The sequence below is a fragment of the Stenotrophomonas sp. YJH_SMC_79 genome, assembly GCF_059367995.1.
In genome coordinates this window covers 947881-1407034 of sequence record NZ_JCAFRK010000001.1, presented here as the reverse complement: position 1 = coordinate 1407034, position 459154 = coordinate 947881, and the positions used below count along the sequence as shown (strand labels likewise).

At 66.4% G+C, this 459154-nt stretch carries 406 protein-coding genes, 6 tRNA genes, 1 other RNA gene and 2 pseudogenes (2 of these 415 running past the window's edge); 193 read left to right on the top strand and 222 right to left on the bottom strand.

All coding sequences use genetic code 11. The annotated features are described in order from the left end of the window. From AC5P57_RS06875 to AC5P57_RS06640, 48 genes are all read left to right on the top strand, one after another. Positions 1-10: the end of a response regulator gene (locus AC5P57_RS06875; RefSeq protein WP_005413261.1), read on the top strand. The gene continues 623 nt to the left of window position 1, outside the view; only the last 10 of its 633 coding nucleotides appear in the window; its start codon lies beyond the left edge, outside the window; it ends in the stop codon at positions 8-10. Positions 11-295: 285 nt separating this feature from the next. Beyond that, positions 296-1705 carry an RNA polymerase factor sigma-54 gene (rpoN, locus tag AC5P57_RS06870; RefSeq protein ID WP_099552282.1) on the top strand — a complete coding sequence of 470 codons (1410 nt, stop codon included), beginning with the start codon at positions 296-298 and terminating at the stop codon, positions 1703-1705. A 14-nt stretch (positions 1706-1719) separates the two neighbouring features. Then, positions 1720-2097 carry a response regulator gene (locus AC5P57_RS06865; protein ID WP_005409556.1) on the top strand — a complete coding sequence of 126 codons (378 nt, stop codon included), beginning with the start codon at positions 1720-1722 and terminating at the stop codon, positions 2095-2097. Continuing rightward, positions 2094-3599 (top strand): sigma-54 dependent transcriptional regulator, encoded by a 1506-nt coding sequence (locus AC5P57_RS06860; protein WP_099552283.1) that lies wholly within the window; start codon positions 2094-2096, stop codon positions 3597-3599. Before AC5P57_RS06865 ends, AC5P57_RS06860 begins: the two co-directional genes overlap by 4 nt. 216 nt (positions 3600-3815) lie before the next feature. Further along, positions 3816-4232: a hypothetical protein gene (locus AC5P57_RS06855; RefSeq protein ID WP_142805921.1), complete on the top strand. Its 417-nt coding sequence runs from the start codon at positions 3816-3818 to the stop codon at positions 4230-4232. A gap of 386 nt (positions 4233-4618) precedes the next feature. Continuing rightward, on the top strand, positions 4619-4984 hold the full coding sequence (gene fliE / locus AC5P57_RS06850) for a flagellar hook-basal body complex protein FliE (RefSeq protein WP_005409552.1): 366 nt from the start codon (positions 4619-4621) through the stop codon (positions 4982-4984). Positions 4985-4997: 13 nt separating this feature from the next. Then, positions 4998-6644 (top strand): flagellar basal-body MS-ring/collar protein FliF, encoded by a 1647-nt coding sequence (gene fliF / locus AC5P57_RS06845; protein ID WP_099552057.1) that lies wholly within the window; start codon positions 4998-5000, stop codon positions 6642-6644. 7 nt (positions 6645-6651) lie between these two features. After that, entirely contained in the window at positions 6652-7638 is a 987-nt protein-coding gene (gene fliG, locus AC5P57_RS06840; protein WP_024958226.1) for a flagellar motor switch protein FliG, read from the top strand. Further along, the gene (locus AC5P57_RS06835; RefSeq protein ID WP_099552058.1) at positions 7635-8276 is read left to right on the top strand and encodes a FliH/SctL family protein; all 642 of its coding nucleotides are present in this window, start codon (positions 7635-7637) and stop codon (positions 8274-8276) included. Before fliG ends, AC5P57_RS06835 begins: the two co-directional genes overlap by 4 nt. Then, a complete protein-coding gene (locus tag AC5P57_RS06830) occupies positions 8273-9658 on the top strand; it encodes a FliI/YscN family ATPase (RefSeq protein ID WP_099552059.1) in 1386 nt (461 codons plus the stop codon). Before AC5P57_RS06835 ends, AC5P57_RS06830 begins: the two co-directional genes overlap by 4 nt. Before the next feature lie 3 nt (positions 9659-9661). After that, positions 9662-10129 carry a flagellar export protein FliJ gene (gene fliJ, locus AC5P57_RS06825; protein ID WP_005413256.1) on the top strand — a complete coding sequence of 156 codons (468 nt, stop codon included), beginning with the start codon at positions 9662-9664 and terminating at the stop codon, positions 10127-10129. Beyond that, entirely contained in the window at positions 10129-11292 is a 1164-nt protein-coding gene (locus tag AC5P57_RS06820) for a flagellar hook-length control protein FliK (protein ID WP_262235172.1), read from the top strand. Before fliJ ends, AC5P57_RS06820 begins: the two co-directional genes overlap by 1 nt. 186 nt (positions 11293-11478) lie before the next feature. Continuing rightward, positions 11479-11994: a flagellar basal body-associated FliL family protein gene (locus AC5P57_RS06815; RefSeq protein ID WP_099552061.1), complete on the top strand. Its 516-nt coding sequence runs from the start codon at positions 11479-11481 to the stop codon at positions 11992-11994. Between the two features lie 10 nt (positions 11995-12004). Then, complete coding sequence (fliM, locus tag AC5P57_RS06810) at positions 12005-13009, top strand: flagellar motor switch protein FliM (RefSeq protein WP_099552062.1); 1005 nt, start codon at positions 12005-12007, stop codon at positions 13007-13009. Continuing rightward, positions 13006-13341, top strand: a complete 336-nt coding sequence (fliN, locus tag AC5P57_RS06805) for a flagellar motor switch protein FliN (RefSeq protein ID WP_005409543.1) — start codon at positions 13006-13008, stop codon at positions 13339-13341. The genes fliM and fliN overlap by 4 nt, the downstream gene beginning before the upstream one ends. A 17-nt stretch (positions 13342-13358) precedes the next feature. Then, complete coding sequence (gene fliO / locus AC5P57_RS06800; protein ID WP_180848852.1) at positions 13359-13757, top strand: flagellar biosynthetic protein FliO; 399 nt, start codon at positions 13359-13361, stop codon at positions 13755-13757. A 1-nt stretch (position 13758) separates the two neighbouring features. After that, positions 13759-14538 carry a flagellar type III secretion system pore protein FliP gene (gene fliP / locus AC5P57_RS06795; protein WP_099552063.1) on the top strand — a complete coding sequence of 260 codons (780 nt, stop codon included), beginning with the start codon at positions 13759-13761 and terminating at the stop codon, positions 14536-14538. 84 nt (positions 14539-14622) lie between these two features. Continuing rightward, entirely contained in the window at positions 14623-14892 is a 270-nt protein-coding gene (locus AC5P57_RS06790; RefSeq protein WP_005413254.1) for a flagellar biosynthetic protein FliQ, read from the top strand. 13 nt (positions 14893-14905) lie between these two features. After that, entirely contained in the window at positions 14906-15697 is a 792-nt protein-coding gene (gene fliR / locus AC5P57_RS06785; RefSeq protein WP_099552064.1) for a flagellar biosynthetic protein FliR, read from the top strand. A gap of 164 nt (positions 15698-15861) precedes the next feature. After that, the gene (locus tag AC5P57_RS06780; RefSeq protein WP_262235173.1) at positions 15862-17994 is read left to right on the top strand and encodes a putative bifunctional diguanylate cyclase/phosphodiesterase; all 2133 of its coding nucleotides are present in this window, start codon (positions 15862-15864) and stop codon (positions 17992-17994) included. Positions 17995-18107: 113 nt separating this feature from the next. Next, positions 18108-20354, top strand: a complete 2247-nt coding sequence (locus AC5P57_RS06775) for a CocE/NonD family hydrolase (RefSeq protein WP_262235174.1) — start codon at positions 18108-18110, stop codon at positions 20352-20354. Between the two features lie 163 nt (positions 20355-20517). After that, positions 20518-21648, top strand: coding sequence for a flagellar biosynthesis protein FlhB (gene flhB / locus AC5P57_RS06770; protein WP_099479196.1), 1131 nt, complete (start codon positions 20518-20520; stop codon positions 21646-21648). Positions 21649-21692: 44 nt separating this feature from the next. Continuing rightward, entirely contained in the window at positions 21693-23753 is a 2061-nt protein-coding gene (gene flhA, locus AC5P57_RS06765) for a flagellar biosynthesis protein FlhA (protein WP_180853118.1), read from the top strand. 145 nt (positions 23754-23898) lie between these two features. Next, on the top strand, positions 23899-25521 hold the full coding sequence (gene flhF / locus AC5P57_RS06760; RefSeq protein ID WP_262235175.1) for a flagellar biosynthesis GTPase FlhF: 1623 nt from the start codon (positions 23899-23901) through the stop codon (positions 25519-25521). Next, positions 25508-26395 (top strand): MinD/ParA family ATP-binding protein, encoded by an 888-nt coding sequence (locus AC5P57_RS06755; protein WP_005409532.1) that lies wholly within the window; start codon positions 25508-25510, stop codon positions 26393-26395. Before flhF ends, AC5P57_RS06755 begins: the two co-directional genes overlap by 14 nt. Further along, entirely contained in the window at positions 26392-27135 is a 744-nt protein-coding gene (locus AC5P57_RS06750) for an RNA polymerase sigma factor FliA (RefSeq protein ID WP_005413248.1), read from the top strand. The genes AC5P57_RS06755 and AC5P57_RS06750 overlap by 4 nt, the downstream gene beginning before the upstream one ends. Positions 27136-27192: 57 nt before the next feature. Beyond that, positions 27193-27585 carry a chemotaxis response regulator CheY gene (gene cheY, locus AC5P57_RS06745; RefSeq protein ID WP_005413247.1) on the top strand — a complete coding sequence of 131 codons (393 nt, stop codon included), beginning with the start codon at positions 27193-27195 and terminating at the stop codon, positions 27583-27585. Beyond that, entirely contained in the window at positions 27585-28190 is a 606-nt protein-coding gene (locus AC5P57_RS06740) for a protein phosphatase CheZ (RefSeq protein WP_099552070.1), read from the top strand. The genes cheY and AC5P57_RS06740 overlap by 1 nt, the downstream gene beginning before the upstream one ends. A 2-nt stretch (positions 28191-28192) precedes the next feature. Continuing rightward, positions 28193-30022 (top strand): chemotaxis protein CheA, encoded by a 1830-nt coding sequence (locus tag AC5P57_RS06735; protein ID WP_142805913.1) that lies wholly within the window; start codon positions 28193-28195, stop codon positions 30020-30022. Between the two features lie 102 nt (positions 30023-30124). Further along, complete coding sequence (locus AC5P57_RS06730; protein WP_005409527.1) at positions 30125-30865, top strand: flagellar motor protein; 741 nt, start codon at positions 30125-30127, stop codon at positions 30863-30865. A gap of 1 nt (position 30866) precedes the next feature. Beyond that, a complete protein-coding gene (gene motD / locus AC5P57_RS06725) occupies positions 30867-31883 on the top strand; it encodes a flagellar motor protein MotD (RefSeq protein WP_262235176.1) in 1017 nt (338 codons plus the stop codon). Positions 31884-31887: 4 nt separating this feature from the next. Continuing rightward, on the top strand, positions 31888-32670 hold the full coding sequence (locus AC5P57_RS06720; RefSeq protein ID WP_126930403.1) for a ParA family protein: 783 nt from the start codon (positions 31888-31890) through the stop codon (positions 32668-32670). After that, positions 32667-33902, top strand: a complete 1236-nt coding sequence (locus tag AC5P57_RS06715) for a chemotaxis protein CheW (protein WP_262235178.1) — start codon at positions 32667-32669, stop codon at positions 33900-33902. The genes AC5P57_RS06720 and AC5P57_RS06715 overlap by 4 nt, the downstream gene beginning before the upstream one ends. 288 nt (positions 33903-34190) lie before the next feature. Beyond that, positions 34191-34499: an STAS domain-containing protein gene (locus AC5P57_RS06710; protein WP_005409522.1), complete on the top strand. Its 309-nt coding sequence runs from the start codon at positions 34191-34193 to the stop codon at positions 34497-34499. Further along, the gene (locus AC5P57_RS06705) at positions 34496-34861 is read left to right on the top strand and encodes a response regulator (RefSeq protein ID WP_005409521.1); all 366 of its coding nucleotides are present in this window, start codon (positions 34496-34498) and stop codon (positions 34859-34861) included. Before AC5P57_RS06710 ends, AC5P57_RS06705 begins: the two co-directional genes overlap by 4 nt. 45 nt (positions 34862-34906) lie before the next feature. Then, positions 34907-36898: a chemotaxis protein CheA gene (locus AC5P57_RS06700; protein ID WP_262235179.1), complete on the top strand. Its 1992-nt coding sequence runs from the start codon at positions 34907-34909 to the stop codon at positions 36896-36898. 381 nt (positions 36899-37279) lie between these two features. Then, positions 37280-39529 carry a methyl-accepting chemotaxis protein gene (locus tag AC5P57_RS06695; protein ID WP_142805910.1) on the top strand — a complete coding sequence of 750 codons (2250 nt, stop codon included), beginning with the start codon at positions 37280-37282 and terminating at the stop codon, positions 39527-39529. A gap of 157 nt (positions 39530-39686) precedes the next feature. Continuing rightward, positions 39687-40460, top strand: a complete 774-nt coding sequence (locus AC5P57_RS06690) for a flagellar brake protein (protein WP_099552078.1) — start codon at positions 39687-39689, stop codon at positions 40458-40460. A 231-nt stretch (positions 40461-40691) separates the two neighbouring features. After that, entirely contained in the window at positions 40692-41183 is a 492-nt protein-coding gene (locus AC5P57_RS06685) for a chemotaxis protein CheW (RefSeq protein ID WP_099552079.1), read from the top strand. A gap of 136 nt (positions 41184-41319) precedes the next feature. Continuing rightward, positions 41320-41703 carry a hypothetical protein gene (locus AC5P57_RS06680; RefSeq protein ID WP_005409515.1) on the top strand — a complete coding sequence of 128 codons (384 nt, stop codon included), beginning with the start codon at positions 41320-41322 and terminating at the stop codon, positions 41701-41703. 101 nt (positions 41704-41804) lie between these two features. Then, on the top strand, positions 41805-44183 hold the full coding sequence (locus tag AC5P57_RS06675) for a methyl-accepting chemotaxis protein (RefSeq protein WP_099552081.1): 2379 nt from the start codon (positions 41805-41807) through the stop codon (positions 44181-44183). A gap of 823 nt (positions 44184-45006) precedes the next feature. Beyond that, positions 45007-47283, top strand: coding sequence for a methyl-accepting chemotaxis protein (locus AC5P57_RS06670; RefSeq protein ID WP_495219512.1), 2277 nt, complete (start codon positions 45007-45009; stop codon positions 47281-47283). A gap of 37 nt (positions 47284-47320) precedes the next feature. Continuing rightward, positions 47321-48190, top strand: a complete 870-nt coding sequence (locus AC5P57_RS06665) for a CheR family methyltransferase (protein WP_099554771.1) — start codon at positions 47321-47323, stop codon at positions 48188-48190. Continuing rightward, entirely contained in the window at positions 48187-48783 is a 597-nt protein-coding gene (gene cheD / locus AC5P57_RS06660; RefSeq protein WP_014037083.1) for a chemoreceptor glutamine deamidase CheD, read from the top strand. Before AC5P57_RS06665 ends, cheD begins: the two co-directional genes overlap by 4 nt. Further along, positions 48780-49853, top strand: a complete 1074-nt coding sequence (locus tag AC5P57_RS06655) for a protein-glutamate methylesterase/protein-glutamine glutaminase (protein WP_099554769.1) — start codon at positions 48780-48782, stop codon at positions 49851-49853. The genes cheD and AC5P57_RS06655 overlap by 4 nt, the downstream gene beginning before the upstream one ends. 93 nt (positions 49854-49946) lie before the next feature. Continuing rightward, the gene (locus AC5P57_RS06650; protein ID WP_262235771.1) at positions 49947-51533 is read left to right on the top strand and encodes a hypothetical protein; all 1587 of its coding nucleotides are present in this window, start codon (positions 49947-49949) and stop codon (positions 51531-51533) included. 90 nt (positions 51534-51623) lie between these two features. Further along, positions 51624-52568, top strand: coding sequence for a hypothetical protein (locus AC5P57_RS06645; RefSeq protein WP_262235769.1), 945 nt, complete (start codon positions 51624-51626; stop codon positions 52566-52568). A gap of 119 nt (positions 52569-52687) precedes the next feature. Beyond that, positions 52688-54280: a hypothetical protein gene (locus AC5P57_RS06640; RefSeq protein WP_262235768.1), complete on the top strand. Its 1593-nt coding sequence runs from the start codon at positions 52688-52690 to the stop codon at positions 54278-54280. Between the two features lie 172 nt (positions 54281-54452). Here the strand turns inward: AC5P57_RS06640 and acnB are convergent, their stop codons facing one another. The 3 genes from acnB to AC5P57_RS06625 are packed head-to-tail and all read right to left on the bottom strand — an operon-like array spanning position 54453 to position 57717. Continuing rightward, entirely contained in the window at positions 54453-57044 is a 2592-nt protein-coding gene (gene acnB, locus AC5P57_RS06635; protein ID WP_099554761.1) for a bifunctional aconitate hydratase 2/2-methylisocitrate dehydratase, read from the bottom strand. A 43-nt stretch (positions 57045-57087) separates the two neighbouring features. Further along, entirely contained in the window at positions 57088-57486 is a 399-nt protein-coding gene (locus tag AC5P57_RS06630) for a type II toxin-antitoxin system VapC family toxin (protein ID WP_005409506.1), read from the bottom strand. A gap of 6 nt (positions 57487-57492) precedes the next feature. Beyond that, entirely contained in the window at positions 57493-57717 is a 225-nt protein-coding gene (locus AC5P57_RS06625; RefSeq protein ID WP_099554759.1) for an AbrB/MazE/SpoVT family DNA-binding domain-containing protein, read from the bottom strand. A gap of 190 nt (positions 57718-57907) precedes the next feature. On the opposite strand from AC5P57_RS06625, the gene bamE reads away from it, so the two are divergent. Together bamE and acnA are read left to right on the top strand one after the other, a co-directional pair. Then, positions 57908-58279: an outer membrane protein assembly factor BamE domain-containing protein gene (gene bamE, locus AC5P57_RS06620; RefSeq protein WP_005409504.1), complete on the top strand. Its 372-nt coding sequence runs from the start codon at positions 57908-57910 to the stop codon at positions 58277-58279. A gap of 260 nt (positions 58280-58539) precedes the next feature. After that, positions 58540-61293, top strand: a complete 2754-nt coding sequence (acnA, locus tag AC5P57_RS06615; protein ID WP_262235767.1) for an aconitate hydratase AcnA — start codon at positions 58540-58542, stop codon at positions 61291-61293. A 74-nt stretch (positions 61294-61367) separates the two neighbouring features. Here the strand turns inward: acnA and AC5P57_RS06610 are convergent, their stop codons facing one another. Beyond that, on the bottom strand, positions 61368-61811 hold the full coding sequence (locus AC5P57_RS06610) for a hypothetical protein (protein WP_262235765.1): 444 nt from the start codon (positions 61809-61811) through the stop codon (positions 61368-61370). Between the two features lie 92 nt (positions 61812-61903). Beyond that, positions 61904-63454, bottom strand: a complete 1551-nt coding sequence (locus AC5P57_RS06605) for a BCCT family transporter (protein ID WP_262235764.1) — start codon at positions 63452-63454, stop codon at positions 61904-61906. 170 nt (positions 63455-63624) lie between these two features. Here AC5P57_RS06605 and betI point away from each other — a divergent pair, with 170 nt between their 5' ends. The 6 genes from betI (at position 63625) to AC5P57_RS06575 (ending at position 71884) form a co-directional block, all read left to right on the top strand. Continuing rightward, positions 63625-64215, top strand: a complete 591-nt coding sequence (betI, locus tag AC5P57_RS06600; protein WP_005409501.1) for a transcriptional regulator BetI — start codon at positions 63625-63627, stop codon at positions 64213-64215. Positions 64216-64252: 37 nt separating this feature from the next. Next, positions 64253-65725 carry a betaine-aldehyde dehydrogenase gene (gene betB / locus AC5P57_RS06595; protein WP_495219511.1) on the top strand — a complete coding sequence of 491 codons (1473 nt, stop codon included), beginning with the start codon at positions 64253-64255 and terminating at the stop codon, positions 65723-65725. Positions 65726-65824: 99 nt separating this feature from the next. Further along, positions 65825-67507, top strand: coding sequence for a choline dehydrogenase (betA, locus tag AC5P57_RS06590; RefSeq protein ID WP_006441623.1), 1683 nt, complete (start codon positions 65825-65827; stop codon positions 67505-67507). Between the two features lie 227 nt (positions 67508-67734). After that, positions 67735-69411: a long-chain fatty acid--CoA ligase gene (locus AC5P57_RS06585; protein ID WP_262235761.1), complete on the top strand. Its 1677-nt coding sequence runs from the start codon at positions 67735-67737 to the stop codon at positions 69409-69411. A 161-nt stretch (positions 69412-69572) separates the two neighbouring features. Then, a complete protein-coding gene (locus AC5P57_RS06580; protein ID WP_099551685.1) occupies positions 69573-70445 on the top strand; it encodes a crotonase/enoyl-CoA hydratase family protein in 873 nt (290 codons plus the stop codon). 251 nt (positions 70446-70696) lie between these two features. After that, the gene (locus AC5P57_RS06575; protein ID WP_262235760.1) at positions 70697-71884 is read left to right on the top strand and encodes a hypothetical protein; all 1188 of its coding nucleotides are present in this window, start codon (positions 70697-70699) and stop codon (positions 71882-71884) included. Between the two features lie 177 nt (positions 71885-72061). Here AC5P57_RS06575 and AC5P57_RS06570 read toward each other — a convergent pair whose 3' ends face one another. From AC5P57_RS06570 to AC5P57_RS06535, 8 genes are all read right to left on the bottom strand, one after another. Beyond that, complete coding sequence (locus tag AC5P57_RS06570) at positions 72062-74239, bottom strand: response regulator (protein ID WP_262235758.1); 2178 nt, start codon at positions 74237-74239, stop codon at positions 72062-72064. Continuing rightward, positions 74236-75381, bottom strand: coding sequence for a cyclic di-GMP phosphodiesterase response regulator RpfG (gene rpfG / locus AC5P57_RS06565; protein WP_099551682.1), 1146 nt, complete (start codon positions 75379-75381; stop codon positions 74236-74238). The genes AC5P57_RS06570 and rpfG overlap by 4 nt, the downstream gene beginning before the upstream one ends. Positions 75382-75585: 204 nt before the next feature. After that, complete coding sequence (gene lysS, locus AC5P57_RS06560) at positions 75586-77097, bottom strand: lysine--tRNA ligase (RefSeq protein WP_142805891.1); 1512 nt, start codon at positions 77095-77097, stop codon at positions 75586-75588. Between the two features lie 354 nt (positions 77098-77451). Then, a complete protein-coding gene (locus AC5P57_RS06555; protein ID WP_262235756.1) occupies positions 77452-79092 on the bottom strand; it encodes an acetolactate synthase large subunit in 1641 nt (546 codons plus the stop codon). Between the two features lie 65 nt (positions 79093-79157). Then, positions 79158-80543, bottom strand: coding sequence for an NAD-dependent succinate-semialdehyde dehydrogenase (locus AC5P57_RS06550; RefSeq protein ID WP_262235754.1), 1386 nt, complete (start codon positions 80541-80543; stop codon positions 79158-79160). 662 nt (positions 80544-81205) lie between these two features. After that, positions 81206-81988, bottom strand: a complete 783-nt coding sequence (locus AC5P57_RS06545) for a helix-turn-helix transcriptional regulator (RefSeq protein ID WP_008267447.1) — start codon at positions 81986-81988, stop codon at positions 81206-81208. A 217-nt stretch (positions 81989-82205) separates the two neighbouring features. Further along, positions 82206-83331 (bottom strand): peptide chain release factor 2 gene (prfB, locus tag AC5P57_RS06540; RefSeq protein ID WP_099551678.1). Its coding sequence is split into 2 segments (ribosomal slippage): positions 82206-83255 and positions 83257-83331, totalling 1125 coding nucleotides; the frame shifts between segments, so codons are not numbered across the junction. A gap of 70 nt (positions 83332-83401) precedes the next feature. After that, complete coding sequence (locus AC5P57_RS06535) at positions 83402-84304, bottom strand: LytTR family DNA-binding domain-containing protein (protein WP_262235752.1); 903 nt, start codon at positions 84302-84304, stop codon at positions 83402-83404. A gap of 135 nt (positions 84305-84439) precedes the next feature. Between AC5P57_RS06535 and AC5P57_RS06530 the strand changes: the two genes are divergently transcribed. Both AC5P57_RS06530 and AC5P57_RS06525 read left to right on the top strand, forming a co-directional pair. Beyond that, the gene (locus tag AC5P57_RS06530; RefSeq protein ID WP_262235751.1) at positions 84440-85648 is read left to right on the top strand and encodes an acyltransferase family protein; all 1209 of its coding nucleotides are present in this window, start codon (positions 84440-84442) and stop codon (positions 85646-85648) included. Positions 85649-85657: 9 nt separating this feature from the next. Further along, entirely contained in the window at positions 85658-86644 is a 987-nt protein-coding gene (locus AC5P57_RS06525) for a phosphatase PAP2 family protein (RefSeq protein WP_262235750.1), read from the top strand. Between the two features lie 138 nt (positions 86645-86782). Here the strand turns inward: AC5P57_RS06525 and AC5P57_RS06520 are convergent, their stop codons facing one another. Further along, positions 86783-89695, bottom strand: coding sequence for a DUF2135 domain-containing protein (locus tag AC5P57_RS06520; protein ID WP_495219510.1), 2913 nt, complete (start codon positions 89693-89695; stop codon positions 86783-86785). Positions 89696-89823: 128 nt separating this feature from the next. On the opposite strand from AC5P57_RS06520, the gene AC5P57_RS06515 reads away from it, so the two are divergent. Then, positions 89824-90873, top strand: a complete 1050-nt coding sequence (locus AC5P57_RS06515; RefSeq protein ID WP_262235748.1) for a DUF1176 domain-containing protein — start codon at positions 89824-89826, stop codon at positions 90871-90873. An 85-nt stretch (positions 90874-90958) separates the two neighbouring features. Here the strand turns inward: AC5P57_RS06515 and recJ are convergent, their stop codons facing one another. The 6 genes from recJ to dapB form a co-directional block, all read right to left on the bottom strand. After that, on the bottom strand, positions 90959-92716 hold the full coding sequence (recJ, locus tag AC5P57_RS06510) for a single-stranded-DNA-specific exonuclease RecJ (RefSeq protein ID WP_099551675.1): 1758 nt from the start codon (positions 92714-92716) through the stop codon (positions 90959-90961). A 175-nt stretch (positions 92717-92891) separates the two neighbouring features. Next, on the bottom strand, positions 92892-93809 hold the full coding sequence (locus AC5P57_RS06505) for a phosphoglycerate mutase (RefSeq protein WP_099551674.1): 918 nt from the start codon (positions 93807-93809) through the stop codon (positions 92892-92894). A 4-nt stretch (positions 93810-93813) separates the two neighbouring features. Continuing rightward, positions 93814-94278, bottom strand: a complete 465-nt coding sequence (gene greA, locus AC5P57_RS06500; RefSeq protein WP_026347191.1) for a transcription elongation factor GreA — start codon at positions 94276-94278, stop codon at positions 93814-93816. 8 nt (positions 94279-94286) lie between these two features. Then, on the bottom strand, positions 94287-97529 hold the full coding sequence (gene carB / locus AC5P57_RS06495; protein ID WP_262235747.1) for a carbamoyl-phosphate synthase large subunit: 3243 nt from the start codon (positions 97527-97529) through the stop codon (positions 94287-94289). Between the two features lie 149 nt (positions 97530-97678). Next, positions 97679-98806 (bottom strand): glutamine-hydrolyzing carbamoyl-phosphate synthase small subunit, encoded by a 1128-nt coding sequence (gene carA, locus AC5P57_RS06490; RefSeq protein ID WP_099551672.1) that lies wholly within the window; start codon positions 98804-98806, stop codon positions 97679-97681. A gap of 289 nt (positions 98807-99095) precedes the next feature. Next, positions 99096-99815, bottom strand: a complete 720-nt coding sequence (gene dapB, locus AC5P57_RS06485; protein WP_099551671.1) for a 4-hydroxy-tetrahydrodipicolinate reductase — start codon at positions 99813-99815, stop codon at positions 99096-99098. 90 nt (positions 99816-99905) lie between these two features. On the opposite strand from dapB, the gene AC5P57_RS06480 reads away from it, so the two are divergent. From AC5P57_RS06480 to AC5P57_RS06470, 3 genes are read left to right on the top strand one after another with little or no spacing between them, the layout of a single operon-like run. Beyond that, positions 99906-100667 carry a 3-oxoacyl-ACP reductase gene (locus AC5P57_RS06480; protein ID WP_428843491.1) on the top strand — a complete coding sequence of 254 codons (762 nt, stop codon included), beginning with the start codon at positions 99906-99908 and terminating at the stop codon, positions 100665-100667. A 4-nt stretch (positions 100668-100671) separates the two neighbouring features. Then, entirely contained in the window at positions 100672-101067 is a 396-nt protein-coding gene (locus tag AC5P57_RS06475) for a MerR family transcriptional regulator (RefSeq protein WP_142805882.1), read from the top strand. Positions 101068-101122: 55 nt separating this feature from the next. Next, positions 101123-101704, top strand: coding sequence for an NAD(P)H-dependent oxidoreductase (locus tag AC5P57_RS06470; RefSeq protein ID WP_262235745.1), 582 nt, complete (start codon positions 101123-101125; stop codon positions 101702-101704). A 114-nt stretch (positions 101705-101818) separates the two neighbouring features. Here AC5P57_RS06470 and AC5P57_RS06465 read toward each other — a convergent pair whose 3' ends face one another. Genes AC5P57_RS06465 through AC5P57_RS06455 form a run of 3 tightly spaced genes read right to left on the bottom strand, consistent with a single transcriptional unit; the run spans position 101819 to position 104180 of the window. Beyond that, complete coding sequence (locus tag AC5P57_RS06465; protein ID WP_142805880.1) at positions 101819-102064, bottom strand: DUF6587 family protein; 246 nt, start codon at positions 102062-102064, stop codon at positions 101819-101821. Continuing rightward, positions 102064-103929 (bottom strand): ferrous iron transporter B, encoded by a 1866-nt coding sequence (gene feoB / locus AC5P57_RS06460; protein ID WP_099551666.1) that lies wholly within the window; start codon positions 103927-103929, stop codon positions 102064-102066. Before feoB ends, AC5P57_RS06465 begins: the two co-directional genes overlap by 1 nt. Next, a complete protein-coding gene (locus tag AC5P57_RS06455) occupies positions 103926-104180 on the bottom strand; it encodes a FeoA family protein (RefSeq protein WP_005409473.1) in 255 nt (84 codons plus the stop codon). The genes feoB and AC5P57_RS06455 overlap by 4 nt, the downstream gene beginning before the upstream one ends. 119 nt (positions 104181-104299) lie before the next feature. Here AC5P57_RS06455 and AC5P57_RS06450 point away from each other — a divergent pair, with 119 nt between their 5' ends. The 6 genes from AC5P57_RS06450 (at position 104300) to AC5P57_RS06425 (ending at position 108407) form a co-directional block, all read left to right on the top strand. Next, a complete protein-coding gene (locus AC5P57_RS06450; RefSeq protein ID WP_099551665.1) occupies positions 104300-105088 on the top strand; it encodes an enoyl-CoA hydratase/isomerase family protein in 789 nt (262 codons plus the stop codon). A gap of 2 nt (positions 105089-105090) precedes the next feature. Beyond that, on the top strand, positions 105091-105492 hold the full coding sequence (locus tag AC5P57_RS06445) for a VOC family protein (RefSeq protein WP_262235744.1): 402 nt from the start codon (positions 105091-105093) through the stop codon (positions 105490-105492). Further along, entirely contained in the window at positions 105489-106385 is an 897-nt protein-coding gene (locus tag AC5P57_RS06440) for a hydroxymethylglutaryl-CoA lyase (protein WP_126929138.1), read from the top strand. The genes AC5P57_RS06445 and AC5P57_RS06440 overlap by 4 nt, the downstream gene beginning before the upstream one ends. Positions 106386-106485: 100 nt before the next feature. Continuing rightward, on the top strand, positions 106486-107256 hold the full coding sequence (locus AC5P57_RS06435; protein WP_043399005.1) for an SDR family oxidoreductase: 771 nt from the start codon (positions 106486-106488) through the stop codon (positions 107254-107256). Positions 107257-107305: 49 nt separating this feature from the next. Then, positions 107306-107872 (top strand): elongation factor P-like protein YeiP, encoded by a 567-nt coding sequence (gene yeiP, locus AC5P57_RS06430; protein ID WP_006363947.1) that lies wholly within the window; start codon positions 107306-107308, stop codon positions 107870-107872. Continuing rightward, the gene (locus AC5P57_RS06425) at positions 107862-108407 is read left to right on the top strand and encodes a hypothetical protein (RefSeq protein WP_099551661.1); all 546 of its coding nucleotides are present in this window, start codon (positions 107862-107864) and stop codon (positions 108405-108407) included. Before yeiP ends, AC5P57_RS06425 begins: the two co-directional genes overlap by 11 nt. 47 nt (positions 108408-108454) lie before the next feature. Here the strand turns inward: AC5P57_RS06425 and AC5P57_RS06420 are convergent, their stop codons facing one another. From AC5P57_RS06420 to AC5P57_RS06405, 4 genes are all read right to left on the bottom strand, one after another. Next, entirely contained in the window at positions 108455-109147 is a 693-nt protein-coding gene (locus AC5P57_RS06420; RefSeq protein ID WP_262235742.1) for a COG3650 family protein, read from the bottom strand. An 83-nt stretch (positions 109148-109230) separates the two neighbouring features. Next, a complete protein-coding gene (locus AC5P57_RS06415) occupies positions 109231-109623 on the bottom strand; it encodes a nuclear transport factor 2 family protein (protein WP_262235741.1) in 393 nt (130 codons plus the stop codon). Beyond that, complete coding sequence (locus AC5P57_RS06410; protein ID WP_447385556.1) at positions 109604-112753, bottom strand: multidrug efflux RND transporter permease subunit; 3150 nt, start codon at positions 112751-112753, stop codon at positions 109604-109606. The genes AC5P57_RS06415 and AC5P57_RS06410 overlap by 20 nt, the downstream gene beginning before the upstream one ends. A gap of 36 nt (positions 112754-112789) precedes the next feature. Continuing rightward, complete coding sequence (locus AC5P57_RS06405; RefSeq protein ID WP_262235738.1) at positions 112790-113935, bottom strand: efflux RND transporter periplasmic adaptor subunit; 1146 nt, start codon at positions 113933-113935, stop codon at positions 112790-112792. A 129-nt stretch (positions 113936-114064) separates the two neighbouring features. On the opposite strand from AC5P57_RS06405, the gene AC5P57_RS06400 reads away from it, so the two are divergent. Together AC5P57_RS06400 and AC5P57_RS06395 are read left to right on the top strand one after the other, a co-directional pair. Then, a complete protein-coding gene (locus AC5P57_RS06400; RefSeq protein WP_185959206.1) occupies positions 114065-114781 on the top strand; it encodes a response regulator in 717 nt (238 codons plus the stop codon). Further along, complete coding sequence (locus AC5P57_RS06395; protein ID WP_099551656.1) at positions 114781-115857, top strand: ATP-binding protein; 1077 nt, start codon at positions 114781-114783, stop codon at positions 115855-115857. Before AC5P57_RS06400 ends, AC5P57_RS06395 begins: the two co-directional genes overlap by 1 nt. On the opposite strand, the gene AC5P57_RS06390 is transcribed toward AC5P57_RS06395, so the two are convergent. The 3 genes from AC5P57_RS06390 to AC5P57_RS06380 all read right to left on the bottom strand — a co-directional run bounded on the left by AC5P57_RS06390 (position 115835) and on the right by AC5P57_RS06380 (position 119449). Beyond that, positions 115835-117688 (bottom strand): Lnb N-terminal periplasmic domain-containing protein, encoded by a 1854-nt coding sequence (locus AC5P57_RS06390; RefSeq protein ID WP_430542873.1) that lies wholly within the window; start codon positions 117686-117688, stop codon positions 115835-115837. The genes AC5P57_RS06395 and AC5P57_RS06390 overlap by 23 nt on opposite strands. A gap of 10 nt (positions 117689-117698) precedes the next feature. Next, positions 117699-117998 carry a DUF2388 domain-containing protein gene (locus tag AC5P57_RS06385; RefSeq protein WP_111113400.1) on the bottom strand — a complete coding sequence of 100 codons (300 nt, stop codon included), beginning with the start codon at positions 117996-117998 and terminating at the stop codon, positions 117699-117701. A gap of 62 nt (positions 117999-118060) precedes the next feature. Next, positions 118061-119449, bottom strand: coding sequence for an FAD-binding oxidoreductase (locus tag AC5P57_RS06380; protein ID WP_099551653.1), 1389 nt, complete (start codon positions 119447-119449; stop codon positions 118061-118063). A 169-nt stretch (positions 119450-119618) separates the two neighbouring features. On the opposite strand from AC5P57_RS06380, the gene serA reads away from it, so the two are divergent. Further along, positions 119619-120860, top strand: coding sequence for a phosphoglycerate dehydrogenase (gene serA, locus AC5P57_RS06375; protein ID WP_014037034.1), 1242 nt, complete (start codon positions 119619-119621; stop codon positions 120858-120860). A 69-nt stretch (positions 120861-120929) separates the two neighbouring features. Here serA and AC5P57_RS06370 read toward each other — a convergent pair whose 3' ends face one another. Continuing rightward, the gene (locus tag AC5P57_RS06370) at positions 120930-121544 is read right to left on the bottom strand and encodes an NUDIX hydrolase (protein WP_262235733.1); all 615 of its coding nucleotides are present in this window, start codon (positions 121542-121544) and stop codon (positions 120930-120932) included. Positions 121545-121677: 133 nt separating this feature from the next. On the opposite strand from AC5P57_RS06370, the gene AC5P57_RS06365 reads away from it, so the two are divergent. Then, the gene (locus tag AC5P57_RS06365) at positions 121678-123153 is read left to right on the top strand and encodes an amino acid permease (RefSeq protein WP_262235730.1); all 1476 of its coding nucleotides are present in this window, start codon (positions 121678-121680) and stop codon (positions 123151-123153) included. A gap of 82 nt (positions 123154-123235) precedes the next feature. Beyond that, the gene (locus tag AC5P57_RS06360; RefSeq protein ID WP_032128776.1) at positions 123236-124663 is read left to right on the top strand and encodes an amino acid permease; all 1428 of its coding nucleotides are present in this window, start codon (positions 123236-123238) and stop codon (positions 124661-124663) included. Positions 124664-125012: 349 nt separating this feature from the next. Here AC5P57_RS06360 and AC5P57_RS06355 read toward each other — a convergent pair whose 3' ends face one another. Next, complete coding sequence (locus AC5P57_RS06355) at positions 125013-125330, bottom strand: hypothetical protein (protein ID WP_199157860.1); 318 nt, start codon at positions 125328-125330, stop codon at positions 125013-125015. A 209-nt stretch (positions 125331-125539) separates the two neighbouring features. Continuing rightward, positions 125540-125914: a hypothetical protein gene (locus AC5P57_RS06350; protein ID WP_099551650.1), complete on the bottom strand. Its 375-nt coding sequence runs from the start codon at positions 125912-125914 to the stop codon at positions 125540-125542. A gap of 252 nt (positions 125915-126166) precedes the next feature. Between AC5P57_RS06350 and AC5P57_RS06345 the strand changes: the two genes are divergently transcribed. The 3 genes from AC5P57_RS06345 to mtnC all read left to right on the top strand — a co-directional run bounded on the left by AC5P57_RS06345 (position 126167) and on the right by mtnC (position 128157). Beyond that, positions 126167-126808, top strand: coding sequence for a methylthioribulose 1-phosphate dehydratase (locus AC5P57_RS06345; protein ID WP_099551687.1), 642 nt, complete (start codon positions 126167-126169; stop codon positions 126806-126808). Between the two features lie 92 nt (positions 126809-126900). Next, positions 126901-127458: a 1,2-dihydroxy-3-keto-5-methylthiopentene dioxygenase gene (locus AC5P57_RS06340; protein WP_049434983.1), complete on the top strand. Its 558-nt coding sequence runs from the start codon at positions 126901-126903 to the stop codon at positions 127456-127458. A gap of 3 nt (positions 127459-127461) precedes the next feature. Then, positions 127462-128157, top strand: coding sequence for an acireductone synthase (mtnC, locus tag AC5P57_RS06335; RefSeq protein ID WP_164137919.1), 696 nt, complete (start codon positions 127462-127464; stop codon positions 128155-128157). Positions 128158-128243: 86 nt separating this feature from the next. On the opposite strand, the gene AC5P57_RS06330 is transcribed toward mtnC, so the two are convergent. The 6 genes from AC5P57_RS06330 to AC5P57_RS06305 form a co-directional block, all read right to left on the bottom strand. Continuing rightward, positions 128244-130862 carry a beta-mannosidase gene (locus AC5P57_RS06330; protein WP_262235726.1) on the bottom strand — a complete coding sequence of 873 codons (2619 nt, stop codon included), beginning with the start codon at positions 130860-130862 and terminating at the stop codon, positions 128244-128246. A 90-nt stretch (positions 130863-130952) separates the two neighbouring features. Then, complete coding sequence (locus tag AC5P57_RS06325) at positions 130953-132179, bottom strand: AGE family epimerase/isomerase (RefSeq protein ID WP_495219509.1); 1227 nt, start codon at positions 132177-132179, stop codon at positions 130953-130955. Next, positions 132176-133171, bottom strand: a complete 996-nt coding sequence (locus AC5P57_RS06320; RefSeq protein ID WP_262235723.1) for a carbohydrate kinase family protein — start codon at positions 133169-133171, stop codon at positions 132176-132178. Before AC5P57_RS06320 ends, AC5P57_RS06325 begins: the two co-directional genes overlap by 4 nt. A gap of 7 nt (positions 133172-133178) precedes the next feature. Further along, positions 133179-134492 carry an L-fucose:H+ symporter permease gene (gene fucP / locus AC5P57_RS06315; RefSeq protein WP_099555230.1) on the bottom strand — a complete coding sequence of 438 codons (1314 nt, stop codon included), beginning with the start codon at positions 134490-134492 and terminating at the stop codon, positions 133179-133181. Positions 134493-134552: 60 nt separating this feature from the next. Continuing rightward, the gene (locus tag AC5P57_RS06310; RefSeq protein WP_087922403.1) at positions 134553-135602 is read right to left on the bottom strand and encodes a LacI family DNA-binding transcriptional regulator; all 1050 of its coding nucleotides are present in this window, start codon (positions 135600-135602) and stop codon (positions 134553-134555) included. Positions 135603-135698: 96 nt separating this feature from the next. Further along, on the bottom strand, positions 135699-138164 hold the full coding sequence (locus AC5P57_RS06305; protein WP_430542872.1) for a GH92 family glycosyl hydrolase: 2466 nt from the start codon (positions 138162-138164) through the stop codon (positions 135699-135701). A 1109-nt stretch (positions 138165-139273) separates the two neighbouring features. On the opposite strand from AC5P57_RS06305, the gene AC5P57_RS06300 reads away from it, so the two are divergent. Then, positions 139274-142348: a TonB-dependent receptor gene (locus AC5P57_RS06300; protein WP_262235719.1), complete on the top strand. Its 3075-nt coding sequence runs from the start codon at positions 139274-139276 to the stop codon at positions 142346-142348. A 200-nt stretch (positions 142349-142548) separates the two neighbouring features. Further along, positions 142549-142743: a heavy-metal-associated domain-containing protein gene (locus AC5P57_RS06295; protein ID WP_008267227.1), complete on the top strand. Its 195-nt coding sequence runs from the start codon at positions 142549-142551 to the stop codon at positions 142741-142743. 78 nt (positions 142744-142821) lie between these two features. Here AC5P57_RS06295 and cueR read toward each other — a convergent pair whose 3' ends face one another. From cueR to hisS, 19 genes are all read right to left on the bottom strand, one after another. Next, positions 142822-143277, bottom strand: coding sequence for a Cu(I)-responsive transcriptional regulator (gene cueR, locus AC5P57_RS06290; protein WP_099552830.1), 456 nt, complete (start codon positions 143275-143277; stop codon positions 142822-142824). A gap of 11 nt (positions 143278-143288) precedes the next feature. Further along, positions 143289-145790, bottom strand: a complete 2502-nt coding sequence (locus AC5P57_RS06285) for a heavy metal translocating P-type ATPase (protein ID WP_262235715.1) — start codon at positions 145788-145790, stop codon at positions 143289-143291. Between the two features lie 173 nt (positions 145791-145963). Continuing rightward, positions 145964-148921: a TonB-dependent receptor plug domain-containing protein gene (locus AC5P57_RS06280; RefSeq protein WP_262235713.1), complete on the bottom strand. Its 2958-nt coding sequence runs from the start codon at positions 148919-148921 to the stop codon at positions 145964-145966. Between the two features lie 410 nt (positions 148922-149331). After that, positions 149332-150066, bottom strand: coding sequence for a copper homeostasis protein CutC (locus tag AC5P57_RS06275; protein ID WP_262235711.1), 735 nt, complete (start codon positions 150064-150066; stop codon positions 149332-149334). Continuing rightward, positions 150063-151061: a glycosylasparaginase gene (locus tag AC5P57_RS06270; protein WP_262235710.1), complete on the bottom strand. Its 999-nt coding sequence runs from the start codon at positions 151059-151061 to the stop codon at positions 150063-150065. The genes AC5P57_RS06275 and AC5P57_RS06270 overlap by 4 nt, the downstream gene beginning before the upstream one ends. A gap of 51 nt (positions 151062-151112) precedes the next feature. Then, on the bottom strand, positions 151113-152135 hold the full coding sequence (locus AC5P57_RS06265) for a glucokinase (RefSeq protein WP_099552835.1): 1023 nt from the start codon (positions 152133-152135) through the stop codon (positions 151113-151115). Between the two features lie 84 nt (positions 152136-152219). Beyond that, positions 152220-152504, bottom strand: a complete 285-nt coding sequence (locus tag AC5P57_RS06260; RefSeq protein WP_005409434.1) for a hypothetical protein — start codon at positions 152502-152504, stop codon at positions 152220-152222. Between the two features lie 35 nt (positions 152505-152539). After that, positions 152540-154129, bottom strand: coding sequence for a calcineurin-like phosphoesterase C-terminal domain-containing protein (locus tag AC5P57_RS06255; RefSeq protein ID WP_262235708.1), 1590 nt, complete (start codon positions 154127-154129; stop codon positions 152540-152542). Between the two features lie 102 nt (positions 154130-154231). Then, positions 154232-154852 carry a bifunctional phosphoribosyl-AMP cyclohydrolase/phosphoribosyl-ATP diphosphatase HisIE gene (gene hisIE / locus AC5P57_RS06250; protein ID WP_262235707.1) on the bottom strand — a complete coding sequence of 207 codons (621 nt, stop codon included), beginning with the start codon at positions 154850-154852 and terminating at the stop codon, positions 154232-154234. After that, positions 154842-155618, bottom strand: coding sequence for an imidazole glycerol phosphate synthase subunit HisF (hisF, locus tag AC5P57_RS06245; protein ID WP_014037011.1), 777 nt, complete (start codon positions 155616-155618; stop codon positions 154842-154844). Before hisF ends, hisIE begins: the two co-directional genes overlap by 11 nt. Further along, positions 155612-156346 (bottom strand): 1-(5-phosphoribosyl)-5-[(5-phosphoribosylamino)methylideneamino]imidazole-4-carboxamide isomerase, encoded by a 735-nt coding sequence (gene hisA, locus AC5P57_RS06240; protein WP_262235706.1) that lies wholly within the window; start codon positions 156344-156346, stop codon positions 155612-155614. Before hisA ends, hisF begins: the two co-directional genes overlap by 7 nt. Further along, positions 156343-156945 (bottom strand): imidazole glycerol phosphate synthase subunit HisH, encoded by a 603-nt coding sequence (gene hisH, locus AC5P57_RS06235; RefSeq protein WP_099552840.1) that lies wholly within the window; start codon positions 156943-156945, stop codon positions 156343-156345. Before hisH ends, hisA begins: the two co-directional genes overlap by 4 nt. Further along, complete coding sequence (gene hisB, locus AC5P57_RS06230; RefSeq protein WP_099552841.1) at positions 156942-158015, bottom strand: bifunctional histidinol-phosphatase/imidazoleglycerol-phosphate dehydratase HisB; 1074 nt, start codon at positions 158013-158015, stop codon at positions 156942-156944. The genes hisH and hisB overlap by 4 nt, the downstream gene beginning before the upstream one ends. After that, positions 158012-159106 (bottom strand): histidinol-phosphate transaminase, encoded by a 1095-nt coding sequence (gene hisC, locus AC5P57_RS06225; protein WP_262235703.1) that lies wholly within the window; start codon positions 159104-159106, stop codon positions 158012-158014. The genes hisB and hisC overlap by 4 nt, the downstream gene beginning before the upstream one ends. After that, entirely contained in the window at positions 159103-160398 is a 1296-nt protein-coding gene (gene hisD / locus AC5P57_RS06220) for a histidinol dehydrogenase (protein ID WP_262235701.1), read from the bottom strand. Before hisD ends, hisC begins: the two co-directional genes overlap by 4 nt. Then, entirely contained in the window at positions 160395-161306 is a 912-nt protein-coding gene (hisG, locus tag AC5P57_RS06215) for an ATP phosphoribosyltransferase (RefSeq protein ID WP_099552844.1), read from the bottom strand. Before hisG ends, hisD begins: the two co-directional genes overlap by 4 nt. Before the next feature lie 34 nt (positions 161307-161340). Beyond that, positions 161341-161649, bottom strand: coding sequence for a YerC/YecD family TrpR-related protein (locus AC5P57_RS06210; protein ID WP_005416326.1), 309 nt, complete (start codon positions 161647-161649; stop codon positions 161341-161343). A gap of 486 nt (positions 161650-162135) precedes the next feature. Next, positions 162136-162429 carry a hypothetical protein gene (locus AC5P57_RS06205; protein ID WP_262235699.1) on the bottom strand — a complete coding sequence of 98 codons (294 nt, stop codon included), beginning with the start codon at positions 162427-162429 and terminating at the stop codon, positions 162136-162138. After that, positions 162429-163826, bottom strand: a complete 1398-nt coding sequence (hisS, locus tag AC5P57_RS06200; protein ID WP_495219508.1) for a histidine--tRNA ligase — start codon at positions 163824-163826, stop codon at positions 162429-162431. The genes AC5P57_RS06205 and hisS overlap by 1 nt, the downstream gene beginning before the upstream one ends. A 126-nt stretch (positions 163827-163952) precedes the next feature. On the opposite strand from hisS, the gene AC5P57_RS06195 reads away from it, so the two are divergent. Then, positions 163953-164705, top strand: coding sequence for a Crp/Fnr family transcriptional regulator (locus tag AC5P57_RS06195; RefSeq protein ID WP_099552847.1), 753 nt, complete (start codon positions 163953-163955; stop codon positions 164703-164705). Between the two features lie 132 nt (positions 164706-164837). Here AC5P57_RS06195 and thrC read toward each other — a convergent pair whose 3' ends face one another. Genes thrC through thrA form a run of 3 tightly spaced genes read right to left on the bottom strand, consistent with a single transcriptional unit; the run spans position 164838 to position 169569 of the window. After that, entirely contained in the window at positions 164838-166124 is a 1287-nt protein-coding gene (gene thrC, locus AC5P57_RS06190; RefSeq protein WP_495219507.1) for a threonine synthase, read from the bottom strand. Positions 166125-166153: 29 nt separating this feature from the next. Further along, positions 166154-167068 (bottom strand): homoserine kinase, encoded by a 915-nt coding sequence (locus AC5P57_RS06185; RefSeq protein ID WP_495219506.1) that lies wholly within the window; start codon positions 167066-167068, stop codon positions 166154-166156. Continuing rightward, positions 167065-169569: a bifunctional aspartate kinase/homoserine dehydrogenase I gene (gene thrA / locus AC5P57_RS06180; protein ID WP_262235693.1), complete on the bottom strand. Its 2505-nt coding sequence runs from the start codon at positions 169567-169569 to the stop codon at positions 167065-167067. The genes AC5P57_RS06185 and thrA overlap by 4 nt, the downstream gene beginning before the upstream one ends. Before the next feature lie 27 nt (positions 169570-169596). Here thrA and AC5P57_RS06175 point away from each other — a divergent pair, with 27 nt between their 5' ends. Continuing rightward, on the top strand, positions 169597-169914 hold the full coding sequence (locus tag AC5P57_RS06175; protein ID WP_164145908.1) for a hypothetical protein: 318 nt from the start codon (positions 169597-169599) through the stop codon (positions 169912-169914). Between the two features lie 9 nt (positions 169915-169923). On the opposite strand, the gene AC5P57_RS06170 is transcribed toward AC5P57_RS06175, so the two are convergent. Both AC5P57_RS06170 and AC5P57_RS06165 read right to left on the bottom strand, forming a co-directional pair. Beyond that, complete coding sequence (locus AC5P57_RS06170) at positions 169924-170874, bottom strand: DMT family transporter (RefSeq protein WP_099552851.1); 951 nt, start codon at positions 170872-170874, stop codon at positions 169924-169926. Between the two features lie 111 nt (positions 170875-170985). Then, the gene (locus tag AC5P57_RS06165; RefSeq protein WP_262235691.1) at positions 170986-171684 is read right to left on the bottom strand and encodes a helix-turn-helix domain-containing protein; all 699 of its coding nucleotides are present in this window, start codon (positions 171682-171684) and stop codon (positions 170986-170988) included. An 81-nt stretch (positions 171685-171765) separates the two neighbouring features. Between AC5P57_RS06165 and AC5P57_RS06160 the strand changes: the two genes are divergently transcribed. Further along, positions 171766-172545, top strand: coding sequence for a DUF6491 family protein (locus AC5P57_RS06160; RefSeq protein ID WP_262235690.1), 780 nt, complete (start codon positions 171766-171768; stop codon positions 172543-172545). On the opposite strand, the gene AC5P57_RS06155 is transcribed toward AC5P57_RS06160, so the two are convergent. The 3 genes from AC5P57_RS06155 to AC5P57_RS06145 form a co-directional block, all read right to left on the bottom strand. Further along, complete coding sequence (locus tag AC5P57_RS06155) at positions 172542-173594, bottom strand: linear amide C-N hydrolase (RefSeq protein WP_262235689.1); 1053 nt, start codon at positions 173592-173594, stop codon at positions 172542-172544. The genes AC5P57_RS06160 and AC5P57_RS06155 overlap by 4 nt on opposite strands. A 68-nt stretch (positions 173595-173662) precedes the next feature. Further along, a complete protein-coding gene (locus AC5P57_RS06150; protein ID WP_262235688.1) occupies positions 173663-174076 on the bottom strand; it encodes a DUF6691 family protein in 414 nt (137 codons plus the stop codon). Next, entirely contained in the window at positions 174073-174510 is a 438-nt protein-coding gene (locus tag AC5P57_RS06145; RefSeq protein ID WP_099552856.1) for a YeeE/YedE family protein, read from the bottom strand. The genes AC5P57_RS06150 and AC5P57_RS06145 overlap by 4 nt, the downstream gene beginning before the upstream one ends. An 86-nt stretch (positions 174511-174596) precedes the next feature. Here AC5P57_RS06145 and AC5P57_RS06140 point away from each other — a divergent pair, with 86 nt between their 5' ends. Further along, on the top strand, positions 174597-174917 hold the full coding sequence (locus tag AC5P57_RS06140) for an ArsR/SmtB family transcription factor (RefSeq protein WP_262235686.1): 321 nt from the start codon (positions 174597-174599) through the stop codon (positions 174915-174917). Positions 174918-174932: 15 nt separating this feature from the next. Here the strand turns inward: AC5P57_RS06140 and AC5P57_RS06135 are convergent, their stop codons facing one another. The 5 genes from AC5P57_RS06135 to AC5P57_RS06115 form a co-directional block, all read right to left on the bottom strand. Then, positions 174933-175361, bottom strand: coding sequence for a BLUF domain-containing protein (locus tag AC5P57_RS06135; protein WP_142807830.1), 429 nt, complete (start codon positions 175359-175361; stop codon positions 174933-174935). A gap of 83 nt (positions 175362-175444) precedes the next feature. Further along, positions 175445-176578, bottom strand: coding sequence for a hybrid sensor histidine kinase/response regulator (locus AC5P57_RS06130; RefSeq protein WP_142807829.1), 1134 nt, complete (start codon positions 176576-176578; stop codon positions 175445-175447). After that, positions 176575-177150 (bottom strand): chemotaxis protein CheB, encoded by a 576-nt coding sequence (locus tag AC5P57_RS06125; RefSeq protein ID WP_099552860.1) that lies wholly within the window; start codon positions 177148-177150, stop codon positions 176575-176577. The genes AC5P57_RS06130 and AC5P57_RS06125 overlap by 4 nt, the downstream gene beginning before the upstream one ends. After that, on the bottom strand, positions 177150-177974 hold the full coding sequence (locus AC5P57_RS06120) for a CheR family methyltransferase (RefSeq protein ID WP_262235683.1): 825 nt from the start codon (positions 177972-177974) through the stop codon (positions 177150-177152). Before AC5P57_RS06120 ends, AC5P57_RS06125 begins: the two co-directional genes overlap by 1 nt. Then, positions 177971-181081, bottom strand: coding sequence for a response regulator (locus AC5P57_RS06115; RefSeq protein ID WP_262235682.1), 3111 nt, complete (start codon positions 181079-181081; stop codon positions 177971-177973). Before AC5P57_RS06115 ends, AC5P57_RS06120 begins: the two co-directional genes overlap by 4 nt. Positions 181082-181232: 151 nt before the next feature. On the opposite strand from AC5P57_RS06115, the gene AC5P57_RS06110 reads away from it, so the two are divergent. Together AC5P57_RS06110 and AC5P57_RS06105 are read left to right on the top strand one after the other, a co-directional pair. Beyond that, positions 181233-182396, top strand: a complete 1164-nt coding sequence (locus AC5P57_RS06110; protein ID WP_430542871.1) for a two-component system sensor histidine kinase NtrB — start codon at positions 181233-181235, stop codon at positions 182394-182396. After that, positions 182386-182745, top strand: coding sequence for a response regulator (locus tag AC5P57_RS06105; protein WP_099552864.1), 360 nt, complete (start codon positions 182386-182388; stop codon positions 182743-182745). The genes AC5P57_RS06110 and AC5P57_RS06105 overlap by 11 nt, the downstream gene beginning before the upstream one ends. Before the next feature lie 65 nt (positions 182746-182810). Here the strand turns inward: AC5P57_RS06105 and AC5P57_RS06100 are convergent, their stop codons facing one another. The 3 genes from AC5P57_RS06100 to AC5P57_RS06090 form a co-directional block, all read right to left on the bottom strand. Beyond that, the gene (locus AC5P57_RS06100; RefSeq protein WP_262235679.1) at positions 182811-186500 is read right to left on the bottom strand and encodes a TonB-dependent receptor; all 3690 of its coding nucleotides are present in this window, start codon (positions 186498-186500) and stop codon (positions 182811-182813) included. Next, positions 186497-192598 carry a CshA/CshB family fibrillar adhesin-related protein gene (locus AC5P57_RS06095; protein WP_262235678.1) on the bottom strand — a complete coding sequence of 2034 codons (6102 nt, stop codon included), beginning with the start codon at positions 192596-192598 and terminating at the stop codon, positions 186497-186499. The genes AC5P57_RS06100 and AC5P57_RS06095 overlap by 4 nt, the downstream gene beginning before the upstream one ends. 440 nt (positions 192599-193038) lie before the next feature. Beyond that, entirely contained in the window at positions 193039-193605 is a 567-nt protein-coding gene (locus AC5P57_RS06090) for a TetR/AcrR family transcriptional regulator (protein WP_099552866.1), read from the bottom strand. Between the two features lie 170 nt (positions 193606-193775). On the opposite strand from AC5P57_RS06090, the gene AC5P57_RS06085 reads away from it, so the two are divergent. Next, positions 193776-194606: a universal stress protein gene (locus AC5P57_RS06085; protein ID WP_262235677.1), complete on the top strand. Its 831-nt coding sequence runs from the start codon at positions 193776-193778 to the stop codon at positions 194604-194606. Here AC5P57_RS06085 and AC5P57_RS06080 read toward each other — a convergent pair. The 5 genes from AC5P57_RS06080 to AC5P57_RS06060 form a co-directional block, all read right to left on the bottom strand. Beyond that, positions 194554-195447 (bottom strand): AraC family transcriptional regulator, encoded by an 894-nt coding sequence (locus AC5P57_RS06080; RefSeq protein WP_262235676.1) that lies wholly within the window; start codon positions 195445-195447, stop codon positions 194554-194556. The genes AC5P57_RS06085 and AC5P57_RS06080 overlap by 53 nt on opposite strands. A gap of 117 nt (positions 195448-195564) precedes the next feature. Beyond that, positions 195565-196029 carry a GNAT family N-acetyltransferase gene (locus AC5P57_RS06075; protein ID WP_495219516.1) on the bottom strand — a complete coding sequence of 155 codons (465 nt, stop codon included), beginning with the start codon at positions 196027-196029 and terminating at the stop codon, positions 195565-195567. 120 nt (positions 196030-196149) lie between these two features. Then, positions 196150-196575, bottom strand: a complete 426-nt coding sequence (locus tag AC5P57_RS06070; RefSeq protein WP_262235675.1) for a GFA family protein — start codon at positions 196573-196575, stop codon at positions 196150-196152. Between the two features lie 323 nt (positions 196576-196898). Further along, complete coding sequence (locus tag AC5P57_RS06065) at positions 196899-197351, bottom strand: hypothetical protein (RefSeq protein WP_049430985.1); 453 nt, start codon at positions 197349-197351, stop codon at positions 196899-196901. A gap of 820 nt (positions 197352-198171) precedes the next feature. Further along, positions 198172-198248: transfer RNA gene (locus AC5P57_RS06060), tRNA-Arg, on the bottom strand. A gap of 183 nt (positions 198249-198431) precedes the next feature. Between AC5P57_RS06060 and amaB the strand changes: the two genes are divergently transcribed. From amaB to AC5P57_RS06025, 7 genes are all read left to right on the top strand, one after another. After that, positions 198432-199964, top strand: a complete 1533-nt coding sequence (gene amaB / locus AC5P57_RS06055) for an L-piperidine-6-carboxylate dehydrogenase (protein WP_049398541.1) — start codon at positions 198432-198434, stop codon at positions 199962-199964. After that, positions 199964-200767 (top strand): SDR family NAD(P)-dependent oxidoreductase, encoded by an 804-nt coding sequence (locus AC5P57_RS06050; RefSeq protein ID WP_262235672.1) that lies wholly within the window; start codon positions 199964-199966, stop codon positions 200765-200767. Before amaB ends, AC5P57_RS06050 begins: the two co-directional genes overlap by 1 nt. 143 nt (positions 200768-200910) lie before the next feature. Further along, positions 200911-201195: a DUF4190 domain-containing protein gene (locus AC5P57_RS06045; protein ID WP_099552872.1), complete on the top strand. Its 285-nt coding sequence runs from the start codon at positions 200911-200913 to the stop codon at positions 201193-201195. 5 nt (positions 201196-201200) lie between these two features. Then, on the top strand, positions 201201-201971 hold the full coding sequence (locus AC5P57_RS06040) for a class I SAM-dependent methyltransferase (RefSeq protein WP_099552873.1): 771 nt from the start codon (positions 201201-201203) through the stop codon (positions 201969-201971). An 8-nt stretch (positions 201972-201979) separates the two neighbouring features. Further along, positions 201980-203035, top strand: a complete 1056-nt coding sequence (locus AC5P57_RS06035) for a quinone-dependent dihydroorotate dehydrogenase (RefSeq protein WP_099552874.1) — start codon at positions 201980-201982, stop codon at positions 203033-203035. An 8-nt stretch (positions 203036-203043) separates the two neighbouring features. Then, complete coding sequence (gene murB, locus AC5P57_RS06030) at positions 203044-204105, top strand: UDP-N-acetylmuramate dehydrogenase (protein WP_099552875.1); 1062 nt, start codon at positions 203044-203046, stop codon at positions 204103-204105. Positions 204106-204137: 32 nt separating this feature from the next. Continuing rightward, a complete protein-coding gene (locus AC5P57_RS06025) occupies positions 204138-205025 on the top strand; it encodes a DMT family transporter (protein WP_099552876.1) in 888 nt (295 codons plus the stop codon). Positions 205026-205123: 98 nt separating this feature from the next. On the opposite strand, the gene AC5P57_RS06020 is transcribed toward AC5P57_RS06025, so the two are convergent. The 3 genes from AC5P57_RS06020 to AC5P57_RS06010 all read right to left on the bottom strand — a co-directional run bounded on the left by AC5P57_RS06020 (position 205124) and on the right by AC5P57_RS06010 (position 207852). Then, a complete protein-coding gene (locus tag AC5P57_RS06020; RefSeq protein WP_099552877.1) occupies positions 205124-206131 on the bottom strand; it encodes an aminoglycoside phosphotransferase family protein in 1008 nt (335 codons plus the stop codon). A gap of 99 nt (positions 206132-206230) precedes the next feature. Continuing rightward, a complete protein-coding gene (locus AC5P57_RS06015) occupies positions 206231-207265 on the bottom strand; it encodes a DUF418 domain-containing protein (protein ID WP_099552878.1) in 1035 nt (344 codons plus the stop codon). Further along, a complete protein-coding gene (locus AC5P57_RS06010; protein WP_142807818.1) occupies positions 207262-207852 on the bottom strand; it encodes a TetR/AcrR family transcriptional regulator in 591 nt (196 codons plus the stop codon). The genes AC5P57_RS06015 and AC5P57_RS06010 overlap by 4 nt, the downstream gene beginning before the upstream one ends. A 143-nt stretch (positions 207853-207995) precedes the next feature. On the opposite strand from AC5P57_RS06010, the gene AC5P57_RS06005 reads away from it, so the two are divergent. Beyond that, entirely contained in the window at positions 207996-208421 is a 426-nt protein-coding gene (locus AC5P57_RS06005; RefSeq protein WP_099552880.1) for a DoxX family protein, read from the top strand. Here AC5P57_RS06005 and AC5P57_RS06000 read toward each other — a convergent pair. Then, positions 208394-209197 (bottom strand): APH(3')-II family aminoglycoside O-phosphotransferase, encoded by an 804-nt coding sequence (locus AC5P57_RS06000; protein WP_262235670.1) that lies wholly within the window; start codon positions 209195-209197, stop codon positions 208394-208396. The genes AC5P57_RS06005 and AC5P57_RS06000 overlap by 28 nt on opposite strands. Before the next feature lie 41 nt (positions 209198-209238). Further along, a complete protein-coding gene (locus tag AC5P57_RS05995; RefSeq protein WP_315974208.1) occupies positions 209239-209742 on the bottom strand; it encodes a DUF2938 domain-containing protein in 504 nt (167 codons plus the stop codon). A 55-nt stretch (positions 209743-209797) separates the two neighbouring features. Here AC5P57_RS05995 and AC5P57_RS05990 point away from each other — a divergent pair, with 55 nt between their 5' ends. From AC5P57_RS05990 to AC5P57_RS05980, 3 genes are read left to right on the top strand one after another with little or no spacing between them, the layout of a single operon-like run. After that, entirely contained in the window at positions 209798-210463 is a 666-nt protein-coding gene (locus AC5P57_RS05990) for an ArsR/SmtB family transcription factor (protein ID WP_262235668.1), read from the top strand. Between the two features lie 14 nt (positions 210464-210477). Beyond that, the gene (locus tag AC5P57_RS05985) at positions 210478-211206 is read left to right on the top strand and encodes a GNAT family N-acetyltransferase (RefSeq protein ID WP_262235667.1); all 729 of its coding nucleotides are present in this window, start codon (positions 210478-210480) and stop codon (positions 211204-211206) included. Positions 211207-211234: 28 nt separating this feature from the next. Then, entirely contained in the window at positions 211235-211951 is a 717-nt protein-coding gene (locus tag AC5P57_RS05980; RefSeq protein ID WP_262235666.1) for an SDR family NAD(P)-dependent oxidoreductase, read from the top strand. Here the strand turns inward: AC5P57_RS05980 and AC5P57_RS05975 are convergent. Then, positions 211945-213456 carry an MFS transporter gene (locus AC5P57_RS05975; RefSeq protein WP_262235665.1) on the bottom strand — a complete coding sequence of 504 codons (1512 nt, stop codon included), beginning with the start codon at positions 213454-213456 and terminating at the stop codon, positions 211945-211947. The genes AC5P57_RS05980 and AC5P57_RS05975 overlap by 7 nt on opposite strands. Positions 213457-213495: 39 nt before the next feature. Here AC5P57_RS05975 and AC5P57_RS05970 point away from each other — a divergent pair, with 39 nt between their 5' ends. Next, the gene (locus AC5P57_RS05970; RefSeq protein ID WP_430542870.1) at positions 213496-214479 is read left to right on the top strand and encodes a LysR substrate-binding domain-containing protein; all 984 of its coding nucleotides are present in this window, start codon (positions 213496-213498) and stop codon (positions 214477-214479) included. Between the two features lie 63 nt (positions 214480-214542). Then, a complete protein-coding gene (locus AC5P57_RS05965) occupies positions 214543-216489 on the top strand; it encodes an EAL domain-containing protein (protein WP_099552886.1) in 1947 nt (648 codons plus the stop codon). Here the strand turns inward: AC5P57_RS05965 and AC5P57_RS05960 are convergent. Then, positions 216486-217097 (bottom strand): TetR/AcrR family transcriptional regulator, encoded by a 612-nt coding sequence (locus AC5P57_RS05960; protein ID WP_049449635.1) that lies wholly within the window; start codon positions 217095-217097, stop codon positions 216486-216488. The genes AC5P57_RS05965 and AC5P57_RS05960 overlap by 4 nt on opposite strands. Positions 217098-217201: 104 nt before the next feature. On the opposite strand from AC5P57_RS05960, the gene AC5P57_RS05955 reads away from it, so the two are divergent. Then, a complete protein-coding gene (locus AC5P57_RS05955) occupies positions 217202-218278 on the top strand; it encodes an MBL fold metallo-hydrolase (protein WP_495219505.1) in 1077 nt (358 codons plus the stop codon). A 79-nt stretch (positions 218279-218357) separates the two neighbouring features. On the opposite strand, the gene AC5P57_RS05950 is transcribed toward AC5P57_RS05955, so the two are convergent. Beyond that, a complete protein-coding gene (locus AC5P57_RS05950; RefSeq protein WP_262235664.1) occupies positions 218358-218657 on the bottom strand; it encodes a hypothetical protein in 300 nt (99 codons plus the stop codon). A 223-nt stretch (positions 218658-218880) separates the two neighbouring features. Between AC5P57_RS05950 and AC5P57_RS05945 the strand changes: the two genes are divergently transcribed. After that, entirely contained in the window at positions 218881-222000 is a 3120-nt protein-coding gene (locus tag AC5P57_RS05945; RefSeq protein WP_262235663.1) for a discoidin domain-containing protein, read from the top strand. 59 nt (positions 222001-222059) lie between these two features. Here the strand turns inward: AC5P57_RS05945 and AC5P57_RS05940 are convergent, their stop codons facing one another. From AC5P57_RS05940 to AC5P57_RS05900, 9 genes are all read right to left on the bottom strand, one after another. After that, a complete protein-coding gene (locus AC5P57_RS05940) occupies positions 222060-223037 on the bottom strand; it encodes an ABC transporter substrate-binding protein (RefSeq protein WP_262235662.1) in 978 nt (325 codons plus the stop codon). A gap of 15 nt (positions 223038-223052) precedes the next feature. After that, the gene (locus tag AC5P57_RS05935) at positions 223053-224798 is read right to left on the bottom strand and encodes an amino acid ABC transporter permease/ATP-binding protein (protein WP_315974207.1); all 1746 of its coding nucleotides are present in this window, start codon (positions 224796-224798) and stop codon (positions 223053-223055) included. Next, positions 224795-225346 (bottom strand): GNAT family N-acetyltransferase, encoded by a 552-nt coding sequence (locus tag AC5P57_RS05930; protein WP_106549611.1) that lies wholly within the window; start codon positions 225344-225346, stop codon positions 224795-224797. Before AC5P57_RS05930 ends, AC5P57_RS05935 begins: the two co-directional genes overlap by 4 nt. Then, complete coding sequence (locus AC5P57_RS05925) at positions 225343-226563, bottom strand: M20 aminoacylase family protein (protein ID WP_262235661.1); 1221 nt, start codon at positions 226561-226563, stop codon at positions 225343-225345. The genes AC5P57_RS05930 and AC5P57_RS05925 overlap by 4 nt, the downstream gene beginning before the upstream one ends. Before the next feature lie 4 nt (positions 226564-226567). After that, positions 226568-227911 carry an LLM class flavin-dependent oxidoreductase gene (locus AC5P57_RS05920; protein ID WP_099552893.1) on the bottom strand — a complete coding sequence of 448 codons (1344 nt, stop codon included), beginning with the start codon at positions 227909-227911 and terminating at the stop codon, positions 226568-226570. An 18-nt stretch (positions 227912-227929) separates the two neighbouring features. Continuing rightward, complete coding sequence (locus AC5P57_RS05915) at positions 227930-228907, bottom strand: MsnO8 family LLM class oxidoreductase (RefSeq protein ID WP_262235660.1); 978 nt, start codon at positions 228905-228907, stop codon at positions 227930-227932. A 14-nt stretch (positions 228908-228921) separates the two neighbouring features. Further along, complete coding sequence (locus AC5P57_RS05910) at positions 228922-229284, bottom strand: DUF3088 family protein (RefSeq protein ID WP_032960011.1); 363 nt, start codon at positions 229282-229284, stop codon at positions 228922-228924. A 156-nt stretch (positions 229285-229440) separates the two neighbouring features. Further along, on the bottom strand, positions 229441-230022 hold the full coding sequence (gene msuE / locus AC5P57_RS05905; protein WP_262235659.1) for an FMN reductase: 582 nt from the start codon (positions 230020-230022) through the stop codon (positions 229441-229443). 52 nt (positions 230023-230074) lie between these two features. Further along, positions 230075-232651 (bottom strand): TonB-dependent receptor plug domain-containing protein, encoded by a 2577-nt coding sequence (locus AC5P57_RS05900; RefSeq protein WP_262235658.1) that lies wholly within the window; start codon positions 232649-232651, stop codon positions 230075-230077. 264 nt (positions 232652-232915) lie between these two features. Between AC5P57_RS05900 and ftrA the strand changes: the two genes are divergently transcribed. Further along, positions 232916-233917 carry a transcriptional regulator FtrA gene (gene ftrA / locus AC5P57_RS05895; RefSeq protein WP_099552897.1) on the top strand — a complete coding sequence of 334 codons (1002 nt, stop codon included), beginning with the start codon at positions 232916-232918 and terminating at the stop codon, positions 233915-233917. Positions 233918-233951: 34 nt separating this feature from the next. On the opposite strand, the gene AC5P57_RS05890 is transcribed toward ftrA, so the two are convergent. From AC5P57_RS05890 to AC5P57_RS05880, 3 genes are all read right to left on the bottom strand, one after another. Continuing rightward, positions 233952-234446, bottom strand: a complete 495-nt coding sequence (locus tag AC5P57_RS05890) for a hypothetical protein (RefSeq protein ID WP_262235656.1) — start codon at positions 234444-234446, stop codon at positions 233952-233954. 91 nt (positions 234447-234537) lie between these two features. Then, complete coding sequence (locus AC5P57_RS05885; protein ID WP_099552899.1) at positions 234538-235125, bottom strand: TetR/AcrR family transcriptional regulator; 588 nt, start codon at positions 235123-235125, stop codon at positions 234538-234540. 122 nt (positions 235126-235247) lie between these two features. Continuing rightward, the gene (locus tag AC5P57_RS05880) at positions 235248-236198 is read right to left on the bottom strand and encodes an AraC family transcriptional regulator (RefSeq protein WP_262235655.1); all 951 of its coding nucleotides are present in this window, start codon (positions 236196-236198) and stop codon (positions 235248-235250) included. A 102-nt stretch (positions 236199-236300) separates the two neighbouring features. On the opposite strand from AC5P57_RS05880, the gene AC5P57_RS05875 reads away from it, so the two are divergent. Next, positions 236301-237140, top strand: coding sequence for an oxidoreductase (locus AC5P57_RS05875; protein WP_262235654.1), 840 nt, complete (start codon positions 236301-236303; stop codon positions 237138-237140). A 26-nt stretch (positions 237141-237166) separates the two neighbouring features. On the opposite strand, the gene AC5P57_RS05870 is transcribed toward AC5P57_RS05875, so the two are convergent. Beyond that, positions 237167-237691 carry a GNAT family N-acetyltransferase gene (locus AC5P57_RS05870; protein ID WP_099552901.1) on the bottom strand — a complete coding sequence of 175 codons (525 nt, stop codon included), beginning with the start codon at positions 237689-237691 and terminating at the stop codon, positions 237167-237169. A 163-nt stretch (positions 237692-237854) separates the two neighbouring features. Here AC5P57_RS05870 and AC5P57_RS05865 point away from each other — a divergent pair, with 163 nt between their 5' ends. The 4 genes from AC5P57_RS05865 (at position 237855) to AC5P57_RS05850 (ending at position 239985) form a co-directional block, all read left to right on the top strand. Continuing rightward, the gene (locus AC5P57_RS05865; protein WP_262235653.1) at positions 237855-238310 is read left to right on the top strand and encodes an SRPBCC family protein; all 456 of its coding nucleotides are present in this window, start codon (positions 237855-237857) and stop codon (positions 238308-238310) included. A 10-nt stretch (positions 238311-238320) separates the two neighbouring features. Beyond that, positions 238321-238653 carry an ArsR/SmtB family transcription factor gene (locus AC5P57_RS05860; protein WP_495219504.1) on the top strand — a complete coding sequence of 111 codons (333 nt, stop codon included), beginning with the start codon at positions 238321-238323 and terminating at the stop codon, positions 238651-238653. 2 nt (positions 238654-238655) lie between these two features. Further along, on the top strand, positions 238656-239123 hold the full coding sequence (locus AC5P57_RS05855) for an SRPBCC family protein (protein WP_262235650.1): 468 nt from the start codon (positions 238656-238658) through the stop codon (positions 239121-239123). 97 nt (positions 239124-239220) lie between these two features. Continuing rightward, positions 239221-239985, top strand: a complete 765-nt coding sequence (locus AC5P57_RS05850) for a COG4705 family protein (protein WP_262235649.1) — start codon at positions 239221-239223, stop codon at positions 239983-239985. Here the strand turns inward: AC5P57_RS05850 and AC5P57_RS05845 are convergent. Further along, positions 239982-240764: a 3-hydroxybutyrate dehydrogenase gene (locus AC5P57_RS05845; RefSeq protein ID WP_262235648.1), complete on the bottom strand. Its 783-nt coding sequence runs from the start codon at positions 240762-240764 to the stop codon at positions 239982-239984. The genes AC5P57_RS05850 and AC5P57_RS05845 overlap by 4 nt on opposite strands. Before the next feature lie 60 nt (positions 240765-240824). Then, positions 240825-241334 (bottom strand): tetratricopeptide repeat protein, encoded by a 510-nt coding sequence (locus tag AC5P57_RS05840; protein WP_262235647.1) that lies wholly within the window; start codon positions 241332-241334, stop codon positions 240825-240827. A gap of 136 nt (positions 241335-241470) precedes the next feature. Here AC5P57_RS05840 and AC5P57_RS05835 point away from each other — a divergent pair, with 136 nt between their 5' ends. After that, positions 241471-242847 carry a hypothetical protein gene (locus AC5P57_RS05835; RefSeq protein ID WP_262235646.1) on the top strand — a complete coding sequence of 459 codons (1377 nt, stop codon included), beginning with the start codon at positions 241471-241473 and terminating at the stop codon, positions 242845-242847. 117 nt (positions 242848-242964) lie between these two features. Here AC5P57_RS05835 and AC5P57_RS05830 read toward each other — a convergent pair whose 3' ends face one another. The 3 genes from AC5P57_RS05830 to AC5P57_RS05820 all read right to left on the bottom strand — a co-directional run bounded on the left by AC5P57_RS05830 (position 242965) and on the right by AC5P57_RS05820 (position 245200). Further along, positions 242965-243444 carry a hypothetical protein gene (locus tag AC5P57_RS05830; protein WP_262235645.1) on the bottom strand — a complete coding sequence of 160 codons (480 nt, stop codon included), beginning with the start codon at positions 243442-243444 and terminating at the stop codon, positions 242965-242967. A gap of 86 nt (positions 243445-243530) precedes the next feature. Next, positions 243531-244262, bottom strand: coding sequence for a hypothetical protein (locus AC5P57_RS05825; RefSeq protein ID WP_495219515.1), 732 nt, complete (start codon positions 244260-244262; stop codon positions 243531-243533). 98 nt (positions 244263-244360) lie between these two features. Beyond that, positions 244361-245200 carry a type 1 glutamine amidotransferase domain-containing protein gene (locus AC5P57_RS05820; protein ID WP_262235644.1) on the bottom strand — a complete coding sequence of 280 codons (840 nt, stop codon included), beginning with the start codon at positions 245198-245200 and terminating at the stop codon, positions 244361-244363. 96 nt (positions 245201-245296) lie between these two features. Between AC5P57_RS05820 and AC5P57_RS05815 the strand changes: the two genes are divergently transcribed. From AC5P57_RS05815 to AC5P57_RS05805, 3 genes are all read left to right on the top strand, one after another. Further along, positions 245297-246214, top strand: coding sequence for a LysR family transcriptional regulator (locus AC5P57_RS05815; protein ID WP_262235643.1), 918 nt, complete (start codon positions 245297-245299; stop codon positions 246212-246214). A 544-nt stretch (positions 246215-246758) separates the two neighbouring features. Continuing rightward, positions 246759-247115, top strand: a complete 357-nt coding sequence (locus AC5P57_RS05810) for a hypothetical protein (RefSeq protein WP_059034375.1) — start codon at positions 246759-246761, stop codon at positions 247113-247115. 268 nt (positions 247116-247383) lie between these two features. Continuing rightward, on the top strand, positions 247384-250329 hold the full coding sequence (locus AC5P57_RS05805; protein ID WP_262235642.1) for a DEAD/DEAH box helicase: 2946 nt from the start codon (positions 247384-247386) through the stop codon (positions 250327-250329). Between the two features lie 164 nt (positions 250330-250493). Here AC5P57_RS05805 and AC5P57_RS05800 read toward each other — a convergent pair whose 3' ends face one another. The 15 genes from AC5P57_RS05800 to ndk all read right to left on the bottom strand — a co-directional run bounded on the left by AC5P57_RS05800 (position 250494) and on the right by ndk (position 267939). After that, entirely contained in the window at positions 250494-251114 is a 621-nt protein-coding gene (locus tag AC5P57_RS05800) for a hypothetical protein (protein WP_262235641.1), read from the bottom strand. Between the two features lie 73 nt (positions 251115-251187). Beyond that, positions 251188-251856 carry a hypothetical protein gene (locus AC5P57_RS05795; RefSeq protein WP_262235640.1) on the bottom strand — a complete coding sequence of 223 codons (669 nt, stop codon included), beginning with the start codon at positions 251854-251856 and terminating at the stop codon, positions 251188-251190. A gap of 685 nt (positions 251857-252541) precedes the next feature. Next, complete coding sequence (guaA, locus tag AC5P57_RS05790; protein WP_262235639.1) at positions 252542-254107, bottom strand: glutamine-hydrolyzing GMP synthase; 1566 nt, start codon at positions 254105-254107, stop codon at positions 252542-252544. Then, positions 254104-254583, bottom strand: coding sequence for a hypothetical protein (locus tag AC5P57_RS05785; protein WP_262235638.1), 480 nt, complete (start codon positions 254581-254583; stop codon positions 254104-254106). Before AC5P57_RS05785 ends, guaA begins: the two co-directional genes overlap by 4 nt. 107 nt (positions 254584-254690) lie before the next feature. Beyond that, on the bottom strand, positions 254691-256148 hold the full coding sequence (gene guaB / locus AC5P57_RS05780; RefSeq protein ID WP_005409308.1) for an IMP dehydrogenase: 1458 nt from the start codon (positions 256146-256148) through the stop codon (positions 254691-254693). A 515-nt stretch (positions 256149-256663) separates the two neighbouring features. Next, a complete protein-coding gene (folD, locus tag AC5P57_RS05775; protein WP_132809944.1) occupies positions 256664-257542 on the bottom strand; it encodes a bifunctional methylenetetrahydrofolate dehydrogenase/methenyltetrahydrofolate cyclohydrolase FolD in 879 nt (292 codons plus the stop codon). 168 nt (positions 257543-257710) lie between these two features. After that, the gene (locus tag AC5P57_RS05770) at positions 257711-259543 is read right to left on the bottom strand and encodes a monovalent cation:proton antiporter-2 (CPA2) family protein (RefSeq protein WP_262235637.1); all 1833 of its coding nucleotides are present in this window, start codon (positions 259541-259543) and stop codon (positions 257711-257713) included. 443 nt (positions 259544-259986) lie between these two features. Beyond that, entirely contained in the window at positions 259987-261123 is a 1137-nt protein-coding gene (gene moeB, locus AC5P57_RS05765; RefSeq protein WP_262235636.1) for a molybdopterin-synthase adenylyltransferase MoeB, read from the bottom strand. Positions 261124-261307: 184 nt separating this feature from the next. Continuing rightward, positions 261308-262705 (bottom strand): ribosome biogenesis GTPase Der, encoded by a 1398-nt coding sequence (der, locus tag AC5P57_RS05760; protein ID WP_012479950.1) that lies wholly within the window; start codon positions 262703-262705, stop codon positions 261308-261310. 17 nt (positions 262706-262722) lie between these two features. After that, positions 262723-263931, bottom strand: coding sequence for an outer membrane protein assembly factor BamB (bamB, locus tag AC5P57_RS05755; RefSeq protein ID WP_099552919.1), 1209 nt, complete (start codon positions 263929-263931; stop codon positions 262723-262725). Next, positions 263931-264569: a YfgM family protein gene (locus AC5P57_RS05750; RefSeq protein ID WP_043884373.1), complete on the bottom strand. Its 639-nt coding sequence runs from the start codon at positions 264567-264569 to the stop codon at positions 263931-263933. Before AC5P57_RS05750 ends, bamB begins: the two co-directional genes overlap by 1 nt. A gap of 65 nt (positions 264570-264634) precedes the next feature. Continuing rightward, complete coding sequence (locus tag AC5P57_RS05745; RefSeq protein WP_262235635.1) at positions 264635-265507, bottom strand: RodZ domain-containing protein; 873 nt, start codon at positions 265505-265507, stop codon at positions 264635-264637. An 18-nt stretch (positions 265508-265525) separates the two neighbouring features. Continuing rightward, positions 265526-266311: a tetratricopeptide repeat protein gene (locus AC5P57_RS05740; RefSeq protein WP_262235634.1), complete on the bottom strand. Its 786-nt coding sequence runs from the start codon at positions 266309-266311 to the stop codon at positions 265526-265528. Continuing rightward, positions 266298-267503: a dual-specificity RNA methyltransferase RlmN gene (rlmN, locus tag AC5P57_RS05735; RefSeq protein WP_099552922.1), complete on the bottom strand. Its 1206-nt coding sequence runs from the start codon at positions 267501-267503 to the stop codon at positions 266298-266300. The genes AC5P57_RS05740 and rlmN overlap by 14 nt, the downstream gene beginning before the upstream one ends. Before the next feature lie 10 nt (positions 267504-267513). Then, positions 267514-267939, bottom strand: a complete 426-nt coding sequence (gene ndk, locus AC5P57_RS05730) for a nucleoside-diphosphate kinase (protein WP_008265389.1) — start codon at positions 267937-267939, stop codon at positions 267514-267516. Positions 267940-268259: 320 nt separating this feature from the next. Here ndk and AC5P57_RS05725 point away from each other — a divergent pair, with 320 nt between their 5' ends. The 3 genes from AC5P57_RS05725 (at position 268260) to AC5P57_RS05715 (ending at position 272617) form a co-directional block, all read left to right on the top strand. Further along, on the top strand, positions 268260-268913 hold the full coding sequence (locus AC5P57_RS05725) for a TetR/AcrR family transcriptional regulator (protein WP_262235633.1): 654 nt from the start codon (positions 268260-268262) through the stop codon (positions 268911-268913). A gap of 53 nt (positions 268914-268966) precedes the next feature. Further along, positions 268967-271339 carry a 3-hydroxyacyl-CoA dehydrogenase/enoyl-CoA hydratase family protein gene (locus AC5P57_RS05720; RefSeq protein WP_033834902.1) on the top strand — a complete coding sequence of 791 codons (2373 nt, stop codon included), beginning with the start codon at positions 268967-268969 and terminating at the stop codon, positions 271337-271339. A gap of 69 nt (positions 271340-271408) precedes the next feature. Beyond that, positions 271409-272617, top strand: coding sequence for an acetyl-CoA C-acyltransferase (locus tag AC5P57_RS05715; protein WP_005409292.1), 1209 nt, complete (start codon positions 271409-271411; stop codon positions 272615-272617). A 456-nt stretch (positions 272618-273073) separates the two neighbouring features. Here the strand turns inward: AC5P57_RS05715 and galU are convergent, their stop codons facing one another. The 8 genes from galU to cmk form a co-directional block, all read right to left on the bottom strand. Next, a complete protein-coding gene (galU, locus tag AC5P57_RS05710; protein ID WP_024956143.1) occupies positions 273074-273952 on the bottom strand; it encodes a UTP--glucose-1-phosphate uridylyltransferase GalU in 879 nt (292 codons plus the stop codon). Then, the gene (locus AC5P57_RS05705; protein WP_262235632.1) at positions 273949-275862 is read right to left on the bottom strand and encodes a polysaccharide biosynthesis protein; all 1914 of its coding nucleotides are present in this window, start codon (positions 275860-275862) and stop codon (positions 273949-273951) included. The genes galU and AC5P57_RS05705 overlap by 4 nt, the downstream gene beginning before the upstream one ends. Positions 275863-275865: 3 nt before the next feature. Further along, the gene (locus AC5P57_RS05700) at positions 275866-276855 is read right to left on the bottom strand and encodes an MraY family glycosyltransferase (protein WP_262235631.1); all 990 of its coding nucleotides are present in this window, start codon (positions 276853-276855) and stop codon (positions 275866-275868) included. 3 nt (positions 276856-276858) lie between these two features. Further along, on the bottom strand, positions 276859-278037 hold the full coding sequence (lapB, locus tag AC5P57_RS05695; RefSeq protein ID WP_049428020.1) for a lipopolysaccharide assembly protein LapB: 1179 nt from the start codon (positions 278035-278037) through the stop codon (positions 276859-276861). Positions 278038-278043: 6 nt separating this feature from the next. Then, positions 278044-278328: a LapA family protein gene (locus AC5P57_RS05690; RefSeq protein WP_076739220.1), complete on the bottom strand. Its 285-nt coding sequence runs from the start codon at positions 278326-278328 to the stop codon at positions 278044-278046. A 76-nt stretch (positions 278329-278404) separates the two neighbouring features. Then, the gene (locus AC5P57_RS05685) at positions 278405-278710 is read right to left on the bottom strand and encodes an integration host factor subunit beta (protein WP_005409286.1); all 306 of its coding nucleotides are present in this window, start codon (positions 278708-278710) and stop codon (positions 278405-278407) included. A gap of 88 nt (positions 278711-278798) precedes the next feature. Then, a complete protein-coding gene (rpsA, locus tag AC5P57_RS05680) occupies positions 278799-280484 on the bottom strand; it encodes a 30S ribosomal protein S1 (protein ID WP_262235630.1) in 1686 nt (561 codons plus the stop codon). A gap of 198 nt (positions 280485-280682) precedes the next feature. Next, positions 280683-281360 carry a (d)CMP kinase gene (gene cmk / locus AC5P57_RS05675; protein WP_005409284.1) on the bottom strand — a complete coding sequence of 226 codons (678 nt, stop codon included), beginning with the start codon at positions 281358-281360 and terminating at the stop codon, positions 280683-280685. A 197-nt stretch (positions 281361-281557) separates the two neighbouring features. Here cmk and ykgO point away from each other — a divergent pair, with 197 nt between their 5' ends. The 7 genes from ykgO (at position 281558) to AC5P57_RS05640 (ending at position 286954) form a co-directional block, all read left to right on the top strand. Then, positions 281558-281683, top strand: a complete 126-nt coding sequence (gene ykgO / locus AC5P57_RS05670) for a type B 50S ribosomal protein L36 (RefSeq protein ID WP_005409283.1) — start codon at positions 281558-281560, stop codon at positions 281681-281683. Between the two features lie 176 nt (positions 281684-281859). Continuing rightward, on the top strand, positions 281860-282159 hold the full coding sequence (locus AC5P57_RS05665) for a hypothetical protein (protein ID WP_428843477.1): 300 nt from the start codon (positions 281860-281862) through the stop codon (positions 282157-282159). A 39-nt stretch (positions 282160-282198) separates the two neighbouring features. Next, positions 282199-283236 (top strand): agmatine deiminase family protein, encoded by a 1038-nt coding sequence (locus AC5P57_RS05660; protein WP_262235629.1) that lies wholly within the window; start codon positions 282199-282201, stop codon positions 283234-283236. A 163-nt stretch (positions 283237-283399) separates the two neighbouring features. Continuing rightward, positions 283400-284287: a carbon-nitrogen hydrolase gene (locus tag AC5P57_RS05655; protein WP_005409280.1), complete on the top strand. Its 888-nt coding sequence runs from the start codon at positions 283400-283402 to the stop codon at positions 284285-284287. Positions 284288-284301: 14 nt separating this feature from the next. Beyond that, entirely contained in the window at positions 284302-284832 is a 531-nt protein-coding gene (locus AC5P57_RS05650) for a GNAT family N-acetyltransferase (protein WP_005409279.1), read from the top strand. Continuing rightward, positions 284825-286057: a TraB/GumN family protein gene (locus tag AC5P57_RS05645; RefSeq protein WP_262235628.1), complete on the top strand. Its 1233-nt coding sequence runs from the start codon at positions 284825-284827 to the stop codon at positions 286055-286057. Before AC5P57_RS05650 ends, AC5P57_RS05645 begins: the two co-directional genes overlap by 8 nt. A gap of 51 nt (positions 286058-286108) precedes the next feature. Then, positions 286109-286954, top strand: coding sequence for a phytanoyl-CoA dioxygenase family protein (locus AC5P57_RS05640; protein ID WP_262235627.1), 846 nt, complete (start codon positions 286109-286111; stop codon positions 286952-286954). Between the two features lie 71 nt (positions 286955-287025). Here the strand turns inward: AC5P57_RS05640 and AC5P57_RS05635 are convergent, their stop codons facing one another. Genes AC5P57_RS05635 through AC5P57_RS05625 form a run of 3 tightly spaced genes read right to left on the bottom strand, consistent with a single transcriptional unit; the run spans position 287026 to position 294778 of the window. After that, on the bottom strand, positions 287026-290112 hold the full coding sequence (locus AC5P57_RS05635) for an efflux RND transporter permease subunit (protein WP_262235626.1): 3087 nt from the start codon (positions 290110-290112) through the stop codon (positions 287026-287028). Beyond that, entirely contained in the window at positions 290109-293630 is a 3522-nt protein-coding gene (locus AC5P57_RS05630; RefSeq protein ID WP_430542869.1) for an efflux RND transporter permease subunit, read from the bottom strand. The genes AC5P57_RS05635 and AC5P57_RS05630 overlap by 4 nt, the downstream gene beginning before the upstream one ends. Beyond that, positions 293627-294778 carry an efflux RND transporter periplasmic adaptor subunit gene (locus AC5P57_RS05625; protein WP_262235625.1) on the bottom strand — a complete coding sequence of 384 codons (1152 nt, stop codon included), beginning with the start codon at positions 294776-294778 and terminating at the stop codon, positions 293627-293629. Before AC5P57_RS05625 ends, AC5P57_RS05630 begins: the two co-directional genes overlap by 4 nt. A 205-nt stretch (positions 294779-294983) precedes the next feature. Between AC5P57_RS05625 and AC5P57_RS05620 the strand changes: the two genes are divergently transcribed. The 3 genes from AC5P57_RS05620 to AC5P57_RS05610 all read left to right on the top strand — a co-directional run bounded on the left by AC5P57_RS05620 (position 294984) and on the right by AC5P57_RS05610 (position 297326). Beyond that, entirely contained in the window at positions 294984-295373 is a 390-nt protein-coding gene (locus AC5P57_RS05620) for a c-type cytochrome (RefSeq protein WP_005413034.1), read from the top strand. A gap of 9 nt (positions 295374-295382) precedes the next feature. Further along, positions 295383-295844 carry a c-type cytochrome gene (locus AC5P57_RS05615; RefSeq protein ID WP_019661289.1) on the top strand — a complete coding sequence of 154 codons (462 nt, stop codon included), beginning with the start codon at positions 295383-295385 and terminating at the stop codon, positions 295842-295844. A gap of 78 nt (positions 295845-295922) precedes the next feature. Next, on the top strand, positions 295923-297326 hold the full coding sequence (locus AC5P57_RS05610) for a RelA/SpoT domain-containing protein (protein WP_495219503.1): 1404 nt from the start codon (positions 295923-295925) through the stop codon (positions 297324-297326). A 146-nt stretch (positions 297327-297472) separates the two neighbouring features. Here the strand turns inward: AC5P57_RS05610 and AC5P57_RS05605 are convergent, their stop codons facing one another. After that, positions 297473-299353, bottom strand: coding sequence for an ATP-binding cassette domain-containing protein (locus AC5P57_RS05605; RefSeq protein WP_495219502.1), 1881 nt, complete (start codon positions 299351-299353; stop codon positions 297473-297475). Positions 299354-299701: 348 nt separating this feature from the next. Further along, the gene (locus AC5P57_RS05600) at positions 299702-300577 is read right to left on the bottom strand and encodes a LysR family transcriptional regulator (protein ID WP_262235623.1); all 876 of its coding nucleotides are present in this window, start codon (positions 300575-300577) and stop codon (positions 299702-299704) included. A 102-nt stretch (positions 300578-300679) separates the two neighbouring features. On the opposite strand from AC5P57_RS05600, the gene AC5P57_RS05595 reads away from it, so the two are divergent. Beyond that, positions 300680-301759 carry a YeiH family protein gene (locus AC5P57_RS05595; RefSeq protein ID WP_099552299.1) on the top strand — a complete coding sequence of 360 codons (1080 nt, stop codon included), beginning with the start codon at positions 300680-300682 and terminating at the stop codon, positions 301757-301759. A gap of 152 nt (positions 301760-301911) precedes the next feature. Further along, positions 301912-303288, top strand: a complete 1377-nt coding sequence (gene dbpA, locus AC5P57_RS05590) for an ATP-dependent RNA helicase DbpA (protein ID WP_099552300.1) — start codon at positions 301912-301914, stop codon at positions 303286-303288. Positions 303289-303463: 175 nt separating this feature from the next. On the opposite strand, the gene AC5P57_RS05585 is transcribed toward dbpA, so the two are convergent. From AC5P57_RS05585 to AC5P57_RS05570, 4 genes are all read right to left on the bottom strand, one after another. Next, entirely contained in the window at positions 303464-304000 is a 537-nt protein-coding gene (locus AC5P57_RS05585) for an adenine phosphoribosyltransferase (protein ID WP_032128313.1), read from the bottom strand. 688 nt (positions 304001-304688) lie between these two features. Further along, positions 304689-306254 carry a protein adenylyltransferase SelO gene (locus AC5P57_RS05580; RefSeq protein WP_495219501.1) on the bottom strand — a complete coding sequence of 522 codons (1566 nt, stop codon included), beginning with the start codon at positions 306252-306254 and terminating at the stop codon, positions 304689-304691. 32 nt (positions 306255-306286) lie between these two features. Beyond that, entirely contained in the window at positions 306287-306976 is a 690-nt protein-coding gene (locus AC5P57_RS05575) for a glutathione S-transferase family protein (RefSeq protein ID WP_262235621.1), read from the bottom strand. 153 nt (positions 306977-307129) lie between these two features. Next, complete coding sequence (locus tag AC5P57_RS05570) at positions 307130-307339, bottom strand: cold-shock protein (protein WP_004153307.1); 210 nt, start codon at positions 307337-307339, stop codon at positions 307130-307132. A gap of 302 nt (positions 307340-307641) precedes the next feature. Here AC5P57_RS05570 and AC5P57_RS05565 point away from each other — a divergent pair, with 302 nt between their 5' ends. After that, positions 307642-308130 carry a YaiI/YqxD family protein gene (locus AC5P57_RS05565; RefSeq protein WP_059034065.1) on the top strand — a complete coding sequence of 163 codons (489 nt, stop codon included), beginning with the start codon at positions 307642-307644 and terminating at the stop codon, positions 308128-308130. Positions 308131-308136: 6 nt separating this feature from the next. Here the strand turns inward: AC5P57_RS05565 and AC5P57_RS05560 are convergent, their stop codons facing one another. Further along, complete coding sequence (locus tag AC5P57_RS05560) at positions 308137-309015, bottom strand: pseudouridine synthase (RefSeq protein WP_262235620.1); 879 nt, start codon at positions 309013-309015, stop codon at positions 308137-308139. Positions 309016-309138: 123 nt separating this feature from the next. Here AC5P57_RS05560 and AC5P57_RS05555 point away from each other — a divergent pair, with 123 nt between their 5' ends. The 3 genes from AC5P57_RS05555 (at position 309139) to AC5P57_RS05545 (ending at position 313029) form a co-directional block, all read left to right on the top strand. Beyond that, a complete protein-coding gene (locus AC5P57_RS05555; RefSeq protein WP_099552305.1) occupies positions 309139-309687 on the top strand; it encodes a YaeQ family protein in 549 nt (182 codons plus the stop codon). Beyond that, positions 309684-310868: a BaiN/RdsA family NAD(P)/FAD-dependent oxidoreductase gene (locus tag AC5P57_RS05550; RefSeq protein WP_099552306.1), complete on the top strand. Its 1185-nt coding sequence runs from the start codon at positions 309684-309686 to the stop codon at positions 310866-310868. The genes AC5P57_RS05555 and AC5P57_RS05550 overlap by 4 nt, the downstream gene beginning before the upstream one ends. Positions 310869-310959: 91 nt before the next feature. Next, a complete protein-coding gene (locus AC5P57_RS05545) occupies positions 310960-313029 on the top strand; it encodes an EAL domain-containing response regulator (protein WP_262235619.1) in 2070 nt (689 codons plus the stop codon). Between the two features lie 107 nt (positions 313030-313136). Here AC5P57_RS05545 and fabV read toward each other — a convergent pair whose 3' ends face one another. The 6 genes from fabV to queA all read right to left on the bottom strand — a co-directional run bounded on the left by fabV (position 313137) and on the right by queA (position 320881). Then, positions 313137-314396, bottom strand: a complete 1260-nt coding sequence (gene fabV / locus AC5P57_RS05540) for an enoyl-ACP reductase FabV (protein WP_099552307.1) — start codon at positions 314394-314396, stop codon at positions 313137-313139. Between the two features lie 707 nt (positions 314397-315103). Further along, the gene (gene secF, locus AC5P57_RS05535; protein ID WP_099552309.1) at positions 315104-316084 is read right to left on the bottom strand and encodes a protein translocase subunit SecF; all 981 of its coding nucleotides are present in this window, start codon (positions 316082-316084) and stop codon (positions 315104-315106) included. Positions 316085-316100: 16 nt separating this feature from the next. Further along, on the bottom strand, positions 316101-317957 hold the full coding sequence (gene secD, locus AC5P57_RS05530; RefSeq protein ID WP_495219500.1) for a protein translocase subunit SecD: 1857 nt from the start codon (positions 317955-317957) through the stop codon (positions 316101-316103). A 61-nt stretch (positions 317958-318018) separates the two neighbouring features. Further along, the gene (gene yajC, locus AC5P57_RS05525; RefSeq protein ID WP_099552311.1) at positions 318019-318363 is read right to left on the bottom strand and encodes a preprotein translocase subunit YajC; all 345 of its coding nucleotides are present in this window, start codon (positions 318361-318363) and stop codon (positions 318019-318021) included. A gap of 134 nt (positions 318364-318497) precedes the next feature. After that, entirely contained in the window at positions 318498-319628 is a 1131-nt protein-coding gene (tgt, locus tag AC5P57_RS05520) for a tRNA guanosine(34) transglycosylase Tgt (protein ID WP_262235616.1), read from the bottom strand. A 185-nt stretch (positions 319629-319813) separates the two neighbouring features. Then, the gene (gene queA / locus AC5P57_RS05515; RefSeq protein ID WP_262235615.1) at positions 319814-320881 is read right to left on the bottom strand and encodes a tRNA preQ1(34) S-adenosylmethionine ribosyltransferase-isomerase QueA; all 1068 of its coding nucleotides are present in this window, start codon (positions 320879-320881) and stop codon (positions 319814-319816) included. 210 nt (positions 320882-321091) lie between these two features. On the opposite strand from queA, the gene AC5P57_RS05510 reads away from it, so the two are divergent. Beyond that, positions 321092-322588 carry an aminotransferase class III-fold pyridoxal phosphate-dependent enzyme gene (locus AC5P57_RS05510; RefSeq protein ID WP_262235614.1) on the top strand — a complete coding sequence of 499 codons (1497 nt, stop codon included), beginning with the start codon at positions 321092-321094 and terminating at the stop codon, positions 322586-322588. 214 nt (positions 322589-322802) lie between these two features. Further along, complete coding sequence (locus AC5P57_RS05505) at positions 322803-323396, top strand: LOG family protein (protein WP_049428514.1); 594 nt, start codon at positions 322803-322805, stop codon at positions 323394-323396. Positions 323397-323415: 19 nt separating this feature from the next. Here AC5P57_RS05505 and AC5P57_RS05500 read toward each other — a convergent pair whose 3' ends face one another. After that, complete coding sequence (locus tag AC5P57_RS05500; protein WP_262235613.1) at positions 323416-326259, bottom strand: bifunctional diguanylate cyclase/phosphodiesterase; 2844 nt, start codon at positions 326257-326259, stop codon at positions 323416-323418. Positions 326260-326506: 247 nt separating this feature from the next. On the opposite strand from AC5P57_RS05500, the gene AC5P57_RS05495 reads away from it, so the two are divergent. From AC5P57_RS05495 to AC5P57_RS05475, 5 genes are all read left to right on the top strand, one after another. Continuing rightward, positions 326507-327025 carry an RNA polymerase sigma factor gene (locus AC5P57_RS05495; protein WP_229301621.1) on the top strand — a complete coding sequence of 173 codons (519 nt, stop codon included), beginning with the start codon at positions 326507-326509 and terminating at the stop codon, positions 327023-327025. Next, positions 327022-328035 carry a hypothetical protein gene (locus AC5P57_RS05490; RefSeq protein WP_262235612.1) on the top strand — a complete coding sequence of 338 codons (1014 nt, stop codon included), beginning with the start codon at positions 327022-327024 and terminating at the stop codon, positions 328033-328035. Before AC5P57_RS05495 ends, AC5P57_RS05490 begins: the two co-directional genes overlap by 4 nt. Positions 328036-328075: 40 nt before the next feature. Further along, a complete protein-coding gene (locus AC5P57_RS05485; protein ID WP_099551214.1) occupies positions 328076-328672 on the top strand; it encodes an IMPACT family protein in 597 nt (198 codons plus the stop codon). After that, on the top strand, positions 328665-330437 hold the full coding sequence (locus AC5P57_RS05480; RefSeq protein WP_262235611.1) for an ABC transporter transmembrane domain-containing protein: 1773 nt from the start codon (positions 328665-328667) through the stop codon (positions 330435-330437). The genes AC5P57_RS05485 and AC5P57_RS05480 overlap by 8 nt, the downstream gene beginning before the upstream one ends. 70 nt (positions 330438-330507) lie before the next feature. Beyond that, positions 330508-330702: a hypothetical protein gene (locus tag AC5P57_RS05475; protein ID WP_049458055.1), complete on the top strand. Its 195-nt coding sequence runs from the start codon at positions 330508-330510 to the stop codon at positions 330700-330702. Between the two features lie 231 nt (positions 330703-330933). Here AC5P57_RS05475 and AC5P57_RS05470 read toward each other — a convergent pair whose 3' ends face one another. From AC5P57_RS05470 to AC5P57_RS05460, 3 genes are all read right to left on the bottom strand, one after another. Continuing rightward, positions 330934-332058 (bottom strand): prephenate dehydrogenase, encoded by a 1125-nt coding sequence (locus AC5P57_RS05470; RefSeq protein ID WP_262235610.1) that lies wholly within the window; start codon positions 332056-332058, stop codon positions 330934-330936. Next, positions 332055-332963, bottom strand: a complete 909-nt coding sequence (pdxY, locus tag AC5P57_RS05465; RefSeq protein WP_262235609.1) for a pyridoxal kinase — start codon at positions 332961-332963, stop codon at positions 332055-332057. The genes AC5P57_RS05470 and pdxY overlap by 4 nt, the downstream gene beginning before the upstream one ends. 654 nt (positions 332964-333617) lie before the next feature. Continuing rightward, a complete protein-coding gene (locus tag AC5P57_RS05460; protein ID WP_142807759.1) occupies positions 333618-334817 on the bottom strand; it encodes an MFS transporter in 1200 nt (399 codons plus the stop codon). 72 nt (positions 334818-334889) lie between these two features. On the opposite strand from AC5P57_RS05460, the gene AC5P57_RS05455 reads away from it, so the two are divergent. Then, a complete protein-coding gene (locus tag AC5P57_RS05455; protein WP_099551176.1) occupies positions 334890-335687 on the top strand; it encodes an AraC family transcriptional regulator in 798 nt (265 codons plus the stop codon). A gap of 105 nt (positions 335688-335792) precedes the next feature. Here the strand turns inward: AC5P57_RS05455 and dnaJ are convergent, their stop codons facing one another. From dnaJ to hrcA, 4 genes are all read right to left on the bottom strand, one after another. After that, the gene (gene dnaJ, locus AC5P57_RS05450) at positions 335793-336920 is read right to left on the bottom strand and encodes a molecular chaperone DnaJ (RefSeq protein ID WP_099551177.1); all 1128 of its coding nucleotides are present in this window, start codon (positions 336918-336920) and stop codon (positions 335793-335795) included. A 154-nt stretch (positions 336921-337074) separates the two neighbouring features. Next, on the bottom strand, positions 337075-338997 hold the full coding sequence (gene dnaK, locus AC5P57_RS05445; protein WP_099551178.1) for a molecular chaperone DnaK: 1923 nt from the start codon (positions 338995-338997) through the stop codon (positions 337075-337077). Positions 338998-339177: 180 nt separating this feature from the next. After that, complete coding sequence (gene grpE, locus AC5P57_RS05440; protein ID WP_099551179.1) at positions 339178-339693, bottom strand: nucleotide exchange factor GrpE; 516 nt, start codon at positions 339691-339693, stop codon at positions 339178-339180. Positions 339694-339756: 63 nt separating this feature from the next. Continuing rightward, positions 339757-340821 (bottom strand): heat-inducible transcriptional repressor HrcA, encoded by a 1065-nt coding sequence (gene hrcA, locus AC5P57_RS05435; protein ID WP_262235608.1) that lies wholly within the window; start codon positions 340819-340821, stop codon positions 339757-339759. 115 nt (positions 340822-340936) lie between these two features. Between hrcA and recN the strand changes: the two genes are divergently transcribed. Beyond that, positions 340937-342598, top strand: coding sequence for a DNA repair protein RecN (gene recN / locus AC5P57_RS05430; protein ID WP_099551181.1), 1662 nt, complete (start codon positions 340937-340939; stop codon positions 342596-342598). 121 nt (positions 342599-342719) lie between these two features. Here the strand turns inward: recN and AC5P57_RS05425 are convergent, their stop codons facing one another. Beyond that, positions 342720-343637 carry a LysR family transcriptional regulator gene (locus AC5P57_RS05425; protein ID WP_262235607.1) on the bottom strand — a complete coding sequence of 306 codons (918 nt, stop codon included), beginning with the start codon at positions 343635-343637 and terminating at the stop codon, positions 342720-342722. Positions 343638-343734: 97 nt separating this feature from the next. Here AC5P57_RS05425 and AC5P57_RS05420 point away from each other — a divergent pair. Further along, a pseudogene (locus AC5P57_RS05420) lies at positions 343735-344979 on the top strand (SGNH/GDSL hydrolase family protein). Positions 344980-345037: 58 nt separating this feature from the next. On the opposite strand, the gene fur reads toward AC5P57_RS05420, so the two are convergent. Beyond that, positions 345038-345445 carry a ferric iron uptake transcriptional regulator gene (gene fur, locus AC5P57_RS05415; protein WP_005409235.1) on the bottom strand — a complete coding sequence of 136 codons (408 nt, stop codon included), beginning with the start codon at positions 345443-345445 and terminating at the stop codon, positions 345038-345040. Positions 345446-345548: 103 nt separating this feature from the next. On the opposite strand from fur, the gene AC5P57_RS05410 reads away from it, so the two are divergent. Further along, positions 345549-345941, top strand: coding sequence for an outer membrane protein assembly factor BamE (locus tag AC5P57_RS05410; RefSeq protein WP_005409234.1), 393 nt, complete (start codon positions 345549-345551; stop codon positions 345939-345941). A gap of 36 nt (positions 345942-345977) precedes the next feature. Here AC5P57_RS05410 and AC5P57_RS05405 read toward each other — a convergent pair whose 3' ends face one another. Beyond that, positions 345978-346235, bottom strand: a complete 258-nt coding sequence (locus tag AC5P57_RS05405; protein ID WP_142807754.1) for an RnfH family protein — start codon at positions 346233-346235, stop codon at positions 345978-345980. Between the two features lie 3 nt (positions 346236-346238). Then, positions 346239-346664 (bottom strand): type II toxin-antitoxin system RatA family toxin, encoded by a 426-nt coding sequence (locus tag AC5P57_RS05400; protein ID WP_005409232.1) that lies wholly within the window; start codon positions 346662-346664, stop codon positions 346239-346241. 57 nt (positions 346665-346721) lie between these two features. Between AC5P57_RS05400 and smpB the strand changes: the two genes are divergently transcribed. Continuing rightward, on the top strand, positions 346722-347225 hold the full coding sequence (gene smpB / locus AC5P57_RS05395) for an SsrA-binding protein SmpB (RefSeq protein ID WP_005409231.1): 504 nt from the start codon (positions 346722-346724) through the stop codon (positions 347223-347225). Between the two features lie 145 nt (positions 347226-347370). Here smpB and AC5P57_RS05390 read toward each other — a convergent pair whose 3' ends face one another. The 4 genes from AC5P57_RS05390 to AC5P57_RS05375 all read right to left on the bottom strand — a co-directional run bounded on the left by AC5P57_RS05390 (position 347371) and on the right by AC5P57_RS05375 (position 350894). After that, positions 347371-347943: a hypothetical protein gene (locus AC5P57_RS05390; RefSeq protein WP_142807752.1), complete on the bottom strand. Its 573-nt coding sequence runs from the start codon at positions 347941-347943 to the stop codon at positions 347371-347373. Positions 347944-348111: 168 nt separating this feature from the next. After that, complete coding sequence (locus tag AC5P57_RS05385) at positions 348112-349242, bottom strand: hypothetical protein (protein ID WP_262235606.1); 1131 nt, start codon at positions 349240-349242, stop codon at positions 348112-348114. Positions 349243-349642: 400 nt separating this feature from the next. Continuing rightward, on the bottom strand, positions 349643-350257 hold the full coding sequence (locus tag AC5P57_RS05380; RefSeq protein WP_262235605.1) for a hypothetical protein: 615 nt from the start codon (positions 350255-350257) through the stop codon (positions 349643-349645). 70 nt (positions 350258-350327) lie between these two features. Next, on the bottom strand, positions 350328-350894 hold the full coding sequence (locus AC5P57_RS05375) for a hypothetical protein (protein WP_262235604.1): 567 nt from the start codon (positions 350892-350894) through the stop codon (positions 350328-350330). Between the two features lie 844 nt (positions 350895-351738). Here AC5P57_RS05375 and AC5P57_RS05370 point away from each other — a divergent pair. After that, complete coding sequence (locus tag AC5P57_RS05370) at positions 351739-352614, top strand: hypothetical protein (RefSeq protein WP_142807748.1); 876 nt, start codon at positions 351739-351741, stop codon at positions 352612-352614. Positions 352615-352697: 83 nt separating this feature from the next. On the opposite strand, the gene AC5P57_RS05365 is transcribed toward AC5P57_RS05370, so the two are convergent. The 3 genes from AC5P57_RS05365 to AC5P57_RS05355 all read right to left on the bottom strand — a co-directional run bounded on the left by AC5P57_RS05365 (position 352698) and on the right by AC5P57_RS05355 (position 353894). Further along, positions 352698-352886, bottom strand: a complete 189-nt coding sequence (locus tag AC5P57_RS05365) for a hypothetical protein (RefSeq protein WP_262235603.1) — start codon at positions 352884-352886, stop codon at positions 352698-352700. A gap of 283 nt (positions 352887-353169) precedes the next feature. Next, a tRNA-Met gene (locus tag AC5P57_RS05360) sits at positions 353170-353246 on the bottom strand. A 216-nt stretch (positions 353247-353462) separates the two neighbouring features. Continuing rightward, the gene (locus tag AC5P57_RS05355; RefSeq protein ID WP_262235602.1) at positions 353463-353894 is read right to left on the bottom strand and encodes a hypothetical protein; all 432 of its coding nucleotides are present in this window, start codon (positions 353892-353894) and stop codon (positions 353463-353465) included. Positions 353895-353977: 83 nt separating this feature from the next. Between AC5P57_RS05355 and AC5P57_RS05350 the strand changes: the two genes are divergently transcribed. Further along, entirely contained in the window at positions 353978-354451 is a 474-nt protein-coding gene (locus AC5P57_RS05350; RefSeq protein WP_262235601.1) for a hypothetical protein, read from the top strand. A 127-nt stretch (positions 354452-354578) separates the two neighbouring features. On the opposite strand, the gene AC5P57_RS05345 is transcribed toward AC5P57_RS05350, so the two are convergent. Next, on the bottom strand, positions 354579-354986 hold the full coding sequence (locus tag AC5P57_RS05345) for a hypothetical protein (RefSeq protein WP_262235600.1): 408 nt from the start codon (positions 354984-354986) through the stop codon (positions 354579-354581). 61 nt (positions 354987-355047) lie between these two features. On the opposite strand from AC5P57_RS05345, the gene AC5P57_RS05340 reads away from it, so the two are divergent. From AC5P57_RS05340 to AC5P57_RS05325, 4 genes are read left to right on the top strand one after another with little or no spacing between them, the layout of a single operon-like run. Beyond that, complete coding sequence (locus AC5P57_RS05340; protein ID WP_262235599.1) at positions 355048-355296, top strand: hypothetical protein; 249 nt, start codon at positions 355048-355050, stop codon at positions 355294-355296. Further along, the gene (locus AC5P57_RS05335; RefSeq protein ID WP_060379979.1) at positions 355293-355556 is read left to right on the top strand and encodes a hypothetical protein; all 264 of its coding nucleotides are present in this window, start codon (positions 355293-355295) and stop codon (positions 355554-355556) included. Before AC5P57_RS05340 ends, AC5P57_RS05335 begins: the two co-directional genes overlap by 4 nt. A 26-nt stretch (positions 355557-355582) precedes the next feature. Then, positions 355583-355711: a hypothetical protein gene (locus AC5P57_RS05330; RefSeq protein ID WP_254919409.1), complete on the top strand. Its 129-nt coding sequence runs from the start codon at positions 355583-355585 to the stop codon at positions 355709-355711. Then, the gene (locus AC5P57_RS05325) at positions 355711-356577 is read left to right on the top strand and encodes a site-specific integrase (RefSeq protein ID WP_262235598.1); all 867 of its coding nucleotides are present in this window, start codon (positions 355711-355713) and stop codon (positions 356575-356577) included. Before AC5P57_RS05330 ends, AC5P57_RS05325 begins: the two co-directional genes overlap by 1 nt. Positions 356578-356605: 28 nt before the next feature. On the opposite strand, the gene AC5P57_RS05320 is transcribed toward AC5P57_RS05325, so the two are convergent. Then, on the bottom strand, positions 356606-357496 hold the full coding sequence (locus tag AC5P57_RS05320; RefSeq protein ID WP_495219499.1) for a hypothetical protein: 891 nt from the start codon (positions 357494-357496) through the stop codon (positions 356606-356608). Beyond that, positions 357480-358232 (bottom strand): HipA family kinase, encoded by a 753-nt coding sequence (locus AC5P57_RS05315; protein ID WP_099483941.1) that lies wholly within the window; start codon positions 358230-358232, stop codon positions 357480-357482. The genes AC5P57_RS05320 and AC5P57_RS05315 overlap by 17 nt, the downstream gene beginning before the upstream one ends. Before the next feature lie 219 nt (positions 358233-358451). On the opposite strand from AC5P57_RS05315, the gene ssrA reads away from it, so the two are divergent. The 3 genes from ssrA (at position 358452) to AC5P57_RS05300 (ending at position 360919) form a co-directional block, all read left to right on the top strand. Further along, positions 358452-358805: a transfer-messenger RNA gene (gene ssrA, locus AC5P57_RS05310) on the top strand. Continuing rightward, the gene (locus AC5P57_RS05305) at positions 358766-360355 is read left to right on the top strand and encodes a hypothetical protein (RefSeq protein WP_262235597.1); all 1590 of its coding nucleotides are present in this window, start codon (positions 358766-358768) and stop codon (positions 360353-360355) included. The genes ssrA and AC5P57_RS05305 overlap by 40 nt, the downstream gene beginning before the upstream one ends. 81 nt (positions 360356-360436) lie before the next feature. Further along, positions 360437-360919, top strand: a complete 483-nt coding sequence (locus AC5P57_RS05300; RefSeq protein ID WP_262235596.1) for a hypothetical protein — start codon at positions 360437-360439, stop codon at positions 360917-360919. A 14-nt stretch (positions 360920-360933) separates the two neighbouring features. Here the strand turns inward: AC5P57_RS05300 and AC5P57_RS05295 are convergent. Continuing rightward, positions 360934-361023, bottom strand: a pseudogene (locus tag AC5P57_RS05295) (isoprenylcysteine carboxylmethyltransferase family protein); the annotation flags it as partial. A 167-nt stretch (positions 361024-361190) separates the two neighbouring features. On the opposite strand from AC5P57_RS05295, the gene AC5P57_RS05290 reads away from it, so the two are divergent. Beyond that, positions 361191-363212 carry an esterase/lipase family protein gene (locus AC5P57_RS05290; RefSeq protein WP_262235595.1) on the top strand — a complete coding sequence of 674 codons (2022 nt, stop codon included), beginning with the start codon at positions 361191-361193 and terminating at the stop codon, positions 363210-363212. 97 nt (positions 363213-363309) lie between these two features. Here AC5P57_RS05290 and AC5P57_RS05285 read toward each other — a convergent pair whose 3' ends face one another. Beyond that, a complete protein-coding gene (locus tag AC5P57_RS05285) occupies positions 363310-364002 on the bottom strand; it encodes an alpha/beta hydrolase (RefSeq protein ID WP_262235594.1) in 693 nt (230 codons plus the stop codon). A gap of 26 nt (positions 364003-364028) precedes the next feature. On the opposite strand from AC5P57_RS05285, the gene AC5P57_RS05280 reads away from it, so the two are divergent. From AC5P57_RS05280 to AC5P57_RS05250, 7 genes are all read left to right on the top strand, one after another. Further along, positions 364029-365033 carry an AraC family transcriptional regulator gene (locus AC5P57_RS05280; RefSeq protein WP_262235593.1) on the top strand — a complete coding sequence of 335 codons (1005 nt, stop codon included), beginning with the start codon at positions 364029-364031 and terminating at the stop codon, positions 365031-365033. A 70-nt stretch (positions 365034-365103) separates the two neighbouring features. After that, positions 365104-365976 carry a glyoxalase III HchA gene (gene hchA, locus AC5P57_RS05275; protein WP_142807742.1) on the top strand — a complete coding sequence of 291 codons (873 nt, stop codon included), beginning with the start codon at positions 365104-365106 and terminating at the stop codon, positions 365974-365976. Between the two features lie 5 nt (positions 365977-365981). Further along, the gene (locus AC5P57_RS05270) at positions 365982-366686 is read left to right on the top strand and encodes a PA1136 family autoinducer-binding transcriptional regulator (RefSeq protein ID WP_495219498.1); all 705 of its coding nucleotides are present in this window, start codon (positions 365982-365984) and stop codon (positions 366684-366686) included. An 87-nt stretch (positions 366687-366773) separates the two neighbouring features. Further along, positions 366774-367007 carry a hypothetical protein gene (locus AC5P57_RS05265; RefSeq protein WP_006433851.1) on the top strand — a complete coding sequence of 78 codons (234 nt, stop codon included), beginning with the start codon at positions 366774-366776 and terminating at the stop codon, positions 367005-367007. A 134-nt stretch (positions 367008-367141) separates the two neighbouring features. Further along, the gene (locus AC5P57_RS05260) at positions 367142-367384 is read left to right on the top strand and encodes a hypothetical protein (protein ID WP_049429131.1); all 243 of its coding nucleotides are present in this window, start codon (positions 367142-367144) and stop codon (positions 367382-367384) included. Positions 367385-367540: 156 nt separating this feature from the next. Then, complete coding sequence (locus AC5P57_RS05255; protein ID WP_262235589.1) at positions 367541-368392, top strand: endonuclease/exonuclease/phosphatase family protein; 852 nt, start codon at positions 367541-367543, stop codon at positions 368390-368392. Between the two features lie 35 nt (positions 368393-368427). Next, positions 368428-369384 carry a TIR domain-containing protein gene (locus tag AC5P57_RS05250; RefSeq protein ID WP_099551195.1) on the top strand — a complete coding sequence of 319 codons (957 nt, stop codon included), beginning with the start codon at positions 368428-368430 and terminating at the stop codon, positions 369382-369384. Between the two features lie 50 nt (positions 369385-369434). Here the strand turns inward: AC5P57_RS05250 and AC5P57_RS05245 are convergent, their stop codons facing one another. After that, positions 369435-369698, bottom strand: coding sequence for a hypothetical protein (locus AC5P57_RS05245; protein WP_099551196.1), 264 nt, complete (start codon positions 369696-369698; stop codon positions 369435-369437). Between the two features lie 139 nt (positions 369699-369837). Here AC5P57_RS05245 and AC5P57_RS05240 point away from each other — a divergent pair, with 139 nt between their 5' ends. Then, entirely contained in the window at positions 369838-370215 is a 378-nt protein-coding gene (locus AC5P57_RS05240; protein WP_262235588.1) for a VOC family protein, read from the top strand. Positions 370216-370257: 42 nt separating this feature from the next. Here AC5P57_RS05240 and AC5P57_RS05235 read toward each other — a convergent pair whose 3' ends face one another. From AC5P57_RS05235 to AC5P57_RS05210, 6 genes are all read right to left on the bottom strand, one after another. Next, a complete protein-coding gene (locus AC5P57_RS05235; protein WP_099551198.1) occupies positions 370258-371679 on the bottom strand; it encodes an efflux transporter outer membrane subunit in 1422 nt (473 codons plus the stop codon). Further along, the gene (locus AC5P57_RS05230) at positions 371673-372410 is read right to left on the bottom strand and encodes an SDR family oxidoreductase (protein WP_106549383.1); all 738 of its coding nucleotides are present in this window, start codon (positions 372408-372410) and stop codon (positions 371673-371675) included. Before AC5P57_RS05230 ends, AC5P57_RS05235 begins: the two co-directional genes overlap by 7 nt. A 64-nt stretch (positions 372411-372474) precedes the next feature. Further along, positions 372475-375645 carry an efflux RND transporter permease subunit gene (locus tag AC5P57_RS05225; protein WP_262235587.1) on the bottom strand — a complete coding sequence of 1057 codons (3171 nt, stop codon included), beginning with the start codon at positions 375643-375645 and terminating at the stop codon, positions 372475-372477. 112 nt (positions 375646-375757) lie between these two features. Next, the gene (locus AC5P57_RS05220; RefSeq protein ID WP_099551201.1) at positions 375758-376984 is read right to left on the bottom strand and encodes an efflux RND transporter periplasmic adaptor subunit; all 1227 of its coding nucleotides are present in this window, start codon (positions 376982-376984) and stop codon (positions 375758-375760) included. A gap of 91 nt (positions 376985-377075) precedes the next feature. Further along, complete coding sequence (locus tag AC5P57_RS05215) at positions 377076-377846, bottom strand: SDR family NAD(P)-dependent oxidoreductase (RefSeq protein WP_049400332.1); 771 nt, start codon at positions 377844-377846, stop codon at positions 377076-377078. Next, positions 377843-378070 carry a hypothetical protein gene (locus AC5P57_RS05210; RefSeq protein WP_012510726.1) on the bottom strand — a complete coding sequence of 76 codons (228 nt, stop codon included), beginning with the start codon at positions 378068-378070 and terminating at the stop codon, positions 377843-377845. Before AC5P57_RS05210 ends, AC5P57_RS05215 begins: the two co-directional genes overlap by 4 nt. Before the next feature lie 147 nt (positions 378071-378217). Here AC5P57_RS05210 and AC5P57_RS05205 point away from each other — a divergent pair, with 147 nt between their 5' ends. Then, a complete protein-coding gene (locus tag AC5P57_RS05205; protein WP_005409107.1) occupies positions 378218-379249 on the top strand; it encodes a LysR family transcriptional regulator in 1032 nt (343 codons plus the stop codon). 173 nt (positions 379250-379422) lie between these two features. Here AC5P57_RS05205 and AC5P57_RS05200 read toward each other — a convergent pair whose 3' ends face one another. From AC5P57_RS05200 to AC5P57_RS05175, 6 genes are all read right to left on the bottom strand, one after another. Further along, positions 379423-380118, bottom strand: a complete 696-nt coding sequence (locus AC5P57_RS05200; protein WP_010484399.1) for a YiaD family glycine zipper/OmpA-like lipoprotein — start codon at positions 380116-380118, stop codon at positions 379423-379425. 139 nt (positions 380119-380257) lie between these two features. Continuing rightward, positions 380258-381694 carry a cryptochrome/photolyase family protein gene (locus tag AC5P57_RS05195; protein ID WP_495219514.1) on the bottom strand — a complete coding sequence of 479 codons (1437 nt, stop codon included), beginning with the start codon at positions 381692-381694 and terminating at the stop codon, positions 380258-380260. A gap of 89 nt (positions 381695-381783) precedes the next feature. After that, a complete protein-coding gene (locus AC5P57_RS05190) occupies positions 381784-382398 on the bottom strand; it encodes an inorganic diphosphatase (protein WP_099551204.1) in 615 nt (204 codons plus the stop codon). 10 nt (positions 382399-382408) lie between these two features. Further along, the gene (locus tag AC5P57_RS05185) at positions 382409-383758 is read right to left on the bottom strand and encodes a purple acid phosphatase family protein (RefSeq protein ID WP_239503815.1); all 1350 of its coding nucleotides are present in this window, start codon (positions 383756-383758) and stop codon (positions 382409-382411) included. Between the two features lie 14 nt (positions 383759-383772). Next, positions 383773-384888, bottom strand: a complete 1116-nt coding sequence (locus AC5P57_RS05180) for an NHL repeat-containing protein (protein WP_099551206.1) — start codon at positions 384886-384888, stop codon at positions 383773-383775. Further along, entirely contained in the window at positions 384888-387401 is a 2514-nt protein-coding gene (locus tag AC5P57_RS05175) for a TonB-dependent receptor (RefSeq protein WP_278252851.1), read from the bottom strand. Before AC5P57_RS05175 ends, AC5P57_RS05180 begins: the two co-directional genes overlap by 1 nt. Positions 387402-387616: 215 nt before the next feature. Here AC5P57_RS05175 and upp point away from each other — a divergent pair, with 215 nt between their 5' ends. Next, on the top strand, positions 387617-388249 hold the full coding sequence (gene upp, locus AC5P57_RS05170; protein ID WP_099551208.1) for a uracil phosphoribosyltransferase: 633 nt from the start codon (positions 387617-387619) through the stop codon (positions 388247-388249). A 69-nt stretch (positions 388250-388318) separates the two neighbouring features. Here the strand turns inward: upp and AC5P57_RS05165 are convergent, their stop codons facing one another. Then, entirely contained in the window at positions 388319-388798 is a 480-nt protein-coding gene (locus AC5P57_RS05165; RefSeq protein ID WP_099551209.1) for an SRPBCC family protein, read from the bottom strand. Next, the gene (locus AC5P57_RS05160) at positions 388770-389204 is read right to left on the bottom strand and encodes an ArsR/SmtB family transcription factor (protein ID WP_239503814.1); all 435 of its coding nucleotides are present in this window, start codon (positions 389202-389204) and stop codon (positions 388770-388772) included. Before AC5P57_RS05160 ends, AC5P57_RS05165 begins: the two co-directional genes overlap by 29 nt. Positions 389205-389261: 57 nt before the next feature. On the opposite strand from AC5P57_RS05160, the gene AC5P57_RS05155 reads away from it, so the two are divergent. Continuing rightward, positions 389262-389555, top strand: a complete 294-nt coding sequence (locus AC5P57_RS05155; protein ID WP_099551210.1) for a PsiF family protein — start codon at positions 389262-389264, stop codon at positions 389553-389555. Positions 389556-389640: 85 nt separating this feature from the next. On the opposite strand, the gene AC5P57_RS05150 is transcribed toward AC5P57_RS05155, so the two are convergent. The 6 genes from AC5P57_RS05150 to rsmD form a co-directional block, all read right to left on the bottom strand. Next, complete coding sequence (locus tag AC5P57_RS05150; protein ID WP_099551211.1) at positions 389641-390528, bottom strand: MBL fold metallo-hydrolase; 888 nt, start codon at positions 390526-390528, stop codon at positions 389641-389643. 126 nt (positions 390529-390654) lie between these two features. Beyond that, the gene (ggt, locus tag AC5P57_RS05145) at positions 390655-392385 is read right to left on the bottom strand and encodes a gamma-glutamyltransferase (protein ID WP_262235586.1); all 1731 of its coding nucleotides are present in this window, start codon (positions 392383-392385) and stop codon (positions 390655-390657) included. Further along, positions 392382-392663 carry a YfhL family 4Fe-4S dicluster ferredoxin gene (locus tag AC5P57_RS05140; protein ID WP_004153175.1) on the bottom strand — a complete coding sequence of 94 codons (282 nt, stop codon included), beginning with the start codon at positions 392661-392663 and terminating at the stop codon, positions 392382-392384. The genes ggt and AC5P57_RS05140 overlap by 4 nt, the downstream gene beginning before the upstream one ends. A 132-nt stretch (positions 392664-392795) precedes the next feature. Continuing rightward, on the bottom strand, positions 392796-393287 hold the full coding sequence (locus AC5P57_RS05135) for a hypothetical protein (RefSeq protein ID WP_004153167.1): 492 nt from the start codon (positions 393285-393287) through the stop codon (positions 392796-392798). A 60-nt stretch (positions 393288-393347) separates the two neighbouring features. Further along, positions 393348-393857, bottom strand: a complete 510-nt coding sequence (gene coaD / locus AC5P57_RS05130; RefSeq protein WP_010484372.1) for a pantetheine-phosphate adenylyltransferase — start codon at positions 393855-393857, stop codon at positions 393348-393350. A gap of 26 nt (positions 393858-393883) precedes the next feature. Continuing rightward, on the bottom strand, positions 393884-394462 hold the full coding sequence (gene rsmD, locus AC5P57_RS05125) for a 16S rRNA (guanine(966)-N(2))-methyltransferase RsmD (protein WP_262235585.1): 579 nt from the start codon (positions 394460-394462) through the stop codon (positions 393884-393886). Positions 394463-395069: 607 nt separating this feature from the next. On the opposite strand from rsmD, the gene htpG reads away from it, so the two are divergent. Then, positions 395070-396962 (top strand): molecular chaperone HtpG, encoded by a 1893-nt coding sequence (htpG, locus tag AC5P57_RS05120; protein WP_099554207.1) that lies wholly within the window; start codon positions 395070-395072, stop codon positions 396960-396962. Positions 396963-397140: 178 nt separating this feature from the next. Here the strand turns inward: htpG and AC5P57_RS05115 are convergent, their stop codons facing one another. Continuing rightward, entirely contained in the window at positions 397141-397440 is a 300-nt protein-coding gene (locus AC5P57_RS05115) for a flagellar basal body protein (protein WP_099554210.1), read from the bottom strand. Between the two features lie 129 nt (positions 397441-397569). Between AC5P57_RS05115 and ftsY the strand changes: the two genes are divergently transcribed. From ftsY to AC5P57_RS05100, 3 genes are all read left to right on the top strand, one after another. Next, a complete protein-coding gene (ftsY, locus tag AC5P57_RS05110; RefSeq protein ID WP_262235583.1) occupies positions 397570-398898 on the top strand; it encodes a signal recognition particle-docking protein FtsY in 1329 nt (442 codons plus the stop codon). A gap of 120 nt (positions 398899-399018) precedes the next feature. After that, positions 399019-400143: an A/G-specific adenine glycosylase gene (gene mutY, locus AC5P57_RS05105; RefSeq protein WP_099554215.1), complete on the top strand. Its 1125-nt coding sequence runs from the start codon at positions 399019-399021 to the stop codon at positions 400141-400143. 5 nt (positions 400144-400148) lie between these two features. Continuing rightward, positions 400149-400418, top strand: a complete 270-nt coding sequence (locus AC5P57_RS05100; RefSeq protein WP_014036808.1) for an oxidative damage protection protein — start codon at positions 400149-400151, stop codon at positions 400416-400418. 74 nt (positions 400419-400492) lie between these two features. On the opposite strand, the gene AC5P57_RS05095 is transcribed toward AC5P57_RS05100, so the two are convergent. From AC5P57_RS05095 to AC5P57_RS05050, 10 genes are all read right to left on the bottom strand, one after another. Continuing rightward, entirely contained in the window at positions 400493-400951 is a 459-nt protein-coding gene (locus AC5P57_RS05095) for a DUF6491 family protein (RefSeq protein WP_099554217.1), read from the bottom strand. A gap of 221 nt (positions 400952-401172) precedes the next feature. Beyond that, on the bottom strand, positions 401173-401886 hold the full coding sequence (lolD, locus tag AC5P57_RS05090) for a lipoprotein-releasing ABC transporter ATP-binding protein LolD (protein ID WP_014036806.1): 714 nt from the start codon (positions 401884-401886) through the stop codon (positions 401173-401175). Then, positions 401879-403120, bottom strand: a complete 1242-nt coding sequence (locus AC5P57_RS05085; protein ID WP_099554219.1) for a lipoprotein-releasing ABC transporter permease subunit — start codon at positions 403118-403120, stop codon at positions 401879-401881. Before AC5P57_RS05085 ends, lolD begins: the two co-directional genes overlap by 8 nt. 23 nt (positions 403121-403143) lie before the next feature. Beyond that, positions 403144-403593: a hypothetical protein gene (locus AC5P57_RS05080; RefSeq protein WP_099554222.1), complete on the bottom strand. Its 450-nt coding sequence runs from the start codon at positions 403591-403593 to the stop codon at positions 403144-403146. After that, entirely contained in the window at positions 403544-403792 is a 249-nt protein-coding gene (locus AC5P57_RS05075) for an FAD assembly factor SdhE (protein WP_049406791.1), read from the bottom strand. The genes AC5P57_RS05080 and AC5P57_RS05075 overlap by 50 nt, the downstream gene beginning before the upstream one ends. A 97-nt stretch (positions 403793-403889) precedes the next feature. After that, entirely contained in the window at positions 403890-404675 is a 786-nt protein-coding gene (locus tag AC5P57_RS05070; RefSeq protein ID WP_005409079.1) for a succinate dehydrogenase iron-sulfur subunit, read from the bottom strand. Between the two features lie 66 nt (positions 404676-404741). Further along, positions 404742-406532 (bottom strand): succinate dehydrogenase flavoprotein subunit, encoded by a 1791-nt coding sequence (sdhA, locus tag AC5P57_RS05065; protein WP_099554224.1) that lies wholly within the window; start codon positions 406530-406532, stop codon positions 404742-404744. Between the two features lie 31 nt (positions 406533-406563). Further along, the gene (sdhD, locus tag AC5P57_RS05060) at positions 406564-406950 is read right to left on the bottom strand and encodes a succinate dehydrogenase, hydrophobic membrane anchor protein (RefSeq protein ID WP_099554226.1); all 387 of its coding nucleotides are present in this window, start codon (positions 406948-406950) and stop codon (positions 406564-406566) included. After that, positions 406947-407339, bottom strand: coding sequence for a succinate dehydrogenase, cytochrome b556 subunit (gene sdhC / locus AC5P57_RS05055; RefSeq protein WP_099554228.1), 393 nt, complete (start codon positions 407337-407339; stop codon positions 406947-406949). The genes sdhD and sdhC overlap by 4 nt, the downstream gene beginning before the upstream one ends. A gap of 56 nt (positions 407340-407395) precedes the next feature. After that, the gene (locus AC5P57_RS05050) at positions 407396-407566 is read right to left on the bottom strand and encodes a DUF1674 domain-containing protein (RefSeq protein WP_005409075.1); all 171 of its coding nucleotides are present in this window, start codon (positions 407564-407566) and stop codon (positions 407396-407398) included. Between the two features lie 39 nt (positions 407567-407605). Here AC5P57_RS05050 and ygfZ point away from each other — a divergent pair, with 39 nt between their 5' ends. Further along, the gene (ygfZ, locus tag AC5P57_RS05045) at positions 407606-408481 is read left to right on the top strand and encodes a CAF17-like 4Fe-4S cluster assembly/insertion protein YgfZ (RefSeq protein WP_495219497.1); all 876 of its coding nucleotides are present in this window, start codon (positions 407606-407608) and stop codon (positions 408479-408481) included. Positions 408482-408640: 159 nt separating this feature from the next. Here ygfZ and AC5P57_RS05040 read toward each other — a convergent pair whose 3' ends face one another. Then, positions 408641-409723, bottom strand: coding sequence for an ABC transporter ATP-binding protein (locus AC5P57_RS05040; RefSeq protein WP_099554232.1), 1083 nt, complete (start codon positions 409721-409723; stop codon positions 408641-408643). Positions 409724-410075: 352 nt separating this feature from the next. On the opposite strand from AC5P57_RS05040, the gene zwf reads away from it, so the two are divergent. From zwf to eda, 5 genes are all read left to right on the top strand, one after another. Next, on the top strand, positions 410076-411512 hold the full coding sequence (zwf, locus tag AC5P57_RS05035; RefSeq protein ID WP_315974206.1) for a glucose-6-phosphate dehydrogenase: 1437 nt from the start codon (positions 410076-410078) through the stop codon (positions 411510-411512). Next, on the top strand, positions 411509-412516 hold the full coding sequence (glk, locus tag AC5P57_RS05030) for a glucokinase (protein WP_099554236.1): 1008 nt from the start codon (positions 411509-411511) through the stop codon (positions 412514-412516). The genes zwf and glk overlap by 4 nt, the downstream gene beginning before the upstream one ends. Further along, positions 412513-413235 (top strand): 6-phosphogluconolactonase, encoded by a 723-nt coding sequence (gene pgl / locus AC5P57_RS05025; protein ID WP_099554238.1) that lies wholly within the window; start codon positions 412513-412515, stop codon positions 413233-413235. Before glk ends, pgl begins: the two co-directional genes overlap by 4 nt. A 57-nt stretch (positions 413236-413292) precedes the next feature. Further along, positions 413293-415209, top strand: coding sequence for a phosphogluconate dehydratase (edd, locus tag AC5P57_RS05020; RefSeq protein WP_495219496.1), 1917 nt, complete (start codon positions 413293-413295; stop codon positions 415207-415209). Positions 415210-415414: 205 nt separating this feature from the next. Further along, entirely contained in the window at positions 415415-416074 is a 660-nt protein-coding gene (eda, locus tag AC5P57_RS05015; protein ID WP_099554242.1) for a bifunctional 4-hydroxy-2-oxoglutarate aldolase/2-dehydro-3-deoxy-phosphogluconate aldolase, read from the top strand. Positions 416075-416403: 329 nt separating this feature from the next. On the opposite strand, the gene AC5P57_RS05010 is transcribed toward eda, so the two are convergent. The 3 genes from AC5P57_RS05010 to ispG all read right to left on the bottom strand — a co-directional run bounded on the left by AC5P57_RS05010 (position 416404) and on the right by ispG (position 419248). Continuing rightward, a complete protein-coding gene (locus AC5P57_RS05010; protein WP_006432784.1) occupies positions 416404-417051 on the bottom strand; it encodes a response regulator in 648 nt (215 codons plus the stop codon). Positions 417052-417252: 201 nt separating this feature from the next. Beyond that, the gene (locus AC5P57_RS05005) at positions 417253-418002 is read right to left on the bottom strand and encodes a phosphatase PAP2 family protein (protein WP_099554246.1); all 750 of its coding nucleotides are present in this window, start codon (positions 418000-418002) and stop codon (positions 417253-417255) included. Beyond that, positions 417983-419248 carry a flavodoxin-dependent (E)-4-hydroxy-3-methylbut-2-enyl-diphosphate synthase gene (gene ispG, locus AC5P57_RS05000; RefSeq protein ID WP_099554248.1) on the bottom strand — a complete coding sequence of 422 codons (1266 nt, stop codon included), beginning with the start codon at positions 419246-419248 and terminating at the stop codon, positions 417983-417985. The genes AC5P57_RS05005 and ispG overlap by 20 nt, the downstream gene beginning before the upstream one ends. A gap of 114 nt (positions 419249-419362) precedes the next feature. Here ispG and AC5P57_RS04995 point away from each other — a divergent pair, with 114 nt between their 5' ends. Both AC5P57_RS04995 and AC5P57_RS04990 read left to right on the top strand, forming a co-directional pair. Then, the gene (locus AC5P57_RS04995) at positions 419363-420589 is read left to right on the top strand and encodes an ATP-binding protein (RefSeq protein ID WP_099554250.1); all 1227 of its coding nucleotides are present in this window, start codon (positions 419363-419365) and stop codon (positions 420587-420589) included. Continuing rightward, complete coding sequence (locus AC5P57_RS04990; RefSeq protein ID WP_005409063.1) at positions 420586-421149, top strand: response regulator transcription factor; 564 nt, start codon at positions 420586-420588, stop codon at positions 421147-421149. The genes AC5P57_RS04995 and AC5P57_RS04990 overlap by 4 nt, the downstream gene beginning before the upstream one ends. A 102-nt stretch (positions 421150-421251) precedes the next feature. Here AC5P57_RS04990 and pgi read toward each other — a convergent pair whose 3' ends face one another. The 7 genes from pgi to pcnB form a co-directional block, all read right to left on the bottom strand. Further along, positions 421252-422766, bottom strand: a complete 1515-nt coding sequence (pgi, locus tag AC5P57_RS04985; RefSeq protein ID WP_495219495.1) for a glucose-6-phosphate isomerase — start codon at positions 422764-422766, stop codon at positions 421252-421254. Further along, positions 422763-423143: an aspartate 1-decarboxylase gene (gene panD / locus AC5P57_RS04980; RefSeq protein WP_005409061.1), complete on the bottom strand. Its 381-nt coding sequence runs from the start codon at positions 423141-423143 to the stop codon at positions 422763-422765. Before panD ends, pgi begins: the two co-directional genes overlap by 4 nt. An 87-nt stretch (positions 423144-423230) precedes the next feature. After that, the gene (locus AC5P57_RS04975; protein ID WP_262235576.1) at positions 423231-423728 is read right to left on the bottom strand and encodes a hypothetical protein; all 498 of its coding nucleotides are present in this window, start codon (positions 423726-423728) and stop codon (positions 423231-423233) included. Positions 423729-423794: 66 nt separating this feature from the next. Then, positions 423795-424634, bottom strand: coding sequence for a pantoate--beta-alanine ligase (panC, locus tag AC5P57_RS04970; RefSeq protein ID WP_495219494.1), 840 nt, complete (start codon positions 424632-424634; stop codon positions 423795-423797). Next, positions 424631-425446: a 3-methyl-2-oxobutanoate hydroxymethyltransferase gene (panB, locus tag AC5P57_RS04965; protein ID WP_099554258.1), complete on the bottom strand. Its 816-nt coding sequence runs from the start codon at positions 425444-425446 to the stop codon at positions 424631-424633. Before panB ends, panC begins: the two co-directional genes overlap by 4 nt. Before the next feature lie 34 nt (positions 425447-425480). Continuing rightward, on the bottom strand, positions 425481-425966 hold the full coding sequence (folK, locus tag AC5P57_RS04960) for a 2-amino-4-hydroxy-6-hydroxymethyldihydropteridine diphosphokinase (RefSeq protein WP_099554261.1): 486 nt from the start codon (positions 425964-425966) through the stop codon (positions 425481-425483). 3 nt (positions 425967-425969) lie between these two features. Next, positions 425970-427349 (bottom strand): polynucleotide adenylyltransferase PcnB, encoded by a 1380-nt coding sequence (gene pcnB / locus AC5P57_RS04955; RefSeq protein ID WP_099554321.1) that lies wholly within the window; start codon positions 427347-427349, stop codon positions 425970-425972. A 52-nt stretch (positions 427350-427401) separates the two neighbouring features. Here pcnB and AC5P57_RS04950 point away from each other — a divergent pair. Continuing rightward, positions 427402-427476, top strand: a tRNA-Glu gene (locus AC5P57_RS04950). 438 nt (positions 427477-427914) lie between these two features. Here AC5P57_RS04950 and AC5P57_RS04945 read toward each other — a convergent pair. After that, positions 427915-429339 carry a sugar porter family MFS transporter gene (locus AC5P57_RS04945; protein WP_099554263.1) on the bottom strand — a complete coding sequence of 475 codons (1425 nt, stop codon included), beginning with the start codon at positions 429337-429339 and terminating at the stop codon, positions 427915-427917. Between the two features lie 193 nt (positions 429340-429532). On the opposite strand from AC5P57_RS04945, the gene fdxA reads away from it, so the two are divergent. Beyond that, positions 429533-429856: a ferredoxin FdxA gene (fdxA, locus tag AC5P57_RS04940; RefSeq protein WP_005409054.1), complete on the top strand. Its 324-nt coding sequence runs from the start codon at positions 429533-429535 to the stop codon at positions 429854-429856. Positions 429857-430006: 150 nt separating this feature from the next. On the opposite strand, the gene AC5P57_RS04935 is transcribed toward fdxA, so the two are convergent. Together AC5P57_RS04935 and dapA are read right to left on the bottom strand one after the other, a co-directional pair. After that, positions 430007-430522, bottom strand: a complete 516-nt coding sequence (locus tag AC5P57_RS04935) for a hypothetical protein (protein ID WP_005409053.1) — start codon at positions 430520-430522, stop codon at positions 430007-430009. 32 nt (positions 430523-430554) lie between these two features. Next, complete coding sequence (gene dapA, locus AC5P57_RS04930) at positions 430555-431448, bottom strand: 4-hydroxy-tetrahydrodipicolinate synthase (RefSeq protein ID WP_099554267.1); 894 nt, start codon at positions 431446-431448, stop codon at positions 430555-430557. A 164-nt stretch (positions 431449-431612) separates the two neighbouring features. On the opposite strand from dapA, the gene AC5P57_RS04925 reads away from it, so the two are divergent. From AC5P57_RS04925 to AC5P57_RS04880, 10 genes are all read left to right on the top strand, one after another. Beyond that, a complete protein-coding gene (locus AC5P57_RS04925; protein ID WP_005409051.1) occupies positions 431613-432173 on the top strand; it encodes a glycine cleavage system transcriptional repressor in 561 nt (186 codons plus the stop codon). 91 nt (positions 432174-432264) lie between these two features. After that, positions 432265-432744, top strand: a complete 480-nt coding sequence (locus tag AC5P57_RS04920) for a peroxiredoxin (protein ID WP_099554269.1) — start codon at positions 432265-432267, stop codon at positions 432742-432744. Between the two features lie 84 nt (positions 432745-432828). Beyond that, complete coding sequence (locus AC5P57_RS04915; RefSeq protein WP_049486960.1) at positions 432829-434229, top strand: PhoH family protein; 1401 nt, start codon at positions 432829-432831, stop codon at positions 434227-434229. After that, complete coding sequence (locus AC5P57_RS04910) at positions 434226-434732, top strand: hypothetical protein (RefSeq protein ID WP_099554271.1); 507 nt, start codon at positions 434226-434228, stop codon at positions 434730-434732. Before AC5P57_RS04915 ends, AC5P57_RS04910 begins: the two co-directional genes overlap by 4 nt. An 11-nt stretch (positions 434733-434743) precedes the next feature. After that, positions 434744-435412, top strand: a complete 669-nt coding sequence (locus tag AC5P57_RS04905; RefSeq protein WP_099554273.1) for a YoaK family protein — start codon at positions 434744-434746, stop codon at positions 435410-435412. Between the two features lie 64 nt (positions 435413-435476). Beyond that, entirely contained in the window at positions 435477-436286 is an 810-nt protein-coding gene (gene thiD / locus AC5P57_RS04900; RefSeq protein ID WP_099554275.1) for a bifunctional hydroxymethylpyrimidine kinase/phosphomethylpyrimidine kinase, read from the top strand. Further along, the gene (locus AC5P57_RS04895; protein ID WP_099554278.1) at positions 436283-437209 is read left to right on the top strand and encodes an alpha/beta hydrolase family protein; all 927 of its coding nucleotides are present in this window, start codon (positions 436283-436285) and stop codon (positions 437207-437209) included. Before thiD ends, AC5P57_RS04895 begins: the two co-directional genes overlap by 4 nt. Further along, a tRNA-Arg gene (locus AC5P57_RS04890) sits at positions 437200-437276 on the top strand. Before AC5P57_RS04895 ends, AC5P57_RS04890 begins: the two co-directional genes overlap by 10 nt. A 69-nt stretch (positions 437277-437345) precedes the next feature. Then, positions 437346-437422 (top strand) — tRNA-Arg (locus AC5P57_RS04885). 32 nt (positions 437423-437454) lie between these two features. Further along, positions 437455-437531, top strand: a tRNA-Arg gene (locus AC5P57_RS04880). 572 nt (positions 437532-438103) lie between these two features. On the opposite strand, the gene AC5P57_RS04875 is transcribed toward AC5P57_RS04880, so the two are convergent. Then, positions 438104-439024, bottom strand: coding sequence for a LysR family transcriptional regulator (locus AC5P57_RS04875; protein WP_099554280.1), 921 nt, complete (start codon positions 439022-439024; stop codon positions 438104-438106). A 140-nt stretch (positions 439025-439164) separates the two neighbouring features. On the opposite strand from AC5P57_RS04875, the gene AC5P57_RS04870 reads away from it, so the two are divergent. After that, a complete protein-coding gene (locus AC5P57_RS04870; protein WP_262236389.1) occupies positions 439165-439866 on the top strand; it encodes a pirin family protein in 702 nt (233 codons plus the stop codon). A 113-nt stretch (positions 439867-439979) separates the two neighbouring features. Here the strand turns inward: AC5P57_RS04870 and AC5P57_RS04865 are convergent, their stop codons facing one another. Together AC5P57_RS04865 and AC5P57_RS04860 are read right to left on the bottom strand one after the other, a co-directional pair. Further along, positions 439980-442184, bottom strand: coding sequence for a TonB-dependent siderophore receptor (locus AC5P57_RS04865; RefSeq protein WP_099554284.1), 2205 nt, complete (start codon positions 442182-442184; stop codon positions 439980-439982). Positions 442185-442328: 144 nt separating this feature from the next. Next, positions 442329-443024 carry an alpha/beta hydrolase gene (locus tag AC5P57_RS04860; protein ID WP_262236388.1) on the bottom strand — a complete coding sequence of 232 codons (696 nt, stop codon included), beginning with the start codon at positions 443022-443024 and terminating at the stop codon, positions 442329-442331. A gap of 184 nt (positions 443025-443208) precedes the next feature. Between AC5P57_RS04860 and AC5P57_RS04855 the strand changes: the two genes are divergently transcribed. Next, positions 443209-444348, top strand: a complete 1140-nt coding sequence (locus AC5P57_RS04855) for an MFS transporter (RefSeq protein ID WP_099554323.1) — start codon at positions 443209-443211, stop codon at positions 444346-444348. Positions 444349-444429: 81 nt separating this feature from the next. Here AC5P57_RS04855 and AC5P57_RS04850 read toward each other — a convergent pair whose 3' ends face one another. Continuing rightward, entirely contained in the window at positions 444430-445548 is a 1119-nt protein-coding gene (locus AC5P57_RS04850; RefSeq protein ID WP_049412666.1) for an alpha/beta fold hydrolase, read from the bottom strand. Between the two features lie 183 nt (positions 445549-445731). Between AC5P57_RS04850 and AC5P57_RS04845 the strand changes: the two genes are divergently transcribed. The 4 genes from AC5P57_RS04845 to AC5P57_RS04830 all read left to right on the top strand — a co-directional run bounded on the left by AC5P57_RS04845 (position 445732) and on the right by AC5P57_RS04830 (position 452612). After that, entirely contained in the window at positions 445732-447078 is a 1347-nt protein-coding gene (locus AC5P57_RS04845; RefSeq protein ID WP_099554288.1) for a c-type cytochrome, read from the top strand. After that, positions 447075-448001: a c-type cytochrome gene (locus AC5P57_RS04840; RefSeq protein ID WP_099554290.1), complete on the top strand. Its 927-nt coding sequence runs from the start codon at positions 447075-447077 to the stop codon at positions 447999-448001. The genes AC5P57_RS04845 and AC5P57_RS04840 overlap by 4 nt, the downstream gene beginning before the upstream one ends. 115 nt (positions 448002-448116) lie before the next feature. Next, complete coding sequence (locus AC5P57_RS04835; RefSeq protein WP_099554292.1) at positions 448117-450495, top strand: TonB-dependent receptor; 2379 nt, start codon at positions 448117-448119, stop codon at positions 450493-450495. An 8-nt stretch (positions 450496-450503) separates the two neighbouring features. Next, positions 450504-452612, top strand: coding sequence for a phosphocholine-specific phospholipase C (locus AC5P57_RS04830; RefSeq protein WP_099554294.1), 2109 nt, complete (start codon positions 450504-450506; stop codon positions 452610-452612). Positions 452613-452712: 100 nt separating this feature from the next. Here the strand turns inward: AC5P57_RS04830 and AC5P57_RS04825 are convergent, their stop codons facing one another. The 4 genes from AC5P57_RS04825 to AC5P57_RS04810 form a co-directional block, all read right to left on the bottom strand. Beyond that, positions 452713-454308, bottom strand: coding sequence for an alkaline phosphatase D family protein (locus tag AC5P57_RS04825; protein WP_099554296.1), 1596 nt, complete (start codon positions 454306-454308; stop codon positions 452713-452715). Between the two features lie 10 nt (positions 454309-454318). Continuing rightward, entirely contained in the window at positions 454319-457252 is a 2934-nt protein-coding gene (locus tag AC5P57_RS04820; RefSeq protein WP_099554298.1) for a TonB-dependent receptor, read from the bottom strand. 141 nt (positions 457253-457393) lie between these two features. After that, complete coding sequence (locus tag AC5P57_RS04815) at positions 457394-458416, bottom strand: FecR family protein (RefSeq protein ID WP_099554300.1); 1023 nt, start codon at positions 458414-458416, stop codon at positions 457394-457396. Further along, positions 458413-458928: an RNA polymerase sigma factor gene (locus AC5P57_RS04810; protein ID WP_072166673.1), complete on the bottom strand. Its 516-nt coding sequence runs from the start codon at positions 458926-458928 to the stop codon at positions 458413-458415. The genes AC5P57_RS04815 and AC5P57_RS04810 overlap by 4 nt, the downstream gene beginning before the upstream one ends. 38 nt (positions 458929-458966) lie before the next feature. Between AC5P57_RS04810 and AC5P57_RS04805 the strand changes: the two genes are divergently transcribed. Beyond that, positions 458967-459154, top strand: the beginning of a protein-coding gene (locus tag AC5P57_RS04805; RefSeq protein ID WP_495219493.1) for a hypothetical protein. It continues 211 nt past the right edge of the window; the window shows 188 of its 399 coding nt (coding positions 1-188); its start codon is at positions 458967-458969; its stop codon lies off the right edge, out of view.

Sequence of the window (459154 nt, the reverse complement as noted above, 5' to 3'; positions counted from 1 at the left end):
GCTGGAGTGATTGCCTGCGAATGAGGTCAGCGCTGCACCGGCGACGAATTCCCGTCACCCTGACACGCCCCGACAGGAATCCGTACACGGCGCAGCCGGATCAACCCTGCACTCGCACCGGAAATCAGCAACTTAGCGGCGATCATCGTCAACATTCCGCGTCAATGTAGGGAATTCCCCCACACCCTGTCAGGACATTCACGAAGCCCCTCAGGAACCCCCTGATTCCGCCCTCGCCGGATCAAAAGCAAGATGCGTTCCACAAGGCGCCGGGGAGCGGTGCCGGGGAACCACGATGAAGGCTGCACTCTCGACCCAGCTGGGCCAACAACTTCACCTCACCCCGCAGCTGCTGCAGTCGATCCGGCTGCTGCAGCTCGATGGCCTGCACCTGGAACAGGAAATCCAGCGACTGCTGGACTCCAACCCGCTGCTGGAGATCGAAGAGGCCGAAGCGCCGGCCGCCGATGCCACCGAGGTCGCCGCCACCACGCTGGAGACGGCTGCGTTCGATGAGCTCCCGGAGTCCTCGATGTGGGACGTGGCCGGTACCAGCTGGCAGGACGGCGACGATGATCGCATGGCGCGCATCGCCGCCGGCGAATCGACCGACCCGCAGCTGCGCGTGCTGCAGCGCCTGTCGCTGGACATGGACGATCGCCAGCTGGCTGTCGCAGCATTCTGGCTCGATCACTGCGACGAGGCCGGCTACCTGCAGGCACCGCTGGACCAGCTGCAGTTGCTGGCCAGCGCCCAGTTCGACATCGCTGCCGACGGCGTCGAAGCCATCCGCCAGCAGCTGCTGCACGGTGAACCGGCCGGCATGGCCGCGCAGGACCTGCGCGAGGGCCTGCAGGCGCAGCTGCGCAGCCTGCACGGCGTGGTACCTGCCCGCCACCTGGCCACGCGCATCCTGGACGGCGCGCTCGATGCGCTTGCCGCACATGATTACCCCGCCCTCGCCCGCCAGCACGACGCCGAAATCGACGACGTGCGCGAAGCGGTACGCCTGATCCTGTCGCTGCAGCCACGCCCGGGCGACAGCCTGCTGCCGGAACGCAATGCCGTTGTGGTTCCGGACGTGGTCGCCTGGCACGCCGATGGCCAGTGGAAGGTGGCATTGAACCCGACGACCAGCCGCCGCGTCTCCATCAACAGCCAGTACGAACAGGCCCTGGCAGAGACCAGCGAGGCCGCCCCGGCACTGCGCGAAATGCTGCAGGAAGCGCGCTGGTTCAGCCGCGGCCTGTCGATGCGCTACGACACCCTGCTGCGCACCGCGCGGGTGATCGTCGAGCGCCAGGCCGCGTTCCTGGTGCGTGGCGAGGAAGCCATGGCGCCGTTGACCCTGAAGGAAGTGGCCGAAGAAATCGGCATGCACGAATCCACCGTTTCGCGCATCACCACCGGCAAGTTCCTGCAGACCCCGCGCGGCACCTTCGAACTGAAGCACTTCTTCGCCGTGCGCCTGGAGGGCGCCAGCGTCTCCGGCCAGGCCGTGAAGGCCATGGTCCGTCGCCTGATCGACGCCGAACCGGCCGGTCGGCCGCTGGCCGACGAGGCCATCGCCGGCCTGCTGTCGCGCCAGGGGGTGAACATTGCCCGCCGAACCGTCGCAAAATACCGAGAACAACTGGACATCGCCCCGGCCCGTGAACGGCGCCGGCTCGGCGCCAGGCAACCGCTGTTGGCCCGGGTGGGCTGAAAAGGATGTTGGACATGAACAAGCTCACGGTCCTGCTGGTCGATGACCACGAGGGCTTCATCAATGCGGCGATGCGCCACTTCCGCAAGATCGACTGGCTGCAGATCGTCGGCAGCGCCGGCAACGGCCTGGAAGCGATCGAGCGTTCGGAAACGCTGCGCCCGCAGGTCGTATTGATGGATCTGGCAATGCCGGAGATGGGTGGCCTGCAGGCCACCCGCCTGATCAAGTCGCAGGACGATGCACCGTACATCGTGATCGCCAGCCACTTCGACGATGCCGAGCACCGCGAGCATGCACTGCGTGCCGGTGCCGACAATTTCGTCAGCAAGCTGTCCTACATCCAGGAAGTCATGCCGATCCTGGAAGGCCTCAGGGAGGAACAGTCGTGAGCGAATCGCGCATCCTGGTGCTGGACAACGACGCCGTGCGTGCAGAGCGCACCGTTGCCCTGCTGGAATTCATGGACTTCAACCCGCGCTGGGTCTCCGACGCGGCCGACTTCGATCTGGGCCGGCAGCGCCAGAACGATTGGATGGCGGTGATCGTCGGCTGCCTGGACGACAACGCGGCCAGCACTGCACTCTACAACTGGCTGGGCGGCAGCAGCTTGCCACCGCCGGTGCTGCTGGCCGATGGTGATGCCTCTGCATTCGCGCAGCAGCACGGCCTGCACGAAGCCAATATCTGGCCGCTTGAAACACCACTGCGCCACGCGCAGATGGAAGCCCTTCTGCGCCGCGCCAGCCTCAAGCGCCTGGACGCCGAGCACCAGGCCGGCGCCGCGCAGGATCAAGGCCCGACCGGCAACGGCGCGGCGGTGACTGCGTTGCGCACCATGATCGAGCAGGTGGCCGCATTCGATACCACCGTGCTGGTGCTGGGTGAATCCGGTACCGGCAAGGAAGTGGTATCGCGTGCAATCCATCAGCGCTCGCCGCGTCGTGACGGCCCGTTCGTGGCGATCAACTGCGGCGCCATTCCGGCCGACCTGCTGGAAAGCGAACTGTTCGGCCACGAAAAGGGTGCCTTCACCGGCGCACTGACCGCCCGCAAGGGACGTTTCGAAATGGCCGAGGGCGGCACCCTGCTGCTCGACGAAATCGGCGACATGAGCCTGCCGATGCAGGTGAAGCTGCTGCGCGTGCTGCAGGAGCGCAGTTTCGAGCGCGTGGGTGGCAACCAGACCATCCGCTGCAACGTGCGCGTGGTGGCCGCGACCCACCGCGATCTGGAAACGCGCATCGCCGAAGGCAAGTTCCGCGAGGATCTGTTCTACCGCCTGAACGTGTTCCCGATTGAAGTGCCCGCGTTGCGCGAGCGTCGCGAGGACCTGCCGGCACTGGTGGAGACCATCGCCGCGCAGCTGGCCCGCACCGGCCGTGGCGAAGTGCGCTTCACCCCGGAAGCCTTGCAGGCACTGGCCGGCTACGAATGGCCGGGCAACGTGCGCGAGCTGACCAACCTGGTCGAGCGCCTGGCGGTGCTGCACCCGGGTGGCTCGGTACGCGTGCAGGACCTGCCGGCCCGCTACCGTGGCGATGCGGCACTGGCCGCCGTCGCTGCGCCGGCACCGGCACAGCCCGCCGCCAGCGAAGAGCGACTGGACCTGCGCAGCTTCTCGTTCCACACACCCGGCAGCGGTAACCAGCCGGCGCTGGAACACGGCATCGCCGTCAATCGCCCGGCGGCACCGGCCGCACTGCCCGACGAGGGCATGGACCTGCGCAACCACATGGCCAGCATCGAACTGGGCCTGATAAACGAAGCACTGGAACGCACCCAGGGCGTGGTCGCCCACGCCGCCCAGCTGCTCGGCCTGCGCCGCACCACCCTGGTGGAAAAGCTGCGCAAGTACGGCATCGAGCGCGAGCAGGCCGAACTGGCCGGCTGACGCGCGTCACCAGCATGAAGGGGGCACGAACGCCTGGGCTTGCCCGGGCGTTGGTGTTTTTTTGGGGCGCGCCACTGCGTGACGCCAGTAGATCCACGCCGTGCGTGGATAGAGACCGCAACCGCGCGCTGACAACGCCGCCCATTTGCACAAATTCCTACAGACAACGTTGCCGCGCTCCGGAGGATGAAGTGGACCTCCTAACGAGGCTCCACCATGCAACGCATCACCCTGCTCGCCGCCCTGCTGTTCCCGGCACTCGCCACCGCCGCCCACTGCACCCTGCCCGCCACGCTCGACCAGCGCCAGTTCACCAACCTCAGCGACCCGCTGTACGCCCCCGACAACCCCAACGCCGGGCGCATGGTCCAGGTCAGCTTCGCCGGTAGCCAGTACGTGCTGGACATCCTCGGCACCGACACCCGCATCGGCGGCGAATACCGCTACCAGCGTCTGGCCCCGCACATCGCGGAAATCGAGATGGTCGAAAGCCACCCCGCCGGCCCCGCCCGCTACACCCTGCTGCTGACCTGCCAGACCGACCGCCAGGGCCGCTTCATCTACACCCAGCACGACGGCCCCATCGCACCGCGCCAACGCCAGAATTCCGGCCACTGGGCCCTGCAGCCGTAGGACAGAAAACCGACGCCGGTTAAATGGCGCCTCCAATGGGGTCAGAGCGTGTCGACCAAGGTCGACACCCACCAGAGCAGGATGCCGTCCTGACAGATCGCGGAGGTCTGTCGAAGGCGGGGTGGGTCCGGTTGCGGGGGTGTCCGCGGCATGGATGCCGCGGCCAAGCCCCCAGGGACGGGTTTACGGCGTCCCCCGTAACCGGACCCACCCCGCCACCCCACGGATACCACGCCGTTGACGTTGACGTTGATTCGGCGGGTGCAGGGCGCAGCCCTGCCAGCACACCCCACACCCTCACTTCACTGAATCGAAAACCGGTTTCGGCACGGCACTTGCACTGGCTCCAGCAGACAACCCCATCCCTGTTTCTGGAACCGTTGCAGATGTCCCACTCCGTCACTTCGATCCTTTCGCAGATCCGCTCCTATCAGACCCAGATGGGACAGCCGGCGCTCAACCCGCTGGGCGAAACGCCGCGCAGCAACGCCCTGCCGGGCACGGTGCTGGACGCGCCGCAGGCCCAGCCGGCCAGCTTCACCGAAACCCTGCGTGGTGCGATTGCCGGCGTCAACGATGCGCAACAGAAGTCCGGCGCCCTCGCCAAAGCCTTCGAAATGGGCGACCCCAGCGCCGACCTGGCCAAGGTGATGGTCGCCTCGCAGCAGTCCCAGATCGCCTTCCGCGCCACCGTGGAAGTCCGCAACCGTCTCGTCCAGGCTTACCAGGACGTGATGAACATGCCGCTGTAAGGAACATTGACGCATGGCACTGACGCTCTCCAAGGACAGCCTGAACGCCGAGAAGGCCGGGCAATGGTTCGACCGCCTGCAGAGTCTGCAGATCACCCGTCGGCTGGGCCTGATGGCGATGATCGCGGTGGCGGTGGCGGCAGGCCTGTCCGTGTTCTTCTGGTCGCAGAAGCCGGGCATGGTCCCGCTGTACACCGGCCTGGACCAGAAGGCGACCGCTGAAGCGACCGACCTGCTGCGCGCCGCACAGATTCCGTTCGCGCTCGATCCCGCCACCGGCGGCATCACCGTGCCGGAAAAGAACCTGCACGACGCCCGCCTGAAGCTGGCCGGCTCCGGCCTGACCGACAGCGGCAAGCTCGGCTTCGAGCTGATGGAGCGCGACCCCGGCTTCGGCGTCAGCCAGTTCGTGGAAAGCGCGCGCTACCAGCACGCGCTGGAAACCGAGCTGTCGCGCACCATCAACACGCTGCGCCCGGTGCGGGATTCGCGCGTGCACCTGGCCATTCCCAAGCCCAGCGCCTTCACCCGCCAGCGCGATGTCGCCAGTGCTTCGGTGACCCTGGAACTGCGCGGCGGCCAGCAGCTGGAACGCAGCCAGGTGGACGCCATCGTGCACATGGTTGCGGCCAGCATCCCGGATCTCGCCCCGGAACGGGTCACCGTGGTCGACCAGAGCGGGCGCATGCTCAGCATCACCGACCCCAACAGCGAGGCGGCGGTCAACGCGGCCCAGTTCGAACAGGTGCGCCGCCAGGAAACCTCGTTCAACCAGCGCATCCGCGAACTGCTGGAACCGATGACCGGCCCCGGCCGGGTCAACCCGGAAGTGAGCGTGGACATGGATTTCTCGGTGACCGAGGAAGCCCGCGAGCTCTATAACGGCGAGCCGCAGAAGCTGCGCAGCGAGCAGATGAGCGAGAACACCACCAGCACCCCGGGCCCGCAGGGCGTGCCGGGCGCGACCAGCAACAGCCCGCCGGGCCAGCAGGCCGCACCGGCCACCGCACAGACCCCGACCGAAAGCAGCAAGAACGCCACCCGCAACTACGAGCTGGACCGCACCCTGCAGCACACCCGCCAACCGGCCGGCCGCATCAAGCGCGTCTCGGTGGCGGTGCTGGTCGACAACGTGCCGCGCGCAGGTGCCAACGGCAAGGTTGCCCCGCAGCCGCTGTCGGCCGCCGAACTGACCCGCGTCGAGGCGCTGGTGAAGCAGGCCGTCGGCTTCAACGCCGAGCGCGGCGATACCGTGTCGGTGATGAATGCCCCGTTCGTGCGGGATACCACGCCGGTCGAAGGCCCGGCCTGGTGGGAACTGCCGTGGGTGCACGATGCCGGCCGCATGCTGCTCGGCGCGGTGGTGGTGCTGGCGCTGCTGTTCGGCGTGCTGCGCCCAGCGCTGCGTGCCATCACCGGCCAGAACAAGAAGAACGACGAGCACGCACTGGAACCGCATACCGCGGACGTGCAGCTGGTGGATGACGATGGCACCCCGCTGCCGGCGCTGGGCGCCGACCGGGCCAGCCTGGCCGGACCAGACGCACTGGCCCTGCCGGTGGATTCATATGAGGAACGACTGCGGATGGCGCGTGAAGCCGTGAAGACCGACTCCAAGCGCGTGGCCCAGGTGGTCAAGGGCTGGGTGGCCAATGACTGAGCCGCAATTGACCGGCGTGCAGCGCGCGGCCGTACTGCTGCTGTCCCTGGGTGAGTTGGACGCGGCCGAGGTGCTGCGCCACATGGAACCCAAGGAAGTGCAGAAGATCGGCATCGCCATGGCCACCATGACCGACATCACCCGCGAGCAGGTGGAACGGGTGATGGACCAGTTCGGCCAGGAGCTGGGTTCGAAGACCTCGCTGGGCGTGGGCTCGGACGACTACATCCGCAACATGCTGGTGCAGGCACTGGGCAGCGAGAAGGCCGGCAACCTGATCGACCGCATCCTGCTTGGCCGCAATACCACCGGCCTGGACGCACTGAAGTGGATGGACCCGCGCGCGGTGGCCGACCTGGTGCGCAACGAACACCCGCAGATCATCGCCATCGTGATGGCGCACCTGGAAACCGACCAGGCTGCCGACGCGCTGAAGCTGCTGCCCGACCGCACCCGCGTCGACGTGCTGCTGCGCATCGCCACCCTCGACGGCATTCCGCCGAACGCACTCAATGAACTCAACGAGATCATGGAGCGCCAGTTTGCCGGCAACCAGAACCTGAAGTCGTCCAACATCGGCGGCGTGCAGTGCGCGGCCAACATCCTGAACTTCATGGACAGCGGCCAGGACCAGGCGATCCTGGGCGAGATCGCGCGTATCGACGCGCCATTGAGCAACCGCATCCAGGACCTGATGTTCGTGTTCGACGATCTGGTCGATCTGGACGATCGCGAAATGCAGCTGGTACTGCGCGAAGTGAGCGGCGAGCGCCTGGGCCTGGCCCTGCGCGGCGCCGACATCAAGGTGCGCGACAAGATCACCCGCAACATGTCGCAGCGCGCGGCCGAGATCCTGCTGGAAGACATGGAGGCCCGTGGCCCGGTGCGCCTGTCCGACGTGGAGGGCGCGCAGCGCGAGATCCTGGCCATCGTCAAGCGCATGGCCGATGAAGGCACCGTCACCATCGGTGGCAGCGCGGAGGCCATGCTGTGAGCAACGTCGTGCGCTGGCTTGCCCCGGACCTGCTGGCCCAGCCCGAACCGGCGCTGGATCAGGAGGATGCGTTCGAACTCACCGAGCCGGACCCGGAACACGAGCCGGAGCCACCGCTTCAGCTGCCGACCCTGGAGGAGATCCAGGCGATCCAGGACAGCGCGGAGAAGGAAGGCTTCCAGCACGGCCATGCCGACGGTTATGGCCAGGGCCAGGCCGAGGTACGTCGCCTCGCTGCGCAGATCGAGGGCATCCTCGACAACTTCAGCCGGCCGCTGGTGCGGCTGGAAAATGAAGTGGTGGGTGCGCTCGGCGAGTTGGCCGTGCGCATTGCCGGTGCGCTGGTCGGGCGTGCCTACGAGGCCGACCCTGCGCTGTTGGCGCAGCTGGTCGGTGAGGCGATCGACGCAGTCGGCGGCAGCACCCGCGAAGTCGAAGTGCGCCTGCACCCGGACGACATCGCTGCCCTTGCCCCCCTGCTGAACCTCTCGCCGCAGCAACGACTGGTGCCCGACACCAGCCTCAGCCGCGGCGACCTGCGCGTGCACGCCGAAGCCGTGCGCATCGACGGCACCCTGGAAGCCCGCCTGCGTGGCGCGCTGGATGCAGTGATCCGCCAGACCGGAGCAGGCGCATGACGCCCGAATCGCAGCCAGCACCACCGCCGGCCGACTGGGCCGTGGCCCGCAACCTGCGCCTGGCCCGTCGCCTCGACGGTCTGCGCGTGGATACCGCGCATGGTCGTGGCCTGATCCGCGAGGGCGTGCTGCGCCGCGCGGTCGGGCTGACCCTGGAAGCGGTTGGCTGCGAGGCGCCGCTGGGCGCCAGCTGCAAAGTGGAAGTGGTCGACGGCGGCTGGGTCGATGCCGAAGTGGTGGGCTTCGCCGGCGAGCGCACGTACCTGATGCCCAGTGCCGAGCTTCACGGCCTGTTGCCCAACGCCCGCGTGGTGCCGTCGGCACGCCGCGGCGGCGTGGAAGTGGGCGAAGGCCTGCTTGGCCGGGTCATCGACAGCGATGGCGTGCCACTGGACGGCAAGGGTCCGATCCGCGCCGAAGGCCACGTCGGCATGGCCGGCGTCTCGATCAATCCGCTGGCACGTGAACCGATCACCCAGCCGCTGGACGTGGGCGTGCGCGCGATCAACGCGCTGCTGCCGATCGGCCGTGGCCAGCGCGTGGGCCTGTTCGCCGGTTCCGGCGTCGGCAAGTCCACGCTGCTCGGCATGATGACCCGCTACACGGCCGCCGACGTGATCGTGGTCGGCCTGATCGGTGAGCGAGGCCGCGAAGTGCGCGACTTCGTCGAGACCACGCTGGGCGAAGAAGGCCTGCGCCGCGCTGTGGTCGTGGCCAGCCCCGCCGACCGACCGCCACTGGCGCGCCTGCACGGCGCCTACCGTGCCACCGCCATCGCCGAGTGGTTCCGCGACCAGGGACTGAACGTGCTGCTGCTGATGGACTCGCTGACCCGCTTTGCCCAGGCACAGCGCGAAATCGGCCTGTCGGTCGGCGAGCCGCCGACAACCCGCGGCTACCCGCCGTCGGTGTTCGCCAAGCTGCCGGCGTTGGTCGAACGCGCCGGCAACGGCGCCAAGGGGCGTGGTTCGATCACGGCGTTCTACACCGTGCTGACCGAGGGCGACGATCCGCAGGATCCGATCGCCGATGCGGCACGCGCGATCCTCGATGGTCACATCCTGCTCTCTCGACGCGTCGCCGACAGCGGTCTGTACCCGGCCATCGACGTCGAATCGTCGGTCAGCCGCGTGGTCACGGAAATCGCTGACGAACCGTGGCGCCTGCGCATCCGCAAGTTGAAGCGACTGGTCTCGGCCTACTCGGCCAACCGTGACCTGATCGCGATCGGTGCTTACCAGCGCGGCAACGACGCGGCCACCGACGAAGCCCTGGAACGCTGGCCGGAAATCATGGAGTTCCTCGGCCAGGACGTTGCCAGGGCCGCAGATCTCCCGCACAGCCAGGCGGCACTGCAGCGCCTGGTGGAACAAGAGAGTTAAGCCATGAACCAGTCCAAGCGCATCGATCCCCTGCTCAAGCGGGCCCAGGAACACGAGGACGCAGTCGCCCGAGACCTCGCCGAACGCCAGCGCGTGCTCGATACACATCTATCGCGACTGGACGAACTGCGACGTTATGCCGAGGAGTATGCAAATGCGCAGATGGCAGCGACCAGCCCGGCGCAGCTGCTGAACCGACGCGCTTTCCTGGACCGCCTGGACAGTGCCGTCGAGCAGCAGCAGGCCACGGTCAACGGCAACCGCGAGAAAGTGGAGGCCGAGCGTGCCCGCCTGATCCTGGCCAGCCGTGACAAGGCAGTGCTGGAGCAGCTGGCCGCGAGCTACCGCGCGCAGGAAAAGGTGGTGACCGACCGCCGCGACCAGCGCGAGATGGACGACATTGGTGCGCGCCGCGCGCGCCTGGTGCAGGCTGAAGACCAGGACGGCACCGAGCAGGGAGGCCGCTCGTGATGCCCGCCCCGCTCGCCAGCAGCGCCAATGCGCAGACCCAGAATGCCGGCGGCAGTACAACGCGTGCGCCGCGCAGTGATGGCAGCAAGGAATTCAGCCAGCTGCTGCAGGGCGGCACGCCTGCCTCACCGGAACCGGCCACGCCAGCGTCGCCAGCCACGTCCACACCGAGCCCACCATCGACCGGCGACGGCAATGGCCAGGCGCCGGATGAGCGCAGCGCAGATACACACACTCCCCCAGGCGACGCCACCGCCCTGCCGCCGCTGCCATCGATGACCGGTGGCCCCGGTACCGACAAGGACAAGCCCAACTCAGCAGAGGACGCTCCATGGCCCCCCCTGGGCCTGGCGGGCCTGGTGTTGGCCATGCCTACGCCCACCGACCCGGCGGCGGCTCTGCCCGCGGCCGCAGTTGCGGGTGCGCCGGCGCTCGCCAGTGACGGTACGGCGCCGCCCGCCACGACCGGGGCAGCACTGCCCGCCACCGCCCCGGCTACCGTCGCCACACCAGCGGCTGACAACAAACCGTCGGCCGCCAGCACCGACGATGCCACGACCTTGCCACTGCCGGAGATGATCCTGCCCAGCGGCAAGCGCGGCGACCGCGGCGAGGGCAGCGACCCGGCCACGATCGGCGACCGTGGCGCTGCCCCGCTCCTGCACGCCCCTGCCCCGGCAGCCCTGCAGGATCTCAAGGCCGCGCTCACCGCCGGCAATGCAGTCTTCAACGGCGAACCGACGCCGAAGCCGGTGTTCGGCGACGACGGCTTCGACCAGGCCATCGGCGCACGCCTGGGCTGGCTGGCGGACCAGAAGATCGGCCACGCCCATATCCGCCTGAGTCCGGACGACATGGGCCCGGTGGACGTTCGCCTGCAGTTGAACGGCGACAAGGTACATGCCAGCTTCAGCAGCCCGCATGTGGACGTGCGGCAGGCACTGGAAAGCAGCCTGCCGCGCCTGCGCGAACTGCTGGGCGAGCAGGGCTTCCAGCTGGCACACGCTGATGTTGGCCACCAGTCGCCAGGCGGCGACGGCAATGCGTCGGGGCAGCCCGGCGCCGGCGGCATGGCCGGTGACGGAGAACCGTCGCCGGGCGACGCCAGTGTGTCGTCCACGCGCTTGATCCGCCAGCGCGGTTTGTTGGACGCGTACGCCTGACAGGCGTGCCAACCAAGGTTGGCACCCACCAGAAGGGGGCGGTCGGCACCCACCAGAGCAGAGGCAGCGCCGGGCCATGCCCGGCGGAATGCCGGGAACCCGACGGAATTCCGTCGCACCCCTTGGCCCCACCTTCGGCACGCCCCTTGCATATCCCGGTGAAGCAACCCTCAGGAGCTTCACCCCGTGGCCGCAGCCGCTGACAAAACCAAGAAGACCGCCGAGAAGGACAAGGCCACCAAGCCACGCAGTCCGATCCTGATCACTGCCCTGGTGGCCGTGCTGGCCGCCGCAGCCGCCGGTGGCGGCGTCTGGTTCTTCACCCAGTCCAAGCACGAGGAAAAGGCCGCACAGGCGCCGAAGAAGGCGGCGACGCCGGCTCCGGCCCAGTACTTCGCGCTGGATCCGGCCTTCGTGGTCAATCTCAACGGCCCGGTCGATGGCCCGCGTTACCTGCAGCTGGAAGTGCAGCTGATGACGCGTGACCCGGCCGCACTGGAAGCGATCAAGACCCACGCCCCTGCCATCCGCGCGCGCCTGCTGATGCTGTTCTCGCAGGTCAGCCCCGACCAGATCGCCGATGTCGCAGGCAAGCAGAAGCTGCAGGCTGCGTCGTTGGCCGAAGTGCAGAAAGTGCTCAAGGCCGAGACCGGCAGCAATGGTGCCGACGACCTGCTGTTCACCAGCTTCGTGACCCAGTAAGGGCCCACCGATGAATGATCTGTTGTCCCAGGACGAGATCGATGCCCTGCTCCACGGCGTGGACAGCGGTGCGGTCGAGACCGATGCGGAACCACCGTCAGGCGAAGCGCGCTCATACGACTTCGCCAGCCAGGACCGCATCATCCGTGGTCGCATGCCGACCCTGGAAATGGTCCACGAGCGTTTCGCACGCTTGTGGCGGATCGGCCTGTTCAACCTGATCCGCCGCTCGGCGGAGCTGTCGGTGCGCGGCATCGAGCTGATCAAGTTCAACGACTACATGCACTCGCTGTATGTGCCGACCAACCTGAACCTGATCCGCTTCAAGCCGCTGCGCGGTACCGGCCTGATCGTGTTCGAGCCGACCCTGGTGTTCGCCATCGTCGACAACTTCTTCGGTGGCGACGGGCGTTACCCGACCCGCATCGAGGGCCGCGAGTTCACCGCCACCGAAATGCGCGTGATCCACCTGCTGCTGAAGCAGACCTTCGCCGACCTGCGCGAGGCCTGGGCACCGGTGATGGATGTCGACTTCGAGTACATCAACTCGGAGATCAACCCGCACTTCGCCAATATCGTGACGCCGCGCGAGTACGTGGTGGTGTGCCGCCTGCACGTCGAGCTCGACGGCGGTGGCGGCGACATCCACGTGACCCTGCCGTATTCGATGCTGGAGCCGATCCGCGAGCTGCTCGATGCCGGCATCCAGAGCGACCGCAATGATCGCGACGAGAGCTGGGGCCAGACCCTGCGTGAACAGCTCAACATCGCCGAAGTCACCCTGTCCAGCGTGCTGGCCAGCAAGCGCATGACCTTGCGCGACCTGACCCAGCTGAAGGTCGGCGACATCCTGCCGATCGACCTGAGCCCGCAGGTGCCGCTGTGCGTGGAGAACATTCCCGTGTTCACCGGCGAGTTCGGCATCGCCAACGGCATGAACGCCGTGAAGATCACCGCTACCCATCCGCCGGGCACCCGCCCGCGCGTACCCGTCATCCAGGAAGACCCGCAATGAACGATATCGACGCCCTCGAACCGACCCCGGCCCAGTTCAGCAGCCTGCAGGCCGATGAGGCGAACGGCCCGGACCTGAACCTGGACGTGATCCTCGACGTGCCGGTGACGCTGTCGCTGGAAGTCGGTCGCGCCCGGCTGCCGATCCGCAACCTGCTGCAGCTCAACCAGGGTTCGGTGGTGGAACTGGAACGTGGTGCCGGCGAGTCGCTGGATGTGTTCGTCAACGGCACCCTGATCGCCCACGGCGAAGTTGTGGTGATCAATGACCGCTTCGGCGTGCGCCTGACCGACGTGGTCAGCCCGAGCGAGCGGATCCGGAGACTGCGTTGAGCCTGCTGGCCTCCACCCTGCTGGCGGTCGGCAAGGCCGCCGCCCCGGTTGGCCCGCAGGTCGGCCAGCATGCGGCCGCCGCACCCAGCCTGTTCGGTGCAGTGCTGGCGCTGCTGGCAGTGCTGGCCCTGGTCATCGGCCTGGGCTGGCTGCTCAAGCGCATGCCCGGCAGCGGCTTCCGCCCTGCAGAAGGCATGAAGCTGGTGGCCAGCCTGAGTGTCGGCGCCAAGGAACGCGTGGTGGTGGTCGAGGTCAATGGCCAGCAACTGCTGCTGGGCGTCACCGCCGGCGGCATCAACACCCTGCATACCCTGCCCGAACCGTTGCCGCCACCGGCGCCGGTACGCGTGCCGGACTTCAAGAACCTGCCGAATTTCGCCCAGCTGCTGCAGCAGCGGCTGCGCAAGGACCCCTGACATGCGTGTCACCCGTACCCGTCTTGCCACCCTGATGCCGTGGCTGCTGTTGCTTGCCCTGTGCCTGTTGCCGGCACTGGCGCTCGCCGCGCCCGGCGCACCGACCACGCCACTGCCGGACATCAACGTCGGCAAGATCGGGGGTGCACCGGTCAGCCTGCCACTGCAGACCCTGCTGTTGATGACGGCGATCACCCTGATCCCGTCGATGCTGCTGGTGCTGACCTCGTTCACCCGCATCATCATCGTGCTGGGCCTGCTGCGCCAGGCGCTGGGCACCGGCCAGACGCCGTCCAACCAGGTGCTGCTGGGCCTGGCCCTGTTCCTCACCGCGATGATCATGCTGCCGACCTGGGACAAAGCCTGGAGCACCGGCATGGCGCCTTACCTCAACGGCGACATCGACTTCCAGACCGCCTGGACGCTGACCACCACGCCGCTGCGCGCCTTCATGCTGGCGCAGATCCGCGAGACCGATCTGATGACCTTCGCCGGTATCGCCGGGCACGGCACCTACGCCAGCCCCGATGCGATCCCGTTCCCGGTGCTGGTGGCCTCGTTCGTCACCAGCGAGCTGAAGACCGCCTTCGAGATCGGCTTCCTGATCTTCATCCCGTTCGTGATCATCGATCTGGTGGTGGCCAGCGTGCTGATGTCGATGGGCATGATGATGCTGTCGCCGATGCTGGTGTCGGCGCCGTTCAAGATCCTGCTGTTCGTGCTGGTCGATGGCTGGGTGTTGACGGTGGGAACGCTGGCGGCCAGCTTCAATCCGGCCTGATTCAACCCCGTAACGGCCGTCGAGCCTGGCTCGACGCTACACAAGCGTCGCCGGGCGTGGCCCGGCGCTACCGATGGAAAGACGATGTCTCCCGAACTTGCCCTGACCGAACTGCGTGGCGGCCTGATCACCGTGTTGTGGGTGGCCGGCCCGCTGCTGCTCACCGTACTGGTGGTGGGCGTGGTGGTCGGCGTCGTGCAGGCCGCGACCCAGCTCAACGAACCGACCATCGCCTTCGTTGCCAAGGCGGCGGCGTTGACCGCGGTGCTGTTCGCGCTCGGCAGCCTGCTGATCGGCCACCTGGTTGAATTCACCACGCTGCTGTTCCAGCGCATCCCGCACCTGATCGGCTAGGACACGCGCTTCGATGGACGCTGCCACCCAGATGGCTGCCGACGGCCTGCAGGCCTTTGGCATGATCGGCACCGTACTGTGGACCATGCTGCGCATCGGTGCGGTGGCCATGGCCATGCCCATGGTCGGCACCCGCGCGGTGCCGGCACGGATCCGCGTGATCCTGGCCGGCACCCTTGCCATCGCGTTGGCACCGCTGTTGCCACCGGTACCGGACTGGACCGGCTTCGATGCCGCCACCGTGCTGACCATCGCGCGGGAACTGGCCATCGGCGTGTCCATCGGCTTCCTGCTGCGCCTGGTGTTCGAAGCCGGTGCGCTGGCCGGCGAACTGATCGCCCAGGGCACTGGCCTGGCCTTCGCGCAGATGAGCGACCCACTGCGCGGCGGCACCTCGGGCGTGATCGGGCAGTGGTTCTACCTGATGTTCGGCCTGCTGTTCTTCACCGCCAATGGCCACCTCGCGCTGATCTCGCTGGTGGTGGACAGCTACCGGGCACTGCCGATCGGCGCCCCGCTGCCCGACCCGCACGCGTTCTTCAGCATTGCCCCGACCTTCCTGCTGACGGTCCTGCGCGGCGCACTGACCCTGGCAATACCGCTGACGGTGGCGATGCTGGCGGTCAATCTGGCGTTCGGCGTACTGGCCCGCGCCGCGCCGGCACTGAATCCGATCCAGCTGGGCCTGCCGGTCTCGTTGCTGCTGGGCCTGTTCCTGCTGGCCCTGCTGGCCGGCGAAATGGGCCCGCCGGTGCAGCGCCTGTTCGACGCCGCCTTCCAGGCTGCGGACGCGGTCACACACTGACCCGATCATCACGTTTTACTGCTTGCCCTTCCCCCGGGTCTGCGCGCTAGAGTGAATGCGCGGCAACCGGGGGGATGCCGCACATGGCCGCCGCCCTGCGTCGGCCTGCCTCATGCATGCCCCACCGTGGTTTCCGTCGACAGGCAGGTCCGGGAGACTGACGAATGCTGGTAGGCACGTACAATCCGTGGCTGGTGGCGATTTCGTTGCTGGTCGCCGTGATGGCTTCCTACACCGCGCTGGCGATGGCCGGACGCACCGTCACCGCGCCAGGCAAGGGCGCGGCGTGGTGGTGGCGCCTGGGGGGTGGCTTCGCCATGGGCCTGGGCATCTGGTCGATGCACTTCATCGGCATGCTCGCCTTCGACCTGCCCATTCCACTGGGCTACGACCTGCCCATCACCCTGCTCTCGCTGGCCCTGGCCATCGCCTCGTCGGTGTTCGCGCTGTGGCTGGTTTCGCTGCGCACCCTCCCGCATCCACGCCTGGCCGGCGGGGCATTGCTGATGGGTACCGGCATCGCCGGCATGCATTACGTCGGCATGGCCGCGATGCGCATGCAACCCGGCATCGACTATGACCCGGGCTGGCTGCTGTTTTCGCTGATGGTAGCGGTCGCCGCCTCGTGGACTGCACTGTATGTGGCATTCCGCCTGCGCGCGCAGCGCACCCGTGTCGGCGACCGGCTCGCGGCCGCCGGCCTGCTCGGGCTGGCCATCGTCGGCATGCACTACACCGGCATGGCCGCCGCACGCTTTCCGGAAGGCAGCATCTGTGGCGCGGCGGTCGGCGATGGCCTGCAGAGCGAATGGCTGGCCATGCTGGTGGTGATGCTGACCGTCGCAATCCTGGCCGTGGTGCTGGTGGTGTCGTGGCTGGACCAGCGGGTCGAGGCCCAGCTGCTGCGCCTGCGCAACTCGATGTTGAGCACGTCGCTGACCGACGCGCAGCAGGAGCTGACCCAGGCTGCACTGCATGATCCGCTCACCCGCCTGCCGAACCGCCTGCTGCTGCAGCGGCGCATCGTGCAGGCGCTGGCCGAGGCCGAACAGGGCGGCAGCCGTTTCGCAGTGATGTTCATGGATCTTGACGGCTTCAAGCAGGTCAACGATGCCTATGGCCACCAGGCCGGCGACGCGCTGCTGGTGGCGGTGGCCGAGCGCACCCGCCAGCTGCTGCGCCCCCACGACATGCTGGCCCGCCTGGGCGGCGATGAGTTCGTGCTGGTGGTACGCATCGAGCACGACGAGGATCTGCCTACCCTCGCCCGGCGCATCCTGCAGGCGGTCGGCAGTGGACCGCTGCTGCCGGACAACGAACTGCAGGTCACCGCCAGCATCGGTGTGGCGATCTGCCCCGACCACGCCGCCAGCGAGCGGCAGCTGATGGCGTTTGCCGACGCGGCGATGTACCAGGCCAAGGAATCCGGACGCAACGCCTTCGTGCTGTTCGCCGACTGGATGAACGACAGTGCCGAGCAGCAGTTCCGGCTGCTGGCCGACCTGCGCCGGGCGATCGGCAGCGACCAGTTGTTCCTGAACTTCCAGCCCAAGATCCGCGTGGCGACACAGAAGGTGGCCGGCGCCGAGGCGCTGATCCGCTGGCGGCATCCGGACCATGGCCTGATTCCGCCCGATCGATTCATCCGCCTGGCCGAGCGCAGCGGTGCGATCAACGAGATCGGGCGCTGGGCGCTGGACCAGGCCTGCCAGCAGCTGCGGCGTTGGCACGACGCCGGGCATGAAGGCTGGTCGATGTCGGTGAACCTGTCGCCGGTGCAGTTCAGCTCGCCACACCTGCTGCAGGACGTGCGCACGGTGATCGAGCGCCACAACATCGCGCCACGGCACCTGGTGCTGGAGATCACCGAAAGCACGGTGATGCGCGATACCGACACCAGCCTGCGCCTGCTGCAGGCACTGTCGGCACTGGGCGTAGGCATTTCCATCGACGACTTCGGCACCGGCTATTCCAGCCTGCTGTACCTGAAGCGGCTGCCGGCCACCGAGATCAAGATCGACCACGCCTTCGTGCGCGATCTGGAACACAGCGCCGAGGATGTGGTGATCGTCTCGGCGATCGTGGCGCTGGGCCACGCGCTGGACATGGACATCGTCGCCGAAGGCGTGGAGACCGCCGCCCAGCGCGCCTACCTGGAGCGCCTGGGCTGCGACTACCTGCAGGGCTACCTGCTCGGCCGCCCGGTCGATGCGGCGCGCTTCATGCAGTTGCACGACCTGCCGCGGCCGCGTGTGGAACTGGCGCAGAGCCCGCCGCGGCAACACCCGCCCGGCTGACATCGGGGCGCGCACCCGCCGGGCATGGCCCGGCGCTACCATTGAGTGTCGATCCCCGGTAGATCCACGCCATGCGTGGATGAGCCGTTCCTCCGTCATCCAAGGAAGCGTCCGTGGCCCTACGCACCACCCTTGCTGGCCTGTTGCTGGCCCTTGCTGTTGGCCACGCCGCCGCCGCTGATCTGCCCTGGTCATTGCCAGCCGATGCTTCCCCGGCCCAGGTCGACGCCGCCCTGCAGGCCCTCGGCAAGGGCGTGTTGAAGTCCCCCAGCCTGACCGATGCACAGCGCGGCCACGCGCTGCTGGCGGTGGGCCAGACGGCCGAAGCGCGGCAATCGATCCAGCAGGCACGCGCATCGCTGGCAAGCGACGGTGACACCGCGGCGGTGCAGCGCTGGGTGCCGATGCTGCTGCTCGCCACCGCCGGCGAGCGGGACACAGCCGCCTATGCACGTGCCTTCCACGGCGCCTTCGCTGCACTGGACGACGTTGCCGCGGTGCAGGCCGATGCCGCGCTCTCGGTCGAGCCAGCCCCGGTGCGCGCCCAGCTGGAGCAGGCCATCGCGGCGCAGGCGGGTGCCGCGACCATCGGCGAGGCCGTCGCACTGGACCTGCTGCGCCTGCGGGCGGTACTGCGCGCACAGACGCTGGCCGCCGCACTGGCCCCTCCGCTGGTTGCGGCGGAAGAACAGCGCCGCTTCGCCATCGACGATGCGTTGCGCATCCCCGCCGGCGATGGCGTCGTGCTGTCGGCGCAGCTGGCCCGTCCTCGCGCCGCATCGGCAGCTCTGCCGACAGCCATGCTGTTCACCATCTACACCGATCCACCGAAGAACCGGCTGAAGATGCTGCTGGCTGCCGCGCATGGCTATGCGGGCATCGTGGTGGACGCCCGCGGCAAGGGCCAGGGTATCGGCACCATCGCCCCCTACGAGCACGACGGCAACGATGCCACCGCGGCGATCGACTGGATCAGCCGCCAGCCGTGGAGCGATGGCCGCGTGGCGATGTACGGCGGCAGCTACGAGGGCTTCACCGCCTGGGCTGCGGCGCGCCACCACCATCCTGCATTGAAGACCATCGTGCCCTACGTTGCCGCCATCCCCGGCCAGGGCCTGCCGATGGAGAACAACGTCTTCCTGAGCGCCAACTATGGCTGGGCGTTCTACGTGGCCAATGGCCCGATGCTGGACAAGGCTACCTACGCGCAGAACCGCCGCTGGTCCCAACTCGGCCGACGCTGGTATGCCTCCGGCCGCCCCTACCGGCAGATCGACCAGGTCGATGGCACACCCAACCCATGGTTGCAGCGCTGGCTGGCCCACCCGTCCTACGATGCCTACTGGCAGGCGATGGTCCCGCATGGCAACCAGTTCAACGACATCCGCATACCGGTGCTGACCATCACCGGCTACTACGACGATGGCCAGATCTCGGCACTGCAGTACTTCAAGGACCACCTGCAGCACCGTCCCGACACCGACCATGCCCTGCTGATCGGCCCCTACGACCATGGCGGCGCGCAGTCGGCGCTCAAGCCGATGCAGCTGCGTGGATATGAGCTGGACCCTGTCGCACAGTTCGACACGCCCGCACTGACCTTCCAATGGCTGGACCATGTGCTGCGCGGTGCACCGCGACCGGCGCTGGTGCCCGACCGTGTGAACTATCAGCTGATGGGCGCCAACACGTGGGGTCATGCGGCAACGCTGGAGGCCGCGGCCGGCGATCACCGCCGCTACCACCTCTCCGCCGACCAGGCATCGTCCGATGGTTACCACCGGCTGCAGGAACAGCCACCGGTAGCGGGCCAGCTGCAGCAGACCGTGGACCTGGCCGACCGCAATGAAATGCGGCATGGCTATTACCCGTTCCCGATCATCGCCGCGCGGGACGAGGTGGATACCGCGCTGTCCTTCGTCTCCGCCCCGTTCACCCGTCCCATGGACATGGTTGGCAGCTTCTCCGGCGACCTGAAGGTCCGGATCAACAAGCGGGATTTCGATTTCACCGTCACCCTGTACGAGTTGCGCGCCGATGGACGTCGGATGCAGCTGTCCTACTACATGGGCCGGGCCAGCCATGTACGCGACCCGACAACGCGCCAGCTGCTGCAACCCGGGCAATGGACCCGCCTGCCCTTCGACCGCACGCGCATGGTCGCCCGCCGCCTGGCTGCAGGCAGCCGCCTGCTGGTGAAGGTGGATGTGCTGAAGGACGCCATGCACCAGGTGAACCACGGCACCGGCCGCGATGTCAGCGACGAGAGCGTGGCCGATGCGGGTGAGCCGCTGCGGGTGGACTGGCACAGCGACAGCATGGTGTCGATTCCGCTGCAGCCGGTGACGCCGGACGGATGATTGCGCCGGGCACGGCCCGGCGCCACCCGTGCCGCCGCCCGTCATCACGGAACGGTTCCTGCGGCACCCTCCTGTAGATCCACGCCATGCGTGGATGCGCCACCCGCCATGCGTGGAACGGTTCTTGCACGCACCCCGGCATCCCCTGCCGTAGTGCCCCGTGATGTCCGAGAACGAATCCGCCGGCGAAAAGACCGAACAACCTACCGAAAAACGCCTGCGCGACGCCCGTGAACAGGGCAACCTGCCGCGCTCGCGCGAGCTCGGCACGGCCGCCGTGTTCGGCGCCGGCGTGCTGGCGGTGATGGCGATGAGCGGCTCGATCGGCCGTGGTGCCGCGGCCTGGATGAAGCAGGCGCTGAGCCCGGAACAGAGCCTGCGGCAGAACCCGAAGGAACTGTTCGGCCACTTCGGCGACCTGCTGCTGCAGTTCATGCTGGTGATCGCGCCGCTGGTGCTGGTCTGCCTGCTGGCCAGCTTCGTCGCACCGCTGGTGATGGGTGGCCTGCGCTGGTCGCAGAAAGCGATGCTGCCGGACTTCAACCGCATGAACCCGATGAGCGGGCTCAAGCGCCTGTACGGCCCGGAGGCCATCGCCGAGTTCACCAAGTCGCTGCTGCGCGTAGCCTTCGTCGGCGTCGCCGCCGGGCTGGTGGTCTGGACCGGCTTCGACACCCTGCGCGGGCTGATCCACCACCCGCTGGAAACGGCCATCACCGACGGCCTCGGCTTCACCCTGCGGCTGCTGCTGGCCACTGCCGGCGCCATGCTGGTACTGGCCGCCATCGACGCGCCCTACCAGCGCTGGAACTGGATGCGCAAGCTGAAGATGACCCGTGAAGAGCTGCGCCGGGAAATGAAGGAAAGCGAAGGCAGCCCGGAGGTGAAGGGCCGCATCCGCCAGCTGCAGCAGCAGATGGCCAACCGCCGGATGATGGAAGCAGTGCCCACCGCCGACGTGGTGGTGGTCAACCCCACCCACTACGCGGTGGCCCTGAAGTACGAAGGCGGGGCCATGAACGCCCCGACCGTGGTCGCCCTGGGCGTGGACGAGACCGCCCTGCGCATCCGTGAAGTGGCCGACGGCAACAAGGTCGCGATTGTCTCTGCCCCGCCTTTGGCACGCGCCTTGTATCGGGAAGGCCAACTCGGAAAGGAAATCCCCGTGAGACTGTATTCGGCCGTCGCCCAGGTCCTGTCCTACGTCTACCAGCTGCGCGCCTGGCGCACTGGCCCGATGCCGGACGCCCCGCACATCCAGGTGGATGAATTCGGCAAGGGAGGCCGCCCGTGAGCGCCCAGCCCTCCACCGGATTCAACACCCGCCGCGCCCTGGAAATGATCCGCCAGGGCCTTGGCGCGCCGCTGATCGTGCTGGCCCTGCTGGCCATGGTCGTGGTGCCGCTGGCCGCGCCGGTGCTCGACGCGCTGTTCACCTTCAACATCGCCATCTCGCTGATGGTGCTGCTGGCGGTGGTCTACGTGAAGCGCCCGCTGGATTTCACCATCTTCCCGATCGTGCTGCTGATCACCACCATGCTGCGGCTGGCGCTGAACGTCGCCTCCACCCGCGTGATCCTGCTCAACGGCCAGAACGGCCACGACGCCGCGGGCAAGGTCATCGCCGCCTTCGGCGAATTCGTGATCGGCGGCAACTACGCGGTCGGCATCGTGGTGTTCGCGATCCTGACCATCATCAACTTCGTGGTGATCACCAAGGGCGCCGGCCGCGTCTCGGAAGTGACCGCGCGCTTCATCCTGGACGCCATGCCCGGCAAGCAGATGGCGATCGACGCCGACCTCAACGCCGGTTTGCTGACGCGTGAAGAAGCCAAGCTGCGCCGCGAGGAAGTCCGCGAGGAAGCCGACTTCTACGGCGCGATGGACGGTGCCAGCAAATTCATCCGCGGCGACGCCATCGCCGGCATCCTGATCCTGTTCATCAACATGCTCGGCGGCCTGGCCGTGGGCGTGCTGCAGCATGGCATGCCGTTCGGCGAGGCCGCTGCCACCTACACCCTGCTGTCGATCGGTGACGGCCTGGTGGCGCAGCTGCCGGCCCTGCTGGTCTCCAGCGCCGTGGCCATGCTGGTCACCCGCGCCTCGCGTTCGCAGGACATGGCCCAGGCCATGACCGGCCAGGTGTTCGGCCAGTACCGGGCGCTGGCGATCACCGCCGGCATCATCGGCGTGGTCGGCCTGGTGCCGGGCATGCCCAACGTCGCTTTCCTGACGCTGTCCGCGATCCTCGGCTTCATCGCCTGGAAGGTCTATCGCAAGGGCAAGGCTCCGGCCGCCGACGCCGCGGCCGGCGGCACCGATGCCGCCGCACTCAATGCGCTGGGCCGCCCGGCCGCGCCGGCACCGACCGCCGAACTGAGCTGGGACGAGCTGCGCCCGGTCGATCCGCTGGGCCTGGAGGTCGGCTACCGGCTGATCCCGCTGGTGGACAGCAACCAGGGGGGCGAACTGATGGCGCGCATCAAGGGCGTGCGCCGCAAGCTGACCCAGGACGTTGGCTTCCTGATTCCCTCGGTGCACATCCGCGACAACCTGGAACTGCCGGCCAACGGCTACCGCGTGCTGGTGCATGGCGTGCCAGTGGCCACCGCCGAGATCCACCCGGACCGCGAACTGGCGCTGGACCCCGGCAGTGCCCTCGGCGCGCTAGAAGGCATCGCCGGCAAGGACCCCGCGTTCGGCCTGGATGCCACCTGGATCCAGCCGCACCAGCGCGCCCAGGCCGAGACGCTCGGCTACACCGTGGTCGACCCGGCCACGGTGGTCGCTACCCACCTCTCGCACCTGATCCGCGAACACGCGCCGGAACTGCTCGGCCACGAGGAAGTGCAGCACCTGCTGGCCAACCTGGCCAAGAGCGCGCCCAAGCTCGTCGAAGATCTGACGCCGAAGGCGCTGCCGCTGTCGGCGGTGGTGCGCGTGCTGCAGAACCTGCTGGTGGAGCGCATTCCGATCCGCCAGCTGCGCAAGATCGCCGAGGCACTGGTCGAACACGCGCCCAGCAGCCAGGACCCGGCAGTGCTGACCGCTGCCGTGCGCACCGCACTGGGCCGCTTCATCGTGCAGGAGATCGCCGGAATGTCGGCGGAGCTGCCGGTGTTCACCCTCAACCCGCAATTGGAACGTGTCTTGCAGGAGTCCACGCAGGGCAACGGCGCCGCGCTGGAACCCGGACTCGCGGAGCGACTGCACCAGAGCCTGGCCGAATGTGTCAGCAAGCAGGAAGCGCGAAACGAGCCGGCGGTCGTGCTGGTACCGGGCCCGGTGCGCGCCGCGCTGGCGCGCCTGGTCCGCCACAGCGTTCCGTCGCTGTCGGTCCTGGCCTACAGCGAGGTGCCGGAGGACAAGCGCCTGAAGCTGGTCGGAACGATCAGCTGACGCCGCCCGCCGATGCGCCAGAAAACAGACACCACTTTCGAACCAACGCAACAGACAGATACCAAGGGGAACCCGCACCGTGCAGACCACCGACCACCCGAGTTCTCCGACCGCCACCCCGCCGTCTTCGTCCCGTGACCACAGCATGAAAATCAAACGATTCGTCGCCGCCGACATGCGCTCGGCCATGAACCTGGTGCGCAAGGAACATGGTCCTGACGCCGTGATCCTGTCCAACCGCCGGATCGAGGAAGGCATCGAGATCGTCGCCGCCGCCAACTACGACGAGAGCGCCGTGCAGCGCGCACTGGAAGCCTCGCGTCGTGACGTCGCTCCTCCGCCGGCACCCAAGCCGCGTACCGCCGCCGATGCTGTGATCGCTGCGGTGACCCGCCGCCGCAGCGCTGCCCCGGCGCCGGAGCCGGTGGCCGCCACCACCTCGGCCGTGGCCGCCCTCGCCCGTGCGGCCGTGGGTGCCACCGGCCGCACCCTGGACAGCGCCGACGAGATCGTGCCGACCCGCGGCAGCACCGGCTTCGCAGCCACCCTGGCGCGCGCCGCCGTCAACGAACCGGCGCTGCCCGAACAGATCTTCGCCCCGTTCGCCGAGGCCATCGTCGCACCGGGCCCGGCCGTCACCGCGCCGGCCAACCGCGCCCACTTCCAGATCGACCCGCCGCACGACACGCATCACGAAAGCGTGCCCCCCGCCGTGCAGCCGCCGCCGCTGCCGGGCGCTGCCATGGCCGATGTCCAGCCTGACATCGCCGCCAGCGAACCGGCAGCGCTCGAAGCCGTCGCCGAAGCCAGTCCGGCCCCCGTGCTGGCCCCGGCACCGACGCTGACCGTCGTCGCCCAGGACGACGCCGAGATCCGCCAGCTGCGCCAGGAAGTGGCCGGCATGCGCCAGGTGATCGAGCGCGAGATGAACCGCTTCACCGACGAGCGCCTGCGCGGCTGCCCGGTACGCGCCACCGCGCTGGACCTGATGGACGAGTACGGCTTTGATGCCGGCCTGGCCCGCGACGTGGCCATGCAGATTCCGCTGGAGACCGAAGCCCACCGTGGTCGCGGCCTGATGCTGGGGCTGATCTCGCGCAAGCTGCCGATCGCCCCGGTCGACCCGCTGGAAGAAGGCGGCGTGATCGCCCTGGTCGGCCCGACTGGCGCCGGCAAGACCACCACCATCGCCAAGCTGGCCTCGCGCTTCGCCGAGAAACACGCGCCGCGTGACGTCGCCCTGGTGACCACCGACACCACCCGCATCGGTGCCCGCGAACAGCTGTACGGCTACGGCCGCCAGCTCGGCATCGCGGTGCACGAGGCCAACAGCGGCACCGACCTGGACCAGCTGCTGGAACGCCTGAAGGACTACAAGCTGGTACTGATCGACACCGCCGGCCTGGGCCCGCGCGACCGCGCACTGGCCGCCCAGCTGCAGTGGCTGCGTGCCGCCCGCCAGGTGCGCACCCTGCTGGTGCTGCCGGCCAACACCAGCTTCGGCGACATGGACGAGGTGGTCCGCCGCTTCGGCGCCGCCAACCTGCAGGGCCTGGTGCTGAGCAAGCTGGACGAGACCGGCCGCTTCGGCAACGCCCTGTCGGTGGCCGTGGACCACGCCCTGCCGATCACCTGGGTGACCGATGGCCAGGACGTTCCGGACGACCTGCATCGGGCCAGTGCAGCCAATCTTGTACTTCGCCTTGAAGATTTGCGCCGAGCGGCCGATATGCCCTGCAACCCGGAGTTGAACCATGCCGTCGCGTGAGTACGCCAAGCTGACCAAGACCTTCCCGCTGTCGGCGACCCGCAGCGAGCCGCTCGGCCCTGTGCGCACCATTGCCGTGACCGGCGGCAAGGGCGGCGTGGGCAAGACGAATGTGTCCGCGAACCTGGCCGTGGCACTGGCCGGCATGGGCAAGCGCACGCTGCTGCTGGACGCCGACCTTGGCCTGGCCAACATCGACGTGATCCTGGGGCTGAACCCCACCTTTACGCTGGCCGACCTGGTCGCCGGTCGCTGCTCGCTGGACGACGTCATCGTCGAAGGCCCGAACGGCGTGCTGGTGGTGCCGGCCGCATCCGGCCGCCGGCACATGGCCGAGCTGGCCCCGGCCGAGCACGTCGGCCTGGTCAACGTGTTCTCCGAGCTGGAACGTGAACTGGACATCATGGTGGTCGACACCGCCGCGGGCATCACCGACGGCGTACTGACCTTCTGCCAGGCCGCGCAGGACACCGTGGTGGTGGTCTGTGACGAACCGGCTTCGATCACCGACGCCTATGCGCTGATCAAGGTGCTCTCGCGCGAGCGCGGCGTGGACCGCATCCAGGTGGTGGCCAACATGGTGCGCGACCCGAACGAGGGCCGCGTGCTGTACGAAAAGCTGACCCGCGTCTGCGAGAAGTTCCTCGCCGATGTCTCGCTGAACTACCTGGGCTGCGTGCCGCAGGATGACTGGCTGCGCCTGTCGGTGCAGCGCCAGCAGCCGGTGGTGAAGGCCTATCCGTCCAGCCCGGCCGCGCTGGCGATCACCGAGATCGCGCGCCGCACCGCACGCTGGCAGGCGCCGACCGAACCGCGTGGCGGCGTCGAGTTCTTCCTCGAGCGCATCCTCAAGCAGCGCGGGGTGGCCGCATGAAAGGCGCAGCCCAGTACCGGGAGGTCCAGCGCTCGGCGGCCAACGAGGTCATCGCCCAGCACTCGGACCTGGTGCGGCGCATCGCCCACCACCTGGCTGCGCGGTTGCCGGCCAGCGTTGAAGTGGACGACCTGATCCAGGCCGGCATGATGGGCCTGATCGAAGCCTCGCGCAGCTACGACGCCGACCAGGGCGCCTCGTTCGAAACCTATGCCTCGATCCGCATCCGCGGTTCGATGATCGACGAGATCCGCCGTGGCGACTGGGTGCCGCGCTCGGTGCACCGGCGTGCCCGCGATGCCGCCGCCACCATCCGTCGCCTGGAACAGAGCAGTGGCCGCGCCGCCAGCGCCACCGAAGTGGCCGCCGCGATGGAGATGCCGCTGCCCGAATACCTGCGGTTGATGGAAGACGCCGCACGCGGCCAGGTGCTGAGCCTGGAGTCGCGCATCGAGGACCAGGGCGAGCTGGACACCGTCGCCCAGGGCGGCCCGACCCCGCAGCAGGTGCTGGAGCGCGGCGAGTTCGGCCGCGAGCTGGGCAAGGCCATCGGCCACCTGCCCGAGCGCGAACAGCTGGTGCTCTCGCTCTATTACGAGCAGGAACTGAACCTGAAGGAGATCGGCGCGGTGCTCGGCGTGAGCGAGTCGCGGGTCTGCCAGATCCACGGCCAGGCGGTACTGCGCCTGCGGGGCCGATTGAAAATCTTCGAGGCCGCCGACGCCGGCCTGGAAGAATGAACATGCCCGAGGCGGCTGCCCCCGGCCGCCCGGAATGAACAACAAAGGAACTCTGCTTTGAACAAGAACATGCGCATCCTGATCGTCGACGACTTCTCGACCATGCGTCGAATCGTCAAGAACCTGCTGGGCGATCTGGGCTTCACCAACACCGCCGAAGCCGAGGACGGGCATGCCGCGCTGTCGCTGCTGCAGAGCCAGCCGTTCGATTTCGTGGTCACCGACTGGAACATGCCGGTGATGACCGGCATCGAACTGCTGAAGGCGATCCGCGCCGATGCCAAGCTGAAGACCCTCCCGGTGCTGATGGTCACCGCCGAAGCCAAGCGCGAGCAGATCATCGAAGCCGCCCAGAACGGCGTGAACGGCTACATCATCAAGCCGTTCACCGCGCAGACGCTGGAAGAGAAGCTCGGCAAGATCTTCGAACGCCTGGCGGCCAGCGCCTGATGGATACCACGGTCGACAAGAACGCCCTCGCCCTGCGCCTGCAGGAAGCCCTGGACGCCCTGGAGTCCGGTGACGAAGCCGCCTGGCGGCAACGCATCGACGGACTGGTCGCGCTGCGTACGCAGCCGATGATGAGCGGCCTCTCGCGGCTGGCCCGCGAGCTGGGACAGGCACTGGGTGAACTGCCGACCGTACCCAGCGAGGCCGGTGAGCTGGACGACGCCTGCGCACGCCTTGACCACGTGGTGGCGATGACCGAACAGGCCACGCACCGCACCCTGGACCTGGCCGAGGAATGCCGCAGCCTGACCGAACAACTGCGCGCCGAAGGCCTGCAGCCGGGCCAGGACACGCAGCTCGAGCGCATCCGCCACAACCTGACCGAGATCGCCCTGACCCAGAGCTACCAGGACCTGACCGGGCAGATCATCCGTCGCGTGGTCGGCATCGTCCGCCGCGTGCACGAGGGCTTTGGCGCACTCGGCCTGCCGCCGGAACAGCATCGCACCGATCCGGAACTGGCCGGGCCGGCACTGAAGGGACTGGACCGCCACGCGGTCTCGCAGAACGACGCCGACGACCTGTTGTCGGATCTGGGGCTGTAAGCATGAGCGCGGTATCCGACGACATCACTGCCGATTTCATCATCGAGGCCCAGGAAATCCTGGATCGCCTGGGCGAACAGCTGGTGTCGCTGGAGCAGGCACCGCAGGACACCGAGCAACTCAACGCGGTGTTCCGCGGCTACCACACGCTCAAGGGCGGCGCCGGCTTCCTTGGCGTCACCGCCATGGTCGAGCTGTGCCACGCCGCTGAAGAAGCCCTGGGCATCGCGCGTGCCGGGCAGGCGGTACTGCAGGCCCACCACTTCGACGCCGCCCAGCAGTCGCTGGACTACCTGCAGTCGATGCTGGACGCCGTGTCCTCCGGTACCGAGCCGGGCTATGCGCCGCCGGACCTGATCGCGCAGTTCGACATGCACGGTGGCACTGCCGCGCCGGTCGCTGCGGCCGCGCCTGCGGCAGGCGGCAGCGATCTGATCACCGACGACGAATTCGAGGCCCTGCTCGATCAGCTGCACGGCGGCAACGCGCCGACTGCGGTCGCGCCAGCGAAGAAGGCCGACGACGGCCTGATCAGCGAAGACGAGTTCGAAGCCCTGCTGGACCAGCTGCACGGCGGTGCTGCGCCAGGCGCGAAGCCTGCTGCCGCCATCGCGGCGGCACCCGCCGCAGCACCGCGCCCGGCACCTGTCCCGGCGCCCGCAGCCAAGCCAGCGGCCAAGCCGATGGCCGAGGCCGAGCACACCGTGCGCGTGGACACCAAGCGCCTGGATGCGATCGTCAACCTGATCGGCGAACTGGTGCTTTCCCGCAACCGCCTGAAGACCCTCCGTGCACGCCTGCGCGACGAGGAGCTGGATCGCGCCGTATCGACGCTGGACATCGCCACTGCGCGCCTGCAGTCGGCCGTGATGCGTACCCGCATGCAGCCGGTGGGCAAAGTGTTCTCGCGCTTCCCCAAGGTCGCCCGCGACGTCGCCCGCTCGCTGAAGAAGGAAGTGGACCTTGAGCTGGTCGGTGCCGAGACCGAGCTCGACCGCAACCTGGTCGAAGCGCTGGCCGACCCGCTGGTGCACCTGGTCCGCAACGCCATCGACCACGGCGTGGAAATGCCCGACCTGCGTGAAGCACAGGGCAAGCCGCGGATGGGCCATGTGCGCCTGTCCGCCCAGCAGGAAGGTGACTACGTCAGCATCGAGGTGCAGGACGATGGCGCCGGCATCGACCCCGAGAAGCTGCGTGCCAAGGCGCGCGAGAAGGGCCTGATCGACCCGGAGGCCGCTGCCCGCCTGAGCAGCGAGGAATGCCTGCATCTCGTGTTCCTGCCCGGCTTCTCGACCAAGCAGCAGGTCACCGATATTTCCGGTCGTGGCGTGGGCATGGACGTGGTGCAGTCGCGCATCCGCGAACTGAGCGGCCAGATCCAGATCCAGTCGGAACTGGGGCGTGGCAGCCGCTTCCTGATCCGCGTGCCACTCACCCTCGCGATCCTGCCGACCCTGCTGGTGCAGGCCGGCGAGGACGTCTACGCGCTACCGCTGGCACGCGTGATGGAAGTGCTTCACGCGCCGCGCACCTCGCTGGGCTGGTTCGATGGCCGCGCCGTGCTCGATCGCCGCTCGCACACCCTGCCGCTGGTCGACCTGCGCCAGTGGCTGGATGTGACGCCCGCCGCGTCGACCCTGCTGACCATCGTGGTGCTGCAGGCCGGTGAAGCGCGCTTCGGACTGGTCGTGGACCAGGTGCGCGGGCGCGAGGAAGTGGTCATCAAGCCACTGCCCAAAGCCCTGCGCGGCCTGCGCGGTTATGCCGGTGCAACCTTGATCGGCGATGGTCGCATGGCACTGATCCTGGACGTGGACGGCATACGCTGAAACCCCGCCGGGCATGGCCCAGCGACCCGAAAACTGTGACTACCGTCTGTACGCGCTCTCCCGGTGTCTCAAGTCCCATTCATACAAGCCGATACCGGAACCATGGATAGACTCAGCCTCATTGGACTCTTTCTCGCCCTGGCCTCGCTGGTCGGTGGCAGCATCCTCAAGGGCGCCGGCCTGGCGTCGTTGTGGTCGCCTGCGGCGTTCGTGATCGTCATCGTCGGCACCGTCGCCGCGATCCTGCTGCATACCTCGCCGGCGGTGTTCAAGCATGCCTTCAAGATCGTGCGCTGGGTCGTGCGCCCGCCACACAGTGATCGCCGCGAACTGATCCAGCAGATCGTCGAGTGGAGCAACATCGCCCGTCGCCAGGGCCTGCTGGGCCTGGAATCGCAGGTGGAAGCGCAGCAGGACCCGTTCCTGCGCAAGGGCCTGCAGCTGCTGGTGGACGGCGTTGAACCCGAATCGATGCGTCACATGCTGGAGATCGAACTGGGCAGCCAGGAACACCAGGACCAGGCCGGCGCCAAGGTCTTCGAAGCGATGGGCATCTACGCACCCACGCTGGGCATCATCGGTGCGGTCCTCGGCCTCATTGCCGTGATGAAGAACCTGGCCGACCCGAGCAAGCTGGGCCACGGCATCGCCGCTGCGTTCACCGCCACCATCTACGGCATCGCCTCGGCCAACCTGTTGTTCCTGCCGATCGCGGCCAAGCTCAAGAGTGTGATCTCGCACAACACCCGCGATCGCGAGATGGTCATCGAAGGCCTGATCTCGATCGCCCAGGGCGAGAACCCGCGCAACATCGAAACCAACCTCTCCGGCTTCCTGCACTGACATGGCCCGCCGCAAGCACCACGAAGAGCACGCCAACCATGAAGCATGGGCGATCCCCTATGCCGACCTGATGACGCTGCTGCTCGCCTTCTTCGTGGTCATGTACGCGATCTCCTCGGTCAACGAGGGCAAGTACCGGATCATGGCCGACGCGCTCACCGATGCCTTTGGTGGTGCGCCGCGCACGATCAACCCGGTGCAGGTCGGCAACAAGCAGGTGCAGGGCGGCGGCTGGGACAGCCCGTCGGTGATCAAGTCCGGCACCAAGGTCGGCCCGTCCGCGCCGGCACCCTCGCACGACCCGACCCTGCTGCCGTCGATGGCCTCGCAGATGCGCATGCCTGTTTCGGTGCACAACCAGGAACAGATTGCCCGTGCCGAGCGCCAGCTCAACAGCATCGCCGACCGCCTCACCGCCGCGCTGGCGCCACTGATCGACCGCGGCATGATCAGCGTGCGCCGCACCGAACTGTGGATCGAAGTGGAGATCAACAGCGACATCCTGTTCCCCACCGGCTCGGCCGCGCTGGACGTGCATGCACGGCAGACGCTGGCCAGCCTGGCCGAGGTGCTGCGTGACGTGCCCAACAGCGTGCGCGTGGAAGGCCATACCGACAACGTGCCGATCGCCACCGCCACCTTCCCGTCGAACTGGGAGCTGTCGGCTGGACGCGCAGCCAGCGTGGTGCACCTGTTCGCCGACCAGGGCGTGCAGCCGTCGCGACTGGCAATGGTCGGCTATGGCCAGTTCCGTCCGCGCGAAGAGAACGACAGCGCGCAGGGGCGCAACCGCAACCGCCGGGTGATGGTCATCATCCTGGCCGACACCTCGCATTCGGTGGATCCACTTGGCCAGCGCCTCAATGCGGCCACCGGCGCCGCCGACAACAGCGCCACCGAACAAGCCGCCGCAACTCCGGCTGCCGCCCCCACCTCCCCCATCGCACCGGTGAAGTTGCCGCCGGTGCCGGCTGGCAGCCGTTTCGGCGCCGCCGTTCCCCCGGCAATGAAGGAGTAAACCGATGCGCATCTGGGCAGTCGCCAACCAGAAGGGCGGAGTCGGCAAGACCACCACCACCCTCGCCCTCGGCCGTGGCCTGGCCGCGCTTGGCCATCGCGTGCTGCTGATCGACCTCGATCCGCATGCCTCGCTCAGCCGCGCTTTCGGCGTGCCGGTGGATCCGCCGCCGGCCGGCGTACTGGAACTGTTCGGCGCCCCGCCGGCGGATCTTTCCAGCCTGTGCCATGCCAGCAACATCCACGGCCTGGACTATGTCTGCGCGCAGTCGGCGCTGGCCACGCTGGAGCGCCGCAGCGCCAACCAACCCGGCCTCGGCCTGGCCCTGCAGAACGCACTGGCGCGTCACCAGGGCCAGCACGACTACATCCTGCTGGACTGTGCCCCCACCCTTGGCCTGTTGATGATCAACGCGCTGGCCGCCGCCGACCGCCTGATCATCCCCACCCAGGCCGAGCCGCTGGCCCTGCATGGCCTGGACGGCATGGTCCGCACCGGCGAGATGGTCGAGCGCTCGCGCCGACGCCCCCTGCCGATCTCGATCCTGCCGACCCTGTTCGACCGCCGCACCCGCGCCGGCAACGAATCGCTGCGCACCATGCAGGATCGTCACGGCACCCGGGTGTGGGAAGACGCGATTCCGATCGACACCCGCATCAGCAATGCCGCAGGCCTCACCCTGCCCAGCGTCGGCGAAGATTACCCGGGCCGTGGCCTGGCCGCCTACCGCCGCGCCCTGAACTGGATCCTCGGCGAGGATGCCCGCGCGCTGGAGCAGGCCGCATGAACAGCACCGGTGTACTGGACGACTACCTGGACGAACTGCTGGGCGAAGCGATTGCCGTGGCGCCACCGGCTGCACCGCCGCCGGCCAGCGACGAAGCGTGCCCGGCGATTGCAGCGGACGCCGAACGCGAGCCGACATGGGAAGATCTGCCGGCCGAAGTGATCTACGAGACGGGGACTGTTGCTGCCGCCCCGGCAGAGGACGGCGCAGCACTGGAAGCCGCATTCGAGGCCGCCACTGTTGCACCCGAACGCGAGCCGACCTGGGACGATCTGCCGGACGAGGTGATCTACGAAACGGAGACTGTTGCCGCTGCCCCGGCAGAGGACAACGCAGCACTGGAAGCCGCATTCGAGGCCGCCGCAATGCCGGTCGCCGCTCCCGAGCGCGAACCGACCTGGGACGACCTGCCCGATGAGGTAATCCACGAAACGGAGCCCGTAGCAGCTCCGGCGGCAACGAGTGGCCCAGAGCCCACCTGGGACGACCTGCCCGACGAAGTGATCTACGAGACCGACGCGGCCGACAGCCATCACCTCGCCCACACTGACAGCCCTGGCCTGCAGGCAGCATTCGAAGCCGCCGCCGGTGGCGAGGATGTCCCCACGCCGCCACCGGCCGTGGTCGCACCCCCGGCACCGCGCCCCGCACCCGCTCCGGCTGTCCCAGCAGCACGCGCCGCCGCCGCGCCACCCCCGCGCGTTGCCGTGGATGCTCCGGCCACCAGCCGTCCCGGCACCTGGCAGGAGCTGCAGGCACAGGCGCACCAGCCCGCCAGCAGTCCGCATCCGCAGAACCGTCGCGCCGGCGAGCGTACTTCGCGCTGGCTGCGCCTGCGCTGCGGCACCCAGGCCTATGCACTGGAACTGCTGAAGGTGCAGGAGGTCGTGCTGCCGGTGCCGCTGCTGCCGCTGCGCGGCACCGCACCGGCGATGCTCGGGATCATGAACCTGCGTGGCCAGGTGGTACCGGTAATGGACCTCGGCCTGCACCTCGGCGCCGCGGCGGCGGAAGACGATGCCCAGACCCGCATCGTGGTGCTGGAAGAGGATGGCGAGACCATCGGCCTGCGTGTGTCGGCCGTGGAAGATGTCGCCAACCTCACCGATTCGCAGATCGAACCCCCGGATACCGCCCGCATCTGCCAGATCTCCAATGATCTGTTCCGCGGCGTCGCCCGGGTCAGCCAGCGCCCGATGATCCTGCTGGACGCCACACGGCTGTTGAGTTGAGCGGAAAAAAAAGGGGACGGAGGGGATTAAGTCGCAACTGGCTCGGCGCTTTGCGCCGACGCGGTGTCTGTCGGGGACGCAAGGAGTTGATCCGTTGGATCAGCACCTTACGTCCCCACTGCGCGGTCGCCGTTGCTACTGGCAGTCGCAGAGGGACGCGGGAATTTGCGACTTAATCCCCTCCGTCCCCTTTTCAGCAGCGACCGCAACGACGCACCGCGTCGATTCCCCTAAAGAACCCTGCCGGGGTGCCGTTATGGATCACGGAACCGTTTGTCCGGAGCAACGATGAGCACTGTCGAACTGGGTGAGGATCTCGGCATCGAGAGCAGCACCGAGCTCAAGAACCGCCTCGCCCCGCTGGTGGCGCAGGCAGGCGAGCTGACCCTGGATGCAAGCCAGGTCGCCCGCATCCACACGGCCGCCGTGCAGGTGCTGTGTGCATTCGTGCAGGCCCGCCGCGAGGCAGGCCTGGGCACCGGCTTCCACGGTTGCACCGCAACCTTCCGTGACGCCGCACGCCTGCTGGGCGTCACCCAGGCCCTGGGCCTGGACGTAACCCATGACAACCTGAAATCTGTGGAGAACGCTGCATGAGCGCACGTATCTTGGTGGTGGACGATTCGGCGTCGATGCGCCAGATGGTTTCCTTCGCCCTCACCTCGGCCGGTTTTGCCGTCGAAGAAGCCGAAGACGGCGCGGTCGCGCTCGGTCGCGCCAAGGGCCAGCGCTTCAATGCGGTGGTCACCGACGTCAACATGCCGAACATGGACGGCATCGCGCTGATCCGCGAACTGCGCCAGCTGCCGGACTACAAGTTCACCCCGCTGCTGATGCTGACCACTGAATCGGCCGCCGACAAGAAGTCCGAAGGCAAGGCCGCCGGCGCCACCGGCTGGCTGGTCAAGCCGTTCAATCCGGAACAGCTGGTCGCCACCGTGCAGAAAGTGCTGGGCTGATCGCCCCGCACCGCTCCCCCTCTTCGCTTCCGGACCACCACTGCCATGAGCATGGACCTGCAACGCTTCCACGCCACCTTCTTCGAGGAGAGCCGCGAAGGCCTCGACGCGATGGAGGCTGGCCTGCTGGCCCTGGAATCGGGGCAGCAGGACGCGGAGATCATCAATTCGGTGTTCCGCGCCGCCCACTCCATCAAGGGCGGCGCCGGCACGTTCGGCTTCGATGCCATCGCCGGCCTGACCCACGTGCTGGAAACGCTGCTCGATGAGCTGCGTGCCGGCAAGCGGGCCCTGGAAGGCCACGCCGTCGACGCCATGCTGTCATCGGTGGACGTGCTGCGCGCCCTGCTGCGCGAAGCCGAACACGGACAGGCCGCCGACCCCGCCGCTGTTGCCGCGGTGAAGGCACGCCTGGAAGCCGTTCTCTCCGGCCAGGCCGCAGCGAGCGCGCCGGCCGCTGTCGCAGCCAAGGTGGACGATACGCCGGAAGCCTGGCAGATCGGCTTCACCCCGGCACCGTCGTTGTTCATGAGCGGCAACGACCCGTTGCGCATCATCCGCGAACTGGAACACCTCGGTTCGCTGCAGGTGGCCGCGCGCATGGAGCGCCTGCCCGGCTTTGCCCAGCTCGACCCGCTCGAGGCCCACCTGGCATGGGACCTCGGCCTGGTCGGCAAGGTGCCGCGCAGCAAGATCGAAGACACCTTCGCCTGGGTACTGGACGACTGCGAGCTGGACATCCGTCCGGCAGCGCCGCCGAGCCTGGCTACCCAGCCCCCCGTTGCAGCAGCCCCTTCCACACCTGCTGCCGTCGCACCGGCAGCGCCTGCCGCACCCGCTGCCAGCGGCACTGCCAGCCAGGAAGCCGAGACCTCGATCCGCGTCAGCGTCGACAAGGTCGATGCGCTGATCAACCTGGTCGGCGAACTGGTCATCACCCAGGCCATGCTCAAGCAGGTCTCGCACGCACTGGACCCGGTCCACGCCGAGAGCCTGTTCGCCGGCCTGGACCAGCTTGAACGCAACACCCGCGACCTGCAGGAAGCAGTGATCGGCGTGCGCATGCTGCCGGTCGACGCAGTGTTCCGCCGCTTCCCGCGCCTGGTCCGCGATCTGTCCAGCCGCCTTGGCAAGCAGGTCCGCCTGCGCACCGTCGGTGAAGGCACCGAGCTGGACAAGGGCCTGATCGAGAAGATCGCCGATCCGCTGGTACACCTGGTGCGCAATTCGATCGACCACGGCCTGGAAATGCCCGACGTGCGTCGCGGCGCGGGCAAGGACGAGACCGGCACGATCACCCTGGCCGCATCGCACCAGGGCGGGCACATCGTCATCGAAGTGAGCGACGACGGCCGCGGCCTGGATCGGGCCAAGATCCTGGCCAAGGCCACCGAACGCGGCCTGGCGGTGCCGGACAACCCGACCGATTCGCAGGTCTGGGACCTGATCTTCCAACCCGGCTTCTCCACCGCCGATGCGGTCACCGACCTGTCCGGGCGCGGCGTCGGCATGGACGTGGTCCGCCGCAACATCCAGGCGCTGGGTGGCGAGGTGCAGATCGAAAGCAGCCTCGGCGCCGGCACCCGCACGCTGATCCGCCTGCCACTCACCCTGGCCATCCTCGATGGCATGACCGTAGCGGTGGCGGGCGAGACGCTGATCCTGCCACTGGCCTACGTTCTGGAGGCCCTGCAGCCGCAGGCCGAGGACATCCGCAGCATGGCCGGCGAAGGCCGCGTGCTGCGCGTACGTGGCGAGTACCTGCCCATCCTCTCGCTGAGCGAGTACTACGGCTACGGCAACCGTGCACCGGGCAGCGAATCGCTGGTGGTTGTGGTCGAAGGCGATGGCCAGAAGATCGCACTGGAAGTGGACGAGCTGGTCGGCCAGCAGCAGGTGGTGGTGAAGAACATCGAGAACAACTACCGCCGCATCGGCGGGGTGTCCGGCGCCACCATCCTCGGCGATGGCCGCGTGGCTCTGATCGTCGACATCGGCGGCCTGGTACGCTCGCTGCGGATGCCGCAGGCCGCCTGATTTCCCTTGCAGGCTGTCCAGAACCGCCGCCCCTCGGGGCGGCGGTTTTTGTTTGTGCACGCTATGGCAAGGGGGCCCATCCGGGGTCAGATCCCTTTTCAAGGGAAAGGGATCTGACCTCATCCCTTCTGTGAACTCTGTCGGTGCCGCGCTTGCGCATACAACCACGTCACGCAAGCGAAAGCCCCGTCACTACGCGACTTTCGCGCCTTCATCCCTACGCATCCGAATGTGACCTCCGTCCATAAAGTCCGCGCAGGTCGCGCCGTTATTCCGCAATGACGGCCGTCACCGAACCCCCACCGGGCACCACCGTTCGCTCTGCAACCACCCCCAGCCGACGCAACAGCGCCGGCGCCCTGCCCACCTGGAGCATCCTGCATGAAGTGGTTCCACGATCTGCCCATCGCCCGCAAGCTGGCCGTGGGGTTCACCCTCACCACCCTGATGACCGTCGTACTGGGTGCCTTCGCCCTGGTCCGCCTGTCCGAGGCCAACGCGCAGCTGAGCGCCATGGCCTCCAACGATATTCCGTCCGTGCAGTACCTCGGCGAAGTGCGCTCGCAGCTGGGTGAGTTCCGTACCTATGAGCTGGCCCAGCTGAGCATGCTGGACCAGCCCGAGAAGGTGGCCGACTACAACAAGCGCATGGACGACACCGCCGCCGTCGTGCGCGAACAGCTGGCCGCGTACGCCAAGCTGCCGGCCGGCGCCAAGGAGCGCGAGCTCTACCGCGCCGTGCAGGCCGACGTCGATGGCTACTTCGCAGCCAATGCCAAGCTGCGCGAAGCGGCCACCGCCGGCGATGGCGTCGTCGCACGGCAGATCTCCGACGACCAGTCGCGCCCACTGCGCCGCAAAGCCTTTGAAGACCTCAAGGCACTGGGCGCGTACAGCAGCTCGCTGATGCAGGGCAAGATCGACAACGCCAATGCCACCCACCGCAACAGCATGCTGGCTATCATTGCCGCCGTCGTATTGCTGGTTGTGGTCGCCGCAACCCTGGCGGTGGTCATCTCACGCGCCGTGGTCGGCCCGCTCGGCAAGGCCGTGAACGCCATCCAGGCCGTCGCACGCGGCGACCTCAGCGTCACCACCCAGAGCACCGGCAAGGACGAGGCTGGCCGCATGCTGGCGGCCACCACCGAAATGACCGCGATGCTGCGCCGCTTCTCCGAGCAGACCCAGCTGATGGCGCAGATGCACGCCGGCCCGGACATCAGCCACCGCATTCCGGAAGACTTCCCGGGCGTCTACGGGCAGCTGGCCAGCGGCATCAACACGGTCATCTTCGAGCATCTCGACTCGATCCGCGATGCCATCGACGTGCTCAACCAGTACGCCACCGGCAACCTTGCCCCGGACGCACGCCGCCTGCCGGGCAGCCGCGCGATCCTGCACGAGTCGATGGATGCGGCCAAGGCCAGCCTGCTGGCCATCAACACGCAGATCCAGCAGCTGGCCTCGGCCGCCGCCGCCGGCGACTTCAGCCAGCGCGGTGATGCGCAGCGTTTCGATCACGATTTCCGCGTGATGATCGAGCAGCTCAACAGCATGATGCAGGTGGCCGACGGCAATCTCGGCCAGCTCTCGCAGCTGCTGCAGTCGATCGCCGCCGGCGACCTGACCGCACGCATGGACGGCCAGTTCAACGGCGTGTTCGCACGCATGCGTGACGACGCCAACACCACCGTTGCACAGCTGACCCAGATCGTCGGCCAGATCCAGGCCAGCGCCAGCAGCATCACCCTGGCCGCCGGCGAGATTGCTTCGGGCAACAGCGATCTGTCGCGCCGTACCGAGCAGCAGGCCGCCAATCTGGAAGAAACCGCCGCCTCGATGGAGGAACTGACCTCCACCGTGCGCCAGAACGCCGAGCACGCCCGCCAGGCCAACCAGCTCGCCATCGGCGCGCATGGCGTCGCCTCGCAGGGCGGTGAAGTGGTCGGCCAGGTGGTCAGCACGATGTCGGCCATCGAAGCCTCGTCGAAGAAGATCGCCGAGATCATCTCGGTCATCGACGGCATCGCCTTCCAGACCAACATCCTGGCGCTGAATGCCGCAGTGGAAGCTGCGCGTGCCGGTGAACAGGGCCGCGGCTTCGCCGTGGTCGCCAGCGAAGTGCGTACCCTCGCCCAGCGCTCGGCCGCTGCCGCCAAGGAGATCAAGGGCCTGATCGATGATTCGGTCGGCAAGGTCGCCGAAGGCTCCAGCCTGGTCCACCAGGCCGGCAGCACCATGGGCGAGATCGTCGCCTCGGTGCAGCGCGTGACCGACATCATGGCCGAGATCTCTGCGGCTTCCCAGGAACAGAGCGCCGGCATCGAGCAGGTCAACCAGACCGTGGTGCAGATGGACGAGACCACCCAGCAGAACGCTGCGCTGGTGGAGGAAGCCACTGCTGCCGCACGCGCGATGGAAGACCAGGCCGTGCAGCTGGGCGAGGCAGTGGCGCGCTTCCGGTTGGCATCGCAGGGCGTCGCCGCTGCACCGGCACGGCTGGCAAATGCGCCGCAGCCACGCCAGGTCGCGGCCGCTCTGCCCGCCACCAAGGCAGCACCGACACGACCGTTGCGCGCATCGGCCGCCCAGCCGGCGCTGGCTGCCGAGGGTGACTGGCAGGAGTTCTGATGTACCCGGGGTCAGATCCCCTTCCCACGGGAAGGGATCTGACCCCCTACGCATGGAAAGTGATGCAAATCTCACTTCATAATCCAATGCAGAGGCCGATATCCCCATCGAGCCTCGCGCCAACGCGTGCTGGCGCCCGCCCCTGATCACAGATTCCATGTCCGACGGCCACGACACTGAACTGCACGATGTCCACGCGGCCGACGCCGCGGACGAACGCTTCCTGGTCCGCAACCCCCGCCAGCTGCGGCAGCTGCTGCGCTCGCTGATCGACCAGCGATCACTGATCAATGCGCATATCGACGGCCGGGACCGTTCGTTCCCGACCGCCCTGCTTGATCTCGACGAGGACGAAGACTACCTGCTGCTCGACGGCAGCCCGCAGGAGGCATCGAACCGTGCCGCCGAGCAGGCCGACCATCTGCTCTGCTTCGCCCAGCTTGAACGTGTCCTTGTGCGGTTCCGCCTGCACGCGCTGCAGCGCGTGGACAACGATGGCCACGTCGCCTTCCGCGCCCCGTTGCCGGACGAACTGGTGCACCTGCAGCGCCGCGAGCTGTACCGGCTGGAGACCCCCGTCACCGACTCGCCACAGCTGCTGCTGCCACCCGGCGAAGCCCGCGCCGAAGCACTTTCAATGCGGGTGGTGGACATCAGCGGTGGTGGCCTGGCCGTGGTGGTGCCCAACGACTGCGCCGTGTTCGGCCTGCAGAAGCGCTACACGGCGCAGCTGTCGCTGCCCGATGGCCCGGACCTGGACATCGAACTGGTGGTCTGCAACCTGCTGCCGCAGCGACAGCCCAACGGCATCGAGGTCAAGCGCGTGGGCATGCGCTTTGACAGCCTGCCGCGCGGTGGCGACAGCGCCATCCAGCGCTACATCTTCCGCATCGACCGCCAGCGCAAGGCCCGCCGCAACGGCGAACTGTAGGACCGCCCGACCGGTAGTGCCGGCCGCTGGCCGGCAACCCGCACATTGCCGTTGCCGGCCAGCGCCCGGCACTACCGATCTTCGGCGGATCCACGCCATTTGCGGATGCCCACCCCGCCCCGGCACATCCACGCCCTGCGTGGATGCCCCAGGCGCCACACCTAAAGTCCCCCCACGCGGGGCCGATATCGAGCCTGACACCGGGACTTCCGGCAGAACCAGGACCCCTCGATGAACGACAAGACCAGCTCCGCCGCCAGCGCCGGTGGCGAATTCCTCAGCTTCACCCTCGGCGCCGAACACTACGGCGTGGACATCCTCAAGGTGCAGGAAATCCGTGGCTACGATGCGGTCACCCGCGTGCCGGATGCCCCGGACTACATCAAGGGCGTGATCAACCTGCGCGGCACCATCGTCCCGGTCATCGACCTGCGCCTGAAGCTGCGCCTGGACAACGCCCGCTACGACGCCTTCACCGTGATGATCGTGCTCAACGTCGAAGACCGCGTGGTCGGCATCGTGGTCGACAGCGTGTCGGACGTGATCCCGCTGTCGGCCGAGCAGATCCGCCCGACCCCGGAGTTCGGCGCTGCGGTCGATACCCGCTTCATCTCCGGCATCGGCACCCACGACGACCGCATGCTGATCCTGCTGGACATCGAGACCCTGCTCGACAGCGCCGACATGGGCCAGACCACCCTCGCCGAAGACGCTGCCGCCTGACCCAGCGGACCTGCTTCACGTTCTGGTCACAAAACCCTTCAGTTCCCCCCGGCAGTGCCGATAGGGGGACAGAAGCCGGTCGCGCAGGAGCGCGCGGAACCGGAACGACCATCACCATCCCCGGAGATACACCTCGATGAAGTCCCTGCTTGCGTTCGTTTCGGCCGCTGTCCTGGCCACCACCGCTTCCTCCGCGTTCGCCCAGGCGGCCGACATGATCCCGCCGGAACTGGCCCCGCGTTCGGTCGGCAAGGACGGCATGGTCTGTGGCAAGGTCGAAAAGGCCCGCTACGCAGAAGGTTCCGAAGGCCAGCCAACCTTCCTGTACATGGGCGGCGCCTTCCCGCGCCACACCTTCTCGGCCCGCATCGCCGGCGAGAACCGCGGCAAGTTCTCCTTCCCGCTGGAAACCCTGGAAGGCAAGACCGTGTGCGTGATCGGCAAGATCCAGCGCGACGCCTCGCGCGCGGAAATCGAAGTCAGCTCGCCGGCGGGCCTGAAGCTGGCCAACATCAAGTAATCCGCTGTCCGTCGAACCACGCCGGAGCTTGTGCCGGCGTGGTTTCTGCTGCAACCGGGCCCGATGCCCGGACGCGTCTGCCTTAGGAGATCGCAACGCCCATGCCGTGGATCAACAACCTGAAACTGATGCCGAAGCTGCTGTTGACCTTCGGTGTCCTCCTGCTGGTGATGCTGCTGCAGGGCATCGTCGCCTATCGCGGACTGCATTCGCTGAACAACGTCACCACCGAGCTGGCCGGTTCGCGCATGGAAAGCATCCGCATGGCCGGCGAGATGCGCGGCATGCTGGGCGAGTACCGCAATGCCGCCTACCAGCAGCTGATCCGCGCCAGCGATGACGTCAAGTCCGACGCGCGCAAGCAGGCCGTCGACCTGCGCACCAGCATGGACACGTCGATCAAGGACTACCCGAAGCTGGTCGACAACGCGCAGCAGAAGAAGCTCTTCGATACCTTCGCCAAGGAGTGGAAGGACGCCCTGGCCTCCTACGACAGCGTCACCGAGATGCTGGAGCTGGACCTGCCGGACGATGCCATCGATACCTTCGTGGGCGAGACCCGCACCAAGCACCGCAAGGCTGCTTCGGCGCTGGAAGCGCTGATCGCCGAAGACAACCGCCTCGCCCGCGCCTCGCGCGAAGAGGCCGCGTCCACCTATTCCGCCTCCGCCGTGCTGACCGTGATCGCCCTGCTGGGCGGCGCCGCACTCGGCCTGGTCCTGGTCTGGCTGTTCGCCCGCGCCCTGGTCGGCAGCGTACGTGGCGCCGTTTCGGTCGCCAACGACGTCGCCGGCGGCAAGCTCGATGGCCACATCGACGTCAGCCGCCAGGACGAAGTAGGCGAGCTGATGCAGGCCATGCAGCGCATGCAGCGCGACCTGCGCGAGCGCATCGAAACCGACCAGGCCGTTGCCCGCGAGAACCTGCGCATCCGCACCGCGCTGGACTACAGTTCGACCGGCGTCTACCTGACCGATACCAGCAACACCATCGTCTACAGCAACCGCGCCCTGCAGCAGACCCTGAGCCAGTACCAGGATGAAGTGCGCCGCGACCTGCCGGACTTCGACGCCCAGGCCTCGCTGATCGGCAAGCCGGTCACCGTGCTGGAACACCGCGGCGAGATGGACCAGACCCTGCTGGGCAACCTGAAGGCGCACGGCGTTGCCCGTCGCCCGATGCAGTACGGCGATGCCCAGTTCGCACAGGTGGTGTCGACCATCCGCAATGAAGGCGGCGACACCGTCGGCTACGTGGTGGAATGGCGCGACCGCACCCAGGAAGCCCTGGTCGAAGCCGAAGTGGCGCGCGTCATCGCCCAGGCGGCTGCCGGCGACCTGTCCGGCCGCATCGATGCCAGCGACAAGGAAGGCTTCTTCCTGCAGCTGGCACAGCAGATCAACGGCCTGCTCGACGCCAACGCCGGCAGCATCGAACAGATCTCCGGCCTGCTCGCCGCGCTGTCGCAGGGTGACCTGACCGTGCGCATGCACGGCGATTACCAGGGTGTGTTCGCCCGCATGCGCGACGACGCCAACGCCACTGCCGCGCAGCTGAGCGAGATCGTCACCCGCATCAAGCAGTCCAGCCGCGCGATCAGCTCGGCCGCTGGCGAGATCGCCTCGGGCAACAGTGACCTGTCGCGCCGTACCGAGCAGCAGGCCGCCAACCTGGAAGAGACCGCCGCCTCGATGGAGGAACTGACCTCCACCGTGCGCCAGAACGCCGAGCACGCCCGCCAGGCCAACCAGCTCGCCATCGGCGCGCATGGTGTCGCCTCGCAGGGCGGTGATGTGGTCGGCCAGGTGGTCACCACCATGTCGGCCATCGAAGCCTCCTCGAAGAAGATCGCCGAGATCATCTCGGTCATCGACGGCATCGCCTTCCAGACCAACATCCTGGCGCTGAACGCCGCGGTGGAAGCCGCACGTGCCGGTGAACAGGGCCGTGGTTTCGCCGTGGTCGCCAGCGAAGTGCGCACCCTCGCCCAGCGCTCGGCCGCTGCCGCCAAGGAGATCAAGGGCCTGATCGACGACTCCGTCGGCAAGGTCAACGACGGCTCGGCACTGGTGCACAAGGCAGGCGCCACCATGGGCGAGATCGTCGCCTCGGTGCAGCGCGTGACCGACATCATGGCCGAGATCTCCGCCGCTTCGCAGGAACAGTCGGCCGGCATCGAGCAGGTCAACCAGACCGTGGTGCAGATGGACGAGACCACCCAGCAGAACGCTGCGCTGGTGGAAGAAGCCACCGCCGCCGCACGTGCGATGGAAGAACAGGCCGGCCACCTCAGCGAGGCCGTATCGATCTTCGTGGTCGACGAAGCCGAAGCCGTGGTCGCCCCGCCGCGCGCCGCTGCCCCGGCCCCGCGTACTGCTGCACCGGCAGCACCGGCTCCGGCTGCCCCGCCCGCCCGCCGCACTGCGGGTGGTCGCCCGATGGCCACCGAGCTGGCCGACGGAGACTGGCAGGAGTTCTGATGCCAGCCTGACCTGAGGTACGAGAACGCCCCGGCCCTGCGCTGGGGCGTTTTCGTTTACGGGGTATCTGGATATCCAGCCAACGACGAAGCCCCTCGGGGTGGGTCGCGGAAAGCGCTTGGCTGGCGAGGGTTGCTCGGGAGGGTGGGCTGCGCAGGGGACGCTGCAAGTCCCCCTCCGGGGCCCGGCCCAGCCACTGGCGGCTGGGCGTTCGGTCGCTTGCGAAGCAGTGCTTCGCAAGCAAAGCGCCCTCACCCATGTAAGCTCGGTCGCCGCATCCATGCGGCTCACGCCCCTGCGCAACCCACCCTCCCGGCCACGGACACTTTCCGTGCGCGCCCACCCCGGATTGAAGAAAGAAGAGCAAGAGCAACAGCCGCATTGCTTCCGGGGTCGGATCCGTTTTCCGCAGGAAAACGGATCCGACCCCTCTTTCCATTTGGAAACCCAACGCTCTTGCCGTCCGACACCGGGATGTCGAATGGGCCGGGCCAGGGTGGGTTGGCGGGGGTGTCCGCGGCATGGATGCCGCGGCCAAGCCCCCAGGGATGGGTTCACGGCGCCCCCCGCCAACCCACCCTGGCCCGGCCCCTCTCACAACTCGTGATCGCCGGCCAACCGCCGTTGCTGTTGCTGTTGCTGTTGCCGTCGCTTCAAACGCCTGCCGCAGGCAGCGCCGCAGCCGCCGCTGCAAGGAAACCTGAATACGTTCGGACACGACACCTCAATCCCCCGCCCCATCGGCCGATAACGGGGTTGTCACGGCTTGTCCCGCCGCTGACCGGCTCGGCGCCGCCCGCCCGCTTCGACCTGGTCCTGCTCGATGAATCTCCTGCATCGCTGGCAACACTACTTCAGCAATCTCTCCGTCCGGCGCAAGCTCAACCTGCTGACGCTGCTCATCGCGCTCGGCGTGATCGCGCTCTCGGTGATCGCCGCCCGCATGCAGTACCTGGACCTCACCGAGACCCGCAAGACCGCGCTGAAGACCCAGGTCGAACTCAGCTACGGCATCCTCCAGCACTACCATCGCCTGGCCGGCACCGGCGAGCTCAGCGAGGACGCCGCGAAGAGCGCCGCGCTGCAGGCCCTGGAGGTGATGCGTGCCGAGAACGATGCGTACTACTTCAACATCTACGACACCGGCTACCGCCTGCTGATGCACCCGTTCCGCAAGGACCTGGTCGGCAAGGACATGAAGGACTTCCGTACCGACGACGGCGTGCGCATCTATTACGACCAGGTCGAAGCGGCCAAGGCCGGCGGCGGTTTCGTCAACTACCGCTGGGCCAAGCCCGGCAGCAAGGGCGAGGTCGAGAAGGTCGCCTACGCCGGCCTGTTCGCGCCCTGGAACTGGGTGGTCAGCAGCGGCGTCTACATGGACGACGTGCAGAAGCAGGCGCTGGTGTTCACCGCCATCATGGCGGTTTCCGGGGGCGTGCTGGTGCTGATCGTGCTGGCCCTGAGCTGGGTTATCGGCAACCGCATCGCCGTGCCGCTGAAGCAGGCCACGGCCGTGGCCGAAGGCATTGCCCGTGGCAAGCTGGACAGCCACATCGGCGCACAACCGCACGACGAGACCGGTCGCCTGCTCGATGCCATGTCCGGCATGCAGCAGCAGCTGCATGCGGTCATCAGCGGCCAGCGCGAAATGGCACGTCGCCACGACGGTGGCGAACTCAGCTACCGCATCGACGCCAGTGCCTTCCCAGGCGAGTACGGGCTGATGGTGCAGGAAACCAACGCCCTGGTCGGCGGCCACGTACAGACCCTGCACGATGTGCTGGACGTGGTGCAGCAGTATGCAGTTGGCGACCTCAGCCGCGACATCGCGCGCTACCCGGGTGAGAAGGCGGCAATGACCGCCACCGTCGACACGGTGAAGACCAACCTCGGCCGCATCAACGCCGAGATCAAGCAGCTGGCCAGCGCCGCCGCCGCCGGCGATTTCAGCCGCCGTGGCGACGCACAGCGCTTCGATCACGATTTCCGCCTGATGCTGGAAAACCTCAACGCGATGATGGCGGTCAGCGATGACAACCTCGGCAAGCTCTCGCAGCTGCTGTCGGCCATCGCCGAAGGTGACCTGACCGCGCGCATGCACGGCGACTACCAGGGCGTGTTCGCGCGCATGCGCGACGACGCCAACACCACGGTCGCGCAGCTGACCCAGATCGTCGGCCAGATCCAGGCCAGCGCCAGCAGCATCACCCTGGCCGCCGGCGAGATTGCTTCGGGCAACAGTGATCTGTCGCGCCGTACCGAGCAGCAGGCCGCCAATCTGGAAGAAACCGCCGCCTCGATGGAGGAACTGACCTCCACCGTGCGCCAGAACGCCGAGCACGCCCGCCAGGCCAACCAGCTCGCCATCGGCGCGCACGGTGTCGCCTCGCAGGGCGGTGATGTGGTCGGCCAGGTGGTCACCACCATGTCGGCCATCGAAGCCTCCTCGAAGAAGATCGCCGAGATCATCTCGGTCATCGACGGCATCGCCTTCCAGACCAACATCCTGGCGCTGAATGCTGCGGTGGAAGCCGCGCGCGCCGGGGAACAGGGCCGTGGCTTTGCCGTGGTCGCCAGTGAAGTGCGCACCCTGGCCCAGCGCTCGGCTGCCGCCGCCAAGGAGATCAAGGGCCTGATCGACGATTCGGTCGGCAAGGTCGCCGAAGGCTCCAGCCTGGTCCACCAGGCCGGCAGCACCATGGGCGAGATCGTCGCCTCGGTGCAGCGCGTGACCGACATCATGGCCGAGATCTCTGCGGCTTCGCAGGAGCAGTCGGCCGGCATCGAGCAGGTCAACCAGACCGTGGTGCAGATGGACGAGACCACCCAGCAGAACGCTGCGCTGGTGGAGGAAGCCACTGCTGCCGCACGCGCGATGGAAGACCAGGCAGCGCAGCTCGCCGACGCCGTGGCGATCTTCCGCCTCGACAACCAGGTCTCCGCTGCAGTGAAGGCTGCGACGGAACGCGTGGAACCGGCACGCATCACCACCATGGCACGTCCGCAGCCGACCCGCGCGCCCGCGCCGGTCCGCCGCAGCAGCAACGCCAGCACCTTCGTCGCCAGCGACAGCGACAGCGACTGGCAGGAATTCTGAGACCCACCTGCGGTGGCTTCGGCCACCGCCCTCGCCGATGGACACGTCCCCCGTGCAAAGTCCTACTCCCATCGTCACCGGTCCGCGCGAATTCGAGTTCGCCGACCGTGATTTCCGCCGCGTCTGCGACCTGATCTACCAGCGCGTGGGTATCGCCCTTGCCCCGGCAAAGCGCGACATGGTCTATGGCCGCCTGTCGCGCCGCCTGCGCACGCTGGGCATGCGCAGCTTCCAGCAGTACCTGGACCATCTGGAGCAGGAAGATGGTGACGAGTGGCAGGCGTTCACCAACGCCCTGACCACCAACCTGACCTCGTTCTTCCGCGAACCGCACCACTTCGACAAGCTGCGCGAGGAGCTGCAGCAGCGCTCCAGCCGCACGCCGCTGCTGCTGTGGTCGTGCGCGGCATCCACCGGTGAAGAGCCCTATTCGATGGCGATTACCGCCTGCGAGGCCTTCGGTACGCTGAAGCCGCCGGTGCGCATCGTTGCTACCGACGTCGATACCCAGGTACTGGCCACCGCCGGCCGTGGCGTCTACAACATCGACCGTGTCGCCAATCTCGACCCGGACCTGCGCCGCCGCTACTTCCAGCGTGGCAGCGGTCCCAACGAGGGCCAGTGCCGCGTGCTGCCGGCGCTGCGCGAGCTGATCGAGTTCCGTCCGCTGAACCTGCTCGCCCCACGCTACGACGTCGGCGGCCCGTTCGATGCCCTGTTCTGCCGCAATGTGATGATCTACTTCGACAAGCCGACCCAGCGCGCCATCCTCGGCCGCCTTGTGCAGCACCTTGCCGACGATGGCCTGCTCTACACCGGACACTCGGAGAACTACCTGCACGCCGCCGACCTGATCCAGCCCTGCGGGCGCACCCTGTACCGCCGCGCGGCAAAGGCCGGCGCATGAACGCCTCGCTGCGTACTGACGATGTGATGCGCTACCAGGATGCGCGCTTCCAGACCATTGCCGCCAAGCTGCTGCCGACCCAGTACCTGGTGGTCGATGACACCACCGCGCTGACCACCACCCTGGGTTCGTGCGTGGCGGCCTGCCTGCGCGACCCGGTGCTGAAGATCGGCGGCATGAACCACTTCCTGCTGCCGGAAGGCAACGCTGGCGACGGCGCGCCCGCACGCTACGGCAGCTATGCGATGGAGCTGCTGATCAACGACATGCTCAAGCGCGGCGCGCACCGCAAGCGCATCGAAGCAAAGGTGTTCGGCGGCGCCAACGTACTGAAGGGGTTCACCAGCAATCCGGTCGGCACCCGCAACGCCGAGTTCGTGCGCCAGTACCTGCAGGCCGAGCATATTCCGATCATCGCCGAGGACCTCTGCGGCATCCATCCGCGCAAGATCTGGTTCTTCGCCGATACCGGCCGCGTGGTGGTGCAGCGCCTGCCGCACGCCCACGAGGCCGAGGTGGCTGCCACCGAATCGGCGGTGCGTGCGCGCCTGTCCAAGGCCCCGGTCACCGGTGGCGTGGAGCTGTTCGAATGACCCTGACCGGCAACGCCCCCTGCCGGGTCCTGATCGTCGACGACTCCGCCGTCGTGCGCCAGATGCTCACCGAGATCCTGTCCAGCGACCCGACCATCGACGTGGTTGGCACCGCCGCCGACCCGCTGCTGGCGCGCGAGAAGATCAAGCGCCTGGCCCCGGACGTGATCACGCTGGACGTGGAAATGCCACGCATGGACGGCCTGGCCTTCCTGGAAAACCTGATGCGGCTGCACCCGCTGCCAGTGGTGATGATCTCGTCGCTGACCGAACGCGGCGCCGACACCACGCTGCAGGCGTTGGCATTGGGCGCAGTGGACTTCGTCTCCAAGCCCAAGCTGGACGTCGCGCGCGGCCTGCAGGGCTACGCCGATGAGATCATCGCCAAGGTCAAGATGGCGGCGCGCTCACGGGTGCGCCCGCTGCTGCGGGCGGCCGCTCCGAAGCTCCTGCTGGAAGCAGCTCCTGCAATGCGCCCGGCTGCACCGCAGTTCCGCACCACCGACCGCCTGATCGCGATTGGTTCTTCGGCCGGCGGCACCGAAGCACTGCGCGTGGTGCTGGAAGGCATGCCTGCGGATGCCCCCGCCGTGGTGATGACCCAGCACCTGCCCGCCAGCTTCAGCAGCGCCTTTGCCGAACGACTGGATCGGCACTCGGCGATGGCCGTGCGCGAGGCCAGCGACGGCGAAGCTGTGCTGCCCGGCCATGCCTACCTGCCTCCTGGCGGCAAGCACCTGCGCATCATCCGCGACGGTGCGCGCTGGCGCTGCCGCGTTGACGATGGCCCGGCGGTGAACCGTCACAAGCCCGCGGTCGACGTGCTGTTCCGTTCGGTCGCGCAGAGCGCGGGCGGCAACGCCATCGGCGCCATCCTCACCGGCATGGGTGACGACGGCGCGCGCGGCCTGCTGGAAATGCGCCAGGCCGGCGCGCCGACGCTGGTCCAGGATGAAGCCACCAGCGTGGTCTGGGGCATGCCCGGTGCCGCGTTCAAGCTTGGGGCGGCCGACGAACAGGTTCCGCTGGAACGTATTGCCGAACGACTGTTGGCGCTCGCCCGCGGCTGATCGTCCGCGGCATCGCACCGTCTCATTCCCTCTTTCAAATGCCGGCCCCGGAAGGGCCGGCACGGCTGTCGTGTTTTTCCAAGGAGTTTGACCATGGCCCTGCGTCTCTTCCGTTACCAACCGTCGCTGCTGGCGGCCGCTCTGCTGGCCCCGCTGGCGGCCACCGCTGCCGGCGTGCCAGCACCGCCGCAGGTCGCTCCGGGCGCTCCCCCCGCCCCCGTCACGAAGGGCGCCGCATGGACCGATCGCGTCCAGATCCAGAGTGGTCCGGATACCGCATCGAAGCGCCTCCACGCACCCGACGTGGCGTTGCGCATCGTCACCCCCGATGACAGCGAGTCGCTCACGCCAAAGGGGCTCGCACTGCTCTTCAGCGGCAATGAGCCGGACTACTTCCGCCGCAACACCCTGCCCGGCAGCATCGTCGAGAGCCAGGCCAGCCCCGCCACCACGCTGATGCCCAACGTAGCCAGGGCGCTGGTGGGTGGCTACTTCAGCTATGCGCCCGACGCGCTGCCCAACCAGAGCAGCACCCTGCGCTTCAGTGCAGACACCTGGGCGCTGGTGCACCAGGGCAACACGCGGAAGGATCCCCTTTACCGCCTCAACCATGTCAGCACCATCGAGCAACGCCGTGCCGATGGCACCTTGGCTGAAATCATCAGATGCAGTGACAGCGACGACCGGGCGACCCTGGGCGAGTGGCAGGCCAATGACTACGCCAGGCTCAAGATTGCCGCCCAGGTGATCACGATGAAGTGCACCGAGCAGCTCATCAAGCGAATACCGGCGATGTACCCTCGCCCGCTTGCTGCTGAAGATCTCACGGCCTACGCAGGCGGTGCCGTGCCGCCGGCACGGGTGCGCATCTATGCCAGCCTGGGGCGGACCACCACCCTGTACACCGACGCCGCCTGCCGCGAGGACTACCGCGACAGGATCGACGTCAAGTACAACAACGCCGGTGACAAGGGCGTGCTCGGCATCCCCGCCACGGAAACCCTGCGCAGCAAGGAGAACGAGCGGTTCTCCATGCTCAGCTACCAGGAGTACGAAGTCGCCGGCGGCAAGCCGCTGATCGTCGAAGCGCGCTTCGACGCATCAAGCCGCATGTACTGCGAGGGCCAGTTGTCGGGTCAGTTCGTGGCCAGGCCCGGACAGGACTACGAAGTGGAAATGGAAGTGGCCGACAAGATGTGCCGCCTGCATCTGCGCCAGGTACACGCCGATGGCACCACGACGCCACAGGTCGCACGCAAGACCCCCAGCATCTGTGAGGGCACGCGTGCACCGGTCCGCGTTGAACCACGGCAGGACATGCAGGTCCTGCTGTTCAGCCCAGGCCAGCTGCAGATCCAGGATGCCACCCAAGGCAGCGCACCGGAACGGTTGACCGACGACGCGGGCAGCACCGAGGCACTGCGGAAGATGCTGCAGCAGGCCAGCAGCAATCCCGGCACACGCCTGTGCGTGGTGGTACCGACTACCGATTACAGCAGCGCCCTTCACGATGCCGTGCGCGAACGCGTACTGGACGCACCGCAGGTATTGCCCAGCCTGTGGGAAGAGATGGCCACGGTGAACAGGCGCCGCAGTGCCGCCGCCGATGCTCCGGTCGACATCGCCGCTGCGATCGCCCATTGCAATGCGTTCCCGATCAGGGAATTCGCGCCTCGCTGAGCAATTGCTCCCCTGCCTTCGGCCCTCGCCGGGCATCAACCGCCAGAGCGCGCACAGAGCCTCATTTTCGTTTTCCCAAGGAGTACTACCGTGGCATTACGCCCAACCTGCCTCACCGCCGCGATCGCGGCCATCCTGCTGCTGGCGCCGCCGGCCTACGCCAACGACGAAGTCCCCGCAGCCACGCCTGTCGTGGCTTCCGCAGTCACCAGCGGGTCAACGCTCGATCCAGCAACGGATGCGGCGACCGCGCCAGACGCGGCGCACGCCACCCCGCCGGCCGATCCGGCCATCGGGAATGTCACAGCCGCCGCGGCGCCCCCTCTCGACTACAGCAGCCTGCAGCACATCAAGGTCACCTCAGGGCTGGGTGCCGGCCCCAACGGCAATCGCCTGGGCGATCAGGTGCTGCGCCTGGCGATGCGCGCCGACACCGCTGCCGTCACCGCCGCCAAGGTCGGTCTGTCTGCTCTGGCGTTCGTCACCGGCGTAGGTGACATCGGCACCAGCAACAGCTTCAGCAAGAACAACGTTCGTGGCGAGGACATCCACTCGGTGCCCAGCCCGGCCTTCGGCGCATTGCCCGGCATGATCCGCGAGCAGCTGGCACTCTATTTCGCGGCCCATCCCGGCGCCATTCCCAGCGACGAGCGCACCGTGGAAGCCAGCGCCGGTCAGTGGTCGCTGGTTTACCAGAAGCTCAGCGACGCAGAGACTCCCTACGAGCTGCGCCACGATGTAACCATCGGTTTCCCGGTGGTGCGCAAGCTGTTCCGCAGCGCCAGTGGCGGCCAGGGCGTGCACTGCCGGGACGAAGCACGGGTTGCCCCGTTGCAGGAATGGCAGGCAGACGACTATGCGAAGGCCAAGGCCGCCTCGCGTGACTTTGCAGAGGCCTGCATCGCGCGTTTCGTGGCTGAGCTGCCCCGCCTGTTCCCCGACCATGGCGTGTTGCCACAGCCTGCGGTGGAAGCCGAGCTCCCGGCAGAAGCGCCGGCCGCAACCGAGGAAGCGGCCGCCATTACCCAGGCCTGACGCGCCGGTAGTGCCGACCGCTGGCGCACAACGTGGTCTGGGGAATGCCCGCTGCCGCCTTTCAGCAGGGGGCCCGCCCAGGGCCGCCCGTGCTATTCCACTTTTCAAGGAGTTTCATCATGGCATTACGCCTGATTTCACCACACAGCATGCTTGCCGCGGCCTGTCTGTTGCCCACGCTCGCCAGCGGTGCCGGTCGAACCGATGGCGCTCCATCGGCACCCACGGCGCCCCCTGCGCGCTGGAGCGAACACGTGGCGATCAGCGCCGGCGCCGGCCAGCACATCCATGACCACCACCCCGATGTGGTACTGCGCATCGTCACCCCGGAAGATGGCGAGCGCATCACTGGCGCAGCGAAGACCGGGCAGTTCGTACGCCAGGTCTTCGGTGCCAGCTCCACAACGCGCCTTGACCCCAGGTATCTGCGCGGAACGAGTGTACATGCAGTACCCAGCCCTGCCATGGAGCTCATGCCCGGCTTGCTCAATGACTGGTTGGAGCGGTACTTCACCGTGTTCCCGAGCGCTATCCCCCAGGGTCGAACGCTGTTGAGGGTGGAGGCAAATCAGTGGGCGCTGGTCTACCAGAAGCCCAAGGCGGGGCAACAGCTCTATCAGCTCAATCACTTTACCCGCCTGCGCCTGCAACAACCCGACGGCAGCACGGTGGATGCAGCGTATTGCAATGATCCCGGGCGCGACGCCACGCTCGAGCAATGGCAGGCCAATGACTACGCGCGCCTTCGCGCCAGCGCCAGGGAACTGGCCGCCTCCTGTGTGCAGCGCCTTACCAGCAAGCTGCCACAGTTCTTCCCGGAGCCGCTGCCAACAGCCGGCAGCGGCGACGGTACGGCGCGCGTGCGGGTCTTCAACTCGGCAACGGAACAGGTCACCATGCTCAGCGATGCCTACTGCCTGGCCGATGGCAGCCGGCGCTTCGATGATCCGCGCTGGCCGGCCTCCAGAGACGTCCCCGCACAGGACAGCGAGGCGGGCAACGTCAGCCTCGGCATCGCCGAAACGGAAACCATGCGCAGCCTGAAGTCGCCGAAGTATCGCGAATATGCCGTGCAGGCAGGGCAGCCGCTGATCTTCGACGCGGACGTCCGCTACCGGGGTGCGTTCTGCAGCGGCACGCTGGCTGTACAGATCATTCCGGTCACTGGTGTGGACTACGAAGTGAAGCTTGATACCGTGGGTCAGGTCTGCAGACTGAACGTCCATAGCGTCGATCGCGAAGGTGTCCGCCTCGCCGTGCCGGCCAGGCGCGCGCCAGAGACGTGCACGCGTCCAGACGTGGACTACACGACGCTCACAGCGAAGACGCCACGCGAACCGCTGGACGCCATGGGCGTGTTTCTGTTCACCGACAGCGGGTTGCAGGTACAGCCCGCGGAGCGGGACAGCGCACCGCTGCAGCTGGCCGACGCTCCTGCCGGCGCTGCGCGACTGGAGATGCTGCTGCAGCAGATGCTGGCAGAGCCGGGAACCCGCGCCTGCGTGATCGTGCCTGAACACGATCATGCCAGCCCGTTGAACACGCTGCTGCGAGACTACGTGCTGGAACACGGTTCGGCATTGCCTGGTCTGTGGGAGACCGCCGCGACGGTCAATCAGGCGCGCCGGGCGGTCCCGGCAGCGCCGATCGATCTGCAGGCCGCCGTACAGCACTGCCAAACGCTGGGCCGCTTGAACTTCCGAGTGCAGTGACGCATCGTCTGCCGATGCCGGAACGCGAGGTGCGGTAGCGCCGGGCCATGCCCGGCGAGCACAGCGCGGTATCGCCGCGCAATCCGGCACCCATGCAGAAACGCCGCGACCCCTCCCGGGATCGCGGCGTTTGGCTTCATCGAAGTGCCGGCCAGCGGCCGGCACTACCGCATCAGGCAGCGACCGTCTTGGCCACGTCCTGGTATTCCTCGATCTGGTCGAAGTTCATGTAGCGGTAGATCTCCGCACCATTGGCGTTGATCACGCCGATGTCCGCCATGTACTCCTCCTTGGTCGGGATGCGGCCCAGGCGCGAGCAGATCGCCGCCAGTTCCGCCGAACCCAGGTACACGTTGGTGTTGCGGCCCAGGCGGTTCGGGAAGTTGCGGGTCGAGGTCGACATCGCGGTGGAGCCTTCGCGGATCTGCGCCTGATTGCCCATGCACAGCGAGCAGCCCGGCATTTCCATGCGCGCGCCAGTGGCGCCGAAGGTGCCGTACACGCCTTCCTTGGTCAGCTCCGAGGCATCCATCTTGGTCGGCGGGGCCACCCACAGGCGGGTCGGCAGGTCACGCTTGCCTTCCAGCAGCTTCGCAGCCGCACGGAAGTGACCGATGTTGGTCATGCACGAACCGATGAACACCTCGTCGATCTTGGCGCCGGCCACTTCGGACAGGGTCTTCACGTCGTCCGGGTCGTTCGGGCAGGCCACGATCGGCTCGTGGATATCGGCCAGGTCGATCTCGATGACGGCAGCGTACTCGGCGTCGGCATCCGGCTCCAGCAGCTCCGGGTTGGCCAGCCACGCTTCCATCTTCTCGATGCGACGCTGCAGCGAGCGCGGATCCTGGTAACCCTCGGCGATCATCCACTTCAGCAGCGTGATGTTGCTGTTGAGGTACTCGATGATCGGTTCCTTGTTCAGGCGCACCGAGCAACCGGCGGCCGAACGCTCGGCCGAGGCGTCGGACAGTTCGAACGCCTGCTCGACCTTGAGCTCCGGCAGGCCTTCGATTTCCAGGATACGGCCGGAGAAGATGTTCTTCTTGCCAGCCTTGGCCACGGTCAGCAGGCCCGACTTGATCGCGTACAGCGGGATGGCGTTGACCAGGTCACGCAGGGTCACGCCCGGCTGCATCTTGCCCTTGAAGCGCACCAGCACCGACTCCGGCATGTCCAGCGGCATCACGCCGGTGGCAGCGGCGAAGGCGACCAGGCCCGAACCGGCCGGGAACGAAATGCCCACCGGGAAACGGGTGTGCGAGTCACCACCGGTGCCGACGGTGTCCGGCAGCAGCATGCGGTTGAGCCAGCTGTGGATCACGCCGTCGCCCGGGCGCAGCGACACGCCGCCACGGGTGGAGATGAACTCCGGCAGGGTGTGGTGGGTCTTCACGTCCACCGGCTTCGGGTAAGCGGCGGTGTGGCAGAACGACTGCATCACCAGGTCGGCCGAGAAGCCCAGGCAGGCCAGGTCCTTCAGCTCGTCACGGGTCATCGGGCCGGTGGTGTCCTGCGAGCCGACCGAGGTCATCTTCGGTTCGCAGTAGGTGCCCGGGCGCATGCCCTGGCCTTCAGCCAGGCCACAGGCGCGGCCGACCATCTTCTGCGCCAGCGAGAAGCCCTTGCCGGTGTCGACCGGCTGCACCGGCAGGCGGAACAGATCGGTCGGGGCCAGGCCCAGCGCTTCGCGCGCCTTGCCGGTCAGGCCACGGCCGATGATCAGCGGAATGCGGCCACCGGCGCGCACTTCGTCGAACAGCACGTCGGACTTGACCTGGAACTCGGCGATCACTTCACCGTTCTTCAGCGCCTTGCCTTCGTACGGACGCAGCTCGACCACATCGCCGTGCTCCATCTTCGACACGTCCAGCTCGATCGGCAGTGCGCCGGCATCTTCCATGGTGTTGTAGAAGATCGGGGCGATCTTCGAACCCAGGCAGACGCCACCGGCGCGCTTGTTCGGGATGAACGGAATGTCATCGCCGGTCCACCACAGCACGCTGTTGGTGGCCGACTTGCGCGAGGAACCGGTGCCGACCACGTCGCCGACATAGGCGACCAGGTGGCCCTTGTCCTTCAGGTCGAGGATCTGCTGGATCGGGCCGCGCTTGCCGTCTTCTTCCGGGGTGAACGGCGCATCGTCGCGCTTGTTCTTCAGCATCGCCAGGGCGTGCATCGGGATGTCCGGGCGGGTGGTCGCGTCCGGTGCAGGCGACAGGTCGTCGGTGTTGGTCTCGCCCGGCACCTTGAACACGGTGACGGTCAGGCTCTGCGGCACTTCCGGGTTGCTGGTGAACCACTCGGCATCGGCCCAGCTCTGCAGCACGGCCTGGGCGTTGGCGTTGCCCGCCTTGGCCTTTTCCTGCACGTCGTGGAACGCATCGAACACCAGCAGGGTCTTCTTCAGGCCGTTGGCGGCGATGGTTCCGACGCTGGCGTCGTCCAGCAGCTGCACCAGCGGGGCGACGTTGTAACCGCCGAGCATGGTGCCCAGCAGTTCGGTGGCGCGCTCGCGGCTGATCAGCGGGTTCTGCTCGCTGCCCAGCGCGATCGCGGCCAGGTACGAGGCCTTGACCTTGGCTGCGTCATCGACGCCGGCCGGCACGCGGTGGGTCAGCAGGTCGAGCAGGAACTCGGCCTCGCCCTGCGGCGGGTTCTTCAGCAGTTCGATGACATCGGCCGTCTGCTGCGCGCTCAGCGGCAGCGGCGGGATGCCAAGCGCAGCGCGCTCGGCGACGTGGTGGCGGTAGGCTTCCAACATGACAACTCCCGGGTAATGCGTAGGTTGAAAAAACAAAGTGGGCTCAGGCTTGCGGCACGATCAGCTTCAGGCCCTTGAAGTAGTCGCGGTAAAACGTGTCGTTCCAGGTGATCAGGCCATCGCACTGCAGCAGTGCGTGGGCGCCGACCATGAATTCGTCCAGGCTGCGGCGGCTGCCTCCACGCTGGCGATGACGGCGGTGCATCTCGCCCGCGCGCAGTGCCGACTTGGCCTCCATCGGATTGAAGTGCACGCCCATCTCTTCCAGTGCTTCGAGCACTTCGGCGCCGCCGCGCAGCGATGCGCAGACTTCGGCCAGGGTCGCGCCACAGACCACTACGCGGCCACCGACCAGGCTCTGCCGGAGGATGGCTTCCACCGCATCGGCCTGCGGGCCATTGCTGAGCAGCTCGACCAGCACCGGCGAATCGACGGCGATCATCACGGCTTACTCCTCGTCACGCACCGCGCGTACTGCCGCTTCGGACGACTCGAAGCCGTCCAGCGCGAACTTGCCGCGCGCCCGTGAAATGGCATCGTCAACACTCTTGCGCAGGATGATGCGGCTGCCGTCCAGCTCGACCTTCAGCAGCGTGCCCTTGGTCAGGCCAAGGGCATCACGCACCGCCTTGGGCAGGGTGATCTGTCCGCGTTCAGCAACGGTGGCTTCCATGGGGTACGCCTCAAAAAGTATGCATGAATTATACATACTCGCAACATCCGCGACAAACCCGCCCAATCCGTGACCGCGATCCTATGCTGGTCGCATCCGGGGGTTAGACTGGCGCCGCAGCGACCTGCTGCGGCCCCGGGCTGGACGCGCCGCGTGCCGCCCGTACCCACCCGCCATAAAAGGATGTTCCATGCGCGCCTTGACCCTCGCCCTGATGCTGGCTGCCCCGCTGGCCCTTTCGACGACCGCAGCCCACGCCAATCCGTTCGGCGCCTACACCACCGGCGTCGAGATCACCCAACAGCAGATGGACACCCTGGAAGTCGGCAAGACCAGCCAGGACCAGGTCCGTGAAAAGTTCGGCGCACCCGGCCGCCGCGAACAGCTGGGCGACACCCAGGTCTGGTACTACGACTACGTGAAGATCAAGACCTTCGGCAAGAACATCCAGGAAGCAACCGTCCTGGAGTTCAACAAGCAGGGTGTGCTGACGGCCAAGTCCAAGAGCAACGCCGTCGGCAAGACCGGCAACCCGCTGCTGGATGCCGCCAACGGCAAGTAAGCCCTGCTCGACACGCACTCCCGGACGGGGCGCCCGTGGGCGCCCCGTCTGCGTTCGGACCGGCAGGCAACGACCGCACGCGCTGACACGAAGGCTACACACACCGCTGTAACCTTGCGTTCCAAGCCAGCCGGGTCATTGCCGGGCGCTGGATCGCCGATACTGGGCAGGATCCGGGGCTGGAATGCCACCGGCGACCGCAAGCAGGCCCGTAGACGCACGGGCCAGAGCAAGCCATCCGCAAGAAGGAGTTACCCCGCATGAGCGATTCGTTCTCCACCCGCAGCCAGCTGAATGTCGGCGGCAAGACCTACGACTACTTCAGCCTGCCCACGCTGGGCCAGCGCTTCGATATCTCCCACCTGCCCTATTCGATGAAGATCCTGCTGGAGAATCTGCTCCGGCATGAAGACGGCGGCGCAACCGTCGGCCCCGACCACATCGAAGCCGTGGCCCGCTGGAACCCGTCCGCCGAGCCGGACACCGAAATCGCCTTCATGCCGGCGCGCGTGGTTCTGCAGGACTTCACCGGCGTGCCCTGCGTGGTCGACCTGGCCGCGATGCGCGATGCCGTGGTGAAGCTTGGCGGCTCGCCGGAGCAGATCAACCCGCAGATCCCCTCCGAACTGGTCATCGACCACTCGGTGCAGGTCGATGTGTTCGGCAAGCCCGACGCACTGGACCTCAACGGCAAGATCGAATTCCAGCGCAACCAGGAACGCTACGGCTTCCTGCGCTGGGGCCAGAAGGCTTTCGACAATTTCAAGGTGGTGCCGCCCAACACCGGCATCGTCCACCAGGTGAACCTGGAGAACCTGGCCCGCGTGGTGATGACTGCGGACAAGGACGGCAAGGCGGTGGCCTACCCCGATACCGTATTCGGCACCGACAGCCACACCACGATGATCAACGGCATCGGCGTGCTCGGTTGGGGCGTGGGCGGCATCGAAGCGGAGGCGGCCATGCTCGGCCAGCCGTCGTCGATGCTGATCCCGCAGGTGGTCGGCTTCAAGCTGACCGGCAAGCTGCCCGAAGGCGCCACCGCCACCGACCTGGTGCTGACCGTCACCCAGATGCTGCGCAAGCTGGGCGTGGTCGGCAAGTTCGTCGAATTCTACGGTGATGGCCTGCAACACCTGCCGCTGGCCGACCGTGCCACCATCGGCAACATGGCCCCGGAATACGGTGCCACCTGCGGCATCTTCCCGATCGACGCCGAATCGCTGAACTACCTGCGCCTGTCCGGCCGCAGCGAAGAGCAGATCGAGCTGGTCGAGGCCTACGCCAAGGCGCAGGGCCTCTGGCACGAGCCGGGCAGCCCGCACGCGCAGTACAGCACCACGCTGGAACTGGACATGGGCACGGTGAAGCCGTCGCTGGCCGGCCCCAAGCGCCCGCAGGACCGCGTGCTGCTGGAAGACGTGCAGAAGAACTACCGCGAAGCGCTGGTCGGCATGACCGCCAACCGTGACAAGCGCAGCGACGACGTCTCCTCCTTCGTCAATGAAGGCGGCGGCGCGGCCGTCGGCAACGAGCAGCTGGCCAAGGGCTACGCCGATATCGAAACCGAAGGCCGCAAGGTCCGCCTGAAGGATGGTGCAGTGGTCATCGCTGCCATCACCTCCTGCACCAATACCTCCAACCCGGCGGTGATGATCGGCGCCGGCCTGCTGGCCCGCAATGCGGCCGCCAAGGGCCTGAACCGCCAGCCGTGGGTGAAGACATCGCTCGGGCCGGGTTCGCGCGTGGTCACCGATTACCTGGAAAAGGCCGGCGTGCTGAAGGAGCTGGAGAAGATCGGCTTCTACGTGGTCGGCTACGGCTGCACCACCTGCATCGGCAACTCCGGCCCGCTGCCGACCGAAGTCAGCGCCGGCATCGCCACCGGCGACCTGGTGGTCACCTCGGTGCTGTCGGGCAACCGCAACTTCGAGGGCCGCGTGCATCCCGAAGTGAAGATGAACTACCTGGCCAGCCCGCCGCTGGTGGTGGCCTACGCCATCGCCGGCACCACCGACATCGACCTGACCACCCAGCCGCTGGGTACCGGCAGCGATGGCCAACCGGTGTTCCTGCGCGACATCTGGCCGAGCAACAAGGAAATCGGCGATGTCATCGCCGCCACCATCGGCCCGGAGATGTTCAAGCAGAACTACGCCGATGTGTTCAAGGGTGACACCCGCTGGAACACCATCGCCTCGCCGGACGGCAACCTGTATGAGTGGAGCGACGCGTCCACCTACATCAAGAACCCGCCGTACTTCGATGGCATGACCATGCAGACCGGCAGCATCGACGACGTGCACGGCGCACGCGTGATGGGCCTGTTCGGCGACTCGATCACCACGGACCACATCTCCCCGGCCGGCAACATCAAGAAGGACTCGCCGGCAGGCCGCTTCCTGCAGGAACGCGGCGTGCAGCCGGCCGACTTCAACAGCTATGGCAGCCGCCGCGGCAACGATGACGTGATGGTCCGCGGCACCTTCGCCAACATCCGCATCAAGAACCTGATGTTCGGTGGCGAGGAAGGCGGTAACACCCTGTACTACCCGGCCGGCGGCGGCCAGCCGGAGAAGCTGGCGATCTACGATGCGGCCATGAAGTACAAGGCCGACAAGGTGCCGCTGGTGGTGCTGGCCGGCAAGGAGTACGGCACCGGCTCGTCGCGTGACTGGGCGGCCAAGGGCACCCTGCTGCTGGGAGTGAAGGCGGTCATCGCCGAGAGCTTCGAGCGCATCCACCGCTCCAACCTGGTCGGCATGGGCGTGCTGCCGCTGCAGTTCCGCAACGGCGAAAACGCGCAGACCCTGGGCCTGGACGGCTCGGAAGTGATCGACGTCACCGGCCTGCAGGACGGTGCCAGCAAGCGCGCCACGGTCACCGCGACCAAGGCCGACGGCACCAGGAAGAGCTTCGAGGTTTCGGTGATGCTGCTGACCCCGAAGGAAGTCGAGTACTTCCGTCATGGTGGCCTGCTGCAGTACGTGCTGCGCCAGCTGGCCGCCAAGTAGAGTCGAGCTCGCTCGACTACGCGCTCTGCAAACCTACGGCCGGATCCAAGGATCCGGCCGTCTGCTCTACATACTCAAGGGCGCACACCAAACAGGTGCCACGCAGCCTTCCGCGGCGGCCCGTGCGCATCCAGGAAGCCCAGTCCCTCTTCCCAGGCGGTGTGCCCGTCGGCTGCGTCGACGTTGACGACCTGCACCACCATCATGCCTCCCGCATGCGGCGCCTCCTCCAGGCGATAGCAGACCGCCCCGCGGCCTTCGCGATACAGATTGGACAAGAAGCCCTGCGGACACTGCACGCCGGTCACCTCGTAGCCACTGACCAAGCCGCTGTCCATCTGATTCATGTGGATCGAGTACAGCGCCAGCCCACCCGCATGCGGTGCCAGCTGCAGGCGCACCGGTGCGGATTCGCCCAGCGCCAGCACCGGAAAATCAAGCTGCACCGGTGGCGCGGCCATCGCCGCAGGCAGGCAGGAAACAGACAACAACAGGGAAAAACCCAGGGTGCGAATCATCGCTCGACTCCGTCAACGGCAGGTCGAGCGATGATTGCAGCCGGCGGGCGCAGCTGTCTTTCAGAGAACTACGAAATCCACAGCACCAGCCCTCACCGGCGCGGCGCATCCGGGTCGGTGCGCAGCGCCTTCAGCAGGCCCCACATGTAGAACGCCAGGGTGAAGGAAAACGGCAGGCCGCACAGCACCACCGCCGTCTGCATCGCACTGAAGTTGCCGGCCAGCAGCAGGCCGACGCTGGCCACGGTGATGCCCGCCGCCCAGAACACGCGCAGCCAGATTGGTGCGTCATGGCCATCTTCCACGCCGTCGTCAACGCGACGCGTGCACAGGTTGGCGATCATCAGCGTGCCCGAATCGACCGGGGTCAGGAACAGCACGAAGCCGATCACCACCGCGGCACCCGCGACGTACGGCGCGGCGGGCAGGTACTCCAGCAACTTGAACAGCGTCATCGCCGCATCGTGCTGGGCCACGTCACCCAGGATCGCCTGGCCGTGGTTGAGCACCAGGTCGATGGCGGTGTTGCCGAAGATCGACAGCCAGGCCAGGGTGAAGCCGAGCGGGATCAGCAGTACGCCCATGATCACTTCGCGGATGGTGCGGCCGCGCGAGATGCGCGCCACGAAAAGGCCGACGAACGGTGCCCAGGCAATCCACCACGCCCAGTAGAACAGCGTCCACGAGCCCATCCACTCACGGCCCTTCGGGTCGTTGAGGTACATGTCGAAGCTCTTGCGCACGAAGGCGCCCAGGTAGTCGCCGGTGTTCTGGATCAGGCCATCGAACAGGTGCAGGGTCGGGCCGGTGACCAGCACGAACAGCAGCAGGCCGCACAGCAGGCGCACATTGAGGTTGGAAAGCCAGGCAATGCCCTTCTCCACACCGGCCACCACGCCGATGGTGGCCACCACCATCATCACCAGCACGATCGCCACCAGCACCTGCGGCGTATCCGGGATGTCGAACAGGTAGACCAGGCCGGACTGCACCACCAGCGCACCGATGCCGAGGTTGGTGACCATCGAGATCAACGTGGCGAGGATGCCGAAGCCATCGACCATGTCGCCGATGCGGCCATGGATGCGCTCACCGAAGATCGGGTACAGCGCCGAACGCAGCGCCAGCGGCAGGTCGCGGCGGTAGGCGAAATAGCCCAGCGCCACGCCGACCAGCGCATACAGTGCCCAGCCGTGCAGGCCCCAGTGCAGGAAGGTCAGCACCATCGCCTCGCGGCCGGCGGCCACGGTCCCGCCGGGCTGCCCGGGCGGATTGAGGAAATGGTCCAGCGGCTCATAGGCGCCGTAGTACAGCAGCGCGATGCCGATGCCGGCCGAGAACAGCATCGAGACCCAGGCGACGTAGCCGAAGGCAGGTGATTCCTCGTTGTGGCCCAGGCGGATGCGGCCATACGGCGAGAACGCCAGCCACAGCACGAAGCCCAGGCACAGCACGATCAGCAGCATGTACCACCAGCCGAACGCGGCCGACACCTCGGCCTGCGCCCACTGCAGCCAGTGCTCGCTGCCTTCGGGATAGAGAACGGTGAGCAGCCCGAGGATGCCGATCGACACCGAGGAGCTGAAGAAGACAAAACGGTTCAAGCGCAGGGGCGAACGCTTGGGATGAGCCAGGGAAGACATGGGGTCGTCTCATCAAGTCCGAGGGAGCACATGGGCGGGGCCGGACCGGTAAACCGGGCCCATGGCGTGGGGCGCGAGCGCATCCTAGGGTTTATTGATTGAACGTTCAATCAATAAAAAGCATAATGGCGGGCAGCCCGATCCTTCGGGTCGCAATCCGTGGAGAGACAATGCCGAAGAAAGGCGTGGAACCGGTACGGCGCGAGCAGCTGATCCGGGCCACTTTCCAGACCATCGACGAGATCGGCATGGCCGATGCGACCGTCGCCACCATCGCGAAGAAGGCAGGGCTGTCCAGCGGCATCGTTGCCCATTACTTCGGCGACAAGGACGGCCTGCTCAATGCTGCAATGCGGCAGATCCTGCGTGAACTGAAGGACGCGGTCGCCCGCTACCGCGCCGACGCCAGCGACGACCCGCGCGAGCAGCTGCGCGCCATCGTCGATGGCAACTTCGACGACAGCCAGATCAACGGCACCGCCATGCGCGTCTGGCTCACCTTCTGGGCAGCGAGCATGCACCAGCCGGAACTGGCCCGGCTGCAGCGCGCCAACGACCAGCGCCTGTTCTCCAACCTGTGCCACCAGTTCAACCGCCTGCTGCCCCACCCGCAGGCCCGGCTGGCCGCCCGCGGCCTGGCCGCGATGATCGATGGCCTGTGGCTGCGCGGCAGCCTGGTCGGCGGCCAGTTCAATGCCGAGAAGTCCCGGCGCATCGCTTACGGCTACATCGACTTCCAGTTGCAGGCTGTCGCGCTATAAGCGCTGCAGCACCCGCCCCCTTCCAAGGAGTACGTCCATGACCACCCTGCCCGTCCAACAGCTCTACATCCACGGCCAGCGCGTCGATGCCACCAGCGGCAAGACCTTCAAGACCGTCAACCCGGCCACCGGCGAGGTGATCGCTGAAGTGCAGGTCGCCAGCCAGGCCGACGTCGAACGCGCCGTGCAGAGCGCGGCCGAAGGCCAGAAGGTGTGGGCGGCGATGACGGCCATGGAGCGTTCGCGCATCCTGCGCCGCGCCGTCGAGATCCTGCGTGAGCGCAACGACGAGCTGGCCCACCTGGAAACCCTGGACACCGGCAAGGCACTGGCCGAGACCACCACCGTGGACATCGTCACCGGTGCCGACGTGGTCGAGTACTACGCCGGCCTGGCCACCGCCATCGAAGGCATCCAGCTGCCGCTGCGCGAATCGAGCTTCTTCTACACCCGCCGCGAGCCGCTGGGCGTGGTCGCCGGCATCGGCGCCTGGAACTACCCGGTCCAGATCGCCATGTGGAAGTCGGCCCCGGCGCTGGCAGCGGGCAACGCGATGGTGTTCAAGCCGTCGGAAGTGACCCCGCTGACCGCGATCCGGCTGGCCGAGATCTACACCGAAGCCGGCGTGCCGGCCGGCGTGTTCAACGTCGTGCAGGGCCCCGGTCGCGAGATCGGCCAGTGGCTGACCGAGCACCCGGTGATCGAGAAGATCTCCTTCACCGGCGGCGTCGCCACCGGCAAGAAGGTCATGGCCAGCGCCGCGTCCTCGTCGCTGAAGGAAGTGACCATGGAGCTGGGCGGCAAGTCACCGCTGGTGATCTGCGATGACGCCGACCTCGACCGCGCCGCCGACATCGCGGTGATGGCCAACTTCTTCAGCTCCGGCCAGGTCTGCACCAACGGCACCCGCGTGTTCGTGCCGCGCAGCATGCTGGCCGCATTCGAAGCGGCCGTTGTCGAGCGGGTCAAGCGCATCCGCATCGGCGACCCGATGGCCGCCGAGACCAACTTCGGCCCGCTGACCAGCTTCCCGCACATGGAAAACGTGCTGCGCTACATCGAAAGCGGCAAGGCCGAAGGCGCCCGCCTGCTGACCGGCGGCGGCCGCGCCACCGAAGGCGCGCTGGCCAACGGCGCCTACGTGCTGCCGACCGTGTTCTCCGACTGCCGCGATGACATGACCATCGTCAAGGAAGAGATCTTCGGGCCGGTGATGAGCATCCTTGCCTACGACGACGAAGACGAAGTGGTGCGTCGTGCCAACGACACCACCTTCGGCCTGGCCGCCGGCGTGGTCAGCAAGGACGTCAGCCGCGCCCACCGCATCATCCACCGCCTGGAAGCCGGCATCTGCTGGATCAACACCTGGGGTGAGTCGCCGGCCGAAATGCCGGTCGGTGGCTACAAGGAATCCGGCGTCGGCCGCGAGAACGGCATCTCGACCCTCGGCCACTACACCCGCATCAAGTCGGTGCAGGTCGAGCTGGGCGACTACGCCAGCGTGTTCTGACCGGCGCGCCCTGCGCGCCCCATCGTCCGGCCATCGTGCCGATCCGACATTCCGCCGGGACGCCTGCATGCAGCGCGCCCCGGCCTGCAGGAGACACCCATGAGCACCCATAACGAGTACGACTACATCATCATCGGCGCCGGTTCGGCCGGCAACGTGCTGGCCACCCGCCTTACCGAAGATGCCGATGTCAGCGTGCTGCTGCTGGAAGCCGGTGGCCCGGACTACCGGCTCGACTTCCGTACCCAGATGCCGGCGGCGCTGGCCTTCCCGTTGCAGGGCAAGCGCTACAACTGGGCGTACAAGACCGATCCCGAGCCCTTCATGAACAACCGCCGCATGGACTGCGGCCGCGGCAAGGGCCTGGGTGGCTCTTCGCTGATCAACGGCATGTGCTACATCCGCGGCAACGCGATGGACTACGACAACTGGGCCAGCATGCCGGGCCTGGAAGACTGGACCTACCTGGACTGCCTGCCCTACTTCCGCAAGGCTGAAACCCGCGATATCGGCGCCAATGACTACCACGGTGGTGATGGTCCGCTGCGCGTGACCACGCCGAAGGCCGGCAACAACGAGCTGTTCGCTGCGATGGTCGAGGCCGGCGTGCAGGCCGGCTACCCGCGCACCGACGACCTCAACGGCTACCAGCAGGAAGGCTTCGGCCCAATGGACCGCACGGTGACCCCGAAGGGCCGTCGCTCCAGCACCGCCCGCGGCTACCTGGACCTGGCCAAGCCGCGCCCGAACCTGACCATCGTCACCCACGCGCTGACCGACCGCATCCTGTTCTCGGGCAAGCGCGCGGTGGGCGTGCAGTGGCTGCACAACGACCAGCCGCAGCGTGCCACCGCCCGCCGCGAAGTGCTGCTGTGCGGCGGCGCCATCGCCTCGCCGCAGATCCTGCAGCGCTCCGGCGTCGGCCCGGCCGACCTGCTGCGCAGCCTGGACATCGACCTGGTGCACCACCTGCCGGGCGTCGGCGCCAACCTGCAGGATCACCTGGAGATGTACCTGCAGTACGAGTGCAAGAAGCCGGTGTCGCTGGCCCCGGCACTGAAGCTGTACAACCAGCCGGCGATCGGCGCCGAGTGGCTGTTCCTGGGCACCGGCATCGGCGCCAGCAACCAGTTCGAGGCCGGTGGCTTCATCCGCAGCGACGCCGAGTTCGACTGGCCGAACCTGCAGTACCACTTCCTGCCGGTGGCGATCAATTACAACGGCTCCAACCCGATCAAGGCGCACAGCTTCCAGATGCACGTCGGTTCGATGCGCTCGCCCAGCCGCGGCCGCATCCATGTGCGCTCGAAGGACCCGCGCGAACATCCCAGCATCCTGTTCAACTACATGTCGCACGACCAGGACTGGCGCGAGTTCCGTGCAGCGATCCGCATCACCCGCGAGATCTTCGCGCAGCCGGCGCTGGCACCGTACAGCGGCCGCGAGATCTCGCCGGGCAGCGCGCTGCAGACCGACGCGCAGATCGATGCGTTCGTCCGCGAGCATGCCGAGACCGCCTACCACCCGTCGTGCTCGAACAAGATGGGCCATGCCGATGACCCGATGGCGGTGGTCGATGGCCAGGGCCGCGTGCACGGGCTGGAAGGCCTGCGCATCGTCGATGCCTCGATCATGCCGCAGGTGGTGACCGGCAACCTCAACGCGCCGACCATCATGATGGCCGAGAAGCTGGCCGACGTGATCCGCGGCCGCACCCCGCTGGCCCGCAGCACCGCGCCGTACTACAAGGCCAATGGTGCACCGGTGCGCAAGCAGGGCTGAGCCGGCCGCTCACGGTGAACCCCCCGCCGGGCATGGCCCGGCGCTACCAGGCGCGTTCTGCCTTCGGTAGCGCCGGGCCATGCCCGGCGGCGTTTGACGCGTTCGCACAATGCGCCACGCAACCCCCTCTTCGCGTTTTCCCTACGGCGGGGTATGCTGCAATGAACGGCCATTGTCGCTACGCTCAGGGCCGGAACCTAATACATCACGATTCCTGGAGGGGGAATATGAGTCTGGATCGTCCCTGGCTGCAGAGCTATCCGAAAGGCGTTCCCGCCGAAATCGACGTCAACGAGTTCCATTCGGTAGCTTCGGTCTTCGACGCTTCCGTCGCGAAATTCCGCGACCGTCCGGCCTACTCCAGCTTCGGCAAGGTGCTCACCTACGGTGAGACCGATGCGCTGGTCACCCAGTTCGCGGCCTACCTGCTGGGTGAGCTCAAGCTCAAGAAGGGTGACCGCGTCGCCCTGATGATGCCCAACTGCCTGCAGTACCCGGTGGCCACCTTCGGCGTGCTGCGCGCCGGCCTGACCGTGGTCAACGTCAACCCGCTGTACACCGCGCGCGAACTCAAGCACCAGCTGGTCGACGCGGGCGTCAGTGCCCTGGTGGTGGTCGACAACTTCGGCGACACCGTCGAACAGGTCATCGCCGATACGCCGGTCAAGCACGTGGTCACCACCGGCCTCGGCGACCTGCTCGGCGCCAAGGGCGCGATCGTCAACTTCGTGCTGAAGTACGTCAAGAAGATGGTGCCCAACTACCACATCAAGGGCGCCGTCCGCTTCAAGCAGGCGCTCAAGCTGGGCAGCCGCCACGCGCTTCCGCCGGTCGAGATCGACCACGACGACATCGCCTTCCTGCAGTACACCGGCGGTACCACCGGCGTGGCCAAGGGCGCGATGCTGACCAACCGCAACCTGATCGCCAACATGCAGCAGGCGTCGGCGTGGATCAGTGCGTCGGGCATCGAGATGGGCAAGGAGTGGATCATCACCGCCCTGCCGCTGTACCACATCTTCGCATTGACCGCGAACGGGCTGGTCTTCATGAAGTTCGGTGGCTGCAATCACCTGATCACCAATCCGCGCGACATGAAGGGTTTCGTCAAGGAACTCAAGTCGGTGCGCTTCACTGCCATCACCGGCGTCAACACGCTGTTCAACGGCCTGCTCAATACCCCCGGTTTCGACACGGTCGCCTTCTCGTCGCTGAAGGTCACCCTGGGGGGCGGCATGGCCGTGCAGCGCGCCGTGGCCGAACGCTGGAAAAAGGTCACCGGCGTGACGCTGGTCGAGGCCTACGGCCTGACCGAGACGTCGCCGGCGGCCTGCATCAACCCGCTGACCCTCACCGAGTACAACGGTTCGATCGGCCTGCCGATCCCGTCCACCGATGCCTGCATCAAGGACGACAACAGCAACATCCTGCCGTTGGGCGAGGTCGGCGAACTCTGCATCAAGGGCCCGCAGGTGATGAAGGGCTACTGGCAGCGTCCCGAAGAAACCGACAAGGCCATCGATGCCGACGGCTGGCTGCACACCGGCGACATGGCGAAGATGGACGAACACGGCTTCTTCTACATCGTCGACCGCAAGAAGGACATGATCCTGGTGTCCGGCTTCAATGTGTACCCGAACGAAGTCGAGGATGTCATCGCGATGATGCCCGGCGTGCTGGAAGTGGCTGCGGTCGGCGTGCCGGACGAGAAGTCCGGCGAGGTGGTCAAAGTAGTCATCGTGAAGAAGGACCCGAACCTGACCGCCGAAATGGTCAAGGAGCATGCCCGGGCCAACCTGACCGGCTACAAGCACCCCAAAATCGTAGAATTCCGAAAGGAACTGCCGAAGACCAACGTCGGCAAGATCCTCCGTCGCGAACTCCGCGATACGCCCGCCCAGTAAGGGTTTCGGGCAATTTGAACGGCATCGGGCCCGGGACGGAAACGTTCCGGGCCCTTTCGCATGCGGCGCCCCGGTGGCGGTGTAGCATCGCCGCGTGTGTGGACCGTTCGGCCCGCCGGCCACCCACCTGACTCTGCGGGCCGCATGCCGAGGACCCTTCCATGAGTACCATCGAAAAGCTGCCCAGCAGCGGCTCGCGTTTTGCCACCATCCGCACCGAGGACAGCGCCGACGGCAATGCCCACTGGTTGTTCATGCACGCCGATGCTGCCACCGGCATCCGTCCGTGCTGCCGAAAGGACATGCTCGACGAGATGTGGAGCTTCATGGCCGCCATCACCCGCAGCCCCGCCGAGCGCCACAGCGGCACATTGCGGCATTTCGTGCTGGCGTCCGATGCCGTCGCCTACAACCTGGGGGGCGACCTGGACCTGTTCACCCGCCTGATCCGCGAAGGCAACCGCGACCTCCTGCTGAACTACGCCCAGCGGTGCGTGGAAGGCGTGCACCACCTGCATACCGGATTCGGCGGCGACGTGCGTTCGATTGCCCTGATCCAGGGTGACGCGCTTGGCGGTGGCCTGGAAATGGCATTGGCCTGCCACACCATCGTGGCCGAGGAAGGCAGCGGAATGGGCCTGCCCGAAGTGCTGTTCGGCCTTTTCCCCGGCATGGGGGCCTATTCCTTCCTGTGCCGGCGGGTGTCACCGCACCTGGCCGAGAAGATCATCCTTGACGGCCGTGTCTACAGCGCCGAGGAAATGCATACGCTGGGCATCGTCGATGTACTGGCGAAGAAGGGCGAAGGTCGTGCCGCAGTTGAGGAGCTGATCCGCCAGCAGCAACGTACCCCACAGTCCTATCTGGCAATGAACGCCGCACGCAGCATTGCCCAGGCTGTCAGCTACGACGAACTGCTGGAGATCACCAAGGTATGGGTCGATTCCGCCCTCGCCCTCGGCGACCGCTCCTTGCGCACCATGGATCGCTTGATCAAGGCCCAGACCCGTCGCGCCGGCCTCGACGCGGCCTGATTCATCCCCTCCCCCAGGATGGGTTCAAGCCCGGTTGGCCGCCGGGCTTTTTTTGTCCAGCCGATGCGCCGTCATGCCGCATGCATGCCGCCGGTTTTTCCGGTCGGGACGTGTGCCGCCTTTGACCCGGGCATGTGCCGTAATTGGCTCAGCCGAGCACCCTCTGCAGTGCATTTCGCACTCGATTGCCGCACCATGCAGTTTCGGCTGGGCTCCATCCGCCGCCCGGAACAAGGACACCGTTCATCGCCATGGAAAAGCACACGAATCTGACGCACAACCAGCACTTCGTCTCCCAGGCGGAGCAGCGCATGAATTCCTGCTCGGATAATCCACGGAAAAAGAAGGCAAAGATATTCAGGTTCACTGTAGATAAAAGCCAGCCATCGACAATCAACCCGCAGAACAAAGCAACCATAGAGAACAATCTCGCCTTCCATGATCTCTTCACGATCATGAGGACGGGCGATAGCAAGCGGATCAATCTTGAAGCCCTGTTCAACCGCTACGAGGCTGATTACGCCGAAAGTGCAAGATCAATCATTGAAGCCATCTCAATGGCGAGGTCCAGCCCCGGACCGGCAACCCTTCTGTTGACAGAGGACCGTCGACCATACTCGAAGCACTCCCCAACAATCGACCTGATAAAGCGCATCTACCGGCACAAGATTCTTGTCGGCGCACGAAATCCGCTACGAGTCAAAGAAACACTCGGTAGATTCCAGGATTTTCTTGACCACAGCGTCGCCGACCTGGAAGCCCTGGCGCTGCATCGGGCCCTGGATGGAAAGGACCCCGGGGAAGAGAGGCACATCTGCGAAACCTATAAACTGTCCCGCGATGACTATCGAATATGGATCAGGCTACTGATCCTGTTGCTGTGCCCGAAGGCGGACGAAGAGACCCTTCTGGACGGCTGTGTGGATGAGTTCTTCAATGCGAAGGACTATATGACGCTCATCCAGGTACATTCGTTCAAGGAAGGCTGCGCGCTACTCCCGGATACAGGCGTAGTGACGGACGCATTGGACGACGGGATAGTGACCTACATGAACGTATCGAAACACTGCATCATTGCCGTGCAGCACACAAAGATCGAAACCCCGCATTTTGATGCATTCTGCCAGTCCAGGAAAATGACCTTCGAAAAGAGACTGGAAACCATCGAATCGCTGGGATCCAGTATCCAGGCACGCCTCGTCCTGGACGACAGAGCGACTCTTGAGGGGTACAACAAGATCTGCGTAAAGGCGTGCGCCTCGGAGGTTTTCTCCGGTGCCAAGGACGTGCCTGGAATCCGGGTGGCCGAACAACGCAAAACCGCCAGCCCTGTTACGCGCCCGATGGATGATGACCCAAGCACGTCACGTTGGTTCGGCGGGCACGCCGACAACCCGCAGAGACGTTCGTGGCGCATGCAGGTACCACCGGCGCCCTGATCGTGAGAAGCACACCGCCTGAATCGAAAGGAGGCAAGCCGTCGCCCGCTTCCGAGGGAGCGCACCCCGAATCACACTCCGACCTTCACCCGTCGGAACGATCCCGCCTCAAGCAATGGGCTGAGCAGGCTTGAACGCAATCGCTCGCACGAACAGCCGGCGACACAGCCGCAGATCCTAGCGCGCCTCACCATCCTCGGCGGCACCACGCAGGCGGCGCTCGGCACGCGCATCCAGCGCACGCCGGCCTTCCTTGATGGCGTCCTGCAGCACACCCAGGCGTACGCGCCATTCGGCCTTCAACTGCCAGTCGGCCATCCGCATCAACTCGCCGGCGCGGTTGGACGCACGCATCAGGCCGAGGTTGCTGGCCACGCCCTTGATCGCATGGGACTGCTCGCGGAACACCTCCCACTGCGCGGCTTCACCCGCCTGCTCGGCCTTGCCCATGCAGCTCGCTGCGTCCTCCAGGCACTGGCGGATGAACTCACGCTCGAACCCTTCACCCATTCCCAGTGACGCCAGATCGTCCAGCACGCTGCTGTCGAGCACGCCATCCTGCACCGGCGCCGCGGGTCGCACGACCGGCGCGGCCATGGTCCTCAACTGGGCATTGCTGGCGATCTCGGCCAGGGTGTCGAGCAGCCGTACCGCCACCACCGGCTTGGCCAGGAAGGCATGGGCACCGGCCTGGGTGCAGCGCTGGATCGCCTCCGGCGTGACATCCGCACTGAGCACCAGCACCGGCGTGCGCGGACCACCGCCGGCCTGCATCACGCGCAGTTCCTTGAGCATGTCCAGCCCGCTCATGCCCGGCATGTGCAGATCGACGATGACCGCATCGAACTCGCTGTCGGCCAAGGCGTCCAGTACGGCTTCACCACCATCGACGCACAGCACCCGGTGACCGGCCTTCTGCAGCAGGCGCTGCAGGACCATGCGATTGGCCTCGTGGTCATCGGCCACCAGGATCTGCATGCTGCGCACGCGCGCGCGATGGCGCAGGAATGGGTCGGCAAAGGCAATCACGTTCCCGCCGGGCCCCGCGTCCTCCTCGCCGGACAGGGTCGGGACCGCGCCCGGCACCATCGGTTGCGGTGGCGCGAAGGGCAGCTCGACCCAGAAGTGACTACCGCGCGGTGGGTTCTCCAGATAGCCGATGTCGCCGTCCATCGCTTCGACCAGGCCCTTGGCGATGGTCGTGCCCAGTCCCGTGCCCTCATGACGGCGCGCCATGCTGACATCCGCCTGCTCGAAGGCATCGAACAAGCGCGCACGCATCGCCGGTGCCACGCCGATGCCGGTATCGAAAATGTCGAAGCGCAGGCGCACCGCGCCGCTGGTATCTGCATGCACCACGCCGACGCGGATCTCGACCCGGCCATGGTCGGTGAACTTGACTGCGTTGCCCGCCAGGTTCAACAGGATCTGCCGCAGGTGCCCGACGTCGCCGCGCACGCGCGGTGGCACGCCGTCGGCAACCTTCACCCGGTAATCCAGGCCCTTGGCCCTGGCCTGCGGCATCAGGATCAACCCGATCGCCTGGATCACGTCGGTCACGGCGAAATCCTCAGCCACCACGCGCAGCTTGCCGGCCTCGATGGCAGAGATGTCCAGCACCTCCTCCACCAGCGCCAGCAGGCTGCGCGAAGACGCCTGGATGGTGTTGAGGCACTCGCGCTGCTCGTCATCCAGGCGCGTGGTCGCCAGCACTTCGGTCATACCGTTGAGGCCATTCAACGGGGTGCGGAACTCGTGGCTCATGTTGGCCAGGAAGCGGCTCTTGGCCTCGCTGGCGCGCCGGGCCTCGGCCATCGCTTCGGTCAGCTGCCGCAGCAGCGTGGAAAAGTACAGCGGCACTGCGGCCAGTCCGAGCCAGAGGCCGATGGCCAGGCGGAAATTCTGCATCCAGTACGGCGTCTGGAGCACGGTGAAGCCGAAGCTCACCATGGCCATTGCCACTGCCACGTACAGGTAATGGTTGCCGAACCGCATGCCGTTGCCGACCGTCACCCACATCACCACGATGTAGACCCAGGCCAGCGGCTCACCCATCTGCACCATGCCAGCCGCGATCAGGCCGTAGTCGGCCAGCATGCCCAGCACGCGGCGCGCGTCGGAACGTGCCGGCCGCCACAGCAACCAACCGAACAGCAGCAGGGACAGGCTCAATCCGGTCAGCACGATCGCCAGCACACCCACGTACTGCCCATGCGGCAGATCGTGGCGCGGCGCCGGCAACAGCACGTAGGCAAGGATCAGGCTGATCAGGACGATACGGACAATCTGCTGGCCGTGCTCACTGTCCTGCCGCTGGGACAGGCGCAGCCGCAGCCGCGACAACAGGCGTTTCACGCGCCCAGCCCCGGGCGTGCGGACGCCATCGAATGCTCGGCGCAGATCTGGTCCAGCTGCTCACGGCCGCGCATCAGCGCATCCACGCAGCGCGGATCGAACAGTCGCCCACGCTGGGCGTACAGATAAGCCAGTGTGGCTTCCATGGTCCATGCTTCCTTGTACGGACGGGGCGAGATCAGTGCGTCGAAGACGTCGGCGACAGCAACGATCCGCGCTTCCAGCGGGATCGCCTCGCCGACCAGGCCATCGGGATAGCCGCTGCCGTCATAGCGCTCGTGGTGGCGCAGCGCGATGAGCGCGCCCACCTGGATGAAACGGTTCTGGCTGCCACTGAGCAGCTCGTGGCCGATGCGCGGGTGCCGGCGCATGATTGCCAGCTCCTCGTCGTTGAGCTTGCCCTGCTTGAGCAGTACCGCATCGGGAATGGCGATCTTGCCCATGTCGTGCAGCGGGGCGGCCATCTCGATCAGCTTGACGTCATCCTCAGGCAGCCCCAGCTGCTCGGCGATCAGCCCGGCCACGCGGGCCATGCGTTCGAGGTAGGCACTGGTGCCGGCATCACGGAACTCGATGGCCCGGGCCAATCGCGACAGGGTTTCGCGTTCGCGCTCTTCGACCTCGTGCATGCTGGCCAACAGGCGCTGCTCCAGCGACAACGCCCGCTGCTTCACGTTCTCGGTCTGCTGGCGCAGCTGCAGCAGGTTGTAGCAGCGCGCGCGCAGTTCGCGCGGGCGGATCGGCTTGACCAGGAAATCGATCACGCCTGCTTCCAGCGCTGCCTGCCGGATCGGTTCGTCACCGACCACGGTGATCAGGATCACCGGGATATCGCGGTGCTTGGGCAGGCGACGGAAACGACGGGCGAACTCCAGCCCGTCCATCTCCGGCATGCGGTAATCGAGCAGCAACAGGTCGACCGGGTGCGCCTCGCACCAGGCCAATGCGGTCAGCGGATCACCGAAGTCATACACGCTCAATTCCGGCGCGATGTCTTCGATGACGTGACGCAGCATCGTCCGCGCGGACGTCTGGTCGTCAACAATGACGATGTTCAACGCGTACTCCGCCTGGTTTCTCGACCATGCTGGATCATCAGCAGGCGAGGATATCCTGCTGCTGCGAACGCTCGCACCCTGCATCGGCCCGACTCCCGTGTCATGCGTCCCGGTTCATGATCGTCATCGCATTGTGAAGCGGACTCTCCACAATGCGTCATCCCCCGACGCCGATCAAGCCATAACGGACGTCAAGGTAGTGCATTAACGATACGCCGAGTGCGGGAGGCGTCAAATGCGCCGTCTCGTTTCGCGACGGCGCGCACAATCAGGAGTCGGAAAAGCGACTTACTGCTCCGGACGCATGTAGGGGAACAGCAGTACGTCGCGGATCGAACTGCTGCCGGTCAGCAGCATCACCAGGCGATCGACGCCGATGCCAAGGCCACCGGTCGGCGCCATACCGTACTCCAGCGCACGGATGTAGTCGGCGTCGTAGTGCATGGCCTCGTCGTCGCCACCTTCCTTCGCGGCCACCTGGGCCTGGAAACGCTGCGCCTGGTCTTCCGGGTCATTCAGCTCGGAGAAGCCGTTGGCCAGCTCCTTGCCGTTGACGAACAGCTCGAAGCGGTCGGTGTAGCCCGGATCGTTGTCGTTGGCGCGGGCCAGCGGCGAGACCTCCACCGGATGGTCGGTGATGAAGGTCGGCTGGATCAGGGTGTGTTCGACCGTGGCCTCGAAGATCTCCAGCAGCAGCTTGCCCCAGCCGTAGGATGGCTTGACGCGGATCTTCAAGCGCTCGCAATGGCGCAGCAACGCCTCACGGTCGGTGCAGTCGGCCGCGGAGATTTCCGGGTTGTGGTGGCGCACCGCTTCATCCATGCGCCAGCGGCGGAACGCCGGCCCCAGGTCGATCTTCGCGCCGTCCCATTCCACTTCGGTGCCACCGTTCACGGCCTTGGCCACGTCACGGATCACACCTTCGGTCAGGTCCATGATTTCGTTGTACGTGGCATAGGCCTCGTACAGTTCCATCATGGTGAATTCCGGGTTGTGGCGGGTGCTGACGCCTTCGTTGCGGAAGTTGCGGTTGATCTCGTACACGCGCTCCAGGCCACCCACGGTCAGGCGCTTGAGGTACAGCTCCGGCGCCACGCGCAGGTACAGGTCCAGGTCCAGCGCATTGTGGTGGGTGGTGAACGGCTTGGCCGCCGCGCCGCCGGGGATGTAATGCATCATCGGCGTCTCGACTTCCAGGAAGTCGCGGTTGTCCAGCCACGCGCGCATGGCGCGGATGATCTTCGAGCGCTTGATGAACACCGCGCGCGACTCCGGGGTCACGATCAGGTCGACGTAACGCTGGCGGTAACGCTGCTCGACGTCGGCCAGGCCGTGCCACTTGTCCGGCAGCGGGCGCAGCGACTTGGTCAGCAGGCGGATCGATTCGGCCTTGACCGACAGCTCGCCGGTCTTGGTACGGGTCAGGCCGCCTTCGACGGCGATGATGTCGCCCACGTCCCAGCCCTTGAAGGCGGTATAGGCATCGCCCAGCACCGTGCCCTGCAGGAACAGCTGGATGCGGCCGGACTCGTCCTGGATCTGCGCGAAGCTGGCCTTGCCCATGATGCGCTTGGCCATCAGGCGGCCAGCCATCTTCACCTGGCGGCCATTGCCTTCCAGGGCCTCGGCGGTCCACTGTTCGGCATCGGCGAATTCTTCCTGCAGGCGGCCGGCGAAGTCCTCGCGACGGAAGTCGTTTGGGTACGCGATGCCCTGCCCACGCAGCGTTTTGAGTTTCTCGCGGCGCTCGGCGATCAACTTGTTTTCGTCAACGGAGGGGGTATCGGTAGCTTCGCTCATGGATCTGCGGGAATCGTGTTAGTGAGGGGGGATGTTGCGCCCGGCACGGCCGGCTGCCCAGCATACCAAAACCGCCCTGCCCCAGCCTTGGCGGCCGCCCTCGCCCCGGTAGCCGCCAACCTTGGTTGGCGGTCCGCGTATCGACCAAGGTCGACACCTACCGGATTCCGGGGAACCGATGCCCCGGTAGTCGCCAACCTTGGTTGGCGGTCCGCGTGTCGACCAAGGTCGACACCTACCGGATTCCGGGGAACCGATGCCCCGGTAGTCGCCAACCTTGGTTGGCGGTCCCCGTGTCGACCAAGGTCGACACCCACCAGATTGCGCGACACCCACCAGAGCGCGGGGTTGGCCTCACCCGTTGCCCGGGAACGCCTGCCGCAGCTCGTCCACCAGCACCCGCTGGTTCTCCGAGTAGTCGATCGGCACCGATACCAGGTGCACGCCACCCTCGTTGAACGCCGCTTCCAGCGTCGGGATGAACTGCTCGATGGCCGTCACCTCATGCCCCTTGCAGCCATAGGCTTCCGCGTACTTGACGAAATCCGGGTTGCTGAAGGTCATGCCGTAGTCGGTGAAGCCGTCCACCGCCTGCTTCCAGCGGATCATCCCGTAGGCGCCGTCGTTGAGGATCAGCACCACCAGGTTCAGGCCCAGCCGGCGCGCGGTCTCCAGCTCCTGGCTGTTCATCATGAAACCGCCGTCGCCGCACACCGCCAGCACCCGCCGCTGCGGGTACAGGATCGAAGCCATGATCGCCGACGGCAGGCCCGCACCCATGGTCGCCAGCGCATTGTCCAGCAGCAGCGTATTGGCCACCTGGGTGCGGTAATTGCGCGCAAACCAGATCTTGTACATGCCGTTGTCCAGCGCCACGATGCCGTCCGGCGGCATCACCTGGCGCACGTCGTGCACCAGCCGCTGCGGGGTGAATCCTGCTTCCTCGGCACGGTCAGCCAGGTGTTCCAGAATGGTCGCGCGCAGCGGCAGCAGCGCGTCAGCATTCGGCACCGCGCCTTCGATACGGTCGGCCAGCTGGGTCAGCGAACGACCGATGTCACCGATCACTTCCACCTGCGGGAAGTACACCTGCTCCACCGCCGCCTGCGAGTAACCGATATGGATCACGGTCGGCCCACCCGGGCGCATCACGAACGGCGGCTTCTCGGTCACCTCATGGCCGATGGTCACGATCACGTCAGCCTGGTCGATGGCCATGTGCACGTAGTCGCGTTCGGTCAGCGCTGCGGTGCCCATGTAAAGGCCCGAACCGCCGGCCACCGCACCCTTGCCCATCTGCGTGGTGAAGAACGGAATGCCCGCGCGCAGCACGAACGCAGACAGCGCCTCGCTGGACTGCGGCCGCGAAGCGGCCGAGGCGATCATCAGCAATGGGCGCTTGGCATTACGGATGATCCCCGCCGCGCGGTCCAGCGCCTCCGGGCTGGCAATCGGCCGGTCCACCGCGTGGGTCGGAATGAGGGAAACCCCCTCCACCTCGGTGGCGGCGATATCCTCGGGCAGCTCCAGCAGCACCGGGCCGGGACGCTCTTCCTGGGCCACCCTGAACGCCTCGCGGACGATGGTCGGGATGGTGCGTGCCGAGACGATCTGCCGCGCCTGCTTGGTCAGCGGCTTCATCGTGCTGACGATGTCGACGATCTGGAAGCGTGCCTGCTTGCTGGCGACGATGCCCTTCTGGCCGGTGATCATGATGACCGGCCAGGCACCGAGCAGCGCGTAGGCGGCGCCGGTGGTGAAATTGAGCGCACCCGGGCCGAGCGTAGCCAGGCACACGCCCGGCTTGCCGGTAAGACGCCCGTAGGTGGCGGCCATGAACACCGCCGCCTGTTCGTGGCGGGTGATCACCAGCTCGATGTTGGAATGGCGGAGCGACTCGACGACGTCGAGGTTCTCTTCGCCGGGAATGCCGAAAATACGCTCGACGCCTTCGTTCTCAAGTGCGGCGACGAGCAGGTCTGAACCCTTGGACATGGGAATGCCGTCCTTTTTTCGCTGGACTGATGGTGGATCGTTGCAGGAAGGATGGAAGCCGCGCGTCAACGCTTGTCGAACCACACCGTCTGCGCGTTGACAAACTCGCGGATGCCGAAGTGCGACAGCTCACGACCGAAGCCGCTCTTCTTCACACCGCCGATCGGCACGCGCGGGTCGGAGGCCGAGAAGCCGTTGACGAACACACCGCCGGTCTGCAGCCGGCGTGCCATCTGCATGGCTCGGGCACGGTCGCCGGTCCACAGGTTGCCGCTGAGGCCGAATTCGCTCTGGTTGGCCAGTTCCACCGCATGGTCGGCGTCGCGGGCGCGGCTGATCGAGGCCACCGGCCCGAAGGTCTCGGTATCGAAGGCCTGCATGCCCGGCTCCACCCCGGCCAGCACGGTGGGCGCATAGAACGCGCCGGGACGATCGAGCTGGTGCCCGCCGACCAGCAGCTGCGCACCGGCGTCGACCGACGCGCGCACCTGCGCATCGAGCTGTTCCAGCAGGTCCTGGCGCGCCATCGGGCCGATGCGGTTGCCGGGGTCGCGGCCGTCACCGATGGTCAGCGCCTGCACTTTCTGGCAGAACTGCGCCACGAAACGATCGTAGACCGCGTCTTCGACGATGATGCGCTTGCCGGCGATGCAGACCTGCCCGGTGTTCTGGAAGCGCGAGGCCACCGCCGCATCGACGGCCGCATCAAGATCGGCATCGGCCAGCACGATGAACGGATCCGAGCCGCCCAGCTCCAGCACCACTTTCTTCAGCGCCTGCCCGGCCTGGGCAGCGATGCTGCGGCCGGCGGCCACGCTGCCGGTCAGGGTCACCGCGGCAATGCGGTCATCGGCAATCGCGCGGCCGGTGCCCTCGCGGCTGATGTTGGCGGCGATGAAGGTGCCCTCAGGCAGCCCGGCATCGCGCCAGGCCGCGTCGAGCAGCTGCGCAGTGCCGACGATGTTCTCGGCCGGCTTCAGCAGGAACCCGTTGCCGCCCATCAGGATCGGCACTGCCGCCCGCATCACCTGCCAGTAGGGGAAGTTCCACGGCATGATGCCAAGCACCACGCCCAGCGGCAGGTAGGACACGTAGGCCTTGTCGTCGGGCACCTGGGTCGGTTCGTCGCGCAGGAACCGTGCCCCGTTGTCGGCGTACCAGTCGCACAGCACGGCGCACTTTTCGATCTCGGCCAACGATTCGGCCCGGACCTTGCCCATTTCGGCGGTAGCCAGCGCGGCCAGCTTCTCGCGGTCGCGGCGCAGTACCGCGGCCATCGCACGCAGTACGTCTGCGCGCTGTTCAAGGCTCCTGGTGCTCCAGACGGCGAAGCCAACCTGGCCGCGATCGAGGATGGCTTCCAGTTCGGCATCGGTGGCGAAGGGATGGCTGGCGATCTGCTGGCCGGTGGCCGGATCGCGGGAAATGGCGGTGCTGGGGGCAGTGGACATGCAGGGCTCCTGTTGTCTCGACAACGGGCGGCGGCCCGTCTCCTGCACAGGAATGTGGACCCGATTGGCGGAGGCAACAAGGCGTCTGCTTATCCTGTGACCTGCACTTACCTGTCTGAATGGGGGCTCCTGGCAGGGCTGCGCCCTGCACCCGCAGAGGCAACGGCAACAGCCGAAGCAACAGCAACAGCGGGCTATCCGTGGGATGGCGGGGTGGGTCCGGTTGCGGGAGACGCCGTAAACCCTTCCATGGGGGCTTGGCCGCGGCATCCATGCCGCGGACACTCCCGCAACCGGACCCACCCCGCCTTCGACAGTTTTCCGCGATCTGTCGGAGCGACGTATTGCCCTGGTCGGTGTCGACCTTGGTCGACACAGTAGATCCACGCCATGCGTGGATGACTCATTCGATATCTGACAGATGTGTCGACCAAGGTCGACAGCTACCAACAGCCGCCGGAATCTGTCGAAGGCGGGGCACTGTGGGTTTGCGGGGTGTGAGCCGCATGGATGCGGCGACCAAGCCCCCATGGAAGGGTTTACGGCGTCCCCGCAAACCCACAGTGCCCCGCCATCTCACGGAATGCACGCTGTTGCTGTTGCTGTTGCTCCGGCTCTTGCACTCGCTTCGGCGGGTGCAGGGCGCAGCCCTGCCGACCCACCTACTTCCGCGGCAGGTAGGTCACCAGGGAAAGGTCGTGCCGGCTCTCCGGCACCAGCGCCACGTACTGCAGGTCCAGCAACCCGCGCGTGGGATGGTTCAACTTCTTTGCACCTTCATCGAACCGCCGCACGTCGTGCTCCGGCCACCACTGGCGGAACTCCTCGCTGTGCGCGGCGATGTCTTCCACCAGCGCCAGGAACGGCGCCTTGTCCGGCGCCTGCGCCATCGCCGCGCGGAAGCCGGCCAGCAGACCGCGGGTCATTTCTTCCCAGTTGAGGATCAGCGTGCGGTACGGCGGGTAGAGGAACATCAGCCGCAGCGTATTGCGCTCATGCGGCGCCAGCTGGCTGTAGTCCACGAACAGCTCGGCGATGGCGGGGTTCCAGGCCAGGATGTCGAAACGGGTGTTGCGCACGTAGGCCGGGATCGGCTGCATCGCTTCCACCAGCTGGCGCAGACCATCAGTCACGCTCTCGTCCGGTGATTCCAGCGGCACGCCATAGCCGGAGAGCGCGAACGCATAGGCGCGCTCGTCATCGCTCATGCGCAGCACCTGCGCCAGGCGCTCAAGCACCTCGGGCGAGGCACGCACTTCACGGCCCTGCTCGATCCAAGTGTACCAGCTGACACTGACCCCGATCGCCAGCGCCACTTCCTCGCGCTTCAGGCCCGGGGTACGCCGGCGCCCGGCAGGCAGGCCGAGCGTGGCGGGGTCGACACGGGCGCGGCAGGCCTTGAGGAAGCCGCCCAGTTCCTTGCGTTCACTTTCGCTGCGCATCATCGGCCCGTCCTACCCTTTGTAGCGTCGAGCCATGCTCGACGCATCCGCCAGCTCGCGAAAAGCAGCCGAGCATGGCTATGCCGGTCGTCCTGACCGGCACCCTGCGGGCCGTCTCGAGCGACGTTGGCAGCGGCTCCTGCCGCTGCCTTCAGCTCCACAAAAAACGCCACCCTCGGCCTTGCGCGCGAGGGTGACGATCTCCGCGCAGGTGCGTCGATCAGGCATCGACGCGCTTGGAGCCCACGGCCAGGCCGGCCTTCAGGCTGGCCTCGACGAACTCGTCCAGGTCGCCGTCGAGCACCTTCTGCGTATCCGAACGCTCGATGCCGGTGCGCAGGTCCTTGATACGGCTCTGGTCGAGCACGTAGTTGCGGATCTGGCTGCCCCAGCCGATGTCGGACTTGGTGGCTTCCACCGCGTCCTTTTCGGCGTTGCGCTTCTGGATTTCCAGCTCGTACAGCTTGGCGGCCAGCATCTTCATCGCGTTGTCGCGGTTCTGGTGCTGGCTGCGGCCGGTCTGGCAGGCCACAACGATGTTGGTCGGGATGTGAGTGATACGCACCGCCGACTCGGTCTTGTTCACGTGCTGGCCACCGGCACCGGACGAACGGTACACGTCGGTACGCAGGTCGGCCGGGTTGATGGTGATGTCGATGTTGTCATCGATTTCCGGCGACACGAACACCGAGGTGAAGCTGGTGTGGCGGCGATTGTCGGAGTCGAACGGCGACTTGCGCACTAGGCGGTGCACGCCGGTCTCGGTCTTCAGCCAGCCATAGGCGTAGTCGCCTTCCACGCGCAGCGTGGCCGACTTGATGCCGGCGACGTCGCCACCGGAGACTTCCATCAGCTCGGTCTTCCAGCCGCGCGATTCACACCAGCGCAGGTACATGCGCAGCAGGATCTCGGCCCAGTCCTGGGCTTCTGTACCACCGGCACCGGCCTGGATGTCGACGAACGCCGCCGCATTGTCCATTTCGCCGGAGAACATGCGCTGGAACTCCAGCTTCTCCACGTGCGCCTGGTGCTTGTCCAGGTCGGCGACCACCGCCAGCGCGGTGTCCTCGTCCTGTTCGGATTCAGCCAGCTCCAGCAGTTCGGTCGCGTCGGTCAGGCCGTCCAGCACCGAGGCGATGCCGCCCACGGTCTTTTCCAGGCTGGAACGTTCGCGACCCAGGTTCTGGGCGTACTCGGCGTTGTTCCAGACGTCGGGGCTTTCCAGCTCACGCGTTACTTCTTCAAGACGCTCTTTCTTGGCGTCGTAGTCAAAGATACCCCCGAAGCGACAGCACGCGATCGGTCAGATCGGTGATGCGCTGGCGGACAGGATTCAGTTCGATCATGTCGGCGGTTATGCATTCAAAAGATGACTGGTAATGATACCGCAGGCCGGGGATGCCCGGAATGAGGGCCTCACCCTGCCCCCAGCGCCTGCCGCAGGACCGGCAGCTGGCGCCGGCTGCAGGGCACCCTGGCTCCGTCGGCCATATGCAGCAAGGCCTCGCCGCCGTCCAGCGGCTCGATCGAGCGCAGCTGGCCGCGATGGATCAGCCAGCTGCGGTGCGGGCGCAGGAACATCGCAGGATCCAATCGCTGCTCCAGCACCGCCATGGTGATCCGCAGCGGATAGTCATGTCCGCGCACCCGCAGGTTCACGTAGTTCCCGGCCGCCTGGGCATACTCCACGTCGGCGGTGGCGACCAGGAACTCCTTGCCCAGCTTGCGCACCAGGAAGTGCTGGGGGCGCTCGACCGGCTCCACTGGCGGGCCGACATCGGGCTCGGCCAGCAGGTGTGCTTCCCCCTGCCGCTGGCGACCGAACCAGGCCACAGCGTGCACGGCGATCACCAGCAGGCTGTAGGTCTGCACGTCCTTGAAGAACTCGTAGAACCATTGCGTCGGCCAGTCGCCGTAGGTGTAGTGCTGCCCGACCAGACTGAAAGCCAGCTTGCGCAGCAGCACCATGGCGCTGACGTGCAGCAACCACCAGCCGATACCGCCCAGCACGTAGAATCCGATGCGGCGCTTCCACGTGTCTGCGTGCAACGGCCAGCGGCGTGCCGCCGCATGCAGAAGCGCCAGCAGCCCAAGGCTTGCCAGCGCGCTGCTGAACTCCTCGATCGAGATCGACCCGGCGGAAAAGGACTGGCCGTCGCGCAACGCCCGCATCCACTGTGCCAGCACGTTGCCTGCGGCAGTGCCCAGGAACAGCAATGACCAGAAGGCGGCGGTCTGTCCACGACGCTGCGGTGGCTCGGTAACAGGGGCGGACAGCACCGCCGGATCTCCATTTTCCATCCCGCCATTGTTGCCCATCCGACCCCGCTCGCACCGGCCATTGGTCCCAGCAGCCCCACCACTGGCCCCTGAACGGCCACCATCGCGCCCCATCCACTGGCGTCCGGGCCTTGGCTGGCGGAGCGTGCAGCTTCCTCCTGATGCCCGCTGCCCATGCACCGTCGCCACGATCTGGACACCCTGCGCATCGCTGCCTTTGCGCTGTTGATCCTCTACCACGCCGCCATGGCCTATGTGGCCGGCTGGGATTTCCACCTCAAGAGCGCCTATACCGCTGAATGGCTGCAATGGCCGATGGTCGCGCTGAACCGCTGGCGCATGCCGCTGCTGTTCGCCATCAGCGGTATCGCGCTGGGCCTGTCCCTGCCCGACCGGGGTCGGCTGAAGCACACCCTTCGCCGCTGCTGGCGCCTGCAGCTGCCGCTGCTGTTCGGCATCGTCGCCGTTGTGTCCCTGCAGGCCTACTACGAAGCTCTGGACAAGGGCGACGTGGTGCCGGGGCTGGCCCGGTTCCTGTGGCGCTACTGGCAGTTCCAGCCGTGGCCGGGTGCGCATTTCAGTGGCGCTGCCTACGGCTTCACCTGGAACCACCTGTGGTACCTGGCGTACCTGGTGCCCTACACCGTGCTGGCGGTGGTGCTGGCCAGCCTGCTGCGACCGCTGCACGGTGCACTGCCACGCTGGCAGCCGAGCGACCGTCTACTGGGAATCGTGCTGCTGGTGCTGCCGGTGGCCTGGTTGGCCTGGGCACTACTGGTGTTGATGCCGCGCTGGCCACCCACCCACGCGCTGCTGGACGACGTCTACGTGCATGCCGAGTCGCTGCCATTGTTCCTCGGCGGTTTCCTTGCCGCACGCTGGCAGCGCGGCTGGGATCTGCTGGTGCGCGGACGCCATGTGACCCTGGCCCTGGCGGTGCTGGGCCTGTGCCTGGAGCTGGGCATCCGCGCACTGTCCCGCCTGCCACATGTGGACGATCTGGATGCCTGGGTGCTGGCACTGCCCTGGGCCCAGACCGAACGCGTTGGCCGCGCGCTCTATACCTGGTGCATGCTGCTGACGCTGTTCGGCTGGGCGCGCGTGTTGCTGGACCGTCCCTGGCCCGGCCTGGCCTACTGCCGCGAGGCGGTGTTCAGCTGGTACATCCTCCACCAGACCGTGCTGATCGTCCTGCTGTACGCGCTGCGACCGATACAGCTGGGCCCGTGGCTGGAACCGGCGCTGCTGCTGGCCGGCACAGTCGGTGGCTGCCTGCTGATCCACGAGCTGCTGATCCGGCGCACGCGCTGGCTGCGTCCCCTGTTCGGCCTGAAAGCCGATCCGCTATCGTCACTGAAGGTACGCGCCGCGACGGCGCAATGAGGAAAACGGATGTTCCAGACCCACTGGCACCTGTGGCTGCAGCAGACTTTCGACAGCGGCTGGATGCTGGCGCTGATGCAGTTCATCAGCCTGCTCGGCTACGAAATGACCTATACGGCGCTGATCCTGCTCTGCGCGTTCGGCGCACGATTGCGCGCCGGCCTGTGCGTGATGCTGGCGGTACTGCTGATGGCCTGCGCCACCCACGCGATCAAGCAGGGTGTCGCCCTGCCCCGCCCATCGGACGTGGATGCGCGCGTGCTGGACAAAGGGGTGCCCTCGCACCCGTTCGTGTTCGATGGCGGAGGGCACGCGTTCTGGTCCCTGCCAGATGCCCGGGCCACGGCGATGCTGCGCGCGCAGCCCGATGCCGACTATGGCTTCAACAGTGGCCACGTGGGCGTGGCCACCGCCGCCTGCGTCGGTCTGCTGCTGGCCTTCGGCATCCGCCGCCGTTGGCTACGCTGGGCATTGGCGTTCGGCTGGCCACTGCTGATGGCATTGTCACGGATGTACCTGGGTCGGCACTTCCTGGCCGACGTGCTGGCTGGATGGTTGATCGGCATCGGCGTAGCGCTGCTGGCGTGGCAGTTGATGCCGGGGATGCGTTCAAGCCAGCGCTGGCAACTGCCTGTGTTGCTGGCGTTGGGCGCGCTGCTGGCATGGGCGGCAGCGACCTCACGCTTCGTTCCGGTCGGTGAAGCCGGGCGACTGCTCGCGCTGGGCCTGCTGGTGACGTGGCTGCAGTGGCGTGGCTGGCCGATGGATCCTCAGAGCGTCACACAACGGGTGCTGCGCGTGCTGGGTGTGGTGGTGATCTACACGCTGGCGCGGCCATTGATCGATCTTCTTGCCGCGGCCGTTCCACTGCCCGATGCACCGGCAACCGAGCTGGTGTGGCAGGCCATTGGCACGCTGTTGATCCTGGGCGGCGGTGTGGCGCTGGCGAGGTGGATTCCGCGCCAGCACCTGCCGAAAGTCGAAGACATGCAGTAGACCCACGCCATGCGTGGATAGGCCATCCCGTCTCCAACCAACAGCCACGCATGGCGTGGCTCTACTTCAATCGGGTAGATCCGCGCCCTGCGCGGACAGGCCCTTCCCCGGCGGTGCAGCCGCCGGGCAGGCCCGGTACTACCGCACCTCGAACTCGCCCACCAGCACGGTCTCGGCACGGTCCTTCAACCGCATCGTCACCATCTGGTCCTTCTCCTTGGCCGTACCCCAATGGGTGGTCAGGCGCAGCATCAGGGTCGTCGCACCGGTCACCAGCTGCTGGCGGCTGCCGAAGTAATTCGCCTCCACCTTGTACCTGCCCGGCTTGGCGTTGCGCAGCGAGAACTGCTCGGGACCATAGCCGCCGGTGAAGTCCTGCGACATCTGCCCGCCCTGGTAGGTCAGGCGGTTGCCGTAGTAGGCGCGCTCGCCGTTCGGGTCGGTCACCCACAGGTCCATGTCGCTGTTGTCGGCGTCCCACGACAGCACCACGCGCAGGTCCAGGGGCATCGCCTGCAGCAGGCGCGGGTCGATGCTGGTGGTATCCAGCCGGGGCGTGTTGCGGGTCACCAGGTTGGTCAGTTCATCCAATGCGATCAGGGCGATGCCATCGAAGCGGCTGTCCCATGGCCGCACCACCACCTGGTACAACGGCGCCAGCGCCTGCTGCGGCTTTCCTGCCGCTGCCAGCGCCAGGCCCAGGTCACGGAAGCTCTGCGGTTCCTCCTGGCCCATCGCCAGTACCTGCTCGAACACCGGCACCGCCAACGCAGGCGCATCGGCCTGCATCAGGCGGTAACCGAGCACGCGCAGCAGATGGCGGTTGTCCAGATCCATCTCGGCCAGGTTCGACAGCACCCGCAGTGCCAGGTCGCGCTGACCCTGCTCCAGCAGCAGGTCGGCCACATCGAGGAAGAATGCGCTGCTGTCGGCGTGTGCATCGCGCTCGGCCAGGTAGCGGTCATACAGTTGCGACGGCGGGCCCTGGCGCAGGCGCCGGGCGATGGCGGAGTCCGGCTGCCACGCCGCCAGCTGGATGCCGAGCTCGCCCTCGTTGGCGGCAGCGGGCGCAGCGACACGACCACCAGTGACCGTGATTGAATCCAGGGCCTTGTTCGATGCAGGCGCTGAGCGACGTGCACGCGCGCTGCTGGCTTCCATGCGCTGCTCGGCGGCGGCGGCCATCGGTGCCGGGGCGGGCGGTGCCGCCGGGGCCGGCGCGGCGAGCATCGCCACCGGCGCCGATTCCATCGCATGGTCCGCGGAGGCCACTTCCAATGCCCCGCCCTTCGCCTGCGGCGGCATTCCCTTCGGCCAGCTGCGGTTCCACCACTGCTGGCGCTCCTTCCAGCGTGCAGCCACTTCATCCAGGCGCTGGCGATCTGCAGCGGCACGATCCGCCACCTGCACTGCAAACCTGGCGTCGTACTCAGCGCGCAGCGTGCCAGACGGACGGATCGCATAGCGCAGGTAGTCCTCCAGCGTCTCCAGCACGATCAGCGAGGTATCCGGACCGACCAGGCCAAACTGCTGCGACAGGCGCTGCATGGCCTCGCGGTTGCCGCGGCGGTCGGCGGCCAGCTGCTGCAGGCGCGCCTGTGCCCACAAGCCGGCCAGCAGTTCGCCCTCTTCACTTTTCTGCGTCGCGGGCAGCGCCTGCCATTCGCCGCCACCCACGCGCACCCGCATCGGCACACCATCGGCCGCCAGTCGTGCGTGCAGCCAGAGCCAGCCTTGGGCTTCACTGCGACGATCGATCACCACATCCTGCACGCCGCGCCCTGCATCGACCTGAACATCCAACGGCGACGACAGCAGCTCACGCGCCGCCGCATCGACATCCTTGCCCAGCGCAACGAAGCGGCCGCCATGCGCTTCACTCCAACCACGCAGTCGCACGGCATCGGTGCGCGCACCGGCGCTGCTGATCGCGAACAGGCGTTGATCCGCCGCCATCGCCGGCAGCTGTTCCGGCCCATAGGTCAGCAGACCGTCGCTGACCAGCAGGTATTCCTTCACACTCGGCTGCGGCTGCCACTGGGCCAGCGCACTGGCACCATCCGGGCGCACCACCTGCAGTGCTGCGCGCAGCTCACTCCAGTTGCCTGCGCGGATACGGAAGCGGCGCACCGGTTCGGCCCGATCACGCAGCACAGTCAGCGACACCGTACCGTCGCCCATCGCGGCGAAGTAGCGATCCAGCAGTGCGAACTCACGCGTGCGATCGCGCTGCCCCGCCGAACCAGAGCCGTCCCACAGCAGGCCGATCTCGCTGGGCAGCGTGCGGGGCGTGCTGTGGGTCGACACCGGCAGCTGCGCCAACAGGTAGTGCCCGTCCTGCCAGGTCGCCACCTGGACCTGCGCCTGACGTGCTGCGGGCAGGCTCCACTGCAGCTGCGCCGGCAGCTGCGCGCCCTTTCCCTGCCACTGCAGCTGGCCCGCGCTGATGCGGAAGGGCACCGTACCTGCAGTAGTCGCTCCGGGTGCCTGCAGCTTCAGTTCAACCGAGGCTGCACCGGCGGCGGACTGCAGCGGAAGCGTCCACTGCCAGCCGTGGCCGGCGAAGGCCAACGGCTCGCGAATCACCAGCTGCACGCGCCGACTGCCACCAGCCGGCAGCGGGTAGATGCGCAGGCGGAACTGGTTGCCGGCGGTCTGTTCCAGCAGGCCCGGGTCGACGCCGCGGCGGGCGATCTCCTCGAACACCTGACGGCCGCGGTCCTTGGGCACCGGCACCGCGTCACGCATCTCGCCGTTGATATCCAGCGCGAAGCCGCTGATCTGCTGGCCGTCGGCCAAGGGGAACTGCAGCTCACCCTCCAGCACGCGCCGGTTCGGGTTGTGGAATTCCAGGGTGATCCGGGTCTGGGCGATGCCGGCCTGGACCTCGCCTTCGATGCGGGCACGCTGCAGCTGCACCGGTTGTTCGGCGGCGGGCGCGATCAGCAGCGGCGTGGTGGCCTGCGGCCGGGAGATCCGTGGCGACTGCGCGCCAGCGGGCCAGGCCACAAGGGCCAGCAACAACACAGTGCAGCAACGGGCGAAGACCATGACCGGACTCCAGTGGGATCGTGGAGGGTTGAACGCACGAACAGACGGAACGGGGTTTGACGAGCCGAGCTTTTCAATGTCGTCGCCCACAGGCACGATGCCCCACTCCCATATGCGCAAGGATGCCGATGCGACTCCCCCTGCCCACCATTCTGCTGCTCCTGGCCTGCCCGTTGACCGCCCTTGCGGCGGCCCCGGCCAAAAGCCTGTATTTCCAGCATCACGACTGGGTCGCGGCCTGTGACAATACCCGCACCTGCCGCGCCGCTGGGTACGCTACCGACGAGGACAGCACCCTGAGCGTCCTGCTCACCCGCAAGGGCGGCCCCAACCAGGCCATCCAGGGTCGCCTGTCGCTGCAGCCGGAAGAAGGCCAGCCCCAGCCCAAGGGCGCACTGCATCTGCACATCCAGCAGCAGGATCTCGGCGTTCTGGCCCCCGCAAGAGGCGAAGGTACGCACAGCTTGAATGCCGCGCAGACCAGCGCGCTGTTGTCGGCACTGGTGCGCAACGGTGGGGTCAGCGTGACCGATGGCGCAGGCCGCCGCTGGCCGTTGTCGGACAAGGGGGCGGCAGCGGTACTGCTGAAGATCGACGAGTACCAGGGGCGCCTCGGCACACCCGGTGCCGTGATGCGCAAGGGCAGCACGCCGGAATCCAGCGTCCCCGCCGCCTTGGCGGTGCCGGTGGTTCGCAAGGCCGCAACCGTGGACTCGACCCCGGGTGATCCGGCGTTTGCTCGGCTGGCCGCCTCACCCGCCCTGCGCGCGGCGCTGCGTGCCTCGCTGAAGGACGACAGCTGCGAAGGGCTGCTGGAGACCGACGCCGACGTTCCGCTCAGCAACTCCCCGCTGCAGATCCAGCGCCTGGATGCGCAGCACGTATTGGTCAACGTGCAGTGCTGGCGCGCGGCCTACAACACCGGCGATGGCTACTGGGTCGCCCGTCCGGAGGCGCCTTACCAGCCACAGTGGGTGACCAGCGATGCCATCGACTACGACGATGGTCAGATCATTGCCGCGCAGAAGGGCCGCGGTCTGGGCGACTGCATCTCGCAGAACACCTGGACGTGGGACGGCACGCGCTTCATCGCGACGTCGGAGGTAGCGGCCGGCCTGTGCCGGGGCGTGCCCGGTGGCACCTGGGAACTACCGACGCTGGTAACCGAGGTCCGCTGACCTGACAGATAAAGGGGACGGAGGGGATTAAGTCGCTTTTGCCTTGTTTGCCATTTGCGACTTAATCCCCTCCGTCCCCTTTTCTTCAGGCGGGGAGGCTGTGCTCCACGATCAGCTGGATGGCGCTGCCGCCGCGATAGTCGTCGCAGGCGAGCCGATAGGCGAGATGCACATGGCGGCCCGGCGCGTTGCCGTGCCAGCCGCCGAAGTGGATCGCGTTGATCGTGCCGGGTACACCCGGCAGGCGCAGTTCCAGCTTCAGGTGGCGCTCCTTCAGCACACGCCAGTTGGCCACTTCGAAGTGACCGTCGAACAGCGGTTCGGGGAAGCCCTGGCCCCACGGTCCGGCCAGGCGCAACGCGTCGGCATGGCGATGATCCAGCTCGTCGGCGGCCAGTTCGCCGTCGCTGAGCACCTGCTGCCGCAGTGCCGCCGGGTCGAGCATTTCCAGTACCACGGCGACGAAGGCGGCCTTGAAGTCATCGACGTGATCGAGGCGCAGGCTGAGGCCGGCCGCCATGGCATGGCCACCGAAGCGTTCGATCAGTCCCGGGTGGCGTGCATCGACCAGCGCCAGTGCGTCACGGATGTGCAGGCCGGGAATCGAGCGCGCCGAGCCGCGCAGGGTGTCGGCACCCGGTTCAGCCGGGGCGAAGGCGATCACCGGGCGATGCAGGCGATCCTTCATCTTCGACGCGACCAGGCCGACCACGCCCGGGTGCCAGTCGGCATCGAACAGGCAGGCCGCCACCGGGCGCTGGCCGGCCATGTCCAGCACCACGCGGGTCAACGCCTGCTCGGCGTCGTCGGTCATCGACTGCTGCACGGCGCGGCGTTCCGAATTGATCTGTTCCAGCGTCTGCGCGATCTCGCGCGCCTGGCGCGGGTCTTCGGTCAGCAGCAGCGCGATGCCCAGTGCCATATCTTCCAGGCGGCCTGCTGCATTCAGGCGGGGGCCCAGGGCGAAGCCGATGTCGGTGGCGGTCAGTCGCGCGGCGTCACGGCCGCTGGCTTCGATCAGCGCACGCAGGCCGACACAACCTTGCCCTGCGCGCAGACGGCGCAGGCCCGCACTGACCAGCGCCCGATTGTTCGGATCCAGCGCCACCAGGTCGGCAACGGTGCCGACCGCCACCAGGTCCAGCAGCGTGGTCAGGTCCGGCCCCTTGCCATCGGCAAAGACACCGGCCTCGCGCATCTGCCGGCGCAACGCCATCAGCACGTAGAAGATCACGCCGACACCGGCCAGCGATTTGCTGGGGAAAGCATCGCCGTCCAGATTGGGATCGACGATGACATCGGCCGGCGGCAATTGCGGACCGGGAAGATGATGATCGGTGACCAGCACCTGCCAGCCACGCGCCTTGGCCGCAGTCACGCCGGCATGGCAGGCAATACCGTGGTCAACCGTGACCAGCAGGTCCGGCTTCAGCTCGGCCAGCTCCTCCACCAGTGACGGCGACAGGCCGTAGCCGTGCACCATGCGGTTCGGCACCGCGTGGAAGACATGCTGCGCGCCGAGCATGCGCAGGCCACGCACGCCGACCGCACACGCAGTGGCCCCATCGCAATCGAAGTCGCCAACCACCAGGATGCGCTTGTCGTTGGCGATGGCCTCGACCAGCAGGCCCACCGCATCGTCGATGCCGGTCAGCAGCTCGGGGGCGTGCAGATTGCCCAGCTTCGGCTGCGCCAACTCCGGTGTACCTGCGCCACGGCTGGCATAGAGACGCGCCAGCAACGGCAGCGTGCCCTCCGGCCAGCTGCCGGGCGCGACCGCATCGCGGCGGTGGATCGTCGGCGTATCAGAGGCGGGATGCACAGCATCGGCGGCAAGGGACATCGGCATCGCCGGTTACGAAAGACAGAGGGATGATACCGCGCGCGGGAGAGGCTGTCGGGATTGCGCCCGGCACCTGCGGTAGTGCCGGCCGCTGGCCGGCAACCCCGGCAAACATCGGGGTCAGAGCCGTTCTCCGATGGAAAACGGATCCGCCCCCGCTCGGCCGAGGCCCCGCTCAGTCGTGAAGCTGGCGCGGCTTCTTCCAGAACTGCCAGCGCTGGCCACGGTCCAGCTGGAACTGCAGGCCGTCCTCGAAATCCAGCACCAGCCGTTGCAGCTCGCCACGCTTCAGCGCGGCCAGCAGCGGACGGATCGCATCATTGCCGAGCTGCTGCAGGGAACGCAGCTGGCGCAGATCGACCAGTGCATCCACGGCCTGCTCGCCGTCCACGGCCACACCGGCAGCCAGGGCCAGGCCCTGCAGCAGCGCGTCGCGGCTGCGCACCTGTGCGTGCGGCGTACTGACCGACACCGGCATCACGCCACCACCCCAGAACCACAGTGAATTGATCGGCTGTTGTCCCTGCGCGGCGCGCTGCTGGTTCCAGGAATGATTGTGCAGCAGTACCTGCGCTTCGGTCATCAGCGCCCGCCAACGGCGGCCGCCCTCGCCTGCCGGCAGGTGCGAGAACAGGTCATCGCCCAGCACCTCGTCCGGACTGTCGAAGTCCGGCAGGGCCAGGTCGATCGGAAGCCGCAGGTACCAGCGCGAAGGGTCCGGTGCGTCAAGCACGAACCCGGCATCGGCGAACAACGGCTGCAGCACCGGCAGCAGGGCCAGGCAATCGGCCAGGGTCGGCCGCAGCGTTTCGCCATAGGCCATCATCCGCGCGCCGTGCATGTCCGGCACCATGCAGGCCGGATCGGCACGCAGCCAGCACGCACCGGCCGCATCGCCGACGTCACGCTGGCGGCTCAGTGCGGCCACCGGCCAGTGCGGCGCGGCGACCGTGAAATGGCGTTGCAGCTGTGCCCGCTCGCCGGCTTCGAACTGCGAGGCGTTGGCGCGGCCCAGGGCACGCGCCACGTCATCGGGCAGCGCAGCCGCGGCAAAGCGGCTGCGTGCAGGCAACAGCAGAGTCGCCGTTGCCACCGGGTCAGTCCACGTAGCTGACGCTGACGATCTCGTACTCGCGCTGGCCGGCCGGGGCGTCGATCACGATCGAATCGCCTTCCAGCTTGCCGATCATCGCGCGCGCCACCGGCGAGGAGATGGCGATCAGGCCCAGCTTGATGTCCGCCTCCAGGTCACCCACGATCTGGTACTTCTTCTCTTCGTCGGTTTCCACGTCGGCCAGCGTCACGCTGGCACCGAACACCACCTTGGAGCCGGCATTGAGCTTGCTCACGTCGATGATCTCGGCGTGCGACAGCTCGCCTTCCAGCTGCTTGATGCGGCCTTCGATGAAGCCCTGTTCCTCGCGCGCGGCGTGGTACTCGGCGTTCTCCTTCAGGTCGCCATGCTCACGCGCTTCGGCGATCGCGGCGATCACCTTCGGGCGCTTGACCGACTTCAGGTGATCCAGTTCGTCGCGCAGCTTCTGCGCGCCCTTCATCGTGATGGGGGCTCTCATGCATTCAACTCCTTGTGCAGCTCCTGCAGCGACCAGACGGGGCCGGTGCCGCGGAATTCCAGTGAATCCACCAGCGCCTTGGCGCCGGCAATCGTAGTCGAGTAGGTGACGCGGTGCTGCAGCGCCTCGCGACGGATCGAGAACGAGTCGTTGATCGCCGAACGACCTTCGGTCGTGTTGACGATGTAGACGATCTCGCCGTTCTTGATCGAGTCGACGATGTGCGGACGGCCTTCGACCACCTTGTTGATGATCTCGCAGTCCATGCCGTGCTGCTGCAGCCATGCGGCGGTGCCACGAGTGGCGACCAGGCTGTAGCCACGCGCCAGCAGTGCCTTGGCCACCGGCAGCACGCGCTTCTTGTCCGGGTCACGCACCGAAACGAAGGCCTTGCCGACCGGCGGCGCCTTGATGCCACCGGCTTCCTGCGCACGCGCGAAGGCGGCATTGAAGGTGCGGCCCACGCCCATCACTTCACCGGTGGAGCGCATCTCCGGCCCGAGGATCGGGTCGACGCCCTGGAACTTGGCGAACGGGAAGATCGCTTCCTTCACCGAGTAGTAGTCCGGCACGATTTCCTTGGTCGCGCCCTGCTCGGCCAGGCTCTTGCCAGCCATGCAACGGGCAGCGATCTTGGCCAGCGGCATGCCGGTGGCCTTGGACACGAACGGCACGGTGCGCGACGCACGCGGGTTCACTTCCAGCAGGTAGATGGTGTCGGCACCTTCGTCGCTGGTCTGGATCGCGAACTGGGTGTTCATCAGGCCGACCACGTTCAGGGCCTTGGCCAGCTCCACCACCTGGCGGCGCAGCTCGGCCTGGGTTTCAGCCGACAGCGAGTACGGCGGCAGCGAGCACGAGGAATCGCCCGAGTGCACGCCGGCTTCTTCGATGTGCTCCATCACGCCACCGATCAGGACGTTGCCATCCTTGTCGGCGATGATGTCGACGTCGCACTCGACGGCGTTGTCGAGGAAGCGGTCGAGCAGCACCGGCGAATCATTGGACACCTTCACCGCGTCGCGCACATAGCGGGCCAGGTCGGCTTCGCCGTAGACGATTTCCATGGCACGGCCACCCAGCACGTAGCTCGGGCGCACCACCAGCGGGTAGCCGATCTCGCGGGCCAGCAGCAGGGCTTCCTGGTCGTTGCGGGCGATGCGGTTCGGCGGCTGCTTCAGGCCCAGCTTGTCGACCAGCTGCTGGAAGCGCTCGCGGTCTTCGGCCAGGTCGATCGAATCCGGGCTGGTACCGATCACCGGCACGCCATTGGCTTCCAGCGCGCGCGCCAGCTTCAGCGGGGTCTGGCCGCCGTACTGCACGATCACGCCCTTCGGCTGTTCCAGTTCGACGATTTCCAGCACGTCTTCCAGGGTCAGCGGTTCGAAGTACAGGCGGTCGGAGGTGTCGTAGTCGGTCGACACGGTTTCCGGGTTGCAGTTGACCATGATGGTTTCATAACCATCCTCGCGCAGCGCCAGTGCCGCGTGCACGCAGCAGTAGTCGAACTCGATGCCCTGGCCGATGCGGTTCGGGCCACCGCCCAGGATCATGATCTTGTCGCGGTTGCTCGGCGCGGCCTCGCACTCGTCCTCGTAGGTCGAGTACAGGTAGGCGGTACCGGTGCAGAATTCACCGGCACAGGAGTCCACGCGCTTGTAGACCGGGCGCACCTTGTGCGCACGACGCAACGCGCGGACGGCGGCTTCGTTGGTGCCGGTCAGCTGCGCCAGGCGCGCGTCGGAGAAGCCAGCGCGCTTCAGCTTGCGCAGGCGCGCAGCGTCCAGCGCGTCGATGCCACCGGCAGCGACGTCAGCTTCGGCAGCAATGATTTCCTCGATCTGGTCCAGGAACCAGTGATCGATGAACGACAGCGCGTAGATCTCTTCCACGCTCATGCCGGCGCGGAATGCATCGGCGACGAAGAACAGACGCTCCGGGCCCGGCGCCTTCAGTTCGCGGCGCAGGGTCTGCAGGTCTTCTTCGTTGCCCAGGTCCAGGCCGGTCGGGTCGAAGCCGACCTTGCCGGTTTCCAGGCCACGCAGGGCCTTCTGCACCGACTCCTGGAAGGTGCGGCCCATCGCCATCACCTCACCCACCGACTTCATCTGGGTGGTCAGGCGCGCGTCGGCGGCCGGGAACTTCTCGAAGGCAAAGCGCGGGATCTTGGTGACGACGTAATCGATGGACGGCTCGAACGAGGCCGGGGTCAGGCCGCCGGTGATCTCGTTCTTCAGTTCGTCCAGGGTGTAGCCGACGGCCAGCTTCGCGGCGACCTTGGCGATCGGGAAGCCGGTGGCCTTGGAGGCCAGCGCCGAGGAACGCGACACGCGGGGGTTCATCTCGATGACGACCACGCGGCCGGTCTTCGGATTGATGCCGAACTGCACGTTCGAGCCACCGGTATCCACGCCGATCTTGCGCAGCACGGCGATGGAGGCATCGCGCAGGCGCTGGTATTCCTTGTCGGTCAGGGTCTGCGCCGGCGCCACGGTGATCGAGTCACCGGTGTGCACGCCCATCGGGTCCAGGTTTTCGATCGAGCAGACGATGATGCAGTTGTCCGCGGTATCGCGGACCACTTCCATCTCGAACTCCTTCCAGCCCAGCACCGACTCTTCCACCAGCACTTCGGTGGTCGGCGACAGTTCCAGGCCGCGGCTGACGATCTCGACCAGCTCTTCGCGGTTGTAGGCAATGCCACCGCCGCTGCCGCCCAGGGTGAAGCTGGGGCGGATGATGGTCGGGTAGCCGACGCGGGTCTGGATCTCCAGCGCTTCGTCCAGGGTGTGGGCCACGGCGGCGGTCGGGCATTCCAGGCCGATCTCACCCATGGCCACGCGGAACAGCTCGCGGTCTTCGGCCATACGGATCGCTTCGCGCTTGGCGCCGATCAGCTCGACGTTGTACTTCTCCAGCACGCCGTGGTCGGCCAGGTCCAGCGCGCAGTTCAGCGCGGTCTGGCCACCCATGGTCGGCAGCAGTGCATCGGGCTTTTCCTTGGCGATGATCTTCTCGACCGTCTGCCAGTTGATCGGCTCGATGTAGACGGCGTCGGCCATCTCCGGGTCGGTCATGATCGTGGCCGGGTTGCTGTTGACCAGCACCACGCGGTAACCCTCGTCACGCAGGGCCTTGCAGGCCTGGGCGCCGGAGTAGTCGAACTCGCAGGCCTGGCCGATGACGATCGGGCCAGCACCGATGATGAGGATGGTCTTGAGGTCAGTGCGCTTGGGCATTTTCTTCTCTAAGTCAGTACAGCGTGACAAGGGGGAGTGATCGCACGCTGTCGATCAGGAATCTTGATCCGCAGCGCCGCGCCAGGGGCAGCAGCGATGCGGGGTTTACGGTCCATCGCGACGCCACCGGGGGGCCGGCGACGTACTGATCACGCCTTGGCCTGCTCCATCAGCACCACGAAGCGGTCGAACAGCGGACCGACATCGGTCGGGCCCGGCGACGCTTCCGGATGGCCCTGGAACGAGAACGCCGGCACGTCGGTGCGGGCAACACCCTGGTTGGTACCATCGAACAGCGAGCGGTGGGTCACGCGCAGGGTCGGCGGCAGGGTCGCTTCATCGATCGCGAAGCCGTGGTTCTGCGAGGTGATCATCACCCGGCCGCTGTCCAGGTCCTGCACCGGGTGGTTGGCACCGTGGTGGCCGTGGCCCATCTTCATGGTCTGCGCGCCCGAGGCCAGGCCCAGCAGCTGGTGGCCCAGGCAGATGCCGAAGGTCGGGATCTTCACGTCGATGAAGGTCTTGATCGCTTCGATGGCGTAGTCGCACGGTTCCGGGTCACCCGGGCCGTTGGACAGGAACACGCCATCCGGCTTCAGCGCCAGCACGTCGGCGGCCGGGGTCTGCGCCGGCACCACGGTCACTTCGCAGCCGCGCTCGGCCAGCATGCGCAGGATGTTGGTCTTCACGCCGAAGTCATAGGCCACGACCTTGAACCTGGCCGGCACGCTGACGAAGGCATTGGCATCCAGGTCCAGCTGGCCCTCGGTCCAGGTGTAGGTCTTCTCGGTAGTGACGACCTTGGCCAGATCCATGCCCTTCAGCCCCGGGAACTTGCGGGCGGCTTCCAGTGCCTTTTCCACGTCGATGTCGCCGGCCATCAGCGCACCGTTCTGCGCGCCCTTCTCGCGCAGGATGCGGGTCAGCTTGCGGGTGTCGATGCCGGCGATGGCGACCACGCCACGCTGGATCAGCCAGTCCTGCAGCGACACCTGGCTGCGCCAGTTGCTGGGGCGGCGGGGAACATCGCGCACGATCAGGCCGGCCGACCACACCTTGGACGCTTCATTGTCCTGGTCGGTCATGCCGGTGTTACCGATATGCGGATAGGTCAGCGTGACCATCTGCCGGGCGTAGGACGGGTCGGTCAGCACTTCCTGGTAGCCGGTCATGGCGGTGTTGAACACCACCTCACCGACGGACAGGCCGGGCGCGCCTACGGATTCGCCCTCGAATACGGTGCCGTCTTCGAGGACGAGGATTGCGGCTTGGGTCACGGGAATCTCACTTTGGCTACCGAGGGGGCTGCCGAAGTCACGCCTGCGCTTCACGGAAATCCGGTTGCAAAAAAGCGCGGACGTACGGTCTGGGACCGGTCCGGCTTTCGTGATTCGGCGAGTGCGAATTGTAGCGCTGCCGGGGCGCTCGCGCCAGCGGTTATCGCTGTTCATGAACAGGCGATTGCGCGTTCATTTCAATCCGGCGGCGTATGCGGGGTCCGCTGGCCGGCAATTCCCTTGCCGTCGGGCTTCACGAGGTTGCCGGCCAGCGGCCGGCACTACCGACTTACTGCAGCAGGTCCCTTACCCGGTAGCTGCCCGCCGCCCGGCCCTGCAGCTGGCGGGCGGCGAACAGGGCGCCGCGGGCGAAGATGTCGCGGTTGGTTGCCCGGTGCACCAGCTCGATGCGCTCGCCCAGCCCGGTGAACTGCACCAGGTGCTCGCCCACGATGTCACCGGCACGCAGGCTGGCGTAATGCGGCTCCGCCCCGCCCCGCTGCGCGGCCGTGCCCAGGGTCAGCGCGGTGCCCGATGGCGCGTCCTTCTTCTGGGTGTGGTGCGATTCGACGATGTCGCAGTCCCAGCCGGCCAGCGCCTGCGCCGCACGCTCCACCAGTTCGTCCAGTACCGCCACGCCCAGGCTGAAGTTCGATGCCCAGACCAGCGGGATCTTCGCCGCCGCGGCCTCCAGCGCCTGGCGCTGCGTGCTGGAGATGCCGGTGGTGCCCGACACCAGCCCTGCCCCGCGCTCCACGCACAACGCCAGCATCGGGTCGAAACCCTCCGGCAGGCTGAAGTCGATCGCCACATCGAACACCGGCGCGCCGGGCAGTTCGCTGGCGCCGAAGAACGGCACACCGTCAACCACGCGCTGCGCCGGCGCACGGCCGGTTACCGCAGCCACGATCTGCAGGGTTTCGGGTTGTTCGGCGGCCAGCCGCAGCAGGGCCTGGCCCATGCGCCCGGAGGCACCGTGAATGAGCAATCGCAGGGGAGTCTGGTTCATGCCTGCAGGCTAGCGGCAGCACGCCCGCTCCGGCAAGCGCCATCGCTGCTACGCTGCATGCCCTTTCATGCAATGGATGGCAGCTCCCTCATGCAGATCAGCGAACAGCTGGTGCTGGTCACCGGTGCCGGCCGCGGCCTTGGCCAGCACATCGCCCGCGCGTTCGCTGCGCAGGGCGCGCGCGTCATCGTCAACTATCACCGCAGCGAAGCCGCCGCACGTACTCTGGCTGCCGAGCTGGGCGGGCAGGCGATCGCGCTGCCGGCCGACGTCACCGACCGCGCTCAGGTCGATGCGATGCTGCAGCACGCGCTGGCCCACTTCGGCCAAGGTGTCACCACCGTGGTCAACAACGCGCTGGCCGCTTTCTCGTTCAATGGCGATGCCCGCGACGGCGCCGCGGATATCGGCTGGCCGGCCTTCCAGGCGCAGTTCGAGGGCAGCGTGCGTGGCGCGCTGAACACCGTGCAGGCCGCCCTGCCCGGCATGCAGGCGCGTCGCTTCGGCCGCGTGATCAACATCGGCACCAACCTGTTCCAGAATCCGGTGGTGCCCTACCACGACTACACCGCCGCCAAGGCCGCACTGCTGTCGCTGACCCGCACCCTGGCCGGCGACCTGGGCCCGCATGGCATCACCGTGAACATGCTGTCCGGTGGCCTGCTGCGCACCACCGATGCCAGTGCCGCCACGCCGGAAGCAGTATTCGACTACATCGCTGCCAACACCCCGCTGCGCAGCGTCACCACGCCGGCCGAGTTCGCCGATGCCGCGCTGTTCTTCGCCAGTCCCTGGTCGCGCGCGGTAACCGGCCAGAACCTGGTGGTCGATGGCGGGCTGGTGCGGGACTGAGCCGATGCGCATCTCCGAGGTCAGCCGCCTGACCGGTGCCAGCGCCAAGGCCATCCGCCTGTACGAGGCGCGTGGACTGCTGCCGCCGGTGCCACGCCTGAACCGCTATCGCGACTACAGCGAACAGGACGTGGCCTGGGTGCAGCTGATCCGCCAGGCACTGGGGCTGGGCATCACCCTGGCCGCGATCTCGCGCCTGCAGGGCCGTGATGGTCGGCTCGACTGGCCAGCGGTGCTGGCCTTGCTGGAGCAGCAGCGCAGCCGCATTGCCAGCGAGCGGGTGCGGCTGGCGCAGGTCGAGCGCGACCTGCAGCAGGTCAGCGACGAACTGCAGCAGTGGCTGCACTCCGGCAGCGGCGACTGCATCCTGGAACCCAGCGGCTGCACCACCCCGGTTTGACTCTGCCCCTGGGGCAGACCCCAACCTCGCGCACTTTCCATTTCCGGAGGTTGCCGTGTCCCGCTCCATCCTGATCCTGCTCGGCCATCCTGACCGTGACAGCCTGTGCGGCGCCCTCGCCCAGCGCTATGCCACGGCCGCCGAGAACGCCGGCCACCGGGTGCGCCTGATCGCATTGGGTGAACTCGTGTTCAATCCGGTGCTGCGCCATGGCTATCGCCAGATCCAGCCACTGGAAGCCGACCTGCAGGACGCCGCCGATGCGATCGAGGCCTGCGATCATCTGGTGCTGGTCTACCCCACCTGGTGGGGCGCGATGCCGGCGCTGCTGAAGGGCTTCTTCGACCGCGTGCTGCTGCCGGGGTACGCCTTCCGCTACCGGCGCGACTCAGTGTGGTGGGACCGGTTGCTGGCCGGGCGCAGCGCACGGGTGATCACCACGCTGGATACACCCCCCTGGTACTACCGCTGGATCTACCGCGACCCGGGCATCACCCAGATCCGCGCCACCCTCCTGGAGTTCTGCGGCATCCGCCCGGTGCGGGTCAGCCGCCTCGGCGCGGTACGCAGCAGTACTCCGGCACAACGCAGCACGTGGCTGGCGCTGGCGGCAGAGCTCGGATCACGGGCCACGTAGTTCCACGCCCTATGCCACGGTCCAGTAGATCCACGCCATGCGTGGATGGGCCTCGAGAGCGTGCGAACCATGGTTCGCATCCACCAGGCGACGGCAGTCGAGCATGGCTCGACGCTATTTTTTCGTTGGCCCGCAGCTGTCGCAGCCACCACAGGCGCCAGCACCGCCGCTGGCCGGCGGCGCGACCTTCCGCCCCAGCGCCTGCAGCCAGGCAGCACGGTCCGGCTTCAGCAAAGCCAGCGCCAGCGCCCCGCGCAGCTTGCGCACGGTGCCGGGGAACTGCTTCTTCAGCACCACCCAGGCACTGACCAGCACGGCCACCGCGATGATCAGGTACTGGATCAGCAGGCCGGTATCCATCAGCCGCCTCCCAGCGCCTTGGTCACCTGGTAGGTGATCAGTGCGGCCACGTAAGCCGCGGCAAACAGGTAGAACGCGGCGAAGCCCATCTGCTTCCACGAGTTGGTCTCGCGCTTGATGGTGGCCAGCGTCGAGATGCACATCGGGGCGTAGATGTACCAGACCAGCAGCGACAACGCGGTGGCCAGCGACCAGCCATCGCTGATCAGCGGGGTCAGTGCCTGGCTGGCGGCATCGTCATCGGCCGCGGACAGCGCGTACACCGTGGCCAGAGAAGCCACCGCCACTTCACGCGCGGCCAGGCCCGGGATCAGCGCGATGCAGATCTGCCAGTTGAAGCCCAGCGGCGCAAAGAACACGGCCATCGCATGGCCGATCTGGCCGGCGTAGCTGTAGTCGATGGCCGGCATCGTGGCCCCCGCCGGAGCGGCCGGGAACGACAACAGCACCCACAGCAGGATGGTCAGCGCCAGGATGATGCCGCCGACGCGCTTGAGGAAGATCATGCCGCGCTCGTACAGGCCTACCGCCAGGTCGCGTACATGCGGCAGGCGGTACGAGGGCAGCTCCAGCATCAGCGGATGCTCGCTCTTGTCGCGGCGCCACTTCTTCATGATCCACGACATCGCCAGCGCGCTGAGGATGCCGGCCGCGTACAGGCCGAACAGCACCAGGCCCTGCTGGTTGAACACGCCCCACACCGTCTTCTGCGGGATGAACGCACCGATCAGCAGTGCGTACACCGGCAGGCGCGCCGAACAGGTCATCAGCGGCGCCACCAGGATCGTGGCCAGGCGGTCACGCGGGTCCTGGATGCTGCGCGTGGACATGATGCCCGGCACCGCACAGGCGAAGCTGGACAGCAGCGGGATGAACGAGCGGCCGGACAGGCCGGCGGCGGCCATCATGCGGTCGAGCAGGAACGCCGCACGCGGCAGGTAGCCGGATTCCTCCAGCACCAGGATGAAGAAGAACAGGATCAGGATCTGCGGCAGGAACACCACCACGCCACCGACACCGGCGATGATGCCGTCGGTCAGCAGGCTGGCCAGCGGCCCTTCCGGCAGCACGCTGCCGACGAAGGCGCCGAGCCAGGCGAAACCGGCCTCGATGCCGTCCATCAGCGGCGTGGCCCAGGCGTACACCGCCTGGAAGATCAGGAACATCACCACGGCCAGGCTGATCAGGCCGAACACCGGGTGCAGCAGCCAGCGGTCCAGCGCATCGTCGACCTTCGCGGTCCGCGCCGGCATGCGCACGGCCACCGACAGGATCTCGCGCACCTTGGCGTGGTAGTCGATGCCACCTTCCGGGCCCGGCACCGGCGCATCCAGGTGCGGCACCATCGCATCGAGGCGCTCGACCAGGGCCTTGGCGCCCTGCTTGCGCACCGCCACGGTCTCCACCACCGGCACGCCCAGCTCGCGCTCCAGCGCGGCCACGTCCACCTGGATGCCACGGCGCTGGGCGGCATCGACCATGTTCAGGGCCACCACCATCGGCTTGCCCAGCTCGCGCAGTTCCAGCGCGAAACGCAGGTGCAGGCGCAGGTTGGTGGCGTCGATCACGCACAGAAGCACGTCCGGTGCGGCTTCGCCCGGGTAGAAACCCCGGCACAGGTCGCGGGTGATCGCCTCGTCCAGGCTGGCCGGGTGCAGGCTGTAGGCGCCCGGCAGGTCCAGCACCGCGAATTCACGGCCGGACGGCGCACGCAGGCGGCCTTCCTTCCGTTCGACAGTGACGCCGGTGTAATTGGCAACCTTCTGCCGGCTGCCGGTCAGCTGGTTGAACAGTGCGGTCTTGCCGCTGTTGGGGTTGCCGACCAGCGCAACGCGCAGGGGGGCGGTAGTGGCAGTGGCGGTCATGCGCGTCGTTCCTGGCTGGCGGCGTCGACCACGACCCGCTTGGCTTCACTGATCCGCAGCGCGAAACGGGTGAACCCGACCTGCACCAGCAGCGGTTCGCCCCCCACCGGACCCTTGGCCACCAGGCGTACTTCCTCGCCCTTCACGAAACCCAGCTCGCGCAGGCGACGGGCGATGGCATCGTTGGCATGCAGGTCCTGCACGGACTCGACCACGGCCGAGGTGTGCAGCGGCAGTTCGGACAGCGTCATCTAGCGTGTTCTCTGCTGGATGTAAATGGTTCTCGATTCTAACATTCCCGCGTCGCGTCATGGCCCATGACCAATGGCCCGCTATGATCCATACAGGTATGGAGTGACCCTGGAATCCCATGAACGATGCTTTGCAGATCGAGCGCAGCGGCGCCGTCCTCACCCTCTGGCTGAACCGGCCGGAGCTGCACAACGCCTTTGACGCCGGGCTGATCGCCCGGCTGACCGCCGCACTGGAGGCCGCCGGCCACGATGCTTCGGTGCGCGCGGTGGTACTGGCCGGCCACGGCGCCTCCTTCTCGGCCGGTGCCGACATGCAGTGGATGCGCGGCATGGCTGCGGCCAGCGAGGCCGACAACCGCGAAGACTCACTGGCCCTGGCGCGGCTGATGCGCACCCTGGACGAGCTGCCCAAGCCGACCCTTGCCCGGGTCCACGGCGCGGCCTTCGGTGGCGGCGTCGGCCTGGTCGCCTGTTGCGACATTGCCATTGCCAGCACCTCGGCCCGTTTCGGCCTGACCGAAAGCCGCCTGGGCCTGCTGCCGGCGGTGATCTCGCCCTATGTGATCGAGGCCATCGGCCCGCGCCAGGCCCGTCGCTGGTTCGCCACCGGCGAGCACTTCGACGGCGAGACCGCGCTGCGCATCGGCCTGGTCCACCAGCTGGTCGAGCCCGAGCGCCTGGACGAGGCGGTGCAACGCCAGCTGGCATTGCTCGACAAGGCCGGTCCGATCGCCTCCTCCAGCGCCAAGCAGCTGGTGCGGCAGGTGCGTGACAGCCATGACCGTGACGCCCTGGATCGCGATAATGCCGCCCTGATCGCGCGCCTGCGGGTGTCCGCCGAGGGCCAGGAAGGCCTGGGCGCCTTCCTCGACAAGCGCGCCCCCCATTGGGTCACGGAAGCCTGAACATGCTCGATCATCTTGGTTTGACCAGCGCCGACCTGGCGCACAGCAAGTCCTTCTTCCTGCAGGCGCTGGCACCTCTGCAGATCGGCGTGGTGATGGAAGTCACCGCCGAACAGACCGGCGCCCATGACCACATCGGCTTCGGCAGCGACGGCAAGCCGTTCTTCTGGCTCGGCAATGGCGGTACCGCCAGCCACGGCGTGCACGTGGCCTTCGCCTGCGCCAGCCACGCCCAGGTGGACGCCTTCCATGCCGCCGCCCTCGCCGCCGGCGGCCGCGACAACGGTGCGCCGGGCCTGCGCCCGTGGTACCACCCCGACTACTACGGTGCCTTCGTGCTGGACCCGGATGGCAACAACATCGAGGCGGTCTGCCACCGCCCCGCCGCCGGGGTGACCGCATGAGCGACTACGTCCGCATCGTCGAGGTCGGCCCGCGTGACGGCCTGCAGAACGAAAAGCAGTCGGTCTCCACCGCCGACAAGATCGAACTGATCAACCGCCTGTCGGCCACCGGCCTGCGCAGCATCGAAGCGACCAGCTTCGTCAGCCCGAAGTGGATCCCGCAGCTGGCCGACGCCGCCGAGGTCTATGCCGGCATCCAGCGCCGGCCGGGCATCCACTACCCGGTACTGGTGCCGAACGAACAGGGCTACGACCGTGCCCGTGCGGTGGGCGTGGAGGAAGTGGCGGTGTTCACCGCCGCGTCCGAGGCGTTCAACCGCACCAACACCAATGCCGGCATCGACGAATCGCTGGCCCGCTTCGAGCCGATCCTGCGCCGTGCCGCCGCCGATGGCGTGCGCGTGCGCGGCTACGTCTCCACCGTGCTCGGCTGCCCCTACCAGGGCGACGTACCGCTGGCCGACGTGGTGCGGGTGGCGCGCGCCCTGCACCAGATGGGCTGTTACGAAATCTCGCTGGGCGACACCATCGGCGTCGGCACCCCGCGCAAGGCACGGGCGATGCTGCAGGCGGTGGCCGCCGAGATTCCGATGGCAGCACTGGCCGTGCACTTCCATGACACCTACGGCCAGGCCATCGCCAACATCGCCACCTGCCTGGAAGAAGGCGTGCGCGTAGTCGACAGTGCCGTCTCCGGCGCCGGTGGCTGCCCGTATGCGAAGGGCGCCAGCGGCAACGTCGCCAGCGAAGACGTGGTCTACCTGCTGCAGGGTCTGGGCCTGGACAGCGGCGTGGACCTGCCGGCACTGGCCGAGACCGGCCGCTGGTTGGCCGGCCTGCTCGGCCGCGCCACCGCCAGCCGCACCGGGCAGGCGCTGGCCGCCGCCGGTTGACCGCCGCGCTGCGCCGCCCCGCAAAGGCGGCGCAGTGCACAACAGCGACGGTCGCGGCTTCCGTTAGAATCGGCGGTTCTCGAACCTGCAGGACCGTTCAATGCAGCTGTCTTCCGTACGTGCCGTGATCACTGGCGGCGTCTCCGGCCTCGGCCTGGCCGTGGCCCAGCACCTCGTCGCCCAGGGCGGCAAGGTGGCCCTGTTCGACCTCAACGACGACAAGGGCGCTGCCGCCGTCGCCGGGCTGGGTGCCGACAAGGCCCGCTATTTCAACGTCAACGTCAGCGATGAGGCGGCCGTGGCTGCGGCCATCGACCAGGCCCACGACTTCCTCGGCGGCCTGAACGTGGCGATGAACTGCGCCGGCATCCTCGGCGCCGGCCGCGTGCTCGGCAAGGAAGGCCCAATGCCGCTGGCCGGCTTCCAGGGCACGGTGATGGTCAACCTGGTCGGCAGCTTCAACGTCGCCAAGGCCGCGGCCAACCGCATGCAGCACAACGAAGCCGGCACCGACGGTGAGCGCGGCGTGATCATCAACACCGCCAGCATCGCCGCCTATGAAGGCCAGATCGGCCAGGCCGCGTATGCCGCCAGCAAGGGCGGCGTGGTCTCGATGACGCTGCCGATGGCACGCGAACTGTCGCGCTTCGGCATCCGCGTCAATACCATCGCTCCGGGCGTGTTCTGGACGCCGATGGTCGACGGCATGCCTGAAGCCGTGCAGCAGTCGCTGGCCGCCTCCATCCCGTTCCCGTCGCGCCTGGGCAAGCCGGAAGACTTCGCCAGCCTGGTCGGCTTCATCCTCGGCAACACCTATCTCAACGGCGAGACCATCCGCCTGGACGGCGCTACCCGCCTCGCTCCGAAGTGATTCCCCCCGGGCGCCGGGACGGCGCCCTCCCCCAACGACCTAGATCATCATGAAAGCCAACGACATCAAGAAGGGCAACGTCGTCGAGTTCAACAACGGCGTGTACCAGATCCGCGACATCGAGCGCAGCTCGCCGCAGGGTCGCGGCGGCAACGTCCGCTTCCGCTTCATCATGTACAGCGTGCCGGGCGGCAACAAGCTCGATGCCAGCTTCGATGCCGACGACAACCTGGTCGAGGTCGAACTGCTGCGCCGCCAGTCCACGTATTCGTACAAGGACGGCGACGCCTTCGTCTTCCTCGATGATGAGGACTACACCCCCTACACCCTGGACGCGGACGTGATCGGCGACGACGCCGGCTACATCACCGACGGCCTGACCGGCATCTACGTGCAGGTCATCGACGAGCAGCCGGTGGCGATCCAGCTGCCGGCCTCGGTGGTGCTGGAAGTGATCGAGACGCCGCCGGAACTGAAGGGCGGCACCGCCACCAAGCGCCCGAAGCCGGCCAAGCTCAACACCGGCATCGAGATCATGGTGCCGGAGTACATCGTCAACGGCGAACGCGTGCTGGTGAACACCGCCACCGGCGAATTCGCTGGCCGTGCCGACTAAGCGCCTAGCGCTGATCGGCTGCCTGTCCCTGCTTGCGGCGTGTTCGCCGCAGGCAGCGGACAATGCTGCCGATGCTGCGCTGAAACCCGCGCCGGCCGAACCGGCGGTGACGACCGCACCGGCGGTGGAGGCACCGGCCGCCGTCGAGGCCACCGCCGAAGCCGAGCCCACTACCGACCTGCCCTCGGGCGGTGAAGCGCTGGACAAGGCACGTGCAGCCGCAGGCTGTCCGGTTCCGGAGGATGTGTATGACGTCGACGACGTGCGCATCTACTGCGCGATGCCGGCTGACGTGCAGGCCTTCCTTGCGCGCGAGAACACCTGCCAGCACTTTGCGGGTGAAGAACCCTACGACGACGAGCGTCGCCGCGAACTTGAAGAGGCCGGAGCGAAGTACTGCGAGGGCCGCGAAAAGATCTTCACCGATCTGGTTGCGCGTCATCGCGGTGACTGTGCGATCCGCGAAGCGCTGATCGGAATCAACGGTCGCTATGACCTGGACTTCGAGCTGGACCTGAAGCCCTGCGAGGGCTGACCCCTCGATGATGTAGAGCCGAGCATGAGCTCGGCTCTACGGATGGCTTACGGCTGCTTCGCGCCGAAATTGCCGCAGCCGTGGTACTGGCGGGTGCCGATGGTCAGATTCACCTTGGCCTCGAACGCCTCGCCACTCATATCGTCCTGGCAGGTAGTGCGCTGGAAGCTGAGCTTGACGTCGGTGCCATCAGACGCCTTGCCACTCCATCCGTCAGCACCTTCGGTGGGCTTGGCGACATCGAAACGACGCTCACCGTAATCCACTTCCACCTGCAGGCCCGGCGTGTCGCCGTCGACAACCGCAAGCCAGCCGGGTTCATTGCCGGTGGCACGGAACGCGGCATTGCCGGCACTGCCATCGCCTTCGGTGGCCTCCACTGCATGGCACTCGCGGTCGGCCTCGCCCTTCAGGCTCAGCAGGCCATCATCGCTACCCTTGGTCCAGAAGCTGTTGCCCTGGCCATCGCCATACTTGGCGCCGGACGCCGCCCGCTCGGAGGTCATGGCGAAGGTGCGTTCGCCGATCACCACCGCGGCGGCGTCTTCGCCATTGAAGGTCGCACGCACGCTCAGATCACCACACTGATAGGTGGTCTCGCTGCGACCCGCGGTGCTGGCACTTGGCTGCGGCATGGCAGGCGGAGTGTCATTGCCGCCCGCAGCGGGTGACTGGGCTGGCTGGCACGCGGCCAGCACCAACCCGAGGGAGGCTGCCAACAGACTGGGAACTACACGCATGGCTCGACTCCTTGTCGACGTTACAGAGTTGCTCGACCCTACCACCTGTCGGTGAGCGGGGCCTGAAAGCGGCCTGACCGTGCTCATCTGGCCAGCACCGCCATCGACAGCAGTTGTGCGCCGGCAGCGCCGGAACTGCAGGTCCACACCCGCAGCAGGCGCAGTTTCAGCTCGCGCTCCTGGCCCTGCCCTCGCACCGACAGGCGCACGTCGCTGGACAGCAATGCCAGGCGTCCGCACAGCAGCGTTTCCACCGCCTGCAGCTGCAGGCCCCGCACCTGAAGGTTGCCCGCCAGCCAATCACCCAGCCAGGGCAGATCCAGCATGCGGCCTCCGTTGCCATCCATCATGAACAGCGCAGGCGATACCAGCGCGGTCATAGCCGCGTGGTCATCCTCCAGCAACGCCTGGCACAGGCGCTGTTCCAGCGCCGCCAGCTGCACCTCATGCAGGTCTTCAATGATGTCCCGTTCCATCCACGGATCCTTCCGGCATCGGCCGGCGCCTGCGCAGGCGCTGCGCGATCCACTGCCGCGCGCCCTGCACCACTACATAGAAGACCGGCACGAAGAACACCGCCAGCACGGTCGCACTGACCATGCCGCCAAACACACCGGTTCCGATCGCCTGCTGGGTTTCCTTCGACGCGCCCTGCGCCAGCATCAGTGGCACCACGCCCAGCGCGAAGGCCAGCGAGGTCATCACGATCGGCCGCAGGCGCAGCCGCGCCGCCTCCAATGCCGCTTCCATAAGGCCGCGCCCCTGCTGCTGCAGCTGGCGCGCGAACTCGACGATGAGGATCGCGTTCTTCGCCGACAGCCCGATCACGGTGATCATGCCGACCTTGAAGAACACGTCGTTGGGCATGCCCCGCAACAGCACCGCAGCAACCGCACCGAGCAGGCCCAGCGGCACCACCAGCATCACCGCCAGCGGAATCGACCAGCTCTCGTACAGCGCCGCCAGTACCAGGAACACCACCAGCATCGACAGCAGCAACAGCCACGGCGCCTGCGCCCCCGATTCCCGCTCCTGCAGCGACTGGCTGGTCCACTGCAGGGCAAAACCGGACGGCAGCTTCTCCGCCAACCGTTCCATCTCCGCCATGGCCTGGCCGGTCGACACGCCGGAGGCCGGTGCGCCTGACAGGTTCAACGCCGGGAAGCCGAGATAGCGCTGCAGCTGCAGCGGTGCCTCGGTCCAGTGCGGCGTCACCAGTTCCGACAACGCCACCATGCCGCCGTCGCTGTTGCGCACGTACAGCTTCAGCACATCCTCCAGCTCCATCCGGTGGGGTGCATCGGCCTGCAGGATCACCTGCTGCAACCGGCCCTTGTTGGGGAAGTCGTTGACGTACTGCGAGCCCATTGCCGCCGACAGCGTGCTGCTGATCTGCTCGAACCCCACGCCCATCGCCTCGGCCTTGGCGCGGTTGATGTCCAGCCGCACGCTGGTACCTGCTGGCAGGCCATCGGCGTGCACCTCCGACAGCAACGGGCTGGCCTCGGCCAGCTTCAGCAGCTGCTGCAACGCCGCGCGCAGCTCTGCCTGGCTCTGCCCGGTGCGCGCCTGCAGCGCCAGCGAGAAGCCGGACGAGCGCCCCAGGCTGTCGATGGCCGGCGGCATCACGCTCATCACCTCACCCTCGGCAATCGTCGCCATCGCCTTCTGCGCGGCCTCCACTTCGCCGGCTGCGGTAGCGCCTGCACGCTCGCCCCAGTCCTTCAACATGGTGTAGGTCAGCGCCGCGCTCGGGCCGGAACCGGAGAAGCTGTAGCCGAGGATCGACTGGTTGGAGCCGATTCCCGGGCGTGAGGCCACATGCCGTTCGTAGGCTTCGACCACGGCCAGCGTACGTTCGGCGGTGGCTTCGGCCGGCAGCTGGATCGAGGTCATGAAATAGCCCTGGTCCTCTTCCGGCAGGAACGCGCCCGGCAGCCAGTGCAGGCCCAGCAGCAGCGCAACCACCAGCGCAGCGAACACGCCCATCACCCGCCCACTGCGCTGCAGCACCGAGGCCACGCCGCGCTGGTAGCGCCCGGTCATCTTCTCGAAGCCGCGATTGAAGGCGCCGAACAGCCCACCACGACCATGATGGCCATGGGTGCTCGGGCGCAGCAGGGTCGCGCACAGCGCCGGGGTCAAGCTCAATGCCAGCAGCGCCGAGAACAGGATCGACACGGCCATCGCCACGGTGAACTGGCGGTAGATCGCGCCCACCGAGCCGCTGGCGAATGCCATCGGAATGAAGACCGCAGTCAGCACCAGGGTGATGCCGATCACCGCACCGGTCAGCTCGCGCATCGCCTTGATGGTGGCCTCACGGGGTGGCAGGCCTTCCTCGGCCATGATCCGCTCCACGCCTTCGACCACCACGATCGCATCGTCAACGATGATGCCGATCGCCAGTACCATGCCGAACATGGTCAGCACGTTGATCGAAAAGCCCAGCGCCAGCATCACTGCAAAGGTGCCCAGCAGCGCAATCGGCGCGACCAGCGCCGGGATCAGCGTGTAACGCCAGTTCTGCAGGAACAGGTACATCACCGCGAACACCAGCAGCATCGCTTCCAGCAGGGTCTGCACCACCTTCTGGATCGAGATCTTCACGAAGGGCGCGGTGTCGAACGGAATGCTCGACTCCACGCCGCGCGGCAGCAGCGGCGCCAGCTCGGCCATGCGCTCGCGCACCGCCGACGCGGTGCGCACCGCGTTCGCGCCAGGACGCAGCTGCACGCCGGCGGCGGTGGCCGGATGGCCGTCCTCGCGGGTGCCCCAGGCATAGCTCTGCGCGCCCAGCTCGACGCGGGCGACATCGCCCAGCACCACCCGCGAGCCGTCGGCCCCGGCGCGCAGCACGATGGCAGCGAACTGCTCCGGCGTGGACAGCTGGCCATCGGCACTCAGCGGCACGGTGATGCGCTGGCCCGGCACGCCCGGCGAATCGCCGATGCGCCCCGGCGAAATCTCCAGGTTCTGCTGCTCGATGGCGGTGGCTACATCGCCCATGGTCAGGCCGTAGCCGGTCAACCGGGTCGGGTCCAGCCACACCCGCATCGCCTGTTCGGCACCGAACAGCTGCACGCGGCCGACGCCATCAATGCGGCGCAGCTCTTCGATGATGTTGCGCGCCATGAAGTCGCCCAGCGCGGCCTCGCTGACGCTGGCATCCGGCGAACGCAGGCCGACCAGCATCAGGAAACCGGAATCGGCGGCCTCCACGAACAGGCCGTTCTGGCGCACGCTGCGCGGCAGGCGCGGCTCGATCGCTTTGATCCGGTTCTGCACGTCCACCTGTGCCAGCTCCGGGTTGGTGCCGGGCTTGAAGGTGGCGGTGATCGAGGCTTCGCCGGAGGTGTCCACCGACGACTCGAAGTACAGCAGGTGCTTGACGCTGGACAGCTCTCGCTCGATCAGGCCGACCACCGCATCATTCAGCGTCTGCGGGCTGGCACCGGGGTAGCTGGCATAGATGCTGACGCTGGGTGGCGCCACCGCCGGATAGCGCTCCACGGCCAGCCGTGGGATCGCCAGTACGCCAGCCAGGATGATGAAGATCGCCAGCACCCAGGCGAACACCGGGCGATCGATGAAGAAACGTGCCATGTTGGATTTTCCTGGAGGGACCGGCCCGGAACAGGCTCAGCCCTTGCTGCCGGCCTGCACGGCACCGGCGCCTGCGACCGGCAGCTGCCAGTCGCGCGCATCGACCACCACACCTTCCTGCAGGCGTTCCTGGCCCTCGACCACTACTTTCTCGCCGGCCTTCAGGCCCGTGCGCACCAGCCACTGGCGATCGACACTACCGTCCACTTCCAGCGTGCGGATCACCGCCTTGCCGTCGGCGCCGATCACCCAGGCATAGGCCTGGCCGCCGGCGCTGCGCAGCACCGCCTGCTGTGGCACGGTCAATGCGCTGGCGGGCGCGCCACGTGGCACCCTCGCGCGCACATACATGCCGGGCAGCAGCTGCCGCTGTGGGTTGTCGACCAGGATGCGCAGGATCACATCGCCGGTGCGCGTGTCGACATTGATGCCGGAGAACAGCAGCTGGCCGCGCTCGGGCAGCGGCTTGCCAGCGGCACCGATGATCGTCACCGGCAGCTCGCCACCGCCAGCGCTGCGCTGCAGCGACTCGAGCTGCGCCGCTGGCTGGCGCACGTCGACGTAAACCTGATCGATCTGCTGCACCACTGCCATCGGCTCGGCATCGGCAACACCGACCAGTGCGCCCTCGGTCACCAGCGCCTGATCGATGCGGCCGGCAATCGGTGCACTGACCGTCGCGTAACGCAGATCGAGCTGGCGACGGGACAGGATCGCGCGCGCCTCGTTCACCGCAGCGCGTGCCTGTTCGTACTCGGCACTGGCATCGTCGCGGTGCTGCTGGCTGACCGCCTGCGCGGCGGCCAGCGCATGCAGGCGCTGCGACTGCACGCGACTGCGGCCCAGCGCGGCCTCACTGCGCTGCAGGGCAGCCAGTGCCGAATCCACGTCGGCGCGGAACGCCGCCGGATCGATCTGGAACAGGGCCTGGCCGGCGCTCACTTCCGCGCCCTGGTCAAACAGGCGGCGCTGCACGATGCCGCCCACCTGGGCACGGATCTGCGCGGTGCGCACGGCGGCCACGCGGCCGGGCAGTTCGTCATCGCGCTGTACCACCTGCGGGCCGACGGTGACCACGCTGACACGCGGTGTGGCTTCGGGCGTGGCTTCGGGGGTGGAGCAGGCCGTCATGGCCAGGGCGAGGGCCGCGATCAACGCGACCGGAGTCCTGAAGGTTCTCATTGCTGTGCACAATGCCGCGCAGGCGGCTGATAGGTTCTGAAGGGTGCAGTCTGCGGGGCGATGATGGGGTTTCGATGGAGGAACTGTGGAGATACGATGGAGGCAAGCACCTTAAGGCCCCGCCCCTGCATGCATGCCTCCCCTGCCCTCGCCGCCCTCGTCCTGATCGTCGAGGATGAGGCCGAGATCGCCGATATTCTTACCGCCTACCTGGAACGCGAAGGACTGCGCACCCTGCGCGCCGCCGATGGACACAGTGCACTGGACCTGCACCGCAGCGCCCGCCCCGACCTGGTCCTGCTCGACGTGCAGCTGCCGCGACTGGATGGCTGGAGTGTGCTGACACAGCTGCGCCAGCGCGGCGAAACGCCGGTGATCATGCTGACCGCGCTGGACCAGGACCTGGACAAGCTGACCGCGCTGCGCATGGGCGCGGACGACTATGTGGTCAAGCCATTCAATCCGGCCGAAGTTGCCGCGCGCGTGCGTGCGGTACTGCGGCGTACGCTGCGTGCCTCACGCGTGGACGCGCCGACGGCGCTGCGCGCTGGCCCGTTGCTGATCGACTCGGCCACCCACGCCGTGCACGTCGAAGGCGAAGGCTACAGCCATGAAGTACTGCTCACTCTCACCGAGTTCAAGCTGCTGCACTGCATGGCGCTGGCGCCGACACGCATCTTCAGCCGCAGCGAACTGATGCACGAATGCCTGCCGGAAAGCGAGGCGCTGGAGCGCACCGTCGACAGCCATGTAAGCAAGCTTCGCCGCAAGCTGGACGAAGTCGGCATGGTCAACGTACCGGCCAGCGTGCGGGGTGTAGGCTACCGGCTGATGGCCGACCGCTGATGGGCCGCCTGCGCCGATCCGGGCTCAGCCGGCACATCATCGTCTCGATGTCGTTGATGGTGATCGGCGTGATCGTGATGATGATCCTGTCGTCATGGTTGCTGTATGCGGTGCTGGTCGAGTTTTTCCCCGGCAGCACCGAGGAACCGGAAGGCTGGCTGCCGACCGGGCCGGAGCTGGCGTGGATGGTCGGAGTGATCCTGACCGGCCTGGCGCTGGCCATCGCCGCCTCGTTCCGTCTCGCCCATCGCATCCTGTCACCCTTGAATTCACTGGTGGACAGCGTGCGCGCGCTCGCTGGCGGCGACCTGGGGGCACGTGCCAGCGTCGAAGAGAATTCGCCGGGCGAGGTGGCGACCCTGGTCGAGGACTTCAATGCAATGGCGCGCCGCCTGCAGCACATGGAGAGCGAGCGCGCGATGTGGCATGCGGCCATCGCCCATGAACTGCGGACCCCGGTGACGATCCTGCGTGGTCGCCTGCAAGGCCTGGCCGAGGGTGTGTTCCAGCCCGACCAGTCACAGTTCCGCAGCCTGCTCGCGCAGGTCGAGGGCTTGTCGCGACTGATCGAGGATCTGCGCGTACTCAGCCTGTCCGACAATGCGCGGCTGGACGTGCGCCGCGCACGCACCGACGTGGTCGCCGAGGTGCACTCGGTGATGACCCTGGTCGACCCGCAGTTCCGTGCCGCCGGCTTCGTGCTGGAGCTGGAAACCAGCCGCGAGGAACACAACGCGCACTGCGACCCGACCCGCCTGCGCCAGGCGCTGCTGGCACTGCTGGAGAACGCGCGACGCTACGCCAGCCCGGGCAAGGTGAGGATTGCCGTGCATGACACGCCGGGACACGTGCAGGTGGCAATCGAAGACGAAGGTCCGGGCATCGACCCGGAACTCCACACCGACATCTTCACTCCGTTCATGCGCGCCGATGGCTCGCGCTCCCGCCAGGGCGGCGGCAGCGGGCTGGGCCTGGCGGTGGTCAAGGCCATCGCTGATGCGCATGGTGGCCGCGTCTACTGCACGCCCGGCAATGCCGGCGGCAGCCGCTTCGTCATCGAGCTTCCGCGCCAGTAACCGGTGGCGCAGCCTGTTCGCGCAGATGCGAGCCGAGCCTGGCGAGATTGGCATCGATCGCGTCCATTTCCTCGCGCTGCGGCACCGGCAGCGTCTGGCGCAGCTGCACGCGCAATGCCCGCCATGCAGGAACTGCCTGCGCACTGGCGGTGGCCACTGCCCCGGCCAGTGCCGCCTGCTCATCGGCCAACGGCAGTCCATAGCCGCCATCCCGCAGCAACGTGCCGGGGCGCAGCCACTGCCCGCTCTGTTCCAGCAGCCCGTGCAGATTCCGGGATTCGTTGCTGCCCGGTGCGGCCAGCAGCTGCCGCTTCAGCACGTCACGCGCGCGCAGTTCGGCGCGGCGTTGCGCGGCCTGCTCCAGCAGCAGCAGGCCGGCGCTGGCACGCAGGTCGCCCTGCAGCAACCAGGGCGCTCGCTGATGCGCGGGCAGCTTCAGCCAGCCGCGCACGTCGCGCACCGGCAGGTCCAGCTGCGAAGCCGCCACATCGAACAACTGCTGGTAGTGGTCGCGTGCCGAGGCGAAGTAGTAACCCTGCGCCTGCGCTGCATTGCGGTCCGTCAGCACCTGCTCGTCCAGTACATGCAGCCGGGACAGCCGACGCTTCAATCCGCGCGGACTCAGCTGGGCCAGCCCGGCCTCGCCCAGGCGCGGCACACCCGCCTGCAACAGCTTCGCGGTTTCCACCGCGCAGTTGTTGCTGACAAAGTAATAGCGCCCGTCATAGCTCCAGTGCACCTGTGCAGTGCGCTCGAGCAGGCTGGCGATCTCGCCGGGCGACAACTGCAACGGCAGCGACTGCAGCCCACGCAGTTCCACCTTGGTGTACTCGTCCACCACCTGCTGCAGCGGCAACACGAACAGCCGCGAAGGATAACCCCCGGTCAGCCCGCGCCAGTTGGAGATCTGCACGTCACCGACGAACGCGCGGAACGACAGCACGCGGTGGTACTCCAGGTCCAGGCGGCAGTCCGGCCCCGGAGCGCGGCCGGGCCGGCAGATCACCAGCCGCAACATGCTGTGGCCCCAGCGGCTCATCGGCTGCGCGCTGCCTTCGGCGAACAGGTAGTCCACCGCGTAGACACGGGAGGGATCGAGCTGCAGCAATGACGCGGCGCCCTCTTCCGCATCGGCCTGCAGCAACGGCAGCGCGGTGAAGCAATGGGATTGCGGCAGCGACGGAGGTGATCCGAAATGCGCCAGGTACCACTGCGCCAGCGCCGGGCGACGGCAGGCAAACTCGGCATCGAGCACGAAGTGCTCGGCGTTCACGGCCAGATGCTCGGCCGGGTCCTTCAGTTCATAGGTGTCCGGACTACGGTCACGGAAGTCGTTGTGACCACGGCCCAGATGCCAGGGCTTGCGCTGCCATCCGGCCAGATCACGCCAGCGCGCACTGCGCGACCAGTTCGCGCCGCCACGGTCTGCAACATGGGTCAGCTCATGCACCAGGGCGCTGCGCCGCGCGCGGCGGGCGCCGGGCACGGCGTCATCCAGCAACTCCCGACGCAGGTCGATGTGCCCGGCGAAAGCGCGGCCGTGTACATCTGCCGGCAGGTCATCGCTCCAGCGCACCTGGACCTGTGCCGGCAATGCAGCCAGCAGGCCATCCGGCAGCAGCGCCCTCACGTCGGCCAGGGTCTGGCTGGCGAGCTGCTGCTGTGCCGGATCGAGACCTGAGGGATCGAGCTCCAGGCGATCAGCTGCATGCGCGACGTGAGCGGCCAGCAGTAGAGCCACGCCATGCGCGGCTGCTGTAACCGCCCATCTGCGCCTGGCGCTCAGCCGAGCATGGCTCGGCGCTACAGAAAGCGATGACGCGGAGGTCATGCCGCCTGGATCAACGCGCCAGCAGCGCGCGGGCCAGTTCCAGATCGCTCTGCTGCTGTGCGGCGGTGCTCTGCTCGCGCAGGTGGACCAGCGCGGCCTGCAGGCGCGCGCCCCGGATCTGGCCGTCGCTGGCAACGAAAGCAGCGGCATCATCACGTGCAGCCTGCACCACCTTGTCATCGCCCGAACTGCTGGCCGAAGAGCCCGACGATGCACCGGTGGCGGAGCCGGCCGAGGTGCCGGCGAAGCTGGAAGCGAAGCCGGCCAGCGGCAGGGACAGCAGGGCGAGCAGCAGAAGCGGACGGGTCATCGGTGCGAAGCCGGTTGTGAAGGTGCGTGGAGCGTAACGGGTACGTGAAGGATTTTGCCCACTCAGAGGTCGAAGAGCTTGCCGGGATTCAGCCGCGCTTGGGGATCGAACGCGCGTTTGACCGCCTTCATCAGGGCAATCTCGGCCGGGCCACGGGTGCTGTCCAGGTAGCCCTTCTTGACCAGGCCGATGCCGTGCTCGGCCGAAATGCTGCCGTCGAAGCGGGCCAGCACCTGCGCCAGCAGCTTGGTCACATGTTCGCACTGCGCCACGAATTCGGCGTCGCCGGTGTCGTCGGGCTTGAGCACGTTGATGTGCAGGTTGCCGTCGCCGATATGGCCGAACCAGACCACGTCGAAGTGCGGGTAGGCCTGCCCGATCAGCGCCTGGGTCTCGGCCAGGAACGCCGGCATCGCCGAGATCCGCACCGACACGTCGTTCTTGTAGGGCTTGTAGCGCGCCAACGATTCGGTGATGCCTTCGCGCAGGCGCCACAGCTGGGCGGCCTGGGCGTCGCTGGCACTGATCACGCCGTCGCTGACCCAGCCGTTGCCCATGCAGTCCTCGAAGGCGGCCATCGCCGCCGCTTCCTGCGCCTCGTCATTGGCCGCGAATTCGGTCACCACGTAGTACGGGTGCACCTCATCGAACGGCGCCTGCGCGCCGTGCGCCAGCACATGCTCCAGTGCCCGGTCGGTGAAGAACTCGAAGGCCTGCAGCTGCAGGCGCGCGCGGAACGCGGCGAATACCTGCATCAGCACCTCGAAGCTGGGCAGCGCCAGCAGCATCACGTTGCTTGCAGGCGGCGGGTCGGTCAGCTTCACCGTCGCCTCGACGATAACGCCGAGGGTGCCTTCCGAAGCGATCAGCAGCTGGCGGAAGTCGTAGCCGCTGGAGTTCTTGATCAGACCCTTGTTGAGCTCGAGCAGTTCGCCACTGGCGGTGACCACCTTCAGCCCTGCGATCCACTCGCGGGTGTTGCCGTAGCGGATCACGCGGATGCCACCCGCATTGGTGGCGATGTTGCCGCCGATCGTGCAGGAACCACGCGCGGCGAAATCCACCGGGTAGATCAGGCCGTGGTCCAGTGCGGCATTGTGGACGGCTTCCAGCGGCATGCCGGCCTGCACCACCAGCGTGCGATCGACCGCATCGTAGGCCAGTGCCTTGTTCATCCGCTCCAGGCTGAGTACCAGTTCGCCGTTGGCGGCCACCGCGCCACCGGACAGGCCGGTGCGACCGCCGGACGGCACCACGGCCACGCCCTCGCCTGCGCTCCAGCGCATCACCGCCTGCACTTCCTCGACCGTGGCCGGCAGTGCGATCGCCAGCGGCGCCGGCGTCCAGCGCCGGGTCCAGTCGCGCCCGTAGTGCTCCAGGTCGGCCGGATCGGTCTTCAGCTTCAGGCCGGGACAGGCCAGCTGCAGCGAGGCAATGCGGGAATCGGTCATGGCGGTCCAGCGCGGGGCGTGAAGAACGGGCAAGCGTGCCAGCGGCACGCGCCAGCGTCCAGCCCCGCAGTCGTGCAGATAGCTACGGATGCAACCAATTGCGCACTGCACCATTGGCGGCACGATCTGGCATAGTGGTTGGCCCCTGTCCCACTGGCCGTGTTGCCCCATGTCGCCGAAGAAGACCTCGTTCCCGAAGCAGGATATCCGCGTGCTGTTGCTGGAGGGGGTCAGCCAGACCGCCGTGGAGGTGTTCAGCGCCGCCGGCTACAGCCAGATCGAAGCGCACACCAAGGCGCTGCCCGAGGACGAACTGAAGGCGCGCATCGCCGAGGCGCACATCGTCGGCATCCGTTCACGCACCCAGCTCAGCGCTGAGGTACTGGCCGAGGCCAAGCGCCTGATCGCGGTGGGCTGTTTCTGCATCGGCACCAACCAGGTCGATCTGGATGCGGCCGAACTGGCCGGCATCCCGGTGTTCAACGCACCCTATTCCAACACCCGCAGCGTGGCCGAGCTGGTGATCGCCGAAGCGATCATGCTGACCCGCGGCATCCCCCAGAAGAACGCCGAGTGCCATCGCGGCGGCTGGTCGAAGTCGGCCAGCGGCAGCCATGAGGTGCGCGGCAAGACCCTGGGCATCATCGGTTACGGCCACATCGGTACACAGGTCGGCGTGCTGGCCGAATCGCTGGGCATGCAGGTGATCTTCCACGACGTGGAAACCAAGCTGGCGCTGGGCAATGCCCGTGCAGCAGCCAGTCTGGACGACCTGCTGGCACGCGCCGACATCGTCACCCTGCACGTGCCTGAAACCCCGTCCACGCAATGGATGATCGGCAGCACCGAGCTGGCGAAGATGCGCAAGGGCGCGCACCTGATCAACGCCGCGCGCGGCACCGTGGTCGACATCGATGCGCTGGACGCGGCCCTGGCCAGCGGCCACGTCGGCGGCGCCGCGCTGGACGTGTTCCCGGTCGAGCCGAAGGGCAACGGCGATATCTTCGAATCGCCGCTGACCCGCCACGACAACGTGATCCTGACCCCCCACGTGGGCGGCAGCACGCTGGAGGCGCAGGACAACATCGGTGTGGAAGTGGCGGCCAAGCTGGTGCGCTACAGCGACAACGGCAGCACCCTGTCGGCGGTCAACTTCCCCGAGGTGACGCTGCCCGAGCACGCCGACAGCCTGCGCCTGCTCCACATCCACCAGAACGTGCCGGGCGTGCTGTCCAAGGTCAACGAGATCTTCTCGCGCCACAACGTCAACATCGACGGCCAGTTCCTGCGCACCGACCCGAAGGTGGGCTACGTGGTGATCGACATCACCGCCAGCGAGGAACAGGCCGCCGCCGTGCGCGACGAGCTGGCCGCGATTCCGGGCACGCTGCGTACGCGCATTCTGTACTAGCTGAAAAAGGGGACGGAGGGGATTAAGTCGTTTATGCATTAACGACTTAATCCCCTCCGTCCCCTTTTTTCAACGTGCCAGCCAGCGGCGCGCCATGCGCTGCATGGACTCGTCCGATTCCGGGTCTGCGGCAACCTCGGCCACCGGCCGCCAGGCCAGGTCAAGTGACTCCTCGCTGAGCACGAAGGCCTCACCACCCAGCGCCCGGATCACGAAACGCACGTCGTAGTGCCAGTGCCCCGGCACGTCCTTGCGCTCCGGAATCCAATGCTTGTCCAGATCGAAGATGGCCGGGTCTTCCAGCACCAGGCCGCTCAGGCCGGACTCCTCCTCGGCTTCCTTCAGCGCCACCTGGGCCAGGTCGCGGTCGCCGTCGGCGTGGCCGCCCAGCTGCAGCCAGCGCTGCAGCTTGCGGTGGTGGGTCAGCAGCAGGCGCTGGCCGTCGGCACTGACCAGCCAGCAGCTGGCGGTGAAGTGGCCGGCCAGCCGTTCGCGCCGGAACGGATCTTCCGGATCGTCCAGCAATGTGCCGAATTCGGCAGCCAGTGCGTCGTGGGCGGGCTCCCGGCGGGCATAGTCCCGCAGCAGGCCACGCAGGCGATCGTCAAGCACGGCAAGGGTTTCGGCGGTCTGGCTCATGAATGGGCGGCGTTTGGAAAAATACTGCTCATTATCGCCGTTCATTGTTGCGATTGCGCTTGTGCGTTGGCTTCAGCTTTGGCTAAGGTACAGCGGGCCGTTCGCGCGGCCTTCACCATTCCAGGGTTGCCGGCAACGTATCGGCGGCCCACCCAATCCGATCACTAGGAAGTACTGCATGCTGAAAGCTCTGTTGAGGGTCAAGCCGGTTGAACCGGCCGGGCACGTCGATGCCGGCGAACCCATCGAAGGCAGCCTGGACGGCGAAGCCACGTTGAAACGGACCCTCACGGCTAAACACCTCATCCTGCTTGGCGTGGGTGCGGTGATCGGCGCTGGTATCTTCGTGCTGACCGGCCAGGCCGCAGCCAACCACGCCGGCCCGGCAGTGATGCTGTCGTTCGTCATCGCCGGTTTCGCCTGCGCCCTGGCGGGCCTGTGCTACGCCGAGTTCGCGGCGATGATGCCGGTCTCCGGCAGTGCCTACTCCTATTCCTACGCCACCCTCGGCGAGGGCATGGCCTGGTTCATCGGCTGGTGCCTGGTGCTGGAGTACCTGTTCGCCTCGGCCTCGGTCGCGGTGGGCTGGTCGGCGTACCTGATCAGCTTCATCACCACCACCCTGCACATGCCGTTCCCGGATGCCTTGAGCGCGGCCCCGATCGCCTGGACCGGCAGCGAGTTCGTCGCCTCGGGCAAGCTGTTCAACCTGCCGGCGGTGCTGATCGTGGCGGCGGTGTCCGGCCTGCTGTACGTGGGCGTGACCCAGTCGGCCTTCGTCAACGCGATCATCGTGGCGATCAAGGTCACCGTCATCTGCCTGTTCATCGGCATCGGCGCGGCCCACATCGACCCGGCCAACTGGCAGCCGTTCATCCCGGAAAACACCGGCGTGCCGGGTGAGTTCGGCTGGAGCGGCGTGTTCCGCGCGGCCACCATCGTGTTCTTCGCCTACATCGGCTTCGATGCGGTCTCCACCGCCGCCGGCGAAACCAAGGACCCGCAGCGCAACATGCCGATCGGCCTGCTTGGCTCGCTGGCCGTGTGCACCATCGTCTACATCATCGTCTGCGCGGTGCTGACCGGCATGATGCCGTACCACCTGCTGGGCACCGACAAGCCGGTGGCCACCGCGCTGGAACCCTACCCGACCCTGTCCTGGCTGAAGACCCTGGTCGAGATCGGCGCCATCGCCGGCCTGTCCTCGGTGGTGCTGGTGATGATGATGGGCCAGACCCGCATCGCCTACACCATCTCCCGCGACGGCCTGCTGCCGAAGTTCTTCGGCAAGGTCCACGCCCGCTTCCGCACCCCGTACGTCGCCACCATCGTGGTCGGCGTGATCGCTGCCGCACTGGCCGGCCTGGTGCCGCTGAACGTGCTGGGCGAACTGGTCTCGATGGGCACCCTGCTGGCCTTCGCCACGGTCTGCATCGGCGTGCTGGTGCTGCGCTATACCAAGCCGGAGATCCACCGCCCGTTCCGCGTGCCGGCGGTGTGGATCATCTGCCCGCTCGGGGCAGCCACCTGCCTGTTCCTGTTCTGGCAGGCGTTCGTGGTCCACTGGCATCTGTTTGTTGGCTGGACGCTGCTCGGCCTGCTGATCTACCTGGGCTACGGCATCCGCAACAGCAAGCTGGCCAAGTCGCCCTGATCCGCCTACGGGCCGGCCTCGCGCCGGCCCGTCCGTTTTCCCCGCGCGCCGCCCGTGGCGCGCTTCGACAAGACCACCACACATGTTCAAGCAACTGTGGGCCACCAAGCACCCGCATGCCGCCCATGAAGACGCCAACGGCCTGAGCCTGCGCCGCCACCTCGGCCCATGGGGGCTCACCGCCCTCGGTATCGGCGCCGTGATCGGCGGCGGCATCTTCGTCATCACCGGCCAGGCCGCCGCCAACCACGCCGGCCCGGCGATCATGCTGTCCTTCGTGCTGGCCGCCATCTGCTGCGCCTTCTGCGCGCTGGCCTACGCCGAGTTCGCGTCGATGGTGCCGGTCTCCGGCAGCGCCTACACCTACACCTACGCCACCTTCGGCGAACTGTCGGCCTGGTTCATCGGCTGGATGCTGGTGCTCGAATACGGCGTCTCCGCCTCGGCGGTCGCAGTCAGCTGGACCGGCTACTTCCTCAGCCTGCTCAGCCAGTTCGACATCCATCTACCGGCAGCACTGGTCAGTGCCCCGCTGGATGCACAGCTGCGCCCCACCGGCGCGATCGCCAACCTGCCCGCCGCGGCCCTGGTGCTGCTGCTGACCTGGCTGTGCTACGTCGGCATCAGCAAGTCCTCAGCGATGAACATGGCGATGGTCGTGCTCAAGACCGGCCTGATCGTGCTGGTCATCGTGGTCGGCTGGAAGTACGTGGACACCAGCAACTGGACCCCGTTCATCCCGGCCAACGAAGGCCCCGGCAAGTACGGCATGGAGGGCGTGCTGCGCGGCGCGGCGATGGTGTTCTTCGCCTACATCGGTTTCGAGGCGGTATCGGTGGCGGCGCAGGAATCGAAGAACCCGCAGCGCGACATGCCGTTCGGCATGATGCTGTCGCTGGTGATCTGCACCGTGCTGTACATCGCGATGGCGGCAGTGATGACCGGGCTGGTGCCGTTCCAGCTGCTGGGCACCGACGAGCCGGTGGTGACTGCCGTGGCGGCCCACCCACAGCTGGGCTGGCTGCGCTGGGTGGTCGAGGTCGGCGCGCTGGTCGGCCTGTCCTCGGTGGTGCTGGTGATGATCATCGGCCAGCCGCGCATCTTCATGATCATGGGCCGCGACGGCCTGCTGCCGCCGGTGTTCACCAAGATCCATCCGAAGTACCGCACCCCGCACATCAACACGGTGATCACCGGCATCGGCATCGCGCTGCTGGCGGCACTGTTCCCGCTGGACATCCTCGGCGAGCTGACCTCGATGGGCACGCTGATCGCGTTCGCCGCCGTGTGTGCCGGCGTGCTGATCCTGCGCCGTACCCAGCCGGACCTGCCGCGGCCGTTCCGCATGCCGATGGCGTGGCTGATCTGCAGCCTGGGCGTGTTGAGCTGCCTGGCGCTGCTGTCGGCGATGACGATGCACAACTGGATGCTGATGGGCGTGTGGACCTTCGTCGGCTTCGTGATCTATTTCTGCTACGGCTTCAGGCACAGCCGCCTGCGGGGGAAGTAAGGGGTTCTGCATTGCAGGGCCTGCGGCCCTGCACCCGCCGAAGCCGGAGCAACTTCCAGAGCAACAGCTGGGTTGAGGATTTGGCGGGGAGGCATGGGTTAGCGGGGGACGCCGTGAATCCATCCCTGGAGGCTTGGCCGCGGCTTGCTCGCGTGCGCTGTCCTGCGCACACGGCAAGACCGGGGTTGGGCCTCCTGCCCGACCCGCCCGAGGCATGCCTCGGGCCCATGCCGCGGACACCCCCGCCAACCCATGCCTCCCCACCCCTGACACGTTCCCGGCACGTCCGGTAGATCCACGCCATGCGTGGATGATGGTCATTCCCAGCGACCAAGGCGCCCGACGATGATCATCTGCGGCCAAACCAGATGGTCTTCTGTATCCAACCGGCGCCGCCCATGCACCCCATGAAGTACTCATGGTTACCGTTGGCGTTGACGTCCACGGTGTAGCGCTCGGTCTTTGGCATCAGCATCTTCTTGTATTTGCCATCCACGTCGCATGTCTCGCCTTCCTTGCAGACCGTCAGCACCTCGATCTCCTCGGTGCGCTCGACAACGTCCATCTTCTCCGGCCACTTCTCGTTGGCCTCTGCCCTGCAGCGCCACCGCGACTCATCCAGCGGACCGGTGTGCGCACCACGGCGGTGGCGGTGGCTCTGGTTCATGTCCAGGACACCGCCCTCGATTTCCGGCCGCTGGGCGCGACTGTGCTTTCCATTCACGTCGTGCGTGTTCTTGTCCTGCTCCCTGCACGTCTCCAGCCTCTACACCTGATCGGTTCGCAGGGCCACGTCATTCTCCGCTGACCACTGTTCCCTCGCCGCCGCTGAGCAGTAATCGGTCGAGCAGCCGTAGTCCGTTGCGCCGGCCTCGGCTAGCGGCGATTGAACCAGATGAGCTGCTGCTGCCAGCCGGCACCGGCCATGCAGGCATTGAATTCGCTGCTGCGGTCGGACGCATTGACGTCCACGATGTAACTCTCCTCTTTCGGCATGGGTACCATGTTGTACTTGCCGTCAATGGCGCAGACTTCATCAAGCCTGCAGGGCACCTTGCGGTCCTCGTAGACGGTGCGCGTGGCCACTTCATTCCTGACCGGCCAGTGATCGTCTGCCCGTGCCCTGCAACTCGCGTGAGCGGGGCCGAATGAACGCGCACCTGCATCCATCTTCACCCATTCCATCGTGCAGCCACTGCTGGCCAGCATGATGCCGATCACCCCCATCATCCCCATCGCGCGCGTGATCATCGAAGTACTCCTTTCCCTGGCGCTCGCCGGAACTCCTGCGGCACTTCGATGGTGTTTCGCAGCACGAGGGCTGTCCACGACCGGAACCGCTTCCAGCGCGAGCGCAGCTTCCCCCATTCAGCTCGCGCTATGTATGACTCGATCCAAACCCACCCCACTGGCTGCGGGCACAACCGCGCCTCATGTTCGGTGCAACAGCCCAGCGCCACGCCACAGGCCCAGCCATGGGCCGGATCACGTAAAATGGCGGCCATGGACACCCCCACCTTCCCCTACGACACCGCCCGCCTGGGCGAACTGGCCCAGCTGCTGATCGACAACGTCCGCGAACTGGCCCACGCCGGCTGGACCCCGGCCACCAGCAGCAACTTCTCCCACCGCCTGGACGACCGCCACGCCGCGATCACCGTCTCGGGCAAGGACAAGGGCCGCCTGATCGAGGACGACATCATGGTGGTGGACTTCGATGGAAAGGCCGTTGGCCGCCCGCTGCGCCCCTCCGCCGAAACCCTCCTGCACACCCAGCTGTACCGCCGCTTCCCGGAGATCGGCTGCGTGCTGCACACCCATTCGCCGGTACAGACCATCGCCTCGCGCCTGTACGCGCCGCAGGGCCATGTGCACCTGGAAGGCTATGAGCTGCTGAAGGCCTTCGCTGGCAACAGCACCCATGAGATGGCGGTGGATGTGCCCGTGTTCGCCAACACCCAGGACATGGACGTGCTCTCGGCCCAGGTCGACGATCTGCTCGACCGGCAGAACCTGTGGGGCTACCTGATTGATGGCCACGGTCTGTACGCCTGGGGCCGTGACATGGCCGAGGCGCGCCGCCACCTGGAAGCCTTCGAATTCCTGTTCCACTGCGAGCTGGAACTGCGCAAGCTGCGCGGCTGAACCCGCGCGCAGGTGCAGATGCCGATCCGGAATCTGCGCCCCGCCCCCGCCCTGCTACCCTGTCTTCCCCCCGAGACGTTCAAGCTGCCGCCATGAGCCGACTGCGCATCTACGACGACACCCGCCCCGAATCGCCGCTGCTGGACACCCAGGACGGCGCGCTCATTGCCGCCGAACTGCAGAAGATCGGCGTCACCTTCGAACGCTGGCAGGCCACTGCACCGGTCGCACCCGGCGCCAGCCAGGAGGAAGTGTTCGCCGCCTACCGCGCCGACATCGATCGCCTGGTTGCCGAGAACGGCTTCAAGAGTGTGGACGTGGCCTCGATCGCCCCGGACAACCCGAACCGCGCCGAGCTGCGCAAGAAGTTCCTCGACGAACACTTCCACAAGGAAGACGAAGTGCGCTTCTTCGTCGCCGGCTCCGGCCTGTTCACCCTGCACGTGGAAGACAAGGTCTACGAGATCGAGTGCGTGAAGGACGACCTGATCGCCGTACCCGATGGCACCACCCACTGGTTCGACATGGGCGACGAGCCGAGCTTCGTGGCGATCCGCTTCTTCACCGAGCCGGATGGCTGGGTCGGTCACTTCACCGGCACCGACATCGCGCAGAAGTTCCCCCGTTACGTACCCACCCAGGCGTCCTGATCCATGCAACCCCGCGTCATCCTGACCGATATCGAAGGCACCACCAGCAGCATCTCGTTCGTCAAGAACGTGCTGTTCCCCTATGCGCGCAAGGCCTTGCCCGCGTTCGTCGCCGAACACGGCCAGCAGCCGGAGGTGCGTCGCTGGCTGGATGCAGTGGCCACCGAGATCGGCGGCGCCTGCCAGGACAGCCTGGTGGCCGAGACGCTGCAGGGCTGGATCGACCAGGACCGCAAGCACACCGCGCTGAAGGCACTGCAGGGCCTGATCTGGGACGAAGGCTACCGCCGAGGCGATTACACCGCGCACTTCTACCCGGAAGTGGCACCGATGCTGAAGGGCTGGCACGCTTCGGGCCTGCCGCTGTACGTGTACTCCTCCGGCTCGGTGCCGGCGCAGAAGCTGTTCTTCGGCTTCAGCGATGCCGGTGACCTCAGCCCGCTGGTGTCGGGCTGGTTCGATACCGAAGTGGGCGGCAAGCGTGAGGCCGACAGCTACCGGCGCATCGTGCAGGCGATCGGCGTACCGGCCGGGGAGATTCTGTTCCTGTCGGATGTGGTCGAAGAACTGGACGCCGCCCGCGAAGCCGGCCTGCAGACCCGCTTGATCGACCGCCTGGATGATTACCCGCTGCCGCGCACCGGCCAGGCCGCCAACGGCCATGAGCGGGTCGAGAACTTCCAGCAGATCCAGCTGTAAGCAAAAAAAAGGGGACGGAGGGGATTAAGTCGTTTGTGGCACACATGGGCCACAAACGACTTAATCCCCTCCGTCCCCTTTTTTGCTCAACGATCGTTAAGGGTTTTTACCTTCAACGCTTCGCGCAGCGTCGTCAGATCCACCGGGCCGCGCACCGCGATATCGCGGGTTTCGCCCGGCAACAGGTCCAGCAGATTGTCTTCCACCTGCACGTCCAGCGCGCCGAAGTCGATCCACGCCGCACGCACATAGGCCGCGCTCTGCAGCCGCAGGCGATAGTGATCGCCGTCGATGGCGAGAGTCGCCTTCAGTTTCTGCCGTGGCAGCACCTGGTCCCGGGCTTCGACGAAACCGACCACCTGCCGCGCGCTCACCCCGCCTTCCTGCAGCAGTTCGAACACCGCCACCGTCCGCTTCGGATCGGCACCGGCCAGCAGCTCCGCGTCGCGGAAATCACCGATCGAGGTGACACCCGCCGCCGCCAGCGCCACCGCTTCTTCACGCTGCCGCAGCACCTTGCCATCCACGTCCACCACCCGCAGCCGCCAACGTGCCTCCTGCGCGGCGCCATCATTGATCAGGCGCACCCGCGTGCTGCCCTCGTCGCGCAGTGCAGCCACCGTCACCGGCGCGAAGAAACGCCGCGCGGCAAAATGCAGCGCCTTCCAGCGGCCGAAGTAGTCCACGCTGGACCACGAGGCGCCCGGCCACACATCGTTGAGCTGCCAGTACAGCGATCCCATCGTGTACGGCCGCGAGGCGCGGTGATGCAGCGCCGCCAGGGCGATGCCATCGGCCTGCATCACCTGGCTGAGGTAGACGAAGTCCTCGAAGTCCTTCGGTGTGCCATAGCCCAGCTCGATGTAGTGCAGAAGGCGGCTGTTGCCCTCGCCGGCCATGAATTTCTGGTGCGCGCGGACCACCGGGCTGTCGATGCGCTGCTCGGCGCGGGTGGCGATCTGGTCCACCGTCGCCACCGACGGCCACGCCTGCAGTCCGTACTCGGACATGAAGCGCGGGGTCTCACGCAGGTAGGCCTGGACTGGCAGTGCCGGATTGCCCCAGACCTGCCAGTAGTGCTTGTCGCCGCGGGTGGAATCGTTGGCCTTTTCATCCAGGTCGTTGCTGGGCGAGCTGGACCAGTACGGCACGCCCAACCCCTCCTCGCCCACCACCTGGCGCAGGTCGTTGCCGAACAGATCGACATAGCCCTGCCACACCTTCGCTGCAAACGCCGGGTCGGCCGCCTTCAGGTCGCGGCCGTGGCCCCAGTCCTTCCAGGCGGTCTCCTCTTCGTTGTTGCCACACCACAGCACGATGCTGGGGTGATGGCGCAGGCGCCGGACGTTGTCGCGCGCCTCGGCCACCACGCTGGCGCGGAAGGCCGGATCGTAACCGGGCTGCATGCCACCGCCGAACATGAAGTCCTGCCAGACCAGCAGCCCCAGCTCATCGGCGATATCGAAGAACACGTCGTCCTCGTAATAGCCACCGCCCCAGTTGCGCAGCATGTTCATGTTGGCGTCGCGCGCTGCCACCAACACCTGGCGCAGGCGCGCGGCATCGACGCGCGCGGGGAAGGCATCGAACGGAATCACGTTCGCACCCTTGGCGAAGATCGGCACGCCATTGATGACGAATGCGAAGCCCTGGCCGCCCTTGTCGTCTTTCTCGCGGCGCAGCTCGACCGTGCGCAGTCCGATGCGCTGCTCGCGCGCCAGCTCCGGCCTGCCACCGTCGTCCAGGCGGGCCTGCACGGTGTAGCGGTCCTGCGCGCCATGGCCCACCGGCCACCAGCGCCGCGGATCGGCCAGTTCAACCGGAACCTCGATGCTGTTCTGACCGGGCTTCAGCAGCACCGTGCGCTGCACCTGGGCCACGCTTCGGCCCTGCGGATCCTGCACATCCACGTTCACTACCGCCGAGCCCGCCGCTGCGCCCTGCTCCACCTGCAGCAGCACCGCCAGCTTCGCCTGTTCCGCATCCAGTGCATCGGTGCGCACCGCCAGATCAGTCAATCGATGCGTATCCCAGGCCTGCAGGTCGACACCGCGCCAGACACCGGCAGTGACATAGCGCGGGCCCCAGTCCCAACCGAAGTGGTAAGCCGGCTTGCGCGCGAAGTTGCCGACCATCGCGTCCTTCGGCTCGTCGCCATAGGGCGAAGGATAGTTGCCGGCGATCCTGTGCGGCATCGCCTGCACGCCCGGCAACAGTGTGCGGATCGGCGAACGGAACACGATCTGCAGTTCATTGTCCTTGGCGCGCAGACGCCCTTCCACCCGGGCACGCCAGGTACGGTGCGCGTTGTCCGCGCGCAGCAGCGGCTTGCCGTTGAGGACGACCTCGGCATAGGTATCCAGCCCGTCAAAGCGAAATTCGGCGTTGGCCTTGGCCAGCGTCGCGGCATCCACATCGAAGCGGGTGCGATATTCCCAGTCCGCCAGGCCGATCCATTGCAGCTCGGCCTCGGGCGCACCGACATACGGGTCGCGGATCAGTGCATGCGCCAGCAGATCGGTGTGCACGCTGCCAGGCACCCGGGCCGCACGCCACTGCTGTAGACCGGGGTGGGCCGCGCCCTGCGCGTCACCGGGCAGCATGCGGAATTCCCACTGCGCCTGCAGCGGGGCGGCCAGTGCCGGAAAAGCGGAGGCCGCGATCAACAGCAGGAGCAGGCGGACAACGAGGGGAAGGCGATGCACGGGATGCTCCTGTTTTTCCGCCGGGCATGGCCCGGCGCTACCTGCAAATCCGATTCACGGCAGCACCGGGCCATGCCCGGCGTACCCACCTCAACGCACGACGTTCAACACTTCGTAGCACGCACCCATGGTGTGGTAATCCACCTTGCCGGCCGGGCTCTTTTCGTCGCTGTACTTGCGGTTTTCGGCATCGAGGATGCGGAACCAGGCACCGTACTGGTGGTCGACGAAATGCTCCCACGAGTACGCCCAGATGCGCTCGTACCACTGCCAGTAGCGGTCATCACCGGTGCGCTTGGCCATCAGTGCGGCGGTGGCCAGCGTTTCGGCCTGCACCCAGAAGTACTTGTCGTCGTCGCAGACGAAACTGTCGCCGCCGATCGGGGCACCGTCCATGCCCGGCTGACGGCGCGTTTCCGGTGCGAAACCGTAGTACAGGCCACCGCGCGCCTCGTCCCAGCTGCGCGCCACTGCCACATCGAACAGGTGCTGCGCGGTCGGCACCAGCCAGTCGGCCTGCACGTGGCGGTCCAGGATCAGCAGCAGCTTGGCCCACTCGGTCTGGTGGCCAGGCTGGAAGCCCCACGGGCGGAACAGGTGCTTGGGGTCGTCCAGGTTGTAGTCCCAGTCGATCTCCCAGTTCACATCGAAGTGTTCCCAGACCAGACCTCCGGCCTTGGCGGCCTGGCGGCGGGTCATGTTGTCGGCCAGCTGCAGCGCGCGCTCGACATACCGCTGCTCGCCACTGGCCTCGAACGCCGCCAGCATCGCCTCGCACATGTGCATGTTGGCGTTCTGGCCGCGATAGCCGGTGAAGTTCCACTGGCCATCGGCCTCGTCCTTGTACAGGCCGTGCTGCGGCTCCCAGAAGCGTGCTTCCAGCAGCTGCCAGGTCTCGTCCATCCAGCCGCGGGCCTGCTCGACACCGGCCTTCAGCGCGCAGCTGTAGGCCAGCAGCACGAAGGCAACGCCGTAGCAGTGGTTCATGTCATCCTCGACCTTGCCGTCGCGCAGGGTCCAGGCATAGCCGCCGGTGGCCGGGTTGCGGTGCACCTCGCGCAGGTAGCGCACGCCGTGCTCGACCGCCTCCCGGTATTCGGCATTGCCGAACTCGCGGTAGGCCATCGCGTAGTTGAAGACGAAACGGGTGCTGCTCACCAGGTGGCGGTGGCTGGCATCGTAGATGCTGCCGTCGTCACGGAAGTAGTGGAAGAAGCCGCCGTTCGGATCGATGCAGCGCGGATGGTAGAACGCCATCGTATCGGCGATATGCGCGCGCAGGAAGGCGGGCGAACGGAAATCGGGCGAGGTGCTCATGCAGTAATGTCCTGTGCCTGCAGCAGCTGCTGCACTTCATCGAGCGAGGGCATCGCGGCGAACGCGCCCTTGCGGGTAACCGCCAGCGCACCCACGGCGGCGCCGAAACGCAGCGTGGCGGTGATCGCCTCCGGGTCCTGGCAGAACGCGGCGAAACCTGCACCGGCCCCGCCGCGCTCCAGCAGGCCGACCAGCACGCCACCGACGAAGGCATCACCGGCCGCCGTGGTGTCGACCGTGGCCACGCGGAAGCTGGTGACCGTGCCGTGGTTGTCGCGGGTGTACCAATGCAGCGTCGCTGCACCATCGGTGACGATGACCCAGCGCGCCTGCGCGGCCAGCAGGCGTCGCAGCACCGCCGCCTCGCCATCGGCGCCCAGCGGCGCGGCCAGGTAGTCCAGCTCCTCGCGCGACAGCTTGACCAGATCGGCGCGTTCCAGCGCCTGCCACAGGCGCGGCGTCGGGTCCTCGTTGGCCGGCCACAGGGCAGGACGCAGGTTGAGGTCCAGGCTGACCACCGCGCCGGCCGCACGTGCACGGTCCATGCCGGCGAAGGTCGCCTCGGCGATGGCCGGTTCGGTCAGGCTGTTGGAACAGACGTGGAAGCACTGCGCGCTGTCGAAGCACGCGGCCTGGAAGTCGCTGTCACGGAACAGCAGGTCGGCCGCCGGCGGGCGGTAGAAGCTGAAGCTGCGCTCGCCCGCGGTGTCCAGCGCGACGAAGGCCAGTGCGGTCTTGGCCGCATCGGTGCGCACGATGTAGTCGGTACCCACGCCGTGCTCGACCAGGCTCTCGGCCAGGAAGTCACCAAACATGTCGCGGCCGAGCATGCCGACGAACTGGGTGTCGGCACCCAGCCGTGCAGCGGCTACGGCCACGTTGGCCGGCGCACCGCCGGCGTACTGCAGGAACGCGCGCGGGGTGTCGGCCGAAGCCGGCGGCTGCGCTAGTAGATCGATCAAAATTTCGCCGAAGCAGACAATGGCACCCATTCCGGACTCAGCCTCCCTGCGTTGCGGAAGCCGGCGTACGTGCGCCGACCAGTCCGTAGAAAATGATGTAGCCGTAGCACAGCAACGGCAGGATGAAGCTGGCCTGCACACCGATGTGATCGGCGAGGACGCCCTGCAGGTACGGCACCACGGCGCCACCGACGATGGCCATGATCAGCAGGCTGGAGCCCTTGTTGGTCAGCGGGCCCAGGCGCTCGATGCTCAGCGCGAAGATGGTCGGGAACATGATCGAGTTGAACAGGCCGATCGCCACCACCGAATACAGCGCGATGCTGCCGGAGGTCAGCATGGTCGTGGCCAGCAGGGCCACGTTGACCAGCGCGAAGATCGCCAGCAGGCGGCTGGGCGAGAAGCGCGCCAGCAGCGCCGAGCCCGCGAAGCGGCCGATCATCGCCATCGTCCAGTAGGCCGACACGTAGTGCGTGGCTTCCTGTTCGCTGAAGCCGCCGATGCTCGGCATCGACAGGTAGTTGACCAGGAAGCTGCCGATCGACACTTCGGCGCCGACGTAGAAGAAGATGCCCAGCACACCCAGCAGCAGGTGGCGCTTGCGCAGCGCATCCAGATAGCTGTGGTGATGGCCCTGGTCAGCCTGCTCGGTGGCGTCACTCAGCGCCGGCAGGCGGAACAGGAAAACGAACAGCGCCAGCAACACCAGCGCCACCGCCAGGCCCACGTACGGACCCTGCACGGCCTGCGCCTCAGCGGCGCGGTAGGCCAGCTGCTCGGCGGCCGGCAGCGCGCTCAGTTCATCGGCGCTCTTGACCGTGTTGGACAGGATCAGCATGCCGCCGAAGATCGGCGCAATGGCCGTGCCCAGCGAGTTCAGCGCCTGCGCCAGGGTCAGGCGGCTGGAGCTGGTCTGCTCCGGTCCCAGCAGCGCGACGTAGGGATTGGCAGCGACCTGCAGCACAGTGATGCCCGTGGCCAGCACGAACAGTGCGCCGAGGAAGGCGCCATACACGCGCAGCTCGGCCGCCGGCCAGAATCCCAGTGCGCCGATACCGGCGATCACCAGGCCGGCCACGATGCCCTTCTTGTAGCCCAGCGCCGCCACCAGGCGGCCGGCCGGCAGCGACATCAGGAAATAGGTGCCGAAGAAGGTGAACTGCACCAGCATCGCCTTGGCGTAGTTCAGCTCGAACACTGCCTTCAGGTGCGGGATCAGGATGTCATTGAGGCAGGTCAGGAAGCCCCACATGAAGAAGATCGTGGTGACCACGGCCAGCGCCTTGCCGTTGGTGACGGCGGGTGCGTTGCCCGAAGAACCCGATGGACGGGGCGTTGCGGAGATCGGCATGCGGTACGCGCCTCGATGCGCGGAAGGTCGTTGTTGCGTGGAAGGGGTACGTGGAAGGAATCAGTTCGGTCGTGCGGCACTGCTTTCGCGGATGCGCAACTGCACCGGCGCCACCGTGCGCCGTGGTGGCGCGTCCGGCTCGTCCAATCGTTGCAGCAACAGCGCGGCAGCCTGCCGGCCCCGCTCGCGCGGATCGGCGGTGAGCGTGGTCAATGGCGGAACCGCGACCGATGCCTCGGAAATATCGTCGAAGCCGGTCACTGCAAAATCACCGCCCGGACGGATACCCCGTGAATTCAAGCCCAGCATCAGGCCCAGCGCGACGGTGTCGTTGTAGCAGACCGCTGCACTCGGGCGATGGCCATCGGCAAACAGCTCATCGGTGCGCGCAGCGGCTTCCAGCCGGTTCGGCGCCGACTCGATCATCCAGCCCGGCGGCAGCGACAGGCCGGCTTCGGCCAGCGCCTGCTGGAAGCCGGCACGACGCTGGTGGCACGAGCTCGATGCGGCGTGGCCGCCGAAGAAGGCGATCTGGCGATGGCCGCGCTCGATCAGGTGGCGCGTCGCCAGATAGGCGCCGTGCTGGTTGTCCAGGGTCAGGAAGTCCCAGTCGGCCCCTTCCAGTTCGCGGTTGAACAGCAGCACGTTGGCATTGGCGCCCAATGCCTGGCGCAGCTGCGCGGTGTCGCTGCCTTCGGCCGGAGACAGGATCAGGCCAGCCGGGGTGTGCTCCATCAGCGTGGACAGCACCGCCTGCTGGCGCTCCGGCGATTCGCCGGTGCTGCCGAGCAGGGTCACATAACCACGCCCGCCCAGCGCCTCATCCACGCCCGAAGCGAATTCGGCGAAGAACGGGTTGGACAGATCGTTGATCACCAGCGCGATGCTCGACGAGGTACGACGGCGCAGGTTGGCGGCCGCGCGGTTGTAGACATAGCGCTGCCGGCGCAGCTCGGCCTCGACCTTGGCGCGGGTATCGACATTGACCAGCGGGCTGCCACGCAGCACCAGCGACACGGTTGCCCGTGACACGCCGATGGCACGCGCGATGTCGGTCACCGTCACCGCCTTGCCGGCGCGCTTGCTGGGACTGCTGCCGTTGTCGTTCATCGTCTTCCCGGACTCCGCTGGAGGCTCAAGCCTAATGGATCAGGGCCGTGTCGTGCCGTGCCGTTCGCTGGGTCACCGCGAACGGCACAGTCCGGCTCAGCGCAGCTGGCTGCCCGGTGCCGCGCACCAGGACACCGGCAGGTCCTTCACCGCCGTGCCCCAGCCCTGCTCCGGCGCCTTCTCGTCGAGCGCGAAGTGCAGGCGCGGGCCCTGCTGCAGGCGGTTCCAGTCCAGCCACACCGGTGCATGCGCCTGGCCATCGACCTGTACGCCCTGCACGTACTGCAGTCGGCGGCCATCGGCGCCCGGCGCATCGATGCGCAGCGTGCGGCCGTTGCCCATGTCCACTTCCACCTTGCTGAAGCGTGGGGTGTGCAGCAGGAACTGGCCGCTGCCCGGCACCGCCGGGTACACGCCGATGGCACTGAACAGGTACCACGCCGACATCGTGCCGAGGTCGTCATTGCCGGTCACGCCATTGGGGGCGTTGGTGAACAGCTGCTGCGCGGCACGCACCACGGCAGCGGTCTTCCACGGCTGGCCGATCAGCGTGTACAGCCACGGCGAGTGCAGGTCGGGTTCGTTGTTGGGGTTGTAGCGGAACTGGTTGTAGTAGCTGTACGGCCCGACCACCCACTCCTTGCGGGCGGCGTTGAGCGGGTCGGCCTGCAGTGCGTCCATCGCAAAGAACGCGTCGAGTCGGCGACCGGCCTGTTCGCGGCCGTCCATCGCTTCGACCAGGCCCGGCACGTCCTGCTGCGCCAGCCACTGGTACTGCCACGCCGTGCCTTCATGGAAACCGTGATGCGAGCGCGGGCTGTAGTGGCCATCGGCCGGCGTGTACCACTGGCCATCTTCGGTGCGCGGGCGCGGGAAACCGATGAAACCGGTCTCGGCGTCGCGCACCTGCGGGTCCCACACCTTGCGCCAGTTGCGGCCGCGCTCACGGAGCGTCGCCGCGTCCTGCGCGTGGCCGAGGCCATCGGCCATCTGCGAGAGCGCACAGTCGGCCAGCGCGTATTCCAGGGTGGCCGAACCGCCATGGTGCGGATCAACGTCCATGCCCTTGGACGGGAACGCACGGTCGTAGACCACGTAGCCCTTGTCCAGATAGGTCGGATTGCCGGAGCGGCCGGCCATGCGCGAGTTCAACGGCGGCGTACCGAAGGCGTTGCGGCGCAGCGCATCCCAGGCCTGCGATTCGCGCCCCTTGAGCGCACCGAAGCGCCACAGGTCGACCAGGAACGGGGTGACCGGATCGCCGGTCATGATGTTGGTCTCGAAGTTGGCATAGCCCCAGCGCGGCAACCAACCGCCCTGCTCGTCGATCGCCAGCAGGGTGCGGCCGATGTCGCGCGCCACATCCGGACGGGTCAGCGCCAGCCACTGGTTCTGCGCGCGGTAGGTATCCCACAGCGAGAAATACTCGTAGTACGTCCAGCCATCGGCACGATGGATGCCATCGTCATAGCCGCGGTAGCGGCCGTCGGCATCGTTGCCGGTCATCGGCTGCAGCAGTGCGTGGTAGACCGCGCTGTAGAACACGCTGCGATCGTCGGCGGTGCCGCCCTGCACGCGCACCCGGCCCAGCTGCTCACGCCACGACTGCTGGGACAGCGTGCGCATCCGGTCGAAGCCGAGCAGCGAACCACCCTGCATGCCCTCGGCGCGCAGGTTGGTGCGCGCGCCTTCGGCATCCACGTGCGAGATCGCGCTGACCGCGGTCACCGACTGGCCCTTGGCCAGATCGAAGCTGAGCCAGGCACCATTCGGCTTCTGCTCGCCTTCCATGCTGTGGCGCGCGCCGGGCAGGCCACCGCCCTCGCCCCAGGTGCCATGGGCCTTGAACGGACGGTCGAACTCGATGCGGAACCAGGTGGTGTACTGATGGCCGCCACAGAAGCTCTTGGTGACCAGCTTGCCTTCGACCACGCGGTCGCCGACCACGTCGACCACGCTGCCGATCACCGAATGGCGCTCGTTGGCCTGTCCGACATTGACCAGCACGTGGCCATCGCCGCTGCGCTGGCTGAAGGTGTAGCGCTCGGCCGCGGCACGGGTGCGCGCGGTCGCCTCGGCGTCGATGCCGCCGTAGCTGGTCAACCGTACCTTGTAGTAGCCGGCCTGGCCGATCTCGCCGTCATGGGTGTAGTTCGATGCGTAGGCCTTGTGGTCGAACTGCTTGGCGTTGCCGGTATCGAAATCGCCGCCAGGACCGATGCTGCCGGTGACCGGCAGGATGGACACCTGCCCGCCCTGCTCCCAGCAACCCGCGCCGGAAATGAACGAGTGGCCGAAGCCCCGGATCTTCTCGTCGTCGTAGCGCCAGCCGGAATAGTGGCTGCCGATCGGGCTGACCTGGATCAGGCCGAACGGTGCCGATGCGCCCGGGAAGGTATTGCCGTCGTCCTTGCTGCCGATGAAGGTGTTGACCTCGCGCTCCAGCGCAGCCGGCGCGGCCTGCAGCAGCATCGGCGACGCCGACAGGGCGAGCAGGCAGGCCAGGCGCGCCAGCGGGCGCGAGGACAATGGGACGGCGGGAGCGGACGGCACTGGACGCATGTCGGGTTCCTGTAGTCGATGATGCGGAGGCACACGGACGGGGCCGTCCGGCACCGTTCCGCTGAGCGCCGCCGTGACCGGCAAAGAGCTCCCCCTGGAATGACGCCCGACCCGTGCGACCGTGAATTTAGATCGATTCAAGTAGAGCATGCAGGTTCAGCCGAATGCATTCTGCGGCGCAGCATGAGGGAGGTGTTCGGCAGGGCTGCGCCCTGCACCTGCTACGAGCTGGAGCAACGGCAACAGCAAAAGCCGGCTGTCCGTGGGATGGCGGGGTGGGTCCGGTTGCGGGGGGGCGCCGTAAACCCGTCCCTGGGGGCTTGGCCGCGGCTTGCTCGCGTGCGCTGTCCTGCGCACACGGCAAGACCGGGGTTGGGCCTCCTGCCCAACCCGCCGAGGCATGCCTCGGGCCCATACCGCGGACACCCCCGCAACCGGACCCACCCCGCCTTCGACAGTTTCTCGCGACCTGCAGTAGATCCACGCCATGCGTGAATGAATCTCCATCGAAATCAACTATTTCGAGAATCGAATGAAGAGCATCCACGCATGGCGTGGATCTACCGTGTCGACCAAGGTCGACACCCACCCATGGCAGCGGGAATCTGTCAGAGGTGGGGCGGTGTCGGAGTGCGGGGTGTCAGCCGCATGGATGCGGCTGCCAAGCCTACAGGGAGGTACTTGCGGCGTCCCCGCATTCCGACACCGCCCCACCATCCCGCAGGAAGCCCGCTGTTGCTGTTGCTGTTGCCGGCCAGCGGCCGGCACTACCGCAGGTGCAGGGCGCAGCCCTGCCGCCCCCCCTCACCTGCGCACGAAAACGTTTCCACTGTTTTCAGCAAACCGTCATCCCTTCGCCACGCCAGTACCATATTGCGCAGCAGCATGCGCCCGCGGGCGACCCATGCTAAAAATCGCCCGCCCATCGCTTAGATCGATCCAAGACGACATTGCGATGGCCGGGAGTTGGGGGAGCAGCAACAGGACGTACCAGGCCACGCGCACGGTGCTACGGCCACTGCATGGCGATAGCGACAATGTCACTTCAAATTAGATCGATTCAAGTTGTCCGTGCCACGTCACCGGATCAATCCAGGAGAGAGGGAGAGATGGGAATGAAGCATTCAACACGTACGCATGGCCAGGACGCATTGTCGCTGGCCATCGCGCTGGCCCTGGCCGCCGCCGTCATTCCGGCCGGCGCCGCCGCGCAGCAGGCCGCTTCCACCGGCTCGCAGGAGGCCACCAACCTGGACAGCGTCCAGGTCACCGGCTACCGCTACGCCATTGAAAAGAGCCTTGAGCAGAAGCGCGACGCCAACGCCGTGGTCGAAGTGATCACCGCCGAGGATGTCGGCAAGTTCCCCGACAAGAACGTCGCCGACGCACTGCAGCGCGTGCCCGGCGTGGTCATCACCCGCAGCGGTGGCGAAGGCAAGAGTGTCAGCGTGCGCGGCCTTGCGCCGGACCTGACCCTGACCCAGTTGAATGGCAACTTCGTCGCCTCGTCGGAGACAAACAACGAAGCGACCCGTTCCTTCAACTACACCCTGCTGCCGTCGAACATGCTGTCCAGCGCCGAGCTGTTCAAGTCGCCGGAAGCACGCATCGACGAAGGCGGCATCGGCGGCACGGTCATCCTGCATACCCGCCGTCCGCTCGACATGGAATCCAACTCCGGCTACGTGAACCTGGAGGGCACCACCTCCGACACCAGCCACGATGTCGATCCGCAGGTGTCGGCGCTGTACTCATGGCACAGCAAGGATGAGCGCTTCGGCGTGCTGGTCGGCGTGACCCAGCAGAACCGCACCACCCGCACCATGGAAGCCAGCACCGAGGACTACCAGTGGTACGGCAACGGCACCACGGCCCGCGATGCCAATGGCAATCTGCTGGAACAGGATGGTATTCACTACTGGTGGGGCCAGTCCGGCTTCAACAACCAGGCCGGCAAGAACTACAGCGAGTTCTTCATGCCGACCTCGGTGAACTTCGCAGTGAAGGAAGAAAAGCGCGAGCGCAAGGGCGGGCAGCTGACGTTCCAGTTCAAGCCGGTCGACAACGTCACGATGACGGCCAACTACTTCCGCTTCGAACTGCAGGGCGACTACACGCAGAACATGCTGAAGGTGCCGGAGTGGAACCTGGCCCGTTACAACCAAGACGGCAACTGGGCCGGTGGCCGCCTCCTCAACGGCCTGGACTTCGACCCGAGTGGCAGCATCGTTACCGGCGCGCAGTACCAGAAGCTGGCCGGAAAGACCTACTACTGCAGCGAAGAAGAAGCGGCGGCCGCCGGCCTCAAGCCCGGCGGCTGGGGCCCGGACGACTGCACCATCCCCACCCCGCAGCTCACCGGCGGCTACAGCAAGGAGAAGGCGCTTTCGCAGACCGCCGACTTGACCATCGACTGGGACATCAGCCCGCTGTGGAAGGCCTCGTTCACCGGTGGCCGCACCTGGTCCGAAGGTGGCCCGTCGATGAACTTCCGCATGTCGGCCAAGCCGCGCCGCAAGGTCGGCAACCAGTGGCAGTCCGGCAACCAGTACACCGCGTGGGACCTGACCGGCACGCCGTCGGTGCAGTTCTCGCCGGACCTGCAGCAGCAGTTGATGGCTGGCGTCGCGGAAGTCGATACCGGCTCGACCGACTCGTCGTGGATGCAGACGGAGGTCAAGCAGAACTACTTCCAGGCAGACGTCACCAAACTGTTCGAGGCCGGCTGGCTGGACTCGATCCAGTTCGGTGCCAAGTACCGCGATGGCAAGGTCCACCGCAATACCGGCAACACCTATTGGGTATGCCCGGGCCTGGACCCGTCAGACTATGACAACAATCGCTACCAGGCCGGTTGCGACCCGACCGCAGGCGATGCGCAGCCGGGCTTCTTCCTGTCCAACCCGATCAGCAACATCACCGGCGCGTTCAACGCCAACGTGTTCCCGGGCATCAACTACCCGGCCTACATCGATTACCTGAACAAGACCTACGGCGGCTCGCACAACCGTACAGAGGAAGACTTCGTCTACGACGTCAACGAAAAGATCTACTCCGGATACTTCCAGGCCAACTTCCGCACCGAGCGCGTCCGCGGCAACATCGGCGTGCGCGTGGTGCGCACCAAGCAGTTCGCCCAGTCCAGCGATTCGGTAGAGCGCTTCAACGATTACTTCGTCGACAACGCCAGCGGCGCACCGATGAGCTGCGATGATCCGGCCGCCGATCCGAACCTGCGCTGCCAGGGTGGCTTCGTCCGCCTCCCTGACCCCCAGGTGCGCGACAAGGTGTACGCGCTGTCGTCGCTGGAAAAGACCTATACCGACGTGCTGCCCAGCTTCAACATCGCCTGGGACATCACCGACAACCTGGTGCTGCGCGGCGCGGCATCGAAGGTGGTCGCGCGCCCGAGCTACACCAGCATCGCCTACCCCGGCGGCCTGCGTTACATCAGCGAGGAGTACGCCAACGATCGTCGTGTCACCGGCGGCACCGACACGCCCGGCTGGTACGGCTCGGGCAGCAACAAGGCGTTGGAGCCGTTCAAGGCGGTCCAGTTCGACCTTGGCCTGGAGTGGTACTTCAAGCCGGGCGCGGTCGCAGGTGTTTCGCTGTTCCGCAAGAACGTGGACAACTTCACCGTGCCGGTGGTGCGCGACCAGCAGATGAATGTCGGTGGGCAGTCGGTGACCGTGCAGAAGTACGAGACCCAGGCCAACGGCCGCGATGGCGTGTCGCAGGGCGTGGAACTGTATGGCCAGTACACGTTCGACTTCGGTCTGGGTGTGCAGGCCAACTACACCTACAACGACACCAACCTGGCCTCGATCGTGCTGGACGGCGAGGAAATCGGCTCATCGCCTCTGGTCGGCAGTGCCAAGAACCAGGCCAACGTGACCGTGTTCTACGAGAACGACAAGTTCCTGGCACGTGCTTCGTACAACCGGCGTGGCGAAGTGGTCGGCGGCCTGAACAATGGCATGACCACCTACACCAAGCCGTACAGCCAGCTTGACCTGAACGTGGCCTACAACCTCACCCCGGACTGGACGGTGACGGCTGCCGTGCTGAACGCCACCAAGTCCGAGCTGCGCAGCTACATCGGCAACGACAGCCAGGCCCGCCTGCTGTCCAACCTGTACGCCGGCCGCCAGCTGTATTTCGGCGTGAACTGGAAGTTCTAAGCCCGCATCGGGTTGCCCGGGCCCGCCCCGGTGCAACCCGCGCTCCGCTCCGGCGGGACGATCCTCCACGGCAGCCGCGCTGGTACAGGTGGCTGCCGTTTTTTGTCCGCGCCTTGTCCGTCGTTCAGCCCGGCGCTTGACCCTGCCATCGTTGGAAGGTGCACACTGGCCCTATCCCAAGAGCATCCAAGGAGCTACAGATGGAATTCCATGTCGACGGCATGACCTGCGGCGGCTGCGCGCGCAGCGTGACCCGCGCGATCCAGCAGATCGATCCGAACGCCAGCGTGGTGGCCGACCCACCGACCGGCCTGGTCAAGGTGCAGACCACCGCGTCGCAGGAACAGGTGTTCGCCGCGGTGAACGATGCCGGTTTCCCGCCGCGCACGGCCTGATCCGCAGCCTCGCATCCACAACCAAGCCTGCCCGATGCAACCGCATCGGGCGGGCTTTTTCATGTGCGCGACGGCAGTTCAGTGCTTGTGTGCGCGGCGTCGCACCGCACCTGTCTTCGGAGCATCAACCGGTGACTGTATTTCGTCATCCTCGACCAGCCGCTGCAGGATCGGGCACTCCGGGCGATCGTCGCCCGCGCAGCAACTGATCAACGACTTCAGCGTGTCGGCCATCTGCCGCATGTTCTCGATGCGCTGCTCCAGATCGACGATGTGCTGTTCGGCCAGGCGCTTCACGTCGGCACTGTGCCGCGAGGTGTCGTTCCAGAGGCCCAGCAGGTCGGTGATTTCGGCAACCTGGAAGCCCAGATCGCGCGCGCGGCGGATGAAGCGCAGGCGGTGGATGTCCGCCTGCGAGTAAGCCCGGTAACCCGACTCGGTGCGATCGGCCGCGGGAATCAGGCCGATCTGTTCGTAGTAGCGGATCATCTTCGCCGACACGCTGGAGGCCTTGGCGGCTTCGCCGATGTTCATACGGATCTCCTTCAATGGGTCGCTGCGGCGGCATCCGCCATCGGTGGCTGGAAACGGCGCAGGCGCAGCGCGTTGCCCAGTACGAACACGCTGGACAGTGCCATTGCACCGGCCGCGAACACCGGCGATAGCAGCACACCCCAGACCGGGTACAGCACGCCGGCCGCCACGGGAATCAATGCGGTGTTGTAGGCGAAGGCCCAGAACAGGTTCTGCCGGATGTTGCCCAGCGTCGCCTTCGACAGTGCGATGGCATTCGGCACGCCCTGCAGGTTGCCGGACATCAGCACCACGTCGGCCGATTCCACCGCAATATCGGTACCGGTGCCGATGGCCAGACCGACATCGGCCTCGGCCAACGCCGGTGCATCGTTGATGCCATCGCCGACGAACGCAACATGACCATGCGCGGCCTTCAGCCGGCGCACTGCGTCAACCTTGCCTTCCGGCAGTACCTCGGCCACCACCTCATCAATGCCCAGTTGCCGCGCGATCGCCTGCGCGGTACCGGCATTGTCGCCGGTGATCATCGCCACCTTCAGGCCAAGCTGGTGCAGCGCCGCGATCGCGGCCGGCGTGCTCGGCTTGATCGGATCGGACACCGCGATGATTGCGGCCAGGTGGCCGTCGATGGCGGCATACAGCGGCGACTTGCCCTGGGTACCCAGCTCTGCCGCCAGCGTCGCAAACAAGGTGATGTCCACGCCGAGGTCGCGCATGAAGCGATCGGCACCGACCTCCACGCGCGCGCCATCAACGCTGGCACGCACGCCCATGCCGGTGACCGATTCGAAATCGGCCATCGCCGGCAACGCGATGCCCTGCTCGGTAGCCGCGTCGACGATGGCGCGGGCAATCGGATGCTCCGAGCGCGACTCCACCGCCGCCACCGCTGCCAGCACGGTGCCGTGATCAAAACCGTCGGCGATCTCCAGATCGGTCAAGCGCGGGCGGCCTTCGGTCAGCGTGCCGGTCTTGTCCACTGCCACCACCTGCGCATCCTTCAACAGCTGCAGTGCTTCACCCTTGCGGAACAACACGCCCAGTTCGGCGCCACGACCGGTCCCGACCATGATCGAGGTCGGCGTGGCCAGGCCCATCGCGCACGGGCAGGCGATGATCAGCACCGCCACCGCATTGACCAGCGCGAAGCTCAGCGCCGGCGAGGGCCCGAAGACCAACCAGACCACGAAGGTCGCCAGCGCGGCCAGCATCACCGCCGGCACGAACCACAGCGTGACCTTGTCGACCACCGCCTGGATCGGCAGCTTCGAGCCCTGCGCCTGTTCGACCATGCGGATGATCTGCGCCAGCATGGTCTGCGCGCCCACCGCCGTGGCACGTACCGTCAGTGCGCCCTTCTGGTTGACCGTACCGCCCACCACGCCACTGCCCGGCTGCTTCTCGACCGGAATCGGCTCGCCGCTGATCATCGATTCATCGATGTAGCTGCGGCCTTCAACCACATCGCCATCGACCGGCACGCGCTCGCCCGGCCGCACTTCCACCACGTCGCCGCTCTGCACTTCATTGACCGGGATGTCGACAGTGCGGCCGTCACGGATCACATGGGCGACCTTGGCCTGCAGGTTGACCAGGCGCTTGATCGCTTCGGAAGTGCGGCCCTTGGCGCGGGCTTCGAGGAAGCGGCCGAGCAGGATCAGCGCGACGATCACCGCGGCCGCTTCGTAGTAGACGTTCACCGTGCCCGGCGGCAACAGCCGCGGTGCAAAGGTCGCCACCACCGAGTAACCGAACGCTGCGGCGGTGCCCACCGCCACCAGCGAATTCATGTCCGGCGCAAGCCGCAGCAGCGCCGGGAAACCCTTCTGGTAGAAACGGCGACCGGGAATGGCCAGCACCAGCAAGGTCAGTACGAACTGCAGGTACCAGCTGGCCTGCATGCCGATGGTGGCCATCACCCATTCGTGCATGCCGGGAATCAGGTGCGAACCCATCTCCAGCACGAACACCGGCAGCGCCAGCGCGGACGCCACGATCAGGTCGCGCTTCAGTTCAGCGCGCTCGGCGTCCTTCTTTTCAGCGGCTTCATCATCGGACTGCACACCGGCCTCGATCGGGCGGGCGGCATAGCCGACCTTGTCGATGGCCGCCATCAGGGCGGCCGTATCAGCCACGCCGCGCACGGTGGCACGCTCGGTGGCCAGGTTCACGCTGGCCTGGCTGACCCCGGGTACCGCCAGCAGCGCGCGCTCCACGCGACCAACGCAGGACGCGCAGGTCATGCCCTCCACCGCCAGTTCAACGGTCGCGGCGGGTACGTCATAGCCCACACGTTCAACCGCCTGGATCAGCGCCGCGCGATCAACCGGGCCGGAGGGCCGGATGTCCGCACGCTCGGTAGCCAGGTTCACAGAGACGCTGCCGACGCCCTCGACCCTGGACAGCGCCGCCTCGACCCGGCCGACACAGCTGGCGCAGGTCATGCCCTCGATGGGCAGGCTGATCGTGGAGGGGCTGGCGGGGACTGCAGTGGCGCGAGGCGTGCTCATGATCGGATTCCCGGGGTTCCTTCTGGATGCGGACAGGCTAAACCTTGCCATCGTGGGAAGGTCAAATCCAGCCACCCCCGGGTTCATGATGGGGTTCATCCACGCATGGCGTGGAACTACTGAGCGGACGGAGGCGCCAGGCGGATCAAGCCCGGCGCCCCCTGCGGGTCTGCTCAGAAGGTGAACACGTACTCCAACGCGAACTCACGGCCCACCGCGCCCAGCAGGCGGGTCGGGGCGAAGTCGTAATCCAGCTTGTACGGATCCTTGTGGTTCCAGCTGGCCGAATTGAACACGTTGTTGACGTAGACGTTGACCTTGGCGCGTTCGGTCACCTGGTAGCCCACGTTGAAGTTCCAGGTGATGAACGGCCCGACCCGGCCGAAATAACGGGCGGTCTGCTGGCCTGCATTCGGGTTCGGGTTGGGCGAGCCATCCGGACGCGTCGCCGGCTCCAGGCAGTTCAGCAACGGGCTGTCGCTGGGCACGTAGCCATCGGCGAACGGCAGGCAGCCGCCGGGGTTGTCCAGGCGGTCGGTGCCCCAGTGGTAGCGCACGCCCGGCACCGAGCCGACGCGGTCGGCGTAGACATTGGCGTTCCAGTTGCCGCGCTGCCAGGCCAGGCTCGCACGCAGCTTGCTGCGCAGGTCACGATCGCGCCGCTCCGGATTCGGGTCGTTGGCGTAGCGCTGTTCCTTGGTGGAGATCTGGTTGGTGTAGTTCAGGCCCAGCTGGAAGCTGCCCCACTGCGCGGTGTCCAGGCGATAGCGTGCGGTCAGGTCGATGCCACGTACCTCGCGGCTGGCCAGGTTGAACGGACCGCGCTCGATCGATACCAGGCGCCCGTTGCTGTCACGGTTCACGCGCGCCAGGATGCCGGCGCAGTAATCGCCACCAGCTGGATTGGCCCACGGCGTACCGTCCATGTTCTTGCCGGTCAGGCAGCCTGCTTCGCTGGCCAGCACCTCGTCGGCACCGACGTCGACGATCATGTCTTCCAGCTTGATCGCCCAATAGTCGGCACTGACTGACAGGTTCGGCATCACATCCCAGACGAAACCGACCGTCCACGAATCACCGGTCTCCGAGCGGAGCAGCGGCGTGCCACGCCGGTTCACGTCGAACGTGTACCAGACATCGGTGTTGCCGACGCCGCAGTTGTTGACCAGGTAAGCGCCGCTCTGGATGCAGCGCAGGCGGTCATAGGTCTGTACTTCGGAGCTGCTCGGCTGGCCCAGCAGGTAGTGCATGTCCGGCGCATGGAAGCTGGTGGCATACGACCCGCGCACCAGCAGCGATTCCACCGGGCGCCATTCCAGGCCGACATTCCAGGTGGTTTCCTTCTGGCTGCCGATGTCCAGCGCTTCGCCGCTGTTGTCAGCCTTGTAGTTGCCATAGCGGTCATAGCGCGCGGCCGCTGTGGCGGTCACGGTTTCCAGCAGTGGGATCTTGAACTCGACGCCGGCCGAATAGCGGGTGCGCTCGCCGCCACCACGGTCGACGTTCTGCAGATCGAAGTCGATGCCGGCGCGCGGGTCCGGGCTGAGGTGGTAGCCCTGCTGCGCGACTTCGGCCACGGCTGCGAACGAAATCGGGCCGGCCCAGCCCTGGAACAGCTCGCCGGTGATGTCCGCGGACGCCTGGTTGACCCAGGAGGTCGCGCGGTTCTTCGCCACCGTACCCATCTGCCAGTACTGGTCCGGCGTCAGCGGGTTCCACCAGCGCGACTCGTTCAATGCGTAGATCGCCTCGCCATCGGCAGTGGTGCCCAGCCGGGGGCCGAGGAAGTAGTCGTACGACTTCTGCTTGTCGACCACGTTCTGCCGCTCTTCCACGCGGTAGTAGGAACGCCCCACCGTGGCGCTCCAGTCGAAGCGATCGGCAAGACGCCCACGCAGGCCCGCGCTCCAATCCCATGACAGTTCGCGGTTGGTGTTGCGCAGCGTATCCAGGCCGCCGACTTCGTTCGGGGTGAACTGGCGCACGCCCAGGATCGGGCGCCTGCGGTTGGCGTCCCAGTAGTAGCCATTGTCATCGTCGATCAGCGACACGCCGGGCGGATTGGTGCCCCAGATCGCTTCGGAGCGGTACACCGCCAGGTTGGTCCAGGCCTGCAGGTCAGTGCTGAAATCGAAGGTGGCATACAGGTTGCCGGACACGTTCTCGGCGCCGCCGGTGAGCAGCCAGTTGGCGTAGTCGGCGCTCATGCCGCACAGGCGGCCGGTGTTGGTGATGGTGTTGGCGGCGTAGTTGTAGACCAGCCGGTCGGCCGTGTAGTACTCGCCGTTGAACTTCTCGCAGGTGCCGGCCGGTGGCGCCAGGCGCTGGCCGTTGCTCGGGTCGATCAGCGCCAGGCCGGCAGTGGGACGGAAGCCGACCTTGCGCTGTTCCATGTTCCAGGACGGGTATGGCGCATCGTCTGCGTCGTCCATCTGCGGACGGTCACGGCCGAACAACGGATCGCGCTTGGTGTACTGCAGCGCGTAGGTCACGCTCCAGTTGTCACCGGTCTTGCCGCCGGCCCAGGACAGATCCCAGGTATCACGGCCGCCCTCGGTGGAGGTGCCGCCGCGTACGCGCACTTCATCACCGTCGTAATTCGTTTTCAGGATGACATTGACCACACCGGCGATCGCATCGGAACCGTAGATGGCCGAGGCGCCTCCGGTCAGTACTTCGATGCGCTCCACCGCAGCAGCCGGAATGTTGCCGTAGTTGGAGAAGTTGGTCTCGCCGCCGTACGGCAGCGGGTAGTCGGCCACGCGCCGACCATTGACCAGCAGCAGCGAGCGGTTCGGCCCCATGCCGCGCAGGTTCAGGCCGCTGGCGTTGGGCGTGTGCGAGCCCCATTGCGAGGCAGCTTCAACGGTGCCGGTGGCCTCGGTGAGCGTCTTCAGCGCGTCGTACACGCTGACGAAGCCTTCCTTCTGGATCTGCGCGGCGGTGATCACGTTGACCGGCGCCGGCCCTTCAACGCTGGCGCGCTTGATGCGCGAGCCGGTAACGGTGACCGCGTCGAGATCCTTGGTGGACGAGCTTGAGGCTTCCTGCGCATTGGCAGCCAGGGGAAGCAGGGCCAGGACCAGGGCCTGGGACAGCAGGTGACGGCGCTTGCGGACGATCTGAGCCATGGGTGGTTGCTCTTCGAAAGTGTGGACGCACGGACGGGTGGTGGCGCGGCACTACGGCTGATCCGGGCGCCTGGATCGGTTCAAGACCGTCGCGGCGCCCTCCCCTGTGGATCGATCCAAACTAAAGCACAGCTGAACCATGCACGGCATGTGGCGGCGCAGCAACACCCTACGCAATGCCGCTATCGGCTACCGGTATCCGGAACAATCAAAGAGTTGCGAAACATCGCTGAGAGAACAGCGCACGAAGTAGTGACACGATCGCGACAAACGCGCGCGGAACGGATTTGTCCGCGTAGTCGCGTGAGGCCGGCAGCGGGTCGTTGTAGAGCCGAGCCTGCGCTCGGCTGTCGTTGTTCGTCGCGGAGAGCAGCCGAGCGTAGGCCCGGCTCTACAGGAGAAGCGGGTTACTACGCGTCGTCCAGCGCCTGCCGCAGTGCGGCCACGGTGGCGGTGGCGGTCTGGCTCCAATCCGGGTCCAGGCCGCGCAGGGCCGGATTCTGGAATTGCATGGCCGAGCGCCGCAGGCCCTTGGCCGAGGCGTGCAGTTCGCTGCAGCCGCTCTTCCGCGCGACCCTGATGATGTTGGCCGGGCCCAGCCCGGCGCCAGCCATCACCGTGATGCGCCCCGCCGCCTGGGTGACCAGGCCCGCCAGTACATCGGCACCAGCCTCGGCGCTGACCTGGCCCCCCGACGTCAGTACCCGTTGGCAGCCCAGCCCAACCACCTGCTCCAGTGCGGCAGGCAGATCGCGGGCGGCATCAAAGGCGCGATGGAAGGTCACCTGCAACGGCCCGGCGGCCTGCACCAGTTCACGGCACAGCGGCAGATCGACGTTGCCCTGCGCATCCAGTGCGCCGATCACCACGCCATCGCAGCCGAGTGCCCGGCACTGCGCGATATCACGCAGCATCAGTTCGGTTTCCAGCGCGTCGTAGTGGAAGTCACCCGGTCGCGGGCGCACCAGCACGAACAGCGGAATCGACAGGCGTTCGCGGGCAATCGCGATGCTGGCGAACGACGGCGTGGTACCGCCCTCGGCCAGGTTGTCGAACAGCTCGATGCGGTCGGCGCCGCCGGCCTGCGCGGCCAGCGCCGAGGCCAGCGAGTTGCTGGCGATTTCCAGGGTGAGCCGCGTGCTCACGCCTGGGTGCTCGTGTAGATCGACGGCGAGTCGCGCAGGTCATCCTGGCGCTGCCCATCGCATACGGCGTAGACGAAGCCGCGATGCAATGCGTAGGCGCCCACCTCGCCCTGCTTGTTCATGGCCAGGAAGCACACCTGCAGCGTTCTGCTTGCTTCCGGGCGCTTGCGCACCACACGGTCGATCGCCTCGCGACAGGCCTGCGCCGGCGAGCGACCCTGGCGCATCAGCTCGACCACCAGGAACGAAGCGGCGTTGCGGATCATCTCCTCGCCAACGCCCGAGGCGGTGGCCGCGCCCACTTCGTTGTCGACATACAGGCCGGCACCGATGATCGGGCTGTCGCCGACGCGGCCGTGCAGTTTCCAGGCCATGCCGCTGGTGGTGCAGGCACCCGCCAGATGGCCCTTGGCATCCAGCGCCAGCATGCCGATGGTGTCGTGGTTGTCGCTGTTGCCGGGGATACCACGGCGCTCGGCATTGATCTGTGGCTGGTACTTCTCGGTCTTCAGCCACTCGCGCCAGGCCGCTTCGGCCTGCGGCGTCAGCAGGCGCTTGCGCTCGAAGCCCTGCTGCACCGCGAACAGCTGCGCGCCCTCGCCCACCAGCAGCACATGCGGGCTGTTCTCCATCACTTTGCGGGCAACCGACACCGGATGCAGGATGTCGACCAGCGCGGCCACCGCACCACAGCGGCCATCGCCGTCCATGATGCTCGCATCCAGGCTCAGCACACCGTCGCGATCCGGATTACCGCAATGGCCGACGGTGGGGTTGCACAGTTCGCTCTCGGCCCAGCGTGCACCGGCTTCCACCGCGTCCAGCGCACTGCCGCCCTGCGCCAGCACTTTCCACGCAGCCTGGTTGGCCGGAACACCGAAGTCCCACGTCGAAACCACCTTGGCCCCACCCGATGTGCGCGCCTGCACGCCCGGCAATGCCGCCATGCTTGCGGCCAGCGCACCGGCCTGCAGGAACTGCCTGCGATCCACCATTTTCCCCTCCCAGTCTGCAATGTGCGGCCGGCACGATGCCGGTCGCAGCGATCAGTCGTGCGCGGGCTGCCGTGCAGCGTGCCAGACCGCTGCGCCCAGCACCCCCAGTTGGCCATGCTCCACGCGCCATACCGGCACCTGGCGCAGCACCTCGGTCAGCACGCCCTTGTTGAGGAAGCGCTCGCGGAAACGGCCATCGGCCAGGAAATCCTGCACGTGCGCGGAAATGCCGCCGGCCAGGTAGACCGAGCGCGCGCCGACGGCGATCGCCGCGTCACCGGCAAGGCTGCCCAGCCAGGCGCAGAACACCTGCAACGTCTCCACCGCCAGCGCATCCTCACCGCTGCGGGCAGCGCCGATCAGCGCCTCGGTGCTGCTCCACACCGGGGAGACGCCGCGCAGTTCGCACAGGCATGGATACAGGTTCATCAGGCCACTGCCGGACAGCACGCGCTCGTTGTCCACGTGCGCCCAGCGCTGCAGCAGCTTGCCCAGCACCTGCAGTTCCAGCGCGTTGCCGGCGCCAAGCGCGGCATGGCCGATCTCGCTGGCCAGCACCGGCCGCTCACCGTCGGCGAAACGCAGCGCGGCGCCCAGACCGGTGCCCGCCCCCAGCACCAGCGCCGGGAACGCCTGCGCCGGATCGGCGTCGCCGTTCAGTGGCGCCAGGGTTTCCGGCTGCAGGTACGGGATGGCCAGCGCCACCGCTTCGAAATCATTGATCAGCTGCAGTTCGTGCAGCCCGGACTGCGCGCGGGTGGCCGACAGCGAGACCATCCACGGCAGGTTGGAATTGATCAGTACATCGCCATCGAGCAGGCCGGCGATGGCCACCACGGCGGTCTGCACCGGCTGGCCGAGGCCTGCGGTGAAATCAGCAAGGATCGCCGCCAGGCTGGGATGCTCGGCACAGGCGTAGGTGCGATGGCTGCCCAGCAGCGGCGCCTGGCCGGGTTGCGTTTCCGCCAGCGCAAGGCGGGCAAAGGTGCCGCCGACATCGGCGACGACCAGATGGCGCGGAAGACCGCCGCGGGCGGAGTCGGAGGAAACCGGGGACGCTGCTGCGATGGTCACGCTGGCCTGCTTGGATCGATTGAATCGCCCCGATTCTCGGGCATCGGGGCGGCTTTGCCTAGCACGCCGGTGGTTCAGGTTGGCCTACATGCCTTCCTGTTCGGCCACCTGCACGCCGTCCACCAGCACGCGCAGGCGCTGCGGGCGGAAGCCGGCGAACAGCAGCGGCCGGGTGCGTTCTACCAGTACTTCGTGGCCGGCGATGTGGCGCAGCCACGACTGTACCAGCGAGAACGAGAAGTGGGTGCCCGGATGCAGCGGGTGCTGCACCCAGACCTTCTCGGTGGCGCTCTGCAGCAGCATCGCGCCGGTGAACCAGTGGCGGCTGAGGGTCACCGGCGTGGTGCCGGCCATGAAGCGGATATCCATGCGGGGTCCTTTCGCTGGAGAGGCCTTGCGGCGGGTCAGGGCTGGGCAGTCTGCAGGCTGTAGCTGGTGGTGGCGTTGAACACTGCACCATCAGGCTGGGTGGAGCGAACCTCGACCTTGTGGCTGCCCACCGCCAGATCGGTCGGCAGCGCGCCCCGCCACAGGTGCGGCGATGCGGTAGCTTCGGGCGAACGATCGTAGCCACGCAGGCTGTTCGCCATATCGTCGGCCACGTTTTCCACCAGCAGGCGCGGGTCGGGCTGGCTGACCTGCTTCATCGGCTGCCAGGCGCCGCCATCGACGCGGTACTCGACCACGCTGGCGTCCTCCCCCATGTAGACGTTGGCGTACACGCCCCAGGCCGGGTAGGCGCCCTGGCGCAGCACCTTGGGTGCATGCAGGCCGATCTGCTCGCTGGCCGCAGCGCCGGCCACCCGGTACTGCAAGCGATAGCTGCCGTTGCCGGCCACGTCCAGCAGTGCGTAACCCTTGGGCGTGCCGTCGCTCATGGTGCTGTCCGGCACGCCGGCGGCATTCTTCACGCCCGACCAGAACGCGCCGCAGTTGGCACCCACGTTGTACTCGTGCAGCGGCTTGTCACCCTGCCAGCCCTCGGCCTTGCCGTGGTAGACGTGCTGCTGGGTGTGGCTGTGGCCGCTGAGCACCAGCACGTTGCGGAAGTCCTTCAACAGGTCGAACAGGCGCTGGCGGTCGGCATGGCGGAAGGTCTCGCGCCCCGGTGCCGCGTCGAACAGCGGAATGTGCATGCCCAGCACCAGCAGGCGGTCCTTGTGCAGGCCCTTCAGGTAGCTGGCGAGGAAGGCGAACTGGTCTTCGCGCAGGCCGCCGATGTACTTCGGCCTGGCCTTGGGGTCATAGACCACGTCGTCCAGGAACACGAAACTGGCGCCGCCCTCTTCCACCGCGTAAGTGTCCGGGCCGTAGATGTTGCGCCAGCTGTCCAGCGAGTGTTCGTCGCTGGCTGCATCGAAATCGAGGTCGTGGTTGCCCGGCACGTGGAACCACGGCACGCCCAGCGACGTGGTGACCTTGTTGATCGCCGGGTACAGGGTCAGATCGTCGTTGACGATGTCGCCCAGAGTGGTACCCAGGCGTGCCTTGGTCTGGCCGACCAGCGGCGCCACGATCGACTGCTGGTAGTAGCCGATGTCCTTCAGGCTGGCGGTCTGCGAATCGGTGAACACCAGCATCTGGAAGCCACGGCGGCTGTCATGGCGATCCGGCTGCAGCGCGAAATCCCAATTGCGGGTGACGTCGCTGGTCGCGGCGATGCCGCCGTACTTCAGTGCCGGCGAACCGCTCGGGCGGTAGTGGCGCCAGAATGACGGCAGACCATCGGTCGCCTTCGGGAAGGCGTAGGCATCCGGCTTGATCACGAACACGGTCTGGCCGTCACGCACCGGAAGGCTGTAGCTGCCATCGGCAGCGGTCTTGACGATGGTCTCGCCATTGGAGACCTGCACCCCGGCCAGGCCCGGATCGGTGGCACCGCGGCCCGGCTTGCCGTCGCGCTCCAGGTAGACCTTGCCGGTGACCACGGTGTCCGCGGCCCAGGCCGGCGAGGTCAGCAACAGGCAGCACAGCCAGGCGGCAGGCAGTTTCATGGGGCGGTCCGGGAAAGAAAGACCGCCTATTGTAGATTCCGTTGATGACATCGCGCACGCGGTGGCGCCAGGTGGTTGCCGGCCAGCGGCCGGCACTACCACTCAACGATGGCGCTTTTCCAGCACCGCCCGCGCATCCTCCAGCGACAAGCCACGCGCGCGCAGCAGCACCAGCAGGTGGTACAGCAGGTCCGAGGCCTCGCCCAGCAGCGCTTCGTCGTCCTGCGCCACCGCCGCCAGCGCGGTCTCCACGCCCTCCTCGCCCACCTTCTGCGCGATGCGACGGATACCGCCCTCGAACAGGTTCGTGGTGTAGCTGCCCGATGGCCGCTGCGCCTCGCGCATCGCCACCAGCTGGCTCAGCCCGCCAAGGAAGTCCTTCGGCGCGCCATCGAAGCAGCTCTCCGCACCGGTGTGACAGGTCGGCCCGGCCGGGCGCACCATCACCAGCAGCGTATCGGCATCGCAGTCCACGCTGATCGACTGCACCACCAGCACGTTTCCGGACTGCTCGCCCTTGGTCCACAACCGTTGCTTGCTGCGGCTGAAGAAGGTCATGTGGCCGATGGCCAGCGTGGCCGCCAGCGATTCGGCACTCACATAACCGAGCATCAGTACCTGCAGGGTATCGGCATCCTGCACCACCGCCGGCAGCAGGCCGTCGCCCTTGCCCCAGTCCATCGCCTGCAATGCGTCCAATGACGGCCTGATTTCAATAGACATCCCGCACCTCGATCTGCTGTCCGCGCAGGTAGCGCTTCAATTCCGGAATGGCGATGGCGCCGCTGTGGAACACACTGGCGGCCAGCGCGCCATCGACGTCGGCCTGGTCGAAGGCTTCGGCGAAGTGCTCCATCGCACCGGCACCGCCGGACGCGATCAGCGGCACCTGGCACAGTGCCCGCGCCTGCTGCAGCTGCACCACATCGTAGCCACGGCGTACGCCATCACTGTCCATGCAGTTCAGCACGATCTCACCGGCGCCCCGCCGTTGCGCCTCGACAATCCAGTCCAGCGTACGCAGTGGCACCGCCTGGGTCTTGTCCGGATCACCGCTGAAGCGACGCACCCGCCACTGGCCATCAGCCTCGCGTACCGAGTCGACACCGACCACCACGCATTGCACGCCGAACTCGTCGGCCAGCTCAGTGATCAGTTCGGGACGGCCCAGCGCGGGCGAGTTGATCGACACCTTGTCGGCGCCAGCGAACAATACGCGACGCGCGGTTTCCACACTGTCAATGCCACCGGCCACGCAGAACGGAATATCGATCAGCCGCGCGATGCGCTCGATCCATGCAACATCTACCGAACGCGCCTCGGGACTGGCGCCGATGTCATAGAACACCAGTTCGTCGGCCCCCTGGTCACGGTAGCGTTGTGCCAGCTCGGCGATGTCGCCCATGTCGACGTGGTCGCGGAAACGCACGCCCTTGACCACACGGCCTTCGCGCACGTCCAGGCAGGGAATGATGCGGCGGCTCAACATGCCAGCGCCTCCGCCAGATCCATGCGCTGCTCCAGCAGTGCCTTGCCGAGGATGGCCCCCCCGCAGCCGGCGGCACGCGCCTTGGCCACATCGGCCACGTCGCGGATGCCACCGGAGGCCTGCACCGCCACGCCTGGCAACAAGCCCGACAGGTGCTGGTAGAGACCGATGTTGGGCCCGGCCAGCATGCCGTCACGGGCGATGTCGGTGCACAGCAGGTGGCGCATGCCGGCGCGCGCGTAGCGCTGTGCAAGATCATCCAGGGTCACGCCGGCGTTCTCGGTCCAGCCGTGCACCGGCAGCTGCCACTGCCCCTGCGAATCCTGGCGCGCGTCCAAGGCAATCGTGATGCGCTCGGCGCCGAATTCCTCCAGCCAGCCGACCACTTCATCGGGGCGACGCACCGCCAGCGAACCGACCACCACGCGGCCCGCGCCGGCGTCGAGAATGCGCGCCACATCGTCGCGGCCACGCACGCCGCCGCCGGTCTGCACCTGCAGCGACGTCTGCGCGCGGATCGACGACAGCAGCGGCGCCAGCGTGTAGCCACCGGCGCGCGCAGCGTCCAGGTCGACCAGGTGCATCCACTGCGCGCCCTGCGCGACGAAGGCCTGCGCACGCGGCAATGGATCAGCACCATACGAGGTTTCCTGCGCGTAGTCGCCCTGGCGCAGCCGCACCACGCGGCCATCGCGGATATCCAGCGCGGGATAAACGATGAAACTCATGCAGCAGTGCCCTCGAGAAAATTGCGCAGCATCAACGATCCGGTTTCTCCCGAACGCTCGGGGTGGAACTGTGCGCCGTAGTAACGCCCCTGCTCCACCACGGCGGTGAACAGGCCGCCGTGGTCACAGGCAGCGACGGTGTGGGTATTGAGGGGCGCCGCGTAGCTGTGCACGAAGTAGGCGCTGGCGCGCTCCGGCACACCCTGCAACAGCAGCGACTCACGTAGCGGCAGCAGGCGGTTCCAGCCCATGTGCGGCACGCGGATGCCGCAGGCCGGCACCAGCTTGCGGACCACGCCTGGAATCAGCCCCAGCGTCTCCACGCCCGCTTCCTCGGAACGCTCGAACAACAGCTGCATGCCGAGGCAGATGCCCATCAACGGCACCTCCAGCCGCTGCAACGGCTCGACCAGGCGCTGCGCATGCAGGCGCTGCATGCCGGGACCAGCTGCACCGACGCCGGGCAGGATCACCCGCTGCGCACCGACCAGCCCATCGGCATCGCGCACCAGCCGAACGCTGGCGCCGAGGCGTTCGAGCGCATAGCGCACCGAACCAAGGTTGGCACCACCCGCGTCGATCAGCGCAACGTCACTCACAGCGCCCCCTTGGTGGTCGGCAACGCCGTGCCCTGCCGAGCCAACGCCGGCCGCAGCGCGCGCGCCAACGCCTTGAAGCAGGCCTCCACCTTGTGATGGTCGTTGTCACCGCGTACCTGCAGGTTGAGGTTCAACCCGCTGGCATCGCACAGCGAGCGGAAGAAATGCGGCACCAGCTCGGTCGGCATGTCGCCCACGCGCTCGCGCTTGAACTCGCCGTCGAACACGAAGTACGGGCGGCCGCTGAAATCCAGTGCGGCGCTGGCCAGCGTCTCATCCATCGGCAGTGTGAAGCCGTAGCGGCCAATGCCGCGCTTGTCGCCCAGCGCCTCGCGCAGCGCCTGGCCCAGGGCGAGGCCGGTGTCTTCGATGGTGTGGTGCTCGTCGATATGCAGGTCGCCCTCGGCCTGGATGTCCAGCGCGAAGCCGCCGTGCTTGCCGATCTGTTCCAGCATGTGGTCGAAGAACGGCAGCCCGGTGGAGATGTGCGCATCACCGGCCCGATCCAGATCCAGTTCGACGCGGATCTTCGTCTCCTTCGTATTGCGCTGGACCACTGCGGTACGCGGCGCGTCGGCCAGCGCGTGGGCGATGCCCGGCCAGTCCCACTCGCCACCGAACTGCTCGGTGCGCAGCTGGAAACCGCGGATGTTGAGGTTGTCGGCGAACTGCAGGTCGGTGATGCGGTCGCCGACCATTCCGGAGCGCGCCCAGTCGATGCTCCGGTCCTGCAGGTAGGCCGTCATCAGCCCGATGCCCGGCTTGCGCGTGGGTGCATTGTCCTGCGGCCAGCTGCAGTCGATCAGTACGTCACGGAAGCGGATGCCCTGGCTTTCGAAGATCTGCAGCATCAGGTCGTTGGGGCCATCGAAGCTGGCACGCGGGTAACTTTCGCTGCCCAGGCCATCCTGGTTGGTGACGATGACGAACTGGTAACCCGCATCACGCAGCTTCAGCAACGCCGGGATCACCTGCGGCACGAAGCGCAGCTTTTCGTAGGCGTCGATCTGGAAATCCGCCGGCTCCTCGATGAGGGTGCCATCGCGGTCGATGAACAGGATGGGGGTCATGCTGCGGCCCTCCGCGCCGACAGGGCCGCAAGCACGCGGTCGTTCTCTTCGGGGCTGCCGATGCTGATGCGCAGGGCATCGCCCAGTTGCGGCGCTGCGCGCTGGTCGCGCACCACCACGCCCGCAGCCAGCAACGTATCGAACGCCGCCTGGGCATCGGTGAAGCGCACCAGCAGATAGTTGCCGGCCGAGCGGTACACGCGACGAACGCCGGGCAGGCCCGGCAGCGCCGCGGACAGGCGGTCGCGCTCGGCGATGACCGTGGCCACGCGCTCAGCGGTGCGTGCCAGCGCGGCCGGCTGCAGGGCCTGCACGGCCAGTTCCGCGCACGGGGTCGGCACCGGATACGGCGCCTGGCAGCGGCGCAGCACGGCAATCAGCTCCGGCGCCGCGATCAGCGTTCCAATGCGCGCGGCCGCGAGTGCGTGTGCCTTCGACAGCGTGCGCAGCACGGCCAGGTTCGCGTGCGCGGCCAGCAGCGTGGTTGCCGACGGGCGTTGCGCGTACTCGACATAGGCCTCGTCCACCACGACCAGCGCCTGCCCGCGCAACGCCGTGGCCACGCGCTCGACCTCGTCCAGGCTGATATCACTGCCCGCCGGGTTCGACGGTGCACACAGGAACACCAGCTTGGCATTGCGCGCGGTCGCGGCCTCGATGACCGCATCCAGATCGGCGCGCAGGTCGTCCTCGCCATCCACCAGCGGCACTTCAATCAGTCCGGCGCCCTGCAGGCGTGCACAGACCGCATACATGCCGAACACCGGCGGCGTAACCAGCACGCCGTCGCGACCCGGCACACACATCGCACGCACCAGCAGATCAATCGCTTCGTCGCTGCCGCGGCCGACCAGCAGCTGCTGCGGCTGCACGCCATACAGTGCGGCCAGGCCTTCGCGCAGCGCCAGCGGCTGCGGTTCGGGATAGCGCCGGCTGCTGCCGGCGGCATCGGCCGGATTGGCCCAGGCCGACTCGTTGGCGTTCAACCAGACCTCGCCCTGCACTGCCGCACTGCGCGCCGAGCTGTAGCCGGCGAAGGCCTGCAGATCCGGGCGCACCAGTGCCAGCACATCATCGATAGGCACGCTCATGCCGCCACCTCCAGGCGCACTGCGACTGCACGCTCATGCGCATCCAGGCCCTCGGCACTGGCGATGATGCGCGCGCAGCCGCCGATTGCCGCCAAGCCAGCGGCGCTGGCGCTCTGCACGCTGATCAGGTTCTGGAAGCTGGCGACGCTGACACCGCTGTAGGCCCGTGCAGCACCCGCCGTCGGCAGTACGTGGTTGGTGCCGCTGCAGTAGTCACCCAGCGCTTCGGGCGTGTAATCCCCCAGGAACACCGAGCCGGCCGCCTGCACCTTGTCCAGCCACGCGCGCGGATCACGCAGGGCCAGGATCAGGTGCTCGGGCGCGTAGCGGTTGCTGATCGCGAAGGCTTCGTCCAGCGAATCGACCTGGATCAGGCGCGAGGCCGACAGCGCCTGGCGTGCGATCTGCTGGCGCGGCAGCAAGGCCACCTGGCGCTCGACTTCGGCCTCGACCGCCGCCAGCATCGAGGCATCGTCGGTCAGTAGCAACACCTGCGAATCCGGGCCGTGCTCGGCCTGCGACAGCAGGTCGGCGGCGACGAACGCCGGATTGGCACCGGCATCGGCAATCACCAGCACTTCGGAGGGGCCGGCCGGCATGTCGATGGCGGCCGCGCCATCCTGTGCGACCTGCTGCTTGGCTTCAGTGACGAAGCTGTTGCCGGGCCCGAACAGCTTGTCGCAGGCCGGAATGCTGGCCGTGCCGTAAGCCATCGCCGCGATGGCCTGCGCGCCGCCCAGCTTGAACACGCGTTGCACGCCGGTCAGGCGCGCGGCCACCAGCACCGCCGGATCGGCCGTGCCGTCGTCGCGTGGCGGCGTGCACAGGACCACCTGCGGGCAACCGGCCAGCCGTGCCGGCACGCCCAGCATCAACGCGGTGGACGGCAGTGGCGCACTGCCTGCCGGCACGTACAGGCCGACGCGGCCGATCGGCCGTAGCATGCGCTCGCAGACCACGCCCGGTGCGGTTTCCACCGCGTAGCCCTTGCCCATGCCAGCCTCGTGGAAGCGCGTGATGCGCTCGGCAGCTTCCATCATGGCCTGGCGCAGTTCGGCGGGTACCGCCGCTTCGGCTGCCGCGAACTCGTCATTGGACACTTCGAAGGACGCCAGCTCCACGCCATCGAAGCGTGCGGTGATCGCGCGCAAGGCGTCGTCGCCCTGTGCGCGCACCTGCGCGATCAGCGCCGCCACCGCGTCGCGGGTCTGTTGCGCCACGGTCTGCACCGGGCGGGTCAACGCCGCGCTACGCGCGGTCTCATCAAGTCGGGACCAGATCAGACGGTTCATGCCAGCGACCGCTCCACGCTCAGTACCATCAGGCCCTGCGCGCCGGCGCGCTCGAGTTCTTCCATGCGTTGCCAGCTCAGCGGGCCCGGGCACATGGTCTGCAGGCGCAGCGCGCCGCCATCGGCCGGCAGCCGCACCAGCGGCTCGGCATCGGCCAACAGCTGCGACAGCGCGTCGAGGCGATCCTCGCTTGCACGGAACATCAGCAGCTTGCGGTCCTGGCGCTGCACCACGCCGTCGAGGCGACGCAGCAGCATCGCGCGCAGCGATGCACGCGCATCATCCGGCACGCGCACCGCACCGGCCAGCACTGCCTCGCTGTCGAGCAGGTTGTGCACCGGGGTCAACTGGTTGGCACGCAGCGTGGCGCCGCTGGAGACCAGATCGCAGATCAGGTCGGCGGTGCCCAGTCGCGGGGCGATTTCCACCGAACCGGAGAGCTCGACCACCTGCGCATCCACGCCCTGCTCATCCAGCCACTGCTTGAGGATGGCCGGGTAGCTGGTGGCAATGCGGGTACCGGCCAGCTGCGCCGGGCCCTGCCACTGCCACTCCTCGGGCACCGCCAGCATCAGCCGGCACTGGCCGAAGCCCAGCCCGCGCAGCGCCTGGTAGGCATCCGGCAGGCCGATCTGGCGACGCGACGCGGCCTGCTCATCCAGTTCGTTGCGGCCGACGATGCCGAGGTCGCAGACGCCGTCGGCGATCAGGCCCGGGATATCGTCGTCGCGCACCAGCAGCAGGTCCACCGGCAGCGATTCGCCGTAGCAGAACAGCTTGTCGCGGCTTTCGCGCCAGCTCAGGCCACAGGCGCTGAGGAGGTTGCGGGCGGGCTCGGCCAGCCGGCCACTCTTCTGGATGGCGATACGCAGCCGGTCGCGTGCCGGCGCTGCCTGGGTTGCACTCATGGGGGAGGTCTCGAAGTTCGGAACGGGGCGCGGATCAGCGCGAAGCAAGGCGGTCGATGGCGGCGGCATAGCCTCGATGGCCATGCTCGAGCGTGCGTGCCACCCGCCCGGTGGTGGTCACGCTGACCCCGGTGCGCTCGTGGATCTCGCGGTAAGGCACGCCCTGCTGCAGCAGCGGCACCACCTTCCAGCGATCGGCCATGGCTTCCAGTTCGGCCGGCGTGCACAGGTCGCGCAGGAAGGCCTCGACCTGCTCCGGTTCGCGCAGGGCAGCAAAGGCCCGGGCCAGGGCTTCCAGGTCGGCCTTCGGGTCCTTGGCGGCAATTTCGGGGCGGGCTTTCACGGGGTCGTTTCCATGCATCAATGTAATAGCGCGTTAGTACATTAGCGCATTCTTGCGCAGTGCGTCAAATCGAGGGTTGAGGTGCGGCAGGGCTGCTGCCCTGCACCCGCTAACGTCAACTTCAACGGCAAAAGCCTGCCTTCCCGCGGGATGGCGGGGAGGGTCCGGTGGCAGGGGACGCCGTAAACCCGTCCATGGGGGCTTGGTCGCGGCTTGCTCGTGTGCGCTGTCCTGCGCACACGGCAAGACCGGGGCTGGGCATCCTGCCCAACCGCCCGAGGCATGCCTCGGGCCCATGCCGCTCACACCCCTGCCACCGGGCCCTCCCCGCCTTCGACAGTTGGCCGCGATCTGTCAGAGCGGCGTGGGTAGGATCGAAACCGGCTTCTGTAGATTCGAGCCATGCGCGACTGCGCTTCGCCCGTAAACGCAGAACGCCCACCAAAGGGCGGGCGTTCTGCTTTCAAATCAACAACCTGGCCCGACTCAGGGCGCGCAGCGCACCTCGGCCTGCAGCGCCCCGCGCCGCAGGCATTCGCCGAACAGGCTGCCCTGCCGGCTCGGCAGGGACTGGATGTTCTGCAACGCCCCTGCGCCCGTCGGACACGCGCGCGAGGCCAAGGCCTGCAGGTCGCCCTCCAGCTGCGCGCGGTCGATCACGTGGCAGCGATCGACCTGCAGCCGGTACTGTGCCGGCCCTATCCGTGCACTGTGCAGCGCCGGGTCGCTCTGGCAGCCCGCCAGCAGGAGCACGCACAGCGCCCCTGCGGCGGCCCGCATCACGCCATTGCCTTGGACTGCTCCAGCTCCACCTGCAGGGTGCTGGCCAGCTCATCGCGGGAGACCTCGAACTGCTGCTCGCGCAGCAGGTCCTTCACCGCCACCACGCCGCGCGCCAGTTCGTCCTCACCCGCCAGCACCACGAAGCGGATCCCGGCCTTGGCAGCGTACTGGAACTGCTTGCCGATCTTCTTCGGCTCCATCTGCACTTCGGTGTTGATGCCGCCGGCGCGCAGTCGACGGGCGATGTCCAGCGACTGCGGCATGCCCTGCTCGTCCATCAGCGCCACCAGCGCCTGCACGCTGCTGGCTTCGATACCGTCGATCAGGCCCGCCTCGCGCAACTGCCAGAACAGGCGCGACAGGCCGATGGAGATGCCCACGCCCGGCAGCTTCGACTTGCTGTAGTGGCTGGCCAGGTCTTCGTAGCGGCCGCCCGAGCAGATCGAGCCGATCTGCGGGTGGTCGGTCAGCGTGGTCTCGTAGACGGTGCCGGTGTAATAGTCCAGGCCGCGCGCAATGGAGAAGTTCAGGCAGTACGCGGTTTCCGGCACGCCCAGCGCCTGCACCAGCTGCAGCACTCCGCGCAGTTCAGCAATACCGGTACGCAGGATCTCCGAAGAACCGGCATCGGCTTCAAGCGTGGCCAGCTGCGCCAGCGCATCGGCATGGCCCTGCGAACGCACGGCCACGAATGCCAGGATCTTCTCGACCTGCCCGGCCGGGATGTCGAAGCCCTCGCCCACCAGCGTCTCGCGCACGTAGTCAGCACCGCGCTTGTCCAGCTTGTCTACTTCGCGCAGAACGGCCAGCTGGCGCTCGCCCTCGGCCACGCCCAGGCTTTCGAAGAAACCGCGCATCAGCTTGCGGTTGTTCAGCTGGATGCTGAAGTCACCAATGCGCAGTTCCGAGAACACGGCGTGGATGACCGCCAGCACTTCGGCGTCGTATCGCACGCTCAGGCTGTCCTTGCCAATCACGTCGATGTCGCACTGGTAGAACTCGCGGAAGCGCCCGCGCTGGGCGCGCTCGCCGCGGTAGACGCGCTGCATCTGGTAACGGCGGAACGGGAAGGTCAGTTCGTGTTCGTGCTCGGCCACGTAGCGCGCCAGCGGCACAGTCAGGTCGAAGCGCAGCGCCATTTCCGGCAGCGAACGGTCACCCGATTCGGCGGCGTTGGCCAGCGCACCGGTGGACTGCACGAAATACACCTGGCGCTCGGTCTCACCGCCGGACTTGGTCAGCAACACGTCGGACAGCTCGAACACCGGCGTCTCCACTGGCAGGAACCCGAAGCGCTCGTAGTTGCGGCGGATGACGTCCAGCATGCGCTGGAACGCAATCTGCTCGCGCGGCAGCAGTTCAAGGGTGCCGGGCGGGGTACGGGGCTTGATCACGGGCGGAACTCCTGCTGGAACGGGACGTGGGAGGGGGCGACATTCTAGCGCCCCCGCCTCGGGCAGGGTCGAACGGCCGCTTGAAGTATCATAAGGCCCTCCCCGCCCGCGATACGCCCCCGCAACATGTCACGGCCTTCCGGCGCTCCGCCCGCCACCAACGATCCCGCCTCGCCGTCCTGCACCACGCTGGACTGCCTGCACTGCTCGGTTCGCCACCTTGCGGTGTGCTCGGCGCTGTCGCCCGATGAAGTGCAGGCGCTGGAGCAGGTCACCGTCTCGCAGCAGGTCAGCATGGGCAGCACGCTGGCCCGCACCGGCGAAGAGCGCGACCATGTCTATACATTGACCGGCGGCGCACTGCGCCTGGTGCGCACCTTGGCTGACGGCCGCCGCCAGATCAACGGCTTCGTGCTGCCCGGCGACTACCTGGGCCTGAGCGGCAGCGACCACCATCGCTACGACATCGAGGCCATCGCCGACAGCCGCGTCTGCCGCGTCGCATTGCCGCAGATGAAGGCACTGCGCAGCCGCTTCCCGCACCTGGAGCGCAAGCTGCTGCAGCGCGCCTGCCAGGAGCTGGATGCCGCACAGGACGCCGCGCTGGCCCTGGCTCGCCTGCAGCCGGCCGAGAAGCTGGCCGATTTCCTGCTGCGCCTGGCCGCACGCGAGGCCAAGCTGGGCGGCGACGGCCTGCGCGTGTCGCTGCCGATGGGTCGTGGCGACATCGCCGATCATCTGGGCCTGACCATGGAAACGGTCAGCCGCACCTTCACCAAGCTGCGCCAGCAGGGGCTGATTGCCCTGCCCCACCTGAACGTAGTGGAGATCCTCGACGAGGACGGGCTGCGCATGCTGGCCGGCGAAGGGTTGATCTGACCGCATCGCGGTTGGTTGGGTTGCCGGCCAGCGGCCGGCACTACCCGTGCTGCATCCATCTGGTCGTGCCCAACCCAGGTTGTCTCCATCCGGTAGTGCCGGCCGCTGGCCGGCAACCCCAGACATCCCCGATCAGCGCAACAACACCTCGCGCAACGCCGCGTAATCGGCCGCCAACGGCTCCGCGTGCGCAGGCCGCTGCAACAGCGCGTCCAACGCCGGGGGCACCGTGACCACGCCACCAATCAACGGCTCGACTACAGCTTCGAACTTGGCCGGATGCGCCGTAGCCACCACCGCCCAGTCGCCCTTGGCGCCGCGCGCACGCAGGTCCTGCAGCACCTTCACCGCTGTCGCCGTATGCGGGCAGAACAGCTCACCATTGCTGGCGTGCGCCGCCGCAATCGTCGCGCGGATGGTCACGTCATCCACCGCGAACGCGCGGAAGGCTGCACGCAGCTCTGCGTCATCGCCCTGGTAGAGCCAGTGCAGGCGCTCGAAGTTGCTCGGCGCACCCACGTCCATGGCATTGGCCACGGTGGCCACGCTGGCCTGCGGTTGGTAATCAGCGCCATTGAAGTAGGCCGGCAACACGGCGTGTGCATTGGTCGCCAGCACAATCTGCCCGATCGGCACACCCAGCGCACGCGCCAGCACCGCAGCCATTGCGTTGCCGAGGTTGCCGGTCGGCACCACCAGGTTGAGCCGGCGGCGGGTTTCAGCATGATGGGTCAGTGCCGCATGCGCGTAGTAGCTCATCTGCGGCAGCAGGCGGCCCAGGCTGATGCTGTTGGCCGAGCTCAGCGGCACCTGCGCCTGCAGGTCACGGTCGGCCAGCGCCTGCTTGACCATGGCCTGGCAGTCGTCGAATGCACCTGCCACGCGCAGCGCCTGGATGTTGTCGCCGAAGCAGCCGAGCTGGTGTGCCTGGCGCGGTGACACGCGGCCATCCGGATACAGCACCACCACGCGCACGCCGGGCTGGCGATGGAACGCCGCCGCCACCGCGGCACCGGTATCGCCGGAGGTGGCGACGACGATCGTCAGGTCGCGACCCTGGCCAGCCTGCAGCCGCGACAGCGCACCGGCAAGGAAGCGCGCACCGATATCCTTGAATGCGGCCGTCGGCCCATGGAACAGCTCCAGCACATGGTCGCCATCGCCGAGCGGGCGCAGCGGCACGGGGAAATCGAACGCGTCACCGCAGATCGACGGCAACACAGACTCCAGCGCGTCGCCGGCAAAGAACGGAGCCAGCAGGTCGGTGGCGGTATCGGCCAGCGTCGCACCGGCCTGCAGCTCACGCGGCGCCGGCAGCACCTCGGGCACATACAGCCCTCCATCGGGCGCCAGTCCTGCGGCGATGGCCGCACTGAGGCCAACGGCCGGAGACTGGCCGCGGGTCGAAACAAATTGCATGGGTTGGGTATCCAGTAAAGGGGAAGGATTCAGCACAGCCGGGCTCCCGGCGCGTCCAGCGGCGAGACCCAGGCATCGCTGTCAAAGCCGGCACCCGCAAAGGCGGCCCGCACCGGCGCCACGGCAGCGTGGGCCTGGTCGGCATCCTCGAACCAGGCGAACACGCTGGGACCGGCACCGGAGATGCCTGCGCCCATCGCATTCGCCGACAGTGCCGCATCGCGGGCTGCCACGAAACCCGCGATCAGGCCGGCCCGTCGTGGTTCCACCAGCACATCGCGCAGTCCCGCCCGCACCACTGCCGCATCACTGCGATGGCAGCCACTGAGTACCAGCGCCAGGTTCGCGCTCTGCGCCACGAACTCACCCAATGCATAGCTGCCCTGCAGCGCCTGGCGCGCGCGACGTGTTTCCAGCACCGCATGCGGATGCACCAGCAGGCTGTGCCAGGTCGCGGGCACCGGGATCGGCAGCAGGCGATCGGCCGTGCACAACGCAAGACCGCCCAGCAACAGTGGCCCCACGTTGTCACCGTGGCGGCCACCGCTGGCCACTGCTTCGCCATCCAGCGCGAACGGGTAAAGCGCCTCGCGCGACAGCGGCACATCCAGCAGCGCGTTGGCGGCCACCAGCGCCGCGACGCATGACGCTGCAGAGCCACCCATGCCGGAGCCGAACGGAATGCCTTTGTCGATCTCGACCTCAAAGCCGAACTCCAGGCCGAGGCCTTCGCGCAGCGACATCAGCGCAGCGCCCGCGGTGTTCCCGGCCGCATCCAACGGCAGCTCGACCGCACTGCCACGGATCGCCTCGATGCGCACCACCGGTTCCTCGATGCGGCGCACGCTCACGCTATCGCCAACACCGGCAATGGCATGGCCGAGGATGTCGAAGCCCACCGCCACGTTGGCCACCGACGCAGGCGCAAACGCACGTGCGATCACAGGCGCGCTCCTTCACCGGCGGCCACCCGCAGCAGGTCGGCGAACACACCGGCCGCGGTCACTTCCGGGCCGGCGCCCGGCCCCTGCACCACCAACGGGTTGTCGCAGTAGCGGCGGGTACGGAACTGCACCACGTTGTCGGTCAGCCGCAGGTTGGCGAAGGCGTGATCGGCCGGCAGCTCCTGCAGACCCACCGAAGCACCATCGGCGCCAAGCCGCGCCACATAGCGCAGCACGGCCCCGTGCGCCCGCGCATCGTGCAGCCGCTGCAGCAGGCTGGCATCGGACTCACCCAATCGCGCCATGAAGTCCTCCACGCTGCCCTCGCGCAGCAGTGCCGGCACCAGGCTTTCCACCTGCACCTGCTCCAGACTGAGCGCATGGCCGGCCTCGCGGGCCAGGATCACAAGCTTGCGTGCCACGTCCACGCCGGACAGGTCATCGCGCGGGTCCGGCTCGGTGTAACCCATCGAACGCGCCTGCGCGACCAGCGAAGAGAACGGCTGGCTGCCGTCGAAGCGGTTGAACAGCCAGGCCAGCGTGCCGGAGAAGATGCCTTCGATCGCCAGCACCTCGTCGCCCGTATCCACCAGATCACGCAGCGTGGTGATCACCGGCAGGCCCGCGCCCACCGTGGCCTCGTAACGGAAGCGCGCACCACTGGCGGCCGCAGCAGCACGGATGCGCTGGTAACGCGGCAGCGGCCCGGCACCGGCCTGTTTGTTCGGGGTGACTACGTGGATGCCGGCGGCCAGCCAGCCCTCATAGCGCTCGGCCACGTCGGCGCTGCCGCTGCAGTCGATCACCACCGCATGCGGCAGGTGCGCGGCCAGCAGATGTTCGGTGAAGCGATCCAGGTCGCTGGATTCGCCCGCTTCCTGCAGTGCCTCCCGCCAATCGGCGTGCAGACCGTCCACTTCCAGCCGCATGCGCGAGCGCGAAGCCAGCGCACGCAGGCGCAGGTCGACATTGGCCTTGGCCAGCAGCTGCGGCCGCGCCGCCAGCAGCTGGTCCAGCAGTGCCGCGCCGACATTGCCCGGCCCGATCACGCCCACTGCAAACGTCTGCGGCGACAGCCAGAAACCGGCATGTGCGGCACGCAATGCGCGGGTGGCATCGGTACTGTCCACCGCCACCGAGATATTGCGCTCCGACGAGCCCTGCGCGATCGCCAGGATGTTCACCTGCGCACGCCCCAGTGCCTCGAACAGGCGCGCGGCCACACCCGGCTGCCCGGCCATGCCGTCACCGACCGCCGCCAGGACGCTGACGCCCTCACTGACCTGCACGCGCTGCACCTGCCCGACCGACAGTTCATGCGCGAACGCATGCAGCAGCGCCTCACGGCCACGCGCCGCTTCGGCAGCACGCACCACGCAGCAGATCGAATGCTCCGACGACCCCTGCGAGATCATCACCACCGACACCTGCGCCTGGCGCAGCGCCGCGAACACGCGTTCGGCGGTACCGGGTACACCGATCAGACCGGTGCCTTCCAGGTTCAGCAGGGCCAGCCCTGGGCTCAGGGTCAGGCCCTTCACCGGCCCACGCGGCGAGCGCTCGGCACTGATACGCGTACCCGGATGCGCCGGTTGGAACGTGTTGCGGATGAAGATCGGCAGGCCCAGGCGGATCGCCGGCGACATCGTCTGCGGGTGCACCACCTTGGCGCCGAAGTAAGCCAGTTCGCAGGCCTCGTCGTAGCTCAGCGATTCCAGCTGCACCGCTTCGGGCACCAGCCGCGGGTCGGCCGACAGCACGCCGTCGACGTCGGTCCAGATGTGCAGCTCATCGGCGTTGAACAGCGCGGCGAAGATCGCGCCGGAGTAGTCGCTGCCGTTGCGGCCGAGCGTGGTGATGCGGTCATCGCGATCACGCGCGACGAACCCGGTGGCAACCAGGCGCGATTGCGGGTGCTGCAGGCGCCACTTGGCCAGGCGGTCGGCACTGGTTTCCCAGTCGACATCCACGCCGAGTTCACCGTGCCCGACCACCAGGACATCACGCGCATCGAGCACCGCACAGACTTCGCCCAATGCACGCAGGTGGGTGCCAAGCAGCTGCGCGGAGAACACTTCGCCCAGCCCCTGCACACGATCCAGGACCTCGCGCGGCAGCTCACCGATCACCACCAGCGCCGCCAGCACTTCGGCCAGCTGCTCGAAGCGGGCGTCGATCCACTCCACGGTCTCGCCCACCTGCTCGCCCAGCAGGGCCACGGCAGCGCCACGATGGCGCGCGCGCAGCGCATGCCAGGCCTCGCGCCAACGCTCGTCGCCCTTGGCCGCCAGCTGCGCCAGTTCAATCAAGGCGTCGGTGACGCCCTTCATCGCCGAGACGACAGTGACCTGCAGCGATTCGGGACGGGCCAGCAGCAGGCCGGCAACATGGCGGTAGCGTTCGGCATCGGCCACCGAGGTACCGCCGAACTTGTGCACGACAGTGGACGGTGCAGCCAGGTCGGCCGGGGCAACGGGATGAGCGGGGGCGTGGGAAGACATGCAGACCTCGGTAGGAGGCCCCGTCGCATGCAGGTGTCGAGTTTCCCCGCCACCTGTATGGTGCGGGGCCGTGGTTTTCGGGAGTTACACGAAGACGACGGGCCGCACCAGGGCAGTGGTGACGGTGGTGGTAATGGTGGTGGTGGCGACCGGCGCAGTCGAACGACCCGCAGTGGCGGGGGCGATCAGGCTGGCGTGGGCGGCATCAAGAACCATGACGCACAGAAAACACTGTGCGCCGGTCCGCTGTCAAGTGCTGCGATGCAAAAAACCATTGCCGCGATCATCGGTCAACGTGCCGGCATTTGGTTGCATCTGAGACCAAGGCGGCATCAGCACGCTTGACGCGCGCATTCAGCCGGCATGTTCGGCGATCGCCCGCGGCGTGCGGTGGGCATGCGCGCACAGCATCACGCCGGCCACCAGGAACACGATCGCCAGTGCTTCCAGCAGCGAGGGCCAGCGCTGCTGCCAGGCGAAGGCATACGCCAGCGCGAACAGCGTCTCGAACACGATCATCTGGCCGGTCAGGGTCAGCGGCAGCAGGCGGCTGGCGCGGTTCCAGAATGCGTTGCCGAGGATCGAGGCCACCACCGCCACACCGGCGCTGATCGCCCAGAAACCACTCCACTGCGCCGCCGTGTGCCCGCCGGCGTGGCCGATGAAGGCCATCGGCACCAGCAGCAGGGCCAGGCCGCCAGTCGTAACGCCGGTGAGCAGCGACCAGTCGTGGCTGGACAGATCCGGTCGGCGTGCCAGCCAGCGGCTGTTGCCGATCGAGTACAACGCCCACGAGAACAGCGCGCCGAACGCGCACAGCAGGCCGATCAGGCGCTGCCGCCACGGGGTTGCCAGATGCTCGGACATCAGTGCTTCCCAGCCAACCAGTGCTACGCCCAGCACGCACAGGCCGAGTGCCGGCAGCAGCTGCTTCAGTGGTACAGCGCCCTGCTCGCGCACGCCAACCAGGGTGACCACCACCGGAATCAAGCCGACAATCAAGGACGCCGCCGCCCCACCGGCCCACTGCACCGCCGTCGCCAGCAGCAGGAAATACACCAGGTTCCCGGCCAGGCTCAGCCACAGCAGGCCGATCCATTCGGCGCGGCCCAGCCGCGGTGCCAGCCGCTTCCAGCGCGGCAGCAGCAGGGCCACGGCGATCAGGCCGTAGACCAGATAGCGGCCGGCCGACAGTTGCAGGGCGTTGAACGACTGCAGCACGGCGGGCGCGAGGAAAACCACGCCCCACAGCGCGCCAGCGGCCACGCCATTGGCGATGCCCAGGGCCATCGGGTTGTTGCGCATTCGGGATCTTCGGGGGGAGAAGAGGTCGCGCAGTGTACGCGGTGACCGGTGGGTCGTTCTTGACCGAGGCTACTGCCCCGTCGCGTTTGTAGAGTCGAGCATGGCTCGAGGCTACAGTCCGGTGCCCCTGCGCCACGCGGCCGGGGTCTGGCCACACTCGCGACGCAGCGCGCGGGTCAATGCGCTCTGCTCGGAGTAGCCTGCACACAGTGCGATTTCGCTGATCGGCGCGGTGCTGGCACGCAGCTGATGCTTGGCCCAGCGCAGGCGGCACGCACTGAGCCAGGCCTGCGGACTGAGCCCGAACTCCTGCTGGAACAGCGCGTGCAACCGGCTCTCGCTGACCCCGACGAACGCAGCCATGCGCGCCACCGGCCACGCCTGCCCGGGGTCGGCCTGGACCGCCGCACACAGGCCCTGCATGCGCGCGCCACTGCCAGCAGGTGCAAATACCTGCAGCAACTGCGGCAGCAGCGCCGGCATCGGCTGCCCTGCCTGCACACTGGCAAGACGCTGGCGCAGCGCCAATGGCAGGTAAAGCCAGCGTTGGCGGCACAGATGCTCCTGCGTGCCGTCATCGAGTACGCCCGGAGGACAGTCAACGATCACGAAACCATTGGGACCATCAGCCATCTGGTCATGCGCTTCGCCGGCGGCAACGAACGCCCCCTGCAGCAGGTCCAGCCGACCGCCGCGCCCTTCCATCTCGAACTGCAGCTCACCCTGCAGCGGCAGCACCCACTGCGCGTAGTCATGGCGGTCCAGGCCAGTGGCCTGTCCGTAGTGCCGCAGATGGAAGATCGCGCCCATCCGGGCAGTGTGCGCGTGTAACAACGGCCGTGCAAACCGCTGCTATAGTCGATCCGTCATCCAACGCAGGGAGTGCAGGACATGACCCATCAGCAGGTCTCCCTGGTGTTCGCCACCAGCCTCAGCCTGATGCTCGCCGCTTCGGCCTCCGCACAGGAGCGAACGCCCCCGGCTCCGCACTGCATGGACGCTGTCGGCGTACAGGAAGTGGAGCAGGCATCACTACGCTCGATCGCACTGCGTGCCGCCTCCGGCCAGGCCTATCGGATCGACTTCAACGAAGATTGTCCCGGCGTCCGCGGTGCCACCTCGCTGAAACTGGAAGCCCCCTCCGGCTGGGCCTGCGGCCGCCCCAGCGAACGCGTCGTGGTCGACGGCCGCCGATGCGCCATCAGCGCGGTCACCCCGCTGCAGGATCGTGACTACGCCAGCGTCGCCCGCGACAGCGACCGCCTGCGCACGGCCACCCTCCCCGCCATGACCATCCGTGAACGCAGGGAGGTGCGCCGCAGCTTCGGCGGCTCGCCCTCGTACTGCTTCGCGACCCGCAACGTGCGCGCCTGGTCGTCCGACCCGCAGGGCATGCTGGTGGAGACCAATCCGCACCGCAATGGCGGCCATCGTTACTATCGCGTGGAACTCGGCAGCCATTGTCGCCAGCTCGATCGTGCGCCACAGCTCAGCTTCCACTCCGGCCTGCAGAATGGCCTGATCTGCGGCAATCCCGGCGACCGGATCACGACCGCCGGGTTCGAAGCAGGCGACCTGCGCCATGACGGAATAGCGCCGCTGCCGCAGTACACCCGCGGCAGCTGCACGATCCAGGCCGTCTACCCGGCCTCCAGCCAGGCGTCGAACTAACCGTCGACGCCGAGGAAGGTGAACGGCGCGCTGGGCACGAACTGGCTCAGCGCATCGCCGGCGAAGGTATTGCGCTGGTCCTTGCCGAGGTCGAGCTTGAGCACCTTGCCGGCGAAATCAACCTTGTTCAGGTCGACCCAGAACGTGTTCGGGGTCAGCGCCGATTCGAAGAAGTACAGGCGCCGCTTGTGGTCAGCCACGGTGCGCCAGCGCGTGGATGAAATGTTCGGTTCGCCCGGCGTGGTGATGCCATACGGCACCGAAGTGTTGCGGATCACGCTGAACACACTGGCCAGCGCCACCACCGGGTCTTCCGCCTTGGGAATGGCGTTGATGTAGAACGAGGCGCGCGCGAAACGGTCCGCGGATCGGTTGGTGCCGGGCAGCATCACCGTGCCGCCGATCTGCTGCCAGTAGCTGTTGAGCGCCAGCTGCTGCTCGAAGATCGGCGAGTTGGTCATTACCTGGTAGCGCCGGTCATGGTGGATCACCTGGCGACCGCCGATGTACTCGACGATGGCGCTGTCGCCGCTGGCATCGGACAACGACAGATGCAGTGTCGCCTGCCGATCCTCGCCGGGCACCTTGTCGGTGACGATGGAGTACGGCTCCCGCTTCAGCGCTGCCACTGCCTCCTCCACCGTAGCGAAGTTGTCCAGCACGTACTGTGCCCACAGCGAAATCGCCAGGCCCGGCTTGTTGCCACGCTGCTGCGGATACTCAGACTCGACCAGCCACAGCAGGTTGGCCACCAGGCCCTTTTCGTTCATGCCATCGGTGGTCGATACGTCGTAGCCGGTGGCCACCACCGAACCGTAGCGTGCCGTCCAGGCCAGCGACTTCGGCCCGGCCTGGCCGGTGCGCGCGATGCCGCGCGGCAGCACGTAGAGGTTGGTCGCCACATCGACCTTCCAGTCCATCGAGCGCGCGGTGATCACATCACCGTTGTCGCCCAGGTACACCGCGCGGGTGCAGGCCAGTGCCGGTGCCACGGATGCGGCCAGCGCGACCGCCAGCATGCCCCTTCCCATCCACTTCATCCGTGCCATGTCGTTGCACTCCTTTTCCCCGTGATCCAGGGATAGGACCCCAAGCCGGGTGACACAGGGGTGAAGCCTCAACGGACGAAGCGGTCGTGCAGCCAGAATCCTGCAAGCATCGCCGGCACGAACCACAGGGCCTCGCGCGACGCTACTGCCAGCCCGGCGATGGCCGGGCCCGGGCAATAGCCCGCCCAGCCCCAGCCGATGCCGAACAGCGCGGCACCCAGCAGCAGACGAGTATCGACACTGCGGGCAGCAGGAAGCTGGAAGTGGAGCGAAAACCACGGCCGCACGCGCCGCATCACCCATCGCTGCCCGACCGCACTGACCAGCAGCGCCGAGCCCAGCACCCACATCAGCGTGGGATCGAAGTCACCGGTGATGTCGAGGAAGCCGAGGACACGGCGCGCGTCGGTCATTCCCGAAAGCGCCAACCCCATGCCAAACAATGCGCCCGCCGCGCCGGCGGCCCAGACTACGCGGCTCATGCCAGGCCTCCGCCATGACGGACCAGGTAGGTGGTCAGCATCGCGCATGCCATGAACACCAGCACGGCCGTCAGCGATCGCTTCGAACCGCGGGCCATGCCGCAGACGCCGTGACCGCTGGTACAGCCATTGCCCAGCCGCGTACCGAAGCCGACCAGCAGGCCGGCACCGATCAGCTGCCACGCCGGCAACACGTCACGCAGCAGCGCGCGTGGCGACGCCCCGGGCACCGATTGCCACCACAACACCAACCCCGCCGATGCGAGCAGGCCGGCCAGGAAGGCCCAGCGCCAGCCACGCTCGCCCTTGGCTGCGCGCAGGCTGCCCGCAGCGATACCGCTGATGCCTGCCACGCGCCCGAGGGTGGCGAGCAACAGCACCGCAGCAGCGCCGATCAACGCACCACCGGCCACCGCACTCCATGGCACGTTCATGCCCCGCCCTCTTCGCTGCCGTGCATGGAACTGCCCGTTTATTTAGATTATTCTAAATTAGATCATCCTAAACAAATTGGTCAACCATGGCCCGGACCCAGCTCGACAGCGCCGCGATGGCCGAACACGCTTCGCAGGCCGCCACGCTGCTCAAAAGCCTGGCCCACCCGGCCCGGCTGCGGGTGCTGTGCCGCCTGGTCGAAGGTGAGGCACCGGTCCCGGAACTGCAGGCACTGACCGGCCTGAGCGCATCGGCGTTGTCACAGCACCTGGCAGTACTGCGCGGACTGGATACCGTGGCGACCCGGCGCGCAGCACAGGCGATCCACTACCGGGTCGTTGAAGGGCCGGCGCTGGGCGTGCTGCAGGCGCTGCATGCAGCCTACTGCGGTGGTACTTCGCGCTGAATCCGGCGCAGACCTTCAGCCAGCGTGCAGCGCCGGCTGCACCACCTGATCGAGCAGGTCCACCGGCGTCGGTGCCGAGCGGTCGCCCTGCAGGGTCCGGGTGAACCCGGACCAGTCACTGGAAGAAAGCTGGCGCAGCATCGCCGCGTCGACCGGCAGCGAACGCATCGCCCAATAGGGAAACTGGCGCTGGCCCAGGCGGCCGCGTCCCAGTTCGATGATGTCGATGTGGCTTCCTGCCTGCAGGATGCGCTCGTAGACCGAATCGATGCCGTCCGGTGGGCCCTCGATGTACTGCAGGAAACGCTCGTCGTCATGCAGCAGCACGCCGGTCACCCCTGCCAGCTTGTTGAAACGTGCCGCGTCCTCGACCAGCCGATGCAGGCGCTCGGCGGAAAGGTCCGGCAGCGCCCGGCTGACGTAGGCGATGGCACGCAATGGCATGATGCTTCCTTGACAGGATGTGCACCCACGGTAGCAGTTGCGGAAGAGCCCGTCTCAGTTCGCCGGGACATTGGCTGAAGAGTTCAGGTTGCCGCCATGACCGCTGCGTCCCAGCGCCGTGGCAACACTGCCTCGAACACCACCTGGCCCGCTTCGTTGCGGGCCGCGATGCGACCGCCGTGCGCGCGGACGAACTGATCGACGATGTACAGGCCAAGGCCCAGGCCCTTGCTTTGGTGGAAGCTGGCCTTGAAGGGTTCGAACAGTCGCGGCAGCAGCGCGTCATCGATCCGGCCGGCGTTGCTGACCCGCAGCAGCACGCTGCGCGGGTCGCGCCCATCCACCTCCACCCTCGCCTCGCTGCCATGGGTCAGCGCGTTGCCGACCAGGTTGGCGGCGACCTGGCCAAGGCGATCCAGATCGCCCTGCAGCCGCGTGTCTCCCTGCGTGTCCAGGCGGATCCGGTCCATCCCATGCGCGCTGCCCGCTTCGGCTACTACCGCGCGGGTCACGTCGGCCAGATCGCAGGCACCTGCCTCCAGCCTCAGGCCACCGCTGCGGATCCGCGAGAAATCCAGCAGCTGCTCGACCATCCGCGCCATCCGCAGGGTGCTGGCTTCCAGGTACTGAAGGGTCTGCTGCGCGCCTGCGTTGCCTTCCGGAAGCTCCAGCGCCAGCTTGTCGGTGCACAGCAGGATCGCCGACAGCGGCGTGCGCAGATCGTGGGTCAGCACCGCCGCCATCGTCTCGTTGAGCTTCAGCGCGCGCTCCAGTGCCTCGTTGCGCGCCTTCAGCAACTGCCGCTGCTGGTACAGCTCGATGAAGACATTGACCTTGCTCAGGATCACCTGTGGCGCCACCGGCTTGTGCAGGAAATCCACCGCGCCGCTTTCGTAGCCCTTGAAGACGCGCAGCGGATCGTCAGGCGAGGCGGTCAGGAAGATGATCGGCACGTCGCGGCTGCGATGCGAACCACGCATCAACTCGGCCAGGGTGAAGCCATCGATCTCCGGCATGTGCACGTCGAGCAGGGCCAGCGCCACTTCGTGCTCCAGCAGCAGCTCCAGTGCCTGCGCACCCGAGGCAGCCAGCAGCAGGTTGACCCCTTCGCGCTGCAGCAATGCCTGCATGGCTACCAGGTTCTGCGGCACGTCGTCGACGATCAGCAGGTTGACCGGGGTCTGCGAGTTCGCAGGGTCCGGTGGCAGCAGGTTCATGCAAACAACTCCTTCAGGCGGCGACACATCATTTCAAGAGGCAGCACGGCATCGGCTCCGGCGTACTGCAGGGCAGAAGCCGGCATCATCGACGCTTCGGCTTCCTCGGGACATTGCAGCCAGGCGCGGCCACCGGCAGCACGCACCGCGGCGACACCTTCGCTGCCATCGCTGCTGGCACCGGTCAGCAGCAGTGCAAGCAACTGCCGACCGAACACCGCGGCGGCGGATTCAAACAACGGGTCGATGGCCGGCCGCGAGAACAGAACCGGCGCATCCACAGACAACGCCAGCGACCCGGTGTCTTCCACCAGCAGGTGGTAGTCCGGTGGCGCGAACGTCACCGTACCGGGCTGCAGTGGCTGCTTGTCCTCGGCCTCGCGCACCGGCAACGCGCAGTACGGCGCCAGCACCTCGGCGATGCGGCTGGTGCGGTCACGCGGCAGGTGCAGCACGGCGAGCACCGGCGCTGACAGCCCCGCTGGCAACGCACCCAGCACGGCCTGCAGCGCCGCGACCCCACCCGCCGACGCACCGATCACCAGCAGCGCGGGACGCGCCGGCACCACCATCAGGCCACCTTCCGGTACAGGCGGTGCTCGCGCGAACAGACCTCGAAGGCATCATGGTGACACCCGAACTGCAGCGACTCCTTGCTGCCCAGGCCGAGGAAGCCACGGTGCACCAGCGCCTCGCGGAACAGGCCGACGGCGCGGTCCTGCAGGTCGCGGTTGAAATAGATCAGCACGTTGCGGCACGACACCAGGTGCACTTCGGAGAACACGGTATCGGTGGCCAGGCTGTGATCGGCGAACACCACGTTGCGGCGCAGCTGGCGATCGAACACCGCGCCGTCATAGGCGGTGGCGTAGTAGTCGGACAACGACGCGGTGCCACCGGCGGCCAGGTAGTTGCGGCTGAACTGGGCCATCCGGTCGATGCCATAGGCGCCCGCCTCGGCCGTGGCCAACGCCGACGGGTTGATGTCGGTGGCGTAGACGATGCTGCGCTCGAGCAGGCCTTCCTCGTGCAGCAGGATCGCCAGCGACCACACTTCTTCACCGGTGCTGCAGCCGGCGACCCACAGCTTCACCGAGGGATAGGTGCGCAGTACCGGTACCACCTGCTCGCGCAGCTCACGGAAATAGGCCGGGTCACGGAACATTTCCGAGACCTGCACGGTAAAGAACTGCATGGCCTGGGCAAACAGTTCCGGCTCGTGCAGCAGACGGTGCTGCAGGTCAGACAGGCGCTCACATTCGTAACGCTGCATGGCCTGGCGCATGCGCCGGCGCAGCGACGATACCGCGTAGCTGCGGAAATCATAGTGGTAGCGCTGGTAAAGCGCCTCGAGCAGGACCTTCAGCTCCAGGTCGAACAGGGCCTGTTCGTTCATTGCCGCGAGCACCAGACCCGGCACAACGAGACCAGCTTGTCGACGTCGATTGGTTTGGCGATGTAATCGTTGGCGCCGGCCTGCAGGCAGCGCTCGCGATCGTCCGGCATGGCCTTGGCGGTCAGCGCGATGATCGGCAGGTCCTGCAGGTGTCGCTGCGCGCGGATCTCGCGCATCGCGGCCAGCCCGTCCTTCTCCGGCATCATGATGTCCATCAGCACCAGGTCAACCTCACGCTCGGCCAGCCGGTCCACCGCTTCCTGGCCGTTGCGTGCGATCTCCAGCGTCACCCCCAGCGGCTCGAGCACACTGGACAACGCGAAGATGTTGCGCACATCGTCTTCGGCCAGCAGCACGGTACGGCCATCGAGCACGGTGTCGCGGCGGCGTGCTTCACGCAGCAGGCGCTGCTGGTCACTCGGCAGGCTGGCCTCCACGCTGTGCAGGAACAGGGTCACTTCGTCGAGCAGGCGTTCGGGCGAACGCGCGCCCTTGATGATGATGCTCTTCGAGTAGCGGCGCAGGCGCTGTTCTTCCTCGCGGCTGAGCGCGCGGCCGGTGTAGACGATCACCGGCGGGAAGCCGACATCGTCGTTGCCGGCCATGTGCTCGAGCAGGTCGTAGCCGCTGCCGTCGGGCAGCGACAGGTCCATCACCATGCAGTCGAAGGTGACCGTGCTGAGCTGCTCCAGCGCACCGGCCAGGGTACCCACCGCGACAATCTGCAACTGCTCGCGACCCAGCAGCAGTTCCAGGTTGTGGCGCAGCTCGTTGTCGTCCTCGACGATCAGCAGGCGCCGCATATCGCGCTGGCTGGTCTGCTCCAGCTGCTCGATGGCCGACACCAGGCGTTCGCGCGTGGTCGGCTTGATCGCAAAACCAATCGCACCGAGTTCGCGCGCGACCTGGCTTCGGTCCATCGCCGAGACCACGTGCACCGGAATGTGGCGGGTATCGGGGTTGCGCTTCAGGCGTTCCAGCACGCTCAGGCCGGACACATCCGGCAGGCCGATATCCAGCAGGATGCCGTTCGGTCGCAGTTCGCTGGCCAGAGCCAGCGCCTCTTCGGCCGTACCGGCCACCACGCAGTCGAAGTCCAGCTCATGGGCCAGTGCCACCAGGGCTTCGGCAAAGGTGGCGTCGTCCTCCACCGCCAGGATCAGGCGGCCGGCACGCTGGCGGCGGCCACGATCATCGGCCACGCTGGCGGCGCCAGACACCGATGTTGGCGCAACCACAGGTGCGGTCGTGCTGCGTGCATCGACCACCGCTACCGCAGGCTGCGGCGACGGAGATGCGGCAACGAGGGTGTCGCCGGGCACCGATACCGGGGCGCCCTGCAGCGGCAGTTCCAGGATGAAGCAGCTGCCTCGGCCCGGTTCGCTGTCGACCTGGATGCTGCCACCCATGCGCTCGGCCAGGTCCCGCGAGATCGACAGGCCCAGGCCGGTGCCGCCATAGCGACGGCGGGTACTGCCATCGGCCTGGCGGAACGCCTCGAAGATGACCTGCAGCTGCTCCCGCGCGATGCCGATGCCACTGTCGCTGACCTCGAACCGGACGCGGCCATTGCCACCCGCGCGTACCTGCAGGCCGACCCTGCCGTGCTCAGTGAACTTCAGGGCGTTGGCCAGCAGATTCTTCAGGATCTGCTGCAGGCGCTGGCTGTCGGCCATCACCTGGCTTGGCGCCAATGCGTCGGCCTCGATCTGCAGGGACAGGCCCTTCTGCCGCGCCATCGGCTCGAACGTCTCGCGCAGGCGCTGCAGCACGCTGTCCACCACCACCACTTCGTCGGCCAGCTCGACGTGGCCGGCCTCGATGCGGGACAGGTCGAGGATGTCGTTGATCAGCGCCAGCAGGTCATTGTTGGACGACAGGATCGCACGCGCATACTTCACCTGCTCTCCGGTGAGCGTGCCGTCCTTGTTGTCGGCCAGCAGCTTGGCCAGGATCAGCGAACTGTTCAGCGGCGTGCGCAGCTCGTGCGACATGTTGGCCAGGAATTCGGACTTGTAGCGCGACGTAGCCGCCAGCTCGTTGCTGTTGCGCACCAGCTGTGACTGTGCGACCAGCAGCGCCTGCTTCTGCGCCTCCAGCTCGTGGGTGCGCTCTTCCAGCTGGACGTTGCTCTGTTCCAGTTCGGCCTGCTGTTCTTCCAGATGGCTTTGCGACTGCAGCAGGCTTCGGCTCTGCTCTTCCAGCTCCTCGTTGGCCACGCGCAGCTCTTCCTGCTGCGCCTGGAGCTCCTCGCCCTGGCGCTGCGACTCTTCCAGCAGCACGACCAGCTGCGCGCGCAGCAGCGAGGCCCGCAGCGCCATGCCGATCGTCTCGGCGCAGCGCTCCAGCAGCTCGCGATCCAGATCGCGCTGCCCACCCCTCCGGGCGCGTCCCAGCTCGATGATGCCGACCACGGTGCCATCACTGCTGATCGGCGCCAGGATGCGCTCGCGCACCGGCAGCCGCCCCAGGCTGGTCTGCAGTTCAAGTACAGCGTCGTCGCCCCCCTGCAGGTGGCGGATGTGCTCGTCCCGCGCCACCTGCCCGGCCACGCCCTCCTGCAACGCCAGCGACGCCGGCATGCCGGACGGCAACGCCAGGCCACCGGTCAGCTGCAACCGCCCTCCGTCCAGCCGGTATACGGCGCCGACGTCGGCTCCCAGTTGCGCGCCCAGGCTGGTGGCTGCCGCCTCGGCAATCTGCTCCGGACCGAGGTCGCCGCGCAGGCTCATCGCCACCGCGTTCTCGGCCTCCTGCAGCCACAACGCCCGCATTGCATCCCGGCGTGCCTGGATCGCACGGGAAACGATCAGCGCGATCATCAGGAACGCACCACCGCCGATGCTTCGGTTGACGACCGAGAACGCCGAATTGGAGCTGGCCGGGGCGATGTTGAACCCGATGACCAGCAGGACGCAGGCGAGCACGGCCACGATGAACGGCGCGCGTGCGCTGCGCTGGAACACCGTGACGCCCACGGCCAGGAAATAGGCCAGCCACACGGCATAGCCCAGTGGAACCACCAGTTCCAGGGCGATGGTTGCCGCCAGCAGCACGGCGGAAGTCATCCAGATCCAGCGGTCACGCGTGGTCGCACCAGGACGCATGCAGGTCGGTTCCAAAAGACAAAGGGTCGGTGATGGTACTCCGTGTCGTATTCAGCCGCACAGGACAAATGGCACGTGTCACGCCTCCACACACTCTTCACACTGCACTGCCTAGCTTCACGTCCCTCCCAGGGGTAATGCTCATTTCCACGTGGACGCAGCCGCTTCTACGACGTCCGTGCTGACGGACCCTTCCCGACAACTGCGACTGCTGATCGACAGCGTGCGCGACCATGCGCTGTACCTGCTTGATCCGGAAGGCGTGGTCTGCAGCTGGAACCCGGGTGCCGAACGCATCAAGGGCTATTCAGCCGATGAAGTGGTAGGAACGCACTTCAGTCGCTTCTACCTGGCCAACGACCGCGACGCCGGTGAACCACAGCGCCTGCTCCGCCTGGCGGCGCAGCATGGCCACGTTGCCAGTGAGGGCTGGCGGGTACGCCGCGATGGCTCCTCGTTCCGTGCCAGCGTGGTCATCGAGCCGGTCGTCGAGGCAGGCGAGCTGCTCGGCTTCGTCAAGATCACCCGCGACATCACCGAGCAGTGGCAGGCACAGCGACTGCTGCGTGATGCCCAGCGTGCGCTGCGCAATACCCAGCAGTTCGAGACCGTCGGCCGTCTCAGCCGCGGCCTTTCCCACGAGTTCAACAACCTGCTGACCACCATCGGCAATGCCCTGGACCTGCTTTCGCTGCGCGTGAACGGTGACGATGCGCGCGCCGCCGAGCTGCTGGATGCTGCGCAGGCGGCCACCGACCGCGGCGCACTGCTCACCCGCCAGCTGCTGGCCTTCAGCACCGGCCAGACCCTGATCCGCGAGCCGCTGGACATCAATGCGCTGGTACGGCAAGGGCTGCCGGACCTGCAGCGTGCCTGCCCACCTGCGGTGCTGCTGGAGGTACGGCTCACACCCGGCCTGCCCCGGGTGAACACTGATGCGATGCAGTTGCAGACCGCACTGGCCAACCTGGTCGCCAATGCCGCTGACGCTACCCTCGAAGGTGGGCGCATCCTGATCGGCACCGCATTGGAGCATCGCCTCGACCCGGATGCGGACTCCACCCTGCAACGTGGCTATGTCACGCTCAGCGTCTGCGATGAGGGCCACGGAATGGCGGCCGACATCGCCGAACGGGCCACCGAGCCCTTCTTCACCACCAAGGACATTGGCAAAGGCAGCGGCCTGGGCCTGAGCCAGGTGTTCGGATTCACTACCCAGAGCGGCGGCTTCGTCGACGTGTCCACCACGCCCGGTGTCGGCACCACGGTCAGCCTGCTGCTACCCGTAATGGAGGACCCTGCCCATGACCGATGACCCGATCCGCGTACTGATGGTGGAAGACCAGACCGATCTGCGTGAAATGATCGGCCTGGCCCTGCGCGACCTTGGCATCGACGTGGCCACGACCGCCGATGCGCATGAGGCCGCCGCCCTGCTGAAGGGGGAGGCACGTTTCGACGTGGTGTTCAGCGACGTCAGCATGCCCAACGGCATGTCCGGCATCGAGCTGAGCGAGCATGTGGCACGCGAACAGCCGCAGGCACGGATGATCCTGTCATCCGGCTATGCCCGTTCGCAGCTGCCGCCGCTGCCCGAACAGGTGGAGTTCCTGCCCAAGCCGTATCGGCTGCGCCAGCTGGTGCAGCTGCTCAAGCAGGAATGACCCGTCGCCGGGCATGGCCCGGCATCTGGTTCCTGTAGCGCCGGGCCCATGCCCGGCTGCGCTCCTCAATAGCGCCCCACCAGGTTCAGGTACCACCCGCGATGGGTGTAGTCGAACTTGGTCAGGTCATCACTGAAGTCGGTGAAGTTGTAGCCCACGCCCACGCGGAAGTTGCGGCCGATATCGCGATCGACACCGGCCAGCCAACCCTGCCTGCTGCCGCCGTCACGGACGTCCAGCACGCGGTACTCCAGCAGGCCGTGCCACTGGTAATACAGGTCATAGCGCAGCTGTCCCGCAGCGAAGCTGGTGGCCGAGTCGAACCAGGGGCCGGTGCCGCGTCCATAACGCACCTCGCCTTCGCGCCGCGCCGCCTTGGCCGCCACCTCCCAGCGCTGGTCGATGCGGTACACGCCCTCCAGCGACAGGATCTGCGTGCGCTGATCGTAGTCCACGCCGTTCACCTGGCCCATCGTCGACAGGTCGTACAGGTAACTGTAGCGACCGAACAACGCCCAGCGGTCGTTGTCCCACGGCCGGTAGGCGAAGCCCAGGTTGCCTTCGATGAAGCGCGCACCCGCCACCGGATTGATCGCATCGTCGGTGTCGGCATAGTTGAAACGCGCCGCGATGCGCCAGCTGTCGTTGAGGCGGTGGCTGAGGCGATTGGTGCTGACCCACTGCGTGCGCCGCTCGGCGCCGGTATCGCGACGCCATTCCAGCTTGCTCTGCCACTCGGTGCCCGGCGCGGTACGGCCGCCGGACAGGCTGACCGCCTTGCGGTCCACCTGGCCACTGCTGGCATCAAGCTTGCCATTGCTCAGCGTGAAGCCCGCGTTCCACCCCACCGCAGGATAGAAGTCCATGCCGAAGGTGTGTGCCAGACCAGACTCCTGCCCGGATTTCAGGAACTGGCTTTCATTGAACACATTGACCTGATCAGACAGACGCCAGCGCTGGCCGAGGGTCCAGCCATCCTGTGCGTTCGGGCTGAACAACGGGTCGTACTCGCTGCGGTCGGTGGACTGGGTGAACGCACCATAGAAGCTGTGCTGCGGGGTCAGCCGGTACTCGGCGTTGACCTGCGCGGCGGTGCCACGGTCACCATCGCTCACCTCGGCACCGACGGTGGACAGGTTGGCGAAGGTCCAGGTACCACCGGCCACCACCGCATCGTTGTCGGCATAGCGGCCATGGTCATCATCCACGGTCAGCTGACCTCCGCCGTACACATCCAGTGAGGTGCCGATGCGGTGCGTGTAGCGGGCGGCGGCCAGCACACCGGCCACGTTGCCGCCCACACCGCGGTCTTCCTGCACGCGACGCAGCTCAGCCGACAGGCGGTCGTTCTCGCCGATCCGCCACTCGGCGGTAGCCTGTGCCTGGATCAGCGATTCGCTGCCACGGCGAGCCTCGCTGTAGCGGGCGTACAGGCTGAAGTCGTCGGTCACGTAACCCAGCAGCTCGGCACCCTGCTCGCGCACGCGCTGGCCAGTGTCGAAGCGCCCCACCGAATAGCCTCCATCGACCTGGCGCCACCAGGCCCCGGCACTCCAGTCGCGCTGGGTCCAGCCCAGCTCGCGCAGGTTGACGCGCGCTTCCACTGCGGTCGCCTCGCCTTCGCGCGGCCCCTCCGGATTGAGCCGGCTGAAGCTCAGGCCGCCGTTGTCCGAGAAGAACACCGGCGCACTGGTCGCCTCGCTGCGGTTGTGCTCGATCTTCAGGTAGGTGCCACGCCCAGCCTGCAGGGTCAGGTCCGCGCCCCTCAGCGAATAGTCCTGGCCGGAGCGCTGCTCGTCCACGTAGGTGGCGCCCACGGCAACGTGATCGCCGAACCAGTGCTTGCCACGCACACCCGCGGTGATGTCATCGCTGTCGAATCCGGTCGGCACCCACTCGTAGTCCACGATCAGGCGCTGCTCATAGCCGTCCAGCGGCACGTCGCGGCTGATCCGGCGCAGGTTCTCGCGGCTGACCTGGGCCAGCGGCCGGGTCAGCAGGATGCGACCCTGCAGGGCGTCGATCTCGTAGTCGGCACCCCGCACCATCGGCACACGCTGCTCCACGCGGCCGGTGGTGCGGTCACGGATTTCCAGCACCACCTGGTCCGAGCCGCTGAGAATGCTGGCGTGGCGCAGGTAGTACAGACTGCCGCCGGTACCGATGAACTCGCTGTGGCCCGGCGCCGTCTCGGCCTGTGAGCCGAACAGGCGCAGCTCGCTGCGCGCATCGCCCCAGGCATTGGCGCCACGCGAACGCCACGACAGCGCCGCACCGTACAGCGAACGCACGTACTGCGCGTATTCGGTGCCGGTCAGGCCGGTGTTGTAGTTGCCCCACAACGCCTGGTTCTTGTCCCAGTCCATGCGCAGGTAGAAGCGGCCCATGCTGTCGACATCGCGCTGGGTCAACGAGTCGTCACCGTAGGTCGGGTAGTACAGGTCCGGGTCCAGGCTGCGGAACAGGTCGCGCGGATCGGCCGTGGTGAAGCCGGTGAACAACTCATCCAGCGGACGGTTCTGGGTATCGGCCTGCGCGGTCAGCAGGTAACGGCCGCGGGTCTTGGCCTTCAGGTAGAACGCCAGGCGGCCATCGCTGAGCACGTCATCGTTGCGCTCGCCGCGGGCCAGGCCCTGCCCTGCCCCACTGGCCTTGCTCTGGTACACGGTGATATCGGCCAGGCCGACGCCGAACAGGTACTGGCCGCTGACATCGACCTCCAGCGTGCGTGCGATGACCGGTGCATCCGGCCGCTCCACGCGTACGTCGAACGCATGATGTCCGATCGGCATCAGGTACTCGGCGGCGAACTTGCGATCCTGGTCCAGCGGGTAGCTGTCGCCGTTGATCTTCAGCGACGCCCCCAGCGGCAGGTCGCGGCCGCGCAGGCGCACCCGCGAGCCATGCACCGGGATGTTCTGCTGGCGCAGGCCATTGCCATCGAACACCTGCTGCAGCAGTGACAACGATGCTGCCTGGTTGGTGTCCACCGAGGTACCGCGGCGGTCTTCCAGCGCGTCACGCAACTGCTGGTTGCCGCGCTCGAATTCCGCCGGCGTCACCAGCTGCATCGATTGCGCGGTGGTTTCATCGACATTGCCCTCGGCATCGAAGGCGCGAAGCACATAGACCAGGCGGTCGCCCCGACGCAGCGGCGTCGAGGCCGGCAAGGTACCATCCCACACGCCCTGGGCAACGGCGGCCACCGGCAGTTCGAACGTAGCCAGTGCTGCCACGCGATCCGTGTCGCTGCCGCGGTAGACGCTGACTTCCAGGCGCTGGATGAAGGCGGTGTAGTTGCCACGCACGTAGAACTCGACCGGCCGCACGATGCGGCCTTCGTCGAAGGCGACCATGCCCGGTGCGGAGACCGACAGTTCCGGCTGGTCCATCGCCGGGTCTTCGGTGGCCCAGATCGCGCCGCCTTCCGGCAGGCGGATCATGAACTCACCGCGCACGGTGGCCCTGCCCGGCTCATCAATCGCCAGGCTGACCCGGCGGTCCGGTTGCAGGGCCTGCGAGCTGGAACGCGACGAGGTGCCCTCGGTCACCGGTTCGTCGTAGCTGCGCGAGCGCAGGCTGAACAACAGTTCGCCCTCGGCGTTGCACTGGGTGCCGTCACAACGGATCGGCGCCGGCTCGGCGGCGGGCGGCGCGGCCTGCGCGGCACCGGCCAGGCCGAGCAGCAGGGCCTGATACAGCGCGGCGCGCGGCAGGCGGGCCGCACGGCGGGCGGCTGAGTGATGCGCGCTCATCGGCGTGCCTCCTGTTGACGGGCAGCCGCACGGGTGGCGGCGCTCTCCTCGTTGCGAACGCGCAGGCGCTGCTGCACGGCGGGGCTGAGCTGGCTGCGCAGCGCCTCGAACACGGCGTTGGCACGACGCAGGCCCAACGCCTGGTTGTAGGCATGGCTGCCGCGCACATCGGTGTGACCCACCAGGCTGACCTGACCACCGCCCAGCTTTTCCAGACGCGCGGCGATAGCGGCCAGCAGCGGCTTGAACTCATCGCGTACGGTGGCCTTGTCGGTGTCGAACAGCACGTTGCCCAGCAGCGCGCCACCGGCATCCACACCGGCCAGCAGCGAGTGCGGATCGCGCACGTCGGTGCGCAGCTGCACAGCCAGGCCCGCACGGGCACTTTCCACAACCTCGGCCTGCAACGCGTCGCGCACCACCGCCGCGCGGGCGAAGGCCAGCGCCTGGCTTTCGCCACTGGCAGCGATCACGACGTCGCCACCCTGGTAGCGGTCCACCACCTCGGCCATCTTCTTCAGCACCGGGCGATAGCTGGCCTGCAGCTCGCTGCTGCCCGGCGCGAACAGCACCTCACCCAGCGCGATCTCCATGCGCTCGGCGGCAGCCTGCGGCGACGGCGGCAGCCGCACGCCGAAGCTGAAGCGGGTCGGTACGCCCTGCGTCACCCGCCGCAGCAACGGATTCTCGGTGGTCAGTTCGGCACCGGCCGGCAGCGTGGCCGGGTCCAGCTTGATGATGAAGTTGCGGCCCAGGCGCGCGTCACCACCGTGCACGTCAGCCAAGTGGTAGCGCCCGAACGGATCGGTCTCGACCAGCAGGCCTTCCACCGTGGCCAGGCGTACACCGGGAATGCCCTGCTCCTGGATGCCTTCGTTGCCGATCACGTAGGCCACTTCATAGCCCTCGGCGACACGGGCGATCTCGCGGCGCACGCTCGGCTCGGCCGCGGTCAAGCCCTTGCCGGCCTCACCACTGCGTTCCACGCGCGTGGCGCCCTGCGCGTCCATCCGCAGGCGATGGCCCTGCGCGCTCTCCAGCACGAAGTCATCACTGAAGGACAGTTCGCGCAGGCGCTGGCGCAGCACCACCTGATGCGCCTCAGCGGTGTCGGACGTGGACGCGCGGCCATGCACCACGCCAATCTGCACCCCGTGCAGCAGCGGCGCGCTGGCATCGGCCAGCGGCTGCGGGCCTTCGCCACGATCCAGCGTGGTCGAGCCCGGCACGTAGGCCGCAGCAGCGAATCCGCCTTGCACGCGCACGCCGCTCAGCTCGGCACTGTCCTGCCAACCGTCACCGTCGCGATCATCGAACACGGTGCCGAACACCAGGCTGTCTTCCAGCAGCGGGTCGGCATCCATCGCCACTTCGGCAGTGGCCACGTTCGACAACGGGCTGCCGTCATCGGCCGTCGCCACCGCCTGGTTCACGTGGTTGCCCGCGCGCACGCCGGCGCCCACCCGCAACAGGTAGGTGATGGTGGCACTGCGGCCCACGGCAATGTCCACCGCACCGATGCGCAGCGGTACCTGGCTGCTGGCCAGCGAGAACGCACCGTCATCGTCGGCCACGCGCATCGAGCCATCGACATAGCTGAAGCCTGGAGGCGGGGTGTCGACCACTACGCCATCACGCCAATGGCTGCCGCCCACGTTCTCGACCACCAGCTGGTAGCGCACCAGGTCGCCCACCTTCACCCGGCGCGGGCTCGCAGTCTTGGTGATGCGCAGGGCGAAGTCGGACACTACCTTGTGGCGCGTCTCGCAGGTCGTGCAGTCCGGCGGCGGCGAGCCATCCGGATACTGCCCGCGCAAGCGGTTCAGCACCTCGGTGCGGGCCTCCTGGTTGACCACGGCCTGGTAGGCGAACTCGTGGCGACCGATCGAGGTACCCGTCGGCACCGTGCAGACGATGTCCGGCCCCTGCTGGACGCATCCGGCCGGCAGGCTCTCGATGCTCAAGCCGGCATCGGGCGTATCCACCAGCTGCAGTGGACGACGCAGCGCAGCGCGCTCGACCGTGGCCACCAGCGTGTAGCGCAGGCGGTCGCCTGGTCGCACTTCGGTGCCACTGGCTGGTCCGGACTGCTTCTCCAGCACCACGCGCGGTTCGGCCAGCGCGTGCTCGGTGCTGCAGTCGCTGCTGCAGGTGGGCGTGTCACCGCCGGTACCGAGTACGGCATTGCGCACGCTGCCGCTGGCCTGGGCATTGACCAGCGCGCGGTAGCCCAGCGTATAGGTGCCCGGCACCGTGCCGGCAGGCAGCGTGCAGACCAGCGGATTGCTGGCATTGCAGGTGAACGGTCCCGGCTGGTTGACCGACTGCAGGTCCAGGCCGGTGCCCAGGGTATCGGTCAGGGTCAGCGTATCGAGGGTCTGCGAGTTGGCGACCGTCACTTCCACGCTGTAGTCCACCGCATCGCCCACGGCAACCGGGGCAACGGTGCTCGACTGCTTGCGGTAGGTCACCACCGCCGACAGCACGGGCGTGGTGGTGCCACAGTTGCTGGTGCACGTGTTGATGCCGGTGCCACTGCCGAGCACCGCGTTGCTGACGCTGCCCTTGGCCTGCGCGTTCACCCGGGCGGTGTAGTCGACCGTGTAGGTGCCTGGCACCGTACCGGCAGGCAGCGTGCACACCAACGGATTGGCAGCATTGCAGCTGAAGCCCTGGCTGGCAGTCACCGCACCGAAGTCCAGGCCGGGGCCCATCGTGTCGGTCAGGGTGAACACCACCGTGGTGCGCGAGTTGCTGACCACCGCGGACAGTGTGTAGGCGATGCTGTCACCCACCTTCACCGAACCGGCCGCGGCCGAGGTCTTGCGATAGTCGATCGCACTGCCGGTCACTGGCGTGCTGGTACCGCAGTTGGCGGTACACGACGGATTGTCGCCACCGCTGCCGAGCACGGCGTTGGTGACCTGGCCGGTGGCCTGTGCGTTCACCACCGCGGTGTAGGTCAGGCTGTAGCTGCCCGGCACGGTACCGGCCGGCAAGGTGCACACCAGCGGATTGGCGGCGTTGCAGGTGTAGGCGCCCGCACTGGTGATCGCGCCGAAGTCGAGGCCGGTGCCCAGCGTATCGGTCAGGGTCACCACATCGGTGGTGCGCGAGTTGGTCACCACCGTGGTCAGGGTGTAGGTCAGGCGATCGCCCACTGAAACCGGACCGGTGCTGTTCACCGACTTGGCGTAGCTCACGCCCGGTGTCGCCACCGGGGTGGTGGTGTCACAGTTCACGCTGCACGACGGGTTGTCGGTGCCGCTGCCGAGCACGGCGTTGCGCACGCTGCCGCTGGCCTGCGCGTTGACGGTGGCGCCATAGGTGAGGCTGTAGGTGCCAGGCACGGTGCCGGCCGGCAGCGTGCACACCAGCGGATTGGCGGCGTTGCAGGTGAAGATGCCTGCGCTGCTGACACCAGCAAAATCGAGGCCGTTGCCCAGCGTGTCGGTCAACGTGACCACGGCGCTGGTGCGCGCACGCGTCACCGTCGCAGTCAGGGTGTAGTCGATGCGGTCACCGACCCGTACCGGGCCGCCGGTGGAGGCCTGCTTGGCATAGACCACCTGCGCGGCAGCCATCGGCGTGGTGGTATCGCAGCTGCCCACGCAGGAGGGGTTGTCGGTGCCGCTGGGCACCACCGCATTGCGCACCTGGCCGCTGGCCTGCGCATTGACCACGCCGGTGTACGACAACGCATAGCTGCCCGGCACGGTGCCGGCCGGCAGCGTGCAGACGAGCGGATTGCCTGGCGTGCAACTGAAGCTACCCGCGCTGGTGACGCTGCCGAAGTCCAAGCCGGTGCCCAGCGTGTCGGTCAGCGTGGTCACCGCCGTGGTGCGCGCGTCTGCCACCAGCACCGTCACGGTATAGGCAACACTGTCGCCGATGGCGACCGGACCGGCGGTGCCGCTGGCCTTCGACACCGAGATGCGCGGCGCCGCCACCGGCGTGGTGGTGGTGCAGTTGCTGCTGCAGGTGGGTGTGTCAGTACCCGTGCCGACCACGGTGTTGACCACCTGGCCACTGGCCTGCGCATTCACCGTAGCCGTGTAGCTCAGGCTGTAGGTGCCCGGCACCGTGCCCGCCGGAAGCGTGCACACCAGCGGGTTGGCCGCGTTGCAGGTAAATGCACCGGGGCTGCTGACGCTGGCGAAATCCAGACCGGTGCCCAGGGTGTCGGTGAAGGTCAGCACATCGCGGGTGTTGCCGTCGGCCACGGTGACATCCACGGTGTAGCTCACGGTCGCGCCTACCGCGACCGGGCCGGTGGTGTTCGAACGCTTGGCGTAGCCCGCCCGCGTCACCGGCACGGTCACGTCGCTGCGCGTGCAATGGTCGGCGTCTGTGCAGCTGCTGCCCGGTGCCGGCGGATTGCCATTGTTGAAGGGATCGTAGCCGCCGCCCACGCTGGCATGGTTGGTCAGCACGCCGGTCGCAGCCGCGGTGACCGTCACCGGCAGCGTGAACGCCGAGCTGGAGCCGGGGTTGCCGGCTGCGGTCAGCACCTGGCTGCTGGTACAGGTGACATCCTGGCCACTGGCCGTACAGCTCCAGTTGCCGCTCACATGGGCACCCGTCCAGTTCGGCACGATCCCGGCCGGCAGCTGGTCGCGCACGATGATCGCGCCCGCCGGCACATTCGGCGGATTGCCGGTGGGCACATCACTGGTATTGCTCACCGCCAGCGTGTACTGGGTGCCGGCCTGCCCGTAGTTCCAGATGCCACCGGTGGCGTTGTTGCCCTTGACCACCTTCAGCGACGGAGCGGTGATGGTGATGCGGTGGTCTTCCACCTCGCCGTCATCGGCCACACCGGTCGGGCTCTGTATCTGCGTGGCGTTGGTGGCGTAGCGCAGGCGCACGTAGCTGGTACCCGCGCTGACCGACGTCGGCACGGTCCAACCCAGGTTGGCCTGGCCACCACTGCACAGCGCGGTGGTGCTGCGTTCGTTGGCATCAAACTGGCCGTTGCGGTTGAAGTCGATCCAGCCTGCGACGCTGCCATTGCCCACGCAGGCCACTGCCTGGGTGATCAGCGTGCCGGCCTGCATCACCGTCAACCGGTAGCTGGTCGGCCACGCGTCTTCCTCACGGCTGCCCGCCTGCGGGAAGTTGTCATCACCCAGCGCGTCCGCGCTGTAGCTGCTCCTCTGTTCGGTATCCGGGCCCAGGCTGCCGAGGAAATCGGTCAGCGGTGGTGCCAGGCCACCCGGCGTGTAACCGGCGGTGTTGATGTTGAAGTTGCTGGCGCCCTGCGGAATGCCATCGGAACGGAACTGCAGATCGTCCACCACGTGCATCGCATCGCCGTAGCTCTGCGGGGCGTCACCAAAGTCGGCATACGGCACCAGCAGGCCGATGGCGATGGCGGTGGTACCGCCGCCGCGCATCGAGAAGCCCATGTTCACCGCCAGGTTGCCCGGCGCGTGTGCGGCATTGTCGAAACTGAGGAAGGTAACGGCAGCCGTGTTGTCGTCGTTGCCGGGACCGAAGCGGATCACCTGGTTGCCACCGCTGGTCGACTTGTTCACCAGATAGGGGGTGGCATTGGCCAGGTTCTTGCGAACCTCCACCACGTTCCAGGTGCCCTGCGCGCTGGCTTCGACGAACTCGCCGCTGTTGTTGATCGATTCGGCGTCGGCCATCACCACACCGCGCAGGCGGTACGGGGCACCACCCATGGTCGAGGTGCAGGTGATGCTGAAACTGGAGGTGCCGGCGGTGCGCGCGATGCCAGCGATCAGCTGGTTGCTCGAATCGGTACCACCGATGTTGTACAGATCATCAAGGCTGTCGCCGCGCCAGTTGCCTGGCCGATAGCTGCGCAGCACGCCGGTCTCGGCCGTGTTCAAGCGGCAATCGACGCGCAGGTTGATGCCCGCGGCAATCGGCATGTCGATGGACGACAGCGCCCCATCATTGAGCACAACGTTGTCGACGCCGTTGGCACCGCCCCCCCAGGTCAACCACAACACCGTATTGCGATACGGGCTGCTGCCACCCGTGGCGTAGGCGGCTGCCCAGGCAAACGATGGCGCCACCATCGACAGCAGCAGGATCAGGACAAGCGCGATCCAGCGGCCGGGCCGCACGCATCGGGTGTTTTTCTTGGGATGAACGCATCCACCGCCCGCGCGAATGCGCGACGTCGTCGACTGCCACATGGTGATTTCCCCGGGCGGCCCGCAGAGGCCGCTGTTCAGTAGGTCGCCTGGGACGAACTCATCAGCCACGCAACGCGCGCGAAGCACGTTCTGCCGGCTCGATGGCCACTACAACCGTCCCTGGACCTCGTAGGTCAGGTATGAATTTCAGTGACTACGATACCGCACCGCAACAAAAGTGTGATGAACGTCTCATTTAATTTTTTGCCGATTCCGGCGTTATTCGACGACCACAGTTGTAGCAATCCGGAAGTGCGGCACCGTGCACGATTCCGGCAGCGCGAACGCCCTTTCCGGCAAGACGTCACGCGAATTCGGCGCGGGTTCCGTAGGTCTTGTCGGCACGAAATGCGCCATGGGCGCCACGATCAGCCCTTCATCGCCCCATGCCGGAACGAGGCCAACAGCGTGGATGCGGCCATTGCCGGGGCCAGACGGCCGCGCGCAAGCGACCAGGTGATGCCGTAGAAGCAGGTCCAGTAGAAGTCGGCCAACCACACCGCGGTGAACTCCACGTTGAACTCACCCACTCGCTGGCCGCGCAGGAAAAACGCCTCGAAACGTTCACCGATCGGAGCCCAGCGCTCCGGCAGCAGATGCAGGTCACCCTGGCGCTGCTGCTCTTCCATCATGCGCGCGAACACCAGCGTCACCAGTTCCCAGTCGGCCAGCAGCGCTGCCGTGACCTGCTCCAGCACCTGCTGTGCATCCACGTTGCCATCGAACGAGCTTGCCGCTGCTTCCAGGCGTTCGAATCCCGCCGCGAACAAGGCCTCGTCAATCGCCTCCCGCGTTGGCGCGAACCGGTACAGGGTCGCGCGACTGATGCCTGCCCCGCGCGCCAGTTCGCTGAGCGTGCAGCGAGGATGGCTGACCAGGGTGGCAGCAAGGGCGTGGTGCAGGTCGCGGCGTGTGCGGGCAGTGGCAGGTCGCATGGAGGGGCCTGGATGCAGAGTCCGATCACGCTAGCATGAATCATCAATTAATAAACTGAATCATATTTGATTCACTCGAATCACGAATGCGCTACAACACACCTGCGTCCGGTGCACCCGGGTCGGTGCACGGCAGGGAACGCGTCACAGGCATCGAAGGAGACAACGCCATGCTGCATCCGCTACGCGACATCGCCGTGCTCTTCGACGCCAGCGATACCGGGGACCGCGTACTGAACATTGCCGCGCATCTGGCGAAGGCGCAGCAGGCGCATCTGGTCGCGGTATCGACCGCCCAGCATCCCACCGACATCGCCAACGGTTTCGCGCGTGGCGCGGGCATCGCCGCCGCACTCGACCATGAAGCCCGCGCTGACGCCGCCTGCACCGCGCAGTTGATGCAGAACCTGCGCGACACCGCCGAGCCGCTGCAGATCAGCACCGAACTGCGCATCGTCTCGGATTATCTGGGCGGCGCCGATCTGGCCCTGCAGTCGCTCTACTGCGATCTGATCGTCGCCGGCTATCCGCGTACGCCCGGCGCTCCTTCCGGCTGGCACCCACTGGGCACACTGCGCCAGACCGGCGTGCCGATGCTGCTGGTGCCGCCGCACTGGAAGGGCGAGCAGGTCGGCCGGCGTATCGTGGTGGCCTGGAATGCCAGCAAACAGGCCCGTCGTGCCGTGGCGGATGCCCTGCCTCTGCTGGCCCGGGCGCAGGCCGTGCACCTACTGATGGTCGACACGCCCAAGGCTGAAGCCGCGCCGGGCGCCGAAATGGCCCAGCATCTGGCGCGGCATGGCGTCGAGGTCGAAATCCAGGCGATCAGCTCCAGCCAGGGGGGCGTTGCCGCCACCATCCGCCAGCATGTACTCGATGCCGAAGCCGATCTGCTGGTGCTGGGGCCCTACAGCCGCAGCCGCGTGGTCGAACGCGTGCTCGGCGGCGTCACCGAGGATCTGCTGGCCGAAGTTCCGGCGCCGCTGTTCGTATCGCACTAGCGTCACCCTGCCCGGCGCGACGGTAGCCGGTCAGCGACTGGCCGGTATGCCGCCGGAAGTAGCGGCACAGGTAGGACGCATCCTCGAAGCACAGGCGTTCGGCGATGCGTCCGATCGGCAGTTCGCTGTAGCTCAGCAGGGCCTTGATCTCCAGCACCACCTGGCGGTCGATCAGCGCCTTCGGCGTTTCATCGAAGCATTCCCGGGTCAACTGCGAGAGATAGAACGGGGTAATGCACAGCGCCTCGGCGTAGGACTGCACGTCGCGCTGGCGCGTGCTGCGCTGGCCAACCAGCTCCCAGAAATTCCAGGCCAGGCGCTCGCGCCGGCCGACCTGCGGCGCGGCCTCGGAATGTTCCGGAAGCAGCGTGGCGAACTTCAGGAACAAGGTCTGCAGCAGGTTGCGCAGCATCACGTGCCGATGGCGGCCGCCGTTGTGCTGCGCGTCCATCAACTGCTGCAGCCAGCCCTGCAGCAGCGGCACCTCCAGCGGTGACGGCACACAATGGGGATGCTCGTGCAGGAACTTGAACAATGCATTGGGCAGCACGTAGGCCACCTCCGACGCCAGCGCTTTCGGCATCAGGCAGACCACCGCCAGGAAACCGCGCGAACGCTGCCGCAGCAGCGCCAGCGTATCCTCCGCCAGCACCAGCACGTCGTGCCGCTGCACCGCCACCTCGCGGAAGTTCAGTGCGAAACGCGCACGCCCGGACACGCACACCAGCACCGCCAGATACGCGTGCCCGAACGACAGTGGAACACCCAAGCCTTCAGCCAGCGTGCTGACCTCCAGGCGCATGGACTCTTCCTGTTCCAGAAGCTGGGGAATGCGGTCCACGGGCTGATCCGGCTGGATTCCGGGGCCCAGCATATCGGGCCCGGCGCCAGACTTGTGAAAAGTACCGAAATGATCAAGATACCGCCCCCACCCGCAGTAGCCGACGCTGAAGCTGGGTCAGACCCCGCTGCGCTGCATGAACAGCAGTTCCGGCGTCGAAGCGTCTTCCACCGGCTGGAAGCCGAGATCGCGGTAGAGGGCCACCGCTGCGACATTGTCTCGGTAGACGCGCAGGGTCAGGCGCTGCACTCCAGGCGACCGCAGGGCCTCGGCACCCAACAACTGCACCAGCACCCGCCCCACGCCGCGCCCACGCGCCTGCGGCGAAACAATGATGCGGCCCAGGTGGGCGGTGCCGGGCGCGGTCAACCAGTACTGGCCGAACCCCAAGCACGCGCCCTCCCCGTCCAGCAGCACCCAACTCGGTCGCTCGGCCAGTTCAAGCGTCTGTGCGAATGCTTCGGGCAGCAGAGGAAATGCAACGCCTGGGCCGGCCCAGCGTTGCGTCGCTGCAAGCGAATCGAGCCAGCCAGCGATACGTGGGTAATGCAGTGGTTGGACCGGTTGCAACTGTGCGGGCATGAGGATGCCTGTGTGGTCTGGTCCACTGATTGTGAGCGGCCCGCCCGGCGCCGTCACGCTGCGCGGCAGCCGTTGAATGTTGTCCTGCGACAATGCCCTTGCACCATCACAGTCGCAGCTTCATTCCTGCAGGTAGGTAGGGCCGTCCCAGCCATCAAGGTACTTCGGCAACTCATCGCGAACCTCAACTACGCGTTGCCGGTAGTAGAGATGCATTGTGGGCGCCATGGCAACGTCCAGCCATCCGCCGCCTGCGCGGGCGAGCATGGCGTTGGGAACGACACACATGCCCAGACGGTTCGTGCCGAACACAACCTCGCCGCACGTAGCACAGAAGTTCTTCTTCAGCTGCTTCTGGGGGTGGCTGAAGCTTCGCGCATCGAAGGAGGCCATCTGAACCGACGAAGCCTCCCAAGCCGTCGCGGAGAACATGGTGACACCGTAGAAGTCCCTGCACGATGAACAGTGGCAGTTGGCGCGTGCGACCGGCTCTCCAGCCAGCTCAATGGCGACGTTCCCGCACAGGCACGCTACTCGTATCGACATGATGACCCGGAAGAGAGGGGACTGGCGCGGATTCTACTGCCATATCTGGAACACATGCCGACTGCCCCAACAGAAAATTCAATCGGCCTCACCCACAGACGCAACGTGTCGTCCATCGCCGTCGGGGTCTTCGGGCGCTTCCTCCCGATACCCTTTCCCTTCAGGGCCACCAAGGTATCGGGCATGTCGTACCGCACGACGATGGTGTTGATGGCGCGCTCGCCGATGTTGCCCACCTTCTTCACCCGGAGGAAGGTGACGGCGGCGAACCTGGCGCGGGGTGTAAAAGAGAAGGGCCCGCCGGAGAGCGGGCCCTTCCTTGTTCATTTGCCGGTTGTTGACGACTGGATGGGCTTCGGGGTGGTCAGATCGTAGGCAAAGCATGCAGCCTGCATTTCCGTAAGCGCCTTCCGTCGATCGTGCGACGCCTCTCTGCGATCCGTGATCACTGGGAGCTTCAGACGAATCACGTCAGCGACGGCTCTACGATCAGCAATTGCTGCGGATCCCCCAAACCCAGAGTCCTCCAGCGCCTTTCCCGCCATACCCGAGGCGCCCCCCAATGCACTTAGTCCGGCTATCGCACCGGCGTGCTTGGCAGCGTTCGCCGCCGTAAGTGCAGGTGCGATGACCGTGCCCGCGACCAGCCCGATCCCGTACACCCAGAGGGACGCCTTTCGCTGATCAACGGATTTGTTCTCCATCCCGAGGATGAGCTTCTTGCATTCCGCCAGTACCGCTGGCAACGCCTCCTCAACGTCCGAGGCGTCATCCACCTCCTCTCCAGGCTCATACCATCCGTCGCGGGGATGCCTCCTCGGAGGCTTGACTCCGTTGGGATCAGGCGCCTGGGCCTGACCGTCAACGGGGGGCGGCGGAGGTGGAGGTGGAGGTGGTGCTACGTCGGCCCGGGAAGGATGGCCAACGAAAGAGACGTTGTAGGGTGCAGTGGCCCCCCCCTTGGTTGAACAACCAACGCAAAGCACAGCCGCAACCAGAACAGCGGTCATCGCCTTCATGTTGCCCCCTGTCGGCGGCGTCATGCCACCGCTGGGGCCTTTACTACCACAGGATTGCGGTTTTCACGGGACCGACAATCCGACGCTGCCTGCATTTTGCCGGGGCACAGCTTGGCGTACACCGGTTGCATGGCCTGCGGCCGCGTGAATCCAGCCTCCACCTGGGCCAGGTACCCAGTCCGGACGCACGAGGTGGGCCACCAAAGTGTTGAGAGCGATCCAGTCGAGGATGGCCGGGGCGCACGAAGTCGGCAAGTGGCGCGAGGCGCCGCTGGGCCGGTATGCGCGCTGGGCACTTCGCTGTCTCTCCGGTCCGCTTGTCGCCGTGCACAAGAACACGGTATGGCCATCACCGGAGTGCCGTTGCGACAGGTGCAGATCCCGGCCGGGCATGCCGACTACGCCACTACTGGAAGTACTACGCGCACCTCTCCCCTGAGGGCGATGACAGTGCGGTGGCGAAGCCAACCTATTGATTCGCCATTACCATCACTGTGACCAAATGGTGCCTTATGGTGCCTTTTGATGGCCCGATATGGCCTGTGGCGATATAGCGGCTTTCGCAAGCTGTTGATTCTGGTGACCCCGGCCCGATTCGAACGGGCGACCTTCCCCTTAGGAGGGGGACGCTCTATCCAGCTGAGCTACGGGGCCATGCAGCCGGGAAGTTTACAGGCAACACACCCTGCCCTCCAAGCATTCATGCTCCGTACGATTCCGCTGGCGCGTTGCACCATGGCCGGACAGGCCGCTCTGCTACCATCGGCGATTCAGTTCATCGCGTCCCCCACCTGCCCGCGATGGCACCAAACAACGTAACGAAACACAGGAGTCTGCATGTCTTCCGAGCTGCTCAAGTCCCTTGGCCTGGACGCGATCAACGCTGGCACGTACCTGGGCAACGGGGAGTGGTCGAGCGCGACCAGCGGTGAGCTGATCACCCCGGTCAACCCGACCACCGGCGAGCCGATCGCGCAGGTCCGCGCGACCACCGAGGCCGAGTACGAGACCGTCGTCGCCCGCGCCCAGGAAGCCTTCAAGGTCTGGCGCACCACGCCGGCGCCGCGTCGCGGTGAAGCCGTGCGCCTGTGCGGTGAAGCACTGCGCAAGCACAAGGATGCGCTGGGCTCGCTGGTCGCCCTGGAAATGGGCAAGAGCAAGCCGGAAGGCGATGGCGAAGTGCAGGAGATGATCGACATCGCCGATTTCGCCGTGGGCCAGAGCCGCATGCTGTACGGCTACACCATGCATTCCGAGCGCCCCGGCCACCGCATGTACGAGCAGTACCACCCGCTGGGCCTGGTCGGCATCATCTCGGCCTTCAACTTCCCGGTCGCGGTGTGGAGCTGGAATTCGTTCCTGGCCGCAATCTGTGGCGACGTGTGCATCTGGAAGCCGTCCAACAAGACCCCGCTGACCGCCATCGCCTCGCTGAAGATCTGCAACGACGCCCTGCGCGAAGCCGGCTTCCCGGACATCTTCTTCCTGATCAACGATGCGGGCACCGCGCTGTCGGAAAAGATGGTCGATGACCGTCGCGTGCCGCTGATCAGCTTCACCGGCTCGACCCAGGTCGGCCGCACCGTCAACGAAAAGGTCGCTCGCCGCCTTGGCCGCTGCCTGCTGGAGCTGGGTGGCAACAACGCCATCATCCTGGACGAAACCGCCGACCTGAAGCTGGCCGTGCCGGGCATCGTGTTCGGCGCCGTCGGCACCGCCGGCCAGCGCTGCACCACCACCCGCCGCCTGATCGTGCACCGCTCGATCTACGCCGACGTGCTGGCCACCCTGGTCAAGGCCTACAAGCAGGTGGAAGGCAAGATCGGTGATCCGACCGATGCCGCCAACCTGATGGGCCCGCTGAACAGCGACGGTGCCGTGCAGCAGTTCCTCGATGCCATCGCCCAGGCCAAGGCCGCCGGCGGCACCATCGAAACCGGGGGCACCCGCATCGACCGCGCAGGCAACTTCGTGCTGCCGGCCATCGTCTCCGGCCTGAAGAACAGCGACGCCGTGGTCCAGCACGAGACCTTCGCGCCGATCCTGTACGTGATGCCGTACGACAGCATCGACGAAGCCATCGACATGCAGAACGGCGTACCGCAGGGCCTGTCGTCCTCGATCTTCACCCAGAACCTGAAGACCGCCGAGAAGTTCCTGTCGGCCGCCGGCAGCGACTGCGGCATCGCCAACATCAACATCGGCACGTCCGGTGCGGAGATCGGCGGCGCCTTCGGTGGCGAGAAGGACACCGGCGGTGGCCGCGAGTCCGGTTCGGATGCGTGGAAGGTCTACATGCGCCGCCAGACCAACACCATCAACTATTCGGACTCGCTGCCGCTGGCCCAGGGCATCAAGTTCGATCTGTGATGGCAAACGACGCCGAGACGTCTGTGGGTCGGATCCCCGCAGGGGCTCCGACCCTCGACTTCAGCGGCCGCCGCGTACTCATCGCCGGTGGCAGCAAAGGCATCGGTCGTGAAATGGCGCTGGCATTTGCCGGCGCCGGTGCGCAGGTCTCGGTCTGCGCCCGCGGCCAGGCCGGACTGGATGCCCTGCGCACCGATGCGCAGGCACAGGGCACCCCGCTGCATACCGTCTCCGCCGATCTGGCCGACGCCGGCCAGATCCAGGCCTGGCTGCAGGCCGCTGCCGATGCACTCGGCGGCATCGATGTGCTTGTCAACAACGCCACCGGCTACGGCATGGCCGATGACGAGGATGGCTGGGCCGCCAGCCTGCAGATCGACCTGATGGCGGCGGTACGGGCTTCGCGCCTGGTACTGCCGTGGCTGCGCGCATCCAGCGATGCCTGCATCCTCAACCTGTCCTCGATCGCCGCACAGCAGCCACGCCCCGGTGGCGCGCCCTACGCCGCCGCAAAGGCCGCGCTGTCGCACTACACCACCTCGCAGGCACTGGCGCTGGCCAAGGACCGGATCCGGGTCAACGCCATCGCCCCCGGTTCGATCGAATTCGACGATGGCCTGTGGGATCGCCGCCGCACCGAAGATCCGACGCTGTACCACGGCACCCTGGCGAAGATCCCGTTCGGCCGCTTCGGACACCCGCGCGAGATTGCCGACGCCGCCCTGTTCCTGTGCTCGCCGCTGGCGCGCTGGGTCACCGGCAGCGTGCTCAACGTGGATGGTGGCCAGGTGTTGATGGGCTGATACCGGCACTTCGGTAGCTGCCAACCTTGGTTGGCATGCCTTTCGTCGACCAAGGTCGACGCCTACCGCATCCTTGCACTTGCCGGGCATGGGATTGCCTGGGCAGACGCACTATCATGTGCACACTGCCAAGGAGGACCCCGATGAGCGTGGCACCCCGACAGACAAGCGCCCTGGCCGTAGTCAGCCTGGTCATGGGCATCGCCAGCTGGACCGTCCTGCCCTTCGTGGCCAGCATCGTGGCCATCGTCACCGGCCACATGGCCCGCGCCGAGATCCGCCGTCGCCCGCAGGAACTGGAAGGCGACGGTTTGGCCGTCACTGGCCTTGTACTGGGCTGGGTGATGGTCGGCGCCGCTATCGCCGCCATCCTGGTCTTCATCCTGTTCTTCGGCGGCCTGGCCTGGCTCGCCGCGATGTCGAACTGATCGCCATGACCACTTCCGACAGCACTGAACGCTTCAGCAGCCGCGTCGCCGACTACGTCCGCTACCGGCCCGACTACCCGCCCGCCCTGCTGGAGTGGCTGCATGGCCCCATGGGCGTCAGCCACGAGGCCGTGGTCGCCGACATCGGCGCCGGCACCGGCATTTCCAGCCGCCAGTTCCTGGCCACCGGCCATCCGGTCATTGCGGTGGAACCGAACGCCGCCATGCGCGCCGCCTCCGAACAGTGGCTGGCGCCGCAGTATCCGCAGTTCAGCGCCATCGACGGCCGCGCCGAGGCCACCGGGCTGGACGAGGCCAGCGTTGACCTGGTCAGCGTCGCGCAGGCTTTCCACTGGTTCGACACCGTGGCGGTGCGCGCCGAGTGGCAGCGCATCCTGCGCCCAGGTGGCCTGGCACTGATCTACTGGAATTCACGCCTGCTCGATGCCAGCCCGTTCCTGGTCGGCTACGAACAACTGCTGCTGGACTACGGCACCGACTACACCGCCGTGGCCGAGCGCTACCAGGACGACGCCACCATGCAGGCCTGGTTCGGCGCCGGGCTGCGCGGCATGGTGCAGCTGCCGAACGTGCAGTACCTGGATCTGGATGCGCTGCAAGGGCGCCTGCTGTCCTCCTCCTATGCCCCCCAGCCCGGTCACCCGCGCCATGCGCCGATGATCGCCGCTCTGCAGGACCTGTTCGCCGCCCACGCGGTCGACGGCCAGGTTGCTTTTGAATATCGAACCCGAGCCTTCCTCGGCACGCTGGACTGAACCGACGCATGTATTCGCTTGCCCGCCCCTTCCTGTTCTCGCTCGACGCCGAGCGCGCCCACGGCCTCGGCCTGTCCGCACTGGACCTGGCCTATCGCACCGGCACCACGCCGCTGCTGGCCGCCCGCATCGCGCCGATGCCGAGCACCGTGTTCGGGCTGACGTTCCCCAATCCGGTCGGCCTCGCTGCCGGCCTGGACAAGAACGGCGAGCACATCGATGCGCTGTTCGCGCTCGGCTTCGGCTTCGTCGAGATCGGCACCATCACCCCGCGCCCGCAGGCTGGCAATCCGCAGCCGCGCCTGTTCCGCCTGCCGGAACACAACGCGATCATCAACCGCATGGGCTTCAACAACGCGGGCGTGGATGCACTGGTGCGCAATGTCGAGCGCGCGCGCAACCGTCGCGGCCTGCTCGGCATCAACATCGGCAAGAACAAGGACACCCCCAACGAACAGGCCGTGGACGATTACATCGCCTGCCTGGACAAGGTGTATCCGCTGGCCGACTACATCACGGTCAACATCTCCTCGCCCAACACCGCCGGCCTGCGTGAGCTGCAGGAAGAGACCGCACTGCGCCAGCTTGTCAGCCAGCTGCGTGACCGCCAGGAAGCCCTGGCTGCGCAGCATGGTCGCCGCGTGCCGATGCTGGTGAAGGTGGCGCCCGACCTCAGCGAGCGCGACATCGATGCCGCCGCCCGTGTGCTGGGCGAACTGCAGGTGGACGGCGTGATCGCCACCAACACCACCATCGACCACAGCAAGGTGGCCGGCGATCCGCTGGCCAATGAGGCCGGTGGCCTGTCCGGCGCGCCGGTGCTGGAGCAGTCCACCCTGGTGCTGCGCCGCCTGCGCTCGCGCCTGCCCGAATCGGTGCCGCTGATCGGCGTCGGCGGCATCCTGTCCGGTGCCGATGCCGTGGCCAAGATGGCCGCCGGCGCCGCGCTGGTGCAGTGCTACAGCGGCCTGATCTTCCGTGGCCCGGCGCTGGTCTCCGAATGTGTGGAGGCGATCCGTCGCCGCCGCGAAGCGCCCAGCCGCGGCGCGGTGGCCCCACTGTGAGCGCGCCCATGGATACCGTCGACGGCAACGCCCCGCTGCGCTGGACGCTCACCCGCAATGCACCGCTGCAGGCGCTGAACACCTTCCATGTGCAGGCCAGTGCAGCGCAGCTGCTGGAACTGCACGACCCCACGCTGCTGCCGGAAGTGCTGGCGCTGCCCGAAGTGGCCAGCGGCCCACTGCTGGTGCTGGGCAGCGGCAGCAACGTACTGATCGCTGAAGACCTGCCCGGCACCGTGCTGGTGTTCGGCAACCGCGACATCAGCTTCCTGGAACACCGCGCCGACCATGCAGTGATCCGCGCCGGCGCCGGCGTGCCCTGGCATGGCCTGGTGATGTGGTCGCTGCAGGAAGGCCTGTCCGGACTGGAGAACCTGGCGCTGATTCCCGGTACGGCCGGTGCTGCGCCGATCCAGAACATCGGTGCCTATGGCGCGCAGGTTGGCGAGTTCATCCAGGCCGTCGAAGCCTGGGACTGCCAGGAACAGGCCTGGGTGCGGCTGGACAACGAACAGTGTGGCTTCGCCTACCGCGACAGCGTGTTCAAGCAGCAGATGGACCGCTACCTGATCACCGCCATCGAGCTGAAGCTGCCATTGCTGCACGACCTGCGCATGGACTACGCCGGCATCCGCGAGGAACTGCAGGCACAGGGCGTGGAACTGCCGGGTGCGGTAGACGTGGCCAATGCGGTGATCGCGATCCGCCGCCGCAAACTGCCCGATCCGGACGTGCTGGGCAATGCCGGCAGCTTCTTCAAGAACCCGGTGCTGCCGCTGGAACAGGTTGACGTGCTGCTGCAGCACTTCCCCGAGCTGCCGGTGTTCCCGTCCGACCAGGACGGAAAACGCAAGGTCTCGGCGGCCTGGATGATCGAGTCCTGCGGCTGGAAGGGCTTCCGCGAAGGCGATGCCGGCGTGGCCCCGAGCCATGCACTGGTGCTGGTCAACCACGGTAACGCCACCGGTGCTGCGCTGCTGGCGCTGGCGCGACGCATCTCCGCCTCGGTGCTGGAGAAGTTCGGCGTGCCGATCGAACCGGAGCCCCGCCTGCTCGGCGCACAGTGGTGAACAGCCCCGCCCTCTCCCCCAGCGCCACCCCGATGCGGGCGGCGCTGTTGATGCTCGGCAGCACGATGGCATTCGGCCTGATGGCCGTGGCGATCCGCTACGCCACGCGCTACGTACCGACCCAGGAAGTGGCGTTCTTCCGCAACGCCTTCGGCCTGCTCGCGCTGTTGCCGATGCTGCTGCGCCCCGGTCACGCACCACTGAAGACCCAGCAGCTGCCGCGCTATTTCGTGCGCAGTGCGATCGGCCTGGGCTCGATGCTGTGCGCGTTCTGGGCGCTGGGCCACCTGCCATTGGCGCAGGCGGTATCGCTCTCGTACTCCACGCCGCTGTTCGTCACCATTGCTGCCGTGCTCTGGCTGGGTGAGACCGTGCGCGTGCGCCGCTGGGCCGCGGTGGTGGTCGGCTTCATCGGCGTGCTGGTGATCGTGCGCCCCGGTACCGCCGGCTTCACCGCGGGAAGCCTGGTGGCGGTGGCTGCCGCCGTGCTCAGCTCATTGGTGGCGATCCAGATCAAGCAGCTGACCCGCGTCGACAGTGCCGACACCGTGGTGCTCTACACCTACGTGTTCTGGGTGCCGCTGTCGCTGGTCCCGGCACTGTTCGTCTGGGTCTGGCCCACCGGCATGGCGTGGCTGTGGCTGCTGGCCACCGGCGTGCTTGGCACCATCGGCCAGCTGCTGTGGACGCGCGCACTGCGCCTGGGCGAAGTCTCCGCCCTGACCCCGATCAGCTTCCTGCAGCTGCCGCTGGTAACGCTGTGCGGCTGGCTGCTGTTCAACGAAACGGTGGATCGCTGGACGATCATTGGTGCCGGCATCATCCTCGCCGCCAACGCCTACATCGCCCATCGCGAGGCCGTGCTGTCGCGTCGTGCCGCCAGTGCCGCGGCCTCGGCAGCGGCCAAGCCCGCGGAATAGAAACCACCTGCATGGACACGCCATGGGTGAACAACCTACCGGGAAGTCACAACTAACAGTCGACTCTACCCGGGGCGATCCTGGCAACGGCCCGGGAACTAACCCAGCGCGCGATACGCACGCTCCGCCGCATCGAACACATTGCCCGGCGCGAACTGTTCGCCCAGATAGTGCAGCGACTGCCGCCGCAATGGAGGCGAGCGCTCCTCTCCATCGCTCCCCAGCAGCACCTGCTGGAACTCGATCAGGTCCTGGAGGATGCGCCAGTGCCGGTACCAGGCGATCCAGCGCGGATCGCCACGGTCACTGCCGTAGCCGTCTTCGAACCCCAGTGGATTCTCGCGGCCCCAGCGCCCGCCGACAGCGGCACCGATGAACATCAGGTCACGCTCGCGCGGGGCCAGCGACAGGCCATCCCAGTCGATCAGGTGCAGGCCACCGTCATTGCCCATCAGCAGATTGCCGGCATGCAGGTCGGTATGGCACAGGTGCAGGTCAGCCGGAACCTCCTGCAATGCCGCGTGCAGCTGCAGTGCCTGGGCATGCAGCGCGGTGATGCGCGCATGCTGCCGGTCCCATACGGAAACGAATGCACGGCCCAGCCCATCCTTTGCGGCGGCAAGGCCCTCGCCCGCCAGCCACTGCCCAACGGTCTCAAGTGCCGCAGTTTCCAGCCGCACGGTCGGTAGCCCACGCTGCAGTTCGGTGGGCAGCGGCGACGCGTGCAGGCGCCGCAGCACCTCGCCCAGGCGTCGCCACTGCCTATGGCTCAACGCCGCCTCGAACCCGGACTGGCCTTCTATGTAGGGGAACAGGGTGAACTGCAGTCCCCAACGCTGCACCGACGCACCACCGGTCAGCGCCGGCCATGGGGCCACGATTTCATCGATGCCCAGCGTACCGCGCAGCCAGTGCAGGCTGTCCCATACCGCCGGATCAACCTGGTACGTGCGGCATTTCAGCCACCATTGACCGTGGCGCGCGTCGACACGATACACGCTGGCATTGGCGTCGGCACCCACCGGGCGCGGCACCACAGCGGTGGCGGTAATGCCATAGGATTGTTGCAGGACTTCGCCGAGATGCTGCGCCGAAGCGAATGACATGGATGCAAGCGGAAAGTAATACCTGCCGCCACTATCGCAGATGCGTTCGCCGCGACACAGACATGTCCGTCACAACATCACCTCGGCGCGACCAAAGGACTAGCCCGCGATGCGCCGCATCATCGCTTCCAGTGGACCGCGTGCGAACTGCCACGACCACAGCCACGCCGCGCCTGTCGCCAGCATCAGGAACAACAGCGCCCACAACAGCACCGAGGCAAGCGACGCACGTCCGTCAAGCAGGCCGAGGCTTTCCAGTGTTCCCATGCCCAGCAGGATGTGGCCGACATAGAGCGTGAGGGTCATGCGCCCTGCCGCCGTGAACGGCGCCAGCCAGTCACCCGATCGCACACGCGCCAGCCACAGGCAGGCGGCAATGACACTGCACGCCGCGCCCGCACCGGTGAGTACGTAGGCCGGTCCCGGCGGCATCGGCTGCGTTCCCAGCCATGCCTGCCAGGGCGTTCCCTGCGCAAGCTGCTGCACGCCCTGGCCGGCACCAACCAACAGCACGCCCAGCACCAGCAGTGCACGCTGCACCCGCGGTTGCGACAACTGCAGCCGCGCCAGCAACATGCCCAGCAGGAAGAAGCACAACCAGGGCAGCAGCGGATGGAAGCCGTTGAACAGGAGGTTGCGGACCGCGCCCGGCCATTGCCACAGACCGGCGTATTCCAGCGTCTGCCAGTTCCATCCCTGGCTGTAGTCCCAGTGCAGCAACGCCCAGAACGAACAGGCCGCCAGGCCCACGATGCTGGCCAGCAACACCCGCGGCGAAGCACGCAACCACACCACGGCCAATGCGAAATACACCGCGTAGTAATGCAGGATATCGGCCGGGAACAGGGTCAGGTTGAGCAGGCCCAGCACCAGCAGGAACAGTGCGCGCCGCCAGGTCTGCACACTGGCCAGCCACCAACCCTGCCGCTGCGTGGCCAGTACCAGGCCAAGACCGGCCAGCGTAACGAACGTCGCCGAGGCCTTGCCCTCCAGCAGATGGAAGAACCCTGCCAGCCAACCCTCACCCTCTGCCGGCACGGCCATCGCCAGGCGGAAGTTGACCAGCACCATGCCGGCCAGCGCCAGGTAGCGCGCAAGATCAAGGCCGTGCAATCGCCGGTCGACGGCGCTCAAGCGCGTGCCCCAAGCAGCAGCGCGAGCAGACCCAGATCCAGCGAAGCCTCATCGGTGCCATCGGCTTCGCCCAGCCCCCGCCGCAGCGCGTCGCTCTCGATGGCGTCCAGCAGCACCTGCGACTGCAATGCCGGTGTCAACGCCGGGCGCCGACGTTCGCGCTGCGCAACGTGCTGCAGGGCTTCGGCCAGCGTCGCCTGCAATTGCCTGCGATTGGCCGCGAATGCCTCGGCCACGGCAGGATTGCGTGCGCTCTCGGCCAATACTTCGACGGCGAGCGTCGCCCATTCCGGCTGCCGGCATAGTGCGTGGAAGTCCTGAAGGAACACCAGCACCTGTGCGCGCTCGCCATCGGACGCAGCCAGGCGCTGCAGCAACGGTGCCAGTTCTTCGCTCTCGGCCACCGCCACGGCAAGGATGATCGCTTCCTTGCCCGGGAAGTGGTTGTAGAGATTGCCCAGGCTGACACCGGCCGCCTGCGCGATGTCACGCATGCTGGTCTGGTGGAATCCCTTTGCGAGAAAGCACTGCAGAGCGGCCTGCAGGATCTGCGCGATGCGTTGCTCGTTGCGGTCGGCTCGGTTCATGGCGCAAATAGTGAACGAACGTTCGTCCAATTAGAAGACGGCAACCCGACCACCATCGGGCTTCGTTCAGCCAGCCTTGACCTCAACCGCTGTTGAGGCCCGATGCTGCGCGGCCTGTCCCATGCTCAACCCGGAGTTCCTGCATGCCAAGGATGATCACCACCCTGCTCGACAGCCGCGTGCTGTGGCTCCTCGCCCGACTGCTGCTGGCCGTGGTGTTCCTGTCCTCGGGCCTGGCCAAGCTGCTGGCGTGGGACAACAGCGTGGCCGAAATGCAGGCGGCCGGGCTGCAACCGCCTGTGCTGTTCAACCTCGCCAGCGCCGTGGTGCTGCTGGGCGGCTCACTGTGCCTGCTGCTTGACCGCCTGCTCTGGCTGGGCAGCGGTGCGCTGGCGGTGTTCATGCTGCTGACCATCGTCATCGTGCATACCTTCTGGACCAAGCACGGTGCGGAACAGCAGCTGGCCCTGTTCTTCGCGCTGGAGCACCTGAGCGTGGTCGGCGGCCTGATCTGCGCGGCCATCGCCAGCCACGCGCGGGCTCAGAAGAACTCGTCGAGCAACCGGTAGAACGCCAGCCGGCGCTCGTCGGCCACCGCGCCGTAGCGCTGGAACAACGGCGCGACCCAACGCGTGTCGCCGAAGTTGTGGACCAGGCTGCGCGCGGCCAGCGCCAGGTCCTGGTAGCGGTCGGCAACACCCAGTCGCCCACAGTCGATGAAACCGCTGAAACGCCCCTCGACCACCATCAGGTTCGGCAGGCAGGCATCGCCATGGCTGACCACCAGGTCTTCATGATCGGGCCGGGTGCTGCACAGTTCGGCGAAGACCTGCTGCGGACTCTGGCCCAGGCGCTCGTCATCGAAGTCGTCAGCGTCGACCATGCCCGCCTCGACCCGTGCCTGCGCCGCCTGCAGGCGCGAGGCCAGTCGCTGGTCGAACGGACAGGCTGCCACCGGCAACGCATGCAGCCCGCGCAGCGCGTCGGCCAGCAGTTCCACCAGTTCCTGCGGCGCGAGTTCAGGCGACGAAGCCAGGTCGCGGCCGGGCAGCGCGCTCATCAGCAACCAGCGCCGGCCCGCTTCTTCGGCGGTGGCAATCACCGTCGGCGCCGGTTGTCCCTGTGCCTGCAGCCAGCGCAGGCGCGCGATCTCATCGCCCAGCTCACTGAAGGCGTCGATCACTTCCGACTTCACGAAGGCATCGGCCTGCCCCGGCCGTTGCACACGGGCTACATCCGCGCGCGAAACACCGATCGACTGGCGCTCGATGCGCGCATCGGCCAACGTTTCCTGCCATGCCCACGGTAGCGGCATGCCATCAGTGCAGGGATCGGGTGCTTCCATGCCGGGGTGTTCCTGTTGCCGGTGACCCCACGGATTCTCGCTCATCCTGCACGGATCGCGGCCAACAGCAGCGCGGAAAGGTACATGCCTGCGCCGAACACGCTGTGCGCCACCAGGCTGCGCAGGCGCGCCTTGCCCGGCGCCGGGGTCTTCGAAGCGGCAAGGCCGGCACCCATGCCCGGCTGCAGGATGAGGAACGGCGCGGCAACACTGAGAGTGCCGAAGGCCAGCGCAGGCCACAGAGTCGGTGCCTGCACCCAACCGTTTCCGACCACGGCCAGCAACAACGCGGCGAAGACCACCCCGATCACGTAATGCGCGGTCCAGCCCAGCGCGCGCTCGCCACTGACCGCTGCCGAGCGGCCGATGCCGTCGTGGCGGAAGCGCCCGCGCGGCAGGTGCCCCAGCCAACGCCCGACCATCGCGAAATCCAGCGAGGGAATACCGAGCAGCCGCCGCTGCACCAGTGCCCACAGGTCCATCACTGCGGTTGCTCCCACGCCGACTACCACCGCATCCATCACGAATGTCGCCACGCCAACCATATCACCAATCTTCAATTATTTGCTTGAATGATAGAGCGATGCTAGCGTACCCCGCATGAACGCTGCAACAGAGCCACCCCCCTCACCGCTGGAGGCCTTGGCCGAGATCGCCCGCACGCTCGGCCATGCCCATCGCCTGGCCCTGCTGGAGCACATCGCCCAGGGCGAGCGCGCCGTGGAACGCCTGGCCGAACTGACCGGGCTGTCGGTGGCCAATACCTCCCAGCACCTGCAGCAGCTGCGCCGCGCCGGCCTGGTACAGACCCGCCGCGATGGCAAGCGCATCCTCTACCGCAGTGGTGATGGCCCGCTGGGCAACCTGCTGGCCGCGCTGCGCGACTATGCCGACCACCAGCGCAGCGAGATGCAGGGCGTGATCCACGACAGCCTGCAGCGCCGCGATGCGTTGGAAGGACTGACCGTCGAGCAGCTGCTGGAACAACGCAGCAGCGTGGTGCTGCTGGATGTACGGCCGCGCGAGGAATTCGATCTGGGCCACCTGCCCGGCGCGCTGAACATTCCCGTTACGGAACTGCGTGCACGGATGGACGAACTGCCGCGTGCCGTCCACATTGTCGCGTACTGCCGCGGTCCCTACTGCGTGCTGTCCAACGATGCGGTGGCGATGCTGCGCGAGGCCGGACTGACCGCGCAGCGGCTCGCCGCCGGTTACCCCGAATGGAAGGCCGCCGGCCTGCAGGTGGACCTGCCCCGGCACTGAGCGAGACACCGGTCATGGATGATGTGTTTGCCCCGTTGATCGATGCGACCTGGCGCGGCGTGTTCTCCGGGCAGCGCACGCTGCAGGATGATCCACTGCTGCAGTTGGCGTGCAGCGATGATTTCGATGAGGGCGAGGATGGCATGCTGCTGCAGCCACTCGTCGGCCCTGCGCGCGCACTGCTGCGCCCTGCCCTGGCGGCTCGCCTGCAACTGCCAGTACAACCGCACTGGACGCTGGCGCAGCTGCAACAGCGTCTGCAGCAGCTCGACCAGTGCACGCATGGCGCGGATCGCGTCTTCTACTTCCCTGCCGCAGAACTTGCGGCCTTGGCCGATCGCCCTGTACCGCCACATGTCCGCCGTCTCGACCCGGCCGACGCAGCCGCGTTCGACATGTTCCAGGCCAGCGCCAGCGAAGAGGATCTGGATGCGGCCTGGGTTGAACTGGATCACTGGCAGGCGTTCGGTGCCTTCGATGGCGAGCAGCTGGTTGCCGCGGCAAGCATGTACCCGTGGAGCCTGGATCCAGCCCTGGCCGACATGGGCGTGCTGACCCTGCCCGAGGCCCGCGGTCGCGGGCACGCGCGCCAGCTGGTACACGCCATGGCCGTGTCCGCGCAGGCGGCCGGGCTGCAGCCTCAATACCGCTGCCAGCTCGACAACACCGCCTCGATCATTACCGCCGAGCGCAGCGGCCTGCGTGCGTTCGCCGACTGGGACACCGTTCTGGCAGCCGATTGAGGCTGCCGCAGTACAACAAGGAAGCAACATGAAATTGATGGTCATCGGCGCCAGCAGGGGCCTCGGTCGGGCGTTCGTGGAAGGCCTGTGCAGTGCGGGCGACACCGTCATCGGCGTTTCGCGCAACCGTCCACGCGATCTTGAATGCCCCGAGGGTGTCACCCTGCAGTGGATCGAAGCCGACCTGTCCCAGCCCCCCCTGGCTGCCAATCACATCGCAGCGCAGGCACCGGCCGATCTGGATGTGCTGATCCACAACCTGGGCATCTGGGAAGAAACCGCCTTCAGCGATGAGTACGCCTTCCTCGACGAGAGCGATGCCGCACTCACCCAACTGGTCGACGTCAACATCACCGCGACCCTGGTGCTGCTGCAGCGCCTGCTGCCGCGAGTGCTCGGCGCGCCACGCCCGCAGCTGGTGCTGACCGGCTCGACCTCGGCACTGCCACGCAGCGGCCGCCCGGAAGTGGCGTTCGGCGCATCCAAGTTCGCGCTCAATGGCATCGCCGATGCACTGCGCGAGGGCTTCCGTGATCGCCGCCTGGCGGTGACCAGCCTGCAGCTGGGCTACCTCAACACCGACGATGCACTGTCGGTGCCGATGGCAGAGGCCGCAGCGCGCGGCGAGGGCGAACTGGTGCCCGTCCATGACGTCGTTGCGATGGTGCGTGCGTTGCTGCAGTTGTCGCCGTCCGGCTTCGTGCGCGAACTGGTGCTGCCGGCCATCGCTGACCCGCGCTACTGACTACCGCTGCGCTGGTCAGGCTCGGCCTCTTCGCGCAACAGGTACCCCAGCACGATGGCGGTCAGCACGGTCGCCATCGCCAGGACAAACAGCTGGCCACGGACGGCCTCCATGTACGCCTGGGCCAGCACCGTTCTCGAAACGCCGGGCAACGCCTCCACCGCTCCACCGAGGTCGCCCATGGACAGCCTGTGCACGGCGGCACGGGCCACGGCGCCGGCCTCCAGCGTCATGTTCCCGCCAATCCGGGCCGAGAGCATGATGCCGACAAGCGCGAGGGCAATGGAATCGCCTGCCAGTCGCATCGCATTGAAGATGCCAGCGGCCATGCCGGCCTGCTCCTTGCCGACCACGCTGACCGCCAGGCCATCCATGATCCCCCAGGGAAGGCCGATGCCGATCCCGATGACCAGCATCGGCATCCAGCGCACCGACGGGAACGGGAACACCTGCGCCAGCCATGCCAGCCCAAGCGCGCCGATCAGCAGGCCCGCACAGCACAGCGTCCGCGCCGGAATCCAGCGCAGCAGGTAACCGGCAACCAGGGGAACAACCAGCAAGGGTGCAGACAGTGCTGCCATCGCCAGCCCAGCCTCGGTGGGCCGCAGTCCTTCAACACCGATGAAGCCAGCCGGCAGCACGACCAGAAGGACGACGTAGGAGAACGCAGGGGCAGCGGCCAGAATCTGCACGCCAACAAAGCGCCGGTTGCGGAACAGGCCGAGATCCAGCAAGGGTGTGCGATGGGAGCGCTCAACGACAATGAACCCGCCCAGCAACACCACCGAGAGCGCCAGCAGTACCAGCGTCTGCGGATGCAACAGGCCACGTTCCGGCAGCACGATCATGGCGTAGGTGAGTGAGCCCAGCGCCAGCATGAAGGTGATAGCCCCCAGCCAATCCAGGCGTGGCGAACCGGCGTTTCTCGATTCGGCGGATGACAGGGCGACCAGCGGTACGGTCAGGGCCGCCAGCAACGCCGGCAGGAAGAACACCCATTCCCAGCCCAGCGCATCGATCAACCCGCCTGCCAGCAGCGGACCGCCTGCGGCCCCTGCACCAAAGGTGGTGCCGATCAGGCTGAAAACCCTTGCCCGCGCCTGGCCGTCGAACACCTGCGCCAGCGACGCCATCGCGCCGGCAAACGCTGCCGACGCCGCCATCCCCTGAAGCAGTCTCAGGACATCGATCCACGCCACATCGGGCATCAAGGGAATCAGGCCGGTGACGAGCGCAAACGACGCGCCGCCCAGGATCCAGATCCGGCGCCGGCCATGCAGATCGGCCAGTCCACCGGCCACCAGCGTGGTGCAGCCGTAGGTCAACAGGTAGGCATTGATGATCCAGGACAACGCCGCAGGGGAACCGCCCAGCGCGTCCCGGATGGCAGGAATGCCCACCGCGGGGCTGGCAATGCTCAAGGGAATGGTGAGCGCGGTCAGGCAGCCTGCCAGCACCACTCCAAAGCGTGATGATCCGGCCGTCTCAGCAGAGGCAACAGACATGTCGATGAAGCTCCAGCGTGGCAAAGCGCCACTGCATTGATGCTATCGACGACGCTATTGCGGAAGAATCCACCCTCGGGTCCGTGCTTTAATGACATGAACGTCATCAATGGCAACGTCATGGACAGCTTTGCCGGTCTCAGCCTCTTCGTTCTGGTCGCCGAGGCACGCAGCTTCGCGGCCGCAGCGCGACAGCGTGGCATCACCCCTTCGGCAGCAAGCAAGACCATCGCCCGGCTGGAAGAGCGCCTGGGCGCCCGCCTGCTGAATCGCAATACCCGCAGCGTCAGCCTGACTGCCGAAGGCGAGCAGTTCCTTGAACGTTGCCGCCGCATCATGATCGAGGTCGCTGCGGCAGAACGCGAGCTGACCGATGCCCAGGCCGCGCCCAGCGGACGCCTGAAGGTCAGTCTTCCACTCACCAGCGGTCTGATGCTGCCGGTGCTTTCGGCGTTTGCGCACCGCTTCCCCGCCATCGAACTCGACCTGCACTTCAGCGACCGCCTGGTCGATGTCATCGAGGAGGGCTTCGACGCCGTCGTCCGCACAGGCAGCCCCGCCGACTCCCGGCTGCACGGTCGCAACCTGGGCAGTACCCGCCTGCTGTGCGTGGGTGCCCCTGCATACTTCGCCCAGCGCGGCACGCCGCAGTACCCGGATGAGCTGAGTGCTCACGCCTGCCTCCTCCATCGCTTTCCCGGCACCGGCCTGCTCGAACGTTGGCCACTGCCCGCGCATGAGGGAAGCTCTGAGACGCGGCTGACTGCCGCGATGACCGCCAATCATCTTGAGACGATCCTGCACATGGCCATCGATGGCCATGGCATTGCGTGCCTGCCCGACTTCGCCACGCGTGATGCGCTGGACCGCGGTGTGCTCGTCAGTGTCCTGGATCCATGGAGCACCGAGCGAAGCACCTTCTGGGCCCTCTGGCCAAGCCATCGCCACCAGCAGCCGCGTGTACGCGCGTTCGTGGATTTCATGGCCGAACACCTCCTGCCCGAACGCAGCCAGCGCAATTGAACCTGCGCCCTGCTGCGACTACGCTGATCGTCACTGGCCGTCGGTCACAGGCGGGAACCTGCTATGGATGCGCTTTCACGGGTTGCGGCCCAGGTCCTGGACAGCGCCCTGCCCAGCCTGCCGCTGTACCTGCTGCAGGCCACGGCGGTGATCGGCATGATCGGCGTGCTGCTGATCGCCACCCGTCGCGCCGGCCATGCCATTGAAGGCCGCCGCCTGTACGTGGGCGTGGCGCTGGGCCTGATCTACCTGTTCAACGCCTGGTTCGTGGCCCGCTACACCCAGGGCGTGGTCAAGCTCCACCTGGGTTTCGACATCCTGCTGGTCAGCGGCCTGCTTGGCGGCTGGCGCGGTGGCCTGGCCTGCCTGGGCGCAAGCCTGCTGGCACGCTACCAGTTCGTCGGCACCCAGTACTTCCTGCCGGCCGGCCTCGAGGCCATGTTGCAGATGCTGGCTGGCGTCTGGCTGCGCAGGCGCCTGCACCCGCGCATGCTCAACGAACTCTCGCTGCGCATGATCCTGCAGGCCTGGGGCGTGCGTATTGTCGTCACTGCGTTGGGCCTGGCACTGGGCGTAGCAATCATCGGCGCCAATCAGCTGCCTGTGGAGGAGTTGGCAATCCAGCGCCTGCTGGCACTGCCACTATCGCTGCTGATGCTGGGCGCGGTGTTCGCACTGGTCTACAACGATGCGCAGATCGATGCACAGCGCCAGCGCGAACAGGCCTGGCTGCGCATCGATCCGATCAGTGGCCTGCCCAACATGCGCGCGCTCGGCGAACGCCTGCAGCATTACTGGCGCGACAACGACGGCATCGGCAAGGCCTGCCTGATCGTGGCAGAGATGGGCAACCTGCGCGATCTGCGCCTGCGCTATGGTCCGCTTCAGGACAACGGCCTGTGGCAACGCGACAGTACCGAAGAGGTGCATCGGCTGCTGCCCTCGCTGCCGGCCGGGCGGCTGGAGATCTACCAGTTCGGCGATGCCGCGCTGGCGATCCTGGTGCGCGACCTGACCTTGTCCGAACTGCGCACGCAACCGCAGATCACCGAGCTGGCCAGCAACCTGGCCGATCGTGTCGGCCGCGATTGGCCAGGCTTCCGGCCGCTGTTCCGCTGTGCGGTGGTCGAACTGAAGCCACCGGCCGCCGCAGACGATGGCCACCTGCCTTTCCGGGCAATCACCGTGGCACTGAGTGCGATCGAATCCGGCGTCGTGTTCTTCGACGACCCGATCCAGCGTGACAGCGAGATCGACGCCCTGATCGAAGTCGCCCTCGAACGCTGGCTGCAGCAGGGCGACGCACCGCTCTGCTACCAGCCCAAGCATCGCCTGCAGGACCGCCAGCTGGTCGGCGCCGAAGCACTGCTGCGCATGCGCGACGGCGAGGGCCGGCTGATCGCGCCGATGCGGGTCATCTCGCTGCTGCGCCGGCAGGGGCGGCTGGCTGAACTGGAATGGGCCACGCTGCAGTCGGCCGTCCACTTCCTGCAGCAGTGCCGACGCGATGGCACGCAGCTGAAGATCGCCGTGAACGTTTCGGCCGAGTCACTGCGCCTGCCCGACTTCGGCCTGCGACTGCAGGAACTGCTGGCACTGCACGATGTACCTGGCGCGATGCTGCGCCTGGAGATCGTCGAATGGACCGAGATCGTCGAGCGCGACGTGGTCGATGCCAACATCGCACAGCTGCTGGCGGCGGAGGTCACCCTGTCACTGGATGATTTCGGTGCCGGCTATTCAACCCTGATCCTGCTTTCGCAGCTGGCCATCGCCGAGGTCAAGATCGAACAGGCGCTGATCGCCACGCTGTCCGACGCCAAGTCGCAGTCGATCGTACGCTTCATCGTCGAAGTCGCGCACCGCTGCGGTGCGGTTGTCGTGGCCGAGGGCACCGAGACCCTGGCGCAGGAACAACAACTGCGTGCACTGGGCGTGGATGTCGGCCAGGGCTATCTGTACTCGGCAGCGCTGCCGGCCGACGAGTTCCGCCGCTTCGCCGCCAGCTAGACCGCGTAGAAACCCAGGAACATCGCCACCGCCGATTCGGCCACACGTGCACGCTCCTGTGCGTTCAACGGTGCCTGCCCCATCGTCACCTGTGGCCAGAACGCAAAGCTCTTCACCAGCCCGTGCAGCTGGTGGCCGGCGAACTCCGGATCGACCTCGCGCAACCGGCCATCGGCGATTGCCGCGCGGATCCACGCACTCTCGCCACTTTCCTTCTCGCCCATGCGGCAGACGATGGCCTGCGCCCGCTCCGGTGAGTGGATGATCTCGGCCATCGCCACCCGCGCCAGATCGATGAAATTGGCATCGCTGAGCAGTTCCAGCTTCTGGCCCAGCAGCTGCAGCAGCTGCGCCTGCAGCGGCTGGTCGGCGCGGTACGGCAATGCGTCGCTGGCCACGCTGCGTTCCCACAGCTCCTCCAGGATCATCGAGAACAACGCTTCCTTGCTCGGGAAGTGGTTGTAGACGGTGCGCTTGGAGACCCCGGCCGCCTCTGCGATGCGGTCCATGCTGGTCGCCTCGTAGCCGGATGCACGGAACTCCTCCACCGCCGCGCGCACGATGGCGTCGCGTTTACGGTCGGTCAGGCGTTGTGGGGCACGGGGCATGGCGGGAACCGGATAACTGAACGGACGCCACCATTTTACACCCGGGAGTGTACTTTTGAAAAACACGAAACTACACTGTGCAGTGTACTCAGCGGACGTCACCCATGAAGCGCCTGCTCCTTGTCCTTTTGCTTGGAATCCTCGCCGTGACCGCCTACACCTTCTGCAAGTCCTGGTCCCTCCCCGACTTCCCCGATTCGCCGCAGTATCGCGACGGCAAGTTCCGCAATGCCCTGCCCCGTCCGGCAATGGGCCTGCGCGACGGTGCGGAGATCTGGTGGACGTTCCTCTTCAACAAGCCCAAGGGCACCGTGCCCGCCCACCCGATTCCGGTGCAGCCGCTGGACCGCGCCACCCTCGACGCCGCGCCGGACCGCAGCCTGTTCCGGCTGGGGCACTCCACGATCCTGCTGAAACTGCGTGGCCAGTACTGGCTGACCGACCCGGTGTTCTTCGAGCGCGCATCGCCGGTGCAGTGGATGGGGCCGGCACGCTTCCATGCGCCACCGATCAGCATCGACGCGCTGCCGCCGATCGCCGGCGTGATCCTCTCCCACAACCACTATGACCACCTGGACCATGCCGCAGTGATGCAGCTGGCCGGCAAGACCGCGCGCTTCATTGCCCCGCTCGGCGTGGGTGACCAGCTGATTGCCTGGGGTGTGGACGCCAGCAAGGTGGAACAGCTGGACTGGTGGCAATCGACCGAAGCCAGCGGCCTGCGCCTGACCGCCACCCCGGGCCAGCACTTCTCCGGCCGCGGGCTGGGCGACAGTGATCGCAGCCTGTGGGCGTCATGGGTGATCCAGGACGGCGACTTCCGCATCTTCTTCAGCGGCGACACCGGCTACTTCGACGGCTTCAAGGCCATCGGCGAAAAGTACGGCCCGTTCGACCTGACGATGATCGAGACCGGTGCCTACGACCCGCGTTGGGCGTTCGTGCACATGCAGCCGGAACAAACCCTGCAGGCGCACCTGGACCTGCGCGGCAAGTGGCTGCTGCCGATCCACAATGGCACCTTCGACCTGGCCCTGCACGAGTGGCAGCAGCCGTTCGAACGGATCACCGCGCTGGCCGCAGCGAAGAATGTTCCGGTGGCCACGCCGATGATGGGCGAAGCGCTGGACATGCAGGCGCCGCAGGCGGGTAGCCGCTGGTGGGAGACGGTGGAGCTGTAACAGGGGGGGCGCTTGACCTGCCGGAAACCATGTAGAGCCGAGCCATGCTCGGCTGCTTCTCAAAAGTGTTCCGTGGAAGTCAAACAAGCCCAGCTCTGGAGGCACCGCAAGTAGAGATACTGGCAGCATTGCTGACATCGAAATGCACGGTTATCAACCCGGCTTCCGGAAGCGCATTTTGGACCTGCACGCATGTATCACGCGCGACTTCGTTTGCGACCGTTCCCTCTCTCTGGAATCGCAACGCCAAGATACCCGGCAAACCACTACCCGGCAGCGCATCGTCACATCCCGACTCTGCGAGACCTCGCTCAAATGCACTGAGACCTTCCCCGATATCGGACACTCGGTACATCAGCGTGAAACTGAATTCCATCATCAATCCATTCCAGATCCGAGGTCGCTACAAATAGCGTATGGCCTGGCCGACGGCCGTCCAGAGCCACATCCGTCAACCCCATTGATGGTGATCGTGACTCAAACCGGCGATCGAGGCGACCGGCCATCATCCACAACCTATTGCAGTGCGTCATGTAACCGATTACATCCCTTGCTAGCGTAGCGCTCGCCCGATTCCGGTCGAACCTGCGAGGCTGTCCGTAATGACGTTGCGCGCCGAACGTTCCAAGGTCTTCCGCTCAACTATCCCATGGCGATCTGCCACTGCCCTGCTGTTGGCCGCCCTCGCCTCCAGCGCACAGGCACAGACCCTCCCCCCGCGCAGCCAATGGCAGGCCAGCAGTTCCTCGCAGCAGGTGCCGGCGATGGCGATCAGCCACCTGATCGACGGCGACCCGAAGACCGTCACCGGCGGCGCCTTCAGCCCCGGCCACTGGTTCCAGATCGATCTGGGCGCACCAGCGCTGCTGGCCGGTGCGCGCCTCACCTGGGATGTCTCCAACCCGGAAGGCTATTCGCTGCAGACCTCATTGGACGGCTCGCAGTGGCAGACCGCGTACACGATGGCCGACTCACTGGGCGATGTGGAAACGCTGTACTTTGCACCACGGCAGGCGCGCTACCTGCGGCTGGCCAGCCCACAGCGCACCTCCGATTGGGGCGTGTCGATCTTCGAGATGGAGCCACTGGACGACTCGCTCAGTGCACGCATCGGCGGTGTGGATGCAGCGCAGGCAGCAGCGCTCTGGCAAGGCGGTGGCGCCGTTGCGGTTCCGCCCGGAAAAGCAGGCGCTCACGCGTTCGAGATCACCCTGCCCCGCGCGCAGTCCACGGCTGGCCTTGTAGTGGAATGGGCGGAAGGCGCGCGCGGCGCTGCTCGATTGCAGGCGCAGGACGCGCAAGGCCGCTGGCAGGACCTCGCACATGATGCGCAGGCGGCCAGCCGCAGGCAGAGTTGGCTGGCGGCTGACACGGCGCAGCCGCTGCGTGCATTCCGGCTGAGCGTGGACGGCGCCGCACCCCAGGTCGCGCGACTGCGCCTGCTCGGCCCCAAAGCGGTGATGACGCCGATGAAGCGCTATCAGATCGCCGCCAGCGGCGCGCAGCGCGCGTTGTTCCCGGCCTCGCTGCAGATGCAGCAGACCTATTGGACCGCCGTCGGCGTGCACGCGGGGCGACAGAAATCGATCTTCGACGAATACGGCAACCTGGAAGCCTTCAAGGGCGCGCCACTGGTGCAGCCACTCTGGCGTAGCGCTGACGGGCGTGCCGCAGGTGCCACCGGGCAGAACGTGCAGCATGCATTGCGTGATGGCTGGAAGCCGATGCCCTCAGCCACCTGGTCACCGCAGCCCGGCCTGGAGCTGCGCAGCGAAGTGTTCGCCATCGAACGCGACGGGCAACCGGTCACCTTCCTCCGCCATCGCCTGCACAACACCGGAAAGACCCGCATCGACGGCACGCTCAGCCTGGTCGTGCGCCCGATGCAGATGAATCCACCGTGGCAGAACGGCGGGCTGTCACCGATCCGCGATGTGACCATCGATGGACAGGCCGTGCGCATCAACGGGCGCACGCTGCTGCACTCGCTCACGCCGGTGGCTATGTCCGGCGCGGCGCCGTTTGGCAGGGATGGCGCAACGGAAATCACCGCGAACCTCGCTGCCGGCCAGCTGCCCTCCACGCAACAGGCGCACGACGACGACGGTCTTGCCTCGGCTGCGTTGAACTACCGCGTGTCACTGGCACCAGGCGCCAGCGATGCCATCGTGGTCGCGTTCCCGCTGGGCACTGCCGCCGCCGATACCAAGGGCGCACTGCCCGAAGCGCCTGCGCTCGATCTGGCCGCGCTGCCCCGCGATGCCAATGCAGCATTCGATTCCCTGGCCACGCAGGCCTCTGCGGACTGGCAAGCACGGCTGGGCCAGGTCGGCCTGCGCCTGCCCGATCCCTCACTGGTGGACATGCTGCGTGCGCAGGCCGCCTACATGCTGATCAACCAGACCGGCCCGGCCATGCAGCCCGGCCCGCGCAACTACAACCGTTCCTTCATCCGCGACGGCATGGCCACCTCGGCGGTGCTGCTGCGCATGGGCGAAGCCCGCGTCGCCCGCGACTACCTGGCCTGGTACAGCGAACACGGCGTGCATGCCAACGGTCTGGTTTCGCCGATCCTCAACGACGATGGCAGCGTCAACACCGGCTTTGGATCGGACATCGAGTACGACAGCCAAGGGCAGTACGTCGCGTTGGTGGCCGATGTCGCGCGCCTGGATGGCGGGCCCGAGTCGGTGCGTGACTACCTGCCGAAAGTGAAAGCCGCGCTGCGCTTCCTGCAGGAACTGCGCGAGCGCACGCTGGTGCCCGGCTACAAGGCCGACCAGCCGGCACCGGAACGCTTCGCGGGCATTCTTGCGCCGTCGATCAGCCACGAGGGCTACCCCTCGCCCACCCACAGCTACTGGGATGACTACTGGGGACTGAAGGGCTGGCACGACGGCGCGTGGCTGGCCGAATCGCTGGGCGACCACGAGACCGCAATGTGGGCGCGCGGGCAGTACAAGCTGCTCTACGACGCGCTGCATGCCTCGATCCGGGCGACGATGGCGTGGAAGGGCATCGACTTCATACCCTCCTCGGCCGACCTGGGCGATGGCGACCCAACCGGGGTATCGATCGCCTTGGACCCCACCGGAGCGCAGAGCGTACTGCCCGCAGAAGCCCTGCGTACCACCTTCGACCGCTACCTGGACGATGTGCGCAGGCGCGGCCAGCCCGGTGCGCTGTACGCCTATACGCCGTACGAGATCCGCAACGTGCTGAGTTACGTGCACCTTGGCCAGCCACAGGTGGCCGACGAGCTGCTGCAGGGACTGCTGCATGATCGACGCCCGCTTGAGTGGCAGGTGCTGGCCGAAGTGGTGCATTCGCGGCTGCGTTTCCCGCGCTATCTCGGCGACATGCCGCACACCTGGATCGGCGCCGAGTACGGCCGCACGCTGTTCGGCATGCTGATGCGCGAGGACGATGATGCGTTGTCGCTGCTGCCAGGTACGCCACCGTCGTGGGTGGCGGGGGATGGATTGGCGGTGGAACGCCTGCCGACAGCATATGGCACGCTGCAGATGCAGGCACGGCAGCGCGACGGCACACTGACAGTCACGCTCGGCGCGGGGCTGCGCAACGAGACGGCGGTGAAGGTCTGGTGGCCGACGCGCACGACGCCGAAAACGGTGCGTGTGGATGGACGTATCGTTTCCAACTTCGATGCCGAGGGTGTGCGCTTGGCAAGGCCGTTCAAGACGCTGGAGGCGCGTTGGTAGAACAGCCGAGCATGGCTCGGCTCTACAAAAGCAGCGGTAGCGCCGGGCCACGCCCGGCGTCATTGCAGCGTCGGCAACCCCGGCGGATTGGTCTGCGACTGCGGCACGGCTTCCTCGGCCACATTCCACCGCTTCAGCGCCTGCGCATAGGTGCCGCTGCCAATCTGCGTGTTCAGCGCCTGCGTCACCGCATCGGCCAGGCCGCTGCCCTTGCGCGTGGTCACCGAGATCGCCGCGGCGTTCGGCCAGCCACCCGGGAACAGGCCCACACGCCGCACCTTGCCGTCGCGTGCCGAGTACGCGCCGGTGGCATTGGGCTCGAACGAGACATCGGCGCGGCCAGTGATCACCGCCAACCGGCCGACCACGGCGTCATCGAAGTACTGGTACTCCACCGGCTTCAAGCCGGCCGCAATGTTCTGCTGGTCCCACTGGCGCAGGATCTGGTCCTGGTTGGTGCTGGCACCCACCACCACCTTCAGCCCCGCCACATCCGCCGGCTTCTCGATCTTCTGGATCGGCCCATCAGTGCGCGTGTAGATGCCCAGCAGGTCGTAACGGTAGCTGGAGAAATCGAACTTCTTCTTGCGCTCTTCGGTGACCGTCACATTCGACAGCACCGCATCGTACTTGCCCGACTCCAGCCCCAGCGGCCAGTCGGCCCAGGCCACCGGCACGATCACCAGCTTCAGGCCCAGCCCATCGGCGATCAGCCGTGCGATGTCGGGCTCGATGCCGACCACGTCCTTGCTGTCGGCGCCGTAGTCGGCCAGTGGCAGCTGGCCCGGGTGGGTCGCCACGGTGAACGCACCCGGCGTGACAAAGCGGTAGCCGGCGGGAATCAAGGCCTGCGCCTTGGGATCTAGCGTGCCCTTCAGCACGGTGCTGTTCGCTCCGGCCAGGCTGGTCGCAGCCACCGCCGCAGCCTCCGGGGCCTGGCGCACGCGCGAATAGACGATGCCGGCGATGCCGATGACCAGCACGCCTGCAATCAACAGGGTGCTGCGCGAGGGGCGACGGGGGGATGCAGGGCTCATGGCATTCCTTGAGGGTTACAGAGTCTTGGCCAGGAAGTCGGCGGTACGTTGCTGGCGCGGTCGCTCGAACACGGCGTCGGGCGTGCCCTGCTCGATCACCCGGCCCTGGTCCATCATCACCACGTGGTCGGCCACGCGGCGGGCAAATCCCAGCTCATGGGTGACGATCACCAGCGTGGTGCCGGAGCGGGCCAGCTCTTCGATCACACTGAGCACTTCCGCCACCAGCTCCGGGTCCAGCGCCGAGGTGGGTTCGTCGAACAACAGCACCTTCGGTTGCAGCGCCAGCGCGCGGGCAATCGCGATGCGCTGTTGCTGGCCGCCTGACAACTGGCGTGGGAACGCATCGGCCTTGTCGGCCAGGCCGACCCGCTCCAGCAGCGTGCGCGCCTGCTCTTCGGCCTGCGCGCGTGGTACGCCGCGCACGGCGATCGGCGCCTCGATGATGTTCTCCAGCGCGGTCAGGTGCGGGAACAGGTTGAAGCCCTGGAACACCATGCCCACTTCCGCACGACGGCGGCGGATCTCGCGCTCAGGCAGTTCGTACAGCGTGTCACCGTCGCGGCGGTAGCCGATCAGCTGGCCGCCAACGGTCACGTATCCGCTGTCGGCGCGTTCCAGGTGATTGATCAGCCGCAGCAGCGTGGATTTCCCCGCACCAGATGGCCCGATCAACACCGTCACGCTTCCAGCGCGCAGATCCAGGTTCACGTCTTCCAGCACCGGCTGATCGCCGAACACTTTGCCCACACCGTGCAGCGACACCGCCGCACCCTCGCCCGCTTCCACCTGGGTGGCGATGCGCGGGCGGTTGATCACGCGCGGCGCACCATCGCTCTGCACGCGCGGGGACGATGACACGCGCGACACCGAGCGCTCACGCAGCAGCTGGCCGCGCGCAAAGCGCTGCTCCACGCGCCGCTGCAGCAGCGACAGCACGGTCAGGATCACCAGGTACCAGACTGTGGCCACCATCAGCAGCGGCACCACCTCCAGATTGCGGCGGTAGATCACCTGCACGGTGTAGAACAGCTCCGGCAACGCCAGCACGTAGACCACCGACGTGCTCTTGGCCAGGCCGATCACATCGTTGAACGCGGCCGGCAGGATCGAGCGCATTGCCTGCGGCAGGATGATGCGGCGCACCTGGCGGCCACGCGGCAGGCCAAGCGCAGCGGCCGCCTCATACTGTCCGTGGTCGACCGAGAGAATGCCGCCACGAATCACCTCGGCCGAGAACGCCGCCTGGTTCAGGGTCAGGCCCAGTACTGCTGCGGTGAACACGCCGATCAATTGCGTGGTCGGGTACGAGAACAGACTGATGCCAGTGAACGGCACGCCCAGCTCGATGGTGCTGTACAGGTAGCCCAGGTTGTTCAGCAGCAACAACAGCACCAGCAGCGGGATCGAGCGGAACAGCCACACGTAGCCCCACGACACCGCAGACAGCAGCGGCGAGCCGGACACGCGGGCCAGCGCCAGCAAGGTGCCCAGCGCGAAACCGAGGCCGGTACCGAGTGCGGTCAGCAGCAGCGTGCGGCCGAGGCCTTCAAGCACTGGGCGTGCGAAGAACCATTCGGCAAAGGTGCCCCAGCCCCAACGCGGATTGCCAAGTACTGATTGAAGGCCGATCAGGATCAGCGCCAGCGCCAGCACCGTGCCAACCACCTGCAGCGGATGCCGGGCCGGTACGACCTTCAACTCGGGCGCTGGCGCTGGGCGCGCAGTGATCCCCTCAAGCGCAGACGACGGCGTACTCATGCGTGGGCTCCGTGCAGCACTGTCTGGGACGGCGAAAGCACTGGCGCCGGTTGCCCAAGAAGCTTCTCGAACGGCAGGTGCGCGATGGTTTCCGGATCCGCGTCCAGATCGAACAGCGCGGTGTAGCCATGGCTGAGGTACAGGCCGACCGCCTCCGGCTGGCGGAAGCCGGTGGTCAGGAACACGCGCCGATAGCCCTGGCGTGCCGCCTGGTCTTCCAGCTCCTGCAGCACGCGCCGCGCGATGCCCTGGCGGCGCAGCCCGGGCAGCGTCCAGATGCGCTTGAACTCGGCGGTATCCGGATCACGATGCGGCATGAAGGCGCCACCCGAGATGGCAGCGCCATCACGCAGCAGCAGCACGAACGCCCCTACCGGTGCGGCGAAGGCCTGCGCCGGGTAGCGCTGCAGTTCCTCGCGGGCGCTGCCGCCGATGCGGCGGCGCACGTCGGCGTAGCGGCTGTCGTACTCCTGCTCCAGGCCATCGAACAGTGGCCGTGCCAGCGGATCATCCACCGAGGTATAGAGGAAGCGTTCGTTGCTGCTCATGTCGCGTCCTTCGCCAGATAGTCTTCGGCCAGCCGTGCCCACAGGCTGGCGGCGGGTGCGATGGCCGCGTCGTTGAACACATAGCGCGGGCTGTGCAGCGGGGCGCTGTCACCGTTGCCCACGAACACGAAGCTGCCGGGCCGCGCCTGCAGCAGGAAGGCGAAATCCTCGCTGGCCGTGCGCGGCGCGAATCCGGGCACTAGGTGTTCGCTGCCGAAGCCCTGCAGCGCCACCTCGCGGATGTAGGCGGTCTGCTGCGGGTGGTTGATCACGCTGGGGAAACCGCGCGGGAACTCGATCTCGGCGCGCGCGCCAAATGCCGCGGCGGTCTGCTCGGCGACCTCGGTGACCCGGCGCCGCAGGACGTCACGGACCTCCGGCAGGTAGGCGCGCACGGTCAGCTTCAGCTCGACCACGTCCGGGATTACATTGGCCGCCTGCCCGCCGTGGATCGAACCGACCGTGACCACGCCCATCTGCCGCGGATCGACGTTGCGCGACACTACGCTCTGCAGCGCGGTGACGATGTGCGCAGCCGCCAGGATCGGGTCGACGCTGCCCTGCGGCTCGGCACCGTGGCCGCCCTTGCCGATCACCTTCAGCCGCGCCCAGTCCACCGACGCCATCGCCGGGCCATCGACAAAGCCGAAGTGGCCCACCGGCACGCCCGGCCAGTTGTGCAGGCCATAGATCGCATCCACCGGGAAGCGCTCGAACAGGCCGTCGGCAATCATCTTCGACGCGCCCGAACCCGTTTCCTCGGCCGGCTGGAACACCAGTTGCAGGGTGCCGTCGATATCGCCGTGATGGGCCAGGTAATGCGCGGCGGACAGCAGGATGGCGGTATGCCCATCGTGGCCACAGGCATGCATCAGCCCCTCGGTCTGGCTGGCGTAGGCCAGCCCGGACGCCTCGTGGATCGGCAGTGCATCGATGTCGGCGCGCAGGCCGAGACGACGGCTGCCCTGCCCGCGCTGCAGCGTACCGACCACGCCGGTGCCACCGAGGCCGGTAGTCACCTCATAGCCCCACTGCTGCAGCAGTTCGGCCACTCGGGCGCTGGTGCGGTGCTCCTCGAAGGCCAGCTCCGGGTGCTGGTGCAGGTCATGGCGGATCGCGATGGCGGCCTCGGCGCGTGCCGCGATCTCCGGCAATACGCCCGTCGCTTGGGAATTCCGCCGGGCATGGCCCGGCGCTACTGCGGATTCTCCGCTCATCGCCTTACCCCACCTTCCGCGCCGGTTCGGCGTCGGTCGCATGGCGGCTGGCCTTGTACGGCAGGCCCAGATGCTCGCGCAGGGTCTGTCCCTCCAGCTCGCGCTGGTGGTAGCCGCGCGCCTGCAGGATCGGAAGCACCTGGGTCACGAAATCGTCCAGGCCTTCGCGCTGTGCGGCGAATCCAAGGATGAAGCCGTCGCTGGCACCGGCATCGAACCAGCGGATCAGCTCATCGGCCACATGCTCCGGCGTACCGATGAAGTTCGGTCGCGGGCTCACTGCTTCCAATGCCACCTGGCGCAGGCTCAAGCCCTTCTCACGCGCATCCTGCTTGATGCGGTCGGTGGTGGAGCGGAACGAGTTGCTGCCGATGTCGCCCAGCTCCGGGAAGGGCGCGTCCGGGTCGTACTGGCTGAAATCGTGGTGATCGAAGAAGCGGCCGAGATAGGCCAGCGCATCCTCAAGCGTGGCCAGTGCGGCGATTGCCTGGTACTTGGCCTCGGCCTCCTCGGCGGTGCGGCCGATGATGGGGCCGATGCCCGGGAAGATCTTCACGTCATTGCCGCTGCGGCCGTGTGCAATCGCCGAGTTCTTCACCTTCTGGGTGAACGCGCGGGTTTCTTCCAGCGATGGCGAATGGGTGAACACCGCATCGGCGTACTTGCCGGCCAACGCAATGCCATCATCGGACGAACCGGCCTGGAAGATCACCGGCTGGCCCTGTGGCGAGCGCTGGATGTTGAGCGGACCTTCCACCTGGAAAAAGCGGCCCTTGTGGTCGAGCCGGCGGAACTTTTCCGGCGCGAAGAACGTGCCGCTGTCGCGCTCGCGCACGAAGGCATCGTCATCCCAGGAATCCCACAGCCCCTGCACCACGTCCAGATACTCGTCGGCGATCTGGTAGCGCAGCGCATGCTCCGGATGCGGCCGGCCATAGTTGCGGCCCGAACCTTCCAACGGCGAGGTCACCACGTTCCAGCCGGCGCGGCCGCCGCTGAGCAGGTCCAGCGAGGCGAACTGGCGGGCAACGGTGAACGGGTCGCTGTAGGAGGTCGACAGCGTGCCGGCCAGGCCGATCTTCTTCGTTGCCGTGGCCAGCGCCGACAGCAGCGAGATCGGCTCGAAGCGGTTGAGGAAGTGCGGGATCGACTTCTCATTGATGTACAGGCCGTCGGCCACGAAGCCGAAGGCGATGCCGTTATCCTCGGCGGTGCGCGCGATGTCGATGTAGAACTGCAGGTTGACGCTGGCATCGGCCGGGTTGGAGGGATGCTTCCAGGCATGCATGTGGCTGCCAGGGCCCTGCAGCATGATGCCGAATGGAATGTGGCGCGGGGTCGTGCTCATGGGAATCGCTCCTGCAGGTCAGGCCACCGCCGCGCGCGGCGCGGGCGACAGCAGTTCAAGGGATGTCAGGCGCGCGTCGAGGTCGGCCACGGGCGCATCGAGAATGAACTCGCCCACGCCGAAACGCCGGTGCAGCGCATCCAGTTCGTCTCGCACGTGCTGCGCATCACCGGACAACACGCTCGGGCGCGTTTCCTCGATGCGGAAGTCGGCCACGCCCACCTGGCGCGCGTACTCGGCAGCCGCCTCTGAGCTGGGCAGGTTCACCGTCTGCCCGGGACCAAGGTGCAGCTTGTAGACGCGCAGCGCACCGATATGACGCGCTGCGGCTTCGGCAGTCGGCGCGGCAAAGGCCACCGTGGCCAGCAGCGGCGGCTGCGAGGAGACGCTGCGGTAGGCGTCGAACGCGGCCTCGATGTGCTTCGGGTCGCCATCGAAGTGCGCGGCGTAGACGAAGCGCCAGCCGAGTTCGGCCGCCTGCTTTGCGCTCTGCGGGCTGGCGCCGAGCAGGAAGCGCTCCGGCGCCTGCTGCGGAACCGGCCGCGCCAATGCCTCGGCTTCGGCACCGGACAGATAGCCCTCCAGGTCGCGCAGTTGCTGGTCGAAGTCGGCGAACGCCGGGCGCCCAGCCGCCAGCGCCGCGGTCGATGCCGGCAGGCCGCCGGGTGCCTTGCCCACGCCCAGGTCCACGCGCCCTGGCGCCAACGCCGCCAGCAGGTTGAAGTTCTCCGCGACCTTGTACGGCGCGTAGTGGCGCAGCATCACCCCGCCGCTGCCGATGCGGATGCGCCGGGTCTGCGCCAGCACCCAGGCCGCCAGCACTTCCGGCGCCGGGCTGGCCAAGGTCGGGGCTGCGTGGTGTTCGGCGAACCAGTAGCGGTGGTAGCCCAGCTGCTCGGCACGCTGCGCCAGCTGCAGGCTGTTGCGCAGCGCCTGCTCCGGCGAGGCACCTTCGGCCACCGGGCTCTTGTCCAGCACGCTGATCTGATAACTCATGGTCGCGTCCTCGCTCAGGGGTGGGCCACGGGAATGCCGAGCAACCCGTTCAGTGCGGCCAGGATCGGCTCGGCACCGGAGATGTACTGGCGGTCCTGATGCGCGCCGCTGGCCAGGTCGCTGCGCACGCCCTGCGGCAGCACCAGCTTCGGCAGCGACTGGTCCTGCTCGCCGATCTCGGCGATCACCTCGCGGCGCGGCCGCGCGAAACCGATGCGGCGTACATCCAGCTGCGCGTCGAGGCCGTCGATGCTCGACAGCGCCCCTTCCAGCAACAGGCTGTGCCGGCAGAAGAAGCGCTGACCGGGAATCTGGCCGTCCTCGAATTCGCGGTCGAGCAGGAACAGGATGGGTTTGCTTGCTGCGTCGAGCGTCACTGGGGGGGCCTCATCTGTGCCGGCAATGCGATGCCGCTTCGATATCGATGCTAGAGATGCCAGCGGCTGCCATAGCGCTGCCTGGCGACAATCGGCGGTCAGATCCGGCCACGCAGATGCGCCTTGGCCATATGCAAAGCGCCGCCGGTTATGGCATCAGGCGATGCGTCGCAGCGGCGCCGCTACCGCCAGCGCCTGCGTAGCCAGATGCCCGGCCGCACGCTCGGTCGCCAGCGCGATGCGGGCCTGCAACGCTGCACTGTTGATGTGCTCGCCATCGAAGTCGGCCGGCGTGGCATACACGCCGATCGGCAGCGTGTGCGCCTGCAGGAAACTGAACAACGGCCGCAGCTGGTGGTCGATCACCAGCGCATGGCGCTCGCTGCCACCGGTCGCCGCCAGCAGCACCGGCGTATCCACCAGCGCCTCCAGTTCGATGAAATCGACCAGGTGCTTGAACAGCCCCGGATACGAACCGCGATGCACCGGCGCGGCCACCACCAGCAGTTCGGCGGCCTCGATGGTCTGCAGCGCCTGTTCCACCGCCGGTTCCACCTCACCGCGCGACAATGACTGGCCCAGCGAGCGCGCGATCGGCGCCAGCTCCACCAGCTCCACGCTGGCATGCACCCACTGCTGCAACGACGCCAGCAGGTGCCGCACCAGCAGCAACGTGCGCGATGTCGCCGAACTGGTCGGCGACCCCACCACTGCAACCACCTTCAATGCAGAAGACATGAACTGCTCCCTTGTAGCGCCGAGCCATGCTCGGCTGCCTTTGGCCTGAACCTCAGAACCGGTAACTGACCCGCCCATACCAGTACGCCCCAACGTTGCCCAGCACATCGCCGTTGTCCCAGGTCGTCTCGATGCTGGCCACGTCGGTGGCACTGCGCGCGTACTCGGGCACCTTGCGGGTGCGCTTGTCGAACACGTTGTTGATGCCCAGCGCCGCGCTCCAACCCGCACCCAGTTCCACGCCACCGGACAGGTTGGTCACCAGCACCGGCGGCTGCTTGTATTCCACGCCGTTGTTCAGGCGCTTGATCGGGCCGTAGTAGGTGAAATCCAGGTTCGAGCGCCAGCGCCCGTTCTGCCAGCCCAGCCCAGCCACCTGCGTATAGCTGGGCGTGCGGAAGCGCAGCGCGTACTCGCTGGTCTTGGTCAGCAGGTTGATGTTCGGCAGCCCCTGCAGCGCCCCCGGAATGTCGCTGACCTTCTGGATGGTGGTACGGCCGACGTTGGCCGCGTAGCTCCAGCGCAGCTTGCCCCACGACGTTTCCTGGTTCGCCTCCAGGGTCAGTTCGACACCGCGCGTGCGGGTGTTGCCCACGTTGGTGAAATAGCTGGCATAGAAGGCATCACCCGGCAGGATGCTGATGCCGGCCGTACCCAGCAGCGTATCGATGGTGTTCTTCTGCGCCGCACTCAGCACCGTGCCGCTGTTGTCGGTGACGCGTGCAGGATCCTGCGCGTTGTAGCCGATCTGGCTGGACTGGCCGAGCTGGCCACGGATGTCGATCTGATAGGCGTCCACTGCCAGGTGGAACGCCGGGCTCGGGTCCCAGGTCACGCCCAGGCTGTAGTTGGTGGCCTTTTCCGGCTTCAGCGGCGTGGCACCCAGCGCGATCGCCGCCGGCGAAGACACCTGCGCCACCAGCGTGGTGCCGCACGGGCAGCTGCCAGTGGCCTGGTAGAACTGCGCACCCAGGCTGGGCGCGTGGAAGCCGTTGCTGACCGTGGCGCGCACGCCCAGCGCATCGGTGAAGTCGAAGCGCGTGGTCAGGCGGCCGGTGGAGACACTGCCGAAGTCGGAATGGTCTTCCCAGCGCGCGGCCGCATCCAGGTACCAGCGCGAGGTGATGTTGGTGGCCGCCCCCACGTACACCGCCTTGCTGTTGCGGGTAGCCTTCACCGCGTCCGCAGTGGAATAGCCGACGAAGGCCGCAGCACCAAAGCCGGTGTACGACTCCCACTGCCCCGCCCCACGCTCATACTGTTCATGCTGGTATTCGGCGCCTGCGCTCACTTCCAGCGGCGAAGCAAATGCCGCCACCTCGAAGCCACGTCGCAGGTCCAGGTTGGCGATGCCCTGCTGGTAGTCCAGCTTGCCGTCATAGAAATCCGTGGGCGAGCCGGGGTACGGCAACGAGTAGTTCACCGAGTTGCGGGTATAGGTACGTACCGTGCTGCGGTTGCCGGTCAGGCTGGCGTCGTAGTCCCAGCCCGCGATCTGGCCTTTCACACCGGCAGTGCCGGTGTACTGCTTCTCCTTGGTTTCCAGCACCGGCAGGAAGCCATCGGGAAACACGCTCAGCACGCCGCGCGCCTTGTAGGTGGTGAAGATGGTCGCCGGCAGGCGGAAGTTCTGGATCGCCTGCGCGGTACGGTCACTGGCCGTGGCATTGGCGTAGAACTGCGCGCTGTCGCCCAGGCCATGGCCCACGTTCACCGCAAACGCCTTCAGCGCATACGACGGGGAACTGAGAATCGTGTTGGCCTCGGCATTGCGGCTGGCTTCTGCCGGGTTGGGCGAGGCGCCGGCCGGCAGCCGGTTGTTTGGCCGCAACGCCACCAGATTGCCGTTGGCATCCACCGCCGGATAGCTCAGATAGCCATCGATGTAGCGGCGGGTACGGATCGCGTGGTGCTGCCGCGTGGTCTCGCCGGACAGGTTCACGAAGCCATCCTGGCCCCACGGCAGGCCCACGTTGGCACGCACGCTGGTGCGCGAGCCATCGCCGTCGGTGCTCTGCCCGCTTTCCACCGACACATCGCCACCGTGTGCCTGCGATTTCAGGATCACGTTGACCACGCCGGTGATCGCATCCGAGCCATAGATGGCCGAAGCGCCATCGCGCAGCACTTCCACATGGTCGATGGCCGACACTGGAATCAGCGCGAGGTCAGCCCAGGCGTGCCCCGGAAAGCCACCACCGTTGGCCCCGCTCACGTAGGCACTGGCATTGCGGCGCTTTCCGTTCACCAGCACCAGCGTGTAACCCGGTGACAGGTTGCGCAGCTGGTAGCCGCGGATCAGGCTTTCCTGGTCGCTCTGGTAGCCGCCAATCTGGCTCAGCGACGGCAGGCTGCGCTGCAGCGCTTCCAGCAGGTTGCCCTGGCCGGTCGCAGCAAGGTCCTCTGCGGAAATCACATCGATCGGTGTGGAACTGTTCTTCACCGTGCGCGTGCTGGTGCGTGAGCCGGTGACCACCACGGCATCCAACGTGGACGCTGCCACGTTGGCCGTCGCGGCGGTGGCAGCAGGATCTGCATTGGCTTCAGCCGCATGGCTGGGCGAGGCGGCGAGGACAGCCGGGATCAGGACGGCGAGAGTACTCAGGACAGGGGCGTGGGCGGCAGGCATGGGGGCTCGTGGGAGTGGGCCGGAAACACGCTTCCATTCAAGGGCCTGTTCACCTGGTGCGACAGGCGGGATCACGTCACCCAACCGTCATATCCGGCCACCCACATGACCGCTGGTAATGACGTTAGGTGGCCCACACGCATGGGGGTCGGATCCCTTTTCAAAGGAAAAGGGCTCCGACCCCGGTTTCCATATGCCCGCCCGGCATCACCTCATGCCCGCGCACCACTCAGCGCCGCGCACCGCCACCCGTAGCATCAAGCCATGCCCAGCCCACCTGCCGATCCCACCGCGCCACTCGTTGCCATCGTGGCCTGCCACGGCCAGGGGCTGTTCGAATTCGGCTGCGCGGTAGGCCTGTTCGCACCGGTGCGGCCGGAACTCGGCGTCGCCTGGTACCGCACCCAGCTGTGCGCGGGTGAACCGGGTGCGCTGCGCATGCTCGGTGGAACGCAGGTCCAACTCCCCTACGATCTCAGCAGCGTCGATGATGCCAACATCATCGTCATCCCCGGTTGGCGCGAACCCAGCGAGCGTCCGCCACAGGCGCTGCTTGATGCACTCATCCGTGCCCACGCACGCGGCGCGCGCATCGCCTCGATCTGCTCCGGTGCGTTCGTGCTGGCATGGGCAGGGCTGCTCGATGGCCGCCAGGCCACCACCCACTGGCGCCTCACTGAAGCGCTGGCGCGCGACTTCCCGCGCATCGATGTGCGCGAGGATGTGCTCTACGTAGATACCGGCAGCATCATCACCTCGGCCGGCTCGGCCACCGGCATGGACATGATGCTGCACATGGTGCGCAAGGACTACGGCGCGCGCGTGGCCAACCTTGTAGCCGAACGGCTGGTGCTGGCGCCATGGCGTGATGCCGAACGCAGCCAGCGTGTCAGCCGGGCCATACCCAACGGCGAGCCCACGCGGTTGGCAAAGCTGATGGAATGGATGCGCCGCAATCTGCGCGAGCCACACTCACTTGGCAGCCTCGCCGAGCAGGCCGCGCTCAGCCAGCGCACCCTGCAGCGGCAGTTCCTGGAAGCCACCGGCCTGTCGCCGATCGACTGGCTGATCCGCGAGCGCGTAGCTTTCGCGCGTGAGTTGCTGGAAACCACCGACCGGCCGCTGCAGTGGATCGCCGAGCAGGCCGGCTTTGGTTCGCAGGAATCCTTCCGTCGGCACTTCCGTGGTCAGGTCGATGCGAGCCCTACCGAGTACCGCAGCCAGCATCGCGGCGGTCTTGGCGCGGATCGGCTGGTCGGCTGCTGATTCTGCAGTACGTCGTGCTGCGGGCCTGCGTCGCTCACAACGGGGTGGTGCGCCGATGGATCCGCCAGCACTGCCCGGCAAACCCGATCACGAACACTACCAGGCAGCCGAGCAAGGTCTGCAACACCACCGGTGCCATCGGCGCCGCCGCCAGCGGGTGTGCCACCGGCAACCGCGTCAGCGTTTCATTCACGCCGGGCACCAGCGACAGCAGGAAGCTGAAAGACAGCGCAAAGGTCGACAGGTAGGCCGCCAGCCGTCCGAGGAAACGCAGTCGCAAAGCCAGAACACCGCCGAACGCCACCAGCAGCACGATCACGCCGAAGGCGTGGGCGGGATTGAGCCCACCGGTGCTGGACACGGTGAACGAGGTCGCCACCGACAGCACCAGGCCAACCAGATAGATCCTGCCCGAACGCGTGCCGGGATCGATCGCCCGGTGGCGGATGAAGCCATACAGGCCGGCCAGGATCGGCACCAGGCTGATAGCGGTATGGATCGCTCCGGGTAGGGTAAGGGGATGTGCCATCGGTATCTCCGCTGATGAGTTGAACCTACTAGTAGGTAGGCTAATGGACTGAAAAGAAGGCCCGCATAGCCGCAGGCCCATCACACAAACGTCAGGCGGCTGCGCTCACCCGCGCGATGGCCAGCCGGGCCAGCGTCGCGAACGTGGCCGCATCACCGAAACCGCGCGCAGCCAGCATGGCGCCATGCACCGAGGACATGAACGCCTTGGCCTCATCGGCCGCCGAGGCCTGCAACTGCAGCTGGCCCATGGCAGCGCCCTTCTCCAGAGTCACCGCCAGCCAGCCGCTCAGGTCCTCGAAATGGCCGCGCACTTCCTCGGCAATTTCGTCCGGAATCATCGGCGCTTCGGCGGCCAGCATCGCGCAGATGCAGAACGAGGACGTCCCCCCTGCAATGCAGCTGGACCAGTAATCCACATAGGCATTGAGTTCCTGCAACGGGTCGCCCAACTGCCGGTCCAGCAGCGCCAGGCCTTCACGCGCCTCGGCCCGGTACAGTTCAACCACCGTGCGCACCAGGTCCGCCTTGCTGGGGAAGTGGTGGTGGATGCTGGCCTTGCTGATGTTCACCCGCGCCGACACGTCGGCATAGCTGAAACCGTTGTAACCACCGGCTTCCAGCAGCGATCGGGCATGCGCCAGGATCTCCTGGGCTTTGGGCGAGAGCGACTCTTTCATGGCAATTAACCTACTAGTAGGTAGATGCCCTGTCAACCACTCTCTGCTGCACCCGCCGGGCATCGCCCCGGTAGAGACGGCCGCAGGCCGGCTTGCTGGCAACGTGACCTTCGAATGCCCCCTCAATGCGAAGACACGTACACCGCATCGGCGGGCGGAGGTGGCAGCGAGAAACTGCGCCGCATCCGCGCGACCTCGGCCGCCGGCGGCAGCGCGAACAGGCGCTTGAACTCACGGTTGAACTGGGACGGACTGGCATACCCCACCGCCAGCGCCGCCGCTTCGGCAGTCATCCCCTGCCGCAGCATCAGCAGCCGTGCCTGGTGCAGGCGGGTCGACTTCACGTACTGCATCGGCGACGTGCCGGTAATCGCGCGGAAGTGGTCGTGGAAGGTCGCCACACTCATGCCCGCTTCGGTGGCCAGTTGCCCCACGTCCAAGGCGGTGGCATATCCCGCATGGATCGTGCGCAGCACCCGGCCGATGCTGCCGAAGCGCCCGCGCATGGCCAGCGCCTCGCGCATTGCGCCGCCCTGTGCGCCGGTCAGCACGCGGAAGTACACCTCACGCACCAACGCCGGGCCGAGCACGGCAGCCTCCAACGGGTCGGTCAGCGCCTCCAACAGGCGCAGCACCGTGACCTGCATCGGCGCCTGCATCGGGCTGGACATCATGCTCTGCGCCGGTGTCTCCGAGGTGCCTGCCTGTTCGCCCAGTTCGATCAGCAGATCCACCGCCAGCTGCAGATCCAGATGCAGGTAGATAGCCAGCAGCGGCACCTCTGCCGACGCATCGGTTTCCATGGTGAACGGTACCGGCACCGACACTGCCAGGTAGTGCTGTGCGTCGTACTGGTAGACCTGCCCGCCCAGATAACCCCGTTTCACGCCTTGGCAGACGATCACGATGCCGGGGTCGTACAGCACCGGCGTGCGCGCCAGTGGCCGGTCCGATCGCAGCAACCGCACCCCCGGCAGGGGCGTGAGCGTATAGCCCTCCTCCACCGCCAGCGTCTTCAGCAGGCCGACCATGCGCGCCTGCACCTGCCGTTGCAGGGAGTTGACTACCGGCACGGGCACTCCAGAGGAATAGGCAAGAATGGCCGAATCCTAGGCCTGTGAGCCCGGTCGTTCAAGCACTAACGTGCAAGCACTACCCACCACGAACGCTCCCTCATGACCTCTTCCCGCCTTCTCCTCATCACCGGTGTCAGCAGCGGCTTCGGCCGCGCCCTTGCCCAACAGGCCCTGCTGGCCGGCCATCGCGTAGTCGGCACCGTGCGCAACGAAACCGCCCGCCAGGCGTTCGAAGCGCTGGCGCCCGGCCGCGCATTCGGCCGCCTGCTGGACGTAACCGATACCGCCGCCATCAATGCACTCGTCGCCGATATCGAAACCAACATCGGCAGCATCGACGTGCTGGTCAACAACGCTGGCTACGGCCACGAAGGCATCCTCGAAGAATCCACGCTCGCTGAGCTGCGGCAGCAGTTCGAAGTAAACGTGTTCGCTCCGGCCGCGCTGATCAAAGCGGTGCTGCCGCACATGCGCGCGCGGCGCCGCGGCCACATCCTCAACATCACCTCCATGGGCGGTTTCATCACGATGCCGGGCATCGCCTGGTACTGCGGCAGCAAGTTCGCACTGGAGGGCATCAGCGAAGTGCTTGGCAAGGAAGTCGCGCCGTTTGGTATCCACGTCACGGCCGTCGCGCCGGGCTCATTCCGCACCGACTGGGCTGGCCGCTCGATGGCGCGGGCGCCGCGCAGCATTGACGACTACGACGCATTGTTCGATCCCATCCGCAGCGCGCGCGAAGCAAAGAGTGGCCACCAGCTCGGTGATCCAGTGAAGGCTGCGCAGGCCATGCTGCAGGTCATCGACAGCGACGCCCCGCCCCGCCACCTGCTGCTGGGCAGTGATGCATTGCAGCTGGTGCGGGCGAAGCTGGATACGATGGCCAAAAGCATCGACGCGTGGGAACAGCTGAGCCGTTCGACCGACGGCCCGGGCTGAGTTCAAGCGGTAACCGCGCTACCACGTCAGAGCTTTCGCGCCAGCAACATCCCCGGCCAGCCGTCCACATTGAACGGCGCGATGCGCGTGTAGCCGCAGGACTCATAGAAGCGCACCAGGTCGCCGCTGCCTCCGCCGTAGCAGTCCACGCGCAGATGATCGAGGCCGGCAGCGCGTGCCTGCTCGTCGGCAAATGCCATCAGGCGGCGGCCAATGCCACGCACGCGCACCTCACGCGAGGCCACCAGTACCCGCACATACAGCTCCGGCCCGATGGGCGCAGGCACGTAGGGCATCGACTCGCCCAGCGCCAGGAATGCGTGCACCCCGCCCTGCTGGTCCTGCGCCACCCATGCACCCGGCAGCGCGCACGCATCGGTCACCTGGGTGATCCGGCGCGGCATCGTCGACCACGGTTCACTGCCCCATTGCTGCAGATTGCCGATCGACACGAACCATTCGATCACCTCATCGAACAATGCCAGCACCGCAGGCGCATCGGCCACGCTGGCGCGGCGGATGTTCAAGGTGTCCTTTCCTGTTTCAGTCATGCGCGCACTCCTTTCAACGCGTCAATCAACTGCCACGAGGATGCCGGCCAGCGGCCGGCACTACCAAGGCCGGAAGTCCGTGGGCCGGATTTGACATGCAGGCATTTGCCTGCATATAGTCATCCCAAGGACGGCACCCGCCCGCCCACGCGAGGAACCTGCAATGGTGGATATCGCACACAGGGTCGGCATCAAGGCCCCCGCAAGCCAGGTGTACCAGGCCCTGGCCACCCCCGAAGGCGTGGCCGCCTGGTGGGCCGAAGACACACAGGGCGACCGCGAAGCTGGCGGCACGGTCAAGGTGCGCTTCACGAACAACGGCCAGGAAATCGGCGCCATGGAAATGAAGCTGGAACAGCTCACCCCCAGCGAGCTCGTGCTGTGGCGGTTCCTCGCCGGACCTGCCGAATGGATCGGCACCCACGCGCGCTTCGTGCTGAAGCAGGAAGGCGACTACTGCATCGTCCTGTTCACCCACGAAGGCTGGAAAGAGCGCGTCGAGTTCACCTCCCACTGCAGCACCAAGTGGGCGGTGTTCCTGATGAGCCTGAAGGCGCTGCTGGAAACCGGCAAGGGCCAGCCCAACCCACACGACGTCAGGATCGACAACTGGAATTGAAGACCTCCCCATGGCAATAGACCACGTGCGCGACGCAGACAGAGTTTTCAAGGCACTGGCCGATCCCACGCGCCGCACGCTGCTGGATCTGCTCTGCGAAGACAACGGCCAGACGCTCGGCCAGTTGTGCGAGCACCTGGACATGGCCCGGCAATCGGTCACCCAGCACCTGGGCCTGCTGGAAGACGCCAACCTGATCAGCACCGTGCGCCGTGGCCGCGAGAAGCTGCACTTCATCAACCCGGTGCCGCTGCATGAAGTCTATGAGCGCTGGGTACGCAAGTTCGAGCAGCAGCGCCTGAGCCTGCTGCATGACCTGAAACGAGAACTGGAAGGAGAATGACGATGTCCGCAGAGTCCACCCGCTTCATCCACGTGATCTATATCGCCTCCACGCCAGAGAAGGTGTTCGAGGCCATCACCCGGCCCGAGATCGCCAGCCGTTACTGGGGCCACGAGAACGTCTCGGACTGGAAGCCCGGCTCGCGCTGGCAGCATGTGCGCGCCAACGAAACGCGCTCGGTCGAGCTGGTCGGCGAAGTGGTGGAAAGCACCCCGCCCTCGCGACTGGTCATCACCTGGGCCGCCGCCTCGCAGGCCGACAATCCGGATGCCTACAGCCGGGTCACCTTCGACATCGTGCCCTACCAGGACATGGTGCGCCTGACCGTCACCCACGACGAACTGGAACCCGGCAGCGGCATGGATACCGGCATCCGCCAGGGCTGGCCGATCGTGCTGTCGAGCCTGAAGTCGTTGTTGGAGACGGGCAAGGGGCTGGATGTGTTTGCCAAGCCGAGTGCTACCAGCTGAATCGCCGCATTCGGTTGACACAGAACGAAGACTGCTACGACCGCGTTCCGACGCGCGCACCGACACGATCGCCCACAGGCATCCCTGGCGACGTTCGATGAGTGCTTCAGACGCAGAGTCCCTGCACAGCAAAGTGGCGGCGGTCACCCTTGGCTTCTGGGTGATGAAGATCGCCGCCACCACCCTCGGCGAGACCGCCGGCGACCTGCTGTCGATGACGCTCAACCTGGGCTACGTGGCCAGCTCGGCCATCCTGCTGGCGATCTTTGCCGGCCTGTTGGCCCTCCAGCTGTCTGCACGGCGCTTCCACCCGGTGCTGTTCTGGTCGGTGGTGCTGGCCACCAGCACCGCAGGCACCACCATGTCCGACCTGCTCGACCGCACCCTCGGCCTGGGCTACGCCACCGGTGCCAGCCTGCTGGCCGGCTGCCTGGCGCTGGTGCTGCTGGCCTGGCGGCTGTCGGAGAAGTCGATCTCAGTCAGCAACATTGAATCGCGCCGCGCCGAAGGCTTCTACTGGACCGCCGTGCTGTTCTCCAACACGCTCGGCACCGCGCTGGGTGATTTCCTCGCCGACGATTCCGGGCTGGGCTTCACCGGCGGCGCACTACTGATCGGCAGCCTCATCGCGCTCACCGCACTGGCCAGCCGCATCAAGGGCATCAACCGGGTCATCCTGTTCTGGATCGCCTTCGTGCTCACCCGCCCGTTCGGCGCCACCTTCGGCGACCTGCTCACCAAGCCGCTGGAAAAGGGCGGCCTGGGCTTCGGCACAGTAGGTTCATCGCTGGTGCTGTTCACTATTCTCGCCACACTGGTGGCGCTGCCGATGCTGCAGCGTAAGGCGCAACCAGCCTGCTAGCGGGCGGTCCAGCCCCCATCCACCGGCAGCGCCGTGCCGGTAATCTGCGCCGCCGCGTCCGAGGCCAGGAACACCACCATCTCGCCCAGCTGCTCGGGCGTCACGAACTGCAACGAAGGCTGTTTTTCAGCCAGCAGCGCGCGCGCAGCGGTCTCCTGATCCGTGCCCTCGCGCTCTGCCAAGGCGGTGATCTGCTGCTCAACCAGCGCCGTTCGCACCCAGCCCGGGCAGATGGCGTTGGCGGTGATGCCGCTGCCCGCATTCTCCAGCGCGGTCACCTTGGTGAACCCCACCACGCCATGCTTGGCCGCCACATAGGCCGACTTGTTCACCGAGCCCACCAGCCCATGTACCGATGCAATGTTGATGATGCGGCCGGCGCCCTGCAGCTTCATGTGCGGCAACGCCGCTGCCGTTGCATGGAACACCGCCGACAGGTTCAGCGCCAGGATCGCATCCCACTTCTCGACCGGAAATTCCTCGATCGACGCGGTGTGCTGGATGCCCGCATTGTTCACCAGGATGTCGATGCGGCCCATCTTCGCGACGGCGTGTTCGATCATCCCGCGCACCGCCTCGCCACGGGAAAGATCGGCGCCGTCATGCGCCACGCGCACGCCGAACTCGGTTTCCAGCTTGGAACGGATGCGTTCGATCTCCGCAGCATCGCCGAAGCCATTCAGCACGATATCGGCACCTTGCCGCGCCAGGGCTGTGGCGATGCCAAGACCGATACCACTGGTGGAGCCGGTGACCACCGCAACCTTTCCAGAGAACATGCGCGAGCTTCCGTCGGGGGTAGATGGCCAGTGTAACGTCGCCTGCCGCCGCCCAACCTCCTACATGCCCACGTCCAATGAATGCGCCTGCAGAAACTCCCTGGCGTACTCATCCCCAGCCTGCGCCGAGGCGCGGATCAGGGACACCGCACGCGGCACATCCCTGGCGACACCGTTGCCATGGAACAACGCCAGCCCAAACTCGTACATGGCAGACGGATAGCCGGCCTTCGATGCCTGCTCAAAGCACGCGGCCGCCCACGTGACGTCCTGCTCAACGCCGTCACCCGTCAGCAGGCACAGCCCTACCGCGTAGATCGCGGGGATATAGCCCTTCTCCGCCGCCTGCTTGAGGGTTGCGAAGCTGTCCGCATCGGCATGTACGTCGTCCTCCCCTGCAGGCATCGAAGAAGAGAGAAACAACGCTTCGGCACACCCGCGTGCAAGCTGCGGGGCCAACAGCCGCCGCGCCTCGGCAATGTCACCACGGTCGAGCACCGCATCGAAGTCGGTCGTGAGCTGGGTTGGCATGTCCGTCATGGCGCAGGCGACCTTCCTGTTCGCGGGCATCCTTTCGTCCCGTTGGCATTATGCCTGCACCACGCCAGGGCATCCCGCCAGCCCCACAAGGCCGGATGACCTGAAGCCTCTCTGCACCCATCGCTGTTGGCCCTATAGTCAACGCAATCCACCCATGGATGGCCCGATGAACCCCTGCAAGGCCCTGCTGCCCGCCGTTGTCGCCGCACTGCTCTCCCCCGCCATCAGCCAGGCTGCCCTGCCCGCGCAGCCAGCCACGCCGCTCACCACCGGCAGCGTGCGGGTGGATATCGCGACCGGCCGCGTAGATGGCGATGTATGCGTATCCAATGCCCCCGCCAACGCCCAAGCCCACTTCGTGCTCAACGCCGGCCTCAACGTCGCACGGGTCACCGATGGCGAGGGCAAGCCCGTAGGGTTCGACGGCTGGTACGACCCGGGCGTGGATGGCGAAGCGCGCGTCTACACCCTGGCCGAACCCACCACCACGCTCTGCGTGCAGTACGTCGGCGCGTTCCCGCTGTACCCGAAATACGATGCCCTGGGCGACTTCAAAGGCATGATGGCCTTCAACGGCGACAGCGCCCGTTTCACCGAACAGTCCGCGTGGCTGCCGCAGGCGTTCGACCCCAAGGCACGCCTGCGCAGCAGCGAAAGCCGCTATGACCTGCAGGTGGACTGCGCCGGCTGCCGCTTCCTGTATCTCAACGGCAGCCCGGCCATCGAAGGCGCACGGGGCCGCTTCCGCAGCGACAACGCGCGGCCGATCCTGCTGTTCGGTGGCAGCGGCCCGATCACCCGTACCGCGCAGGTCACCATCCTCAACGAGACCCTGCCCACGGCCAAGGTCGATGCACTGTCCAGCACCGTGCAGAAGGTAGCCAACGTGCACAGCCGCTACATGGGGGTGCCGCTGGTCGACCGCCCCACCTTCCTGCGCATGGTCACGCTCAACCAGATCGAGCGCGACCGCGAAGGCAGCGAGTGGGGCTTTGCCACCTGGCCCACCATCGCCATGAGCGGCAGCATCGGCAACGTGGCCGACTCGCTGCTGGCCGGTGGCGAGAAGGCAGAGCGGCGCGTGCAGTACATCGCGCACGAAATGGGCCACTACTACTTCGGTACGCTGAACCGTCCGCAGGGCCCCTACTTCTGGGTGCTGCTGGAATCCAGCGCCGAATTCCTGTCGATCAAGGCGCTGCGCGAGATCAGTGGCGATGCCGCGGCGGATCGCTACATCGCGCGACTGCAGTCGGCCATCGACACGCAGGACAAGCCGCTGCCCGCGATTGATGCCATCGACGGCAAATCGGATCTGGGCGAGATGTATCGTTACGTCTATGCGCCCTTGCTGTTGCTCTCGCTGGAGAAACAGGTGGGTGAGGCGAAGATGCAGGCCTTCATGCGCGGGCTGCTGGTCGCGCCGTCGCCGAAGAGCTGGGCGGAGCTGCAGGGCATCGCACTGAAGGCCGGCATCGATGCCAAGGCCTGGGAACATTGGCGGGCCAGCTGTGTGGCAGGTGGCAAACCGAGGTGCCGGTAAATCCACGCCACGCGTGGATTCATTACCTCAACGTCCGCATATCTGAATCATCCAGCACCGTGTTCAAGGCAACGGTGCCACCTTACCCCAACCAACTAGAGCAGCAGCTGGAGAATCTTAGAAGAACAGACCCGCCTGATCGACGGTCGCCAGTGGATTGGCCTTCCGCACCGCCTCCAGAAAGAGCAGGAAGTCGCGGTTGAACAACGTCAGGTTGTTGGTGAACGTCACGCGCTTTCTGCCCGATGCTTTGCTGAAGCACACCTGCCAGACATAGCGCCCGTAGATCCTGTCAGAGGTGCGTGTGACTGAGGTGATCTGCGAAAGCGGAACCCCTGTGGGCACCGGCCCCCGCCGCATGTAAAAAGATTCTGCGTCAAAGAAGTAGTGCTCGTGATCCTCTTTGCCATCCACCATCACCAAGGTCATGGACGTGCCGGAAATCCGGCGAGGGGGATTCAATCGCAGCCCGGATCCCAACGTGGAACGCGCGGTCGCTGACATTCGCCGAAGGATGAACCAAAGGATCACCAACGGAAGTGCCGCGAGGACAATGAAGCCCACAGTCTTCAAAACAGTTTCCAGCGTGCTTGGCACACAGATCTCCAACGTGAACATTCAGGCATTGGCGATGCCCGAGTAGATCCACGCCACGCGTGGATGCTCTGGCCTCAACGCCCCATTTACTTCCAATGATCCGGCCCCAAAAACGGCAGGCTCAATACCGGAACCGCCACAGGAATCAACGCCGCGCCCAGCACCTTCCCGGCCGCCGTCCCACCCCCCGGCTTGTCCGTATCGTCCGGCCGGATCCGCTCAGCCCGCGCGGTAATCGACTGCGGCAGCTTCGCCTTCGCGGCCAGCGCCGCAGCATCCGGCAACTTCACTCGCTCGCCATCACTCTCGAACAGCGCGCTGTAATAGCTGCCGCCCTGCCTGGAAAGATTGCAGTCCGGGTTGGCCGCCAACTCGTAGCGGGTCCGGGCTTCAAGGATGTACGGCTGGCGCGTCAACGCAGCGATGGCCTTGGCCACCCGCGGGCTGATCTCCAACCGCTCCAGCTTGAACTGCGCCGCCTGTTCCGGCGTCACCTGCTCCGGCCGCAGCAGCAGTGCGTAGCTGCCATGCACCTTGCTCCTGTCGGCCGGCACGCGCCAGTCCTCACGGAAGTACAGCTGCGCGCAGACCACGGCCTCGCGCAGCGGGCTGTCCATCAGGGCGCGGTAATCACGGAACGGCGCGGCGTCGAAGCGCATCGGCTCGTCATAGACCGGCAGCAGATACAGCTTGCCGTCGTCGGCCACGAATGCGCTGGTGATCTCGCGATTGGAATGGTGGTAATCCGGCCCGCTGGCGCAGCCAGACAGCAAGGTCAGGCACAGGACCGAAAGAATGAAAAGGATGGACGTTCGCATGTCGTGTTGAATGGCTTCCCTGGAAAACCGGCCCCACCCATAAGGACGGGGCCAGTCCGCCATGGTGCCACGGCGCCGCTTGCGATGTAGACCCCGCCCTACTTCAACCGCTCGACCAACCGCTGCCCCACCTCCAACGCCGAAGCCGGGTTCTGGCCGGTAATCAGCTCGCGGTCCACCACCACATGCCCGGTCCACGGCGTGGCATTGCTGCTGAACTTCGCACCCGCCCGCTGCAACGCGGTCTGCGGGTAGAACTTCATCTCACCGCCGCCCAGCAGCGGCTTGGCCTGCGCTTCTTCCTGGTTGCTGATCACTGTCATCTGGTAGCCGCTGTAGATCCACTTCGGCGTAACCGGCGTCGCGCCCGCCTCCAACTTCGCCACGAAACCAACCGCATCCGGCAGCGTGGACAGCAGCGCGATCGGCCCGTGGCAGACCAGCGCGGTGGTCTTGTTGCGCTGGTGGAAGTCGGCCAGCAACCGGCCCAGCGCGGGGCTCTTCAGCAGGTCCTGCATCGGCGCGTGGCCACCGGGAATGTAGACCGCATCGAATCGCGCGTAGCCCTGCTGCTCGATGCGCGCCAGGCTGACCACCGGCGAGGCGGTCGGCGAGGTCAGCGCCAGCTTCTCCAGCAGGTCCTTGTGCAGCGTCAGCTGCGCGGCATCGTTGCCGAAGTACGCGGGCGTCACCGAGGACGCATCCACCGTCGGTGCCTGCCCCTGCGGCGTGGCGAAGGTGACCTCGTGGCCCGCGTCCAGCAGCAGCTTGACCGGCTGCATCAGCTCGTTGAGATAGAAGCCGGTGGACAGCACCTTGCCGTCCTTCAGGTCCAGGTGGTTTTCGTCGGACAGCACCACCAGCACGTTGGCGGCCTGCGCGCCGCTGGCGGCCAGGGTCAGGGCCAGCGCTGCGGCCAGCCGGGTCATCAGGTTCATGGGGAACTCCTATCAGGGAATGGCCGCCACTTTATTCATCGCCCCAGCGGCGATAAATTGGCCCCATCGCAAAACATCTGTTCCCCGGAGAGCCAAATGAGCCGCAAGTTCGACTACCTGGGCGATGTGGAAGTGTTCCTGGCGGTGGTCGAGCACGGCTCGTTCACGGCCGGCGCGGTGGCGCTGTCCACCACGCCCTCGGTGCTGAGCCGCGCCGTCACCCGGCTGGAAGCGCGGCTTGGCCGGCAGCTGCTGCAACGGACCACCCGCCGCGTGGGCCTGACCGACGCCGGGCGGCTCTATCTGGAACAGGTGCGCACCGCCTTCGGCCTGCTGGACGACGCCGAGCGCGACGTACTGGCCCAGGATGGTGCGCTGGCCGGCCGCGTGCGCCTGAGCGTGCCCACCACCTATGGCCACTACCGGCTGCCGCCCGTGCTGGCGCGCTTTGGGCAGCAGTACCCGCAGGTGCAGGTGGAACTGAACATCACCAACCGCAACGTGGACCTGGTGGCCGAAGGCTTCGACCTGGCCATCCGCCTGGGCCAGCTGCCGGACAGCGGGCTGGTGGGGCGAAAGCTGGAAGATGCACCGCTGCTGCTGGTGGCCGCACCGGACTACCTGCAGCGCCGCGGCACGCCGCAGACGCTGGACGACCTGCAGCAGCACCTGTGCCTGCCGTTTGTGATGCCGCGCACCGGGCGGCTGGCCCCGTGGATCTTCCGCGACAACGGGCGCGATGTGGACTGGCTGCCGCGTTCGTCCATCGAGACCTCCGACGATGTGCTGGGCGTGGTGTCGCTGGCCGAACAGGGGATCGGCATCTGCCAGAGCTATGAGTTCATCGTGCGCGAGCGGTTGCAGCGTGGGCAGCTGGTGGAGGTGCTGCCGCAGCTGCGGGGGCGATCGCGGCCGTTCTCGGTGATCTATGCGCCGCATCGGCGGCAGTCGGCGGCGGCGCGGGCGATGATTGAGTTGCTGGTGGGAAATGCGGCTGAGGCTGGCGTTGCTTGAAGCCGCAAGGCTCGCTGGCGGTGTCGGGTTTGAACCGATTTTCGGGGTGTGCGGTCTGTCGGGTGCCACTGCCTGCCGAAGCAGACTAAGAACTGTTGCAAAGAAGGCCGTCGCGCTATTCGCTTGTGGCATGGGCGATTGCGCCAGTTTGATTCGTCATCAGCAGAGCAACTGCGCGAATGCGTCTGCTGGCGTCGCGTGCTGCACGAATGGTGCATGCCACAATAGTTCTTCGCTCTCGAATTCTGCGATTCCGTCGCGAATTTCTATTGGCGTTCGAAGCGGCTGCGTAAACACCATGGCGCGCCACCGACAACGGGTGGCAGCGGGCGTCCAAACCCGAGACAGATAGTTGTTTACGCTTGCCCGTCGGCACCGTCCTTAACCGGTGCCGGCGGGCAATCCGTCGGCCTTTATGGCGGGCGGTGCGTGGGGGTCTTCGGACCCGCCGGCTATTGACAACTGTCTGTCCCGGTTTGGAACCCGCACCGTCCGCCACCTCTTCGCGGTGGCGCTGTTAAGCACAGCCACGGAAGCCGACGCCATGAACGAATCCGACACCTTCTCTTCGTACACCGTTGTTGAACCCATCAACGACGACACTCCCCTGCCCGACCTGAACTACCTCCTCGGCATCCTCAAGCGCATGCGTGGCTGCGAGGGGGCTGATGGGCACCCTTGGCCGGAAACCGATGTATCGCCCGGCCGACGTGTAAGCCTGGCCAGGAGCGAGCGCGCGATGGTGGGAGCGCTGACGGTGCTGGAACTGCTGCACGCGGCAGACCGCTGCCGCGTGGCAGCGGACCCGGAGAGGCATTTGGATGAGGGGGTGGTTGATGGGTTGTTTCTGGCTTGCCGGGGGCTGGTTGAGTGGGCTTGCCGGGAGGTTAGGCCGGAGTGATTTCCCTCGGCCGTATAGATGCCTGCTGGCAAACCCAGTGTCCATTCTCGGTCAAGAACGGACACTCCCAAACTCTACCCTCCACAACGCAGGCATCACTTCCCCCTGCACGCCACAAGTTTGCCCCCCACTTTTCGTGAGAGGCGGCCAAGAATCATGCTCTTCCCACTTCCTATTCTATGATTAACTGGAAAAATGGTAGCTTAGTGTGGATCGTCTCTCATCGAGACAGACGGCAGATGGAAGTCGGCTTCACTGGAGGAAATCAATGGATGTTGATGTCGATTTTTATCGCGAGAACGTGGTTTACCGAAGCTGGGCCGAACACACCCTAAATTTCGCGGTAGAAGGGCAAGCGAATGGCTTCACTGGATTTCGAAAGCCCCAACGCGCTGCTGCATTTGCTGTTTTTTCCCATCTCGACTCCAATCCCGAAGTGCCAGGGACTGTTGTTATGCCTACCGGCACCGGAAAAACGGACACGATCTTCGCAATAATCATAGCCGGTCGGTTCCGACGCACACTGCTGATCGTGCCATCTGATGCGCTTCGCACCCAGATAGGTGATCGATTGGCCAGCTTGCAACGTCTACGGACCATCAATGCGATTTCTGACGACGTTCTTTCACCGATCGTCCATCGCATCGATGGTCGCAATGCTGCAGTCGACGTACAAGCCATCGAAGCCTCCAACGTCACCATCGCGACGCCTGCCGCATTGGCCCAACTAGATGACAACGAACTGGAAGCCTTTGCAGCGCACTTCAGTCACCTAATCTTTGACGAGGCTCACCACGTTGCCGCCATGACGTGGGAGCGCATTCGAAGTGCTTTCGGTTCCAAACCAGTCATATATTTCACTGCGACGCCGTTCCGCCTCGACCAGCAACGGTTAGAAGGCAAGATCATCTTCAACTATAGCCTGAGCCAAGCGCAGCGAGACAACTACTTCCAGAAGATTGATTTCTTCCCTGTTCGCGAGTATCTAACGAGCGAAATTGATCGAACCATCGCCGCCAAAGCCGTTGATCTGCTAACCAACGACCTTGAAGAAGGCTTCGATCACATTCTCATGGCGCGATGCGCCAAGATATCTAAGGCTAATCGGATCATTGAGCTGTACAGAGAACTGGGGGCGGAATTTGAGCCAGTTGTCATCCACAGCAAGAACATTAGAACCAGGGAACGGGATCTAGAGCGCATTCGAACCCGTCAAAGTCGTATCGTCGTCTGCGTTGACATGTTCGGCGAGGGCTTTGATTTGCCCGAGTTAAAGATCGCTGCTATCCACGATCAGCATCAAAGCCCAGCGGTCACACTGCAATTTATCGGTCGTCTGACCCGAACTGATACGCGCCTTGGAACCGCAAAATTCGTCGCCAATATTGCTAATCAGCGTGCGGACAGCCCCATGAAGCGTCTCTTTGAGGAAAGCGCGGACTGGAGCTTGATCATTCGTGAAGTCAGTACAGAGCGCATCGGACGAGAGCTGCAGCGCCAAGAATTTGAATCAAGGTTCGAAGGAAATTCTGAGGGAGCGAAGATCGCGGCTCTCAATCCAGTACCTAACATCAGCTGTCTCGCTTACCGCCTGACGAGATCGAACTGGCGTCCCCATGCCGCAAAAAGCCTAGGGTCGCCGAGCGAGGCGCTTCAGTTGCACTCGGTGAGTGACGACGGGTCGATTGTAATGGCCGTTTCCCATGAGAACGCTCCCGTTGCTTGGGCGAAAAGCGAGTCTATCTATGGCTCGACTTGGCACCTATATCTGGCCTACTACAGACAAAGCGACTCAACCCTCTTCATCTCGTGTACCGGGGACGAACGGCAAACCTCGCGTTTTCAGGCTCTTGTTGCGTCGTCGGCACGTCGCATTAACGGCGATGACGTATTTCGCATCATGCATGGGATTAACCGACTTAAGCTTCAGAACGTTGGCCTTAGCAGATCTGGTCGTGACGTACGGTTTACCATGCACGTTGGGCAAGACGTCAACCGGGCCATGGATGACCTTGAGAGCGGCCGGTCTATCAAATCCAACATTTTCGGTGTTGGATACGCAGACGGGGAAAGCACTACCGCGGGTTGTTCGGCCAAAGGCAAGCTGTGGAAGATGGATTCCGGCGCCATTGACGATTGGATACGGTGGTGCGATATCGTCGCCTCGAAGATCAACAATTCCGCCATCGATACAGCCGCCATTCTTCGAAATGTCATGCGAGCAGAGAAGCTAAGCGGCCGTTGGCCGGACGGAATCTTCTTCGCCGACTGGCCGGATTCGCTGGGCGTGGAAACCGAAGGGCGCTGCGCGATCACCGTCAATGGGGAATCCTACCCACTGCTGAATACCAAACTGGGACAACCGATCAGGGAACGTGATGACACCCTTGCCATCGCCTTGTCGGCCATCTCGTCCAACGGCGAAGAGCAGGCCCTAACAATGATTCGGGTCCGCCTTGAGAATGATGGCTACCGGTATTCAAGTGGCCGCGCCACTCTGCTTATCGGCAGTAGAGAGCACGATCTCAATGACTACTTGGATCGCGAGCGCATGCGACTGTTACAAGCCGACGGTTCCATCATCATTGGCGACTATCGCTACTTCACCCACGCCGCGCTTAATGTCCCGCTCCCGGCCACTCTTCTATCGACCTGGGATTGGGGAAGCACCAACATTCACAGGGAGTCGATGGCCCATCCCGCGGACTTCGATTCGGTCCAAGGCTTCACACTCCAGAAAATTTTCGATAGCTACGACGTCATATTCAACGATGACGGCGCCGGTGAGATTGCTGACCTTGTCGCGATCCGGGAAGCACCCGATCACATCGCGGTCGATCTCTATCACTGCAAATACTGCGGCAGCGGTCAACGACCTGGAGCACGTGTGGATGATGCGTATGTGGTAGCTGGACAGGCAAGCAGGTCTGCGAAATGGCTCCATAAGGGCCCGGCGCTCTTCCAGCGCCTGCTAGAGCGTTACAGCGCCGGGGAAGGCAGCGGCACCCAACGACTGCTGAAAGGCACGCCAGCGCAAATCGACATATTGAGGCTCAAAGCCCGGGATGTTGAAATGCGAATGGGCTTCTTCATCGTGCAGCCCGCTTTCTCTGCCGCCAGAGTAACAGACAGTGTGATGACTGTGCTTGGCACTAGTTATATGTATCTACGTGATATTGCGAACGTCGATCTACGCGTGATCGCCAGCCCTTGAGAGAACTGGAGCTCCCAAATAGGTATAGACATACATTTTCCGCAATGGCTCGAGAGCGGACGCTAGTATTCTTTGTTGCATTCCCTAGGGCCGGTGCATCCGCTTTCGGCCCAAATTGGCCACGAGCAACACCAGCAACTCCCGCCGCTAAACAATGTGAATTGCTAGGGGCGATCCCGAGTCGCATCAATTGTTTCCTTTGAGAACCTTAGCAAGAACTCGCCACGTTCAGCCGCCAAAGCATTTTTCCTCCGCCTGTCCAGCCAGAGCTTAAGGCGTGTTCTTACTCCATGCCTGAGTGCGAGAGAAGAAACAATGCGAGTCAGCTCCTTGTCACACGCGTCAATGCCGACTTCATGCAATGAGAGAATTCTTATGTAGGCTTCCTTGTGGTTAGATGCGGCTTCGAGCTTTGCGTCCTTTGCCTTCATTAGAATATGCAATGTGGCCTGCAACCGCGTCGCTTCAAATGGATAGTAATCGGAGAGACTTGTGGCCAGAGCAAGTAGATCTTGGTACTTTTCCGTTGGCTGCAAGAAATGGTTAGAGTAAAGCCGCTGTCTGAGCCTTTCGTACTGTATTGGCCCATCGGATAAATCTTTGAATTGATCTGATGCCGTCTTAAGAACGTAGACATCGCCACTGACAACAAGAAGCTTGGACAATACCCTGCCGATTAGCTTCTTTCTTTCAACCCTAGATCTCCACCCCCCCGAGATCGCAGATAGTAGCCAGCCCAACAGAACGCCAGCCAAAGGCCAAAGAAACTGCTGATGAATACTCATGCCACTTATCGCCTAAATTTTTCCGAGCTGCCTAGCGGCTTCGGCGTGAATTAATTGTTTGGGAGCATGACGATCATGCGGCTCGCCTCTGGGGTCGCTCCAAAGGGATGACGTCTGGAATCAGCCGGCTGTACCCCCAATTGAAAAAATCATCTGAATCCAGTGCTAGTGCTGGGTGATCCTTACCGCTAGCTTTAGAAACAAGCTCTAACATCGAGAAATGGACGATAGGAATGTGCTCGATGATATTGAATGCTGGGTTTCTCGTGAGAATCAGTGTTCCAAGGTCCCAGCCATCGGCCATGCCACACTCATCCACCAGGAAGGTTGCCGAGGAAGAGGACCCTTTAACTAAGTGGCTCCCATTATGCTTTATGACATTTGCCAAGCATCGAATTAGCTGAAGGGTTTTTGCGTTCGACACGTCGTGATTGTTGTCAAATGAGTCGAATCTAAAATTGAATACCTGCTTTAGTTCCCGAGATGTGTCATCGATCGCCTTGGCGAGCGATAGGATTGCGGTTTCGTGCAAGAAGTCGTTGTACTGAATCGCGGCTCCGCCCACATCTTTCATGCGCATCTTGTTGCTGTACCTATCAAGCGCGCCATCAACCCACTGAGTCGATGCAATCTCGTTAATCTTCTCGAGCGTCGCAAGGTACGAGAGCGCCAAGCCGCCGAGACGACTTTCGATATTTCCCCAAGCGCCGATTGCCTCAAGTAGGACTATCTCTTCTTCCATCACTTCCCCGAATGCCTCGTGTTTTCCCTAACTGCCTGATATAAGGACCTGCGGGTCCGGCTATACGAATTAGCCACAAAACATCGATTGGATGGCTTTTCCCTTGGTGCAGCTCGATCTTAGGACGGCCCAATCGAGCTAGCAAGCCGAATAGGCGAACCGAGCGTTCTTCCGCATAGAGCGCGCTGGAATCCATCCAGAGGCCGTGCAGGTGTCCGCTACGGGTCGAAAGGGAGCACTGCCACCAGGTTTGTCACTAGTCCTGCTGCACTGGATGGATCAGAAGCTGCCACATGATCTGACCGTTGACACGTCTGTGCTGTCGATGGTCCTGAGGCGGAAGTGTGTGGTCACCCCCGATTACAATCTCGTCTCCACAGGATGTGCAGCGGTACATCTCTGGGTGCGGGGCGCTCGTACCCGATGTGTGGATTGCATCGAATGCCGCATCCTGCGACTGGACCAAACGGCTTGTGTATTTGTAGAGAGCCATACCACACATTAAGATTGGCCAGCTCATCGAGCAGTGCATAGTCGATGCGTTCTCAATGCACGCGCACCAAGTCCATCTTGTGGGCGATGCGGCCTTTGAGAGGACAGCTGCCGCACTACCTGCCATTTTGTTTGATGGATAGCGGACTCCTCAAACAACAAGAGCGCCTCTCGGCGCCCTCGTTCTTTCAACTCATTCCCACTCAATAGTAGCCGGCGGCTTCCCCGAGATGTCATAAACCACCCGCGACACCCCCCGCAACTCATTGATGATCCGGTTGCTCACCGTCCCCAGGAACTCATACGGCAGATGCGCCCAATGCGCCGTCATGAAGTCGATCGTCTCCACGGCCCGCAGCGCAATCACCCACTCATAAGCGCGCGCGTCACCCACCACGCCCACCGACTTCACCGGCAGGAACACGGCAAACGCCTGGCTGGTCCTGTCGTACAGATCCGCCTTGCGCAGCTCATCAATGAAGATGGCATCGGCCTTGGCCAGCAGTTCGGCGTACTCCGGCTTCACTTCACCCAGGATGCGCACGCCCAGGCCCGGGCCCGGGAACGGATGGCGGTAGACCATGGTGCGCGGCAGGCCGAGCTCGACGCCCAGGCGGCGCACTTCGTCCTTGAACAGCTCGCGCAGCGGCTCCACCAGGCCCAGCTTCATGTGCTCCGGCAGGCCGCCCACGTTGTGGTGACTCTTGATCACGTGCGCCTTGCCGGTCTTGCTGCCGGCCGACTCGATCACGTCCGGGTAGATGGTGCCCTGTGCCAGCCACTTGGCGTTCTTCAGCTTGTTCGACTCTTCGTCGAAGATCTCAACGAACAGGTTGCCGATGATCTTGCGCTTGGCTTCCGGGTCGCTCACGCCTTCCAGCGCGGCGAAGTAACGGTCGGCGGCGTTCACGCGCACCACCTTTACGCCCATGTGCTCGGCGAACATCGCCATCACCTGGTCGCCTTCCTGCCAACGCAGCAGGCCGGTATCCACGAACACGCAGGTCAGCTTGTCGCCGATGGCCTTGTGCAGCAGCGCCGCCACCACGGACGAATCGACGCCGCCGGACAGGCCCAGGATCACTTCGTCATCGCCCACCTGCTCGCGCACGCGGGCGATCTGGTCGTCGATGATGTTGGCGGCGGTCCACAGGGTCTGGCAGCCGCACACGTCCACCACGAAGCGGCGCAGCAGCGCCTGCCCCTGCAGGGTGTGGGTCACTTCCGGGTGGAACTGCACGCCGTACCAGCGCTTCTCTTCGTTGGCCATGGCGGCCACCGGAATGCGGTCGGTGGTGGCGGTGATGGTGAAGCCCGGCGGCGCCACAGAGACGTGGTCGCCGTGGCTCATCCAGACATTCAGCTTCGGCTCGCCGCCGTGGTCGCTCAGGCCCTTGAACAGCGCATCCGGGTTGATCACGTTCACTTCGGCGTGGCCGAACTCGCGCTGGTCAGCGGCTTCGGTGGCACCGCCCAGCTGCGCAGCCAGGGTCTGCATGCCGTAGCAGATGCCGAAGATCGGCAGGCCGCTGTCGAACACTTCCTGCGGCGCCGCCGGGGCGCCCGGCAGCGTGGTCGATTCCGGGCCACCGGACAGGATGATGCCCTTGGCGCCAAACGCGGCGATCTCGGCCGGGTTGTGGTCCCACGCCCAGATTTCGCAGTAGACGCCCAGCTCGCGGATGCGGCGGGCGATCAGCTGCGTGTACTGCGCGCCGAAATCGAGGATGAGGATCTTGTCGTTATGGATGTTGGTCATGGTGCCGTTCCAGTGGTGTTTTTCGCAGCGCCCGGCGCTTCAAGGCTCTGTGTCAGCGTGGCGATGAACGCCTCGCGTTGTTGAATATGTGAGGGGTCTTCCTCGTCCCAGCGCAGCATCAGCAGGCCATGCGGTGCGTTGGGGTTGGAGCGGTCAGCGCGCGGCAGCTCGGCGATTTCCTGCACTTCGGTGCCAGGCACGATGCGCCGTTGCAGCGTGTGCATCGGGTAACCGGAATCCACGGCGTTGCCCCAGAACGCGGACTGCACGCTCATCCGCTTCGGCTCCAGCGGCCCCAACTCGGCGGTGACCACAGGATCTTCAAGCCTGTCACCCAGATCGGTAACGCACCGCAGGATCACCTGCAGCGGGCGCTCGCCGGTGCCTTTCAGCAGCCAGCGCTGCTCGCCAGCGGCCTGCATCTGCCAGCCCTTCGGCAGCGAGAACGCGTTCTGGCACGCCTGCACGTCCTTCACTTGCGAAACCGCCGCGCCCGGAGACCCGGAGCGCGGCGGCGGTTCGGACAACGAACAGCCTGCCATCAGCAGGCTGCCCGTAATCGCAAGAGCAGTTCGCAAGCGCATCAGGCGCGGTAGTTCGGCGGCTCTTTGGTGATGGTCACGTCGTGGACGTGGCTCTCACGCTGGCCGGCGCCGCTGATCTTCACGAACTTGGGCTTGCTGCGCATGTCTTCGATGGTGGCGCAACCCACGTAGCCCATGGTGGCGCGCAGGCCGCCCATCAGCTGGTGGATGATGCCGCCCACCGGGCCGCGGTACGGCACGCGGCCTTCGATGCCTTCCGGCACCAGCTTGTCGGCGGTGGCGGCGTCCTGGAAGTAGCGGTCCTTCGACCCCTTCTCCATGGCAGCCAGCGAACCCATGCCGCGGTAGCTCTTGTACGAACGGCCCTGGTACAGCTCGGTCTCGCCCGGCGATTCCTCGGTACCGGCCAGCAGGCCGCCGACCATGATGGTCGAGGCACCGGCGGCCAGCGCCTTGCCGATGTCGCCCGAGTAGCGGATGCCACCGTCGGCGATCAGCGGGATGCGGTCCTGCAGCGCTTCGGCCACCAGGTCAATGGCGGTGACCTGCGGCACGCCGACGCCGGCGACGACGCGGGTGGTGCAGATCGAGCCCGGGCCGATGCCGACCTTGACTGCGTCCGCGCCGCTGTCCAGCAGCGCCAGTGCGGCTTCGCCGGTGCAGATGTTGCCACCGATGACCTGCACGTTCGGGAAGTTCTTCTTGACCCAGCTGACGCGGTCCAGCACGCCCTGCGAGTGGCCGTGCGCGGTATCGACCACGATCACGTCCACGCCGGCGGCGACCAGCGCTTCCACGCGGCGATCGGTATCGCCCCCCACGCCGACGGCAGCGCCGACCAGCAGGCGGGTCGACAGATCCTTGGCAGCGTTCGGGAAGTCGGTGTTCTTCTGGATGTCCTTGACGGTGATCAGGCCACGCAGTTCGAACGAATCATTGACCACCAGCACCTTTTCGATGCGGTTGCGGTGCAGCAGCTGCAGCACTTCATCAGACGCGGCGCCTTCCTTGACCGTGATCAGGCGATCCTTCTTGGTCATGATGTGGCGGACCGGATCGTCCAGCTCGGTCTCGAAGCGCATATCGCGGTGGGTCACGATGCCGGCCAGCAGGCCGTCGCTGCCCACCACCGGCACGCCGGAGATGTTGTGCGCCTGGGTCAGGGCCAGCACGTCGCGGATGGTGGTTTCCGGGCCAACGGTGATCGGGTCGCGGATGACACCGGCCTCGAACTTCTTGACCTTGGCCACTTCCGCGGCCTGCTGTTCCAGGCTGAGATTCTTGTGGATGATGCCCATGCCGCCGAGCTGTGCCATGGCGATGGCCAGGCGGGCTTCGGTGACGGTATCCATGGCTGCAGACAGGATCGGAAGCTTGAGCTTCAGGTCGCGAGTCAACCGCGTTTCGAGGTTGACGTCCTTGGGCAGGATGGTCGAATGGGCGGGGACGAGCGAGACGTCGTCGTAAGTGAGTGCTTCAGCCTGGATGCGCAGCATCGGCATACCCGAGATGTGGGGAAGCGCGACATTTTACCCCTTTTTCGCGCCGTGTGGCAGGGGGTAGATGCGACGCAGTGTCGCGCGGGCGGTGATTGGTTCAGGGGTCCATCCGGGCCGGCGGTATACCGCCTTTGGTAGGTGCCAACCTTGGTTGGCACGGCCCGTCCGGCACCTGGACCCCAGATGGGCCGATGGTCCCGATGGATGTGTGCCAACCAAGGTTGGCACCTACCAGGAGCGGGTCATCGGCCTGCCTTTGGTGGGTGCGGACCGTTGGTCCGCACTACCCTTCAGACACCTGTGCTCCTGCATTGTGCCGACCAACGGTCGACACCCACCTTAAGAGGATCACTCGGGCCAGTCCTGGAGCGCCTTTGGTAGGTGCCAACCTTGGTTGGCACGATCCGTCCGGCACCGGCACCCCAGATGGGCCGATGGCCCCGATGGATGTGTGCCAACCAAGGTTGGCACCTACCAGGAGCAGGCCAATGGTCGGCCCCCACCCCAAAAGATCAGCTCAGCGCTTCGGCCGCTTCCAACGTGTTCTGCATCAACGTGGCCACGGTCATCGGGCCCACGCCACCCGGCACGGGGGTGATCCAGCTGGCCCGCTGGGCAGCCGCTTCAAACCCAACATCGCCCACCAACCGGCCGTCATCCAACCGGTTGATGCCCACGTCGATCACCACCGCGCCCGGCTTCACCCACTCGCCCGGCACGATGCCCGGGCGGCCCACCGCCACCACCAGGATGTCGGCGTTGCGCACGGCCTGTTCCAGCACGTCCTTGGGGGTGAACTTGTGGCAGCTGGTCACGGTGCAACCGGCAATCAGCAGTTCCAGGCCCATCGGTCGGCCGACGTGGTTGCTCACGCCCACGATGGTGGCGTTGCGGCCACGCACCGGCTGGTCGGTGTGGCCCAGCAGCGTGGTGATGCCGCGCGGGGTGCACGGGCGCAGGCCGAACTCGCGCAGGGCCAGGTGGCCGACGTTTTCCGGGTGGAAACCGTCCACGTCCTTGCGCGGGTCGATGCGCTGGATCAGCCGGCGTGCGTCCGGAATGCCCGGCAGCGGCAGCTGGATCAGGATGCCGTTGATCTTCGGATCGGCATTGAGCTGGTCGATCAGGTCGAGCAGCTCGGCTTCGGTGGTACCGGCCGGCAGATCGTAGTCATGCGCTTCGATGCCGACCTTCTCGGCAGCACGGCGCTTGTTGCGCACGTACACGGTCGAGGCCGGGTCGCCACCGACCAGCACCACGGCCAGACCCGGGCGACTGCCACCGGCGGCCACGCGGGCGTCGACGCGCACCTTCAGGCTGTCGAGCAGGTCCTCGGCGATGCGGCGGCCATCGAGGATGCGGGCAGGAAGCGGGGAGGCGGAATCGGTCATCGGGAGCGGGCGTGGGGCGGCGGGGACGCTATTGTCCCTGATTCAGGCCCCCTCGCCCACCGCCAATCCGGGCGGCCGCTGCGCTCGCCGGGCATGGCCCGGCGCTACCCCACCCGTACGCACCACGGTAGCGCCGGGCCACGCCCGGCGACCGCGATGCGCGGCACCTCATTCTTCCTCTTCCGGCACATCCTGCGGGTTCAGCGTCTTGCTCTCGCGCTTCGGCGCGGTGAACGGGGTCGGCGTCGGTACGCCCTGCGGGCTGTTGCCGTAGATCATCCGCGCGCCGGCATTCAAGCCACCACCGGCAATCTCCAGCTCGAAGCGCTCGGCATCGCGGCGACGGATCTGCTCGGCAATCTCGATCGCATCGTCCTCGTCCGCACCCAGCTCCACCAGCGCGGCCTGGCCAAACAACACCGCCGATTCAAACGTCTCGCGGATCTGGAAATCGACACCGGCATGGATCAGCCGCAGCGAATGTTCGCGGTCGAACGAACGCACCATCAGCTTGGCCTGCGGGAACTCGTGCGCCACCAGTTCCACGATGCGGTCAGCGGCCTCGGCCTTGTCCACGCACACCGCAATCGCACGCGCGGTCGCGGCACCCGAAGCATGCAGCACATCCAGGCGGGTGCCATCGCCGTAATAGATCTTGAATCCGAATCGCGCCGCGCTCTGGATCATCTCCACATCGTTGTCGATGATGGTCACGTCCACGTCGCGCGCCAGCAGCGACTGGCTGGCGACCTGGCCGAAGCGACCGAAGCCGATCAGCAGCACGCTGCCGGACAGGCCATCGGCTTCGTCCACACCATCCATGTTCACCGTCGGCTTCGGCGCCACGCGCTTGTAGACCAGCACCACCAGCGGGGTCAGCGCCATCGACAGCACTACCACGGCGGTGAAGTTGGCATTGATCTCCAGGTTGATCACGCCGGCCGATGCGGCAGCAGAGAACAGCACGAAGGCGAACTCGCCGCCCTGCGCCATCAGCACGCCGCGATCCAGCGCCTGCGCGTGGTCGCTGCCCATGATGCGCGCCACCACATAGATGCACAGCGCCTTGGCTGCCATCAACGCCAGCACCAGCCCGAGGATCAGCTGCCAGTGCGCGGCCACCACGCTCAGATCCAGCGCCATGCCCACGCTGAGGAAGAACAGGCCCAGCAGGATGCCGCGGAACGGTTCGATGTCCGCTTCGATCTGGTGGCGGAAGGTCGACTCGCTCAGCAGCACGCCAGCCAGGAACGCGCCCATCGCCATCGACAGGCCGGAAAGCTGCATCAGCAGCGCCGCACCCAGCACCACCAGCAGCGCGGCGGCGGTCATCACCTCGCGTGCCTTCGATTCGGCCAGCAGGCGGAACAGCGGGTTGAGCAGGAAGCGGCCGACCAGCACCAGGCCGACGATGGCACCCACGCCGATCGCCACCGACAGCCAGCGCGAACCCTCGCCATCGGCACTGCCCGCGCTCGGGCCCATCCAGGCCACCAGCGCCAGCAACGGCACGATCAGCAGGTCTTCGAACAGCAGGATGGAGACGATCTTCTGCCCCGACGGCAGTGCGATGTCGCCGCGCTCGGCCAGCAACTGCATCACCACCGCGGTGGAGGTCAGCACGAAGCCGGTGGCGCCGATGAAGGCCACCTGCCACGGCAGGCCGAACAGCTTGGCGATGCTGGTCAGCACCAGCGCACAGGTGACGATCTGCAGGGTACCCAGCCCGAAGATTTCCTTGCGCAGGCTCCACAGGTGCGAGGGCCGCATCTCCAGGCCGATCACGAACAGGAACATCACCACGCCGAGCTCGGCGGTATGCAGGATGGCCTGGGGGTCGGAGAACCAGCCCAGCCCGAACGGTCCGATCGCCAGGCCAGCGGCGAAGTAACCCAGTACCGAGCCCAGGCCGGCCCGGCGGAACAAAGGCACCATCACCACCGCCGCGCCCAACAGGGCGACGACCTTGACCAGCTCGCTGGTCGCTGCTTCTACCGCCATGCGGTGTTTTCCCCAAGATCCAGAATCGGGTTCAACAATAGAGCAATGCCGATGACGGCAATAGCACGCATGTTGCGCCGGATTGTCTTGGAGGTGGAACGATGCCGGGAGTGAACCCAAGCATCATCCCGAAACCATGCATGCGCGTCGGTAGGTTCCAACCATGCACCCGCCTCGGTAGGTGCCAACCTTGGTTGGCACAAGAACGCCGACCAAGGCCGGCATCCACCAATGCATTCCCCGGCCGGGTTCACCCACCCCGACAAAACGCGGCGTAATCGATATACCCCGGGAACGGCACGCCCGGCGCACACACCGGGCAGTGCGGGTCCGGCCGGATGCCGGATCCCGAAACCATGCACCCGCTTCGGTAGGTGCCAACCTTGGTTGGCACAAAAACGCCGACCAAGGTCGGCATCTACCAAGGCATTGCCAGGCCAACCTCACCCACCCCGGCAGAACGCGGCGTAATCGATATACCCCGGGAACGGCACGCCCGGTGCGCACACCGGGCAGTGCGGGTCCGGCCGGATGCCGGTCTCGCGGAAGCGCATGCCCAGCGCATCGAAGCGCAGCAGCCGGCCGACCAATGGCTCGCCGATGTCCAGCAGCAGCTTCAGCACCTCGGTGGCCTGCAGCACGCCGGCCAGGCCAGGCAGCACGCCCAGCACACCGGCCTCGGAACAATTCGGCGCGAACTCCGGCGGCGGCGGTTCCGGGAACAGGCAGCGGTAGCACGGCGCCACGCCACGCTGGCGGCCGGCGTCAAACACGCTTACCTGGCCATCGAAGCGCTCGATGGCGGCGTACACCAGCGGCGTGGCGTGCTTGATGCAGGCGTCGTTGAGCAGGTAGCGCAGCGGGAAGTTGTCCGAACCATCCAGCACCACGTCCACGCCGTCCAGCAACGCATCCACGTTGTCAGAGGTGACCCGCTCGGGCACCGCCTCGACCTCGATCGACGGGTTCAGCGCCAACAGCCGCTCGCGCGCCGAATCGACCTTGAGCTGGCCGACGCTGGCTTCGGTATGCACGATCTGCCGGTGCAGGTTGCTGCGCTCCACCCGATCATGGTCGGCAAAGCGCAGGTGCCCTACCCCGGCGGCGGCAAGATAGAAGCCGGCTGGCGCACCCAGGCCGCCCGCGCCCAGCACCAGCACGCGCGACTGCTGCAGGCGGCGCTGGCCCGCTTCACCCACCTGCGGCAGCAGCAGGTGGCGCGAATAACGGTCGTAGAAATCGCGGTCGGCGGCGCTGGCCAACGGCTGCACCAGCGGCAGCGACTGTTCGCGCCAGGCCACGGTGCCACCCGTCACGGAAGCGACGTGGGTATAGCCGGCCTCCAGCAGGCACTGCGCGGCCTCGGCCGAGCGCTTGCCGCTCTGGCAGATCAGCAGGATCTCCTGGTCGTGCCGCGGCAGATGCGCAGCCGGGTCGGCCTGCAGTTCGCCCTTGGCCACGCCGCGTGCGCCCTCGGCCATCCCGCCGGCCCGTTCGTGCGCCTCCCGCACATCGATCAGCACCGCGCCATGGGCCAGGCGCTCGCGCGCCTGTTCTGGAGAAAGCTCTTGGATGCTCATGGCTGCATTATCGCGCACGTGACGGCAGGCCGCCTTGACCGATATCTGCAAACATCGGGTAGTGCCGGCCGCTGGCCGGCATGGCCATGAACGCGTCACACGACACGAGGTTGCCGGCCAGCGGCCGGCACTACCGGTGGGAGCGCGAACGAAAAAGGCGGCCCTGCGGCCGCCTTCTCGTGAATCACTTGCCCTTGACGTGCTTCATCAAGCGCCGCTTGGCCTTGACCTGCCGCTCGGTGAGGACGTTCTTCTTGCCCTCGTACGGGTTGGTACCTTCGCGGAAGATGAAGCTCACCGGCGTACCGATCAGCTTGAAACGCTTGCGGAAGAAGTTCTCCAGGTAGCGCTTGTACGATTCCTGCAGCTCCTTCAGGCGCGTGCCGTGCACGATGAAGGTCGGCGGGTTTGCGCCGGCCGGGTGCACGTAGCGCAGCTTGGAGACGTGGCCGCGGATGGTCGGCGGCGGATTGGTCTCGTAAGCCACTTCCAGCGCCTTGTTCACTTCGCTGGTGGTGAAGGTCTTGTTCGCCGATTCGTGCGCCCGGTGCACCGCACGGAACAGCTCGCGCAGGCCCGAACCGTGCTTGGCCGAGATGCGGACCGATTCGGCCCACGGCACGAAGCCCAACTTCAGCGACAGCATGGTTTCGGCCTGCTCGCGCTGGTACTCGGTCAGGCCATCCCACTTGTTGATGGCAATGACCAGCGCGCGGCCGGCATCGAGCACGGCACCGAGCACGGTGGCGTCCTGGTCGGTCACGCCTTCGGTGGCGTCCAGCATCAGCACGGCCACCTGGCACTGCTCGATCGACTGCATGGTCTTGACCACCGAGAACTTCTCGACGACCTCGTCCACGCGCGAACGGCGGCGCAGGCCGGCGGTATCGATCAGGCGGTACTCGCGGCCGTCGCGCTCCAGGTCCACGGCGATCGAGTCGCGGGTGGTGCCCGGCACGTCGGAGGCGATCATTCGCTCCTCGCCGAGGATGCGGTTGACCAGAGTCGACTTGCCCACGTTCGGGCGGCCGACGAAGGCGATGCGGATGCGGTTCGGGTCGTTGTCCAGCTCTTCGCCGCTGCCTTCTTCCGGCAGGCGCTGGATCACTTCGTCCAGCAGGTCGTCCAGACCCTGGCGATGCGCGGCCGAGACGGTCAGCATCTCGCCGAAGCCGTAACGGGCGAACTCCGAACGCACGCTGTCCTCGTCGGTGCCATCGATCTTGTTGATCAGCAGCAGCGTCGGGCGCGACAGCTTGCGCAGCCAGGCCAGGATCTCGTCGTCCAGCGCCGAGGTGCCCTCGCGGGCGTCGACGACGAACAGGATCAGATCGGCCTCAGCCGCGGCAGCCCGGGCCTGGCGCGTGGTGGCGCCCGCCAGGCCTTCGTCCTCACCGGCGATACCGCCGGTATCCACGACGAGGAAATGGTTGTCCTCGTCGAGGCGGCAGACGCCGTAGTTGCGGTCACGGGTGACGCCGGGCTGGTCATGGACCAGCGCGTCGCGGGTGCGCGTAAGCGCATTGAAAATAGTCGACTTGCCGACGTTCGGCCGTCCAACCAGGGCGACCAAAGGCAGCATCGCGATTACTCCAATTTTTAATTTGCCAACCGGAAGGCGGTCAGCTTGCCATCCACGTTCTGCACCAGCAGCACCCCGTCGACGACGACCGGCTGGGCCAGCAGGGCGTCACCGCCGCTCTTCGCCCGTGCCGCCATCGCACCATCGGAGGTCTTCAACCAGTGCACGTATCCCTTGTAGTCGCCGACGACCACGTAATCACCGTGCAGCGCCGGGCCGGTCAGCGAACGACGCGCCAGCTCGGTCTGCGACCACATGGCAGCGCCGGTCGCCTTGTCCAGGCCGAACACGCCACCCTTGTTGTCGGTAACGAACACATTGCCCGACGACACCGCCACGCCACCTGCACCGCCATGGTCACGCGCCCACAGCGGGCGACCGGTCGGGCCTTCGATGGCCATGGTCTGGTTCTTGAAGCTGCTCACGAAGAGGGTGTTGCCCTCCAGCACCGGAGCACCGTCGACGTCGGCCATGCGGTCCAGCTCGGTACGGCCTTCGCCGTTGCCAAGGTTCTGTTCCCACAGGGTACGCCCATCCTGCATGGCCAGCGCGGCAACCGCGCCTTCGTCCTTGCCGATGAACAGCACGCCCGGACCGGTGACCACCGGTGCGTTGCCGCGCACGGTCAGCGCCGGCAGTTCGCTCGGATTGAACCACTTCTGGGTGCCATTGCCGGCATCGAAGGCGGTGACGCGGCCGTCGTTGCTGCGCACGAACACCAGGCCCTGGGCCACGGCCGGCGCGGCAATGACTTCACCCGGAACACGGGCGCGCCACTTCTCGCTGCCGTCATTGATGTCCAGGGCGATGACCTGGCCATCGAGCGTGCCGATCACGACCAGGTTTTCACCGACACCCGGGCCGCCGGACAGGCGCAGCTTCGGCTTCTTCTTTTCCTTCTGCGGCTCCCAGGTCCAGACCTTCTTGCCGGTCTGCAGGTCGATGGCGTGCACGCCACCGGTGATCGCCGCGGCAAACACGTGGCCATTGGCCACCGCCGGGCCCTGGCGCACGCCGATGCGGCGCTCGCCCTTGCCGAGGTTGACCGACCAGGCCTTGTTGACCTTCACGCTCGGCTCGAACTTGACCAGCTCAGCCGGCTCCTGGGCCTTCTTCGCTGCCGCGTCCTTGCCGGCGAACCAGCCCTTGACGGTGCTGCAGCCGGTCAGGGCCATGCCCATCAGGAGCACGGTGGCGACGCGGGTGATCATGACCTTCTGACTCATCAAACCGACTCCGCAGGGGCGGCGACCGTGCCGCCGGCATCCATAACCTTGGTTTCCAGCAGGCGCCGCTGCGGCGCTGCCACGTCCAGCGACTTCAGCGCCTTCTCGTACTGTGCGCGGGCATCATCGCGCTTGCCCTGCGCCAGCAGCGCATCGCCATGGATTTCCAGGCTGCTGCTGTCGGTGGCGCTGCCCAGCAGCTTGATCGCCTCGTCGCTCTTGCCGGTGGCCACCAGCAGGCGGGCCACACGCTGGTCGACCACGCGCTGCAGGTCACCTTCGACCTTCACGGCGCGCAGGGTGGCCAGCGCTTCTTCGTTCTTGCCGGCATCGACCTGGGCCTTGGCCAGCTGCAGCGCCGCGAGGTCGCCGTAGATGCTGGACGGGCCGGCTTCGAGCGCCTTCACTGCCTTGGCAGCGTCGTCGAGCTTGTTCTGCTGAAGACCGACCAGCGCCTTCTGGTACTCCACGTTGGCCGAGGCCAGCTTGCCGCCCTGATCCTTCTGGTACCACTGCCAGCCGGCAATGGCACCGATCGCGATGGCTACGCCACCGAGGATGCTGGCGCCATTCTTCCGCAGCCAGCTGCGGACGCGTTCACTTTGTTCGTGCTCGTCGAGCAGATCGTCGATCGCCATGCGTACTCTCGCCCCGCCCATCGGGAGGGACCATTGGGTTTAATCGAAGGTGGTGAAACCGCGCCTCAGTGCGAAACCGGGACTACGGAGCCTTCAGAGGATACCTGAAAGCGTGCCACGTTGGCTCGCTGGTAGGGGGTCAGATCGACGATAGCGCCGTTCTGCTGAACCTGGACCGCCGAGGCGTTGCCCAGGGTCACCCGGGTCACCTGGCCCGGCGTGAAGCTGCGGCTCTCGCCGGATTTGATCAGCGCCTTTTCGACGGTGGCGCCGTCCGGACCACCGATATCGACCCAGCTGTCGCCACTGAACTGCATCTCCAGCGTATTGGCGGACACGGGCGCAGCGGGTGCCGAACGCGGCACCGGCGACAGCGAAGCGACATACGGGGTTGCGGCCGGCTTGCTGGCCGGGGCACTGGCGACTTCAACCGGGGCTGCCGGCTCGACACCCGCAGCGGAGGGGGCCACCGGCACAGCGGCCGGGATCGCGTCCAGCGAGGCGGTGTTCGGCGACGGCGTGGCACTGCCATCGAAATGGCCGCGGGTGGCGAACCACACCGGCACGGCCAGCACGGCGGTGATGCCGACGTACAGCACGCGCCGGCCGAGATTCTCGGCAATGCGGCGCGCACGCGGGGTATGGGTATGGCTGACCAGGGTGGGCGGCACTACCGGCCCCACCTGTGCCTGCTCGAGCAGCTGGCTCACATCGACATCAAGCAGGCGCGCGTAGCTGCGCAGCTGGCCGCGCACGAATACAGGCGCCCCCAGCTTCTGCCACTGCTCTTCTTCCAGCGACTTGACCACCTGGACCGGCATGCGCAGGCGCGAGCCGACATCCTCAAGGGTCAGTCCGGCCGCTTCACGGGCCTGGCGCAGGCGGGTGCCGCAGCCGGCCGCAGTCTCGAGAGCGCTCACAGTCTGGTCATCAATCACAATGCATCAACCCTGGAGTTAGGAGCCCGCTTCCTGCGGAAATTCCTGTCGAATCCGCTGGAGATAGCGTTCAGATGCCGCCCTATCCCCCAGCCGCGCTTCGATTTGAGACGCAAGTTGTAACACGGAACGCGTTGCGGGTGCAGCCGCAATCCTACGTTCGGCGAAGGCCCGGGCCTCCATGTAGCGGCCCTGGCGGAAGCTGAGCTGGGCCATGGCCTCCAATGCGACCGGGTTGCCGGGCAGTGTCGCCAGCGCCGCGCGCAGGTCGCGCCCGGCACGTTCGAACTGGCCTGCATCCAGCGCACAGCTGCCGGCGTTGGCCTGTGCTTCGGCTACGGCGGGATTGCCCGGCGCCCGCTGGGCACGATCGAACCAGATCAGCGATTCGGCCGCCTGACCCTGCTGGCAGAGCCAGGCACCATAGTTGTTGAGCACGTCGCCGCGTTGCGGCGCCAGCTCGGCAGCCTTGCGGAAGTTCTCGCCGGCCTGCTGGCTGCGACCGCGACGCTCGTCGATGCCCGCAAGCAGGACCAGGCCGTCGGGGGCCGTCGGCACCAGCTTCTGGGCTTCGCGCGCCTTGCGCTCGGCAGCATCGAGATTACCGCCCTGGATGTCGCGGCCGGCCAGGGTCAGCAACTCCTGCCAACGCACCTGCTGTCGCACCCCTTCCGGATCACGGACGGAGTAGACCGGCGCCTCGCTCGGGCCAAGCTTGGCCTTGGGATGGGATTTGCAGCCGCCGACCGCGAGGGCCAGCACGCCTGCGAACAGAACCAGCCAGAGGCGGTCAGGCCGCGGCATCGCTCCCCTTCCCCGCCTGCAGCGTCTTGTTGAACTCCGCCTGGCGGCGGGTGCGGTCCATTACCTGGCCCTTGAGCTGGCCACAGGCGGCGTCGATGTCATCGCCACGGGTACGGCGGACCATGGTCAGCACGTTGCTGTCGAGCAGGATCTTCTGGAAGGCACGGATGTGCGCTTCTTCCGAACGCTCGTAGCGGGTGCCGGGGAACGGATTGAACGGGATCAGGTTGACCTTGCCCGAATCCTTGGCCTGCACCGCGTTGTCGAACTGGCGCATCAGGCGGGCCAGCTCGCGGGCATGCTCGGGCTTGTCGTTGATGCCCTTCATCAGGGTGTATTCGAAGGTGACCGATTCGCGGCGCTTGTTGGCGCGCAGGTAGCGTGCGCACGAGGCCATCAGCTCGGCGATCGGGTACTTCTTGTTGAGCGGCACCAGCGTTTCGCGCAGCGCATCGTTCGGCGCGTGCAGCGACACCGCCAGCGACACGTCGCTTTCGGCAGACAGGCGGTCGATCTGCGGCACCAGGCCGGAGGTCGACAGGGTCACGCGCTTGTTGGCCAGGCCGTAGCCCAGGTCGTCGCGCATCACGCTCATGGCGCGCACGACGTTGTCGAAATTCATCAGCGGCTCGCCCATGCCCATCATCACCACGTTGGTGAGGCGGCGCATCTGGTGCGGCACGTTGCCCAGGTGGCGTGCGGCAACCCACACCTGGCCGATGATCTCGGCAGTGGTCAGGTTGCGGTTGAAGCCCTGGGTAGCAGTGGAGCAGAACGTGCAGTTCAGGCCGCAACCGACCTGCGAGGACACGCACAGCGTGCCGCGGGTCTTGTCCGGGATGTACACGGTCTCGATGGCGTTCTTGCCATCCACGCCCATCGCCAGCAGCCACTTGTGGGTGCCGTCGGCGGAGGGCTTGTCGAACACGATGTTGGGAACCAGCACCTCGGCATGGGCCTGCAGCTTGGCGCGCAGGACCTTGCCGAGGTCGGTCATTTCATCGAAATCGGTGACGTAGCGATGGTGGATCCACTTCATCACCTGATGGGCACGGAACTTCTTTTCGCCAAGAACCTCGACGAAAAACTTCTCCAGGCCCGCGCGATCGAGGTCGAGCAGGTTCTGCTTGCCAGCCGTGGGTGCCGTCTTCGGCAGCGGCTGGATGGCGGGGGACTGTACGACCTCGTTCACGGCATTACTCTCAGCGCGAAACGACTTCGGTGGCGGCGAAGAAGTAGGCGATTTCAATCGCGGCATTCTCGACCGAGTCCGAGCCGTGGGCGGCATTGGCATCGATGGATTCGGCGAAGTCGGCGCGGATGGTGCCCGCAGCGGCTTCCTTCGGGTTGGTGGCGCCCAGCAGGTCGCGGTGGGCCAGGACGGCGTTCTCGCCTTCCAGGGCCTGGATCATCACCGGGCCGGAGATCATGAACTCGACCAGCGCGTTGAAGAACGGACGCTCGCGGTGCACGGCGTAGAAGCCTTCGGCTTCACGGCGCGACAGCTGCTTGTACTTGGCGGCCACGACCTTCAGGCCGGCCTTCTCGAAGCGGGCGTAGATTTCGCCGATGACGTTCTTGGCAACGGCGTCCGGCTTGATGATCGAAAGGGTGCGCTCCAGCGCCATGGGATGTCTCCAATGGAATCGGGCCGCTGATGGCCCGAAGGGTAACATGAAAAAAACCCGCGTCGGGACGCGGGCTTAGCCTGATAAACGTAGGCGAATTGTAAGAGATCCCACTCAGTAGTGCCAGCCCATGGCTGGCAGGCCTGACGCCCGGCGTTTGCGGTCCCGGGGCTCCCATTCAGGATTGGGGGTTGCCAGCCATGGGCTGGCACTACTGAATCCCCTGTAACCGCCCGGTCGGTTTTGCTGCACTGCAAAATGCCATACGCCACCGTCTGGTTCTAGTATCAAACAATCGTTTGATTAAGGTCTGCCCGCCGATGGCCAAACCCGCCCACTTCTCGACCAAGGACCGGATCCTCGGTGCCGCCGAGGAGCTGTTCGCCCTGCATGGCTTCGCCGGCACCTCGCTGCGCCAGGTAACCAGCCAGGCCGACGTCAACATCGCGGCGGTCAACTACCACTTCGGCTCCAAGGAAAACCTGGTCAACGAGGTGTTCCGCCGCCGCATGGACGAGATGACCGGTGCCCGCCTGTCGCAGCTCGAGCGCGCCCGCAGCGAACACCCCGGCGAACTGCGCCCGGTGCTGGCCGCCTTTGTCGAACCGGCGCTGGCACTGGCCCAGGACCGCCAGAACGGCGGCGCCTTCGTGCGCGTAATCGCCCGCGCCTACGCCGAGAAGAACGACAACCTGCGCAAGTTCCTGTCCGACCACTACGGCCACGTGCTGCGTGCGTTCGGCAAGGCCATCGGCGAATGCGTGCCGGACCTGAGCAAGGAGGAGCTGTACTGGCGCCTCGACTTCCTGGCCGGCTCGCTGACCTATGCGATGGCCGACTTCGGGCTGATCAAGCGTCCCGCCGGTGTCACCGAAGCGGCGCATCGTGCCCATGCCGCCCACGAACTGATCCATTTCGCCGAAGCCGGGTTCCGCGCCGCCGCACGCGCCAGCGCCCTGCCCGCTTCCCCGTGATTCCACCGGGTGTGACCCACCCAGTAACTGCTGACCAACAAAGGCCCTACACCATGTCCAATTCCCTGCTAGTCCGCCGCGCCGCCGTGCTGGGTGCCGGCGTCATGGGTGCCCAGATCGCCGCCCACCTCACCAATGCTGGCGTCGACACCGTGCTGTTCGACCTGCCTGCCAAGGAAGGTCCGGCCGACGGCATCGTGCTGAAGGCGATCGCCAACCTGGGCAAGCTGAGCCCGGCGCCGCTGGCCAGCAAGTCGCTGGCCGAAGCCATCACCCCGGCCAACTACGAGTCCGGCCTGGAGCAGCTGAAGGACTGCGACCTGATCATCGAGGCCATCGCCGAGCGCATGGACTGGAAGCAGGACCTGTACAAGAAGATCGCCCCGTTCGTGGCCGACCACGCGGTGCTGGCCTCCAACACCTCGGGCCTGGGCATCAACAAGCTGGCCGACGTGCTGCCCGAGCAGCTGCGCCACCGCTTCTGCGGCGTACATTTCTTCAACCCGCCGCGCTACATGCACCTGGCCGAGCTGATCCCGGCCACCACCACCGATGCCGCCGTGCTGGAAGGCCTGGAAGCATTCCTGGTCACCACCCTGGGCAAGGGCGTGGTGTACGCCAAGGACACCCCGAACTTCATCGGCAACCGCATCGGCGTGTTCTCGATCCTGTCCACCATCCACCACACCCAGCAGTTCGGCCTGGGCTTCGATGAAGTGGACGGCCTGACCGGCCCGCTGGTGGGCCGCCCGAAGTCGGCTACCTACCGCACTTCCGACGTGGTCGGCCTGGACACCATGGCGCACGTCATCAAGACCATGGGCGACACCCTGCCCAACGACCCGTGGCATGAGTTCTTCAAGTCGCCGAAGTGGCTGGATGCACTGATTTCCAAGGGCGCACTGGGCCAGAAGACCGGCGCCGGCATCTTCCGCAAGGTCGGCAAGGACATCGTGGTGCTGGACCTGGAGAAGCAGGACTACCGCCCGGCCGATCGCGCTGCCGCGCCGGAAGTGGTCGAGATCCTGAAGATCAAAAACCCGGCCGAGAAGTTCGCCAAGCTGCGCGAGAGCCAGCATCCGCAGGCGCAGTTCCTGTGGGCGACCTTCCGCGACCTGTTCCACTACAGCGCCTACCACCTGGCCGACATCGCCGAGACCGCGCGCGACGTCGACCTCGCCATCCGCTGGGGCTACGGCTGGTCGCTGGGCCCGTTCGAAACCTGGCAGGCCGCCGGCTGGAAGCAGGTCGCGCAGTGGATCGCCGATGACATCGTGGCCGGCAAGAGCATGAGCAACGCGCCGCTGCCGGACTGGGTGTTCGATGGCCGCGACGGCGTGCATGCCGCCGAAGGCAGCTACAGCCCCTCGCGCAACGCCAAGCTGCCGCGCTCGTCGCTGCCGGTATACCAGCGCCAGCGCTTCCCGGATCCGCTGCTGGGCGAAAAGTTCGCGCCGGGCGAGACCGTGTTCGAGAACGACGGCCTGCGCATGTGGCACGACGGCGACGGCATCGCCGTGGTCAGCTTCAAGACCAAGATGAACACCGTGTCCGACCAGGTGCTCGATGGCCTGCAGGAATGCGTCAGCCGCGCCGAGAAGGATTTCCAGGGCCTGGTGATCTGGCAGCAGAAGGAACCCTTCTCCGCCGGTGCCGACCTGGCCGGTGCGCTCGGCCTGCTGCAGGCCGGCAAGGTCGACCAGTTCGAAGAGATGGTCGCCAACTTCCAGCGCACCAGCCAGCGCATCAAGTACTCGCTGGTGCCGGTGGTGGCTGCCGTGCGCGGCCTGGCCCTGGGCGGCGGCTGCGAGTTCCAGATGCACAGCGCCAAGACCGTGGCCTTCCTGGAAAGCTACATCGGCCTGGTCGAGGCCGGCGTCGGCCTGCTGCCGGCCGGTGGTGGCCTGAAGGAACTGGCCGTGCGTGCCTCGCAGGCAGCCGGTCCGGGCGGTGACGTGTTCGCCGAACTGAAGAAGACCTTCGAGACCGTGGCGATGGCCAAGGTGTCCAACTCGGCCGTCAACGCCAAGGAACTGGGCCTGCTGCGCAGCACCGACAAGGTGGTGTTCAACAGCTACGAGGCCCTGCACATCGCCAAGGCTGAAGCCCGCGCCCTGGCCGAAGCCGGTTACCGCCCGCCGCTGCCGGCACGCCGCATCCAGGTCGCCGGTGACGTGGGCATCGCCACCTTCAAGATGATGCTGGTCAACATGCTGGAAGGTCGCTTCATCAGCCCGTACGACTACGAGATCGCCGAGCGCATCGCCACCGTGCTGTGCGGCGGCAAGGTCGACCGCGGCACCCTGGTGGACGAAGAGTGGCTGCTGACCCTGGAGCGCAAGCACTTCGTCGAACTGGCCCAGCAGGAAAAGACCCAGGCCCGCATCGCGCACATGCTGAAGACCGGCAAGCCGCTGCGGAACTGACGGAAGACATCGGTAGTGCCGGCCGCTGGCCGGCAACCTCTTCCAACCCCTATTCAAGAGATCACTGCAATGACCAAGCAAATCCAGGACGCCTACATCGTCGCCGCCACCCGCACCCCGGTCGGCAAGGCGCCCAAGGGCATGTTCCGCAACACCCGCCCCGACGACATGCTTGCGCACGTGCTGCGCAGCGTCGTCGCGCAGGCCCCGGGCGTGGACGTCAACCGCATCGATGACGCGATCATCGGCTGCGCCATGCCGGAAGCCGAGCAGGGCATGAACGTGGCGCGCATCGGCGTGCTGCTGGCTGGCCTGCCGAACACCATCGCCGCACAGACCGTGAACCGCTTCTGCTCCTCCGGCCTGCAGGCCGTCGCGCAGGCCGCCGACGCGATCCGCCTGGGCAACGCCGACCTGATGCTGGCTGGTGGCACCGAGTCGATGTCGATGGTGCCGATGATGGGCAACAAGATCGCCATGGCGCCGAGCGTGTTCGACAACGACCACGTGGCCATCGCCTACGGCATGGGCATCACTGCCGAGAAGGTCGCCGAAGAGTGGAAGGTCTCGCGCGAAGACCAGGACGCCTTCGCCCTCGCCTCGCACCAGAAGGCCATGGCCGCGATCCAGAACGGCGAGTTCAAGGACGAGATCAGCCCGTACGAGATCGTCTCGCACCTGCCGGACCTGGCCGATGGCCAGCGCATCATCACCCGCAACAAGATCGCCGACACAGACGAAGGCCCGCGCCCGGATTCGTCCGCTGAAGGCCTGGCCAAGCTGCGCCCGGTGTTCCGCAACGGCCAGTTCGGCGGCACCGTCACCGCCGGTAACTCGTCGCAGATGAGCGATGGTGCAGGCGCGGTGCTGCTGGCCTCGGAGCAGGCGATCAAGGATTACGGCCTGACCCCGCTGGCCCGTTTCGTCAGCTTCTCGGTGGCCGGCGTGCGCCCGGAAGTGATGGGCATCGGCCCGATCGCCGCGATCCCGAAGGCCCTGAAGCAGGCCGGCCTGACCCAGGACCAGCTGGACTGGATCGAGCTGAACGAAGCATTCGCCGCGCAGTCGTTGGCGGTGATCCGTGATTGCGGCCTGGACCCGAGCAAGGTCAACCCGCTGGGCGGCGCGATCGCCCTGGGCCACCCGCTGGGTGCAACCGGTGCGATCCGTACCGCGACCCTGCTGCACGGCCTGCGTCGTCGCCAGCAGAAGTACGGCATGGTGACGATGTGCATCGGCACCGGCATGGGCGCAGCGGGTATTTTCGAGGCGCTGTAAGGTTCAAAGCGTTGCCTCGTTGGGCTTCATGGCGTGGGCCGGGTTGGCAGGGCTGCCCGGGACACGCCGTGAACCCATCCATGGGGGCTCGATGGCGCCATCCATGGCGCCAACGGTCCCGGGCAGCCCTGCCAACCCGGCCCTTCCAGCCTCCCCGCGGCGGAGGGATGAGCAAAGGCAGTAGATCCACGCCATGCGTGGATGCCTCTGCTCTGGAAACGAAAAAGGCAGCCATAGGCTGCCTTTTTTGCTTGTGCTTCTGCCTTTGATTCCGCCCTTCCCGTCCGCGCCCGCAGGAAACATGACAGGCGGGGCGGGTGGGCCTTTGCAGGACCGTTCGCCGCATGGATGCGGCGACCGAGCCCCCATGGACGGGTTTACGGCGTGTCCTGCAAAGGCCCACCCGTCCCGCCCATCACGTATCAATCAAAGCGCGAACGGAGCGCTTGATAAACCTTATTCCGCCAACATCGCCGTCAGCTTCTCCCGCGCCGGGCCAGCCAGCTTCGGGTTGTCCAGCGCGAAGCGGATCGTCGCCTCCACCAGCCCCAGGTGCGTGCCGCAGTCGAAACGAGTGCCCTCGAATCGGTAGGCATCGACCTCTTCGGTCTTCAGCAGCTGCGCGATCGCATCGGTCAGCTGGATCTCGCCACCCGCGCCGCTGCCAGTCTGTTCCAGCAGCTCGAAGATCTTCGGGCTCAGCACGTAGCGGCCGACCACCGCCAGGTCGCTCGGTGCGTCCTCCGGCTTGGGCTTCTCCACGATCTGCGAGATGCGGCCCTTGCGACCATCGAAGGCCTCGGTCGCGACGATGCCGTAGCTGGCGGTCTTGTCGTGCGGCACGTCTTCAACGGCGATCACGCTGGCACCACTGGCTTCGTTGAGATCGGCCATCTGCTTCAGCGCACCGTCGCCGCGGTTCCAGATCAGGTCGTCCGGCAGCAGCACCGCAAACGGTTCGTCACCGATCACGGCCTTGGCACACAGCACCGCATGGCCCAGGCCCAGCGCCTCGGCCTGGGTCACGAAGATCGCACGCACGCCATTGGGCAGCACGTGACGGATCAGTTCCAGCTGCTCCTGCTTGCCCGCGCGCTCGAGCTTCTGTTCCAGCTCGTAGGCCTTGTCGAAATAGTCGGCGACTGCATGCTTGTAACGGTTGGTGATGAACACCAGCGTGTCACAGCCCGCCTCGATTGCTTCATCCACCGCGTACTGGATCAGCGGCCGATCAATGATCGGCAACATCTCCTTCGGCACGGTCTTGGTTGCTGGCAAAAAACGCGTCCCCAGACCTGCGACCGGGAAAACTGCTTTGCGAATTCGCTTGCTCATTGGTGCCTGTTGGCCTCGCGTGCCGGAAAGGGCACGACTTTAGCGGATGAAATGTAAGCATCCTGTTCGATTGGCGAGAATTCGGGCATCGTCGCGAACAGGACTTCCTTGATGGTTTCGGTGTCGTAGCTGCAGACTGCCTCGCGCAGGCGCGGGACGTTGCCCAGCACCAGATCGCGCGAGAACATGCGCACGCCAGCCTCGAGAATCTTCGGGTGCGCGGTGGACCGATAGTCCTCGTCCGAATAGAACAGCGTCTCGTGCAGCTTCTCACCCGGACGCAGGCCGGTGTAGATGATCGGAATGTCCTTGTACGGCTGCTTGCCCGCCAGACGGATCATCTGCTCGGCCAGCAGTCGGATCGGCACCGGCTCGCCCATGTCGAGCGTGTAGATCGCACCGTGCGAGGCCGAGGCCGCTGCCTGCAGGATCAACTGGCAGGCCTCGGGGATGGTCATGAAGTAGCGGGTGACTTCCGGGTCGGTGACCGTGACCGGCCCACCACGCAGGATCTGCTCGCGGAACAGCGGCACCACGCTGCCGGCCGAGGCCAGCACGTTGCCGAAGCGCACGGTAACGAAACGGGTGTGCGTGGACTTCTGGTCCAGGCTCTGGCAGATCATCTCGGCATAGCGCTTGCTGGCACCCAGCGCGTTGACCGGGTCGACCGCCTTGTCGGTGGAGATGAACACGAAATGCTCGACGCGGGCCTCCAGGCAGGCACGGGCCACGTTCTCGGTCGCCAGGATGTTGTTGCGCACGGCTTCGCGCAGCTGCCGCTCCAGCACCGGCACATGCTTGTACGCCGCAGCATGGAACGTGGTGTCGACCGGATGCAGCGACAGCGCATGGCGGATCACCGCAGGATCGCCACAATCGCCCAGCACCGCTTCGATCTCGATATCGGGGAAGCTGCGGCGCAGCTCACCTTCAATGGTCAGCAGCAGCAGTTCGCTGATCTCCAGCAGGATGATGCGGCCGGCGCCATGGCGCGCGCACTGGCGGCACAGCTCCGAGCCGATCGAGCCACCGGCACCGGTAACCATCACGGTGCGCCCGCCCAACCAGCCGCGGATCAGGTTCCAGTCCGGGGTGATCGGCTTGCGGCCGAGCAGGTCCTCGATCGCAACTTCCTTCAGCTGGCCAGGCAGCGACTGGCCCTGCAGGATGTCGCTCAGCTTGGGCACGGTGCGGAACGGCACACCGGTGCTTTCGCAGATGGCGACCACCCGCTGCATGCCTGCGGCATCGAGCGAGGGCATGGCGATCACCAGCAACTTGGCCGCAGTCTCGCGGACCACGGCCGGGGCATCATCCAGGCTGCCCAGGATCGGCAGGCCCTGCAGCTTGGCGCCGCGCAGGTGCGGTGCGTCGTCCAGCAGACCGACCGGCTCGAAGTTGCCGGAGCGGCGCAGATCGCGGACCAGGGTCTCGGCGGCCTGCCCGGCACCCAGGATCAGCACGCGGCGCGCGCTCGAATCCGACTGCAGTGCCTGGTAGTCCTTCCAGGCCCGGTACAGCAGGCGCGGCGCGCCCAGCAGCGCCGACAGCGCGAACGGATAGATCACCAGCACCGACATCGGCACGCCGTCGAAACGCTTCCACATCAGCACCAGCACGATGCCGACCAGGCCGATGAAGCTGGCCTTGAAGATGTTCAGCAGGTCACTGACGCTGGCGAAACGCCACAGCCCGCGATACAGGCCCACGCGCCAGAACACCAGGCCCTGCAGCAGCAGCACCAGCGTGGTGTCGACATTCCAGAGCGGAAGCGCGGGCGCGTTGGGGAGGATCGAGTACCGCCCGGCATGGAGCAGCTGCCAGCATGCCCAGACCATGAACAGGTCGTGGCAGACGATGGCCGAACGCGGCATCAGGCCGAGGATTCTGTCCCGCCAGGGTGAAGCCATAAGTCAGGTATTTCCTTGTCGGTGACGCAATCCATTGCGCAGGAGGAGCCAGAGGACGCTCAGCGCGAGAAACCACGCGACCGCCAGGACAGCCTCCCACCTCGGCTGTAAATTGGAGCAGACATTAAGCACTGTAATACTGAACAGGCCCAAAGCAAAGTACATCCCTGTCACCTGGGCGTGGCTGGCTCCTGCCTGCACCGCCCGCTGGTAGACGTGCTGGGTATGGGGTTCCATCCAGCGTTGTCCGGAAATGATGCGCGCCGCCAGTGTGAAGCCCGCGTCCACGAGGAACGCCGAAGCCGGCACCAGCAGCAGGATCCAGTTGATGTCGGTACGCACCGCGGCGATGGCCAGGACGACGGCGACTGCATAGCCCAGCGCGCCACTTCCGACATCCCCCATGAAGATCCGGGCCCGCGGGAAATTGAATGGCAGAAAACCCAGGCAGGCCAGGCCCAGTGCCACCGCCGCCACCGAGTACGGCCAGGGCAGCACCGGCGCCAGGCCCAGTGCGACAACAATGGCCTGGCTGGCGGCAATACCGTTGATGCCATCCATGAAGTTCCAGATGTTGATCAACGAGGCGGTGAATACCAGCACCAGCCCGGCCAGCAACCAGCTTCCACCGTGCACCTTGACCAGGGCGGCCAGCAGCGCGGCGGCAATGAAGTGCACCAGCAGGCGGCGCATGGCCGGCAACGGCCGGTGGTCGTCCCACCAGCCGATGCCCGCCACCAGTACCAGGCCCAGGCTGGCCACCAGCAGGCTCGGTGTCGATTCAGGCCAGACCCACATCGCTGCACCGGCGGTGACCAGCAGGCTGATGACGATGGCGATACCACCACCGCGCGGCGTCGCCACGCTATGGCTGCGACGCTCGCCGGGCTGGTCCATCAGTTGCTGGCGCAGGGCATAACCCCGTGCCGCCCAGGTCAGCCCCGCACTCAGCAGGGCCAGCCCCAGCAGCGCGCCCATCACGAGCCACGGCATGGATCAGAGCACCGCGTAGTTCAGCAGTGGCTTGACCGTACCCCATTCCTTGCAGCTCGGGCACTGCCAATGGTGGGTGCGCGCACCGAACCCGCAACGGGTGCAGCGGTAAGCGGGATTGCGCACCAGCAGCTGGTCGGTGATGTGCTTGAGGTCATGCAGGGTCGCAGTGGAATCGGCGCCCTCGGCCAGGGTCAGGTCGATCAGCGCGGATTCGCCACGCACCGACGGACGATCCTTGAGCTGGCGGCCAAGGTAGGCCCGGGCCGGAGCCACGCCCTCCTGCTCTTCCATCAGCCGGGTCAGGGCCAGCACCGGGGCGATGCCACGGTAGTGTTCGGTCATTTCCGACAAGAACGCACGTGCGCCGCCCAGGTCGCCGACCTTGCGATAGTTTTCCATCAACGCCGGCAGCAGCTCGGGCAGGTACTCGGGGTCGTTGCGCGCGGCACGTTCGAATGCACGCACCGCGGCTTCAGCGTTGCCCGCATCCGTCTCGAGGCGACCTTCGATGATGCCGGCGCGCACCGACATGGCGTCGGCCTGGTAGGCGCGGGCGATCGCCGCCCTCGCCTCTTCCAGCTTGCCGGCACCGCGGAAGCGTTCAGCCAGTTCGCATTCGAACTGCCCGATCAGCTTGCCCATCGGCTCGCCGGTGACGTCTTCGAAACGGGTGGCGTTGTCGATCGCCTTTTCCCAGTCACGCTCGGCCTGATAGATGCCGATCAGGTGCTTGAGCGCCTGCGGGGCGCGCTGGTCGAGCTGTGCCAGCTCGGTGAACACGGTCTCTGCGCGGTCCAGCAGGCCGGACTTCATGTAGTCCTCGCCCAGCGCCAGCAGGGCCTGCACGCGCTGCGCGTCGCTCAGGTCGTGGCGGTTGACCAGCCCCTGGTGCAGGCGGATGGCGCGGTCGACTTCACCGCGGCGGCGGAACAGGTGGCCCAGCGCGACCTGGGTCTCGAAGGTTTCCTTGTCCAGCTCGGCGATGTGCAGGAACAGTTCGATGGCCTTGTCCGGCTGCTCGTTGAGCAGGTAGTTCAGGCCACGGAAGTAGGTGCTGGACAGGCGGCTGACCTGGTTGTCACCGTGGCGCTGGCCACCACGCCGGCCGATCACCCACCCGGCCAGTGCGGCCAGCGGAACGAACAGGAAAAACCACAGCCACTCGGTGACGAAATCCATCTTCGATCAGCGTCCATCAAAAGATTGGGGGGAAACACCCGCAGCCGGCGTTGCCGCCACGGACTTGTTGGCACGGCGCAGCTGACCGTAGAGCGGAATGACCACGCTCACCAGTACCAGGCCGGCACCGACGATGACACCGATCAGCAGGGCCGCGATCAGCGCCACGCCGACAGAGGTATTCAACTGGGTAAACAGCAGGTTGATCGACATCGCGGTCATGTTGACCGCACCAATGATCAGCCCAAGGATCAGGACCGCCAGCAGGACCAGCAGACGAAAGACCTTCATGCGACAGCTCCAGTGGCAGGAGTCCGTAGCTTATCCGACCCGCGGCTGGATTCGCACGCGGTGGCGCGACGGAGGCTCAGGCCGGATCGGCGTCCAGCGGCAGCACACTGCTGACCCGCTCGCGCAGTTCCTTGCCCGGCTTGAAATGGGGGACGTGCTTGCCCGGCAGGGCAACCGATTCGCCGGTCTTCGGGTTGCGACCCAAGCGCGGCGGACGATAGTGCAGCGAGAAGCTGCCAAAACCACGGATTTCGATGCGATCCCCGGCGGACAGCGAACCGCCCATCATTTCCAGCAACGACTTCACCGCCAGATCGACATCATCGGCCTTCAGGTGCGCCTGGCGGCGCGCAAGGATTTCGATCAGTTCGGATTTGGTCATTACCGGCTCACATCAGGGGCATCTCAGCCTGAAACGGCCCGGGCAGAAGCCCGGGCCGTCCAGGAAACAACAAACAGCGTAAGGCCGATTACTCGGACTTGTTGCCGTTCAGCTGTGCACGCAGCAGCGCGCCCAGCTGGGTGGTGCCGCTGGAAGCCGAAGAGGACTGGTATTCCTCCAGCACTTCGCGCATTTCCGCGTCATCCTTGGCCTTGATCGACAGCTGCAGGGTACGGCCCTTGCGGTCCATGCCCACGAACTTGGCTTCGATCTTGTCGCCGACCTTCAGGTGCTGGGTGGCGTCGTCAACGCGCTCGTTGGCGATGTCGCGGGCCGAGACGTAACCTTCGATGCCGTCAGCCAGCTCGATGATCGCGCCCTTGGCGTCGACTTCCTTCACCACGCCGTCGACCTTGGAGCCCTTCGGATTGGCAGCCATGTACTGGCCGAACGGATCCTGCTCCAGCTGCTTCACGCCCAGGGAGATGCGCTCGCGCTCCGGATCGACAGCCAGGACGACGGCGTCCAGGGTATCGCCCTTCTTGAAGTTGCGAACGACGTCTTCGCCGGTGGTGTTCCAGCTGATGTCGGACAGGTGGACCAGGCCGTCGATGCCGCCGTCCAGGCCGATGAAGATGCCGAAGTCGGTGATCGACTTGATCTGGCCCGACACCTTGTCACCCTTCTTGTGGGTGGCAGCGAAGGTTTCCCACGGATTGGCGGCAACCTGCTTCATGCCCAGCGAGATACGGCGACGCTCTTCATCGACGTCCAGCACCATCACTTCGACTTCATCACCAACCTGGACAACCTTGGACGGGTTGACGTTCTTGTTGGTCCAATCCATCTCGGAGACGTGCACCAGGCCTTCGACGCCCGGCTCGATCTCAACGAACGCACCGTAATCGGTGACGTTGGAGACCTTGCCGAAGACGCGGCTGTTGGCCGGGTAACGACGGCCGATGTTGTCCCACGGATCCTCGCCCAGCTGCTTCAGGCCCAGCGAAACGCGGTTGCGCTCGCGGTCGAACTTCAGCACGCGGACGTCCAGCTCGTCGCCGACGTTCACGACTTCCGACGGGTGACGCACGCGCTTCCACGCCATGTCGGTGATGTGCAGCAGGCCGTCGATACCGCCCAGGTCCACGAACGCGCCGTAATCGGTCAGGTTCTTGACGACACCCTTCAGGATCGCGCCTTCCTGCAGCTTGTCCATCAGCTGCTCGCGCTCTTCCGAGTGCTCGCTTTCGACGACAGCGCGGCGCGAGACCACGACGTTGTTACGCTTGCGGTCCAGCTTGATGAGCTTGAACTCGAGTTCCTTGCCTTCCAGGTAGGCCGGATCGCGCACCGGGCGCACATCGACCAGGGAACCCGGCAGGAAGGCGCGGACATCCTTGATGTCCACGGTGAAACCACCCTTGACCTTGCCGCTGATGCGGCCGGTGATGGTTTCGTTCTTTTCCAACGCTTCTTCCAGCTCGTCCCACACCATCGCGCGCTTGGCCTTCTCGCGCGACAGGACGGTTTCGCCGAAGCCGTTCTCGATCGAGTCGAGGGCGACCTTGACGATGTCGCCTTCGGCGACGTCGATTTCGCCAGCGTCGTTACGGAACTGTTCGATCGGCACGATGCCTTCGGACTTCAGGCCAGCGTTGATCACCACGACGTCGCCGCGGACTTCAACAACGGTACCGCTGACGATGGCGCCCGGCTTCAGCTTGGCCAGGTTGGCCTGGCTGGCTTCAAACAGTTCGGCAAATGATTCGGTCATTAGATTTACTCTGTTGGACACATGGGTCGGTGGCGTCCCCTTCAGGGGAATGGCGACCGCCCGCCTGTTGGTCGACCCCGGAAACGCAGGTCGTGTGTAGTAGGAAAACCGCCACGCATCATTGCGCGACGGAGCTGGTACAGCACTGCTTTGCGCGACCACCACCGATGCTGCTGGCAGTGCTCCCGCGCGAACGGATCAGGCAGCCGGAACCGGAAGCAGATCCATCACTCGGGCAACGACATCATCGATGCCGATGCCTGTGGTGTCGATGAGGACAGCATCGTCTGCCGGCTTCAGGGGCGCCACGGTACGCTGAGCATCACGGGCGTCGCGGGCCATGATCTCGCGCAGGAGGTCATCAAAGTTAACAGAAACCCCCTTGTCTTTCAACTGCTTATGCCGGCGCTCGGCGCGCTCCTCGGCACTGGCGGTCAGGAAGACCTTGTAGGGGGCGTCCTTGAAGATCACCGTGCCCATGTCGCGACCGTCGGCAACCAGGCCGGGCAGCTCCCTGAATGCGCGCTGGCGCTCCTTCAGGGCGGCCCGGACCTCGGGAATGGCGGCGATGGCCGAGGCCAGTGCGCCGGTGGTCTCCAGGCGCAGCTCGTCGGTGGCATCGGTGCCATTGACCATGACCCGCATCGACTCACCCTGTTCAACAAACTGAACATGGGTGTCGAAGGTGCAGCGCACCAGTGCCGAGGCATCGGAGGTATCGATGTCGGCCCAGCTTGCGGCCACGCCCACTGCCCGGTACAGCGCGCCCGAATCCAGGTAATGCCAGCCCATCCGGCGCGCGATGATGCGGCTGATGGTACCCTTGCCAGCCCCTGAAGGGCCGTCGATGGTCAGGACGGGAGCGAGTGGATTCATGGGGTTCCCAGAGCGTGTGAATGGGTCATTCTAGCCCCTGCCAGACGCCCCCAGCGGGATCTTTTGTGCAACCACTTGAAACCATGAGGAAAAGCCCGGTAGAATGGCGGGCTTGAACGAGCGTCAACTGCCGATTGTCTTTCGCATATCGCGGCCACGCTCCACCCGAACAACTACTGTTTACGCCGAGGTATGCCATGAAAGTCCTGTCCTCCCTGAAGTCGGCGAAGGCCCGTCACCGTGACTGCAAGGTCGTGCGTCGTCGTGGCAAGATCTTCGTCATCTGCAAGTCGAACCCGCGTTTCAAGGCGCGTCAGCGCTAAGCCCAACAGCCTTCGCGGCTGCGGCTGGCCCTACGCGGGGCCGACCCGATGCAAAAAGCCGCCTTCGGGCGGTTTTTTGTTTATGCGGCTTTTTCCTGCCGTTTTTGCTGTAATCGCCTTTCTTGACCACTGGGGAGTAGATCGAGATGAAGCGTTACCTGTCCGCCCTGGCCGTGATGGCCACCCTGGCCGCCGCCACGCCGGCGCTGGCCGATACCCTGCTTGTCGACCGTGCCCGCGAGAAGCCGGCCGGTACCCTGCCCGTGCGCGGCCAGAGCATGCAGCAGGTGCAGGCGCAGTTCGGCGCGCCGAGCGAGCAGCTGCAGCCGCGTGGCGGGCAGAAGCGGCAATGGCCGACCATCAACCGCTGGGTGTACCCGCAGTTCACCGTCTACTTCGAGAAGCAGAAGGTGATCGACGTGGTGGCCAACCAGGCGGACCCGAACGAAATCGGCCCGAAACCGCCGATCCGTTGATCCCTTTACCCGCCGTGGGCGGGCCTGTGTAGCGAGACCATGAACCAGACCCTTCGTTTTCCTGCCGAGTGGGAAGCCCAGAGCGGCGTCCTGATTGCCTGGCCCACCGCCGACACCGACTGGGCTGACCGCCTGGGCCAGGTGGAAGAGACCTACATCGCCCTGGTCGCGGCCATCACCCGCTTCCAGCCGGTGCTGATCTGCGTGGCCGACGATGACGTGGAGACCTACGCCGAGATGCGGCTGCGCTCCAACCGCATCGACATGGAAAAGGTCCACTTCACCACGGCGGCCTACGACGATACCTGGCTGCGCGACTCCGGCCCGATCACCCTGCGCCGTGCCGACGGCGGGTTCCAGCTGCTGGATTTCCGCTTCACCGGCTGGGGCGGCAAGTTCGATGCCACCCTGGATGACCAGTTGGTGGGCGTGCTGGACCAGGCTGGCGTGTTCAACGATGCGCCGGTGCGCAGCATTCCGTTCGCGCTGGAAGGCGGCGGCATCGAAACCGACGGTGAAGGCACCCTGCTGACCACCTGGAAGTGCCTGCACGAGCGCCACCCGGACCGCGACCGCGCCAGCCTGAGCGCCGACCTGGCCGATTGGCTGCAGCAGGACCGCGTACTGTGGCTGGACCACGGTTATCTGGAAGGCGACGACACCGACGCGCATATCGACACCCTCGCCCGCTTCGCCTCGGCTGACAGCATCGTCTACCAGGCCTGCGACGACGAGAGCGACTCGCACTACGCCGAACTGCAGGCGATGGGCAATGAGCTTGCGGCGCTGCGTACCAAGGATGGCCAGCCGTACCGCCTGTTCCCGCTGCCGTGGGCACAGCCGGTGATCGACGAAGGCCGCCGCCTGGCTGCGTCGTACGCGAACTATCTGATCGTCAATGGCGCAGTGCTGATGCCGGCCTACGGCGATCCGGCCGACGACCTGGCCCGCGACGTGCTGGCCCAGGCGCACCCGGGCCGCGAGATCGTGCAGGTGCCCTGCCGTTCGCTGATCTGGCAGAACGGCAGCCTGCACTGCATCACCATGCAGCTGCCGGCAGGGTTGTTGAAGGCCTGAGGATTGGTAGTGCCGGCCGCTGGCCGGCAACCCTGCACTGCCTGATGGATTGACGGGATTGCCGGCCAGCGGCCGGCACTACCCAGCACCCATTCAGCGCGCGACACGCCGTCGCCGTCCATCCGCGCTAACATGCTGGTTTTCCCCCGCAGGAACGCCCCGCATGAACTCGCGCAGCCCCCTTACCGTCGCCCTGATCCAGGAGCGCAACCACGGTGATGCCGCCGCCAACCTGGCGGTGATCGAAGCACGCGTGGCCGAGGCGGCTGCGCAGGGCGCGAAACTGGTGCTGCTGCAGGAACTGCATAACGGTCCGTACTTCTGCCAGCACGAATCGGTGGACGAATTCGACCTGGCCGAACCGATTCCGGGCCCGAGCACCGAGCGCCTGGGTGCGCTGGCGAAGAAGCATGGCGTGGTGCTGGTCGGCTCGCTGTTCGAGCGCCGCGCTGCCGGCCTGTACCACAACACCGCGGTGGTGTTCGAGAAGGACGGTACGCTGCTCGGCAAGTACCGCAAGATGCACATCCCGGACGATCCGGGCTTCTACGAGAAGTTCTACTTCACCCCGGGCGACATCGGCTTCAAGCCGATCGATACTTCGGTCGGTCGCCTTGGCGTGCTGGTGTGCTGGGACCAGTGGTACCCGGAAGCGGCGCGCCTGATGGCGCTGGCCGGTGCCGAGCTGCTGCTCTACCCCACCGCGATCGGCTGGGACCCGGACGATGTGCAGGACGAGAAGACCCGCCAGCGCGACGCCTGGGTGCTGAGCCACCGCGGCCACGCCGTGGCCAACGGCCTGCCGGTGCTGAGCTGCAACCGCGTCGGCCACGAGGCCTCGCCGCTGGGCGCGTCGGGCATCCAGTTCTGGGGTAACAGCCACGTGCTGGGCCCGCAGGGCGAGTTCCTGGCCGAAGCCGGCACCGATGCCACCGTGCTGCTGTGCGATGTCGACCTGCAGCGCAGCGAGCACGTGCGCCGCATCTGGCCGTTCCTGCGCGACCGTCGCATCGACGCGTACGGTGACCTGCTCAAGCGCTACATCGACTGAGCCGGAGCCCGCGCATGGCCGTCCTCATCCGTGATGCCGGCCCGGCCGACATCGCCGCGATCACCGCAATCTACGCGGTGGAAGTGACCGACTTCGTCAACACTTACGAGTACGACATCCCGGACGCGTCCGAGATGCTGCGCCGCATGCGCGACATCATCGACCGCGGCTTCCCCTACCTGGTTGCCGAGATCGACGGCCAGGTGGCCGGCTATGCCTACGCCAACACCTACCGCACCCGCGTTGCCTACCAGTGGACCGTGGAGAACTCGGTCTACGTCGATGCCGCGTTCCAGGGCAAAGGCGTCGGCACGGGCCTGCTGCAGGCCTTGATCGATGCCTGCGTGGCGCGTGGCTACCGGCAGATGGTGGCCGTGATCGGCGAACCGACCAACACCGCTTCAATCAAGCTGCACGAACGCTTCGGCTTCGAGCTGGTGGGCGTGTTCCGTGGCCTCGGCCGCAAGCATGGCCGCTGGCTGGATACCGTGCAGATGCAGCGCGCGCTCGGCGATGGCGCCGACACCGCACCTTCCAATGAATGAACCCATGACCGAAACCCTTTCCGAGACCGGCGACGACCTGTTCGCCGGCCAGCCGGTGCGCGTCGTCGAACGCGACGGCGTACGCTACACCCTGCTGGGCACCGCCCATGTTTCGCGCGCCAGCGTTGAAGCCGTGGAGAAAGCGATCGACAGTTGCCGTTTCGATGCGGTGGCCGTTGAACTGGACCCGCAACGCCTGCAGGCGCTGAGCGATCCGGACACGCTGGCCAAGCTCGACCTGGTCGAGGTGATCCGCAAGGGCCGCGTCGCCCTGTTCGCCGCCAACCTGGCCCTGTCCGCCTACCAGCGCCGCCTGGCCGAACAGCTCGACATTGAGCCCGGCGCCGAGCTGAAGCGTGCGGTGGAGCTGGCGCGCGAACGCAACCTGCCGGTGCACCTGATCGACCGCGAAGTCGGCCTGACCTTCCGTCGTGCCTCGCAGCGGCTGGGCTTCTTCGGCAAGCTGAAGCTGGTCGCCGGGCTTGGCGCCGGCCTGTTCTCGTCCGAGGAAGTGGGCGAAAACGAAATCGAGAAGCTCAAGCAGGGCGACATGCTGGAGTCGAGCTTCGGCGAGTTCGCCAGCGAGAGCCCGGCGCTGTACGAGACCATCATCGGCGAGCGCGACCGCTACATGGCCACGCGCCTGCGCGAGGAACACGACCCGCAGCAGCGTGAAGTGCTGGCGGTTGTCGGTGCGGGTCACCTTGCAGGCCTGGCGCGCTACCTGGAAACCGATACCGAGGCACCGGCACCGCTACGCGCCGAGCTGGAAGCGGTGCCGAAGAAGCGCAACATTCCGTGGTTCACGCTGGGCATCCTGGCGATCGTGGCGACCGGTATCGGCGTGGGCTTCTACCGCGGCGGGCTGGGCGTGGGCACCGAACTGCTGGCGACCTGGGCGATGTATACCGGCGGCCTGGCGGGCCTGGGCTGCCTGCTGGCCGGCGGCCATCCGCTGAGCATCCTCACCGCGATCGCGGTGGCCCCGTTCAAGCCGTTCCGCCTGAGCATCCCGACCGGCGCGTTCTCGGCGCTGGTGGAAGCACGCCTGCGCAAGCCGGCGTACGAGGACTTCCTCAAGCTGCGCGACGATGCGCAGAGCCTGAAGGGCTGGTACCGCAACCGCGTCACCCGCGTGGTGCTGACCTTCATGCTGACCAACATCGGCAGCATGCTCGGCCTGTGGCTGACCACGTTCAAGGTGTGGGGCAAGGTGGCGGGATAACCCCCCCCAACACTCGTGGCTATACTTGGCGTTTAAGGAAGGAACACTCCAATGGATGCATACGATGCGCTGATGCGCGATGGTTTCGTGGTGGTGCGCCAGGCGATTGCACCCGCACTGGTCCAGGACATCAACGAGCGCATCGCGCGCTTCAAGCAGCGCAATCCAAAGGCGGTGTCGCGAAACCTTGACGATCACAAGCGCATGTATCGGATCGTCAACCTGCACCTTGCGGTGGATGCGATGACCCGCCTGCTCACTGACAATCCGGCCATCGACGTCTGCGATCGCTTCCTCGGCGAACCGACCACGCTCTACACCAGCCTCTACTACGAGCGCGGCTCGGAACAGCCGTTGCATCGTGATACGCCAGTATTCTGCACCTCCCCGGGCGAGCGCTACATGGGGGTGTGGACCGCGCTGGATCCGGTTGATGAAAGCAATGGTCCATTGCGCGTGGTCCCGGGCAGCCACCTGCTGCCGCCAATTGATGTACAGGCGCTGCGACACGAGGTCTTCGGCGACGGCCCGATCAGCGCCATGTCGCCGGAGGGCTGGACCGCCTATCAGGATGCGGTTGCGCGCCAGTGCGAAGACGCTGGCCTGAAGCCGCAGTCGGTGCACGTGCAACCGGGCGATGTGATCGTCTGGCACCCGCAGTTGTTCCATGGCGGTGCCCCGCATCCCTCTGCCGGAACCCGTCGCAGCGTGGTCATGCACGTGACCCCGAAGTCGATGCCCGTGGGCCACATGGATGTTTTCTACGGGCAAACCCCTCCGCTGGCCAAAGCGCCCTGGCGCTATTACCGGCGTGGCCAGCGTGAGATCGCACGGTTCGGGCAGGTGGATTTCGGTCACGAGTACACGCGCCGGACCTGGTTCCTGCGCAGGGCCTGACCCGACCGGAAAAAGGGGGAGGCCGCCCCACTACGACCGGCCTCCCCCACACCACAACACGTTGTCGCGCATTACAGCCGGGCAGCGCCCGGCTCTACCATCTCCACTCCACGCGCGCGACGGATCAGCCGCGTCACGGCATTGCGCAGGTCATCGAGCACCGCATAGATCGTCGGCAGGAACAGCAGGCTGACCACGGTCGAGAACGCCAGGCCGCCGGCAATCGCGCGCGCCATCGGTGCGTACTCCGGGCCGTTGCCGAACATCTGCGTATTGGTCAACGAGATCGGCACCATCGCCAGGATCGCCGTGCCCATCGTCATCATGATTGGCCGCAGGCGCTCGCGCGAGCCTTCAACCAGTGCCTGCGTTCGGCCCATGCCGCCGCGCCGCAGGTTGTTGATGTGCTCGATCATCACGATGCCGTTGTTCACCACCACGCCCATCAGCACCAGGATGCCGATGAAGGACATGATCCCGAACGAAGTGCCGGTGATCCAGAACAACCAGAACACGCCGAAGATCGAGAACAGCACGCCGCTCATGATCGCCGCCGGGAACAGCAACGACTCGAACACCGCCGCCATCACCACGTAGATCATCACCAGCGCGATCAGCAGGTTGAACACCATCTGCTGCATCGCTTCGTCGTCGTTGCCGTAGTCGCCGCCGTCGAAGGTGAAACCATAGCCGGCCGGGAAGTTCATCGGCTTGAGCACGGACTCCATCGCCTTGCGGCCATCCGGCGCGGTGACCTTCTCGGCCAGGTTGGCCTTGATGGTCAGCGTGGTCTGGCGGTTGGTGCGTCCGATCTGGGTGGCCGAGGAGCCGACGTCAACGCTGACCAGGCTCAGCAGTGGCACGCTGCGGCCATCGCCGGTACGCACGCTGAAGCCGGCCAGGTCTTCCGGGCTGCTCTGCTCGGCACCAGCGAAACGCACCCACACCGGCACTTCGTTGTCGCCACGGCGGAACTCGCGCATCGGTGCACCGCGCAGGGCCAGGCCGACGAAGCTGGCCACCTGTTCGGCGTTGAAGCCGAACGCCGCCGCACGCTCGCGGTCGACGCGTACCTTCAGCTCGCCGCCCTTCTCGCCATTGTCGATGCGCACGTCGCGCAGCTCGGCACGCTGGGCCAGCAGCGGCACCACTTCCTGGCCGATCTCCTGCAGCATCGAACTTGAGTCGCCGACCAGCTGCACCTGCACGCCCTGGTTGCCGCCACCACCGCCATCGCCGCCCTGGTTGCCGACGAAATAATCGGTACGCGCCGACTTCGGCAGGCCCTTGCGTAGTTCTTCCTGCAGCGCCTTGATGTCCTTGGCGTACTTCTCGTCCAGGGTGACCACGGTCGAGCTGCCTTCCTGCTCGCTGTACCAGGAGTACACCTGCTTGACGTGCAGGCGTTCGCGGTTGGCGTCGATCCAGTTCTCCACACGCGCCACTTCCTCGGACATCTGCCGATAGGTGTATGCGCCCTTCCACATGTAGCCGATGAAGATGTCCTTGCCGCCATCCCCGCCGAACATGTCGACCTTGGTCAGCTTCATTGGCACCAGGCTGACCAGCACCACCAGCACGATGCCAAGCAGGCTCCAGCCGCGATGGTGCAGCGACCAGTCCAGCAGCTTGGCGTAGCGGCGCTGCAGCCGCGCGATCAGGCCGGTCTGCGAGTGCACCAGCTTGGGCGTGGCCATGCGCGCGGACAGCATCGGGATCAGGCTGACCGCAACCAGCCACGAGGCCAGCAGCGAGACCGAGATGGTGATCGCGATCTGCGCCATGAAGATGCTGATGTTGTTGGTCTCGCCGAACAGGTTCGGCACGAACACGATGCAGTGGCACAGCGTGCCGGCGCTGAGCGCGATGGCCACGTTGCGGGTGCCGATGATCGAGGCCAGCCGCGGCTGCCCGGGCATGCGCTCGCGCTCCTGGTAGATGCTCTCCACCACCACCACGGCGTTGTCGACCAGCATGCCCACCGCCAGCAGCAGGCCCATCATGGTCAGGATGTTCAGCGTCACCCCGACGAAGTACATGAAACCCAGGGTGATGGTGAAGCAGATCGGAATGGCCAGGGTCACCATCAGCGTGGACGGCCAATGGCGCAGGAAGAAGAACAGCACCGTGATCGACAGGATTAGGCCGACCGCACCGGCCTCGGCCAGCTCAAGCAGCGAGGAGGTCACCGCCTTGCCCTGGTTGTCGATCACCTTGATCTGCACGTCGCGCATCGACGGCTCCGCGCGGATCGCTTCAACCTCGGCCAGCGCCGCGCGCGATACCTCCACCAGGTTGGCACTGCGCTCCTTGAAAATGTCCAGGCCGACGGCCGGGTTGCCGTCCAGGCGACGCCCGTAATTCATCCGCGCCGGTTTCAGGCGCACGTCGGCGATATCCCCCAGGCGCAGGCCCTTGGCGTTGATCACCAGGTCGCGCATCTCCTGCAGGTCGGTGATCTCACCTACCGGCTGCACGCGCACGCGCTGGCCGTTGTCATCGATCTGCCCGGCCGAGATCGAGAAGTTCAGCGTGCGCAGGCGCTCGCTCAGCTCATTGATGCTCAACCCGTGCGCATTGAGCCGGTTCGGATCGATGGCGATCTCCACCTCATTCGGCGGTGCGCCGGTGATGTCAACGCGGGCCACGCCGGGAATGCGCTCGATGCGCCGCTTGAACTCGCGGTCGAGCATGTCGTAGGCGGTGGTCAGGTCGGTGGTGCTGGCCAGGCGCACCTTCAGCACCGGCTGGTCGCTGCTGGACCACTTGAACACGTTGTAGCGCTGCAGGTCATCGGGCAGGTCGCTGCGGATCGCATCGATGCGCTCGCGTGCATCGGAGGCGGCGATGGCGATGTCGCGGTCCCAGTCGCTGAACTCGATGAAGATCAGTGCCGCTTCGGAGGTGGCCGACGAGCGCATGCGCTTGATGCCAGTCATCGTCGCCAGCGACTCTTCGACCGGTCGAATGATGGTCCGCTCCACTTCCTCCGGGGTCGACCCGGTATAGGGAATCTGCACGAACAGGAACGGCGCGGAGATGTCCGGCAGCGCCTCCAGCGGCAGCCGGAACGAGGCGATCAGGCCGATCACCACCAGTGACACGAAACACATGATGGTGGTGACCGGACGGCGGATGGAGAACTCGGCAACACTCATGCCGGTTCCTCCGCACCCGCCGCGCTGCCCGCCGCACCCGGCTCGATCTCACCGGTGTGCTTGCGGCCACGCTCGCGGTAATAGGCATCACCGCGGCGATCCATCAGGTCGTAGACCACCGGGATCACCAGCAGGGTGAGCAGGGTCGACACCAGCAGGCCGCCGATCACGGTGATCGCCATCGGTGCACGCACTTCTGCGCCCTCGCCCATCGCCACCGCCAGCGGCAGGAAGCCGAACAACGTGCACAGCGTGGTCATGATGATCGGCCGCAGGCGCGAGCGTGCACCTTCCACCAGGGCCTCATGCTTGGCCACGCCGGCCTCGCGCAGCTGGTTCACCTTGTCGATCAGGATGATCGCGTTCTTGGTGACCAGGCCGACCAGCAGGATCAGGCCGATGAACACCACCACCGAGATGGGCTTGCCGGTCAGCATCAGCGCCAGGATCGCGCCGACCAGCGCCAGCGGGATGGTGAACAGGATCACGAACGGATGCAGCAGCGATTCGAACTGCGAGGCCATCACCAGGTAGACCAGGAAGATCGCCAGGCCGAAGGCGAAGATCAGCGACTTCGCCGCCTGTGCCAGTTCCTCGCCCTGGCCGCCGATGTGCAGGCCGACACCCGCGCCCAGCGGTTGCTCGGCCACCATCTGCTGCACTTCGCGCATGGCCGCGCCCAGATCGATATCGCGCAGGTTGGCCGACACGACAGCGACGCGGGTCTGGTCGGCGCGATGGATCTCGCTCGGGCCAGTGGTGGCCACCACATCGGCCACCGCGTCCAGCGTCACCGGGCGGGTGCTGCCCGGATTGACGATCAGCCGACGGATGCTTTCCACGCTGGCACGATCACCTTCCTGCGCACGCACCAGCACGTCGATCTTGCGGTCACGGAAGCTGTAACGGGTGGCGACATCACCACGCACCTTCTTCACCACCACATCGGCGATCTGGCGGGTGGTCAGGCCCAGTGCACCGGCGCGTTCCTGGTCGAAGCGGATCTGGATTTCCGGGAAGCCCTCTTCCACCGTGGACTTCACGTCGGCGTAGTGCGCATTGCCACGCAGCATCGCCGCCAGGCGCTGGCCAGCCACTTCCAGCGTCGCCATGTCCTGCCCGCGCAGCTCGATTTCCAGCGGCGTGGAGAAGCTGAACAACGCCGGCCGCGCGAAGTCGACCTGTGCACCCGGATGCTGGCCCATGCTGTCACGCAGGCGCTCGGTGATCTCCGCTTCGGTACGCGCGTTGCCACCGCCTTCCATCACCACGGTCAGCTTGCCGATGTTCTCGCCGCTCTCGGTCGGGCTGGCATCCAGGCGGGTGCCGCTGCCACTGACGCCGTACAGCGAGGCCACGCCCTCGCCGTTGCCGTGGGCCAGCTGCAGCTCGCGCACCAGCGCATCGGTCTGCTTCAGCGGCGTGCCGGCCGGCAGCTTCACCGTCATTTCGAAACGATCCTGCGCCAGCTGCGGGATCAGGTCGGCACCGAGCATCGGCACCAGCGCCATGGTCGCCACGAAGATGATGGTGGCCACGCCCAGTACCTTGCCCGGATGCGCCAACGCGTTCGGCAGCAGGCGCAGATAGCCGCGCTCGGCACCGGCGTAGGGCTTCATCGCCAGATCGCTGGCCTTGCGCATCACCGGGCCGACCACCGCCACCACGCCACGCCACGCACGCACGACCAGCCAGGCCAGCGCATAGAAGCTCCAGCGTGCGGTTGCGACGGCACCACGACGCCCCAGTGCCACCGGCTTCTGCCAGCGGTTCTGCGGCTGCCACGGTTCGTTCGGTGCTTCTTCCGGGAACGCCAGCGGCGGCCGCCCCTTCAGCGAGCTGAGCATCGGGATCAGTGTCATCGATACCAGCAGCGAGATCGCAATGGCGATCGCCACGGTCAGTGCCTGGTCGCGGAACAGCTGGCCGGCGATGCCGTCGACGAACACCAGCGGCAGGAACACCGCGATGGTGGTCAGGGTCGAGGCGACCACCGCCATGCTCACTTCGCGGGTACCGGCAATCGCCGCCTGCAGGATGCCCAGGCCACGCTCGCGGGCCTTGGCGATGCTCTCCAGTACCACGATCGAATCGTCCACCACCAGGCCGGTGGCCAGTGCCAGGCCACCCAGCGACATCACGTTCAAGCTCAGGCCCAACTGGCCCATGAAGAAGAACGTGGCGATGATCGAGACCGGCAGCGACAGGCTGATCACGAACGTGCTCCAGCCATCGCGCAGGAACAGGAAGATGATCAGGATCGCCAGCAGGCCGCCGATCACCGCATCCTTCTTGACGTCGGCGATGGCGTGTTCGATGAAGCGCGACTGGTCCTCGATGGTGGTCATCTCGACATCGGAGGGGAACGTGGCCTTGATCTGCTCCAGGCGCTTGCGCAGCGCTTCGGCGGTGGACACGGTATTGGCGTCGCCTTCCTTGTAGATCGCCAGTTCGACCGATTCCTTGCCGCCCAGGCGGATCACCGCTTCACGCTCCTTGTAGCCCTGGCGCACGGTGGCCACGTCCTTCAGGCGCACCGGCACACCGTTGGCGACCACGCTGGAGCCACCACCGGACGATGCGCTCTGCGCCGCCGACGCCGCCGCGATGGCCGCCGCAGAGCCGGTCGATGCGGCGATGTTGAACATCTGCTGCAGTGCCGAGTCCGCCGCACTGCCGTTCGACGCCTGGGTGGTGACCAGCAGGTTGCGGATTTCCTCCAGATCGGCGAACTGGTTGACGGTACGCACCAGGAAGCGCTGCGAACCCTCCTCCAGGCGACCGCCGGAGATGTTGATGTTCTCGTCCTTCAGGCGCTTGATGACGGTGTCGATCGGCAGGTTCAACTGGGCCAGCTTCTGCTGGTCGATGTCGACCTGGATCTCATCCTCCAGGCCGCCACCGACCTTGACCGCCGCCACGCCGGCAACCGGCTCCAGCTTCTTCTTCAGGTCTTCATCGGCATAGCGGCGCAGGCCGGTCAGCTCGCGGATCGCATCGGCATCGGTGGCCGGCGCGTCCTTGCTCGACAGCACCAGGCGCATGATCGGCTCGGTGGACGGATTGAAGCGCAGCAGCACCGGGGCCTTGGCCTCCAGTGGCAGGTTCAGCGCTTCCATCTTGTCGCGCACCTCCAGGCTGGCCTGGTCCATGTTGGTGCCCCAGGCGAACTCCAGCACCACATCGCTCTGGCCGGTGCGCGAGACCGACTTCAGCTTGCGCAGGTTCTTGACCACGCCGACCGCTTCTTCGACCGGCTGGGTGATCAGGGCTTCGATTTCGGTCGGCGCCGCACCGGTGTATTCGGTGCGCACGGTCAGCGTCGGGTAGCTCAGGTCGGGCAGCAGGTTGACCTTGAGGTTGCCCAGCGCGATCAGGCCGAACAGCAGCAGCGTGACCGTGCACATGGCGATGGTCACGCGGCGGCGGGTGGCGAATTCCACCAGGCCGCCGCGCATGCCGGCGGCGGCGCCGTCGCTCGCCGGCGAGGCACCGTGGTCGTGGCCCGGGGCGGTCATTGCTTGCTCCCGGCCTTGTCTGCCGGCGTGGGGGCCGCTGCGACCGTCTTCGCCTTGCCCTTCGGATCGGCGATCACCTGCACCGCGGTACCGTCGCGCAGTGCGACCTTGCCGGCGGTGACCACCTGATCACCGGCCGCCAGGCCATCACGGATCTCCACCCACGGGCCCTCGGCGTAACCCAGCTTGACCGGAACGCGTGCGACCTTGCCTTCGCGCACCCGGAACACCGCCGGCTCACCGTCGTCGAGCAGCGCCAGGCGCGGCACCACAAGCGCATCGGCACGCTGGTCGTAATCGATGCGGATGCGCCCGAACATGCCGGGCTGCAGCGCGTGCGCGGCGCCATCGAAGGCACTGACCACGCGAAACGTGCCGCTGCCCGAATCCACCACCGGCGCGATGCGATCGACGGTGCCGGTGAAGCTCTGGCCCGGCAGCGCATCGGCAGCCAACGTCACCGGCTGGCCGGCGCGCAGCGTGGCCAGTTCGCGCTCGGGCACGTTGAGGGTGGCTTCCAGGCGCGAGTTGTCGACGATGCGGAAGATCGGCGTGTTGATCTGCACGAAGTTGCCGGTCTTGATCGAGCGCGAGGCGATCACGCCGGAGATCGGCGCCACCACCGTGGTGTAGGACAGCTCCAGCGTGGCCAGGCGGTATTGCGCGCGGACGTTCTCCAGGTCAAAGCGCAGCTGGTCGACATCGGCGGCACTGACCATCTGCTGGCCAACCAGTTTCTGGGCGCGCTGGTAGTTGTTTTCCAGCTTGCGCATCTGCGCTTCGCTCTGGGCAACGGCCAGGCGTGCGCGGTCCGGGTCCAGGCGCACCAGCGGCTGGCCGGCGCTCACCCGCTGGCCTTCCTCGACCAGCACCGCCAGCGCCACGCCCGAGGTCTTGGCGACGACCTGCGATTCGGCGCGCGGTTCCAGTGCAGCGGTGCCGGTGTAGCTGGCCGCGACCGCACGATGGCTGGCCACTGCCACCTCGACCGGGACCGCGTCGACCTTCTTCTCCTCCTTGGTCTCGGCAGCCTTGGCTTCGGAATTGGGCCCTGCGGCGCAACCGCCCAGCAGCAGGGAGGTGGAGATCAGCAGTGCGGCAGCGCAGATTCCGCTGCGGCGGCCGGTCAGGAAGGTTGGGTGCGACATCGTCAGGTCCCTGGAGGATGCGTGGACAGGTGTGGTAGCAAAGTAATGCACCACTTCACGGCCACACCATATCCCAAAGGTCATGGTGCCTTCACGCCACCGGTCGGACCGACCCCATTTCAGCTAGATGAAACCTGGGGCTATACTCGGGTCGTTCCGTACCCCACGCCGGAACGACCAGACCCGAATCCCCGGAAACGACACCATGCGCCCGCAGCCGCTCGCCGCTTGTCTCGCTCTGGCCGTCCTCCTGCCCCTTGGGGCCGCCGCACAGCCCGCTCCTGCTCCTGCCACACCCGCTCCGGCCCCGGCTCCTGCCGCCGCGCCGGCGCCTGCCGCGCCCACCGGCAACTTCGACAATGGCCGCGTGTTGGCCTACACCTGCCAGGGGTGCCACGGCATCACCGGCTACAAAAACGCCTACCCCAGCTACCGGGTGCCGAAGATCGGCGGCCAGACCCAGCAGTACCTGGCCCAGGCCCTGACCGAGTACCGCCAGGGCAAGCGCCGGCATCCAACGATGCAGGCGCAGTCGATGAGCTTCAGCGAACAGGAGATCGCCGATCTCTCTGTTTACCTGTCCACCGTCAAGTAAGGCCCGCCCATGTCGAAAGCCGCGCATCCGATGCGTCATGCCATCGCCCTGTCCGTTGCCCTGCTGCTGGCCGCCTGTTCGCAGTCGCAGGTGGAAAACAGCGAGAAATCCGCCGCCGACCCGGGCCATGCCAGCGGCGAACACGGTTCTTCTTCTTCGGCCGGCCTGCCTGCAGGCCGCGAGGCCGCCGGTGAAGCCCGCGCCAAGGTGAAGGGCAAGGCCACCAACCAGAGCTGCATCGACTGCCACGGGGCCGACGGCAATGCGCCGATCGACCCTACCTACCCCAAGCTGGGCGGGCAGTATGGCGATTACCTGGCCCATGCCCTGCAGGCCTACCGTGCCGGTGACCGCCAGCACATGCTGATGACGCCGCAGGCGAAGGACCTTAGCGATCAGGACATCGCCGATCTGGCCGCGTATTTCGGCAGCCGGCCGAGCCAGCTGCGGGATCTGCACGGGGTCAAATGACCGTAAGCCGCCACCAGATCCTTTTTAATAAAATCATGGGCGGGCACCTTCCCATGATTTTCTGTTCAAGGGATTGAAATGGGATTTGTAAAGCTGGAGTACACCCGAGGTCAAATTCGCCGTGCAGGAGAAATCCTCTATCAAGGGAATCCTGAACAAATTGCGGCCGTAATGCCAATTATTACTAACTGGCGCGCTGCTCACGCATACCCTCTTAACACTTTTCAAGCAACGCTGAGGCAGCGCCTCAAAAAGCTTGGAAATCGAACAGCTGAGCGCTCTTTAGTTGGCGAACGTCTGAAGCGACTACCATCGATTGAAGCAAAACTTCACCGTCAGCGCGGGATGAAATTGGAACGAATGCAGGACGTAGCCGGACTGCGCGCGGTTGTTCCTGATATTTCTGCACTGAAGAAAATTCACGAGATATACCGCGAAAGAGCGCTAAGGCACGAGCTTCGCAACACTTACGATTACGTACAGTCCCCAAAAGAAGATGGCTACCGGAGCATCCACTTGGTCTATCGCTACGAAAGCGCCAAGGCTCCTCAATATAATGGACTTTCGGTAGAACTACAGCTTAGAACCCGCCTTCAACATGCGTGGGCAACCGCAGTCGAGACTGTCGACATATTTGCCAAACAGGCAATCAAGGCTGGACGACCTCACCCAGATTGGGCGCGCTTCTTTAAACTAGCGAGTGCAGCATTTGCTATCCAAGAAGGCACCCCCCCTCATGAAGACTACCGCGGACTTGGCATCGATGAAATAAGCAAAGACCTAGCGGAAGCTGAAAGGAATTTGGACGTCCTTTTTATGCTGCGCGGTTTCAGAATTGCCGCAGATTCAATACAGAACGGAAGGAGCTCACCCGCAGCCTATCATCTGGTGGTTCTAAACACAGAAACCAGGATGCTAAAAGTCACGCAGTTCTCTGAATCAAAACTGGACGAGGCAAACGAGAGTTACGCAGCTGTCGAAGAGCTCGCAGCTCAGGGACAACCACTCAACCCGGTTCTAGTCGCTGGCGGGACAATACATCAGCTGCGCCGAACTTACCCCAACTACTTCCTCGATGCGGGTGTCTTCATAGATCGAGTTTCTCGCTTGTGCGAGAAGCCAAGACACTATCCGACCGCTAGAGCAAACCGAATTCCACCTGCCCCTCCCTCCCTATCAACAGCACTCAACTTGCCGATGGAGCTATCGAAGCTAAATCAGTGGCAGGATGTGACTGCCAGCGCAGGACTGGGATCTTCGCCCACCCTCCCACCTGTGAGAATGGGTTCTTATCAAAACGCATCACTGCCGACGTGGCTCACCTGGACTAGCTTTATTACGTCTGAGCGCGCCGCCGAGCTCATTCCTCCAATGCGCTCGACACTGTTTGATGCATGGAACCACGAAGAACGCATTTCCGGCCGTAAAAAGCGCATACCCATCACTCGAGTGAAGAGTTACAAGAAGTTCACGGGGAAGTAATCAGCTCTTCCAAGTAGTCTGCTCTCCCAAAAAAGGAGATACCAATTGGAAGTGGCCACCTAACCCAAGCAAAGTGCAGACCTTTGCCCGCACTTTATCTTTCCAATCATGCATTGCTTTGATGCATTGACCGAGCTTTCCTCGCTTCAGCCTTCCAGCTCTTCCCAGCGCGCGTAAGCGGCATCCAGCTCGGCCTGCACCTTGGCCAGCTGCTGGGTGTGCGCGGTCACTTCGGCGCTGCTGCGGGTGTAGAACGACGGATCGTTCATCGCCGAGGTCAGGCCTTCGACATCGCCTTCCAGCTTCTCGATGGTCTTCGGCAGCTGCTCCAGTTCGCGCGCTTCCTTGTAGGCCAGCTTGCGCTTGGGCGCCGCCGGAGCAGCGGCCGTGGCGGCCGGTGCAGCTGCCGCCGGCTTGGCTGCCGGAGCGGCAGCAGGCGTCGCCACACTTGCCGCGTAACGCTGCCAGTCGCTGTAGCCGCCGACGTACTCACCGATCACGCCATCGCCTTCCATCACCAGCGTGGAGGTCACCACGTTGTCGATGAAGTCACGGTCGTGGCTGACCAGCAGCAGGGTGCCGGTGTAGTCGCCCAGCAACTCTTCCAGCAGCTCCAGGGTTTCCACGTCCAGGTCGTTGGTCGGTTCGTCCATCACCAGCAGGTTGGACGGCTGCGCGAACAGCTTGGCCAGCAGCAGGCGGTTGCGCTCGCCACCGGACAGGCGGGTGATCGGCGCACGCGCACGTTCCGGGGTGAACATGAAGTCCTGCAGGTAGGCATGCACGTGCTTGCGCTTGCCGTTGAACTCGAGGAAATCGCGGCCTTCGGCCACGTTCTCGATCGCGCTCCAGTCTTCGCGCAGCACCGCGCGGTACTGGTCGAAATAGGCAATCTGCAGGTTGGTGCCGGCGTTGACCTCACCCTTGGCCGGCTGCAGTTCGCCCAGCAGCAGCTTCAGCAGCGTGGTCTTGCCGCTGCCGTTGGGGCCGATCAGGCCGATGCGGTCGCCGCGCAGGATGGTGGTGGTGAAGTCGCGGACCATGGTGCGCTCGCCGAAGGCGAACGAAATGTCCTTGACGTCGATGACCTTCTTGCCGGAGCTGACGCCCTGCGCGGCTTCCATCTTGACGTTGCCGCTGAGGTCGCGGCGCTGCGAACGCTCGGTGCGCATCGCCTTCAGGCGGCGCACGCGGCCTTCGTCGCGGGTACGACGGGCCTTGATGCCCTGCCGGATCCACACTTCTTCCTGCGCCAGCAGCTTGTCGAAGCGCGCGTTTTCCTGCGCCTGCGCGTTGAGGCGTTCCTCGCGGCGGCGCTCATAGTTGGCCCAGTCGCCCGGCCAGCTGGTGACCTGGCCGCGGTCGATCTCGACGATGCGGGTGGCCAGTGCACGCAGGAAGCGACGGTCGTGGGTGACGAACACCACGCTGCCGCTCCAGCCCTTCAGGAATGCTTCGAGCCAGTCGATGGCTTCGATGTCCAGGTGGTTGGTCGGTTCGTCCAGCAGCAGTACGTCGGGGCTGGACACCAGTGCACGGGCCAGCAGCACGCGGCGCTTCATGCCGCCGGACAGGCGGCCGAACTCGGCCTCGCCGTCCAGGTCGAGCTTGGTCAGGGTTTCGCTGACGCGCTGGTCCAGGCCCCAACCGTTGGCGGCGTCGATCTTGGCCTGCACGTTGCCGAGGGCTTCGCCATCGAATACTTCGGCATGACTGAGTTGGTGGAATTCGGCCAGCCACTGGCCCAGTTCGCCGAGGCCATCGGCGACGACGTCGAACACCGAGCCGGCGGCGCCGTGTGGCACTTCCTGCTCCAGGCGGGTGACGCGCACGCCCTGCTGCACGCGGACTTCGCCGTCATCGGGCTTGTGGTCGCCGGACAGCAGCTTGAGCAGGGTGGATTTGCCGGCGCCGTTGCGGCCGATCAGGGCGATGCGTTCGCCCGGCTCGATCGACAGTTCGGCCTTTTCCAGCAACAACGGGCCGCCGACACTGAAGTCGACGTTCTGTAGGGTAATCAGAGGCATCCGGATATTGTACGGGTTGGGGGCGTCGGCCGGGTTGCACCCGGCACCCGCAGAGGCCACTGCTGCTGCCGAAGCAACAGCCAAAGCTCGTTTCCTGTGGGATGGCAGGGCGGTGTGGGTCTGCAGGACACGCCGTAAACCCATCCTTGGGGGCTCGTTGGCACAATCCATGGCGCCAACGGTCCTGCAGACCCACATCACCCCGCCTCTGACAGTTTCCCGCGATCTGTCGGAACGGCATTCTGCTCTGCTGGGTGTCGACCTTGGTCGACACGGTAGATCCACGCCATGCGTGGATGAACGCTGGAGGGACTGTCGATGGATGGGATCGACTGGGGTTCTGATGGATTACCCCACCTCCCCCAGCAACGCCTGCAACCCCGGCAGCCATTGCTTGCCCGGGTGACGTACCAGCCACAGCGTGCGCTGCAGGGCGGGCAGCGGAGTCTCGAGCACGCGCAGGCGGCCGAGGGCCAGGGGCTCTTCCAGCGCGTGACGCGAAAGACAGGCCAGGCCGAGGCCGGCGATGGCGGCCTGCTTGATCGCTTCGGTATTGCCCAGCTGCAGGGTCTGGGCGAAGCCACGCAGGTGCGGCAACAGGGCCTGTTCGACGGCTTCGCGGGTGCCGGAGCCGGGCTCACGCAGCAGCCAGCGTGCGGCGCGAAGTTCATCCAGCGTCCAGCGCGCGGGGGCGTCGGCGGCAACGACGATCACCAGCGGGTCCTGCTGCCAGGCCGTGACCTGCAGGCCACGCTCGTGGCACGGGCCTTCGATCAGGCCGGCGTCCACGTCCAGACGCTGCACGGCAGCGACCACGCCGGCACTGTTGTCGATGCGCAGGTCGACCTCGGCCTGTGGCGCCTGGCGCAGCAGTTCGGCAATGCGCGGCGGCAGCAGGTAATTGCCGATGGTGGTACTGGCGGCCAGCACCAACCGCAGCGGTGCGCCCTGCGATGGGTCGCCGCCGGCAGCCAGCTGCCGCTCCAGATCGGCGGCGTTGACCAGCAGGGTGCGCGCCGGCTCCAGCAGTGCGCGGCCGTGCCCGTTCAGCGCCAGGCGGCGGCCGATGCGGTCGAACAGCGGGGTACCGAAGTGCGCTTCCAACTCCTGCAGGGCGGCGCTGCTGGCCGACTGCGAAAGCGCGATGGCCTGGCCCGCGGCGGTAGTGCTGCCGTGATCGGCGATGGCGACGAAGACCTGCAGCTGGCGCAAAGTCAGGCGCATGGCACTTACCTTCTTGATGGGTAGGTTTCACCAATATTATTCGTTTTACAGGTCATCGTCCCGGGCGCACGCTTGCCCCATCACTCCAGCCCTGCCCCTGCCATGAACGCCCCCGCCCTCTCCCCCTGGTCCCTGCCCGCCCTGCGCCAACGCTGGCAGCCACGCCTGCCCGGCCTCCTGCTGGTGGGCCTGATCGCGGCGGCGTCGCTGTACCTGGCCGAGCTGCCGTGGCTGCAGGCACATGGCCTGAGCGCGCTGACCGTCGCCATCGTCGCCGGCATCGTGGTCGGCAACACGTTCTACCCGCGGCTGGCACCGAGCAGCGCGGCCGGTGTCGGCTTTTCCAAGCACTGGCTGCTGCGCGCCGGCATCGTGCTGTATGGGCTGCGCCTGACCTTCCAGGACATCGGCCATGTCGGCGTCACTGGCGTGCTGATGGACGTGCTGGTGGTTGCCAGCACCTTCGGCCTGGCCTGCTGGCTGGGCGTGCGCGTGTTCAAGATGGAGCGCGAGGCAGCCATGCTGATCGGTGCTGGCAGCGCGATCTGCGGTGCGGCAGCGGTGATGGCTGCCGAACCGGTGGTGCGTGGCCGCGCTGCGCATGTCACCGTCGCGGTCTCGACGGTGGTGGTGTTCGGCACGCTGGCGATGTTCCTGTACCCGGCGCTGTATGCACTGGTGCAGTCGCACGGCTGGCTGGCGATGGACGCGCGGCAGTACGGCCTGTTCACCGGTGCGACGGTGCATGAAGTGGCACAGGTGGTGGCGGCCGGCCGTGCGGTCAACGAAGCAGCGGCCGACACGGCGGTGATCACCAAGATGGTGCGGGTGATGCTGCTGGCGCCGTTCCTGATCGCGCTGTCACTGTGGCTGGCCCGTGGCGGCAAGACCAGCGCCGACGGCAGCAAGGCGCGCATCGTGGTGCCGTGGTTCGCGTTCGGTTTCGTGGCGGTGGCCGGGTTCAACTCGCTGCATCTGCTGCCGGCCGGCCTGCAGGCGGGGCTGGTGCAGCTGGATACGGTGCTGCTGGCGATGGCGATGGCCGCGCTGGGCCTGACCACCCACGTCTCGGCGCTGCGCCAGGCGGGCCTGAAGCCGCTGCTGCTGGCACTGATCCTGTTCGCCTGGCTGCTGTTCGGCGGCCTGGCGATCCACCAGGGTGTGCTGGCGGTGCTGGGCTGAGCAGAAGCGTGCCGACCAGGGTCGGCACCAACCCGTAGATCCACGCCATGCGTGGATGACGACTCCGATGGTGTCAGAGCCCTTTCCTGCGGAAAGGGATCCGACCCCGCCCCATTAGGCGGGAGCTGCCTTCCGGACGGGTACAATGCGCCATGACTGACTTCTCGACCCTGCCGCTGAGCCCGGCCCTGCAGCCCGGCCTGGATGCCCTCGGCTACACCACTCTCACCCCCGTGCAGGCGCAGAGCCTGCCGGCCATCCTCGATGGCCGCGATGTGATCGCACAGGCGCCGACCGGCAGCGGCAAGACCGCCGCCTTCGGCCTGGGCCTGCTGCAGTCCATCGACCCCAGCGTGATCCGCGTGCAGGCGCTGGTGCTGTGCCCGACCCGCGAACTTGCCGACCAGGTCGGCAAGCAGATCCGCAAGCTGGCCACCGGCATCCCCAACCTGAAGCTGTTGCTGCTGGTCGGCGGCGTGCCACTCGGTCCGCAGCTGGCATCGCTGGAAGGCCATGACCCGCACGTGGTCGTCGGCACCCCCGGCCGTGTGCAGGAGCTGGCGCGCAAGCGCGCGCTGAATCTTGGCGCGGTGCGCACGCTGGTGCTGGACGAAGCCGACCGCATGCTCGACATGGGCTTCGAGGAACCGATCCGCGAGATCGCCGGCCGCACCCACAAGGACCGCCAGAGCCTGCTGTTCTCCGCCACCTTCCCCGACAGCATCCGCGCCATGGCGCGTGACCTGCTGCGCGATGCGGTGGAAGTGACCGTGGAGGGCGCCGACCAGGCACCCGCGATCCGCCATATGTTCTGCGAGGTGGAACCGGCGCACCGCCAGAAGGCATTGGCCGGCCTGCTGCTGAAGTACACGCCGGAATCGGCGGTAGTGTTCTGCAACACCCGCAAGGATGTGGACGAGGTTGCGAATTCCCTGCAGCAGTTCGGCTTCTCCGCACTCGCCCTGCACGGCGACATGGAGCAGCGCGACCGCGAGGAAGTGCTGCTGCTGTTGGCCAACCGCAGCTGCAACGTGCTGGTCGCCAGCGACGTGGCCGCGCGCGGCCTGGACGTGGAAGAACTGGCGGCGGTGATCAACTACGAACTGCCGACCGACGTGGAGAGCTACCAGCACCGCGTGGGCCGCACCGGCCGTGCTGGTGCCAGCGGCCTGGCGATCAGCCTGGTGGCCGGCCGCGAAAAGACCCGCGCCGAAGCCATCGAAGCGCAGATGGGGCAGCCGCTGGACTGGCAGAAGACGCCGCTGGCGACCGCGCGCCCGGCCGAGCTGCCACAGGCGGCAATGCGCACGCTGCGCATCGACGGCGGCAAGACCGACAAGCTGCGCCCGGGCGACATCCTCGGTGCACTGACCGGTGATGCCGGCCTGTCGAGCAAGTTCATCGGCAAGATCGCGATCTTCCCGACCCGTTCCTATGTGGCGATCGCGCGTGAGCAGGCCAACAAGGCCGTGGCCAAGCTGGAAGCCGGCAAGATCAAGGGCCGCCGGTTCCGCGTGCGGATGATGTGATTGAAGCAGCGTTGCCAACCACGGTTGGCAACGATCTGACCGGGTAGTGGCCAACCGTGGTTGGCCCACTCCGTGGCGTCAGTCGCGAAAAGCGCTGCCAACCAAGGTTGGCAACTACCGGTTCCCGGCCATTCGCTCTGGTAGATGCCAACCTTGGTTGGCACCTGCCCTTCGATCAGAACACCAGTTCGGTGTGCAGCGGCAGGTCCGCTTCCCAGCGCGCACGGCCGCCGAGGCCGTCGAGTTCGACCAGCACGCCGGCACCGACCACGTCAACGCCCAGGCGGCGCACCAGCGACAGCGCAGCGACCAGCGTGCCGCCAGTGGCCAGCACGTCGTCGATGATCGCCACGCGGGCACCCGCCGGCAGCGCATCGGCGTGCACTTCGATGCAGTCGCTGCGGTATTCCAGCGTGTATTCCTCGCGCAGCACCTGGCCCGGCAGCTTGCCCGGCTTGCGCACCGGCACGAAGCCGACACCCAGTTCCAGCGCCATCGCGGCGCCAAGGATGAAACCACGCGATTCGATACCGATCACCGCGTCCAGCTTCTGGTCGCGCCAACGGTCGGCCATCGCGGTGATCGCACCACGGAAGTCCTCGCCGTGGGCGAGCAGCGGCATGATGTCCTTGAAGAGGATGCCGGGCTTGGGGAAGTCGGCGATGTCGCGCAGGCGGGAGGCCCACTGCGGAGCGACGATGGCGTCGGTCATGTCACGTTGGCTATCTGATGGCGGCATAGGGTACCTGTTCCGGGCGCCGCCTGCCTGTCGGGGGTGTTCGGCCGGGTTGCACCCGGCACCTGCGGTAGTGCCGGCCGCTGGCCGGCAACCTCAACGGCAACAGCAAGAGCAACAGCGGGTTTCCTGTGGGATGGCGGGGTGGGTCCGGTTGCGGGAGACGCCGTAAACCCGTCCGTGGGGGCTTGGCCGCGGCTTGCTCGTGTGCGCTGTCCTGCGCACACGGCAAGACCGGGGTTGGGCGTCCTGCCCAACCCGCCCGAGGCATGCCTCGGGCCCATGCCGCGGACACTCCCGCAACCGGACCCATCCCGCCTTCGACAGTTTCCTGCGATCTGTCGTAGATCCACGCCATGCGTGGATGAATCTCCATCGAAATCGAATATTTCAAGAATTGAACGAAGAGCATCCACGCATGGCGTGGATCTACCGTGTCGACCAAGGTCGACACCTACCCACAGCAGCGGGAATCTGTCGGAGGTGGGGCGGTGTGGGAGTGCGGGGTGTCAGCCGCATGGATGCGGCTGCCAAGCCTACAGGGACGTACTTGCGGCGTCCCCGCACTCCCACACCGCCCCGCCAAGCCACGGAATCCAGCTTTTGCTCTGGCTGTTGACCTGGCCTCTGCAGGTGCAGGGCGCAGCCCTGCCGAAACCCACCCTCAGGAACTGCAGGACAGCATCGAACAGCCGGCACGATTGTCGGCCCAGGCCGGGCGCTTGCCGGCAAAGTGCTCGAGCCCGGCGCGCTCGGTGTATGGATCACGCAGTACGTCCTGCAACGCATGTACACCGCCAAGGTCGCCCTGCTCGGCGCGATCGATGGCCTCCTGCGCCAGCCAGTTGCGCAGCACGTACAGCGGATTGGCTGCGGCCACCTTCGCCGCGCGCTCAGTCGCCGACAGCGGATCGGCCTGCAGCCGCGCCGCGTAGCCCTGCAGCCACTGCTGCAACGGTGCCTGCACCGTCTGCCGGCGTGCCTCGTCGTAGTACACCGCCTCCAGCACTGCTGTGTCCGGTGCCAACGGATCGATGCGCATCAGCGCGCGCCAGGCCAGGGTCATGTCCATGCCGCCGTCCTGCATCAGCTGCTGCCAGCGCAGGAAGAGCTGCAGGTCGTCATCGTCGGCTGCGGCCAGGCCGAGCTTTGCGGCAGCATCGCGGCGCGTGCAGGCCACGAAGGTCGACTGGTATGCGGCCAATCCAGCCTGCAGCGGCGCCACATCGGCAAACAACGGCGACAGTGCCTGCGCCAATCGACTCAGGTTCCAGTACGCCACCTGCGGCTGCGTGCCGAAGCGGTAGCGACGCCCCTGCGCGTCGGTGGTGTTCGGCGTCCAGTCCGGATCGAAGTCCTCGACCCAGCCATAGGGACCGTAATCCAGCGTCAGGCCGAGCACGGACAGGTTGTCGGTGTTCATCACGCCATGCACGAAGCCGACACGCATCCAGTGCGCGATCATCTCGGCGGTGCGCACCGCGATCTGCGCGAACCAGTCGCCGTACAGCGCTTCGCCCTGCCCTTGCAGTTCGGGGAAGTCGCGGGCGATGCAGGCATCAACCAGCTGCTGCAGCAAGGCGGTTTCCCCGCGCGATGCCGGAAGCTCGAAGGAACCGAAGCGCAGGAAGGACGGCGACACCCGGCATACGATGGCGCCAGGCTCGGCACGCGGATGGCCGTCATAGAACATGTCACGCACCACGTCGTCGCCGGTACCGACCAGCGACAGCGCGCGCGTGGTCGGCACACCCAGGTGGTGCATGGCCTCGCTGCACAGGAATTCGCGGATGGATGAGCGCAGCACTGCGCGTCCATCGGCGCCGCGCGAGTACGGCGTGGGGCCGGCGCCCTTCAGTTGCAGCTCCCAGTGGCGGCCATCCGGCGCAACCAGTTCACCCAGCGAGATCGCACGGCCATCGCCGAGCTGGCCAGCCCAGTGACCAAACTGATGGCCACCGTAGTTGGCTGCCCAAGGCTGCATGCCGGCGTACAGCGCATTGCCGCCGAACACGCGCGCAAAGCCCTCGCTCTCGACCTCAGTGATGTTGAAGCCGAGCATCGCGGCGACGTCCGGCGCCCAGGCCAGCAGCGTGGGAGCGGCCACTGGCGTCGGCATCACCGGCGACCAGGCGGCGCCCAGCACTTCACGCCTGCGCGGGCCGGATTCGGGGTCGCCCGGCAAGGCATGCAGCAGGCGGTTGTCGAAACGGGGGCTGTCGGTATCCATGGGGTTGAAGATGGGGACGACGGCGGCCCTCCTCAATTGCCGCCGAGCGCCTGCAGGTGGCCGCCGTGGGCCTCGGCACGCTGGTAGGCCTGGCGCTCGCTGATGCGCTTGAGGAAGCCACGCAGTGCCGGCTTGTCGTCGAGGCCACCACCGCGCGCGGCGGCCGCCTGGATCGGGAAGCTCATCTGGATGTCGGCCGCACTGAAGCGCTCGCCGGCAAACCATGGGCTTTCGGTCAGCCGACGCTCCATCCAGTCCAGGTGCAGGCGCCGCTGTGGGCCGATGAAGCCACGCTCGGCCTTGTCGGCAATGCTGCGCGCGATCGGACGGGCGAAGAACGGCATCGGCGCGTTGCGGATGCGGCCCATCACCAGGGTCAGCAGCAGCGGCGGCATCGCCGAGCCTTCGGCGTAGTGCAGCCAATAGCGGTAGGCGATGCGCTCGGCGCCATCGGCCGGCATCGGTGACGGCGACAGCTGGCGCTGGGTGTCATAGCGGTCGGCGAGGTAGTCGAGGATGGCACCGGACTCGGCCAGCACCAGTCCGCCATCCTGCAGTACCGGCGACTTGCCGAGCGGATGCACATTGCGAAGCTCCGGCGGTGCCAGCAGCGTCTTTGGATCGCGCGGATAGCGCCGCAGCTCGTAGTCCAGCCCCAGCTCCTCCAGCATCCACAGCACGCGCAGGGAACGGGAGTTTTCCAGGTGATGGACGATGCGCATGAGGATGATCCTTGGGGAGGCCCACATCCTACCGCGGCGGCTGCATGCCCTTTGTAGAGTCGAGCCATGCTCGACTCTACAAAACGGCAGGCAATAAAAAACGCCGGAAGCTTCCGCTTCCGGCGTTCTGGCTACCCAACGGTAGCAGACGGATTAGACCGCCTGCACCTGGTCAGCCTGCATACCCTTCTGACCCTGGACGGCGATGAAGGTAACCTTCTGGCCTTCCTGCAGGGTCTTGAAGCCGGTGCCCTGGATGGCACGGAAGTGCACAAACAGGTCCGGGCCGCTTTCCGGGGTGATGAAGCCGAAGCCCTTGGCGTCGTTGAACCACTTGACGGTGCCGGTCTGACGATCAGACATTTGACTAACTCCTGAAACACATGTTGAAAAAAATCGCAGCCACCGGGTATCGGGGCCGAGACTGAGTTGCAGGCGTTGGTAAAGCGGATCGATGAGCGGATCGTGAGATCAACTGCACCAGGCCACGATTCACGGTGACCCTAGCAAACACAGTGGGTCGAACGATACGCGTGTTTTCTGCAAAAAGCGATAGCCCGGACGTTCATGGGCAAACCCCGCCCGCTAGGCGTGACAAGGCTTGGCAGCCGATCAAGCCTAACTCCGAGTCCCCATTCAGGTTTTTCCTACCCTACACTGGGCAAATGACTGAAGCTGAAACCCAAGCTGAACCCGCCCTCCCCCGCATCTGGGTGGACGCGGACGCCTGCCCCACCGTCATTCGCGACATCCTGTTCCGTGCCGCTGAACGGGTCGGGATCGAGCTGACCCTGGTCGCCAACCAGTGGATCCGCACCCCGCCGTCGCGCTGGCTGCGCTCGATCCAGGTGCCGCAAGGCCTGGACGTGGCCGACAGTGCCATCGTCGAACGGGTGGCCGCCGGCGACCTGGTGGTCACCCAGGACATCCCGCTGGCTGCACTGGTGCTGGAGAAGAAGGCCGTGGCGCTGAACCCGCGCGGCCAGCTGTACACGCCGAACAACATGGCCGAGCGGCTGTCGATGCGCAATTTCATGGAGGAGCTGCGCGGTGCCGGAGTGCAGACCGGCGGACCGCCCCCGCTGGGGCCGCGCGACCGGCAGCTGTTCGCCGCCGAACTGGACCGCTGGCTGGCGCGGCGCCCGGCCCGCTGACCCGCGCTAGCCGCCCGGGTCCATTCGGCGCAGGCGCCGCTGGCTGCTGAACCGCCGCGGCTCCCCGGTGAGTGGATCGTCAAAGGCCAGCGCCTGTGCCAGCAGCTGCAGCGGTGGCTCGGCGCTGCCCTCCGGCCGCGACTGCAGCTGCGGGTAAAGGTCATCACCCTCGATCGGCGCGCCCAGCGCGGCCATGTGCACGCGCAACTGGTGCTTGCGGCCGGTTTCCAGCTTCAACCGGTAGCGCCAGATCGGCCCCTCGGCCTCGATCGGCTCGATCAGGCTGCGCGCATTGGGCTCGCCCGGCACTTCGGCCATGCGGAAGAACGGCTCGTCCGGCGCCAGCCGGCTGTGCCGCTGCAGCGGGAACTCCAGCCCCGGCAGCGCCGGTGCCAGCGCCTCATAGATCTTTTCAATGCGGCGCTCGCGGAACAGCCGCTGGTAGGCATCGCGCGTAGCCGCCTTCGCCGAGAACAGCACCAGGCCAGCGGTCAGCCTGTCCAGCCGGTGCAGCGGTACCAGCCCGGTATTGCCCGTACGTGCGATCAAGCGCGCCAGCAGGGTTTCACGCACATGGCGTCCGGCCGGCGTCACCGGCAGGAAGTGCGGCTTGTCGGCCACCAGAAGGTGCTCATCCAGATGCAGGATGGTCTCGGCGAAGGGAATCACCGGTTCGTCAGCCACCTCGCGGAAGTACTGGATCTCCAGCCCCACCTGCCAGGGCATGTCCGGCGACAGCGCCCTGCCCTGCACGTCCTGCACGCGGCCACGCGCGAAGCGGTCCTGCCACTGCGCACGGTCGATGCGTGGGAAACGTGCGCACAGGCCTTCGAGCAGGCTGGGCCAGTGGCCGGGCGGCAGCTGCAGGCGGCTGGGCAGGGTCATCGGGTCCATTCCTGCGGCGGGAAAGCATGCAAGCGTGCCACGTTGACGTCGTGCAGACAGCCCTGCAACGGACACCCCAGGATCAAACCTCTATCATTGTCGTCTTTAGTCCACGGATCCCCCATGGCTCTTACCGCCACCATCCGCAAGGCCGAGCTGCAGATCAGCGACATGGATCGCGGTTACTACGCGACCCACAACCTGACCCTGGCCCAGCACCCGTCCGAGACCGACGAACGATTGATGGTGCGCCTGCTCGCCTTCGCCCTCAATGCGGGAGACCGCCTGGAGTTCGGCCGTGGCCTGAGCACCGACGATGAGCCGGACCTGTGGGAACACGACTACACCGGCGACATCCTGCAGTGGATCGACCTGGGCCATCCCGACGAATCCCGCATCCGCAAGGCCAGCAACCGCAGCCGCCAGGTGCAGGTGATCAATTACGGCGGCAATGCCTCGGACATCTGGTGGGGCAAGCAGGGCAAGAGCCTGGCGCGCTTCGACAACCTGTCGGTAGTTGATCTGGACGGTGAGTTCGTCGAACGCTGGGGCCAGCAGGTCCAGCGCGCGATGCGCTGGAGCGTGCTGATCCAGGACGGTGAAGTGCAGCTGCTCAACGATCAGATGCAGCTCGACGTGATCCCGAACTGGCGCAAGCGCGCCAAGGCATGAGCACGACCCGCTGCGACGTGGTGGTCATCGGCGCCGGCGCGGCCGGGCTGATGACCGCGATCACGGCTGGCCAGCGCGGCCGCCAGGTGCAGGTGATCGACCATGCCAACAAGGTCGGCAAGAAGATCCTGATGTCCGGCGGTGGCCGCTGCAACTTCACCAACACCGGCACCAGCCCGGCCAACTTCCTGTCGGCCAACCCGCACTTCTGCAAGTCGGCGCTGGCGCGCTACACGCCCTGGCACTTCATCGAGCTGGTCAGCAAGCACGGCATCGCCTATCACGAGAAGGAACTGGGCCAGCTGTTCTGCGACATCTCGTCCAAGCAGATCGTGAAGATGCTGGTGGAGGAATGCCAGGCGGCCGGCGCGCAGATCCGCACCGGGTGCAGCGTGCAGCGCATCGAGCACGGCAGCGACGGTTTCCGCGTGCACACCACCGATGGCCTGTTCCACTGCGCCTCGCTGGTGGTGGCCACCGGCGGCCTGTCGATTCCGAGCATGGGTGCCACCGGCTTCGGCTACGAAATTGCCCGCCAGTTCGGCCATCAGGTGCTGCCGACCCGCGCCGGCCTGGTGCCGCTGACACTCAGCGGCAAGCACCAGGAGCGGCTGGCCGATCTGAGCGGTGTCGCCCTGCCGATCGAGGCGCGTTGCAACGGCAAGAGCTTCCAGAACTTCATGCTGCTGACCCATCGCGGCGTGAGTGGACCGGCGATCCTGCAGATCTCCTCGTTCTGGCAACCCGGCGACGCGCTGGAGCTGGACCTGCTGCCCGGCCAGGATGCCGGCGAGTGGCTGCGCCAGATGAAGCGCGAGCGCCCGGCCGCCGAGCTGCGCACGGTACTGGGTGAGGTGCTGCCCAAGCGACTGGCGCAGCGCCTGTGCGAACACTGGCTGCCCGACCGGCCCGTGCGCCAGCTGGACGAGCCGGTGCTGCGCCAGGCCGCGCAGCTGCTGGGCGCGTTCCCGCTGGTGGCCAGCGGCACCGAGGGCTATCGCACCGCCGAAGTCACCCTGGGCGGCGTGGATACCGCTGAGGTGTCGTCCTCGACGATGGAATCCAAGCGCGTGCCCGGCCTGCATTTCGTTGGCGAGGTGCTGGATGTGACCGGCTGGCTGGGCGGCTACAACTTCCAGTGGGCCTGGGCCAGCGGCCACGCGGCCGGGGGCGTGGTGTGAACCAGATCGCCGTTCGATGCGCGCAAGGGGTGCGCGCATGGACGGTTCGCCGCGCATCGTGTATCTAGATTCGCAGATTGGGGAGCAGTGCATGCAGAACGCGAACGACATCACCATCCGCCTGCTGATCGTCGATGACAGCGGCGAAAATGCCGAAGCCATTGTCAGCACCCTGCGCAACAGCGGCATCGCGGTGCGGCCCTGGCGGCCGCAGGATGCGGCCGAGCTGTCCCAGGTGCTGTCCAGCCAGGCCATCGACCTGGTGCTGGCGTCGCCCTCGCAGGGCATCCCGCTGCCGCTGGTAGCCCAGCACATCGCCGCCAGTGGCAAGGACATCCCGCTGGTGCTGCTGGCCGAGCGCATCGACGAGGACGAGCTGGTGCAGGCCAGCAGCCACGGCATCCGTGCCCTCGCCCTCCGCCAGCGCTCCGAGCATCTGTTGGCTGTGGTCCGCGACCAATGGGTGGACCTGCAGGCCCGTCGCGGCCTGCGCCGCATCGAGGCGCAGATGCGTGAGACCGAGCGCCGCTGCGATGCGCTGATCGCCTCTTCGCGCGATCCCATCGCCTACGTGCACGAAGGCATGCACATCCGTGCCAACGATGCCTACCTGGAGATGTTCGGCTACGAGCAGTTCGACGACATCGAAGGCATCTCGCTGCTGGACATGGTCGCCGCGCAGCATGTGGAGGGCTTCAAGCAGCTGCTGAAGGGCCTCAGCCGCGGCGAGGCGCCGCCGCCGCAGTACCAGCTCGATGCCCGCCACGAGGATGGCAGTACGTTCGCGGCAACCATGGAATTCACCGCTGCCACCTACGAAGGCGAATCCTGCCTGCAGGTGGTGCTTCGCCGCCGCATGGAATTCGATCCGGAGCTGGCCCGCGAAGTGGAGGACCTGCGCCAGCGCGACCAGGTCACGGGCCTGCTCAACCGCCCGACCTTCATGCTGCAACTGGAAAGCGCGGTGGCCCAGGCCGGCCGCAGCGAAGGCCAGTTCGGCCTGCTTCTGATCGAGCCGGACCACTATGCGCGCCTGTTGCCGGACATCGGCCTGGCATCAGCCGACACCCTGATCGGCGCACTGGCGTCGCTGCTGGCCGACGTGGTCGGTCAGGAGGCCCAGCTGGCCCGCTTCGGTGAACACAGTTTCGCCGTGCTGCAGGCCGGGCCCTACGCGCAGACCGTGGCACTGGCCGAGCGGATCCGCGAAGCGTATGCAGCGCATGTGTTCAGCATCGGTGCGCGCTCGGCCACGGTGACGGTCAGCATCGGTGGCGTACAGGTGGGCGAGAAGATCGCCAGCATCGGCCAGGTGCTCGCACGCGCCAGCGAGTGCACGCATGCCGCCGCCGAACTGGGCAATACCTGCCGCATCTTCGATCCGGCCGCGGCCGACCGCGTCGAGGAAGAGCGCGTGCTGCGCTGGGTCACCCGTATCCGTGAAGCACTGGCCGGCGACGGCTTCCAGCTGCACTACCAGCCGGTGCTGAACCTGCAGGGCGAGCCGCTGGAGCTGTACGAAGCCTATCTGCGCCTGGAGCACAACGGCGAACTGCTGAGCCCGACTGCGTTCCTTGGCATCGCAGAGGAGTACGGGCTGCTGGCGGAGATCAACCGCTGGGTGGTTTCTCAGGCCATCGCCGTACTGGGCCAGCGCGCCCGCGAGGGCCATGCCACCCAGGTCCTGGTGAAGGTGACGCCGGAGTCGTTCGATGACCCGCAGATGATCGCTACCCTGCGGCGCGAACTGCAGGCACAGGGTGTGCCCGGCGAACGGCTGTGGCTGCATGCACCGGAGGCGAAGGTGTTCACCCATCTGCGCAGCGCGCAGCAGTTCCTTGCCGAAGTGGCGCCCCTGGGCTGCCGCATCGGCCTGGAGCAGTTTGGTTCGGGATTGGACTCGTTCCAGCTGCTGGCCCACTTCCAGCCGCAGTTCCTCAAGCTGGACCGAGGTTTCACCAGCGATCTGGCGGCCACCCGCGAGAACATCGACCGCATCAGCCAGATCACCGCGCGTGCGCAGGAAGCCGGCATCCGCACCATCGCCGAGTTCGTCAGCGACGCCAATTCGATGACCCTGCTGTTCAGTGCCGGCGTGGACTACGTGCAGGGCGACTTCGTCGGCCCGGCGCTGCCGGAGATGGGGTTCGAGTTCGGGTGACCGGGGTAGTGCCGGCCGCTGGCCGGCAGCCTTTGGTACCCAGGGTTGCCGGCCAGCGCCCGGCACTACCCAAAGATAAGGCCGGCTTTCGCCGGCCTTTTCATTGATCAGGTCATGTCGACCAGGTTGTCGATCTTCACGTCCGGGTTGACGTCGGCCTCGTAGTCGACGCCCTCCACGCCAAAGCCGAACAAGCGCAGGAAGTCGGCCTTGTAGCCGGCCAGGTCGCTGATCTCGTACAGGTTCTCGTTGGTCACCTGCGGCCACAGCGCTACCACCTTGCCCTGCACGTCCGCCGCCATTTCCTTGTAGTCGGCACGCAGGCGGCCTTCCTCATCGACCAGCGCAACGGTGTGGCCATCGCCATCGACCAGATCGTGGCGCAGGCGATCGATTGCCACGCCGTCGGCCTTGCCGCCGTAGAGGATGTCGTACAGCACATCCAGCTGTTCGATGCAGCCTTCGTGGGTGCCCTTTTCCTTCATCACCTTGAACAGCAACGACAGGTAAAGCGGCATGGTCGGAATGGCCGAGCTGGCCTGGGTGACCACGGCCTTCAGCACCGACACGCGCGCGTCGCCGCCGATCCTGGCCAGCTTCTCGCGCAGGCCCAGCACCTTGGTGTCCAGGTCCTTCTTGGCGGCACCGATCGAGCCGTTCCAGTAGATCGCCTGGGTGATCTCTTCGCCCACGTAGGTGAAGGCGGTGGTGGTGCAGCCATTGGCCAGCACGCCGGCATCGGCCAGCGCATCGATCCACATCTGCCAGTCCTCACCACCCATCACCGCAACGGTACCGGCGATTTCTTCCGGAGTGGCTGGCTGCAGATGGGTTTCGGTCAGCACTTCCTTGTCGGTATCCAGGCCACGCAGGGTGATCGGCTCGCCGATCGGCTTCAGCGTGGAGCTGATGATCTCGCCGGTCTTCGGATGCTTGCGGCGTGGCGCGGCCAGGCTGTACACGACCTGGTCGACCTGGCCGAGATCGGCCTTGATCATCTCGATGGTCCTGGCCTTCACTTCATCGGAGAAGGCATCGCCGTTGATGCTCTTGGCGTACAGGCCGGCTTCGTCGGCGTACTTGTGGAACGCGGCGGAGTTGTACCAGCCGGCGGTGCCCGGCTTGGATTCGGTGCCCGGGCGCTCGAAGAAGATGCCCAGGGTCGCGGCGCCGCTGCCGAACGCGGCGGTGATGCGTGCAGCCAGGCCGTAGCCGGTGGAGGCACCAATGACCAGCACGCGCTTGGGACCATTCTGGATGGGCGGACGCGCGCGGATGTAGTCGATCTGCTGCTTGACCGCGGCTTCGCAGCCGGTCGGGTGGGTGGTGACGCAGATGAAGCCGCGGACGCGCGGTTTGATGACCATGGATACCTCGGGTTGGCAGATGCGGCGCACGGGGCGCTCAGCAGGAATACGGGTGCGCGCCTGCGCGCGCGAACCGCAGGATCGTAGTGCGCGGGGGCCGAATGCACAACCGACGCTGGCGTAGGGTTGTGTTTCTCTTTGCGGGGCTGCGCCCTGCACCTGCCGAAGCAACGGCCAGGGCAGAAGCAACGTCAGAAGCTGGGTTCCTGAGGATTGGCGTGGTGGGTCCGGTTGCGGGGGACGCCGTAGACCCATCCTTGGGGGCTTGGCCGCGGCATCCATGCCGCGGACACCCCCGCAACCGGCCCCCCGCCCGCCTTCGACAGTTTTCCGCGATCTGTCAGGACGGCATTCTGCTCTGGTGGGTGTCGACCTTGGTCGACACAGTAGATCCACGCCATGCGTGGATGACTCATTCGATATCTGACAGATGTGTCGACCAAGGTCGACACCTACCAACAGCCGCATGAACCTGTCGAAGGCGGGGCACTGTGGGTTTGCGGGGTGTGAGCCGCATGGATGCGGCGACCAAGCCCCCATGGATGGGTTTACGGCGTCCCCGCAAACCCACAGTGCCCCGCCATCCCACGGAATGCTGCTCCGGCTTTTGAAGTTGCCGTTGCATTGAGCAGGTGCAGGGCTGCAAGCCCTGCCAACAAAAAACCCCGCTTGCGCGGGGTTCTCTGTGTGCTGCGGGCAGCAGGCATTTACGGGCGACGGGCCAGGGCCTCGACGTCCTTTGCCTTCGGCAGCAGGTCCTGCTTGCTGACGCGCAGGAAGCCGATCGTCAGCATCGGCACCGCCACCAGGATCGAGGACAGCACCACGATCACCGCACCGATCATGTGCGTCTCGGCCAGGCCTTCCATCGAGCTGCCGCCGTACATGTACAGGGCAAGCGCGGACAGGAAGAACATCACGGCGGTGATCACCGTACGCGACAGCGTCTGGTTGATCGAACGGTTCAGCACTTCCATCGAATCCACGCGCAGGCTGCGGAAGTTCTCGCGGACGCGGTCGAAGACCACGATGATGTCGTTGATCGCAAAGCCCATCACCGACAGCAGGCCGGCCAGCACGGTCAGGTCGAACTCACGGCCCAGCAGGGACACGTAAGCCACCGTCACGATCAGGTCGAACATCGCCACGATGCTGGCGGTGACCGCGAACTTCCACTCGAAGCGCACCGCGATGTAGATCAGGAAGCCGGCCAGCATGAAGATGGTGGCGTACAGGCCATTCATCGCCAGGTCCTTGCCGATCTGCGGGCCCACGAACTCGTTGCGGAGCACGGTGGCCTGGTTGTCGGCGGTGGACAGGGCCTTCACCACGGCTGCGGCGGTGGCCTTGTCCTCGGCGGCGGCGTCACCGGTACCCGGCGCATGCTCACCGTGCGGGGCCAGGCGGATCAGCAGGTCGGTGTTGCCACCGACGCTCTGTACCTGGGCGCCTTCGAAGCCATTCTGCTCGAGCTTGTTGCGGACCTGCTCGACGTCCACCGCCTTGTCGAAGCGGGCTTCGATCAGGGTGCCGCCGGTGAAGTCCAGCGCGTAGTTGAAGCCCTTGATGCCGATGATGGCAATCGAGGCCAGGAACACCACGATGGTGACTGCCATGGCGACATGGCGCCAACGCATGAAGTCGATCTTGGTGTCGTTCGGGAGGATGTGCAGCGGAAACAGTTTCATTGTGCGTGTCGTCCCGTCAGATGGCCACGTTCTGGAGCTTCTTGCGACGGCCGTAGATCAGCGTCGCCAGCGCACGCGACACGGTGATCGCGGTGAACATGGAGGCGAAAATACCGATGATCATGGTCAGCGCGAAGCCCTTCAGCGGACCGGTACCGAATGCAAACAGCGCCACGCCGACGATCAGGCCGGTCAGGTTGGCGTCGAGGATGGTGCCCGAGGCACGCTCGTAACCGGTCACGATCGCGGTCTTGCCCGGCACGCCGGCACGCAGTTCTTCACGGATACGCTCGTTGATCAGCACGTTGGCGTCCACCGACAAGCCGACCGACAACGCCAGGCCGGCGAAGCCCGGCAGGGTCATGGTCGCGCCGAACAGCGACATCACCGCCACCACGATCAGCAGGTTGAACAGCATCGCTGCCGAGGTGATCACACCGAACATGCGGTAGTACACGCTGAAGAACACCAGGGTGAACAGGAACGCGAACACCACCGCGCGCATGCCGTTCTTGACGTTTTCGGCGCCGAGGCTCGGGCCGACCACGCGCTCTTCGACGAAGTCCATCGGCGCGGCCAGCGAGCCGGACTTCAGCAGCTTGGCCAGGTCGTCGGCTTCCTTCTTCTGCAGGCCGGTGGTCTGGAAGTTCTTGCCGAACACGCCGTTGATGTTGGCCACCGAGATCACTTCCTCGTTGACCTTGAAGCCACGCACTTCCTGGCCGTCAACCATGGTCACGGTCGGCACGCGCTCGGTATACACCACCGCCATCGGCTTGTTCACGTTGGCGCTGGTGAAATCGAACATGCGCTGGCCGCCGACGTTGTTCAGCGTCACGCTGACCGCCGGTGCACCGCTGGTGGAGTCGGTCACCGCCTGCGCGCCGACCATCTGGTCGCCGGTGACGATCACGCGCTTGTTCAGCAGGATCGGACCGCCGCCGTCACGGCGCTGATAGACCTTCGCTTCCGGCGGGATACGACCGGAGTCGATCGCGTCCTGCGCGTTGCCCTCGACCACCGCACGGTATTCCAGAGTGGCGGTGGCGCCGATCATGCGCTTGGCTTCGGCCGTGTCCTGCACGCCGGGCAGCTGCACGACCACGCGGTCGGCACCCTGGCGCTGGATGATCGGCTCGGCCACGCCGAGCTGGTTCACGCGGTTGCGCAGGGTGTTGATGTTCTGCTCGATGGCGCCATTGGCGATCTGCGCGATCTCGGTCTCCGGCACGGTGACCGTGATGCGGTTGCCGCTGACGTCGTAGCCGAGCGTCGGCTGCGCCTTGACCAGGGCCGTACGGGCACGCTGCGCGGCGTCATCACCGGCGGACGGGCTCAGGTTGGCCACGATGCTGTTGTCAGCGCGGCGCTCCACCGACTGGTACGCGATGCGTGCGTCACGCAGGGTGCTGCGCACGTCTTCGGTGTAGGCGTCCAGGCGCTTGTCCAGGGCGGCCTTCTGGTCGACCTGCAGCACGAAGTGCACACCACCCTGCAGGTCCAGGCCCAGCACCATCGGACGACCGCCGAGGTTGGCCAGCCAGTCCGGCACGGTCGAAGCCAGGTTCAGGGCCACGGTGTACTTCTCGCCGACGGTGTCACGCAGGGCGTCGCTGGCGGCGGACTGCGCCTTCAGGTCCGGCAGGCGGACAATCAGGCTCTCCCCTTCCTTCTCGGCACCGATGGTGTCCACGCCGGCCTTCTTCAGGTCGGCCAGAACACGGTCGCGCAGCGCGTCGTCGACCGTTCCGCCACGGTTGGCGGTGATCTGGACGGCCGGGTCCTTCTGGTAGATGTTGGGCAGTGCGTACAGCGCACTGAGCACCAGTACGATCAGGATGACGACGTACTTCCAGCGTGGAAATTCGAGCATTGCTTGGGTCCCGCGCGGCGCCATCCCCGGCGCCGCGGTTGTGCATCGGAAAGGGAGTGGCTTACTGGGCCGACTTCAGGGTACCGGCCGGCAGCACGTTGCCGACAGCGCCCTTCTGCACGCGGATGCGCACGTTGTCGGCCACTTCGATGGTGATGAAGTTGTCGCCGATGTCGGTGACCACGCCGGCGATGCCGCCGTTGGTCAGCACTTCGTCGCCACGCTTGATCTTCTCCAGCATGGCCTTGTGCTCCTTCTGCCGCTTCATCTGCGGGCGGATCATCAGGAAGTACATGATGGCGATCAGGATGACCGGGAACAGCAGCGTGGTCAGGCCCATGCCCTGCGGTTGGCCGCCGGCGGCCTGGGCGTGGGCGGCGGGAATCAGGAAGGCAAGCAGGTTCATCGTTGGTCCTTTGGTTGGGCGGCGCTCCCGTCCCTTCAGGGGCGGGGGTGTCGACCGCGGATCTGGGTCAGCCTTGAAGTATGCCACGGCCCCGGACGTTCGTCCTTGGGCCGTTCGGCAGGGGTGCTGCGGGGTTACAGGGGCGGGGCAACTGCCCCGCGTGCCGCGTAGAAAGACTCACGGAAGGCCAGGAAGGTTCCCGCCTCGATCGCCGCGCGGATGTCGGCCATCAGCTTTTCGTAATAGAACAGGTTGTGCAGGGTGCCCAGCATCGGTGCCAGCATCTCGTTGCAGCGGTCCAGGTGGCGCAGGTACGAGCGGGTGTAGCCGCCGGTGCAGGCCACGCAGCCGCAGCCCGGCTCGATCGGGTCCATGTCGCGCGCATACTGCGAGTTGCGGATGCGTACGGTGCCGAACGAGGTGAAATAGTGGCCGTTGCGGGCATTGCGGGTGGGCATCACGCAGTCGAACATGTCCACGCCACGGGCGACACCCTCGACCAGGTCCTCCGGCCGGCCCACGCCCATCAGGTAGCGCGGGCGGTCGCCCGGCAGCTCCGGGTCCAGGTGGTCGAGCATGGCGTTGCGCTCGTGCTCCGGTTCGCCCACGGCCAGGCCGCCGATGGCATAGCCGTCGAAGCCGATCGCCTGCAGGGCCTCGGCCGAGCGGCTGCGCAGGTCGGTGTGCACCCCGCCCTGGACGATGCCGAAAAGCGCCGCGTCGTTGCCCAGCTCGTCATGCGCGTTGCGGCTGCGCTGGGCCCAGCGAAGGCTCAGCTCCATCGAACGGCGGGCGACATCCTCGGTGGCCGGGTACGGGGTGCACTCGTCGAAGATCATCACCACGTCCGAATCGAGCACCTTCTGGATCTTCATGCTCTCTTCCGGGCCCAGGAATACGCGGGCGCCGTCGGTGGGCGAAGCAAAGGTCACGCCCTGCTCGGTGATCTTGCGGCGGTGCGCCAGCGAGAACACCTGGAAGCCGCCGGAGTCGGTCAGGATCGGGCCATCCCACTGGCAGAAGCCGTGCAGGCCGCCGTGGTCGGCGATGATGTCCAGGCCCGGCCGCAGGTACAGGTGGAAGGTGTTGCCGAGGATGATCTCGGCGCCCAGCGCGCGCACCTGGTCCGGCAGGATGCCCTTGACCGAGCCATAGGTTCCCACCGGCATGAAGGCCGGCGTTTCCACCGTGCCACGCGGAAAGGTCAGGCGGCCACGGCGGGCACGGCCGTCGCGGGTCTGGAGCTGGAACTGCAATCGGGACATGGAGCGGTCGTTCAGGCAAATAGTTGCCTATTGTCTCCCAAAACCGCCTTCCCTGCTCCGGTAGCGCCGGGCCATGCCCGGCGGCGAGATCCGCCGGAGATGGCCGGGGGTACCGGATTCATCCACGCATGGCGTGGATCTACTACCGTCCAGTAGATCCACGCCATGCGTGGATGAAGTGCGCGTCAGCCCGCCTGCGGGAACAGCAGCATCGCGTCGCCGTAGCTGAAGAAGCGGTAGCGCTGCTCGATCGCGTGCTGGTAGGCCTCGAACACGCGCTCCTTGCCGGCGAACGCAGAGATCATCATCAGCAGCGTGCTTTCCGGCAGGTGGAAGTTGGTCACCATCGCATCGACACTGCGGATGCGATAACCCGGGGTGATGAAGATCTGCGTTTCTCCGGCGAACGGCAGCAGCTCGCCATCGCGCATCGCGCTTTCCAGCGCGCGCACCACGGTAGTGCCGACGCCGATCACGCGGCCGCCGCCGGCGCGCGTGCGCCGCACCTGCTGCACCAGCTCGGCGCCGACGTTCAGCCACTCGCGGTGCATCACGTGGTCCTTCAGGTCATCGGCACGCACCGGCTGGAAGGTGCCCGCACCCACGTGCAGGGTGACGTGGCCGAACTCCACGCCCTTGTCCTTCAGCGCGGCCAGCAGCGGTTCGTCGAAATGCAGGCCGGCGGTCGGCGCCGCCACTGCGCCCACCTCGCGCGCGAACACGGTCTGGTAGCGCTCGCGGTCGTCCACGCCCGGCTCGCGCTGGATGTACGGCGGCAGCGGCAGGCGGCCGGCATGCAGCAGCCATTGTTCCAGCGATTCCGGCACATGGAACTGCAGCACGTAGAATTCGCCATCGCGGCCCAGCACCTCGGCTTCGCCACCGGCATCCAGCGCGATGCGGCTGCCGGCCTTCGGCGACTTGCTGGCGCCGACCTGCGCGCGTGCCTGCTGGGCGCCGAGCAGGCGCTCGATCAGGATCTCCACGCGGCCACCGCTGGCCTTCTGCCCGAACAGGCGCGCCGGGATCACCCGGGTGTCGTTGAACACCAGCAGGTCGCCCGGCTGCAGCAACGACGGCAGGTCGCGCACCTGCAGATCGGTGAAGGCATCGGGCGCCGGCGGCACCAGCAGCAGGCGGCTTGCGGAACGTTCGGCCAGGGGTGCCTGCGCGATCAGTTCAGCCGGCAGGTCGTAGTGGAAATCGGACTTCTTCAAGGCAGTGGGCGGCAACAGGTCGACAATGGCGCGCATTGTACGTCCAGCGTCTGCGAGCCGGCGCGCTTCGCAGCGAACGTCGCGCAAAATGCTGCTATGCAGCAGGCTTTTGCGGGGTTATCGCGCAAAAAAACAAGTGCTAGCATCGAGCCGGAAGTCCGCTGCACGAGCCTGCCCCAAGCGCGCGTGATGACGCGCGTTTTGCTTTTGAAGACCCGTGCGACCCATTGTTTCAGGAGATCTGCAATGAGCTTCATCGAACGCCTCGCCCCCCTGCGCAACCAGTCCGGCACCCGCCTTACCTCCGGTCTGGACGATGCCACCCTGACCGCCCTGTCCGCCAACCACCCGCAGCTGATCGCCGCGGTGGACGCCGCCGCCGAGGAATTCGCGCGCGTACAGGCCGACCTGGGGCCGCTGCTGGCGCAGGACGAACAGGCGCAGATCGACGCGATGCAGGACGGTTTCGTCAATTTCTACGCCGATGACGCGGTGACCCCGTACGTGGCACTGGCTGCGCGCGGCCCGTGGGTGGTCACCCTGAAGGGCGCCGTGCTGTACGACGCCGGTGGCTACGGCATGCTCGGCTTCGGGCACACCCCGGACGCCGTGCTGGAGGCGATGGCCCGCCCGCAGGTGATGGCCAACATCATGACCCCCAGCCTGTCGCAGCAGCGCTTCATCACCGCCCTGCGCGCCGAGATCGGCCACCGCCGTGGCGGCTGCCCGTTCGCCCGCTTCATGTGCCTGAATTCCGGCTCCGAAGCGGTCGGCCTGGCCGCGCGCATCGCCGACGTCAACGCCAAGCTGCAGACCGACCCGGGTGCGCGCCACGCCGGCGCTGCGATCAAGCGCGTGGTGGTCAAGGGCAGCTTCCATGGCCGTACCGACCGCCCTGCCCTCTATTCGGATTCCAGCCGCAAGAGCTACATGCAGCACCTGGCCAGCTACCGTGGCGAGGACTCGGTGATCACCGTGGCGCCGTACGACGAAGCCGGCCTGCGCAAGGTGTTCGAGGACGCCGCGCGCAACCAGTGGTTCATCGAGGCGGTGTTCCTGGAGCCGGTGATGGGCGAAGGCGACCCGGGCCGTTCGGTGCCGCCGTCGTTCTATGCCGTGGCCCGCGAACTGACCCGTGCCCATGGCAGCCTGCTGCTGCTCGACTCGATCCAGGCCGGCCTGCGCGCGCATGGCGTGCTGTCGGTGGTCGACTACCCGGGCTTCGAAGGCCTGGACCCGCCGGACATGGAGACCTACTCCAAGGCGCTCAACGCCGCACAGTACCCGCTGTCGGTGCTGGCGGTGACCGAGCATGCCGCGCAGCTGTACCGCAAGGGCATCTATGGCAACACCATGACCAGCAACCCGCGCGCGCTGGATGTGGCCTGCGCCACCCTGGCCCAGCTGACCCCGCAGGTGCGCGCCAACATCGCCGAACGTGGTGCCGAGGCCGTGCGCAAGCTTGAACAGCTGAAGAACGAGCTGGGCGGGCTGATCACCAAGGTGCAGGGCACCGGCCTGCTGTTCTCCTGCGAGCTGGCCCCGCAGTTCAAGTGCTACGGCGCCAACTCCACAGAGGAATGGCTGCGCCAGCACGGCATCAACGTGATCCACGGTGGCGAGAACTCGCTGCGCTTCACCCCGCACTTCGGCATGGACAGCGAGGAGCTGGACCTGCTGGTGGGCATGGTCGGCCGCGCCCTGCGTGAAGGCCCGCGCCGCGAGCAGGCCGCGGCGGCGTAAGCGCCCGCGTCGGTAGAGCCGAAGGCAGCGGCAGGAGCCGCTGCCAACGTCGCTGGCGACGGCCCGAAGGGTGCCGGTCAGGACGACCGGCATAGCCATGCTCGACTCTACAGAAGGCCTCTCAAGGCCCCATACTCTACGCACACCCCGTCGCTGACTGCCTTTCGGTCGGCGACGGGGCGTTTTCGTTTCCGGCCAAGAGACAGGAAGATCCATGAAATCGATCTGTGTGTACTGTGGTTCCAACGCTGGCAGCAAGCCGGCCTACACCGAACGCGCCATTGCCCTGGGTGACCGCATCGCCCGCGATGGCCTGCGCCTGGTGTATGGCGGCGGCAACGTCGGCCTGATGGGAACCGTGGCCAATGCCGTGCTCGCCGCCGGCGGCGAGGTGACCGGCGTGATCCCGCGCCAGCTGGCCGATTGGGAAGTGGCCCACCGTGGCCTGACCGAACTGGAAATCGTCGGTTCGATGCATGAGCGCAAGTCGCGCATGTTCGACCTCGCCGATGGCTTCGTTACCCTTCCCGGCGGCTTCGGCACCATGGAAGAGATCTTCGAGATGCTGACCTGGCGCCAGCTGGGCATCGGCAACAAGCCATGCGCGTTCCTCGACGTGGAAGGCTTCTACGCCCCGTTGATCGGCATGATCGACCGCATGGTGGAAGAGCGCTTCCTGCACCCGGACCAGCGCCAGGACCTGTGGTACGGCTCGGACATCGAAGAGATGCTGGAGTGGATGAAGAACTACCAGCCGGCGCAGGCCTCGAAATGGATCGACGAGAAGCGCCGCGCCGCCCTGCGATGATGCAACAGTACGCGGCGGCTCAGGCCGCCGCGTGCGCCCATGGGGCGGGCCGCCCCAGCAGGTAGCCCTGGCCGTAGTCGCAGCCCAGTTCACGCAGGGTCTGCCGCTGCGCGTCGGTCTCGATGCCTTCGCCGATGGTTTCGATGCCCAGCGTGCGCGCCAGCGACAACACGCCCTCAACCAGTGCGCGCGTACTCTGCACTTCCGGACCATGCAGGCCGGCGATGAAGCTCTGGTCGATCTTCAGCGTGCTGATCGGGAAGCGATGCAGGTAGGACAACGCGGAGAAGCCTGTGCCGAAATCATCCAGCTGCACCTGGATGCCGCGCTCGCGCAGGCCCTGCAGGATGCGCAGCGTGTGCGGACCGTCGTCCAGCAACGCTACCTCGGTGATTTCCAGACGCAGCCGGCGCGGATCGGCACCGCAGCTGTCGAGCAGGCCGAACAGGCGATCACTGAACTCCGCCGAGCGGAAATGCCGGGGCGACACGTTCACCGAGACGTAGCCTTCGCCCCCCCGTGCCAGCCCCGCGATGACCTGTTCGTAGATCAACCAGTCCACCTGCTCGATCAGGCCGCTCTCTTCGCCCAGTTCCAGGAACGCGCCGGGCAGCAGCAGGCCACGGCGCTCATGCTGCCAGCGAAGCAGCGCCTCGTGACCGACCACTTCGCCGTCGGACAAGCGCACGATCGGCTGGTAGAACGGCAGGAAGTCGCGGTTGTTGATCGCACGGCGCAGATCGGCTTCCAGGTCCAGGCTGCGCATGGCTTCCTCGCGCATGTCCTCGTCGAAGATCGCACAGCGGTCATGGCCCTGCGCCTTGGCCCGGTACATCGCTGCATCCGCATCGCGCAGCAGCTCCTCACCGGTGCGGTAGCGTGGATTCCACAGGGCAATGCCCAGGCTGCCGGACGGAAACAGTTCGCGCCCGGCGATCCACATCGATTCCTGCAACGCCAGCAGCAGCCGCTGGCCGAAATCCAGTGCCTGCGCCAGGCCCTGCGGGCACTGCAGCAGCACAGCAAACTCATCACCGCCGAGCCGTGCCACCACATCTTCGGTACCGGCCATCGACACGATGCGCTTGGCCACTTCCACCAGCATGCGGTCACCGGCCGCATGGCCGATGCTGTCGTTGACCAGCTTGAAGCGGTCAAGGTCGAGGAACAGAACGGCAAATACCGGCCCGCCTTCACGCTTGGCCAGTGCCAGGGCATCCTGCAGGCGATCCAGCAGGTGCAGGCGGTTGGGCAGGCCGGTCAACGCATCGTGCATGGCCTGGTGGGTCAGGCGCTGCTCGGCGCGCAGGCGCTCGCCGATCTGGCCGAGCAGCTTCTCGTTCACTTCGGCCAGCTCGCGGGTACGCTCTTCCACGCGCTTTTCCAGCTCGGCATGCGCCGAACGCAGCCGTTGCTGGTCGCGCTGCCGGGCCAGCCCGGTGCCGATGTTCTGCGCGACAAAGATCAGCAGGCGCTGGTCATGCACGCTGAACGTGCTGTTCTCGCTGTAGCTCTGCACCACGATCGCGCCGACCACTTCGTCGTCGCGCAGCAGCGGCACGCCCAGCCAGCAATGCGAGCGCGCGCCGGATTCGCGCACTTCACCACTGGCCAGCAGCGCATCGATCTGCGCGCGTGACGCCAGCAGGGGACGCCGGTTGCGCACCACATACTCGGTCAGGCCACGGCTGAACGGCCGTGGCGCGCGGCTGGCATTGTGCTCGTCCACCGAATAGACGAAGTCCAGGCCATTGCCGGCCGGGTTGACCAGGGCGATGTAGAAATTGCGGGCATCGAGCAGGCGCCCGACCACACCGTGCACCTGGCCGTAGAACTGGGCCAGGCTGTCGGCCGACATCGCCATCTCGGCGATGTTGTACAGCGCGGTCTGCAGTTGTTCGGCGCGGCGACGCTCGGCCACCTCATCCTGCAGGCTGCGGTTGGCGCGCTGCAGCTCGAGCGTGCGCCGCTCCACCTGCTGTTCCAGCCGCACCTGCGCCTGCCGCCGGTCCATCGCAGTCTGGACGTGCTGGGCAACGAACCCCAGCAGGGCCCGCTCCGCCTCGCCATAGCGGGCGGCATGCTCGTAGCTCTGCACTACGATGGCGCCGCAGACACGGCCATCGCGCAGCATCGGCACGCCCAGCCAGTCCAGGCTTTCGGGCCCACGCTGCGGGTCGTGCTCCTGTTCCATCACCTGCGCCAGAAGTTCGCGCGACGGGCCACTGAGCGGCTTGCCATGGCGCAGCAACGCCACGGTCAGGCTGCGCGGCATATCGCTGGCATCATGGCTCTGCGTGGGATCGGCGACGAAGTCATCGACCTGATCGGCGAAGTACAGGAAACGGATCTGGTCGCGCACATCGTCATACTCGACGATGTAGCAGTTCTCCGCGTACATCAGCGTGCCCAGCACGCCGTGCACGTGGCGCAGCATCTCGCCCATCTCCAGGTCGGCACCGGCCAGGTCGGCGATCTGGAACAGGGCCTGTTGGAGCCGCTCGGCTTCTTCCAGTGCCCTGATCTGGCCGGCCTGGCGGCCGCGCTGCAGGGCCAGCTCCATTGCCTGCCGGGCCAGCCCCCACCACGCGGGTGAAGGCGCCGCGCCCGCAACCGACAGCAGCAGCCGCGCACCGTCATACTCCCAGCCGTGCTGGCCATCGCCGGCGCCGGGTTCCACGGATGCAGCGCTGTCAGTTGCAAGCAAGGGCCAGCCGCCCTGGCCATATCCCAGCTGCGGGTCGTCCCAACCGACGCGGACCACCGCCGTCTCCGGCAAAAGCGCATGCAACGCGCGCACCAGCGCCGTGCTCAGCACGGCCTCGTGTGGTGGCTCTTCCGCCGGTTCAGCATGCGTGGACAAATGACAATCTCTTGGCGCCGTCTGTGCGTCGCCTCCCCTGAGCCGCCGAGCATAGCGCGCCACCCGGGGGGCAATGGAAGCCCGTAAACCCCGAATCGTGCGCCCGTACGTTTTTCCTGCTGTCCGTAGCCCCTTCCGAGCCATGACCCTCGCCCTGCCCGCCCCCGCCACCGGCTATGCGCCATCGCCTGCAGGCCTTACCCTGTACGCCGTGGAAGCCAGCGCACTGCCAACCGATGAAGCCTTGATGCTGGCCTGGGCCGGTGGCGACCTGCGTGCGTTCGAAAGCCTGTATGCGCGCCATCGCAAGCGCCTGTTCGGCTTCCTGCTGCGGCAACTGCGCGACAACGCGCTGGCCGAGGAGATCTTCCAGGACGTCTGGCAGCGGGTGATCAGCGCGCGCGCCGGCTGGCAACCCGAGGCAGCGTTCAGCACCTGGCTGTTCCGCATCGCCCACAACCGCCTGAACGACCATTGGCGTGCCGCCCGTCATCGCCCGGCTGCACCGGCCGACGCCGATCTGCGCCTGGCAGCGATCGAGGATGGGCAGACCCCGGAAGGCGAGCTTTCCGAATTCGAACAACGTCGCCGCATCCAGCTGGCGATGGAACAACTGCCGCCCGAACAGCGCGAAGTGCTGCAGCTGCGGCTGGATCAGGAACTGAGCCTGGAGGAGATCGGCCAGATCACCGGCGTGGGCCGGGAAACCGTGAAATCGCGGCTGCGCTATGCGATGGACAAGCTGCGTGCGGGACTGAACGCATGAACCGAGACGAACCCCTGACGCCGGAAGAACGCGAGCTGGCCCGGCTGCTCGGCCGTCGCGCCGAGCAGGCTCCGCCCGCTGCGCTGGATGCTGCCATCCTGGCTGCGGCGCATGCCGCCGTGGATGCTCCGGCCGCTGGCGCCGTTGCCTCTCCCGAGGCGCCGCGCACGCAGCGCACACGCCCGCGTTGGCCGGCAGTATTCGGCATCGCCGCCTCGATGGTATTCGCCATCGGTATCGCCTGGCAGCTGCGTCCGGAACCGCCGCCGGTTCCGGCCGGTGAGGCCGCTGTTGCGGCGGCACCAGCTGCGGCAGAAGACGCTGCGGCTGCCGATCAGGCCGCTGATAGCAGTGCAGCCGACAGCCCGGTGGCGGCTGCGGAACCGGCCGCTGCGCCCGCAGCGCCCGAGGCAGGCCCTGTTGCCGCTGCCCCGGCACCGGCCATCGCGCGCGCGCGCAAGCCTGCGCCGGCCGAGACCGCTGAAGCGCCTGCCCGGGCTGCACGATCGATGGCTGCAGATGCGGCCGCCGATACCTCCTTTGCGGCCCTTCCACCCGCTCCGGCCGCAGCGCCGGCCGCAGCGCCGCCTGCACCACCGGCACCCACCGCCTACTCGGCACCCGCACCGGCACCGGCACCGGCATTCGCGCCGGCAGCGTCCGGGGCGCTGAAAGCACGCACGGCCGCAGCACCGGCAGCCAATGCCGCCGAAGTCGAGCGGGCGCAGGCGTTGGACCGGGTAGAAATCACCTCGATGAAGCGTGAGGCTCCCAGCCGTTCCGCACCGGGCGTCATGCGTCGCGGCAGCGAAGCCGGACTGAGTGCGGACACGGTGCAGGCCGAAGTAGACGCCGACGCGCGCCTGCCGCGCCGGCAATGGCTGCAGAAGATCCGCGAGCGCCGTGACCAGGACCAGCGCGACCTCGCCCGCGCCAGCCTGGAACGCTACATCCAGCAGTACCCGGAATCGCGACTGCCGCGCGACCTGCGCCCGCTGCTGGACGACTGAAGCGGACGGGAATACCCGGCAACCCCGTAGAATGGTGGGAATGCCCGATACCCTCGCCCAGCCGGTCAGCCACACGCTGGAAGTCAAACACAGCCGTTTCATCGCCCATGCCACGCCGATCGATGGCGCCGCAGCGGCCATGGCATTCCTGCAGCAGGTCGCGGTGGCCGATGCCACCCACAACTGCTGGGCCTACCGGCACGGGCAGGACTATCGCTCCAGCGACGATGGCGAGCCGGCCGGCACGGCTGGACGTCCGATCCTGGCGGCGATCGACGGCCAGGGTTTCGACCAGGTGATGGTGGTGGTGACGCGCTGGTTCGGCGGCATCAAGCTCGGGGCCGGCGGCCTGGTCCGGGCGTACGGCGGCGCCGCCGCAGAATGCCTGCGCACCGCACCGCGGCTGGCGCTGGTCGCCATGGCACGGCTGCAGCTGCAGGCCGGCTTCGAAGACCTGGGCACCCTGCATGCGGCCCTGCCGGCATTCGGCGCGGAGAAGCGCGATGAACAGTTCGACGCGAACGGGGTGCGCCTGCGCGTTGAATTGCCGGCCGATCAGGTCGACGCATTGAAAATCCGCCTGCGCGACGCCACTCGTGACCGTATCCGCATAGAAGACGACCACCAGGATGACTGACAAGGACGGCGCCCCCGCCTCGCCCCCGCCACTGCGCCGCCTCGGCAGCCTGCGCACGCTATGGCCGTTCGTGCGCCGCCACAGTGGCCTGTTCACCGCCTGGCTGCTGGCCCTGGCAGTGTCTTCGGCGGCCACACTGAGCCTGCCGCCGGCGGTCAAGCAGATGATCGACCATGGCTTCAGCAGCGGCGGCCAGATCAACCGCGCCTTCGCCCTGCTGATGCTGGTGGCCGTGGTGCTGGCCCTGGCCACCGCCGCACGCTTCTACTTCGTGTCACTGCTGGGCGAAAAGGTCGTGGCTGACCTGCGCAGCCGCCTGTACGCCCACCTGATCCAGCTCGGTGCCGGGTTCCATGACCGCAGCCGCAGCGGCGAGCTGGTCTCGCGCCTGACCGCCGACAGTGAACTGCTGCGCAGCGTGGTCGGCTCGACCATGTCGGTGGCATTGCGCAGCAGCGTCACGGTGGTTGGCAGCCTGGCGATGCTGTTCGTCACCAGCCCACGGCTGGCGGCGTGGTCGCTGCTGGGCATTCCGCTTGCGGTCCTGCCGATCATCATCGGTGCGCGCAAGCTGCGCACTGTCGCGCGCAGCAGCCAGGACCGCATCGCCGATGCCAACAGCCTGGCCAGCGAGACCCTGGGCGCCGTACGGACGGTGCAGGCGCATGCACGCGAGCCCTACGAGCGCGGCCGCTTCGACCACGCACTGGGCGATGCCATCAAGGCCGCGCGGCGCCGCATCGGTGCGCAGTCGCTGGTCACCGCCAGCGCCATCCTGCTGGTGTTCGGCGCCATCGTCGGCGTGCTGTGGCTGGGTGCGCACGATGTCATCGACGGTCGCCTCAGCGCAGGCACCCTGGGCCAGTTCGTGCTGTATGCACTGATCGGCGGTGGCTCGGTCGGTGCGCTGGCCGAAGTCTGGAACGAACTGCAGCGCGCGGCCGGCGGCATGGGCCGCATCGGCGAACTGCTGCAGGAAGACATCGAGATCCGCGCGCCGGCGCAGCCGCACTTGCTGCCGCAGCCGCTGCGTGGCGAGATCCAGTTCGACGACGTGGTGTTCCACTATCCGCAGCGCCCGGACCAGGCCGCGCTGGACCATTTCAACCTGCATGTCCGCCCGGGTGAGACCGTGGCTTTGGTCGGCCCGTCGGGCGCAGGCAAGAGCACAGTGCTGTCGATGCTGCTGCGCTTCCACGATCCGGCCGGCGGCCGCATCTGCGTGGATGGCATCGACGTGCGCCAGGTCGACCCGGCCGAACTGCGCGCGCAGCTGGCGCTGGTGCCGCAACAGCCGACGCTGTTCGCGGCCAGTGCACGCGACAACATCCGCTATGGCCGCCTGCAGGCCAGCGACAGCGAGGTCGAGGCTGCCGCACGCGCCGCCGAGGCGGACGGCTTCCTGCGCGCGTTGCCGCAGGGCTATGACAGTGAGCTGGGCGAGCGTGGCGCCCGCTTGTCCGGCGGCCAGCAGCAGCGTGTGGCGATTGCCCGCGCACTGCTGAAGGACGCACCGATCCTGTTGCTGGACGAAGCCACCAGCGCGCTGGACGCACAGAGCGAGCATGGCGTGCAGCAGGCCCTGGAGCGCTTGATGGCGGGCCGCACCACGCTGGTGATCGCGCACCGCCTGGCCACCGTACTCAAGGCCGACCGTATCGTGGTGATGGACCAGGGCCGCATCGTGGCGGAAGGGACGCACGCACAGCTGCTGGCCGAAGGCGGCCTGTACGCTGAACTGGCACGACTGCAGTTCATCGATTGATGACGGCCGGCTAACATCGGCGGAGTGAAGCTGGCACCGCATCAACAGCATCCGCTGAAGGAGGTGCAGGATGTCGTTCCGTCAGTTTCCCGCCGTCGACAGCAACGGTGAAAGCCACATCATCATCGAGTTCAAGCCCGAGGCGAATGGCAGCGGGCACCACTCCGAAGCCACGCCCCGTTACGAGCTCGACGACGGTCGATTGCTGGTGCGCAATGGCCGCGAATTCACCACCAGCGGTGGTGAGCTGAGGCTGACGATCTGAGGTGCGCCGGGCATGGCCCGGCGCGACCGGATTTCGCATCGCCCTGCTTTGGCAGGTGCCGACCTTGGTCGGCACGCGTTTCGCCAAAAGGAGTCGAGCATGGCTCGACGCTACAAGAAGGCGTGGTCAATTTTTGACCAGCCATCTTGACAGCCTTGGCTGCCAAGGGCTGCGCGCGGTTATCCACATGTTTGCGCAGAAGCCATCCACACCGCCTGTGGATGAATGCGATCAGCCGAGCACGCGCCCGATGCCGCTGGCGTCCACTTCGGCCGCCGCCACGGTGATCGCTGCAGGGTCGCTGCCCGCAACGAAACCGATGCGGAAATGGACTTCGCCGCCAGGGGTGCGCGAGGAGTGGATCGAAGCCAGGCTGATGCGATGCTGCTCGAACACGTTCAGCAGTTCGCGCAACGACCCCGGCCGGTCTTCCGGCAGGTGCACCGACAGCGCGTTGCGCTCGGTCAGGTCTGCCAGCAGATAGCCCACGCGTTCGAAGGTGTAGTTGCCCTCGGCCAGCGCCTGCTCGCCGAACGCGCTGCGATTGGCCGACAACAGCTGCTCACGGAATGCACTGCGTGCAGTGTCGTCGCCCTGCCCGACCTGGGCCTGCAGGGCCTGAAGTTGGGCGACCAAGCGCTCCAGCATCGGCGCAACGTACGGGTTGCCGAACTGGATGTCCTCATAGATTGCCGGGTTCAACGACAGGATGCGCGAGATGATTGCGGTATCCAGTTCGAACGACGCCGAGCGGTACGGCATCATCGCGGCCAGGTCGCCCAGCTGCGGCTGGTACTGGCGCAGCACGCCGGCCTGGGCCAGATGGGTGGCGTGCACCATCGCCTGCACCAGCGCCATCATCTGGTCGTGGTGCTGCGGGGTGGCGCGCACGCACTCGGCCTGCAGCGTCGCGCACAACGCATCGACCCAGGGTTGCCAGTGCTTCAGCCGTGCTTCGCAGACCACCATTACCCGGCCCTTCAGGGTGGGTGCCTTGGGCGGCGCGGTCATCGGGTGCAGCCCGACCACCTCGGCCTGCGAGGCCAGCATCGCCTGCACCGGCGCCTCCTTCACCGAGGTCACGTCCAGCCACAGGCGATCGCGCTCGCGGCCTGCGGACTGCCGCGCGTATTCGGCGATCAACGCGGGCGTATGCCGGATCGGCGCCGAGAACACCAGCACGTCGGCCAGCGCCAACAGGTGTTCCGGCGTATGCGAGTCCGGATCGGCCGGATCGTGGCCGATCACCTGCAGCTGCATGTGCTGCTGGAAGAAGCGGCTCAACCAGCGCCCGTAGGCGCCGGCGCTTCCGACGATGCCGACCGTGCGCGGCGTGCGTTCGAGCAGGCCGCTCATGCCACGCGTTCGGCGCGGAAGCGTGCGCCATCGGCCAGGGCAGCGGGTGCTGCGACGATCACGTCGAACTCTTCGAAACCGTTGTCCAGGGTCGCTTCCAATGCCGCATGGGTACCGGCGATGGCGCGCGAGATCGCCTGCTGCATCGATTCACCGCGCAGCAGGAACGACACCACCAGCGACATCAACACATCGCCAGTGCCGGCCACGTCCACCGGCAGCAGCGGCGAGGTCCAGCGCCAGGTTTCCTCGCGGCCAACGGCCAGGGTCACCAGTTCACCCGGGTTGCCGCCCACGCTGTGCGCGATCACCCAGTGCGGACCACGGTCCAGCAGCGTGCGTGCGGCGGCGATGGCATCGGCTTCGGCCAACGCAGGCATGCCGGTAAGGCGATTGAGTTCGAATGCATTCGGCGTGACCAGCCAGGCATGCGGCAGCAGGCGCTCGGCGAAGATCGCTTCCAGGCCCGGCTCCACATAGGGGCCGGTGTGGGTGTCACCAATTACCGGATCCAGGCAGTAACGCAGCTGCGGGCAGGCCGGCAGGATCTCGTCCAGCCAGTCGGCGAAGGCGGCGCCGTTGGCCGTACTGCCGAAATAGCCGGACACCAGCATCTTCGCCCGCTGCGGCAGGCCGCGCTCGTGGGTGCCCAGCAACAGGTCGGCGAACCAGTCGGCGGGCAGCACGCGACCGCGCGTGGTGTCGTAGAACGGCGCATTGCTCAGCAACACGGTCGGGATCTCCGCCACGCGCACGCCGAGTGCTCGCATCGGCGGCACGGCGGCGCTGTTGCCGGCATGGCCGTAGACAAGTTGCGACTGGACCGAGATGACATCGATCGGCGACGGGCCGTCGGGCCGCAGGCGGCGGCCGTGGACCAAGTGGTTATCAAGGGATTCGCTCATGGCCGCATTCTACGCCCAAGGGGGTTTTCGGCAGGGCTTGCAGCCCTGCACCTGCTCGATGCAACGGCAACGGCAAAAGCCAAAGCGGGCTATCCGTGGGATGGCGGGGCGGTGTCGGAGTGCGGGGACGCCGTGAACCCGTCCTTGGGGGCTTGGCAGCCGCATCCATGCGGCTGACACCCCGCACTCCGACACCGCCCCACCTCTGACAGGTTCACGCGGCTGTTGGCAACTGCGGCTGTTGTTCCGCGCGCCTGTAGGTAGGTGTCGACCTTGGTCGACACATCTGCCAGATATCGAATGAATTCATCCACGCATGGCGTGGCTCTACTGGCAACTGCGGCTGTTGGTAGGTGTCGACCGTTGGTCGACACGTCTGTCAAATATCGATATCCGACCCCGTGCCGACCAACGGTCGGCACCCACCAAAGCAGAACGCTGTCCAACAGATCGCGGCCAACTGTCGAAGGCGGGGTGGGTCCAGTTGAGGGGGCGTGAGCGCCATGGATGGCGCGACCGAGCTTACATGGACGTACTTGCAGCGTCCCCCTCAACCGGCCCCACCCCGCCAACCCACGGATAGCCAGCTTCTGCTGTTGACGTTGACGTTGCTTCGGCAGGTGCAGGGCTGCAAGCCCTGCAAACCAAACCCCCTCAGTGAGCAGCAGGCCGCGACGGCGGCAGCCACGCCGCCACGATGCCCAGCAGCGGCAGGAACGCGGTCAGCTGGTAGACGTACTCAATGCTGGTCTTGTCCGCCAGCAGGCCTAGCACGGCAGCACCCAGACCACCCATGCCGAACGCAAAGCCGAAGAACAGGCCGGACACCATGCCGATGCGGTGCGGCATCATCTCCTGCGCATAGACCACGATCGCCGAAAACGCCGAGGACAGAACGAAACCGATCAGTACCGCCAGCACCGTGGTCCAGAACAGGTCGGCGTGCGGCAGCATCAGTGCGAACGGCGCCACGCCCAGGATCGAGGTCCAGATGATCGGCTTGCGGCCGATGCGGTCTCCCAGCGGGCCACCGAGGAAGCCGCCGGCGGCAGACGCCACCAGGAACGCGAACAGATGCAGCTGCGCCTGCGCGACCGGAATGCCGAAGTGGTGGATCAGGTAGAAGGTGAAGTAGCTGCCGATGCTGGCCATGTAGAAGTACTTGCTGAAGATCAGCACCAGCAGGATCGCCAGCACCTTGGCCACGGTGCGCGGCGGATGGCGTGGAGCCATCGAGGCGGTGCTGGCCGGGCGCGGGGTGCCCAGGTGCAGCGCGTACCAGCGGCCGACATAGGTCAGCAATGCGATGCCGATCAGGGCGGCGCCGGCAAACCACGAGGCGGCATGCTGGCCGTACGGCACGATCACCGCCGCTGCAATCAGCGGGCCCAGCGCGGTACCGAAGTTGCCGCCGACCTGGAACACCGACTGCGCGAAGCCATGGCGGCCCCCCGAGGCCAGCCGCGCGATGCGCGAGGCTTCCGGATGGAAGATGGCCGAACCAATGCCGACCATCGCCGCCGCCATCAGCACCACCGCGTAGTTCGGTGCGAAGCCGAGCAGCAGCATGCCGCACAGGGTCGAGGCCATGCCGATCGGCAGCGAGTACGGCGCCGGACGGCGGTCGGTGGCCATGCCGATCAACGGCTGGAAGATCGAGGCGGTGAGCTGGTAGGTCAGCGTGATCAGGCCGATCTGGGTGAAGCTCAGGTTGAAGCCGCCCTTGATCACTGGATAGATGGCCAGGATCAGCGACTGCATCATGTCGTTGACGACATGCGAGGTGGAAATGGCAGCCAGCACGCCGGGAGCCACCGGGCGTGAGGTTGTTGCGGGAGAAGCCAGAGTCGACATGGACACAGTCAGGTTGGGGGCGAGCCACGCATGCTACGGTTGCGCTCTCTTCCCTTCTGCCGCGTTCGGGTCATGCCCTATCGCAAAAAGGACATTGCCAGCGACGTCGATCCCGCCGCACCGTGGCGGGAGGTGCCGCTGCATCGCCCTGTCACCTACCGGGTCACCCAATACCCGGCCGGCACCCATATCGCCGGGCACAAGCACCAGCGCCACCAGCTGGTCTACGCCATCTCCGGACTGATGGTGGTGCGCTCGGAGGTGGGCCGCTGGGTAGTGCCCTCGACCCGCGCGATCTGGATGCCGGCGGGCATGGTGCACGCGGTGGACTGCATCGCCGCCGTGCACATGCGCAGCCTGTACATCGATCCATCGTTCGCCCCGCAGTTGCCAGCCGAACCGTTCGCGGTGCAGGTGGCACCGCTGCTGCGCGAACTGCTGCAGGCAGCCACCCTGATCAAGGGCGAGCACATTGAAGACAGCCGCGATGGCCGCGTGGTGCGCCTGCTGCTGGACGAACTGCATCGCATGGACGTGCTGCCGCTGCACCTGCCCGCCCCCACCGATCCGCGTCTGCAGCGGATCTGCCAGCACCTGCAGAAGCATCCGGGTGACGACGCCACGCTGCAGGACTGGGCGCAGGCGCTGGAGGTGGACGTGAAAACCATCCAGCGGCATTTCGCCGGCGAACTGGGCATGACCTTCGGCCAGTGGCGGCAGCAGGCGCGGTTGCTGGCGGCGCTGGAACGGCTGGCGGTCGGCGACAAGGTCATCGATGTCGCGATGGCGATGGGGTATGACAGCCCCAGCGCGTTCACCAGCATGTTCAAACGGCAGCTGGGGCAAACGCCGGCGGCGTTTTTCCGGTGAGCATTCCCCGGTAGCGCCGGGCCACGCTGGCAGAATGCAGCCGCGCCCGCAAACGAAAACGCCGGGCATCGCCCGGCGCTACCGTTCAACGCTTCCGTTGAAAACTCAGGACGTCATCCGGTCCCAGAAGCCCTTTACGCCATCCATGAAGGTGGCCGACTTCGGCGAATGCTTGCGCGCTTCCTCACCGACGAAGGTGGCTTCGAACTGCTCCAGCAGCTTGCGCTGCTCGTTGGTGAGGTTGACCGGGGTCTCCACCACCACGCGGCAGTACAGGTCGCCCTCGCTGCGGCTGCGCACCGAACGTACGCCCTTGCCACGCAGGCGGAACAGCTTGCCGGTCTGGGTCTCGGCCGGGATGCGGATTTCCGCTTCGCCGCCGAGGGTGGCCACACGCACGGTGTCGCCCAGTGCCGCCTGCGAGATGCGGATCGGCACTTCACAGTGCAGATCGTCACCATCGCGCTGGAAGATCGCATGCTCGCGCACGCGCACTTCCACGTACAGGTCACCTGGCGGCGTGCCGGCCGGACCAGCCTCGCCCTCGCCCTGCAGGCGGATGCGGTCACCGGTATCGACGCCCGCAGGCACCTTCACCGACAGCACCTTGTCTTCCTCGACACGGCCGTTGCCGTGGCAGGTCTTGCAGGGCTTGGCGATGATCTGGCCACGGCCGCCGCAGTTGTGGCAGGCCTGCTGCATGGCGAAGATGCCGCGCTGGATGCGCACCTGGCCGCGGCCATGGCACACGTTGCAGGTCTCGACCTTGCCGTCTTCCGAGCCACTGCCATCGCAGTCGCCGCACTCGGCCAGGGTCGGGATCTCGATCCGGCGCTCGACGCCGCGCACGGCTTCTTCCAGGTCCAGCTCCATCACGTAGCCGATGTCGGCACCGCGACGGGCCTGGCGCGGACCACCGCCGCCACCGCCAAAAATGTTGCCGAAGATATCGCCGAAGATATCGTTCATGTCCGGGCCGCCCGGACCGCCACCACCACCCATGCCGTGCTCGAACGCAGCGTGGCCGTGGCTGTCGTACATGCGGCGCTTGTTGCCGTCGGACAGCACTTCGTAGGCTTCCTTGCACTCCTTGAAGGAGGCTTCGGCCGCCGCATCACCCGGGTTGCGGTCCGGGTGGAACTTCATCGCGCAGCGACGGTAGGCCTTCTTCAGCTCTTCGTCGGTGGCGGTGCGGGCAACGCCCAGCACTTCGTAGTAATCGCGCTTGCTCATATCGTGGATCTGGTTCCGGAAAGTCGGGATTCGTCAAAGCGGAAGAGCGGAACCAGGTCCGCTCTTGCGTCGGGCGCCCCGACACGCCGGTGGGCGGTCAGGACCCTGATGCGACAACGGGACGCTGGTTGCCAGCGTCCCGTGTCGGTCCGGATCAGGACTTCTTGTCGTCCTTGACTTCGGTGAACTCGGCGTCGACCACGTCGTCCTGCGCCTTGCCGGCATTGCCGGCATCGGCACCCGGGGCACCGCCCTGGTCGGCCGAAGCAGCGGCGAACAGCGACTGGCCAGCTTCTTCCAGTGCCTTCGACTTGGCTTCGATCTGTGCCTTGTCGTCACCCTTCATCGCGGTCTCCAGGTCGGCCAGCGCCGCCTCGACCTTGCCGATCACTTCGCCACCGACCTTGCTGCCGTGCTCGGTGATCGCGCTGCGGGTGCCGTGGATCAGGGCGTCGGCCTGGTTGCGGGCCTGCACCAGTTCCTGGAACTTCTTGTCTTCTTCGCGGTTGGCTTCCGCGTCGGCGACCATGCGTGCGATCTCTTCCTCGGACAGGCCCGAACCGGCCTTGATCTCGACCTTCTGTTCCTTGTTGGTCTTCTTGTCCTTGGCCGACACATGCAGGATGCCGTTGGCGTCGATGTCGAAGGACACTTCCACCTGCGGCAGGCCACGCGGGGCCGGCTCGATGCCGGACAGGTCGAACTTGGCCAGCGACTTGTTGAAGCGGGCCTGTTCGCGCTCACCCTGCAGCACATGCACGGTCACGGCCGACTGGTTGTCCTCGGCGGTGGAGAACACCTGCGAGGCCTTGGTCGGGATGGTGGTGTTCTTCTCGATGATCTTGGTGAACACGCCGCCCATGGTCTCGATGCCCAGCGACAGCGGGGTCACGTCCAGCAGCAGAACGTCCTTGACGTCGCCGCCCAGCACGCCGCCCTGGATCGCAGCACCCAGTGCCACGGCTTCGTCCGGGTTGACGTCCTTGCGCGGTTCCTTGCCGAAGAACTCGGTCACCGCCTGCTGCACCTTCGGCATGCGGGTCTGGCCACCGACCAGGATCACTTCGCTGATGTCGCTCGAACGCAGGCCGGCATCGTTCAGGGCGACGCGGCACGGCTCGATCGACTTCTTGATCAGGTCTTCCACCAGCGCTTCCAGCTTGGCGCGGGTCAGCTTGATGTTCAGGTGCTTCGGACCCGACGCGTCAGCGGTGACGTACGGCAGGTTCACTTCGGTCTGCTGGGCGCTGGACAGCTCGATCTTGGCGCGCTCGGCAGCGTCCTTCAGGCGCTGCAGGGCCAGCGGATCCTTGCGCAGGTCGATGCCCTGGTCCTTGTTGAACTCTTCAACCAGGTACTCGATGACGCGGTTGTCGAAGTCTTCGCCGCCCAGGAAGGTGTCGCCGTTGGTGGCCAGCACTTCGAACTGCTTCTCACCGTCGACGTTGGCGATCTCGATCACCGAGACGTCGAAGGTGCCGCCGCCCAGGTCGTACACCACGATCTTGCGATCCTTGTTGTCGCCCTTGTCCAGGCCATAGGCCAGCGCGGCCGCGGTCGGCTCGTTGATGATGCGCTTGACGTCCAGGCCGGCGATGCGGCCGGCGTCCTTGGTCGCCTGGCGCTGGCTGTCATTGAAGTAGGCCGGCACGGTGATGACCGCTTCGGTGACCTTCTCACCAAGGAAGTCCTCGGCGGTCTTCTTCATCTTTTCCAGCACCTTGGCCGAGATTTCCTGCGGGGCCATCTTCTTGCCGTCGCTGGTCGACACCCAGGCGTCGCCATTGTCATGGGCCAGGATGCCGTACGGGACGTGCGCGATGTCCTTCTGCACTTCGGCGTCGGTGAACTTGCGGCCGATCAGGCGCTTCACCGCGTAGAAGGTGTTCTTCGGGTTGGTCACGGCCTGGCGCTTGGCCGAGGCGCCGACCAGGACTTCGCCGTCCTTGGTGTAGGCGACGATCGACGGGGTGGTGCGATCGCCTTCCGAATTCTCGATGACGCGGGCCTTGCCGCCGTCCATGATCGCCACGCACGAGTTGGTGGTGCCGAGGTCGATACCAATGATCTTGCCCATGGGGGAGACTCCTGAGGATGCTTGTTGGGGTCAGTCCGGCCGTTCGGCCGGTGGATGAATACGATGTGGGGGAGGCTCGTGGAACATTCAAGCCATCTCCCGAACGCTGTGTTTCCGGTCGTCCGGCGCGTTCAGCGTCGGGCCGGGTCGCGGGTCATTCCGCCTCCCGGCCCGGCAGGGTCAGTCGGCGGCCACCACCACCAGCGCCGGCCGCAGCAGGCGCTCGTTGAGCAGGTAGCCCTTCTGGAACACGGTCACCACGGTGCCGGGGGCGGCGCCCGGGGCCGGCACCTGGCTGATGGCCTGGTGGTGTTCCGGGTTGAACGGCTGGCCGGTCGGGTCCAGCAGGACCAGGCCATTGTCACCGGCAACCTTCAGCAGCTGCTTGTAGGTCAGCTCCAGGCCTTCGCGCAACGGGTGGGCGTCGTCGCCGGCAGCCTTCAGGCCAGCATCCAGGCTGTCGAATACCGGCAGCAGCTCCCCAAGCAGCTTCTCGTTGGCGAACTTGCGGGCCTGCTCGATGTCACGGGCAACGCGCTTGCGCTGGTTCTCCAGGTCGGCGCGCTCACGCAGCGCATCGGCCTTGACCTGTTCAACTTCAGCGCGCAGGCGCTCCACTTCGTCATTGACGCCGGCGGCGGCGGCCGCATCGGCGGCACTCTGCTGGGATTCGATATCTGGATGTTCGTGGTTCATGTCTGGGTCCCTGGCGGTCAATCTCCGCCTCCACCCACCCTAGTGTGGGCGGGATGCTGCGTTTCAAGCGTCGGATGTTCCCGGCGTGCGGCCGGCCGGCGAAAAGGCCGCGCCGAGCACATCGGCGGTGGCCTGGACCAGCGGGATCACACGGTCGTAGGCCATCCGCTTGGGGCCGATCACGCCCAGCACGCCCAGCACCTGGCCGTTGGCGGTGTACGGGGCGGTGACCAGCGAGACGCCCTGCAGCGGCATCATCCCGGTCTCCTCGCCGATGAAGATGCGCACGCCGGGGGCCTGGATGGTCCGTTCCAGCAGCTGCAGGATTTCGCGTTTGCTGGAGAACAGCTCGAAGAGCTCGCGCAGGCGCTCAAGGTCGGACAGGTCCTGTACCCCCATCAGGCGGGTCTGGCCGGCCACCAGCATGTCGTCGGCCGCCGGCTGCAGGGCCTGCTCGGCCAGCTCGATGCTGTGCGCCAGCAGCTGCTCCAGCTCGGAACGGGCATCGCGTAGTTCCAGCAGCAGGCGAGTGCGGATCTCGGCCATCGGCAGGCCGGCGAAATGGGCATTGAGGTAGTTGGCCACCTGCTCCAGCTGGCCCGGCGCGAACTCCTGGCGGGTCTCGATGACCCGGTTCTGCACCTCGTTGTCGGCAAACACCAGGATCGCCAGCACCCGGCGCCCGTCCAGTGCCACGAAATCGATCTGGCGGAAAGCAAACTGCTCGCGCCGCGGCGCACTGACCACGCCGACGAAGTGGCTCATCGCCGACAGCAGCTCCGAGGCGCTGCCGAGCAGGGCCTGGGTGCTGCCGCCACCGGCCAGCTCCTGGCGCAACCGGGCCAGCTCGCCCTCGCCCGGCGGCTGCATCTGCAGCAGGCCGTCGACGAACACCCGGTAGCCATGCGCGGTCGGGATGCGCCCGGCCGAGGTGTGCGGTGACGCCAGCAGCCCCAGGTCTTCCAGGTCGCCGAGGATGTTGCGGATGGTGGCCGGACTGACCTCCAGGCCGGCCACGCGCGCCAGCGTCTGCGAGCCGACCGGCTCACCGTCCTGGATGTAACGCGCGATCAGCGTGCGCAGCAGATGGCGCGCACGTGGGGCAAGCTGGTCGGGAGAACCGTGCATGGAATCAACCTGTGAGACACGGACACTAGATAATGGCGGCGCATCACCTTGGCAAGTCATTGGACCTCCCTCGCCCGCGTGCTAGCGTTGCGCGGCTGCTGATACCCCCGTACCCATGCTCAGACATCTTTCGATCAAGGATTTTGCCGTCGTCCGCGCCACCGAACTGGAGTTCGGGCCAGGCATGACCGTGGTTTCAGGCGAGACCGGCGCCGGCAAGTCGCTGATGGTCGACGCGCTGGGCTTCCTGTCCGGCCTGCGCGCCGACAGCGGCGTGGTCCGCCACGGCGCCGCCCGTGCCGAGCTTTCGGCCGAGTTCGCGTTGGAGCAGCTGCAGGCCGCGCGCCAGTGGCTGGCCGACAACGAGCTGGACGACGAAGAACAATGCCAGCTGCGCCGCGTGATCCGTGCCGACGGCGGTTCGCGGGCGTGGATCAATGGCCGCCCGGTGACCCTGGCCCAGCTGGGCGACCTGGCCTCGTTGCTGGTGGAGATCCACGGCCAGCACGAACAGCAGGCCCTGTTGACGCGCCCGTCGCAGCTGGCCCTGCTGGACGCCTATGCCGGCAACGAAAACGAGCGTCGCCAGGTGCGCCGCGCCGCTGCCGCCTGGCAGGCGCTGGTCGATGAATCGCTGGCGCTGTCGCAACAGGGCGACGTGAGTGACAGGATAGGCTTCTTGGAACACCAGCTGCGCGAACTGGACCGTGAAGACCTGGAGCCGGAGTCGATCGCGGCACTCGGTGCCAGCCACCGTCGCCAGGCCCACGCCAGCGCCCTGCTGAGCGCCTGCCAGGCCGCCAGCAACCAGCTCAACGGCGACGACGGCAGTTCCGCACTGGACCTGCTGCAGCAGGTGCGCCACGAGCTGTCGCGCCTGATCGAACACGACCCGCGCCTGGGCGAGGTGGACGGCCTGATCGAGAACGCCTCGATCCAGCTGCACGAAGCCCTGTCGCTGCTGGACCGCGTACATGACGACCTCGACGCCGACCCGGAGCAGTTCGAGGAGAATGAGCGCCGCCTCGGCCGCCTGCACGACCTGGCCCGCAAGCACCGCGTGCCGATGGACGAGCTGGGCGCGCAGCGCGAGCGCATGCACGCCGAAGTGGAGCAGCTGCGCGGCGCCGACGAACGCCTGCAGCGCCTGGCCGGCGAGATCGACAAGGCCGCCGCCGCCTGGCGCGCACAGGCCGAAGTGCTGACCGCCAGCCGTCGCAGCGCTGCTGCCGAACTGTCGGCCACCACCACCGGCATCATCGCCGAGCTGGGCATGGGCGGCGGCCAGTTCCTGATCGAACTGGAACCGCAGGACGCCGGCAAGCCGGACCCGCAGGGTGCCGAGCGTGTGGAGTTCCTGGTGGCGGCCAACGCCGGCCAGCCGCCGCGCGCCCTGCGCAAGGTGGCCTCGGGCGGTGAACTGTCGCGCATTTCGCTGGCCATCGAAGTGGCCGCGCTGGACCTGGATGCGGTGCCGACCATGGTGTTCGACGAGGTCGACTCCGGCATCGGCGGCGCAGTGGCGGACATCGTTGGCCAGAAGCTGCGCGCCCTCGGCGAGAAGCGGCAGGTGCTGTGCGTGACCCACCTGCCGCAGGTCGCCTCCAAGGGCCATGCCCATTACCGGGTCAGCAAGGCGCCGGTGGAAGGCATGACCCAGAGCGCGGTGGAAAAGCTGGACAGCAAGGCGCGCGAGGAAGAGCTGGCGCGCATGCTGGGCGGCGTGGAAGTGAGCAAGGAAGCGCGCGCCGCCGCCCGCAAGCTGCTGCAGGTGTAACGCCTGTTCGCGGTTATCCACGCATGGCGTGGATCTACAACGCGCGCGGTAGTGCCGGCCGCTGGCCGGCACCCCGATGCGGGTGGGCGAAGATCGTGAGGTTGCCGGCCAGCGGCCGGCACTACCCCCGTGGCTGCGTCAGGTCGACGTTCTCCACCAGGAAATCAAGAAACGCGCGCACCCGCAGCGGCAGGTAGCCGCCCTGCCCCAGGAACACCGCGTGCACCTCTTCCAGGTCACCGGGATTGGCTTCCTCCAGCACCGGCAGCAGGCGTCCGGCAGCGATGTCGGCCTGCACCTGGAACGCGGCCAGCCGTGCCATGCCCAGACCACCCAGCACCAGCTGGCGCAGCGCATCGCCGTTGCTGGCACGGGCATTGCCACTGGGCAGCAGCATCCGCTCGCGTCCGTCCTGCAGCAGCGGCCACCCCTGCATCGCACGTGCATGGCCGATGTCCAGCCGATTGTGTGACTGCAGCTCCTCAGCGTTGCGCGGCAGTCCATGCCGCTGCGCGTAGGCCGGTGCGGTCACGATCATCATCCGCGTCGCGCCCAGCCGCCGTGCCACCAGGCTGGAGCTCTTCAGCGGACCGGCCCGCACCGCCACGTCGGTGCGCTGCTCCAGCAGGTCGATCACCTCGTCGTTGAGGGTCAGGTCCACGCCTACCTGCGGGTTGCGCTGCAGGAACGCCGGCAGCAGCGGCAACAGGAAATGCTGGCCGAACGGCACATTGGAATTGACCCGCAGGCGTCCACGCGGCTCGGCGTGAGCACTGGCACAGCGCTCGGCCTCGTCCAGGTCGGCCAGCACGCGCAGGCCGCGCTCGTAGAACGCGCAGCCCTCCGGAGTCAGCTGCAGCTGGCGGGTGGAGCGTTGCAGCAGGCGCGTACCCAACCGTTGTTCCAGCCTCGCCACCAGCTTGCTGACCGCCGACGGGGTCATCTCCAACGTTCGGGCGGCCGCGGAAAAGCCGCCGGTCTCGATCACCCGCACGAACACTTCCAGTTCGCCGGATCGGTTGATGTCGGAGCGCGCCATGGCAATGAATCCAGTTCACAGATGGTTGTCCATGCGCAGTCTAGTTCACAGATGAGTGCGGAATCACCATGGCCTTCCCTCCAGCCGGGATTTCCCAATGAACCGCTTCAGCCAGCTCGCCGCCACTGCATTGATCGGCCTGTCCAGCGCCGCCAGCCCCGCCCCTGCCTCGCACTGGGTTGCCAGCTGGCAGGCCAGCCCGCAACCGGTCTGGGGAGCGGACTTCCTGTTCCCGTCATTGATACCGGCGTCGCTGCACGACCAGACCTTCCGCCAGACCGCGCGCATCAGCCTGGGCGGCCCGCGCCTGCGGGTGCGGTTGAGCAATGCCCATGGCACCCGCCCGCTGCGGATCGGCGGCGCCAGCGTGGCGCCGCAGGCAGGTGCGACGCCGCAGCCGCTCCGCTTCGATGGCCGGCCCGAGGTGCTGATCGGCCCCGGCCAGGAACGGCTGAGCGACCCGCTGTCGCTGGCTGTACAGGATGGCCAGGCGCTGCAGGTCAGCGTCTTTGTGCCAGCGCCGACGCCGCTGCAAACCTTTCATTGGGAGGGCCGCCAGACCAGTTGGATCGCCCCCGGCGACCAGAGCCTGGCACGCGGGCTGGACCGGGCCAGCACCACCACGGCCCGCCTGTTCCTGACCGGTATCTAGGGCGAGGCACCGGCCAGCGCGCGCAGCGTGGTGGTGATCGGCGATTCGATCACCGACGGCGCCACCGCCAGCCTCGACCGGGACCAGCGCTGGACCGACCATCTGGCCGCGCGCCTGGCACCGCGTGGCGTGGCGGTGGTCAATGCCGGTATCTCCGGTGGCCGCCTCTTGCGCGACGGCATGGGGAAGTCCGCGCTGGTCCGTTTCCACCGCGATGCACTGGATCAGCCTGGCGTGTCCAGCGTGATCGTGCTGGTTGGCATCAATGACATCAGCTGGCCCGGCACCGCCTTCGCCCTCAAGCAGGCGCGGCCCACGCTTGCCGAACTGCAGGCGGGGTATCGCGCCCTGGCCGAACAGGCCCACCACCGTGGCGTTCGGATCGTGGGCGTCACGCTGACACCGTTCGCCGACGCCCTGCCCGGCACGCCGCTGGACGACTACTACCAGCCGGACAAGGATGCCCTGCGCCGCCAGCTCAATGCCTGGCTGCGCACGGACAGTCCGTTTGACGCGGTGATCGACCTGGATGCCGCGCTGCGCGACCCGGCCGATCCGTCACGGATGGCCGCTGCTTACGACTCCGGCGATCACCTGCACCCGGGCGATGCGGGGAACCGGGCGATGGCCGAGGCGGTGGATCTGGAGGTTCTGATGGGTCCATCCACGCATGGCGTGGATCTACCGTAAGCAACGAAAAACCCCGGGCAAGCCCGGGGTTTCGTCGCTTATGGCTGGGCGGATCGGCTTACTTGCGCTTCTTGCGCACGTACAGCACCAGCGAGTGCTCTTCCAGCTCGTAGCCGTGGTCGGCTGCAATCTTGCGCTGCAGCTCCTCGATCTCGTGGCTTTCAAACTCGATGATCTTGCCGCTGTCCACGTCGACCATATGGTCGTGGTGGCCGCCACGGTCCAGCTCGTAGACGGCCTGGCCGCCTTCGAAATTGTGCTTGAGCACGAGGCCGGCGGCCTCGAACTGGGTCAGCACCCGGTACACCGTAGCCAGGCCGATCTCATCGCCATGCTCCAGCAGCTGGCGGTAGATGTCTTCGGCGGTCATGTGGTGCTGGGCATTGCGCTGTTCGAGCAGCGCCAGGATCCGCATCCGTGGATGGGTCACCTTCAGGCCGACTTTTCGCAGGTCGTGGGTTTCCATAGGTCTCCGTTCATTGGCGATTTAGCGCCAGCTGCCTCGGATTGGGTCGCGGTGGCACGCCGGGAGTGTATCATCGGTTTGATTTCCCCAACCGCCAGTCCCGATGCGCAATCTCCTGTTGGTCGCCGCCGTCGCCCTGTCCACCACCGGGTGCGGCATCATCTACAAGCAACCCATCTATCAGGGCAACCTGATCCGGGAAGATGCCGTGGCCAAGCTGCAGGTCGGGCAGAGCAAGCAGCAGGTCACCGCGCTGCTGGGCACCCCGTCCATTCCCGATCCGTTCCACGCCCAGCGCTGGGACTACACCTCCAGCCAGCGCGTGAACCGCCTGGGCCGCACCGAAGTGAAGAACTTCGTGGTGTTCTTCGAGAATGACACCGTGACCCGTTGGGAAGGCGATTACTTCCCGGGCAATGACAAGGCCCTGGCCCAGCAGACCGTGCGCCAGTTCGGCCGCAACCTGCCGAAGGACAAGAAGAAGAAGGGCCGCTGAGGCCCCCTGTCCGTCCCCACGGACGGGTTGCGGGCATCAACCGCCGAGCGCGCGTCGCCGGCGGTTGTCCTTTGGGTCGGCCAGCAACGGGCGTAGCAGCTCGATGCGGTCACCCTCCAGCACCACCTGCTGCGGGCGCGCCAGTACGCCATGCACGGCCGCGGCCGGGCATCGGTCACTGCCTTCCAGCGCGGCGGCGGCAATGGCATCGGCCACGGTCGCGCCCTCGTCCAGCTGCAGCCGGCGCGACAGCACGTGCTGCGGCCAGGCGAGTACCACCTCGACCTCGATCATCGCTCAGGCCTCGTCGGCGACGCGGACGAAATCATTGACCATCCGATCGGCCAGACCCTGGAAGCCGATCGCCAGGGCCGGCCCCAGCAGGCGCGAGCTGGGCTCGAATTCCAGGGTCAGGGTGACCTTGCAGGCGTCCTCGGCCAGTGCATGGAATTCCCAGCGGCCGTGCAACTGCTTGAACGGGCCATCGCGCAGCTGCATGTCGATGCTGTGCGGGCGCTGCAGGGTGTTTTCGGTCTGGAACCAGGTGCTGAACGAACCCAGGCCCAGGTCCAGGCGCGCCACCAGGCGGTCCTCGCCCTGCTCCAGGATCTGGGCAGCCGAGCACCAGCGGAAGCGGCGCGGATAGGCCTGGACATCGTTGACCAGGTCGAACATGCGCGCGGACGAATGCTCGACCAGGGCGCTGCGGCGGATAGTAGGCATGAATACAGGACGTTTCGGCAATCGACCGGGCGGGCCCGAATCGGAGACAATACGGAAATGAGCAAGAACAGCGGCAAGGATAAAGCAAAGAGCGCGACGGCCAACAAGACCATCGCGTTGAACAAGCGTGCCCGCCACGAGTACCACATCGAAGAGCGCTTCGAGGCCGGCCTGGCCCTGCAGGGCTGGGAGGTGAAGTCGATCCGCGCTGGCCGCGGCAACATCATCGATGCCTACGCCTACGTGAAGCACGGCGAGATCTTCCTGATCGGCGCCCAGATCACCCCGTTGATCCAGGCCTCCACCCACGTAGTCGCCAACGACCGGCGCGAGCGCAAGCTGCTGCTGCACCGGAGCGAGATCGACAAGCTGGTCGGCAAGGTCGAGCGCGATGGCTACACGATCGTGCCGACCGCGATGTACTGGAGCAAGAACAAGATCAAGCTCGAAGTCGCGCTGGCCAAGGGCAAGCAGACCCACGACAAGCGCGATGCCGCCAAGGATCGCGACTGGGCGATCGAGAAGCAGCGCGTGATGCGTCGCGGCAACCGCGACGCGTAAGGCTGCAGTACCGGGCCATGCCTGGCGGCCTTGGTTTTCTGTAGAGCCGAGCCATGCTCGGCTGCCCTGGTTTTCTGTAGAGCCGAGCCATGCTCGGCTTCGGCGAAGAAGCAGTCGAGCATGGCTCGACTCTACAAAAGGCGGATCACCCTGCCAGCACGCCCTGCCCGCGCATGCGCGGCGCCAGCGCCGCGTGCATCACCGCCAGGTGCATCACCACCGCCAGTTCCGGCGCATGGCGATCATCCCCCCTCCGCCACTGCTGGGCCAGCTGCGCGGCATCATCCGGCAGCAAGGACAGCAGCTGGGCATCATCCAGCGCATCGGCCGCGCCCTGCAGCTGGCGCGCCATCTGCCGCGACTGCCACACGTGCACGCCAATACTGAGACTGGCCAGCGACATCAGCACCACAGCCAGCCCGTGCTCGAACCACTGCGACAGCACTTCCGGCCCCCACAGCAGGGCCGCCAGTACGGCCAGGCCCGGCAGGCGCCAGCCGAGCCAATGGATGCGACCGCGCTGCGACCAGTGCACCACCACCGCGCTGGCGATCAGCGCGGCCGCAGCCGTGGCCGGCAGCTCGGTCAGCCAGGTGGCCGCCAGCAGCACCGCCAGCACCGCCCAGACCCAGCCCGGCGGCAACGCGCGCCGCTGGTAGTCGGCACCGACCGGCCCGATCAGCTGTCGCAGGCTGCGTTGTTGGCTTGCATCGGTCACCCACCGTCTCCGTGTCTGTACTGGCTTGGATGGTCGTCGCCAGTGTGTCGCAAATTCGTGCCAATGAAGTTACCAATCCGCTATGACGGCGGCTCTACAACTTCTTGCGGATTGCCAGAATGCGCGGGCAGGCGCCAACCCTGCGGACCGGATACCCCGGCGTGCCGATCAACGCCGCTCGTCTTCTGGAGCGCTGCAGGCAGACGCCGCAGCTCGCAGCAAGGGGCCCACCTCCAGGCGTGGCGCGGGGCCGCGGGCCGGGAAGGCCATTGCAAGCGCCTTCGCCGTACGGTCGGCCTGCGGCTGCACGTACCAGGCGCTCTCCGCCGACAGTGCCTCGCCCCGCACCTGCTGCTCGAAGCGGTACTGGCCCCAGTAGATCGCCAGCGGCTCTTCCAGTGCATTGAGGGGGTTGGGCAGTGCCAGGGCCTCCGGGCACAACGCGGCGAAGGACTCGGCCAGGAGCCGCCGCTGCGGCGCTGGCTGTCCCGCCGAAAGAAAATGACTGAACTCATGCATCACGATCGGCGCCCAATCCTCGTCGGTCTCGAACGTCGAGAACAGCAGGATGTAGCCCCCGCGCAGCTTGGCCTGGGTTCGTTCCGCCTCGGGCCACCATACGAAGCGGACCTGGAAGACGGGCGAATCGTCCACGTTGAAGAACACCTTCATCTGCTGGGCCAGCGCCAGCACTGCAGGCGCGGCCAGTTGCCGGGCAAGCAATGCCTGCTGCGCAACAAACGGCGCCTGGGCCGCCAGCAGCTGTTCGGCATGTGGCGCGAAGTGCGCATAGTAGCGGCGCAGCAGCAGCTGATCCTCCCTGTCCTGCCCCGCGATGGCGGCGTCAACAGCTGCGGTGAAGGACGGCACGGCCAGGAAATACCTCGCGTAAGGATCGCCGGTGCGGGTGTCAGCACCCGCGAACAGGCGATCAGCCGGCGCCGATGGTTCCCTACCGCTCCGCGCAAGCGGTGACGTGCGCTGTCGGAAAGCCGCGTAGTCGGCCAACAGCGCCCGGTCCTGATCGCTCAGGCCAAAGCGGCGTTGCCACGCTTCCCGATACACCGGCGAGGTGTATCCAGGCAGCCAGTCCGGCAGGTTGTCCAGCAGATTGAACAGATCCAGCGCCCGGCTGTAGCGGGCATCCACCGAATAGGGAGGCTCCGCCGCCTGGAGCGTGCAGAACGGCATCGCCACCAGGACGGCGAGTGCTGCGGCAGCACCACGGAATCGCAGAATGCGGGAGCTGGAGGGCATGGCCGGGGCCGTCCGCGGAAGGGCGTTGACCGATTCGAGCACGCCGCTGCGGTGACCACAACGTGCCAAGCGGCATGGGCGGAGCCCGCGACGGGCGGATGACCCCTCCGCCGGCTCCATCGTGTATTTCCAAGTTCCGACTCCCGTGCGTGACTGTTCAGCCGTATTGCCGTAACACTCGCGGCGCTGGGCAGGCCCTGCCCGTGGCGACACGGAATCGGCCCTGCACCTTGCAGCACTGTAGAAACCGGGGGTGCATTGTCCCCGTGACGCCATCGGCGCCGGTTTCCAGGAAGCAGAAATAACGAAGCTCATCAATGCCTTAGCTTGACGGGCTTTTTTGTTCATGACTGCCGTATGGGCAGAAATGGGCATGGATTGGCAGCAACTTGCCAGCTTTCTTGCCAGCTTTTGAAGCTGGCAAGTCGGCAGAGAGGCGTGCTCAGTAAGGGGAGTCATCTAGCTGACGGTGCTCATCCTCAAGGCGCCGGATCTCGCCCCCAATTGCCACCTGAAGCAGCTGATAGCTCAGGTCGATGAACTGAAACTGCTCCTCCGCACTTTCTTTTGTGCCTGCCTCGTTCCTACCAACGATCGCCGAATTGAGCTGATCGATGCTGCCGGCAATAGCATCGGAGTGCAGTCTGGCCCTGATCGGTACTATGTCTGCGAAGGCCTGTCGCAGCTCTTCCCCGAGGCCATCCGGGTACTGGGAAAGACGCCATTCGCCGGTTTTCTCGTGGTGGCGCCGGAATGCCAGCTGGATCAGCCCCACCGCCCGGAACAAGCGGAGCAGCATCGGCTGCAGTGCGAGAAGATTCGCCCGCTCGGCGTCGATGCGACGAGCCCGCATCTGATCAAACCGCTGCTCCTGCCGTAGCAGCTTCTGAGCCTTCTCGCGACGATTCTCCGTCACCCAGTCTTGGAACCACTTCAGACCGAAGCCCAAGATCAGCGTGGCTACCGGCACTAGCCATTTCCAGTCCTCACCGGCACTCGCCGCGGCAGTGGTCGCCGGCGCCGCCTTGGCGGTCGCCAGGAAGAAAGCCTCCAGCATCTTCAACCCTCCCAGGATCTTCTGCCACCCCACCTGAAGCTTTGGCCGTTCACCGCGGCCCTTTGGGCACTCACTCTCGAATCGTCATCTGCTGGCCAACCACCTTGTGAAACCGGAAAGGATGATTGCCAAGCCTGTCGTTCAGCTCGTCCACCCGTTTCGACCAAGCAGCCTCTTGTTCGGATTCAACCGATCGATTCATTTCCAGCGACCAAGCATTCAAATCCGCGAAGAAGCTATCGCGCAGGTAATTTCCGGCAGCGTCACTGAAGAGGTACTGCGCCTGCCACGATGCGTGGATGGCGCTGAGTTGCAATGGCCTAGTGAAATCCCTGCCCTCAATGGTCTCCGAGTAGATTCGCTCGACTTCGCGCCACAGCCCCCATCGTCGATCGAACAGATCAACCTTGATCTTGTGCCGAGCGGTCAGCCAGTTCCTCCACGTCAGGTAGAGGATGAACAGCGGAGTGAAGAGAGCTGCGGCTTTCAGTAGGCCGCTGAGGTGGCGATCTGCTCGCAGCAAGGCGTCGCTCGGCAATTGCCCAGCGAACCCCATCCAATAGCCCACCCACGCCGTCACAATTGCAACGACCACGGCCGCTATCGCAAACGCAATTCCCTGCCAGCGTCCTGACATAACGCCCCCTTTCGTTCAGGAACTCTAGCAGAGCAATGCCGGACGGTGCAGGTCCTACGAATCCATCCCCGGAAACGGAGGCTTCAAGCGGCCCTTGGCCAGCCGATTGCCTCGGATCGCTTCTCGCCACCCGACGATCTTTGCGACGTCGTCCCGCAGCCTCGCCTCGTGCCTCGCCACCCAGAGCTCGGCGCCGGCGCGACCCAGCTCGTAGCTGGTGCATTAGGACCATACCGATGTCGATCGAGGTGCGCGACCCAGATGCCATCATCGACACGCTCGGTCATGGACAAGACCCAGACGCCCTGGCAGGCAATCACAGTCAGCGGATCGTCCGGCCTGCTGGCAGAGCGTGTGGTCCAGTAGAAGGAGGCGGGAAGCGGCATGGCCGGGAGGATACGAATTGCGTTCGCAGCGGCTGCGATTGCGAACACTCTATTGCCACACTCGCGACTGCCTGCCTCTGCGCCACCTGCAAGCTGGCAGCCTACGACTACGTCCAGATGCTAGCGCACCCCACCGCACATGATATTGACACTCATTCTCATTTGGTGTACTTAGGCTGCGGGCGAATTGCTCTCTCGAGGGGTCAAGAGCATGTATCTGAAGCGTAGTGGCTCGCTTGCCGTACTTCTGAGCCTAGTGGCCGTGTTGTGCTTTGGTGCCACTTTCACTGTGAGTGGCCACTTGCTGTGGTGGTCCTGTGGCGTCGCTTTGCTCTCATCTCTTATCGCGGCCCTTTGGTTGCGCAATACGTCCAGACCCGTTCGAGCGCTCTCAATTGGCGTCTTCATCGCCGTGATCTTGAGATTGCTCATTCTTTTCTACTGAAACAGTGATAAGGATGAACGTCATGCTGAAGGGACTATTGGCAAGTGTGGTTTTGGTGGTTGGCGCAGGGGCAGTCGACAACGCCTCTGCACAGGCAGTTGCGGCAGCCCAATGCGAAGGATGTAGTTACCAGCAAAAAATCGAGGCTGCTAGAAGTGAAATTGACTTTGGAGGCGTGGCTGTGTTCAGCCTGTCCACTGGAGAGATCAATTCATTCGTTATCATGCCTGATCTCCGTATTATCGAGCTTCCGGTCAACCCCGACCTAGCCGACTATTACGCGGAACTCGTCTATCTTTACCAGAGGAACGGCGGCTCCCTGGAGTTCAAGGTTCCTATTGATGTGATCGCCTCTGATATGAGCGCAGCAAGCAGAGCGACACTGCGTGTCCAGTCGGCACGGGCATCGGCAACCGGCCATGACCTCCCGGAGAATGCCTACGAGGCCATCTCCAACTCCTCAAAAATGAACAACGTTCATGCCTGGATGGAGACGAAATTCCCCTCCTTCATTGCTGGCGGCCAGAGTGTCATTCGCGTTTTCAACCCGGCGGTTTGGCTGGGATCGAAAAGCTCGCAAGTTTACGTTCGCTTGGAGTTCCACGATAAGACAACAGTTCTTATTACCTACAACTACGACAGTAAAATGTGGGAACGGATACCCAACAGTGCTCGTGACGGGCACAACAACTCGATCCCAGAGAAAAGGGAGGACTTCGCCGGTGACGGCTATCGTGAATACAATTTCCAGGGTCCGCCATCTACAGATCTACAGAACTTCCTTGTCTGGGCTCATCAGAACGGCATTCCGGTCAGCGGACCAGTGAGCCACACACGTTTTGCTTGCAGCAGTGCCGGCGGTGGCCCAGTCCAGTGCGTCGCATACTGACGCAGCAGCGCGATTCACTGCGGATTGCTTTGTAAGGGCTCCCGTTTTGGGGAGCCCTTTTCGTTGAGGTTCAAGTAAGCGCACTACAGTTCCGGCAAGCCCAATTGTCTCCGCATTGCCGCGAGGAGCACGAACGAGGTCCGCGCCAGCGCGTGCTGGTCACGTGTCAGCTGGTCATACATGTCCAGCAGTTCCGGCGGGATCTGCCCTACCCGGCCTGCCTTGAAGGCCTCCATAGAGACCACCTGAGCCTTGTGCCGCTCATCTTCCATGCCCTTCTCCAGCGCCTGACGGCGGGAGTGCCGGCGCCCAGTCGCTCAGGGTGTAGCCCGGCGAGTAGGTCGCAGCGGTGACGCTCACGGCCGCCCCGATCTTCGAACCTGCGACCGCCAGGTCCGTTGTGATCTGCTCTTTGATGCTCACCGCGGTTCCCCCAATGAAAGGAGGCCGGCATGGCCCACCACTACCGCGGTTGCAAGGTCGCGCGGACACCAGCGGCGCGTCTCACGACGGCCTATGTGCTGGCTTGAGTGGTGGCCATGACTACCGGCCGTTTGGTAGCGGGAGGTGGATTCGAACCACCGACCTCGTGGTTATGAGCCACGCGAGCTGCCGGACTGCTCTACCCCGCAAACAAGAAGGCCGCTGATCAACCAGTGGACTCCCACGTCCTGGTCAATCAACGGCCTTTGAATGGTGGCGCCCATAAGAACGCCCACTGTAGGAATTCAAACCTACTTTCGGTTCCCGAGGCAACTGCGGTTCCTCATGAGGAAAAAAACTTCCTCATGAGGAACAAGTGAGGTCAGCTTGGTGAACGTTTCGCCTTTCCTCGAGCAGCTTCTCGATCAGCCATCAGCGCTGGGCGACAGATGATAGGAGGGGTTGTCCTGAATCCAGGCAGGATCGAAAGGCAATCGCGCGGCCAAAGCACTCTGGATTGGCTGCAACGTCCTTTCCATTGATTCCAGAAGTGCATCAATAACCAGATTGGCCTGACCTTCGCCACTGTCCCGGGCGCTCATCCCAGGAGCATCGACCAGCAAGCTGCGAGCGAAACGATATCCTTTTCCGTCGCCCTTGGCCGGCCACACTTTCACCCTTTGCTCGACTTTGGTCGCACCTTGGACGCTCAGTCGCAAGGCAAATTCCCAAGCGACGCTTCCGCGGAGTACCGGAGCGAGTGAGCTGAGGTTCGCATTCATCGTGGCAGCTGCTACACGCAACGCCTCTTCGGCTGTGACCATGGCCCCTGACACAGTAAAACCTTGTCCTGACATTACCGCTCCTTGTACGGGCCGAAATGGCCCTAACAAACCTTAACAAATGCGACAATCCCGGCCAATACAGGGAGGAAGTCGCAATGGTTGAGACCGTACTAGGCATGACCGATCTTCAGATCAAACTCTTCACTGCAATAGGCCAGATTGCGGTCGCAGTCGCAGTTGCGGTGATAGCACTTCGTCAGGCTGCCACCGCCCGCAACAAGTTGAAGGCTGACCTGTTCGACCGTCGAGTGAATCTCTACGATCGATTCATGGAACTCGCTCAGGAGGTATTCACCGGGGATGCGAGCCACGCGAATGTGGAACTCCGCTCGATGTTGGGCGATCTGGAATGGGTGTTCGGCCCGAAGCTCACAAAGAAGCTCAAGTGCAAGGATGGCTTTCTGTCGAGCCTTTCTGACTTGGGCCTAGCCAGAGACGAACTGGAAGGTACCGAAGGTGACGAGCGCAAGGCAAAAGTGCTGGAGCTCTACGAGGCGCGCGAGTTCGCTCTGTTGCATCTGCGCAGCGTACCGATACTTTTTGCTCCCTATCTCAGCCTTGAGCACTGAAGTGCCCGCTGCCGGGCGACCCCTTCCACATGGGGGTAGTCAGTTCCGATGGTGAAGCTGTGCCGCCGAGGAAGGACACCTATCAGCCGAGCTGCATGCTATGAACCAGACGAACTGAACGCCGGTATCAAGCCCGGTCCACTGCATCGCATTCTCCCGCATGGTCGCGCACGGGCTGGCCGAGCCACAGAGCTTTGCGAAATCCCTTCCTGCCGCCATGAAGCGCTTCCTGCAGGACAGCGCTGGCGCACTTGTGGGCCTTGATGTAGTTGCCCTTGCGCATCTTGGCGGACTTGGCCAAGCCGGCGAACGGCTGACGCCGCTCCGGCCACACCAGCTCGTGCGCCGCGTCATAGATCACCAGGCGAAGGCGCCAGCGATCGGCGGGCTTGCCGAGATCCAGAGGCCGCGGCCGCATTGCACGCACGTCCTTGGCCACCTGACGGTAGGCAGCGAGGGAGAGCCGTGCGATCACGGCGGGGCCCATCCTGGTCGCTACGGCGAGCGCGGTGTGCTTCTCCAGCGAATTACGCATGTACCGCCGCCGGCTTCGTGCTGGGCGTGTTCGCAACCCTCGGATCCCGGGCGGTGCTGTCATGACCACCGTGAACATGACCGTCGACGCAGAGATCGACCTCGATGACCTGGTCGCCAATCTAAGCGCCGCCAGCAAGGACTACCTCGCCGGCATGCTGAAGGTCAAAGGCGAGGCTGCGCGCGCGCCTGACGGACGCACATTCGAACAGATCATCGAAGCCGCCTTCTACGAAGCCCGCGCCATGTCCCCGGTGCCGCCGGCACTGACCGACCTGTTCTGGGTAGTGCACGGGAGGGCGATGTCATGACTGCAGACCTGCACTTGCTGGGCCACGGCGTCGACGCAATCCTGCAGCACGACCTGGACCGCATGCCGCCGGCGATCACTGCCGCAGCGCGCGTGCAGCGCTACCACCGCGCGGTGTGTATCGCACCACCAGACCAGTGGCGCGCGCTGCGGATCCGCTTCGGCTCGATCTTCCAGATCGCCTGGAGCGCGGGGATGAAGCCCGACCTGGCCACCTGGGCGCGAAAGTTCCAGCGCATTGCCGAGGCCTGCAAACCGTGAGGCTCTTCCACGTCCACATCCCGGGCGTGGTCAGACCGCACAGCGTCATCGCAGAAGCCGAGCAGGCAGCGATCGACGACGCGCTCTACACCCTGGGCCTTTCCGAGCTGCCCGAAGGCAGCAGCGTCACCTCTGAACAGACCGGAGACACCTGATGTTCTTCCGCAACCTCACGATGTTCACCTACCGGCGCATCGTCGAGAACATCCTGGTGCCGCGCTGCGGAGCGATCGCCCTGCGTAACTTCGACCGGATCGCCCTGAAGGAGCTGGTGGCCACGTTCGCCGAGTCGACGTCGGCCAAGCGCATCAACAACGTCCTGGGGCCGCTTCGCGGCGCCCTCGACGAGGCCGTCGCCGACGATTTGATCCCCAGCAATCCCCTCGATGGATTCAGGGTGAAGCGGCGCGCCAGGGCCAATGCGCGCGAAGAGGTCGACCCGTTCACGCCGGAGGAAGTCCAGGCAATCCTGGCCGCCTGCCGCGAGGACCAGGTCCGCAACTACTGCCAGTTCAACTTCGCCACGGGCCTGCGCACCTCAGAAATGATCGGCCTCTGCTGGTCGGACATCGACTGGCGAAAGGGAACGGTCAAGATCCGGCGCGCCTGGGTAATGGGCAAGATGAAGGCCCCGAAGACCGAGTCCGGCGTGCGTGAGGTGCAGCTGCTGCAACCGGCGATCGATGCCCTGAAGGCTCAGCGCGCCCACACCGCCACCGCCGGCGAGTTCGTCTTCCACGATCCCAGGACGAACGCCCGGTGGGGGTCGGACCAGAGCATCCGCGCCGGCGAATGGCAGCGCGCGCTGCGCAAGGCAGAGGTCCGGTACCGCTACCCGTATCAGATGCGCCACACCTTCGCTTCCCAGGCATTGAGCGCCGGCGAGAACGTCATGTGGGTCGCGAGGCAGATGGGGCACCGCGATTGGACGATCACCGCCAAGAAGTACGGCCGGTGGATCCCATCGATGGTCCCCGATGCCGGCGCCAAGGCCGCAGCGGTCTGGGCAACCGCTACCTAGGTACAAACATGGACGCCAGGTGCTGCCTTTAGGCCAATTCCGCCTTCAGAATTCGCTGCGCCGCCTCATCGGCGCGGCTGTAGGAACGCACCATGAGCGAATGTTCATCCGCGAATGCCTCAAGCTCCGACAGAGCACCATGGGCTGCATCAAGCTGCCTTTGCGAGAAGCCCGGCGAGTCCCTCTCCGGGATCCAAAGCAAAAGTTCATAGGTGGTCCTTGGCGCAAGGACATCCAACTGGTCTTTCAGAATTTGTAGATCCACCAAGCGAGACTTTGATCGGATGCGTCGGGTGGAGAGGTTGGAACCTGGAATCAGCATGTCGAAATTGGCGGCGATTCGCTCCCCCAAATATCCGATTCGCGTTGGAGCGGCCCCTTTCCGCACTACGACCTCGCCATTGAAGCGCGCATCCAAGTGCGGACTCTGACCGCAAACTCGATCGCGAATCTGCTGAACCCACCTATCAATATCGAGCCCAGTTCCACCCGACTCCGAGGTCTGCTCGACGCTGCTCTCCGCCAACTTGGCGGCCAAGCTTGAAGTCAAAGTCGCTCCGCTGCGGGCGATCTGCTCGAGGTCAGCTCCCATTGCGCTGCGGGCAGCCCCCAAATGACAGGATCGGAAAGGCGGCACCCAGCTATCCAGCGTTCCGCCGGTCGCTAGGTACGCCTGGAGGACATCAACGGCCAAGTCTATTAGTCCGTCGAGCACTTCCGCCCGATCGCCGTACATGCACTGCAGAACTCGAGCCGACAGCGTCGCGTGCACGTGGAAAGCGCCACTGCCATCCACGGCAGCAGTGGCGATCACGATTCGCTCTCCGCTACCGTGCATCGGCTCTATGTACAGCGGCGCCCACGTCGCTTGGACGTTCGGAACAGGTGGGAACATCCGAAAGTCAGCGGTGATGGCCATCGAACATCTCGCTCTGCATTGCCGGAATTCTCTCGCTAGCCAGTCGCATCAGATGCGCCTGCCTGGACGCAAGCCACGCGAGCACCGAATCTGCCTCTTCATCAGGCCATAGTCCCGTGGGCAGGCCGAGATCCCTCTGCGAGGTCGGCTTCTCCTGAAACGCCTCCATTACGCCTAAAGCAACGGGCCGCATTCGGAGCAGCTCGTTCTCTGCTCTGTCACGTACCGCCACGTCGAAAAGGATGTTCTGCGGCGCCAATTCATCCACAGGGAGCGCGGCGTTTACGGCCAAACCATGATCGATAAGCCAGAACTCGCCGATACCGTTATAGAGGATGTTGCGCTCATGTCGATCGCAGTTTGCGATCCACTCGTCAAAGCATGCAGCCTTGATTAAACCAGGCCACGCACGCAATTGATCAAGAATCACTTGAAGCTGCCCGCCTTCTATGAAGGCAGACAGATCCCCGTTCCCGGCGGCGACGCTGCCATAGGCCACGTACGGCCCACCCATATGCTCTGGGACGTACACAAGCAAGGGCTGGGGTACTGGGAGGTCCAATTGGCGAGCCATCACCGCGCAGGCGACCTCCACCAGGACCTCCCGGGAGCTAGCCAGTCGCTTCACGTAGGCCTCGACGTCTCCCGACGATGTCCGGACAACCCCTCTAACGGCGTCATTGATGCCGGTGCCAGCCAGGCCCAGCGAATTCACCAAGGTGCCAAACTGCAGCATCGATCCCCCCTCATCAGCATCCCTTGCTGAACGATTCCGGGAGCATATCTCAGGGCTTGACTACCGTCACTGTCGACCACCGCACCGGGTAGCGCGACTTGGGAGAGGGCAAGCGTGACTGTTCAGGAAGATTGCCGTACTATTCGGGTCGTTAGGCAGGGTCGGTGCCAGCTTTTTGCCAGCATTGACCCCAAAAGCCTTGCAATACTTGAAGAAACCGGGGGTGCATTGGTTTCGACGGGGGTTGTGAAGTCGCCTGGCGCATGCCGAGGGGGTAGCTTTCCTCGTAAATCCAGCTGCAAAACTCTAGTTGCCAACGACGACAACTACGCTCTGGCCGCTTAAGGCCTAAGCCTCGAAACCGCTTGTGTCCATGCTCGCGGTGTAGAGTCACTATCATGGAATCGCGCTGGGTGGCTGCCTGTCAGTCCGGCACTAGAACACAACAGGCTGGTTCCCGGATGCGCTTTGCACGCCGTGCTGTTCGGGGACGAGATTCAACGGCGAGCTAAGCATGTAGTGCTGGGGATGGAGTGCCTTCGGACGGCGGTTCAATTCCGCCCACCTCCACCATCTGTATGGCCTGTCGAGGCCGCAAGAAGCCGGATCTCCCGCAACGGAGTTCCGGCTTTTTTGTTTTCCGAAGATGGTGCCCCATCTGCTGTTCCGACATCCCCAATGCCACCCGCATCGGGAGCCAGTCACAGAAGCTGGGATCCGGATCCAGTAGAGTCCCTGCGTCACACGACGTGACCCGACACCTGAAAGGACATCAGATGAAACGCATCACACTGTTTGTGGGCTTGGCCGTGGCGTTGGCACTGGGGCAGGCTTCCGCTGCCACGCCAGGGTCCCGTTATCTGCAGCTGGCCGCTGACCAGCGCGTACAACCCGGCACGGCAACCCTGCTTTCAAGCACCATCGATCTGAGCGCCCCCGGCTGGGTGTACGTGCAGTCGGATGGACGGTACTTCCCTGGCGGCAGCTCTGCCGCCAATGCCTACATCACCATCAACGGTGAGGTGGTCTCAAACGACAGCTACATCGACTGGCGGCAGTCGACGTCGGCCCAGCAGCATTCCTTCAATGTCATCGGTGCCAAATACCTGCCTGCCGGACGCCATACGGTCAACCTGGCCGGTCAGGCCATCGGTTCGGCCGTCAATTTCGGCTCTGCCAGCAACCTCTCCGTGCTCATCACCTCCGCAGGCTCGGTAACCAACAGCAGCCTTGCGAGTGACACCACGCAGCTGGACTTCAATACCGTCGGCAGCCCTGAAGGAATGGCGTTGCAGGCCAAGGACCGCAAGCTGCTGATGACCGCCCAGGCCGGCAATCCCGGTGGCCCCATCGTGGCCATGGCTTCCGGCCGCGCGTTCGCGTGGGGCAGCTACGGCGACGGCATGCTGGGGATTTTCCTGAACGAGCAGGAACCCGGCATCGAATCGATGACCTGGTCGATCAATGACATCTTCAGTGGCGCCGAAACGCAGGCTCCCTTCTATTCGCAGGGCCTGTTCGTCAATCCGCCGGCTTACAGCACTGTCAGCTTCGTCGCGTCCGAATCGCCTTACTACCAGCCGCAGGACGCCAACACCAACAACGTAAAGTACAAGTTCGGCGCCAACTCCCGACTGGTGACGCTGGCCAACGGCTTTGGCGTGGCCGGAAAGGGCTTGAATCCAGGATTCAACTACGCCGCCGCGGGCCCTTACCGCCGCTTCGCCTATGTCTGCGTCGGGACCAATGGCTTCGCGCCCGGCTGCCCGTCGGTGGGCTCGCAGGTGGTCATTGGTGAGGGCCAGGTCTGCATCCCGCAGGGGCACAACGGGGTGGTGCTGTTCTCGACGAAGTCCCGTGTGCAGGGTGACCCGAACGACGGCGGCGGCAGCGTGTTCCTGTTCCTGAAGATCGATGGCCAGCAGGTGGGCAGCCTCGGTACCCAGCAGTTGGGTTCCAGGCCGGACTCGGTCAGCACCCGTACCATCTCCGCCAGCTACCTGAGCGCGGGATCGTCCGCGCTGGGAACGGGCTGCCACACCGTGCAGGCCGTGGCCCAGGTACTGGGAGATTTCCGCCACATGTCGCTCAATGCCGACATGCCGCTGGTCTGGTTCGACTGACCCGTCACGCCGAATGTGGCCGGTGGCCGGGGTCTGTTCGCCCCGCCACCGGCTATCCCGCAGCACATTGAAGGATCTGCCATGAAAGCCCCCCTCGCCCTCACCCTGCTCTTCGCCGCATTCACCACAGTTCCGGCCACGCACGCCGCCGCACCAGCCATTGCGCCTGCTGGCACCGCTACGCTGGAAGCCCTGCTGGCCTGCAGGGCCGGCTCGAACTTCAGCGAGGCCGACGCCATCGATGCACTGCAGGCCGCCGGCCTGGCCAGGAAACCGGGTGGCACCTTCGAGCCGGAGGACAAGCCGGTCGCCCTGTTCGGCGGTACCGTCACCAGTGCCGATGTGAACGTGGCCGAGGGCGAGAAGAGCCTCTTCGTCTATTTGAACGGCGTTGACTCCAGGCATCTGGCCAAGGCGTGGTCAGTGACCACGGTCAACGAACACGCCAACACGGAGGAACCTTCATACGTGAAGGCCATCGACAAGCGACACACCCTGCACGTGATCGCAGGCGACGACTACGAAGGCTATTCCGCGGCCGTGAAGTGCCAGATCACCCGGTAGCGGGTTGATCCCCGCTACAGCCAACGCCGCACACGTTGGCAGAACAACGGATACACCTCGGGGAAGCGGGCCAGCAACGCCCGCTCTTCCGGCATGATCTGCAAGCAAGCCACGTCATCGCAGTTCCTGCATCGCTCCATTCACTCCAGTGTCACACGGAACTGCCTGAATCGCTTGCATGGCAGCGGCTCAGGGGCCCAAACCGACCGCCCGGTATCTTCCGCTTTGACAGGCCGACCGCTAGAGTGGCGCGACCGCGCAGGAGGATCGTATGGCTACCACGGGCTTGGGCTTCATCGGCCGCACGACCCTCATCATCACCGTGCTGCTCACCCTGGGCGGCTGCGCGACATTGCGCCAGTTCGGCCCCTCGGTGCAGGTGGCCTCGGTCACGCCCGCCCAGTACATCGCGCTCAAGCGCGGTGACATCCTCACCACCGGCAAGCTCAGCTCGGCAACGATGGAAACGCTGCGCGTGGCCGGCCTGGATGAAGGCGTCTGCGCCAAGCCGGGCCTGCCCTGCATCGAAGCGATGGAAGGCAGCATCGTGGTGCGCGAGGAGGACAAGCGTTCGAGCCTGGCCGAATTGTGGCTGCAGTATGCGATGACCCTGCCCGCGCCGAAGCGTGAATACTCCACCTCCGGCCGTGCCAAGCGCGCGATCACCGAGCTGGATGCCGACTTCCAGCCGCGCCTGGACGCGTGGATGCAGGTCGCACGGCAGGCCTACGCCTACCTGTTCTTCACCGAGCGCACGGCCAACCAGCGCGGTTTCGAAGACCGCCAGACCCAGGTGCGCGACTACTACAACCTGGCCGTGCAGGAAGCCTCGGTGCAGTTGTACAACGCCTATGCCACCGGGCGCGTGCATGCTGAAGCCAGCCATTTCCAGCTGGGCTGCTGGACCTTCGTACTGGCGCCTTCAGGCGAGGCATCACCGCTGGATACGCGCACGCCCACCGAACTGGTACCGGCGGCCTCGCTGTCGTTCACCGGCACGCTGCGCAGCGTGCATCGCCGCGATGGCTTCGGTGCCGAACTTGTGGCGGTGATGGACGATCCTGCAGCCGCCACGACCACCACGCCGCCGGCAGCGACGCCTGATACGCAGGCCAGCACTTCGGCCACGCAGAGCTGGAGCGAGATGCCGTCGCCGTCGATGACGGTGCTGCTGCGCTTCTCCGGAAAGAACCTGTGGGAAGTGCTGCACGACGACGAGCCGGAGCTGGAGATCCACGACCCCTACCAGGTCACCGAAGTCACCCTGCATGGCCAGCAGGTGCCATTGGCCGCGAACTTCACCGCAGGCTACGCACTTTGGCTGGCGCGCTCCAATTTCAGCCACCAATCGCTGCGTTCGCTGTTTGGTGGCAAGGGCGGCATCGACACGCCGCATCTGTACATGATGCAGCCCTACGACCCGAACCGCCGCGTGCTGCTGATGATCCATGGCCTGGCCAGCAGTCCGGAAGCCTGGGTCAACGTCGCCAACGAGCTGATGCGCGACGACGAGATCCGCCAGGACTTCCAGGTCTGGCAGTTCTACTACCCGACCAACATGCCCATCGCGATGAGCCACGATTCAATGCGTCATACGCTGGACGAGGTGTTCAAGCATTTCGATCCCAGCGGCAAGGCGCAGGCGTCGCATGACATGGTGCTGGTCGGGCACAGCATGGGTGGCGTGATCGCGCGGCTGATGATCTCCTCTTCCGGCGATCATCTGGTGGACACGCTGCTGGCAACCGCTCAGATGACACCTGCACAGCAGGAACTTCTGCGCACCAAGGGCGCACCGGTGCTGACCTTCCTGCCGGAACCGGAAGTGTCGCGGGTGGTGTTCATCGCCACGCCACACCGCGGCACCGATGTGGCCGGCACCCGCCTGGGCCGCTGGATCGGGCGCCTGGTGCGGTTGCCGCTGACCGTGCTGGAAGACGTCGCTACCATCGCCAACGACGGCCAGATCGATCGCAACGACGGCAAGCACGGCTACCAGATGAACAGCATCCAGAATCTGGACAAGGACGATCCCTTCGTCCGCGCCGTGGCCGACCTGCCGATGTCGCCGAAGGTGCACTACCACTCGATCATCGCGCGCGCCAAGGCCGATGGTCCGCTGGAAAAGACCGACGACGGGCTGGTGCCCTACTGGAGCTCTCACCTGCCGCACGCGGACTCGGAGAAGGTGATCGTGTCCGGGCACAGCGTGCAGGAAGCCACGCCGGCCATCGTCGAACTACGGCGGATCCTGCATGAGGACATGCAGGAGCACGAGCGCCAGAACAAGTAACCCACCTCATCACGGCCGCTGGCCGTCCCGCGCGGCCGCATCACAGCGGCGGTGCCCAGGCTTGCCGGAACACCGCCACTGCGGCAGACCGGGATACTCAGCCTTGTCCGTCGGACGCAGCGTCGGTGATCAGTTGGGCCACCGCTACCGGCTGCGACGCCAGCGATGCATGACTGGCATCCAGCGTGATGGTGGCACGCGGCTGCATGCGCGCCGCCATGCGGCGCTGGTTGTCGGGATGGATCATGTGATCGGCGCTGGAGACCTGGTACCAGCTCGGCTTGTGCCGCCACGCCGGATCGCTGATGGCATCGCCGAAGGTGCTCGCCAGAGGTGCCTTCTGGGTGACCGCCATTACGCGCGCCTCGTCGGCCGGCAGGTCCTGGCAGAAGCTCTCGTGGAACCTGCCCGGCTGCAGCCACAGGTAGCCGTCACCGTCCGGCGCCAGGTTGGCCGCCGCCTCGGGCAACTGCTGCTGGGTAATGCCGCCGGGGCTCTCGCCCGCATCCGGCGCGAACGCGGCGATGAAGACCAGGCCGGTCACGTTGGGTTCGTTTCCAGCTTCGGAGATCACCGCGCCACCATAGGAATGGCCGACCAGCAGCACCGGCCCCTGCACCTGGCGGATCATGCGACGGGTGCGTTCCGCGTCGTCGGCCAGCGACGTCAGGGGCAGTTCCACGGCATGCAGGTCGTGGAAACCCCGGCGATCGAGCTCCAGGATCACCTTGGCCCAATGCGCGGCACCGCCCCAGAAACCATGAACCAGAATGATGCTTGGCTTGCTCATCTTGCAGGACTCCTCACTTGGATGGGATGGTTGGCTGGCAGCAGCCTGCGCTGCCTGAAGCCACCCGACCAGACTACGGATCGCACCCGCCAGCGGCGATGCACGGACTCCTGAAAACCATGCCAAGGCTCCACAACACCGAATCGCTCCAGGCTGGATCCGACGCACTGTTTGCGATCTTCCAGTCGTCGCGCATGCAGGGCGGCGACATCAGCCGCAACGTCATGCAGCCCGGCGGATCACTCGCCATTGCCGAAGGCAAGGGGTGCTTCCACTTCATCGAGCACGGCACGGCGCGGCTGCATGCGGATGCCGCGGTGGTGCCACTGCAGACCGGCGAGCTGCTGTTGATGCCGCATGGCCGGACGCATCGCATCGACTGCGCCGCCGACGCGCAGGGGCCGGCCTGCCTGACCACCGCATCGTTCGGGTTCGATGGCCCTGGCAGCCGTCTGCTGCTCGATGCCCTGCCCGGCTGGTTGCATGTTCCAGGGGTGGACCGGATGCCAAGCGGATTTCCTGCCAACTCGGCCGACTGGATGGCGGTAACCCTGGCCGCGATCCAGGCGGAAGCGTCCCGGCCTACGCTGGGCAGCGGCTTGATGCTGTCACGCCTGCTCGACCTGTTGTTTGTCTGGACCCTGCGCTACTGGCTCGGAACGTCCGGTCCGCACAACTGCCAGCGTCTGCATGCCTTGGCCGACCCACTGATTGGACGGGCATTGGCGTTGATGCAGGCCCGGCCCGCGCACGCATGGACCGTCGAGTCACTCGCTGCGTGCCTGAATCAGTCCCGCTCGAATTTCGCGCAGCGGTTCAGCCTGGCCACCGGCATGTCGCCGATGCGCTATCTCGCTGAATCACGACTGCAGCTGGCCGCGCAGATGCTGCGCAGTGGCAACCGACGGGTGTCGCAGATTGCCGGAGATGTCGGATATCTGTCCGAACCCGCATTCAGTCGTGCGTTCCGCCGCGCGTTCGGCATGAGCCCGAATGCCTGGCGCCAACAGGCACCGGCGACATCCGACTGAGGGAAATCCCTCATCGCGCGTGCGCACCCGTCCTCCTATGCTGGCCTCACATTCCCCGCAGGAGGTCCGCATGAACACGCAAGAGCCCAGCCGCCAGCCCAGCCCCGACCCGGCCGAGCGCGATGCCTTCTTCCCGTCGCCCTACTCGCTGTCGCAGTTCACCTCGCCCAGGAGCGACCTGTCCGGTGCCGACTATCCCGACGCGCGCCGCGATGGGCGCTGGAAGGTGCTGATGATTGCTGCGGACGAACGCTACCTGCCGACTGCCAACGGCCACCTGTTCTCCACCGGCAACCATCCAGTGGAAACCCTGCTGCCGATGTACCACCTGGACAAGGCCGGCTTTGACATCGATGTGGCCACGCTGTCGGGCAACGCCGCCAAATTCGAGTGGTGGGCGTTCCCGCGCGAGGACAAGGAAATCGGCGGACTGTACGAACGTTACGCGTCGCGTTTCCGCCAGCCACTGCCGTTGGATGAGGTGGTCGCCGGGCTTGCTGCGGATTCGGACTATGCCGCAGTGTTCATCCCCGGCGGCCATGGCGCCCTGATAGGACTGCCGCAGAGCCGTGCAGTGAAGGACGTCCTGCACTGGGCGATGGCCCAGCAACGCCACATCATCACCCTGTGCCACGGCCCGGCCGCACTGCTCGCTGCAGGCGTGGACGAAGCCGACGGCGGTTCGCTGTTCCGCGGTTATCGCATCTGCGCCTTCCCCGATGCGATGGACCGGCAGACGCCGGAGATCGGCTACATGCCCGGGCAACTGCCGTGGTTCTTCGGTGAGCGCCTGGCGCAGCAGGGCGTGCAGATCGTCAACGATGGCATCGATGGCAGCGTGCTGCAGGACCGCCTGCTGCTGACCGGCGACAGCCCGCTAGCCGGCAATGCGCTGGGCAAACTGGCTGCACGCACCCTGCTCGACGCCCTGGCCGAGCGCTGAACCGGATGACCGCGCTGGTGCAGGCGTTGCTGGAAATGGAACGCGCCCGTTCGCTGAGCGCGGTGGGTGCGGTCCTGCGAGGCATCGCGGCACCACTCGGCTACGACCGCGTGCTGGTGTTCGCCACCGGCACCGGGCTGGAGCGCGGTACACAACGCGTGTACTGGATCGAGGGCGACTGGTTCGGCAATGGCAGCGATACCGACCTTGCGGGCTACCTCCACGCCTGCCCGGTCAATCGCCACGTGCTGGACAGCGACGCGCCGTTCTTCTGGAGCAAGCGCCAAGGCGTTCGCGGCGAACGCTACCAGATAGTGAAGCAGCCACGCGGCGAAGGCCTGCATGGTCTGCAATTGCCGGTGTTCGGCACCACCGGCCTGGAGGGCGCGATCAGCGTTGCCGGTACGTCGATCGACGCGTCGGCCAGCGCGCGCCTGCAGCTGGAGGCTGCTGCAACCGCAGCATTCCGAGCCGCACGCCATCTGGCCGAATCGCCTGCCGAGCTTTCGGGAAGCGCGTTGAGCACGCGCGAGCGCGAAGTGCTGCGCTGGGTTGCCGCCGGGCGCCGGCAGGCTGAGATCGCGGCCACGCTTGGGCTTTCCACGCGCACGGTGGAGAACCATCTGCGCCACGCGCGCCAACGCCTGGGGGTGGCGACCACCGCGCAGGCGGTACGTGCTGCCAGTCGGCGCGGCGAGATCGAGGACTGATCGCGGCGAGGCACTTCCGGCGGTCTGGTTCGCGTGTTACACACGCCATGCGCATGTGCGCGATTGCAGAAAGCAAGGATGATGCTTATGAAACTGCAACTGGCCGCGATGGCCGCGTTGGTGGTGGCAACTGCAACCCTGGCTCCGGTGGCGGACGCCAACACAGGGGTCCCGAGAGAGAATGTTTCCTGTGTGCCAGTGAATGTGGACCGCAACCGTGTCCACCACCACTGCACGGAAACCTACACCGATGAATTCGGCAACGTCTACACCGCCGAGTACTGGATCGACGAGTACGGCAACCCTTACCTGCGCGACTGAGCCTGGAAGGGACTGCGCCGGGCCACGAGCCGGGCCGGCGCGTACGCAGCAGCTGCCGCACGGTCGCCTGATCTACCGGGGGTAGTTGCATGACACCGCGCAGATGCGCGATTGCAGACACAAGGATGATGCCCATGAAACTGCACCTGGCCTCGATGGCCGCACTGATGCTTGCTGTGGGAGCTCTCTCCACGTCGTCCCAGGCCACCGCCAGCGGTGGTGGCGGTGGTCCGGAGAACACGAACTGCGTCCGGGTCAAGATGGGGCCCTATTACCATCAACGTTGCGAAGTGACGTACTTCGAAGAGGATGGCACTCCCTACATCCGGGTGTACTGGATTGACCAGAATGGCCAGTGGTACCTGCCCGCCGACTGAGCAGACATGATCTCCTGATCGCGCCCGCGCGATCCGCCGGGCGGCGCTTTCACCGCCCGCCCGGCACCTGCCAGCCGCCCATCCCGGCATACCGCTGCCCTCGCCTTCCATGGCATGCTCCATGAAACCGTTTTCATGGAATGGAGGGATTCCACGATGTTGTCGCGCTTCCATCGACCTGCGCTGTGCGCATTGTTGGCGCTTGCTCTGCCTGCCGTTGCCTGGGCCGCTGCGCCGGCGCCACTGAAGGTGATGTCGTTCAATGTCCGCACCCCGGCTGATACCGAACCGGGCAAGCGCTGGCCGGACCGTCGCGATGCCATGGTCAAGGTCATCCTCGATGCACACCCGGCCGTGATCGGCACCCAGGAACTGGTGAAGGAACAGGCCGACTTCCTGTCCGGGCACCTGCCCGGCTATCGCTGGTTCGGCGAAGGCCGCCGCGGTGGAAGCGGTGACGAACACATGGGCGTGTTCTACGACAGCAAGGTGCTGGCCGTCGAGGAATCCGGGAACTTCTGGTTGTCCGACACACCGGAGGTGCCCGGCAGCATCACCTGGGGCAACCTGTACCCGCGCATGGTCACCTGGGCCCTGTTCCGGCGCCTGGACGATGGCCGTCGTTTCTACTTCATGGATACCCACCTGCCCTACCGCGACGAGGACGAGCCGCGCCGGGTGAAGGGTGCCGAACTGATCGGCAAGCATCTGGCAACCCTGCGGGCCGGGCTGCCGGTAGTCCTGACGGGTGACTTCAACAGCGAGCCCGGTGGTGACACCTACAAGGCATTCACCCGCCTGCTGCAGGACACCCGTACCCAGGTGAAGGCTCCGCAGGGGCCACGCCTGACCTTCCACGATTTCACCGGCCAGGCCACCGCGCAGCTGGACTGGGTGCTGGTGCGTGGCTTCCAAGCACGCCGCTTCGTCACCGATGACCGTCGCATCGACGGCGTATTGCCGTCGGATCATTTCCCGCTGGTGGTCGAGCTGGACTGGCCTGAGTAGAATCCGGTCAAATCCAAAACAATCATACAGACTGAATGGACACACCTTGGCGCGAAGATACAACCGTCTTCATTTCTTACGCTTGGGGCGGGCAATTTCATGCAAAGGAGTGGATCCGTAGCGATATTATCCTCAACTTGGATTGGAAGTATCGAGTCTTCTGGGACAGGGACAGCGTCGGTTTTGGTCAAAGCATCGACAAGCTGATTGAACGCGCGCTGGCGGAACGCCCACTGATCGTTTTCTGCCTTTGTGACAGCGACTTTCTCTCGGCCATGTCGAGACCCGGCTCAGGATTGAGTCGCGAACTGGCTATGCTGGAGAAGCACGTTGATCAGTCCGACGTGCGAATCGTTCCAGTCATCCTCGGTATTGATGCCCGCGCAGCACTCCCTCCTGTTCTACAAGGGCGAGCATACTTGGATCTCACCGAACTGCATTCGGAAAGCATTCCATTGGGTGAATTTCTGCTCGCGGCTACCGATGGATCCACGCAAGCCCAGATTACACATGAGGTACAGCAACGTCTCGAGTATCACGCACTAAGAAAACGAGCACTTTACTGGCTTCAGGACCAAGGAGTGAGATTTACTGGCTCGGCGAGAACTCATGAAGTTTTCTACAAGGGCAGGCTGCTTACGCCTCCAGACTGGATGTACGAGAGCCCCGACTGGAGTTACATGATTCACGATGACAACGAGGACTTCTGTCCGGCAAAGGGTCGCTGGTTCTGGGACCATAGCGGTCCTTCTCGGGCGATGCAGGCCCTGGGAACTGCTGTTGCTTCGGTGATGTTCCTTGACCGATTAAGACCGGAGCTGCATGGAGCATTCAATTCAGCCGGCTCCGTTCTGGCTGAAAAAGTGTTCGGCTACGTCAAGTCCCATGAACCATTTCATGTTGATGGAGAAGAGATCATTAGAACGTTACTGAATAGTTCCGATGGCTACCGCGTGATGTCGCGTTTATTCCCTCCTACAAGCCAAGCGTAACCCTGGAAGTGTGGCTATTGCCCCATTCAGGATCGCAATGCGGCGTGATCTCAATGCCGTGGCTGTCGCGACATCAGCCGGTACAGCGCCTGATGCTGGTTGCGTGCCTGGAAGATGCGGGCACCGACCGCCAGAAACACGGAGATGCCGATCAGGCCCAGCCCCAGCATCTGGTCCGGCAGGCGCACGAAGCCGATCGCAGCCGCCATCGTCGCCAGTACCATCAGCACTACGACCGCTACCGACAGCCCTGCGCCGGGCGGTCCCGGATCACCGAACAGCATGCGCTGGGTATCGCGTTTGTCATCGCTCATCGCCTGCCCTCCTGGAATCTGCCCCACTAGTTACACCGCAGGCTCCGGTTCTGGCAGAGTCAGAAACGTCATGACTGTGACAACGTCCACAGCACGCGACGCGCTACCCTTCCTCCATTCCCAATCTGCGGAGGGCGTCATGGCGCACCAGAGCCGTCTGGCCGGATTCATCATCGACTGCCAGGACACGCCCGCAGACGAAGGCGCACGCTTCTGGGCGGCCGCACTTGGTCTGCAGGCGCAGCCCGCTCATACCGAAGACGGCGCCGAGTACGCCGACCTGCAGGGCGCGCCCGCGGGCCTGAACGTGGAAGTGCAGCGGGTCGCTCACCCATCGCGGGTGCACCTGGACATCGAGAGCGACGACATCGATGCCGAGGCAGATCGACTGGAAAAACTCGGCGCGCGCCGGATCAGCTTCGTCAAACGCTGGTGGGTGATGGAAGCGCCGACTGGCCATCGCTTCTGCATCGTGCGCATGCGCGAACGCGCGATACCGGCCAATCATTGGCCCTGAAAGCAGAAAGGGACGGAAGCCGCGGCTTCCGTCCCCTTGCGCCTACTGCAGCTGCGCCACGCTGGGTTGCTGCGGCGATTGCCCCCAACCGCCCAGCGCCTTGTACACGCCAACCACGCTGACGTTGACTTCGGCCTCGGCCGCCGCCAATGCATCATCTGCCGCCAGCTGCGTGCGCTGCGCATCCAGCAGGGTCAGGAAGTCCTCCGAGCCCTCGCGATAGCGGATCTGCGCCAGCGATTCGGCACGTCGCGCCGCCTGCGCCTGCTCGACCACGATCGCCAGTCGCGCCTGCTGCTTGGAATAGCGGGTCAGCGCGTTCTCGGTGTCTTCCAGTGCCAACAGCACGGCCTGTTCATACTGCGCAGCCACGCCCTCGGCTTCTGCCTTGCTGGCACGCAGCCGTGCGCGCACGGTGCCGAAATCGAACGCGGCCCAGCTCAGCGACGGGGTCAGCGACCAGGCCTTGTTGTTGCCGTTGACCAGGCCGCTTGCATCGCCGCCGAGGAAGCCGACGAAACCGGACAGCGACAGCCGCGGGAACAGATCCGCAGTGGCCACGCCCACCCGCGCAGTGGCAGCGGCCAGGCGACGCTCGGCCACGCGCACGTCGGCGCGTTGGCGCAGCAGCTCGCGGGTATCGCCCAGCGGCAGCGCCTTGGCGAACGCCGGCACCTCATGCGGTGCCAGCATCGCGGTCAGCATTTCCGGGCGCTGGCCCAGCAGCACCGCCAGCCGGTTGCGTGACTGCGTCTCGGATACTTCCAGAAGCGGAATGTCGGCCTCGATCGCCTTCAGCCGTGCACGGCTGCTCTGCACGTCCAGCTCGCTGCCAGCGCCCAGCTCCCAGCGTGCCTCGGTCAGCTTCTGCGTATCACGCAGGTTGACCAGGGTGTGCTGGGCCACCGCGATGCGCTTCTGCGTACCGCGCAGCTCGAAGTAGTTGCGCGCCACTTCGGCGGCGACCAGTACCTGCGCATCGGCCAGGTTGGCCTGCTCGGCGTCCAGGTCGGCGCGCGCGGCTTCTGCAGCACGGCGCTTGCGGCCGAACAGATCCAGCTCCCAGCCGGCGTCGAAGCCGAGCTGGTAGCTTTCACTGAACACCCGCTGCCCACCCAGCTGCGGATCGGGTTGCTTGCGGCGGTCGTAGCTGCCGCCTGCGGTTATGTGCGGGGCCTGGTCGAAGCGGCTTTCGACGAACACCGCGCGGGCCTGGCTGACGCGGGCCACCGCCACGCGCAGGTCGAGGTTGTCCGACAGTGCACCGTGCACCAGTTCTTCCAGCACCGGATCGTCGAACTGCGCCCACCAGCTGGCAACCGGCGAGGTGCTACTGAACACCGGCTGCTGCGCACCCTGCAGCACCACGGGCTCCTGCACCGGCGCCTTGTAGTTGGGGCCGACGCTGACACAGCCTGCCAGCACCAGGCTGGAGACGGCCATCGCCAACGTGCGGATCACCATGGCAGCACCTCGCCCAGGTAGGTGAAGCTGCCACTGGCGCCGGATTCACCGATCAGCGCCATTTCCACGCTGGAACGTGCGCCTTCGCTGATTTCGATTTCGCCGTTGCCGCCGTTCATGTCGGTCTTCACGTAACCCGGATGCACGGTGTTGACCTTGATCGGGGTGTTGCGCAGTTCGTAGGCCAGGCTCAGGGTCCAGCTGTTCACCGCTGCCTTGGAGGCGTTGTAGGCCGGCACCTTGAAATCGTAGATGCCCGACGCCGGGTCGGCGTGCAGGGTCTGCGAACCGAGCATGCTGGACACGTTGACGATGCGGCCGGACTTGGCCTGCTTGACCAGCGGCAGGAAGGCCTGGGTGACCGCCACCAGCGCATACACGTTGGTGTCGAAGGTGCGCTTCCAGGTATCGAGCGACTGTTCCGACGGCGCCTGCGCCGGGTTCTCGATCATGATGCCGGCGTTGTTGACCAGGATGTCCAGTCGTCCGTGGCGCTGGCGTACCTGCTCGACCGCTTCGGCGATGCTGGCCGCGTCGGTCACGTCCAGCTGGATGGCTTCCACCGGCAGGCCCTCGGCCTGCAGCTTCAGCGCCTGCTCGACGGCGGTCTCGCGCTTGCGGCCGGCCAGCAGCGTGTGCACGCCGGCCTGGGCCAGCTGGCGCACGGTCTCGGCGCCGATGCCACGGGTGGCGCCGGTGACCAGCGCGATCTTGTTCTGATGGGTGTTCATGGATTCTTGCCTTGTGAGGGGAAAGCCGCCGCCGGCCACTGACCGGCGGCGACGGGGTTCCATGTCAGTGGTGGATGGTCGGCTCGCCGTGCTGCACCAGCTGTCCACCACCGTTGCGGGTGACGAACTTGCGCAGGGCCACGTAGAACACCGGCGTGAGGAACAGGCCGAACAGGGTCACGCCCAGCATGCCGGCGAACACGGTGATACCGGTCACCGAGCGCACCTCGGCACCTGCACCGTGCGACAGCACCAGCGGTACGGTGCCGGCGATGAACGCGATGGAGGTCATCACGATCGGGCGCAGACGCAGGCGGCAGGCTTCCAGCGCAGCTTCAACAATGCCCTTGCCGCCCATCTCCAGCTCTCTGGCGAATTCGACGATCAGGATCGCGTTCTTGCACGCCAGGCCCATCAGCACCACCAGGCCGACCTGCACGAACACGTTGTTGTCACCACCGGTCAACCACACGCCGAACAACGCGGACAGCAGGGTCATCGGCACGATCAGGATCACCGCCAGCGGCAGCGACCAGCTCTCGTACAGCGCGGCCAGCACAAGGAAGGCCAGCATGATCGCCACCGGGAACACGATGAAGGCGGCCTTGCCCTGGGTGGCCTGCTGGTAGCTCAGGTCGGTCCATTCGGTGGTCATGCCCACCGGCAACACCTTGCCGGCGATCTCGGTCAGCTTGTTCATCGCCTCGGCCGAGGACAGCACGCGCGGGTCGGCTTCACCGGCCAGATCTGCTGCCGGGTAGCCATTGAAGCGCAGCACCGGGTCCGGGCCGAAGGTCTGCTTGATGGTAACCATCGAACCGATCGGCACCATCTCGCCACGATCGTTGCGGGTGCGCAGCTTGCCGATGTCCTCGACTGTCTCGCGGAATGGACCATCAGCCTGCGCGATCACCTGCCAGGTACGGCCGAACTGGTTGAAGTCGTTGACGTAGGCCGAACCGAGGTAGGTCTGCAGCGTGTCGAACAGTTCGGTGAGCTGCACGCCCTGTGCCTTGACCTTGACGCGGTCCACCTCGGCATCCAGCTGCGGCACATTGGCCTGGTAGCTGGAAATCGGGAAGGCCATGCCCGGCGTCTGCGCAACGGTACCCTGCATCGCCTGCACGGCATTCTGCAGCGCGCCATAACCCAGGTTGCCACGGTCCTCGATGAACATCTGGTAGCCGTTGCCGTTGCCCAGGCCGAGGATCGGCGGCGGCATCATCGCGAACGCGAAGCCCTCCTGCAGGCCGGCGATCTTCTGGTTGATCTCGGCGTTGATCTGCGCGGCGGTGCGGCCATGGCGCTCGGCGAACGGCTTGAGCGGAATGAACGCCACACCGGTGTTCGGCGTGTTGGTGAACTGCAGTGCATTCAGGCCCGGGAACGAGATGGTGTGGGCGACGCCATCGGTTTCCTGGGCGATCTTGGCGACCTTGCGCAGCATTTCATCGGTACGTGCGATCGACGAGCCTTCCGGCAGCTTCACACCGGCGATCAGGTACAGCTTGTCCTGGGTCGGGATGAAGCCCGGCGGCACCAGCTTGAAGATCACGCCGGTACCGACCAGCAGGATCGCGTAGACCACGAACACTGCACCACGACGGCCGAGGATGCGGGCGACGCCACGCTCGTACTTCTCCGAGCTGGACTTGAAGAAGCGGTTGAACGGACGGAACACCCAGCCGAACAGGCGGTCGATCAGACGGCTCGGGCCATCCTTCGGGGCGCCATGGGCCTTCAACAGGCGTGCGGCCAGGGCCGGCGACAGGGTCAGCGAGTTGATCGCCGAGATCACCGTGGAAATGGCGATGGTGACTGCGAACTGCTTGTAGAACTGGCCGGTGACACCGGACAGGAACGCCATCGGCACGAACACGGCACACAGCACCAGCGCGATCGCCACGATCGGGCCGGACACTTCACGCATGGCCTGGTGTGCCGCCGCGGTGGGCGACAGGCCTTCTTCGATGTTGCGCTCGACGTTCTCCACCACCACGATCGCGTCGTCGACCACGATGCCGATTGCCAGCACCAGGCCGAACAGGCTCAGCGTGTTGATCGAGAAGCCCAGCAGGTACAGCGCAGCGAAGGTACCGACCACCGACACCGGCACCGCGATCAACGGGATGATCGAGGCACGCCAGGTCTGCAGGAACAGGATCACCACCAGCACCACCAGCGCGATGGCTTCCAGCAGCGTGGAGACCACGGCCTTGATCGAGTCACGCACGAAGATGGTGGTGTCATACACGGCTTCGTACTTCACGTCGGCCGGCATGGTCTTCTGCATCTCGTCCATCGTCGAGATGACCTGGTCACGGATTTCCAGCGCGTTGGCACCCGGCGACTGGAAGATACCGATACCGACCGCGTTCTTGCCGTCCAGCTGCGAGCGCAGGGTGTAGTCACCGGCGCCCAGCTCCAGGCGGGCCACATCGGCCAGGCGCACGATCTCGCCATCAACACCGCTCTTGAGCACGATGTCGCCGAACTCCTTTTCGGTCTTCAGGCGGCCCTGGGCATTGATCAGGGTCAGGAACTGGCTGTTCGGCAGCGGTTCGGCACCGAGCTGGCCGGCCGAGACCTGCACGTTCTGCTCGCGCATGGCGCGCACCACGTCACTGGCGGTCAGGCCGCGCGAGGCGACCTTGTCCGGGTCCAGCCAGGCGCGCATGGCGTAGTCGCCGCCACCGAAGATCTGCGCGTCACCCACGCCAGGAATACGCGCCAGCGCATCCTTGACGTGCAGGCGGGCGTAGTTGCGCAGGTACAGGGTGTCGTACTTGCCTTGTGGCGACGTCAGGTGCACCACCATCAGGAAGGTCGGCGACTGCTTCTGCGTGGTCACGCCCTGCCGGCGTACGTCCTCGGGCAGGCGCGCCTGCGCCTGCGCCACGCGGTTCTGCACCTTCACCGCCGCCGCGTCCGGGTCGGTGCCCGGGCGGAAGGTGACGGTCATCTGCAGCACGCCGTCCGAGCCGGCAACCGACTTCAGGTACATCATGCCTTCGACGCCGTTGATCGCCTCTTCAAGCGGCGTGGCGACGGTCTCGGCAATGACCTTGGGGTTGGCGCCCGGATACACCGTACGCACCACCACCGACGGCGGCACCACTTCCGGGTACTCACTGATCGGCAGGATTGGAATCGTGATCAGGCCTGCGGCGAAGATCACGATCGACAGCACCGCCGCGAAGATCGGCCTGTCGATGAAGAAACGGGAAAAGTCCATGGAGGAATTCCTGGGAAAGGCGTTCGGCGGGCAACAGCCGCCCCGCCCCTCGTCACGCTGACGAAGGCAGGAACGGCTGCCGCTGGCGCCGGCAGCTAAGCGGGGACGCGGATCAGTGGTTCAGTGCGGCAGTCGCATCACGGCCCGGTGCAGGCGGCGCAGCCTGCGGCTGCATCGCCACGGCCTTGGCCTGCACTGGCATGCCCGGCATGAAGACCTTCTGCACGCCGTCGATGATCACCTTGTCGCCGGCGGCCAGGCCGTGCTCGACGATACGCAGGCCGTCGGCGGTGCGGCCGAGCTGGATGTCGCGGCGCTGGGCCTTGCCATCCTTGTCGACCACGTAGACGTACTTGCGGTCCTGGTCGGTCAGTACGGCCTTGTCGTCGATCAGCAGGGCCTGGAACTGGCCGCTGCCGAGCAGCTGCACGCGGGCGAACAGGCCCGGGGTGAACTGACGATCGGCGTTGTCCAGCAGTGCGCGGACGCGGATGGTGCCGGTGCTGCGGGCAACCTGGTTGTCGAGGAAGTCAACCTTGCCCGAGTGCGGATAGCCCTCCTCACCGGACAGGCCGACCTTCACCGGCAGCTCGCTGTCACGCTCGCTCGGGCGCTCGCCCTTGCGTGCCATCTGGGCGTAGCGCAGGAAAGTGCTTTCGTCGGCATCGAAGTAGACGAAGACGGTATCCAGCGAGACCAGCGTGGTCAGCACGCTGGCGCTGTCGCCGGCGGTGACCAGGTTGCCCGCGGTGACCATCGCGCGGCCGGCACGGCCGTCGATCGGCGCACGCACCTTGGTGAACTCCAGGTTGAGGCGGGCCGCATCCAGCGCAGCCTGCGCCGCCTGCACGGCGGCACCGGACTGGTCAGCCGCAGCGCGACGCTGCTCGGCCGTCTCGGTGGAAATGGCCTGCTGCTCGGACAGGCGCTTGGCACGCTCGGATTCACTGCGGGCCAGCGTGGCCTGGGTGCGGGCGCGGGCCAGTTCGGCAGCGGCGCGATCGTACTCGGCCTGGTAACTGCGCGCGTCGATGGTGAAGAGCACTTCGCCCTTCTTCACTTCCTGGCCTTCGACGTAGTTGACCTTGTCGATGTAGCCGGACACGCGCGGGCGCAGTTCAACGCTCTGCACCGCTTCGACGCGGCCGCTGAACTCGTCCCACTGGCTGACCTGCTTGACCAGCACCGGCGCGGCGCTGACCTGCGGCGGCGGCGGTGCACCGGCTTCTTCGGCATGGCCGCCGCTGCAGGCCGCAAGCACGGCCGCGGCGAGGATCGACACGCCGGCCATCGCAATGCGATGGCCGAAACGATGTGGGGTGGAATTGGGGGAAGTCATGGCATGCATCCGTACGGAGGGGTGGTACAGCTAGATGAGAACGTGTTGCAAAAACAGGCGGCGTATCCTGCGACCTCAACCATGGTCGAGGTCAAGCGACGCCTGCGGTATCGCGCCACAGGGGAGGAACGTCCAGGTGCAGCAGGCCGCGCGGCAGCTCGGCATCACTGCTGTCGCAGCGGACGATGGCGCGGTTGTCTCGGCAGCCATCCAGCAGGGAGACCACGCGGCGGCCGACCAGCAGCGAGCTGGGCCACTCGATGCAGGCATTGGCCGCGTTGGCTGGGGTGCACACCGGGCTGCAGACTTCCAGCATCTGCGCGCGCACGCCCAGCGCCTGCGCTTCCTGGTGTACTACCTGCGCATACATGCGCAGCGCGGCGGTGGTGATCGAGGTCTCGCCGTAGCCTGCCCATGGCTTGGCGTTGGCCGGGCTGCCGATCATCACGTAGCGGCGCGCATGCACGTTGTCCTGCAGCAGCGGCAGCAGATGACGCACCGCGTGCACGTGCGGCATCAGGTCGGCCTGCATCGCACCCAGCAGTTCATCGCCGTTGCGGTCGGTCACCCGGCCGCGACGGTAAGGCCCGCCCATTGCGGCAATCACGGCTGCCAGCGGACGCGGGCGATGCGCGATGCGTTCGGCCAGTGCGCGCGCCGAGCCGTCATCGCTGAGCGAACCCAGCAGCGTCTCCAGGCCCGGCTCGTCGGCGAACTGCTCATGCAGCGCCGCCAGCCGGCCCGGATCGCGACCGACCACCAGCACCGGACTGCCGGCTTCCAGCAATGCGCCGACCACGCCCTGGCCGACGGCACCGGTGCCGCCGAGAACCAGGACTTCGGGCGTCAGCATCCCATTCACGGGACATTTCCTCCCAAATCCGGGATAGTCCCGATTCGACGCAGGCGGTCACCCTTGTGCGGGACCAGGCGGATGGCACCGCCACGCTGCTGACGCATGGGCGCGGTAAACTCACGGAAGTCCTTGTGTACCAAGGAACTCGGGCGGACTTCAACGGTCATTGCCAGGTCCAGGGTGCTCTGGCCGGCGTTCCGGAGACGGGCAAGAATGTTGCGCAGGCTCATGGCGGACGGGCTCCAAATAACGAATGGCGCCACGATAGACCTCAAACCTTTACTTGATTAGTCCTGATTAAGGGGAATAATCATCCCGCTCCCGGTCCAATCGTTCTGTCACGATTGTCCCATCCCCGACGTCCAGGATCCCAGACCATGTCCCACGATCTCAACGAGACGCTGATCTTCGTCAAAGTGGTCGAGCAAGGCAGCTTCATTGCCGCTGCCAAATCGCTCGGCCTGCCCAAGACCACGGTCAGCCGCAAAGTGCAGGAGCTGGAAACGCGTTTGGGTGCGCGCCTGCTGCACCGGACCACCCGCCGCCTCGGCCTGACCGAAGCTGGTTCGATCTATCACGAACATTGCCAGCGCATCGCACGCGAGCTTGAAGAAGCCGAGAGCGCAGTGAGCCAGCTGCAGTCCGGCCCGCGTGGCTGGCTGCGCTTCACTGTGCCTTATTCGATCGGCATCACCTGGATTGCGCCGCTGCTGGGCCAGTTCCATGCGCAGTATCCAGAGATCCGCCTGGACATGCATATGGGCAACGAGAAGCTGGACCTGATCGCCGGCGAAGCTGATCTGGCGCTGCGCGTGGGTGCCCTGCCCGATTCCAATCTGGTCGCGCGCAAGCTCGGCAGCCTGCGCACCCAGGTGTTCGCCAGCCCGGCCTACATCGAGCGTTATGGTGAGCCGCTGCACCCGGAAGAACTGCAGTTCCATCGCATCCTGGCGATGCGCAAGCCGTACCACACGGGCAATTCCCCGCGCTTCACCTGGCAGCTGGGCGAGAACGGCGGTGAACTGCGCGACTTCCCGGTCACCCCGCTGATGACCGCCAACGACATGTCTGCGTTGAATGGGGCATTGGTGTGTGGTGAAGGCCTGCTGCTGACCGGCGACGTGATGGCCAAGCCGTTCGTTGAATCGGGCATGGTGCGCCGCGTGCTGGCCGGCTGGACCGGCCCGGAAGTGGACTTCAACGCCGTGTTCGCCGGTGGCCGCCTGGTCTCGCCGAAGGTGCGGGCGTTCGTCGACTTCCTGGTCGAGAAGCTCAACTTCGACGCCAACTACATGCTGGCGCAATGCCCGGGCGCGAAGCTGGCGCAGCAGCAGAAGGAAAAGGAAGACGCAGCGCTGGAAAGCAGCGGTAAGCGGATCCTGGAGAAGGTGGCCGCTTCGGCGGCATGACCGAGGGTATCCACGCATGGCGTGGATCTACCCGGGCGCGCGATGCCGCTTTCCAGCGTGGCTCGGCTCTACAGGCGCTATCGGTGTGCCGAGCAACGCTCGGCACCCACAAAAATGCCGCCTGCAAGGGCGGCATTTTCGCTCCGGCCGCGCCGGAACTGTAACGCTACGCGTTACTGCTTGAGCGGAATCACACGAATCTCGACACGGCGGTTCTTGGCGCGGCCGGCATCGGTGCTGTTGTCAGCAATCGGATAGGACTTGCCGGCGCCCAGCGTTTCGATACGCACGCTCTGCACGCCCTGCCCGATCAGGTACTGCGCGACCGAGTCGGCACGTTCCTTCGACAGGCGATTGTTGACCGCATCGCTGCCGATGCTGTCGGTATGGCCGACCACTTCGATCATGGTCTGGTTGTAATCACGCAGGGTGCCCGCCACGCCGTTGAGCGAACCGTAGAACTGCGGCTTCAGGGTCGACTTGCCGAAGTCGAAGGTGATGCCGTCCGGCAGGTTCAGCATGATGTTGTCGCCCTGGCGCTGCACATCAATGCCGGTGTTGGCAGTGCGCTCGCGCAGCGCGCGTTCCTGGCGATCCTGGTACTGGCCGACGGCGGCGCCGCTGAGCGCACCGATACCAGCACCAATCAGCGCATGCTGACGACGCTCGGTGGCGCTGTCGCCGGTCAGCAGGCCGGCTGCCACGCCGATGGCGGTACCGATCAGCGCGTTGCGGCCGGTGCGGTTCTGCTGCTCGGTCGGGTTGCCGTACTGGTCACTCTGTACGTAGGAGCCGCCGGTGGCGCAGGCCGACAGGACGGCCGCACTCATCAGGGCCAGTGCGACGTTGCGGGTGGTGTTGCGGATCATGAGGTTCTCCTTGGTTTCCGGTCGGCCGGCGGCCTGCGGGCGCAAAGAGAATAAACAGCCCGATGCGATGCCGGAATGATGATCGGGCACGTCGACAGGGCCGCGTTCAGCTAACTGACCGGATCGCTCAGGTCGCCCTTTACCCCGCCCCCGACTGGCGGTAAGCCGCCAACGCGGCATCGCGACCTGCGGCCAGATCCACCAGCGGCGTGCGTGGATAGTCCGGTGCGTGCACCGCCAGCAGCAACGGATGCTGCCATGGCGCGAATCGTGCCTTCACCGGCAGCGCGGCCAGTTCGGGCACCCAGCGACTGATGTAGCGGGCCTGCGGGTCGAATTTCTCGGCCTGGGTGACCGGGTTGAACACGCGGAAGTACGGCGCGGCATCGGCACCGGTCCCGGCCACCCATTGCCAGCCCATCGTGTTGTTGGCCAGGTCGGCATCGACCAGGGTGTCCCAGAACCAGCGTGCGCCATGCAGCCAGTGCGCGCGCAGGTGCTTGCACAGATAGCTGGCCACGATCATCCGCACCCGGTTGTGCATGTAGCCGGTGTGCCACAGCTCGCGCAGGCCGGCATCGACGATCGGCACGCCGGTGTTGCCGCGCTGCCAGTCATGCAGCTGCGCCGCACTCGGTGTGGCCCACGGGAAACGGTCAAAGCGCGGGTTGAGATTGTCGGTCGGCGTCTTCGGGAAGTGGTGCAGCAGGTGATAGGCGAAATCGCGCCAGCCGAGCTGGCGCAGGTAGCCGTCGATATCGGCATCGGTGCCGGCACTGCGCAGGCCTTTCAGCGCATGGGCGATGCGCCAGGGTGCGATTTCGCCGAAATGCAGGTGCGGCGACAGTCGCGAGGTGCCGACCCGGTCTGGCAGGTCGCGTTGCTCGCGGTACCCGCGCAACGCACCGTCCTCAAACACGGACAACGCCTCCAGCGCGCCGGCCTCGCCAGGCTGCCAGTGCTCCCAGAAGCCGGTGTCCCAGTCCAGCGTCGGTGCCAGCTGGAGATCATCCAGTGCGAGGCTGTCGACCGCGTGCGCCGCCAGCGCCTTCGGTGCGGCCTGCAGCGCCTTCGGTGCGGCCTGCAGCGCCGGTAGGCGCCAGTGGCTGAGCACGTTGCGCCAGTACGGGGTGAACACCTTGTACGGCTGCCCCTGCTGGGTGGCGATATCCCAGGGCTCGAACAGCAGGCTGCCATTGCAGCTCTGCGCGTCGATGCCCTGCTCACGCAGCATGCGCTTGATGGTGGCATCGCGTGGCTGCGTGGCCGGCTCGTACTTGCGGTTCCAGTAAACGGCCTCGGCGCCGGTCTGCTCGATCAGCAGCTGCAGGGTCGGCAGGCTGTCACCGCTGCGCAGCACCAGCGAAGAACCGCGCACGCGCAGGTCGGCATCCAATGCGCCCAGTGAACGATGGCGCCACGCATCGGAGGCGGCACCCGGCGCCCACTCACCTTCTTCGTGCGACGCATGGATATAGACCGGCACCACGTCGTGACCGGCATCCAGCGCGGCCTGCAGGGCCGGATTGTCCTGCAGGCGCAGATCACGGCGGAACCATACCAACGCTACCGACACAGACACCGCCTTCGTTGTGAAAGGCGGACATGATAGCCAGCCGCGGTGAAGGAGATGCGCGTGCCCGGCCATCCACGCATGGCGTGGATCTACCGCTTGAACCGCTCCATCGCTTCACTGATCAGCGCGCGGGCTTCGGCGGCATTGCCCCAGCCATTGAGCTGCACCGGATTACGGCCGGCCGGCAGGTCCTTGTAGACCCGGAAGAACGCCTCGATGCGCTGCCGTTCGATCTCAGGCAGATCCTTCAGATCGCGAATATTGGCGTAGGTCGGGTCGACCTTGTCGGTCGGCACGCCGATGATCTTCTCGTCGTGCTCGCCGCCATCGATCATCTTCAGGTAGCCGATCGGCCGGAAGCGCACGATCACGCCCGGATGCAGCGGTTCGCGGGTCAGCACCAGCGCATCCAGCGGATCGTTGTCACCGGCCAGGGTGCGCGGCATCGAACCATAGTTCGCCGGATAGGCGACCGGCATCGACTGGAAGCGGTCCACATGGACCAGGCCGTCTTCCTTGATCTCGTACTTGGTGAAGCTGCCGGCCGGAATCTCCACGGCCAGATTCACCTCCTGCGGCGCCTGCTTCGGCTGCGCCACCAGGAACGGATGCAGCACGGCATCGGCAGCGGTCACCGCACTGGTCAGCAACAGCAGGGCGGCACCGATGGCAGCGAGAGGAACGATACGACGGGGCGTGGTCATCGGTGCGTCCTCATTCCCAGCAGCGGTCGGCACGACCCTTGGCGGTCTGCGCGCGCGGGCAGTCGCGTGGCGTGATGCGGCCTTCGGCCAGCTCCGTGCGCTGCTTGCCACCCTTGGCGTCACGGCGCAGCTCGAAGGCATCGTAGAGCCGGCCGGTCACGGTGCGTGCTTCATAGCGCAGGTGCTGCGGGTCGATGTGCAACACCTGGAACAGCTGGGTGTCCTCGGCCACCGGGTCCATCGTCCTGCGCGCTTCGTCGGAAAGGCGATACTGCTTCGGCCCCGCCACGGTCACCACGTACTGTGGCGTCGCGGCCTGCCCTTCGCCACGGCGGCCATAGGTGTGATCGTGGCCCTGCAGCACCAGATCGACGTTGTGGTGGCGTACCACCGGCAACAGCACGTCACGCAGTGCGGCGTTCTCGCGGCCTTCACGCGGCGAGTAGAACGGTTGGTGCAGCAGCACGATGGTCCACGGCTGCGGATTGCCGGTCAGCACCTTGTCCAGCCACTGTGCCTGTGCCTTGGCGGTGCCGAGGTCGAGTGCCGAAGTGCCATCGACCACGGCCACGCGCACGCCCTGCGCATCGAACCAGTAGCTGGTCTGCTGCGCGGCGGCAGCACCATTGCCCGGCAGCGCAAACGTCACCGGCCAATGCCTGCCCAGCACGCGGCGTTCCTGCGGGGTGTCCTCGAATTCCTCGAAATACTCGTGGTTGCCGATCGCCGGGGCCACCAGGGTTTCCTGCGCGAGCCAGCTGGTCGCAGCAAACCACTCGCCCCACTCGCTGTCATCCATGTTGTCGCCGCCGCTGACCAGGTCGCCGGCAAACAGGCTCATGCGTGCCTGCGGTGCGGCCTTCTGCGCGGCACGCACCACGCGGCTGACATGGCTGACGTTCTTGTTCTGGGTATCACCGAAGTACAGCAGGGTCAGCGGCTGGTCGGCCGCGGCCAGCGTGCGCAACTGGTTCCAGGCGCTCCAGCTGCCATTGCCCTGCACGCGGTAGACGTACAGGGTATCGGGCTGCAGACCGCTGATTTCGGCGCGGTGGTGGTGCGACAGCCCGTTCTCGGTCTGCAGCGCGCGTGTCGTTGCGCGCACCTGGCGGATGCCCTCGATGGCCGGCGAATCCCCGGCGGGGGCAATCTCCAGCAGCGGTGCCTGTACGCTGCCGTCGGTACGCCAGGCCACGGCGAACCCATGGCTGGAATCGACCGCCGGCGAGGCGACGATGCGGTCCGGGACCGTCGTCGCTGCGTAGTGGCGGCTGCCCGCCGGCACCTGGGTATTCGGTTCGGCCGCTGCGAACGACAGCGACGGCAACGCCAGCAGCAGGCCCAGCGCCAGCATGCGCATCAGGCAGCGACGGCTCATGCGCCACACTCCAGCGGCAGCGCCAACTGCTTGGCGATGCTCTCCCAGTCGAACGCCACCACGCCCTGGTCGTCATGCACTGCATACAGCGCACCGTGTGGGAAGCGCGCGCTGGGTTGCTGCATCATCCAGATGCCGTCGGTGTTGGCCACGGTATTGCCCTGGAACGCACCAACCGGCTTCAGCGTGTGCCGGTCGAACAGGTGGAACACGCTGCGCTGCTTGCCCTGTTCGGTGGTGATCCACCAGCCGTCCTTGCCGCAGGTGCGCAGGGTCACGCCTTCGGCCTGCGCCTTGAACACATCGCGACCGAAGGTGGTGCCGGTGAAACGCCCGGCCAGCGTGTAGACCTTGAACTCGCTGGCGTAGCTCTCGTCCTCTTCGGCGATCAGCAGGCGATCGTTCTCGGGGTCGCCCCAGATCGATTCGACCACGCGCAGGGCACCCGCCTCAGTGGTGTCACCAATGCTGGCCACAAGCTTCGCTTCGACCTTCGCACCGTCGCGGGTCACCTGGTACTGGCGTACGCGCTTGTCCAGCTCGGCCAGCGGCGGCAGGATGTCACGGCCCTGTGCATCCTCGCCGTTGTCCCAGGAGTCGGTGACGTAGACGCTGTAGCCATCGGCACGGCGGTCGACCCACAGCCCGTACGGCTTGCGCAGGTCGTCCGCAGCGAAGGTCGCCAGCGGGGTGAAGTCCGGCAGGCTCAGCACCTGTACGCGGTGATTGTCGCGCTCCACGATCCACAGCAGATCGTCGGTCACCGCGATGCCGTTTGGGCGGTCGAACTGCCCTGGCGCGGTGCCGCTGCTGCCTACGTCGCGCAGGTGCTGGCCGCTGCTGCCGTCATAGACCACCAGCTTGTCGGTGGCCTTGGCAGTGGCGATCAGCCACAGCTTTCCGTCAGGTGCACGCCAGGCGGCTGGCGAATCGATGTTGTCGGCCGGCGTCATCGGCGAAAGGAATGCCTCGGCGATGGTGGTCACCGCACGCTCGGCCGTGGCCTTCACCTCGGGCTTGGCCACGGACGGATCGTTGCCGGTGGCCGCCGTGCAGCCAGCCAGCAGGGTAGCCGCCAGCGCCGCGGCCATGACGGTGATGCGACGCCCCATCACAGGGCCACCTTCAGGCCCAGCGCGTAGGTACGGCCATACTCTTCCATCTGCAGCGTGCGCGAGCGCGTGCCCTGGTACAGCTCAAGCGGCTTGTCCAGCAGGTTCTGCGCTTCGAGGTACATGCTCACGCGCGGTGTGAACTTGTAGTCCAGCGAGAAGTCGAGCTGGGTGTTCGGCGCAACGTAGATATCGAAGGCACGGCCCTTGCCGATGCTGTCCAGGTACTCGCTGCGGTACACCGCCGCCAGCCGCGTACTCAGACCGTACTTCTCATAGCCGATGTGAGCGCTGTAGACGTGCTTGGAGGCGCGCGGCAGGGTGAAGTCCTCGCCCGCACGGTCCTTGATGCCGGCATCGAACGTGGTGTCCAGCCAGGTGCCACTGGCACCGACCAGCAGTCCATCCAGGCCGGAAGGCAGGAAGGCCAGCTGCTGCTGCCAGTTGAACTCGGCACCACGCACGGTGGCCTTGCGGCCGTTGATCGGCTGGGTCACGTCGAAACCGCCGTAGGCCGGATCGTTGGTGCGCACGGTTTCCACGATGTAGCCGTCGATCGACTTGTGGAACAGGCCCAGCGAGACGATGCCGCTGCTGCCGATGTACTTCTCCACCGACAGGTCGATGTTCTTCGATTCGTACGGGTCCAGTTCCGGATTGCCCAGGCGCACTTCCTCGTCACCGCGGCTGTAGCCCACGCGCGGTGAAATGTCACCGAACGAGGGGCGCGATACGGTCTTGTTGGCCGAGGCACGCAGCACCCAGTCGTCTGCGGCGTCGTAGCGCAGGTGCAGGCCCGGCAACACATTGGTATAGCTGCTGTTGGCCACGCGCGGGGTGACGGTGAAACTGCGGCCATTGGCCGCCACGTCCACCTGGTTGCCGGTTGCCTTGAACTGGGTGTTCTCCACGCGTACGCCGCCGATGATGCGCAGTGCACCGATATCCCAGGTGCCCATCGCGTAGCTGGCGAAGATATCCTCGCTGGCCACGTAGTCTTCTTCCAGCGAGGTCATCGCGTTGCCGCCAATGTCCTGCGGGCGGGCGCTGTACTGGCTGCCATTGGCCGCCCAGAACGCGCGCATCGCAGCTGAGTCCATGCCGTCACCGAGGTTTCCGTGGCGGTGTTCGGGCGAGGAGGTGCTCCAGCTCGACAGCGCGACCTTCGGGCCGACCCGCAGTTCGTTCTCGTCGACATTGACGTCGCGGTCGCGCCAGCGGCCCAGCAGGCCGATCTTGATGCTGCCGCTGTCGCCGTCGAAACGCACGTTGACCTGCGCGCTGTGCTCCTTGTCATTGACCTGCTTGGGCGAGAGCACGAAGCGGTCGAAGGCGTAGTTGCTGTTGTCCAGCCACTGCGGATTGTCGAAGCTGTAGCTGGGCAGGCGACTACTCTGGTCAAGCGTGCCATTGAAGGCCTTGCCGTTGAGCTTGAAGCGCGCTTCCATCTCGTCATTCACCCGCTCTTCGGTACGGGTGTAGCCAACCTTGTAGTCGACCACGGCATTGGTCAGCTTGTTCTCGCCGCCGAGGCTGGCCGCGAAGGTGTTTTCCTTCTTGGTGCGATAGCGCATGCGCTTGTCGATGGAATCCTTCGGCATGCCGTCCAGGCGGTACTGGTCGGTACCGGTCTTGACCATCCTGGCGTCGTCGAAGTTGAAGATCACGCGCTGGCGGGTTTCGGCATCGTCGAACTGGCTGTACAGCGTGCGCAGGTAGTACTTGCTGTCTTCATTCGGGCGCCAGTCGAGGTTGAGGTTGGCACCGATGCGCTTGCGCTCGATCTCGTACTTGCGGTGCTGCAGGTTGATCGCGGTGACGTCGCCAGGTGCGGCGTCATCCTCGCCGTCGTACTCCACCTCGGTGTTGTCCGACTCGAACGTGCGCTTCTGGTAGTTCACGCCCAGTGCCACGCCGAAGGTGTCGTTGAACACTTCGCTGTAGTTGAAGGCCGCCTTCGGGCTGGTTTCACCGGACAGCTGCTGGTGGCTGCCTTCGATCTTGCCACGCAGGCTGCGGCCGTCACGGTCGAAGGCCGAGGCCGATTCCACCAGCACCGCGCCACCGATGGCGTCGCCGGGCATGTCCGGGGTAGGCGACTTCACCACGCGCAGGCGCTCGGTGGAATCGGACGGGATCACATCCAGCGGCGCGGCGCGACTGGAATCTTCCGGCGTGCCCACGGCGATGCCATCCACGCTGACGCTGTTGAGATTGGCATCCAGGCCACGGATCACCACGAAGCGGCCCTCGCCCTGGTCGCGGGTCACGCTGATGCCCGGCAGCCGCTGCAGCGACTCGGCCACGTTCTTGTCCGGGTACTGTCCCAGCGCATCGGAGGACACCGCGTCTTCGATCGCGTCGCTGCTGCGCTTGAGGTCGACCGCGCGGATCTGCGATTCAAGCTGGGCGCGCACTTCGATGCGGTCCAGGTCGACCGCATCGGCAGCCACGGCGCCGGTCGCGGCGACCGCCTGCTGCCCGGCGGCCTGCAGTGGTGCGGCAACCCCCATCGCCAGGGTCAGGGTGATGGCAACGGCCAACGGAGTCTTGATATGCACTGGGAATCCCCATTCCTGTTAAGAATGGGTCTGCACGGTATGTCCGCAAGGTTGCATGGCCGTGACATGGATCTGCACATTTCATGCAGGCCGTCTCCGGCCCCGGTTTGGGGTTGGGCGTCCAATCCGGCAAAATGGCCTCCTCTCTCCTTTTCCCCTTCCCGACCATGAAGATCGTCGAAGTGCGCCACCCGCTGGTGCAGCACAAGATCGGCCTGATGCGCAATGCCGCGCTCAGCACCAAGGATTTCCGCGAGCTGGCCAATGAACTGGGCACGCTGCTGGCCTACGAGGCCACCGCCGACCTGGACACCGAACCGCACACCCTGCCCGGCTGGGCCGGCCCGGTCACCGTGCAGCGCATCGCCGGCGCCAAGATCACCGTGGTACCGATCCTGCGTGCCGGCCTGGGCATGCTCAGCGGCGTACTGTCGCTGATCCCGGCCGCGCGCGTCAGCGTGGTCGGCCTGCAGCGCGATGAGGAAACCCTGCAGCCGGTGCCCTACTTCGAGCGCCTGACCGGCCGCCTGGAAGAGCGCGACGCGCTGATCCTGGACCCGATGCTGGCCACCGGCGGCACCCTGATCGCCACCATCGACATGCTCAAGCGTGCCGGTGCCCGCCGCATCAAGGGCATCTTCCTGGTGGCCGCGCCGGAAGGCATCGACGCGGTCAAGGCCGTGCACCCGGACGTGGAAATCTACACCGCGGCCATCGATGCCCAGCTCAACGACAAGGGCTACATCCTGCCGGGCCTGGGCGATGCCGGTGATCGCATCTTCGGCACCCGCGTGGTGTGATCTGGTTGAAGGGGTCAGAGCCCTTTGCCTGCGCAAAGGGATCTGACCCCAAATATTGACCCCGAATACTCACAGACCGGTCGCCAGCGCCTGCAGCTGGTCGATGGCCATGTTCCAGCCATCGAAAAAACCCATCTGTTCATGCTGGTCACGCAGGGCCTTGTCCGGGTGCATCACCCGCGCGGTATAACGGCAGCCCTGCCCTTCGTCCTCCATCGTGATGATGGCGGTGAAGCCCAGCCACGGTGACTGCGGCCGCCAGCCCGGGCCGAGCATCGAGGTGAACACCAGGCGCTGCTCCGGCACGATCTCCAGGAAGCTGCCCGGGTTGTCACTGCTGCCGCCGTCGGGGCCCTGCATGAAGGTGTGGAAGGCCCCGCCGGGGCGCAGGTCGAAGGCACGCACTTCGGTGGTCCACGGCGTCGGGCACCACCACTGGCGCAGCAGTTCCGGATGGGTCCACGCCCGCCACAAGGCGGCACGCGGTGCGTTCAGCACGCGGCTGATGACCAGATCGGTGTCAGGGTTGTTGCCTGCGTCTACGGCCATGGGCCTGCTCCTGTCGGTGAAGGGTTTCGACAAACTCGACCATGCGGTCGGCGCGCGCTTCCCAGACGGCGCGCTGCGCGGCCAGCCATTGCTCGGCCTGGCCCAACCGTTCCGGCACCAGTTCGCAGGTGCGTACACGCCCCTGCTTGCGGCTGCGCACCACGCCACTGCGCTCCAGCACGGCCAGATGTTTCATCAGCGAGGGCAAGGCCATTTCGAAGGGCTCGGCCAGCATCGATACCGTGCGCGGCCCCTGCCCCAACGCGGACACGATCGCGCACCGGGTCGGATCGGCCAGCGCCTGGAAGACCTCTTGAATGGCTGGATCATACTTACCCATATGGCTAAGTAATACGCCGATCTGAACGTTGCCGCAAGCAGGCGCGACAGTGGCGTGATTCTTCACGTGGCCTTGCAGGCTGGAAGCGAATGCTCCGCGCACCCGCCACCCTTGGAGCTCCCGATGAAAGCCTCTTTCCTGCTGGCCGCCGTCCTGCTGGTCGGCCTGCCCCTGGCTGCCAATGCCACCACTCCGCAGCAGCAGCGCATGGCCGACTGCTCGGCCAAGAACAAGGGCTTGAAGGGTGATGCCTACAAGACTGCACAGAGCTCCTGCCTCAGCGGCCATGCCGCCGAGACCAAGGCCGCGACAACTCCGCAGGAACGCATGCGCAAATGCAACGCCGATGCCGGTACGAAGAAGCTGGCCGGTGATGCGCGCAAGACCTTCATGAGCAGCTGCCTGAAGGCGTCGTAATCGTCGTGTCCGGATAAAACGCCATCCACGCATGGCGTGGATCTACCGCCGTCTGTGAAAGGCCGGGCATTGCCCGGCCTTTTCATTACCCCAGGGCGCGTGCCTTCAGCTCGCCCTGTTCGTGCAGGGTCACGAAACGACCCTTGTCATCCCTGCCCAGCTGCGCCAACGCCACCTGCGGGTCGTGGGTGAAAAACAGATGCACGTTGCGCGCCAGCTTGTCCTCAAGGAACTGCCGCTTCTCGTCGATCAGTAGTTCGGCGTTGCGGTCGTAGCCCATGGTGATCGGTACATGCACCCATGAGCGGCCGGGAATCAGGTCGGCACAGAACACCACCCCACCGTGCGCATCCTCGCCGGCGTGCGCATGGCCGACGATCTCAGCCAGCATCAACCCCGGCGTATGGCCGTCGCTGTAGCTGAAGCGAACGCTGCGACCCAGTACCTTCGAATACTCGCCGTCCACCACTTCCAGGCGGCCGCTGGCCTGCAGCAGGCCAGGCAGCTCTGGAATGAAGCTGGCCCGGTCGCGCGGATGCGGCTGCATGGCGCGCAGCCAATGCTGCGCACCGACCACATAGGTCGCATTGGGGAACAGCAGTTCCGGCTCACGCCCTTCGCTCCACGCAGCCAGCAGGCCTCCGGCGTGATCGAAGTGCAGGTGGCTGAGCACCACCACGTCGATATCCTCGTGCTCGAAACCGGCCTCGCGCAGCGAATCGATCAGCACGTGCTGGCTTTCCTGCACACCGTAACGCTCGCGCATGCGCGGATCGAAGAACGCCCCGATACCGGTTTCAAACAGCACTGTCTTGCCTTCCAGCGGGCTGGCAAGCAGCGCACGGCAGGCCAGCTCGATGCGATTGAGCTCGTCCGGTGCCGCCCATTTTTCCCACAACGCACGCGGCGCGTTGCCGAACATCGCGCCGCCATCGAGGCGTTGCGAGTTTCCACGAATAGACCAGAGTTTCATGCGCCGATTATCGGCGCCGGCTCGTTAAATAATCGCTAGCCACAAAATGCAGAACCCCGCCGGCCGGCGGGGTCCTGGGGTATTGGTGATTCACCTGGTTGCCGGCCAGCGGCCGGCACTACCGGGTCAACGTGCCGGCACGACCTGGGCGCTGCCAACCGGATTGCGCGGGTCGCTGCCGCCGAACAGCTTGTTCGCCTTGCGGTCCCATTCCACGGTCTGCAGGTTGCCCCACACGTGGCTGGACCCGCGGCCGCCTGCGGCAACGTCGCCCGGCAGGTCGATCTTGTGACCCATCGCCTGCAGCTGCTTCACCGTCGCCGCGTCGAACGCATCGTCCTCGGCTTCGACCAGGTCCGGCAGCCACTGGTGGTGGTAACGCGGCAGCGCGGCAACCTGCTGCGCATCCAGCCCGGCGTCGTAGCCGAGGATGCCCAGCAGCACCATGGTGATGATGCGGCTGCCACCCGGGGTACCCAGCACCACCACCTTGTCGGCGTTCTCCATGAAGGTCGGCGTCATCGAGCTGAGCATGCGCTTGCCCGGCTTCGGCGCATTGGCCTCGTAGCCCATCACACCGAACGCATTGGGCGTGCCCGGCTTCAGCGCGAAGTCGTCCATCTCGTTGTTCAGCAGCACGCCGGTGCCCTTCGGAATAAGCCCCGAGCCGTACAGCAGGTTGACGGTCTGGGTGGCGCCAACACGGTTGCCGTCACGGTCGATGATCGAGAAGTGCGTGGTCTCGTCGTCCTCCAGCGGCGTCGGGTTGCCCGACAGCAGGTCGCTGGGCGTGGCCTTCTCCGGATGGATCGTGGCACGCAGGCCCTGTGCGTAATCCTTGCTGGTCAGCACCTTCTGCGGGATCTGCACGAAGTCCGGATCGCCGAGGAAGAAGGTGCGGTCGCGGTAGGCACGGCGCATCGACTCCACCACCAGATGGGTGCGGTGCGCCGGGTCCATCTTGTTGATGTCCCAGCCTTCCAGGATCTGCAGCATGCTGGCCAGCGCGATGCCACCGGACGACGGCGGCGGCGCGGTGGTGATTTTCCAGCCGTTGTAATTGAACACGATCGGCTCGCGTTGCTTCACCCGGTAGCCGGCCAGCTCTTCAGCGGTCCACTTGCCGCCGGCCTGCTTCACGCCGGCCAGCAGCAGTTTGCCGGTCTGGCCCTTGTAGAAGCCGTCGAAGCCGCCGGCCGCCAGGCGCTCCAGCGTCTGCGCCAGTTCCGGCTGCTTGAACAGGTCACCGCTGGCGATCGGCTTGCCGTTGCGCAGGTAGACCTCACGGGTGCCGGGGTAGCGCTCCATCACTTCGCGGCGCGAGGCATAGCCCTTGGCCATGCGGTCGTAGACCGGGAAGCCTTCGCGCGCGATGCGGATGGCCGGCTGCAGCGATGCAGACAGCGGCAGCTTGCCGTGCTTGGCCGACAGTTCGACCAGCGCCGCAGGCAGGCCCGGAATACCGGCCGACCAGGCACCGTTGACCGAGCGGTCGCGGTCCAGGTTGCCCCGCTTGTCGAGGAAGGCCTGCGGCGTGGCCGCCGCCGGTGCGGTCTCGCGCGCGTCCAGCATCATGTCCTTGCCGGTGGCCGCGTCATGCAGCAGGAAGAAACCGCCACCGCCCAGGCCGGAGCTGATCGGCTCGACCACCGCCAGCGTGGACGACACCGCCACCGCGGCATCGAAGGCGTTGCCGCCCTGCGCCAGGATGTCGATGCCGGCCTGGGTGGCCAGCGTGTGGCCACTGGCAATGGCCGCGCCATCGGGGCGCTCTGCACGGGCCGGGCTGTCGGCCCAGGCCATCGGGCTCAGCAGCAGGCCGAGCAGCAACAGGGGGCGGACGATCAGCGTCTTCATTCGGATGGGGGCTCCGCGTAGAGTTCGGGGTGATCGTGCTGCAGCTGGCGCAGCTTGGCCAGCAGCTGGTCTTCCGTTTCCACGATCTCCGGGTCCGGATCGATGCACTCGACCGGGCAGACGACCACGCACTGTGGCTCGTCGAAATGACCCACGCATTCGGTGCAGCGCGCAGGGTCGATCACGTAGATGGTTTCACCCATCGCAATGGCCTGGTTCGGGCAGGCCGGCTCGCATACGTCGCAGTTGACGCAGAGCTCGTTGATTTTCAGCGACACGGCGATACTCCTCGCCCGCGCCCTGGGACAAAGGACCGGCCAGCGCGGGCGCGCGGGCCGGTCAGGTCATCAGCGGCGCCCTTGCAGGACGCCGCCCGGGCCATGCCGGAGCATGGCCGCCATGGCTCGGTATTACTTGGCTTCGACGAAAATGTACTCGGCACCGGTCGGCTGGATCGCAGCCTGCACGCGGGCGTTGTCGGCCGACTGGCCGATGAAGACGACGCGCACGCCCTTCATCGAATCCGGCGACACATCCTTGAACACGGCCTGGATCATGTCAGCCATCTTGCCCGAGGCCGACGAACCGAAGGCCAGCATGTTGCCCGGCTGCACGCCACGGGCCACGGCCTGGGTCGCGCTCTCGGTCTGGCGCTCGTACTTGGCCTGGAAGTCCGGATCCGATTCCGGCGAAAGGTAGTACAGGAACGGGCTGTTGGTGATGTTGCCCATGTTCTGGATCGCCACTTCCTGCAGGTACTTCTTCCAGCCTGCATCGTCGTCCTTGGACGGGGCGACCAGGGCCTGCTTGGCCTCGTCGACCGGAGCGGCCTCTTCCTTCTTGCAGGCGGTGAAGGCCAGGGCCAACGAAGCGATCAGCATCGCGCGCATGGTGGTGTTCATGGGTTTCCTCCCGGAATGGTGCGTGGTGTTGTACGTAATGGGGTGCGGGTACAGCAGGGCTTACGACTGCGCCGCCTTCGCTTCGCGGACCTTGCGCAGGGCTTCGAGCACTGCGGCCGGCACGAAGCCGGACACGTCACCGCCCAGGCGCGCGATCTCGCGGACCAGCGAGGACGAAATGAAGCTGTGCTGCTCGGCCGGGGTCAGGAACAGGGTCTCGACCTCGGGGATCAGGTGGCGGTTCATGCTGGCCATCTGGAACTCGTACTCGAAGTCGGACACCGCGCGCAGGCCGCGCAGCAGCACCCCGCCCTGGACCGAACGTACGAAATGGGCCAGCAGGGTATCGAAGCCGATGACCTCGACGTTGCTGTGGTGGCCCAGTGCGCCACGTGCCAGCTGCACGCGCTGCTCCAGCGGCAGCGCCGGGCCCTTGGACGGGCTCTGCGCCACGCCGACCACGACCTTTTCGAACAGCGGCGCGGCCCGGCTCACAAGGTCGATATGACCGTTGGTGATCGGGTCGAACGTGCCGGGGTAGACGGCAATGCGGCGGTTGGCCACGGTCATGGGCGGATGCAGATGTTCAGATGAGGTCAAAGTGTAGCAGTGGCACGGCGGTACAGGGCAAAGCGCACCTCACGGGTGCCGCCCTCGCGGTGCAGCAGCCAGTCCGGCGGCAGCACCGGCACGTGGCCGGCCGGCGATTCCAGGTACAGCCAGGCGTCGGCGGCCAGGTGCCGCGGCAGCTGGGTCAGCACGTCCTGCCACAGGCCATCGGCAAACGGCGGATCGATGAAGACCAGGTCGGCCTGCTGTGCCGGAGCACCCTGCAGCCAGCGCAGGGCATCGGCCTGCACGACGGTGATCTGGTCGCTGGCCTGCAGCTTGGCGACGGCGGCGGCCAGGTTGCGTCCCAGCTGCGCATCGCGCTCGACCAGGGTGGCGTGGGCGGCACCGCGTGAGACCGCCTCCAGCCCCAGCGCGCCGCTGCCGGCGAACAGGTCCAGCACCCGCGCGCCGCCCAGTCTGGGCATCAACCAGTTGAAAAGGGTCTCGCGCACGCGGTCGCTGCTCGGCCGCAGGCCTGGCAGGGTAGGCACCGGCAGGCGGGTATTGCGCCAGCGCCCACCGATGATGCGGACCTGGCCATCATTGCCGCCACGGCCGCTCACAGGCGACCCCGGCGGGGTTCATTCGAGATTTTCAGCATGAGCGGGATTGTAGTCGTCCGGGCGGCGCCCGGGGACGCGCCAACGCATGCGCGCTGTCGCTCCCACGCTTCGCTGCGCGAAACGCGGGCCCCACTTACCAGCTTCCACACCCCCGCCGCTTCGCGGCCGCCCCCTGACTCAGGGGGCTCTACCCCAGACGCGATCCGATGCCCGACATACAGGCAGGGTCAGATCCGTTTTCCGCAGGAAAACGGATCTGACCCCAGATTTATTTCGATATCTGACAGATGTGTCGACCAAGGTCGACACCTACCAACAGCCGAGTGAACCTGTCAGAGGCGGGGCGGTGTGGGTTGGCAGGACCGTTGGCGCCATGGATGGCGCCATCGAGCCCCCAGGGACGGGTTTACGGCGTGTCCTGCCAACCCACACCGCCCCGCCATCCCCCGGAATGCCCGCTGTTGCTGTTGCTGTTGCTGTTGTTGCTTCGGCCTCTGCGGGTGCCGGGCGCAGCCCGGCCGAACAACCCCTTGATTTCGGGACAATCAGCCATACCCCTTGGCGAGGCCGCACGCGCTGGCGCGGCATTGCACATGGAGCCTTATCGATGACCGAGACCACCCAGACCGAAACCCTTGGCTTCCAGACCGAAGTCAAGCAGCTGCTGCAGCTGATGATCCACTCGCTGTACTCCAACAAGGAAATCTTCCTCCGCGAGCTGGTCTCCAATGCCGCCGACGCCGCCGACAAGCTGCGCTTCGAAGCCCTGACCCAGCCGGCCCTGCTGGAAGGCGACAGCGAACTGCGCGTGCGCGTCAGCTTCGACCCCGCCGCCCACACCATCACCATCGAGGACAACGGCATCGGCATGAGCCGCGCCGAAGCCATCGCCCATCTCGGCACCATCGCCAAGTCCGGCACCGGCGATTTCCTGCGCCAGCTGTCCGGCGACCAGAAGAAGGATTCGCAGCTGATCGGCCAGTTCGGCGTCGGCTTCTACAGCGCCTTCATCGTCGCCGACGAAGTGGAAGTGACCTCGCGCCGCGCCGGCCTGGCTGCAGGCGAAGGCGTGCGCTGGACCTCGCGCGGCGAAGGCGATTTCGAAGTGGCCACTGTCGACAAGGCCGAACGCGGCACCCGCATCGTCCTGCACCTGAAGGATGGCGAGCACGACTTCGCCGATGGCTGGCGCCTGCGCAGCATCCTCAAGAAGTACTCCGACCATATCGGCCTGCCGATCCAGATGCCGAAGGAAGGTGGCGAAGAAGGCGCCGCGGTCGAATGGGAAACCGTCAACCGCGCCAGCGCGCTGTGGACCCGCCCGCGCACCGAGATCAGCGACGCCGAGTACACCGAGTTCTACAAGCACGTGGCGCACGACCACAGCGACCCGCTGGCCTGGAGCCACAACAAGGTTGAAGGCAAGCTGGAGTACACCTCGCTGCTGTACGTGCCCGGCCGCGCGCCGTTCGATCTGTACCATCGCGATGCGCCCAAGGGCCTGAAGCTGTACGTGCAGCGCGTGTTCGTGATGGACCAGGCCGAGCAGTTCCTGCCGCTGTACCTGCGCTTCATCAAGGGCGTGGTCGATTCCAACGATCTGTCGCTGAACGTCTCGCGCGAGATCCTGCAGTCCGGCCCGGTCATCGATTCGATGAAGGCGGCGCTGACCAAGCGCTCGCTGGACATGCTGGAAAAACTGGCCGCCGACAAGCCGGAACAGTACGCCACGTTCTGGAAGGAATTCGGCCAGGTGCTGAAGGAAGGCCCGGCCGAGGACTACAACAACCGCGAGAAGGTGGCCGGCCTGCTGCGCTTCGCCTCCACCCGTGGCGACGGCGATGCGCAGACCGTGTCGCTGGCCGATTACCTCGGCCGCATGACCGAAGGCCAGGACAAGATCTACTACCTGACCGGCGAGAGCTACAGCCAGGTGCGCAACAGCCCGCACCTGGAAGTGTTCCGCAAGAAGGGCGTGGAAGTGCTGCTGCTGACCGACCGCATCGACGAGTGGCTGATGGGCTACCTGACCGATTTCGACGGCAAGGGCTTCGTCGACATCGCCCGCGGCGACCTCGACCTGGGCGCGCTGGAAAGCGAAGCCGACAAGCAGGAACAGGAAGCGGCCGCCAAGGACAAGCAGGGCCTGGTCGAGCGCCTGAAGACGGTGCTGGGCGATGATGTGGCCGAAGTGCGCGTCTCGCACCGCCTGACCGATTCGCCGGCGGTGCTGGCCATCGGCGAACAGGACCTGGGCCTGCAGATGCGCCAGATCCTGGAAGCCAGCGGGCAGAAGGTGCCCGACAGCAAGCCGGTGCTGGAGATCAACCCGGGCCACCCGCTGATCGCCAAGCTCGATGCCGAGGCCGATGGCGCGCGTTTCGACGATCTGGGCCGGGTGCTGTTCGACCAGGCCGCGCTGGCCGCCGGTGACAGCCTGAAGGACCCGGGCGCCTACGTGGCGCGCCTGAACAAGCTGCTGCTGGAGCTGTCGGCCTGATCGAGGCGGTGATCGCCGGGCATGGCCCGGCGATGCCCGGCGACGCTCTGGTAGAGGCCAACCTTGGTTGGCGACTCCCGCCGTGGTAGAGGCCAACCTTGGTTGGCGCCCCAAAAGCGTGCCAACCAAGGTTGGCACCTACCAGGGGCGGCGGTTGGCGCTTGCCGAGGCGGGCTGCTCAGGCTTCGCGATCCAGCAGCGAGCCCAGCATCTGGTCCTGCCGCCGGATCACCGCGGCATTTGCAGCGAAAGCCACCACCTCGGCCTTGGCCGCCAGCAGATCACCCAGTGGCGCCCCCGGATCGGGGCCGGTAGTGGCTACCGCCGTTTCCACTCCGCCCTGCGCCACCGCACTGCGCTGCAGCTGCAGGCGCTGGGCATCGGGAGTCGCCAGGTTGGCCACGTTGTGCGCGGCCACCTGCACGTCCTGCTGGGCAGCACGCATCCCGCTGAGGGCGATTCCCAGCACGTTGTTCATGGCGGTCTCCGGGCCGCTCCGCGCAGCCCTCCGGACCGGTTAACGGCCGGCGGGCCGCGACCTTGAGTCCACATCGGCCCGACAGGCCCGAGTGGTAGCATATCCCTCTGATTTCAGCGCCTTTTGCCAATGCTCAGTTTTTTCCGCCGCAAGAAGCCCCAGGATGCCCCCGCAACGGAGGCTCCCAAGACCCAGCACTACTCGGCTGAAGAGCTGGCGGCGGCGTTCCCGTCGGCCGCGCCGGTCGAGGACAAGGAGAAGGAGCCGGCACCGGTAGCCGTACCGGCCGAGCCTGCACCGGTCGAGCCGCCACCGGCAGCCACCGTTCCGGTCGCTGTCGAGCCCACCCCGGTGATTCCGGCCCCAGCCGCACCGGTTCCGGCAGCTCCTGCGCCGACGGCGCAGATCGACGTCGCCCCGATCGCGACCCCGGCCATCGAACCGGCACCCGCACCGCTGCCTGAGCCGACCCCGGCACCGGTACCGGCCACCGACGATCTGCCGGCCGCCGCCTCGGTCGATGCCCTGCCCGCAACTGCCGGCAAGCCCGGCTGGCGCGAGCGCCTGCGCAACAGCGTCATCGCGCGCAGCTTTGGCGGCCTGTTCTCGCGCAACCCCAAGCTCGACGACGACCTGCTGGACGAGCTGGAAACCGCATTGATCACCGCCGATGTCGGCGTAGGTGCCACCACCGATCTGGTCGAGGGCCTGCGCAAGCGCATGAAGGCGCGCGAGTTCGCCGATGCCACTGCACTGCTGGCCGCGCTGCGCGCTGAGCTGATCGCGATCCTGCAGCCGGTCGCCAAGCCGCTGGTGATCGACCGCACTGCCAAGCCCTTCGTGGTGCTGACCGTCGGCGTCAACGGCGTCGGCAAGACCACCACCATCGGCAAGCTGGCCAAGCGCTTCAAGGACGAAGGCCACAGCCTGATGCTGGCCGCCGGCGATACCTTCCGTGCCGCCGCCGTGGCCCAGTTGCAGGCCTGGGGCGAACGCAACGGCGTGGCCGTGGTCGCGCAGGGCCAGAACGCCGATGCCGCGTCGGTGGCATTCGATGCGCTGCAGGCAGGCAAGGCGCGCGGCACTTCAGTGCTGATCGCCGACACCGCCGGCCGCCTGCACACCCAGTCCGGCCTGATGAACGAGCTGGGCAAGATCCGCCGTGTGCTCGGCAAGATCGACGCCACCGCGCCGCACGAAGTGCTGATGGTGATCGACGGCACCACCGGCCAGAACGCGCTGTCGCAGCTGCGCCAGTTCAATGCCGCGGTGAATGTGACCGGCCTGGTGGTGACCAAGCTGGACGGCACCGCCAAGGGTGGCGTGGTGTTCGCACTGGCCCGCGAGTTCGGCATTCCGATCCGCTTCGCCGGCATCGGTGAGCGCCCGGAAGACCTGCGCGTGTTCGATCCGGAAGCCTTCGTCGACGCCCTGCTGCCCGAAGCACTGGGCGGCTGATACACCGTGCAGCCACGCATGGCGTGGCTCTACTGCGCTCCGGGCCGCGCGGGGTTCATCGCGGCGACACCCACCACAGTAGAGCCACCCCATGGGTGGCTGCCCACCTCCGGTACACCGATGCCCCGCCAGCCGCACGCCAGCGCCGGAACCACGCAGACCGACGACTTCGTCGCCCGCCTGCTGCACTGGTTCGACGACCACGGCCGCCACGATCTGCCCTGGCAGCATCCGCGCAGCCCCTATCGGGTCTGGTTGTCGGAAATCATGCTGCAGCAGACCCAGGTGACCACGGTCATCCCGTACTTCCAGCGATTCCTGCAGCACTTCCCGACCCTGCCCGACCTCGCCGCCGCGAGCAACGACGCGGTGATGGCGCAGTGGGCGGGGCTCGGCTACTACGCCCGCGCACGCAACCTGCACGCGGCAGCCAAGCGCTGCGTCGAACTGCACGATGGCGACCTGCCGCGTGACTTCGACGCGCTGCATGCCCTGCCCGGCATCGGCCGCAGCACCGCCGGTGCGATCCTCAGCCAGGCCTGGAACGACCCGTTCGCGATCCTCGATGGCAACGTCAAGCGCGTGCTCAGCCGTTATCACGGCATCGACGGCTTCCCCGGCCTGCCTGCCATCGAGAAGCAACTGTGGGCCATCGCCGAGGCGCACGTGGCACAGGTGCCGGCCGGGCGCATGGCCGATTACACCCAGGCGCAGATGGACCTGGGTGCGACCGTGTGCAGCCGCGCCAAACCCGCCTGCGTGATCTGCCCGCTGCAGGACGCGTGCGTAGCGCGCCGCGAAGGCCGCACCGCTGAACTACCCACGCCCAAGCCCAGCAAGACCCTGCCCGAGCGCGAAGCAGTGGCCCTGCTGCTGCGCGACGCCCAGCAGCGCGTGCTGCTGCAGAAGCGGCCCGACACCGGCATCTGGGCGCAGCTGTGGACGCTGCCGCAGGCCGACGCCGGCAGCGTGCTCCAGGACTGGTTCGATGCCCATGTCGACGGCTCGCTGGAAGACGCCGAGGAGCTGCCGGTACTGCAGCACACCTTCAGCCACTACAGGCTGCATCTGCAGGTACTGTCGCGGCAGGTGAACGGCCTGCGGGTGGAAGAACCGACGCTACGCTGGGTCGCCAGCGACGAACTGCCCGCGCTGGGCCTGCCGGCGCCGATCCGCAAACTGCTCGACGGTGCCACGATCAAGGCGTCGAAACGAAATTCCAAGAAACCCCGCAACCACGAGTGAGTGCCATGCCCCGAACCGTCTTCTGCCAGTACGAACAACGCGATGCCGAAGGTTTGGACTTCGTGCCCTACCCCGGCGAGCTGGGCCAGCGCATCTTCAACAACATCGGCAAGCAGGCCTGGGCCGCATGGCTGGCACACCAGACCATGCTGATCAACGAAAACCGCCTATCGCCGCGCACGCCGGAGCATCGCGCGTTCCTTGAAGGCGAACTGGTCAAGTTCCTGTTCGAGAAGGACGCGGAAAAGCCGGCTGGCTTCACCCCGGAAGCCTGACAACAAAAAGGGGACGGAGGGGATTAAGTCGTTTGTGGCACAAACGACTTAATCCCCTCCGTCCCCTTTTTTGATCATTTCGCCGGTGCGGTGTTTTCCTCGCGCTCCTGCACCTGCGCCTGGCGCAGCTCCTGCTCCGACGTGCGCAGCGCCTTCACGTCCAGCTTGCGGATGCTGTCGATGAAGCATGGCATGCGCGGGCCGCCGGTGGGGTCGCGCACCAGCACCTTGTCGAAGCGCGCCGAAACACGGTTCATCTGGCTGGTCAGGCCGATGGCTGTGGCATATGGCAGGTCCTGGCACGCGCCTCTCAATTCCAGCAGATAGGCCTCGCTGGGACGCGTCCATACCGCAAGCGCGCTGTCGCCCAGTTCGGTCCAGCCATTGAGGGTGCCGAAGAACTGCATGTCGTTCTGTGGCGCGCCGGCGTGGGCACGGTAAAGGTCAAGCTTCTCGGCGCTGCTGAGCCGGCCGGTGGTCGCGCAGGCGGCGAGAGCCAGGCAGAGTCCGGCCATCAGGATCGGGGTCTTCATGGCGATCTCCTCGGGGAACTGTCGCCATCATGCGCCTGGGCCGGCAATGCCGGCGCGACGACCGGCAGCCCCATTCAGGCGCCGGTCGGCGGTCGACCAAGGTCGACCTCTACCAAAGCAGACCCATGGCTCCGGATTCCGGTAGTCGCCAACCTTGGTTGGCGCTTGCCCTGCAGGAGCAGCCGACCAGGGTCGGCTTCTACCAAAGCGGGCCGGGCGCCTCAGACGTCGGCGTGGGCCAGTGCGTGCAGGCGCCCTTCGCGCAGCTCCAGCACCCGGTCCAGGCGGCGCGCCAGGCTGCGATCATGGGTGACCAGCACCAGGCTGGTGTGACGTGCGCGGTTGAGCTCCAGCATCAGCTCGAACACGGTGCCGGCGGTGCGGTCATCCAGGTTGCCGGTCGGCTCGTCACCCAGCACGCAGGCTGGGTGATTGACCAGCGCACGGGCCACCGCGGCACGCTGGCGCTCACCACCGGACAGTTCACCCGGCTTGTGATCCAGGCGATGGCCCAGGCCGACCGCTTCCAGCAGCGTGGTGGCCCGACTGCTCGCCTCGGCCACGGCGGTACCGGCAAGCAGCACCGGCATCATCACGTTTTCCAGCGCGGTGAACTCCGGCAGCAGATGATGGAACTGATAGACGAACCCCAGCGCCTGGTTGCGCAGCAGGCCACGCGCGGTGTCCGACAGCGCCGACATGCGCTGGCCAGTCACGTAGACCTCGCCGGCGGTCGGAATGTCCAACCCACCCAGCAGGTGCAGCAGCGTACTCTTGCCGGCGCCGGAGGCACCGATGATTGCCACCGTCTCACCGGCGGTCACGGTCAGGTCCAGGCCATCGAACACCGGGGTCTGCATGCGCCCTTCAGCGTAGGTCTTGCCCAGTGCTTCGGCGCGGATCACTTCATCGCCGCGGTTGAAGACCTTATTCATAGCGCAGGGCCTCCGCCGGCTGGGTGCGTGCTGCCCGCCAGGCGGGGTACAGGGTGGCCAGGAAGCTCATCAGCAGTGCGACCACGGTGATCGCTACCACGTCGCCGGTCTGCATGTCGGTCGGCAGGCCGGTGATGTAGTAGACATCCTCCGGCATCAGCTTGACGTTGAACACGCTCTCGATGGCGCCGAGGATGCGCTCCAGGTTGAGTGTGAGGGTGATGCCACCGATCAGGCCAGCCAGCGTGCCGAAGATGCCGATCAGCGAACCCTGCACCATGAACACCTGCATCACGCCGCCTGGAGTCAGGCCGAGGGTGCGCAGGATGGCGATGTCGGCCTGCTTGTCGGTCACCAGCATCACCTGCGAGGAGACCAGGTTGAAGGCGCCCATGGCGATGATCAGCGACAGCAGGATGCCCATCACCACCTTCTCCATGCGCAGCGAGTGGTAGAGGTTGGCGTTCTGCTGGGTCCAGTCACTCACCCGGTACGCACCACCGAGGTTCTGCGCCAGGTCCACGCCCACTTCCAGCGAGCGATCCATGTCGTGCAGTTTCAGCCGCACGCCGGTAGCGCCATCGGACCGCAGCACGCGCTCCAGGTCCTGCATGTTGGCGAAGCCCACGCCACGGTCGACTTCGTTGTAACCGGCCTCGAAGATGCCGCTGACGGTGAAGCGTTTCATCCGCGGCACCGCGCCGGCAGGCGTGCCCTGCACTTCTGCAAAGGTCACCAGCACCTGGTCGCCGACGTCCACGCCCAGCCAGATCGCCAGTTCCTTGCCCAGCAACAGGTTGAAGCTGCCCGGCGTGAGGCTGTCGTAGCTGCCCTTGGTGACCTTCTTGTCGATCACCGACACCTTCGGCTCAAGCGCCGGATCGATGCCCTGGATGATCGCGCCCTGCACGCGCGGGCCGCTGATCATCGACTGGATCTCGATGTACGGCGCGGCACCGGCCACGCGCGGGTCCTTGCTGGCCACGTCGACCACGCGCATCCAGTCCGGCATCGGCTCGCCGTCGCGGCTGATGGTGGTGTGCGCGGTCATCTGCAGCAGGCGGCTGCGGATTTCCTTCTGGAAACCGCTCATCACCGCCAGGGTGGTGATCAGCACCGTCACGCCGAGCGCGATGCCCAGGATCGATGCCATCGAGATGAAGGAGATGAAGCCGTTGCGGCGCTTGGCGCGCAGGTAGCGCAGGCCAATGGCCACGGGGATGGGTTTGAACATGCAGGCACGCCGGTCAATTCAGCTTATGGTGCCATCGACCGGGGCCGACGGGAAACGCCGCGTGCGGCGACGGCCAGTCGCAGTTCACGTCGCTGCCCGGAATCGAGCACATCCGGCCAGAACAGCAGGCGCCGACGGCGACGATCCTCACGCCAGACCAACAACAGCCATGGGCCACGCACCACCAGCTGCGGCGCCTCCACCTCCTTCCCCGCCACCTGCAGCGACTCGGGTGGCGCCGGCAGACGCACCTGCACGCGTGGCCTGCGTTGGCGCCAGGCCAGTTCGGTCACGCCGATGGCCCAGGCCAGCAGCACCGCGGGCATCAGCAGGCGCGGCGGCAGGTCCGATGCGCGCAGCAGCCAGGGCGCGGCCAGCAGCACCGCCAGCTGGGCGGCGGCCTGCAGCCGTGAGGGCCGCCACTCAAGGCTTGAGGGCGAGGATCTTCTGCATGAGGGGGACTGCGTGCGCATGCGGGCAGGCCTCGTAGCCCATGAACCAGCGCCACAATTTATCGTCCTCGCAGTCGAGCAGGAACAGGAAAACCTCGCGCTCTTCGGTCGGCGCAGTGCTCCATTCGTGGTCGAGGTAACGGCCGAACAGCTGGTCCAGCTCGCGCATGCCGCGGCGGCAGCGCCAGCGCAGCTTCTTCAGCAGAACGTCTTCTTCCATCGTGTTTCTCCAGATGCAGCAAAGCCACGCATGGCGTGGCTCTGCTGGGAGGTGCAGCCACGCATGGCGTGGCTCTACCGGGTACAGCCGGACCGTATCAGGCGCGGCGTTCCATCATCAGCTTCTTGATCTCGGCGATCGCCAGCGCCGGGTTCAGGCCCTTCGGGCAGGTCCGGGCGCAGTTCATGATGGTGTGGCAGCGGTACAGCTTGAACGGATCTTCCAGATCGTCCAGGCGCGCACCGGTGTCCTCATCGCGCGAGTCGATGATCCAGCGATAGGCCTGCAGCAGGATCGCCGGGCCCAGGTAACGCTCGCCGTTCCACCAGTAGCTCGGGCAGCTGGTCGAGCAGCAGGCGCACAGGATGCACTCGTACAGGCCGTCGAGCTTCTTGCGGTCTTCCGGCGACTGCAGGCGCTCACGGTCCGGCGGCGCCGGGGTCTGGGTGCGGATCCACGGCTTGATCGACGCGTACTGCGCGTAGAAGTGGGTCAGGTCCGGAACCAGATCCTTCACCACGTTCATGTGCGGCAGCGGGTAGATCGGCACTTCCTTCTTGCCGCAGTCCGAGATGGCTCGGGTGCAGGCCAGGGTATTGGTGCCATCGATGTTCATCGCGCACGAACCACAGATACCTTCGCGGCAGGAGCGGCGGAAGGTCAGGGTCGGGTCGATCTCGTTCTTGATCTTGATCAGGGCGTCCAGGACCATCGGGCCACAGGCGTCCAGATCGACCTCATAGGTATCGGTGCGCGGGTTGCTGTCGTCGTCCGGACTCCAGCGGTAGATCTTGAAGGTGCGCACGTTCTTGCCGCCGTTCTTGACGGGGAAGTGCTTGCCCTTCGTGATCTTGGAATTCTTGGGGAGTGAAAACTCGGCCATGGCTGCTCTCGTTGGCTCAGGCGGCCCGCGCCCTTGGGCGCGGATTGCATGGTAGGCGGGGTCGGATCAGTACACGCGCGGCTTCGGCGGCACCACGGACACGTCGTCGGTCAACGTGTACATGTGCACCGGACGGTAGTCGAAGCTGCACTTGCCCTTCTCGTCGACGCTGACCAGGGTGTGCTTCTGCCAGTTGACGTCGTCGCGGTCCGGGAAATCCTCGTGCGCATGCGCGCCGCGGCTTTCCTTGCGCTGTTCGGCCGAGTTGATCGTCGCCACCGCGTTGAGCAGCAGGTTGTTCAGCTCGTAGGTCTCGATCAGGTCCGAGTTCCAGACCAGCGAACGGTCGGAGACCTTCACGTCCTGGAACGAGTCGAAAATCTTGTCCATCTTCTCGCAGCCTTCCTTCAGCGTCTGGCTGGTGCGGAAGACGGCGGCGTCGGCCTGCATGGTGCGCTGCATGCGATCACGGATGACCGAGGTCGGGGTATCGCCGTTGGCGTGGCGCAGCTTGTCCAGCAGCCCCAGCGCCTTGTCGCAGGCATCGGCCGGCAGCGGCTTGTGCGCCGCGCCCGGCTTGATGGTCTCGGCGCAGCGGTTGGCCACCGCGCGACCGAACACTACCAGGTCCAGCAGCGAGTTCGAGCCCAGGCGGTTGGCGCCATGCACGGACACGCAGGCCGCTTCGCCGATGGCGTACAGGCCCGGCACCACGGCATTGTCGTTGTCGCCGACCCGCTGCACCACTTCACCGTGGTAGTTGGTCGGGATGCCGCCCATGTTGTAGTGCACGGTCGGAATGACCGGAATCGGCTGCTTGTGCACGTCGACGCCAGCGAAGATGCGGGCGCTCTCGGCGATGCCCGGCAGCTTGTCGTCGATCACGCCCGGGCCGAGGTGGGTCAGGTCGAGCAGGATGTGATCCTTGTGCTCGCCGACGCCGCGGCCTTCGCGGATCTCGATGGTCATCGAACGGCTGACCACGTCGCGCGAGGCCAGGTCCTTGTAATGCGGTGCGTAGCGTTCCATGAAGCGCTCGCCACTGCTGTTGCGCAGGATGCCACCTTCACCGCGGACACCCTCGGTGATCAGGCAGCCGGCGCCGTAGATGCCGGTCGGATGGAACTGCACGAACTCCATGTCCTGCATGGCCAGGCCGGCACGCATCGCCAGGCCGCCACCGTCACCGGTGCAGGTATGCGCCGAGGTGGCGCTGAAGTAGGCACGGCCGTAACCGCCGGTGGCCAGCACCACGCCCTGGGCGCGGAACAGATGCAGGGTGCCGTCGGACATGTCCAGGGCCAGCACGCCGCGGCAGGCGCCTTCGTCATCGAAGATCAGGTCGAGTGCGAAGTACTCGATCATGAAGCGCGCATCGTGCTTGAGCGACTGCTGGTACAGCGTGTGCAGCATCGCGTGACCGGTACGGTCAGCCGCCGCGCAGGTACGCTGCGCCGCCGGGCCTTCACCGTACTTGGTGGTCATGCCACCGAACGGACGCTGGTAGATCTTGCCCTCGGCGGTGCGCGAGAACGGCACGCCGTAGTGTTCGAGCTCGATGATGGCCGGAATGGCCTCACGGCACATGTATTCGATGGCGTCCTGGTCGCCCAGCCAATCCGAACCCTTGATGGTGTCGAAGAAGTGGTAACGCCAGTCGTCCTCGCCCATGTTGGCGAGTGCGGCCGAGATACCGCCCTGGGCGGCAACGGTGTGCGAACGGGTCGGGAAGACCTTGGTCAGGCACACGGTCTGCAGGCCCTTGGCGGCCAGGCCGAACGTGGCGCGCAGGCCGGCGCCGCCGGCGCCGACCACGACCATGTCGTACTTGTGTTCGGTAATCTTGTAAGCGGACATCTAGTCTGGATTCCTGTCTTGGCGCCTGGGCTCAGGCAACGCCGAGGGCGATGCGGCCCACCGCAAACACACTGACGATCATGCCGAGCACGGCGACGAACTTCACCGCGGTCTGCAGCACCAGGGCCAGCAGCGATTCGTGGATGTAGTCTTCCAGCACGACCTGCAGGCCGAGCTGCGCGTGCCAGAACATGGCGATCAGCAGACCGATCAGCGGCACCGCGTTCCACGGCTTGGCGATCGCAGCGGTGGCGGTCGCGTAATCCGAGCCCAGCAGGCCCAGCACGAACACCAGGAACCAGATGCCCAGCACCACCAGCGCGGCAGCGGTCAGACGCTGATGCACGAAGTGCTCGGTGCCGGTCTTGGCCGAACCCAGGCCACGCACGCTCTTCAGCGGGGTACGGAACTTGCTCATGCGGCACCTCCGAACATCACATAGGCCCACACGGCCAGGGTGATCGCCAGGCTGCCGATGACCGACATCCAGCTGCTGCGGATGAACGTCGCGATGCGGAAGCCGATGGCGAAGTCCTGCACGATGTGGCGGATGCCATTGCACAGGTGGTAGGCGAACGACCATGTCCACGCGAACAGGAACACGCGGCCATACCAGGCCCCGGCATGGCCGGTGAAGCAGTTCCAGGACTCGGGCCCCATCATCAGGGCCAGCAGGCCGGCGGCGATGATGAGGGCACCAACAGACAGAAAGACGCCAGTGGCTCGATGCAGGATCGAGGTGGCCATCTGAATCTGCCAGCGATACACCTGAAGGTGCGGGGAAAGTGGGCGTTGTCTGGTCGCCATTCGCTGGGCTCGTTGTCTCGGCTGGGCGGCACACGGCCGCGTTGGCTCAATGCTGATCAGAAATCGATGCAGCGTCCGTTTTTCTCCCAATCGCCGTACCGCACCGGATCAAGTCCGCCGCGGCCGCCGAATTCCTCTGCTTTTTCCTGTTCCACGGGCACGGGTGCCGCGGGGACCAGCGGAGCTTCAGATTCGTCGTCGGGAGTGGGGGTTGTTTGGCCTATCATGTTCGGTCTCGCAACGCACAAATTTTAGACCTCGTTCACGTGCCTGACAACCTGCCCCCTGCTTTCGTCGGATATCCGCGCCTGCCCGGCCACCAGCTGCTGAGCCTGCAGGGTGCGGATGCGGCCGTTTTCGCCCACGCCCAGTTCAGCAGCGACGTCACCGCGCTGCCCCTGCTGCACTGGCAGTGGAGTGCCTGGCTGAGTGCCAAGGGCCGCACCCTGGCAGTGTTCCAGCTGCTTCGGCTGGCCGAAGAGCACGTGATGCTGGTACTGGCCGACGGCGATGCCGATGCGATTGCGTCGCAACTGCAGCGCTTCGTGTTCCGCCGCAAGGTGAAGGTGCAGGTGCGCAGCGATCTGGCGGTGGCCGGCGCCTTCACTGCGCCCGAGGCCGCCAGCGGCGCCGCGATTGCGCACGCTGCCGGTGACGGCTGGGAGCTGGACCTGGGCAGCGACGCCCTGCCGCGCACCCTGCGCATTGGCGGCGCCGAAGCGTTTGCCGCCGGCAGCGAAACCGATGAGGCCGCTTTCGCCCTGGCCTGGCGCCAGGCCGACCTGCGCTACGGCCTGCCGCGCCTGGAAGAAAGCCAGCGTGAAGTCTGGACCCCGCAGCAGCTGGGCCTGGACCGCCTGAACGGCTACAGCGTGAAGAAGGGCTGCTACCCGGGCCAGGAAATCGTTGCCCGCACCCACTTCCTCGGCAAGGCCAAGCGTGCGGTGCAGCTGCTGCATACCGCAGCACCGGCACAGGCCGGCGATGGCGTGCAGCAGGACGGCGCCGCGCTGGGCACGATCGCCAGCGTGGCCGGCGACCTGGCACTGGCGGTGCTGCCGCTGGAGGCCAGCGATGCGGATCTGCAGGTGGGTGGCGCGGTGGCGCAGCGCATGCCGTTGCTGGATGGCTTGGCGCGCTGAATCTGAAGGGCTCTCATCCACGCATGGCGTGGACCTACTGACCAGCCCGGTGGGTGCGGACCGTTGGTCCGCACACCTTCGGCGGAGGAGTGGTAGTGCCGGCCGCTGGCCGGCAACCACGCATGATTGAGGTTGCCGGCCAGCGGCCGGCACTACAAATTACAGGCGCTCGCCGGTTTCCGGGCTGAAGAAATGCAGACCCTGCGGGTGGATCGCCACGCGGATCTGCTCGCCCACCGCCGGCAGCGTCTGCGGCGCCACGCGCATGGTCAGCGCATGCTGGCCGCTGCTCAGATTGACGAAGATTTCGTTGCCGACCGGCTCAATGCCTTCGATGCGCGCGCTGAACGCATGCGCATCATCGGCAGCCGCCGGCTGCAGGTGCTCCGGTCGCACACCCACCGCGATCGGCTTCTGCAACCACGCCGGATCGATCGTGGCCTGGCCCAGCGGTGCACGCCAGTCGCCGTCGACCACGGTCACGCCACTGGCATCGCCCTGCAGCGTCCCGCGCAGCACGTTCATCGCCGGGCTGCCGAGGAAGCCGGCCACGAACAAGTTGGCCGGCCGGTCGTACAGCGCCATCGGCGTATCGATCTGCTGGATGATGCCGTCCTTCAGCACCACGATGCGCTGGCCCAGGGTCATCGCTTCCACCTGATCGTGCGTCACGTAGATCATGGTGGTGCCCAGCTTGCGGTGCAGCTGCGCGATTTCGGTACGCACGCTGTGGCGCAGCTTGGCATCCAGATTGGACAGCGGCTCGTCAAGCAGGAACACCGCCGGCTCGCGCACCAGCGCACGGCCCAGCGCAACACGCTGGCGCTGGCCACCGGACATCGCCTTGGGCAGCTTGTCCATCATCTCGGTCAGGCCCAGCGTCTGCGCCGCCTCGGCGATGCGCTTGTCGATGGTGGCCTTGTCATGGCCGCGCAGCTTCAGGCCGAAGGCCAGGTTCTCGGCAACGGTCATGTGCGGGTACAGCGCGTAGCTCTGGAACACCATGGCGATGTCGCGGTCCTTCGGTGCCACGTCGTTGACCACGCGGTCGCCGATGCTCAGCGTGCCGCCGCTGATCTCCTCCAGGCCAGCCACCATCCGCAGCAGGGTCGACTTGCCACAGCCGGACGGGCCGACCAGCACCATCAGCTCGCCGTCGGCGACCTCGAAGGTGGCGTCCTTCACCGCGACCTGGCCGTTGTCATAGACCTTGCGCACACCCTGCAACTGCACTTTTGCCATATCACCTATCCGGTCCGCCCGAAGCCGGGCTGTCTTTTGGGACTGCCTCGGCCCTCCCGATGGCAGTGATGATTGCGCGCTTGCCGCATGACGGCGAGCACTGCAATCGAATACAGTTGCCCATTCTGCCATGTAAACGTTTTCACGTGGCACTATCCGATGATCGGTGCGCACCGATCTGCGTCGGCGGTGGAACGAAGCTTCCGCCGAGGCAGTGGTTTCGAATGGAACGGTCTTCCGGTGCCCGGTAGAACGCCCCCGACGAACCTCGGACAGGCAGTTGCGCGGATGTCCCCCGAACCCAGCCATGAAGCGATTGACAACGATGTCACCCGGATCTGAAACTCGAGCGATGCACGACACCCTCTTCCTGTTCGGTGCCACAGGTGATCTGGCCCAGCGCTACCTGTTCCCTTCGCTGCTTCGCCTGCTTGGCGACGGCCTGCTGCCGGAGGACTTCCGCATCCGTGCGCTGGCCCTGTCCGGGCATGACACCGAAGCCTTCCATGACATCCTGCGGCCGCGCCTGCAGCAGGCCATGCCGATGGCCTCGCAGGAGGACATCAACGGCCTGCTGCGCCGCATCGACTACCGTTCGGTGGACCTGCGCGACGTCGACTCGGTCGCCGCCGCGGTCTCCGACCTGGTGCACCGCAAGTGCGTCAGCTACCTGGCCATTCCGCCGGGCCTGTACATCTCCACCTGCGAAGGCCTGGCCAAGGGCGGCGCCCTCGCCGCGCCGGCACGCCTGATGCTGGAGAAGCCGATCGGCAGCGACAGCGAGAGTGCCGAGGAAATCATCAGCACCATCGGCCAGTGGATCGACGAGGACCGCGTATTCCGCCTCGACCACTACCTGGGCAAGGCGGCGGTGCAGAACCTGATCGCCCTGCGCTTCGGCAACACGCTGCTGGAAGCGGTGTGGAACCGCAACTACATCGAATCGGTGCACATCCTGGTGGCCGAGAGCGAAGGCGTGGACGGCCGCGACGCCTACTACGCCCGCTCCGGCGCGCTGCGCGACATGGTCCAGAGCCACATCCTGCAGCTGCTGTGCATGGTGGCGATGGAGCCGCCGGCGTCGCTGGAAGCCGACCGCATCCGCGACGAGAAGGTCAAGGTGCTGCGGGCGCTGCGCCCGCTCGATGCCAAGCACGCCGCGCGTGACAGCATCCGTGGCCGTTACACCGCCGGCGCCATCAACGGCCAGCCGGCGCAGGCCTACCAGCCGCCGGAAGGCAGCGACGTGGAAACCTTCGCCGGCGTCACCGCGCATATCGACAACTGGCGCTGGAGCGGCGTGCCGTTCCACCTGGTCACCGGCAAGCGCCTGCCCGAACGCACCACCCGCGTGGTGGTCACGCTGAAGCCGGTCACCCACTGGCTGTTCGAGCGCCCGCAGCGCGCACAGGCAGCACCGAACCGCCTGGTGTTCCAGCTGCAGCCGCAGGAGAACATCGAACTGGGCCTGATGAGCAGCCTGGCCGGCCCGGAATGGGGGGCACTGGAACTGCATCCGCTGGAACTGGAACTGTCGGTGCCGACCGGCCTGCATCGCCGCATCGCGTACGAACGCCTGTTCCTGGATGCGTTCAACGGCAACCACACCCTGTTCGTGCGCGATGACGAAGTGCGCGCAGCGTGGGCCTGGATCGACAGCGTCGCTGACGCATGGAAGGACGCCAAGCTGCCGCTGGAGCCCTACCCGGCTGGCCAATGGGGTCCGAGCAATGCGGGCGAGTTCCTGCCGCAGGGCGTGGACGCGCCGGACAGCGGAGCGTCGGCATGAGTGCAAGCTCGCAGCCGGTGCTGGTCGCCGACATCGGTGGCACCAACGCCCGCTTCGCCCTGGCCGACACCTCGCTGGACGCGCCATTGCTGAAGGAGAGCATCCGCGAATACGCCGTGGCGGAGTTCCCGTCGCTTGGCGATGCGGCCCGCCACCACCTTGAGCAGATCGGCGCTGCTGCCAGCCGCGGCGTGTTCGCGGTGGCCGGCCGTGTCGATGGCGATGAAGCCCGCATCACCAACCATCCGTGGGTGATCTCGCGCAGCCGCACCGCGGCGATGCTGGGTTTCAACGAACTGCACCTGATCAATGACTTCGCCGCGCAGGCGATGGCGATCTCGCTGCTGCAACCCGATGACGTGGTCCAGGTCGGCGGCGCTGCCTGGGTACCAGGCAAGCCGGGCCAGCCGCGCAACTACGCAGTGATCGGTCCGGGTACCGGCCTGGGTGTCGGCGGCCTGATCCTGCGCCATGGGCGCTGCTACCCGCTGGAAACCGAAGGCGGCCATGTCAGCTTCCCGCCGGGAACCCCGGAGGAGATCCGCATCCTGGAGATCCTGTCCGAGCAGTTCGGCCGCGTCTCCAACGAGCGGCTGATCTGCGGCCCCGGCCTGGTCAACATCCATCGCGCCGTGTGCGAGATGGCCGGCATCGACCCGGGCCAGCTGCAGCCGGTGGACGTGACCGCCCGTGCCCTGCACGGTGATCCGCAAGCGATGCGCACGGTCGATGTGTTCTGCGCCGTGTTCGGCGCCATCGCCGGCGACCTGGTACTGACCCAGGGCGCCTGGGACGGCGTGTTCCTCACCGGCGGACTGACCCCGAAGATGCTCGATTCGCTGCAGCACTCCGGGTTCCGCCAGCGCTTCGAACACAAGGGGCGGTTCTCTTCGATCATGGCGCGGGTACCGTCGCTGGCTGTGATGCACCCCCACGCCGGGCTGCTGGGCGCCGCCGCCTATGCCGCCGACGCCGAACGTGACGCACCAGGAGTTGCCGCATGAGCCCCACCTTCCACGACGACCGCATCGAGTTCATCCACCACGGCGATGCCGATGGCTGGATCGAAGCGGTGGCCGCCGAGATGGCGCAGACCCTCAACCACGACATCAATGAAGTGGGCCGCGCGCGCATCCTGCTGTCAGGCGGCACCACGCCGGCGCCGGTGTACCAGGCACTGGCCGAACTGGACGTGCACTGGGACCGCGTGGAGGTGAGCCTGGCCGACGAGCGCTGGCTGTCGCCGCAGGATCGCGACAGCAATGCCTGGCTGGTGCGCGAGCACCTGCTCAAGCGCGCCGAAGGCGCCCACTTCGATCCGCTGGTACGCATCGGCAAGCCGCTGCCGGAATGCGTCTATACCGCCAACCTGCAGGCCCAGCACAGCCAGCCGCCGAGCCTGGTGGCACTTGGCATGGGCAACGACGGCCACACGGCCTCGCTGTTCCCGGGCTCGAAGGACCTGGCCCGCGCACTGGAAAGCACCCTGCCCTATGCCGCGCTGGATGCCACCGGCTGCCCGGGTGCGAACCAGTGGCCGCTGCGCATCACGCTGACCCCGCATGGCCTGCGCCAGTGCCGCCAGCGCCTGCTGCTGCTGCGCGGCAAGCAGAAGCTGCAGGTACTGCGCCAGGCGCTGGACAGCAATGACGCCCAGCAGTACCCGATCCTCAATGCGATCAACCTGGACGGCGCGCGCCTGCGCGTCCACTGGGCTGATTGATGTTGGCGGTGGCGCATGCCGCCGCTTGCCTCTCGCCACCACGAACGCCGGTAGCCAATGAGCCTCCATCCGCAACTGCAAGCCATCACTGAGCGCGTCATCCGCCGCAGCGCCGCCTCGCGTGCCGCCTATCTGGCCGCGATCGACGCCTCCCTGCGCGAGGGCCCGTTCCGCAGCCGCCTGAGCTGCGGCAACCTCGCGCACGGGTTCGCCGCCTGCGGCGGCACCGACAAGAGCCGCCTGCGCGGCGGCGTGACGCCCAACCTGGGCATCATCACCGCCTACAACGACATGCTGTCGGCGCACCAGCCGTTCGAGACCTATCCCGAGCAGATCCGCGAGATCGCCCGCGAGCTGGGCGCCACTGCACAGGTGGCCGGCGCCGTTCCGGCGATGTGCGACGGCGTCACCCAGGGCCGCGGCGGCATGGAGCTGTCGCTGTTCTCGCGCGATGTCATTGCCCAGGCCACGGCGATCGGCCTCAGCCATGACATGTTCGATACCACCGTCTACCTCGGCGTCTGCGACAAGATCGTGCCCGGCCTGCTGATCGGTGCGCTGGCGTTCGGCCATCTGCCGGCGGTGTTCGTACCGGCCGGCCCGATGACCCCGGGCATCCCCAACAAGCAGAAAGCCGAAGTGCGCGAGCGCTACGCCGCCGGCGAAGCCACCCGCGAAGAACTGCTGGAAGCCGAGTCCGCGTCGTACCACGGCGCCGGCACCTGCACCTTCTACGGCACGGCCAACTCCAACCAGGTGCTGCTGGAAGCAATGGGCGTGCAGCTGCCGGGCGCGTCGTTCGTCAATCCGGGCACGCCGCTGCGCGACGCGCTGACCCGCGAAGCGACCGAACGTGCACTGGACATCACCGCGCTCGCTGACGACTTCCGTCCGCTGGGCCGGATCATCGACGAGCGCGCGATCATCAACGCAGTCATCGCGCTGATGGCCACCGGCGGTTCCACCAACCACACCATCCACTGGATCGCGGTGGCGCGTGCGGCCGGCATCGTGCTGACCTGGGACGACTTCGACGAACTATCACAGCTGATCCCGCTGCTGGCCCGCGTCTATCCGAACGGCGAGGCCGACGTGAACCGCTTCGCGGCTGCCGGTGGCCCGGCGTTCGTGTTCGGCGAGCTGATCAAGGCCGGCCTGATGCACGGCGATCTGGTCAGCGTGGCGCGCGGCGGCATGGCCGACTACGCACGCGAACCGCAGCTGCGCGATGGCCAGCTGGTCTATCTGCCGGGCCTGGAACGCAGCGCCGATGACGAAGTGGTGCGCGGCGTCGACAACCCGTTCGAGCACCAGGGTGGCCTGCGCCTGCTGCGCGGCAACCTCGGCAAGTCGCTGATCAAGCTGTCGGCGGTGAAGCCGCAGTACCGCACGATCGAAGCACCGGCGGTGGTGGTCGATGCACCGCAGGTGTTGAACAAGCTGCACGCCGGTGGCCTGCTGCCCGAGCATTTCGTGGCGGTGGTGCGTTACCAGGGCCCGCGTGCGAACGGCATGCCGGAACTGCATTCGCTGGCGCCGCTGCTGGGCCTGCTGCAGAACCAGGGCCGGCGCGTGGCGCTGGTCACCGACGGGCGCCTGTCCGGTGCCTCGGGCAAGATCCCAGCGGCGATCCACGTGACGCCGGAAGCGGCGCGCGGTGGCCCGCTTGCCAAGGTCCGCGAGGGCGACATGATCCGCCTGGATGGCGAAGCCGGCACGCTGGAAGTGCTGGTCGATGCGGCGGAATGGGCCGCACGTCCGCTGGCACCGAACACCGCACCGGCCGCGCATGACCTGGGCCGCAATCTGCTCGCGATCAACCGTCGCGTGGTGGGTCCGGCCGACCAGGGCGCGATTTCGATTTCGTGCGGGCCGGCGGCGGCCGATGGCGGGCCGTGGGAGTACGACGCGGAATACGAGCTGGGGCACGATGCCGCGGCGGCGGCGGCGCCGCACGAGGCGAAGGACGCCTGAAGCGAAAAGCCGCGGCAGGCTTCCCGGCTTGGGCAGTAGAGCGCCCTGGCCGGGACACGCCGTAAACCCATCCATGAGGGCTCGATCGCGGCATCCATGCCGCTCACGGTCCCGGCCAGGGCGCTCTACTGCCCTTGGACAATTCCCGGCGCGTCATTTGCGCTGCGGCCACTGAATCAAGAAGAGCAAAGGCAAGGGCAAAAGCATGGGTATCGAACAACATCAGGTGAAGGCGGCGGAGCTGTTGCATGCGGCGGGCATCCTGCCGGTGGTGACGATTCATACGCTGGACCAGGCGCGTGCGGTCAGTGCGGCGCTGCTGGAAGGCGGACTGCCGGCCATCGAGCTGACGCTGCGTACGCCGGTGGCGATGGAAGCGCTGGCGATGCTCAAGCGTGAGCTGCCGGATGTGGTGGTGGGTGCTGGTACGGTGCTGACCGTGGAGCAGATGCAGCAGTCGATCGATGCGGGCGCGGACTTCCTGGTGACCCCGGGTACGCCGCCGGTACTGGCCGACGCACTGGCCGCCGCACCGCTGCCGGTGGTGCCGGGTGCGGCGACGCCGACCGAGCTGCTGTCGCTCTACGCCCGCGGCTTCCGCGTGTGCAAGCTGTTCCCGGCCACGGCCGTGGGCGGGCTGGCGATGATCAAGGGACTGGCCGGGCCGGTGGCGGACCTGAAGCTGTGCCCGACCGGCGGCATCACCGAAAACACCGCCGCCGAATACCTCGAGCAGAAGAACGTGGTCTGCATCGGCGGTTCGTGGATGGTGCCGGGCAACTGGATCGCCAACGGCGAATGGGACAAGGTGCGCGCCAGCGCCGCAGACGCCGCCAGGATCATCCAGCGCGTGCGCGGCCACTGAGCCCGACAAAGGTGTAGAGCCGAGCCCATGCTCGGCTCCGGCATCATCAGGGGTCAGAGCCTTTCCCACCGGGAAAGTGATCCGCCCCCGGGCAACGAGCGCGCAAAGCGCGCGACCCGCTCCTGCTCTTCCTTCTTCATTCCGCGGTAGCGGCGCACGGAACCTGTCCGTGGCCCTGCGGAGGGATTGCGCAGGGGCGTAAGCGCCATGGATGGCGCGCCCGAGCCTCCAGGGATGGATTCACGGCGTCCCCTGCGCAATCCCTCCGCAGGGCCAACCCCACGAATCCTGCCGCGCATCGCGAGGGGCTTCGCCGTTGGCCGAACCCCTTACAGCGGCCGTGCCGGATCCACCAGCCCGTACTGGCTGGCCATCCGCGCCAACGCGATGTTGTCGTGGATCCCCATCTTCTCGAACAGCCGCGCCTTGTGCGTGTTCACCGTCTTCGCACTCAGGCTCAGGCGCCGCGCGATGTCTTCCTGGCGCAGGCCCTGGGTCAGCAGCAGCGCCACCTCCAGCTCGCGCGGCGACAGGCTGTCGAACGGCGAACCATTGCCCTCCACCGTCGACAGCGCCAGATTCTGCGCGATGCTGGTGCCCAGGTAGCGCCGACCGGCCGCCACATCACGCACCGCACGCAGCAGTTCCTGCGCATCGCAGCCCTTGCCGATGTAGCCGGCCGCGCCGGCTTCGAGCAGGCGCTTGGGCAGCGGGCCGTCTTCCAGTACCGACACGATCACCACGCGGGTATTGCGGTGGCTGCGGACGATGCGCTCGGTCACTTCCATGCCGCTCACGCCCGGCAGATGCAGATCGCACAGCACCACGTCCGGCAACAGCTGGCGGACCTCGCGCAGCGCGTCCTCGCCGGTCTCGGCTTCGCCCACCACCTCGATGTCGGTTTCCCCCGACAGAATCATCTTCATACCGGTGCGGACCAGCGCGTGGTCATCCACCAGGTAGACTCGAATCGTCATTCACGTACCTCTTCGAATGCGGCCATTGCAGGTCAAGCTAGGCAGGGTGCCGATACCCCTGCAAGCGCGTTCGGAATGCGACCCCGGCAATCTGCCTTGCGCATCACAGTACCGCGCGTTGTGCTTGCCCCCTGTCTTGCAGAACCTGCTGCAACGAAACAACTGATCTATCACGTAGACGTCCCGGAAGGGCCATCCACGTCAATCCCCCTGTGATGATGCTTCGCTGGCCTTCGCTGGCGGCGAGCCGTGACGTCGCCATGGGTGCCGGCGACTGAACATGACCAGATAGCACCCTACCACCCAAACCAGCGCCGCACACCATCCGGCCAGGATGTCGGAGGGGTAGTGCACCCCCAGGTAGACCCGCGACACGCTGACCAACAGGCTGAACGCGGGCGCCAGCATCAGTACCGGCCAGCGCCAGCGGGTGTTCCAGGCCAGCAGCACCAGGGTGACCGCCAGGGTCATCGAACCCATCGCATGCCCACTGGGGAAACTGAATGTCGATTCCGGCGCGATCGATTCCCACAGGCTGGGGCGCTGGCGCTGGAAGAACTGCTTGCTGCCCATGTTCAGCAGCGCCGACCCCACGAAGCTGACCGCGACGAAGGTCGCCTCACGCCAGCGCCGGTAGCCCAGCAACGCGCCGATGATCAGCACGTCTGCCGGGATCAGGAACCACTCATAGCCCAGTTTCGAAATGAGCACGAAGAAGCGGTCTAGCCACGGCGAATGCAGGCCATGCATCTGCCACAGCAGGGGTGCGTCGAAATGGAACGATTCAAATTCGTGCACTTCGTCGGCCAGGGCAACAAAGCCCGCCAGCGGCAGCAGCACGCCACCGAACAGCAGGACCAGGCGCCAGGCGTTGCGCGCCATCCAGTGGCGGAAACCGGAGGCGGACTCCGGTGCAGCGAGGATCGCAGGCTTATCCGGCGCTTCGGACATACGTGTGTTCGACGTAATCGTCGATCAGGGCGACGAACTCCTGGGCGATGTTGTCGCCACGCAGGGTCACCTTCTTCTCGCCATCGACGAATACCGGCGCCGCAGGCGTTTCACCCGTGCCCGGCAGCGAGATGCCGATGTTGGCATGACGCGACTCGCCCGGCCCGTTGACGATGCAGCCCATCACCGCCAGGGTCATGTTTTCCGCACCCGGGTGGTGGATCTTCCACAGCGGCATCTTCTCGCGCACGTGGTTCTGCACCACCTTGGCCAGCTCCTGGAAGAACTCGGAGGTGGTGCGGCCGCAACCCGGGCAGGCCGTGACCAGCGGCGTGAAGGCACGCTGGCCCGTGGTCTGCAGCAGTTCCTGGGCGACGATCACTTCCTGCGTGCGCGACTGGCCCGGTTCCGGGGTCAGCGAGATGCGGATGGTGTCACCGATGCCTTCCTGCAGCAGCACGCTCAGCGCCGCGGACGATGCCACGATGCCCTTGCTGCCGATACCCGCTTCGGTCAGGCCCAGGTGCAGGGCGAAGTCGGAGCGCTGCGCCAGGTCGCGGTACACCGCGATCAGCTCCTGCACGCCACTGACCTTGGCCGACAGCACGATGCGATCGCGCGGCAGGCCCAGTTCCACCGCCTGCTCGGCCGAATCCAGCGCCGAGCGGATCAGCGCCTCGCGCAGCACGCGGCCGGCGTCCCAGGGCTGTTCGCGCAGGTTGTTCTCGTCCATCAGCTTCGCCGCCAGGGCCTGGTCCAGCGAGCCCCAGTTGGCGCCGATGCGCACCGGCTTGTTGTAGCGGATCGCGAACTCGATCAGTTGGGCGAACTGCAGGTCCTTCTTCTTGCCGAAGCCGACGTTGCCCGGGTTGATGCGGTACTTGGCCAGTGCTTCGGCACACGCGGGTTCGGCGGTCAGCAGCTGATGGCCGTTGTAGTGGAAATCACCGATCAGCGGCACGTCGATGCCCATCATCGCCAGCTTGTCGACGATGCGCGGAATGGCGGCGGCGGCCTCAACGGTGTTGACGGTCAATCGCACCATCTCCGAACCGGCACGCCACAGCTCAGCCACCTGCTTCACGCTGGAGGCGACGTCGGAGGTGTCGGTATTGGTCATCGACTGCACCACCACCGGCTTGCCTCCACCCACGGTGACCCCGCCGATCTGGACGGCATGGGTCTGGCGGCGCGGCCAGGCAGTGGCATCGGAGGGCGGAGTCGGGCGGGTGACGGCGTCGTGCATGGGCGCATTCTACCGCCCGGCCCAGCATTCGGGGTGACTCGCATTCAGCCGGCGGCACGGCTGCGGCCGATTGTCGCAGGCACGTGCACGCGTGAACGCATACGATGAGCGTGCATGACCGGTCCCGACGCCCCGTTTCTCCGTACCCTGTGCAGCCTGCGCTGGCTTGCCGTAGGCGGCCAGGCCGCCACCATCCTGGTCGCCACCTGGGTGTTGGGGCTGCCGTTGCCGCAGCTTCCACTGTGGGCCGGCGTGGCGGTGCTGGCCCTGTTCAACATCTACACCCAGCTGCGTCCGGAAGCAGCCGACACCGCGCCGCTGACCGCGTTCGGCCACATCCTGGTGGACGTGATCATCCTGACCTGGATGGTGGGCTGGAGTGGCGGCATGGCCAATCCGTTCAGTTCGCTGTTCCTGATCCTGATCGCACTGGCCGCATTCGCCCTGCCCCTGCGCTGGGCGCTGGCGGTGGCACTGGCCTGCCTGCTCGGCTACGCCAGCAGCGGCATCTTCGGCCAGCCCCTGCCGGACGGCTACTTCCGCGCACAGGACCTCAACCGCTGGGGCGTGGTCGCCAACTTCCTGATTTCTGCCGCAGTGGTGTTGGCCTTCTCCACCCGGCTGGCGCTGGCGCTGCGCCAGCGCGAACTGGAGCTGTCGGCACTGCGCGAACGCTTCGCCCGCAACGAAGGCATCGTCGCCCTGGCCACCCATGCCGCTTCGGTGGCGCATGAACTGAACACACCGCTGGCGACCATGACCCTGCTCGCCGACGACGTGGCCGAGCGCAGTGAAGAACCGGAAGTACGCGAGGACATGGAAACGCTGCGCGAGCTGCTGGTGCAGTGCCGCGAGCGCGTGCTGGCGCTGGCTGCACCTGCCTCGGCCGATGCGCCCGGACGCAGCCATTCCAGCGCCCAGCAGGTGCTCGAGCAGTGGCGCCTGGTGCGTCCGACCATCGATCTGCACCGCAACGACGATGCACCGCTGCGGCTGCCGCTTGATCCGGGCGTGGGCCACCTGCTGATGGTCCTGCTCAACAATGCCGCCGATGCCGGCGAACAGGCCGGCCGGCCGCGCGTGGACCTGGACCTGCGCATCGAAGGCGACGACCTGATCGGCGAAGTCCGCGACTACGGCCACGGCTTCAATGCCCGCGCCGCGGTACTGCCGGGCAAGCTGTTCGGCAGCAGCAAGAGTGAAGGCATGGGCGTCGGCCTGGCCCTGTCCCATGCCACGATCGAACGCCTCGACGGCGAGATGTGGATGCGCCCGGCCCAGGGGGCCGGCAGCCGCGTCGGCTTCCGCCTGCCGCTGGCCCCACGCGAGGAAACCCCATGAGCGCCTCAACCCTCGGCCTGCTGGTCGACGACGACGAACTGTATCTGCGCACCCTGCAGCGCAGCCTGGCCCGCAAGGGGCTTGAAACGCAGACCGCGCAGGATGCGGCCAGCGCGCTGGCATTGGCCCGCCAGCACCCGCCGGCGTTCGCCCTGATCGACCTGAAGCTGGGCAGCGACTCCGGCCTGGCGCTGATCCAGCCGTTACGTGCCCTGCGCGCGGACATGCGGATCCTGCTGGTCACCGGCTACGCCAGCATCGCCACCGCGGTGGAAGCGATCAAGCTCGGGGCCGACGACTATCTGCCAAAGCCGGCCACGGTCCCGATGATCCTGCGCGCCCTGGGCGAGGAGGATGACGGCCCGGCCGACGATGGCGAAATGGAAGTGCCCGACGCGATGACGCCGATCAGCCGCCTGCAGTGGGAACACATCCAGCAGGCGATGCACGAAACCGGCGGCAATGTCTCGGCGGCCGCACGCCTGCTCGGCATGCACCGGCGTTCGCTGCAGCGCAAGCTGGCCAAGCGGCCGAGCCCGGAACGCGACCCGAGCCGGTGAGACGCCACGCCGTCCACCGGTAGTGCCGGCCGCTGGCCGGCAACCCCATGAACGGCGGGCGCATCGCCGGAATGCCGGCCAGCGGCCGGCACTACCAGGGCATCAGCGCTTCAACTGCGCCAGGATCTCGCGGGTCATCGGATCGGCAACCGCCACGTCCTCGCCCTGCAGCGCCGGCAACAGGCCACTGGCCAGCTGCTTGCCCAGTTCAACACCGAACTGGTCGAAGGCATTGATGTTCCAGATCACCGACTGCACGTACACCGCGTGTTCGTACATGGCGATCAACGCGCCCAGCGCCTGCGGGGTCAGCGCGTCGAGCAGGATCAGCGTACTCGGGCGCCCCCCCGGATAATCGCGGTGCGGATCATCGCTGCTCTGGCCATTGGCCAGCGCTTCGGTCTGCGCCAGCAGGTTGGCCAGCAGCGCCTGGTGATTGATCGTGTACGGATCATCGTTGTGCACGCAGCCGATGAAATCGGCCGGAACGATGCTGGTGCCCTGGTGCAGCGCCTGGAAGAAACTGTGCTGCACGTCGGTACCTGCCCCGCCCCACCACACCGGCACGGTATCGGTGGTGACCGGCTGGCCGTCACGCTGCACGCGCTTGCCCAGGCTTTCCATCACCAGCTGCTGCAGGTAGGCCGGCAACAGCGCCAGGCGCTGGTCGTAGGTCATCACCGCATGCGTGGCATGACCCAGCAGGTTGCGGTTCCAGATGTCGGTCAGGCCGTGCAGCACCGGCAGATTGCGCTCCAGCGGCGCATCCAGTGCATGCGCATCCATCTGCGCAGCACCTTCCAGCAGCTGCTCGAAACGCTCGAAACCAATGGCCAGCGCGATCGGGAAACCAACCGCCGACCACAGCGAATAACGGCCCCCCACCCAGTCCCACATCGGCAGCACGCGATCGGCGGCAATGGCGAACGCCTTGGCCGCACGTTCCGGATTGGCGCTGACCGCGTACAGGCGCTCGCTGCCACCCAGCCAGTCGTGCAGGATCTGGCCGTTGAGAAGGGTTTCCTGGGTGCCGAAGGTCTTGGAGATCAGGATGCCAGCGGTCCTGGCCGGATCCAGCGCAGCCAGCGTGCGCTGCATGGCGGCGCCGTCCACATTCGACACGAAATGCACACGCAGGCGCGCACCGCTGACCGGGCGCAGCGCATCGGCGACCAGGCGCGGACCGAGATCGGAACCGCCGATGCCGACGCTGACCACGTCGGTGACGCCGCTGTCTTCCAGCGCGCGCACCAGCACGCCCATGCGCTGGCGGATTTCGCGCGCGGTGGCATAGGCCTCGGCGGCAACCGGCGCATCAACCACGTCGCCGCGCAGTGCGGTGTGCAGTGCGGCGCGACCTTCGGTCAGATTCACCTGCTCACCACGGAACAGGCGCGTGATGGCACCGCCGACATCACGTTCGGCGGCCAAAGCCAGCAATGCCTGCAACGCCGCGGCATCGTATTTCTGCCGGGCGAAGTTGACGTACAACGGACCGACCCGCAGCGCCAGGTCCTGCACGCGGCCGGGCTCGGCGGCGAGAAGGCTGGGGATGCTTGCGCCCTTCAGGCGCTGGGCGTGGGAATGCAGCGAGTCGAATCCGTTGTTCGTTGTCATGCGGCCTGGGTCGGGATCGTGTCGTTGGTGTGGGTGATCTGGTTCTTGCCATCAACGTACACCAGCTTCGGCTTGAAGCTGTCGGCTTCCTGCTCGGTCATGCTGGCGAACGCGGCAATGATGATGATGTCACCAACCTGCACGTGGCGCGCAGCGCCACCGTTGAGCGAGACGACGCCGCTGCCGGCTTCGGCGCGGATGGCATAGGTCGAGAAGCGCGCACCATTGGTCACGTCCCAGATGTGCACCTGCTCGAACTCGCGGATGCCGGTGGCAGCCAGCAGGTTGTCATCGATGGCGATCGAGCCTTCGTAGTTCAGCTCGGAATGGGTGACGGTGGCGCGGTGGATCTTGGTCTTGAGCAGGGACAGGTGCATGGGGGCGCTGCAACGGCAAAGGAAAGAGCGGATTCTAGCACCCGCTTGGCCATCGTCAGGGGGCTGCGGCAGGACGCTGAAGGCCGTTCAGGCGCCCTCGCCCGGCGGCGGCGGCGCGGCATGCCCGGAACTGCCCTCCAGTGACAGCCGGAACACCGTATGGAAGGCCAGCCCGGCGACCAGGCCGAAGCCCCCCGCAGCCAGCACCTGCAGGGCGTAGCTGATCACGTCGAAGGTGTCGACATAGCGCAAGCGCTGCAGCAGTGGACCATTGTCCGCGCCCGGCCAGGCGCAGGTGGCCATGGCCAGCGCGCCCAGCCCGAAACCGACCAGCAGGAAACCCACCCGGCGCAGGCGTTGCTGAGACTGCTGGATCAACGCCATCGGCAGCAGCACGGCAATCGCGTTGCAGCCCGCCAGCACGAACATCAGCCCCCCGCCGGTGAGCGCAGGTACCGGCGTGCGCGTGAACTCGAGTGCGAACAACAGGCCGCCGAACAGCTGGGCCGGCAACATGCCTGCCGCCAGCACCGCCAGGATCGAGGCCTGGGCGAGGCGACCCGCCTCAGTGTTCGGTTCTTTCATTTCCAGTCTCCCGTCCGTGGGATGGCGAGAGGCGCCCCGTGGGGGCGCCCGGGAGCCAGGTGCGGCTCAGAATTCCAGGTTGTCGATCAGGCGTGTCGTGCCCAGGCGCGCGGCGATCAGCGCCACGCGGCCGCCGCCGTCGAAGGTCGGTTCGGCCAGCTCAGGGGTGCGCAGCACCGCGTAATCGACCTGGAAACCGGCCGCCTGCAATGCCGCCGTGGCGTCGGCCTCGATGCGATCACGTGCCTGCCCGGCCACGTAGCCTTCGCGCATGCCCAGCAGAGTGCGGTGGATGCTGGTCGCGACCGGGCGCTGATCGGCACTCAGGTACTGGTTGCGCGAACTCTTGGCCAGGCCATCCTCGTCGCGCACGATGTCAGCACCGACGATCTGGATCGGGAACGACAGCTCGGCCACCATCTGCCGGATCACCGCCAGCTGCTGGTAGTCCTTGCGGCCGAACACGGCCACGTCCGGCTGCACCTGCAGGAACAGGCGCGCCACCACCGTGCAGACGCCATCGAAGTGTCCCGGTCGGCTGGCGCCTTCCAGCACTTCACTGACGCCGGGCGCGTGCATCTGCGTGGTCTTGTCCACGCCCAGCGGATACATCGCCTCGACGCTGGGCAGCCACACCGCATCGCAGCCGGCCTGCTCCAGCCCGGCCACGTCGGCCTCGGGCGTGCGCGGGTAGCGGCTGAAGTCCTCGTTCGGCCCGAACTGGGTCGGGTTGACGAAGATGCTGGCCACCACCCCGTCGGCGTACTGGCGGGCCAGGGTCACCAGCGAATGGTGGCCACCATGCAGGTTGCCCATGGTAGGCACCAGCGCCACGCGCAGGCCCTCGCGCTTCCACTGGGCGATCTGCCCGCGCAGTGCGCCGAGCTCGTTGAAGATCTGGATCATTGGGCGTAGGCGTGCTGTTCGTCGGGGAAGCTGCCGTCGCGCACAGCGTCGGCATAGGCGCGGGTGGCACCGGCCACCGAACCGCCTTCGGCAAGGAAATCCTTGACGAACTTGGGACGGCGATGGCCACTGTCCAGGCCGAGGAAATCGTGCAGCACAAGCACCTGGCCATCGCACCGGGGGCCGGCACCGATGCCGATGGTCGGCACATCCACCGCCGCGGTCACTTCCGCAGCGACCGGGGTCGGCACGCATTCGAGCACCATGATGCTGGCGCCTGCGGCCGCCACGGCCTTGGCATCCTCCACCAGCTGGCGCGCGGCATCGCCACGCCCCTGGATCTTGAAGCCGCCCAGGCGCAGCACCGACTGCGGGGTCAGGCCCAGATGCGCGCAGACCGGAATCTCGCGCTCGACCAGGTAGCGGATGATGTCGACCTTGAAACCGGCACCTTCGATCTTGACCATCTCGGCACCGGCCTGCAGCAGCTGCAGCGAGGCATCCAGCGCGCGCTCCGGGGTGGCATCGGCGCCGAACGGCAGGTCGGCCACCAGCAGTGCACGCTGCAGCACGCGGGCCACGGCGCGGGTGTGGTAGACCATGTCGGCCACGGTCACCGGCAGGGTCGAATCATGGCCCTGCACGACCATGCCCAGCGAATCGCCTATCAGGATCAGGTCGATGCCATTGGCATCGAAGGTGCGGGCGAAGCCAGCGTCGTAGGCGGTCAACATGACCAGCTTCTGGCCATTGCGCTTGGCCTCGGCCAGGGCGGGAACGGTCCAGGGCTTGCTGTCTGCGTGGGTGCTCATGTGCTGATAACCGGGGGAGATAACCCGGGCATTATCACCCTATCGGCGCGATCCCGCAGGCATCCACCCGCATCACTGCATCCCGCACGCGGCCATGCCCGGGAATGGCCAGATCCGGCGCGATTTCGGCCAGCGGCACCAACACGAAGGCGCGCTCGTGCATGTAGGGATGCGGCACCTGCAGGCCGGGCAGGTCAAGCACCTGAGCGCCATACAGCAGCAGGTCCAGGTCCAGCGCGCGCGGCCCCCAGTGCACCGCCGCATCACGTACGCGCCCAAAGCGCTGCTCCAGCGCCAGCATCGCCTGCAGCAGTCCATCGGCAGCCAGTGAGGTTTCGACCGCGGCCACCGCGTTGACGAACGGTGGCTGGTCTTCATTGCCCCAGGCCGGCGTTGCGTACAGGCGCGAGGCCTGCAGCACACGCGTCCCGGGCAGGCCGTCCAGCGCGGTGATCGCCGCGCCGACAGTCGTGGCCGCATCGCCGAGATTGGCGCCGAGGCCGATCCACGCAGGCGTCATGGCTTATTCGCCAGCCGCACCGGCCGAGGCACCCGGACGGCGACGACGACGGCGACGCTTGCGCGGTGCTCCGTTCTCGTCATCGCCCTCTTCGCTGTGCATCGCATCCAGCGACGATTCCAACTCGCGGCCGGACTGGGCCTGTGCCTCACGCCAGAATTCAACATCGGCAGCGTGCTCGGCCGAGGCCACCTGGCGCAGGCTGAGGAAGTCGAACGCCGCGCGGAAGCGCGGGTGGGTGAGCGTACGGAACACGCGCTTGCGCTGGCGAGAGCCGAAGCGCGACTGCAGCAGCCAGATTTCCTGCATCGGCAGCGAGAAGCGGCGCGGCAATGCGATGGTGCTCAGCTGCTGCACGGTCACACGGTCGGCCGCACGACGCTGTGCCTCCTCCGGCGCCACGCCCTGCTTGAGCAGGGTCGCCTGCGCGCGGCAGAACGCAGGCCACAGCAGCAGCGCGAACAGGAACGCCGGCGAGACCGGCTCGTCGTTGGCCACGCGTGCATCGGTGTTGGCCAGGCCCTCGACCAGCATGCGGCGCAGCGCGCCGGTGCGGTTGGACTTCAGCGCCTTTGCGCTTTCCGGGAACAATACGTCCAGCAGACCGTAACGCTCCAGGCCTTCGAAGCTGGCCACGCCGTGCCCGGACAGGAACAGCTTCAGCACTTCCTCGAACAGGCGTGCCGGTGCGGCTTCGTTGAGCAGGCCGGCCAGCTGCGGGATCGGCGCGGCGGTGCCCTCTTCGATCTGGAAGCCGAGCTTGGCCGCCAGGCGCACGGCGCGCAGCATGCGCACCGGGTCTTCCTGGTAGCGCTGCACCGGGTCGCCGATGAGCTTCATCAGGCGCGCCTGCACGTCTTCGAAGCCGCCGGTGTAGTCACGCACCGAGAAATCCTCGATGGCGTAGTACAGGGCGTTGCAGGTGAAGTCGCGGCGGACGGCGTCGTCTTCGATGGTGCCGTACACGTTGTCGCGCACGAGCATGCCGTTTTCCATCTCGCGGTCGCCGCTGCCGTCATCGCTGTTGGCGCGGAAGGTGGCGACTTCGATGATCTCGCGGCCGAACACAACGTGGGCGAGGCGGAAGCGGCGGCCGATCAGGCGGCAGTTGCGGAACAGCTGCTTGACCTGTTCGGGCGTGGCGTCGGTGGCCACGTCGAAATCCTTGGGTTGGCCATTGACCAGCAGGTCGCGCACCGCGCCGCCGACAAGGTAGGCGCCGAAGCCGGCATCGCGCAGGCGATAAAGCACGCGCAGGGCGTTCGGGCTGATGTCCTTGCGGGAGATCGTGTGCTGGTCGCGCGGGATGACGCGCAGGCTGAACGGTGATGGAGCAGAGGAAATGATGTTGGCGCTTCCGGTTGAAGTTTCGGGATTGCCCAATGGCATCGAGGTGCATATACTAGCGCTCCTGCCTCGGCAGCGACACAGTTACGCTCCCTTCGTCTAGTGGTTAGGACGTGGCCCTCTCAAGGCTAAAACAGGGGTTCGAGTCCCCTAGGGAGCGCCAGTCGCCGCAGCAGGAACCGAAAAAGCCCGCCTTGTGCGGGCTTTTCTGTTTTCCGGATTTGGCGCACCCCGCCTGCTTGATCGCTGTAGCGCCAACCCTCCCGAAACGAGTTCGGGCAAGGCCATCCAGGGCAGGACACGCCGTAAACCCATCCCTGGGGGCTCGGTCGCGCCATCCATGGCGCTCACGGCCCTGCCCTGGATGGCCTTGCCCGCGCTCTTCACAGTTTCCGTACTCACGGCAAACTCGACCCCGACGTGCTGCGTTGCGTCCGCGCAACCCATGATCTGACCAGAGGTGGCAGGCCCGCCGATCCAGGACCGTTGGCGCCATGGATGGCGCCATCGAGCCCCCAGGGATGGGTTTACGGCGTGTCCTGGATCGGCGGGCCTGCCACCTCCCCGCAGAACAGGGAGGCGCTGAAACACAGGCCGGCCGTCAGCCTTCCATCTGCTCCAGCTCCTTGCCCTTGGTCTCGCGCACGTAGCGGACCACGAAGAAGATCGAGAGGATGGCCGCCACCGTATAGATGCCATAGGCACCGGCCAGGCCGATGCCGGCCAGCAGCATCGGGAAGGTCACGGTGATCGCGAAATTCGAGGTCCACTGCGCCGCACCGGCAACGGCCAGCGCCGGGCCGCGGATCTGGTTGGGGAACATCTCGCCCAGCATCACCCACATCACCGGGCCCCAGGACATGTTGAAGAACACCACGTAGACATTGGCCGCGACCAGCGCCAGCCGGCCCATGCCATCGGACAGCTGCAGGCGACCGTCGGCAAGACTGCCACTGGCGAAAGCGACCACCATCAGCACCAGCGCCACCGACATGCCGACCGAACCGATCCACAGCAGCGGCCTGCGCCCGATGCGGTCGATCAACAGCACCGTCAGCAGGCAGGCGCCGATGCTCAATGCACCGGACAGCACGTTGATCAGCAGCGCGTCACTTTCCGAGAAGCCGACCGCCTGCCACAGCACTGCGCCGTAGTAGAACACCACGTTGATGCCGACCAGCTGCTGGAACATCGCCAGGCCGATGCCGACCCAGAGGATCGGGCGCAGCTTGCCGGTGACCTTGTCGCGCAGGTCGGCGAAGCGTGGCTTGTGCTGGTCCTGGGCCAGGCTGGCCTCGATCTCGGCCAGCTTGGTCGCAGCCGTGCCCTCACCATACAGGCGCGACAGCACCGCCCTCGCCTGCTCCGGGCGCCCCTTCACGACCAGGAAGCGCGGGCTTTCGGGAATCACCAGCAACAGCAGCAGGAACAGCCCCGAGGGCAGCGCCTGCATCCAGAACATCCAGCGCCAGGCCTCCTGGCCCAGCCACAACGGCTCGGTCGAGGCCCCGGCGGCGCGGGCCAGCAGGTAGTTGCTGAGGAACGCCGCGAACAGGCCGCAGATGATCGCCATCTGCTGCACGGTGGCCAGACGCCCGCGATAGCGCGCCGAGGCCACTTCAGCGATGTAGGCCGGCGACATCACGCTCGCCGCCCCCACCGCGAAGCCGCCAAGCACGCGTGCAGCAATGAACAGCCAGGAGGCGTGGGCGGCACCGGCGCCCAGCGCCGAAACCAGGAACATCAGCGCCGACACGATCAGCACGCCACGACGGCCCAGGCGATCCCCCAGCCAGCCGGCCAGGAAGGCACCGATGGCGCACCCCAGCAGCATCGAAGCGACTTCGAAACCGAGCGCCGCCTCGCTGGAGTTGAAGGCCTGGCGAAGGCCGTCGACCGTGCCATTGATGACACCACTGTCGAAGCCGAACAGGAATCCACCGAGGGTGGCCACGCAGCTGATCAGGACGATGAATGCAGTGTTCTCACCGCCGTGGGGCGCGGTGCTGGGCTGGGCTTGGGACATGGACGATCCTGCTGGGAAGGGAGTCCGGCCACGGCGGGTGACCGATCGCCCCGCAGCGTCGCACAGGCCCTGCCCTGCCGCCAATGACCGCCACGGCCGCGCCTGCCAGACGCCCGATTTCCGCTCTGCGCCGACACCGGAGGCCAACCTGTTCTAGAATTGGCGGGTTCAGGAATCGATCCACCCCCAGCCCATGCCCTTTGTCGTCACCGAAAACTGCATCAAGTGCAAACACACCGATTGCGTGGAAGTATGCCCCGTGGATTGCTTCCACGAAGGCCCGAACTTCCTGGTGATCGACCCGGATGAGTGCATCGACTGCACCCTCTGCGAGCCGGAGTGCCCGGTCAATGCGATCTTCCCGGAGGACGATGTCCCCGCCGGCCAGGAAGGCTTCGTCGCGCTCAACGCCGAACTGGCGAAGGAGTGGCCGGTGCTGACCGTGCGCAAGGACCCGCCCGCCGACGCCGGCGAGTGGGATGGCAAGCCGGACAAGCTGAAGCTGCTGGAGCGCTGAGAAGCGCCCGCTGCGACAACGGAAAAGGGCGCCCATGGCGCCCTTTTCTGTTCTCGGTAGGTGCCAACCTTGGTTGGCACAGAAGTGCCGACCAAGGTCGGCCTCTACCCGGGCAGGTGCGGGCCTGGGCCCACGCCCACCCGACCGGCCTTACTGGGCCAGCTTCGCCTTCAGCGCGGCGATCAGCTTCACCGGCGCTTCGGCGGTGGCCGGCAGGCCACGCGGGTCGACCGCGGAGATGTAGGCGCCAGCATCGACGGCCACCACGCGGACCAGGAAGTTGCTGCCTTCGTAGGCCACGTCGTACGAACCGAGCAGCTGGGCGCGGCTGGCGATGGTCACGCCCTCCACGCCTTCCAGCGCGGTACCGACCTTGGCGAAGGCTTCATCCTTGCCGCCGGCAATGGTGAAACCGGTGTTGCCAACGGCCGGAGCCGCGGCTGCCGGTGCTGCCGGCTTGGTGGCCGAAACCAGCGCCGGCACCTTGTTGTCACCGGTGGTGGCCGGCAGGTTCAGGTCCGGCGGCACTTCCAGCGGGCGCATTTCCGGGGCCAGGGCGTAGTCGCCCTTGACGCCACGCTTGAAGCAACCGGTGGTGCCGGCCGCAACAGCTACAGCAAGCAGGGCGTAGGACAGCACGCGGACAGTGGAAACGGATTGACGCATGTGAATCTCCTGGGTCAGACCAAGACGAAAGGTCAGTGGCTGGAAAGGGCTTCGAGGGCGGCGATGTCGCCGGCAAGATGGTCGGCGGCCGCATGGTGCGGCGCCGACAGCGGCAGCAGCGGCAGGCGCAGGTCGTGGCCGATGCCGATGCGGCGCAGCAGCGCCTTGACCGGAATCGGGTTCGGCTCGACACCGCAGAAGTCATGGAACGGTTGCAGGCGCGCGTCCCAGGACCCGGTGGCTTCATGGTCGTGGGCGACGGCCAGCTCACACATCCGGCGGTAGGCGCCCGGAAGCACATTGGATCCGACCGAGATCAGACCATCGACGCCGGCCTGGATCGACCGTGCCGCCGTGCCGTCGTCGCCGCTGAGCACGGCGAACTGCGGGCTGCGCAGGGCCAGCAGCGCCTGCACCCGGCCGGTGTCGCCCACCGCCTCCTTGATGCCGACGATGTTGGGATGGCTGGCCAGCTCGGCCACGGTCTCCGGCTGCATGTCGCAACCGGTGCGGCCTGGCACGTTGTACAGCACGACAGGCAGCCCGCCCTGGTCGGCGACCGCGCGGTAGTGCGCGATCAGGCCAGCCTGGGTCGGCCGCACGTAAGGCGGGGTGACCACCAGCGCATGGCTGGCGCCGAGCGCGGCGGCACGGCGGGTCTGTTCGATGGTCTTGGCGGTGCCCGACAGGCCGGTACCGGCCATGACCGGGATGCGGCCGCCGATGCGCTCGACCGCGCTGGCGAGCAGCAGGTCGTACTCGGCATCGGTGAGCGTTGCCGCCTCGCCGGTCGAGCCGGCAACGACAACGCCATGGACGCGACCTTCCAGTTGCAGGTGCAGCAGGCGCTGCCAACCGTCGGGATCGAGGGCGCCGTCGGCCCGGAACGGGGTCGCCAGCGCGGTGATGAGGCCGGAAAGGGACAAGGACGTGCTGCTCTTGGCTGGAAAGGGAAAACGCCCGCCACGAAAGGCCGGGGGCGACCTGAATGTTACTTGCGGCGCGAAAGCACGGGCAAGTATGCTGGACACCGGTGGATCCCCGCCTCTGGCGGGCATTCAGACTAACGCATGCATTACCCGGAATCGCCTTGACCGACACCACCCCGCGCCCCGCGCCGAGCGAAAACCACCTCCTGATCAACGCCTATACGACGCATCCGGAGTCCCCCCTGCTGTCCGTCACCCGCCGCATTGCCGACAGCGGCTGCAATCTGGTGGACGCACGCCTGGCCACGGTCGGTCGCGATGTCTCGGTCACCGCCCTGGCCACCGGCTCGTGGGACTCGGTGGCCAAGCTGGAAGCGATGCTGACCCGGCTCGAGCGCGAGGAAGGCCTGAAGCTGGTCTGGTACCGCACCGCCGCCAAGCAGGCGCAGTCCAACCTGCTGCCGTACATCGTCGAGGTGATCGCCGCCGACAAGCCGGGCATCCTGTTCCAGCTGGCCGATTTCTTCGACCGCCAGGGCATCACCATCGAGAACCTGCAGAGCACGCGCTACCGCGCCATGCAGACCGGTGCGGAGATGTTCAGCGCGCAGGTCACCATCGGCGTGCCGGCCAACATGCACATCGCCGCGCTGCGCGACGATTTCCTCGAGTTCTGCGACCACCTGAACCTGGACGCGATCATGGACCCGATGAAATTCTGATCGAACGTGCGGATTTTCGCGCGCCTCTCACGGGCGCGTGGCGTTTCATGCAATTGTCGTAGAAACACCCCAGGCTCGACAGAAGGACCTCATGAACAACGGCGATACCCTGGACAGCACCACCCTCTCCCTGCCGCTGGCACTGTCCGGTGGCGACCAGGCCACCCTCGGCGACTATGCCGGCCAGTGGCTGGTGCTGTACTTCTACCCCAAGGACAGCACCCCAGGCTGCACCACCGAAGGCATCGACTTCAACGCCCTGCTTCCGAAGTTCAAGAAGGCTGGTGCGGTCGTGCTCGGCGTCTCTCGCGACTCGGTGAAGTCGCACGACAACTTCTGTGCCAAGCAGGGCTTCAGCTTCCCGCTGGTCAGCGATGGCGACGAAGCGCTGTGCACCGCCTTCGACGTGATCAAGATGAAGAACATGTACGGCAAGCAGGTACGTGGCATCGAACGCAGCACCTTCCTGATTTCCCCCGACAGCCGCATCGTGCAGTCCTGGCGCAAGGTCAAGGTTGCCGGCCATGCCGATGCCGTTCTCGCCGAACTGAAGGCCTCCCAGTCCAAGTGAGTCCCACTGCCTACTGTGTCTGCCATCACCCTGCCCTGCAGCAGGCCGTGGTGGTTTTTCCCTGTCCGTAACCAGGAATCGACGATGACCCGAGGCAAGCGCATCTACGTGCTGGATACCAATGTGCTGATGCACGATCCCACCGCGCTGTTCAAATTCGAGGAACACGACGTCTACCTGCCCATGCAGGTGATCGAGGAGCTGGACAACGGCAAGAAGGGCACCTCCGAGGCGAGCCGCAACGCCCGCCAGGTGAGCCGCTTCCTCAATGAGCTGGTGCAGGAATCCGGCCTGGACAACCTGGCCGACGGCATTCCGCTGCAACGGCCCAATGGCCTGCAGCTGCGCGGCAAGCAGAGCGCGGGCAAGCTGCGCTTCCAGACCAGCCATTTCGATGCCGGCAAGAGCTTTGGCAAGGTGATCCCGGACAACGCAATCCTCGGCGCGATCCTGGCCCTGAAGGAAGAAACCCCGGACCTGCCGGTGGTGTTCGTTTCCAAGGACATCAACCTGCGGATCAAGGCCGCCATCGCCGGCATCGTGTCCGAGGACTACGAGAACGACCGCGCGCTGGACGATTTCAGCCTGCTCTACACCGGCGCCACCGAGCTGCCGGAAGACTTCTGGAAGCGTCACGGCGACGACCTGCGCAGTTGGAGCGACAAGGGCCGCACGCATTACGAAATCCAGGCGCAGGATGGCGAGGAGTGGTACCCGAACCAGTACGTCTACCTGCCCGGCGAAGACGAAGTCGAACTGCGTGTCAGCCGCGTGGTCGGCGACGGCAAGGTGGTGCTGTCGCTGGTCGATGATTTCCGCCATGGCAGCCACGCCGTGTGGGGCATCAGCGCGCGCAACCGCGAGCAGAACTTCGCGCTCAACGCACTGATGGACCCGGAAATCGACTTCGTCACCCTGCTGGGTACCGCCGGTACCGGCAAGACCCTGCTGGCGCTGGCCGCCGGCCTGGCGCAGACGATGGACCAGCAGCGCTACCGCGAGATCATCATGACCCGCGCCACGGTCAGCGTCGGCGAAGACATCGGTTTCCTGCCAGGCACCGAGGAGGAGAAGATGACGCCGTGGATGGGCGCGCTGACCGACAACCTGGAAGTGCTCACGCACAACCAGGAAGGCGGCACCTGGGGCCGCCAGGCCACCAACGACCTGCTCGCCAGCCGCATCAAGATCCGCTCGATGAACTTCATGCGCGGCCGCACCTTCCTGTCGCGCTACCTGATCCTGGACGAGGCGCAGAACCTCACCCCGAAGCAGATGAAGACGCTGATCACCCGTGCCGGTCCCGGCACCAAGATCGTCTGCCTGGGCAACGTCGAGCAGATCGACACCCCGTACCTGACCGAAACCACTTCGGGCCTGACCTACGCGGTGGATCGCTTCAAGAACTGGCCGCATAGTGCACACATCACCCTGCGCCGGGGCGAGCGTTCGCGCCTGGCCGATTACGCTTCGGAGGTGTTGTGAACCGCTGCACCCGCCTGCTGCTGCCCACGGCTGCGATCGCCCTCGCAGCCACCCTGGGCGCCTGCACCACTACGCGCGGCCCGGCCAGCGTGCCGACCGCCGAGCGCACCGGCCAGTCCTGGGTGGTCACCCGCCCGATCATCGCCGCGCAGGTGCTCGACACCTGTTCGCGACCCAGTCCCGGCCGCGAGGCCGGGCGGGTCAGCGGCTACTGGGCGCCCAGCCGGCAGCAGATCGATCAATTGGAAGCCCAGCTGTCATCGCTTGAAGCGCAGGTGCCGAAGGTGCTGGACTTCGACCGCCAGTACGTCGGCATCGAAAGCGCCGGCAAGCGGCTGATCTACGTCAACGCCTTCCACCTGCCCGACGACAGCGGCATCAATCCGGCACGGGAAGCAATCCGCGTCTGCGACGGCGGTACGCAGTTCTGGGGCGCAGTGTTCGATCCGGCCAGCAACACCTTCAGCGAGCTGCAGTTCAACGGCGGCTTCGGCGGGCCCTGAGGGCCCCGTCGATGGGAATACGCCTGCCCACCTGGGTCTGGATTGGCGCGGTCGCGCTCTCGTGCGTGGCCGGCATGGTCAACGTGGTCGGCTTCCTCGGTTTCGAGCACCAGGCGGTCAGCCACATGACCGGCAGCACCAGCCAGCTCGGCATGGCACTGGCACAGGGGGACTGGCGCGCCGTCGGGCACCTGTGGGGGCTGCTGATCGCGTTCTCGCTGGGCGCGATGCTCAGCGGCCTGTTGATCCAGGACAGCGCCCTGCAACTGGGCCGGCGCTACGGCGTGGCACTGGCGCTGGAATCGGCGCTGCTGCTGATCGCCATTCCGCTCTTTGAACAACACCAGATCTGGGGCGCACTGGCGGCCGCCATGGCCTGCGGCCTGCAGAACGCGATGGCCACCACCTTCAGTGGCGCGGTGGTGCGCACCACCCACCTCAGCGGCATGTTCACCGACCTGGGCATCGGCCTCGGTCACCTGCTGCGCGGGTTGCCGCTGCAGGTACGACGCCTGACCCTCAGCGGCCTGATCATCAGCGGCTTCCTCGCTGGAGGCATCATCGGCGCCTGGCTGTTCGTACGCTGGCAGTACGACGCCCTGCTCGCCCCTGCCCTGCTGACCGGCCTGACCGGGCTGGGCTATGTGATGTACCAGCAGTGGGCGCGCTGGCGGCATTGAATCAAAGGCATCCACGCATGGCGTGGATCTACCTTCCCCTGCTGGACCACGGCACAATCAACCGATGAGCCCGACCACTCCCGTCTCCGTCCTTACCATCGCCGGCTCCGACTCCGGTGGCGGCGCCGGCATCCAGGCCGACCTGAAGGCCTTCGCCGCGCATCGCGTGCATGGTCTTTCGGCGATCGCCGCGCTGACCGCACAGAACACCCGCGGCGTGACCGCCGTGCATGTGCCACCGATCGACTTCCTGCGTGCACAGCTGGACGCCTGCTTCGACGACTTCGACATCCACGCGGTGAAGCTCGGCATGCTGGCCAACGCCGAAGTGATCAACGCCGTCGCCGACGCACTGGAGAAGCATCGTCCGCCCCACGTGGTGCTGGACCCGGTGATGGTCGCCACCAGCGGCGCACGCCTGCTGGAAGACAGCGCATTGCAGGCCATGCGTGAGCGCCTGATCCCGCTGGCCACGCTGATCACCCCCAATACGCCGGAAGCAGAACTGCTGGTCGGCCGGAAGATCAGCAACGGCGAAGACGCAGAACAGGCCGCTTCGGCCCTGCTCGACCTCGGTGCTGGCGCAGTGCTGCTGAAAGGCGGCCACCTGCAGGAAGGCAATCGCGTGATCGACCGCTATTTCGACGGCGTCAGCAGCGAAGAATTCATCCATGCGCGCCTGCCACTGGATGCGCACGGTACCGGCTGCACGTTGGCTTCGGCCATTGCTGCGCAGCTGTGCAACGGCCTGAGCCTGGCCAATGCCTGCGAAGCCGGCATCGACTACGTTGCACGTGGGCTGCAGCAAGGCTATGCGCCGGGCCGCAGCGAAGTACTGGTGCTCGACCATTTTGGCGCGGCTCCGCACGCATGAGCCTGACACCGCGCATCCTCGCCGTGCAGTGCATCGACGGCCATCGCTACGAAGTGATCGCCTGCGTGCCCGCACAGCCCATCGCGCGCCTGCTGTGGCTGCCCGCGCTGGGCGTGGCTGCGCGCCACTATCTTCCGCTGGCGCAGGCCCTGGCTGCGAAGGGCGTGGCGGTCTACCTGCATGAGTGGCGCGGCAACGGCAGCAGTTCACTGCGGCCATCGCGCACGCAGGACTGGGGCTATCGCGAGGTGCTCGAGCGGGATCTACCGACCAGCCAAGCGGTCCTTGCCGCAGCGGATGACGAGGCTGGCGCCCTGCCCTGGATCATCGGCGGCCACAGCCTCGGCGGACAGCTGGCATGCGTGCATGCCGGGCGCAATCCGCAGCACTTCAACCGGCTGTGGCTGGCCGCCAGTGGCTCACCCTTCTGGCGCGGCTTCCCGCCACCGCGGGGTTGGCTGCTGCCGCTGGTCTACCGCTTCCTGCCGTGGATCGCGCAACGCCAGGGCGTCCTGCATGGGCGACGCCTTGGCTTCGGCGGTACCGAGGCACGTGGCCTGATCGCCGACTGGGCGCGCGTCGGCCTGAACAACCATTACGCCGCCGCCGGCATGGACGAAGACCTCGACACGCAGATGGCGCGCGTGCATGGCAGCGCGCAGGCTGTGCTGATGGAACATGACTGGCTGGCACCGACCGGATCGATGCAGACGTTGCTGGCGAAACTGCCGAATGTGGTCGCGCAGCTGCGCGTGCTGTCCGCGCAGGAATTGGGCACGCACGCCGATCACTTCGCCTGGCTGAAGGCCCCGGACGCCGTGGCTGACAGCTTTTTCATTCAGTTGGATGAAAATTTTCACAAAACTGTTGACGGTGCGCGCCGACATCCGCATAATTCCGCTCCTGTCGCAGGGCGCCCGTAGCTCAGTTGGATAGAGTACCTGGCTACGAACCAGGCGGTCGGGAGTTCGAATCTCTCCGGGCGCACCACTCGACAGGTTTCCAGCATCCGCCGCTGGAAATGAAGTAAAATTAAGCAGTAGATTGATTGTGTACCGCGCGCCCGTAGCTCAGTTGGATAGAGTACCTGGCTACGAACCAGGCGGTCGGGAGTTCGAATCTCTCCGGGCGCACCATACACAGTCAGCACAACAAGTTTATGTAATTGGCGCCCGTAGCTCAGTTGGATAGAGTACCTGGCTACGAACCAGGCGGTCGGGAGTTCGAATCTCTCCGGGCGCACCATTACACCGAAACAGCAGGCCTCGGCCTGCTGTTTTTTTATGTGTGTTTTCCGGCAGGGCTGCGCCCTGCACCTGCAGAGGCCACAGCCGGAGCAACAGCAACAGCACGCATTCCGTGGTTTGGCGGGGCGGTGTCGGAGTGCGGGGACGGCGCAAGTACATCCATGTAGCCTTGGCAGCCGCATCCATGCGGCTGACACCCCGCACTCCGACACCGCCCCACCTCTGACAGATTTCCGCGATCTGATGGATCCACGCCATGCGTGGATGAATCTCCATCGAGTTCGAGTATTTCGATAATTGATCGAAGAGCATCCACGCATGGCGTGGATCTACCGTGTCGACCAAGGTCGACACCTACCAACAGCAGCGGGACTCTGTCGAAGGCGGGGTGGGTCCGGTTGCGGGGGCGTGAGCCGCATGGATGCGGCGACCGAGCTTACATGGACGTACTTGCAGCGGCCCCCGCAACCGGACCCACCCCGCCATCCCTCAGGAAACCAGCTTCCGTTGTTGTTGCAGTTGCTGTTGCTCCAGCCCCTAGCGGGTGCAGGGCGCAGCCCTGCCAAAACCCTACACCCCGGCCATTGCCTGCCACCACTGCGACAGCAGCTCCGGCCTGCGCAGGCGTTCGCGCCACCAGCGCAATGCCGCACCATCCTCACCGGTGCGCCAGGCCAGCCAGAAGGTCTCTTCCGGCTTGTGCTCCTCCACCTCGCGGATCACCAGCTGGCCACGCGCCACCGCAGCGCGCGCGCATGGCTCGGGCAGGAAACCAAAGCCCACGCCTTCGCATTGCAGCTTCAGCTTGCTGGCCATGTCCGGCACCGTCAGCATCTCCTGCCCCATCAACAGGCCGACCGTGCGCGGCAGCAGCCGTCGCGCCGAATCGGAGACCGCGATCGCGCAGTGCTCGACCAGCTGCTCGCGACCGAGCACGCCTGGCACTGCGGCCAACGGATGATCGGGCGCGACCGCGAACACGAACTCCACCGTGCCCAGCGGCTCGACCACATAACCACCGCCACTGGGGCCCTCACCCGGCGCGCCGACCAGCAGATCGGCACGCCGGTCCAGCAAGGCCTCCCAGGTGCCTGACAGTGCCTCACCGATCAGACGCAGCCGGGTTGGTGCCTCGGCCTCACGAAACGCGGCGATGTCCGGGCCCAGCAGCCAGGTCGGGAACACCGAGTCCACCGCCAGGGTCAGTTCGGTCTCCCAGCCCGATGCCACCCGGCGCACCCGCAGCTCCAGCTCGCGGGCGGCGCGCAGCAGGTGCCGGCCTTCGTCCAGCAGCGCGCGGCCAGCCTCGGTCGGCTCGGCGCGCGGGCCGACCCGGTCGAACAGCTGAACGCCCAGGTCCTCCTCCAGCTTGGCCACGGTGTAGGAGATGGTCGAGGGCACTTTGTGCAGGGCCTTGCCGGCGCCGGCGAACGAGCCGCGGCGGTCGATGGCATCCAGGATCTGCAGGGCATCGAGGCTGAGCTTGAGCATTCGAATTTTTCGATGATGGCTGTCAAAACTATCCGTTTTTCAAACCCCGGGCGCAAGCGGATACTTCTCTCCAACGGGGAAACACAGCGGCTACCGGCCCACCCCGCCCCATCGAAACCATCGAACAAGGAGATTCCATCATGCTGCAGATCCGCAAGAGCGCTACCCGTGGCCTGGCCGAGCATGGCTGGCTGTCCTCGCGCCATACCTTCTCCTTTGCCAACTACTACGACCCGCGCTACGTCAGCTTCGGCCCGCTGCGGGTGATCAACGAAGACAAGGTGATCGGCGGCCAGGGCTTCGGCACCCACGGCCACAGCAACATGGAGATCATCTCCTACGTGCTGGGCGGTGCGCTGGAACACAAGGACTCGATGGGCACCGGTTCGGTGCTGCGCTACGGCGACGTGCAGCGCATGAGCGCCGGCAGCGGCGTCACCCACAGCGAGTTCAACCACTCGACCGACGAGACCGTGCACTTCCTGCAGATCTGGATCTTCCCGGATGCGGAGAACATCGCGCCGTCCTACGAGGAGACCCACTTCACGCCGGACAGCAAGCGCGGCCAGCTGCGCCTGATCGCTTCGCCGGACGGCGCCGACGGTTCGCTGCGCATCCACCAGGATGCCCGCATCTTCGCCACCATCCTCGACGGCGGCCAGAAGCTGCACCATGCGCTCGGCAATGGTCGTGGCGCCTATGTGCAGGTGGCCCGTGGGCAGCTGCAGGTCAACGGCATCACCCTGGAAGCCGGTGATGCGCTGCAGGTCAGCGACGAAGCGCAGCTGACCCTGGAAAACGGCAACGACGCCGAAGTGCTGGTGTTCGACCTGCCGCTGTAACCACAACGCCCGCGATGCTGCAGAGCATCGCGGGCGTATGTGTAGAGCCGAGCCCATGCTCGGCTGCGGTTTGACAGCCAGCCGAGCGTGGGCTCGGCTCTACAAGACCCGCGTCAGAACTTGTAGTTCAAGGTGAGCCGTACATTGCGCGGCTCACCCCAGGTGTAGGTGCTGTACCAGTTGAAGATCGTGTAGTAACGCTTGTCGAGCAGGTTGTTGACGTTGACCGTGGCCGACAGGCGATCGTTGAACTGGTAGCGCGCCATCGCATCGAGCAGCCAGTACGGCTGCGTGCGATGCACGACCTGCGCACTGGTCGCCGGGTTGGTGATCTCGCCGAAAGTGGAATCCTGCCAGCGCGCGCCACCACCCAGTGTCAGCCCCTGCCAGTCGCCACGCAGGCGATAGCTGGTGTGCAGGCTGAACTGGTTTTCCGGTTCCAGCGTGGTGACCTTGGCTCCGGCCTGGCGGGCGATCTTGTGCGAGTACCCACCCTGCACCTGCCAGCCTTCCGCCAGCTGGCCCGACATCTCAAGCTCGTAGCCCTTGGTACGCACGCCCATCAGGGCGCGATACGCATCCTGCCCGTCCGGTGTCTTGCCGCCGGTGGGCTGGGCGAAGTTGTCCTGGTCGAGCTGGAACAGCGCCGCACTGGCGTTGAAGCGCCCATCGAGGAACTCGGCCTTCAGGCCCATCTCGTAACTACGGCCTTCCAGCGGATCCAGCGCCTTGCCCTGCTCGTCGCGTTCGCTGTGCGGCTTGAAGATGGTGCTGTAACTGGCATACACCGAATAGTGCTCGCCAAGGTCATAGACCACACCGGCATACGGCACGAACACGCCGCTCTCGCGCGTGCCCGGCGAGCGATAGCTGGCCAGGCGGCTACCCACGATCACCTTCAGTGGATCGGCCACGTCGAAACGACCGACCACATAGACGCCATTCTCGCGCGTCACTTCATTGTTGTCGTAGCTGCGCTGCCATTGCGGCTCCGCAATGTCGCCCTGCCATGCGCGGTAATCGGGCACCTCGGTCGGATAGCCGGGCTGCGGCGAGTAACCGGTATTGGTCCAGCGCTTGCGCGAGGCGCTGCCACCGACCACCAGCTCATGCTCGCGGCCGAACAGGCCGAAATGACCGCTCAGGTAGAAGTCGGCCGCGTTGCTGACAGTCTTGCCAACGTACTTGCCCAGCCACAACGACACGCCTTCGCCGGTGACCGGATCGGGATTGCCAGCGGCCGCTCCCGCCAGCGCCGCGTCATAGCCGTTGACCTGGTGGTTGAGCTGCAGCTTGGCCACCCAGTCGTTGGCGAAGGTGTGCTCGAGCGTGGCAAAACCGGTGCGAACATACTGGCGCCAGCCACTCCAGCGGGTGCCGTTGTTGAACGAACGCGGCATGTCATTGAAGTTGCCGGCACTGTCCAGCAGCGGAATGCCGCCCCAGGTCGAGCCCTTCGGGTCGCTGTCCATCGCATCGCCACCCACGGTCAGCAGCGTGCGCTCGCCCAGATCGGCTTCCAGCACCGCGTAGCCGACCTTGCTGGTGCGCTGGTAGTAATCGAGATTGGAATGCTTGTCCTGCCAGGCGCCCACTGCACGACCGCGCACGCGTCCATCGGCGGTCAACGGGCCGCCGACATCGATCTCGGCACGGTAGTCATCCCAGCGCCCCACGCCCAGCGTCGCGCTGCCGGCGAAGTCCTTGCCCGGCTTCTTGCGCACCAGGTTGATGGTCGCGCCGGGATCTCCCATGCCGGTCAACAGACCGGTGGCGCCCTTGAGCACCTCGATGCGGTCATAGATGGCGGTATCACTGAGCGTGTTGCCCGCCGAGTAGGCCGAGTCACGCGACATCGGAATGCCGTCGTACTGGAAGTTCTGCACGGCGAAGCCGCGTGCGTAGTACTCGGTGCGCTCGCTGTCGTAGGTGACGATGCTGATGCCCGGGGTCACCCGCATCACGTCATCGATGCCGTGCAGGCCGAAGTCATCCATCTCGGCGCGGGTGATCACGCTGATGGTCTGCGGGGTCTGCCGCGGGGTCAGCACCAGGCGGGTGGCGGTGGCGATGGTGCCCGGCGTGTAGGCGCCGCTGCCTTCGGTGATGGTGCCCAGCTGGTTGGCGGTGACCTGCACGGTCTGCAGGGTCTGCGAGGCTGGCGCCTGGCGATCCTTGTCCGCTTCAGTGACGGACTGCGCGGCAGCCATTGCGCTGCTGCCCAACAATGCGATCAGCAGGCTCTGCGCGAGCACCTGCGGCAGCAGGCGGCGACGCGGCAATGAGGACGGAAGACGGACAACGGGCACAGACAGCACGGCAGGACCTCCACAATAGGGTGGGATCCTCTGGCGGCGGCTGGAGGCAGGATGGGAACGCGGCCGGGCGGCCGCAGGCGCAGGAGTGTACTCCCCTGCGCCCCGGCTGTCGTGCTGTGTTCTGTCGCGCTGTGCTGCTGGGGCTCAACCGCCGATGGCGGCGCAGGCCTCCAGGATCAACGCGGTTACTTCCTTGGGCTTCGAGGCCAGTGAGGCATGGCTGGCATCCAGCTCCAGCAGGCGCTTGGGCTGCATCCTTGCGGCCATGGCCTTCTGATTTTCTGGTGCGATCATGCGGTCGTGGCGGGACAGCTGGTACCAGCTCGGCCTGTGCTTCCACGCCGGATCGCTGACCGTATCGCCGAACGTGCTGGCCAACGGCGCCTTCTGGGTCACTGCCATCATCCGGCCTTCGTCGTCGCTCAGGTCCTGGCAGAAGCTCTCATGGAACTTGTCGGCACGCAGCCACAGGTAGCCATCGCTGTCCGGGGCCAGGTTCGGCGCCGCTTCCGGAAGATGCTGCTGGGTGATTCCGCCGGGGCTCTCGCCGGCATCGGGAGCAAAGGCGGCGATGTAGACCAGGCCCTTCACGTTGGGCTCGTTACCGGCCTGGCTGATCACCGCGCCACCGTAGGAGTGGCCGACCAGCAGCACCGGCCCGTCGATCTGCCGGATCATTTTCTGGGTACGTCCTGCGTCGTCTGCCAGCGAGGTGAGTGGCAGTTCCACCGCCTGCACGCGGTCATGGCCGTTGCGATGCAGTTCCAGGATCACCTTGGCCCAGTGTGCGGCCCCGCCCCAGAATCCATGGACGAGGAGGATGGTCGGTGTCGTGCTCATGAACAGGTCTCCGGCAGCGGCCGGCGGGATGCCGACCGTGCAGCCACTGTCCGCGCATGGCGTTAATCACTGGTGACGCAATCGGGTCATTGCAATCGTATGCGTCGCCCGATGTCATGCATGGCACTTGCCGATCCGACTTGAAAACGTTTTCATGAGCATCCCCTGGAGCTTCGCATCGCGCATGACGCCTTCATCCCCGCGTGCCCAGCAGCACGCCACCCGTGCCGCCTTCTTCATCCCCGGATTCGCCACCGCCGCGTGGGCGCCGATGGTGCCCTACGCCAAAGCCAAGGCCGGGCTGTCCGACGCCAGTCTCGGCGCCGTGCTGCTGTGCCTCGGGCTGGGTTCGCTGCTGGCGATGCCACTGGCAGGTGCGCTGACCGGGCGGCTGGGCTGCCGCCGGGTGATGGTGATCACCTGCGCGATGATGCTGTGCGCCCTGCCCCTGCTGGTACTGGCACCGACGCCACTGGCACTGGGGGCGGCACTGTTCGTGTTCGGCGCCGGCGTCGGTGCACTGGATTGTGCGATGAACATGCAGGCGGTGGCGGTCGAGCGCGACGCCGGGCGCGCAATGATGTCCGGCTTCCACGCCTTCTACAGCATCGGTGGATTCGTCGGCGCCGGCTGCATGACCGGGCTGCTGATCCTCGGCACGCCGCTGTGGCTGGCCGCGCTGGTTTCGGTGGCCGCTCTGCTGCTGGTGGCCGTGCTGTCGGCGCCGCACTGGCGTCCGCAACGGATCCTGCACGAAGGACCTCTGCTGGCGCTGCCGCATGGCGTGGTCCTGTTCATCGGCGTGCTGGCCTTCGTGGTGTTCCTTGCCGAGGGCTCGATGCTGGACTGGAGTGCGGTGTTCCTGGCTGAAGTGCGGCAGGTACCACGCGACCAGGCCGGGGCCGGCTTCGCGTTGTTCACCCTGGCGATGACCGCGATGCGCCTGTTCGGCGACGGTATCGTCGAGCGCCTCGGCCGCACCCGCACCCTGGTCATCGGCGGCATCACTGCAGCAGCAGGCTTCACCCTAGCCACGCTGGTGCCCTCGTTCCCGGTGGCGCTGGCCGGCTACGTGCTGGTCGGGCTGGGTTGCGCCAACATCGTGCCGGCGCTGTTCTCGATGGCGGGCCAGCAGCGGGTGATGCCGGAGAGCATCGCCATCACCGCGGTCACCACGCTGGGCTATGCCGGCATCCTCGCCGGTCCGGCGGCGATCGGCGCACTGGCACATGCCACCAGCCTCGGTTTCGCCTTCCTGTGCGTGGCCGCGCTGCTGCTCGGCGTCGCGGCGTCTGCCCGCTCGCTGGCAAGACGGGTGGCCTGACAGAAAAAGGGGACGGAGGGGATTAAGTCGTTTCCAACCCAGGAGTGCGGGAAACGACTTAATCCCCTCCGTCCCCTTTTCTCAGCTGCGCGTCAGCCACTCGGCCTGGGCCGGCAGCTGGGGTGCCGGGCAGGCACTCTGCGGATGGTGCTCGTCGCGCGCCATCCAGTCGTCGACCACGCCGGCCAGCAGGTCCAGCCGCAGCGGCAGGGTGATGTGATCCTCGCCGCGCATCTCGATGTAGTGCGCGCGCGGGTTGGCCTGGGCCAGTTCGCGGCCCTGGCTGACCGGAATGTGCTGGTCGCCCTGCCCGTGCAGCAGCAGCACGCAGGCGCGGGTATCGGCCAGCGCGCGGGCCACGTCCACACGGTCCAGATCAACGTCGATACGCCGGCTGGCGGCGGCGATCACCTGGTTGATGTCCTGGCCGCCATAGCGCCAGCGCGCGTAGGAGGCCACCGCCTGCGCCTTCAAGCCTTCCGGCTGCAGCCCCATCAGGTGCGGAATCATCGTGCGGATGGCCACGCCGGCGTTGGCGAACGATTCCATCGCCACCACGCCTTCCACCTGGTCCCCCAGCTTGTCGGCAGTGAACACCGCCGTGGCCGCGCCATACGACACGCCGAACAGATACAGCGGGCCGGTCACTTCGCCGCGCGCACGCAGCTCGTTGATCACATCGACCACATCGTCCGATTCGTAGGTGCCATAGCCGGACGGCCCCGCACCGGACTGGCCATGATTGCGCAAGTCGAGCGTGACCACGCGGTAGCCGGATTCGGCCAGCTGCAGCGACCACGGCAGCATCGAATCACCGTTCATCATCCAGCCGTGCAGCAGCACCACGGTGCCGCGCGGCGCCTGTGCGCGGAACGGCTGCGGTACCGCCAGGCTCAGCCCGGTATCCAGCGGCAGGCCGTTCTCGTGGCGCTGCGGCAGGTAGTGGTAACGCGCGCCGTAATCGCCAGGATCGAACACACGCCAGAAGATCGGCACGCCATCGCGGCCCGGCGCGAAGCCGTGGCGATTGGGCAGTTCGGCAATGGCCGCAGCAATGCGCGGACGATCGAGCAGGGTCGATACGCCACCCGGCGCGATCAGCCGATCGGCGAGCGAGGTGGACGAGGCATTGATCGAGGACGAGCATGCAGCCAGCCACAGGCCGGCGCACGCCAGCAACAACAGCAGCAGGCGCTTCATGGGCAATCGGGGAAAAGGTGCGACAGCGTGGCAGGTTAGCGACGCGGGCGTGGGCCATCTATCGCGCGCGGATGACGGCTTGATGACAACGCAGGAACGATTCAGCTTGGTGTACAAGCTGTATCCGTTCAGTCATTGATCCGGATCAATGAACGCGCGCGCGGGATTGCCCACAGTGCTGCCATGCGCACCTCGTTCAAGCTCGCCATTGCCCTGGCCGCCACGCTGGCCGCCGCCTACGGCATCGCCCGCACCACGCCCTACTGGTTCGCACCGCGACAGACGGCGCAGGTCGACATCCACGATCCGACGCTGATCACGCAGGGACAGTACCTGTCGCGCGCCGCGGACTGCGCCGCCTGCCACACCGCGCCCGGCGGCAAGCCGTTCGCCGGTGGCCTTGGCATGCAGACGCCGATGGGCACGATCTACTCGACCAACATCACGCCCGATCCGCAGACCGGCATCGGTGCCTACGACTACGCCGACTTTGAACGCGCGGTACGTCGCGGCATCCGTCACGATGGGCAGCCGTTGTATCCGGCCATGCCGTACGCCTCGTACGTGATCGCCAGCGACGCCGAAATCAAGGCGCTGTACGCCTACTTCATGGGCTCGGTGCAGCCGGTGAAGCAGGACAACGCCGACAGCACGATCCCGTGGCCGGCCAACATGCGCTGGCCACTGGCCTGGTGGCAGCTGCTGTTCGCACGCCCGCGCACGTTCAACCCGGATCCGTCGCTGGATGCCAGCCAACAGCGCGGCGCCGAACTGGTGGAAGGCCTGGCCCACTGCGGCGCCTGCCACACGCCACGCGGGTTGGCGTTCCAGGAAAAGGCGATGGCCGATGATGGCAGCCGCCAGTTCCTGTCCGGCTCGGTGCTGGAAGGCTGGTATGCGAAGAACCTGCGCAATGAATCGACCGGCCTGGCCAGCTGGAGCGAGGACGAGATCGTCGACTTCCTGCGCACCGGCCGCACCGATCGATCGGCAGCCTTCGGTGGCATGGCCGACGTGGTCGAGCACAGCACGCAGTACCTGTCCGACACCGACCTGCTGGCCATGGCCCGCTACCTGAAACAGCTGCCGGCGCGTGAGGGCCGCAGTGCGCAGTGGTCGCCCGGTACCGACACCACCACCGCCGCACTGCGCAGCGGTAACTACCGCGTGGCCGGTTCGCTGGCCTATGCCGAGCACTGCCAGGCCTGCCACCGTGCCGACGGGCGCGGCATGCCGCGCGTCTATCCGGCCCTGGCCGGCAACTCGATCGTGTTCGCTGACGATCCCAGCTCGCTGGTACAGGTAACCCTGATCGGCGGCCGCACGCCGCATACCCCGCACGACCGCATGGCCTTCACCATGCCCGGCTTCGAGCAGCTACCGAATGCGCAGCTGGCACAGATCCTGACCTTCATCCGCAGCAGCTGGGGCAACCAGGCCAGCGCGGTGAGCGAGGTCGACGTGGCGCGCATGCGCCGGGTGGTGCGCGACAAGCCGGTGCACTACGTTCCGCAGGAGGCCGCACAATGAAGCGTTCGCGCACGCGTTCCCGCCTGCTGATTGGCAGTGCGATCACCCTCGTAGTGCTGGCCGGCGCCGGTACCCTCGCCTACCGTCATCTGTACCCGGATCTGGATGCCGCCGTGGCCAGCACGATCGATATCCTCGATGCGCAGGGCAAGGTGGTCGGCCACTACCATGCGCCCAGCGCCGAAGAAATCGCTGGGCTCGGCAATGCCGAATCCGTGATGCTCGGCCGCCGCATCCTCAACGAGACCGCACGGCTGCTGCCGGACAATGTCGGCAACGATCTGAACTGCAACTCGTGCCACATGGCCGAGGGCAAGCGGCCTTTCGGCAATCACTACTTCAATACCGGCGGCGGCGCCTATCCGCGCTACATGCCGCGTCCGGGCAAGGTGATCGGGCTGACCGAGCGCATCAATGGCTGCCTGCAGCGCTCAATGAACGGCAAGCCGCTGCCGAAGGACTCACCGCAGATGCGCGCGATGCTCGATTACATGGCGTGGTTGAGCAGTCCTGTGCCGGACGGTGCAAAGGTGGCCGCCCCCAGTGAGGGGCCCATCGACAGCACGCTGACCCCGGACCCGGTCCGCGGCCGGGCGCTGTACGCCGTGCAGTGCGCCGCCTGCCATGGCGACAACGGCGAAGGACGGCGCGACGCCAGCGGTGACATCGCTTTCCCGCCGCTATGGGGCGACCACAGCTTCAACATCGGCGCCGGCATGGCGCGCCTGTACAAGGCCGCCGGCTTCGTCAAGCACAACATGCCACCGGCGGTGACCCGCGAGCCACCACTGGGCCAGCAGGCGATGCCCGACCAGGATGCGGTGGACATCGCCAGCTACTTCATCAACCAGCCCCGGCCGGACTTCGCCAACAAGGCCAAGGACTGGCCGCGCGACCCGAAACCCAAGGACGCGCGGTACTGAAGCAGGCAGCAGGTGCCGGCCGTCGCATAACACGATTCCTGCATCGTCACGTCATGCCGATGTCATTGGCGCTGCCGACACTCCGGGGTTTCCTCCCTCTGAAGGTCCGGTTTCGATGCGAACGATTGCGCGCTTTCCCCGTGTCTCGCTGCTGGCCCTGCTGATCGCCCCCGCCCTGGACGCCCTGGCCGAAGCACCGCAGGGCGACGCGGCCGAAGCGCGCAGCACTGACGCCCGTACCCTGGACCAGGTACAGGTGATCGGCCAGGCCACCAGCTACGCCAAGACCTCGGTGCGCGCGGAAACGCTGAACCGGCAGACGGTGATGAGCAGCGTCAACGACGCGCTCAATGAAGTGCCGGGCGTGGTGGTCAGCGAGGCCGATGCCACCGGCTCGTCGGTGTGGGGCACGCAGATCAGCATGCGCGGCTTCGTCACCAACCGCGATACGCAGCAGATCGGCACCACCATCGACGGCCTGCCCAATGGCGGCTCAGGTTACGGTGGCGGCTCACTGGCCAACCGCTACATCGACACCCTCGACCTGGAGACGGTGGAAGTCAGCCAGGGCACCGCTGATATCTCCTCGCGCTCGAACGAAGCGCTGGGCGGCACGCTCAACTTCCTCACCAGCGACCCGCTGCAGGACAGTCGCCTGCGCTTCGTGGTCGGTGCCGGTGACAACGATGCGCGCAAGTATTACGTACGCTACGACACCGGCCTGCTCGGCGGCCACACCCGCGCCTGGGTCAGCGCCTCCTCCTCGAAGGTGCACGACTGGATCGACGGCACCGGCCACGCCAGCAACGACCACATCGCCGGCAAGTTCATCACCGAACTGGACCGCTGGACCCTGACCGGCTACCTGTCCTACAACGATGCCGACGAGCCGGAATACACCAGCGTCTCACCGAAGGGGTTCGCGACCAATCCCGAGCGCGACAACCTGGTCGGCACCCTCACCGGCATTCCGTACCTGGACCAGAACTACCGCTCCGGTTCGCGCGCCTTGCGCGAGAACACCTTCGGCTACCTTCGCGCAGCCTTTGACGGCGGCAATGGATTCAAGACCTCGGTGGCCGCCTACGGGCACCGCATGCAGGGCCGTGGCGACTGGTTGCCACCCTACCTGGCGCAGGTCAGCGATGACGGTGCGGGCCGCCCCGAGTCGGAGTACATCGGTGGAAAGACCGTGTACGGCGGCAGCAACCGTGGCCAGATCTTCTTCGTCAATCCCGACGGCAGCGCCGCGCAGCGCCTGGCCAGCTGCACGCCACGGCTGGGCTTCACCGCCGAATATGATCCGAACTGCTACGCCGGCAACGTGCTGGGCGCGCAGTCGTATCGCCACACGCACTACGACAACGACCGCATGGGCGTGACCGCCGATGTCGAGTGGCGACAGACCTTCGGCGCGGTCGACAACACGATCCGTGGCGGCCTGTGGGTGGAGAAGCTGGACCGTTCGGCACGCCGCGACTGGCATCGCCTACTCAATGTCGGCCAGAGCATCGACTTCGACCATCAGCCGTACTGGGTGCAGTTCGAGGACAAATACAAGGTCGACGAGCAGATGTACTACGTCGAGGACGTGGCCCGCTTCGGTCCGTTCAGCGCGCGCCTGGGCGTCAAGCAGTTCTTCGTCGACCAGTCGCGCCGCCGCGTGATCGGTGCCAGCGAGCACGTCACCTCCGATTCCAAGTCCGATCCACTGCTGTCCACCGGCTTCACCTGGGCACCCGGCGTGGAAGGCATGGAGTTGTTCGCCGGCTTCTCGCAGAACTTCGCCGCGATTCCGTCCGGCGTGCTTGGCGAGACCGACCCGCAGCGCTTCCGCAACGTCGAGCCCGAAACCGCCGACAACATCGAAGTGGGCATGCGCATCAGCCGCTGGCCGCTGACCGCCTCGGTCACGCTTTACAACATCAAGTTCGACAACCGCATCGTCTACCTGCCCGCGGGCTTCGTCAGCGGCATCGACTACCTGGGCGAGACCGACGGCGTCTACGAGAACTTCGGTGGCGTGGAAAGCAACGGCCTGGAAGCGGCGTTCGGCTATGGTTGGGACAATGGCTGGCGGATCAACGCGGCTTACACCTACAACCGCTCCAAGTACCTCGGCAGCGGCAACGCCGCGCGCGATACCCAGCTGGGCATCGTCGACGGTGCCAAGGTGATCGGCCAGCCGGAGAACACCCTGGTGCTGTCGGCCGACTGGCAGGGCGCCAACTGGAACTTCGGCCTCTCCGGCCGTTACCTCGGCACGCGCTACCTCGATGCCGCCAACGTCAACAAGCTGCCCTCGGCCACCGTGTTCAACGCCAACATCGGCTTCGACCTGCAGGGCCTGTCGCCGCGCCTGAAGGGCATGGGTGCCAACCTGGTGGTGAGCAACCTCACCGATAAGCGGTATCTTGCAGGGGTGGACGGCCGTGACAACGCCTTCATCGGCGCTCCGCGCACCGTCGGCATCTCCTTCCGCGTGGACCTGTGAGTGAGCCAGTGACCGATATCGGCCGACGCCGGTTGTTGCAGGCCGGCGTTGCCGCCGGCCTTTCCCCGCTGCTGCCCAGCATCGCCCGGGCCGCAGCGATCGCCCCCGCCGCGCAGACGCGCAGCCTCGAAGACCTGCAGCACATCGTGGTGCTCATGCAGGAGAACCGTTCGTTCGACCACTACTTCGGCACGCTGCCGGGTGTACGTGGTTTCGGCGACCGCTTCGTGGCCCCGGCTGCCGCGCTGCAGGCCGGTGGCCGCGTGCGCAGCCTGTGGCTGCAGCCCGATGCCAGCGGCAAGCGTGCGATCGCGCCCTTCCCGCTGGATACCGCCGCGCACTTCGGCTACATGCGGGTGGAAGGCACGCCACACACCTGGCCCGATGCGCAGCGCGCCTGGGACCACGGGCGCATGGGGCACTGGCCGAAGGCCAAGCAGAACCACTCGATGGGCTACTTCCAGCGCAGCGACCTGCCGTTCCAGTTCGCGCTGGCCGATGCCTTTACCCTCTGCGATGCGTACCACTGCGCGATGCAGGCCGGCACCAACCCGAACCGGGTATTCCTGTGGACCGGCCACAATGATGCACACGCGCGTGCTGGCGGCCCGGTGATCGCCAACTCGCACGACAACTTCCCCGAACAGGGCGGGCACCCGGCGTCCTACCGCTGGACCAGCTATGTCGAGCGCCTCCAGAACGCCGGCGTGTCCTGGCAGATCTACCAGGACATGGCCGACAACTTCACGGACAACCCGCTGGCCGGCTTCGAGGCATTCCGCCAGGCCCATCGCGCTGCGCCGGGGCATGACCCGCAGCTGCGCGCACGCGGGGTCAGCACGCGTGGCCTGGCGCAGCTGCGCCAGGACGTGATCGGTGGGCACCTGCCGCAGGTCAGTTTCATCATCGCCGATGCCGCGGGCAGCGAGCATCCTGGCCCTTCCAGCCCGGCACAGGGTGCGGCCTATACCGCACGCGTGCTGGACGCGCTGACCGCCGATCCGGAGGTGTGGAGCCGCACCGCCCTGCTGCTGATGTTCGACGAGAACGACGGCTTCTTCGACCACATGCCACCACCTGCCCCTCCCTCACCGGTGAACGGTGGATGGGCAGGTGCCTCGTCGGTCAGCACCGAGGGCGAGTATCACCGTCATCCCGCGCCGGGCGATGAAAAGTACGATGCTGCCGAGCTGCGCGGACGCCCGTATGGTCTCGGCCCGCGCGTGCCGCTGTACGTCATCTCGCCGTGGAGCCGTGGTGGCTGGGTCGATTCACAGGTGTACGACCACACCTCGGTCATACGGTTGATTGAACGTCGCTTTGGTGTCGCCGCGCCGGACATCTCGCCGTGGCGCCGAGCGGTCTGCGGTGACCTGACGGGCGCCTTCGACTTCGCCCAGCGCGATATCCGCCCGTTCGTGCGCGGCCTGCCCGATGTAAGCGCGGTGGCGGCACGAGCGGCGGCGCTGCCAGGGCGTACCGTGCCGGCGCTGCCGGAGGGGCTGAAGCCAGCGAAGCAGGAAAGCGGCGTACGCCCTGCACGCGCCCTGCCCTATCGGCCGCAGGCAGCGATTGCTGCGGTCGACGCCTCGGGCGTGGATCTGGCGCTGGCCTGCGAAGGTGCGGCGGCGGTGCTGCATGTCTACGACCGGCTGCGGCTGGATGCGGTGCCACGCCGCTACACGCTGCTGCCGGACATGCCGCTGCGCGAGCGCTGGCCGCTCGATGCCCAGGGCCGCTATGACCTGTGGCTGCTGGGCCCAAACGGCTTCCACCGCCACTTCCAGGGGGCGGCCAAGGATCCTGCCGTGCAGGCTTCAATTGATCGCACGGATGGCCAACTGCGGCTGCACCTGCGCAACCTGGATGACAGCGCGCAGCAGGTGCGTGTGCAGGCTGGCGCCTATGCCGGACACATGCCGGAGCAGACGGTGGCGCTGCCGGCGCATGCAGAGACTTCGTTGGCGTGGGATGCAACGCCTACCGCCGGCTGGTATGACCTACAGGTCAGCGCAGGTGAAAATGTCCTGCGCCTGGCCGGCCGTGCCGAGGACGGGCGCCCCGGCACCAGTGACCCGGCGATGGGCAGCGAACCACTGCGGTTCGAGCACGATTGAAGGATCTCTGTAGAGCCGAGCCCATGCTCGGCTGCTTTTCCGGTCAGTTATCAAAGAGCAGCCGAGCATGGGCTCGGCTCTACAGGGTTGACCGATAGATTCAGGCCTCCTGCAACCCTGGCCGGCCATGCTCCACCGCATAGCGCTTCCAGCTCTGCACCGCGCCATTCGGCTGCATCACGGTATCCAGCGTCTTCATGTCGCCGATCCACGCATCGCGGGTGACATCGCACAGCACGTAGCCACGCTTGTCGGTGGTCGCCTTCAGATAGGGGCTGTGCGCAAGCTGGTTCCTGGCATACGCGTCCACACCCTGGCCATCGGCGCCGGAAGTGATCGACGTGGCGAGGAACTCGCTGGAGATCACACCCGAGTCACGGTGGTCCTGCACCAGATCGCTGGCATAGTGGCGATGCGCGTCGCCGCAGGCGGTCACCACGTTGCCGAAGCCCACCTTCTGGATGTGGTCAAGCAGGCGCCGGCGGCTGTCCAGATAGCCTGACCACTGGTCGTCGGACGACTGCACCACCCCGTCCTTCTCGCGCATGTAGTTGCCCAGCGCTACCTGGTGGGCGACGGTATGCCAGCGCGGTGCGGCATCGCCCAGGCCGTCGAACAGCCAGCGTTCCTGCTTCGCCCCCACAATGCTGCGCTCCGCCGATTCCACCTCCTCACGCAGCGCCATGTTCACCTGCTTGCTGCGGTACTGGCGGGTGTCGAGCAGGTGCAGATCCATCAGCGTGCCGTAGCGCGCGCGCCGGTACATCTGCATGTGGCCGTCGCGCGGGAATGCCGAGCGGCGCAGCGGCATGTTCTCGTAGTAGGCCTGGAACGCCTGTGCGCGACGCAGCAGGAACACTTCGCTGGGCGTGTCATCCTGGTCTCCGGCACCGGCCCAGTTGTTGTCCACTTCATGGTCGTCAAAGGTGACGAACCACGGTGCCGCCGCATGCGCGGCCTGCAGGTCGGCATCGCTCTTGTACTGGGCGTAGCGGCGGCGGTAATCGTCCAGCGTGTAGGTCTGCGGCCCCACGTGGTTGCGCAGGTTGGTGAACGGCTGGCCGTTCATCTTCCGCAGGCCCGGCTGGCTTTCGCCTTCGTAGATGTAATCACCGTAGTGGAAGACGAAATCGAGCGGCTCCTCGGCAATGCGCCGCCACGCGGTGTAGTGGCCTTCTTCGTAGTGCTGGCAACCGGCCACCGCAAAGCGCACACGGTCCACCACGGCCGTGGCTGCGGGCAGCGTACGGGTGCAGCCGACCGCACTGGCGTGGCCACCGACGGTGAAGCGGTACCAGTAGGGCCGTCCGGGCGCCAACCCGTACAGTTCCACGTGCACGGCGTGGCCGAGTTCGGGATGCGCCATCGCCGCCCCCTGGCGTACCACCTTGCGCATGCCTTCGTCTGCTGCCAGCTGCCACTCGACCCGCATCGGCCGGGCCGGCATGCCACCGCCGAACACCAGCGGCTCGGTCGCCAGGCGCGTCCACAGCACCATGCCATCGGCCGATGGATCACCCGAGGCCACGCCCAGGGTGAAGGGTGTGCTGGCAAAACGCGGCTTGGCCAGCAGGTTGCGCGGGTTCAGCGCGGTGGCATCGGCCTGCGCGGCCAGCGCGTGTGCCGTGCCCATCCAGGCACCGGCAGCGGACAGGCCGGCCAGGGCCAGGAATCGCCTGCGATTGATCGTATCCACGGCTGTGCCCTCAGTTGTAGATGATGTGGAAGTAGAAGAAGCGGCCGTAGTCGTCGATCTCGGTACGGAAGCGCCCGTTCGGGCCGGTGCTGTAGGTCGGCTGGGTATTGAACAGGTTCTTGGCCTCGTACTTCAGCGTCACGTGCTTGCTGACCTTGTGGCTGAAGCCCATGTTGAAGGTCATGTACGGGTCGTAGTACGAATCCAGCCACTGGGTGTCGCCGAAGTCGACCAGCATCCGGCTGCGGTAAGTGCCGGACAGGCGCAGCTGCGCGCTCTTCCACGGCATGCGCCAGATCACCGAGCCGTTGAGCGACCAGTCCGGCTGGTACAGCAGGCGGTCCAGGCGGCGCTCGGTGCCATCAGTGATGCGGTAGTTGGTCTGGCCTTCCAGCCGCGTGGCGTTGAAGTACATGTCGAAACGCTGGCGGCCCCACTGCAGGTTGCGGTTGGCCACCGCGAACTCGACGCCGCGCAGCGTGGACTCATCGGTGTTCATCGGCTGGGTCACCCGGTAGCGGGTATCGCCCACGTTCTCGAAGGTGGTCAGGGTGTAGATGTCGTCCTTGATCACCTTGTCGAACAGCGCCACCGAGACCAGGCCGTTGTTGCCGTTGAAATACAGGTCCCACGCCAGGTCGATGTTGGTGGAACGGCGTGGCTGCAGGTCGGCATTGCCCTGCTTGATGGTGCAGAAGCCCCTGCCCTCCTCGTCATCGCCACAGCTGGTGCTGGTGGCCTGGGCGATGTTGCTCGGCGTCGGCCGGCCCAGCGTGCGGCTGGCGGAGAAGCGCAGGCGCTGGTCCTCGCTCAGCTTGAACGTCGCATTCAACGAAGGCAGCAGGTTGTTGTAGCCACCGCTCGTGTTGCGGAAGGCGGAGGTATAGGTAGTGCCGCCATCATCGCTGAATGGGCTGTAGGCATCGAAGCGGGTGTGGTCGTAGCGCAGGCCGCCGATCAGCAGCAGCCGGTCCCAGGCATAGTGCGCGGATACATAGGCATTGGTGATGTCCTCCACGTACTTGTAGTCGCTGGTGAAGTTGGCATTTGGATACGCCGCATTGTTGCTGCCCAGTTTCGGCAGCAGTTCCTCGTTCCACTTGCGGTTGTCGATCAGCGGGAAGCCCGGCACGCTGCCCAGCAGCGTCGAACCCGGATACAGGTAATCGTTGAGCGTGGCACTGCTCTTGAAGTAATCGAAGTCGATGTCCTGCCAGATCTTCAGGTGGCGGTATTCGGCACCGGTGGCCAGGCCAAAGCCACGCGCATCGGCGTCGATGTTGTAGCTGAAGTCGGCGCGCAGGTTGTCGATGCTCTCCTTGGCATCGCGCGGGGAGACATAGGCCTGCGCGGGGTTGAGCTTGAACGCCGAGCTGGTCAGCAGGCTGGAATCGGAAACCGCCACCGCGTTGGGGAACCCGTGACTGTCGTTCTCGTAGTCGACGAACAGATTGCTTGGGTAGGCGCGCACGCCCCAGTAGACCTGGTTGTTGTGGAAGGTTTCTTCGGTATGGCCGCCACGCAGGGTCAGCCGCGAACGGTCGCCCATGTCCCAGTTGAAGCTGGCGATGGCGCCACGGTTGCTGCGGTCCCAGCGGTCGTGGCGGTTCTTGATGTAGATGCTGTTGATCTGGGTCGTGCCGCTGTCCTCGGTCTGGTTGCGGATCGGAAACTTGGCGTTGCCGTACAGATCAGTCTTGTTCATCGTCGAGTTCTCGTAGAACCGGTACGAGTACAGCAGCAGCGATGCGTAGAACGGATCATCCGAGGGCTTCCACTCAAGCTTGGCGGAGCCACCGAAGTTGGTGATGAAGTTGGTATAGGTGCCGGTGCTGAAGTTGCCAGGCGCACGCAGCCCGTTCCAGCCCTTGGCCTCGTCCGGACCGGTGGTACCGTCGGTGAGGTATTTGCCAGCGTCGTTGTAGTAGTAGTTCGACTCCACCCAGCGCTTGACGCTGTTGCGTGAACGCTGCTCATAGCGTGCCACCGCAACGATGCCGAACTCCTGGTCGACGCCGAACTGGTTGGAGAACACCATCTTGGCGCTCTTGCCGAAGTGGCCCCGGGTCTCGTGGTTGCCGCCTGCGCTGCGCTCGACGTTGGTCTCGGCGGTGGAATAGATGCCTGCCACATCGGCAAACACGTACTTGCCCGACCGGTCGAAGGCACTGCGGCTGATGATGTCGATCACGCCGCCGATCGCATCCGGTGCCTGCTCCGCACTGAAGCTCTTGTAGATGTCGGTACGGGTGCCGATGTCGCTGGGAATCAGCTGCAGGTTGTTCATGCGCTCACCGGAGCCACTGCCTCCCACGCTGGCAATCGCGATGCCATCGATGGTGGTGTAGTTGAGGTTGGCCTGCACGCCGCGCACGGTCACGTAACGTGGCTCGCCGGCATCCTCTACCGCACTCAGGCCTGGAGCGGCCATCAGGCTCTCGGCCAGTGTCTCGTCGCCGTAGCTGTCCATTTCGTCGTAGACCACCGAATCCTTGATCACCGGCGACGACTTCTTCTGGTCGATGACCTCATGTGCAGCAATCACCTTCACCGTATCCAGGGTCGGCGCCACCACCGCCTCGGCCTCGCGCGGCTTCGGCGCGGCCGGCTTCGGCGCGTTGCTTACGGGTGCCGGATCGATGGCGATGACATTGCCATCGACCACGGTGTAACCCAGGCCGGTCCCTGCCAGCAGCGCGTCCAGCGCCTGCCTGACGGTGGCACCGCGCGGCACCGCACCGGCCATGCGGGCATCACCGCCGGCCGAGTACAGGAACTGCACCCCGGAACTGCGCGACAACTGCTCCAGCGCACGCGCCAACGGCTGCGCCGCGATCGGCGTGGATACACGCGCCTCCAGGCCATCGGCACCGGCGGCGAAGGCCAGCGGCACGCTGCAGGGAGACAGGGCGAGAATGATCGACAGGTAGAGCGTGTTGCGCATCACGGGTCCTTGGAAGAGAGAAGGCAGCAGGCGCCGCTGCGTGGCTCGGCAGCGGCTTCTCCCAAGTAAGAGCCCGCATCCACCGAAGTGGAGAACGCGGATTCGATGAATTTTTTCTGACAGTCAACGGCCACGTCGGCTTCAGCGACTGCCAACCCGCACGGTGCCGCCTTCGCGCTTCACCACGAAACGCGGGTCGCGTTCGAGGAAGGCCTGCAGCGCACCGATGCGATGCGCATCGAGACTGCCCGACAACCGTGCCGATGCCGCGCCTTCGTCCAGCACGCGCACCTGCACCTGGTTGTGCCGGTTGAAGGCAGCGGCCACCTCGTCCAGCCGCTCGTCGAGGAAGGACACTTTGCGCTGCTGCCAATCCAGCAGCATCGACAATGGCAGGTCCAATGACTCGACCGCATGGCTGCGCGCGTCGACCTGCACCACCCGGCCTTCGCCCAGCTGCGCAAGACGCCGGGCGTCCGCACCCTGGCTCCATACCTCCACCTCGCCGGAGACCACGCCGATGCGCGTGCTCTGCAGCCGTCGCGACACATCGAATACCGTGCCGATGTCCCGGATCTCCAGGCCGTTCACCTGCACCTCGAACGGACGGCGGTCGCGGGCGATGTCGAACGTGGCCTCCCCCTGCAGCAGCTCCACCTTGCGGCTGAACCAGCCCATGCGTACCCGCAGGCGGCTGTCCGCGTTGAGCCGCACCTGGGTCTGGTCGGGCAGCACCAGGTCGCGAAGTTCACCCTGTCCGGCACTGTAAAGCTGCTCGGTGGGCGCCACCTGCGGAACCAGGCCCACGCCGAGCAGGGTGATACAGGCTGCGGCAGCCGCCACCCACCAGCGCGCACGACCGCGACGCGGCACAGCGCGCGGCGGCGCGTGCACGCTACCGAACAGCGGCACCACCTTGGCGGCGATCTGCCGCGGTGGAACCGCCGCCTCGTCAGCCAACGGCGATTGCAGCGCCTCACCGACCTGCCGGTGAAGCGCGAGGGCGCGCATGTAGGCGCGCACATGCTCCGGCGAGCGCTTCATCCAGTCCAGGAACGCGACGCGCCCGGCCTCATCCAACGGCCCCTCGCGATTGCGCAGGAACCAGTCCATGGCCTCGCAGGCGATCGTGTCGTCGGCCACGGGCGATGAATTCCGGTTCATGTGAGCTCCCTGGCGCCCAGCGCCTTCCTGCAGGCCTCCAGACCCTTGCCGATGTGCTTGCGCACCATGTGCACCGACACCTGCAGCTGCTGGCTGATTCCCGGGCAGTCCAGCCCGTCGCGGTAGTGCAGCTCCATCACCCGCCGCGTGGTTGCCGGCAGTCGTGCGATGGTGCTGCGGATATCGTTCCAGCGCTGCGCACGCTCGAATTCGCCTTCGATGTCTTCTTCGCTTTTCAGCACTTCGGCCAGCAGGTCGACGTCTTCCAGCGGCGGCAGCGACGACCGCGCGCGCGCGTGCTCGCGCGCCAGATTGGCCGCCACGGTGAACAGGTAGGCTTCCGGGTTCTCGACCGCATCGGCATCTTCGCCGGTGCTGCGCAGCAGGCGAAGATAGACCTCCTGCGCCAGGTCTTCGGCATCCTCGCTGGCCGAACCGCGACGCAGGAAGAAGCCACGCAGCAGCCGGCGCCGCAGTTCGTAGCTCTTCTCCCAGATCCTCACGCTGTTCACGGCCGGCCAACCACCCCGAGGCTGGAAAGCCCCGCAGGGTGACCGCCATCGATGACAGTGGCGTTTCAACAGCCAGCAGGCAGCCGCTAGAATGCGGCTCCTGCGATGTCCCGGCAGCCCGCACAAGGAGTGCTCCCATCAACGCACGCACCGCCATCAACACCCTCAGCAGCCTGCTGTTCCTGCTGCTGGTCGCCCACACCACCGCCTACCAGCAGCAGATGTG

Excerpts from the sequence above, each read along its gene's own strand:
- AC5P57_RS05580 (WP_495219501.1), bottom strand. The coding sequence starts at position 306,254 with ATGGATACCGACAGCCCCCGTTTCGACAACCGCCTGCTGCATGCCTTG.
- betB (WP_495219511.1), top strand. The coding sequence starts at position 64,253 with ATGACCACCCTGCCCGTCCAACAGCTCTACATCCACGGCCAGCGCGTC.
- ndk (WP_008265389.1), bottom strand. The coding sequence starts at position 267,939 with ATGGCGCTGGAGCGCACCCTTTCGATCATCAAGCCGGACGCCGTTGCC.
- AC5P57_RS06175 (WP_164145908.1), top strand. The coding sequence starts at position 169,597 with ATGCAGGTGTCGAGTTTCCCCGCCACCTGTATGGTGCGGGGCCGTGGT.
- AC5P57_RS06035 (WP_099552874.1), top strand. The coding sequence starts at position 201,980 with ATGTATTCGCTTGCCCGCCCCTTCCTGTTCTCGCTCGACGCCGAGCGC.
- AC5P57_RS05920 (WP_099552893.1), bottom strand. The coding sequence starts at position 227,911 with ATGAGCACGACCCCGCGCCACATTCCATTCGGCATCATGCTGCAGGGC.
- hisA (WP_262235706.1), bottom strand. The coding sequence starts at position 156,346 with ATGAGTTTCATCGTTTATCCCGCGCTGGATATCCGCGATGGCCGCGTG.
- bamE (WP_005409504.1), top strand. The coding sequence starts at position 57,908 with ATGCGCGCCTTGACCCTCGCCCTGATGCTGGCTGCCCCGCTGGCCCTT.
- AC5P57_RS06435 (WP_043399005.1), top strand. The coding sequence starts at position 106,486 with ATGCAGCTGTCTTCCGTACGTGCCGTGATCACTGGCGGCGTCTCCGGC.
- AC5P57_RS06280 (WP_262235713.1), bottom strand. The coding sequence starts at position 148,921 with ATGGCTCAGATCGTCCGCAAGCGCCGTCACCTGCTGTCCCAGGCCCTG.
- AC5P57_RS05205 (WP_005409107.1), top strand. The coding sequence starts at position 378,218 with ATGTCCCACGATCTCAACGAGACGCTGATCTTCGTCAAAGTGGTCGAG.
- AC5P57_RS06420 (WP_262235742.1), bottom strand. The coding sequence starts at position 109,147 with ATGCGTGTAGTTCCCAGTCTGTTGGCAGCCTCCCTCGGGTTGGTGCTG.
- fabV (WP_099552307.1), bottom strand. The coding sequence starts at position 314,396 with ATGGTCATCAAACCGCGCGTCCGCGGCTTCATCTGCGTCACCACCCAC.
- AC5P57_RS05040 (WP_099554232.1), bottom strand. The coding sequence starts at position 409,723 with ATGGCAAAAGTGCAGTTGCAGGGTGTGCGCAAGGTCTATGACAACGGC.
- lysS (WP_142805891.1), bottom strand. The coding sequence starts at position 77,097 with ATGAGCGAAGCTACCGATACCCCCTCCGTTGACGAAAACAAGTTGATC.
- AC5P57_RS06000 (WP_262235670.1), bottom strand. The coding sequence starts at position 209,197 with ATGGAAGCACCCGATCCCTGCACTGATGGCATGCCGCTACCGTGGGCA.
- AC5P57_RS05080 (WP_099554222.1), bottom strand. The coding sequence starts at position 403,593 with ATGCGCACGCAGTCCCCCTCATGCAGAAGATCCTCGCCCTCAAGCCTT.
- AC5P57_RS05565 (WP_059034065.1), top strand. The coding sequence starts at position 307,642 with ATGACTGAAGCTGAAACCCAAGCTGAACCCGCCCTCCCCCGCATCTGG.
- AC5P57_RS06705 (WP_005409521.1), top strand. The coding sequence starts at position 34,496 with ATGAGCGCACGTATCTTGGTGGTGGACGATTCGGCGTCGATGCGCCAG.
- AC5P57_RS05190 (WP_099551204.1), bottom strand. The coding sequence starts at position 382,398 with ATGACCACGCCCCGTCGTATCGTTCCTCTCGCTGCCATCGGTGCCGCC.
- AC5P57_RS05635 (WP_262235626.1), bottom strand. The coding sequence starts at position 290,112 with ATGAGTGTTGCCGAGTTCTCCATCCGCCGTCCGGTCACCACCATCATG.
- AC5P57_RS05165 (WP_099551209.1), bottom strand. The coding sequence starts at position 388,798 with ATGGCCGTAGACGCAGGCAACAACCCTGACACCGATCTGGTCATCAGC.
- sdhC (WP_099554228.1), bottom strand. The coding sequence starts at position 407,339 with ATGGCGACCAGACAACGCCCACTTTCCCCGCACCTTCAGGTGTATCGC.
- tgt (WP_262235616.1), bottom strand. The coding sequence starts at position 319,628 with ATGTCCCGATTGCAGTTCCAGCTCCAGACCCGCGACGGCCGTGCCCGC.
- AC5P57_RS06675 (WP_099552081.1), top strand. The coding sequence starts at position 41,805 with ATGCCGTGGATCAACAACCTGAAACTGATGCCGAAGCTGCTGTTGACC.
- ykgO (WP_005409283.1), top strand. The coding sequence starts at position 281,558 with ATGAAAGTCCTGTCCTCCCTGAAGTCGGCGAAGGCCCGTCACCGTGAC.
- AC5P57_RS06865 (WP_005409556.1), top strand. The coding sequence starts at position 1,720 with ATGAACAAGCTCACGGTCCTGCTGGTCGATGACCACGAGGGCTTCATC.
- AC5P57_RS06075 (WP_495219516.1), bottom strand. The coding sequence starts at position 196,029 with ATGCCCGCACAGTTGCAACCGGTCCAACCACTGCATTACCCACGTATC.
- betA (WP_006441623.1), top strand. The coding sequence starts at position 65,825 with ATGAGCACCCATAACGAGTACGACTACATCATCATCGGCGCCGGTTCG.
- AC5P57_RS04875 (WP_099554280.1), bottom strand. The coding sequence starts at position 439,024 with ATGCTCAAGCTCAGCCTCGATGCCCTGCAGATCCTGGATGCCATCGAC.
- fliE (WP_005409552.1), top strand. The coding sequence starts at position 4,619 with ATGTCCCACTCCGTCACTTCGATCCTTTCGCAGATCCGCTCCTATCAG.
- AC5P57_RS06120 (WP_262235683.1), bottom strand. The coding sequence starts at position 177,974 with ATGAACGAACAGGCCCTGTTCGACCTGGAGCTGAAGGTCCTGCTCGAG.
- guaA (WP_262235639.1), bottom strand. The coding sequence starts at position 254,107 with ATGACCAACATCCATAACGACAAGATCCTCATCCTCGATTTCGGCGCG.
- AC5P57_RS05135 (WP_004153167.1), bottom strand. The coding sequence starts at position 393,287 with ATGAACACCACCATGCGCGCGATGCTGATCGCTTCGTTGGCCCTGGCC.
- AC5P57_RS06140 (WP_262235686.1), top strand. The coding sequence starts at position 174,597 with ATGGCCCGGACCCAGCTCGACAGCGCCGCGATGGCCGAACACGCTTCG.
- AC5P57_RS04850 (WP_049412666.1), bottom strand. The coding sequence starts at position 445,548 with ATGAAGCGCCTGCTGCTGTTGTTGCTGGCGTGCGCCGGCCTGTGGCTG.
- AC5P57_RS05705 (WP_262235632.1), bottom strand. The coding sequence starts at position 275,862 with ATGGCTTCACCCTGGCGGGACAGAATCCTCGGCCTGATGCCGCGTTCG.
- AC5P57_RS04990 (WP_005409063.1), top strand. The coding sequence starts at position 420,586 with ATGAGCGCCTCAACCCTCGGCCTGCTGGTCGACGACGACGAACTGTAT.
- AC5P57_RS05925 (WP_262235661.1), bottom strand. The coding sequence starts at position 226,563 with ATGAGCGGAGAATCCGCAGTAGCGCCGGGCCATGCCCGGCGGAATTCC.
- AC5P57_RS05240 (WP_262235588.1), top strand. The coding sequence starts at position 369,838 with ATGGCGCACCAGAGCCGTCTGGCCGGATTCATCATCGACTGCCAGGAC.
- secF (WP_099552309.1), bottom strand. The coding sequence starts at position 316,084 with ATGAAACTGTTTCCGCTGCACATCCTCCCGAACGACACCAAGATCGAC.
- pdxY (WP_262235609.1), bottom strand. The coding sequence starts at position 332,963 with ATGAGCGAATCCCTTGATAACCACTTGGTCCACGGCCGCCGCCTGCGG.
- AC5P57_RS05280 (WP_262235593.1), top strand. The coding sequence starts at position 364,029 with ATGGTTGGCTGGCAGCAGCCTGCGCTGCCTGAAGCCACCCGACCAGAC.
- AC5P57_RS06105 (WP_099552864.1), top strand. The coding sequence starts at position 182,386 with ATGACCGATGACCCGATCCGCGTACTGATGGTGGAAGACCAGACCGAT.
- AC5P57_RS06700 (WP_262235179.1), top strand. The coding sequence starts at position 34,907 with ATGAGCATGGACCTGCAACGCTTCCACGCCACCTTCTTCGAGGAGAGC.
- AC5P57_RS05870 (WP_099552901.1), bottom strand. The coding sequence starts at position 237,691 with ATGACTGAAACAGGAAAGGACACCTTGAACATCCGCCGCGCCAGCGTG.
- fucP (WP_099555230.1), bottom strand. The coding sequence starts at position 134,492 with ATGCCGATCTCCGCAACGCCCCGTCCATCGGGTTCTTCGGGCAACGCA.
- AC5P57_RS06385 (WP_111113400.1), bottom strand. The coding sequence starts at position 117,998 with ATGACCCGTCCGCTTCTGCTGCTCGCCCTGCTGTCCCTGCCGCTGGCC.
- AC5P57_RS05555 (WP_099552305.1), top strand. The coding sequence starts at position 309,139 with ATGGCTCTTACCGCCACCATCCGCAAGGCCGAGCTGCAGATCAGCGAC.
- lapB (WP_049428020.1), bottom strand. The coding sequence starts at position 278,037 with ATGGATTTCGTCACCGAGTGGCTGTGGTTTTTCCTGTTCGTTCCGCTG.
- AC5P57_RS05255 (WP_262235589.1), top strand. The coding sequence starts at position 367,541 with ATGTTGTCGCGCTTCCATCGACCTGCGCTGTGCGCATTGTTGGCGCTT.
- AC5P57_RS05380 (WP_262235605.1), bottom strand. The coding sequence starts at position 350,257 with ATGCTGGAGGCTTTCTTCCTGGCGACCGCCAAGGCGGCGCCGGCGACC.
- AC5P57_RS06350 (WP_099551650.1), bottom strand. The coding sequence starts at position 125,914 with ATGATCACGCGCGCGATGGGGATGATGGGGGTGATCGGCATCATGCTG.
- AC5P57_RS06325 (WP_495219509.1), bottom strand. The coding sequence starts at position 132,179 with ATGAGCACCTCGCCCGATTTCCGTTCGCCCGCCTTCCTGCGCGCGCAT.
- AC5P57_RS06145 (WP_099552856.1), bottom strand. The coding sequence starts at position 174,510 with ATGAACGTGCCATGGAGTGCGGTGGCCGGTGGTGCGTTGATCGGCGCT.
- rpfG (WP_099551682.1), bottom strand. The coding sequence starts at position 75,381 with ATGCAGGGTGCGAGCGTTCGCAGCAGCAGGATATCCTCGCCTGCTGAT.
- galU (WP_024956143.1), bottom strand. The coding sequence starts at position 273,952 with ATGAGCAAGCGAATTCGCAAAGCAGTTTTCCCGGTCGCAGGTCTGGGG.
- AC5P57_RS06390 (WP_430542873.1), bottom strand. The coding sequence starts at position 117,688 with ATGACCTCCGCGTCATCGCTTTCTGTAGCGCCGAGCCATGCTCGGCTG.
- AC5P57_RS05690 (WP_076739220.1), bottom strand. The coding sequence starts at position 278,328 with ATGAAGGTCTTTCGTCTGCTGGTCCTGCTGGCGGTCCTGATCCTTGGG.
- AC5P57_RS06115 (WP_262235682.1), bottom strand. The coding sequence starts at position 181,081 with ATGCGTCCTGGTGCGACCACGCGTGACCGCTGGATCTGGATGACTTCC.
- guaB (WP_005409308.1), bottom strand. The coding sequence starts at position 256,148 with ATGCTGCGCATCCAGGCTGAAGCACTCACTTACGACGACGTCTCGCTC.
- AC5P57_RS06790 (WP_005413254.1), top strand. The coding sequence starts at position 14,623 with ATGTCTCCCGAACTTGCCCTGACCGAACTGCGTGGCGGCCTGATCACC.
- AC5P57_RS06440 (WP_126929138.1), top strand. The coding sequence starts at position 105,489 with ATGAGCGACTACGTCCGCATCGTCGAGGTCGGCCCGCGTGACGGCCTG.
- AC5P57_RS06580 (WP_099551685.1), top strand. The coding sequence starts at position 69,573 with ATGAGTACCATCGAAAAGCTGCCCAGCAGCGGCTCGCGTTTTGCCACC.
- AC5P57_RS05995 (WP_315974208.1), bottom strand. The coding sequence starts at position 209,742 with ATGGTTGGCGTGGCGACATTCGTGATGGATGCGGTGGTAGTCGGCGTG.
- AC5P57_RS05855 (WP_262235650.1), top strand. The coding sequence starts at position 238,656 with ATGTCCGCAGAGTCCACCCGCTTCATCCACGTGATCTATATCGCCTCC.
- mutY (WP_099554215.1), top strand. The coding sequence starts at position 399,019 with ATGCCCCGCCAGCCGCACGCCAGCGCCGGAACCACGCAGACCGACGAC.
- fliR (WP_099552064.1), top strand. The coding sequence starts at position 14,906 with ATGGACGCTGCCACCCAGATGGCTGCCGACGGCCTGCAGGCCTTTGGC.
- AC5P57_RS05650 (WP_005409279.1), top strand. The coding sequence starts at position 284,302 with ATGGCCGTCCTCATCCGTGATGCCGGCCCGGCCGACATCGCCGCGATC.
- AC5P57_RS06450 (WP_099551665.1), top strand. The coding sequence starts at position 104,300 with ATGAACGATGCTTTGCAGATCGAGCGCAGCGGCGCCGTCCTCACCCTC.
- AC5P57_RS05975 (WP_262235665.1), bottom strand. The coding sequence starts at position 213,456 with ATGTCTGTTGCCTCTGCTGAGACGGCCGGATCATCACGCTTTGGAGTG.
- AC5P57_RS05425 (WP_262235607.1), bottom strand. The coding sequence starts at position 343,637 with ATGGCGCGCTCCGACATCAACCGATCCGGCGAACTGGAAGTGTTCGTG.
- recJ (WP_099551675.1), bottom strand. The coding sequence starts at position 92,716 with ATGTCCCTTGCCGCCGATGCTGTGCATCCCGCCTCTGATACGCCGACG.
- AC5P57_RS05245 (WP_099551196.1), bottom strand. The coding sequence starts at position 369,698 with ATGAGCGATGACAAACGCGATACCCAGCGCATGCTGTTCGGTGATCCG.
- flhB (WP_099479196.1), top strand. The coding sequence starts at position 20,518 with ATGTCCGAGAACGAATCCGCCGGCGAAAAGACCGAACAACCTACCGAA.
- AC5P57_RS05355 (WP_262235602.1), bottom strand. The coding sequence starts at position 353,894 with ATGTCAGGACAAGGTTTTACTGTGTCAGGGGCCATGGTCACAGCCGAA.
- acnB (WP_099554761.1), bottom strand. The coding sequence starts at position 57,044 with ATGTTGGAAGCCTACCGCCACCACGTCGCCGAGCGCGCTGCGCTTGGC.
- hchA (WP_142807742.1), top strand. The coding sequence starts at position 365,104 with ATGAACACGCAAGAGCCCAGCCGCCAGCCCAGCCCCGACCCGGCCGAG.
- AC5P57_RS06320 (WP_262235723.1), bottom strand. The coding sequence starts at position 133,171 with ATGGGTGCCATTGTCTGCTTCGGCGAAATTTTGATCGATCTACTAGCG.
- AC5P57_RS06125 (WP_099552860.1), bottom strand. The coding sequence starts at position 177,150 with ATGGTGGTGCCGGCGCGTCCCGCGCTGCTGGTGATCGGTGCGTCGGCG.
- AC5P57_RS06005 (WP_099552880.1), top strand. The coding sequence starts at position 207,996 with ATGCCAAGGATGATCACCACCCTGCTCGACAGCCGCGTGCTGTGGCTC.
- fliP (WP_099552063.1), top strand. The coding sequence starts at position 13,759 with ATGCGTGTCACCCGTACCCGTCTTGCCACCCTGATGCCGTGGCTGCTG.
- AC5P57_RS05285 (WP_262235594.1), bottom strand. The coding sequence starts at position 364,002 with ATGAGCAAGCCAAGCATCATTCTGGTTCATGGTTTCTGGGGCGGTGCC.
- AC5P57_RS06630 (WP_005409506.1), bottom strand. The coding sequence starts at position 57,486 with ATGATCGCCGTCGATTCGCCGGTGCTGGTCGAGCTGCTCAGCAATGGC.
- ispG (WP_099554248.1), bottom strand. The coding sequence starts at position 419,248 with ATGCACGACGCCGTCACCCGCCCGACTCCGCCCTCCGATGCCACTGCC.
- AC5P57_RS06255 (WP_262235708.1), bottom strand. The coding sequence starts at position 154,129 with ATGAAACTGCCTGCCGCCTGGCTGTGCTGCCTGTTGCTGACCTCGCCG.
- hisB (WP_099552841.1), bottom strand. The coding sequence starts at position 158,015 with ATGACCCCCATCCTGTTCATCGACCGCGATGGCACCCTCATCGAGGAG.
- AC5P57_RS05230 (WP_106549383.1), bottom strand. The coding sequence starts at position 372,410 with ATGAACACCCATCAGAACAAGATCGCGCTGGTCACCGGCGCCACCCGT.
- AC5P57_RS05075 (WP_049406791.1), bottom strand. The coding sequence starts at position 403,792 with ATGGAAGAAGACGTTCTGCTGAAGAAGCTGCGCTGGCGCTGCCGCCGC.
- AC5P57_RS05965 (WP_099552886.1), top strand. The coding sequence starts at position 214,543 with ATGGATGCGCTTTCACGGGTTGCGGCCCAGGTCCTGGACAGCGCCCTG.
- AC5P57_RS06710 (WP_005409522.1), top strand. The coding sequence starts at position 34,191 with ATGAGCACTGTCGAACTGGGTGAGGATCTCGGCATCGAGAGCAGCACC.
- AC5P57_RS05070 (WP_005409079.1), bottom strand. The coding sequence starts at position 404,675 with ATGGCCGAGTTTTCACTCCCCAAGAATTCCAAGATCACGAAGGGCAAG.
- AC5P57_RS06410 (WP_447385556.1), bottom strand. The coding sequence starts at position 112,753 with ATGGCACGTTTCTTCATCGATCGCCCGGTGTTCGCCTGGGTGCTGGCG.
- AC5P57_RS06165 (WP_262235691.1), bottom strand. The coding sequence starts at position 171,684 with ATGGGCGCGATCTTCCATCTGCGGCACTACGGACAGGCCACTGGCCTG.
- AC5P57_RS05375 (WP_262235604.1), bottom strand. The coding sequence starts at position 350,894 with ATGTCAGGACGCTGGCAGGGAATTGCGTTTGCGATAGCGGCCGTGGTC.
- AC5P57_RS05900 (WP_262235658.1), bottom strand. The coding sequence starts at position 232,651 with ATGCCTGCCGCCCACGCCCCTGTCCTGAGTACTCTCGCCGTCCTGATC.
- AC5P57_RS05575 (WP_262235621.1), bottom strand. The coding sequence starts at position 306,976 with ATGCGCATCGTCCATCACCTGGAAAACTCCCGTTCCCTGCGCGTGCTG.
- hisF (WP_014037011.1), bottom strand. The coding sequence starts at position 155,618 with ATGTTGAGCCGCCGCATCATTCCCTGCCTGGACGTGCGCGAAGGCCGT.
- AC5P57_RS06050 (WP_262235672.1), top strand. The coding sequence starts at position 199,964 with ATGGCAAACGACGCCGAGACGTCTGTGGGTCGGATCCCCGCAGGGGCT.
- AC5P57_RS06455 (WP_005409473.1), bottom strand. The coding sequence starts at position 104,180 with ATGACGCTGTCCGAACTGCCGCTGCACACCTCGGCCGTGGTCGAGTCC.
- AC5P57_RS05980 (WP_262235666.1), top strand. The coding sequence starts at position 211,235 with ATGAAATTGATGGTCATCGGCGCCAGCAGGGGCCTCGGTCGGGCGTTC.
- rpsA (WP_262235630.1), bottom strand. The coding sequence starts at position 280,484 with ATGACCGAATCATTTGCCGAACTGTTTGAAGCCAGCCAGGCCAACCTG.
- AC5P57_RS06025 (WP_099552876.1), top strand. The coding sequence starts at position 204,138 with ATGCGGGCGGCGCTGTTGATGCTCGGCAGCACGATGGCATTCGGCCTG.
- AC5P57_RS06365 (WP_262235730.1), top strand. The coding sequence starts at position 121,678 with ATGCTGAAAGCTCTGTTGAGGGTCAAGCCGGTTGAACCGGCCGGGCAC.
- fliF (WP_099552057.1), top strand. The coding sequence starts at position 4,998 with ATGGCACTGACGCTCTCCAAGGACAGCCTGAACGCCGAGAAGGCCGGG.
- AC5P57_RS06405 (WP_262235738.1), bottom strand. The coding sequence starts at position 113,935 with ATGAGAACCTTCAGGACTCCGGTCGCGTTGATCGCGGCCCTCGCCCTG.
- AC5P57_RS06670 (WP_495219512.1), top strand. The coding sequence starts at position 45,007 with ATGAATCTCCTGCATCGCTGGCAACACTACTTCAGCAATCTCTCCGTC.
- AC5P57_RS06830 (WP_099552059.1), top strand. The coding sequence starts at position 8,273 with ATGACGCCCGAATCGCAGCCAGCACCACCGCCGGCCGACTGGGCCGTG.
- AC5P57_RS05155 (WP_099551210.1), top strand. The coding sequence starts at position 389,262 with ATGAAAGCCTCTTTCCTGCTGGCCGCCGTCCTGCTGGTCGGCCTGCCC.
- AC5P57_RS06750 (WP_005413248.1), top strand. The coding sequence starts at position 26,392 with ATGAAAGGCGCAGCCCAGTACCGGGAGGTCCAGCGCTCGGCGGCCAAC.
- thrC (WP_495219507.1), bottom strand. The coding sequence starts at position 166,124 with ATGCAATTTGTTTCGACCCGCGGCCAGTCTCCGGCCGTTGGCCTCAGT.
- AC5P57_RS05990 (WP_262235668.1), top strand. The coding sequence starts at position 209,798 with ATGAACGCTGCAACAGAGCCACCCCCCTCACCGCTGGAGGCCTTGGCC.
- AC5P57_RS05365 (WP_262235603.1), bottom strand. The coding sequence starts at position 352,886 with ATGGAAGATGAGCGGCACAAGGCTCAGGTGGTCTCTATGGAGGCCTTC.
- flhA (WP_180853118.1), top strand. The coding sequence starts at position 21,693 with ATGATCCGCCAGGGCCTTGGCGCGCCGCTGATCGTGCTGGCCCTGCTG.
- AC5P57_RS04915 (WP_049486960.1), top strand. The coding sequence starts at position 432,829 with ATGACCCGAGGCAAGCGCATCTACGTGCTGGATACCAATGTGCTGATG.
- hisG (WP_099552844.1), bottom strand. The coding sequence starts at position 161,306 with ATGAGTGCAACCCAGGCAGCGCCGGCACGCGACCGGCTGCGTATCGCC.
- AC5P57_RS05490 (WP_262235612.1), top strand. The coding sequence starts at position 327,022 with ATGAACCGAGACGAACCCCTGACGCCGGAAGAACGCGAGCTGGCCCGG.
- AC5P57_RS05510 (WP_262235614.1), top strand. The coding sequence starts at position 321,092 with ATGAGCTTCATCGAACGCCTCGCCCCCCTGCGCAACCAGTCCGGCACC.
- AC5P57_RS05720 (WP_033834902.1), top strand. The coding sequence starts at position 268,967 with ATGTCCAATTCCCTGCTAGTCCGCCGCGCCGCCGTGCTGGGTGCCGGC.
- AC5P57_RS06515 (WP_262235748.1), top strand. The coding sequence starts at position 89,824 with ATGCGACTCCCCCTGCCCACCATTCTGCTGCTCCTGGCCTGCCCGTTG.
- AC5P57_RS06585 (WP_262235761.1), top strand. The coding sequence starts at position 67,735 with ATGAGTCTGGATCGTCCCTGGCTGCAGAGCTATCCGAAAGGCGTTCCC.
- AC5P57_RS05715 (WP_005409292.1), top strand. The coding sequence starts at position 271,409 with ATGACCAAGCAAATCCAGGACGCCTACATCGTCGCCGCCACCCGCACC.
- AC5P57_RS06680 (WP_005409515.1), top strand. The coding sequence starts at position 41,320 with ATGAAGTCCCTGCTTGCGTTCGTTTCGGCCGCTGTCCTGGCCACCACC.
- panC (WP_495219494.1), bottom strand. The coding sequence starts at position 424,634 with ATGATCCAGATCTTCAACGAGCTCGGCGCACTGCGCGGGCAGATCGCC.
- AC5P57_RS06285 (WP_262235715.1), bottom strand. The coding sequence starts at position 145,790 with ATGAGCACGCCTCGCGCCACTGCAGTCCCCGCCAGCCCCTCCACGATC.
- AC5P57_RS05560 (WP_262235620.1), bottom strand. The coding sequence starts at position 309,015 with ATGACCCTGCCCAGCCGCCTGCAGCTGCCGCCCGGCCACTGGCCCAGC.
- AC5P57_RS06685 (WP_099552079.1), top strand. The coding sequence starts at position 40,692 with ATGAACGACAAGACCAGCTCCGCCGCCAGCGCCGGTGGCGAATTCCTC.
- AC5P57_RS05800 (WP_262235641.1), bottom strand. The coding sequence starts at position 251,114 with ATGAGTATTCATCAGCAGTTTCTTTGGCCTTTGGCTGGCGTTCTGTTG.
- AC5P57_RS06525 (WP_262235750.1), top strand. The coding sequence starts at position 85,658 with ATGTTCCAGACCCACTGGCACCTGTGGCTGCAGCAGACTTTCGACAGC.
- secD (WP_495219500.1), bottom strand. The coding sequence starts at position 317,957 with ATGCTCGAATTTCCACGCTGGAAGTACGTCGTCATCCTGATCGTACTG.
- AC5P57_RS05100 (WP_014036808.1), top strand. The coding sequence starts at position 400,149 with ATGCCCCGAACCGTCTTCTGCCAGTACGAACAACGCGATGCCGAAGGT.
- AC5P57_RS05815 (WP_262235643.1), top strand. The coding sequence starts at position 245,297 with ATGAGCCGCAAGTTCGACTACCTGGGCGATGTGGAAGTGTTCCTGGCG.
- AC5P57_RS06130 (WP_142807829.1), bottom strand. The coding sequence starts at position 176,578 with ATGAACCTGCTGCCACCGGACCCTGCGAACTCGCAGACCCCGGTCAAC.
- AC5P57_RS05475 (WP_049458055.1), top strand. The coding sequence starts at position 330,508 with ATGTCGTTCCGTCAGTTTCCCGCCGTCGACAGCAACGGTGAAAGCCAC.
- AC5P57_RS05550 (WP_099552306.1), top strand. The coding sequence starts at position 309,684 with ATGAGCACGACCCGCTGCGACGTGGTGGTCATCGGCGCCGGCGCGGCC.
- AC5P57_RS05825 (WP_495219515.1), bottom strand. The coding sequence starts at position 244,262 with ATGCGAACGTCCATCCTTTTCATTCTTTCGGTCCTGTGCCTGACCTTG.
- lolD (WP_014036806.1), bottom strand. The coding sequence starts at position 401,886 with ATGAATAAGGTCTTCAACCGCGGCGATGAAGTGATCCGCGCCGAAGCA.
- amaB (WP_049398541.1), top strand. The coding sequence starts at position 198,432 with ATGTCTTCCGAGCTGCTCAAGTCCCTTGGCCTGGACGCGATCAACGCT.
- dapB (WP_099551671.1), bottom strand. The coding sequence starts at position 99,815 with ATGAACCAGACTCCCCTGCGATTGCTCATTCACGGTGCCTCCGGGCGC.
- AC5P57_RS05930 (WP_106549611.1), bottom strand. The coding sequence starts at position 225,346 with ATGAGCAGCAACGAACGCTTCCTCTATACCTCGGTGGATGATCCGCTG.
- AC5P57_RS06715 (WP_262235178.1), top strand. The coding sequence starts at position 32,667 with ATGAACAGCACCGGTGTACTGGACGACTACCTGGACGAACTGCTGGGC.
- AC5P57_RS05915 (WP_262235660.1), bottom strand. The coding sequence starts at position 228,907 with ATGAGTTATCAGATCAGCGTGCTGGACAAGAGCCCGGTGGCCGAAGGT.
- yajC (WP_099552311.1), bottom strand. The coding sequence starts at position 318,363 with ATGAACCTGCTTGCCTTCCTGATTCCCGCCGCCCACGCCCAGGCCGCC.
- fdxA (WP_005409054.1), top strand. The coding sequence starts at position 429,533 with ATGCCCTTTGTCGTCACCGAAAACTGCATCAAGTGCAAACACACCGAT.
- AC5P57_RS06395 (WP_099551656.1), top strand. The coding sequence starts at position 114,781 with ATGGGCCGCCTGCGCCGATCCGGGCTCAGCCGGCACATCATCGTCTCG.
- AC5P57_RS06310 (WP_087922403.1), bottom strand. The coding sequence starts at position 135,602 with ATGAACGACAACGGCAGCAGTCCCAGCAAGCGCGCCGGCAAGGCGGTG.
- thiD (WP_099554275.1), top strand. The coding sequence starts at position 435,477 with ATGAGCCCGACCACTCCCGTCTCCGTCCTTACCATCGCCGGCTCCGAC.
- motD (WP_262235176.1), top strand. The coding sequence starts at position 30,867 with ATGGCCCGCCGCAAGCACCACGAAGAGCACGCCAACCATGAAGCATGG.
- AC5P57_RS06195 (WP_099552847.1), top strand. The coding sequence starts at position 163,953 with ATGTCACGGCCTTCCGGCGCTCCGCCCGCCACCAACGATCCCGCCTCG.
- AC5P57_RS05405 (WP_142807754.1), bottom strand. The coding sequence starts at position 346,235 with ATGATCGAGGTCGAGGTGGTACTCGCCTGGCCGCAGCACGTGCTGTCG.
- AC5P57_RS05610 (WP_495219503.1), top strand. The coding sequence starts at position 295,923 with ATGGGATTTGTAAAGCTGGAGTACACCCGAGGTCAAATTCGCCGTGCA.
- AC5P57_RS06665 (WP_099554771.1), top strand. The coding sequence starts at position 47,321 with ATGGACACGTCCCCCGTGCAAAGTCCTACTCCCATCGTCACCGGTCCG.
- AC5P57_RS06155 (WP_262235689.1), bottom strand. The coding sequence starts at position 173,594 with ATGGCACGGATGAAGTGGATGGGAAGGGGCATGCTGGCGGTCGCGCTG.
- AC5P57_RS05495 (WP_229301621.1), top strand. The coding sequence starts at position 326,507 with ATGCTGGCCTGGGCCGGTGGCGACCTGCGTGCGTTCGAAAGCCTGTAT.
- AC5P57_RS06010 (WP_142807818.1), bottom strand. The coding sequence starts at position 207,852 with ATGAACCGAGCCGACCGCAACGAGCAACGCATCGCGCAGATCCTGCAG.
- AC5P57_RS05250 (WP_099551195.1), top strand. The coding sequence starts at position 368,428 with ATGGACACACCTTGGCGCGAAGATACAACCGTCTTCATTTCTTACGCT.
- AC5P57_RS06300 (WP_262235719.1), top strand. The coding sequence starts at position 139,274 with ATGGGAATGAAGCATTCAACACGTACGCATGGCCAGGACGCATTGTCG.
- cmk (WP_005409284.1), bottom strand. The coding sequence starts at position 281,360 with ATGAATCCACTCGCTCCCGTCCTGACCATCGACGGCCCTTCAGGGGCT.
- AC5P57_RS06820 (WP_262235172.1), top strand. The coding sequence starts at position 10,129 with ATGCCCGCCCCGCTCGCCAGCAGCGCCAATGCGCAGACCCAGAATGCC.
- AC5P57_RS06555 (WP_262235756.1), bottom strand. The coding sequence starts at position 79,092 with ATGTCCAAGGGTTCAGACCTGCTCGTCGCCGCACTTGAGAACGAAGGC.
- glk (WP_099554236.1), top strand. The coding sequence starts at position 411,509 with ATGAGTGCAAGCTCGCAGCCGGTGCTGGTCGCCGACATCGGTGGCACC.
- AC5P57_RS04895 (WP_099554278.1), top strand. The coding sequence starts at position 436,283 with ATGAGCCTGACACCGCGCATCCTCGCCGTGCAGTGCATCGACGGCCAT.
- AC5P57_RS05620 (WP_005413034.1), top strand. The coding sequence starts at position 294,984 with ATGCGCCCGCAGCCGCTCGCCGCTTGTCTCGCTCTGGCCGTCCTCCTG.
- edd (WP_495219496.1), top strand. The coding sequence starts at position 413,293 with ATGAGCCTCCATCCGCAACTGCAAGCCATCACTGAGCGCGTCATCCGC.
- queA (WP_262235615.1), bottom strand. The coding sequence starts at position 320,881 with ATGCGCGCCATTGTCGACCTGTTGCCGCCCACTGCCTTGAAGAAGTCC.
- ggt (WP_262235586.1), bottom strand. The coding sequence starts at position 392,385 with ATGAAGACGCTGATCGTCCGCCCCCTGTTGCTGCTCGGCCTGCTGCTG.
- AC5P57_RS05970 (WP_430542870.1), top strand. The coding sequence starts at position 213,496 with ATGCTATCGACGACGCTATTGCGGAAGAATCCACCCTCGGGTCCGTGC.
- acnA (WP_262235767.1), top strand. The coding sequence starts at position 58,540 with ATGAGCGATTCGTTCTCCACCCGCAGCCAGCTGAATGTCGGCGGCAAG.
- AC5P57_RS05270 (WP_495219498.1), top strand. The coding sequence starts at position 365,982 with ATGACCGCGCTGGTGCAGGCGTTGCTGGAAATGGAACGCGCCCGTTCG.
- fliM (WP_099552062.1), top strand. The coding sequence starts at position 12,005 with ATGAATGATCTGTTGTCCCAGGACGAGATCGATGCCCTGCTCCACGGC.
- folK (WP_099554261.1), bottom strand. The coding sequence starts at position 425,966 with ATGACGCCTGCGTGGATCGGCCTCGGCGCCAATCTCGGCGATGCGGCC.
- recN (WP_099551181.1), top strand. The coding sequence starts at position 340,937 with ATGCTCAGACATCTTTCGATCAAGGATTTTGCCGTCGTCCGCGCCACC.
- AC5P57_RS06370 (WP_262235733.1), bottom strand. The coding sequence starts at position 121,544 with ATGAACGGCGATAATGAGCAGTATTTTTCCAAACGCCGCCCATTCATG.
- AC5P57_RS05770 (WP_262235637.1), bottom strand. The coding sequence starts at position 259,543 with ATGGCGGTAGAAGCAGCGACCAGCGAGCTGGTCAAGGTCGTCGCCCTG.
- AC5P57_RS05480 (WP_262235611.1), top strand. The coding sequence starts at position 328,665 with ATGACTGACAAGGACGGCGCCCCCGCCTCGCCCCCGCCACTGCGCCGC.
- AC5P57_RS06445 (WP_262235744.1), top strand. The coding sequence starts at position 105,091 with ATGCTCGATCATCTTGGTTTGACCAGCGCCGACCTGGCGCACAGCAAG.
- AC5P57_RS05840 (WP_262235647.1), bottom strand. The coding sequence starts at position 241,334 with ATGCCCGCGAACAGGAAGGTCGCCTGCGCCATGACGGACATGCCAACC.
- AC5P57_RS04935 (WP_005409053.1), bottom strand. The coding sequence starts at position 430,522 with ATGCGTCAATCCGTTTCCACTGTCCGCGTGCTGTCCTACGCCCTGCTT.
- AC5P57_RS06465 (WP_142805880.1), bottom strand. The coding sequence starts at position 102,064 with ATGGATACCGGCCTGCTGATCCAGTACCTGATCATCGCGGTGGCCGTG.
- AC5P57_RS06170 (WP_099552851.1), bottom strand. The coding sequence starts at position 170,874 with ATGCGCAACAACCCGATGGCCCTGGGCATCGCCAATGGCGTGGCCGCT.
- AC5P57_RS06605 (WP_262235764.1), bottom strand. The coding sequence starts at position 63,454 with ATGTCTTCCCTGGCTCATCCCAAGCGTTCGCCCCTGCGCTTGAACCGT.
- AC5P57_RS05225 (WP_262235587.1), bottom strand. The coding sequence starts at position 375,645 with ATGGACTTTTCCCGTTTCTTCATCGACAGGCCGATCTTCGCGGCGGTG.
- AC5P57_RS06040 (WP_099552873.1), top strand. The coding sequence starts at position 201,201 with ATGACCACTTCCGACAGCACTGAACGCTTCAGCAGCCGCGTCGCCGAC.
- AC5P57_RS05885 (WP_099552899.1), bottom strand. The coding sequence starts at position 235,125 with ATGAAAGAGTCGCTCTCGCCCAAAGCCCAGGAGATCCTGGCGCATGCC.
- panB (WP_099554258.1), bottom strand. The coding sequence starts at position 425,446 with ATGAGCACCCACGCAGACAGCAAGCCCTGGACCGTTCCCGCCCTGGCC.
- AC5P57_RS06355 (WP_199157860.1), bottom strand. The coding sequence starts at position 125,330 with ATGAACCAGAGCCACCGCCACCGCCGTGGTGCGCACACCGGTCCGCTG.
- AC5P57_RS04945 (WP_099554263.1), bottom strand. The coding sequence starts at position 429,339 with ATGTCCCAAGCCCAGCCCAGCACCGCGCCCCACGGCGGTGAGAACACT.
- grpE (WP_099551179.1), bottom strand. The coding sequence starts at position 339,693 with ATGAACCACGAACATCCAGATATCGAATCCCAGCAGAGTGCCGCCGAT.
- AC5P57_RS05665 (WP_428843477.1), top strand. The coding sequence starts at position 281,860 with ATGGCCACCCTGGCCGCCGCCACGCCGGCGCTGGCCGATACCCTGCTT.
- AC5P57_RS04860 (WP_262236388.1), bottom strand. The coding sequence starts at position 443,024 with ATGAGCACGACACCGACCATCCTCCTCGTCCATGGATTCTGGGGCGGG.
- der (WP_012479950.1), bottom strand. The coding sequence starts at position 262,705 with ATGCTGCCTTTGGTCGCCCTGGTTGGACGGCCGAACGTCGGCAAGTCG.
- AC5P57_RS06070 (WP_262235675.1), bottom strand. The coding sequence starts at position 196,575 with ATGTCGATACGAGTAGCGTGCCTGTGCGGGAACGTCGCCATTGAGCTG.
- AC5P57_RS06020 (WP_099552877.1), bottom strand. The coding sequence starts at position 206,131 with ATGTCATTCGCTTCGGCGCAGCATCTCGGCGAAGTCCTGCAACAATCC.
- mtnC (WP_164137919.1), top strand. The coding sequence starts at position 127,462 with ATGCAACCCCGCGTCATCCTGACCGATATCGAAGGCACCACCAGCAGC.
- AC5P57_RS05325 (WP_262235598.1), top strand. The coding sequence starts at position 355,711 with ATGTTCTTCCGCAACCTCACGATGTTCACCTACCGGCGCATCGTCGAG.
- AC5P57_RS05505 (WP_049428514.1), top strand. The coding sequence starts at position 322,803 with ATGAAATCGATCTGTGTGTACTGTGGTTCCAACGCTGGCAGCAAGCCG.
- AC5P57_RS05095 (WP_099554217.1), bottom strand. The coding sequence starts at position 400,951 with ATGAAGACCCCGATCCTGATGGCCGGACTCTGCCTGGCTCTCGCCGCC.
- AC5P57_RS05010 (WP_006432784.1), bottom strand. The coding sequence starts at position 417,051 with ATGACGATTCGAGTCTACCTGGTGGATGACCACGCGCTGGTCCGCACC.
- AC5P57_RS05460 (WP_142807759.1), bottom strand. The coding sequence starts at position 334,817 with ATGTCGACTCTGGCTTCTCCCGCAACAACCTCACGCCCGGTGGCTCCC.
- fliN (WP_005409543.1), top strand. The coding sequence starts at position 13,006 with ATGAACGATATCGACGCCCTCGAACCGACCCCGGCCCAGTTCAGCAGC.
- AC5P57_RS06695 (WP_142805910.1), top strand. The coding sequence starts at position 37,280 with ATGAAGTGGTTCCACGATCTGCCCATCGCCCGCAAGCTGGCCGTGGGG.
- AC5P57_RS05820 (WP_262235644.1), bottom strand. The coding sequence starts at position 245,200 with ATGAACCTGATGACCCGGCTGGCCGCAGCGCTGGCCCTGACCCTGGCC.
- AC5P57_RS06090 (WP_099552866.1), bottom strand. The coding sequence starts at position 193,605 with ATGCGACCTGCCACTGCCCGCACACGCCGCGACCTGCACCACGCCCTT.
- AC5P57_RS06550 (WP_262235754.1), bottom strand. The coding sequence starts at position 80,543 with ATGTCCACTGCCCCCAGCACCGCCATTTCCCGCGATCCGGCCACCGGC.
- AC5P57_RS06100 (WP_262235679.1), bottom strand. The coding sequence starts at position 186,500 with ATGAGCGCGCATCACTCAGCCGCCCGCCGTGCGGCCCGCCTGCCGCGC.
- AC5P57_RS05960 (WP_049449635.1), bottom strand. The coding sequence starts at position 217,097 with ATGCCCCGTGCCCCACAACGCCTGACCGACCGTAAACGCGACGCCATC.
- dbpA (WP_099552300.1), top strand. The coding sequence starts at position 301,912 with ATGACTGACTTCTCGACCCTGCCGCTGAGCCCGGCCCTGCAGCCCGGC.
- AC5P57_RS06740 (WP_099552070.1), top strand. The coding sequence starts at position 27,585 with ATGGATACCACGGTCGACAAGAACGCCCTCGCCCTGCGCCTGCAGGAA.
- AC5P57_RS05685 (WP_005409286.1), bottom strand. The coding sequence starts at position 278,710 with ATGACCAAATCCGAACTGATCGAAATCCTTGCGCGCCGCCAGGCGCAC.
- AC5P57_RS04820 (WP_099554298.1), bottom strand. The coding sequence starts at position 457,252 with ATGCGCAACACGCTCTACCTGTCGATCATTCTCGCCCTGTCTCCCTGC.
- AC5P57_RS06480 (WP_428843491.1), top strand. The coding sequence starts at position 99,906 with ATGCAGATCAGCGAACAGCTGGTGCTGGTCACCGGTGCCGGCCGCGGC.
- AC5P57_RS05810 (WP_059034375.1), top strand. The coding sequence starts at position 246,759 with ATGAACGAATCCGACACCTTCTCTTCGTACACCGTTGTTGAACCCATC.
- AC5P57_RS05955 (WP_495219505.1), top strand. The coding sequence starts at position 217,202 with ATGAAGCGCCTGCTCCTTGTCCTTTTGCTTGGAATCCTCGCCGTGACC.
- coaD (WP_010484372.1), bottom strand. The coding sequence starts at position 393,857 with ATGACCGTGGCCAACCGCCGCATTGCCGTCTACCCCGGCACGTTCGAC.
- smpB (WP_005409231.1), top strand. The coding sequence starts at position 346,722 with ATGAGCAAGAACAGCGGCAAGGATAAAGCAAAGAGCGCGACGGCCAAC.
- AC5P57_RS05150 (WP_099551211.1), bottom strand. The coding sequence starts at position 390,528 with ATGAAACTCTGGTCTATTCGTGGAAACTCGCAACGCCTCGATGGCGGC.
- ftrA (WP_099552897.1), top strand. The coding sequence starts at position 232,916 with ATGCCCAGCCCACCTGCCGATCCCACCGCGCCACTCGTTGCCATCGTG.
- AC5P57_RS06720 (WP_126930403.1), top strand. The coding sequence starts at position 31,888 with ATGCGCATCTGGGCAGTCGCCAACCAGAAGGGCGGAGTCGGCAAGACC.
- AC5P57_RS05115 (WP_099554210.1), bottom strand. The coding sequence starts at position 397,440 with ATGAACAACGTGCTGGGAATCGCCCTCAGCGGGATGCGTGCTGCCCAG.
- AC5P57_RS05845 (WP_262235648.1), bottom strand. The coding sequence starts at position 240,764 with ATGTTCTCTGGAAAGGTTGCGGTGGTCACCGGCTCCACCAGTGGTATC.
- folD (WP_132809944.1), bottom strand. The coding sequence starts at position 257,542 with ATGACCGATTCCGCCTCCCCGCTTCCTGCCCGCATCCTCGATGGCCGC.
- hisD (WP_262235701.1), bottom strand. The coding sequence starts at position 160,398 with ATGAACCGTCTGATCTGGTCCCGACTTGATGAGACCGCGCGTAGCGCG.
- fur (WP_005409235.1), bottom strand. The coding sequence starts at position 345,445 with ATGGAAACCCACGACCTGCGAAAAGTCGGCCTGAAGGTGACCCATCCA.
- AC5P57_RS06150 (WP_262235688.1), bottom strand. The coding sequence starts at position 174,076 with ATGAGCCGCGTAGTCTGGGCCGCCGGCGCGGCGGGCGCATTGTTTGGC.
- AC5P57_RS06360 (WP_032128776.1), top strand. The coding sequence starts at position 123,236 with ATGTTCAAGCAACTGTGGGCCACCAAGCACCCGCATGCCGCCCATGAA.
- AC5P57_RS05485 (WP_099551214.1), top strand. The coding sequence starts at position 328,076 with ATGCCCGATACCCTCGCCCAGCCGGTCAGCCACACGCTGGAAGTCAAA.
- AC5P57_RS06780 (WP_262235173.1), top strand. The coding sequence starts at position 15,862 with ATGCTGGTAGGCACGTACAATCCGTGGCTGGTGGCGATTTCGTTGCTG.
- AC5P57_RS05050 (WP_005409075.1), bottom strand. The coding sequence starts at position 407,566 with ATGATAGGCCAAACAACCCCCACTCCCGACGACGAATCTGAAGCTCCG.
- AC5P57_RS06655 (WP_099554769.1), top strand. The coding sequence starts at position 48,780 with ATGACCCTGACCGGCAACGCCCCCTGCCGGGTCCTGATCGTCGACGAC.
- AC5P57_RS05180 (WP_099551206.1), bottom strand. The coding sequence starts at position 384,888 with ATGGGGCGTCGCATCACCGTCATGGCCGCGGCGCTGGCGGCTACCCTG.
- AC5P57_RS05455 (WP_099551176.1), top strand. The coding sequence starts at position 334,890 with ATGCCCTATCGCAAAAAGGACATTGCCAGCGACGTCGATCCCGCCGCA.
- AC5P57_RS06295 (WP_008267227.1), top strand. The coding sequence starts at position 142,549 with ATGGAATTCCATGTCGACGGCATGACCTGCGGCGGCTGCGCGCGCAGC.
- pgi (WP_495219495.1), bottom strand. The coding sequence starts at position 422,766 with ATGACAACGAACAACGGATTCGACTCGCTGCATTCCCACGCCCAGCGC.
- AC5P57_RS04840 (WP_099554290.1), top strand. The coding sequence starts at position 447,075 with ATGAAGCGTTCGCGCACGCGTTCCCGCCTGCTGATTGGCAGTGCGATC.
- AC5P57_RS06690 (WP_099552078.1), top strand. The coding sequence starts at position 39,687 with ATGTCCGACGGCCACGACACTGAACTGCACGATGTCCACGCGGCCGAC.
- moeB (WP_262235636.1), bottom strand. The coding sequence starts at position 261,123 with ATGAGCATCCAAGAGCTTTCTCCAGAACAGGCGCGCGAGCGCCTGGCC.
- AC5P57_RS05985 (WP_262235667.1), top strand. The coding sequence starts at position 210,478 with ATGGATGATGTGTTTGCCCCGTTGATCGATGCGACCTGGCGCGGCGTG.
- AC5P57_RS06270 (WP_262235710.1), bottom strand. The coding sequence starts at position 151,061 with ATGGTGGATCGCAGGCAGTTCCTGCAGGCCGGTGCGCTGGCCGCAAGC.
- AC5P57_RS05640 (WP_262235627.1), top strand. The coding sequence starts at position 286,109 with ATGGATGCATACGATGCGCTGATGCGCGATGGTTTCGTGGTGGTGCGC.
- AC5P57_RS06205 (WP_262235699.1), bottom strand. The coding sequence starts at position 162,429 with ATGCGGGCCGCCGCAGGGGCGCTGTGCGTGCTCCTGCTGGCGGGCTGC.
- AC5P57_RS05860 (WP_495219504.1), top strand. The coding sequence starts at position 238,321 with ATGGCAATAGACCACGTGCGCGACGCAGACAGAGTTTTCAAGGCACTG.
- sdhD (WP_099554226.1), bottom strand. The coding sequence starts at position 406,950 with ATGAGCAAGTTCCGTACCCCGCTGAAGAGCGTGCGTGGCCTGGGTTCG.
- AC5P57_RS06415 (WP_262235741.1), bottom strand. The coding sequence starts at position 109,623 with ATGGAACGGGACATCATTGAAGACCTGCATGAGGTGCAGCTGGCGGCG.
- AC5P57_RS05005 (WP_099554246.1), bottom strand. The coding sequence starts at position 418,002 with ATGTCCGAAGCGCCGGATAAGCCTGCGATCCTCGCTGCACCGGAGTCC.
- eda (WP_099554242.1), top strand. The coding sequence starts at position 415,415 with ATGGGTATCGAACAACATCAGGTGAAGGCGGCGGAGCTGTTGCATGCG.
- betI (WP_005409501.1), top strand. The coding sequence starts at position 63,625 with ATGCCGAAGAAAGGCGTGGAACCGGTACGGCGCGAGCAGCTGATCCGG.
- AC5P57_RS06305 (WP_430542872.1), bottom strand. The coding sequence starts at position 138,164 with ATGCGTCCAGTGCCGTCCGCTCCCGCCGTCCCATTGTCCTCGCGCCCG.
- zwf (WP_315974206.1), top strand. The coding sequence starts at position 410,076 with ATGCACGACACCCTCTTCCTGTTCGGTGCCACAGGTGATCTGGCCCAG.
- AC5P57_RS05600 (WP_262235623.1), bottom strand. The coding sequence starts at position 300,577 with ATGCGCCTGACTTTGCGCCAGCTGCAGGTCTTCGTCGCCATCGCCGAT.
- AC5P57_RS05615 (WP_019661289.1), top strand. The coding sequence starts at position 295,383 with ATGTCGAAAGCCGCGCATCCGATGCGTCATGCCATCGCCCTGTCCGTT.
- AC5P57_RS04995 (WP_099554250.1), top strand. The coding sequence starts at position 419,363 with ATGACCGGTCCCGACGCCCCGTTTCTCCGTACCCTGTGCAGCCTGCGC.
- AC5P57_RS05875 (WP_262235654.1), top strand. The coding sequence starts at position 236,301 with ATGACCTCTTCCCGCCTTCTCCTCATCACCGGTGTCAGCAGCGGCTTC.
- AC5P57_RS04835 (WP_099554292.1), top strand. The coding sequence starts at position 448,117 with ATGCGAACGATTGCGCGCTTTCCCCGTGTCTCGCTGCTGGCCCTGCTG.
- AC5P57_RS05315 (WP_099483941.1), bottom strand. The coding sequence starts at position 358,232 with ATGCTGCAGTTTGGCACCTTGGTGAATTCGCTGGGCCTGGCTGGCACC.
- AC5P57_RS06640 (WP_262235768.1), top strand. The coding sequence starts at position 52,688 with ATGGCATTACGCCTGATTTCACCACACAGCATGCTTGCCGCGGCCTGT.
- AC5P57_RS05660 (WP_262235629.1), top strand. The coding sequence starts at position 282,199 with ATGAACCAGACCCTTCGTTTTCCTGCCGAGTGGGAAGCCCAGAGCGGC.
- AC5P57_RS05585 (WP_032128313.1), bottom strand. The coding sequence starts at position 304,000 with ATGACCGACGCCATCGTCGCTCCGCAGTGGGCCTCCCGCCTGCGCGAC.
- yeiP (WP_006363947.1), top strand. The coding sequence starts at position 107,306 with ATGAAAGCCAACGACATCAAGAAGGGCAACGTCGTCGAGTTCAACAAC.
- AC5P57_RS04870 (WP_262236389.1), top strand. The coding sequence starts at position 439,165 with ATGCTGCAGATCCGCAAGAGCGCTACCCGTGGCCTGGCCGAGCATGGC.
- AC5P57_RS04845 (WP_099554288.1), top strand. The coding sequence starts at position 445,732 with ATGCGCACCTCGTTCAAGCTCGCCATTGCCCTGGCCGCCACGCTGGCC.
- AC5P57_RS05950 (WP_262235664.1), bottom strand. The coding sequence starts at position 218,657 with ATGATGGAATTCAGTTTCACGCTGATGTACCGAGTGTCCGATATCGGG.
- AC5P57_RS05725 (WP_262235633.1), top strand. The coding sequence starts at position 268,260 with ATGGCCAAACCCGCCCACTTCTCGACCAAGGACCGGATCCTCGGTGCC.
- AC5P57_RS05740 (WP_262235634.1), bottom strand. The coding sequence starts at position 266,311 with ATGCCGCGGCCTGACCGCCTCTGGCTGGTTCTGTTCGCAGGCGTGCTG.
- AC5P57_RS05345 (WP_262235600.1), bottom strand. The coding sequence starts at position 354,986 with ATGCGTAATTCGCTGGAGAAGCACACCGCGCTCGCCGTAGCGACCAGG.
- AC5P57_RS05805 (WP_262235642.1), top strand. The coding sequence starts at position 247,384 with ATGGATGTTGATGTCGATTTTTATCGCGAGAACGTGGTTTACCGAAGC.
- AC5P57_RS06545 (WP_008267447.1), bottom strand. The coding sequence starts at position 81,988 with ATGATGCGCAGCGAAAGTGAACGCAAGGAACTGGGCGGCTTCCTCAAG.
- thrA (WP_262235693.1), bottom strand. The coding sequence starts at position 169,569 with ATGTCTTCCCACGCCCCCGCTCATCCCGTTGCCCCGGCCGACCTGGCT.
- cueR (WP_099552830.1), bottom strand. The coding sequence starts at position 143,277 with ATGAACATCGGCGAAGCCGCCAAGGCCTCCAGCGTGTCGGCGAAGATG.
- AC5P57_RS05605 (WP_495219502.1), bottom strand. The coding sequence starts at position 299,353 with ATGCCTCTGATTACCCTACAGAACGTCGACTTCAGTGTCGGCGGCCCG.
- bamB (WP_099552919.1), bottom strand. The coding sequence starts at position 263,931 with ATGAGTCAGAAGGTCATGATCACCCGCGTCGCCACCGTGCTCCTGATG.
- msuE (WP_262235659.1), bottom strand. The coding sequence starts at position 230,022 with ATGTCTTCTGCATTGAAGGTGGTTGCAGTGGTGGGGTCGCCGACCAGT.
- AC5P57_RS06345 (WP_099551687.1), top strand. The coding sequence starts at position 126,167 with ATGGACACCCCCACCTTCCCCTACGACACCGCCCGCCTGGGCGAACTG.
- AC5P57_RS06575 (WP_262235760.1), top strand. The coding sequence starts at position 70,697 with ATGGAAAAGCACACGAATCTGACGCACAACCAGCACTTCGTCTCCCAG.
- upp (WP_099551208.1), top strand. The coding sequence starts at position 387,617 with ATGAAGATCGTCGAAGTGCGCCACCCGCTGGTGCAGCACAAGATCGGC.
- AC5P57_RS05265 (WP_006433851.1), top strand. The coding sequence starts at position 366,774 with ATGAAACTGCAACTGGCCGCGATGGCCGCGTTGGTGGTGGCAACTGCA.
- AC5P57_RS06475 (WP_142805882.1), top strand. The coding sequence starts at position 100,672 with ATGCGCATCTCCGAGGTCAGCCGCCTGACCGGTGCCAGCGCCAAGGCC.
- AC5P57_RS06400 (WP_185959206.1), top strand. The coding sequence starts at position 114,065 with ATGCATGCCTCCCCTGCCCTCGCCGCCCTCGTCCTGATCGTCGAGGAT.
- AC5P57_RS05400 (WP_005409232.1), bottom strand. The coding sequence starts at position 346,664 with ATGCCTACTATCCGCCGCAGCGCCCTGGTCGAGCATTCGTCCGCGCGC.
- AC5P57_RS05850 (WP_262235649.1), top strand. The coding sequence starts at position 239,221 with ATGAGTGCTTCAGACGCAGAGTCCCTGCACAGCAAAGTGGCGGCGGTC.
- AC5P57_RS04920 (WP_099554269.1), top strand. The coding sequence starts at position 432,265 with ATGAACAACGGCGATACCCTGGACAGCACCACCCTCTCCCTGCCGCTG.
- AC5P57_RS04905 (WP_099554273.1), top strand. The coding sequence starts at position 434,744 with ATGGGAATACGCCTGCCCACCTGGGTCTGGATTGGCGCGGTCGCGCTC.
- AC5P57_RS06625 (WP_099554759.1), bottom strand. The coding sequence starts at position 57,717 with ATGGAAGCCACCGTTGCTGAACGCGGACAGATCACCCTGCCCAAGGCG.
- AC5P57_RS05200 (WP_010484399.1), bottom strand. The coding sequence starts at position 380,118 with ATGATCCGCAACACCACCCGCAACGTCGCACTGGCCCTGATGAGTGCG.
- AC5P57_RS05945 (WP_262235663.1), top strand. The coding sequence starts at position 218,881 with ATGACGTTGCGCGCCGAACGTTCCAAGGTCTTCCGCTCAACTATCCCA.
- dnaK (WP_099551178.1), bottom strand. The coding sequence starts at position 338,997 with ATGGGCAAGATCATTGGTATCGACCTCGGCACCACCAACTCGTGCGTG.
- AC5P57_RS05890 (WP_262235656.1), bottom strand. The coding sequence starts at position 234,446 with ATGGCACATCCCCTTACCCTACCCGGAGCGATCCATACCGCTATCAGC.
- AC5P57_RS05335 (WP_060379979.1), top strand. The coding sequence starts at position 355,293 with ATGACTGCAGACCTGCACTTGCTGGGCCACGGCGTCGACGCAATCCTG.
- AC5P57_RS06160 (WP_262235690.1), top strand. The coding sequence starts at position 171,766 with ATGACCCATCAGCAGGTCTCCCTGGTGTTCGCCACCAGCCTCAGCCTG.
- AC5P57_RS06650 (WP_262235771.1), top strand. The coding sequence starts at position 49,947 with ATGGCCCTGCGTCTCTTCCGTTACCAACCGTCGCTGCTGGCGGCCGCT.
- AC5P57_RS06755 (WP_005409532.1), top strand. The coding sequence starts at position 25,508 with ATGCCGTCGCGTGAGTACGCCAAGCTGACCAAGACCTTCCCGCTGTCG.
- AC5P57_RS05340 (WP_262235599.1), top strand. The coding sequence starts at position 355,048 with ATGACCACCGTGAACATGACCGTCGACGCAGAGATCGACCTCGATGAC.
- AC5P57_RS05220 (WP_099551201.1), bottom strand. The coding sequence starts at position 376,984 with ATGACTTCCCCCAATTCCACCCCACATCGTTTCGGCCATCGCATTGCG.
- AC5P57_RS05260 (WP_049429131.1), top strand. The coding sequence starts at position 367,142 with ATGAAACTGCACCTGGCCTCGATGGCCGCACTGATGCTTGCTGTGGGA.
- AC5P57_RS06260 (WP_005409434.1), bottom strand. The coding sequence starts at position 152,504 with ATGGATATCCGCTTCATGGCCGGCACCACGCCGGTGACCCTCAGCCGC.
- AC5P57_RS05750 (WP_043884373.1), bottom strand. The coding sequence starts at position 264,569 with ATGGCGATCGACGATCTGCTCGACGAGCACGAACAAAGTGAACGCGTC.
- AC5P57_RS06735 (WP_142805913.1), top strand. The coding sequence starts at position 28,193 with ATGAGCGCGGTATCCGACGACATCACTGCCGATTTCATCATCGAGGCC.
- sdhA (WP_099554224.1), bottom strand. The coding sequence starts at position 406,532 with ATGTCCGCTTACAAGATTACCGAACACAAGTACGACATGGTCGTGGTC.
- AC5P57_RS05410 (WP_005409234.1), top strand. The coding sequence starts at position 345,549 with ATGCGCAATCTCCTGTTGGTCGCCGCCGTCGCCCTGTCCACCACCGGG.
- serA (WP_014037034.1), top strand. The coding sequence starts at position 119,619 with ATGTCGCCGAAGAAGACCTCGTTCCCGAAGCAGGATATCCGCGTGCTG.
- AC5P57_RS05210 (WP_012510726.1), bottom strand. The coding sequence starts at position 378,070 with ATGAGCCTGCGCAACATTCTTGCCCGTCTCCGGAACGCCGGCCAGAGC.
- AC5P57_RS06610 (WP_262235765.1), bottom strand. The coding sequence starts at position 61,811 with ATGATTCGCACCCTGGGTTTTTCCCTGTTGTTGTCTGTTTCCTGCCTG.
- AC5P57_RS06530 (WP_262235751.1), top strand. The coding sequence starts at position 84,440 with ATGCACCGTCGCCACGATCTGGACACCCTGCGCATCGCTGCCTTTGCG.
- AC5P57_RS05940 (WP_262235662.1), bottom strand. The coding sequence starts at position 223,037 with ATGAGCCCTGCATCCCCCCGTCGCCCCTCGCGCAGCACCCTGTTGATT.
- ftsY (WP_262235583.1), top strand. The coding sequence starts at position 397,570 with ATGCTCAGTTTTTTCCGCCGCAAGAAGCCCCAGGATGCCCCCGCAACG.
- AC5P57_RS05630 (WP_430542869.1), bottom strand. The coding sequence starts at position 293,630 with ATGACCGCCCCGGGCCACGACCACGGTGCCTCGCCGGCGAGCGACGGC.
- dnaJ (WP_099551177.1), bottom strand. The coding sequence starts at position 336,920 with ATGAGCAAGCGCGATTACTACGAAGTGCTGGGCGTTGCCCGCACCGCC.
- AC5P57_RS05545 (WP_262235619.1), top strand. The coding sequence starts at position 310,960 with ATGCAGAACGCGAACGACATCACCATCCGCCTGCTGATCGTCGATGAC.
- AC5P57_RS05290 (WP_262235595.1), top strand. The coding sequence starts at position 361,191 with ATGGCTACCACGGGCTTGGGCTTCATCGGCCGCACGACCCTCATCATC.
- AC5P57_RS05175 (WP_278252851.1), bottom strand. The coding sequence starts at position 387,401 with ATGGGGGTTGCCGCACCACTGCAGGCCGCCGGGCAGCAGGCGGTCGCC.
- flhF (WP_262235175.1), top strand. The coding sequence starts at position 23,899 with ATGAAAATCAAACGATTCGTCGCCGCCGACATGCGCTCGGCCATGAAC.
- AC5P57_RS05320 (WP_495219499.1), bottom strand. The coding sequence starts at position 357,496 with ATGGCCATCACCGCTGACTTTCGGATGTTCCCACCTGTTCCGAACGTC.
- AC5P57_RS05625 (WP_262235625.1), bottom strand. The coding sequence starts at position 294,778 with ATGTCGCACCCAACCTTCCTGACCGGCCGCCGCAGCGGAATCTGCGCT.
- AC5P57_RS05835 (WP_262235646.1), top strand. The coding sequence starts at position 241,471 with ATGAACCCCTGCAAGGCCCTGCTGCCCGCCGTTGTCGCCGCACTGCTC.
- carB (WP_262235747.1), bottom strand. The coding sequence starts at position 97,529 with ATGCCCAAGCGCACTGACCTCAAGACCATCCTCATCATCGGTGCTGGC.
- AC5P57_RS06855 (WP_142805921.1), top strand. The coding sequence starts at position 3,816 with ATGCAACGCATCACCCTGCTCGCCGCCCTGCTGTTCCCGGCACTCGCC.
- AC5P57_RS06535 (WP_262235752.1), bottom strand. The coding sequence starts at position 84,304 with ATGGGCAACAATGGCGGGATGGAAAATGGAGATCCGGCGGTGCTGTCC.
- AC5P57_RS05185 (WP_239503815.1), bottom strand. The coding sequence starts at position 383,758 with ATGCGCATGCTGGCGCTGGGCCTGCTGCTGGCGTTGCCGTCGCTGTCG.
- AC5P57_RS05795 (WP_262235640.1), bottom strand. The coding sequence starts at position 251,856 with ATGGAAGAAGAGATAGTCCTACTTGAGGCAATCGGCGCTTGGGGAAAT.
- pgl (WP_099554238.1), top strand. The coding sequence starts at position 412,513 with ATGAGCCCCACCTTCCACGACGACCGCATCGAGTTCATCCACCACGGC.
- rpoN (WP_099552282.1), top strand. The coding sequence starts at position 296 with ATGAAGGCTGCACTCTCGACCCAGCTGGGCCAACAACTTCACCTCACC.
- murB (WP_099552875.1), top strand. The coding sequence starts at position 203,044 with ATGGATACCGTCGACGGCAACGCCCCGCTGCGCTGGACGCTCACCCGC.
- AC5P57_RS06520 (WP_495219510.1), bottom strand. The coding sequence starts at position 89,695 with ATGGTCTTCGCCCGTTGCTGCACTGTGTTGTTGCTGGCCCTTGTGGCC.
- htpG (WP_099554207.1), top strand. The coding sequence starts at position 395,070 with ATGACCGAGACCACCCAGACCGAAACCCTTGGCTTCCAGACCGAAGTC.
- AC5P57_RS05655 (WP_005409280.1), top strand. The coding sequence starts at position 283,400 with ATGAACTCGCGCAGCCCCCTTACCGTCGCCCTGATCCAGGAGCGCAAC.
- AC5P57_RS05865 (WP_262235653.1), top strand. The coding sequence starts at position 237,855 with ATGGTGGATATCGCACACAGGGTCGGCATCAAGGCCCCCGCAAGCCAG.
- AC5P57_RS05570 (WP_004153307.1), bottom strand. The coding sequence starts at position 307,339 with ATGTCTGATCGTCAGACCGGCACCGTCAAGTGGTTCAACGACGCCAAG.
- feoB (WP_099551666.1), bottom strand. The coding sequence starts at position 103,929 with ATGACCGCCACTGCCACTACCGCCCCCCTGCGCGTTGCGCTGGTCGGC.
- AC5P57_RS05645 (WP_262235628.1), top strand. The coding sequence starts at position 284,825 with ATGAATGAACCCATGACCGAAACCCTTTCCGAGACCGGCGACGACCTG.
- AC5P57_RS06135 (WP_142807830.1), bottom strand. The coding sequence starts at position 175,361 with ATGCCATTGCGTGCCATCGCCTACGTCAGCCGGGCGCTGCCGGACCTT.
- fliJ (WP_005413256.1), top strand. The coding sequence starts at position 9,662 with ATGAACCAGTCCAAGCGCATCGATCCCCTGCTCAAGCGGGCCCAGGAA.
- panD (WP_005409061.1), bottom strand. The coding sequence starts at position 423,143 with ATGCACCTGTCCCTGCTCAAGACCAAGATCCACCGCGCCACCGTCACC.
- hrcA (WP_262235608.1), bottom strand. The coding sequence starts at position 340,821 with ATGCACGGTTCTCCCGACCAGCTTGCCCCACGTGCGCGCCATCTGCTG.
- hisIE (WP_262235707.1), bottom strand. The coding sequence starts at position 154,852 with ATGTCTATTGAAATCAGGCCGTCATTGGACGCATTGCAGGCGATGGAC.
- AC5P57_RS05085 (WP_099554219.1), bottom strand. The coding sequence starts at position 403,120 with ATGTTCAAACCCATCCCCGTGGCCATTGGCCTGCGCTACCTGCGCGCC.
- AC5P57_RS04975 (WP_262235576.1), bottom strand. The coding sequence starts at position 423,728 with ATGAAAGAACCGAACACTGAGGCGGGTCGCCTCGCCCAGGCCTCGATC.
- AC5P57_RS06045 (WP_099552872.1), top strand. The coding sequence starts at position 200,911 with ATGAGCGTGGCACCCCGACAGACAAGCGCCCTGGCCGTAGTCAGCCTG.
- cheD (WP_014037083.1), top strand. The coding sequence starts at position 48,187 with ATGAACGCCTCGCTGCGTACTGACGATGTGATGCGCTACCAGGATGCG.
- AC5P57_RS05700 (WP_262235631.1), bottom strand. The coding sequence starts at position 276,855 with ATGCCGTGGCTCGTGATGGGCGCGCTGCTGGGGCTGGCCCTGCTGAGT.
- AC5P57_RS05235 (WP_099551198.1), bottom strand. The coding sequence starts at position 371,679 with ATGGTGATCCGCACGTTGGCGATGGCCGTCTCCAGCCTGGTGCTGGCA.
- AC5P57_RS06340 (WP_049434983.1), top strand. The coding sequence starts at position 126,901 with ATGAGCCGACTGCGCATCTACGACGACACCCGCCCCGAATCGCCGCTG.
- AC5P57_RS04855 (WP_099554323.1), top strand. The coding sequence starts at position 443,209 with ATGACGCCTTCATCCCCGCGTGCCCAGCAGCACGCCACCCGTGCCGCC.
- AC5P57_RS04815 (WP_099554300.1), bottom strand. The coding sequence starts at position 458,416 with ATGAACCGGAATTCATCGCCCGTGGCCGACGACACGATCGCCTGCGAG.
- AC5P57_RS05350 (WP_262235601.1), top strand. The coding sequence starts at position 353,978 with ATGGTTGAGACCGTACTAGGCATGACCGATCTTCAGATCAAACTCTTC.
- AC5P57_RS05935 (WP_315974207.1), bottom strand. The coding sequence starts at position 224,798 with ATGAGTACGCCGTCGTCTGCGCTTGAGGGGATCACTGCGCGCCCAGCG.
- AC5P57_RS05470 (WP_262235610.1), bottom strand. The coding sequence starts at position 332,058 with ATGAGCGGCCTGCTCGAACGCACGCCGCGCACGGTCGGCATCGTCGGA.
- AC5P57_RS05300 (WP_262235596.1), top strand. The coding sequence starts at position 360,437 with ATGAAAGCCCCCCTCGCCCTCACCCTGCTCTTCGCCGCATTCACCACA.
- hisC (WP_262235703.1), bottom strand. The coding sequence starts at position 159,106 with ATGAGCGTGCCTATCGATGATGTGCTGGCACTGGTGCGCCCGGATCTG.
- AC5P57_RS05370 (WP_142807748.1), top strand. The coding sequence starts at position 351,739 with ATGAACGTCATGCTGAAGGGACTATTGGCAAGTGTGGTTTTGGTGGTT.
- AC5P57_RS06730 (WP_005409527.1), top strand. The coding sequence starts at position 30,125 with ATGGATAGACTCAGCCTCATTGGACTCTTTCTCGCCCTGGCCTCGCTG.
- AC5P57_RS06380 (WP_099551653.1), bottom strand. The coding sequence starts at position 119,449 with ATGACCGATTCCCGCATTGCCTCGCTGCAGCTGGCCTGTCCCGGCCTG.
- AC5P57_RS06085 (WP_262235677.1), top strand. The coding sequence starts at position 193,776 with ATGCTGCATCCGCTACGCGACATCGCCGTGCTCTTCGACGCCAGCGAT.
- AC5P57_RS05595 (WP_099552299.1), top strand. The coding sequence starts at position 300,680 with ATGAACGCCCCCGCCCTCTCCCCCTGGTCCCTGCCCGCCCTGCGCCAA.